This is a genomic window from Micromonospora sp. NPDC049114 (genome assembly GCF_040648635.1).
Classification (GTDB): domain Bacteria; phylum Actinomycetota; class Actinomycetes; order Mycobacteriales; family Micromonosporaceae; genus Micromonospora.
Genome location: NZ_JBEZEA010000005.1, coordinates 58,324 through 386,039, shown reverse-complemented (window position 1 = coordinate 386,039; position 327,716 = coordinate 58,324). Strand labels below are relative to the sequence as shown.

Genomic DNA, 327,716 nt, shown 5'->3' with positions numbered 1-327,716 from the left:
CCCTTGTGGAAGACGATCGGGCTCTTCGTCGTGTCGAACTCGCCGCTGTACTCGGAGTGCACGTGGTGGTCACCCGCGCGCCAGGACCGGTTCTTGGCGTTGCCCCGGTCGTTCGTGTCGTCGCCGGGGCGGCGCTCCTCGTCGGCCCACGCCGCGCCCGCGCCCACCAGCGGGCTGGCGGCGGCCAGCGTCGCGCCGACACCCGCGTACTTGACCAGCTTGCGCCGCGACAACTGCGCGCGCTCGACCTCTTCGGCTTGCTTGTCTCTCACGTGAGAGCCTCTCCTCGATCAAGCGAATGCTCTTTCGATCAAGAAGCCTTGAAGAGGTTGGTGAACACCCGCCGTACGGCGGACGGGTGCACGATGAACACCCTGGCCGAGCCCGTTGAAGGGCGCGGCCAGGTGCGGCAGCGGGTCACGCGCCGACAGCGGGGCGTACGCAGCAGCGGGCGCGGGTCAGATCCGGGCGCGTGGCAGCCAGCCCAGGAAGCGGAGTCGTGCTCGGGGCAGGGGCAGCGTCGGCAGATCCTGGGCGGCGGCCACGAGGCACGACCCGAGGTAGACGGCGAGCGCGGCACGCGCCCCGCCGAACTCGGCGAGCAGTTGGCTCTGCTTGGTGGCGCAGGGCCATTCGCGGCCACATCCGGTGCAGGTCCAGCTCGGCGGGCTGGGCAGGTGCTCGGGCAGCTTGGACCGTCGGTACCGGCCGACCACACTGTTGTCCGCACGTACGTCGCGTCGCCGGGGCTCGGGGCCCCCGTTGCGTCGCGCGGGTGGGCGGGGGGCGGGCAGATAGCGCCGGACTGTGCCCAGGAGCGCCCCGACGCGGACCAGGGCGTCCGGCCCCACCTGGTGGGCCAGCAGCGCCGTGAGCAGGTAGTGCCCCAACAGGTCGAAGGAGTCGCGATTGAGCCGCAGGTCGCGGCACAGGTCGACGAACTCGGGCGTGGCCAGCGGCACCCGGTCGTCGAGCGCGCGGCGCAGCACCGTCCGCAGCGCGACGCCGAGGCTCGCCAGCGCGTCTCCCTCGCCCAGTCCCAGGCTGTCCTCGTCGGCCACCCGCGCCAGCGCTTCGCCCACCGCCAGCCGAACGACGCGGTCCGGATCGTTACTGTCCAACGCCTCACCTCCGCCTGCTGGCCGGATCTCCGGCAGTGGACCGGACGCCGCGACGCCCGGAGATCATGAACAAGATTTCGCTGTGGCCGCCGGAGCGACTAGGACAGCAGGCGCAGGATCACCTCGCGCCATAGCCGAAAAACGAAGTCGACTCGCCAAAACGTCGGATCACCAGCGGTACATTGTCGACTGCCGTATGGTGGAATTCCCATCAATGGATATGTGAGTTGTTGGGATTCCTTAACGTTCGGCCCACCTCGACAACGCTCGACCGGTCGCCACCCGTCCCTCCTTCGACACCCGATGTCCACTGGGATCCTCCTCTGGTCACCCGATCGCCGGTGACCCCGAGGAGACCGCCGCCACCGCCGAACCACCGGTCAGCAACGAGCCGACCATCGGCCCGTGCGCCCAGACACGTCCTGACCACACCGCCGGCCCTGGTCCTCACCCGGCGGTTCCCTCCCGGACGGAGACAGCGGATGACGTCACCAGTGCAGACCCGAGGATTCGACAGCCGCGACCCGGCGGCCATCCACCGATTCCTGGCCAGCACGTACACCCCGGACCTGCGGATCCGTGCCGGCGAGGCCGGATACCACCTCGTGCACCGACGCGTGGACGCCGGGCCGTTCGCCCTCGCCAGGACCGGGCAGAGCGCTCATCTCGACATCCAGGTGGGCGACATGGACGGGCTGATCGTCTGCCGCACCCGCACGGCAATGGTCAGCCGCGCCTGCGGGGGTTCGGCCCACCGGTTCGGCCCCGGCGACGCCTTTCTGGTCACCCGTCCCGGTCAGCCGCTGCACCTGCGGTGGGAACCCGGCGAGGTGGAACTCTGCGTCCTGGACCTCGGTGTGTTGACACAGGTGGCGACCGCCGCCACGGCCCGAAGACCCGGCCAGATCCGCTTCACCGACCTCGGCGGCGTCACCGCGCCGCTCGCCCGGCAGTGGCACCGCACCACCAGTTACGTCATCGACGTCGTGGCGGGCATCCCGAGCGGCAGCGCCCAGCCGTTGGTGATCGGCAACGCCGCACGGATGCTCGCCGCGGCGGCGCTCGCGATCTTCCCCAACACGGCGTTCACGGACGAGACCACCGAGGACCGCCGCGACGCCAGCACCGCCACCCTGCGCCGCGCCGTCGCCTTCATGGAGGAGAACGCCGACCGGGACATCAGCGCCGCCGACATCGCCGGCGCCGCCGCCGTCTCGCAGCGCGCGGTGCAACTCGCCTTCCGCCGCCATCTCGGCACCACCCCGATGGCGTACCTGCGCAGGATCCGGCTCGACCGGGCCCACCACGACCTGGTCCGGGCCGACCCCCGCCGGGAGACCGTGTCGGCCATCGCGAGTCGCTGGGGGTTCGCCAACCACAGCAGGTTCACCGCCCGGTACCACGCCAGCTACGGCGTGCCGCCCCGCGAGACCCTCCGCGCCTGAGGCGGCCCCTGGCGCCACAGTTGCCGCACGACGAGTTGATCGCCCTTCGTCGCCAGGCCGGCCCACCCTCGCGAGCTGTCCCGCCGAGATGACCACGATCCGCGTTCCGGACACCAACCAGAGCGGCGCCCGTTCAGCGCAGGACCCGGGCGAGGCGGCGGACGGCCTCGTCCATCAGCTCGGGCGCCGCGGCGGCGTAGGTGAGGCGCAGGTGCGGCGCCGAGGGTTCGGCGGCGTACCACGGACGACCCGGAAAGACGATGACGCCCTCGGCGGCAGCGGCGGCGGCCAGCGCCACGTCGTCGGCGCCGCCGCGCAGGCGGACCCAGAGGTGCAGACCACCGCGCGGGATCGACTGCGGACACAGGTCGGGAAGGTGCCGCCGCAGCGCGGCCACCAACGCCGCCCGCCGGGTCCCGAGCGCCGTGGCCAGAGCCCGTCGGTGCCGCGGCCACGCCGGGGAGGTGAGGAACTCCAGCGCCGCCTGTTGCAGGGGGCCCGCGACGTAGAAGTCGTCGAGCAGCCGGGCCGCGCGCAGCCGGGCGCCGGCTGGTCCGCGTGCGCCGATCGCCGCGACGCGCAGCCCGGGCGCTGTGGACTTGGTCAACGAGCGCAGGTAGATGACGTGCCCGTCGGGGTCGTCGGCGGCCAGCGGCGGTGGGGCCGGACCATCGATGGTGAGGTCGCGGGCGTAGTCGTCCTCGATCAGGAACGCTCCGGCGTCGCGTACCGCGTCGGCGACCTGCGCCCGGCGGTGAGCCGCCAGTGTCGCGCCGTGCGGGTTGGCGTACAGCGGCTGGCAGTAGAAGAGCCGCGCGCCGGTGCGGGCGAACGCGGCGGCGAGGTGATCGGGACGGACCCCGTCGGCGTCCGCCGGCACGGGCAGCACCCGGAGTCCGGCGGCCCGGGCCACGGCCAGCGCGCCCAGATAGGTCGGGGACTCGACGAGCAGGACGTCGCCGGGGGCGGTGAGCGCCCGCAACGCCGACGACAGCGCGGCCTGCCCACCGGGGCAGATCACCATGTCCTCGGCCCGCGGCCCGGACCCGGCCTCGCGGGCGAACCAGGCGCGCAGGTCCTCGCGCCCCTCGACCGGTCCACGCTGCCAGGTCGCGGGCTGGCGGGCGGCTCGGGTGAGAGCGGCACCCAACGCGGCGGCGGGTTGAAGTTCCGAGTCCAGATAGCCGCCGGACAGCGGAATCGCGCCGGCTCGCGGTAGCGCCAGCAGCGCCTGCATCTCGTCCTCGCCGGACGGGCGGGGGCCGAGTGCGACGGTCTGCCAGGACAGGTCGGGCACGCGTCGCTCGTCCGGCGGGGCGGCCACGAAGGTGCCCCTGCCGGGCCGCGCCTCGATGAGCCCGTCGGCCACCAACCGCCGGATCGCCTCGGCGACGGTGACCGGAGAGGCCTGGTGCCGGGCGGTCAGCTCGCGTACGGAGGGCAGGCGGGCGCCGGGGCCGGCGGCAGCGACCAGCCCGCGTAGATCTTGGATAACGCGATCGGCTGCGTTACCGTTCTCCATGAGAGACAACAGTAGCGCTACTATCGCCGGCGCGGTAACAGCGGGCCGGGCCGGCGGCCTCACCCTCGGCGCGCTGGGTGTGCTCGGGTTCAGCCTCTCGCTGCCCGCGACCCGCGTCGCCGTCCAGCAGCACCTCGACCCCTGGTTCGTCGCGTTCGGCCGGGCGGTCGGCGCGGGGCTGCTGGCCTGGGCGTACCTGCGTCTCACCGGCGCACCCCGGCCCTCGCGCGGTCAGTGGCGGCGGCTGGCGGTGGTCGCCCTCGGCGTCGTCGTGGGCTTTCCGTTGTTCACCTCGCTGGCGCTTAGCACCCAGACCTCCGCGCACGGCGCGGTAGTCATCGCCGCGCTGCCCGCGATGACGGCCGTGTTCGCGGTGCTGCGTGCCGGTGAACGCCCGCCGCCGCTGTTCTGGGTCGCCAGCATCGGCGGCCTGCTGGCGGTGCTGGCCTTTCTCGGTGCCGGTGGCGAGGTGACCGGCACGCTCGCCCTGCCCGACCTGTTCCTGCTCACCGCGGTCGTGCTCTGCGGACTGGGCTACGCCGAGGGTGGCGCGCTCGCCCGCGAACTGGGCGGCGCGCGGACGATCTGCTGGGCGTTGCTGCTCGCGCTGCCCGTCACCGTGCCCGTCACTCTCGTCGCCGCCGTGGCCGACCGGCCGCACGCCGACGCCCTCGGCTGGTCGGCGTTCGGCTACCTCACAGTCGTCTCGATGTTTCTGGGCTTCTTCGCCTGGTACGCGGGTCTGGCCCGGGGCGGCATCGCGCAGGTCGGTCAGGTCCAGCTCGCGCAGCCGGTGCTCACGCTGGGGTGGTCGGCACTCCTGCTCGGCGAGAGCGTCACCCCCGCTTCGGTAGCGGCGGCGGTGGTGGTGCTGGCGTGCGTCGTCTTGGTCCAACGCACCCGGCGATCGGAGCTCGCCGCACGACGGGCACGGCCGGGCCCGGTCTAGCCCTGTTCGCGCTCGCGGGCGGCCTGCACCTCGGGCACCGAGGCCTCCAGGAGGTCCGCGAGGCCGCGCAACTGATCGGCGACCCGGGCGCCGAGCGGGGTCAGCGAGTATTCGACGCGCGGCGGGATCGCGGTGAGCACCTCGCGGGTGAGCATGCCGTCGCGTTCGAGAGTCTGCAGGGTCTGGGAGAGCATCCGCTCGCTGACCCCGTCGATGCGCCGCCGCAGCGCGTTGAACCGGTAACTGCCCTCACCGAGCGCGAGGAGGGCGAGCGAGGCCCATTTCGAGGTGACGCTCTCGAAGGCGGCGCGGGACGTGCAGCCGCGCGCGAAGACATCGCTGACGAGTTCCTGGGTAGGCCCCGCCGGGTCCCGGGCCGGCATGCCGCTCATCTCACCAGCTTACCCGACGCTTACCCGAGAGCTTGTGCTGTAGATTCGTAAGTGCTTACGTTTCGTCACCGCCAATCGGAGGTCCCCATGCCCACGTATGCCGTCACCGGCGCCACCGGCCGGCTGGGCCGCCTGGTGATCGAGCACCTGCTCGGCGCCGGCGTGCCCGCCACCGAGATCGCCGCGATCGTCCGCAACCCGGAGAAGGCCGCCGACCTGGCCGGGCGCGGGGTCGAGATCCGCCGGGCCGACTACGACGACCCGTCGACGCTGCCCGGCGCCGTGGCCGGCGCGCGCCGCCTGCTGCTCATCTCCGGCAACGCCCCCGGGCAGCGGACCGCCCAGCACACCGCGGTCATCGAGGCCGCCAAACTCGCCGGAATCGGGCGCGTGGTCTACACCAGCATCCTGAAGGCCGACACGACCACGAACCCGCTCGCACCGGAGCACAAGGCCACCGAGGAGGTCCTGGCCGCGTCGGGCCTGCCGTACACCGTGCTGCGCAACGGCTGGTACACCGAGAACTACACCGATCAGCTGCCGCAGTACCTGCAGAGCGGCACCATCCTCGGCGCCACCGGTGGCAGCAAGGTCTCCGCCGCGACCCGGGCCGACTACGCGGCCGCCGCCGTGGCGGCGCTGACCCGGGACGAGGAGGGCAACGCCGTCTACGAACTGGGCGGCACGGCGTTCACCTTCGACGAGCTCGCCGACGCCGTCACCGAGGTGACCGGCACCACCGTCGTGCACCGCGACCTGTCGGCCGCCGAGCTGGCGTCGGCGCTGGAGAACGTCGGGCTCGACGCCGGCACCGCCGGCTTCGTCGCCGCCCTCGACCACTCGATCGCCATCGGCGAACTGGCCACCGACAGCGACGACCTCAGCCGGTTGATCGGCCGGCCGAGCACCCCGCTGCGCGACGCCATCCGGGCCGCGCGAGCCTGAGGGATCCCGGATCCGCGGGCGGGCAACGGCGTACGGCCCCGTCGCCCGCCCGGCGCACGGCCGGCGAAGCGGGACCGGTCGGGGCCACCCCGGGACCGCCCCACCTTCCGTGATCTTGGCTAGGGTGGTGGCATGCCTCCGCGCCGCCTCCACGACGACCGGAGGGGGGCCCACGCGACGGCTCCCACGCGCGCCGACCGATCGGCAGTCGAATGAGCGGCTCGCCCGCGCCGGCGCAGCGACGCCCACCGTCCACAACGGCGCGCAACCGGCCCGCGCTGACCGACGTCTGCGCACGGGTCGCCCGGTCCCGGCCCTTCGAGATCGGCATCGTCGTCGTCATCCTCGCCAACGGGATCGTCCTCGGGCTGGAGACGTACGACGGTCTGGTCCCCGCGACCGCGGCGCTACACGCCCTGGAGGCGATCTTCCGCGCGGTCTTCGTCGTCGAGATCGGCATCCGGCTGGCGGCCTACGGCCGACGTCCGCAGGACTTCTTCCGGTACGGCTGGAACGTCTTCGACTTCGTCGTGATCGCGGCCATCTTCGTTCCGGGCCTGCACGGCGACTCGGCGCTGCTGCGCGTGGTGCGGGTCGCCCGGATGGTCCGGCTGGTGCGGTTCTCGCCGGGCCTGCGGACCATCGTGTCCGCGCTGTGGCGCAGCCTGCCCGGCGTCGGCGGGTTCCTCGCCCTGGCCGTGGTGACGCTCTACGTGTACGGGATGGCCGGCTGGCTGATCTTCGGCGACCGGTACCCGGACGAGTACGGCGACATCGGCCGCTCGCTGCTGACGTTGTTCGTGCTGCTCTCGTTGGAGACACTGCCGGACCTCATCGAGCAGGGCCTGGCCATCTCGCCGTGGACGCTGCTCTACTACGTCAGCTACGTGGTGATCACCGTCAACCTGCTGCTCAACATCCTCATCGCGGTCATCGTCAACTCGATGGAGGAGGCCCGCCGCCTGGAGATGACCGAGCGGTTGGCCCCCGGCTACGACTCCGACGGCGACGGCGTACCCGACGAGGTGGACCGCATCGCGCTCACCCAGCGGCTGGACGACCTGCGGGCGGTCATCGCCGAGTTGGAACGGGAGTTGCGGATCGACCGGGAGGACGCGCACGGCCGACCGCACCGGGAGGACGTCCGCTCCAAGCGGTGATCCGTCGTTGACACTCGGTGGCACCGGGATCGGCTAGTCTCGATGCTCGTCCCGGGGGCCGACTGAAGGGGCATCTCCATGACGGCAAGCGTCGACAATGTCCAGTCCCGCGCCGACGTCCTGACCACACTCGGCGCCGTGATCGACGACGTGATCCGCCCACGGGCGGAGGCCGTCGACCGGGACGGCGCCTTCCCCCGCGAGGGCGTCGACGCCCTCGCCGCGGCGGGTCTGCTCGGCCTGGCCTGCTCGCCCGAGGTCGGTGGCGGCGGCCAGGGCATGCGCGCGGTCGCCGACGTCATCGAACGGCTGGCCGCCGAGTGCGGGTCCACCGCGATGGTGGTGCTGATGCACTACGCGGCGACCGCCGTCATCGAGGCGCACGGCCCGCACGAGGTGCGCACAGCCATCGCCGACGGGCGTCACCTGACCACGTTGGCGTTCTCCGAGTTCGGTTCCCGCAGCCACTTCTGGTCGCCCACCGGCTCGGCGACGGCGTCCGGTGCGGACACGGTGCGACTCGACGCCCGCAAGAGCTGGGTCACCTCGGCGGGCGAGGCCGACAGCTACGTCTGGTCGAGCCTCCCGCTGGCGTCGGGGGCCGGGCCGATGACGCTGTGGCTCGTGCCCGCCGACAGCGCCGGGCTCCGCGTCGCCGGTGACTTCGACGGGCTGGGCCTTCGCGGCAACGGCTCCCGGCCGATGACGGCCGAGGGCGTGGTGGTCCCCGCCGACGCGATGCTGGGCACCGACGGCACCGGCCTGGACACCGCGCTCGGCGCCGTACTCCCCTGGTTCCTGGTGCTCAACTCGGCGTTCTGTCTCGGCCTCGCCGACAGCGCGGTCGCCGAGGCGGCCCGGCACCTCACCGGCACCACGCTCACGCACACCGGCGCGGCGCTTCGGGACGCCCCCGTCGCCCGACGCGACTTCGCCCAGTTGAAGATCCGCACGGACGCCCTGCGCGCCTTCCTCGGTGACACCCTCACCGCGGTGGAGACCGGCCGCGACGACGCGACGCTGCGCGTGTTGCAGGTCAAGGCCCTGGCGGGCGAGACGGTCGCGGACGTCACCGACGGCGCGATGCGGCTCTGCGGTGGCAGCGCCTTTCGCAAGGAGCTGGGCCTGGAGCGCCGGTTCCGCGACTCGCGGGCCGCCCGGGTGATGGCACCGACCACTGACGCTCTGCACGACTTCGTGGGCCGCGTCGCCACCGGCCTGCCGCTGCTCGACGAGGCCAACCGCTGATGGCGGCGCCGTCGGTACTGATGGGCGCGGTCGCGTACGACCCCAAGGTCGTCACCATCTGGGAGGGCTTTCGCGGCTGGTTGCGCGGTCACGGCCTGGATTTCGACTTCGTTCTCTACTCGCACTACGAGCGACAGGTCGAGGACCTCGTCGCCGGCCGCATCGACGCGGCCTGGAACTCCCCGCTCGCGTGGCTGCGGGCCGAGCGGTTGGCGACGGCCCGGGGCGGCTCCGTGCAGGCGCTCACGATGCGCGACACCGACCGGGACCTCACCTCGGTCGTGGTGGTGCGCGCCGACTCGCCGGTACACCGGGTCGAGGATCTCGCCGGGAGGGTGGTGGCCACCGGCGCGGTGGACAGTCCGCAGGCCACGCTGATCCCGCTCGGCCACCTCGCCGCGGCCGGAGTCCCTGTCGACGTGCGCCGGTTCGACGTCGGCGTCGGGCTGCACGGTGACCACGTCGGAGGCGAACGTGACGCCGCCCGCGCCCTCGCGGCCGGGGAGGTCGACGCCGCCTGCATGATCGACGCCAACCACCTGATGTTCGTCCAGGAGGGCACGCTGCCACCCGAGGGCACCCGGATCGTCGCGCAGACCGGTCGGTACGACCACTGCAACATGACGGTACGCGAGCCGGCGTCCGACGGGGTCCAGCTCTTCGGCACGCTGCTGCGCGGCATGTCGTACGCCGATCCGCAGGTCCGCCCGCTGCTGGACCTGGAGGGCCTGACGGCCTGGCAGGACGGCCGTACGACGGGGTACGACGCCCTCGCCGAGGCGGTCGACGCGAGTGGGTTCTACGCCGCCGACGGGCGGGTGACCGCCGCGGACTACCGGCCGTGACCGCCGACGTCGAGATCGATCTGGGCGGCCTCGGCTTCGGCAGTGGCGCGCACCTGTTGGTGCAGCGCGCCCTGGCCGGGTTGCCACCCGGCGCCCGGGTGGCGGTCTCCGGCACCGATGCCGCGTTGGGCGTGCACCTGCCGGCGTGGTGCCGGAGCCGGGGTCACCGGGTCGAATGGCCCGATCCGGCCGACCGGAGTCGCCTGGTGGCGGTGGTCGTCCGGGGCGCCGCCGACGACGACCGCTGGTTCGGCGCCGAACGGGCCGGGCCTGCCCTGCCGTCGGCGCTGAGCAGTCGTCCACCGCCCCGCTGGGGCCTCGGTGCCCGTGGCGCGCTGCTGGAGGCGGGCGGACCCGAGGCCCGCTTCGACCTGGACGACCGCGATCTGGTGTGGGCCGACATCGCCCCCGCGCTGTACGCGCAGGCCGCCGCACGGCAGTGGGACCCGCAGACGGCGGTGCCGTGGGACGACACGTTCGCGCTGCCGCCGGACGTCGAGGCCGCGGTGGTGCAGACCATGACCTACCTGGTCGAGAACGAGCAGGCGGCTCTCGTCGTACCGGCCCGGTTCATCGGTCGCATCCACCCGCACTTTCGGGAGGTGATGCAGCTCCTCGCGGTGCAGGTGGCCGACGAGGCCCGGCACATGGAGGTCTTCAGCCGGCGGGCGCTGCTGCGCGGCGCGGAGTTGGGCACGTCCTCGGCGGGTGGCCGGCAGTCGCTGTTCACACTCGTCGCCGAGTCCGATTTCGCCCTCGCGTCGTTCCTGCTCTCGGTGCTCGGTGAGGGCAGCTTCGTCGACCTGCTGGGGTTCCTGGTGCGGCACGCTCCCGATCCGGTGACCCGCCGGATCTGCTGGTTGGCGATGCAGGACGAGCGCCGGCACGTGGTGTTCGGCATGGCCCACCTGGAGCACCAGGCGACTGTCGACCCACTGCTGCGGGACCGACTCCGTGCCGCGATCCACCGTCGTCACGACGCGTTGGCCGACACCGCGGGCCTGAACGCGGACGTCTTCGACGCGCTGGTGGTGCTCGCGGCGGGCGGGTGGGACCCCGAGGACGTGGCCGCCGGCTTCGACCACGTCCGTGCTCTGCAACAGGTGATGGACCAGGGCCGCCAGCGCCGCCTCGTCCGGCTGGGTTTCCGGCCGGACGAGGCGGCCGCGCTCTCCGCCCTGCACACCCGCAACTTCATGTAGACCCCGGCGCACGACACCGGGCGTAGCGTGGAACCGCCATGGACACCGAATCCCGCGCGCTCCGGGCGGATCTCCTGCGGCGACGCGACGAGACCGCCGCGGAGGCCGTCGCGCTGGAGGGCGACCTGCGGAGCCTGTTCGAGGCGTCCCGGTCGTCGAACGCCGACGACGAGCACGACCCCGAGGGCAGCACCATCGCGTTCGAACGGGCACAGCTCAGCGCCGTCCTGGACGCGACACGTCGACGCCTGGCCGAACTGGACGAGGCGGTGAGCCGCGTCGACGACGGCAGCTACGGCATCTGCGAACGATGCCGGCGCCCGATTCCCGCCGAGCGGCTCGCCGCCCGCCCGTCGGCGCGTACCTGCGTGGCCTGCGCCAGCCGACGGTGACGGCGCCCACGGGCCCGGGGGCCGGCGGACGGCGCCGCCACGGGGACGTCAGCTGGCGCAGCAGCCGCCGGCCTGGCCCTCGACGGACGCGGTGTCGACGGCGACGAGGCTGAGCAGCCCGCCGGAGACGCCGGTGGCCAGCCCGCGTCGGGCCGGCTCGACGACCGGCGTCGGGCCGCAGCAGCTGTCGCCGCTGACCGAGTCGGCGGCGTTGCTGTTGCACACGCCGGTCTCGGGCAGGTCGAGCTGGACGTCCCGGGCGGCGGCCCAGTCTCCGGCCAGGGCGGCGACTACCGAGCGGACCTGCTCATAGCCGGTGGCCATGAGGAACGTCGGCGCCCGACCGTAGGACTTCATGCCGACGGCGTGGTAGCCGACCTCCGGGTGGGTGAGCTCGTCGATGCCGTGCGGAGGCACGGTGCCGCAGGAGTGCTCGTTCGGGTCGATCAGCGGGGCGAGCGCGCGGGTCGCGCCCAGCACCGGGTCGAGGTCCAGCCGCAGCTCGGCGGTGATCGAGTGGTCCGGGCGGAAACCGGTGGCCGCGACGACACGGTCCACGAGCACCAACTCCTCGCCGCCGTCGGCGTGCCGGACGACCACCCGGACGCGTCCGTCGGCAGGTGTGAGGGCGTGCACCCAGAAGCCGGTGAGCAGCCGGACCCGGCCCGCGTCGACGTGCTGCCGCAGCCGCGCGCCGAGAGCGCCACGCGCCGGCAGGGCGTCGGCGTCCCCGCCACCGTACGTGCGCGCGGGCGAGGTGGTGCGGATCGCCCAGGTCACCTCGGTGCCGGGCTCGGTGGCGGCCAGTTCCGCCAGGGACAGCAGGGTGTTCGCGGCGGAGTGACCGGCGCCCACGACGAGCGTGTGCCGGCCGGCGAAGCGGTCCCGGTCGGCGCCGAGCACGTCGGGCAGGGCGTGTTCGAGGTACGCGGCGGCGTCGGCCTCCCCCCGGGCGGGCAGGCCGGACGCGCCGAGGACGTTCGGGGTGTCCCAGGTGCCGGAGGCGTCGAGCACGGCGCGGGCCAGCAGCTCCTCTCCGTCGGCGAGGCGGACCAGGAACGGTGTGGTGTCGTGGCCCGCGGTGCGCAGCCGGTCGAGGCCGAGGCGGCTGATCGCCTGGACCCGGGCGCCGTAGCGGACGTGCGGCTTGAGCTGGGGCAGCTCCGCGAGCGGCTGGAGGTACGCGCGGACCAGCTCGGCGCCGGTCGGTAGGGCCTCCGGGTCGGGGGCGATCCAGCCGGCGTCGTCGAGGATCCGGCGGGCGGCCGGGTCGATGTTGTAGCGCCAGGGCGAGAAGACCCGGACGTGACCCCATCGGGCGACGGCGGCGCCCGGGGTGTCGCCGGCTTCCAGGACGACGAAGGGCAGGCCGCGTTCGTGCAGGTGGGCGGCGGCGGCGAGGCCGGTCGGGCCGGCGCCGACGACCACGACGGGAAGGCTGTCCAGAGCGTTCATCGGGTGACTCCTTGTCAGGTGATGGTGGGGCTGCGGCGTTCCAGCAGGACCACGTCGCGCCAGCGGTCGTGGTGGCGGCCGATCCGCTCCCGGACGCCGATGACGCGGAACCCGGCCCGACGGTGCAGGGCCAGGCTGCCGGCGTTCTCCGGGAAGATGCCGGACTGGATGGTCCAGATGCCGGCGGCCTCGGTCGAGGTGATCAGCGCGTCGAGCAACAGCCGGCCGACCCCGCGCCCCTGGGCGGCCGGGTCGACGTAGACGGAGTGCTCGACGACGCCGGCGTAGACCGGGCGGCTCGATGTCGGTGTGACCGCGACCCAGCCGAGGATGGCGTCACCGCCGTCCACGGCCACGAAGCGGTGCGCGGTCAGCCGGGTGGCGTCGAACGCCGCCCAGGTCGGCGCGGTGGTCTCGAAGCTGGCGTCACCGCCGTCGAGGCCCGCCTGGTAGATCGTCAGGACGCGGTCGGCGTCGCTGGCGGTCATCGGGCGCGTGGTCGGGTCGGCCATCGGCGTGCTCCGTTCCGGCTCGGACGATGAGAGACTGTCTCGACGTCTGTCGAATCAGACAGTTGCACGCTGATTAGATGTCTGTCAACCTAGACGAATGTCGAAACAAGCGGCCGTGGACGGATCGTGCTGTCCGCCCCTGTCCGAACGACGTGTGCCGGCCGAGACCGCCGCCACGCTCGCCCCCGCGTTCAAGGCCCTCGGCGACCCGGTCCGCCTGCAGCTGCTGTCGATGATCGCCTCCGCCGAGGGCGGCGAGATCTGCGTCTGCGACCTGACCCCCGCGTTCGACCTGACCGGCCCGACCATCTCGCACCACCTGAGGACGCTGCGCGAGGCCGGGCTCGTCGACGCCGACCGTCGCGGCACCTGGGTCTACTACCGCGCCCGGCCGGCGGTCCTGCACCAACTCGCCGCGCTGCTCACCGTCGTCCCGACCGGGGCAGGCCCCGCTCCCGCCGCCCGGTCGGAGTGCTCGTGAGCACCGTCACCCGCCAGAGCGACCCGGCCACGAGCGCCGTCGTCGGTCGCCTCTCCCGACTCGACCGGTTCCTGCCGGTCTGGATCGGGCTGGCCATGGCCGTCGGGCTGCTGCTCGGCCGTCTGATCCCCGGGCTCGACGACGCGCTGGACGCGGTGGCGGTCGGCGGGATCTCCCTGCCGATCGCGATCGGCCTGCTGGTCATGATGTATCCGGTGCTGGCGAGGGTCCGCTACGACCGGCTCGGCACCGTGACCGGCGACCGCCGCCTGCTGATCTCGTCGCTGGTCCTCAACTGGCTGGTCGGCCCGGCCGTGATGTTCGCCCTGGCCTGGGTGTTCCTGGCCGACCAGCCCGCGTACCGCACCGGTCTGATCATCGTGGGCCTGGCCCGCTGCATCGCCATGGTCATCATCTGGAACGACCTCGCGTGCGGCGACCGCGAGGCCGCGGCGGTCCTGGTCGCGCTCAACTCCGTCTTCCAGGTCGTCGCCTTCGGCCTGCTCGGCTGGTTCTACCTGTCGGTGCTGCCCGGGTGGCTCGGGTTGCCGGGCGCCGAGTTGCGCGTCTCGGCCTGGGAGATCGCCCGCAACGTGCTCATCTTCCTCGGCATCCCACTGCTGGCCGGCTACCTCAGCCGCCGCCTCGGCGAGCGCGCCAGGGGCCGCGAGTGGTACGAGTCCCGCCTCCTGCCCCGCATCGGCCCCGCCGCCCTGTACGGGCTGCTGTTCACCATCGTGGTCCTGTTCGCCCTGCAGGGCGACGCCATCATCGGCCGACCGTTCGACGTCGCCCGCATCGCCCTGCCGCTGCTGGTGTACTTCGCGCTGATGTGGGCCGGCTCGTACGCCCTCGGCCGGGCGCTCCGCCTCGGCTACCCGCGCACGACCACCCTCGCGTTCACCGCTGCCGGCAACAACTTCGAACTCGCCATCGCCGTCGCGATCGGCACCTTCGGCGTGGCCTCCGGTCAGGCGCTCGCCGGGGTCGTCGGACCGCTGATCGAGGTGCCCGTGCTGGTCGGCCTCGTCCACGTCTCGCTCTGGGCTCGCCGCCGCTTCTTCACCCCACCCCTTGACCGAGCGGCGTCCCGATGAGCGACAAACCGAGTGTCCTGTTCGTCTGCGTCCACAACGCCGGTCGCTCCCAGATGGCCGCCGGCTGGCTGCGCCACCTCGCCGGCGACGCCGTCGAGGTCCGCTCGGCCGGCTCCGCCCCGGCCGAGACGATCAACCCCGCCGCCGTCCAGGCCATGCGCGAGGTCGGCATCGACATCACCAACCAGACCCCCACCCTCCTGGAGTACGCCACCGCGGAGTCCTCCGACGTCATCGTGACGATGGGCTGCGGCGACGCCTGCCCGGTCTTTCCGGGCCGGCGCTACGAGGACTGGAAGCTCGACGACCCGGCCGGCAAGGGCGTCGACGCCGTCCGCCCGATCCGCGACGACATCCGGGTCCGGGTGGAGCGACTCGTCGCCGAGCTGACCGCCCCCGCCTGAGCACGGACGAGGCCGACACGCGGCACTGCGGGCCAGTGCCACGACGCGACCCACCGACGGCTTCCGGCGTCCACATAGATGTGATGTATCGCCTCAGCGGCACCGGTGCGGCCTCGGGCAGCCGACGTCCATCATCGCGGTGAACATCTAATCTTCATCGTGCCCCGCCGATGTTCACGGCACCACCCGGCTCCGGCCGGGGCGGTGCCGCGCGAACCGGTCCGCAGCGTGGCGGAGCAGGTCGACCGGCCTGCGGGAGGGTCGGCAAGCAGCGCCGGTGCGACCCGACACCCGTCGCAACCCCGACGCGTCCGTTCGTCCGACGGGCCGGGCGGACGCCCCGACGGGTGAGGAACGGACGCGGTCACCGGAGGCCGCCCACGAGCATAAAACATTAGATCTATATCGGCACAGGTCGATCGATGTCGTTGACGCACCCGATCGAGCCTCCGTATACTCCAAATGATCATCAGATCTTTAGCCTAGTCGGGCGAGGAGCGCATGCCGCAGATCACTGGCGTCACCGTCGAGGACGTCCGCTTCCCCACCTCGCTGACCGCTGACGGGTCCGACGCCATGAACAAGGACGGCGACTACTCGGCGGCCTACGTCATCCTGCACACCGACGGCGTCGACGGCGCCGGCGTGCCGCTGGCCGGTCACGGCCTCACCTTCACCATCGGTCGGGGCAACGACATCGTCGTCGCGGCGGCGGTGCACCAGGCCCACCGCCTGGTGGGCATGGACGTGACGACGATGGCCGCCGACATGGGGGCCGTCTACCGCCTGCTCACCTCCGACTCCCAGCTGCGTTGGCTCGGGCCGGAGAAGGGCGTCATCCACCTGTCGTTGGCGGCAGTGCTGAACGCGGCCTGGGATCTGGCCGCGCGACTCGCGGACAAGCCGCTGTGGCGGCTGCTCACCGACATGTCCCCCGAGCAACTCGTCGACATCGCCGACCTGCGCTACCTGTCCGACGCGCTGACCCGGGACGAGGCGCTGGCCATCCTGCGCGCCAAGCAGGGCACGAAGGCCGACCGTCTGGCCGAGTTGGGGCGCACCGGCTACCCGGCCTACACCACCTCGGCGGGCTGGCTCGGCTACGGCGACGACAAGCTGCGCCGGCTGTGCCAGGAGGCAGTCGACTCCGGCTACGGGTACGTCAAGCTCAAGGTCGGCGCCGACCTCGAGGACGACATCCGGCGGTGCCGGATCGCCCGGGAGATCCTCGGCCCGCACCGCAACCTGATGATCGACGCCAACCAGGTGTGGGACGTCGACCAGGCCATCGAGTGGGTCAAGGCCCTCGCCCAGTTCTCCCCACTGTGGATCGAGGAGCCGACCAGCCCGGACGACATCCTCGGCCACGCGGCCGTCCGCCGTGCCGTCGCACCCGTCGGCGTCGCCACCGGCGAGCACTGCCACAACCGGGTGATGTTCAAGCAGCTGTTCCAGGCCGAGGCCATCGACTTCTGCCAGTTGGACACCGGTCGGCTGGCCAGCATCAACGAGATCGTCGCCGTGCTGCTGCTCGCCGCGAAGTTCGACGTCCCGGTGTGCCCGCACGCCGGCGGCGTCGGGCTCTGCGAGATGGTGCAACACGTGTCGGTGCTCGACTACGTCGCGATCTCGGGGGATCTCACCGGCCGGGTGACCGAGTTCGTCGACCACCTGCACGAGCACTTCACCGACCCGTGTGTCGTCCGGGACACCGGTTGGGGCAGTGGTTACGTTCTGCCCAGCACGCCCGGCTACTCCACCCGGATGCACCCCGAGTCGATCGCGCGGTACCGGTTCCCCGACGGCCTCTACTGGGCCACGGCAGACCCGGCTACGGTGTCATCTCCGGAGCCGTACGTCATCGCGGGTGGGACGGCCACCCCCGCCGGCCGCTAGGAGGTGTCATGTCCCGCACCGACGAAGTGGTGAACGGCATCAAGCGGATGATCCTCGAAGGGACGTTCAAGCCCGGGGATCGGCTGCCCATCGAGAAGGATCTCGCCGAGTCCCTCGGCGTCTCGCGGGGATCGCTGCGCGAGGGGATGTCGGCGCTGTCGATCCTCGGCATCGTCAACATCCGTCAGGGCGACGGCACGTATGTCACCAACCTCGACGCGCCGCAGCTGCTCGCTCCGATGGGCTTCGTCGTCGACTTCCAGGGCCAGGGCGACGGGCGGCACATCCACACCGTCCGCCGCCTGCTGGAGTGCGAGGCCGCCCGGTTGGCGGCGACCAGGATCACCGACGAGGCCCTCGCCCAGGCCGGGGAACTGCTCGACGAGGCGGCCCGGATCGCCGGTCGGTCGCCGCAGGACCACGAGCGGATCATGGAAATCGACATCGCGTTCCACCGGATCATCGCCGCGCACGCCGACAATCCGGTGCTCATCGGCCTGATCGAGGCGTTCGCCGGGCGCACCCTCCGCGGGCGACTCTGGCGGAGCCTGCACGAGGAGGGCGCGGACCGGCGTACCCACGACGAGCACGTGGCGATCCTGAAGGCCCTGCGGGCGCGCGACCCGGAGCGGGCCCGCACCCGGATGGCCAACCACCTGATCGGTGTGGAGGAATCGCTACAGGGGTTGCCCGACGAGAGCGAGACGGGCGTCGACGCGCAGGCGCAGTGATCGCCCGCCCGCTCCGCGCGCCAAGGGAACCGATGCCGGTCCCCCGCGCCCGGTCACGGGCGGGCGACCGCCGTCACCGCTCGTCCCGCTCCGCGCCGGTGCTGCCGGTCATCGCCGCGACCAGGTCGTCGGTGGTGACCTCGTCGGCACGCAGTCGGGCCGCCCGTCGGCCCAGGCGCAGCACCTCCACCCGATCGGCGATCTCGAGCACCTGTGGCATGTTGTGGCTGACCAGCACCACGGACATGCCAGCGTCACGGGCCCGGCGGACGACGTCGAGCACCCGCCCGGTCTGCACGACGCCCAGCGCCGCGGTCGGCTCGTCGAGGATGACCACGTTCGTCGCCCAGATGATCGCCCGCGCCACCGCCACGCACTGCCGCTGCCCACCGGACAGCATCGCGATCGGCGTGGTGACCCGCGGAATCCGCACGCCCAGCTCGGCGAGGGCCGCGGCGGCACCCTGGCGCATGGCGCGCTTGTCGAGCAGCCCCAGCCGGCCCAGCGGCCCCGAGCGCAGGATCTCCCGCCCGAGGTAGAGGTTGGCGGCGACGCTGAGATCGTCGGCGACCGCGAGATCCTGGTAGACGGTCTCCACCCCCGCGCGCCGGGCGTCCACCGGCGTCGCGAAGTGGACGGGACGACCACCCACCCGGATCTCACCCTCGTCGGGAGGGTGCACACCGGACAGCGTCTTGATCAGCGTGCTCTTTCCGGCGCCGTTGTCGCCGATGAGGGCGACGACCTCGCCCTTGCCGACGGTGAAGTCCGCGCCGCGCAGCGCCTCGACGTGGCCGAACCGCTTGACGATGCCACGGGCTTCGAGGACCGGCGGTTCGCCGGCGGCCGGCTGGTCGGTCCCGACGGTGGTGGTTGGGGCGGCGTCCATCACTGCACCGGGGGGTTGGCGCAGCTGGGCTCGAGCACCGCCTTGATCTCCGCCGAGTCGATGTTCTTCTTGGTGACGAACGTGACGCCGGTGTCCGCGGACGCCAGCGGCGCCTTGTCCCGAAGGTGCTTGACCATCTTGTCGACGCCGAAGTAGCCCATCTTGAACGGGTTCTGCACGACCAGCGCCGAGATCTGGCCGTTGCGCAGTCCGGCGATCTCGTCGGGGGCGGCGTCCCACCCGATGATGACCACCTTGCCGGACTTGCCGGCCGCCTGGATGGCCTGCGCGGCCCCGAGGACGCTCGGCTCGTTGGCCGCGAAGATGCCGGCGAGGTTGGGGTTGGCGGTGAGGATGTTCTCGGTCACCCGCCGCGCCTCGTTGACGTCACTGCGGCTTGGCTGCTGCCCGACCAGCTTGAGGTTGGGGAACTGCGCGAGGCCGGCCTTGAAGCCGTCGACCCGCTCGGTGTTGGTCTGCGAGCCGGGTTGGAACTCCACGAGCGCCACGTCGTGGTTGCCGGGGCCCAGTTCGGTGGCGAGCAGCTTGGCCGCCTCGACGGCCGACGCCTTGTTGTCGGTGGCGAAGAGCGGCACGCCCGACGGCTGCGGGCTGGTCCCCGAGTCGATCATCGCGACCGGGATGTCGGCGCCGAGCGCCTGGTCGGTGGCCGGCGCCAACGCGCGGGAGTCGGTGGCCGCGTAGACGATGCCGTCGACCTTCTTGGTGACGAAGTTCTGGATCAGGTTGACCTGACCCTCGACGTCCGTCTCGGTGGTCACCCCGTCCCACTGGACCGTGACGTCACCGGCGCGCTGCGCGGCGCACTCGGCACCCGCCTTCACCGTGTTCCAGTAGTCGGCCCCGACAGCCTTCGGCACGACGGCGAGCTTCAGCGGCCCGGCCGCGTCCTTGGTCGCGCCGTCGCCTCCGTCGCGGACCTCGACTCCGCCGCAGGCGCTGAGCAGAGCGGTCGCCGCGGCGACGGCGACGATGACCTGTGCGCGCAGAAGACGCCCTCGTGGCCGTCGGCTGGTGGTGGTGTGTGACATGGTGTGCGTCCTTCCTCTGTCGAACTCCGGGAACGGCATGTCAGCCCCGTGACTCCAGCCGCCGACGGCGGTACTGGTCGAAGTAGACGGCGGCCCAGATGATCAGGCCGACGATCACCTGCTGGTAGTGGATGCTGATGTCGAGCAGGACGGCGCCGTTGCGGACCAGGGCGATGAGGAAGGCGCCGATGATGGTCCCGACGATCCGGCCCTGCCCCCCGAACAGGCTGGCGCCGCCGATGACCGCGGCCGCGATGACGTCGAGTTCCAACGAGATGCCGTAGTTCGGCTGGCCGGAGTTGACCCTCGAGGCGGCGATCATGCCGCCCAGACCGACCAGCACACCCGCCAGGACGTACACGTAGGTCAGGTGGCGGCCCACCCCGATGCCCGAGCGACGGGCGGCCTCCAGGTTGGACCCCATGGCGTAGGTGTACTGCCCGAAGCGGGTCTGCGAGAGCAGGAACGCGACCCCGACGGCGACCACCGCGGTGATCACCACGGCGAACGGGATACCGATGATCTCGCCGTTGCCGAGCAGCTGGAACGACCGGGGCAGACCGTAGACGCCGACCGCGCCGGTCATGATGAACACCAGGCCACGGCCGACCGACATCGTCCCCAGCGTCGCGATGAACGGGGGTATCCGGGCGACGGTCACCAGCAGGCCGTTGAGCAGCCCGGCCAGGGCACCGACACCGATCGCGACAGCCGTCGCCGCCAGGAGCCCGAAACCCAGGTCACGGACGACCATCGCTCCCGCCACGCCGGCGAGCGCGGCGACCGAGCCGACCGACAGGTCGATGCCCCGGGTGATGATGACCATCGTCTGCGCGGTGGCGATGATGGCGATCACCGCGGTCTGCGCGCCGATGTTGAACAGGTTGTCGGCCGTCAGGAAGTAGGGACTGGCGAAGCTCAACGCGATGAACAGGACGACGAGTGCGGTGGCCGCCGTGAACTCACTGAGCGCGTGGGAGATGCGCTCCCGCAACCAGTCGTTGAGCGCGCCGCCCTGGGGCTCCGCGGTCGCCTCGGCCGCACTCATCGCCGGCCCCGGCTGTCGTCCACTGTGTCACCGGCTCGACTTACGTCCCCGCCGGTGATCGACGCATTCCTTTCCAACCGGACCTCCCCAGGACGTCACACACGGGCCACTCCCCGCAGCGCCTGCGCGATAGATCGGATGTTTCCTGCGATCAGGCGTTACCTTGCCATGGTCACGCTCATGTTGCCAAGGTCTTACCGCCATGTTGTGGCATCGTTATGGACGTTTCGCGCACCATACGTCGGACCAAAAAAGCGTTGCCTGCGAAGGGCTGCGGCACAGGTCCTGCCGACCACCGTCGCATCAGGCCACTGTTAGCGATAACGCCTGACCGCCGCCGGGTGAGCGTCATCGTCGCAGAGTCGCGCTGCCCGACCACCGCTCACCTTGAGCATGTTATCGATAACATGCTATGTTCCGCCAAGGAGTCGAGGGCACGTCCCTCCCACTCGGAGTTGCCGACACCTCGAAGGGCATCGGGTCCCGCGACCCGGTCGACGGTCGGTGACCTGTCCGAGCCACACCTGTTCGGCGTACGCCGTGTTCCCGCGTCCGCACGCGGTCGTTCCGTCATGACGTCCGCCCGCAGGCATCGCCGTCGGCGACCTGTCGCACCGTCCCGGGCTCGCCCACATCCGCCCCGCGCGTTTCCCACGGGCGGCCCACCACCGGTCCGGCAGCGACCCCTCGACTCCGGCCGCCACCACCTCGAAAGGCAGGACCATGGACAAGATCCCCGACGAACGCGCACCGCGACCCCGGTTCCGGGGCCGTCGGGTGCTGATGCCACTCGCGGCCACCCTCGCGGCGGTCGCCGCGACGGTGGCGGTGACCTCGGCCGCCAACGCCGGCACCACTCTGGGCGCTTCGGCGGCCGAGAAGGGCCGTTACTACGGCGCGGCGGTGCCCGCCTTCAAGCTGTCCGACAGCCAGTTCGCCACCATCGTGAACCGGGAGTTCAACCAGCTCACTCCCGAGAACGAGATGAAGTGGGACGCCACCGAGCCGCAGCAGGGCCGGTTCAGCTACAGCGGCGGGGACCAGATCGTCGCCCACGCCCAGGCGCACGGCATGATCGTCCGCGGCCACACGCTGCTGTGGTACCAGCAGCAGCCGGGTTGGGCGCAGAGCCTGTCCGGCACCGCGCTGCGCAACGCCGCGATCAACCACGTCACCCAGGTCGCCACCCACTACCGGGGCAAGATCTACGCCTGGGACGTGGTGAACGAGGCCTTCGCCGACGGCGGCAGCGGCGGGCGACGGGACTCCAACCTGCAACGCACCGGCAACGACTGGATCGAGGCGGCGTTCCGCGCCGCCCGCGCCGCCGACCCGGGCGCGAAGCTCTGCTACAACGACTACAACACCGACGGCATCAACGCGAAGTCGACAGGCATCTACAACATGGTGCGCGACTTCAAGTCCCGCGGCGTACCAATCGACTGCGTCGGCTTCCAGTCCCACCTCGGCACCTCGGTGCCCAGTGACTACCAGGCCAACCTCCAGCGCTTCGCCGACCTCGGCGTCGACGTTCAGATCACCGAGTTGGACATCACCCAGGGTTCCAACCAGGCCAACGCCTACGCCCAGGTGACGCGGGCATGCCTGGCCATTTCCCGCTGCACGGGCATCACCGTCTGGGGTGTCCGGGACAGCGACTCGTGGCGCGGCAACGACAACCCACTGCTGTTCGACCGCTCGGGCAACAAGAAGGCGGCGTACACGTCCGTCCTCAACGCCCTGAACTCCGGAACGCCCATTCCGACCACTCCGCCGCCGACGACCCCGCCGCCCACCACGCCGCCGCCCACGACCCCGCCGCCCACCACTCCGCCGCCGACCGGTGACGGATGCTCGGCCTCGGTGTCGCTGAACTCCTGGAACGGCGGCTTCGTCGCCACCGTCAAGGTCACCGCCGGTTCGTCGGCGCTGCGGGGTTGGACGGTCCGGGTCACGCTGCCCTCGGGCACCGCCGTCACCAACACCTGGAGCGCGCAGGCCAGCGGCTCGTCGGGCACTGTGGACTTCCGCAACGTCGACTACAACGGCCAGGTCGGCGCGGGAGCCAGCACCGAGTTCGGCTTCCAGGGCACTGGCGCCAGCCCGTCCGGCACCCCCACCTGCACCGCGAGCTGATCCGTCCTCGCTCAGCTCACCACCCCGGCACCCCCGGGGCGTCGCGGACCTGCCGCGCGCCCCGGGGGTGCCGTCCGTTCCGGCCGTCGATCATGTCGACGTCGTCGTCCACCTGGTATTGACACCTGTCCAGGGCGGCACCATGCTCTGCTAAATCAGTTTAGCGGCGACCCGCTCCGGTCCTTCCTCTCGTCGGTACGGCGCCTGCGGGCGGGTGCGCCGTCGGGAAGGGAGTCACATGAGACTGCGCAGAGGGCTGATACCACTGCTCGCCACCCTCGTTCTGACCGCCGCCGCAGGCACGGCGTACGGAAGCCCGGGCGGCGGTCCGGGTGGCGGGGACGCCATCCGCAGCATCACCCCGATCACGACCGTCCAGACGTACGGCCAGAAGGTCTCCGCGGTGGCGATCGAGTACAGCGCGACGGTCAACCCCCGCACCCTCGACAACTCCACCTTCACGGTCGCCGACACGATCTACAACTTCCGCTTCAATCCGATCGAGGACCTGCCGAAGCTCGCCGACCGGACCGTCACGCACACCTACACCAACGGCGTGCCGTCCACCCGGGGCGACCATCGGTCGGCCCCCGGCAGGTACGTCATCGTCGAGCTGGACCCGGACGACCCGGGCGGGTGGACGGTCATCGTCTCCAAGTGCCCGACGTTCCTGTGCACCGTGAAGGTCAACCCCGACCTGCCGACCCGTGTGGTCCAGCGCCGTGACGTGCACGGCCAGCCCGGTCGCGGGGCCGGCAAGGGGCCGGTGCTCGCCCGGGCGACGCCGCGCGAGTCCCGTCCGGTCACCGAGAAGCCGGTCAACCAACTGGTCGACGAGTTCACCTACGGCTCCTTCCTCAGCGGCGGAATGGTGCTGCCGTACCACTACCACCTGCCGAGGAACTACCAGCCCGGCCGCCGGTACCCGCTGATGGTCGTGCTGCCCGGTCACGGCATGGGCTGGGACGGCGACAACCTCGGCGTCCAACTCGCCGCCGACATCCCGGCGACCGCGTGGCTGCAACCCAGCTGGACGGGCAGCACCGAGGACGTGATCGTCCTGGCGCCGCAGCACCAGCGGGTGGGTGGGGCCGCCGAGGCCGACCTGCTGGTCAAGCTGCTCGACACGTTCGTCCGCGACTTCGCCGTGGACACCCGCCGGGTGTACGCGACAACTGTGTCGTACGGCTCCCAACTGCTGTGGGAGGCGTTCGCCAAGCGGCCGGACCTGTTCGCCGGCGGTCTGGTGACCGGCGGGTTCCCGGTCAACGCCACGCAGGCGACCGCCATCGCCGCGGCCGAGGTGCCGCTCTGGATCACCCACGGCGAGCACGACCACCTGCTCAACGTCACCGGCGCGCGGAACTCCTCGGCGCTGCTGCGACAGGCGTACGTGGCCCGGGGCAAGAGCCCGGAGCAGGCGGAAGCGCTGGTGCACTACACCGAGTACGCCGACGCGGCGTTCTCGTTGCCGGACTACCACGCGGCGTTCGGTCCGACCTACTCCGACAGCGGCATCCTGCGCTGGCTGCTCGGCCAGAGCAAGCCGGCCACGGCGGGCGACTGATCGCCGCGGCGCACGGAGTGCGTGCTCCCCGGCGACCCGCCGCCGGGGAGCACGCGGTGTCGCCATCCTGCTCGGCTGAACCGGGGCTCACACCCGAGCCCGCTGGGCCACCCTGGCGACCAGCGCCTCCGCGACGTCACGCACCTTGCGGTTGGTGTCCTGGGAGATCTTCGACAGCAACGCGAACGCCTCGTCCGGCGTGCACCGCCGCTCCCCCATGATGATCCCCTTGGCCTGCTCGATCACCGCGCGACTGCGCATCGCCTCCCGCAACTGCTCCGCGAGGGTGGCGGCGCTGTCGTACAGGTGGGCGTTGGCCAGCGCCACCGCCGCGTACGCGGCGAAGTGTTCCGCGACCGCGACCGCCGGTGGATCGAAGGCGTGCGCCGTGCCGCCGTAGACGTTGAGCGCCCCCACCACCGACTCCTGGATCGGCAGCCCGATCGACAACGAGCTGCCCACGCCGACGTCACGCGCCCGCTGCGCCCACTGCGGCCAGCGCTGCTCGACGGCCATGTCCGGCAGGGAGATGGTGCCGCCGCTGGCCGAGGCGTCCAGGCACGGGCCCCGATTCTGCTCGTACTGCCGCTCGTCCAGCTCGCGGGCCAGATCGCCGGTGGACGCGGCGGTCCAACCCCGGCGACCCCGGACCAGGGTGACCGAGACCTCCGTGGCGCCGGGGACACTCCGGTTGGCCAGCGTGGCCACCCGGAGCAGCATGTCATCGAGGCTGATCTCGTCGAGTCTGATCCGGCTCAACTCGGCAAGCGCCTGCGCGGGGTCCACCGTCGGATAGTGGCAGCATCTCGCTGGTTGGCTGCCGTCGACGTCCTGCCTACCCCCTGCGGCGCCCACTCACACCGGGGCCTGCCGGCTCAGCCGTCGAGGCAGGAGCGGACGGCAGCGGTGAGCCGGTTGGCGCGCTCGTCGCCTGCGCCGTACATCTGGTTGACCACGTAACCGAAGCCCACCTCGTGGCGCGCGTCGGCGAAGCCGAGGTTTCCGCCGGCGCCGTCGTGGCCGAAGCTGCGCTCCCCCAGCAGCGGCCGCGCCGGCGGTGAGTGCAGCAGGAAGCCGCTGCCCCAGCGCTGGCCGGTGTCGGGCGGGCCGTGTCGCTGCTGACCCCGGGAGCGGACGACCACGGCGTCGTCCACCGACGCCCCGGTGAGCAGGGGGCCATCCCCGAGGTCGGACACGCAGGCGGCGTAGACCCGCGCCAGACCGTCCGCGGTGCTAACCGCGCCCGCGCCCGGGACCCCGGCGGCCTGGATGGCGGGGTCGTTGAAGCTGACCAGACCGTCGGCGTCGGCGGGGAAGGCGAACGCGCCACCCATGGTGATGCCCCGCTCGGCGACCGGGTCGACGAAGGGATCGGCGTCCGGCGGTGGCGCCAGATTCCAGGCGACGGTGTCGCGCTCGCTGGCGGGGAGCCCGAGCCAGGTCCGCAGTCCCAGCGGCCGGGCGAGGGTGTCGTGGAAGTACGCGCCGGGCAACTGGCCGGTGACCCGGTGGATGACCTCGCCGATGAGCCAGCCGTAGGTCATCGAGTGGTAGCTGTGCGCGGTGCCCGGCTGCCACAGCGGCGTCTGCGCCTCGATCGCCGCGATGACCGGATCCCAGGCGAGCACCTCGTCGAGGGTCAGCTGTCGGTCCAGCGCCGGCAGGCCGGCCTGGTGCGTGAGCAGCGAGCGTACGGGGATGTCCGCCTTGCCGTGCTGGCCGAACTCGGGCCAGTAGCGCGTCACGGGCGCGTCGAGGTCCAGCCGCCCCTGCTGCACCAGCAGGTACGCGCAGATCGCCAGGAGCCCCTTGGTACAGGAGAAGACGACGGCCGGTGTGTGCGCTGTCCAGGGCGCTCCGGTGCGGGCGTCGGCCAGCCCGCCGTACAGGTCGACGACCTTGCGGCCCCGCACGTAGAGGGTGACCGCGGCGCCGACCTCGCCCCGGGAGGTGAAGTTGTCGCGGAACGTGTCGGCGACGCGCCCGTAGCGGTCGTCGACGTCGCCGTGGATCTGCGGCTGCGTGGCCACTGCCTATCCCTTCAGTGAGCCCTGGATCAGGGCCTTGATGAACTGTCGCTGGAAGATCAGGAACACGATGAGGGTAGGGGTGAGGATCAGCAGCGAACCAGCGCACAGCAGCACCAGGTCGGTGCCCCACTGGCCCTGGAACGCGCCGAGTGCCCCGGCCATCGTGCGTTTGGTGGCGTCGTCGACGAGGACGATCGCGAGCAGGAACTGGTTCCACGTCCACAGGAACATCAGGATCGTCAGCGACGCGATGGCCGGGCGGGCCAGCGGCACCTGGACCCGCCAGAACAGCTGCCAGGTGCTGCTGCCGTCCACCCGGGCGGCCTCGGACAGCTCGACCGGCACGTTGGTGAAGTGGGCACGCATCCAGAACACCGCGAACGGCATGTAGAGGCCGATCAGCGGCAGGATGATGGCCCACCGGGTGTTGAGCAGCCCGAAGTCCTGCATCTGGTAGTAGAGCGGGGTGACCACGGCCTCGAACGGCAGGGTGAGGCCGAGCAGCAGCAGGCCGAAGACGAGCCGGCCGCCGGGCACCCGCAGCTGACCGAGCCCGAAGCCGGCCATGGTGGCGATGAGCACCGACACGGGTACGACGCCGGCCACGATGAGCAGGCTGGAGCGCAGCAGCGCGCCCATGTTGGCGGCGGTGAACGCGTCGGCGAAGTTGCCCCACTGCGGGTCGGACGGCCAGGCCAGCCCGTCGGGCACGGTGCCGCGCGGTTGCAGGGCGGCCGAGAGCATGCTCACGAACGGCAGCAGGGTGACGAGGATCAGGGCGATCAGGAAGACCCGCCCGGTCACCTGCTCACGTCGGCTCAGGTTCACGGTTTCTCCCCCCGGGTCAGTCGCTGGATCGGCAGCACGAACGCCAGCACGAGCAGCATGAGCACGACGGCGAGCGCCGAGGCCAGTCCGACCTGACGCTGCGAGAAGGCGAGGCGGTAGATCTCCAGACCGGGAACCGTGGTCTGCAGACCGGGGCCTCCGCTGGTGGAGATGTAGACGATGTCGAAGCTCGCCAGAGCGGCGATGATCGTGACGGTGAGGCAGACCCCGATCTCCTGGCGCAGGCTGGGCAGGGTGACCGCGAGGAACTCGCGGACCGGCCCCGCGCCGTCCAGCCGGGCGGCCTCGTAGAGCGCCGGATCAATCTTGCTCATGCCGGTGACCAGCAGGATCGTGCAGAGACCGAGCAGTACCCAGGCGCCGATCACCCCGACGGCGGGCAGCGCCGTGTCGAAGTCGCCGAGCCAGGCGCGGGCGAGGCCACCCAGTCCGAGCGCGCGCAACACCTGGTTGACCAGCCCGTTGGTCGACAGCAGCCAACTCCACGCGATGCCGGCCGCGACGAGTGGGATGACCTGCGGCAGGAACAGGATCGTCCGGACGACGGTCCCGAACGCGCCGGTGGTGATCCGGCGGACCATGCTCGCCACCAGCAGCCCGAGCGCGACCGGGATGAGGCTGAAGAAGACGATCAGGATGATCGCGTTGGAGATGATCTTCAAAAGGTCGCTGTCGGTGAACACGGTGACGTAGTTGTCCAGGCCCGCCCAGCGGGCGACGCCGATTCCGTTCCAGTCGTAGAACGAGTACTGGACGGTCAGGGCGAGAGGGCGCAGGACGAAGACCGCGTACATGAGCAGGGCGGGCAGGACGTACAACCAGCCGGTTCCGGCCGCGCGGGCCCACCGGCGTCGATGGGCCCGCGTGGACGTGGAACGGGCGGGACGGCCCGTGGACGACACCTGGTCGTCCCGCCCGGTTGGTGCGCTGCCGAGGGCAGACGTCATCGGGACAGTTCCTTCGCGTACTCGGCCTGGACCGCCTTCACGTATCCCTCGGGCGTCTGCTGGCCGGCGACCAGCTTCTGCATTTCCGGCGTGATGGCGGCGGCGAAGATGCCACCGGTCGCGTTGGCGGTGAAGTCCACCGCGCCGTTCTCGGCCCCGAGCTGCTGCGCCGCCTTGAGGGTCTCGGCCAGCACCGTGTTCGGGGCGGCGGCCGGCACCGGGAGGTCGCTCGGACCACCCGGGCTGGAACCGCCGACCGTCACGGCGATCTCCCGCGCCTTGGCGTTGGTGTGGACCCAGTTCAGGAAGTACGCGGCGGTGTCCGGATTCTTGGCCTTCGCCGAGACGCCGAAGGTGTTGGGGGCGGACATCGCGACGTGCTTGCCACCGGCGGTCTCGGCGGGGAACAGGAAGAAGCCCACGTTGCCGGGCATCGCCTTGTCGAGGTTGGCCGACTCCCAGTCGCCGTTGAACATGAACAGGCCGTTGCCCTTCTGGAACTGCCCCACCATGCCCGCGTAGTCCAGGGCGTTGGCGTCCTTCGGGAAGTAGCCGGCCTGGGCCCACTTCTGGATGGTCTGGGTGGCCTTCAACGCGGCCGGGGTGTCGAAGGTGGCCCCCGGCTTCTGGAAGATCCAGTCGGCGACCTGGGCCGGGTCGCCGAACTGGTTCTGCAGCGCCTGGTGCGGGAAGTTGATGCCCGCGGTGTTCTTGTTGAACTGCATGATCGGCTGGACCCCGCCGGCCTTCGCCTTCGCCAGCAGCTGTTCAAACTCGGCGACGGTGGCCGGCGGCTGGGTCATGCCGACCTGGCTGGCCAGCTTCTTGTTGTAGAAGACACCGGTGACGCTGTAGCCGAGCCCCATGCCGTAGAGCGAGCCGGTGCCCCGGGTGTTGTCGCCGACGCGCAGCTGCATGAGCTGCGAGGCCGGGAACTTGTCCCAGCCGTACGCGCTGACGTACGGGTCGAGGTTCTTGAGCAGGTCGTCCTTCACCAGGTCGACCATCGTGGGGAGCCGGATGATGTCCGGCGCGTTGTCCGAGGCCATGACGCGCGGCGCGTTCTCCACGATCACCGTGAACTGGTCCTCACGGATGGCGAACGTGACGTTCGGGTGCTGCTTGGTGAACTCGTCGGCGAGCGCCTTGGCCAGCGGGAAGCCGGTCTCCGCGTACATCTCCAGCTTGACCGGCGCGGTGCCCAGGTCGGTCTTGACGGCGGCGTCGGGCCCGGCGGTCGACGACCGGTCGGCTCCCGGAGCGCTGCACGCCGTCGCGGCGAGCCCGATCACCAGCAGCGGCGCGAGGACGAGCGCTCTGCGTCGTGGGATTTTCGTCAGCAAATCTGCCATTTCATGACTCCTAGATTCCTCCGCGCGTCCCGCGACCCAGGGCCGCGCGACGGCTCCACCGGACCACCGTGATCGGGTGAACCGCTACGACAGGTACGTCGTGGCGGGTCGCCCGGCCCCGGCAGACGTTCGGCCACAGTTGACCCTCGGCGCGGCGGCCGACGTCGTCTCCAGACGCGCCAAAAGTGGTCGCTAAACTGATTTAGCAGAGCATGCGCGTGACACGGGAGGCTGTCAAGGACAACCTGGCAACGGTCCGGAAACATCGACGTCACACCACGCCCGACCCGACCGGGGCCAGCCTCCGCGCGCCGACGCATCATGATGGGCAGGAGCGGGGCCCGTGGCACCGCGCCTGATTCGGAGGACTGATGGGCCGCAACAGAGCAACCCTGGCCGACGTCGCGCGGCGAGCCGGGCTGTCCAAGACCGCCGCGTCGATGGTGCTCAACGGCCGGGAGGGCACGCGGCTCTCGGCCGAGGCACACCAGCGCGTGTTCGCCGCCGCCGAGGAGCTGGGCTACCGGCCCAACCTCGCGGCGCGCAGCCTGCGTACCCGCAAGACCGCGACCATCGCGTTCGTCTCCGACATCGTCGCCACCACCCGCTTCGCCGGCGGCCTCATCCGCGGCGCGCTCGACGCGGCCCGCGAGCGTGACCACGTGCTGCTGATCACCGAGACGCAGGGTGACGCCACGTTCGAGCAGTACGCCATCGAGGCGATGCTCGACCGACAGGTCGACGGAGTGATCTACGCCGCCATGGCCACCCGGCGGCTGACGGTGCCCCCGGCCATCCTCGGCGGCCCGGTGGTGCTGCTCAACGCCACCAGCGCCGACGGCCTGCCCTGCGTCCTTCCCGACGACGACCGGGCCGGCCGCTCCGTCGCCACCGCCCTGTTGGAGCACGGCCACCGCGACGCCATCGCGCTGATCGGCCGCAACCGGCTCAAGGAGGACGACCCGGAGGTCTCCCTCGCCGCCCGGGCCCGCCTGCGGGGCATCCAGCAGGCGCTGGGCGACGCGGGGGTGAGCCTCCTCGCGGAGTGCTTCTGCACCGAGTGGCTGCCCGAGCACGGCTACGCCGCCATGCGCGGGCTGCTGAGCAGGCCGTCGCGACCCAGCGCGGTCATCTGCATGAACGACCGGCTGGCCTTCGGCGCCTACCAGGCACTCGGCGAGGCGGGCCTGAGCGTCCCGGACGACATCTCGGTGATCTCGTTCGACGACGACCCGATCGCCGCCTGGCTGCGTCCCAGCCTGGCCACCACGGCGCTGCCCCACGAGCAGATGGGGCGGCGCGCGGTCGAGCTGCTCCTCGACGGCGGCGCCGCCGAGCCGTCACTCGTCGCGATGCCGCTGCGCCGACGCCGGTCCCTCGCGCCCCCCGCCGGCTGAGCCGGGCCGTCGAAGAGCGCGGCGGGGGGCGACCCCTCGTCAGCTAAACCGGTTTAGTGCTAGTTTTCCGGCCATGCTTCGTCTAGCCGACCACTGGGTGTGGGACAGCTGGTACGCGCGGGACGACAACGGCCTCTGGCACGTGTTCTTCCTGCGCGCGTCCCGCGCCCTGCACGACCCGCACCGCCGCCACCGCCGTGCCTCGATCGGCCACGCCGTCTCGACGGACCTGCGCACGTGGCGTCTGGTCGCCGACGCCCTGGTCCCCGCCGACGCGCCGGCCTGGGACGACCTCGCGACCTGGACCGGGTGCACGGTCCGCGGCCCGGACGGGCGGTGGTACCTGTACTACACCGGGGTCTCCCGAGCCGAGGACGGTCTCGTCCAACGGATCGGTCTGGCCGTCTCCGAAGACCTGATCACCTGGCACCGGCACGGGTCCGGGCCCGTCGTGCAGGCCGACCCGACGTGGTACGAGCTGCTCGACACCGACCTGTGGTACGAGCAGGCATGGCGCGACCCCTGGGTGTTTCCCGACCCGGACGGCGACGGCTGGCACATGCTCATCACGGCGCGCGCCAACACGGGAGCGACGGGCACGCGCGGCGTCGTCGGCCACGCCACCTCCCCCGACCTGCTCACCTGGACCGTCCGACCGCCGCTGTCGACCCCGGCGGGGTTCGGTCACCTGGAGGTGCCCCAGGTCGCGGTCGTCGACGGGCAGCCTCTGCTGCTGTTCTCCACCGACGCGACAGCCGGCGCCCGGAGCGACGACCACCGGATCTGGGTGGCGACCGGGCAGGGCGTCCGCGGCCCGTGGGACATCGCGGCCGCCCGGCCGGTCACCCACCCGCACCTGTACGCGCCCCGACTGGTCCCCGGACCGGCCGACGACTGGTCGCTCATCGGCTTCCTCGACCACGTCGACGGGTCGTTCGTCGGTGAACTCACCGACCCCGTTCCGGTGCGCTACGACGCGTCGACCGGGCTGACGATCCAGCCGGCGAGGACGGCGGCCGCGACCTGAACCTGACCCGGTCGCCGGCTGACGAGCCGGCGACCGAGGGCAGGACCGCGACGACACAGGTCCGGGCCGGGGCGACTGCGCCCCGGCCCGCACCTGTCGGCACCACCGTCAGCGCTGGGTCCACCGTTGGTTGGCGGCCCCGGTGCAGGTCCAGAGAAGCACCGTGGTCCCGTTGGCGGTCCCGTTGTTGTTGACGTCGAGGCACAGGCCGGACTGCGCCCCGCTGATCGTGCCGTTCGAGTTGAGGGTCCACCGCTGGTTGGCCCCGCCGTTGCAGTCCCAGATCTGGGCCTTGCTGCCCGCCGTGGCGTTGGTCGGCGCGTCCAGGCACTTGCCGAGCGCCTGGAGGGTCTGGCCGTTGAGGGTCCAGCGCTGGTTGGCTGCCCCGTTGCAGTCCCAGATCACCGGCTGGGTCCCGTTGGTGGTGTTGCTCTGCGGGACGTCCAGGCAGCGGCCCGAGGCGGCGCTGGCCAGCGCGAAGGAGGTGGTCGCGGGCGGCGGCGTGGTCGGCGGCGGGGTGCTGGTGCCGCCACCGCTGACCCGGTACACCACAGTGCCGTGCGCCGGGACGCTGGCCGAGATGCTGCCCGTGCTGGTGGTGGTGGCGTTGCTCCAGGCCTCCACCAGGGTGAAGGAGCTGCCGGACTTGCCGACTGCGGCGGCGGTGGTGGAGATCGTCGTCGTCGAGCCGCCCTGGTTGAGCAGGGCGACGGCGACGTCACCGTTGGCGAGCCGCTTGGCGAGCACGCGGCGGGTGCCGTCGAACGAGACCTGGCTGGCCTGCAACCCGAGGGAGTCCTGGTTGATGGCGATCAGGTTGCCGTTCTTGAGGATGGTCTGCGTCGCGGAGTTCATGTTGCGCACGTCGTTGCCGGCGATCAGCGGCGACGCCATGACGGCCCACATCGCGAAGTGGCTGCGCATCTCGGTGTCGTTCATGCCGCCCCGGCCGACCTCCATCATGTCCGGGTCGGTGAACGAACCCGGCCGCGCGTACGGCGCCAGGGGGACGTTGACGTTGATGATGTTCTGGATGCCCATCGGGTAGCCGTTGGTCTGCCCGGTGTCCCACGCGTTGGTGATGTCCTCGGTGGTCCGCCAGATGTTCGCCACGTCGCCCCAGTTGCGCTGCGGACCGGTCTTGGCGTGGATGCTGTTGGGGTTGATGCTGTAGAGGATCGGCCGGCCGGTCGCGGCCAGCGCGTCACGCATCTTCGCGAAGGTGGTGACCTGCTCGCTGATGCTGCCGTTCGGGGAGCACCAGTCGTACTTGAGGTAGTCGACCCCCCAGGCGGCGAACTGCCGGGCGTCCTGCGCCTCGTGGCCCTGGCTGCCGGTCGCGCCCGGGTAGCTGTTGAAGTACTGGGCGCAGGTCTTGTCGACCGGCACCTGGTAGAGGCCGAACTTCAGCCCCCGGGCGTGCAGGTAGTCGCCGAGCGCCTTCATCCCGCTCGGGAAGCGGGTCGGGTCGCCCTGGAGGTTGCCCGAGCTGTCGCGGTTCGGGTTGAACCAGCAGTCGTCGACCACTACGTACTGGTAGCCGAGATCGCGCATGCCGTTGCTGACCATCGCGTCGGCCGTCTGGCGGATCAGCCCCTCGTTGATGTTGCAACCGAACGAGTTCCAGCTGTTCCACCCCATCGGGGGTGTCCGGGCGACGCCATTCTCCAACGCCTGGGCTCCCGGGGCACGGAGGCCGACGAGGGCGGCGGCCACGAGCAGCCCGGCCGCGGCTGCCCGCCCCCAGTGACGGGCTCGGACGATTCGCTTCATACGGGAGCATCCTTTCGTGATGCCGTCCACCAGGGACAGCCGCCCGGATGAGGCGGGCATCATGATGTCTACGAGCCCACTGTTAGCGTTAACAGCAGACGCCGGTCATATTACGGAGCCGTTTCGTCGAATTCAACTACTTCCATGTCTCGACGTACTCCCCGCACGCGAACCGGGGCGGCCCCGGTCGCGTGGACCGGAGACCGCCCCGTGCGGTGAGCCGTCCACCGGCCCCGGCATGTGACCGTTGTCGAACGCCGCCCACTGCACCGGATATCCGGCCCGGCATCCGGAGTAGGCGGTGGTGACGTGCGTGCGGCTGCCCGAGGCCGGCTCCCGCGGGCTCTGCGCCGTGCAGCCGTTGTTGCGCACGAACGTGTCCCGCAACGACCGCCCCGAGGAGATGTTGAGCACCGAGTCGGTGATGCCGTGCAGACCGAAGTACGCGATGGGCTGGGTGCCGCCGCTGCACCCGCTGAGCTGGGCCCCGCTGAACACCGCCACCGCCCGGAACACGTTCGCCCGCGCACACGCCGGGGTACGCCCGGAGGGCGGGCGTACCCCGTTTCGGGTTAGCGTTAACACATCTGCTGGTCGATGACCGGCAGCAAAGGTGGGCCCCGATCTGCGGTGGCCCGCCGCCGGGGGCCCCGGCCGGGGTGCGGCCGGCCGGGGCGAACCGGATGTCAGCTACGCACCTGCCACTGCTGGTTGGTGCCGCCGTTGCACGCCCAGAGGATGAGCTTCGTGCCGTTCGCCGTCGCGGCGCCGTTGGCGTCCAGGCACAGACCCGACTGCACGCCGGTGATCGTGCCGTTGGCGTTGATGTTCCACTGCTGGTTGGCCTGGCCGTTGCAGTCCCAGATCACCACTGTGGTGCCGTTGGCGGTGCCCTGACCCGAGGCGTCCAGGCACTTGGTGCCGTACACCATCAGCTGCCGGCTCGCGGTGTGGGTCCACCGCTGGTTGGCGGCGCCGCTGATGCAGTCCCAGAGCTGGGCCTGCGTCCCGTTGGTGGTGCTGGAGTTGCCGATCTCGGCGCAGCGCCCGGACTGGACGCCGACGAGCTGGACATTCTGCGGGTTGGTGTTGCCGCCGCTCTGCACGCCGGCAGAGTTGATCACCGTCTGCGCGCCGGACGGCCAACTGCCGTTCGAGACCGTGACGTTGCCGTTGACGACGTTGCCGCGGTCGCCGTTGGTCACGTTCGTGCTGCCGTTGGTCGACCAGTTGTTGGTGACCGTGAAGTTGCCCATGTTCTCGGCGTAGTAGTAGTTGGCGGTGGCCCAGGTGCCGGTGGAGGAGAACACGTTGTTGCGGGCGGTGTAGTAGCGCGAGCCCTCGTCGAAGTAGAGCCCGAACCAGCCGTTGGTCCGCAGGCAGTAGTTCTCGTTGATGGTCCCGCCCTGGTTCGCCGACAGCGTGTAGATGCACCCGCCGTCGGTCATCTGCTGCATCACGTCGTGGATGTAGTTGCCGATGACCTGGTTGTTGGCGGCGGTGGTGGCCGTCGAGTAGCGGGGCTGGTAGTTGTAGAGACCCCGGTTGGCGTAGTGGTTGCTGCCGCCGGCGTCGTTGGCGCCCCAGCCGTACCCGACCGACAGGCCGGTGTACGGCATGTTGTAGACCTCGTTGTGCGAGACCAGCGCGGTGTTCACGTAGGTGGTCAGGATCGAGACCACGCCGCGGTACTCCAGACCGAGGTCGTGCACCCGGTTGTTGCTGATCGTGATGTTCCGGTTGACCATCCGCTGGTCGCTGGGGTGGTGGGCGTCGGCACGTACACCGCCGACCACGATGCCGCCGGCCGAGTTGCGGGCGATCTCGGAGCGCGTGACCGTGATGTTGCTGGCTCCCAGGCCGACGCCGCTGGCGTGGGCGTTGGCGTCGTTGCCGATACCGATCGCCGTCTGCCCCAGGTTGACGAACTGCGAGTCGCTGAAGGCGATGGTGTTGGCGGCCGAGACCTGCACGGCGGCCGGCATCTGGGCCCAGCTCGGGCGGGTGGCCTCGAACAGCGGGCAGCCCTCCTGGCAGGAGGTCAGGGCGTCGGACGGACGGGCCCAGGTGCCGACGATGTGCGCGCCGGTCTGCTGGTCGGCGAACCCGTTGCTGCTGCTCGGGCCGAGCCAGCTGGTGCCGGTGAAGGTGATCCCGCTGAACGAGATGTGGTGCGCGGGCGCGTCGTACGTGCCACCCACGTTGACCAGGGACTGCAGTTGCGGCAGCTCCACGCTCACCGAGCTCATGCTCTGCCCGGCCAGCGGGATGTAGTTGAGCTGGCCGCTGCCGGGGTTGAGATACCACTCGCCCGGTGAGTCGAGGAACTCGTACGCGTTGGCCAGGTAGAACGGTCCGGCCCGGTGCGGGCGGGACAGGGTGTCGAAGCCGAACGTGTTGTTGTTCCACGCCGGCTGCTGCATGGTCAGGAAGTTGCCGCTGATGCTCTGCACCGGCGAATACCGGTCGGTGAACGAGCCGACGCTCTCCACCTCGACCCGGTTCTGGTTGCCGAGGTTGTTCAGGTAGCTCAGCGCGCTGTTGCTGAACCGCATGCCGCTCGTGGTGAAGGTGAAGTCGGCGCGGTTCACGGCCGTACGCGCCCGGGTGGCGACGGCGCCGTTGACGTAGAGCTGGCGGCTGTCGAGCCCGGCCGGGACGCTGGCCCGCCAGATGTTCTTTCCGGAGTCGACGAGCGACCACCCGGTGACCGCCCGGGCGCCGCTGATCGTCGGGCGGGCCGAGGCGGCGGCCCGCCAGATCACCTGGTAACCGTTGGTGCCGGAGTCGGCGGCGGTCAGCCGCATCGGCGAGGTGAGCCGGTACACGCCGTCGGCCAGTTCCACGACGATGTCGCCGGACATGGAGCTGTTGAGCGTGCGTACCGCGGCCTGCGCGCCGGCCAGTGAGCACGGCTGGCTGGCGGAGCAGGTGCTGCCGCTGCCGGACGGGGACGCGTAGAGGGTGGTGGTCGCCGCGGAGGCCGGTGTGGCCGAGGCGGTCACGGCGACCAGGGCGGTCAGTGCCGCCGTGGCGGCGCCGGCGAAGAGCCTGCGCGCCACGGAGATGGATGAGACGGACACGGGACGGTCTCCTGAGGTGGGGGGTGGGGGGACGCCTCGACGAGGCGGGTTCGGCGGGTGGGTGGGCGTTAGCGCTAACACCATGGACGTGCCGACGCCGGTCAGGCGACGACCTTCCGTAGGTGGTGCAGGCCGTCGACGGCGAGGCGGTCCTGTGAGGGGGCCAGGGGCCGCCAGATCGACGCCGCGGTGGCGATTGTCGCGTTGTCGGCCGTGAACGACTCGATGCAGACCGCGCCCCGGTAACCCGTGCCCCGCAGGACGGAGAAGAAACGGGGCCAGTCGAAGTGGTCCGCGCCGGGTGCGCCGCGGTCGGTGCCGCTGACCTGGACGTGCTTGATGTGCGGGCCGGCCAGCGCGAGCGCCGCGTAGGGGTCGGCCTCCTCGATGTTCATGTGGTACGTGTCGATCATGATTCCGACGCTCGGGGGCAGGCCGTCGATCGCCTCGATCGTCTGCTCGACGGTGTTGACCACGCTCGTCTCGTAGCGGTTCAGCGCCTCGACGCCGATGGTCACGCCGCACTCGCCGGCCCGGTCGGCGACCGGCGCGAGGGCCCGCCGGAAGTCGGCGTAGCAGGCCGCGCGGGCCGCCGCCGACATCCGCCAGGTACGGCCGACCGACGCGTACACCGGGCCGCCGACACACGGCGCACCGACGGCCGCCGCGCTCGCCACACACCCCATGAGGTACGCGACCGTCGACTCGACGACGGCCGGCGTCGCATCCACCAGGTCCCGCCCGGGCGGGGTCACCGCGCAGACGCCGGCCGCGACGAGGCCGTGCGCGGCCAGCAGGTCCCGCGTACGGACCGGATCCCAGTCGCCGGGTTGCTCGATCGGCAGTTCGACCGCGTCGAAGCCGAAGGAGGCGATCCGCGGGATCAACCGGGCGAGGGCCTCGTCGTCGACCGGCGAGGCCCACACCCAGGGGTTGACGCCAATGGCGTACACCGCAACCTACTTCCAGCGCTGCGGGTAGCCGGGCAGGTCACGGCAGCCGCACATCGCGTAGTGCAGCGGCGGCATGCTCGGGTCGAGGTACTGGTCCAGGTTGTCCTGGGTGACCGTGGGCTGCGGCAGCTTCCACGGGTTGGAGACCTGGGTTCCGTCGAGGATGTTCAGCGCGGCGATGATCGGCGTTCGCCACTGGTACGTCGGGTAGGTCGGCGCGATGGCGGTGAGCTTCTTGTCCTTCCACAGCTTCAGGAAGTCCAGCTGGTCCTCGCCGTTCATCGGCGGTACGGGCTTGCCGGCGTCCTGGAACGCCTCGACCGCCGCCACGGCTACCGCTCCGGCGTCCATCCAGACGCCGTCGATCGTGCCGTACCGCTGGATGTAGTCGTTGACGATCTTCTTGGTCTTGGCCGGGTCGCCGTCGGTGAACTCCACGCCGACGACGTCGACCTTCGCCTTGTCCAGCGCGATCTTCGCGGCGGACCAGCGGGTCTCCAGCACGTCGACGCCGGGCAGGATGCGCAGGGCCAGCAGCTTTCCGCCGGGCTTCATCTTCTGGCTGACGAACTCCGCGCCCACGTGGCCGAAGCCGTAGCCGCCCACCGGGTTGATGAAGGTCACCGGGCAGGTGGTGTTGACCCCCCGGTCGAAGACGACCACCGGAAGGCCCGCCTGGCAGGCGGCCTCGACGGCCGGGGTGAGCGTGGCGGTGGTGTTCGGCGAGACGATGAGGGCGTCGCACTTCTTGCCGAGCAGGTCGTTGATGTCGGCGATCTGCTTCTGGTCCTTGCCCTCGGCGTCGACGTGCACGAACTCGCTGATCCGGCTCCGCTGCGCCTCGACCTCGGCCTGCATGGTCTTGAACCCGACCTGCCGCCAGGGGTTGTTCAGCGCCGCGTTGGAGAAGCAGATCTTGTGCTTGCCGGGCTTCTTGAACTTCGCGGTGTCCACCATCTTCGGGTTGAGCACCTGCTCCCACGGCTTGTCGGCCGGCCCGGTGGGGGCGGCGTCGAGCAGGGCCAACTCGTTGTCGTAGTCGGCCTGCACGAAGAACTTGGACTGCTCCCCGGTGCCCGAACCGGCCGCCGCGGAGGCGGTGCCCGACGGTGACGCCGTCGGCTCGTCGGTGGCGCATCCCGCGAGCACCAGGACGCTCGCCGCGGCCAGGGCGGTCATGGATCGTCTCATCGAATCACCTTTATCTGGAGGAGGAGGAACGCAGGGACGAGACCGCCACGGCGAGCAGGATGATCACGCCCTGGACGGTCGATCTGAGGGCACCGGAGACGCCGGTGAAATTCATCAGCGCGAAGAGCGTCTCGAGGGTCAGGGCACCGAGCATCGCCCCGACGACCGAGCCACGGCCCCCACCGAGGGCGACCCCGCCGAGCACGACCGCGGTGATCGCCCCGAACTCCAGCCCGACGCCGGCCTGGAACGACACACCGCTGTACCCGCCCAGAAGGATCGCCGCGACCGCCGCCGCGAGGCCGCTGAGCATGAACGCGATCGTCTTGGTGCGCGCGACCCGCACGCCGCTCAGCTCGGCGGTGCGCGGATTGTCCCCGACCGCGACCAGCGTGCGACCGAAGTCGGAGCGCGTCAGCACGACGGCGATCGCCGCGACGACCACCAGGACGAGCAGCGCGTACGGAATGCGGCCCAGCAGTGGCACGTCCTCGATGGCCCGTCGGCCGAAGCGGCGGAACTCCTCGGAGAGCCCGCCCTTCGGAGCGCCGTCGGACCACAGGTACACGGCGCCGACGAGGATCAGGAACATGCCGAGGGTCGTGATGAAGGACGGCACCCGCAGCACCGTCGTGACCAGACCGTTGACCAGCCCGACGAGCGCGCCGCCGACGAGCAGCAGCGCGACCACCGGCCAGGTGTGCGACGGATCGCTGTCGATGAGCCGGGCGGCGACGACGACCTGCGCCGTGACCAGGGAGCCGACGGAGAGGTCGAACTCCCCGCAGACGATCACGAAGTACTGACCGGCGGCGAGCAGGATGATCGGCGCGGAGCGCCCGAGGAACGACATCAGCGACGACGGCGCGAGGAAGTCGGGCTGGACGAACGCCACGAGGATCAGCAGCACCACCAGGAGCGCGACGATCGGCGCGATCCCGTCGGTGCGGATCCGCAGCGGCAGCGGACGACGTTCGGCGACCCGCATGGTCAGGACCCCGCCTTTCGCATGGCCCGTCGGGCGTAGACGGCGACCGCGGCGATGATGATCACGCCGCGGATCACCTGCTTGAAGAACGCGTCAACCTCGAGCTGGTTGAACACCGCGTCGATGCTGGCGAGCAGCAGCACGCCCCCGACCGTGCCGAGCACTCCCCCGCGCCCACCCGCGAGGGCGGTGCCGCCGAGGACCACCGCGGCGATCGACTCCAGGTCGTAGAGCCCCTCGGTGCCCACCCGGGGGGCGCCGGAGCCGAGTCGACTGGCCAGATAGACGCCGGCCAGGCCGGCGCAGAGGGAACACAGCACGTGGGCGGTGATGAGGACCCGGTCGTTGCGGACGCCGGAGAGCCGGGCGACCTCCGGGTCGCCGCCGACCGCGACCAGGTGGTGACCGAAGCGGGTACGCGACAGGGCGAACCAGGCCGCCGCGGTCACCGCGAGCAGCAGCAGGAAGGACACCGGTACCGGCCCGATCCGCTGGTACCCGAGAGTCCGCACGAGAGCCGGCGCACTCTCGCCGGCCGGACCGTCGTAACCGTTGTCGAGGTAGCCCTTGAGCAGCAACCCGACGCCGAGGGTCGCGATGAACGCGTTGATCCGCAGTTTGGTGACGAGCACGCCGTTGAGCAGCCCGATCGCGGCACTGACCGCGAGCGCAAGCCCGATCGCCGGGAGCAACGCGCCGTCGCTGCCGTTCATCGCCTCGGCCGCCACGAGGGTGCTCAGGCTGATCACGTACGCCACGGAGAGGTCGAGTGAACCGCCGAGAATGACCAGGGTCTGCCCGACGGCGACGAGCCCGAGGCCGGCGGCGACGTGCAGCAGACTCACCGTCGTCGACTGGTTGAAGAGCTGGCCGCCGTCGAGCATGACGACCAGCCAGCCGATGACCAGGGTGAGGGCCAGGGCCACGAACACGCCCGGCACGGCATGCCGGGCCGGACGAAGCGAGAGGGCGGTCACGGAGCTGCCTCCATTCGCGACTGCGGGGCTCGCAAACCCGGCTCACTCCTCGCGCTCATCGGGCCGTCTCCATTCGCGACTGCGGGGCTCGCAAACCCGGCTCACTCCTCGCGCTCATCGGAGCCATCTCCATTCGCGACTGCGGGGCTCGCAAACCCGGCTCACTCCTCGCGCTCATCGGGCCGCCTCCATTCGCGACTGCGGGGCCTGCAGGACCGGCTCATTTCTCGCGCTCACGCGGCGGCCTCCCGGACGGCGCCGACCGCGAGGGCGACGACGTCCTCCTCGGTCGCGGCGGCCGGCAGCTCGCCCGCGATCCGGCCGTCGCGCAGGACGACTATCCGGTCGCTCATGCCGAGCAGCTCCGGCAGCTCGGACGAGATCATCAGAACGGCCGCGCCGTCCGTCGCGAGGCGGCGGACGAGATCGTGGATGGCCGACTTCGCGCCCACGTCGATGCCCCGGGTCGGCTCGTCGAAGAGCAGGATCCGTGGTGTCAGCGCGAGCCATCGGGCCAGGACGACCTTCTGCTGGTTGCCGCCGGAGAGGAAGCGGATCTCCTGGTCGTCGCCGGCGGCACGGACCTCCACGGCGTCGAGCAGCTCACGCACCCGTGCGGTGCGGGCGGCACGACCGGACCGTGCCGCGAACACGGCCCGGCTGGCGAGCAGAGCATTGTCCAGCACCGACTGCCGGGCCACGATGCCCTCACCCTTGCGGTCCTCGGTGACGTACGCGATGCCCGCCCGCATCGCGGCACGCGGCGAGCGCAGCCGCACCGGCTCGCCGTCGAGCTCGACGTCACCGGTCGTGAACGGGGCCACCCCGAAGAGCGCACGGGCCAGCGCCGATCGTCCCGAACCCTGCAGGCCGCCGACGCCGAGCACCTCGCCGGCGCGCAACTCCAGGTCCACACCCCGCAGCTTCCGGTTGCCCCCGCCGCGGACGGTGAGTCGCACCGGCCCACGGTCGGCGGGGTCGGCCCGCTGCGGGTAGTAGTTGGACAGCTCACGGCCGACCATGTGCCGCACCAGCTCGTCCGTGTTGGTCCGCGCGGTGTCCACGGTCGTCACCCGGCGGCCGTCCTTGAGAACCGTGATCCGGCTGGACAGGTCGAAGACCTCGGTGAGCCGGTGCGAGACGTAGAGAAGGCCGATGCCACGTTCCTGGAGCCGGCGGACCAGCCCGTAGAGCAGCTCGACCTCCTGGCCTGCCAGCGCGGCGGTCGGCTCGTCCATGATGAGCAGCCGCGCGTCCAGAGCGAGCGCCTTGGCGATCTCGACGACCTGCTGCTGGGCGACGCCGAGCTGCCCCACCCGGGAGTCGGCCGGCAGCGCGGTCTCCCCGATCGAGGCGAGCAGGCGCCGGGTGCGGTCCAGCATCTCGCGGCGGTCGACCAGCCCGCGCCGGACCGGTTCGTGACCCAGGTAGACGTTCTCCGCGACGGTGCGCTCGGGCAGGAGGTTGAACTCCTGGTGGATGATGCCGACGCCGGCCCGCTGCGCGTCGCGGGGGCCGTGGAACACGCGCGGTTGACCGGCGAACTCGACGGTGCCCTCGTCCGGGGCGTACCCACCCGAGACGATCTTCATGAGCGTCGACTTGCCGGCGCCGTTCTCACCGACGACCGCGTGGACCTCGCCCGGTGCCACGTCGAGGTCGACGCCCTCGAGGACGCGCACCCCGAGAAACGACTTGCCGATGCCCCGCAGGGCCAGCAGCGGCGCCGGTTGTGGATCTGCCATCCCGATAGCCCTTACAGATAGTAGTCATCGATGAGATCCGTACACCGGCCGGTAGGCCGTTCGATGCGCTGAGCGACGCACTTTCGCAGGTCTCAGCGGAACTTGCGTTTTTATGGTGCAAACATTTCCTTGACATCGAGGAAACATCACACGTATGAAGATAGATGTTTGGATGCGGGTCCGCAATCCTCGATCTGCAGCGACTGCCAGGCCCGGCACTCGATCGGCGCGAGTGTTGGCTCGGGCACGTCAGGCCCGAGCACCCCTACTGGGGAGTAACATCCGACGCCCGACGTTACATTGACACCCATCGATCAATAGCTCATCCTGACCTCGCAGACCATGGACGAGACCACAGCCCACGTCACGCTGTGTGACGTCCTGCGGGGCTGACTGCCGTTTCGGCGGACGGCACGACGACCGCGACCAGCACACCCGTGGCCCACGCGCGCCCAGGCACAACCTGGCGCGTGCCGGACCCGTGCTCGCAATCGGAGTTGCCCGCCCAGACCTAGGAGACGGCATGCGTCGCCCCACAATCCTCATCGGAATGATCGTCGGCCTGTTACTGGCGCTCGGCCTGGCCCCGCCGGCGTCGGCCGCCCCGGCCTTCCGCGCCCTGTTGTTCACCAAGACCGTCGGCTACCGGCACGACTCGATCCCCGCCGGAATCTCGATGTTCCAGCAGCAGGCGGCCGCGAACAACTTCGAGCTGGTGCAGACCGAGGACGCGAGCGTCTTCACGCCCGCCAACCTCGCCACCTTCGACGTCGTCATCATGTTCCAGACCTCCGGCATGGTCTGGACCTCGGCCTCGCAGCGCCAGGCCATCGAGGGCTACCTCGCCAGCGGCAAGGGCATCGTGGGCGTGCACAACGCCACCGACATGGGCATCGAGTCCGAGTACCCGTGGTGGGACCAGACCATCAACGGCGGCGCTCACATGCCCGAGCACTCCCCCGGCGTGCTCGCCGGCACGGCCATCGTCGCCGACAAGCAGCACCCGTCGACGGTCGGCCTGCCGGACCGCTGGAGCCGCAGCGAGGAGTGGTACAACTTCGACTCCAACCCGCGGGGCAACGTGCACGTCCTGGTGACCGCCGACGAGCGCACGTACAACCCGGGCTCGCGGGCGATGGGCCCGGACCACCCGATCTCGTGGTGCCGCAACGCCGGCGGCGGCCGGGTGTGGGCCACCGCGATGGGCCACGCGATCGAGTCGTACAGCGAGACGAACTTCCGCAACCACGTCCTCGGTGGCGTCAAGTGGGCGGCCGGTAACCAGCCCGGGGACTGCGGCGGCACCGTCTGGAGCAACTTCGAGAAGCGCACCCTGGACGACAACACCGCCGACCCGATGGCGCTGGCAGTGCTGCCGGACGGCCGCGTGCTCTACGTCCAGCGGGGCGGCCAGGTCAAGATCTTCAAGCCGAGCACCAACAACACCGTCACGGCCGCCACGCTGAGCGTCTACACCGGCGGTGAGGACGGTCTCACCGGCGTCGCGATAGACCCGGCCTTCGCCAGCAACGGGTACGTGTACGTCTACCACTCGCCGGCGAGCAGCACGACCGACGTCAACCGGGTGTCCCGCTACACGCTCACCGGTGACACCCTGAACCTGTCCACCGAGGCCCGGATCATCGACATCCCCGCGTACCGGGACCGGACCTTCGCCGAGCCCGGGCACACCGGCGGCTACATCGAGTTCGGCCCGGACGGCAACCTCTACATCGGCACCGGCGACGACACGCCGCCCAACCTCGACCCGAACTGGCAGGGATACGCCCCGCTGGACTGGCGGTCCGGCAAGTCCAACCTGGACGCCGCCCGCTCCGCCGGCAACACCAACGACCTGCGCGGCAAGCTGCTGCGCATCAAGCCGTCGGCCACCGGTGGCTACACCATCCCGACGGGCAACCTCTACCCCCAGGGCACCGCGCAGACCCGGCCCGAGGTCTACGCCATGGGCTTCCGTAACCCGTTCCGCTTCTCGATCGACCCCGCCACCGGCTGGGTCTACCTGGCCGACTACGGCCCCGACCGCAACCCGCCGACGACCAACCGGGGCCCCGAGGGGCTCGTCGAACTCAACGTGATCAAGGCAGCCGGCAACTACGGCTGGCCCTTCTGTCACGGCAACAACCAGCCGTACGCGCCGTTCAACCCGGACACCGGCGTCGTCGGGGCGAAGTTCAACTGCAACGCCCCGGTCAACAACTCGCCCAACAACACCGGCCTGGTCAACCTCAAGCCGATCGTCGCGCCCAACATCTGGTACGGCTACCCCGCGTCGACGACCTTCCCGGAGCTGGGCTCCGGCGGGTCGGCGCCGATGGGTGGGCCGGTCTACCGCTACAACGCGGCGAACCCCTCGGCGACGAAGTTCCCGGCCTACTACGACGGCGTGCACTTCTTCTACGAGTGGTCGCGCAACTTCATCAAGGAAACGCACTTCGACTCGTCGACGGCTGTCACCCGGACCAACTCGTTCATGCCCGGCGGCAACTTCAACAAACCGATGGACATGGAGTTCGGCCCGGACGGCTCGCTGTACCTGCTGGAGTGGGGTTCCAACTTCGGCGGCGGCAACAACGACTCGGGGCTCTACCGCATCGACTACATCCAGGGTGGACGTTCACCGATCGCGAAGGCCGTCGGCACGCCCACCAGCGGCAGCGCCCCGCTGACCGTCCAGTTCAGCAGCGCCGGCACGGCGGACCCGGACGCCGGCAACACCCTCAGCTACCAGTGGACCTTCGGTGACGGCGGCACGTCCACGGCGGCCAACCCGGCACACACCTACACCACCAACGGCAACTACACGGCGCAGTTGAAGGTCACCGACAACACCGGCAAGACCGGCTTCGCCAACGTGCAGATCACCGTCGGCAACACCGCCCCGGTGGTCACCATCAACGTGCCGCCCAACGGCGGCATGCTGAACTTCGGCGACAAGGTCTCGTACACGGTCAGTGTCTCCGACCCCGGCGGCGCGGCCGTCGACTGCACCAAGGTGTTCGTCAACCCGGCTCTGGGACACGACGACCACGCGCACGAGACCACCGAGTACCCCGGTTGCTCGGGCACCATCTCCACCGACCTGCTCGGTGGGCACCCCGAAGGGGCGAACCTGTACTACGTGCTCAACGCCCGCTACACCGACGACGGTGGCTCGGGTGGCGCGGCGCCGCTGACCGGCTACGCGACGGCGATCCTGCAGCCCAAGCACAAGCAGGCCGAGTACTTCAGCAGCCAGTCCGGCGTCCGGGTCGTCGACCAGAGCGCCGCGGAGAGCGGCAAGCGTGTCGGTGACATCTCCAACAACGACTGGGTGGCGTTCAACCCGATGAGCCTGTCGGGCATCAGCAACGTCAGCTACCGGCTGTCGTCACCGAGCGGTGGTGGTTCCATCGAGCTGCGGGCCGACTCGCCGACCGGCACCCTCCTGGCCACCACGACGGTGCCCAGCACCGGCGGCTGGGACAACTACCAGTCCACGCCGGCGGTCAGCGTCGCGGCCCTGTCCGGGACGCACACCCTCTACATGGTGTTCAAGGGCAGCTCGTCCAACTGGTTCGACCTCGACGCGTTCACCTTCGGCGGCAACGGCGTAGGGGTCCCCGGCACCGACGGCGGAGGAATCGCCGGCCGCACCTGGACCCTCACGGCGCAGCACAGCGGCAAGCTGATGGACGTCAGCGGCAACTCCACCGCCGACGGCGCCCAGGTCGTGCAGTGGGCGGCCACCGGCGGCAACAACCAGAAGTGGCAGGCGGTGGACGCCGGTGGCGGCGCCGTCTACCTCAAGGCGGTGCACAGCGGCAAGTGCCTCGACGTCACCGGCGGGTCGACCGCACAGGGCGCCTTCCTGCAACACAGCACCTGCACCAACGCCAACCAGCAGAAGTTCACCGTGACGGCGACCGGCACCGCCGGGATCTACACGGTCAAGAGCGCGCTGAGCGGGCTCTGCCTGGACGTCAACGGCGCCTCGACTGCCGACGGGGCCCGGCTGCTGCAGTGGGGCTGCCACAGCGCCACCAACCAGCAGTGGCGGTTCAGCGCGGTCTAGCGACCGGACGGTAGTTCCGACAGGACGCCGGCCACCCGATCGCAGGATCGGGTGGCCGGCGCACCGCGTTCACGGGTGTGTCGTCACCCGCCGAGCAGCCCGGCGTCGCGCAGCGCCGCCCAGAGCTGCTCCGGCACGTCCGCGTCGGACCGGCGCAGGGTCTCGGTCACCTGGGCCGCGTCGCGCACGCCGACCACTGTCGAGACCACCGCCGGATGCCGGCGGACGAACGCCAACGCCGCCTGCGGGAGGGTGACGCCGTACGCCTGACAGACCGCCGCGATCCGCCGCGCCCGCTCGATCAGCTCCGGCGGCGCCTGCTGATAGTTGTAGACCGCGTCGGCCGGCGGCTGGTCGCGGGCCAGCAGCCCCGAGTTGTAGACCCCGGCGATCACCACGCCGACCCCACGGGCCTGCGCGGCGGGTAGCAGGTCGTCGAGCGCGCCCTGTTCGAGAAGGGTGTAGCGGCCGGCGCACATGACCACGTCGATGTCGGTCTCCTGGACGAACCGGGCCAGCATCGCCGACTGGTTCATGCCGGCCCCGATCGCGCCGATGACGCCCTGGTCGCGCAGCTCCACCAGCGCGGGTACCGCCTCGGTGGCCGCCTGCTCCCAGTGCTCGTCCGGGTCGTGCAGGTACACCACGTCGACGCGGTCCAGGTCGGTGCGCTCCAGGCTGGCCTCCAACGACCGGCGTACGCCGTCGCGGCTGAAGTCCCAGACCCGCCGCAGGTCGGCCGGCACGTCGAAGCCCTCCGAGTCGCGCTCCCCCGCGGTCTCCGGCGAGGGTACGAGCAGCCGTCCGACCTTCGTCGACACCACGTACTCGTCGCGCGGCCGGGACCGCAGCGCGGCGCCGAGGCGCCGTTCGGACAGGCCGAGGCCGTAGTGCGGCGCCGTGTCGAAGTACCGGATGCCGGCGGCCCAGGCGGCGTCGACAGCCGCGGCGAACTCGTCGTCGGACGTCCCCCGGTACAGGTTGCCACCCTGCGCCGCGCCGAAGCCCAGCTCGGTGAGGCGGACCGCCGGGCGGCGGGGCAACGCTCGGGCCGTCATGACGCCTCCAGCCGGTACGCACGGTGCGCGGTCTCCCGCCAGATCGCCGCCTGCTCCTCGTCACCGAGTGGTGCCACCAGGTCGGCGAGTACGGCGACCCAGCGGGTGTAGGAACTGGCGAGCAGGCACACCGGCCAGTCCGAGCCGAACATGAGCCGTTGCGGGCCGAACACGTCGAGCGCGTGGTCGACGGCGGGCCGCAGGTCGTCGGCCGTCCAGGACGATCCGTCCACCTCGGTCACCAGGCCGGAGAGCTTCGCGGTGACGTTCGGCTCGGCGGCGAGCGCCCGCAGGTTGGCCGGCCAGTCGCCGAGGCCCCCCGCGCCGAGCGCCGGTTTGGCGAGGTGATCCAGGACGAACGACACCTCGGGCAGGTCGCGGACGAGCCGGGTGGCCGCCGGCAGTTGGTGGTCGCGGACCAGCAGGTCGTAGGCGAGGCCGGCCGCGCCGACCGCCGCGATGCCCCGCCGGACGTCGCGTCGGTCGAGGTACGCCGGGTCGGGTTCGGACTGGACCAGGTGCCGGATGCCCACCAACCGCTCGCCGCCGCGTACCGCGCGGAGCCGGTCGAGGCGCTCGTCGATGTCGTCGGCGGTGAGGTTCACCCAGCCGACGACCCCGCTGATGAGCGGGTCGTCGGCCGCGATGCCCAGCAGGTGCTCCGTCTCCGCCACGGAGGCGATGGACTGCACGACGACGGTCTCGGTGACGCCCGCGGCGCGTGCCGCCGGGGCGAGATCCGCCGGGGTGAAGTCGTTGTCGATCGCCGCCATCGTGTCCGGGTCGATCCAGGGTTGCGGGTGACGGGCACGGACCCAGAGGTGGTGGTGGGCGTCGACGATGCCGGGGCGCCCGGCCGGCGAGGGATGCGTCATCGGCCCAACCAGCCGCCGTCGACGGGCAGGACCGTGCCGTGCACGTAGTCCGAGGCCGCGGCGGCCAGGAACACGGTGGCGCCGGCCAGGTCGTCGGCACGTCCCCACCGGCCGGCCGGGATCCGGCCCACGATCGCGTCGTTGCGGGCGGGGTCGTCGCGGAGCGCCTGGGTGTTGTCGGTGGCGATGTACCCGGGCGCGATCGCGTTGACGTTCACCCCTCTGCCCGCCCACTCGTTGGACAGGGCCTTGGTCAGCCCGGCGAGGCCGGACTTCGCCGCGGTGTAGCTCGCGACGTTGATGCCGCCCTGGAAGCTCAGCAGCGAGGCGGTAAAAATGATCTTTCCGCGGCCACTGTCGACCATCCGCCGACCGATCTCCCGGCTCAACACGAACTGGCTGGACAGGTTCACCTGCACCACCCGGTCCCACATCTCGTCGGGGTGCTCGGCGGCCGGCGCCCGGGCGATCGTGCCGCCGTTGTTCACGAGGATGTCCACCGGCGCCACCGCCGCGGCCTCCTCGGCCAACCGGTACACCGCGGCCCGGTCACCCAGGTCCGTGCGGATGCCGGTGAACCGGCGACCCGCCGCCTCGACCCGCCGCTGCACCTCACTGCCCGCGGACTCCATCTGCGCCGACACCCCGATGATGTCCGCGCCGGCCACCGCCAGGGCCTCCGCCATCGCCAGGCCGATCCCCCGCCGTGCGCCGGTCACCAGCGCGGTACGTCCGGTCAGGTCGAACAGGGCGCTCATCGGCCCTCCTCCCGCCAGTCGAGCAGCACCTTCATGACGCCGCCGCCACCCTCCAGAGCCGTGAACGCGTCCGTGACACCGGCCACGGGCAGCACCCGGGAGATCAGCTCCCGGGCCGGGATGACGCCCGCCGCGACCAGCCGGATCGCCTCCACCACGTCCTCGCGCTGGTACAACCGCGCGCCCAGCAACTCCAGCTCCCGCCAGAAGAACCGGTGCAGGTTGACCGGACGCGGCTGCGGGTGGATCGCCACCATCACCAGCCGGCCCCGGGTGGTCAGCACATCCACGGCCGTGCCGACCCCGGCGGCGGAACCGGACACCTCGAACGCGACATCCGCGCCCGCGCCTCCGGTCCGCTCGTTCACGAGCGCCACCACATCGGTCGGCCCCGGGTCCACGGCCTCGATCCCGATCCCCGACGCGACGCCGCGCCGGAAGCCGTCCGGTTCCACGAGCAGGACCTCGGCCCCGCGCGCCCGGGCGACGGCCGCGATGAGGACGCCCACCGGACCGCCGCCGACGACCACCACGTGCTCTCCGGACGTCACCTCCGCCCGTCCGACGTCGTGCACCGCCACCGCGACCGGCTCGACCAGCGCCGCGTGGTCCAGCGGCAGATCGTCGGGGAGCGCAAGCACCAACTCGGCCGGCACCGTCCACGACGACTGCATCGCGCCGGGCGAGTCGATGCCGAGGAAGTCCATCGCGTGGCAGATGTGCGAATTGCCGCGGCGGCACGCCGGGCACCGCCCGCAGGCGCGGGTCGGCATCACGGTGACGGGCTGCCCGACGGTCAGCCCGGTGACGCCGTCGCCCAGCGCGGCGACCCGGCCCGACATCTCGTGGCCGATCACCGCCGACGCGCCCACCCGGGCGTCCATGTCGCCGTGGAAGATGTGCAGGTCCGTGCCGCAGATCCCGGTGTACGCCACCGCGATCCGCACCTGGCCGGGGCCCGGCGGTTCTGGGGCACGGTCCTCGATTCCGAGATCACGCGCACCCCGGTAGACAACTGCCTTCACTGCTGCTCCGTCTCAACGTCGTTGGTTCGTACGGGTGCGTACGCCAGGGGCGGCGAGATCCGCATCCGTTGTGTCGGCGCCATCGACACGGTAATCATCCGACCAATCCTGGTCCAGAGGCGGCTTGGGGTCGAGCGGTCTCAATGCCGCAGGGGCGCCACGTCGTTCTGGGACGGGACGGCGTCGGCGAGCAGGGCATCGACCCGGACAGCCGGAACTGTGGGCATGTGCTCGGCCACCGCCAGCAGGCGCTTACCGGCCCGTTCCGGTCGGACGTTCGGGCTGCCGGCGGTCGGGTCGCCGGCCCGGTCCGCGGCCGCTGCGATCGCCACCTCGTCGACCCGGATGCCCAGTCCCGGTGTGTCGCCGAGAATGAACGCGCCGTCCTCGACGTGCAGGTCGAGGCCGATGCCCGCGGGCGGCCGCAGATCCTGTAGTTCGCTGACCAGGTGGTTCGGCACCGAGGTGGCGGCGTGCAGCAGCCCGACCGGGATGTTGCCGATGGGGCTGACGGGCAGGTCGTGGGCATGCGCCAGGGCCGCCACCCGCAGGAAGTGGGTGACACCCCAGACGGCCGCCATCTGAACGATGTCCACCGCGCCCGCGCCGATCAGCGGGCGGTACTGCTCCAGCCCGGTGAGGTTCTCGCCGGTGGCGATCGACGCCCGGACGCCCCGGCCGACGGCCGCCAGGCCCTCGGCGTCCCAGCGGCGGACCGGCTCCTCGATCCAGATCAGATCGAGGGTGCGTTCCAGCTCGGCCACGTGCCGCACGGCCTGCTTACGCGACCACGCCTCGTTGACGTCGAGCATCAGACCGGGCCGCCGGCCGTGGCCCGCCTCGGTCAGCACCTCCCGCACCAGCGTGAGCCGGTGCCGGTCCCGCTCGATGTCGAGGCCGCCCTTGAGTTTCGCGGCGCGTAGGCCGTACCCGGCGTAGACCTCGTACTCCGCGACCAGCTCGTCGTCGGTCAGACCGATGTCGAGGCCGGAGGCGTAGGCGGGAACACGTCGGTCCCGCCCGCCGAGCAGCCGCCAGAGCGGCTCACCGGCGAGCTGCGCCTTGATGTCCCACAGGGCCGTGTCCAGTGCGCCGATCGTCCCGAACACCAGCCCGCCGTGACCGGCCTTGAAGGTGTGTCGGAGCATCCGGTCGTACAGGCTGGTCACCGCGCGGGGATCCTCCCCCTCGATGGCCGGGAAGATCCTCTCGATCTCCACGTGCGGGCCCAGGCCGACGCCGCTGATCCCCGCGTCGGTCTCGACGATGGTGATCGGCAGCGTCGTGACGCCGTCGGGAAACACGCCGTTGGCGTCGCCGACCGGCCGGCCCCACTCCTGGACCGTCGTCAGGGTTCGATACCCGGTGATACGCATGTCAGCCTTTCGTGGAACCAGCGGCGACGCCGTCGGCGATCTGGCGCTGAAGGAACAGGTAGACCGCCAGGACGGGGATCGCCGCGATGAGCACCCCGGAGGCGAACGTCGGAATGTCCTCGGAGTACTGCCCCCGCAGCGAGGTCACCCCGACCATGAGGGTCCGGTGGTCGGCCGACGGCATCAGCAGCAGCGAGATGAGCACGTCGTTCCAGCAGAACAGCGTGTTGAGGATGCCCACGGACAGCAGCGCCGGAGCGCCCAGCGGCAGCATGATCCGCCGGTACACGCCGTACACGGTGTTGCCGTCGATCCGGGCCGCGTCGACGATCTCCGCGGGGATGGTCTTGTAGTAGCTGGTCATCAGAAAGACCGTGAAGGGCAGGAACTGCGCGACGTACGCGAGGATCAGCCCCGGGTACGTGTCGACGAGGCCGCTGTCCGCCATGACCCGGGCCAGCGGCACCATGATCACCTGGAAGGGGATGAAGAGCGCCGCGAGGCAGCCGATGAACAGCGCCGTCGAGCCCCGGAAGCGCAGTTGGCTCAGCGCGAAGCCGGCCATCGACCCGAACAGCAGCAGCAGGAACACTGAGCAGCCCACCACCAGGATCGAGTTCGCGGTATACCGGCCCATGCCGATGCTTGTCCACGCCGTGGTGATGTTCTCGAAGCGCAGCGAGTCGGCAAGCGAGAACCGGTCGAGAATGTACTCCCGGCGGGTCTTCATGGCGACGTTCGCGGTGAACAACAGGGGATAGATCGTCGCTACCGCGAGGAGCCCCATCGGGATCACGAGCAACCATCTGCCCAGTCGGACGCGGGACATCAGTCCTCCCTCCCCGCTCGTCGGAGCAGCTTGAGCTGCAACAGCCCGACGACGAGCATGATGACGAACAGGACAGTGGACGCGGCCGACGCGAGCGCCGGCCTGTTCATCTGCCCCTGCTGGATCCAGATGTAGTACTCCGGCAGGTACGTCGAGCCCTCCGGGCCGCCACTGGTCATGACGTAGAGCAGGCCGAACATGGACGTCAGCATCCCGATCATCGTGGTCACGAAGACGAACTGGATGGTGCGGGAGAGGCTGGGAATGATCACGTGCCAGATCACCTGGGCCAGGGACGCGCCGTCCACTCGGGCGGCGTCCAGCAGCGCGGCGTCCAGGGTCGCGAAGCCCGCGAGGAAGACGACCAGGGCCATCCCGAAGGTCGCCCACACGTGCACCCCGACGACCGCGAACATCGCGACGTCCGGATCACCGAGCCAGTCCACCGGGCCGATGCCCACCGAGGACAGGACAACGTTGACAGGACCGTCAAACGAGAGCAGCAGGTTGAAGATCGCGCCGACGATGACCGGCGACAGCACGGCCGGGAAGAAGTAGACGCTGCGGTAGAACCGGTGCCCCGGTACGCGCAGGTAGATGAACGTGGCGAGCAGACCCGGGATGGCCACCGCCACCGGCAGGAGCAGCACCAGCAGCCCCACGTTGCGCAGCGCCTGTTGGAACAGGGGATCGTGCAGCAGGTCGACGTAGTTGGCGAAACCGACCATCGCGCCGTCGCGGTCACCGTCGCCGGTGAAGGAGAAGTTGACGCCGAGCAGCAGCGGCCACAGCCGCAGCAGCACGAGGATCAGGACTGCCGGGGCGACCAGCACGAAGGGTGCCAGTTGCTCGGCACGGCGGCCGCCGGCGGCACGCCGGGAAACGGCGTGGTCGCGCGGCGGCGGTGCGGAGGGCGGGACCCCGCCGGCCCGCCCGGCCGAAGCCGAGCGGACCGACGGGAGCGACTTACCGATCGTCACGAGATCAGCCCGCCGTGTCCGAGGCGGCCATCTGCTTCACGACCTCGTCGACGCTCGTCGAGCCGCTGAGCAACTGCTGCGAGAGGCGGCCCATCAGGTCGAGCGACTTCGAGGAGAGCGCCACGTGTGGCGCCGGCTTGCCGGTCTTGAGCGCGCCGACGATCGTGGTGACGGCCGGCCCGCTCGCCGACACGTCGATCGTGGTGTCGGCGGTGATCGCGCCGGCGTTGGCGTAGAACGCCTTCAGCGCGTCGGTGGAGGTCAGCGAGCGCACCAGGTCGGCGGCCACCTTCGGGTCCTTGGTCCACTTGGCGACCGCGTAACCGATACCACCGTCGTACGGCAGGCTCGGGGTGGCGCCACTGGTCACCGTCGGGGCCATCATGACGCCGAGCTTCTCGGGCGTGACGAACTCGTTGAAGTCCTTCCAGTGCCCGATGTCCGACATCAGCCCGATGATGTGGGCGGCCTTACCGGACTGGAAGACGGCGAAGGCGTCGTTGAACATCGCTGTGGAGTTGGCCCCGTCGTTGTTCAGCTTCGCGGTGCCGGTCTCCTTCCACAGCTCGAAGAGCCGCTTCACGTTGGGCGAGTTCCAGTCGCGCTTGCCGGCGATCCAGTTGTCGTACTCCTGCGGGGTCAGGACGCCCGATGCCATGGCCGACAGGAAGAACTGGATGCCGTAGCCCTCCTTGTTGCCGAGGGCGAAGCACTTGGCACCTGTTGCCTTGGTGATGGTGCCGCAGTTGGCGATGAACTCAGCCCACGTCGTGGCCGGCTTCGCCGGGTCGAGGCCGGCCTTCTCGTAGAGCGCCTTGTTGTAGTAGATCGGGTGGCCCTGCAGGGTCACCGGAGCGGCGTAGGTCTTGCCGCCCTTGGCGAACGCTTCCCAGCCGGCCAGCCGCTCCCGGTCCTCGCCGACGTACTCGTCGAGCGGCTGGAGCGAGTCCACCCGGTCGCGGATCTGGCCGCCACCGTTGAACAGGATGACGTCCGGCCCCTTGCCCGACTGGATGGCCGCACCCAGCAGCGTGTAGTACTGATCGAACGGCTGGGCCACGAACTCGACCGTGACGTCCTTGTGCTTCCTGGCGAAGTCGGCCTTGGCCTTCTCCACGTACTGCGCGGAGCTGGCCTCGCCGGACTTCCAGTCCCAGACGACCAACTTCTTGTCCGAGCCTCCGGACGATGAACCCGAACCTGTCGCGCTTCCACAGCCTGTCAGGGCCAGCCCTGCAACGAGGACCGCGGACCACACTGCTCGTTGCTTCATCGTTGCTCACCTTCATATGGGGAGTGGCCGAGGAAACGGCCGTCGATGCAAGATTGACGAGAACGTAACTCGTATGACGTGTGACGTCAACGGTTGGCCGTACACTGGTGCGGACTCGTGGGCCCGCTCCCGCGGCTACGCGGAGGTGAACGTGACGACATCGAACCAGCCGGCCGTCAATGGCGCGACGGCACCGACCTGGGCTCGCCGCCCGGCCAATCTGGCTCAGGCGATCACCGCCGAGCTGGTGACCCGGATCGTCCAGGGAGTTCACCCGTCCGGCACGCCGCTGCCCCCCGAGCCGGTGCTCTGCGAGACCTTCTCCGTGAGCCGGACGGTCATCCGGGAAGCGGTGAAGATCCTGCAGGAGAAGGGGCTCGTGCAGGTCCGTCAGGGCAGCGGAACGCTCGTCACCCCACCCTCGGCGTGGGACATGCTCGACGAGCTCGTCCTCGCGGCGACCATCGCCGAGGACGACACCCTGGCGATCCTCGACGACCTGGTGGTCACCCGACGGGTGCTGGAGTCCGACATGGCCAACGTCGCCGCGCGGCTCGCGGACGAGGAGACCGTCGACCGGCTGCGGGCCCTGGTGGACCGGATGGACGAGCTGGTGGACGACCACGTCGCCTACCAGGAGCACGACCGCGCCTTTCACGACACGGTCATGCAGGCGTCGGGCAACCGGATCGCCCGGGGTGTCGTCCGGTCCCTGGAGAGCCAGGTCGTCAACACCGCGCGCTACATGGGCCAGCCGGAGCGGGCCATGTGCGTGGCATCGAACCAGGGGCACCGGCGCATCTACGAGCGCATCGCCGCCCACGATCCCGACGGGGCCGCGCAGGCGATGTTCACGCACATCACCGAGGCGTGGCTCGTGCGGCGCAGCGGGCCGGGCAGCCCGACGCGGCTGCAGCGCTGACGACCCGTCGCGGCGGCGCTGACGAGCCGGTCGCCGGGCGTTGGCGACCCGGTCCAGCCGGCCCGCGACGGCGGCGCGGAAATCCAGATTCGTCCATCGCTTGAGAATGTTAGCGATAACAGACTACCCTCGGGCCGCAGAGGCGAAGGGCACGCTTCACCGCTCCACTCGATCCGCCGAGGTCGATGGAGTAGCGCATGACCAACGCCCGCTGGTGGGTGTCCGGGCCTCCCTCAGGGACGTTGACCACCGCCGTTGACAACGGCGGGCCGCCGCGCGCGGGAGCCATGGTGGACCCCCGATCCCTCCTGCCGTTCTCGCGGCACGGCCACCACCGAGGTCCCCAAGCGACCCGCGACGACACGCGGCACCCGCCAGCGAGAACGGCGAACCGTGCCCCGCCGTTGTGACCCACCCTGGAGGTACCGATGCACCCCACACCGCCACCACGGACGAAGAACCGGCTCCGGCGCGGCGTCGCCCTGCTCGTGAGCCTGCTGCTCATCCCGGCGCTGGCGCCGGCCACGGCAGCCCACGCGGACAACCCCATCGTCCAGCACATCTACACCGCCGACCCCGCTCCCCTGGTGTACAACGGGCGGGTCTACCTCTACACCGGCCACGACGAGGACGGCTCCACGTACTTCACCATGAAGGACTGGCGGGTGTGGTCGTCGGCCGACATGGTCAACTGGACCGACCACGGCTCGCCCCTGAGCGTGAGCACCTTCAGCTGGGCGAGCGCCAACGCGTGGGCCGGCCAGGTCGTCGCGCGCAACGGCAAGTTCTACTGGTACGTGCCGGTGACCGCCCGGGCGACCAACTCGATGGCCATCGGCGTCGCGGTCTCCGACAGCCCGACCGGGCCGTTCCGGGACGCCATCGGCCGTCCGCTGGTGGGCAACGGCGAGATCGATCCCACCGTGTTCATCGACGACGACGGCCAGGCGTACCTGTACTGGGGTAACCCGAACCTGTGGTACGTCCGGCTGAACGCGGACATGATCTCCTACAGCGGCAGCGCCACCAAGATCCCGCTCACCACCGCCGGGTTCGGCACCCGGACGGGGAACACGAGTCGGCCGACCCTCTACGAAGAGGGCCCGTGGGTCTACAAGCGCAACGGCATCTACTACAACGTGTTCGCGGCGGAGTGCTGCTCCGAGTTCATCGGTTACTCCACCGCGACCGGCCCGACCGGCCCCTGGACCTATCGCGGAACGGTCATGCCCCGCCAGGGCGCGAGCTTCACCAACCACCCCGGAGTCATCGACTTCAACGGCGGCTCGTACTTCTTCTACCACAACGGAGCGTTGCCCGGTGGCGGTGGTTACACCCGTTCGGTGGCCGTGGAGAAGTTCACCTACAACACCAACGGCACCATCCCGACGATCAACATGACCACGACGGGCGCCCCCCAGATCGGCACCCTGAACCCGTACGTGCGGCAGGAGGCCGAGACCATTGCCTGGGGCTCCGGCATCGAGACCGAGCCGGCCGGCGAGGGTGGGATGAACGTCGGGTTCATCGAGAACGGGGACTACATCAAGGTCAAGGGCGTGGGCTTCGGTACGGGCGCGACGTCCTTCTCCGCCCGCGTCGCCTCGGCCACGTCCGGTGGCACCATCGAACTGCGCCTCGGTAGCCCCACCGGCACCCGGGTGGGCAGCTGCGCGGTGCCGGGCACCGGCGGGTGGCAGACCTGGCAGACCGTCTCCTGCCCGGTCAGCGGCGCCACCGGGACCCAGGACCTGTACCTGCGCTTCACCGGCGGCAGCGGCAACCTGTTCAACATCAACTGGTGGCAGTTCCAGGCCAGCGGCACCACGACGCCCAGCCCGACCCCGACGCCGACGCCCACTGCGACCCCCACCCCGACGCCCACCCCGACGCCCACTCCGACCCTCACCCCGACACCGACGGTCCCGGCCGGGGAGTCCTGCGCGGTGACCAACACCGTGGTCAACACGTGGCAGGGCGGATTCGAAGGACGACTGACGGTCACCAACTCCGGGGCCTCGTCGCTCAACGGGTGGCGGGTCACCTTCACCCTCCCCAGTGGGCAGACGGTGTCCCAGGCCTGGAACGGCACCGTCACCCAGACGGGCAACCAGGTGACCGTCGCGAACGCCGCCTACAACGGGCAGCTCGCGCCGGGAACGTCCACCACCGCGGGCTACCTCAGCACGAGCGCCACCACGAGTCCTCCCACCATCACCCCGACCTGCTCGCCCGCCTGAGGGTCACCCACCCCCAAGAACACCCCCACCCCGTCCCCACCCCGCCCGCCGCCGACGTTGATCATGAATGTGGTGCCCCTGATACGCCGATAGGGGAGCAGCACATTCCTGGTCGACGGGGTGGGGAGGGGGTGGGGTGGGGGTCCTAGAAGTCGTCGTCGAAGGCCACCGTCCCGGTCACCCCCACCTGGTACGCCGACACCCGCCGCTCGAAGAAGTTGGACAGCTCCTGGACGTCCTGCAACTCCATGAAGGCGAAGGGGTTGGCCGACCCGTAGTGCGGGGCGATACCGAGCTGGACGAGACGACGGTCGGCGACGTGCTGGAGATACTCCCGCATGTCCGCCAGGGTCAGACCGGGCACGCCCTGACCCACCAGGTCCTCGGCGAACTGGACCTCACACTCGACGGCCTCGGTGAGCATCTGGCGGACCTGGTCGGCGAGGTCGTCGTCGAACAGGTCGGGCTCCTCGGCCCGCACGGTGTCCACCACGTCGAACGCGAACGCCATGTGCATCGACTCGTCGCGGAAGACCCAGTTCGTGCCGGAGGCCAGGCCGTGCAGCAGGCCGCGGGAGCGCAGGAAGTAGACGTACGCGAACGCGCCGTAGAAGAACAATCCCTCGATGCAGGCGGCGAAGCAGATGAGGTTGAGCAGGAACGCGCGCCGGTCGTCCCGGGTCCGCAGCTCGCGCAACTCGCCCAACGAGTCGATCCAGCGGAAGCAGAACTCGGCCTTGCGGCGGATCGAGGGGATGTTCTCGATGGCGGCGAAGGCGGCGAACCGTTCGGTCTCGTCGGGCACGTACGTGTCGAGCAGGTTGAGGTAGAACTGGACGTGCACGGCCTCCTCGAACAGCTGCCGCGACAGGTAGAGGCGGCCTTCCGGACTGTTGACGTGCTGGTACAGGTTGAGCACGAGGTTGTTGGCGACGATCGTGTCGCCGGTGGCGAAGAACGCGACGAGCCGGCTGACCAGGTGCCGCTCGGCCGGCGACAGCCGGTCCAGGTCGGCGAGGTCGGCGTGCAGGTCGACCTCCTCGACAGTCCAGGTGTTGCGGATGGCGGCGCGGAACCGGTCGAAGAAGTGCGGGTAGCGCATCGGGCGCAGAGTGAGATCCATCCCGGGGTCGAGCAGCATGTGCGTGGTCCTCGTGTCGGCGGTGGTGTCGGCGATCGGGTCGGCGGTGGTCACTGGCAGGCCTCGCACGACTCGGGGTTCTCCAGCGAGCACGCCAGCGCCTCCGCGTCGACGGCAACTGGTGCGACAGCGCTGACGGTGGCCTGCTGGATGCGCGTGGCGGGGCGGGAGCGCAGGTAGTAGGTGGTCTTGAGCCCGGCCTTCCAGGCGTACAGGTACATCGAGGAGAGCTTGCCGATGGTGGGCGAGGCCAGGAACAGGTTCAGCGACTGGGACTGGTCGATGAACGGGGCGCGGGCGGCGGCCAGGTCGATCAACGCCCGCTGCGGCAGCTCCCACGCGGTGCGGAACAGCTCCCGCACGTCGGCCGGGAGTTCCGCGAGGTCCTGCACCGACCCCTCCGCGCGCCGGATCGCCGAGCGGATCTGCTCGGTCCACAGACCACGTGCCTTCAGCTCGCGGACCAGGGCCGTGTTGACCTGAAGGAACTCCCCGGACAGGGTCTCGCGCTTGAACAGGTTGGACACCTGCGGTTCGACGCACTCGTAACAACCGGCGATCGAGGCGATCGTCGCGGTCGGCGCGACCGCCACCAGCAGCGAGTTGCGCAGCCCGTACTCACCGACCCGCTGGCGCAGCGCGGCCCACCGCGCGGTCTGCGTACCCTCGACGCCCCACAGGTCGGGCTGGAGCTGGCCCCGCGCGGCCCGGGTCTGCGCGTACGCCGGATGCGCGCCGACCTCGCGCGCCAGGTCGGCGGAGGTCTCCAGCGCGGTCAGGTACAGCTCCTCGCTGATCCGGGTGGACAGCTCCCGCGCGGCAGGCGAGTCGAACGGCAGCCGCAGCGCGAAGAACACGTCCTGCAGGCCCATCAGCCCGAGCCCCACCGGCCGCCACCGGGGGTTGCTCGCCGCCGCCTGCGGTGTCGGGTAGTAGTTGATGTCGATGACCCGGTCGAGGAACGTCACCGCCGTCCGGACGGTGGCGCGCAGTCGCGGCCAGTCGATGCCGTTCTCGGTCAGGTGGGCGGCGACGTTCACCGAGCCGAGGTTGCACACCGCGGTCTCGCCGTCGCTGGACACCTCGACGATCTCGGTGCACAGGTTGGACAGGTGCACCACGTTGCCCGACTCGGCCGTCTGGTTGCACAGCCGGTTGGCCGCGTCCTTGAAGGTCATCCACCCGTTGCCGGTCTGCGCCAGGGTGCGCATCATCTTCCCGTACAGCTCCCGCGCCGGCACCTGCCGCACGTAGCGGCCCTGCGCCTCGGCCGCCCGGTACGCGGCGTCGAACCGCTCCCCCCACAGGTCGGGCAGCTCGGGAACCTCGTTCGGGTCGAACAGCGACCACACCTCGTCGGCCTCGACACGGCGCATGAACTCGTCCGGGATCCAGTTGGCGAGGTTCAGGTTGTGCGTACGCCGGGCGTCCTCGCCGGTGTTGTCCCGCAGTTGCAGGAACTCCTCGACGTCCGGGTGCCACGGCTCCAGGTAGACGCAGGCCGCGCCCTTGCGCCGGCCACCCTGGTTGACCGCGGCGACGCTCGCGTCAAGGGTGCGCAGCCACGGCACGATCCCGTTGGACTGCCCGTTCGTGCCGCGGATCAGCGCGCCCCGGGACCGGACCCGGGAGTACGCGATGCCGATGCCACCGGCGAACTTGGACAGGCTCGCGACCTGGGCGTAGCGCTGGTAGATCGAGTCCAGCTCGTCGCGCGGCGAGTCGACGAGGTAGCACGACGACATCTGCGTGTGCCGGGTGCCCGAGTTGAACAGCGTCGGTGAGCTGGGCAGATAGGCCAGGCTGGACATCAGCCGGTAGAAGTCCACGGCCTCGTCCGGCGTACGGGACAGACCGCAGGCCACGCGCAGCAGCCAGTACTGCGGGGTCTCCAGCACCAACCGGGTGGTGGGGTGGCGCAGCAGGTACCTGTCGTAGACCGTGCGCAGGCCGAAGTACTCGAACCTCCGGTCGCCGTCCCGGTCGATGGCGTCGTCGAACGTTCCCGCGTGCGCGGCGACGAAGGCGGCGGTCTCATCCCCGATCAGCCCCTGCGCGTGGCCGGTCCGGATCGCCGCGCTGAACGAGGTGACGCCCTGTCGGCGTACCTCCCGGTCGATGTGGCCGGCCAGCAGCCGGGCGGCGAGGCGCGAGTACTGCGGCTCCGTACCGATCATCTCGGCCGCGGTCTGGATGGTCAGCCGGTCCCGCTCGGCCGTCGTCGCGCCGTCGTACAGGCCGCTGACCGTGCGGGTCGCCACCCGCAGCGGGTCGACGTCGGGCAGGTCGTCGGCCCAGCGCTCGACCTCGGCGACGAGCGTGCGCACGTCCACCGCCTCGCGGGCGCCGTCGCGTTCGCGGACCTGCGTCGGCGTACCCCGGCGGGCCGTGCCGCCGCCGGTCGCGGCTACCTCGGTAACTGTCACCACTCACTCCTCGCGAGCTTGAGACCTGACGGCCCTCGGCACGGGGAGACCGACACCAGCGGACGCCACGCCTCAGCGGGCGCGGATCCGAAAGGCGTCGGCCGTCCCACGCGGCCTCGGACCACCGCCCACCCGGATGCGGGTACGCGGCGCGCTGGCAGGTCTTCGGACTCGCGGGCACGACCGGTGTTCACCCGGTCCCCTACTGGCCGTCGCTTCCCAGGCCAAGTGGCGGCCCAGTGCTGATGACGGCTGTCGTTCCCACTCACCGCTGCGGGGCAGTCCCGGAATTCCACCGGGTTCCCTCTTGCCTCGGCCACCCTGGGATGAGTGGCCGAACCAGCTGCGGTCGACACCATATATAGGGGCGACTGGGTTTGTCACACCCCACATGTCGGGTCCGGGCGTGTCGCGGTCGTCGGTGACGGTCCTCGTCGATCCGGTCGGCGACGGCGGGCGCGCGAGCATCGGGCGGCGTCGCATTCGGACCTCGCCGCCGGCTTGACCGAGGAGAACCGGCACCGATACGGTCAACCCACTATCTGCGGCGACGCGAGGGAAGCCGGTGAGAATCCGGCGCGGTCGCGCCACTGTGAGCGGTCCCCGACTACGGGGCCGCGAGCCAGGACGCTCGGTCGTCCGCAGCCTTGCGATGGGGACGCGTCATCCCCGAGGAGGTTCGTGCACGCATGTCCAGTTCCACGTCCAGCCAGCCGCTGGTGCACCCCGCTGCCCCGACCCGTCTCCTGTGGACGGTCCTGGCCACCGTCGCCGTGCTCAGCCTGCTGGCCTATCTCGTCGCCTTCGACCAGGGTGCCGTCTCGCGCAGCGGGATGTACCTGCACGAGCTGATGCACGACGGCCGGCACCTGCTCGGTGTCCCGTGCCACTGACCGGCACCGGCACCGCACCCACGTTCGTCACGGTTCTCCTGCGCGGGCTGCTCGCCGGCCTGGTGGCCGGCCTGCTCGCCGGAACGTTCGCCTACGTCGTCGGCGAACCCCACGTCGAGGCGGCCATCGCCATCGAGGAGGCGGCGACACACGCCGACCCCGCCACCGGTGGGCACCAGCACGACGAGGACGCCCTGGTCAGCAGGAACGGCCAGCGCGGCGGGCTGTTCCTGGCCACCGCCCTCTTCGGCGCCGCGATGGGTGGCCTGCTGGCCACCGCGTACGTCCTGCTGAACCGGCGGCGGCGCACGGTGGACGACGGGTGGTCCGGGCTGCTGCTGGCCGGCGGCGCGCTGCTCGGGGCGGTGATCGTGCCGTTCGTCAAGTACCCGCCGAACCCTCCGGCGGTCGGCGACCCGGCCACCATCGACCAGCGCACGGTCACCTACCTGCTGCTGGTGGTCCTCGGCCTGGTGGCGGTCTGGTCCGGTTCGCTGGGTTACCGGGCGGTCGGCGAGCAGGCGCCGGTGTGGCTGCGCGCCGCGGCGGCCGTCGGCGGTTTCCTGCTGGTCACCGGCGTGGCCTACCTGGTGCTGCCGTCGTTCCAGGAGGTCCCGGGCGACTTTCCCGCCACGCTGCTGTGGAGCTTCCGGCTCGCCTCCCTCGGCACCCAGGTGGTGCTGTGGACCGGGATCGGCCTGCTCTTCGCCGCACTGATGCACCGGCAGCGCGCGGTCACCGACGCACGACTGGCCGGGTGAACCCCACCAGCCTGCGGCTGGTCGCCCACGGTCACACCGCCGCACTGCGGCGGGCCCGGTTCGGCGGGGACGACGCACTGGACGAGGGCGGCCGCAACGCCGCCCTCGCCCTGTCTCCCGGTGTGCTGGGTCGGCGGGCGCCGTCGGACGACACCGACGCCTGCCTGTCCAGCCCCGCGGCGGCGGCCGTCCAGACCGCGTACGCCCTCGGCCTCGTGCCCGCCGTGGAGACGGCGCTGGCCGACTGCGACTACGGCGACTGGACCGGCCGGTCGCTGCAGGAGATCGCCGGCGCGCAGCCCGACGCCCTGCGCGAGTGGCTGTCCACCCCGGACGCCGCGCCGCACGGGGGCGAATCCGTCGCCGCCGTGCACGAGCGCGTCGGCCGGTGGCTGGACGGACAGCGCGGCCTCGGCCGACGGGTCACGGCCGTCACCCACCCGCTCGTGATCCGGGTCGCGGTCGTACACGCCCTGGGACTGCCGCTGGTGACGTACCGGCAGTTGGACGTCGAGCCGTTGGCGATCGTCCGGCTCACCGGCCAGGGCCAACGGTGGCAGCTCCGGCTGAGCGCGCCCCCGGCACCGTGACCGGCTGACGAGGGTCGGCCACGGCCCCTGTAGAGCTGCCCCAGATGTGGGGCGGCATCGACGGACCCGGGCCCGACGGGATCGGATCGTTGGTCACTGCCCGGCGCCGGCACTGACCGTCAGCGCCGGCGTCGCCGGAGGATCGTGGCCGTCGGCGGCGCATGGACGCCGGCGGGCGGCGCGGCGCCGGCGGCCGGCACGGCGGCGGCGGGCGGCGGGCGGCGGGCGGCGGGCGGACAACGGCATTGACGTCCAGCGGGAGGCAATGCCGGGCGCTGGGTTGCAACAGGGCGTCAGAGCCGGACAGCGGTGGGGTCTGGGCGACCGGCAGGCGCATAGGCCGGTGAGCGACATACCGCAGAGGTATAAATATGACTCTGAGGTATGTGCCTCACGGGCGACAGGGCCTCACCGGCCGCGCGGAGCGACAAGCCACGAAAGGCCGTCAGCCGAGCGGGCGGACCCGGAACGGGTGTCGGGCGGGCCGTGGAGCACGGCCCGCCCGACTGGTGTCGTTCCCTGCTTACTTCGGGGCGGTGACCGTGAACGGTTGGGACACCGCCGTCTTCGACGTGACGCCGGACAGCGTCACGCTTGTCACGCCCGGCTGCGCCGAATCCGGAACGGTGACGATCGCGCCGGAGACCACGCCGTCGCCGTTCGCACGCACCGTGCCGACCACACGACCCTCGCCGACACGAACCGAGATCGCCTCGTTCGGCGCGAACCCGGAACCGTCGACCGTGATCGACGTACCGCGTGGTCCGGACGTCGTGGGCAGCGACACCCGCGGCTCGTAGGCCGGGCCCGCCGGGCGCGCGGTCACCTGGACGGTGGCCGTCGCCGGCGTACCCGAGGAGGCGCCGGTGGCGCTGACGGCGTACCGGCCCGGTGCCGTGTCCCCCGACGTCGCGACGGAGGCGCGGACCGTGCCCGTCGCGGACGCCGAGACCGTCACGCTCCGCGTCGTGCCGGCGGCCAGAACCACAGTCACCCGCTCGCCGGCGGCGAACCCGCTGCCGTCGACCGTGACCGTTTCACCGGCGGCGACCTGCTGCGTGCCGGACACCGCGAGCGTCGGTTGCGGCCCGGCACGCCGGACGGTGACGGCGAAGGTGGCCGTGCTGCTCGACAGCGTGTCCCACGCCGTGACGTGCACCGTGTAGGTGCCCTCCCGCACGTAGGTGTGCTGGCCGCTCAGCGCGCCGTCCGCGCCGACCGTGACGTCGTCCGGGACCGTGCCGTCGCCCCACTGGACGCGGGCGCGGTAGCCGGTCGCGCCGGGGACACCGCCGGTCACCGACCCGAGGTTCGCCGCGAGGACCTTGCCGGCGTCGACGCTCTGGTCGGCGGGGGTGGCGGTCGCCAGGGCGGCGGCCGGCGTGCCGTCGGCGGCGACGGCGAACACGTGGATCCGGCCCGCCGAGCGGGGATCGCCGGTCTGCGTCGGCAGGGTCACCGAGACCAGCGTCCTACCCGCCGGGATCTGGTACGGCGTGGTGGCGAACAGGAACGGCTGCGCGCCGTCGCGGCTCGTGCCACTGAGCCGGTACGCGGATTTCGCGACGACGATGTTGCCGTACGACGGGGTGCCGTTGGCGTTGCCGCCCAGCGTCCAGTCACTGAACTGGATCGGGATGCTGGCGGTGCTGCCGTCGCTGAACGTCGCCGTGCCGGTGGTGCTCTGGTTGCCCTGCGTGCCGGCGCCGATGAACGAGATGTTCCGGGCGTCGGACGGCAGGTGCAGAGCGATCGTCGCGCCGTTGCCGGTGGCGTTGTCCGGTTGCCCGGCCGGGACCTGCGGCAGCGTGAAGCCCAGCGCCGTGCCCGGCACCTGCTGCCGCTGCCCCTGGGTCACGCCGGCTGCGGCCAGGGCGGCCCGCGAGTACGCCCACGACTTCGCGTCGCAGTCCGCCGCGAGGGTGCCCTCGTCGCCGATGCACACGGTGTCGAACGCCGCGGTGAGACCGTTCTTCGGCGCGTACGCGACGTCGACGCCGACCGTCACCGAGCCCTGGCCGGTGCCGTCGGTGACGATGACGTTCGCCTGGTGGTAGCCGGGCGTGGCGTAGGTGTGGTCGCCGCTGACGCGGTACACGGCCCGCGAACTCAGCGTCAGGGTGCCCGCGGTGGCCGGTGAGCCGTCACCCCAGTCGATCGTCGCGCGGTAGTCCTCGGCGACGCCGCCGGTGACGGTGGCCAGCGCCACCGTCGCGGGTGCGCCGGAGAGCGCGTGCGCGCCGTCGGTGGCGGTCACCGTGATGTCGCCGCCGGCCAGGTCGAGGTCGCCGCCGGCGAGCAGCTCGATCTCGGCGAGGGTCGGCTGCGCGGCGCCGACGGTCTTCGTCACGACGAGGCGGAACTGGGAGTACCGCCCCGGCTTGTCGATCTGGAACGGCCGGGTCTGGTTGCGCCAGCGGAACACCTCACCCGCGCGGGAGTCCAGGGTGCTCCAGGTGAGGCCGTCGGTGGAGCCCTGCAGCCGCCAGTCCGCCGCGTCACCGGCGCCCGCGCCGGAGGTGATCGTGTAGTACGTCGGCTTCTGGCGGCCGGCACGGGAGGCCCAGCTGATCTGCGGCGTGCCCGACGACGCGGTCAGCTGCGTGGTCGACGAGTCGTCGAACAGCTTCGACGCGTCCTGACCGCCACTGGAGGTGGCGGTGCCCAGACCGGGGCCGGTGACGTCCTGCAACGGCTGCGGCGCCGCGTCACCCTTGGTCAGCGACGGCGGACCGTCGTTGCGGCCGGTGCCCCAGGACGACGGGTTCGGTCCCATCTGGAAGTCGATCGTGCCGCCCCGCTTGAGTGCGGACACGTCGACGGAGACCTCCCGTTGCTTCTTGCCGTTGACCTTCACGCTCTGCACGTACACGTTGCGGGTGCTGTTGTTCGCGGCGTTGACCACGATGTCGCCGGTCGGGCGGTGGACCGTCATCCTGGTGAACTGCGGCGACCCGATGGCCCAGTGGGTCGAGCCGGCCTGCAGGGGGTAGATGCCCAGCGAGCTGAGGACGTACCAGGCCGACATCTCGCCGTTGTCCTCGTCGCCCAGGTAGCCCTGGCCGATCTCGCTGCCGACGTACAGGCGCTGCATGATCTCGCGCACGGTCGCCTGCGTCTTCGCCGGTGCGCCGGCGATGTCGTACAGGTACGGAATGTGGTGCGACGGCTGGTTGCTCATCCCGAGCTGACCGAGGCGCACCGCGCGGGCCTCGAGCATCTCGTGGATGATCCCGCCGTAGCCGCCGGGGCGGTCGGCGTTCTCCGGGGTGGCGAAGAAGGTGTCCAGCTTGTCGCGCAGGGCCTTCTGCCCGCCGTACAGGTTGATCAGGCCCTGCGGGTCCTGCTGCGCGGTGAACGCGAAGTTCCACCCGTTGGTCTCGGTGTAGACGCCGCCCCAGTCCAGCGGGTCACCGGCGAGGAACGTGCCGGAGGCGTCGCGGCCCTGGAAGAGCTTGGTCTTCTCATCGAAGAGGTGGACGTAGTTGCGGGCCCGCTCCAGGAAGTACCGCGACTCCTCCTTGAGCTGGTCGCGCCGCGACCTGGGCGTGGCCGGGTCCTTCGCCAGGGCGGCGGCCATGTTGCCGATGCCGTAGTCGTTGATGTAGCCCTCCAGCGCCCACGACACCGACTCCCCCGTGGAGGTGGGCGTGTAGCCGAGGAACAGCGAGGTCTCGATGCCCTTGCGGCCGACCGCGCCGCGCCCGGACGCGACTGTCGCGTCCTTGACTGCCGCGTCGTACGCCGCGAGCGGGTCGGGCAGCTTGACCCCGGTGAGGTACGCCTGAGCGAGAGCCACGTTCGCGCTGGTGCCGGTCATCAGGTCGGCGTAGCCGGGCGAGGACCAGCGGGCGATCCAGCCGCCGTCCCGGTAGTGCTGGACGAAACCGTCGGAGATCCTGGCGGCGACATCCGGGTAGAGCAGCGAGTAGGCGGGCCACACGGTGCGGTAGGTGTCCCAGAAGCCGTTGTTGACGTAGATCTGGCCGTCGACGATCTTCGCGCCGGTCCGGGTCGCGGTCGACGTGCCGGTCGGCGCCGACACCGGGCTGGCGTACTGCCAGTGGGGTGCGGCGGCGGTGCCGGTGTTCTCCGACTGGGAGTTCGGGTACAGGTTCAGCCGGTACAGGTTCGAGTACAAGGTGACCAGCTGCGTCTCGGTCGCGCCCCGCAGCTCGACCCGGCCGAGGCGGTCCTTCCACGCCGCGGTGGCGGCGTCGCGGATCGCATCGAAGCTCCGGCCGGTCACCTCCAGGTCGAGGTTGCGGCGGGCCTGGTCGACCGAGAGGAACGAGGTGGCGATCCGCATCGTCACCTGGCGTTCGGTGGAGACGTCGAAGGTGGCGGACGTCGCGGTGGACGCCGTCGGCGCCCGGTCGAAGGTGCCGGAGACGAACATGCGGCTGCGCCCGGCGGACAGGCCGCTGCCGTTGTCGACCCAGCCGGTGAAGGTGCCGTCGGCGCCGATGGTGAACGTGCCCTTGGCGAAGACGAGGCTTCCGGTCGCCGGGCCGGCGCCGAAGGTGAACCGCATGATCCCGGCGTGGTCGGTGGGCGACATCTCGGCCACCAGACCGCTCTGCGTCGTGACCCGGTAGAGGTCCGGCTGTGCCGTCTCGTCGTCGTGCCGGAAGGCGAGCGCCCGGCTGGCGGGTGACCCGGTGAGAGGAACGTCGCCGGCCACCGGCATCACCGACATCTGGTTGCGGTCACCCATCCACGGGCTCGGCTCGTGGGAGATCGCGAGGCCCTGCAACGTGGGCAGGTTGGCCGCGTTGTTGGCACGGTGGTACTCGTACTCCCAGGAGTCGGAGGTCGCGTCGGTCACCGGGGTGAAGAAGTTGAAGCCGTTCGGCACCGCGGTGATCGGCAGGTTGTTGCCGCGTGAGAACCCGCCAGTCGAGTTGGTCCCGCGCCGGGTGTCGACGTAGTTGGTCAGCCGGGAGCCGTCGGTCGCCGCCGGCGTGCCGGTCAGCTCGACGTCGTCGAGCCAGCCCTGGAACCGGGTCTCCCCGGTGGCCTGCGGGTTGTCGTAGGCGAGCAGGATGCGGTCAATCGTCTTGCCCCGGGCGACGGCGCCGATGTCGGCGCGCACCTGGTTCCACTGGTCGGCGTAGAGCACCTTCGACGCGCCCTGGCCGGCCGGCGTCAGCGCGTAGCCGTGCTGGTCGACAGCAGAGCGTCCACTCAGGTAGCTGCCGTCGGTGAAGTGCAGGTCGAGAGCCGCGTAGGTGGACGGGTACCGCGCGTCCTGGCCGGTGAACTCGGGGAAGATCCGGTAGGACAGGCGGGTGTTCGGCCCGACCGGGATGTCGACGTCGAACAGCCGGTTCGTCGCGTACGAGCGGCCGTCGGCCTCGGCGCCGCCGGAGTAGCGCAGCGCGGCCAGCCCGGTGAAGCCGACGCCCGGCTTCGTCGTGTAGCCGCCGACCGGCCCGGGGCCGACGCCGGTGACCATGGGCGTGGCGGGCGGGCGGACGTCCGAGCCGTCGCTGATGTCCCAGCTGGCGAGCTGGGACAGGGAGGCACCGGAGTTCGCGGAGATGGACAGCCGGTACCAGCCGTACGCGGTCGTGTTGGCGACGCGGTACGTGTTGGTGGCGAACCGCTTGGCGAAGCGCTGCTGCGTCTGCCGGTCCAGGTCCGTCCAGGTGTTGCCGTCGGTGGACCCCTGGAGGATGAAGTCGCGGGGGTCACGGGTCGGTTCGTCGTCCGCCGAGGTCAGCGCGTACCGCGCCACGACCGCCGGCTTCGCCAGCCGGTACGTGATCCAGCCGGTCGGTTCGAACGCCAGCCACTTGGTCGACGGGTTCCCGTCGGCGAGGTTCGCGGCGATCTCGTTCGGTGGGTTCTGGGCGCTCGCGGTCACGGCGTCGACCTGGCCGAGCAGGCTGCCGGGCAGGTTCGCGCTGCTCGATCCGCTCAGGTTGCCCTGCACGGGCCGGCCCGAGGAGTCGACCTCGACGGTGCTGGTGGCGGGTTGCGGGTCGGCCGACTCGAACGAGGAGCTGAAGGAGCCCGGTGGGGCGGCGCTGGGCGCGGCGTTGGCCAGGGGCGCGGCGACGACCAGCCCCAGCGGCAGCAGGGCGGCGGTGGTCGCGGCGGCCAGCCGGAGGGAAACGGTGCGCGCACGGGGGCGATACGGCATGGGGGCGGGGCCTTTCGACTCGATCCGGTCGAGTACGTCGTACGGCTGGGCGAAGGGGACGGTGGCTGCTGCGGTCGACAGTGGAGGGACGGGTCGGGCCTGACATCGTTGTCATCGGACGTGCGTGACAAGCGAGGGCAGACCCGGTGGATGTTGGGCAGATGTTTCCGGGCGGCCACGGCCCTGTCAATGGGTTGACCGAAAGGGAACACGCCGAGCGGGGCGTCCGGGCTGGACAGCACCGATGCGCGGCGCTCAGCGACCGCCCGCGGCCAGCTCGGCCAGCATCCCCTCACAGCTGCGGACGACGACCTCCGCGCCCCGGCGCTGGGCCAGCGGGAGCAGAGGATCCTCGGCCCGGTCCCGCCACCGCCACTGGGCGTCGGCGGCGACCTCCCAGAGCCGCTGCACTGTCGCCTCGTGCTCCACGCCCAACCGCGCGGCCAGGCCAACCCCGTCGCCGCCCACCAGGCGCTGCGCCTCGGCCGCCAGCTCCGCGTCGAAACCGAGGCGGGCGTTGCGCAGCGCCACCAGCAGGCGCAGCTCCCGGAACTCGTGCGCGCCCGCCAGGATCTGCTCGATGGCGGCGACCAGCTCGTCGGCCCCACGCACCGGCTCGGCCCGCACCAGGGCCTCCACCGCGGCCAGCGCCGAACGCGCCTTGAGGGTGTCGCGCCGATCGACGAAACAGCGGGTCATCGACTCCCGCAGCTCGGTGAGCCCACTGCGCCGGATCAGCTCGGCCGACAACGTCACCCGGGTGTCGAACCCGCCCCGCACCAGGGTCGTCGCGAGCCGGATCCCGAAGAGCCCGAACCGATCCAGCAGACCGGCGCGTACCTCCGGGTCCAGGTGCACCGGAAGCTCGCCCCGGACGAAACGGTCGGCGGAGAGCAGGTGGGCCTCCAACTCGGCGCGGGACGCCCCGGCCAGCGTCGCGAGCGCGGCGAAGTCGGACTCGCTGAGCATCCGGCCCGCGAGGCCGATCGCGCCGCTGCACGCCACCACGTTCACGGCCAACGCGCCCACCCGGGGATCCCGATGGTGCCGTCGGGCCAGCTGGCGGGCGGTGAGCAGCCCGTCGATCCGGCCGCCGCCCACCTCGTCCGCCCGGGACAACACCATGATCACATTCACCGGGGCGGCCTGCCCGACCACACTGTCCCGAGCGGACTCCAACACCCGCAGGTCACTGTCGCGACCGTCGCGGCTCAGGAACAGCACCGCGTCCGAGTCCCGCAGCACACGGTCCAGCACCGGCGCGTGGCCCTGCTCGTCGACCGCCGCGAGCGCCGGGGTGTCGACAAACGTCACCTGCCGCAACGCCCGCGTCGGCCACCGCACCACGATGTCGCGCACCTCCCCGACCCGCCAACCCAGATCCACCCGCATCCCGGTCGCCGACTTGACCACAGTCAGCTCCTGGGGAGGCTGGCCCACCGGATAGGCGGTGGCGTGCGGCGAAGGACCGTCCTCGTACCAGGTGAAGACGCCGTCCGCGCCCTCGACCGGCGCGACCTCCTCCCCCATCAACGCGTTCAGCACCGTCGACTTGCCGGCACGCCAGGGGCCGGCCACCGCGATCCGCAGCGGCTGCTCCAACCGCGCCACCTGGTGCCGCAACCGCGCGACGGCCCGCGCGTCGTGCTGGTAGACGTCCATGGCCTGGTGCAGCAGCCCCCACGCCGCCTCGTCCAACCGCACCCCGACCGTCACGCGCGGGGCTCCAACAGCACCGGAGTGGACCGGGCACCGGTCAACTGCTGGGACTGCTCGTAGAGCGCGGCCAGGCGGGTCATTTTCAACCGGATCTCCCGCTGCCGCTGGTCGCGCAGGGCGACATCGGTGTCGGCCTCCTGCTTCGCGCTGCGGAACGACTGCACGATGGCCTCCTGCAACTCCTCGGTCAGCCCCGTGAAGTGATCGCGCAGCATCCGCTGCACCTGGCGGGTGGCGTCCCGGCAGTCCCGGACGATCCGGACGAAGAACTCGTCGACATGCCGCTGGATGGCCGTCTTGACTGTCGCCTGCCGGCGGCGCAGCAGCTGCTTGCCCTCGTCACGGATGCTCTTGCCGCCGAAGAGCGCACCGATGCCGACCGAGACCGGGTTGATCATCGGCATTCCGGCCAGGGTCGTCGCGAGGCCGAACATCAGCATGCCGCCGTACGAGCCCTTCATGCCCGTGAACAACTTCTGGCCGGTGGTGAACCGGTCGATCCTCGGTCGCTCCAGGTCCGGCAGCCGGTCGCCGAGATCCGCCGGCATCGTAATCGACCAGGGCGGCAGCACGTCGTAGCCGTACCTGTTGAAGTTGGCGGCCACCCGACGGGCGATCCAGTCGCAGCGCTGGATCAGCCACTCGTGGTTGGCTTCCGCGGCCTCGACGAGGCTGCGCTCCAGCCACTCGGCGAAGGTGTCCCAGGCGACGAGGGGGTCCGCCGTGTCGAACGCCTCGTCCACGGCACGCAGGATCTGGCGGGTGCGGTCGCGCAGGTCGTACTCGATGTCGGAGAGCAGATCCGCCATCTCGTCGGCGAGCGTGTTCTGCCAACGGGTGGAGCAGCGGCGCAGCTCGTCGACCTCCCGCTGGGCGGCGTGCAGCCGGGAGATCGGCCCGGACTGCTCCTCGGCCTCCTGTGTCGCCAGCTCGGCGCGCAGCGGCGCGGCCAGTTGCTCCACCACCGTACGGGCCACCGCCTGCACCGACGCCCGCGCCAGGTGGTCGGCCTTGCCCGTCAGGTCCCGCTGCAGGCGGGCGATCAGCGCCGGAAAACCGGACTCGGCATTGAGGTCGCGGTCGTCGATCGCCGCAGCGCGCAGCCGCAGGGTCGCCGACACCGGGATCAGCGGCGCCGCGACGCCGGCGTCGGCGAGGTGCTGCCGGTTGCGCTCGGCAACCGCGCGCCAGTCCGCCACGAGATCGGTCTTGCTCTGCACCACCACCACGTTCGGCTGCGACCGCGTCACGTGCAGCAGCATGTCCAGCTCGGCGACCGAGAGTTCCCGGGTCGAGTCCGAGACCAGCAGCACGGCGTCGGCGCGGGTGGAGGCGGCGACCTCCGCGGCCCCACCGAGCGCAGCCGCCTGGTCGGTGCCCGGAGTGTCCACCAACACCAGTCCGGCGGCGAGCAACGCGCGGGGCAGGCCGATCTCGACGTACGCCGGACCGCCGCCCGGCCGCCGTCCGACCGTGCCGGACACCCCGGCCGCGACCTGGTCGAGCGCCAGGGGGGTCCGCTCGACGAGCGTCGCGGCCGAGGCGCCGGCGGCGGGCCGTCCCGAAACCTGCGGCGCCTGGACGACGGCAGCGGAGGCGGCCTCGGCGTGCTGCACCACTGTGGGCAGGACCGTGGTGCGACCGTCACCGACCGGGCACGCCGGCGCGTTGATGATCGCGTTGATGAGCTGACTCTTGCCCTGGTTCGGCTCGCCGACGACCAGGACCCGCAGCTTCGGGTCCAGCAGTTGGGCACGCTTGTTGCGGACCGTCTGGAGCAGGTCGCCGCGACCGTGTGTGTTGCACGTCCGGGCGATCTCGTCCAGTACGTCCAACCAGATCCCCGCCATCACCGCACCAAGTGTGCGGATTTCGGCTCAATTATCAAGAGGAACCGGAAGGGAAACCGGAGAGAGCCGGGCCGCCCGAGGCGACCCGGCCTCCCGCTTCCGACGGGAATTCCCGTCAGAGCAGACCGCCGGTGATGCCGAGCAACCCGTGGTCCGACGAGGCGGGCCCCCCGTCGTGCAGGTCGCCGGTCACACCGTCGGTGACCCCTCCGGTCACGTCACCGACAGTGCCGGTGACCCCGGGAAGGAGACTGTCCACGTGGTGCGTGACACCGCCCACCACGGACGGGACGTCCACCGGCGGCACCACGCCGCCGACGGCACCGTGCCCGAGGCCCAGACCACCCAGGGTGTCGTGGACGCCCAGGGAGCCGACGATGCCGTCGACCTGGCCGTGCACGCCGGAGAGGGCACCGCCGGCCACGTCGCCGCCGAGTACCGGGTCGGTGACGCCGAGCACACCGGTCGGGTCCCCGACGGTGCCGGTCACGCCGCCCAGAACCGGGTCGGCGATGCCGTCGACCGGCTGCACCACGTCCGCGTCGAGGGTGTGCGCGACGTCGGCCACACCGGTCAGGTCGGTGTCGAGGCCGCTCGGGCCGATGCCCAGGCCGACACCCGGAAGCACGGTCACCCCGGCGGCCACGGTCGTCGGGTCCACGGCGATGGCGCCGAGCACACCGGCCTTGACGTCCACGCCGGCCGGCGAACTGGTGACGCTGATCTGCTGCGCCACGCTCTGCAGCTGGCCGACCACATCGGTGGCGTCGGTCACCAGCGGGTCGAACCCGAGCTGCCCGACGGCCGGAACCAGCGGCGCGAGGCCCTGCCCCGGCGCGTAGTCGACCACGAGCGGCACCACGTCCTGCACGTCGGCGGCCGTGATGTCACTGAGCCCCGCGGCGTGCAGCGCGCCCTCCGGGTCGAGGTCGAAGGCCGACCGCGCGTCGGGGTTGGTCAGCAGGTCGAGCACGAAGTCGTGGAGGGTCTGTTGCGAGTCCATGTGCCGGTTCTCCTCGGATTGGCGTCGGCGACCGTCGTTCGTCGACAGTGACGTTATTGCGGGGGCCGATCCCGGACATCGGGGCTCGGCCCGCATCCGATCCCGCCGCGTTAGGGCCTTGATCGGCTCCACCGTTAGGGGGACTGGGGGAAAGCGTCTCGGGCAGATTAGGGTCCCGACCAGGGAGCGATCTCTGGTACGAACGTAGGAGCCCGCGGGTTTCGCCGGGGGTGGGTCGCCGGGCAGCGCCGGCGCCATCGCCACCAGAGGGCCGACTCGCGGAAAGAGAAGAGACGGATGCCGTACGTCCTGGGGATCGACATCGGAAGCACCAACACCGCCGCCGCCGTCGCACGGCGCGACGGCCGGACCTGGACGCGCCCGGAGGCTGTTCCGCTCAACGCCGGCTCCCCCCTCGTACCGTCGGTGCTGCACCTGGCCGAGGACGGCGCCCTGCACATCGGCGGGACCGCCACCGACGACGGCAGCCGCACCACCAGGGACTTCGTCCGCCGCATCGGCGACGACGTGCCCCTGCTGCTCGGCGGCGAGCCGTGCGCGCCGCAGACGCTCACCGCGGAACTGGCGGCGTGGGTGGTGGAGCAGGTGCAGGCCGCCGAGGGCGGTCCGGCCGAGGCGGTCGTGCTCAGCCACCCGGCGGCCTGGCGGCCGTACCGGCGGGAGCTGCTGCACCGGGCGCTCACCGACCTCGGTCTGCGCAGCGTCACGCTGCTGCCCCGCACCGTCACGGTCGCCGAGAGCCACGCGGCCCGCGGGTTCGACGGCACCACGGCCGCCGTCTACGCGTTGGGGGGCGCCAGTTTCGAGGCGGCCCTCGTGCGGCGCACCCCGCGCGGCACCTACGAGAGCTTCGGCACCCCGCAGGGTCTCGACCCGATCGGCGGCGCCGACTTCGACGAACTGCTGGCCAGCCACGTCCGCACCGTGCTGTCGCGGGAGTTGGCCGCCACCGGCCGTCGGGAGCACCAGGCCGCCCTGCGCGGGCTGCCGGCCGAGTGCGACCGGGTCAAGCGGGCGCTGACCGTCGAGCTGGCCGCCGACGTGGTGTTGAGCCTGCCGACCGGCCCGGCGCGGATACCGGTGACCCGCGCGCAGTTCGAGGCGATGATCCGTCCGACCGTGCAGGCCACGGTGGACCTCCTGCTGCGCACCGTGCAGGGCGCCGGCCTGACGCCGACGCAGCTCGACGGCGTCCTGCTGGCCGGCGGCTCGGCCCGCATCCCGCTGGTCACCGAGCTGATCACGGCGGCGCTTCCGGTCCCGGTCGAGGTGGAGCCGGACGCGCAGCTCACCGCCGCCACCGGGGCGGCGAGCGCGGCCTGCCAGGTGGTGTCACCCCGTCCCCGGCACCCCCCTGCGGTCCGCGACCCGGCGCCGGTCGCCAGCTCCGGCCGGGCCGCCATCCCGGCCCTGCGCCGGCCGCGGAACCACGCCACCGATCCGGGCGAGCCGCCACCGCGCCCTCCGGTCCGGATCCTCCCCCTCGACCTGCCGAAGGCGTCCCGTCTGGCACTGACGCTCAGCCGGGGACGCGAAGGATGACCACAATGATCATGAATGACGTCGTCGAGTCCCGACTGGTGCTCGGCAGAGCGCCCAAGGCCCTGCTGGACCGGGTCGCCGACGATCCGACCGGCCCGCTCCTGGTCGGCCTGGCCGGTCCCGCCGGCCACGGCAAGACCGCGCTGCTCGCCGAGCTGACGCGCATCGGGCGACGGGCCGGGCTCACCGTACGCACGGGCGTACCGGAGCCGACCGATCCCGTCGACCCGGCCGAGCTGCTGCTGGTCGACGACGCGCACCTGCTCGACGACGAGCGGGTCGGCGTGCTGCTGGATCTGGTCGCCACCCGACGGCACCGACTGGTCGTCGCCCACCGGCCCTGGCCCCGGTCGGTGGCCCTCTCCGAGCTGACCGACGTGCTGCGCCGTGAAGGGCAGGCCGTGCTGCTCGGCCCGTACGGGCGGGAGCAGACCGCGGCCCACCTCGCCGCCGCGGCGCCCGAGCTGGCGCACCGTGGCGACCTGGTCGACTACGTGCACACGCAGACCGGTGGCGTCCCCCGCGACGTCGAGCGGCTGACCCGTGGCCTGCGCGCGGTCCCGGCCCTGAGCAGCGCCCCGACCGAACCGCCCCGGTCCGTCGTCCTCGAGTTCGCCCCGGAGCTGGAGATCCAGCCCACCGCCGTACGACGGCTGCTGCTCGCGGTCGCAGCCGGCGTACCGCTGCCGGTGACCATGCTCGGCCCGCTGCTCGACCAGGAGCCGGAGGCGGTCGACGAGCTGATCGCCACGACCCGGGCCGCCGGGCTGATCGGCGCCGACGGCCGGCTCACGCCGATCGTCCGGCGGGCCGTCACCACACTCAGCCCGGCCACCGAACGCAGCGCGGTCTGGCGTCGCCTCACCGAGTTGCAGCTCGCCCGGGGCGGCCCGGTGCTGCCGCTGGTGCGCTCGCTGCTCGCGGTGGGCGTGCTCGGCGACTGCCCCGCCCCGACGCTTGCCGCGGCGGCGCAGGAGGCGCTTGCCGACGAGCCGGCCTTCGCCGCCGATCTGTTCGCCGCCGCAACCGCGGCCGGACACCCGACGAGCGCCCGGCAGGCGCTCGCCGCCGCGCTCGCCGGCAACCTCGACGACGCGCTGCGCCTGGCGGACCGGCTGCTGGCCGCAGCCGATCCGACGGACCGCGCCGAGGCAGCAGTGGTGGCCGCCACCGCTCTGGCGCACCGCGGCCACACCGGCCGCAGCGTCGAGCTGTACCGCTGGTCGGGCACCGCATCGTCGCTGGCGTACGCCACCGTCGGCGGGCTCGCCACCGGCGACCTGACCGCAGCCGGTCCGCCGGTGGACGAGTCGGCCGGCGAACCGCCCACGCTGCACGCCAGCGCCGCCCGGCTGATGGCCCAGGGCGTCCGCGAGAGCGTCACCGGCACGCCGAGCGCCGCGCTCTCCGCGCTCGTGCAGGCCGCCGCGCTGCTGGAGCCGGACGGCCGGGCGGCGCTCCTGCCGGACAGTCCCGCCGCGCTGGCCGCCCTGACCGCCGTGCACTCGGGCGAGCTGGACATCGCCGAGCAGGTGCTGCACCGGGCGCAGGCCGCCGGGGTCGGCGGTCCGCTGATGGCCCGCCGGCACCGGCTGTTGCAGGCCTGGATCCTGATGGTCCGGGGCCAGACGCTCGCCGCCGCCGAACGCCTCGCCACGGTGACCGCCGACGAACGGCCGTTGGAGTCCCGTGACCTGCTCTTCGCCGCCGCGTTGCGGATGGGCATCGGTCGGCGCACCAGCGACCTCGGCGCGCTCAAGCGGGGGTGGGGGCAGGCCCTGGAGGCGGTGGTCCGCCATCCCGTCGACCTGTTCACGCTGCTGCCACTTGGCGAACTGGCCATCGCGGGCGCACGACTGGGCGACGCGGCCCGGTTGGCACCGTACCTGCGGGAGGGTCGCGCGCTGCTCGACCGGCTCGGCGCTCCGGCACTGTGGAGCGTTCCGCTGCACTGGAGCGGGTTGCACGCGGCCATCCTGAGCGGCGAGCCGACGGCCGCCGACGACCACGTCGCCGCCCTGCTGGCCGCCGCCGACCACAGCCGCTACGCCGCAGTTGTCGCCGCGGCCGCCGAGAGCTGGGTCGAGGTGCTGCGGGGCGTGGTCGACCCAGTGCGGGTGGAGGCCGCCGCCCGCGGCCTGCACGACACCGGACTGTGCTGGGACGGCGCGCGCCTCGCCGGGCAGGCCGCGATCCGCACCTCGGACCGGCGGGCGATGACCACCCTGCTGGAATGCGCCCGCGTGCTCCAGGGCCGGCCGGCCGCCGCCACCGGCGGGCCGCGACCGACCGCCGGCGAGAGCGCCACCCCGGCGGCCGACGCCATCGCCGCCCCCACCCAGCAGGGGCTCAGCGACCGGGAGTACGAGGTGGCCGAGCTGGTGCTGGCCGGGCTGACCTACCGGGAGATCGGTGATCGGCTCTTCATCTCGGCGAAGACCGTGGAGCACCACGTGGCCCGCATGCGCAACCGGCTGAACTGCGCGAACCGTGCCGAGCTGCTGGCCCTGCTGCGGACCGTCGTCGCCGACCGGGCCAGCGACGCCGCCGGGCAGCCCTGGCCGCAGCGGTCGGCGCGATGAGCCGGACGTGCCACGGGTCACCGCGAACCGGGCGGAGCGCGACGTGACGCACACCCCCGAACGGCGACTGCGGGTCCGGTTCATCGCCGCGGCGGCGGTGCTGCTCACACTCTGGTCGTACGCGGCCTACCTGACCGGTCAGGACGCGGTCGACCTGCTGCGGGTGCGGACCCTGGCCGACACCCTGGGCCAGCCCATCGACCGGCTGATCCTCAGCCTGCAGACCGAGCGCCGGGTGACCGCCGAGGCGCTGGCCGGGTCGGCGCCGGCGCGGACCGCGCTGGCCGGGGCCCGCGAGGTGACCGACCGGGCGACGGCGGACGTCCGGGCGTTTCCGGCCGGCCGCGATCTGCGCCTGCTCAGCGCCGGGGCGGTGCGTGATCGGGCCGAGGCGCTCGTGCGGCGGTTGAACGGGCTCGGCGCCGTCCGGTCCCAGGTGGACGCCGGGTACCTCGACCGCACCAAGGCGACCGACGGGTACGACCAGCTCGTCGACGCCGCCTTCGACGTGTACGGACCGGAGTGGGGCGCGTACGAGAGCAGGTTGGCGATCGAGACCCGCGCGGTGATCGCGCTGGCCCGCGCCCGCGAGCTGCTCGCCCGGGAGGACACCCTGATCAGCGCGGCCGTCCTGAGCGGTCGGATCACCGCCGAGGAGCGGCGCCGGCTGGTCGAGCTGGTGACCACCCAGCGGTACGCCCGCGCCGAGGCGGCGGCCGGCCTGCCGGCCGGTGGCCGGGGCGCGCATCAGCGTCTCGCAGCGGCCCCGGAGTTCGCGGGCCTGCTCGCGGTGGAGGACGTGCTGCTGCGGACGGACCGGGCCGACGCGCTGCGCGGGATCAGCGCGGCGGACTGGCGGACGACGGTGGACGCCGCGCTCGGCGCTCTGCACGAGCTGGTGACGACCACCGCCCGCGGGAGCGTCGAACGGGCCACGCCGGGGGCGGCGGTGATCGTCGGGCGGACCGGCGCGGTGGTGGGGCTCGGGCTGATCGCCGTGCTGGCGGTGCTGCTCGGCTGGGCCGCCACCGTGCGCCGTCTGAGCGACGGGCGGGCCCGCCCGGGCGCCGACCCGAGCCGGCCCGAGCCAGTGCCGGCACCACCCGCCGACGACCAGCCACCCGGCGACCAGACCGGCAGCGGCCAGACCGGCAGCGGCCCGACCGGCGGCGGGCCGGTCGAGGACCGTCGCGCCGGGGACCTGTTGGTGCGGGTCACCCGGCACAACCAGGTCCTGCTGCGCGATCAGCTCGACCTGCTGGACGCGATGCAGCGGCGGGAGCGCAGCGCCGAGGAGGCCGACGAGCTGTTCCAGCTCGACCACCTCACCACCCGGATCCGCCGCAACGTCGAGAAGGTGATCACCCTCGCCGGCGCGACCCCGGCCCGCCGCTGGCGACGTCCGGTCCCCCTGCTCGACGTCACGCGCGGCGCGGTCGCCGAGGTGCCGGAATACCACCGCGTCCTGGTCGCGCCACACTGGCCGTGGTCGCTCGCCGGGCCCGCCGTCACGGACGTCGTGCACCTGCTGGCCGAGCTGATCGAGAACGCCCTGACCTTCTCGGGCACCGACACCACAGTCCGGGTCGCTGGTGAGCACCGGCCGCACGGCTGCGCGGTCGTGGTGGTCGACGACGGTCCCGGCCTCGACGAGACCGCGTTGAGCGAGGCCAATCACCTGCTCACGAACCCGCCCACCCACCCGCCCGCCGACGCCACGGGGTTGCACACGGTCGCCCTGCTGGCCGCCCGCTGCGGTGCCCGCGTCACGTTGCGGCCCAGTCGGCGCGGCGGGACGGCCGCGATCGTGCACCTGCCTGCGGAACTGGTCACGGTGACCGGCGGACCTGCCGTGGCGGTCCCCGGGCCCGCGCACCGGCCGGGTCACGGCGGGCCCGACGCGGCCAGGACGGGCGGGGCGGGCGGCACGGGCGAGTTGCCGATGCGGGTCCGCCAGTCCCGGGCCGCCGGGCCCGAATCCGGGCCGAGGTGGCCCGAACCCGGCAGCACCGGCCCCGACACCGTCGAGCTGCCGGTAACGAGAGCAACGAGGAGACATCGATGACGCATGCAGTGGTCACCGCGGACAGCCTGACCGGCGCGCTGGACCGTCTGGTCGACCGGGTACGCGGGGCGGAGTTCGCCGTGGTGCTCTCCCCGGACGGGCTCCCGCTCGGCAGTTCCCGACGGGTGGAGGCGAAGCTGGCCGAACAGATCTCCGGCGTGGTCGCCGGCCTGCTGGCGTTGGGGCTGGCCGCCACCCGCACCTGCGACGCGGGCGGGCTGCGTCAGATCGTCGTGCAGATGTCGCGGGCGTTCCTGTTCGTCGCCACCATCGGAAACGGGACGATCCTCACCGTCCGGATCGCCGGCGACGAGACCGAGGTGGGTGACATGGCGTACGAGGTCGCGCTCTTCGTGGGGCAGGCCGAACGGCACCTGCCGATCACCCTGAGCCCCGCCTCCGCGGCGAGAAGCGGGGAATCCGGTGCACAGCGCCAACTTCGCTGACGAGGCGTGGTACGACGACGACGCCGGCCCGGTGGCCCGTCCGTACACGATGACCGGTGGGCGCACCGCTCCCGAGCGGGGCCGCTTCGACCTCATCTCGCTGGTCGTCGCGCGGCGGTCGGCCACACCACCCACGGCACTCTTCCCCGAACAGGCGCGCATCGTCGAGCTGTGTCACCATCCAGTGTCGGTGGCCGAGGTCAGCGCCGAGCTGGATCTGCCCCTGGGCACCGTCCGGGTCCTCCTCGGTGACCTGCTCGGGGCGGGTCTGGTCGAGACGCACGAACCACCGACGCTGTCGGAGCTGCCGTCGCAGGAGCTGCTCGAGTCGATACTTGTCGGGTTGCGCGCCCTGTGACGGGTCGGGTGCCACCGCGATCCATGGGTCGCGGGTTGGCGTCCGGTGATGAAGTGAAGGGGAGAGGCAGTGCCGGCAACACCGCCGCAGCCACGGCGTACTGTGGCGATCATTCTGCTGGACCGGATCGTGGCCGCCGCCGCAGCCGTACGGCGGGTGGTCACCGGCCGGGGCGATGTGTCGCGGGCCACCTGGATCGCCGTGCTCGCGGCGCTCGGCGTGGTGGTGGCGACGGTGGTCTCCATCATCGGCGTGGTGCGTACGCCGGAGCAGTTGGCGCCGGTGACCCTCGATCCGCCCCCGTCGGTGGACCAGTTGGGCACCCCGGCGGCGGGTACGCCCCGGGGGCAGGCGATACCGGCGGCCAGCAGCCCGCCCACGTCCGCGCCGCCGTCGGCAAGCGCGGCCCCGCCGCACGCCGAGCCGCCGACCAGCGCGCCGGCGGTGACCCCCTCGTCGGCGTCGCCGACCCCGGCCGCGCTCGCCGCCGACTTCGCGATCGAGGAGAAGGCCCTGCTCAGCTACGGCGCCGCCGTGACGGTCAGCAATCCGGGGCCGGCTCCGGTGGCACAGTGGACGCTGGCCATCACGCTGCCCCGGGAGTCGCTGCGCGTCAGCGCGGTCCAGGGCGCGCGGGCCACGCAGGACGGCGCGGTGTGGACGTTCGTGCCGGACGGGAGCGCCGGGCAGGTGCCGGGCAGCGCCTCGGTCCGGGTGACGTTCCGGGTCAACGGCGCGGCGGTCGGCGCGACGCCCACGGCGTGCACGATCGACGGGGTGGCCTGCGCAGGGCTGCCGGACTGACGGCCGCCGGCCGTCCGGTGGCGCGCGTCGCTCATGCTGAAGGGGTGATTCGCTTCGTCCTGAACGTCCTGTGGCTCATCTTCGGTGGTGGCCTCGTGCTGGCGATCGGCTACGGCTTCGCCGCGCTGGTCTGCTTCGTCCTGGTCGTCACCATCCCGTTCGGCGTCGCCTCGTTGCGCCTCGCTGTCTACTCGTTGTGGCCCTTCGGTCGCACCCTGGTGCCCAAGCCGGGTGCGGGCGTCGGCTCCGGGCTGGCGAACGTGCTGTGGGTGGTGCTGGCGGGCTGGTGGCTCGCCCTGTCGCACATTCTCGCGGGCATCGCGCTCTGCGTCACGATCATCGGAATTCCCTTCGGCATCGCCAACTTCAAGCTCGTCCCGGCCGCGTTCTGGCCGCTGGGCCGGGAGGTCGTGGACGCGCCGTGACCCGTCGCCGGGTCGCCCGCGTAACAACGGGCGACCCGGCCCGGACCGTCACCGTCGATAGTGGACACCTTGAGGCGCCACCCCCGCCGTCGAACCCCCGATTGGAGCCTGGCATGGCCGGCCCGGACGCCGAACTCACCGCGACGCTTGCGCCCGACGTGCCGCACGCGGCGCGGATCTGGAACTACTGGATGGGCGGCAAGGACAACTTCCAGTCCGATCGGGCGGCCGGTGACGCGGTCGCCGAGGTCTACCCGGAGATCGTCCTGATGGCACAGCAGTCCCGCCGGTTCCTGGTGCGGGCCGTACGCCATCTGGCCGCCGAGGCGGGTATCCGGCAGTTCCTGGACATCGGCACGGGCCTGCCCACCATGCAGAACACCCACGCGGTCGCCCAGGGCGTCGCGCCCGACTCGCGGATCGTCTACGTCGACAACGACCCGATGGTCCTCGTGCACGCGCGCGCGTTGCTGGCCAGCACGACCGCGCAGGGCGTCACCACGTACGTCCCGGCCGACTACCACGACCCGGAGAGGATCCTCGCCGAGGCGGCGCGGACGCTGGACTTCGACCAACCGATCGCTGTCATGTTCATGGGTGTGCTGGGGTACGAGCCGGACCTGGCCGTGGTGCGCTCGATCGTCGCTCGGACGATGGACGCGACCGCGTCCGGCAGCCACCTGGTGCTCTGGGATGGCACCAACACCAGTCCGGCGGTGGTCTCCGGCGCGCAGCGGTTGGCCGAGAACGGTGGTGTGCCGTACATCCTGCGCAGCCCGACGGATCTCGCCAGCTGCTTCTCCGGGCTGACGATGGTGGAGCCCGGCCTCGTGCCGATCCCGTTGTGGCGCCCGGACGACGCCGACGCCGAGGGGATCGACGCCTACGGCGCCGTGGCCCGCAAACCCTGACGGGCGCGGGCCACGGCCCGGTCACCGGTCAGCGACCGCAGGCCAGCAGCAGAGCGTCGGGAACCGCGCTGGTGGTCACGAGCAGGCCGAACGTCGTCGCGCCGCCCGGCGCGAGCGTCCCGTTGTAGGAGGCGTTGCGGACCGTGACGTCGGCGCCGGCCGTCTCGGCGACCCCGCGCCAGACCGTCTGGATGCGCTCGTCGCCGGCCCACCGCCAGGAGACGCTCCACCCGTCCAGCGCCTGCGTGCCGGTGCTGCGCACCGTCACCGTGGCGACGAAACCGGTGCCCCAGCGGGAGTCGATGGTGGCCGTCGCCCGGCACGCCGCCAGCGCGGCGGTCCGGGCCGGTCCGATCATGTACGGGTCCCGCCGGCCATCGGCGTCACTGACCCGGTACCAGTACTCGGTGTCGGGCGTCAGCTGGCCGATGGTGACGGTCCCGTTGGTCTCGGGCCCGGTGACGGCCTGGGCCACCGGCGCCTGCCACTGTTGGGCGTCCTCCCGGCTGGCGAAGAGGCTGACGGTCATCGGCGGGTTGTAACCGCAGGGCGGGCGGAACAGGATCGAGTACGACAGCGTCACGCTCGTGGTGGTCACCGCGGTCACCGACACGCCTATCGGTAGGGCCGGCGGGCAGGTCGGGGTCGGTGACGGCGACAGGGTGGGTACGGGCGTGGGGGCCGGCGCGGCCTCGGCGGAGCCGGTCGTGCCGGCCCAGCCGGCCAACGCCATGGTCGTGACTGCCAGGAAGATGCGGAGCATCGGTACCTCCGGGAAGACCGTCGCCGTCGCGGTCGAGGATGGGCGACCGACCGTGCGGGGCCGGACGTGCGGCGGCCGCCCGACGGCGATCGGCATGCGGCCGCTGACGAGGACTGCCCGGCGCGGGTGGTGTGACCACCTCGCGCGTCCCCGCATCCGGAAAAGACCTGACGCGCCGGCTCCCCGAGCGCGCGAAGCACAGCATCGCATTCGACAACCGTCGATACAAGCGCGCCCACCGGTGAGCGGCGGCGGCAGCGGGTCGTCGACGCGAGCCCGTCGAGAAGCGGCTGCCTGCTCCTCGCCGCGGGGACACGTGCCGGTCCCCTGAACCGACGATCATCCATCGTGGCCTGTCAATTCGACGCGGGAGCACACCATGCGTGACAGAAGCAGCACGAACCGGCGATCCCGGGTGGCGAGGGCACTGACCGCGACGGCCGCCGTGGCGGCACTCACCGTCGCCCCGCTCGCGGCGCCGGCACCCGCCACCGCCGCCGTCAGCCGTGCCGAGCTGGCCCTGCGCTGGGCGCCCGTGCACTACCAGGACGTCGACGCCACCGGCACCCACGCCCTGGGCGGTCAGTCCGACTATCTCACCGCCGTGGACTTCGACGGCGACCTGTCCGGGCGCAACAACTGGGACCGTGCCGGCCAGTCCGGCACCTCCCTCGCGGCGCACGCGTACTACTCGGTCGTGGAGACGAGCACCCACTGGTACATCACGTACCTGTTCTTCCACCCGCGGGACTGGACCGATCACCCGTTCTTCGAGACCGAACACGAGAACGACGGCGAGGGAGTTCTCTTCGCGATCGAGCGCGACGGTACCCCGTACGGCGTCCTGCGCGGCGCGGTGACTGTCGCGCACAGCGACTTCTACTCGTACACGCCGGCCGGCAGCACCTGGACCAGTGGCCGGGAGAGCGTCGACGGCACCCTGCAGTTCCAGACCTCACCGCACGACTCCTTCGCGCACCCGGTGACCGCGCAGGAGGCGCAGGGGCACGGCCTGAAGGCGTATCCGCAGTACGCCATCAACGGCGACGGCCTGGTCTACTACCCGTCGACGGTGGCCGAGACGCCGAGCAGCGGCGACGACCGCGACGTGCGGTACCAGCTCGTCGACATCTTCGCCGCCGGGGGTCTGTGGGCGCAGCGGACCAACGCGAACCTGTTCGCCAGCCTCGGCACGTTCGCCGGCGACACCTCCGGCGACTGCGGCTCGGGCACCTGGAGCTGCTCGGCGAACTCCGCGAACGCCCCCTGGGGCTGGGACGACGGCAACGACGTACCCGCGCGCGGCGAGCTGGCCAGCGACCCGGCGAAGCTGTCCGCCGAGTACTTCACGGTCCCGGCCGGGCTGGCACGCAGCTACAGCTACAACCCGTACGCCGGCGCCGCCGCGGCGCTGGCCGAGGCGGCCAGGACGGCAGCGCCCACCGTCGACTGACCGACGGCTCACCTGCGCGGCCGGCCCGTTCTGGGCCGGCCGCGCACCGGCTCACACGCCGCCGCCGGGCGCGTCGGCCGCCCCGGAGCGGTCGCGCCGCGCCGCGCCAGCACGTAGCCTGCGCGGATGCGACACACCCTCGCACCCGGTGACGAGACCCTGCACGGTCACTTCTCCCCCGACAGTCCGCCGGCCCTCACCATCGACCCCGGCGACACCGTCACCTACCGCACCCTGGACTGCTGGTGGTCGGCCGGCCCCTACCCGGGCGGAGCGAACCGGGACCGGCCCCGGGTCCCGCAGCACCGGCCCGATCACGGGCATGCGCTGACCGGGCCGGTAGCGGTCCGCGGCGCGCGGGCCGGCCAGACCCTCGCGGTACGCATCGACGCGATAGTCCCGGGCGCCTGGGGAACGACTGTGGCCGGCGGGTGGCCGAGCGGGTTCAACAAGCGCTACGGCGTCGAGGCCGACGGCGTGGTGCACGCCTGGGAGCTGGACCCGGTGGCGTTGACCGGCCGCAACCAGCACGGCCACACGGTGGCGCTGCGCCCGTTCATGGGGGTGCTCGGCATGCCGCCCGCCGAGCCGGGGAGGCACTCGACAATTCCGCCCCGGCCGTGCGGCGGCAACCTGGACTGCAAGGACCTGACCGCCGGCAGCACCCTGCTGCTGCCGATCCCGGTCGACGGGGCGCTGTTCTCGGTGGGGGACGGGCACGCCGCGCAGGGCGACGGCGAGGTCGGCGGTACGGCGATCGAGTGCCCGATGGACGAGGTGACGCTGACCTTCGACGTCCGCGACGACTTCCCGGTCACCGGCCCGGTGGCCCGCACCGCCGACGCCTGGCTGACGCTGGGCGTGGGCGCGTCCCTCGACGACGCGACGTTCATGGCCCTGGACGGGATGCTGACCCTGCTGCAACGGCTGCACGGCCTCCGCCGACCGGACGCGGTGGCGCTGGCCAGCGTCGTCGTCGACGTGCGGGTGACCCAGATCGTCAACCAGACCGTCGGCGCGCACGCGGTGCTGCACGACGACGCGCTGCGCTGAGCCGCCACAGCGGACCGCCCGTGCCGCTTCGCGACGCCGGACGCTGTCAGCGCAGCCGGCGGGCGGTGAACCTCGCCGGCGGCTCGGCGATCGCGTCCTGTGCCGCGACCAGCTGGATCTCCCGGGTGCCCGCCGCGAGAGTCGCCTCAAGGACGGCGAAGACCGAGGAGATGGTGCGCTCCAACGCGGTAGCGGGTGAGCCGGAGGTCAACAGGTGCGCCAGGTACAGCGCTGCCGTGACGTCACCCCCGCCGTTCGGATTGATCGGCAGCAGCGGCGTGGTCACCGCCCAGGCGCCCTCGTCGGAGACCGCCACCACCTCCAGCGCGTCCGCCGGCACGTCGCCGTGCAGCACGCTCGTGACCAGGACGTGCCGCGGTCCGGTGGCGCGAACGACGTCGACGGCCTCCAGCACCTCCGCCAGCGTGGACGTCGTACGGCCGGCGAGGAAGTCCAACTCGAAGTGGTTCGGCGTGATGATGTCGGCGCGCGGCACGACCGTGTCGCGCAGGTACTCCGGAATGCCGGGTCGGACGAACATGCCCCGACCGATGTCGCCCATCACCGGGTCGCAGCAGTACACCGCGGCCGGGTTGGCGGCCTTGACCTGGGCCACCGCGTCCAGGATCACGGCGCCCATCGCCGGATCACCCTGGTAGCCGGACAGCACCGCGTCGGCGCCACCGAGGACCCCCCGGTCGGCGATGCCCGCGATCACCTCGGCCACGTCGGCGGCGGCCAGCAGCGGCCCGCGCCACGCGCCGTACCCGGTGTGGTTGGAGAAGTGGACCGTCAGGACGGGCCAGACCTCGTGCCCGAGTCGCTGGAGGGGAAAGACGGCGGCGGAGTTGCCGACATGGCCGTAGGCGACCGACGACTGGATGGACAGGATCTGCACCGACCCATCATGGCCGCCCTCGACGAGACGCGGCGCACGGGCCGCCGAATCTGTCGGCTGGCCCACTCCGGCCAACAGGTACGCGCCGGACGGGCCGCGCCACGGCCGACCCGCGAGCCGGCGCCACCACAGCGCGGTCGGGCGTGCGGCGCCAGCCGCGGAGCACGCCCCCGGGCGGCCCGGACCGTGTCGTCCGCGCCGCCCGAGGTCCTCCGTCAGCGGGTCGTCAGCCGCCGAGGCTCGCCGCGGCCGAGGCGATCGACGAGGCGAAGTAGCTCACCTGCGTGTAGACGCCCGGGTAGTTGGGTCGGGCGCAACCGTTGCCCCAGCTGACGATGCCGACCTGGACCCACGCGTTGGTGGCGTCGCGGCGGAACATCGGGCCACCCGAGTCGCCCTGGCAGGTGTCCGTACCGCCGCTGGCGTAGCCGGCGCAGATCTCCTCGGCGGGGATCAGGTCGCCGCCGTAGTTGGAGTTGCAGGTGGAGTCGCTGACGAACGGCACGGTGGCCTTGAGCAGGTACCGCTGCTGGCTGCCGCCCTCGCGCGCGGCGCCCCAGCCGGCGATGGTGAAGGTGCCGCTGTCGTACGCGGTAGTGGTGGCGATCTTCAACGTGCTCAGCCCGGTCACGGGGGTGGCCAGGCGGATCAGCGCCCAGTCCTTTCCGGAGCCGTTGTAGCCGGGAGCGCGGTAGACGTAGTTGGACCGGACGGTGATCCGGCTGGACGACTGGAGGTCGACGGTCCCGAGTGTCGCGGTGATGCTGGTGTTGGTGCCGGTCGAGCCCACGCAGTGCGCCGCGGTGAGCACCAGCCGGGAGCTGTAGAGGGCCCCGCCGCACCCCATCGAGAGCCGCACCATGAACGGGAACTCACCCTGCGCGGCGCGGGTGCCGCCGACGACGTTCGGCGTGACGGGGTTGTCGGCCGCGGCAGCGGGCGCCGCGAGGGTGAGGCTGGCCGCGGCCAGCGCGGCGGCCACCAGGCCGGTGAGGGTACGCCAGCGAACCATGCATTCCTCCGCATCCGGACGGCACGCCTTGTGAGCGCGCCTCGAGTCGAGATAGCGATCAGCATATTGAGATGCATGGATGTTGCGGGTCATCCCCGCTGGGTCGTATCCCCGCGTTATGGGGCCGAGGCGTCGTCCTCGCGCCGGCCACGCCGATCCGGGCGACGGCCACGGTCGGCGCCGACGGCCAGGAGCCGAGCAGATCGACAAGGCTGGAAAGGGCGCTGGTGTCGGGGACAAGGTCCATCGCGGCCTCCGGGTTAGAGCCCCACCATCCGCGCTCCGCGGAGGGCTTCCCCCGGGCCCGGCGTATCGACGGGCGCCACAGTCATTGTGGCAGCCCCCGACGACCAGGGGAACCGGCAGCCGCCGACGGCGCGGAGCGCGGTCAGTCCCGCCACTCCTTGGCGAGCAGCTCGAAGGAGCTGATCCGGTCGGCGTGCGCGTGCGTGATCGTGGTGATCAGCAGCTCGTCGGCGTCCGTGACGTCCCGCAGGGTCCGCAGCCGCTCGGTGACCGTGCCGGGTGATCCGACGAACTGCGTGTCGACCCGGTCCGCGACGAGCCGACGGTCGGCGTCGGTCCAGGGCAGTGCGGCGGCCCGTTCCGGGCTGGGGAACGGGATGGCGCCCTCGCCACTGCGGATGCTGCGCACCCAGGGCCCGTACGGCGCGGAGAGACGGCGTGCGGCCTCGTCGGTCTCGGCGACCACCACGTCGGCGGAGACCACCACGTACGGCTGCGCCAATCCGGCCGAGGGCCGGAACGCGGCCCGGTAGGCGGCGACCGCGTCGAGCACCGAAGAGGGGCTGACGTGGTAGTTGGCGGCGAACGGCAGGCCCAGCGCGCCGGCGAGTTGTGCGCTCTCCCCGCCGCTGCTGCCCAGCAGCCACACCCGCAGGTCGGCGCCCTCCCCCGGAACGGCGTGCGCGTCCAGGCCGTCGGCGTCGGTGTAGTCGCCCCGCAGCAGGGCCAGGACGTCGGCCACCTGGTCGGCGAAGGCCGGCGGTTGCGCCCCCGGCTGGTGCAGCAGCGCGCTGGTCAGGGCGAATCGTGGAGAGGCGAGCACGCTGGCGTAGGAGAACGGCGGCGGGATCAGCAGCCCGTCGACCACCCGGGCCTCGGCCTGCGGCGGCGGAGCGGACGCGGCGGGTTCCCGGGAGGCCTCCACCCGCCGCTGTCCGGACCGGCCCAGACCGAGGTCGATTCTCCCCGGATACAGGGCGGCGAGGGTGCCGAACTCCTCGACCACCGACAGGGCGGTGCGGTGGCCGACCTGGACCGCGCCGGAGCCGACGCGGAGCACACTGGTGGCCGAGGCCACCTGCCCGATGAGCACGGCCGGCGCCGAACTGGCCACGCCTGCGGCGAGGTGGTGCTCGGCCAGCCAGTAGCGGTGGTAGCCGGACTGCTCGGCCCGGCCGGCCAGGTCGACGGTGTTGCGCAGCGCCTCGGTGACGGTGCCGCCGGCGGGAACCGGAGAGAGATCGAGAACGGACAGAGGGGTCGCTGACATGGTGGTCCCCGTTTCTGGTCAGGCCGTCGTGGCGGCGGTCACCGGCGCGCGGAACGGGCGGCTGGGAATCTCGCGGCGCAGCACCGGAGCCACCTCGGCCTGGAACAGCTCCAGGCTCTCCCGGTGCTGCTTGTCGGTCAGCCCGTCGTGGTCGGCCTGGAGGTGGATGACCTCGTGGCCGAACCGCTCGTGGTAGCGCAGCACCTTGTCGATGATCTGCTGCGGACTTCCCACAAGCATCGAGCTGCGCTCGATGGCGTCGGACAGGGCGTGGAAGACCGGCGGGACGCCGAGCCGGCGGAACGCGGCGAGCCGGGCGTCGAAGATCGGCCGATACCTCTCGACCGCCTCCTGCGACGTGCGCGCCACGTGGAACCCCGCGGTCCCGGCGCCGACGAGGGCGTCCGCCGGGTCGTGTCCGTAGTGGACCCACCGTTCCCGGTAGTGGCGGATGAGGTCAGCGTAGGGCTCGATGGGGTTGGTGACGTTGGCGGAGAAGATCGGATCGCCGTGGCGGGCCGCGAGGTCGACCGACTCCCTGCTGGTGGCACTGCCGTGCCAGACCCGGATGGGCTGTTGCAGCGGGCGGGGCCAGGTCTCGGCCTCGGTCAGCGACGGTCGGTACGTCCCGGACCAGGTCACCTTCTCCTCCCGCCAGAGCCGACGGAACAGCTCGTAACCCTCCCGGTTGCGGTCCCACTGGTCGTCGGCGGTGACGTGGAAGAGCTGCGCCTGCGCGGCGCCGTTGCCCTTGCCGATGATCAGTTCGAGTCGGCCGTCGGAGAGATGGTCGAGGGTGGCGTAGTCCTCGTAGGCGCGGACCGGGTCGAGCAGGCTCAGGGTGGTGACCGCGGTGAAGAGCCGGATCGTGGCGGTCCGGGCCGCTATGTGGCTCAGCACCACCGGCGGCGAGGAGGAGATGAAGGGACGTTCGTGCCGCTCGCCGACGCCGAACCCGTCGAAGCCGAGTTCCTCGGCGAGAACGGCGGTGTCCACCACCTCGCGGAACCGCTCGGTGGTGCTGCGGCGACGACCGGTGACCGGATCGGGCAGGTGGGTGATCAGGGTTATCAACAGGAACTTCATGCGGCGACCATCACTTTCGGCGGGGTCGGGGGCGGGCGGGGCCGAGGCCGAGGTGGTCACGCAGGGTGGTGCCGGTGTACTCGGCGCGGAACACGCCGCGCTCCTGCAACAGCGGGACGACCCGGTCGACGAACTCGTCGAGACCGCCCGGGGTCAGGTGCGGCACCAGGATGAACCCGTCGGCGGCGTCGGACTGCACGAAGTGGTTCATCCGCTCGGCGACCTGCCGCGCGGTGCCGACGAACGACTGCCGACCGGTGACCTCGATGACCAGGTCACGCATGCCGAGGCCCTTCTCCTCGGCCAGGGCCCGCCACTGCCGGGCGGTGGCGACCGGGTCGGGGTACATGCCGGCCCGGCCCCTGCTGATCGTGTCGGCACTGACGTCCGGGTCCTCGGCGGGAAGCGGGCCGTCGGGGTCGTACCCGGACAGGTCCCGGTTCCACAGCTGCTCCACGAGCAGGATCGCGGTCTGCGGGCTGACCTGCTGGCGGCGGATGTGGTGGGCGCGTTCCTGTGCCTCGGCGTCGGTGTCGCCGAGGACGAAGGTGACCCCGGGAATGATCTTCAACTCGTCGGGGCGACGGCCGTACCGGGCCAGCCGGGACTTCACGTCCCGGTAGAACTCCTGACCGGCCTCCAGGGTGCCGTGTCGGGAGAAGATCGCATCGGCGCTGGACACCGCGAACTCGCGCCCGTCGGGCGAGTCGCCGGCCTGCAGGATCACCGGGTGTACCTGCGGGCTGCGCGGCACGGTGAAGTGCCCGGCGATGTCGAACTGGTCGCCGTGGTGGGTGAAGGCGCCCGGGTCGGCGTCCGTGACGTACCGGCCGGTGTCCCGGTCCCCCACGATCGCCTCCGCCGGCCACGACTCCCACAGCGTCCGGGCGGTACGCACGAACTCGGCGGCCCGCTCGTAGCGCAGCGAACGGTCGAGGTAACCGCCCCGGCGGAAGTTCTCCCCGGTGAACGCGTCGGAAGTCGTGACGACGTTCCAGGCGGCCCGCCCACCGGAGAGGTGGTCGAGGCTGGCCAACTGCCGGGCCAGCTCGTACGGCTCCCGGAAGGTGGTGTTGAGCGTGCCGGCCAGGCCCAGGTGGGTGGTGACCGCGGCGAGGGCGGAGAGCAGGGTCAACGTGTCCGGGCGGCCGACCACGTCCAGGTCGTGGATGCGGCCACGCTGCTCGCGCAGACGAAGCCCTTCGGCGAGGAAGAGGAAGTCGAACTTGCCGCGCTCGGCGGTGCGGGCCAGGTGGACGAAGGAGGAGAAGTCGATCTGGCTGCCGGAGTCCGGATCGCTCCACACGGTGGTGTTGTTCACGCCGGGAAAGTGCGCGGCCAGGATTATCTGCTTGGGCATGGCGGTCTCCAGACTCAGGCGGTCGTGGCGACGGCGTAGCGGCTTGCCGGTCGGGTCAGGCCGAGCAGCCCACGCAGCGTCCCGCCCGGATATGCGGCGCGGAACAGACCGCGTTCGCGCAGCGCCGGCACCAGCGCCCGGGTGATCGCGGTCAGATCGTCGGGGAGGACGGCCGGCCGCAGCCGGAAACCGTCCACTCCGGCCCGGTGCCACTCGACCAGCAGGTCGACCAGCTGACCCGGGGTACCGGAGAAGAGGGCGGCGTCCGACGTGAACCGCGCGCCGTGCAGGTCGTCGAGACGAGCCCTGCGCCGGCGGGCCAGCGTCGGCGTCTCGTCGAGCAGCACGACCAGGTCGGCGAGCACGCGCAGCGGAGGCCCGCTGCGCCCGACGGTCTCCTCGACCGCCCGGACCTCCCCGACGATGGCGGCGACGTGCCCGGGGTCGGTCGGGGTGACGAAGACGACGTCGGCGTGCCGGGCGGCGAAGGCGTACGGCACCGACGAGTGGGCCAGCGCGGCGACCACCGGCTGTCCCTGCGGTGACCGCGGCACGATGGAGGGGCCCTTGACGGAGAACCACCGCCCGGTGAAGTCGACGTAGTGCAGCCGGTCCCGGTCCACGAAGCGGCCGGTCGCCACGTCCCGGATCTCGGCGTCGTCCTGCCAGCTGTCCCAGAGTCGGCGCACCACCTCCACCGCGTCGCCGGCCTCGGCGATGAGGTCGCCGACGAGCCGTAACGTCTCCGGTTCGTCGAGCCGGGCCGGGTCCAGCACGGGGATCTCGCGGCGACCGAAGTGCCCGGCCTCGGCCCGCCGGGCCGAGACCCGGGGCCGCCAACCGGCCCGCCCACCGCTGATGTGGTCCAGCGTGGCCACGGCCGTCGAGACGTGGAACGGTTCGGTGTGCGTGGTGCTGGTGGTCGGGACCAGCCCGATGTGCCGGGTCAGCGGGGCGATCCGCGCCGCGATCTGCACCGCGTCGAGGCGCCCCCGGAGCTCGTCGGCGCGGCCGTCCGGGCCGTCGGACCGCGACGACTGGAGGTCGAGGCTGTCCTCGATGGTCAGCAGATCCACTGTGGCGCTCTCGGCCTCGCCGGCGAGTCCGGCCCAGTAGCGGGCGGTCAGCGGCGCGGACGCGCCGGCCCGCGAGAGCCGCCAGGCGGCCGGGTGCCAGCCCAGGCCGTCCAGTGCCACGGCCAGGTGCAGGGTCTTCTCGGTCATGGGCGTACCTCCTGCGGTCGGCCGGTCGTGACGAGCGTGGGCAACGCGTCGAGCAGGGACCGGGTGTGGTCGTGCCGGGGGTAGGTGAAGACGTCGCCGACCGGGCCCTGCTCGACCACCGCGCCGTCGTGCATGACCAGCACGCGGTCGCTGAGGTGGTGCACCACGCCCAGGTCGTGGGAGATGAAGAGCAGCGCCGTGCCGTCGGTGGCCCGCAGCTCGGCCAGCAGGTCGAGGACCTGGGCCTGGACCGAGACGTCGAGCGCGGAGACCGGTTCGTCGCAGACGATCAGGGTGGGTCGTGGGGCGATCGCGCGGGCGATGGCGACCCGCTGCCGCTGTCCGCCGGAGAGCTGCCGGGGGTGCCGGTCGAGCAGCTCCGGCCCGAGGCCGACGCGACGCAGCAGGTCGACGACGTGGTCGCGGCGGTCGCCCCGATCGACGTCGGCGTCGAGGTTCTCCCCGACGACCTGGGCCACGCGGTAGCGCGGGTCGAAGGAGCTCAGGGGGTCCTGGGAGATCAGTTGCAGCCGGCGGCGCAGCGGGCGACGGCTCCGCTCGGGCACCCCGGACCACGGCGCCTTCTCGAAGGTGACCGCGCCGGAGTCGGCGGTCAGGAGACCGGCGACGATCCGGGCCAGGGTGCTCTTACCGGACCCGGACTCCCCCACCAGCCCCAACGTCTCGCCCTGCGCGATGGAGAAGGAGACGTCCCGCACGACCGTGTGGTCGGCGTACCTCCTGGTCAGCCCGACCGCGTCGAGCACCGTGTCGTCCGGGCGAACCTCGGGACGGGCGGGCAGCGCCTCCCGTCGCGCAACGCCGCCGTCCCGCGGAACCGCGGCGGCGGCGAGCCGGTGCCCCCGCGACGACGCCGAGGGCACCGCAGCCAGCAACTGCCTGGTGTACGGATGTGCCGGGGCCCGCAGCAGTCCTGCGGTGGGGCCGTGCTCGACGATCCGACCGTCCCGCATGACGAGCACCCGGTCGGCGACCTGGGCGACCACCGCCAAATCGTGGCTGATCAGCAGCAGGCTCACCCCGGCTGCCTGCCGCTCGGCGAGCAGCCGCAGGATCTGCGCCTGCACGGTGACGTCCAGCGCGGTGGTCGGCTCGTCGGCGATGAGCAGGGCCGGTTCCCCGGCGATCGCCGAGGCGATGAGCGCCCGCTGTCGCAGCCCTCCGGAGAGCTGGTGCGGGTACTGCCGGGCGCGGCGCTCCGGCTCCGGGAGGTGGACCTCGTCGAGCAGGTGGGTGACCCGGCCGGCCCGTTCGCGGCGGCCGACGATGCCGTGGGTGGTGAGCACCTCGCCGATCTCGGCGCCCACGGTGCGCAGCGGGTCGAGAGAGACCAACGCGTCCTGCAGGACGAGCCCGGCGAGCCGTCCGCGTACCCGTCGCCAGTCCCGTGGGCGGTGGCCCCGGACATCCTGACCGGCAAGGTCGAGCCGGGCGGCGCGGACCGTCGCGCCCGGGCCGGCGAGGCCGACCAGGGTACGGGCGGTGACGCTCTTGCCGGACCCGGACTCGCCGACGATTGCCACGCACTCACCGCGCTCGACGGTGAGGCTGATCCCCCGGACCGCCGCGACCCGTCCGGTGGGGGTTTCGAAGTCGACGTGCAGGTCCTCGACCGCGAGCAGGGGGGCCATCAGCGCCGCCGCCCGTCGAAGCGGGTCTGCCAGTGCCGCCCGACGACAGTCAACGCCACCACTGTCGCGGTGACGGCGACGCCGGGCAGGACGGTGATCCACCAGGCCACCTGCAGGTAGTTGCGTCCCTCGGAGAGCATCGCCCCCCACTCGGGCGACGGCGGCTGTGGACCCATGCCGAGGAAGCTGAGCCCGGCGGCGATCATGATCGCCTCGCCGAGCCCGATCACCGCGAGAACCGGCACCGGGCCGATCACGTTGGGCAGGACGTGCCGCGCCACCAGCCGGGGCCGGGACAGACCGAAGGTGACTGCCTGTTCGACGTACGCGGCGCGGCGGACGAGCAGTGTCTGACCACGCACCACCCGGGCGTGGTGCGGCAGGGTGGCGACGCCGATGGCGACGATCAGGCTGACGGTGCCCGGCCCGGCGACGGCGATGAACAGCAGCGCCAGGAGCAGGATCGGAAAGGCCGAGATGGCGTCGAAGGCGCGGCTGAGGGTCTCGTCGGCGAGCCGGTGGGTGAGGCCGGCGAGCAGACCGAGCAGCACGCCGCCGGTGACCGCGATCGCCGTGGCCGCCACCCCGATGGTGAGCGAGTGCCCGGCGCCGTGCACGACCCGGGTCCACACGTCACGGCCGAGGTGGTCGGTGCCGAACCAGTGCGCGGCGCTCGGCGCTTCGAGCACTCTCAGCGGGTCCGCCGCGAGCGGGTCACCGGGTGCCAGGACCGCCGGCCAGACCGCGGCGACCACGAGCAGGATCAGGTACGCCCCGGCGGTGAGTAGCCCTGGCCGCCACCGACGTCGGCGGACGGTCGGGGCGGGCGGGGTGGACGGGTCAGGTGTGTGCGCGTCGGTGGTTGCCGGGGCCAGGGTGACTGTCATCGGAATCAGCTCCTTCGCAGGCGCGGGTCGACCAGTAGGTAGGTCAGGTCAGCGATGGTGTTGACCGCGACGTAGACGGCGGCGGACAGGGTCACCACCGCCAGCACCACCGGCATGTCCTTGCTGGTCACCGCCGTGAGGGTGACCTGGCCGAGGCCGGGTCGACCGAAGACCTGCTCGACGATGACGGCGCCGCCGAGCAGGATGCCGAAGAGCCAGCCGGCCAGGGTGACGGCCGGCAGCAGCGCGTGCCGCAGCGCGTGCCGCAGGAGCACCGTCCGTTCCCGTACGCCCCGGGCCCGGGCGGTCAGCACGAACGGCTCGTCGAGTGCCCGGTCGAGCCCGTCGCGCAGCACCTGGGCGAGGAGTCCGGCGATGGGCAGCGCCAGGGTGACGGCGGGCAGCACCAGCGCGCCGACGCCCCGGTCGCCGGAGACCGGAAACAGTCCGAACCGGAACGACAGCACGCTGAGCAGCACGATGCCGATCAGGAAGGGCGGGGTGGAGACCAGCAGCAGTTCGGCGCCGGAGCTGGCCCGCCGGAGCCAGGGACGGCGGTCCCCGGCGGTGGCGACGGAGAGGACGAGGGCGAGCAGCACCCCGAGTCCCGCGGCGGCGAGGGCGAGGGTGAGGGTGGGTGCGAGCTGTTCGCCGATCACCTCGACGACGGGCCGTTGCAGGAGGTAGGAGCGGCCCAGGTCGCCGCCGGCGAGCCGCCGCAGGTAGTCGAGGTACTGGACGACGGCGGGCCGGTCCAGGCTCCACTCGGCGATGATCTCGGCGCGGATCTGCGGGGTGTCCGCCCCGTCGCCGACGATGGTGTCCACGGTGTCTCCGGGCGCGACAAGCAGGGCCAGGTGCGCGGCGGTGGCGGCGGCCCAGAGGACTACCAGCCCGGCGGCGAGCCGGCGAGCCGCCGCGCGCAGTGGTGAGCTGTTCATGTCACCTGCCGATCCACAGGTCGTACGCGCTGGCCGGAACCCCGGCGGTGGGCTCGAAGTGGACCCCGCCGACACTGGTGCTGGCCGCGATCTGGTCGGCCGGCGCGTAGAGCGGGAGCACCAGGGCCTGCTCGGCGACCACCCGCTGTTGCAGCTGCGCGTAGATGCCGGCCCGCCTTGTCGGGTCGGCGGTGGCCTGACCGGATTCCAGGAGCTGGTCGATGCGGGGATCGTTGGCGCGGGTGCGGTTGATGCCGCCCTTCGAGTGCAGCAGCAGATTCAGCGCGGCTCCCGCGTCGGTGTCGGCCCGCGAGTTGTCGAAGACCTCGTACTCGTTGCGTTCGAACGCCTGGGTGGCGGTGCCCTGGTCGACAAGCGCGATCTTCAGGTCGATGCCGGCGCTCTGCTTCACGGCGGCCTGTATCGCCTGCGCGAGGACGTCGCGGCGGTCGCGGATGTACGGGGCGGCCTGCACCAGCCGTACGGAGAGCCGCCGGCCGTCGCGCACCCGGAAGCCGTCCGCGTCACGCGCCACCCAGCCGGCCTGGTCGAGCAGGGCGTTCGCCGTGGCGATGTCGCCGCCGTACCCACCGTCGAGGCTCTTGTCGTAGAGCGGGCTGGACGGACTGATCACGCTCCAGGCGCGGGTGGCGGTGTCGCGGTAAACCGACTTCAGCACGGTGTCGACGTCGACGGCCTCCCGGAACGCCTGCCGGACCCGCAGGTCGTCGAAGGGCGCGTGCGAGGTGTTGAAGTAGTAGGAGTAGGCGGAGCCGGAGTTCAGCTCCCGGTGAAGGCGCAGCGTCCGGTTGGCGGTGACCAGAGGTTGGTCGGTGGCGGGTACGCGCTCGACGAGCTGCACCTGACGGGAGGTGAGGGCGCCGACGCGCACCGCCGACTCCTTGAGGAACCGGTAGGTAATCTGGTCGAGGTAGGCGGGGCCGGTGTGGGTCGCGGTGGGCGGTGCCCAGTCGTAACCGGGATTGCGCCGGTAGTGCAACTCCTGGCCGGGCACGTAGCGGTCCAGCACGAACGGCCCGGTGCCGACGACGTCGACGCCGCCGGCCTTGAGGTTCTTCGCCTCGCGCAGCGACTTCGGCGAGACCTGGGCGCCCTGCGGGGAGGCGAGGAAGTCGAGGATGAGCACGTCGGGCGTGCTGAGGGTGAGCCGTACGGTGCGCCGGTCGACCACCTCGGCGGCCGTGAGGTTGCGCAGTTGCACGGCGGCGACACCCGGCGCGTACCCGGGCTCGCGGAGCTTGTCGATGTTGGCCTTGACCGCCGCCGCGTCCAGCGGCGTCCCGTCGGTGAAGGTCACCCCGTCGCGCAGCGTCAGGGTGTAGGACAGGCCGTCCGGGGCGGCCTGCCAGCCGGTGGCGAGCCAGGGCACCAGCTTCCCCTGCTTGTCGTACGTGAGCAGGGACTCGAAGGTGTTCCAGACCAGGAGACGGGCCTTGGCCTGGGCGTACTGGTGCGGGTTGAGGGTGATCGGCTCGGTCTCCACGGCCCAGGTGAGGGCGCCTCCGGAGCGCGGCTCCCCGGCCGCCTCGGCAGCGGGGGCGGAGCCGGTGGAGCAGCCGGTGACGACGGCGAGCAGCGGGACGAGTACGGCGACGGCGAGCGTACGCAGACGGCGGGCGGGCATGGCGAGGACTCCTGTCCAGACAGGCGGATTTCGGGTACGCCGACACCCGGCCCCAGCGCGGATGGGCGGGGGCCGGTCAGGGGTGTCGGCGCGGATGGCTCGGCGGTCGGCTCGGCGGTGAGCCCCACCTCGGCGGCCGCTGTGGCGGGCCGGGTACGGGCGGTGGTGCCGGGTCAGGCCAGACAGGAACTCGACCACACCCGACCGAAGTCGATGTGGCCGCGGATCGTCAGCCGCAGCTCGCTGGACATGAGCCGAGTCCACCTTCACCGCCGGGGCGGTGTCAACAAATCGATCGATGGATGTCGGGTATCGCACGCGACGGGGCGGACTCGTTGACGCAATACCTACTAAGTCTATAGGATTTAAAGGGATTGCGCCCGGTCGGACGGGCCGGACCCGCACGCGAGCCGGGACCGGCCAGCCGTCCGACGCCGGTTCAGTCCAGATCGAGCAGGATCTTCCCCCGCACCCGACGGTCCCGCAGCGCGCCGACCGCCTCCCCGAGGCGGTGCCACGAACCGCGCCAGCCGATCGGCGCCCGCAACACTCCCCGGGCCACAAGGTCCACCAACTGCGCCAGATCCGCGCCCGGCGCCGACGTGTCGCCGAAGGAACGCAGCGTTCGCGCGGCGCCCGGGGCGAAGGTTGAGTTCACCGGGAAGACTGCCGACGCCCCCGACGCCCAGCCGATGCTGTGCAGCACCCCACCCGGCGCCAGCAGACCCCACGCGGCCACCAACTGGGTGCCACCCACGGTCTCCAGCACCACGTCGACCGGCTCGACGCCGCCATCGAGGCCAACGATCACCTCGTGGGCGCCGAGCGCGGCCAGCCCCTCGCCCCGCGCCGCCGAGCCGACCGCCGCGAGCACGTACGCGCCGAAGTGCCGGGCGAGCTGGACCGCCACTCGACCCACTCCCCCGGACGCGCCGGTGACCAGCACCCGGCGACCGGCCAGCGGACCGGACGCCCGCAGCGTCCGCAGCGCGGTGAGGCCGACCATCGGCAGCGCGGCCACCTCGGCCAGGTCGACGGCCGGGGGAACCACCGCGACACTGTCCACCTCGAACACCGCACGCTGCGCCCAGGCGCCCGGCCCGAAGGCGAGCACCCGGTCGCCCGGCCGGGGGCCGGAGCCGTCCTCGGCGCCGCGCAGCACGTGCCCGGCGGCGTCGTGGCCGAGCACGCTGCCGATCGGCCAGACGTCGAGGTGGCGGACCTCGCCCGCGTTGACGGCGGCGTGCCGCACCTCGACGAGCACCTGCCCCGGCCCGGGTGCGGGATCGGGAACCTCCGTGATCCGGAACCCGTCGACAGCGTCCGGTGCGGCGACGATGGCACGCATGGCAACCTCCCGAGTCGTGGTGGGCCGGCGCTCCGTTCCGCTCGCGGCAGGTGTGGGCATTCGCAGCCCCACGCCGGCCGGGATGGCCCTCCGGTGGTGAGCCGTCAGGCGGCGACCCGACGGACCGGCCCGTCCGGAGCGTCCGCGAGACCGGCGTAGCGGCCTCGGTGGTAGAGCAACGGCGAGCCCACGTCGGCGTGCCGCAGCAGTTCCGGCTCGGCCAGCACCACGACGTGGTCGCCGACGGTCACCCGGTCGACGACCCGACACAGGAGCCAGGCAAGGGTGCCGTCGAGAATTGGCGCACCCTGCGGGCCCGGCCGCCACCGGGTGGGCGTGGCGAACCTGTCGATGCCGCTGGTGGCAAAGGTCTGGGCCACCTCGTGCTGGTCATGGGCGAGCAGATGCACCGCCACGTGCCGGGCCCGCGCCAGCGTTGGCCAACTCGACGAACCGACGCTCAGGCAGAACGAGACGATCGGTGGCGTCAGCGATACCGAGGTGAACGAGGTCGCGGTGAAGCCGACCGGCGGTGAGCCGGGGACGGTGACCACCGTGACGGTGCTGGCCTGGTGACGCAGCAACGTCCGCAGCGCGTCGGCGTCGGCGTCGGTCGCGTCGTCCGCGGACGAGGTCATGGCGTTCCTCCCGAGGGTGGGGTCCAGGCGGCAGGGACGGCCCGCTCAGGCCGAGCCGAGCGCCGCCGGACAGAGCTGCGCGGCGATCCTCATCAGGTCGACGACTCGGCGGGAGGTGAACAGCCGAACAAGCAGCATGAACCGATTTTCCTATCAAACAGGTAGGATTTCAAGTCCCGGGGGGGGTCGCCCTCCGCGGCCCCGCCCTCCGGTGTCGGGCCCTGTCGACGGGCGTGTCGGTGCGCTGTCGGCGCGGTGTCAGGCGACCGGCGCACGCTCTGGGACATGACAAGCGATCTGGTGATCGAGGCCGAGGGCCTCGTCAAGACATTCGGGAAGACGAGGGCGCTGCAGGGCGTGGACCTCGCCGTACCCCGGGGGACCGTGCTCGGCGTGCTCGGCCCCAACGGCGCTGGCAAGACCACCGCCGTGCGCATCCTCTCCACGCTGCTCACCCCGGACGCCGGCAGCGCCCGGATCGGCGGCTTCGACGTCGTCCGGGACGCCGAGCGGGTCCGCCAGAGCATCGGCCTCACCGGCCAGTACGCCTCGGTCGACGAGGACCTGACCGGGCGGCAGAACCTGGAGCTGTTCGGGACGCTGCTGGAGCTGGGTCGCGCCGGCGCCCGGCGGCGGGCCACCGAACTGCTGGACTGGTTCGACCTGACCGACGCCGCCAACCGGCCCGCCAAGACCTACTCCGGGGGCATGCGGCGGCGGCTGGACCTGGCCGCCAGCCTGGTCGGCTCGCCGGACGTGATCTTCCTGGACGAGCCGACGACCGGGCTGGACCCGGCCAAGCGCGAGGACATGTGGGACGTGGTCCGGTCACTGGTGACCAACGGCTCGACGGTGCTGCTCACCACCCAGTACCTGGAGGAGGCCGACGCGCTGGCCGACGCGATCACGGTGATCGACCACGGCCGGGTCATCGCGCACGACACGCCCGAAGGGCTCAAGCGGGTCGTCGGCGGACAGACCCTCGAAGTCCGGCCCGCGGACCTGGCGCAGCTCCCCCGGACCGCGGCGATCCTCACCGAGGTCGGCTCCGGCGGGCAGGCCGACGAGATCCGCAAGGGCGTGCTCGCGGTGCCGGTCACCGACGACACGGCCCTGACCGAGAGCGTCGCGCGGTTCGCCGCCGCCGGCATCTCCGTCACCGAACTCTCCCTGCACCTGCCGAGTCTCGACGAGGTGTTCTTCACCCTCACCGGGCGTACGGCAGCCGAGGACGACACCACTTCCCGTACGGAGGTAGCGGCATGAGCACCCTGGTCGGCGCACCACCCACGGCAAGCTCCGCGCTGTCGACGGCCACCCCGAAGCCGCGACCCTTCCGGCTCGTGCGGCACTCGCTGGCCCTGGCCAAACGCAGCCTCATCAAGACCTGGCGTACGCCCGAGGCGCTGATCGACGTCACGCTGCAGCCGGTGCTGTTCCTCATCATCTTCGTCTACATCTTCGGCGGCGCGGTCGCCGGATCCACCCACGACTACCTGCAGTTCCTGCTGCCCGGAATCCTGGCGCAGACCATCGCCACCGGCGCCATCGCGATCGGCGTCAACCTCAACACCGACATCGCCAAGGGCATCTTCGACAGGTTCCGGTCGCTGCCGATCCCCCGCTCCGCACCACTGGTCGGGGCAGTGCTGGGCGACGTCGTCCGGTACGTGATCGTCACGGTCTCGACCCTCGCGATCGGTTACCTGATGGGTTTCCGGATCGACACCGACCCGTTCCGGGCGATCGCCGGTTGCGTGCTCGCGGTGCTGTTCGCGCTCTGCCTGAGCTGGCTGCCGGTCTACGTGTCGATGAAGGTCCGCACCCCCGGCGCCGTGCAGGGCCTGATGTTCGCCCTGATCATGCCGCTGAGCTTCGGGTCGAACGTGTTCGTCGGCACCGACACCCTGCCCGGCTGGATGCAGGCCTTCGTGAACGTCAACCCGATGACCCACCTGGTGGCATCGGTACGCGGACTGTTCCTCGGCACCCCGCTCGACGCGCACGTGTGGTGGACCCTCGCCTGGTGCGCCGGCTTCGTGGCGGTGTTCATGCCGCTGGCGCTGCGCGCGTACCGCAGGAAGATCTAGGCGAGCAGGTCCTCCATCAGCTCGCGGACCCGGGCGACGGCCGCGGCCACCGGCCGGGCCCGCCAGGCGGCCAGCAACGACTCACGCTGCTCCTCGTCACCGAGGGCGGCGTCGAGTCGTTCGCTGCGTCCGCTCGGGAAGAACAGCTCCATGTGCGTCCCGAGCCGCTTCGCGAGCGCGGACAGTTCGCGGGTGGTGGCGACGTCGTCCCGGTACGCGGCGAGGTCCGCGCCGCCGGACGCCCACGCCCCGATCACCGGCAGGTCCTTCGAGTTGAGCGCGTCGTCGCGGGCGAGCGCCAGCAACGTGGCCGCCTGGGCGGCGGCGTCGGTGCCCGACGCCCCCCGCGCCTCGGCGACCCGCAGGTACAGGACCGCCACCGAGGCCCGCAGCATCACGCGCGGCTGCGGTGGCGGGCCGGTCCAGCCGGCAAGGGTGCGGGTCACCTCGCCGGCGTGTACCAGCGCCTCGTCGTAGCGCTCGCGCTGCCAGGCGAGGTGCGCCAGGCCGAGAAGCGCCTGCGCGACGTCCATCTGCTCGGCCTGGCCCGGCGTCGCCGTCTCACCGCGTCCGCTCCGCGTCCGCGTCGCCGGTCAGGGCGAGCTGCACGTCCAGCCGCACCCGGATCGACCGCGCGTCCTGCTGGGCGCCGATCATCTCCATGTGCCGGACGCTGCGCGCCAGCCACTCGGCGGACCGCCCCTCCCGGCCCGGGAGCAGGAACTGCCCGACGGCGCCCGCGGCCATCGCCATGCCCCAGTGGTCGCCCGCGACCTCGAAGCGGTGGTACGCCTGCTCGGCGTCCTCGATCGACGCCTCCGGCAGGCCGCTGTTCTCCCGTACCGCCGCGCGCGCGATCAGGCCGAGCGCCTGCACGTACGGGTCCGGGTGCGCGATCATCTCGGTCGCAGTCTTCAGGCTCCGCTCCGGGTCGGACTCGTCGAAGCCGGGCAACGCCAGCGCGAACGCGGTCAGCCGCGGCGACACCTCGGCGGGCCGTTCCGCGAGCAGCGTGCGCAGGGCGCGTCGCGCGAGAACGGCGGGCCGCAGGTCCGCGCTGATGCCGCTGTTCACGCTGATCAGCACGGACGTCCAGGCGAGTCGGTCCGCGTGGGGCAGGGGTCGGCCGCTGGCCCGGCCCCGCAGGATCGCCGAGCGTCGACGCCGCCGCGGCTCGTCGACGTGGAGCAGCCCCCGCGCCCACGCGAGGACCTCCACATGCAGGCCACGCACCGTCCAGAGGTGCAGCAGCGCGGTGGCGACGTCGACGACGGCTGGCTCGTCGTCCTGCGCCAGCGCCCACCGCAGGCCCGCGACCAGGTTGTCCTGCTCGGCGGCGCAACGGTCCAGCGCCTCGACCTGGCCGGGACCCACGAGGCGACCGGCGAGCCCGACCGCCTCGTCCCGGGCCCAGCCGACCAGACCGGCCATCGCCCCGCCCCGGTCACCTGCGGCGTCCAGGCGGGCCTCGCCGTACTCCCGGACGGTCTCCAACATCCGGTAGCGGGGCTGCCCGTCGCCCTCAACCAGGGTCAGCAGGGACTGTTCGACGAGCCTCGCCAGACCCCGCCGTACGTCCGGGGTCTGCGCGACAGCGGCGGCGAGGTCCGCCGTGAACGGCGCGGGGATGACCGCGACCCGCGCAAGCAGCGCACGGTCGTCGGGGGCGAGCAGTTCCCGGCTCCAGTCGACCATCGCCCACAGGCTCGCGTGCCGTTCCGGCAGCCCCCGCAGCGCGTCGTCCAGCAGCGCGAACCGGTCGGTCAGCCCAGCGAGCACGTCGTCGATCGGCATGTGCCGCAGTCGCGCGGCGGCCAGTTCGAGGGCCAGCGGCAGGTTGTCGAGCCGGTTGCACAGCGCGAGAGCCCGCGCGGTGTCCCAGGTCGGCACCGCGCCGCCGGCCCGCGCCCGGGACTCGATCAACCCGAGCGCGTCGGCGTCCGGCAGGGCGGTCAGTCGGTGCACCCACTCGCCGGCCAGGCCCAGCGGCGCACGACTGGTCGCGAGCACCGCGACCTCCGGGGAGGTCACCGCGAGCAGGTCGGCGACGACGCCCGCCACCGCGTCGAGGACGTGCTCGCAGTTGTCCAGCACGACCAGCCCGTCGAGATCCGGCGCCAACGCCCGCAGCCGCTCCTCGGGGCTGAGCACCCGCCGTTCCAGGCCCAGGTTGCCGCCGGTCGTCGAGGTGTCCGCGCCACCGAGCGCCGCGAGCACCGTGGGCAGCACCTCGTCGGGCGAGCGCAGCCCGGCCAGCTCGACGACGCGTACCGCCTGCCCGGCCGCCGCCGTGCGCCGCGTGACCTCGGCCGCGAGGCGGGTCTTGCCGGCGCCGCCGACCGCCACGATCGTCACGAGGGCGGACTCGTCGAGCGCCGCGTCCAGGGCCTCGACGTCCCGCTCGCGGCCGACGAGGGCGGTCATCGGCCGGCGCCACGCGGCGGGCAGGGCGATCCGCGCCGGCAGGCGAGGCGGCGCGACGACGGCCGGCGCGGTGAGCTCGCCGCGCAGCAGCGCCAGATGGACCTGGGTGATCACCGGTGCCGGGTCGGTCCCGTAGCGCTCGGCCAGGTCGTCACGGAGGCGCTCGACCACCTCCAACGCCTCCGCCTCCCGCCCCTGCGCGGCGAGCACCCGCACGAGCAGGGCGGCGGACGGCTCGTCCGGGGGCGTCCGGGCGGCGAGCCGGCGCAGGTCCGCCTCGTCGTACGGCCCCGCTCCGGCGAGCGCCGCCTCGGCGCGCAGCGCGGCGACGTCGGCGAACAGGCGGGCGTCCTCGGTGGTGACGATCTCCGGTACCTCGGGGAACAGGGCACGGGCCCGGTCGGCCGAGTCGCGGGCCGCCCGCGCGTCGCCGGTCCGCAGGGCGGCACGCCCGTGATCGAGGAGCGCCCGCGCCTCGACCGCGTCGACGGTGACCTCGTCGGCGGGCAGGCGGTATCCCCCCGGCACCGCCACCACGGGCAGCCCGAGACGGCGTACGCGGGACACGAGCGCCTGCACCGCGCCTGTCGCGTCGTCGGGTGGCGCCCCGTCCCACACCGCGTCCACGAGCAGGCTGGTGGAGACCGCCCGGCCCCGCGCGTCGACGAGTGCGCGCAGCACGGCCGCCAGCCGCTCGCCCCGGACCGGCCGGCCGTCGACGGCGAGGGGGCCGAGGATCGTGATCTGCACGGAACCAGCATCCCCCACGCCGACCACCGCACCGAGCAGGGTGTCGGGCCGCGTGCGGGTCTTCAGGGGTGGGCGGCGTGGCGCGGGATGCGTCCCGGACGGCGTGGTGCGTACAGTTTCGGGTCGGACTTGGGGTGGGCCGGGGGAATCCGGCACAGGAAACGGGACGAGACAACGACGCATGACAGTGGACAAGATTGCCCAAAACGGTCAGGACGGCATTGACCGGAACCGGCTGGAGACCTGTCTCAGCGTCTTCGAGGCCCTGGAAGCCCTTCCGCCCGACCATCCGGACGTGGTGCGGGTGCAGCGGGCCACCGCGAAGCTCTACAAGGTGATCAAGCAGCGGCGACGTGAGGAGCGGCGCGACGCCATCCTCGCGGCCGACCGGGCGGTGACGGAGGCCACGGCCACCGGCGCCCCCGGCCGGATCGACGACGAGACCCAGGGCATCCCCCTCGCCTCCCCCACCACCGGCACGACTGCCGGATTCCTGCACAACCCGCGTGGCTGCTACATCTGCAAGCAGCGCTACCGCGAGGTGGACGCCTTCTACCACCAGCTCTGCCCGACCTGCGCCGCCCTGAACCGGGAACGCCGCGACGCCCGTACCGACCTGACCGGCCGGCGCGCGCTGCTCACCGGCGGCCGAGCCAAGATCGGCATGTACATCGCGCTGCGGCTGCTGCGCGACGGCGCGCACACCACGGTGACCACACGGTTCCCGCACGACGCGGTCCGCCGCTTCGCCGCGATGCCGGACAGCGCGGACTGGCTGCACCGCCTGCGGATCGTCGGAATCGACCTGCGCGACCCCGCCCAGGTGATCGCCCTGGCCGACTCGGTCAGCAGTCAGGGCCCCCTCGACATCCTGATCAACAACGCGGCGCAGACGGTCCGCCGCTCCCCCGGGGCGTACGCCCAGCTCGTCGCCGCCGAGGCCGCGGCGCTGCCGGACGGCCCCCTGCCGGAGCTGATCACGTTCGCCAAGCCGACCGGCCCGGGTGGCCCGGCGGGGAGCCTGACCGCCGGCACCGGGTCGACGGCGCTCACCCCGCACGCGCTCACCGCGTTGGCGTTGACGAGCGGCTCCGCGTCGCCCGAGCGGATCGCGGCGTCCACGGCCATCGACGCCGGCGGTCTGGTGCCGGACCTCGACTCGGTGAACAGCTGGGTCCAGCGGGTGCAGGAGGTCGACCCGGTCGAGCTGCTCGAGGTGCAGCTGTGCAACGTCACCGCGCCGTTCGTGCTGGTCAGCCGGCTCCGCCCGGCGATGGCCGCAGCGAAGGCCCGCCGCAAGTACGTGGTGAACGTCTCGGCGATGGAGGGCCAGTTCGGCCGCGGCTACAAGGGCCCCGGGCACCCGCACACCAACATGGCCAAGGCCGCGTTGAACATGCTGACCCGCACCAGCGCGCAGGAGATGCTGACCGACGGCATCCTGATGACAAGCGTCGACACCGGTTGGATCACCGACGAGCGGCCCCACCCGACCAAGATGCGGCTGGCCGACGAGGGGTTCCACGCCCCGCTGGACCTGGTCGACGGCGCGGCCCGGGTGTACGACCCGATCGTCCGCGGCGAGCAGGGCGAGGACCTGTACGGCTGCTTCCTGAAGGACTACGCGCCCTGCGCCTGGTGAACGACGCTCGACGAGGAGAAACACATGTCATCTGACCAGTGGCCGACGCTTGACGAGCTGCAGCGCGAGGAGACCGAGCTGGAGCTCGCGGGCCTGACCGAGACCGACGCGTACGAGCTGGGCGTGCGGGCCGTCACCGCCGCCGCGCAGCGGGGGCTCCCGATCTCCGTGGGCGTGTGGCGGACCGGGCGGCAGTTGTTCCACTGTGGCCTGCCCGGCTCGACGGCGGACAACGACGGGTGGCTGCGCCGCAAGGGGCGCGTGGTGATGCGGTTCGAGCACTCGTCGCTCTACATGGCCCGGCTCTGCCGGGACAAGCAGACGACGCTCACCGAGAAGTTCGGCCTGCCGGCCGCACGCTACGCCGCCGCCGGAGGCGCCGTGCCGCTGCGTGTTCGTGGCACCGGCGTGGTGGGCTGGATGGGCGTCTCCGGCCTTCCGCAGCTGGACGACCACCGCTTTGTCGTCGACATCCTGCGCGGCGACGCGCGCTGACCCCGGGCAACCGCCGGACGCCGCCCGCCCGCCGCACATCGGCGTCGGCGGGCGGCGTCGGCGCGCGTCCGGGTGACCGTCAGCCCGAGCGGCGGTTCGCGCGCAGGGCGCCCAGGATCACGCCGGGTGTGGCCAGCGACAGCGGGTGCTCCCGCAGGGAGACGACCTCGTTGAACCGCCGGGCGGTCGCCACGTCCGTGACTGTCGCCGTGAGGATCTGCCGGCTGACCCAGCTGGAGACCCGGTAGCCGCGCGGGTAGGGACCGTCGACGTGCGGCAACGCCAGGTCGGCGGAGGTCGAGGTCGACCAGGCGGCGTCGACCACGACCTTCTGCAGTGCGAGGAAGTGTCGGGCGGGCTCGCTCAGGTCGGGGTCGGAGCGCAGGTACGCCGACAGGCAGGCCGCGTGCAGGGCCGCAGCCGTCATCCCCTGCCCGTACACCGGGTTGAACGACGCGACTGCGTCACCGACGCTGACGAGTCGCGCCGGGAACCGCCGCAGCGCGTGGAAGTCCCGCCGGCGGCTGTCGGCGTGGTGGTAGGTCTGGACGTCGCCGAGCATCTCCTGCCCTGCGACCTCGCCGAACTCCGGCGGGAACTGCTCCCGCAGCCGGCGGACGAAGTCCTGGGCGGTGCGGCCCGGGCGGTCCTTCCCGTAGCCGGCCATCATGGCCATCCACCGGCCATCCTCGATGGCGAAGAAGGCGGCGCCGGCGATGTCCGTCATGGTCCGCGGCGTGTGCAGGGCCAGGACGACTGTCGTCTCCGGAGACGGCTCGGGGCGGCGGAACAGCGCTGTCGCGTAGTTGAGGTGCACGGCCATCCGACGGGTGGCGGGCCGTTCCCAGCCGGCCTGCTCCAGCCACTCGGAGAGCCGGCTGGACCGCCCCATGGCGTCCACCACGAGGTCGGCGCCCTCGACGCCGGGCACCTGATCGACCTCGTACCGGACGCCGGTGACCGCGTCGCCGTCGAACACGAGACCCGTGGCACGGGCGGTGACCGTCTTGACGTTGGGCAGTCGGAGCACCTGCTGACGGATCAGCCCCTCCAGGAGGGGCCGGCTGCCGGCCAGGCTGTCGTCGTCGTCGGGTACGACCACCTTCCGTCGGCCGTCGAGGTAGCTGCGTCGGGCGGCCGGCGGCGCCTCGATCGCCCCGTGGGCCAGCGCCTGCTGGCGGAACCCGGGGAACAGCTGCTCGAGCTGGAGCAGGCCGCCGGGCAGCAGCGCGTGCAGTTGCGTCCCCTGTGGCACGCCGGGTCGGGCGCCGCTGAGCTGCGGGTCGTCCCGGTCGAGAAGGAGCACGCTTTCCGCGTGGTCGGACAGGACCCGGGCGGCCAGGAGGCCGGCGACACTGCCGCCGACCACCACCGCCTTACCCAGGCGCGGAGTGGGTTGGTCGGGGGGTCGCACGGCGTTCAACGCGGCGAAGACCCGAACCGGGGAGAGGGACATCGTGCTCTCCAAGGGGTACGAGGTGTGGCACCGATCGTTGCACAGCGTCGAGCTCCGACCGTCGCCCCGACACGTCCGCCCGGGTGTCGGATACCGACATGCCGCCGGACGCGGTCGGCGCACCCCGACCGGCGAACAGGCCGTCAGCCCGCGACGACGGCCGGTTCCCTGTCGCGGCGGCGTCCGGCGGTGAAGCTGACGATTCCCAGGCCCAGCCCGACGACCGCCAGGACCAGGCCGACCCGCGCCGGCGCGAGGTAGCCGAGCCCGGCGGCGATGGCGACGCTGCCCAGGGCCGCGCCCAGGCTGTTGGCGATGTTCATGGCGGACTGGTTGAGCGCCGCGCCCATCAGTTGGGCGCCGGGGGCGACAGTGATCAGGCGTGCCTGCAGGACCGGACCGAGGTAGAGGCTTGTCGCGCCGACCAGGAACGCGCCCACGAACAGGCCCACGCGGTTCGACGCGACGAGGCTGAACACACCGATGCTGACGATCATGGCGATGAAGCCGATCATCATGCTGCGGCGCAGGTCCCGGTCGGCGAGCCAGCCGCCCAGGGCGTTGCCGACTGTCATGCCGAGACCCACGGCGACCAGCACCCACGGGACGGTCGCGGCGGAGAGGCCGGCGACGTCGGTGGTGACCGGCGCGATGTAGGAGTCGACGGCGAAGAACCCGGCGAAGCCGATCGCTCCGGTGGCCGCGACCAGCCAGACCTGCGGGGTCCGCAGGGAGCGCAGTTCGGCGGCCGGCGAGCCGTCCGCCGCCGCGGCGACCTCCGGGACGACCGCCAGCACCGCCAGCAGCGTGAGCAGGAAGACCCCGGCGATCACCAGGTACGCCGCACGCCAGCCGGCCGCCTGGCCGAGCCGGGTGATCAGCGGTACGCCCACCACGTTGCTCACCGTCAGCCCACCGAGCACGGTGGCGAAGCCCCGGGCCTCGTTGCCGGGGCCCATCAGGGTCGCCGCGAGCAGGCCGGCCGCACCGAAGTACGCGCCGTGCGGCAGCCCCGCGACGAACCGCGCCACCAGCACCAGCTCGAAGTTCGGGGCGGTCGCGGAGGCGATCGTGCCGACGGCGAAGAGGACGAGCAGCCCGAGCACGAGCTTGCGGCGCGGCAGGCGGGCGCTGAGGGCGGCGATCAGCGGGGCGCCGACGACCACGCCCAGCGCGTACGCGGTGATCATCCAACCGGCCTGGGCCACCGCGTCCGACGACGATCGGGCGTACTCCTGCGGGAGCAGGCCGCGGGCCATCTCGGGTAGCAGACCCATCGCCACGAACTCCGTCAGGCCGACCGCCACGCCGCCCAGGGCCAGGGCCGCCAGCGCCGCCAGGCGCTGACCTCTGCTCAGTCCGTTCACCGGGCGAATTTAGCAACAGCGTTGCGTAATAGGCTGGTGAGATGACGCGCACCACAGCCGACGTGACGTTCCTGCGCGGATACAACCAGGCGCTCGTCCTGGCCGTGGGGCGTACCGTGCGGACGTTCGAGCGGTCGACGGTCGTCGACGCCACCGGCCTCACACCGCAGGCGGTTTCCAAGGTCATCGCCCGCCTGGCCGCCGACGGGCTGATCCGCCCCGCCGGCGTCCGCCGCCTGGGCATCGGCAAACCCGCGGTCGTCTACGAGCTGGTCCCCGACAGCCGGTACGCCATCGGTGCGCACGTCGCCCGACGCACGCTGCGGCTGGTCCTGGTCGATCTGGCCGGCACCGTGCGCCACTCCACCGTCAACCCGCTGCCCGACGACTTCGCCCCGGAGCACCTCCTCGACGCCCTGCGGGTCGGCGTCGACGCGATCACCGCCGGCGACGACCTGCGCGGGCGGCTGACCGGGGTGGGCCTCGGCATGATCGGGCCGCTCGACCACGCCAACGGGCTGGTCCGGGACGCGCACGGCCTGCGGCACTGGCACGACGTACCGCTGCGTGAGCTGGCCGAGGCGCACCTGGGGCTACCGGTGCACCTGGACAAGGACGTGACCGCCGGGATCACGGCCGAGGCGTGGCGGCACGGCGCGACGTTCGCCGACGCGGCGCTCATCATGGTCGAATCCGGCATCGGCGGTGGCTTCTGGCTGGGCGGCGCCGCCCACCGGGGCGCACACACCAATGCCGGCGAGTTCGGGCACACGGTCGTCGACCTGGACGGGCCCCGCTGCGTCTGCGGACGCCACGGCTGCCTGGAGGTCGTGCACCTGCGCGCCGCGGAGGCGGGAGACGTCGCCCGCGCGGCCCGCGTCCTGGCCGTCGGCGTCGTCAACCTGCTCCAGACCCTCGACCTCGCCCACGTGGTGCTGGCCGGCGCGGATCTGCTGCGCCACGCGGAGGACTACCGCGCCGCGGTCGAGCGGGCCGTCCGCACCGACGTGCCGCGCGCGGACTGGCTGACGCCGACGGTGACCCTGTCCGGGCTGGGCGCGGACGTCATCGCCGCCGGGGCCGCGATGCAGGTGCTCGACCAGCTCTACGGCATCCCCGACCTGACCCTCGGCGCCTCACCGGCGGTCCCTCGACAGCAGTCGTTGGGGACAGCAGGGGCATAAGGGCGCGACTACCGTGGCAGGGCGTCCGCGTAGGCGCAGCCGCTGGCCGGGCTCTCGGTGGTGCTGATCACCGCGTCGAGTCGGTCCCTGACCTGGACGAGCTGGTCGATCTGTCGGGTGATGCGGTCGCGTTCGGCGTTCAGCAGGGCACGGGACTGCGGGGTGTTGACCTTCGCGTCGACGCAGGGCAACAGATCGAGGATCGTCCGGCTGGACAGGCCCGCGGCGTACAACGTCTGGATGAGCTGGACCCGATCCAGCGCCTTCTCGTCGTAGTGGCGCTGGCCGCCGCCGCTGCGCTCGGGGATCAGCAGCGACTGCTCCTCGTAGTAACGCAGGGCGCGCACCGACACACCCGTGCTGGTGGCGAGTTCCCCGATCCGCACGACCACTCCCCCACTGCCGGTGACAGCCGCCACACAACCTTGTCCCTCACGTCCACGTCAGGTTTTAGCGTAGGCCGCGTACCAGTCCTCGTCCAACCCCAGCGGAGGCATCATGCGGATCTCGGGCTCGATCGCGCTGGTCACCGGCGCCAACCGTGGCATCGGCCGGCACTTCACCCACCTACTCCTCGAACGCGGCGCGGCGAAGGTGTACGCCACGGCCCGCGACCCCGAACAGATCGACATCCCCGGCGTCGAGAGGCTGCGCCTGGACATCACCGACCCGCAGGCGGTGCGGGACGCCGCAGCGGTCGCTTCCGACGTGACCCTGCTCGTCAACAACGCCGGAATCACCACCCGGACCAATCTCGTCACCGGCGACCTACGCCTGGTCCGATCCGAGATGGACACCAACTTCTACGGCACCCTCGACATGGTGCGCGCGTTCGCCCCGGTTCTGGGCGCCAACGGCGGCGGCGCCATCCTCAACGTCCTGTCGGCGTTGTCGTGGTTCTCCTACGACGGGGCGAACGCCTACAGCGCCGCCAAGGCGGCCGAGTGGAGCCTGACCAACGGTGTCCGGCTCGAACTGGCCGCGCAGGGGACGCTGGTGACCGGGCTGCACCTGGGCGCCGCCGACACCGACATGATGGCCGACTACGACGGCGTCAAGATGAACCCCGCCGACGTCGTCCGCGCCGCCCTCGACGGCATCGAGGCCGGCCGGCTCGAGGTGCTCGCCGACGAGTGGAGCGCCCACGTCAAGGCATCCCTCGCCGACGATCCGAGCGCGTTCTACGGCACGGCCGTCGCCGGCTGACACGCCACGACGGCGGCGGCCGGCCAACCGGCGAGATGACCGGCCGCCGCCGCGTACCGGGCGTCGCCGTGCAGGTGCTCGACCTGCGGAACGGGCGCCGATCCAGCGACCGGCGGGCTGTCGGCGGCTCACATTCCGGTCGGCTCGGGAGCGTCGCTGCGCGGGTGCGCCAGGACGAACCGCTGCACTGCCGCGCCGCTGACCGCGGCACAGAACTGCCGGTACCCGGCCTGCGCACCCCAGTGCGACAGTGCGAGGGGCCGGCCGGCCGGGAACGCCCCGTAGTCGAGGTCCCACGGCGCGACCACGAACCTGCCGCCGTAGCTGTCGTCGCCGAACGTCCGGGCCAACGCCCGCAGTGCCTCGATCTGGTCGGGGGCGAGCGGTTCGACGTACCACAGCACGGTGTAGCCGTGTTCCAGGTTATGGACCAGCGTCTCGATGGGCGGGCGGTCACGGGCGACATAGAAGCGGCGCACGGTCGGGGCGGGCACCACGAAGTGCGGCCCGGACGACGGTGGGACCAGGTCGTACCGGACGCGGGTGACGTACGGCTCGGCGGTCCCCGGGCCGACGTGCAGGCCCGCGCCACTGATCCGGTCGGTCAGCTCCGGATCACAGCCGGCCCGGTCGGCGTCGACCCCGATCGCGGCGGCCGGCCGGCGCGAGGCCGGGTCGGCGTACGCGCGCAGGAACGGGGTGGCCGCCACCACGAGCAGGACGGCGCCGAGCGCGGTGACCGCCGCGGCGATTCTCGGCCCGTACCCGGAGCGCGCCTCAGCCACGACCCGCTCCCTGCGCCCGCAGGTGGGCGGCGGTCCACTCCAGCACCGTCTCCACCGGTGGCATCCCCCGGCCCGCGAGGGTGCCGGTGCTCAGCGCGAGCACGGGAACGGGCGGCACGACGCCGTACCCGTCGGCGCGCAACCGCGCCACGTTGCGCTGCACGGCGGGTCGCTGCCACATCGCGGCGTTCATCGACGGCACCAGCACGACGGGAGCGGCGGCGGCCAGCACGCAGGTGGCGACCAGGGTGTCGGCGATTCCCAGGGCGGCCTTGGCCAGGGTGTTGGCGGTGGCGGGCAGGACGAGCACCAGATCCGCCCACCCCGTCAGGGTCAGGTGCGTGACCTCGCTGGTCGCCTCCTCGTCGGTCAGCGCCGGGTGTCCGGTCAGGAGGGCGAACGACGCGGCCGGGACGAAGCGGGCGGCGGCGGGAGTGAGCACGACCCGCACGTCGAGTCCCAACGCGTGGCGCATCACCATGATCGACTGAGGCAGTGTCAGCACGTCCGCGGATCCGCAGGCGGCGACGAGGATCCGCCGCGCCGGGAACGCCTGCGGGTCGTCGGCGGAGACCTCCGGGCGCTGCGGCGCCCCGGTCACGGTACGGGTGTCCATGCGTCGCCTCCTGCGTGGGCGGGTTCGTCATCGGTCAACTGGCAGCGGACCAGGTCGGCGTACACGCCCCCGGCCCGCAGCAGGTCGTCGTGCCGGCCGCGCTCCACGAGCCGGCCATCGGCGACGACGAGGATCTGGTCGGCGTTACGGACGGTGCTCAGCCGGTGGGCCACGACGATCCGGGTGCAGCGCATCGCCGAGATCGCCTCGTCGACGCGCCGCTCGGTTGCCACGTCGAGGTGGCTGGTCGCCTCGTCGAGCAGGAGCACGGCGGGCTGGCCCGCCAGGGCCCGCGCGATGGACAGCCGCTGCCGCTGCCCACCCGAGAGCGCCTGGCCCCGCTCGGCGACCTGGGTGTCGTAGCCCATCGGCATCGCCGCGATGTCCTCGTCGATGGCGGCGGCCTCGGCGGCCGCCCGGATCGCCGGCATGCCGACACCCGGATGCACCAGGCTGATGTTGCGCCGGATGGAGTCGCGGAACAGGTAGCTCTCCTGCAACACCACCCCGAACTGGCGGCGCAGAGCTGTCGGGTCGATGCGCGACAGGGGCACCCCGTCGAACAGGATCTCCCCGCCGGTGGGCCGGTAGAGGCCGGTCAGCAGCATGGCCAGGGTGCTCTTGCCGCTGCCCGAGGGCCCCACCACCGCGACCTTCTCCCCCGGTGCGACGTCGAAGGAGATGTCCCGCAGCACCGGTGCCGCGCCACCGTCGTAGCGGAAGCTCAGGTCGCGGACGGTGATCCGGCCGGTGAGGCGGGGCGTCGGCAGGTCGGGGTCCCCGGCGGGCTCCGGCCGGGCGGCGAAGACGTCCCGCAGGCGCTGCAGGTGCGACACGACCGACTGGAGCACCTGCGCGCTGCTCACCAGTGAGGCCAACGGGGTGAGCGCGGACAACGCCAACGCCTGCAGGCCCAGGGTCGCACCGAGGCCGGCGCCCTCGAAGAGCCGGCCGGTGCCGAGCCACAGCAACGCCAGCGGCCCGGCGAGTTGGACGCTCGCGGTGATGTTGGCGACCGTGGCCGAGAGCCGGTTCTGGGCGATGTCGGCGTCCAGCGCTGTGGTGTAGCGGCGCAGCCAACCGTCGTACACCTGCCGTTCGGCGCCCATCGACTTGACCGTCGCGATGCCCGACAGCGCCTCCATCAACGCGCTCTCCGCGTCGGCCTGCACGGTGAGGTGCCGCTGGGTCAGCCGCAGCAGCCGACCGTTGACGAGCGCGACGGCCACCACCTGGACGACACCGATCGCGGCGGCGAGCCCGGCGAAGGTGAGGTCCCTGGCCACCAGCACCGCGAAGTACGCGATCACCAGCACACCGTCGATCACCGCCGTCAGCACCTGGGTGGTGACCAGTTCGCGCAGCAGGATGCTGCTGGACAACCGCTGCATCAGGTCGCCGCCGGCCCGCTGCTGGAAGAACGCGTACGGCAGCCGCAGCAGGTGCCCGAACAGGCGGGTCATCAGCGCGGCGTCCACACTGGCCTGCAACGTGACCAGGAGCCGGGAGCGCAGATAGGCCACGCCGAACTGGGTGAGCACCAGCGCCGCGATGCCCAACGCCAGGTACGGCATGAGGCCGGTCTCCCGGGCCGGCATGATCTGGTCGAAGGCGACAGTCGTGGCCAACGGCAGGGCCAGTCCCAGGGTCTGGAGCACCAGGGAGACGCCGAACGCCGTGCCCAGCCGGGGCAGGAAGGGCCGCAGCAGCGGGTGCGCGCGCCGCCAACGGGCCAGCGGGCCGGGCCGGGAGACGGCGGGCTCGGGCACGGCCTCGGGATCGGGGGTGAAGGTCAGCACCGTGCCGCTGAAGCCGGCCGCGAACTCGGCGGCGCTGAGCAGCCGACGCCCGAGCGCCGGGTCGACGAGCCGCACACCCCGCGCGCCGACGTGTTCCACCACGACGAAGTGGGAGTCCTCCCAGTGGGCGACGGCCGGCAGGGGCAGCTGCGCGACCTGGGCGGCGTCGGCGCGGAACGCGCGGGCCCGCAACCCGAACCGGGAGGAGGCGGCCAGCAGCGCCCGCGCGGTGACGCCGTCGCGGCCGACGTCGAGCCCGTCGCGCACCCGGGCCAGCGAGGCGCGTACGCCGTGCCGGCGGGCGATCATGGCCAGGCACGCGGCGCCGCAGTCGGTGTCGGTCATCTGCATCACCAGCGGCACCCGCTGCCGGCGCCACCACGCCCGGGCGCTGGTCAGGCGGCCCACTGTCGCCTCCGGACGCCGAGCGCGCCGGTGCGCGCGTCCGCCGGTGGCGCCAGCACGAGAACCGACGGCACCCGCTCGGGTGCGGCCAGCCGCAGCAGGGCGAGCCCGATCCCCGACAGGCCGGTCATCAGCTCCGGCGTGGCGAGGGCCGTCGGGTTGGCACAGCGCCAGCCACCGCCGAGGCCGTCGCGCAGCACCGCCGCCGCGGGCGCCGCCGCCTGCTGGGGGACTGCCGTCAGCAGCAGGTCGAGGTTGCCGAGGTCGCCGTGGCACAGCGAGTGGTTACGACCGAAGCCGGTGGCGAGCGTCGTCCGGACTGCCGTGTCGATCTCCGCGTCCAGGCCCTCGTCGGGGCCGAGGGCGTCGCGCAGCAGCAGCCGCGACAGCCCCACCCCGGGGGCACCGTGGCACCAGGTGACGGTGCTCTCCCCCGGCCGGCGCAGGTCAGCCCAGTTCGCCAGCTCAGGGCGGAACAAACTGCTGTCGTACGCGAGCACGCGGGCCGCCGCGTCGGTGTAGCCGGGATCGCCGGTCACCTGCCCGGCCCGGGCCAGCGCGGCGGCGATGCCCGCGGAGCCGTGCGACAGTCCGCCGAGGGGGTCGCCGGAGGCACCGCGGGCCGGGTGCGGGTAGCGCTCGGCGGCGGCGCGAAGTCGCGCGGCGGCGGCGCTCAGGGCGGGCTCGACCCGGTCGGGGTCCAGACCCGCGCCGGAGACGGCGAGGACGGCGCCGGCGTACCCGTCGACGAGGTCGACGGCCTGCTCGCTGGCGGCCAGCGTGACGATCCGCGCCAGCGCCACGTCGACCGCCGGCGCGAACCGGTCGGTCCGCCACAGCGCTCCGAGGTGCCCGAAGGTGTACAGCAGGCCCGACCAACCGGTGAACGCGCCGATGCGGTCGCCGGGAATCCGCTGGTCGAGGACGCGGGCGGCCAGCCCGGCAGCCGCCCGGGCGGCGAGGTCGGTGAATCGCCGTGCACCGGTGAGTCGGCCGGCGTGGGCCAGGAAGAGCGCCACGCCCGCGACGCCGTCGTAGAGGTGCGGGCCGAGCGGCGTCGGCGCCCACCGGCCCGGGTCGGTGGTCGAGGGCGTGAGCCCGAACCAGGTCGGCTCGGCACCTGCGCTGGCGAGACCGGCGACCACGTCCGCGACCTCGGCCGCGGCGGCCAGGTAGGCCGCCGGCGCGGGTGTCGGCGCGGGTGGCAGCTCCGCCAGCCGCCAGCGCACCCGCGCGTGGGGCGCGTCGGTGGCGTCCACCCGGGTGGTGAAGGCGGCCTCGATCAGCCAGCGCTGCCGCGTCAGGTCGGCCGGTCCGAGCCGGGCGAGCCGGCGACGCGCCTCGTCGAGCCCGGATCGGGCCAGCAGGCCCGGCAGTCGCTGCCCCCGGCTGCTCCAGAGGTCCCGCGAGTCCACCCGGGTGGTGAACATCGGCACGTCGCGGCGGGCCAGGTCGGCGCGCTCCGCCCCGATGGTGGCCGCCAGCATCGGGAGTTCCGCCACCCCCGACCAGAGCCAGTCGTACAGCCGCTCGGTGTCCAGGCCGTCCTGCAGCGCGTCGGTGTGCAGCGCCGCGTCGCGCAGCCGCAGGTACGTGCGGGTGGGGCGGAGCACGACGCGGATCTCGTCGGCGGCGAACGCGGTGAGCGGCCCGTGCGGGGCCAGCAGATCGTCGCGAACGGCGACGAGGAGGCGCGTCATCGACTCGAACCCCCGCACCACCTGCGGCAGGTGCGCGGCGACGTCGGTCGCCGCGCCGGCGGTGGCGAGGTTCTGCCGGTCCTGCTCGTCGTGGTGGTGACCGGGAGCGCACAGTCGCATCTCGTCGGTCCCCTCGGCCTGCCACGCCGAGCAGTTGCAGCCGTCGCCGAGCGGTCCGGCGGCCTCGTCGGCGCGCGGCAGCAGGCCGACCGCGAGCACCGAGTCGGCGATCGCGTCGCCGCCCCGAAAGTTCGTGGACCGGACGACCGCCGGGGTGAGCACGGTCTCCAGGTCGATCAGGACCGGATGCTCACCGTGGGCGACCACGTTCTCCTGGTGGCAGTCGGTGGCGCCGATGGCCTGCAACAGGGCCAGCAGGGCCCCGAAGCGGTAGGCGTAGCGGCGCTGACCGGCCGTCGTGGCGGCGGCGCGCGTGTCGACGTACGCGGCCCAGCCGTACTCGCCGCGCGGCAGCACGGTGAAGGTGTGCAGGTCGGCGCCGCGGTCGTTGAGCCAGGCCAGCAGCTGCTGGAACCGGGCCTCGACGGCGATCGGGCGGGGCTTGTAGACCAGCCGCAGCCCACTGTCGAACGTCGCCACCAGCACCCGGCGGCCGTCGCGGTGCGGATCGCCGGTCTCCTCGACCTCGACCAGGCGACCGATCGGGGCACCGGAGTGGAAGGTCGCCGCGAGCGTCGGCGCGTCGGCGCGGAGCCGGTGCAGGAACTCGACGGTCCGCTCGGCCCAGGCGCGGGTCAGCCCGTACGCCTGCCGGGCCAGGACCGGGTAGTCGGCCAGCAGGTCCAGCGCCGCCCCGGGGGCGCGGTACCTGCCGAAGAACGCCTCGAAGCGCTCCTGCGGCGTCTTTCCGGACGACGTGCCGTGCAGCCGGTCGATGTTGAGTTCCAGGACGACGGCCCGGCTCAGGAGCACGACCAGCTCGTCGAGCAGGCCGGTCAGTCCGAGCCGGTCCGCGTCGGCGGGCAGCGGCACGGCGTCGCCGGCGAGGTCGCGAGTCCGACGTGCCACCTGGGCGCGGGCCTGTGCGACCAGGGGCGCCACCAGGACGAGACAGGCGTCGAGTGGGCGACCGGGCAGCAGGTCGGGGCCGATCTCCCCGTCCGCCGCTCGCGTGTAGCAGGCCAGCAGGTCGTCGATCCAGGCCGGCGTCCCGTGCAGACGTGCGGCGAGCAGCTCGGGCGTCTCGTCGAGCAGAGCGAGGAGCACCTGCTCGTCGATACCCTCCGCCGTCAGCCGGCTTCGCCAGTCCTCGTCGTCGGTGAACGCGCCGGCGGTGCGCCACCGCGACAGCCGCCACCGCGACCGCTCGCCGGGCAGCGACGCCGTCGGCGCGGGCGCGGCCAGCCGTTCGGCGATGCTCAGCGCGGCCAGGAGGCGCTGCTCGACGCGGGCGCTCGGGTCGTCGGTGGCGCGGTGCGGGTGTTCGGACATGCGGGGCTCCCGTGGCGGTGGTTGGGCGGAACGACGGGGTCCGGGCCAGGCCCGGACCCCGTGCGGACCCGAGGGTTCGAAATCAGCAGACGCAGTGGCAGCACGCGTTGGTGTGGCCGCCGGTCGCGGCGGCGCCGCCGGCCACGGTCTCCAACTGGTCGCGGTCCAGCTCGACCAGACCGGCCGGGTGGGTCTCGACGGCCTCGGGCGAGGCGGCGCGGCGGTACTCGTCCTTCCAGCTGCTGACGATGTCGGTGATGGACATTCGTGGCTCCTTTCGCGACGACCGTCGGCCTGTCCGGCGGTCGCTTGCAGAAATCAGCCTGCGGGCGGCGGGGGTGCCGGCACATGAGTAGCGGCTACCTCATCCCGGGCCGGTCGTGTCACGCGGACGACAACCGAACCGTGGGTTCGGGGCGTCAGGTGTGCAGGCATGTCTGGAAGCTGACGGCGCCACCGGGCGGGGGTGTGTGAGGGTGGGGCCCGCGCCACCCAGACCGCCGCGGTACACACGGTCCGGCCAAGCGAGCGGATCGAGGACGGAGATGGCGACCGGGCCCGGGGCGGGCACCCGGCCGGGTTGAAGGGGTTCCGTGGCTGCATCAGGTGGTTTCGTCGACGGGGACGCCGGCTGGCCGTTCGTCGGCAGGGCACGCGAGCGTGACCGGGCGGTCGAGGCGCTCACCGCGTCAGCGGGTTGGGGGGTCCTGCTCACCGGCGATCCGGGGGTGGGCAAGAGCCGACTCTTGGAGGAGGTCCTGGCCGAGGCGCTGCGGCGCCAGCATGTCGTGTTGCGGGTCACCGCCACTCCGGGCTGGCGTGGCGTGCCGTTCGGCGTGCTCGCCAGCCGGCTGCCCCAGCCGTCGGACGCGAGTGTCGCCGACGTCTTTCGCGACGTCGAGCGCCGGCTGCGCGAGGTCGCGGCGGGCCGGGGCGTGGTGGTCGGGGTGGACGACCTCAACTGGCTGGACGACGCGTCCGGGGCGCTCCTGGAACGCCTCGTCGTGGGTGGCACCGTGCGGGTGGTCGCGAGTGTCCGGGGTGACGCCCTGGCCGCGGCGCCGGTCGCGGCGTTGCACCGCTTCCGCGCGGTCGACCGGGTCCACGTGCCGCCACTGGACCCGGACGAGACGGCAGTGCTGGTCCGCGAGGGTCTCGGCGGCCCGGTCGACGGCCTGACGGTCGGCGCGCTGTGGCGGATCAGTCAGGGCAACCCGCTCTTTCTGCGCGAGGCGCTCCGGTGCGGGTTGCGCGACGGCGGCCTGGTCCAGCGCGACGGGATGTGGACGTGGCCCGCCGAGTCGCTGTGCTCCACGCACCTGTCCGACCTCATCGAGCAGACCCTCGGCACGCTCACCGCCCAGGAGGCCGAGGCGTTGCGGTACGTCGCGCACGCCGAGCCGGCTCCGCTGGCGCTGATCGAGCGGACCGTCGATTCGCCCGTCGCGGAACGGCTCGAGGAGCGCGGCCTGATCCGCCTGGTCCGGCATGACACGGGCGTGCTGGTGCAGACCAGCCATCCGCTGTACGCCGAGGTGGTCCGCAACCGCACCGGGGAGCTACGGGCCCGCCGGCTGCGCCGGACCCTGGCCGAGGCGCTGGCGGGCGTCGACGGCGTCGGCACCGAGGCCCGGGCCCGGATCGCGGCCTGGCGCTGCGAGGCGGATCTGCCTGTCGATCCGGACGACCTACTGGCGGCGTCGGAGTACGCGTTGCGCCGCCACGACGCGCCGCTGGCCGAGCGGCTGGGCCGGAGGGTCGACTCGGCGCGGGGCGACTGGCAGGTGGGCCGGGCGTTGGTGGCTCAGGGGCGCGGCGACGAGGCCGACGGGCACCTGGCACGCGCCGCGGCCAACCTCGACGACGCGCGCGACCGCGCCGAGGCGACGGCGCTGCGAGCGCTGAACATGTACTGGGGAGAGCGACGGCCGGACCGCGCCCGCGAGGTGATCGACGGGGGCCGTCGTGACCTGCCCGCCGACGCGCGCGCCGGGCTGCTCGCGGCGGAGGTGGGTATCGCGGCGTTCGGCGGCGACGCGGGGGGCGCCCGCGCCCTGATGGCACGCCTGGCCGCCGACCGGCCCCGGGACCCGCTGTTGGCGACGGCGGTCGCGGCGTTGCTGCCGTACCTGCTGCTGTTCGACGGGCAGCCGGGGCAGGCGGTGCGGATGTTCGACACCGGAGAGGTCGACATCCCGGAGACGTGGCCGACGATGCGCGCCGCGACGCAGGCCTGCCACGTGCAGGCGCTGGTGCTGTCCGGACGACTGCACGACGCCGAGCGGCTGGCGCAACGCTACTACCGGGACGCGGTCACGCGGGGCGCGGCGGACGCGGTGGGTCTGCTCGCCTTCTCCCTGGGCAAGTGCGCCTACCACGCCGGGCAGATGCGGCGGTCGATGCGCTGGCTGCACGAGGCGCGGACCCTCACCGCCGACCGTACGCTGTTCCCGATCCGCGACTACGTGCTGTCGGCGAACGCGTACGTGGCGGCGCAGGTGGGTGAGCTGGCGGAGAGCGGGAGGTTGCTGCGGCAGCTCGTCGACGATCGCTCCGACGGCGGCGGGCCGCACGGCGGCGGGCTGGTGGCCATCGACGCCGAGCTGACCGCCGCCTGGCTGACCGCCGCGGAGGGCCGCCCGGCGACGGCCGTCGCCACGCTGCGGGAGTTGCAGGGGCGTGCCGGGCAGGCAACGACGGTCACCGTCGAGTGCCTGCACCTGCTGTCCCGCCTGGAGCCCGGGGCCGCCACCGCCGAGCGGCTGCGCACGGTCACCGCCGACTGTGACAGTCCACTGTTCGCGCTGTGGTCCGACTACGCCCACGCGCTCGCCGCCGACGACCCGGCCGCGCTGGAACGCGTCGGCAGCGCCCTGGAGGCGAGCGGCTACCTGACGCTCGGGCTGGAGGCCGTGGTCGCCGCCGAGCGGGCCTGCCAGCGTCGAGGCGACCAGCGCCGGGCCAACCTGCTGGCCCGGCGCGCGGACCTGCTGCGGGAGCGGTGCGGCGGATACTGGCCCCCGTTGAGCCCCCGGCCGTCGGACCGGGACGGGCTCACCCCCCGGGAGCGACAGATCTGCGAACTGGCCTCGGCCGGGCACGACAACGCCGCAATCGCGGCCAAGCTGGTGTTGTCGGTGCGGACGGTGGAGAACCACCTCCAGCGGGCGTACGTGAAGCTCGGCGTGCGGGGCCGCGGCGGACTCCCGACGGCAATCGGGGCGCAGCGGGCGGGGTAGGCGCGCGGGGGCTCACCCGGTGACCCGCTGGCGTCGGGTCGGACGACCGTGTGCCGTCCGACCCGACGCCAGCTGGCGTCGATCCGCTGGCTAGAGCCGGGCGGCGCCGGCCGCGGTGGCCTCCTGCACCGCCGAGGTACGACGAACCTCGGCCCGCTGGTCGCCCGCGTCGTCCCGGTCGGCGGCGGCCATCCGAGCCGCCCGGTTGGCGCCCGGCGCGGCCTGGTCGCCCGTCACGCCACCGCGGATGCGGTTGTTCGCGGCCACCTGCGCGGCCGGGTTGTTGCCCGTCACCGTCAACTGGCCGTTGATGATGTTGTCGTCGACGGTGACGCCGCCGGTGGTGGTGGTGACGCTGACGTCCGCGCCCCAGTAGCCGCCGGACGCGCAGCTGTCCAGAGCGCCGTTCGGGCCGAGCTGGACGCCGCCGAGGTTGCCGGCGAACGTGGCCCGACCCCGCACGGCGCTGCCGCACACGACACTGCCGGTGGCGCTGTTGAGCACCGACAGGGTGCCGTCGACGAACGAGTCGTGCACGTCGGTGTAGTAGGTGCCGGTGCTGCTGACGTTGCGCGTCACCTGGGTGCCGCCGTCGAGCCGTACCTCACCGGCGCCGACGGTGACGTTCCCGCCGATCGTCGCCGCCTCGGCGAACAGGAAACTGTCGATGGTGGCCGAGCCCTTCGGCCGGACGGTCACCGCACCGGTCTGGGCGTTGGAGAGGTAGACCCCGTAACCGCCGGCGGCCAGCACCACCTGGCCGTCGACGCTCGTCTCGGTGGCGTCGAGGTAGCCGTCGGCGGCGACGCGTACCTCGCCGCTGACCCGGCCACCGGTCACCACCAGGTTCGCGCCGGCGGCGACTGTGACGTTGCCGGTGATCGTGGTGCCGGTCAGCGCGCACGACTCACCGGCCGGGACGAGCAGGTCGTTGGGCACGGTCACCGCACCGCCGGTGCCGATGCAGTGGGTGACCAGGTCGGCGTGGGCGGTGGGCGCCACGGCCAGCACCGAGGCGGCGATGACGGCGGTCACGGTGGCCAGCTTGGCGACGGTACGTCCGGGCATCGTGGTACTCCCTGTCGATGAGATTCGGGTGCTCATGCGCCGACGTCCGATCCGGCCGCGGCCCGGACGATGGCGCCCTGCTGCCGCTTGGTGAGCGTTCCGGCGCTCACCAGAGCGGTGGTGACCGCCTCGACGTGTCGGACGAAGGCGGCGTGGCCGGGGTAGTCGGCGTGTTCGTCGATCAGATCGTTGATGGTGCAGCCGTCGCCGGTGTCGGCGTTGACCACGCCGGTGTCGGCACCGTCGATGATCACCGTGTCGCGGGTGTCGGACGCGGGGCAGGCGTCGGTGCCGTCGGCCACCACCGTGAAGGTGCTGGACTGCTCGGCGGCGGCGTTCCCCGCGGTGTCGGTCGCCCGGTAGCGCAGGGTGTGCGCCCCGGGGGTGCGGACGGTGACCGGGCCGGCGTACGCGGTCCAGCCGCCGGAGTCGAGCGCGTACTCGACAGACGCCACGCCCGAGCCGGCGTCGGTCGCGGTGACAGTGACGGTCGCCGCGCCGACGTAGGCGCCGTCGGCGTTCCGCTCGCCGGTGACCGCGGCGGCCACCGTCGGCGGCGTGTCGTCTTCCTCGGGCGGGGCGACGACGGTGAAGTGGGACATCTGCTCCGCCGACGTGTTGCCGGCGACGTCGGTCGCCCGGAAGTGCAGCATGTGCATCCCGACCGCGGTCACCACGACCGGGTTCGTGTACGCGGTGAAGGCGGCGTCGTCGAGGGCGTACTCGATGGTGGCGACGCCCGATCCGGCGTCGGTGGCGGTGAGTGTGGCGGTGGCCGTACCGACGTAGTTGCCGTCGCCGTCGCGGTCGCCGGCCAGCGCGGCCGTGACCACCGGCGCGGTGGTGTCCTCCTCGGTCGGTTCGACGATCCGGAACGACACCGAGCCGACAGTGCTCGTGTTGCCGGCCTGGTCGGTGGCCCGGAACTGCACCGAGTGGTCACCGACCGCGCTGATGCGCACCGGCTGGGTGTACGGCGCGAAGCTGGTGTCGTCGACCTGGTACTCGACGGTCTGCACGCCCGATCCGGCGTCGGTGGCCGCGACGGTCACCGTCGCCGCACCGACGTAGTTGCCGTCCTGGTCGCGGTCGCCCGACACGGCGGCGGTGACCGTCGGCGGCGTGGTGTCGTCGCCTCCCCCGCCGTCGGTGACCACCAGTTCGCCGACCATCTGGCTGTGGCCGGGGATCGAGCAGAAGTAGCGGTACCGGCCCGGGGTCAGCGTGACCGTCGCCTGGTGGCGGCCGTTGTTGGCGTCGAACGGGCTGGCCAGGATGTTGACTGTGACGTCGTGGTTGTAGCCCTCGGTGCTGGTGTCGAAGGTCAGGGTGTGCGGCATTCCGGTCGTGTTGCCGGTGGCCGCGCTGTTCTCCCAGATGATCGTCGCCGCGCCGGCCACCGCCTGGGTGGGCGCGGACTTGTAGCGGGTGATGTTGTCGTCGGCGGTCCAGGTCAGCACCTGGTCCGCGGCGGCGCGCGGTGCGGCGGAGGCGGGTGGCGCGGCCAACGCCGTGACCGTGAGCAGGAGCGCCGCCACCGCGGCCGTGAGTCGTCGGATCATCGTCTCTCCTAGAGCTCGCGCACGCGGATGTTGCGGAACTCGGTCAGGTCGTTGTCACCGTGGTTCTGCAGGCCGATGAAGCCGGACAGGAACTGCCGCAGGTCGGTGGGCGGATCGCCGGCCCGGGAGGACTCCTTGCCGGGCGTGTTGTCGAACTCGTTGATCACCACGCCGTTGCGGATCATCGTGTAGTGCTGCCCGACCACCCGGATCTCGTAGTCGTTCCACACGTTCTTCGGGGTGACGCCGGCCTGGGCGAGCGGCACCGGGTCGAAGTTGTAGACCGAGCCGGTCTTCTGTGGCTCGCCGGTCTCTCCGTCGTAGATCTGGATCTCGTGTCCGCAGTAGATCGCCATCCAGGCCGGCGAGGTCCGGGCCGACCCGACCGTGCCGCAGCTGCCCGGTGGCCGCTGCTCCAGTGGGGTTCGCAGGTCCGGGAAGCGGACGAACACGCCGGTGTTGGCCCGGTTGGTGCCCGGTGCGATGTCCTTGAACTGCACCTTCAGCGAGAAGTCACCCAACTCCCTGGTGTGCCAGAGCATGCCGAGGCCGCCGCTGGAACGCAGTGCCCCGTCCGGCTGGATGCTGAACGATCCCGTCGGCGCCTGCTGCCAACCGCGCAGCGACTCGGCGGTGCCGTCGTAGAGGGGCTCGTAGCCGGTGCGCCCGTCCCGGCCGATCTCGGACGCGGCCGCCAGGCGGGTGAGCGTGCCCGCTTCGCGGGCGTTGAGCAGGCCGTCGTCCTGCAACCCGCGGGTCACCGCGCTCACGTGCCGGACGAAGGCGTTGTGGTCGGGCCAGGTGCTCTCGTCGTCGATCAGGTCGTTGATCGTGCACCCCTGCCCGACCGTGCGGCTGGGCACGCCGGTGTCCGTGTCGCCGAGCCAGACCGTGGCCCGGGAGTCCGGCACCGCGCAGCCGACAGTGACTGTGGTCTGCACCGTCGCCGTCTCGCCGTCGGCGTACGTGACGGTGAGCTTCGCGGTGTAGGTGCCGACCTTGGCGTACGTGTGCCGGGGGTCCGCCTCGGTCGACGTGGTGCCGTCGCCGAACTCCCAGCGGTGGCTCACGCCGCCGGACTTCGAGCCGGTGAAGGCGATCGTCAACGGCTTGCTCTGCACGGCGACGGAGGTCGCCGCCGGTGCCGGGGTGGGCGCTCCGCCGGTGTAGGTGATCCGGATGAGCTTCTGGTTGGGGTGCAGGCTGAAGAAGCCGCCTCCGTAGTCGAGCAGGTAGAGCGCGCCGTCCGGGCCGAACTTGGCGTCCATCCAGCTCTGGAGTTTGGTGTCGCCGTTGCCGCTGGGGATGATGGCCCGCAGCGACTCGGCGTACACCGGCGGGGTGGCCGTCGGCACGCCGGCGGGGTCGACGGTGACCGCGACCCGGTTGGCGGCGTTCGACTGGTCGCCGATGAACCACTTCTCGTCCCAGTACGCCGGCCACGCCACCGTGCTGTCCGGATCGACCCGGTCGCGGTGGTAGGTGGGACCGGACATGATGGCCTGCCCGCCGCCGCGCAGGTACGGCTGCGTGTAGGTGGCGTCGGCCGCGACGTACGTCGGGAGGCCGCTGCCGTCGGTGCGCTTCGGGAAGACCGGTCCGCCGCCGTCCGGCGAGTACCAGATCATGTTGTCCCGGGCTGCCGGGATGTCCACCAGCCCGGTGTTACGCGGTGAGGTGTTCTTCAGGTCGCCGCAGTCGTACCAGCCGGTCAGCACCGTCGCGTCGGTGCTGCTGCGGTCCCGGTACGGCTGCCGGTTGCCCATGCAGTACGGCCAGCCCTGGTTGCCGGCCGACGTGATGATCGTGGCGGTCTCGTACTTGGCCGGGCCGAGGGTGGGGCTGGGCGACGAGGCGTCCGGGCCGACCCAGCCGGCGGTCAGCCACTGGTGCTCCGGGTCGATCTGGAGGCGGGCGATGTTGCGTACGCCCATCACGTAGATCTCCGGGCGGGTCTTCTCGGTGCCGGGCGGGAACAGGTTGCCCTCCGGGATGGTGTACGTTCCGTCCGCCTCCGGGTGGATCCGGATGATCTTGCCGGCGAGGTCGTTGGTGTTACCCGCCGTACGACGGGCGTCCTGGAACGAGATGCCCTGGTACTCCTGCGTCCAGTTGTTGCCGGAGTAGCCCTGCGACCCCTCGGAGGAGTTGTTGTCGCCGGAGCCGACGTAGAGGTTGCCCTTCGCGTCGAACGCCATGCCGCCACCGGCGTGGCAGCAGCTGTGGATCTGCACCGGGAACTTCAGGAGGTCCTTGCGGCTGGCCTGGTCGATGCTCTGCGCCTCGCGGTCGTAGGTGAACCGCGAGACCGTGCGCTGCCCGACCCGCTGCACCCGGTCGATCGACTCGTGCGGCATCCAGTAGACGTAGAGCCAGCCGTTCTCGGCGAACTTCGGGTCGGGCACGATGCCGAGCAGGCCCTCTTCGTTCTTCACCAACTCCGAGCCGCTGCCCCGGTTGCCCATCACCTCCAGGGTGGTGAGCAGCTTGACCTGCTTGGTCCGCGGGTCCCAGGAGTGGATGGTGCCGCAGCCCAGGCCGACCTTCGGGTCGTTCCAGTCCGCGATCGGGCCGGTCGGGCAGGCCGCCTTGCCGACGTAGAAGACCGTGCCGTCCGGCGCGATGGTGAGCCCGTGCGGCTCGCCGATCTGGTCCAGCTGCCCGGTCTGGTTGGCGGCGGTGAGCCGCTCCACCTTGTAGTTCGCGGCGATCGTCGCCTGGCAGTCGCCGCGTACGCGGCCGGTGGTCCAGTTCAGCGCCCCGGCCAGGTGCGTACGGAACGCCTCCTCGCCGTAGCTGCCCTCGGTGTGGCCCATGCCGGTGTAGAACGACCGGCCGCCGTCGTAGTCCCGGCACCAGGACACCGGGTGGAACGGGCCGTTGGCGCCCGGACCCGGGTCGTAGTGCCGTTCCTCGACCTGGGCGAGGGTGTGCACGCTGCCGATCGGGTTCGGGTCCCAGTTGTCCCAGCGGTCCGAGCGGGTGAGGGTCAGCGGCAGCGACGCCGTGGCCGGGTGTTTGCGGTCCAGGATGTCGACGACGGCCCGGTTCACGGGGGTCGGCGGCGGCGCGGTGGCCGCGCCGGTGAACAGGCGCAGATCGGCGAGCTGGATCAACGGCTCACCACTGTTGGCGGTGATGTTCAGCCGGTAGCGGCTGAACTCCTGCGGCGCGGCGATGTCGAACCGGCGGGTCTGGAACCGCTCCGCGAAGCTCTGGTTGGTGCGTCGGTCCAGATCGGACCAGTTCTGCCCGTCGTTGGAGCCCTGCAGGGTCCAGTCCTTCGGGTCCCGCCCGACGAAGTCGTTGGCCGACGTCAGCGCGTACCCGGTGATCCGCTTGGGTGCGGCCAGCTGGTACGCCACCCACGCGGTCGGGGTGCGGACCAGCCACTTGGTGTTGGCGTCGCCGTCGGTCAGCTTCTCCTTGGTCTCGCTCGGCGGGTTGTCACCGCTGGCGGTCACCCCGGCCACCGGCTCGGCGACCGGGATGGCGCCCGCCGGGCGGGCGCCGATCAGGCCGGTGAACCAGGTGGAATCGACCTGCGCGCGGGCGGCGTCGGCGATGCCGACGAAGCCGCCGCCGGCCTTCATGTAGCTCTGGAGCGCCGCCTCCTGGTCGCGGTTGAGCGCGGCGCCCGTCGCGGAGAGAAAGACCACGCTGCGGTACGCCGACAGCCCCGTCGCGGTGAAGACCGCCGGGTCCGTGGTGGCCGTGACATCGATGTCATGACTGGCCGCAAGCTGTCGGATGGTGTCCACCGCGCGCGACACCGGGTCCTGTTGTTCGGCCACCGGCCCGTGGAACACGAGCACTGCCGTCCCGGGCGACTGTGCCGCCTGGGCGGCGGCCGCGGGTCGCGGCGCGGCGTTGGCCGCCGTGGCCGTGGCGGTGGCCGGAATGAGTGTGGCGAAGGCCGCTACCGCGGCGAGGGTTCGTCGTACGTCTCTGGTCATCCCCGTCCCCACTTTCGTCAGCTTCCGTGCGTGTGGGTGTGGCCCTGGAACCGGTGGATCGCCTCTTCGGCGCCGGGGGGCATGCTGCCGTCGGCGTTGCGCACCAGGAAGATCCCGGCCATGCCGCCGTCGGAGTGGTTCTGCACGTGGCAGTGGTACATCCACGCACCGGGTCCGACGCCCTCGCCGGCCAGCACCTGGAACCCGAACGAGCTGCCCGGGTTGAGGTCCTTGTTGTCGATGACCAGGCTCGGGTCGGCCGGCCCCTCCAGCATTCCGGTGCGGTTGTCCGCCCAGCGGTGCGCGTGCAGGTGGAAGGTGTGGAACAGGTTGCCGTGCCCGATGGCGAGCCACTCCACCCGCTGGCCCAGGTTCGCCTCGAACATCGGCGTGTCCGGGGCCATCCGGTTGTTGATCGTCATGTCGTGGAACACGACGGTGAACTGCTTGTCCGGCAGGATGTCGCCCCGGCGCCTGACGATCAGGGCCCCGTACAGGCCCTTCGCGACTCCGGCGGTGCCGTGGTCGGTGCCCATGGCGTGATCGTGGTAGTGCCAGTAGCCGGCGCTGCCCGGCATGTACCGGCGACCCGACGCGGCCACCATCTCGTGGGAGCGCCAGACGTACGTCCGGGTTTCGCCGGGGTTGTTGAACGAGGCGTTGAGCGGACTGCCGTCCGAGTCGGTGCTGTAGTCCACGCCGTGCGGGTGGATGGAGAGCCGCTGGTCGGTGGTGTTGACCAGGGTGATCTCCAGGGTGTCACCCTCGTAGATCTCCAGCACGGGCCCCGGCACGGTGGCCTGTCCGGGTGCGAGACCGTACCCGAACAGTCCGCCGGGCAACTGCTCGGCGTAGATGGTGACCTTCTTGGTCACTCCGGCGGCGGCCCGGGCCGGGCTGCCTCCGAACGCGGCGCCGAGCGTGGGCGCGGACGCGCCCAGCGCCCCGGCGGCGAGGGCCCCGGTGGCGATCAGTGATCGGCGGGACAGGTGGCGATGGGAGCCAACGGCGTGATCGTCCATGGGTCTCCGTTCCCGACCGGGCGAAGACGCGACGAGGGCAGGGTGCATCGACCGCCGAGCACAAGGCGGCAGCACGACTGAGGTGAGGATCGTCGCGGACTTCGCTCGGAAGACTCAGAACTTTCGATGGATGAACACAACTTATGTAATCCATCGACGAAAGTACAGGTCTGATTGCAGGAAGATTACCGCGAGATCACAACGTACGTCGATTGACCAGGCGATGTGGCGCGGTCAGACGGTGTGCCGGCCGTCCGTCGGCAGGCCGGGAACCTCCGGCGGCTCGGGCGACTGGGCGGGCTGACCGAGCCGCTCCACCCGGGTCGGGTCGAGGACCCGGGCGAGGAACGCGCGGGTCCGCTCGTGCTTCGGCGCCCCCAGCACCTCCTGCGGCGGCCCCTGCTCGACAACGACGCCGCCGTCCATGAACACGACCCGGTCCGCCACGTCCCGGGCGAACGCCATCTCGTGGGTGACCACCATCATCGTCATGCCGTCCTCGGCGAGCCCCCGCATGACGGTGAGCACGTCGCCGACCAGCTCCGGGTCGAGCGCCGACGTCGGCTCGTCGAAGAGCATCAGCTTCGGCTCCATCGACAACGACCGGGCGATCGCGGCCCGCTGCTGCTGCCCGCCCGAGAGCTGCGCCGGGAACGCGTCGGCCTTGTCGGTCAGACCGACACGCTCCAGGTTGGCCCGCGCGATCCGCTCGGCCTCGGCGCGACCACGCCGCAGCACCCGCCGCTGGGCGATGGTGAGGTTGTTCAGCACGGTCAGGTGCGGGAACAGGTTGAACGACTGGAACACCATCCCGATGCCCCGACGCACCGCGTCGATCTCGACGTCCGGGTCGGTCATCTCGACGCCGTTCACCCAGATCGTGCCGGCGGTCGGCTCCTCCAGCAGGTCGACGCAGCGCAGCAACGTCGACTTACCGGAGCCGGACGGTCCGATGACGCAGACGACCTCGCCCTGGCCGACCTCGAAGTCGATGCCCTTGAGCACCTCGAGCGAACCGAAGGACTTGTGCAGGTCGCGGATCTCGACGGCGGGACGGGACGGGGTGGTCGTCATGCGGGTCACCGGGCCTTGGCGTAGCGGAGTTCGAGGCGGCGCACCACCTGGGACAGGGGCAGGGTGATGACGAGGTAGGCGAGGCCGGCCACCAGCAGCGGCGTGGCGTTCACCCGGTCGTTGAGCATGTCCCGGCCGAACTTGGTGACCTCGATGGTCTGCGCCGTCACGCCCAGCACGTAGGCCAGCGACGAGTCCTTGGTGAGCAGGATGAGCTCGTTCGTCAGCGGCGGGATGACGATCCGGAATGCCTGCGGGATGACGATGGTGCGCATGGCGGTGAAGTGCGACATGCCGAGGGTGCGGGCCGCCTCCATCTGCCCCTTCGGCACGGCCTGGATGCCGGCCCGGATGGTCTCGGCCATGTACGCGGCGGCGGTCAGGCCGAGACCTATCGCGATCGAACCGAACACCCCGCCGGGAATCTCCCGCTCCGGGAAGGCGATCGGGATGCCGTACCCGACGAGGAAGAGCACCAGTAGCGCCGGCAGACCCCGGAACAACTCGATGTACGCGGTCGCCAGCCAGCGGTACGGCGCCACCCGGGACAGCCGCATCAGCGCGAGGACGGTGCCGAACACGAGGCCGAAGGCGAACGCGCCAAGCGTGTAGAGGATCGTGTTGCGCAGCGCCACGGTGATGATCGTCGGGAACATCGACTCGATGATGTCGACGCGGAAGAACGCGTCCTTGAGCCTGCCCCAGTCCGCGGCGAAGAGCACCACGGCGATGATCGCGACGAAGACCAGGTACTGGATGCCGAGGGACAGTCGTTCCCGCTGGCGGCGTCGCAGCTTCACGTCGGCTCGTTGCCTTCCCGGAGTGTGTCGACGGGAAGGGCGCGCGAGACGCGCGCCCTTCCCCACTGAGCGTCGATCAGGCGCTGGGCCGCTTGCCGATCCACTTTTCGTAGATCGAGTCGTACGAGCCGTCCTGCTTGGCCTTGGCCAGCGTCTCGTTGATCTTCTTGAGCAGTTCCGGGTTGCCGTCCTTCTTCACCGAGAACCCGTACTGCTCGCCGGTGTCGAACTCGGCGGTCACCTCGAACCCACCCGGGTTCTTGCGGAGGTACTCGGTCCAGACCGGCAGGTCGTTGACGGCGGCCTCGACCTGGCCGTTGGCGACGGCCTGCTGCAGGGCGGCGAGATCCTCGAACTCGACCAGCTGCAGGCCCTTCTCCTTCTCGAACTTGCGGGCGTAGTCACGGCCGGTGGTGGCCGCCTGGACGCCGAGCTTCTTGCCCCGCAGGTCGTCGAGCGACTTGTACGGCTTGCCGGTCTTGACCAGCATCGCCTGCGTCGCGTCGAAGTACGGGTCGGAGAAGTTCATCACCTTCTGCCGTTCGGCGGTGATGGTCATGCCGGCGGCCGCCGCGTCGCACTTGCCGGTGTTCAGGTCCTGACCGGACTTGATCCCCTCGAACGGCGTGTCGATGATCGTCTGCTCGACGCCCAACTCCTTGGCCACGAGGTCCATCACGTCGACGTCGAACCCGGTGACCTTGCCGCTGGCGTCCTTCGACTGGAACGGCGGGTACGGCAGGTGGGTGCAGACGGTCAGCTTGCCGGCCTCGACCAGCTTGACCCCGCTGGCCTGGACCTCGCTGTCATCCTTCTTGGCGCATCCCGCGCTCAACGCCAGAGCGGCGACCGCCGCGACGAGGCCAGCCTGACGGACTGCGCTACGGACTCTCACGAGTGTCCCTCCGGTTCGGCTCCCCTGTGACAGGAAGCCAGGTTGGTGCGAAGACGGTGTGACAGGGGACGGTACCTGATTCGACGAACGGTACCCAGATCACACGATGCAGCGGTCGTGCTGCGGTGACCGTCACAACCCGTGAACGGGACGGGCGGTCCCGAACGGGACGACCGGTCGCAGCGACCAGCGGCATTTGAGTATCCGACCCACCTCGAACGAGTAAGCAGCTGAGCCGGCCACCGCTGCGCCACCGCAGAAGCTGATAGACGATCAGTGCCACCGCCGCGTTGACCGATGAAAAAAACTGACCGTCGAGCCCGGCACACCCGAGGCGATCCCGGATGGGAGGGCACGGCTGAGGATGGACACCTATCCCACGACACCCCAGATGGCCTTCGCGCAGTTCGTGCGCCAGGCCGTCGACGACGCCCGCGAGGAGCACGGTTGGACAGTCGGCGACATCGCGCACCACACCGGTGTCAGCCGCTCGACGCTGTTCCGCTGGCTCGCCGGTGACTGGCAGCGCTACCCGGAGCTGGCGAAGGTCCGCAGCCTCTGCGCCACCCTCGGCCTCTCCATCGCCGCCGCGATCCGGCCGCTCGCGATGCCGAACGCCGTCGTGACGCCGCACGTGCTGGCGGAGGTCGAGGCGGACATGGGCACCATCCGGCGGCGGCTGCTCGACGACACGGTCTCCGCCGCCGACAAGCGCCGGATCCGGGAACTTCTGCGCCGCCTCGCCGGCCGCGATCTCCCGGTCGAGGGAGCGCCGCCGTCCACGACCGGCTCCGGGGCCGTCCCGCCCTCCCCCTCGCGGACGAGCGCGTCGCGGCGGTGACCCGACCGGCCGGGCAACCCCGGGCGGGCCTCAGCGGGCGGCGCGACCCGGTCGACCCGGGCCGGTGCCGGAGCGCCGGGAACCGATGCGGGGAGCCCGTACCACCGGGGTGCTGGCGGCTCCGGGCCGGAAGTCCCGCGCGGCGGCGGCCACCATGTCGTCGGTGTCGCCTTCGAGCCGCTGGCGGACGTGGGCCGGGATGATCTCGGACGTGGCCATCGCCAGCCGGACCTGCACCGAACGGTCGTCGACCAGGGCCTCCAGATCCGCCTCGTCCAGCTCCAGCGCGCGGACCAGCGCAACCCGCACGTCGACCGCCGGGTCCCTGGCCAGAGCGCCGCGCTGCGCGGCGGTGGTCCGCGGGTTGCGGGCGAGCCCCTTGCGGACGCGCACGGTGCGGTCGGCCAGCAGGGCGACGATGACATCCGGGTCCTGGGTGTGCGTCGCGAGCCGTTCCCGCACCTCGGGTGAGACATCGTCGACCAGCCGGGCGGCCAGCTCGGGCTCCAACTCGCGGGACTCGGCGAGCAGGCCCCGAAGCTCCTTGTCGGGCGCGGCGGCCATCACCCGGCGGACCGACTCGTCGCAGGCCGGGTTGCCGGCGACGGCCCAGCGGACCCACCGGTCCGCGTCCTTGACCAGGCGCAGGAGATTGCCGGCCGACGTCGCGGGATTGCGCGCCACGGCCTCCCGGACATGACGATCATGGTCGCGGGTCAGCGACCGTAGGGCCTGCGCGGGCGCGTCCGGCCGGGCCGCGACCGCCTTGCGGACCGCTGTCGACGCATCGGATGCCAGGTCGATGAGGGTCATCTGTGGCGTTGCGGGGTCGTTTGCGACGGCGAGCCGCGCGTCCGCCCCATCACCGGTCGGACGGTCGGCCGTGGCACCCGACCCGCTGTCCCGGTCGGCCCCGCCGACGTGCTGCTGCTTGCCCATGGGCGCAATCATGGCACGCGCAGGACCGGACCCCGCGCGGCAAGGCTGCGCGCAGCCCCTGGTACGCGGCGAGCCGCCGAGGGTCAGTCGTGGCGCGGGGCCACCAGACCTGACTCGTACGCGATGACCACGAGTTGGGCGCGGTCGCGGGCGTGCAGCTTGGCCATGGCCCGGTTGATGTGGGTCTTGGCGGTCAGGGGGCTGATCACCATGCGCGCGGCGATCTCGTCGTTCGACAGGCCCTGGGCGACCAGGACGACTGCTTCACGTTCGCGGCTGGTCAGCTCCCGCAGACCGGTCGGGGCTCGCAGGTGGCGCGGCTCGGCGACGTACCTGTCGATGAGTCGGCGGGTGATCGAGGGCGCGAGCAGCGCGTCACCCCGCGCGGCGACGCGTACGGCATGCAGGAAGTCCTCCGGCTCGATGTCCTTGACGAGGAAGCCGGCGGCGCCGGCGCGCAGCGCGTGGAAGACGTGTTCGTCGAGGCCGTAGTTGGTCAGGATCACGACGTGCACCCCGGCCAGGGCCGGGTCCGCGGCGATGAGCCGGGTCGCCTCGATGCCGTCCAGCACCGGCATCTGGATGTCGATGAGCGCGATGTCGGGCAGGTGACGCCGGGCGAGAGCGACCCCCTCGCGGCCGTCGGCGGCCTCGGCCACCACCTCGATGTCGTCCTCGATGTCCAGGAGGGCGCGGAAGCCACTGCGCAGCAGCGCCTGGTCGTCGACCAGCAGGACGCGGATCATCCGGGCGGGCCGACGGGGAGTTCGGCGTGGACGGTGAAGCCACCCTCGTCCCGGGGCGCCGCGTGGAGGCGACCGCCCAGGGCGGTGACCCGTTCGCGCATCCCGAGCAGCCCGACTCCGGGCGTCGGCACGGCGGCCAGCGTGGCATCGCCGTCGTCGTCGACGCGGATCGCGAGGGCGTCCGGACGGTAGTCGACCCGGACCGACGCCGTGGCCGCGGCGGCGTGCCGGGCGACGTTGGTGAGGGACTCCTGCACGATCCGGTAGGCCGTCCGGTCCACCGCCGCCGGCACGGCGTGTCGTTCGCCCTCGACAGTCAACGTCGCGTCCAGCCCGGCCATCCGGGCCCGCTGCACCAACTCCGGCAGGTGGTCCAGGCCGCGCGGCGGGTTCCTGCCGTCGTCCCGCAGGGCCTCCAGGGTCGCGCGCAACTCCCGGCTCGCCTCACGGCCGGCCTCCCGGATCGCCAGCAGCGCCTCCGGCACCGCCTCGCCGCGCCGGCGGGCCAGGTGCACGGCCACCTCGGCCTGCACCTTGATGATCGAGATCTGGTGGGTGAGGGAATCGTGCAGCTCCCGCGCGATGTGCAGGCGCTCCTCGTCGGCGCGGCGTCGCGCCGTCTCCTCCCGGGTGCGCTCGGCCTCGTCCGCCCGCCGCTCAGCCTGCCGCAACGCCTCACCCGCGGCGCCGGCGGCGATCAGCCACGCCAGTTCGAGCGCGCCCCGGGCCCGGGCGAAGGCCTCCCCCGGGGGCAGGTGCAGCGGCGGGGCGAGGGCGGTGAGGGGAAGAGCGACGAGCATCAACACGGCGGCGACGACCGTGACGACCCGGTGGCCCGCCCGCACGCCGGTGTAGACCGCGAAGAGGAAGGCGACCGCCGGCACGTCGAGACCGACCGCCTGGTAACCCACGGCACACAGCCCGGTGACGGCGAGGACGGCGACGGGCGCCCGACCACGCGCCGCAAGCGCCAGACCGCTGGCCACCAGCAGCGAGTAACCCAGCAAGTCGCTGTCGACTGTGGAGCGGTCTGCGGACCGCCCGGCGACCAGCAGCACCGCCGCCACACCGACGGCGATCGCCGAGTCCCGGAGAGCTGCACGCCCTGTGCTCATGCGCGCACCCTAGCCCGACCTGCGGCGTCAGCGACTCCTGCGCACGACCGAGAGGCGTCTACCGCGCCTGCGGTAGTCGGGCCGCAGGTGCGTCGTGCGCGGCAGCCGCCTGCGCCGGTGGCGGCAGCGCGGAATGCCTCCGGCTGCCGGACGACCCGCGGCCCAACCGGCGACAGGATCGAACGACAACCAACGAAACGTACGACGAAGGAGAAGCACATGCTCCCCTCAGCACACCCGAAGCGGGCCCGACTGGTGTTCACCGCTGCCGCGTCCGCCCTGGCCGGAGGGCTGGCCGCGCCGGCCGCCGCGTACGCCTCGTCCGCTCCCCTGGCGGCCAGCGTCACCACCATGAGCGCCGGGCGACTCGGGGCGAGCGTGGGCGCTCTGCTGGGCCTGGCGGGGGTGATCGTCGGCGCCTTGGCCCTGGCCCGGCCCGCCAGCCGCGTCGGCACCGGCAGCGGGCTGCTCGGCGCGACGGTGGCCCTGGCGACCGGGCTGATCGGCGTCGCCCTCGGCGCGCTGGTGGTGGCGACCTCCGACGGCGGCATCGGCACGGGCAACGGGCGCGGCGGGGCATACGTGGCACTCGTGGTGGGGTTGGCCGCGCTCGGCCTCGGTGGACTGGCGCTGAGCCGCACCCGCAGCTGAGGACGGGTCAGCGGCCGAACGCGAGGTAGAGCCCCAAGCCGAAGTTGACGACCAGGATGACGGCCCCGACGACGGCGCCCCAGCGCTGCCACCTGGTCCACCGGCCCGTCCTGCGGGAATCGACGAGACCCGCCTCCTCTATCCGGACGGCCGCGATCTTGTCCCGCTCCACGGCGTCCCGACGCCCCGAGGCCACGTTGGCGCTCAGGAGGGCGGCGTTGGCGCGAAGCTCCTCGGTGAGAGCCTGCAACGCCCGGGTCATCGAGTCGATCGAACCGTTGATCCGGCGCAGATGCTCGTCGTGCCCCTGCAGGCGCTGCTCGATGCGCCCTGCCCCCACCCCGCGTTCGTAGGCGGCCGCGTTCTCGCTGCTCTCGGTCACGGTCGTCCCGCCGCTGGTGGTGGCGGGACGGCCGTCATCCGAGTTGACCGATACGGGGTTGTGGTGCCTGCGAGCTGCACGATCGGTACCTCCTGCTGGCCACCGCAGCGCCGACCGGATCGCCTGCCCCACCGGTCGGCGGTGGTGCGACGTCCCACCCCGCTGAGGCCCCTCGGGCCTCGAAACATCGCCTCCGTGCATCAGTCGTACCACCGGCGGGCCGAGAAATCACCTGCTGAGATCCGACAAAGCCGCAGGTCAGAGGCATCAACTAGACCCGCGGCAGACCGCTCGTCGTCAGACGCGTCGCGCACCTCTGCGGAAACCCAGGATGACGACAACACCCACCGCCAGGTGCATCAGCACGAGGGCGACCCTGGTGCCGGCCGAGGCGTCGACAAGCGATGCCGGCACGAGCGACAGCACGAGCACGGCGACGGCGATCGCGGTCCAGATCGTGGTGGCGCGACCCGAGAGGCGCTCGAGCACCGCCAGCAGGCCCCAGCCGAGCAGGGCGGCGAGTGCGGACGTCAGGAGCACGGCGAGCACTGTGACGTCCTGCGGGCCGGCGCCCTGGTCGACGGTGAGCTCAGCGCCGCCGACGGTGGCGATCAGCCACACGACCACGGCGGCGAGCACTGCGGCAAGGAGGGCGATGGACCGGTTGCGCACGCGCGACGCGCCGTCGGCGGCGCGGGGCATGGAGGCTTCCGCAGACATGACATGACTCCTTTGTGGAGGGGATCGACAGTCGGGATCGAACCGTATCAGAATGTTCTGTTCTTTACTATCTTGTTCTTAACTTCCACGCGAACGAAGAGATGCTCCGCTCTGAGATAGTTCGAATCACGAACTAGTTGTTAGGCTGCCGTCATGACGACCGGCACCTCCGGGCCCGATGCCGCGGCGCCCGACCTGATGTTCCTGATGTCCTGGGCCACCCACGCGCTGGCTCAGGAGCACGCCGCCGCCCTCTCCGGCCTGGGCATCTCGACGCGGGCCTACTGCGTGCTCGATCGCGGCCGCACCGGCGAGTTCACCCAGAGCCAGCTCGGCGACATGTGCGGCATCGACAAGACGACAATGGTCGTCACCCTCGACGAGCTCGAACGCGCCGGCCTGGTCGAACGCCGCACATCGACGACCGACCGACGTGCCCGCATCGTCACCGTCACGCCCGACGGCGAGCGACTGGTCGCCGAGGCGCGGCAGATCGTCGCGCGGCTACAGGGCGACATCCTTGACACGCTCCCGTCGCACGACCGGGGGATCTTCCTGGACGTGCTCGGTCGACTCGTCGACGGCCGGCTGTCGACGTTCGTGCAGACCGACCGTCCGGTCCGCCGACGGTCCTCCCGGGCAGCCTGACCACCGCTGCGCCGACCGCCCGGCGATCAACTGTGGCCGGTCGCAGACCAGCCGGTTCGGCACGCCGGCGCGACTAGACTCGCAACCGGCGTCGAGCGGGGGAGCATGTCCAGGTGAGTTCGGACCAGCTCCTCGTCACGCTGGACCGCGACAGCTCCGTTCCGTTGCAGCAGCAACTCTGCGACCAGATCAGCGGATCCGTACGGGCCGGCCGGCTGCGCCCGGGCGACACGGTGCCGCCCAGCCGCGAGCTGGCACACCAGCTCGGCGTCTCCCGGACGGTGGTGACCCGGGCGTACGAGCTGCTGCGGGCCAACGGGGTGCTCACCGCACGCCGGGGCTCCGGCACCCGGGTCAGCACGGCCCTGACCGACGCGCTGCCACCCGCCCCCCGCGCCGCCCGCGCGCACCTGCGACCCGAGCCCCCACTGCCCACCGACGCCGGCAGCGCGCTGTGGAAGCCGTGGGAACCGGCGCCGATGCACCGGCCGGACGGGACGTACGACTTCCGGCACGGCACCCCGGCGCTGGCCAGCTTCCCGGTGACCCGGTGGCGGCAGTCGCTCGCCGACGCGGTGAGCCGGGCCGACGCGGTGGCCCTGGGCTACGGCCCGGCCGAGGGCGCGTTGTCGTTGCGCGCCCAGATCACCGCCCTGCTGCGGCGCAGCCGCGCGCTGGACGCCACCCGCGAGAACACGGTGGTGACCAGCGGCGCCACCCAGGCCATGGACATCCTGGTCCGACTGCTCGTCGGCCCCGACGACGTGGTGATCATCGAGGACCCCAGCCACACCGTGCTCCGACAGATCTTCGGCTACTCACGGGCCGCTGTGGTGCCGGTCGCCGTCGACGAGGAGGGCCTGCGGGTCGACGAGATCGACTGCCAGGTCCGCGCGCACGGCCTCGACCCGGCCCGCGTACGCCTGGTCTACGTCACCCCGTCGCACCAGTTCCCCACCGGGTTCATCATGTCCGAGCGGCGGCGACGGGCGCTGCTGCGCTGGGCTCGCGAACACGGGGCCACGGTGCTGGAGGACGACTACCACAACGAGTTCACCTTCGCGCAGGAGCGGTTGCCGTCGCTGGCCGCCGACCCGCAGGACGCCGACGTGGTCTACGTCGGCAGCTTCAGCAAGACCCTCTTCCCCTCGCTGCGCATCGGGTACGCGGTGCTGCCGCCCCATCTCGTCCGGTCGTTCCTGGGCGTCAAGTGGATCACCGACCGGCTGACCCCGACGCTGACCCAGGAGGCGCTGGCGGAGTTCATCGCCTCCGGCGCGTACGCCCGGCACATCGGCCGGATGGACCGCCTCTACCGGCAGCGGCGTGCCCGGCTGCTGGAGGCGCTGTACGAACACTTCGGCGCGGGAGTACGGATCTCCGGCACGGCCGCCGGGCTGCACGTGCTGGTGACCCTGGGCGGCGCGCGCGACGTCGGCGAGGCCGAGATCGTGCGCGCCGCCGCCGCGCGCGGCGTCCGGGTCTACCCGGCCTCGGGCTACTTCGTCACCCGACCGCCGAGCGAGCCGACCTTCCTGATCGGGTACGCGGCGCTGCCCACCGCGAAGATCACCGAGGGAGTGGCGCTGCTGGCCGCCGCGGTACGGGACGTGACGGCTCGGTGAAGCGGGGCCGGTGAAAGCGCGCGCTCTGGGCGTACGGGACGGTGCAGTCGAAGACCGCCTTCGCCGTGCGCCCGTCCGCCGACAGCGACGGGGAGTAGCCGGTGTGCTGACTCGGGTCGAGCGGAAAACCCTCCCGGTCCGGCAGCACGAGCAGGTCCTGGTCGGCCTGGAAGCGGGTGACCATCGCCCACCACAGGTCCTGATCGGACTCGATGTCGACGTCCTCGTCCACGCACAGCACCAGCTTGGCCATCCGGAACTGCTCCAGCACCGCCTCGGCGGCGGCGCGTACCGCGAGGTCGTCGGCCGGGCCGCGCTTGGCCGGCCACTGCAGCACCACCATGAGCTGACCGCCGCCCGCGGTGTGGCAGTGCGCCGCCCGGGCCGGTGTCCCCCGGCGGCGCAGCAGGTCCAGCACCGCGGCCTCCATCCCGAAGCCGAGCAGCACCGACTGCTCGTGGCCGGGCCCGGAGACCGCCTGCAGGATCGGGCTCTCCCGGGCGGTGATCGCGGTGATGCGGATCAGCGGCAACGAGGGATGCGCCCGACCCTGGTAGCCGAGGAACTCCGGCGTCGCCACCGTGCCGTGCGCGCTCTCCGGCACCCGGTCGGCCAGCAACTCGCCCTCGATGACGTACTCGGCGTGCGCGATGAACTCGGCGTCCACGGTGGCGCAGGGCAGCAGCTCCACCGGTTGACCGGCGAGCGCGCCGGCCACCGCCAGCTCGTCGAGGTCGGGCGGGACCAGCGAGGTCGGGCAGCAGGACGACAGCAGCACCGCCGGGCTCAGGCCGAGGTGGATCGCGACCGGCAACGGACGCCCCCGGCGCAGAGCGGCCTGGTGCGCGAGCTCCAGGTCCCGGCCCGGCACCATCCAGATGGTCAACGTGTCGGGCCCCTGCACGCACATCCGGTGCACGGACAGGTTGCGGACCCCGGTGTCCGGGTCGGTGGCGAGCACCGCGCCGAGGGTCAGGTACGGGCCGGCGTCCTCGTCGGTGAGGACCGGCACCGGCAGCGCGGTCAGATCCACCGGCAGCGTCTCGCGCGGCCAGCGGGACGCGTCGGGGGCGGCCACCGGCGGACGGGGTGCGGCCACCGCGGCGAGCAGCCGGTGCGGCAGCTCGGCCGGCGTGCAGCCGAGCAGACCGGAGGCACGCCGGCGGGTGCCGTAGAGGCCCATCAGCACCGCCCGGGTCGGGCCGTGGTCGGGGCGTACCCGGTCGAAGAGCACCGCCGGGCCGGCGCCGGTGGGCGGGGCGGCGGGAGCGCCCGCCCAGCGGGCGTAGTGGGCGGAGACACCGTAGCGGGCGGGCAGCTCCGTGGGGACGCGGACCAGCTCGCCCGGGAGCGGATCGAGGCTGGCCAGGGCGTGCCGCAGGTCGACGGGCGGGCGGTGACTCATCGCTCTTCCGCCCGTGGCACGGCGGCCCGACGCTCCGCCAGCATGTCGAGCTGCATCCGGGTCAGCTCGTCGATGAGCGCCCGGTAGGCGCCGACCGCCACCTCGGGCGGCATGCCGTGCTGGGCGGCCAGGTCGTGCACCCGGTCGAGCACCTGTCGTACCCGGTCGGGTGATCGGACTGTCGCCTCGTCCGTCTTGTGCGCGGTGAGCTCCTGCACCACCCGGGTGCGCTCCGCCAGCAGGGCGATGATCCGCTGGTCGAGCGCGTCGATGGCGACCCGCAGCTCGGCGATCCGGGCCGGGCCGTCGGCGCCGCCGGCCGGCGGGGAGCCGGCCGGCGGCGCGATCGGGTGCTTATCGCTCACGGCTGCGGGACCTGGTCGATCACGAAGACGACCGTGGGCTCCGCGTCGCTGCCCTGGGACCGGTGCTCCTCGTCGTCGGGGATGACGAAGCCCATGCCGGGGCGGCACGGCACCGACCGGTCCCGGAAGTGGATGGTGAACTCGCCCTGCAGGACGTAGCCGGTGTGCCCACGCAGGCACCAGTGGTGCTCGTCGAAACCCGGCGGCAGCTCCAGCAGGCGGAGACGCTGACCTCCGACGTACGAGATCTTGACGCGCCCCTCGGCTCCCGGCTTGTCCCACCTCTCCCACTCGGTGGCCGGGAAATCGATGCCGACCGGCGCGGCGACCTGCTCAGTGGACATTCTCGATATCTCCTCTGGTGTGGACGGTTTCGGTGCGGCGGGGCCGCGGAACACGCTCGTTGCGGTCGCGACGCGGGAGGACCGGACCGCCCTCGACCCCCTGGTGCCGCTTGAGCAGCTGCACCATGTCGAGCATCCGGTGCACCATCCGCTCCAGCGCGTCGACGCCCTCGACGTCGGTCAGGCCGGGAGCGCCGGTGGTGTTGCGCAGCAGGACGGGGAAGCCGCTGCCCACCAGGATCATCCGGTTGAGCAGCAGGTTGTTGACGATCTGGTTGTGCACCGAGGAGTCGCTGTACCGACGCCCGGTGACGATGATGCCGCCGACCTTGTCGGCCAGCGGCCGGGTGAAACGCAGGTAGCCGACGCCCGCCCGCTCGATGAAGACCTGCATGAGGTGGGCGAGGCCGAAGCCGTGCACCGGGGCCGCGTAGATCAGCCCGTCGGCGCTGGCCATCTGCTCCACCAGGGCGGGGACGTCGTCGTCCACCTGGCAGGGCAGGGTACGGCTGTTGCAGTCGCCGCACGGGCTGCACGGCGAGATGCGGTGGTCGCGTAGCGCGATGGTGCGCAGGATCGCGCCCCGTTCGGCGATCAGCTTGCCCGCGTACGCGATGGCGTGGTCGGTGTTGCCACCGGGCCGTTCCGATCCGTTGATGGCGAGGATGGTCGCTGCTTCGCTGTGCAATGGCACCCCCGGTGCTCGTCGCGAAGGGTGGACGCCACGGTGGCGCCCACCCCCTCGCGAGGTCAGTCCGTCAGTTTTCCGGCGAAGTAGTCGATGTAGGCCTGCATGTCGAAGTGGCCGTGCCCGGAGAGCGAGAAGACGATGGCCTTCGACTCGCCCGTCTCCCGGCAGCGCAGCGCCTCGTCCACCGCCACCCGCACGGCGTGGGTGGACTCCGGCGCCGGCACGATGCCCTCGCTGCGGGCGAACAGCACGCCCGCCTCGAAGCAGGCGGTCTGCGGGACCGCCCGCGCCTCGATCAGGTCGATGTCCCGCAGCGCGCTGACGATCGGCGCCATGCCGTGGTAGCGCAGCCCACCGGCGTGGATCGCCGGCGGGTGGAAGTCGTGGCCGAGGGTGTGCATCTTGGCCAGCGGGGTGAGCCCGGCGGTGTCGCCGAAGTCGTAGTCGTAGCTGCCCTGCGTCAGCGACGGGCAGGAGGCCGGCTCCGCGGCGACGAACCGCACCGTCGGGCCGCCGCCCAACTGCCGGCGCAGGAACGGCAGGGCCAGCCCGGCGAAGTTGGAGCCGCCGCCGGCCGCGCCGACCACGATGTCCGGGTAGTCGTCGGCCATCGCGAGCTGGAGCAGCGCCTCCTGCCCGATGATCGTCTGGTGCATCAGCACCAGGTTGAGCACCGAGCCGAGGGCGTACTTGGCGGCGCCGCCGCTGGACATCGCCGCCTCCACCGCCTCGGAGATGGCCAGGCCGAGGCTGCCGGTGGAGTCCGGGTCGGCGGCGAGGGCCGCCCGGCCCGCCTCGGTACGCTCGCTCGGGCTCGGGGTGACCGACGCGCCGAACGTCTCCATCAATCCTCGCCGGTACGGCTTCTGGTCGTAGCTGATCCGCACCATGAAGACCTCGCAGTCGAGGCCGAAGTACGCGCAGGCCATCGAGAGCGAGCTGCCCCACTGGCCGGCGCCGGTCTCGGTGGTCAGCCGCTGCACGCCGTCGAGCTTGCTGTAGTACGCCTGCGGCACGGCGGTGTTCGGCTTGTGGCTGCCGGCCGGGCTGACCCCCTCGTACTTGAAGTAGATGCGGGCCGGCGTGTCGAGGGCCTGCTCCAGGCGGCGGGCGCGCACGAGCGGGCTCGGCCGCCACTGCCGGTAGATGTCGAGCACCGGCCCCGGGATGTCCACGTCCCGCTCGGTGGTGAACTCCTGCTCGATCATGCCGGTGGCGAAGAGGGGTTCGAGATCCGCCGCGGTGATGGGCTCCCGGGTGCCGGGGTGCAGCATCGGGGGCAGTCCCTTGGGCAGGTCGGGAACCACGTTGTACCAGGTCGTCGGAATGTCACTCTCGGGCAGCACGAACTTCGTCGCGGTCATGGCCTCTTCCGATGCGGGGTGGGGTGTCAGGGACTGGCGGTGGCCGGTTCGGCGAGTGCCGGCACGGGCCGGACGGCCGGTCGGATCCGCAGCACTGCGAACGCGACCATGCCGACCACCGGGGTCAGCAGGAGCAGCAGGAGAACGGGATGGTGGCCCTGGGTCTGCCAGATGAAGCCGAGACCCATCGGCACGACCAGCCGGGCGGAGCTGAGCACGAAGGCGTTCAGGGCCATGAAGCCGCTGACCCGGTGCTCCGCCACGTGGTCGGCGATGTAGGTGGGCACCACCACCGACGCGATGATCTCGCCGAGGGTCCAGACCACTGTGGAGAGCAGCACGGCGGGCAGCGAGAACGCGAACACCAGGACGGCCATCCCGGTGGACCAGAGCAGCCCCGCCACGATCAGCAGGACCCGGGTCGAGTACGCCTTGATCCGCTTCTCGATCAGCAGGCTGGCGCTGACCACGACGACGCTGTTGATGGTGTAGACCGCCCCGACCAGCGCCACCGACGAGTGCAGCACCGTGGTGACCGCGAGGGGCAGCGTGTATTCCAGGCCGATCAGCGGCGCGACGTAGCAGAACGAGACGAGCACCAGCACCGCCACGTCGATGTCGCGCAACAGCCCGGCCCGGCCGGTGCTCGCGGCCGACGACGACGTAGCGGCACGTCGGGTGTCCGCCGGTACGAAGAGCCAGATGGTGGTCGCCGCGAGCAGCCCGAGCAGGATGTTGCCGGCGAACATCAGCTGGTAGGAGAAGGCCGCCGCGAACCCGCCGAGCAGCGGGCCGACCCCCATGCCGAGGTTGTTGGCGAGGTAGCTGACCGTGTACGCGAAGGGCCGCTCACCGGGCTCGGTCAGGTCGGCAATAAGCGTGTTCGCCGCTGGCGCGAACATCCCCATCCCGACCAGCGCGACGAAGAGCAGCACCGCGTACGTCCAGGTGGGACCGTTGACCAGGGCGAGGCCCAGGTAACCGGCCGCGTTGAGCAGCAGACTCGACACCAGCGCGGCGCGTCGGCCGGCCCGGGCGCAGACCGGGCCGCTGAGCAGGCTGCCGGCGAGCAGGCCGGTGCTGCCGACGGAGATCAGCACGCCCGCCTCGCCGGTGCTCAGGTGCCGGCTCTGCACGAGGTAGACCGCGAGCAGCGGGAACACGAACATGCCGGCCCGGTTGATGAAGGAGGCGTAGACAAGCATCCGCAGCGGGCGCGGCAGGGCCCGGAACCGGGTCAGCCACATGACGGCTCCCCCACCGGCTCGGTGCGCACCTCGAAGGAGTCCCGGATGACCTTGAACCGGGCGCGGACGTCGTCGAAGTCCCGCCCCTCGCAGACGTACCAGCCGAGCACGTCGTTGGAGGCGGTCGGCACGGCGAGCACGTCCCCGACCGCCTTCCACACGTCCGCGTCGCGCACGGCGTCCAGCGCCCGCAGCTCGTCGGCAGTGGTGATCGCCGTGATCCGGCCGTACCTGTCAGAGCACAGGTATTCGGTGCCGATCTCCGGGCCGAGGGTGGCCGCCGGCACGTGCTCCGGGTCCAGTTCCAGGCGGCACCACTCCCCCGCCAGGTTGATCCCCCGACCGGCCTGGATGGCGGGGACGATCGAGCCGCCGCCGGCCCGGGCGGCAGCCTCGCCGAAGACGACCTCGCCGTCGTCGCGGAGGAAGAACTCCACGTGCGCCACGCCGGTGCGCATCCCGAAGCCGCGCAGCACTGTGGCGCTGGCGGCCAGGATGCGCCGCTCCGCCGGGGTCAGACCGTGCTTGCGGGAGACCGTGCCGCCGGGCTCGTCGCGGAACTCCAGGACCGAGTACGTGTAGCGGGAGAGCTGCTCGAAGACCACCTCGCCGTCGCGCAGCAGCGAGTCGACGTGGTACTCGGCGCCCCGGACGTACTCCTCCACCCGGTAGTCGTGCCGGTCGTCGGCGACCAGCGGCCACACCCGGGCCAGGTCCTCGGTGGAGTCCACCCGGTGGGTGTCGCCGCAGGCCCAGCCGGCGTACGGCTTGATCACCACCGGCCAGCCCACCTCGGCGGCGAACTCGGCGACCGCCCCCACCGTCTCGGGGCGGCACGAGCGGGCCACCGGCACGCCCAGCTCGGTGGCCCGGCGGTGCATCACGTTCTTGTCCCGGAAGGTCAGGGCCTCCTCCGGGTCGAGGCCGTCGATGCCGTGGTCGCGCCTGCAGTACGCGGCGGTCAGCACGTCACCCTCGAAGAGCGGGAAGATGCGCCCCACCTGATGCGTGGCGACGATCGTCGCGACCACCGAGCGGACGGCAGCGGTGTCGTCGAGGTCGGCGTGGTAGCAGGGCAGGCCGGCGGCTTCCGGGGCGGGCTGCCCGGTCGGCAGCAGCGCCACTGTGGTCACGCCCAACTCGGCTGCGGCGGCGACAACGCTGCGGAACTGGGCCGCGTACCGGCCGGCCGCCGGCCGGTAGATCACCAGGATCGCGCGGTTCACGGACGGCTCCCCCGGTGGTTGCCGGCGGGGCTGAGCGGCCCGGCGGTACGCAGGACGGCGCTTGTCGTCCCCACGTCGAGCACCGCCTCCTGTCGCGGGGCGTCGGACTCCTCGTCGAGGGCGGCGGCCAGCCGGGCCAGCGCGTCCACCACCTCCGCCCGGCCGCCGGGGTGGGCCGACTCGACGGTGAGCAGCAGCCGGTGCCGGCCCAGGTCGGTGCGGACCAGGTGTCCCTGCCGCCAGTTCCAGCGCCGGGAGTGGGCCCGCCCGTCGGCGTCGGCGTAGATCACCTCCCCCGGTTCGGGGCGCTCCGGCGCGTCGGGCACACCGAGGGGCAGGAACGTCTCGGTGCCGTCGGCCGGTCGGACGACGATGTCGGTGATGCCGTCGACAGCGCACGAGGCCACCGGCAGCGCCGCGCCGAGCGAGACGGCGTTGCAGAGGTCGACAAGGGCGTTGATCCGGGGCAGCCGGTCGCCCTTGGCGACGCGTCGGGCGATCGACTCGGCGGCGCACGGGAACCGGTTCGGGTTCACCCCCACCGTCCGGTACGCCTCCCGCCACGCGGCGATGCCCGGCAACTCGGCAACCCCCGCCTTGTCCAGGCCGGCCGCGTGCAGCGCGTCCTCGGCGGCGGTCAGCAGCGCCGACACGCTGGGAGGCGCCGGGGCGACCTCGATCGTCGGCACGGCGAGCACGCCGAGGACGTAGTCCGGCACTGCGGTCAGCACCCGGTCGTCGATGCGGACGGTGAGGGTGTCCGCACCGTCGCTGAGCTGGGTCATCGTGATCCTCGTGAGGTTCGGGTCCGATTGTCGGTCCGACCGTACGCAGCGGCACGACCACCGGGTGTGGCCAATCCGGGGTGATCCGGTGTGGCCAATCCGCCGGTCGACGGCCTGTCGTCGCGACGGCCGAGACGGACCCGCGCGCCGAGCAGCGTGGTGCCCACCGCCAGGACGCACAGCGCGGCGCCGACCGGCCCGAGCAGGTCGAGGGCGTCCGCGCCGCCGTGACGCAACAGCCTGTTGCCGAGGAAGCCGCCGAGGGCGATGCCCAGGAACGTGGCCGAGGAGTTGAGGGACAGCAGCAGCGGCCCCGAGGTCGGGGCGATCGTGAAGAGCCGGTGCTGCTGAGCCGGCTGCGTGGCCATCGCGGTGACGCCCCAGGCCGCCATGGCCAGCGCGGCCGGAAGCAGCGCCTGCCGGGTCAGCGGCAGCGTGACCAGCACCAGGGCGAGCCCGGTGATCGAGACCACCAGCACCGGCAGGCCACCGAAGCGGTCGGTGGCCCGCCCACCGAGCACCGTCCCGGCGACCGCCGGCACACCGAAGACGAGCAGCAGCACCGCGAGCAGCGTCCCGTCGCCGTCGGTGGCCGGCGCGAGCAGCGCCCCGACGTACGTCAGGGCCAGGTAACCGCCGGTCATGAAGAGCGCGGTGGTGAGCACCGCCAACCCGACGCGGCTCTCGCGGGCCGGGGCGAGCCGGGCCGCCAGCGACGGGCCGGGCGGCAGCGCCAGCTGAGGCAGGCCGACCAGCACCGCCACCGCGCAGGCGGCGCCGAGGGCGGCGAGCAGCCAGAAGGTGGCCCGCCACTGCAGGTCGGCGGCGAGCCAGGTGCCGAACGGCACCCCGACCACGGTGGCCGCGGAGAGGCCGCCGAGGACCACGGCCATGGCCCGGCCGCGCCGCTCGGGCGGGGCCAGCGCGGCCGCCGAGGCGGTGGCGGCGGGGACGTAGAGCGCGGCGCTGACCGCCGTGAGGACCCGGGCCAGCAGCAGCAACGGCAGGTCGGGGGCGAGCGCCGAGGCGACGTTGCCCACTGTGAACCCGACCAGCGAGATCACCAGCACGGTACGCCGTTCCAGCCGGCCGGCCAGCGCGCCGAGCACCGGGGCGGCGACGGCGTACGCGAGGGCGAAGACCGTGCTCACCCACCCGGCCGAGGCGACGCTCACCCGCAGCGTGCGGGCCACCTCGGGGAGCACCCCGGCGACGACGAAGGTGTCGGTGCCGATGGCGAACGCCCCGACGGCGAGCAGCGGGACGACCGGCACGGACCGCCGCATCACGCGACTCCCGCCGGCTGCCCGGCGCGGTAGCGGGTGGCGTCCCCGGCGACCACCCGGCCGCCCAGCAGCACCAGCTCGATCGCCTCCGGCCGGCCCAGCACCGTGATGTCCTCGGCCGGGTCGCCGTCGGTGACCACCAGGTCGGCCAGCCGACCCGGCTGCACCGTGCCCGCCTCGTCGCCCCGACCGGCCAGCCGCGCGCCGTTGGCCGTGGCCCAGGTCAGCACCACCGGCGCGGGAATGCCGGCCATGCTCACGTAGGTCTCCAGCTCCTCGGCGTACCGGCCGTGCGGGGTCCAGGCGAAGCCGAAGTCGTCGCCGGCCACGATCGGGATCCCCATCTGCACCATCAGCGGCAGGATGCGCAGGGTGTTCTCCACCTCGGCCTGGAATTCCAGGGTCTCCAGGTACTCCGGGGTCTTGCCGTGCCGGGTGCCGTCGGTGAGCAGCCGGTACGGCTGGTGCAGGCTCGGCACCACGAAGATGCCCCGCTCGGCGATCGCCTCCAGGGCCGCGTCGTCGGCGTAGGTGGCGTGGTCGATCACGTCGACCCCGGCGGCGATGGCGTTGCGGATGCCGCCCAGCCCGCGCGAGTGCGCCCGGATGCGGACCCCCCGCTCGTGCGCCGCCCGCGCCGCGATCACCAGCTCCTCGGCGGTGAACAGCAGCTCGTGGGAGCGGCCGTTGGGGAACGTGTCGTCGCCGGTGGAGAAGACCTTGATGATCTCCGCGCCCTGCTTGACCTCGGTGTCGACGTACTCGATCAGCTCTTGCGGGGTGTCGGCCAGCCGCATGAGGTCGCTCGGGATGCGTTGCTTGACCGCCGGGTTGCGGCGCTCCGGCGGACCGGACACCATCAGGTCCCGGCTGCACGGGGTGATGCGCGGACCGGGCAGCCGGCCGGCGTCGATCGCCCGGCGCAGCGCCATGTCGATGCCGGCCACCGAGCCGGCGCCGACGAAGGCGGTGTAGCCGAGGCGCAGCATCGCCGCCGCGTTGGCGGCGGCCCCGAGGGTCACCTCCGGGATGCTGTACTTGAACAGCATCTCCCGACCGTCGAGCACGTTCAGGTACGCGATGTGGGTGTGGCCGAGCGTCATGCCCGGCATGACCGTCCGGCCGTCGAGGTCCAGGACGTCGACGCCCGGGTCGTGCAGGGGCGCCTGCGCCTCGGGTAGCACGGCCACGATGCGCTCGCCGTCGAGCAGCACGCTGTGGCGCGGCCGGGAGGGCACCCCCAGTCCCTCCTGGACTGTGGCGCGGTGCAGCAGCATTCGTCGGGACACGAGGCGTCTCTCCGGTTCTCTCGGTGTCTGGTCTCAGCGGCGGCCGAACAGGGTCCACACGATCTCGGCGCCCGGGCGGCGGGCCACCCACCGCAGGCCGTGGCGCTCGACCCCGGGCGCGTTGGTCACCGCGAGGTCGGCGCCGCCGGCGGCGAGGATCTCGGCGGCGTGCTGGGTGGAGTCGGCGTCGACCCACCGCACCGACCGGTCCCGCAGGGCCGGTGGCGCGAGGTCGGTGAAGATCCGCCGGACCTCCCAGAGGGCGGCCACGGCGAGCTGACCCCCGGAGGCGTCCGGGTCGCGGTCCGGCTGGGCCGCGATGCCGTACTCCGGGGTGGCCTGGGCGAAATAGGCCTCCAGCCGCAGGTCCCGGTGCCAGTGAAAGCGGGTGAGCCCCTGATAGGCGCTCGGCACGAGGGCCTGGTCGACGCGCCGGTCCACCAGCGCCGCGAGCACCGCGTCGAAGGTGTCGGACAGCTCGACGCGCAGGCCGTGCCGCTCGGCGAGGAACACCGCGGTCAGGTGGCTGGACGTCCCGGGCGGGCCGAGGGTGGCCAGCGTGGTGCCGGGCCGGCTCGCCCAGCCGTCCACCACGCTGCGCCAGCGCCGCCCGTACGCCTCGGCGAGCGGCCCGGGCAGCGCCGGCACCCGCTCGTCGGCGACTGTCTCAGGTGGTGTAGCCACGGTTGCCCGCCATCCGCTGCGCCACCTGGGTCTCGTGGTCGGCCTCGACTCGCCGGTCGACGATCCGGGCGGCCTTCCAGCTCACGAAGGCGCCGGTGCTGACGATGGGGTCGAGCCCGTCGGTCAGCTCCACCTCGACGGGTACGCCGAGCGCGGCGGTGGCCCGCTCCCGGACGCCGTCGGCCACCCCGGCGGGGTCGTCGACGAGTTCCTTGAGCAGTTCCAGGCGGACGGTCAGCCGGTCGCCCCCGGCCGCCGGGTCGTGGTCGATCACCACCTGGTAGCCGCCGGAGCCGGTGACCCCGGTCAACACGGCCGTCTCGACCTGGCCGGCGGTGAAGCGTCGACCGCCCAGCTCGATGCGGTCCAGCGTCCGCCCGACGATCTGCACGAGGTCGCCGGCCATCTCGCAGTCACAGTCGGACGCCTCGACGATCACCGCGTCGCCGGTGCGGTAGCGGACCAGCGGCTTCACCCCGTCGATCAGCATGGTGACGGTGAGTTCCCCGCTGCCGCGCGGGCCGTGCGACGCGCCCGTCTCCGGGTCCACCACCTCGATGAGGTAGTTGGTCTGGGAGAGGTGCATCCGCTTGTTGCGGCAGGCGGTGGCGATGACGAACGCCTCCTGCGAGCCGTACAGGATGTTGTAGACGTCCGCGCCCCAGACGGATTCCAGGTTTCGGGCCAGCGCCGGGGTGCACATCTCGCCGGTGACGAAGAGCAGCTTGACGGCGAAGTCCTCGCGCAGCCGGTAGCCGTAGTGCTCGGCCGCCTTGGCGAGCATCATGGCCACACCCGGCGTGCAGCAGACGACCTCCAGCTCCAGGTCCTTCATGAGCTGCAACGCCTTGGCGAACCCGATCACCGGCGAGTACGGCCAGATCTTCGCGTTGAGCGAGCCGACGTTGCGGGCGATGTCACCGAGGGTGTCGCCGAAGGAGTGCACCTCGGTCGGGCCCATCAGCCCGATCCGCGGCGGATGGTCGCCGAAGTGGTGGCGGAAGATCGACGCCCAGGACTCGGTGACGTGGGCGTTGCTGGCCACCACCTCCCGACCGTCGCGGGGGCACGGTGTCGCGCGGCCCGTCGTGCCTGTCGTCTCGTAGAAGAAGACCCCGTCGGCCAGCGGTCGGCTGAGCACGTCGAGCATCTCCTCGCGCAGGTGCGTCTTCGTCGTGAAGGGCAGCCGGTCGAGGGTCGCCGGGGTGATCGTGGCGAGGTCCACGTCGGCCAGGTGCCGGGCGTAGAACGGCGACCCGGTCGTCACCTGGTCCAGGACCGTGCGCAGTTGGCGTTCCCGCCACGCGTCCAGGTCGGCCGGGTCGAGGGTGCGGTCGTAGAAGGCCTTGTGCAGGGCCAGGTAGTCGACGGCGAAGTCGGCCGCCGGTCCAGTGGTCGGAAGCCACATGGTCGGGATCCTCTCCAGGGGTGCGCCGGCTGCGGTGCGATCGGCGCTCGGGCGGTGACGCGACTCAGTGCAGGCCGCCGTTGACGTCCACCACCGTGGCGGTGACGTAGCTGCTGGCCGGGTCGGCGAGCCAGGCGACGGCCGCGGCGATCTCGGCCGGTGTGCCGAACCGGCCGACGGGGATCCGGGCCCGGTAGTCGTCCCGACGCTGCGCCGGAATCCGGGCGGCCATCGGGGTCTCGACCAGGCCGGGAGCCACCGCGTTGACCCGGATGCGGTGCTCGGCGAGCGACCGGCCGAGGCTGTGGGTGAGCGCGATGCAGGCGCCCTTCGACGCCCCGTACGCGGCGTCCGGGCTGCCGGACTGCCCGCTGATCGAGGCGACGTTGACCACCGTGCCCGGCCGACCCGCGCTGATCAGGGCGCGGGCGAACGCCTGCGTGCAGAAGAACGCGGCACCCACGTTGACGTCGAACACCTGCGCGTACGTCTTCGGGTCGTAGTCGAGAAAGTCGCGGGCGTGGTAGACCCCGGCGTTGTTCACCAGCACCTCGGGCAGGCCGTACCGCTCGCGGATGTCCGCGAAGAGCCGCTCGACCTGTTCGGGCACTGCCACGTCGGCGACCAGCGAGGCGTACGCCGCCGGGTCGCCGCCCGGGTCGACGTCGACGCCGAGCACGCGGTGCCCGGATGCGGTCAGGGCCGCCGTCACGGCCCGGCCGATGCCGCCGGCCGCCCCGGTGACCACGGCGAGGGGTGCCGACCGGTCGGTCATGACGGTCCCGCCGTCAGCGCCGGCGACGCGCTGCGCAGGAAGTTGTCGAACAGGCGCAGCCCGTCCTCGGTGAGCACGCTCTCCGGGTGGAACTGCACCCCCTCGACCGCCAGGGCCCGGTGTCGTACCCCCATCACGTAGCCGTCGTCGGACGACCGCGCGGTGACGTGCAGGGCCAGTGGCGCCGGGTCCGCGACGATGAGCGAGTGGTAGCGGGTCACGGTGAGCGGGGCGGGTGCGCCGTCGAAGACCCCTCGACCGTCGTGCGTGACGACGCTGGTCTTGCCGTGCATCAGGTGCCGGGCGACCGCGACGGTCCCCCCGTACGCGAGGCCGATCGCCTGATGTCCGAGGCAGACGCCGAGCAACGGGACCTGGCCGGCGAAGGCGTGCACCAGCTCCACGTGCCCGGACTCGGCGGGATGACCCGGGCCGGGGCCGAGCACCACCGCGTCCGGTCGCAGGGCCGCGAGCTGGTCGCTGGTCCGCGTCCGGGAGCGGACCACGACGGTCCGCGCGCCGAGCGTCCGCAGGTACTGGTCGATGATGTGGGTGAAACTGTCGTACGCGTCGACGAGCAGGACCTTCACGACAGCAGCTCCGCACCGGTCAGGGCCCAGAAGGTGGCGTTCATCTTGGCCAGCGTCTCCCGCCACTCGTCGCCGGGCGTGGAGTCGGCCACCACTCCTGCGGACGCCTGGGTGCGGTAGCGCCGGCCGTCGTGCACTGCGGTGCGGATGCAGAGCGCGAGCACGGCGTACCCGCGGACGTCCACCAGGCCGACGGCGCCCGCGTAGACGCCCCGGGGCTCGTCCTCCAGGCCGTCGATGATCTCCATCGCCCGCAGCTTCGGCGCACCGGTCATGGTGCCCGCCGGAAAGGTGGCGCAGATCGCCGCCCACACGTCGGCGTCGTCGGCGAGCTGGCCGGAGACGGTGGAGACCAGGTGGTGCACGTACGCGAACGGCTCGACGTCGAACATGGAGTCGACGCTGAGCGTGCCGGGCACACAGACCCGGCCGATGTCGTTGCGGCACAGGTCGACAAGCATGACGTGCTCGGCCCGTTCCTTCTCGCTGGCCGCCAGTTCGGCCACCCGTCGGCGGTCGGCCTGGGGGTCGGTGGCCCGGGGCGCGGTGCCGGCGATCGGGCGCATCGACAGCCGGCCCTGTTCGATGCGCAGGAACAGCTCCGGGCTCGCGCCGATGACGGTCTGGCCGGCCCACGGGGTCAGGTACATGTACGGCGACGGGTTGCGGTGGCGCAGCCGTCGGTAGACCTCCAGCGGCGTGAGCGTGGTCTCCACGTCGATGCGGTGGCCGATCTGGATCTGGTAGCTGTCCCCCACCTCGATGTGGCGCAGGCACTGCTTCACCCGGGCGGCGAACGTCTCCTCGTCGACGGTGTCCCGCACCAGGCTCGGCGGCGGGGCGGCCGGCACGTCCAGGTGGCCGTCGGCCGGGCCGGGAAGGTCCGGCAGCCGGGCGGCGGCGTCGTCCCGCGGCAGGTGCGGGCCGGAGGCGGAGAGCTGGCGCACCGTGCCGGCGCGCAGGTCCCACCAGACGGTGTGCCGGAACAGCGCGAGTGTGCAGCGTGGGATGTCGTCGACGACCCGGTCGACGGAGAGCTCGTCCATGTCCCGCGCGGCCTCGTACGCCAGGGTGGTGAGGAAACCGAAGGCGAAGCTGTCGGCGGGGACTGTGGTGCGGACCGCGAACGCCCGCTGCACGGCCCGGACGGCGGCCCACACCTCGCTCGGCCCGGCGACCGGCCAGATCCGCTGGGCGGCGCGGCGCCGGACCGGCTCGCCCAGCACGGCGGTCAGCACGGCGGCCAGGGCGTCGCCGAGCGCACCCTCGGCGGTCACCTCCAGCCGGTCGGCGATGAACCGCACCTCGGCGAGAAGGCCCCAGCCGACGGCCGCCGCACACCGGTCCTGCGCCGGACCGTCCAGGCTTTCGAAGAGATACAGATCGTTGTCAGCGCAACTTTCCGCGAGTGCCGTATAGAGCGACAATGGATCGATCGACGGCAGTGTGACAGATGTCACCTCTACGGGAATTGAGTTGGTCAATGGTGTATGCGCCACCGCCATCGAATGCGACCGGATGGGCCACGTGGCGAGTTCGGTTGACAATAGGGACACTTGCGGAACCCCCTCTGAACAGCCCGATTTCCGCGCCACCGTTGGCGCTGACCCCGCCGATGACACGGCAGGTCGGACCCTTCCCCCCAGACGAAAGGACTCGCACGACCACTCCGACACCGGCGACGAAGGCGTCCGCATTGGACATTCTCGGAACGTACGCCCTGATTCGCCGGTCAGTGAGCGGTTGCGCGCCCGGCCAACACTTTCCACAGGCACGGATCACGCTGTCCATACCACTTCGGCGATCTCGGAGCGGACCACTTGTCACTGAATCTAAGCCTGTCAATAGACGCCCAATCACGTGAAACGCTGGCGGTGCAGCTCCGTAACGCATTTCGTACGCAGATCGAGGAGGGCACACTGCGTCCCGGCACGCGCGTGCCGTCGAGCCGGCAACTCGCCGCCGATCTCGGGGTGTCCCGCAGTGTGGTCGTCGAGGCGTACGAACAGCTCTGCGCCGAGGGGTACCTCGTCTCCCAGCACGGCTCGGGCACGTCCGTGGCGGCGGCACGTGCCGACGTCGGCTCGGCGCTCACCCCGGACGACCGCGCGCCCGCGGCGGCGGTCCACGACCTGCGCACCGGCGGGCTGCACGACTCCACCTTCCCCCGCCAGGACTGGATCCGGGCGGTCAGCGCGGTTATCACCTCGGCCGGCCGCCGCGAGCTGGGGTACGCCCCACCGTCCGGCCTGCCCGTCGTCCGGCACACCCTCGCCGGCTACCTGGGCCGGGTACGCGGCGTCCGCACCCGACCGGAACACCTCATGATCACCTCAGGCTTCGCGCAGGGCCTCGCGCTGCTCTGCCGCGAGCTGCGCGACCGGGGACACGACACCATCGGGGTGGAGGATCCCGGGCACCCGGGCGAGTGGGAGTTCATCGCCGAGGCCGGACTGTGTCCGGTGGGCATCCCGGTGGACGGCGACGGCATCCGGGTCGACGCGCTGGCCGCGAGCGGGGTCCGCGCCGCGCTCGTCACCCCGGCCAGCCAGTTCCCGACCGGGGCCACGCTCAGCGCGCAACGCCGGGCGCACCTGGTCGCCTGGGCGCAGGAGGTGGACGGCTACCTCATCGAGGACGACTTCGACGCCGCCCTGGTCGCCCCGGCGCAGCGGATGCCGGCGCTGCAGAGCCTGGCACCGGACCGGGTGATCTACGCCGGCAGCGCCAGCAAGGTCCTCGCCCCGGCACTGCGCCTCGGCTGGCTGGCCACCCCGCCCGACCTGACCACACGCGTCGAGCGGATCCGCGCCGGCTGGGACATCGGCTGCTCCGGGCTGGAGCAACTCGCCCTCGCCCGGCTGATCGACACCGGCGCGTTCGACAGGCATCTGCGCCGACTCGGCGCCGACGTGCGGAAACGCCGTCAGACGGTCCAGCAGTTCGTCTCCCGCCACCTGCCCGACGTCACGGTCCTCGGTCCGAACGGCGGGCTCCAGGCGTACCTGGTGCTGCCGGCGCGGTGCGCCGAGGAGGCGTTGGTGCAGGCGGCCCGCCGTCGGTCGGTGCTGGTGCGCGGCGGCCGCTTCTACGCCCTCCGCACGGACGTCCGGCCGCCGGCGCTGGTCGTCGGCTACGCCGGCGTACGCGGCCCCGAGCTGGGCCGCGGCCTGGCCGGGATCGCCGCGGCGTACCGGGAGACGATCGGCGGCAGCGGTTCGTGAAGCGGTAATGCGCTTGGTTCAGGCGGCCGGCTCCGGCAGAGTGCTCCGGTGACCGCACGGGGCCTGGACATCGACGGAACCATCGCGCGCGAGGGCTCGCTGGGGCAGGTCCCGGCGGCGTTCGTCGACGTCGTCGCTGCGGCACGCGCGCGGATCGTCGACTCCTTCGGCGACGGTCGACTGCACAGCGCCTACCTCTACGGCAGCATCCCGCGCGGCACCGCCAGACCCGGGATCTCCGATCTCGACCTGCTGCTCGCGCTGCACGCGGAGCCGACCGACGCGGACCGGCGGCATGCGGAGCGGATCGAGCAGGCCCTCGACGAGTCCTTCGCCCAGATCGACGGCGCGGGCATCCTGCTGTTCAGCACACGCACCCTGCTCAGCGAACTGGAACGCCACGACCTCGGCTTCTTCGTCGCCTGCCTGTGCACTCCCCTGCTGGGCGACGACCTCGCCGACCAACTCCCCCGTTACCGGCCCACCCCGTTGCTCGCCCGCGAGACCAACGGCGACCTGTCACTCGCGCTGGCGCCCTGGCGCCGCCAGGCCGCCGAGGCGGAGACCGACGACCAACGCAAGGTCCTGAGCCGGCTCGTCGCCCGTCGCGTCGTCCGGACCGGATTCACGCTGGTCATGCCTCGCTGGGGCGGCTGGACCAGTGACCTCACGGAGTCCGCCGCCGCGTTCGGGTCCTACTATCCCGAACGTGCCGGGCAGATGCGCAGGGCTGCGTTCGTGGGTCGCGCACCGTCGCCGGACCCGGCCGTCCTGCACGAGCTCATCGACGACCTCGGGCCGTGGCTCGCGACCGAGTACGCGGCCGTGCACGGCGAGAAGACCGACCGCCCCGGACATCATGCGGCGCCGGCGCCTGGTTCAACCACCGCCGAGTCCTGAGGCCGGTGCCCGGTACCGCGGGGTCAGCGTGGCGATGCCGTGACCGATCGCGGCCGATCCGACACCGTGTCGGCCCTGCCGCGCCACCAGCGGCGCGACGCCAGCGCGGCCAGCCCAGCGCCGGCGGCGTTGAGCAGGACGTCGTCCACGGACGTCACCCGGTCCAACCGCAGGACGTACTGCGCGGCCTCGACCAGGACCGAGCAGCCCGCGGCGAGCACCAGGATCCGTGGTACGGACGCCAGTGCCGCGAACCGCAGCGGCGCGAAGAATCCCAACGCCGCGAACACCAGCAGGTTGCCGACGACCTGACCCGTCAGCGTCAGCAGCCCTCCGTCGGAGAAGATGGTGAACAGGTCACGGAGCGGCACCAGGCTCAGCCGCCCGGGAACAGCACCCGCCCGGGAGCCCGGCAACATGATCATCCAGACCCATGGCAGCGTCCCGTACACGATGCCGACCTCTGCCAACGACGTTCGCCACGCCCGCGGGGCGCCGTTCGCACGGCGACGGCGGGCCAGTGCCCACGCCGCCAGCGCGGCCAACGGCAGTGCGGCCACCGTGAGGAGCACCACGCCGGTGAACGAGCCGACCCAGCCGTGCCACCCCTCGATCACCACCCGGGCACCATAGCCGCCCGGCCACCGCGACGCCGCCAGGCGTCCGCGGCCTACCGGGAGACGACCGGTTGATCAGTCGGCACGGCGGGCGCGGGTCGGCTCGCGCACCATGAACACGTCCACCGGGTCCTCGGTCTCGACGGTGAATCCGTGCCGCTCGTACAGCCGCCGGGCCGGGCTGCCCCGCAGCACGTTCAACCGGACCCGGACGCCGTCACGGTCACACCGTTCGAGCAGTCCGCGCAGCACGGCCGCGCCGATGCCGCCGCCCTGCACGTGGGGAGCCAGGTAGAAGTGCTCCAGCCAGCGCACGTCGTCGGCCGGGCGCAGCGACACGCAACCGGCGAAGGCGCCGCCCACCTCGATCACCCAGGTGTGCGCGGGCGCGAAGCCGTCCCGCAGGCGTTGCCGCACCCGCTGCTCGTCGTAGCGCCCGAGCCGTTCCAGATCCGCCCGCAGCACCACGGACCGCAGCTCGGCCACGGCCTCGACGTCCGCCGCCGACGCCTGCCGCATCGCCCAGTCCCCCATGATCGCCAGGCTACGACGTGACCCGTCGCGTCGTACCGGCCCCTCAGGTGGCCCGGACCGCCTCGATGATCGACTCGGCGACCTCACTCGGCCGGGCCACCGCCATCGCGTGCGAGCCACCGACGATCTCGCGCTGGCCGCGCGGGGCGGCCCGCTCGGCCATGAACCGGTGCACGGCGGCCGGAATGTTCATGTCGGCGTCGCCGAACACGAACCAGCTGGGCAGGGACCGCCAGGCGGGCTCGCCGGTGAGTCCGTCGCTCAGGGCCTGCTCGGTGATCGGGCGCTGGGTACGGGCCATCAGCGCGGCGACGTCGTCCGACGAGTCCGCGGCGAACTGCGCGTGATAGGCGTCCTGGCCGATCGCCACCTCGTTGCCGCCGGTCGACAGCGGGTACTGCACCAGGGTGTCGGCGAGCGTGCTGCCGGGGAACTTCCCGGACAGCGCCAGCGCCGATTCGCCGGTGTCCGGGGCGAAGGCGTTGACGTACACGAGGGCCCGCACCGAGGTGTCGCCCGCCGCGGCCTGCGTGATCACCATGCCGCCGTACGAGTGGCCGACGAGGACTACCGGACCGCCGATCCCGTGTGCCACGTCCCGCACGTACGCGGCGTCGCCCGCGACGCTGCGCAGCGGGTTCGCGGCGGCCACCACGTTGTACGCGGCGCCCAGCCGCTCGATCACACCGTTCCAGCTCGCCGACTCGGCGAACGCGCCGTGCACGAGGACGATGGTGGGCTCCGGATCGGGCATGACACGCGCTCCCTTGCTCCGTGACAGTGGTCATCCGCCGGCCGCGCCGGCACGCCTGATTACCCGTTCGGCGACCGCGAAACGTGCCATCTGAGCGCAGGCTCCCATGCTGTGCCGACCGGCTGCTCCGGCGCCGTAACCGGCTTGTGCCCGGTGCGGAGGGCTCCTTCCCTGTTGTTGCCCGTGACCGAACTGCGAACGCCGCGACTGTGGCGCGCAACCTGGGCGAACGGTGGTCCGTCCTGGCTCGGGCCCGCGGGGGCCGCCAGCGCTGCGGACTATCGCTAGAGTGGGACGCCGGCCAGTGCTGTCAACAATGGCTGTCAGGAGAGCGTGTGGCCGTACGGGTTGTTAGTTCGATGCCGGGCGATCCCTCGTATCCGGTCGAGGTGTTGTACGACGGGTGGAGGATATGCGCCTCCAACGCGGAGGAAGCCCTTGGCCTGATCGTTGAGGGATACCGGGACATCACGCCTGGACCCGCGCGGATGCAGGCGCGACTCGCGCTGGCGCTCCGGGCCCGGACTATGGTGCAGACGCTGCTCAATGCCGGTGAACTCTTCGACCAGAGCACGGACGAGCAGCGGCAAGTTCTGCTGGCGCGGCAGGACGCGCCGGCGCCGCGCGTTGAGGTGTGGGGCGGCGTCGTACCCCTGGTGTTGGTGACCTCGTTCTACCGGCCGCTCGGGGACCGAGACCAGCCACGCGTGGCCGGGCCTGGTCAGGTCTGGTGGATCGATCCGCACACTTCCGGGTCTCTTCTGCGGACGCTTCACCAGGCGCGATGGCTTGACCTCACGCGGATGGAGGCGAGCTCGGATGATCAGGACGGCGCCTACCGCAATCTTGGCTCGAACGGCGCTGCTGGCTACTGGTGGCGCCCCTGTGATGCAGGTGTGGGCGCGTGACGGTCGATCACGCACTGGTGGTGCCGACAGACCAGCAGATCCGGGCACTGCACGAGCGGTACGCGCCGAACGAGGAAGCCTTCGATCTGGTCTACACGCACTGCCAGATCATTTGCGCCGTGGCTGAGCAACTCCTCGAAAGGCACCCCTCGCCCCTGAACGTCGATCTGGTGCGGGCGGGAAGTCTGCTGCACGACATCGGTGTCTACCGCCTCTACGATGCGACGGGGCAGCTCGATCACGAGAACTACATCCGTCATGGGGTGCTGGGGCATGCGCTCCTGCGCGATGCCGGACTTCCCGAACTGATCGGCAGGTTCTGCTCTCACCACACCGGCGTCGGGCTCACCCGTGAGGACGTGCTGCAGCAGCGCCTGCCGCTACCGGTGGGTGACTACCTGGCCGATACGGCGGAAGAGCAGTTGGTGACGTACGCCGACAAGTTTCACAGCAAGACGACGCCGCCCACGTTCGTGACCAGCGCCTCCTACGTTGCCGGTCTGCGGCGGTTCGGTGAGGACAAGGTGGCCCGGTTCGCGGCATTGGTGAAGAAGTTCGGTGAGCCGGACCTGCTGTCACTGTCCCGTAGCTATCAGCAGCCGCTGATCTGAGTCATCGGCCAATGGCTGCTGATGTCGGGTCTCTACCGGCGCCTGCCGAGGTTAGGGTCCGGACCTTGGGTGTGCCCCGGCCTGGACGATCGGATATCACCGCCCCGCCCTGATGTGGCCTGTGGCGTGGATCGCTGGGGCGGAAATGCGAGGGCAGCCAATCTTGCCGGCGTGTTGGTCCGCTGCGTCTCGCTGCGGGGCTGAAAGGTGATGATGCTGGAGATGGGCCGGCCGCTGTCGGGCACCCAGACAAAGTCGCTCTCGGCGGCCTTCGGCCAGCGAAGGTAGTGCCGGTTGCCAAAACTGGTGAGCTCCCCGTCCACGGCTGCCCACATCTTGGCCGTTTGGCCCCCGTCGATGAAGCAGCCCCAGCGGAAGCCCGGGTCAGCCGCGATGGAGTCTCGTGCTTCCTGCGGGGTAGCGCCCTGGAAGACAGGGGAGCCCGGACGGCCGTCGAACAGCCGTAGGTGGGTTCGGCCCACGCGGTCCTCGAAGACCGCCATCCGGGCCCTCCGGCTGGGCGCGAACGGCGGTACGACATCGAGCGATCGGTCCGTGTTGATGGGATGCGCTGCGAAGTCGGCGACGTCCAATGATGGCCCCACGGTTGCGGCGGAGTCAGGAAACGTCTCGGCGTGCAGCTCGCCGATGCTGCGAACTTCCAGCAGGTTGTCACCGCGAAGGTCGATGTGCCGAGTCGGACACCTCATCACGAGGTCGTAGGCGAAGATGTCCAAGGCGCCGGACGCGGCCACGCCCGTGGACCGAAATCCGCGTCCACCGGTCGAGATGAATCCGACATCGACCCAGTCGGCGGCACGGCCCAGGGCGGGCGTTAGGCGTGACGCCTCATCCAAGACTCGCACGCTGCCCTTCGTCGGGTCGTTTCGGCGCGTGATCACCATGTTGCCGTTGCCGAAGGCATAGCACTCGGCCTGTCGCCCGGTGAGGCTGCCGGTCCACGTCAGCTCGGCCCCATTGATCATGACCGTGCCGGCGGCGGCGAGATTGCACGTTGACAGCACCCCAGCCCGAGAAATGAGGGCCTCGCGATCGACCACCGGCATGCTGAGGATTCGACCCTGCTCGACGGCGAGGTTCAGGCTTGTTTGTACGGGCAGGCCGGACGCCTCGTCGAGCAGGGTGAAGAAGGCGGCGGTGGAGGTTGCCGGGGCGTGCCGCGCCGCGTCGACGGCGGTGGTGGGGCGAGGCGTGAAACGCACCGCTGCCGTCGTAGCACTCGGTGTCCAACTCAGGTCGTAGACGTTGGCAAAGCCACCGTCAGCGAAGCTCAACGGGCTGGTGCGCAACATGAGGCCGCTGCCGAGATCGGTTTCCCGCACCGCCACTGGTCGGTCGATCTCGGTTTCCATGAATCGGGCCGCGTCCTGCAGCGACCGGAACCGACGCTCATCAGCCATCGGACGCAGCCAACCAGGTTTGATCGCCAGCCTCGGACCGCATCGCGGCGCGCTCCCTCCCCCGGGGTCACACCACTCTCTGGTGCGGCGGCGTGAGAGTCCATAGTGGCAGGACCAACTCGTCAGCGTGGTCCGCCTCCTGGAGGTCGTCCTGTTGTCGACGCCCCCGCGGACCGGCCACCCTCGGCGTCCGGAACAACTTGACACTCGTCGATGTTAGCGCCAACACTTAGGGCCGTTACGCGGGCGCAACGCCCTCGTCATGTTCCCGACCCGCGGGCGCTGCTTCCCAGCGGGGGCGTGGGTCGATCGCCGCTGTCGCGGCCGTCCGGCTCTCGCGCACAGACGTCACGGAGGTCAGATGCCGCTGCCACTGCACCGAGCCGAGGCCGCCGCCCGCCGAGTCACCGGCCCGGGGCGTCCCGGTCGCGGTGGCGCCCGACGCCCCCGAGCGGTCCTGGCCGCCCTGCTGGTGGTGCTCGCCCTGTCGGCCGGCCTGCCGATGGCCGGGCCGGCGCACGCCGCACCCGCCGTGACCTACACCAACCCACTGGTCAACCAGCGGGCCGACCCGCACATCTTCCGGCACACCGACGGCTACTACTACATGACCGCCACCGTGCCCCAGTACGACCGGATCGTGCTGCGGCGCGCGACCACCCTGCAGGGTTTGGCGACGGCCGCGGAGACGACGATCTGGAACCGGCACACCAGCGGAGAGATGGGCGCCCACATCTGGGCGCCGGAGATCCACTTCATCAACAACAGGTGGTACGTCTACTTCGCCGCCGGCCGGACCGACGACGTGTGGCGCATCCGGATGTACGTGCTGGAGAACGCCAACGCCAACCCGCTGACCGGTTCGTGGACCGAGCGCGGCCGGATCACGACACCCTGGGACACCTTCAGCCTGGACGCCTCGACCTTCGTTGCCAACGGCGTGCGGTACCTGACCTGGGCGCAGCAGGAGCCGGGCATCTCCACCAACTCGAACGTCTACCTCGCCCGGATGGGCGCCAACCCGTGGCAGATCACCGGCACCGTGACCCGACTCGTCGTGCCGACGTACGACTGGGAGACCCGCGGCTACCGGGTCGCCGAGGGGCCCGCCGTGATCCAGCGCAACGGCCGCCTCTTCCTGACCTACTCCGCCAGCGCCACGGACGCCAACTACTGCCTCGGGATGCTGAGCGCCTCCGCCAGCGCGAACCTGCTCGACGCCGCCGCCTGGAGCAAGAGCCCGAACCCGGTGTTCACCAGCAGCGCGGCCACCGGCCAGTACGGCCCCGGCCACAACTCGTTCACCGTCTCCGAGGACGGGCAGAGCGACATCCTGGTCTATCACGACCGCAACTACCGGGACATCAGCGGCGATCCGCTCAACGACCCGAACCGACGGACCAGGGTGCAGAAGGTGTATTGGAACGCCGACGGCACCCCGAACTTCGGCATCCCGGTGCCCGACGGGGCCACCCCGGTCCGGCTGCGGTCGCACGATCTGACCACCAGCTACATCCGGCACTACGACTACCGGGCCCGGGTCGAGCCGAACGTCACGAACCTCGCCGACAGCCAGTTCCGCATCGTCAACGGCCTCGCCGGCGGCGGATCGGTGTCGCTGGAGTCGACCAACTTCCCGGGCTACTACCTGCGTCACTACGGCTTCGCCCTGTCCATCGCGCGCAACGACGGCTCGTCGGTCTTCGCCAACGACGCGAGCTTCCAACGCCGAGCGGGCCTCGCCGACAGTGCCGGGCTCTCGTTGGAGTCACAGAACTACCCGGGCCGCTACGTCCGCCACCGCGACGGCCTGCTCTACCTGGAAGCGGTCGGTACGAGCGCCGAGCGCGCCTCGGCCACCTTCCACCTGGAATAGCTGCCCATCGGCGGGCCGGCGGGCTGCCGGTCCGCCCGCGACCTCGACACCGTCGGCGGCCGGTCACCGCGACCCCGCCGACGCCGATTGGAGCATCCGATGATCCGGCGTCCCACCATCGCCGTACTGGCCGGTCTCTGCCTCGCGGCAAGCGCCGCGCCGCTGCCCGCCGCCGCCGTTCCTGTGAGCGCTCACACCACGGCCGCCGCCGCGCTCGCCGGCCCGCCCGGCACACCGCCCGGCGCGTGCCCGACGGGGGCCAGCTACGGCTCGCCGCTGCCGTCCAACTCCCTGACGGCGACGAAGATCAGGAGTGGCTTCAACTTCCTCGAAGGGCCCGTCTGGGTCGCCGACGGCGGCTACCTCCTCTTCTCCGACATGGCCCCCGGCACCGGGCCGTACAACGTCCAGCCGTCCACGATCCGCCGGTTCACGCCGCCGTCGACCTTCGACACGTTCATCGCCAACTCCGGCAGCAACGGACTGGCGCTCAGCGCCGACGGCCAGCAGATCATCGCGGCCACCCACGACCAGCGCAGCGTGTCCGCGTACCGGTTGAGCGACCGGAGCCGCAGCATCGTCGCGGCGAACTACCAGGGCCGGGCGTTCAACTCGCCCAACGACGTCGCGGTCCGGTCCGACGGCGTCACCTACTTCACCGACCCCAACTTCCAGCGTGGCAACCGCCCGGACCAGATGTACGGCCGCACCAGCGTCTTCCGCGTCTCGGGCGGCCAGGTGTCGCTGGTGGACGACCAGTTGCGCCAGCCCAACGGCATCGCGCTCGCACCGGACGGATCCACGCTGTACGTGGGCGCCTACTCCGAGAACAAGATCTACAAGTACACCGTCCAGCCCGACGGCACCACCGGCGCGCGCAGCGTGTTCGTGAACTACATCGGCGGTCCGGACGGCGTCACGATCGACTGCGCCGGCAACGTGTACTGGGCCTCGGGCGGGGACTCCCTGGTCCACGTCTACTCCCCCACGGGTGCCCAGCTCGGCACGATCCGCCCCGGCTTCTCCGGTACGACAAACGTGGCCTTCGGTGGGCCCGACCGGCAGACCCTCTACATCACCTCGGGTCCGTGGGGCGACTCCGGCCTCTACAGCGTGCGGCTCAACGTCCCGGGCTACCCGTACTGAGGGACGACCGCGCCCGTCCGGCGACGCCGGACGGGCGTGCTTCTGAAACGGCTCAGGTCGCCGGGCCAGCCGCGCCCGGCGCACCCCGAGCAGCCGAGTTCCCCGCGCGCCGGTCCGGACCCGTCTCCCAGACCGGCCGCCGGGGGTCGTCGTTGCGCACGATGATGTCGACGTGTTCGGTCGGGCGGACCGTGGCGTTGTAGAACTGCTGGGAGGGGATGTAGCGCTCACGCCAGCGCCGTTCGACGTCGGCCCGGGACGACCGTCGACGCTCGCGGGTCACGGCACGCTCCACTGTCGCCTCGAGCGCGATCGACACGAAGACGCGCAGGTCCCACCGATCGATCAACTCCGGGCGCATGAGAAAGACGCCGTCGAAGAGCAGCACCGCGTCGGTCGGAGCGGTAGTGACCGGCGGGGACAGCACGGTGTCCGTGGTGGGGTCGTAGACCGCGTGTCGGAAGCGTCGGTCCCCGTCCGGGCCGAGCGGATCCAGCAGAACCCGGATCAGCGACCTGTGGTCGTGGGTGTCGTGGTAGCAGCCCTCGGCCGAGTACTCGCCGCGCGGATAGCGCTGTGCCCGGGGGAAGAGGAAATCGTCGATCGTCGCGCGGATGACGGCACGGCCCTGTGCGCGCAGGACGACGGCCAGCTCGTCGGCGAGGGTGGTCTTGCCGGCCGCGGGCGGCCCGTCGATGGCCACGCGCGTCGGGTGTGCGACGGCGACCGACCCGACTGCCTCGGCCAGGCGGCCGAGCACCTCGTCGCGGGCACCGTGCGCCATGCCTGCCCCGTCCTCGGTGAGCGGATCGGATCCGCGCTCAACGACTGCTCCGAACTGGAGCGAGCGTACACTCACGTTCCGTGCCGATGTCTCAAGGCGCCCGCCGATGAGGGGCCGCCACGACAACCTCACACGGATCCGCATGCTGGACCCGCAGCGCGACTACCTGGACATCTACCAGAGCATGCTGCGCCGCGAGTTCCCCTGGGACATGAAGCTCGGGCTCAACCTCGCCTTCAACAGGTCCTTCTCCATCCCCGCCATCGCCGCCGTGCACACCGCCACCGGCGAACTGACCAACCGCACCCAGAAGCGCATCGACGACACCGGCCTGCTCATGTACGAGATGGTCCTCAACGGCTTCGACGAGCCCCGCGGCCGCGACGCGCTGCGGCGCGTCAACCAGATCCACCGCCCGTACGACATCGGCAACGACGACTTCCGCTACGTCCTCGGCTGCCTGGTCGTGATCCCCACCCGGTGGTTGCAGGAGTACGGCTGGCGCCAGCCCTGCTGCCACGAGCGGCAGGCGACGTACCTGTTCTACCGGGAGCTGGGCCGGCGGATGGGCATCACGGACATCCCCGGGTCGTACGCCGAGTTCGAGACCTGGTTCGACGCGCACGACGCGGCGCACCTGCAACCCAACGACGAGGCTGCGGCCATCGAGCGGGCCACCCGCATGCTGATGCTCACCCGGCTGCCCCGGCTGCTCGCGCCGCTGGGAAACGCGCTGGTCACCGCCATGTACGACGCGCCGCTACGACGCGCGACGCGGGTCGACACGCCGCCGTGGCCGGTCCGGGCCGGCCTGCACGCGGCGCTGAAGACGCGCTCACGGCTGCAACTGTGGTGCGGATCGCCACGGACGACCCCGCTGTTCGCCGAGGGGATCAGCGCCAGGAGCTACCCCGACGGGTACGAGATCAGCCAGCTCGGCCCGCACCACGACCAAGCCCCCGAGTAGTGGGCGACGGCGGACCGATGATGGCGCCCTCCGACGACACCGTCATCTTCGATCTCGACGGCGTGCTGCTGCGCGGGGACGCCTTCGGGCTCTTCATGCGGCGGGTCGGCTTCGCGGGCGCTCGACTGCCGCTCGCCGTCGTCCTGCTCCTCCTCCTCGCGCCCGTCGTCGCCGTCCCCTCCTTGCGCCCACGCGCGGCGCGCTGGATGAGCCGGATCGGCCTGGCGGGCCGAGACGCCGACCGCCTGCAGGCGCAGCTCGGGCGTTTCGGCGCGGATCTCGGTACGGAGCCGGGGCGCGTCATCGCGCCCGGTGTCCGGATGATCCGTGCCCACCTCGCCGCCGGTGACCGGGTCATCGTGGTCACCGCCTGCGAGCACACCCTGGCGCGTGCCCTGCTCGACGCGATCGGCCTCGCCGAGGTCGAGCTCGTGGCCTCACACATCCGCGGCCCGAAGCTGATCGTGCACAACCACGGGGCGACCAAGGTGGCCCGGCTCGCCGCCGCAGGGGTCACGCCGCCCTGGCGGGTCGCCTACAGCGACTCCCTGTCGGATCTGCCCCTTCTCGGCGGCGCGGAGCAGGCCGTGCTGGTCAACGCGACAGCGCGGCAGGCCGCCCGGGCGCGGCGGCTGCTCGGCGCCCGGCTGCGCACCGTCACCTGGACGGCCGGCTGACCGCAGGCGCGGCCCGGGCCGCATGTCATCGGCAGCCTCGGATCCCCCGCGATCGTCCCAGGGTCTGAAACCCTATTTACCCAGTAGGAATAGTTGGTTAGCGTGGAAGCCGTGATCAGCCAGCTGAATCCCCTCGACGGCACCGCGGTCGCGGTGTCCCGGGGATGTTGCCGTGGCTGGACCACCGCGCGCGGCTGCTGCCGCTGACCACGCGTTCCTGACTTCTCCCTGTCGCCACGCCGTCGACTCGACGACGAGCCGCAGCGTGTCCGCGACCCCATCAACGGCCGCTCGACGCCGCGCCGTGTCCCCGCCTGCCCCGGGACGGCGCGCGCCCTGGTCGTTCTCGCCCAGGAGGACTGTCATGACCGTCATCGCCGAACCGGTCGCCCCCATCGATCCGGACACCTTCCGTGCCCTGCTGCGCCGGCAGGCCGCATCCGTCACGGTGATCACCGCCGCCGGGGATCCGCCGGTCGGGTTCACCGCCACCTCCTTCACGTCGGTGTCCCTGCGCCCGCCACTTGTGTCGTTCTGCCTGGCCCGGTCGTCGTCGAGTTGGCCGACCGTCGCGGGCGCCGAACACGTCGCGGTGCACCTGCTCGGCACCGACCAGCGGGAGGTCGCACGGACGTTCGCCACCAGCGGCATCGACCGCTTCGCCGCGCACCCCGGCTGGCGGCCCGGCCCGTACGGCGTACCACTGCTGGACGAGCCGGTCGCCTGGCTGCTGTGTCGGGTGACCGAACGGGTGCTCGCCGGCGACCACGCGATCGTGCTGGCCGAGCCGGTGACCAGTCGCCACGGCGACGGCGCTCCGCTGATCTACCACATGGGGCGGTACGCCGCCCTGCAACCGTCCACGAAGGAGTCCTAAGTGAAGTCGTCACGTCATGTCGATCGCCGTGTGTTCCTGTCGGCCACCCTCGGCGCGGTCGCGCTGGGCCTGACCGCCTGCGCCGGCGACGAGACGCCGACTGCCGCGCTGGCCGCCGGCGTGCCGCTGCCGGAGTCCGTGCCCAAGGGCACGAAGCTCGTCGTGGGCGACAAGGAGCACCAGAAGGCACTCGAATTCTCCGGCGAGGTGGAGAAGTTCACGTTCCGGGTGGAGTTCGCCAACATCAGCGGCGGCCCGCAAACCCTGGAGGCGTTCCGGGCGAAGGCCCTGGACGTCGGGGCCGTCGCCGACATCCCTCCGATCCACTCCCACTGGACCGGCATCCCCACGAAGATCGTCGCGTCCAAGTTCCGCAAGGATCCGCTGAACCACGCCATCTACCAGCTCGGCGTCGCCCCCGGGGTCCCCGTCACCACGCTCGCCGGCATCCGCGGCAGGAAGATCGCGTACAGCCCGGGGCAGGCGCAGGGCGCGCTGGTGCTGCGGGTCCTGCACCAGGCCGGGCTGAGCAAGCGGGACGTCAAGCTCGTCGAGCTGCCGAGCACCGGTGACGTGTACGCGACGGCGCTCGCCAGCCGCCAGGTCGAGATCGCACCACTCGGAGGTGTGCAGATCCGGCGCTACGCGTCGAAGTACGCCCGCGACGGCGCCACCACGATCCCGCACGGCCTGCGCGACGACCCCGGCCACCTGTACGCGCCGGTCAGCGTGCTCGGCGACCCGGCCAAGGCGGCCGCGATCCGGGAGTACGTAAAGGCGTGGGCGCGGGCCTGGCGGTGGCGGGAGGCCAACCCGGACGAGTGGATCGAGCGGTACTACGTCAAGGACCAGGGCCTCACCGCCGAAGACGGCAGGTGGTTGGTGGAGAACGGCGGCGTGGCCGACATTCCGACGAACTGGACCGAGGCGATCGCCCGGCACCAGGAGACCATCGACCTGCTGGCGAAGGAGACCGGCAACAAGCCGCTGCGGGCCGAGGACCTGTACGACAGGCGCTACGAGTCCGTCGCCGCGGACGCGCTCGCCGCGGAGGGCGCCCGATGACCGCCTCGCTCCTCACCCGCCCCCGCGCCACCGCGCCCGCGCCCGCGGGCAGGCCGAGGCGCCGGCTCGCGCCGGGTCGGCCCATCCCGTTCGGGCCGGCCCTCGGCCCGCTGCTGCTGCTGGCGGCGTGGGCGGCGGGCTCGGCGACCGGTTGGCTCGACCCTCGTACCGTCTCGGCCCCCTGGACCGTGCTGACGACGGCCGGCGACCTCATCGCGGACGGCCGCCTTCAGGACAACCTCGCCGTCTCGGCCCAGCGGGCCGGCCTGGGCCTGGCCTTCGGCACCGTGATCGGCACGCTGCTGGCCCTCGTCGCGGGCCTGAGCCGGTGGGGTGAGGCGATCCTCGACGGGCCGATCCAGATCAAGCGGGCCATTCCGGCCCTCGCGCTGATCCCGCTGCTCATCCTCTGGCTCGGCATCGGTGAGCAGATGAAGGTCACGACCATCACGCTGGGCGTGCTGGTGCCCGTCTACATCCACACGCACAACGGGCTGCGCAGCATCGACAGCCGGTACGTCGAACTGGGCGACTCGCTGCGGCTGTCGCGGGCCGTCTTCCTGCGCCGCATCGTGCTGCCCGGCGCTCTCCCCGGCTTCCTGCTCGGCATGCGATTCGCGGTCGTGGGCGCCTGGCTGGCCCTCGTGGTCGTCGAGCAGATCAACTCGACGAGCGGCATCGGCTACATGATGGACCTGGCTCGCCAGTACGGCCAGACCGACGTGATCATCGTCGGGCTCGTCCTGTACGGGCTGCTCGGGCTCCTGTCCGACGGCCTCGTCCGACTCGTGCAGAGGAGGACGCTGTCATGGCGACGCACGCTGGCGGGCTGACCGGGACCCGACCCGTACGGGTCCGGGGGCTCTCGCGTGGCTTCGGCGACCGGACCGTGCTGGACGACCTCGACGTCCAGATCGGCGCCGGGGAGTTCGTGGCGCTGCTGGGGCGCAGCGGCTCGGGCAAGAGCACCCTGCTGCGGGCGCTCGCCGGCCTCGACGGCGACCAGAGGGGAGCCGGCGTCGTCGACGTACCGGAGAACTCCTCGGTCGTCTTCCAGGACGCCCGGCTGCTGCCGTGGCAGCGCGTCCTGGACAACGTCGTCCTCGGCCTGCGCGGGCCGGACGCACCCGGACGCGGCCGCGCGGCCCTCGCCGAGGTCGGCCTCGCCGGCCGCGAGCGGGCCTGGCCCAACGAGCTCTCCGGCGGCGAGCAGCAGCGGGTGGCGCTGGCCCGGGCCCTGGTGTCCGAGCCGGAGCTGCTGCTGGCCGACGAACCGTTCGGCGCGCTTGACGCGCTGACCCGGCTGCGCATGCACGGCCTGCTGCGGGAGCTGTGCACCCGGCACCGGCCGGCGGTGCTGCTCGTCACGCACGACGTCGACGAGGCCGTCACGCTCGCCGACCGGGTGCTGCTGCTCGACGCGGGCCGCATCGCGATCGACCTCGCCATCGACCTCCCGACGCCGCGCTCGCACCGGCAGCCGCAGTTCCTCGCCTACCGGGAGTCCCTGTTGCGGGCGCTCGGCGTCGATCCGACGGAAGGATGACCATGCTGCACCTCAACGCGTTCCTGATGGGTGTCGGCCACCACGAGGCCGCCTGGCGGCTGCCGCAGAGCGACCCGTTCGCGCAGACCGACGTCGCGCACTTCACGCGTCTGGCCCGGATCGCCGAGCGCGGCAAACTCGACTCGCTCTTCCTCGCCGACAGCCCGGTGCTGTGGAACAGCATCGGCCGGCGGCCGGGCGGCACCCTCGAACCGACGGTGCTGCTCACCGCCCTGGCCGGCGCGACAAGCCACATCGGGCTGATCGCGACCGCCTCGACGACGTACAACGAGCCGTTCAACCTGGCCCGCCGGTTCGCGTCACTGGACCACATCAGCGGCGGCCGGGCCGGCTGGAACATCGTCACGACGGCCGGGGAGCAGGCGGCCCGCAACTTCAACCTGGACCGGCTGCCCGCCCACCGCGAACGGTACGAGCGGGCCGCCGAGTTCATCGAGGTGTCGCGCAAGCTCTGGGACAGCTGGGACGACCGCGCCCCGCTCGGTGACAAGGAGGCCGGGCGGTGGGGCGACGACGACCTGCTCTATCCGCCGGACCATGTGGGGCGGCACTTCCGGGTGGCCGGCGCGCTCAACGTCCCCCGCTCCCCGCAGGGCTACCCGCTGCTGGTGCAGGCCGGGTCGTCCGAGGACGGCAAGGAGTTGGCTGCCCGGTACGCCGAGGCCGTCTTCACCGCCCAGCAGACCCTCGCCGAGGCGCAGACCTTCTACCGCGACCTCAAGCAGCGCGCCGCCCAGGCGGGCCGTGACCCGCAGACCGTCAAGATCCTGCCCGGCATCGTGCCGGCGATCGGGGCCACCGAGGCGCAGGCCCGCGCGCTGGAGGACGAGCTGGACCGGCTGATCAAACCCGAGTACGCCCGGCAGCAGCTGGCCACCACCCTGCGGGTCGCGCCGGAGGACCTCGACCTGGACAAGGAGCTCCCCGCCGACTTGCCCAGCGAGGACGAGATCGAGGGCGCCAAGAGCCGGTACACGCTCATCGTCACGCTGGCCCGGCGGGAACGGCTGACCGTACGCCAGTTGATCGGCCGGCTCGGCGGCGGGCGCGGTCACCGCACCTTCGCCGGCACTCCCGAGCAGGTCGCCGACGCCATCGAGCAGTGGTACCGCGCCGGCGCGGCGGACGGCTTCAACATCATGCCGCCGGTGCTGCCGGCCGGGCTGGAGGCCTTCGTCGATCACGTCGTGCCTCTTCTGCAACGCCGAGGGCTGTTCCGGACCGAGTACACCGGCACGACCCTGCGGGACCACTACGGCCTGCCCCGCCCGGCCAACCAGTCCGCGCGGCAACTCGCCGCCACCGCCCGCTGAATTCCTGGGAAGGACAATCGATGGTGGACCACCGGCCCTTCGGGCACACCGGCGTACGGGTCAGCGCGCTCACGCTGGGCGCGATGAACTTCGGTCGACGGGGCAACCCGGACCACGAGGACAGCATCCGGATCATCCACCGGGCGCTCGACGAGGGCATCACCTCGATCGACACCGCGGACGTCTACTCCGACGGCGAGTCGGAGGAGATCGTGGGCAAGGCGCTCGCCGGTGGACGGCGCGACGACGTCTTCCTCGCCACCAAGTTCCACGGCCAGGTCGGCGACAACCCGCGGCACCGGGGCAACTCCCGCCGCTGGATCATCCGCGCCGTGGACAACAGCCTGCGCCGGCTCCGCACCGACTGGATCGACCTGTACCAGGCGCACCGGCCGGAGCCGGGCACGGACTTCGACGAGACCCTGGGCGCCCTCACCGATCTCGTGCGCCAGGGCAAGGTCCGCTACCTCGGCACCTCGACGTTCGAGCCCTCGGCCATCGTGGAGGGCCAGTGGATCGCGCAGCGGCGCGGCCGGGAGCGGGTGGTCAGCGAACAGCCCCCGTACTCCATCCTGGCTCGCGGCGTGGAACGCGAGGTCCTGCCCGTGGCCCAGCGTTACGGCCTGGCGGTGATCCCGTGGAGCCCGCTGGCCGGTGGCTGGCTCTCCGGTCGCTACCACGCCGGGCTCGACGCCCCGATCTCCCGCCGGGCCGACCGGCTCCCGGCCCGCTTCGATCCGCGACTGCCGGCCAACGCCGCCAAGCTGGCCGCCGTCGACAAGCTGTCCGCCCTCGCCGACGAGGCCGGACTGTCGCTGATCCACCTGGCGATCGCGTTCGTCCTGGAGCACCCGGCGGTCACCTCGGCGATCATCGGGCCGCGCACCCTGGCGCACCTGGAATCCCAGCTCAGCGCCACCAAGGTGACGCTGTCCGCGGACGTGCTGGACCGCATCGACGACATCGTCGCACCCGGCACCACGCTCAACCCGGCCGACGCCGGCTACCAGCCGCCCGCGCTGACCGACCCGGCCCACCGCCGTCGCGGCGGGCCGTCGACGCCACCGGCCGCCGTGACCCGGTGATCGGCGGACAGATGCCGACCAGGCGACCGCCCCTTCCGACCCCGCCCCGCACCCCCGAACGGAGAACCCTCACCATGGCCTTGCTCACCCGTCGTGGCTGGCGCCCCGGCGCGGCCGGGATCGCCGCCGCCGCGCTGACCGCCGGCATCTCCCTCGCCGCGCCGGCGACCGCCGCCACCGCCAGAATCGACACCGCCCTGCAGTGGTACGACGTCACCGCGACAGCCGTCGCGACCGGCACCCGACCGCAGGTGACCAACAACCGCGCCTGGGCGATCAGTTGGCTCGCCGCGGCCCGCGCGGTCCGGACCGGGCCCACCTCGCCTGCCTACCAGGACGCCGCGCTCGCGTCCGCCGTGCACACCGCTCTGAGCGCCCTGATCCCGGACGGCGTGCCCGCGCTCGACGCGGCGTTGCGCGCCACGCTCGACCGGATCCCCGACGGCCGCGCCAAGGACCGCGGCCGCGCCGCCGGCCAGCGGGAAGCCCGCTCGTTGGTCGCCGACCGTACCGGCGACGGGCTCGATCCCGCCTCCGTCAACCCGCCGTACGCCGCTCCCGCGGCCGGGCCAGGAGTCTGGCAGCCCACCCCACCGAGCTTCACCGCCGCCCAGCAGGCCGGTACCCGGTTCGCCACGCCGTTCCTGCTCGACCGCGCGGACCGGTACCGGCTCGCGCCGCCGCCGGAGGTGGGATCGGCGCGCTACCGCGCCGACCTCGGCGAGGTCCGGGCGTACGGCGCGGCCGGCAGCACGGTACGCACAGCGCAGCAGACCGACACGGCGACGTTCTGGCTCGGCTCCTCGCTGACCCTCTACACCGGCATCCTGCGCGCCGCGCTCGCCCAGTCCAACGCATCGACAGCCGGGCGGGCGAGCCTGGTGGCCGTCTTCCACGTCGCCCTCGTCGACACCCAGATCGCGACCTCCGACACCAAGTACGCCTACCTGCGCTGGCGGCCGGTCACCGCGATCCGGGCCGACGGTGACCCCGCTTGGACGCCGCTGCACGACACCCCCGCGCACCCGGACTACCCGAGCGGGCACAACACCTACGCCGGCGCCGCCGAAGGGGTGCTCACCGCCCTGACCGGGGCACGAGCGCGGGAGGCGTACACCATCTCCAGCCCCACCCAACCGGGCGTCACCCGCACCTACACCGACTGGCGGCGGCCCACCCAGGAGAACGTCGACGCCCGCGTGTGGTCGGGCATCCACACCCGTACGGCCGACCAGGCCGGCGTCCGGCTCGGTCGGGACGTCGCCGCGTACACCGTCCGCAACGCGGCCCGACTGTTCGCCTGACCCTGCCCACCGGCGGGGCGGCACGTCGCCGCCCCGCCGGCCACGCCCGACTCCACGACTTCGGAAAGGCCGTCGCAGATGAGCCCTCGATTCCTCTGGTACATCCCGAATCAGGTCGAGCCCGGTCATCGGGGCGACGACGTCGTCGAGCACCACAACAGTCTGCAGACCCTCACCAGCCACGCCCGCACCCTCGAGGACCACGGGTGGGACGGCGCGCTCGTCGGGACCGGCTGGGGACGACCCGACACGTTCACCGTCGCCACCGCGCTGGCCGCCCGGACGACGACGTTCCAGCCGTTGATCGCCATCCGGCCCGGCTACTGGCGGCCCGCCAACTTCGCCTCCGCCGCCGCGACGCTCGACCACCTCACCGGGGGCCGCGTTCTGATCAACATCGTCTCCGGCAAGGACAACCTGGCGGCGTACGGCGACGGCGAGGGCGACCAGACCCACCGCTACGCCCGCACGCGGGAGTTCATCCAGCTCGTCCGCCGGCTCTGGACCGAGGAGAACGTCACCTATCAGGGTGAGCACTTCCGCGTCACCAACTCCACCCTGGCGCTGCGGCCGGTCGTGCGCGGCGATCGCCGGCACCCCCGGCTCTACTTCGGCGGCGCCTCCCCCGCCGCCGAGGAGGTCGCCGCCACCGAGGCCGACGTCCAACTCTTCTGGGGCGAGCCGCTCGACGGCGTGGCCGAGCGGATCGAACGCCTCCGACTGCTCGGCGAGAAGCTGGGACGCGAGCACGCCCCGCTGGAGTTCGGGCTGCGGATCACCACAGTGGTGCGGGACACGACCGAACAGGCCTGGGCCGACGCCGAAGCCAAGGTGGCGCGGATGGCAGCGGGCGACGGCTTCGCCGCGCGGGACTTCAACAGGCAGACCGCCGTCGGTCAGCAGCGGCTGCTCGACCTCGCCGCCCGCGGTGACGTGCTCGACGAGAACCTCTACACCGCTCCCGGCAGGTACGGCGGCGGCGGAGCGGGCACCACCTGGCTGGTCGGCTCCGCCGAGGACGTGGCGAGGTCGCTGCGTCGGTACCAGGCGCTGGGCGTCACCCACTTCGTGCTCTCCGACACGCCCTACCTATCGGAGATCAGGCGGCAGGGCGAGGAACTGCTGCCGCTGCTGCGCGACGGCTGAGAACGAGCGTTCCCCGCGCGGCATTCGACAGGGTGGCTGAACGTGAATCTCACCTGAGCCGACCGGTTCTGCCCCTAGGTTCGAAGCGCAGGACGCAGCCGAACCGGGGAGAGACGTGGACAGCTATCCGGCGATCGAGGATCACGGACTCATCGGCGACCTGCAGACCGCCGCGCTGGTGACGTGTGACGGCACTGTCGACTGGTTCTGCGCGCCGCGCTTCGACTCGCCGAGCATCTTCGCCGCCCTGCTGGACAAGGACAAGGGCGGCTACTTCCGCATCGCGCCGCACGACGTCCGGTACGTCACCAAACAGCTCTACCTCCCCGGCACGCCTATCCTGATCACCCGGTTCATCAGCGCGGACGGCGTGGCCGAGGTGATGGACTTCATGCCGGTGACCGGCGAGCGGGCCACCGACGCGCACCGCCTGGTCCGCATCGTCACCATGGTCCGCGGCAGCATGCGCTTCCGGGTGGAGTGCCGGCCGCGGTTCGACTACGCCCGGGAAGCGCATCAGCTGGAGCGTCACCGCAACGGCTACGTCTTTCGCAGCCGGTCGGCGTCGCTGACGTTCAACCCGGTGGACCCCACGGGCCGGTTGATCTCGGAACGCGGCGAGATCCACCTCGAGGGCGACGACTTCGTCGGGTTCGGCACCCTGAACGAAGGCGACACCGGCGGGGTGGTCCTGGAGACCGCCGGTACCGAGCCGCGCGTCATCCCGGCGGAAGAGATCCAGGGCATGTTCGAGTGGACCCGGGACTACTGGCGGCGCTGGGTCGAACGTTCCCGTTACACCGGCCGATGGCGGGAGATGGTCGAGCGCTCCGCGATCACGCTGAAACTCATGACGTACGCCCCGACCGGCGCGATGATCGCCGCGCCCACTGCGGCGCTGCCCGAACTGGTCGGCGGAACCCGCAACTGGGACTACCGCTACACCTGGGTACGCGACACGTCGTTCTCGGTGCACGCGCTGCTCGGGCTCGGCTTCACCGAGGAGGTCAGCCGGTACATGAACTGGCTGGACGAACGGATCCGGGAAGCCGGCGACCACCAGGACCCCCTGAAGATCATGTACCGGGTGGACGGCTCCTCCGACCTGCACGAGGAGGTTCTCGATCACCTGGAGGGCTACTGCGGCTCGCGGCCGGTGCGGATCGGCAACGGCGCCGCCGACCAGCTGCAGCTCGACATCCACGGCGAGGCGCTCTACGCCATGCACCTCGCCGACGAACAGGGCATCCGCGTCTCGCACCAGGTGTGGAAGAGCACCGTCCGGCTCGTCGACTGGCTCTGCCACAACTGGGACAAGCGCGACGCCGGCATCTGGGAGAGCCGCCACCACCCCCGCAACTACACCTTCGGGCGGGTGATGTCGTGGGTGGCGCTGGACCGGGCCATCCGGCTGGCCACGCGGACCGGCCGGCCCGGGGACATGACCTGCTGGACCGAGCAGCGCAACCGGATCTACGACCAGGTCATGGCCCGCGGATACAACCGCGAACGCGGCACCTTCGTGCAGGCGTACGACGAGAGCGTGCTGGACGCGGCGCTGCTCGCCATGCCGTCGGTCGGTTTCGTCACGCCGAGCGACCCGCTGTGGCAGTCCACCCTGCACGCGATCGAACGCGAACTGGTCTCCGACAGCCTGGTCCACAGGTACGACCCGGTCCACTCCCCCGACGGTCTCCCCGGCCATGAGGGCACGTTCAACATGTGCACCTTCTGGTACGTCGAGGCGCTGGCCCGCTCCGGCCGCCTCGACGACGCCCGACTCACGTTCGAGAAGATGTTCACCTTCAGCAACCACCTGGGTCTCTACGCCGAGGAGATCGCCGCGACCGGGGAGCAGATCGGCAACTATCCCCAGGCGTTCAGCCACCTGTCGCTGATCAACTCCGCGCTGACACTGAACGACCTGCTCGACGCCGAGGCCGAGTCCCGCAACCGCCGGTAGCACCGGCACCGTCTGGTCGACCACGTCGCGCGGGGCCTGTCACGCGACGGCGAGGGCCATACGGCGTACCGCCTCGGTGATCAGCTCCGGCGCGGTGGCCAGATTCAGCCGGACGTGACCGCCGCCCCCGGTGCCGAAGGTCGTACCGGAGTTGAGCGCGACCCGGCCTCGGTCGAGGAACACGGCCGAGGGGTCGTCACCCAGGCCCAGGGCGCGGCAGTCGAGCCAGGCGAGATAGGTGGCCTGACCGGGCTCGTACCGGATGGCCGGCAGATGCTCGGCAAGCAGCGCGGCGAGGAGCCGACGGTTGTCGTCCAGGCCCCTCAGCAGGGCGTCGAGCCACTCGCCGCCGTCACGCAAGGCGGCGGTGTGGGCGATCACGCCGAGGTGGCTGGTGCTGACGCTGACCTCGAACGGAACGCGGGCGAGGTCGCCCGCCGCGGCCGGGCCGGCGATCAGCAGCCCGCCGCGCAGGCCGGCCAGGTTCCACCCCTTGGAGGCGGACATCAGCGACAGGCCGTTCTCGGCGCCCGGCACCGAGAGGTACGGCACGAAGCGCGCTCCCCCGAGCACCACCGGAGCGTGGATCTCGTCGGCGATCACCCGCACCCCGTGCCGCTCGGCCAGGTGGGCGACGGCGGCCAACTCGTCAGCGGTGTGCAGGACACCCGTCGGGTTGTGCGGACTGCACAGCAGGTACGCCGCCGGCCGCCCACCGGACCGCGCCTGCCGGAACGCGTCCCGCAGCGTGTCGAGATCGATCCGCAGGTCCCCGCCGAGCGGCGCCTCCACGATCCGGCGGCCGGCGTGCGCCACGAACTCGTAGAACGGCGGATAGACCGGGCAGTTGACGACCACCGCGTCTCCCGGCCCGGTGACCAGCCGCAGGGCCTCGACGACGCCGTGCATCACGTCGGGCACCAGCGCGGTGCGCTCCACGGCCAGCCCGTCCCAACCCCACCGCCGCCGGGCGAACTCCGCAAGCGCCTGCGGGTACGCCGTGCCGGCGGTGTAACCGGTGTCGCCGCGCGCGACGGCGTGGGTGATCGCGTTGGCGACCGGCGCGGCCAGCGGCACGTCCATCTCGGCCACCCAGAGCGGCAGTACGTCGTCGGGGTACTCCCGCCACTTCAGGCTCGTCCGTTGGCGCAGTTGGCCGATCGTGAGCTGGCGAAGGGGATTCACGGCGTCGCGCGGACCGTTCAGCAGGCCACCCATCGCCGAAGCCTATGCGGCGAGCCCGCAGCGCGCCCCGGACGGTGCGACGAACTACGCGCTGTCACGGGTCGACCTCGTTCGCGCCTCCAGAGCGGTGATCACGCCGATCATGTCGATCGCGCCCTGGCCGTTGTCGACCGCCTCCTGGTACAGCTCCCGGCTCACCCGGATGAGGGGATGCGCCGTCCCCGTGGCGACCGCGGCGTCCTCGATGAGGCGGGCGTTCTTGAGGACGTCGGCGATCGCCGCCTGCGGGGCGAGGTCGCCCTCGGTGAGCTTGCGCGCCTTACCCCGGGAGACGACCGATGCCATCGGCCCGGATTCGAGTACGGCCCGCAGCACCTCCGTGTCCGCGCCGGTCTGCGCCGCGAAGTGGAACGTCTCGGCCAGGCCCGTCACCATGGTGATCAGGAACGTGTTGACGGCGAGCTTCATCGACAGTGCCGCCGGCACCGCGCCACACCGGAACCGCTGCGCGCACATCGCGTCGATGAGCGGCTCGACATGCCCGATCGCCTCGTCGTCGCCGGCGAGCATGGCCACGAGCGTGCCCTCCGTGGCGGGTCCGCGAGACCCCGACACCGGGGCCTCGACGTACCGTCCGCCGGATTCGCTGACCTGGACGGCGAGCGTCCGCGCGTACGCGGTCGTGAAGGTGCCCATCTGGACGACCGTGTGTCCGCGTACACGGCGGACGAACTCGTCGGTCCCCCGCCCGAGAACGGCGTCGACGGCCGCCTCGTCGCGCAGCATCAGGATGATCGTCTCGGCGGCGTCGAACACCCCCGGGAGGTCGTCGGCCGCGCGCGCTCCGGCGGCGACGAGTTCCGCGACGGGCCCGGGCGTACGTGCCCAGACGACCACGTCGACGCCCGCGTTGACGAGGTTCGTCGCCATGGGCACGCCCATGATGCCGAGCCCGATGAATCCCACCGTGCGAGCACTCATCCTGCCTCCCGCCTCCCGCTTTCCGTCGTCCGATCTGGTGTGTCGAGCATGACGGCGAGGTCTTCGCCGGCCGCCAGCACCGGCCCGTCGAACTCCCGCTGCGCGGCCGCCACGGCGGCGGCCCGGTCGTTGCCGGGCCAGAAGTGGGTGAGCATCAGCCGGCGGGCACCCGCCCGTCGAGCCCACTGGCCGGCCTCGGTCGAGGTCATCAGATTGCGGGTGGGTCCGTCGGTCTCCCCGCCGCGGTCGGTGGCCTCGACGATGAACAGATCGGCGTCGCGGCCGAGTTCGGCCAGCAGAGGGGTCGGGCCGGTGTCCCCGGAGTAGGCCACGACCATCCCGTCGGCCTCGATGCGGATGCCCGCGTTGGGCACGTGATGCACAAGGGCCAACCCGGTCAGGTCGAAGGGCCCCACCCGGTAGGCGCCGGGCAGCGGATGCAGGTCGAAGACCGCGTGCAGGTCGACGTCCGGCTCCAGGCCGCCGAGCCGGTCGAGCACACCCGGCGGGCAGTACAACGCCAGCCGTGGCGCACCGGGGGCGCCGTAGAGCCGCCTCCGGAACAGCCCGTGCAGGTCGACGCAGTGATCGGGGTGCTCATGGGTGACGACGACAGCGTCAACCGCGCCATCCGGCCAGTGCCTGAGCAGCCGCGGCAGCGTGGCGTAGCCCAAGTCGAGCACCAGGCGGTAGCCGTCCCAGTCCACGGCGAACCCGCTACAGGCACGGCCCGGCTCGGGGAAGGCGCCAGAACTGCCCAGCACGGTGACCCGTCGCATCCGCACAGAATGCCAGGCCGCCAGCCGCCTGTCCGGCCCGCGCGTTCGCGCGTCGAGGGCGTAGCTCACGTCCCTGAGCAGTCATTGGCCCGGTGTTAGGGTTCGAAACCGTGTCGATTGACTGGGCCGCTTTCGGGGTTGACCTGCACCTGGAGTTCGATCCGGCGTCCGGTCGACGAGCGGGCCTCGAGCGGGCGTTGCGCGAAGCCATCCGGGCCGGGCGGCTGACGCCGGAGACCCGACTGCCGTCCACCCGCACGCTCGCGCTGGAACTCGGCCTGGCACGCGGGACGGTGAGCGCCGCGTACGACCAACTGGTCGCCGAGGGCTACCTCAACGCCCGGACGGGCTCGGGCACCATCGTCGCCGATCTGGCCGGCAGCCGGGCGCCGGCCGCGCAGCCGGCGGCCGACGTGCCCGCGCTGCGCTACGACCTCCGGCCCGGCAGCCCCGACGTTTCCACCTTCCCGACTGCCGCCTGGCTGCGGGCCACCCGACGGGCTCTGGCCACCGCCCCGGTGACCGCCTACGACTACGGCGACCCGCGCGGCCGGATCGAACTGCGTACCGCGCTGGCGGACTATCTGGGGCGCGCTCGGGGCGTTCTGGCCCACCCGGACCAGATCGTGATCACGTCCGGGTACGTGCAGGCCCTCGCCCTGCTCGCCGGCGTACTCGACGGTGCGGTGCTCGCGATGGAGGACCCCGGCCTCAGCTTCCACCGCGACGTGGTCAGGCACGCCCGCGCCGAGGTCGTCGCACTGCCGGTCGACGAACGCGGCGCCCGCACGGACCTGCTCGGCACGCCCGCGTTCGCGGCGGTGCGGTCGGTAGTGGTGACCCCGGCGCACCAGTACCCCACCGGAGTGACACTGCACCCGCACCGCCGGCACGCCGCCACCACCTGGGCAAGGGAGCGCGCGGGCCTGATCATCGAGGACGACTACGACGGCGAGTTCCGGTACGACCGCCAGCCCGTCGGCGCGCTCCAGGGGATGGCGCCGGAGCACGTCGTCTACGTGGGTACGGCCGCGAAGACCCTCGGGCCCGCCCTGCGGCTGGCCTGGATGGTGCTGCCCGGACGCCTTGTCGAACCGGTGGTACGCGACAAGCGGCACACCGATCTGCACACCGAGGCGATCGGCCAGCTCGCCCTCGCCGATCTGATCACCAGCCACGCGTACGACAGGCACATCCGCGCGTGCCGGCTTCGCTACCGGCGTCGACGCGACCTCCTCGTCAGCCGGCTCGGACGCCACGTCGCCCTGCACGGGATAGCCGCCGGTCTGCACGCGATGGTCAGCCTGCCCACCACCGGCCCCAGTGAGCGGGAGGTCCTCGACCGAGCGGCGGCGCACGGCCTGGCGCTGGGCGGTCTGGGCGACCACTGGCACACTCCCGGCGATCACCCACCCGGTCTCATCATCGGCTACGGCACGCCCAACGAGGGCGGTTACCCAGCCGCGCTCGACACCCTGGCCCGAGTGCTCGGCAGCGGTCCACGAGGCTGAATTGGCCCAATTTTCCCGTACCCGATCGGCTCTCCTTTCTGGCCCGACCGCTTCGTAGCGTCGCGGTATGACAATCGTTGACCTGTGGTTCGACCCGCGATGCCCATGGGCGTGGATCGCCTCGCGCTGGCTGCTGGAGACCGAGCGCGTCCGTGATGTTCGGGTCCGGTTCCGCGTGATGAGCCTGACGGTGCTCAACGAGGGCCGGGACGACCTGGACGACTGGTACGCGGAGTGGCTCCGACCGGGCATGGGCCCCGTGCGGGTGCTGACCGCCGCCGAGCAGACGTACGGCCGCGAGGTCCTGCGGGACCTGTACACCGCGCTGGGGAACCGTATCCACCTGGACTCCGCACCCGTCGGACGTCAGCTGTACGTCGACGCGCTCACCGAACTCGGTCTCGACGGGCGACTCGCCGAGGCCGCCGAGAGCACCGAGTACGACAAGGCGCTGCGCGCGAGCCACGACGAGGGCATGGCTCCGATGGGCGACGCCCCCGGCACACCGTCGATCCACGTCGACGGGCACGTCTTCTTCGGGCCTGTCGTCAGCCCCGTGCCGCGTGGCGAGGCGGCTGGGCGGCTGTGGGACGGGGTGCTGCTCGTCGCCGGTACCGCCGGCTTCTACGAGCTGAAGCGGTCCCGGGACGGCCGACCGGACGTGCGTTCGTGACCAGAAGCCCGGCCCGGGTTCTCGCCCTCGCCCAGTTCATCAACTCCGTCGGGGACGGCGCCTTCTACGTCTGCTCGGCCCTCTTCTTCGCCCGGATCATCGGCCTGTCTCCCACCCAGATCGGCCTGGGCCTGACCACCGGTTGGGCGGTCGGCGCCGCCGCCGGAGTCCTCCTCGGGCACCTCGCCGACCGGCGCGGCCCCCGGGGCGCCGCGATCCTGCTGGCCGCCCTGACCGGTGCGACCATCGGCTCGTTCCTGTTCGTCCGGTCGTTCCCGCTGTTCGTGCTGGCCACCTGCGCGTACGCCTGCTGTCAGGGCGGTTTGAGCGCTGCCCGGCAGGCTCTCCTCGCGGGGCTCGTCGAGTCGGCCGACCGCACCCGGGTGCGGGCCACCCTCCAGTCCAGGGCCAACGCCGGTCTGGCCATCGGCGCCGCGCTGGGCGGCCTGGCCCTCTTTCTCGACACTCCGCAGGCCTACCTGACGGTGTTCGGCGTCGACGCGGCGAGCTTCCTCGTCGCCGCCCTGGTGCTGCGCGGGCTACCGGCCGTGCCGGCCACGTCGGGCACCGGCGGCGACGCACGGGCGCTCGCCGTGCTCAGCGACCGCCCGTACGCCGTGATCACGCTGCTCAACGCCGTCCTGCTGCTCTACATGCCGCTGCTCAGCCTCGTCATTCCCCTGTGGGTCACGCAGCGCACCGAGGCGCCCCGGTGGATCGTCGCGGCGATCCTGGTCCTCAACACCCTCAGCGTCGTGCTGTTCCAGGTCCGGATCGCCCGCCGGGTCACCGACCTTCGTAGCGCCACCCGCCTCGTTCGGTACTCCGGGCTCATGATGTTCGCCTCGTGCGGCGTGTTCGCCCTCTCCGGCCTCGGCGCGGCGCCCTGGCAGGCCGCTGCCGTCCTGCTCCTGGCCGCGGGTCTGCAGGTCGCCGGCGAGATGATGCAGGCATCCGGCTCCTGGGAGATCAGCTTTGGGCTGGCGCCCGCCGGGCGTCAGGGCCAGTACCAGGGCTTCTTCGGCGCCGGCACCGCTGTCGCACGCGTGCTGGGCCCCCTTCTGCTCACCACGTTGATCGTCACCTGGGGCGCACCGGGCTGGCTTTTGCTGGGCGGGATGTTCGTCGCGGCGGCGCTCGCCATGCGCCCGGCGGTCCGCTGGGCCGAGGGAACGTCCCGTCGTTCCCCAGCCGGTCGGGCGGATCTCGCGCCGTCTATCGGTCCGCAGCTCCGGTAGCTGACACGGGAGGTGTCCGGGTCCGCGCGACGGTGAACCTGGTACGACGGTGGCGGGGCCGTTCGACCTCGTCCAGCAGCGCCACGGCGAGATCCTCGGTGGAGATGGCGGAGGCGCCGGCCGGGTCGACCAGCAGCTCGTCGGCACCGAGCCGGTAGGAGCCGGTGCGCGCACCCGGTTCGAGGATCGCGGCGGGGCTGACGTAGGTCCAGTCCACGTCGGTGCTCGCGCGGAAGACGGCGAGCTGGTCGTTGCAGGCCAGGGCGATCGCTCGCCAGGCTGGTGGCACGTACGCCGGGTCGTCGACCACGAGCGTGCCACCCGAGCCCGGCACGGTCAGACTGCCCGCGCCGCCGACGGCCAGCAGCCGCGCGCCGGTGCGGGACAGCCCGGCGAGCAGCGTCGTCGCGACGGCCACGAGTTCGTGTTCGTGGCCGATCGGCGGGCGGGTCGCCGTGACCACGACGTCCTGGCCGGCACTCAGCTCGACGACGGCGTCGACGTCGGCGGCATCGCCGACCCGGTGGATCGCGGCCGGGGGCAGTTGGGCGAGCCGGGCCGGGTCCCGTACGACGGCCGTGACGTCGTGGCCACGACTCAGGGCCTCCGCGACGATCCGACTCCCGGTGGTGCCGGCCGCTCCGAAAACGGTGATACGCATGATCGTCAGCTCTTTCCGGTGAGTCGGGCGCGTAGGTGCTGGTTCGAGTCCAGTTGTGCGGCGGAGATGGAGACCATGGCGAGGCCGAAGCCGAGGAGCTGGGTGGCGGTGAGGGACTGCCCGAGGACCAACCAGCCCAGGGCCGCGGCGACGACTGGCGACAGCAGCGGTAGGAACGACATCGCCGTGACGGGCAGGCGTGCCACGCCGGTGAACCAGAGCGTGTAGGCCAGACCGGTCCCGACCAGGGACAGCCAGGCGTACCCGCCCAGGGCGGGCGCGTCCAGCCTGGGCGGCAGGCCCTCGACGGCCAGGGCGAGCGGGGCGATCAGCAGCCCACCGGCGGTGAGTTGCCAGCCGGTCAAGGCCAGCACGCCGACGCCGGGCGGTCGCCCCCACCGCTTGGTCAGCACGGTCCCGGCGGCCATCACCGCGGTGCCGGCGAAGCCGGCCGCGAGTCCCAGCGGGTCGAAGCCCAGCCGCCCGCGCAGGACCATCAGCCCGATGCCTGCCACACCGACGACAGCCCAGCCGAGTCGCCACCGGCTCGGGCGCTCTCCGAGCAGGACCACGGCCAGTCCGGCGACGATGAGCGGTTGCGCCGCCGAGAGCGTGGCCGCGACGCCGCCCGGCAGCCGGTACGCCGCCACGAACAGGAGCACGAAGAACGCCCCGATGTTGAGCGTGCCCAGCGCGGCCGTGCGCCACCACCAGACGCCGCTCGGCAGCCGCCTGGCGATCAGGAGAGCGATGAGGCCGGCCGGCAGCGCGCGCAGGACTCCGGACAGGAGCGGGCGGTCAGGTGGCAACCACTGGGTGGTGACGAGATAGGTGGTGCCCCAGGTCACGGGTGCGATCGAGGCGAGTCCGGTGATCGCCCAGCCGCCCGTCGTCGGGCGACCGGGTGGGAGGGCGGCCTCCCGGCGGGGATGGGCTTCGAGCACAGAAACCTCTCAACGTTGAACTGTTCGACGTTGAGATAAAATCACGACTGGTATCTTGACGTCAAACAGTTCAACGTTGAGGAGAGTGATGGCCGACAGCCTGGACCGGATCCTGGACCAGTGGCGGGCCGAACGGCCGGACCTGGACGCCAGTCCCATGGGCGTGGTCGGACGCATCCAGCGCGCGTCGCGGCTGCTGGAGCGCGGGCTCAGCGAGCACTTCGCCACCCGGGGGCTGCAGACCTGGGAGTTCGACCTTCTCGCCACCCTGCTGCGCTCGGGTCCTCCGTACCGGCTGACGGCGGGTGACCTCGCGGCCACCTCGATGATCACCTCGGGGGCCATCACCAACCGGATCGACCGCCTGGAGGCGCGCTCCCTGGTCAGCCGCGAAACCGATCCCACGAACCGCCGCAGCGTCCTGGTCACCCTGACCGATCGCGGCCGCGAGGTCGTCGACCAGGCCATGGCCGATCACGTCGCCAACGAGGCCCGACTGATCGGCGCACTGCGCCCCGACGAGCAGGAACAACTGGCGGGACTGCTGCGCACGATGCTTACCGCACTCGGGGACACGCCAGCGGACGCCCGTCCCGGACGACCAGCCCAGAGCGCGCCCGAGGGGGCCTGACCCACCTCGACTCCACCGCCCCTCGCGAGAGGCCCTAGCGGCGCAGGCAGAAGGGGTGGCCGGCCACCTCACCATCGAGCATGGCGGCCCAGAAGTGGGCCAGTCTGGCCGGATCCGAGCATTCCAGGTTGATCGCAGCGAGATGAGCCAACGGCATGATTTCGTCCTCCTGCGGGCGGGACCACCGGCGGCATGACCGGTATCCGAAATGAAAGACTGCTCTCTTTGCGTGTGACGCGGACAGACGGGCGCAGGCCGACACCCGGACGCCGGCCGCCCGGCTGAGGCCGGTCGCGTCCCGCCCGCCTAACCCTTGATGATCGCCATCAGAGCGGTGGTGAAGGGTGCGGAATCCAGGTCACCCCGGATCGCCAGTTGCAGGCTGTAACTGGTGCTGAGGGCCACGAAGGCTTCGGCGATCTGCTCGGCCTGCGGGCGACGCGAGTCGGGCACCAACTCGGCGATCGCGGCCCGCAGGGCGGAGAGCTGTCGTTGCACAACGGCTGCCAGTGGCGGCGACACCGCCGCCTCGGCGTGGATCTGCGCGACCACCGCGACGTGTCACACCTACCACATCAACACCACCGGCGAATTCTGCGTTTGGCCTATCAAACGAGTACGCGGACGGTGTAGCAGTGGACCTCCCGGAGTATCAGGCATACTCCTGTTCCAGGATGGCCAGGTCGCGGTCGGCGAACTGCACGTGCGCCCACTGGTCGCTGAAGATGACTTGCAGGCACTTGACCGCCGTACGTTCGGCGGGCGGCGGGCAGCCGATCGCGGTGTTCGGCCCCCGCACGCGGTCCAGCTCCTCCTGCGTGACCTGCGCCAGATATGCGCGCAGATCGGCGATCCGCTCGGCGCGCACGGCGAGGATTTCGCCGAGGGTGGGCGCGGCCGACTCGTCGATGCCGAACTCGGTGCCGTTGGTGGTGAACGATGCGGGTACGCCGATCGGATGGAACGGGTTCGGGCGAAGGGCCGCCGCGTGGCCATACCAGGCGTCCACGACGAAGATCGTGTGGCGCAGGGTTTGGGCGAGAGACCATTCGTCGTTCACTGATCTGTGGACGGCTTCCTCTGGCAGCACGCTTGCGCGTCGCAGCGTCGCTTGCCACAGCTCCTCGATGACATCCACCGCATCGCGCATGGTCTCGGGTGTGGTTGGCTGCAGTCGAAGCCGTTCGGGGTGCAGGCGATCCAGCTCGGCCTCGATCAATGGCATGACCTCCACGCCGTTGACGCGCAGGCCGTCGATCGCCCCGTCGATGTCGGCGTCCAACAGCAGCACGCCACGCATCCGGGCGCCGCTGAGATCCACTTCGCGGAAGGTTGCGCTGGCCATTGACAGGTCGATGAACTCCGCACCCTCGTAGTCGGGCTGCTCCACGAATCGCGTCATCGGCGCATCGTAGGGACCCGGTACGACAAGACCAGCAAATCAAGATCCCAGCATTGGGCTGCCTGGAGGTTTCCGGACAGGGGTTCCATTCGGGACCATTGACCGGAAGCGGAGGAGATAGTAGTGGCACGAGTGAAGAGGAGAAATACCGGTCAACGATCTAGACCACGCTGTCCTTCACCTCGCCGAGCATCACGTCGATGTCCCCGGATCGGATCATCTCTGCCAGGGCCGCCACCATCGCCTCGACACCGGGCCTTGGAATGATGACCAGATCGGAGCACCAGAAGTATCGGCCGCCACCAACCTCCCCGGTCCCAGCCCACCGTTGCAGGAGACGGCCGATCTCATCCGTCGTCATGAACGTGGCGTAACGACGGGTGCCATCAGCGAGGCACAGGTGCGCATCGATGTTGTCGGCCGTCTCCGGTTCGTCGTCCTGGCCGGCCATGAAACAAACACGAACGCCCTCGACCACGCGGTCCCATTCCGCTGTCTGACTCACCGGAGCATCATGGCAGCTTCGGACGCTCGACTTGGGCTCCGCTCTGCTCGGCGCTCTCGGTGGTGGAATGAACCGGACCGCCGCGTCGGCAAGCCTGGTCAACCCTGACGACTCTTGGACATCTGCATCGAGCGCGCGGTGGCGCGGGCGGCGGTGTCGATGAGGTCTGCGACCGGGCCGGGCTGCGAAACCGCCACCGCGTGGGACGCGGCGACCTCCACTGCCGTGGACCCCGCCCTGTCGGCCAGAAAGCGCTGCAGGTCCGGCGGGATGCCCAGGTCCTGAGTGGTGATCAGGGTCCAGGAGGGGATCGTCTTCCAGGCGGCCTTGGTCACGCCCTCCTCCTGGGCGCTCGCCGAAGCGGGCCGCTGCGTCGCCGCCATGATCTCGGCGGTGCCCGGGTCGACGTCGGCGGCGAAAACCTCGGGGAACTTGTCCTGCAGGATGTACTGATCCATAGTCATGCCGCCGTCGTCGGAGGGGATCGGCACCATGTTGATGCTGGTGGCGAGCTGACTTCCGGGGTACATGCCGAGCAGACCGATCACGCTCTCGCCCACGTCCGGGCTCACGCTGGCGACGTACACCAGTGCCTTGACGTTGGAGGCGCCGGCCGCGGCCTCGGTCATGACCAGCCCGCCGTAGGAATGGGCGGCCATCACGACAGGTCCGGACAAGCTGTCCAGAAGAGCCCGAACGTAAGCGGCGTCCTTCTGTACACCCCGCAGCGGGTTGGCGACGGCGATGACCGGATAACCCCGACCCCTGAGGTTGGCGATCACACCATTCCAACTGGACGAGCCGGCGAATGCCCCGTGGACCAGTACAACTGTCGGCATTCCTGCTTCCTGGCCCGACATGTCAGGAGTAGCGCTCATTCGGAGTCCTTTCGAGATGCCGCACCGCCCGCTGCTCGCGGTGTGCAGAAGGGACGACGAGGACGGCCCACCGAACATCTCTCCCAGCGGCACGCATCGGTCCGCTGTCCCCGGCTCAGGTGGGTTGCAGCATCCAGAGTTCAGCATTTTCGAGGCCACCGTCGGCCAGATGAAAAAATTGAGTGGATCATCAAATCTTTGTGCGGCACCCGGTAGCGGGTGCCGCACACCATACCGTGGAAACAGACCAGACCGAACGTTCTGTCGCTAGGATGGGAGGATGACGCGCGACGAACCCGACGCCCGGCCTTCCGAGGCACGACTCAGGCTTCTCCGCACGGCGACCAGGATCTTCTACACGGAGGGCATCCACTCCGTCGGCGTCGACCGGATCATCGCCGAGGCGAAGGTGACCAGGGCCACCTTCTACCGGCACTTCCCCAGCAAGGACGACCTGATCCTGGCCTACCTGCGTGAGGTGCATCAGCTGGAGCGCGGCATGGTCGACGAGGCTCTGGCCACCAACCGATCGCCGGTCGACCCACTCCTGGCCATCGCCGGTTCCATCGCCCAGAACATCCAGTCCCCCGGTTTCCGCGGGTGCGCGTTCCTGAACGCCGCAGCGGAATACCCCGACACGAACCATCCCGTGCACCAGGAACTCCTGGCCCACCGGCAGTGGTTCCTGGACACCATCACCATGCTCATGGCACAGGTCCACGAGGAAACTGCCGATCCTGCCGCGCGTCACTTCGTCATGCTCCGGGACGGCGCCATGGCCGCCGGATGTCTCACCGACCCCACGTTGGTGTCCGAGACCTTCCTGCGCGGGGTCGAAGGACTCCTGCGAATCAACTCGGAACGTCAGTCGGCAGAGTCGGCCCGCTAGTTTCTCGCCCGACCGCCGCCCGCACGACCTCGAGCTGGGCCACCCCCAGGCGGGGATGACCCAGCTCCTTCGTGTGTCCACTACGGCCGAGCCGCGCCGCAGCTGCGACAGCGCGCACGGCCGAGCAGCTCAGGTCAGCGGCCGTACGCCTCCAGCAGGCGCAGCCAGACCTCGCTGACGGTCGGGTACGCGGGCACGGCGTGCCACAGCCGCTCCAGGGGGACCTCACCGACGATGGCGATCGTCGCGGCCTGGAGAAGTTCCGCCACGTCCGGGCCGACGAGGGTGAAGCCGACGATGACCCGCCGGTCCTCGTCCACGACCATCCGGGCATGCCCCTGGTAGCCGTCGGCGTGCAGCGCTGCCCCAGCGACGGCGCCCAGGTCGTAGTCGACGACCCGGATGCGCAGCCCGGCGCCCTCGGCGGCGGCGGCGGTCAGCCCGACCGAGGCGACCTCCGGGTCGGTGAAGACGACCTGCGGCACGGCGTACGCGTCGGCGGTGGCGACGTGCCGACCCCACGGGCGGTCGTCTGCCGCTTCCCCCCTGGCTCGCGCGGCGATCACGTCGCCCGCCGCGCGAGCCTGGTACTTGCCCTGGTGGGTCAGGAGCACCCGCCGGTTGACGTCCCCGGCCGCGTACAGCCATCCATCGCCGATCAACGCGCCGGAGCCGTCGACCACCCGCAGGGTGTCGTCGACAGTGAGCCAGGCACCGGGCTTCAGGCCGACCCGGTCGAGGCCGACGTCCTGCGTGTTCGGCGTACGGCCGATCGCGACGAGGATTTCGTCGGCGTCGACCTGTCCGCCGTCGGTGAGCGTGATGTGCAGCGTGCCGTCGCCGTCGCGGCGCACCGAGGTGGCCTCGACACCGAGGTGGACGGACACGCCAGCATCCCGCAGGGACTGCGTGACCCGCTCGCCGACGAACGGCTCCGCCTTCGTGAGCACCCCGTCCCGAGCGAGCACCGTCACCGTCGATCCGAGACCGGCGTACGCCGTCGCCATCTCCGCGGCCACCACGCCACCGCCGATGATGGCGAGCCGGCCGGGAACCTCGCTCGCGGCGGCGGCCGCACGGCTGGTCCACGGTGCCGCCTCGCGCAGACCGGCGATGTCCGGCACCAGTGCGCTGCTTCCGGTCGCGATGACGACCGCGTGTCGGGCGGTGAGCGAGGTGGTGGCGCCGTCCGCGCCGGTCACCTCGACGACGCGGTCGGAGCTGATCCGCCCCTGGCCGCGATGCAGCGCGATCCCCGCCGAGTTCAGCCAGGACACCTGCCCGTCGTCCGTCCAGTTCGACACGAAGGAGTCCCGGCGGCGCAGCACTGCCGCCGCGTCCAACTCGCCGGTCACCGCCTCGCGCGCGCCGGGCAGCTGACGAGCCGCCCGGAGCGCTGACTGGCTGCGCAGCAACGCCTTGGTCGGCATGCAGGCCCAGTACGAGCACTCACCGCCAACCAGTTCCCGCTCGACGATTGCGGCGGTCAGGCCGCCCCGCACGACGCGGTCGGCGACGTTCTCCCCCACCGGCCCCGCGCCGATGACTACGACGTCGTACGTGGCGTTCTGCACGTCAGTTCCCCTCCGCGGCGCGGCCGAGGCGGATGGCCGCGATGAGGAAGAAGATAGCGCCGGGGATGGCGTAGCCGATCGCGTTGGTCAGCGCCGGGTTGTCCGCGGAGGCAGCCGCGATGAACGATCCACCGGCGAGTACGGAGATGCCACCGCTGATGATCATCGGCCACTGGCCGCCCATCCGGCGGCGGGTGACGCCCACGATCAGCTGCACCAGCCCGGCCACGACCGCCCAGGCGCCCCAGACGCGCAGGACCGCGGGGATGCCGGACGCGCCGGCGATGCCCAGGCCCACCGCGGCGAGGAGGCTGATCGCGACGTTCACGTACAGCAGGGTGGGCGATCCGGTGGCCCGCGACGCACGAACATCGACGATGGCGGCGGCCACGTCGAACAGCGGATAGAGCACGAGCAGCGCGGCGGTGAGGGGGTTCAGGTGCTTGGCGAGTGGGAACGTCACGGCGGCCCAGACGATTGCGAAGGCGAAGCGACCGAAGTAGAGCCGCCGCAAGGCAGCGGCCGTCGTCGAGATGCCGGGAACGGCAAGGGTGGTCATGGTCATCCTCTCGGTGATTCCGGAGCGAAGGGGCGCCCGGCGGGGTGCGGCCACCGCCGGGACGGGACGGCGGTGCTACTCGATGTCCGAGAACAGCCCCGTGATCTCCACCTGAGCGCCCTGGAGCCCACCGAAGACGGCGCCGGCAGCGGGCGTCGCGACTGCGGCGGAGGCGTCCTCGTAGCTGGCGAAGTACAGGTCGAGCGTCCGGTAGGCGGGAGTGGGCGTGCCGTCTTCCTTCGGCCACACCTTGGCCGACTCGACCCGCTGGAGCTTCGGGAACGTCTCCGCGGCCCGGCGCACGTCGGCGTAGACCTTCTCGAACTCGGCGGGGTCGGCGGGATTGCCGATGATGAGGGTGATCTTGGTAGGCATGGCGCTCTCCTCCAGAGACAGCCGCACACCCGGCGAATACCAGGTAGAACGAACGTTCTGTCTGTGAGGAACGTACCCGCCAGTCGACCCCGCCGTCAAGACCGACCGTTCTATCTGGCCCGGCTGCTGCGGGTGTCGCTCGTCACCAGCTGCGACGGCAGGGCCGGTGCGACGTCAACGCGCGACGCGGGAGGCGCCGGGCGGGTACGCGACGACATGGGTCACTGCGACGATCGACGACAGCCGCGTCACGCCTCGGAGTCGCGATCTCCGGACGCCTCCCGTCCGATCGGCGAGGCGGAGAACTCCAGCGACCGGCCCCGCCCTCGCAGCGCGCCGAGGAGCACGACCAAAGCCAGCACAACGGCCACCACGCTCAGACCGGCCATCGGCGCCCAGCGGGTCAGCACCGGCGTGACCAGCAACAGAACGGCCACGCCGATGATCTGGGGTCGGGAGGCCTGGCCGAAAATCTCGTACTCCAGCCGCATCCGGGCAACGAGGAAGAGTGTCGGACCGCCCACCACGAACAGCAGCCAACCGGGCCGCGGCTGCCCGTACGGATGATCGATCACCAACTCGTAGCCGACAGCCGTGACGAGGACGCTGAGCACGATCACCAGGTGCGTCCATCCCGACACCGCGCCCAACTGACCCGGCATACCCGCCCGGCCGAACGTCTCCGTCAACAGCAGACCGGCGCGATAGAAGTAGATCCGCCAGAGCAGCGCGCTGGTGACGAACGCTATCGAGAAAGCGGCTGCCCGCCCGGCCGAATAGTCCGCGCCGCCGAAGACCGTGCCGACAACCAGAATCGACTCACCGAGAGCGATGAGCACCATCTGCTGATAACGGTCCGCGAGATGGGTCCCGTCGATCTGCCACCGGCCCACTCTCGAAACCCCGAGCCACGGCAGCGGCCAGCCCAATGCCCAGGCAAGGTAGTCGACAGCGAGGGCGGCAACCCACAGCGGCAGGCGGAGGTGATCCGGTCCCAACGCGCCGGCCAACCACAACGGCGTGCTCACCAGAGCCCAGACGACAAGCCGGAACGGCACCAGCCGTCGCGGATGGCCACGCAGCGCGACGGCGACCACCAGCGGTCGCACCACCATCACCATCAGGTACGCGACCGTGAACGGCAGCGCTCGCTCCTCCAGGGCGCGGGGCAGCGTCACCGCCATGACCAGTCCGGCGAACATGGTGCCGACGACGACGGCTTGAATGATCGACCGCTCCGGTTCGTACCGACTGGTGATCCAGACGGTGTGCGACCAGATCAACCAGAGCGCCAGAAAGAGCAGCAGGGTACGCCCGAACCCCGTGCCGAGCGCCCAACCCGTGTCGTCGCGCAACTCGGCGAATCGCTGCGAGACCCGGGTGAGGGCCACAACGAAGGCCAGGTCGAAGAACAGCTCCAGGAACGTCGCTCGACCCGAACTCCGTGGAGGGCGCAGCAGTTCGGCACCCCGCCCCGCCGCCATCGTCCGCCTCCGTCCGCCGCCCTGGTCACCAACGAGCCGGCCGCCGAAGGAGTTGCGTAATGGAAATGGAGATTGAGCGGGGCCACAAGCGATCCGAAACTGCAAGGTATTGAGAGTCCCATCTCTGCCGGCGAACTTCCTGGGCGACGAGGGAAACGCAACCCTATGCTTGCCGCCGACCGCACTGCGGCTCATCCGGGCCCGACGGATACCCAGACAAGGACTTGCGAATGCGCCGGAAGTCTGCTCTGAACAACGGCACTGCTGGTGTCGAGGAATCACCGGCAACTCCCGCAAAGGACCTCGCGCGCCGATCCGCGATCGCCGAGGAACAGGCGTTTCTCGACGTGGCCACGGCCCGGCGCGACACGCTGGCCGACCAGCTACGGGTCGAGCTGTCGGCAGCGGCCGCCGACGCGTTGGCGCAGGCCCGCCAGCGCATGCTCCGCCAGCAGTACGACGAGCTCCAGCGAGCAGGGGAAGGGCTGGTCTTCGGCCGCCTCGACGGTCTCGATGGCACCGTTCGCCACGTCGGCCGTGTCGGTCTGCGCGACGAGGGTGCGGACAGTGAGCCACTGCTGGTGGACTGGCGCGCTCCCGCGGCCCGGCCGTTCTACACCGCGACGGCTGTCGACCCCCAGGGTCAGGCGCGGCGCCGGCACATACGCACCACGGGGTCGACTGTCGCCGGCGTGGACGACGAGCCTCTGGACGGCACCGCGACTGCCGAACTCGTCGGCGAAGGCGCGCTGCTGGCCGCCCTCGACCAGCGGCGCACCGGTCGCATGTCGACGGCGATCGCCACCCTGCAACGCGAACAGGACGACATCATCCGGGCGGAGGCGACCGGCCCGCTGATCGTTCAGGGCGGTCCCGGCACCGGCAAGACGGTTGTTGCGCTGCACCGCGTCGCGTACCTGCTGTTCACCCACCGGAAGATGGCCGACCAGGCGGTCCTGGTTCTGGGCCCTTCGCCGCGGTTCCTCCAGTACATCGCCCAGGTGCTGCCCGCCCTCGGTGAGACCGCCGTCGTCTCGGCGACCTGCGACACCCTGCTGGCCGACGTTCAGGTGGGCCGCGACGAGAGCCGGCTTCTCGCCGAGGTCAAGGGCCGCGCCCTCTGGCAGTCCGCGCTCGAAAACCACGTCACGTCGCTGCTCCCCCGGCCCCGCGAGCTGAAGCTGCGCTGGGAGGGCGAGTTCTTCGTCATCCCCGCCCCGACGGTGGCGCACGCGCTCGCCTCGGCGGTGCAGGGCCGCCCGTACCACCGCGCCCGCGCGGCGTTCGCCGAGCAGCTGCACCACCTTCTCGCCGATGTCGTCGCCGAGCAACGCGAGGCGCTGATGGACGAGATGGAGGAGGGCTTCGAGGACATCCTCGCCCGCGTCGACAAGGGAATGGGCCACGACCCCCGCTCCCCCCGGACGCCCACCGGCAGCGACATCGACGGGTTGCTCTCCGAGGAGGAGATCGAACAGTTGCGGTGCCGTATCGCCGAGAACGCCACCATCGCCCGGTTCGTCGAGGCGTGGTGGCCCACCCTCGACCCCGAAACCCTGCTGCGTGATCTCCTGACCGACCGCGCCCTGCTGGCGCGGTTCGCCCCGCAGCTGTCCCCCGAGGAGATCACCGCCGTCGCGGCCGAGCCCGCCGGGTGGGCACCAAGCGACATTCCCCTGCTCGACGCCCTTGCCGACCTGCTCGGTGAGGTCGACGCCCCGCAACCACCTGGCGAGTTCGTCGCCGACCGCGCTCGCCGGCAGCGCGGCTGGGTGTACGGCCACGTCGTCATCGACGAGGCGCAGGAGCTGTCCGAGATGCAGTGGCAGATGGTTCTCCGCCGCTGCCCCAGTCGCTCCATCACCGCCGTCGGCGACATCGACCAGGCCGAGGCGGCCCACCGGCACACCAGCTGGGCGCAAGCGGTGCGGGCCGCTTTCGGAGACCGGTGGACCGCCGCGGAACTCACCATCTGCTACCGGACCCCGCGCGAGGTCATGGCCCTCACCGAACCGGTCTTGAAGAAGGCGGGCAGCCACAACGTGCCACCCCGGGCGGTGCGCTCCTCCGGCATCGCCCCCTGGCAGCGCACTGTCGCACCCACCGAGCTTGCTGGTGCTGCCGCCGAAGCGGTGCGGGAGCTGCGGCACCGGTGGCACGGGGGCACGGTCGGCGTCATCGCCCCCGCCGACCGCGTCGCCGAACTCGTGGCCGTGCTGAGTGATGTGCCGGTGCTCACCGCCACCCAGTCCAAGGGGCTGGAATGGGACGCGACGCTCCTCATTGACCCCCAGGGCGTCGCCGCCGAGCCGCGCGGCTGGAACGGCCTCTACGTCGCGCTCACCCGATGCACCCAGGAACTCGGACAACTGATCCTCACGCAGCAGTCGCCGCAGCCGTGACACAGGTACCCGGACATCCGGCCAGGGCGCGGTCGGGGTTGCCGCTTCGGACTCAGACGTTGCTTTCCCGTTCGTCCAGTGACAGGCCCCAGCCACGTGCCAGGGCGGCGAACTCCTCGTGGAACTGCGGGAAGGTCTTGTCGACGCAGGACGGTTCGTCGAACTCGATCCCCGGCGTACGCAGGCCGGTCACGCTCATGCTCATCGCGATGCGGTGATCTGATCGGGTCTGCACCAGTGCTCCGGTCGGCTTGGCCGGCCGGGCGTCCCCAGACTAACCAGCCGTGCCGGTGCCTCGCGTCCCGCCCGAGGGCGCCGATCCGCAGTCGCCGCCCGTGTCAGCGAACGAATCCCGTTGACACCATCGCCGCCACCTCAATACGCTTAACATGTTCGTTAAGTGAAGGGAGGGGTTCGGATGGCTGGCACCGATCAGCTCAGCGCGGTGTTCTCGGCGCTCGCCGACCCGACTCGACGGGCGATCCTCGCCGAGCTGGCCGAACGCGACGCCACGGTCACCGACCTCACCGCTTCCTTCTCCATCTCGATGCCAGCGGTGTCGCGGCACCTCAAGGTGCTCGAACGCGCCGCGCTCATCTCGCGGTCGCGGTCGGGCAAGTGGCGCGAGAGCCGCCTCGAGGCCGCCCCGCTCCGCGAAGCAGCCGACTGGATCGAGCACTACCGGCGGTTCTGGGACTCGTCCCTCACCCGCCTCGATGCCCACCTTGCCGCGGTGCAGGCCGCCGGACAGGCAACCGATCAGATGGCCGACGACACCCGGGAGCCCGAATGAACGCCGACACTCCGCAGCTCGTCATCTCCCGGCTGTTCGACGCGCCACGGGAGCTCGTCTACCGAGCCTTCACCGACCCCGACCACCTGGCGGCGTGGTGGGGCCCGACCGGCAACTCACTGCCGCGCGACGAGATCGAGTTCGACGTACGCCCCGGCGGCTTCCAGCGGTGGACGGAGGTCAACGAAGCCAGCCCCGACCTTCGCGTGCACGTCCACGTCGCCCTCACCGACGTCGCCGACGGCGAACTGCTCGAAGGCCTCATGCACGTCGGCGGCCGGCTGCAGGAGGGCATCGAGCCGTTCCGGACGAGGTTGCGGGTCGAGTTCCACGACGCGTCCGAGGGGCGGACGCGCCTGGAGATCCGCCAGTGGCTGCCGGAGCACCTCACACATCCCAGCGAGGAGGGTTGGCGCCAGGCGTTCACCAAGCTGGACGCCGCGTTGGCGAACCCCCGGATCCTCGCCGCTGATCACCGAAAGGCAGACGCATGGCAAAGCTGATCTACGTGACCAACATGTCGCTCGACGGATACATCGAGGACGACCGCGGCGTCTTCGCGTGGTTGCCGATGGACGATGAGGTGTTCGTGCTCTGCACCGACCTCCTGCGGTCCGCGGACACGTTCCTCTACGGCCGGCGCCTGTACGAATCGATGGCCCACTGGGAGACCAATCCGGCCCTGGCCGCGCAGTCTGACCTCACGGCCGAATTCGCGCGCACCTGGAAGGCGGCGAAAAAGGTCGTCTACTCCACGACCCTCACCTCGGTGTCAACCGCCGACACCCGGCTCGAACGCCGTTTCGACCCCGCCGCGGTACGCGAACTGAAGGCCACGGCCAGCAGCGATATCACCGTGGGAGGTGCCAACCTCGCGGCACAGGCCTTCGAGGCCGGACTGGTCGACGAATGCCATCTGTTCATCTGGCCCGTTGTCGTCGGCGGGGGCAAACCCGGGATGCCGACCGGTACGCGCACCGACCTCGAACTCCTCGACGAGCGCCGATTCCGAAACGGCGTCCTGCACCTCCACTACCGCTCTCTCGGGCAGTGAGCGACGACCCGGTGTGCGCGGGAGGGGTCAACCGCCGAATCGGGCCGGCGACTACCGCGGCACGGCCCGGAACCACGCCTCCCGGTCGTCCGGGTCCGGTCCGCGCCGGGGCAGGGTCGGCGGGTCCTCCCTGGTGACCGGGGCGTAGTGGTCGAAGGTGGTGGTCAGGACAGCCTCCCCGCCGGTGAGGTCGGGAAGGGCGGCGACGACCTGCGGCACCCGGGAGGACGGCAGGGTGCCGCTCACCTCGAGGTAGCCGCCGGCGACGGCGGTCTCGTGGACCACCCCTGCACGCCTACCGAGCAGCGCCAGCACCGTCTCCACCGTGCGCTGGGGAAGGTTGACGTCGAACCGTTCGATCGGCTGGCACACCCGGGTACCGGCTCGACGCAGCGCCGCGGCGACCACGACCGGGGCGAGGTGGCGGAAGTCCGCCGCCACTGTCGAGATGGACTTGTCGAACTTCTGATGCGGCCTGCTCTGTCGCGGGAGATACCGGGAAGCCGTCATGGTCACCACACAGTCGGTGACCGGCCAACCGTGCCGGCCATGCCGCAGCGCGGCCCGTACGCCCTCCTCGGTGGCGGCGACGAATGCCGGTGGCAGCCGGCCGGGTTCGACGCCGGGACGGAACTCGATGCCGTGCCCGACCGGGGCGGCCTCGATCCGTAACCCGAGCCCGGCCAGGTACGGGTTGCCGCGCTCGTTCACCCGATCCTCGGCGGCTCCGGTGCCGACGACCCGCTCGATGCAGGCCGTCAGCGTGCCGGAGAAGCGCACCCGGACGCCGTACCGGTCCTCGAGGAGAGCGGCGAGCACCTCCTTCTGGACCTCCCCGTGCAGACGGATCACCGCCTCCGCCTGCTGCTCGTCGAGCCGCAGGTCCACCAGCGGGTCCTCGTCGGCCAGTTCGGCCAGACCGGCGAACATCGCCAGCCGCTGCTCCGGCTGCACCGGTTCGACGACCGCCTGCCGGGTGGGCGGCGGAAAGCGGTAGCCGTGCCGCCGGGGCGGGTCCCCGATGTGCTGGCCGATCCGGGCCGAGACGCCACGCACCGCGGCGATCTGACCGGCGGACACCGACTGGCGCACCAGCACGCCGTCGGGCTCGATGACGGCGATCTGGGTCACCGTCTGCGCGCGGGTTCCGGCCAGCTGCACCCGATCGCGCACCCGCAGACGCCCGGACCACAATCGCACCCAGGCCCGCCGGCCGTGGCCGTCCCGATCGACGGCGAACACCGTGCCCGCCAGCGGACCGTCCCGCTGCTCGCCACGCGGCAGCAGGTCGGCGAGGAGGTGGCACAGCTGCCGTACGCCTGCTCCGGTGATCGCCGAGCCGCACGCCACCGGGGTGAGCTCGGCGCGGCGCACCGCGTTCCGGATCGCACGCCGGACGTCGCGGACGCGTACCGGCTCGTCTGTCAGCCACCGCGCCGCCACCGCGTCGTCGACCTCCGCGACCGCCTCCAGCACCGGTTCGGCGTCGAGGCCGACGGCCCGCACCCGGACGTCGCGCCCGCCCTGGCCGGTGACCGTGGTGAGCGGGACCGGACGCGCCCCGAGCCGCTGGCGTACCTGGGTCAGCACCCGCTCGACGTCGGCGCCGCGGCGGTCCACCTTGTTCAGGAAGAAGACCGTCGGTACGCCGATGCGACGCAGCGCCCGCCAGATGGCGACGGTCTGCGGCTGGACCCCCTCGACGCTCGACACCACGAGTACGGCGGCGTCGAGAACGGCCAGCGACCGCTCGACCTCGGCGATGAAATCCGGATGGCCGGGGGTGTCCAGCAGGTTGATGGTCAGATCACCGATGGCGATCGACGTGACGGCCGCTCGGATGGTGATGCCGCGTCGGCGCTCCAGCTCCATCGAGTCGGTCCGTGTCGTGCCGGCGTCGACGCTGCCCAACTGGGATACGGCGCCTGCCTCGTAGAGCAGGCGCTCGGTCAGGCTGGTCTTTCCAGCGTCAACATGGGCGACGATTCCAAGGTTCAACAAGGCCACAGCAGAACTCCACGGTAGGACGGTCAAGGGTCCGGAGCGTGGAAGCTGCTCGCATTGTCACTCCTCGTCATGGTCACTGTGGTCGATGCCCTCCACCAGGTGCGGCGGTGGGGCGCCCTGAGGCTCGCACGCCCGCTGCGACCGCCGCCACCGAATTCGCTCGCAGAGGGGCACGGCCTCGCGGCGCCGTGCTGCGGCCTGCGCGTCCGGCACTCGGGTGGACGGCTACCCCGTACCATCGGCTGTTAGGAATGACGCGGGCGGCGACAATCAGGGCAGGGTACGACGCCGTGCCGGCGGTGCGAGCTTCCCGGGGCACCGAGGAAGGACGTCGTGTCATGCCGGGGGAACGGTGGGTGCAGGTGCGGCGGGGCGGTGTCTACCTGCTCGGTTCGTTGCTGCTGGGGGTCGCCACAGTGCTCGCACTGCCACTGCTGTGCGTTCCACGGCTCGCGCGGCTCTGGGCGGACTGGCACCGTGACCGCGCCGCCCGGCTGCTCGGTAGGCCGTTGGCATCGCGTCCGGCCCAGGGCGCGTCGAGACGCCGAGCGGCCGCGAGCGGCACCTCCCACGCCCTGCTCTGGCTGCCGGTGAACGCCGTCACCGGAGTGGCGTTCGGGCTGCCCGCCCTGCTGTGCGTGGGCAACATCCTGGTCGCCGCGATCGCGACACCCCTGTGGTGGGCGTTCGCGCCGGAGGCCAGGCCACGGTTGTTCGTCGACGTCCCGGTGACCGGCTGGACGACCGCCCTCACGCTGGGCCCACTCCAGATCCTCCTGCTCACCGCGCTGGCCTACCTGGGCTTCCCGCCGTTCGCGCGCGCGCACGCCCGGATCTGCCTGGTGGTGCTGTCGCACTCGACGAACGAGCAGCTCGCCGAGCGGGTTGCCGTGTTGACCCGCACCCGCGCGGACGTGCTCGACGCACACGGCGCGGAGCTGCGCCGCATCGAACGCGACCTGCACGACGGCACCCAGGCCCGGCTGGTGGCCATCGCGATGCGGCTGGCCGTGGCCCGCCAGGCTCTCTCCGACAATCCGCGCGACGAGCGGTTCCTGGAGGACCTTCTTCGGGACGCACACGAAGGAACCGAAGAGGCGATGACCGAACTGCGCGACGTGATCCGAAGCGTCTATCCGCCGATCCTCGCGGACCGCGGGCTCGACGGTGCCCTGACGGCCCTGACCACCCGCTGCGCCGTGCCGACCCGGTTGGACATCGGCGACCTCGAACGGGTGCCGCCCGCGGTGGAGGCCGTCGTCTACTTCGCCGTAGCCGAGGCGCTGACCAACGTCACCAGACACAGCCACGCGACCACGGCCGGCGTACGGGTCAGCCGCGCGGCGGACAACCTGTCGGTGGTGATCACCGACAACGGCACCGGCGGCGCCGACGATCGGCGGGGCACCGGCATTGCCGGGATCCGGCGCCGGGTGCTCGCGCTCGACGGCACTGTCGACATCGACAGCCCGGTCGGCGGGCCGACGACCATGACCGTGGAGCTGCCGTGCGGGTGGTGATCGCCGAAGACAACGTGCTGCTGTCCACCGGACTGGAACTGCTGCTGGGTCGCGCGGGCTTCCAGATCGCCGCCGTCGCCGAGGATGCGGCGGGCTTCCTGACGGCCGTGCGGGAACACCGGCCCGACGTCACGGTCGTCGACGTCCGGCTGCCGCCGTCCTTCCGCGACGAGGGAATCCGTGCCGCCCTGCAGGCCCGGCGGGAGTATCCCGGCCTTCCGGTCCTGGTGCTGTCGCAGTACGTCGAGCAGCAGTACGCCGCCGAACTGCTGGCCACCACCGGCGGCGGCGTCGGCTACCTTCTCAAGGACCGCGTCAGCCGCGTCGACGAGTTCGTCGACGCGCTGCGCCGCGTCGCCGCCGGTGGCACGGCAATGGACCCCGAGGTGATCGCGCAACTCGTCCAACGCGCCGGTGACCCGGTCGCCGCCCTCACCCCCCGCGAGCGCGAGGTACTCGCGTTGATGGCGCAGGGGCACGACAACAACGCCATCGCTGAACGGCTCGTCGTCAGCGACAACGCCGTGCACAAGCACATCGGCAACATCTTCGCCAAGCTCGGCCTCGCCGTGGCCGACAGCGGCCACCGCCGCGTCCTCGCCGTTCTCGCCTACCTCAACGCCGGGGGCCAGGTGGGCGATCGCTGATCCGGCCCGGCTGAACCCCTCGTCACTCCCGCCCGCCGATCGCGTCGATCAACGCCTGTCGCATCGCGTACCGGGTGGCCATCCTGATCGCTCCCCAGGAGAGCGCGATGGTGAGCGCCACGATCGCGATGAGCCCGGTGAGCGAGATGCGGGGAACGGGCGACCTCGTCAGGCCCAGGCTGATGCCGATCAGCGGTGGGACAGTCGCCAGCAGACCGAACAGCAGCGCCGCGAAAACCACGATCCTGGCCTCGCCGTTCATCATCGCGCGGATCTGGTCCCGGCTGGCGCCGATGAGTCGCAGGCTCGCGAACTCGCGAACCCGCGCCGCCGTCGCCATCACCAGGGTGTTCACCACGGCGATCGCGATGTAGCCCAGCAGCACCGTCTGGAACAGTAGGTTCAGCGCCCAGTCACCGGAGCCACCGGACCCCGACGTGGCCAGGAACGCCTCTCGGTCGCCGACCTGGACCGTCGGGTAGCGCTCGACGGCGCCCCGCAGCGCACCGGTGAGCGCTGTCGGGTCGGTCCCGTCCACCGACCTGATCAGCACGGCCGAGGACACCCGCGAGGTGGTGTGGGCGACGACCAGGTCGTGGGGCAGGGTGACGTCCCCGAAGCCCAGGCCGTTCTCGTAGATCGCGACCACCCGCGGCGTGACCACCGTGCCGTCGCCGAGCCGCAGCTCGACCGTTCCGCCGACCTTCGCCCGGACGGTCTCCGCGACGATTCGGCTCAGCGCCACCGCATCGCCCCGCAGTTCCGCGATGTCCCCCTCGTTCACCCCGAGATCCATGGTTTCGGAGAGCCGTTCGGGCGTCACACCCTGGGCGGCGAAGACCTTGGTCGCGGTGCTGTCCTCGGACGGGAAGGTCAACAGCACCCGCATCCGGGCCACCGGCGTGGTCACGGCGACACCGGCCACGGCCCGCACCGCGTCCACGACCTCCGGGGACACCCCGGCACCGGACGACGCGGTCACCACGTGGTCGGCCCGCAGGCCCTCCTCGATCTGGTGCTGCGCCCCCGCCATCGTCGTGGAGGCGCCGAACACCTGCACGGCCGCCAGGGTCACGCCCATGGCCAGCGGTGTGGTGGCCGTACTGAGCCGCCGCCAGTTGGCCCGCGCGTTGGCCTGCGCGAGGAAGCCGCTGGCCGTCGACTGCCGGTTCAGGCCCGAGCCGAACAACGCGAGGGCGCCCCGGAGCAGCAGGGGCCCCAGACAGCCGAGCGCCACGACGAACAACAGGACCGCGCTCCCGGCGGTGTCGGCGGCCGAGTCGCCCGGAGCCGCGACATTGCCCCAGGTCAGCAGCAGCCCGAGCGGGATGAGCAGGACGCCGACGGCCACCCGCACCCGGCCGAACTTCTTCGGCTCGATCGCGGCGTCCCCGAGCGCCTCGACCGGGCTGACCCTGGCCAACCGGCGGGCCACCAGCCAGCCAGCGAGCCGGGCACTGAGCACGCAGAGGACCAGCGACGCCAGGACGGGCAACAACCCCACCCGCATCTGGAAGTCCGGGGGCATCACTCCCGCGAGGACGAACACACCGCGCATCACGAACGCGAGCAGCACGCCGGGAATCGCGCCGACCACGGCGCCCACCGACGACACCACTGTCATCTCGGCGCCGATCATCCGGTGGATCTGCTGCGGCGTCGCGCCGATGGCCCGCAGCAGAGCCAGTTCCCGCCTGCGTTGCCGCACCGACAGCGCGAGGGTGCTCGCCACCACGAACACCACGATCAGGACCATGGTGCCGCCGAACGACGCCGCCGTCTCGACCACCAGGCTGCGGGCGTCACCGACGTCCAGGAACTCCACATCGCCGCGTCCCGCGCCGGTGTGCGCCACCACGCCCGGCACGGCCGCCGTGATGCGCTCGGCCAACTGCTCCGGGACGACACCGGGCGCGGCGAGCACGCCGATGGCGTCCACCCGGTCCGGACGCCCGGACAACGTGCTCGCCTGGCCGTCGGTGACGAACACGGCGGACTGCCGGTCCAACCCGTCCCCCGGCGCGACGGCGAGGCCCACCACACGGTACGAGGACGGGAGCGAGCCGACCACGAGCTGCACCGTCGCGCCGAGCGACACGTCGCCGCGCGCGGCGAGGTCGACGTCGAGCACCACCTCGTCGGGCGCGGAGGGCGCGTGGCCGTCGCGCAGCCGGAACGGGCCCAGCGCCGCAGCGGACCAGCCGTGCCCGAGCACCGGGAAACCGTTCGGGCCGGCCACCGTGTGGCCGTCCGGGGCCAGCAGGCTCACCTCGACGTTGACGTCTCCGATGGCCGCCCGCACACCGGGCACCGCGGCGACGGCGGCGACCTTGTCGGCGGGCAGCGTGACCCGCTCGCTGTAGCGGACCTCGGCGGACTCGTCGAGCCAGAACGACTGCGCACCGCCGAGGAGCACCGCCGCGCCCGAGTAGCGCTCGGGGGTCACGCCGGTGCCGAGCCCGGACACCAGCAGCATCCCGCAGGCGGTGATCACCGCCGAGCCCGCGACGATCGCGATGAAGGAGCCGACGAAACCGCCCCTGCGCCCCTTGATCGTGCTCCACGCCAGCGACAGGTCCCTGGGAAACGGCACCACGGCACGGACCAGCTGCCGCAAGCGGCGCATCACCACTCGCCCAGGTGCGTCATGCGCGAGGCGATCTGCTCCGGAGTCGGTCGGTTCAGCTCGCCCGCGAGCCTGCCGTCGGCCAGAAACAGCACCGAGTCGGCGTAGGAGGCGGCGACCGGGTCATGGGTGACCATCAGCACCGTCTGCCCCATCGCGTCCACGACGTCCCGCAGCAGCTCCAGAACCCGTTTGCTGGAACGGGTGTCCAGCGCGCCGGTCGGCTCGTCCGCGACCACCACGTCCGGACGGGTGACCAGCGCGCGGGCGACAGCGACCCGCTGCTGCTGACCGCCGGACAGTTCGCTGGGGCGCCGCCTGCCGTACCCGTTGAGGCCCACCGCGGCCAGCACTTGGCCCAGCCACGTCTTGTCGGTCTTCCGGTCCGCCAGCCGCAACGGCAGCGTGACGTTCTCCTCCACGGTCAGCGCTCCCAGCAGGTTGTACGCCTGGAACACGAAGCCGATCCGATCGCGCCGCAGCTCGGTCAGCTCGGTCTCCGACTGCTCGGACACGTCCGTGTCACCCAGCAGGACCCGGCCCGACGTCGGCCGGTCCAGACCGGCCGCACAGTTCAGAAACGTGCTCTTGCCGGACCCGGAGGGGCCCATGACTGCGGTGAACGTGCCGCGCGGGAAGGCGGCGGTCACCGCGTCGAGTGCGCGTACCGCGTTCTTCCCCGACCCGTACTCCTTCGTCACCGCATCCAGGCGCACCGCGTACGGCGATGTCCGGACGGCCGGGGTTGCTGGAATGTCCGGCGAACCGCTCCCACCGGTCTCGGCCGGCGCGACGCTCCGTCTCGACAGGCCCCTCGTTGATCTCATGCCGTCCGACGTTAGGTTTCCCGGCGGCCTGGATCGATACCCCGTACTCCCGGACGTCGAGTACAGCTGGCTGTAGTGCCGTGCAGCGGTAAGGCTCCGAACCACCCGACACGTTCGCATCTGCAGGATGTCACCGCTGCGCCCGGCGTCCAGGGACCACGGTGGAGGTGAGCAGGGACAGACGACTGCTGATCAGGCAGGGGCCGGCGGAGTACGAGTACCTAGGGAAAGCTGGGTATTCCCGCCCATCCATCGGTCGCGGGCGACGCAAAGGATGGTTCGCATGCGAAGGACACTGATTGTGGTGACTACCGTGATTCTGGGGCTGGTGTCGGCAGGCGTGCCGGCGGCGGCGCAGCAGCGGCCACGAGGGATTCCGGACAGGGTCATGTTGCAGCCTGACGATCTCGGCGGGGCCGCGCCCGGGCCGGTGAAGGACGGTCTGGTGTGGTCGCTGCTACCCCAACCATGCTCGGACTCGCCGGTGCCGCAGCCGTTCATGAGTCGCTCTCAGGCGGCCGATCTCGGTACCCGTTTCCGAATCTACGAGAACGTCGCCCGGTACCGCGGCGATGGGGCACACAGGTACATCACGGAACTGAAGGCTCAGCTCGCCCGGTGCGGGGTGGGCGGCGACGAGGAGGGCTTCGACCCGGTCGCCGAGGACCACCTTGGGCCGGACACGGTGCTGTTCCTCGGCACCTACGACGAGGGCGACCGCTACGTCGGCTATGTCGCCGCCGCGGTCGGCCACTACGTCGTGGTGGCCATGATGTCGGATCCGTACCTGGGCGCGGCCGACCTGACCACGCTGAACGGGCTGGCCAGTGCCGCGATAAGCCGAGCAGCGGGGTGAGGCGGGGAGGCGAGGGCCTCTGGCCGCAACCACGGAACGTCCCCTGGCAACCGTCAGCGTCACCGCTGACTGGCGGATATCCCCTTGATGAGGCAGGTGGTTCCGTCCGGGCGGGTGAGTGATGCCGACTGGTATCCCTCGCTCTGGTAGAGCGCGATGTTCCGCAGGCTCTTCGCGCCGGTGAACAGCACGATGCGACGGCAGTCCGGTCGGGCGCCGGCCTCGGCGATGCGGAGCAGCCACCGACCCAGCCCACGCCCCCGCAGGTCGGGCACGACAGCGAGCCGGCCCACCTGCAAGTCTGTGCCCTCGCGACGGGCCCGCACCATGCCCAGCAGTCGGCCGTCCAGCCAGATGCCCGTGGTGTGCCAGGTATCCAGCCAGCCGCGCACCTCCTCCAGCGACTCGTGCAGAGCCGGTACGGCCATCGTGTCATTGGCGACGGCTTCGTCGACCCAGCAGCACCGCTGCAGCACAGTGACCTCGGGCGCGTCGTCGGGGGTCAACCGCCTCGCGTACGACCCCGGCAATGGTCCGGACAGTGTCCCGGCCCGTCCGCGTTCACGCAGTGGCCGCAGGGCGTGGGCGACCCGGACCAGTTCGTCCACCAGCCCGACACCCGCCGTGTCGCGGACCGGGTCGGGAAGCAGCCGTCCACTTTCCACCGCGTCACCGATGCGAATCGCGACGGTGGCGCCCAGGGGAACCAGGCGGAGCGTGGTCACCACCTGCTTGGCATGCTGAACCGACCGGGTGCCCGCCGACGTGTTGCCGTAACTGACGAAGCCGATCGGCTTCCATGCCCATTCGCGGCCGAGGTAGTCCAGCGCGTTCTTCAGCGTCGCCGGCATCCCGTAGTTGTACTCCGGGGTGACTGCGATGAACCCGTCCGCCGCGTCGACGATCGCGCTCCACCGACGTGTGTGCTCATGCTGGTAGACACCCGACGACGGATGCTCCTCCTCATCGAGGAACGGCAGGTTCAGTTCGCCGAGGGCCACCGGCACAAGCTCGACGCCGAGTGCGGCGGCACGGGGGGTGGCCGCTTCGATCAACCACTGCGCCACCAGGGGGCCGAGGGCACCCGGGCGGGTGCTGCAGATCAGTACGAGGACACGCGCCGGTTTCGTTGACATGGAAACGAAGGGTAGATGCTAGGTTGATTACATGTCAACGAGTGTGCCGGCCGGGGCCGTAGGTTGGTTGAACGCCGACGAGGAACGGGCGTGGCGGGCGTTCCTGCGGGTAGTGGTCGCCGTCCAGAGCGGCACGACCCGCGACCTGGCCGCGGTCGGGCTCTCCGAACCGGACTACGAGGTGCTGAGCACCCTCTCGGAGCGGCCGGGCCACACCAGCACCCTGGGGGAACAGGCCGACAAGATGGGCTGGTCGCGCAGCCGGCTGTCCCGGCACGCCACCAGAATGGAGGGACGCGGCCTCTTGCGGCGCACACCTGACCCGGCCGACGGCAGAGGCTGTTTCCTTGTCCTCACCGCGCAGGGTCTGGACGCACTCGAAAACGCCGCACCGGCCCACGTTCAGTCGGTACGACGTCACTTCATCGACCGGCTCACCCCAGACGACCTCGCCGCCATCGAACAGATTGCCCGGAGGCTGGAAGAACCCCCAACTGGCGGTCAGGGGCGCTGACCGGTCATCGGCGGGACAGGTATCCCCTGTCCCGCCTCCGCCACCAGCACGGCAGCGGACCCGCCGCACGTCGTGGCGACCTGTCCATCCGGGACGATCCGCTAGCTGCCAGCCTGGTCGTGTGGGACGGTGACGGTGACGGTGCAGCCGACCGGCCGCCCGATCTCGTCGTGGCCGGCATACGTGAGGTGGTACACCCGGTCCCCGCCGTTTCCGGCACGTTCGGCCCGTAGCGCGCCGCTCGTGTCCGGCCCGCCGACGGCGAAGCCACTGACGTCCGTGGCGTCGCCCCCGGTCACGCCGGTCAGGGTGAACGCGTTCGGGCCGAGCACACCGTCGCGCAGGTCCACGGTGACGTTGACGTCGACCATCTTGTGGTTCGGCGGCCACAGGACCGGTCGGTCCGCCGCACAGTCGAGCTGCCGTACCGGCACGGGCTCCGCCAGGGTGGCGGTGGCGTGCCCGATGGTCGCGGTGAGCCGACCCCCGGCCTCGTAGTACATGTGCGCGGTGCGCCCGTCGAAATAGAACGTCGACGCGGCCGAGCGGCCGAGGTCGGGCGCGGCGGTCATCGAGTCGTGCACGACGCCGAGGTGCGTCTCCTGGTCGAAGTCCTGCCCGACGTCCACCGCGTGCATGTTGCCGTCGGCGGCGTGGTAGATCACCAGGTTGCGATCCTTCCAGCGCAGGAAGAACGGCCCCGAGGCGTTCGGGCCCTCGATGCCCTGCGGGGTCACGAGCGGTTCGGGCTGCATGGTCCAGGTCCGCGCGTCGGTGGAGACCGCCCAGCGGATCCGTCGCGACACCGGTCCGGTAGGTCCGGGCAGCGCGGCGGTCGGATTGTCCATGAAGACCATCAGGTACCGGCTGCCCAGACGGGGCACGGACTGCTCGAACACCCGGGCGTAGGAGGTCTCGCCACCGGTGGAGTCGTTGCGGCTGACCGCCGTTCCGCCGTAGTCGAAGTGGATGCCGTCGTCCGAGGTCGCGTACCGGGTGATCGAGTTCTCGCCGTGGAAATAGAGGAAGAGCTTGCCCTCGCCCTCGATCCACACCGCGTGGGGTGAGGAGATGTGGCTGACCGTCGGGTAGTACGGCAGCCAGGTGTTGCCGATCAGGGGGTTGGCGTCGTACTCCGTCCACGGGCCGTTGATCGAGTCGGAGTAGGCGAGGGCGATCCCGCCGGGACGCTCGTGCGGCGCGTAGTACAGGTAGTAGGTCCCGAGCGGGTTGGGAAAGTAGTCGGCGGCCCGGATGACGCTCGGGAAGATGAACTCGTTGGTCGGGTTGTAGGCGAGGGCGCCCTTGTCGAACGCGGTGCCCTGGTAGGTGAACTGGGGGAAGTCGAGCGGGGGTTCGGCGGCTGCCGGCCGGACGCCGGTCACGGCGGCGACGATCAGGCCAGCACTGGCGGCCGCCAGGACAGCGCGTCGGGACGACGGGGTGGATGGTCTCGTCATGCGGCTTCCTCTTCGGTCGGTGGGATCGTCGGCGGCACGAACGATGTGTGTGACGCTCAGTGAGGGCAGGGGGTATCGATCGACGGACACCCACTGAAGCCGTCGAGCTAATACGTATTAGCATCTATGTTTTTTCGATGTTGCGCGCTCGGCGGCGCCTCTGTCAAGAGGTGGCTCGGGGTTCGCCAACCCACCCCGGCCGGGCGGTGACCCGGCGGCAGCCTCGGCAGCTAATGCGCATTACTCCAGCCAGTTCATGACGACGAAACCTTTCGTTCACCTCTTGACAGCTGCCGGACCACCGGCCAAGCTCCTTCCCAACGCCGATCGCTAATACGCATTAGCACCGCCGAAGGGACCTGACGTGACTCCTCCCCCCAGACGTGTCACTCAACGTGACATTGCGCGGATGGCTGGCGTCAGTCAGGCGACGGTGTCGCTGGTGCTCAACAATCGGACCGACGCCGACGTCCGCATCGCCCAGGAGACCCGGGACCGGGTGCTGCGGGTGATCGCCGAGACCGGGTACGCGGCTGACCCCGTGGCCCGCCGCCTCGCCGCACGGTTCAACCGGATCATCGGCGTCTTCACGTACGAGCCCGCCTTCCCCAGCGGCAGCCGAGACTTCTTCCACCCGTTCCTGCTGGGCATCGAGGAGTACGCCGAGCGGGTCGGCTGCGACCTGCTGCTGTTCACCAGCGCACCGGTCGTGGACGGCCGGCGACGCATCTTCCACCAGGACAACCGGCTCCGTCTGGCCGACGGGTGCATCCTGCTCGGGCGCGAGATCGCCGGCGCGGAGCTGGACCGACTCAACCGCGACGGATATCCGTACGTCGCCGTCGGGCGCCGGGACGACGCCGGCGGCCCGGTCCCCTACGTCGGCGCCGCCTACGCCTCGGCGGTGTCCCAGCTCGTCGAGATCGCGCTGCGGCACGGTCACCGCCGGCTGACGTACGTGAGCACGGGCACCACCGCGGAATCCTCCGAAGACCGGCGCCGCGGGTTTCATGCCGCCGCGGCGACCGCCCAGAGCGCCGGGCAGATGTCGGCGCTGGCCACCGAGGCCGACACCACCATCGACGCCCTGCTGGCCGACGGGACCACAGTCGTCTTCGTGGAGGACTTCGCCACGGCGGTCGCGCTGGAGTCGGCCACCCGCAGGCGCGGCCTGACCGTGCCCGGCGACCTGTCGATCGTGACCCTCGGCGACCCGACGGTCCCTGTCCCCACCGACATCACGTTCACCGGGTTCCGCATCCCCCGCGAGGAGATGGGCCGACAGTCGGTCGAGGTGCTGACGGGCGTCATCGATGGCAGCGCGGACGGTGTCCAGCAGCGACTTCTCCCCTGCGAAATCGTCGAGGGCAGCACCCTCGGCACCCCTGATCCGGCGGTTGACCGGCGCTGAGCGGTCGGCCGCGCAACTTGGAAGGAAACACGTGGTACTCATGCGTACGGACGTCCTCGTCGTCGGGGGCGGGTTGGGCGGCGTCGCCGCGGCGCTCGCCGCAGCCCGGGCCGGCCGGTCCGTCATCCTGACCGAGGAGTTCGACTGGCTCGGCGGGCAACTCACCAGCCAGGCCGTCCCCCCGGACGAACACTCCTGGATCGAGCAGTTCGGCGCCACCGCCAGCTATCGGGAGCTGCGCAACGGCATTCGCGCCTACTACCGTCGGCACTACCCGTTGACCGAACGGTCCCGGTCCTGGACCGACCTCAACCCCGGTGCGGGTTGGGTGAGCCGGCTCTGCCACGAGCCGCGGGTGGCCGTCGCTGTCCTCGAACAGATGCTCGCGCCGTACCTCGGTTCGGGCCGTATCCGGGTGCTCCAGCCGTACCGGCCGGTGGCCGCGGAGACCGACGGGGACCGGGTGACCGGCGTGACCCTCGCGCACCGCGACCGCGACGAGCGGATCGACGTGGTCGCGCCGTACGTCCTGGACGCCACCGAGACCGGCGAGTTGCTACCGCTGACGGGCACCGAGTACGTCACCGGGTTCGAATCGCAGGCGGACACCGGTGAGCCGAGCGCCCCGGCCGAGGCCCAGCCGATGAACATGCAGGCGGTGTCCGTCTGCTTCGCCCTCGACCACGTCGACGGCGACCACACCATCGACCGTCCCGCGGGGTACGACTTCTGGCGCGACTACAAGCCCGACTTCTGGGGTGACCGGCTGCTGTCCTGGAAGTCACCGCACCCGCGCACGCTGGAGATCGTCGAGCGCAGCTTCACCCCCAACCCGGACGACGACCCGTTGAGCGTCAACGCCGACCAACGCCTCAACCCCGGCGACGGCAACCTGTGGACGTTCCGCCGGATCGCCGCGCGGCGCAACTTCACCGACGGCGCGTACGACAGCGACATCACGCTGGTCAACTGGCCGATGATCGACTACTTCGAGGGTCCGGTCATCGACGTCCCGAACGCGTCGTGGCACCTGTCCAAGGCCCGCGAGCTGTCGTACTCGGTGCTGTACTGGATGCAGACGGAGGCGCCGCGCCCGGACGGCGGCACCGGCTTCCCGGGCCTGCGGCTGCGTGGCGACGTGACCGGCAGCGCGGACGGCCTGGCCCAGGCCCCGTACATCCGCGAGTCCCGCCGGATCCGTGCCGAATACACGGTGGCCGAGCAGGATCTGTCCCTGGCGGTCCGGGGCGACCACGGCGCGGTCAGCTACCCGGACGCGGTGGGCGTGGGCATGTACCGGATCGACCTGCACCCGTCGACCGGCGGCGACAACTACATCGACGTCGGCTCCTGCCCGTTCGAGATCCCGCTCGGCGCGCTGATCCCGCAGCGGATGGAGAACCTGCTGCCGGCCGGCAAGAACATCGGCACCACCCACATCACCAACGGCAGCTACCGGCTGCACCCCGTCGAGTGGAACGTCGGCGAGGTCGCCGGTCTGCTCGCCGACTTCTGTCTGGCGCAGGGCGAGTCCCCGCGCGCGGTCCGCAACACCCCCCGTCTGCTGGCTGACTTCCAGGACCGTCTCACCGCGGCCGGGGTGGAGCAGCGCTGGCCACAGATCGCGGGCTACTGAACACACCCCCGGTAAGGAGAATATTGTGAAAGCAGGAAAGGCCCTGCGCGGCGTTGCCGTGGCACTGGCCGGCACGCTCGCCCTGACCGCCTGCGGTGGCGGTGACGACGCCGACGACAGCGGCCCGGCGGCACTGCGGATGACCGTCTGGTCGGCCAACGAGGCGCACCTCAAGTTGTTCAACGAGATCGCCGACGAGTACCGCAAGAGCCACCCGGACGTGACCGAGATCAAGTTCGATCCGCTGCCGTTCGACACGTACACCACGACCCTGACGACGCAGATCGCGGGCGGGAACGCGCCGGACCTCGCGTGGGTGTTCGAGAACTCCGCCCCCGACTTCGTGGCCTCGGGCGCGCTGCTGCCGCTGGACGACACCCTCAAGAAGGCCGAGGGCTACGGGTACGAGGACATCTCCCCCGCCACGCTCAAGCTCTGGCAGAACGACGGCAAGCTGTACGCGTACCCCTTCTCCACCTCGCCGTTCGGGGTCTTCGTCAACAACGACATGGTCAAGAAGGCCGGGCAGAAGACCCCGGCCGAGCTGATCGCGGCTGGCCAGTGGAACTGGGACAACGCCCTGGCAACCGCCGCGGCGACGGCGGCGGACTCCGGCAAGGCCGGGATGGTCATCCGGGACTTCGACTACAAGGGCTGGGACAACCTGTCCACCTTCTGGACCGGGTGGGGTGCCCAGGCGTGGAGCGAGGACGGCAAGTCCTGTGGCTTCAACAGCCCGGAGATGGTCGACGCGATGACCACCCTGCACAAGGCCACCTTCACCCAGAAGGCGCTGCCGGGCCCCGGCACGACCGCCGACTTCTTCGCCGGTGACTCGGCCATGACGGTCACCCAGATCTCCCGCGCCTCGCTGCTGAAGGACGACGGCTTCGGGTGGGACCTGGTGCCACTGCCGGCCGGTCCGAAGGGGAACTACGCGGTGGTCGGCCAGGCCGGCATCGGTGTGATGAAGAAGAGCCCGCACGCCAAGCAGGCGGCCGACTTCCTGGCCTTCTTCACCAACCCCACGAACTCGGCGAAGCTCGCCCAGTTCTTCCCGGCGCCCCGGCAGTCGCAGCTGACCGCCGAGACCCTCGCCAAGACGAACCCGAAGCTCAAGCCGGAGCAGCTGCAGAAGGTCGTCATCGACGGCATCACCAACGGCGTGGTCAAGCCCAGCCACTCCGGCCAGGCCGAGCTGAGCCAGCAGGTCCGCGCCGGGCTCGACCCGCTGTGGCAGCCGAACGCGGACGTCAAGGCCGTACTCGACGGCGTCTGCACCAAGATCCAGCCGCTGCTGGCGAAGTAAGGCCAACGATAATGACCCAGACGGACACCAGGGTGGGCTCGGCTGCTGCCGGGCCCACCCCGGGCCCGGCCCGGCCGTTCTGGACCAGCCGCCGCCGGGACCAGCTCGCCGGATACGTGTTCATCGCACCGCAACTGCTCGGCAGCGTCGTCTTCGTGATCCTGCCGCTGATCCTCGTGCTCTGGTACAGCCTGCACGAGTGGAACGTGCTCGCCGGAACCTTCGACTTCGTCGGCACCGACAACTACAAGGCTCTCGCCGATGATCCCAACCTCGGTGCGGTGCTGCGCGCCACCGGACTGTTCTCCGTCGGTTTGGTGGTGCTCAACCTCGGCCTGGCGCTGCTTCTGGCCGTCCTGCTGAACCAGAGGCTGCGGGGCACGATCGTGTTCCGCACGCTGTTCTTCTCGCCCGTGGTGGTCTCGCTGGTGGCCTGGACCATCGTCTGGGGCTTCCTGCTTCAGGACAACGGCGGGATCAACGGGCTGCTCGACACCATCGGGGTGGACGGGCCGAACTGGCTGCGCGGCGAGGGCACCGCAATGGTCTCCGTGATCGTCGTGCAGGTGTTCAAGAACGTCGGCCTGAACATGGTGCTGTTCCTGGCCGCCCTCCAGGGTGTGCCGGGCGAGCTGTACGAGGCCGCCGAGGTGGACGGGGCGAGCCGCATGCGTCAGTTCTGGCGGATCACCGTACCGCTGATCAGCCCCACGATCCTGCTGACGTCGATCATCACAGTGGTCGGGTCGTTGCAGGTCTTCGCGCAGATCTCGGTGCTCACCCAGGGCGGCCCGGGCGCATCGACGACGGTCCTCGTCTACTACCTGTACCAGCAGGCCTTCCAATTCCATCACTTCGGCTACGGCGCCACGCTGTCGATCGTCCTGTTCGCCATCGTGCTCGCCCTCACCGTGCTGCAGTGGCAGATGCGCAAGAGGTGGGTCTTCCATGAGTCGTGACCTGTCCCGCCGGACCAAGCTGGTGCTCTACGGGGTGCTGCTGGTCCTGGCGATCCCGTTCGTCTTTCCGACCTGGTGGATGGTCACCTCGTCGCTGAAGCCGGTGGCGGACATCTTCGCCTTCCCGCCGAAGCTCCTGCCGACCAATCCCCGGTTCGACGCCTACCAGCGGGTGTTCGAGTTGCAGCCGTTCGGGCAGCAGTACCTGAACAGCCTCTACATCGCGCTGGTCGTCACGGTCGGCACCATGGCCGTGTCGGCGCTGGCCGGGTACGCCTTCGCGCGCATCCGGTTCCGGGGCCAGAACGTGCTGTTCCTGGTCGTCCTCGCGGGCCTGCTCATTCCGAGCGAGGTGACGATCGTGCCGCTGTTCCAGATGTTCTTCAAACTCGGCCTGGTCAACACCCACTGGCCGCTGATCCTGGTGCCGATCTTCGGCGCCCCCAGCGTTCTGGCGACGTTCATCATGCGGCAGTTCTTCATCAGCCTGCCCGGTGAGCTGGAGGAGGCGGCCCGGGTCGACGGGCTGGGCCGATTCGCCACCTTCTGGCGGATCGCCCTGCCGCTGTCGCGGCCGGCGCTGGGCGCGGTGGCGATCTTCACCTTCCTGCACAGCTGGAACCTCTATCTGGAGCCGATCGTCTTCCTCTCCTCGCCGGAGAAGTTCACCCTGCCCCAGGCGCTCACCCAGTTCGTCGACGCGTACGGCGGCCCCATGTGGGACGTCCAGATGGCCGCGGCGTCGATGACCGCCCTGCCCGTCCTGGTGGTCTTCGTCATCGCGCAGAAGCAGTTCGTCGAGGGCCTGGCGCACACCGGCCTCAAGGGATGACGACACCGGTTGTCGGAATCGACATCGGCGGCACCAAGACGGCGGCCGCGCTCGTCGACCGGACCGGGCGGGTGCTGGAGCGCCGCGAGGCGCCCACCCCGGCCCGGTCCGGGCCCGAGGCCGTGCTGGACGTCGCCGCCCGGCTGGCCACCGATCTGCTCGGCGCGACGTCCGGACCGTTGGGCGTGGGCACCGCCGGCACGGTCGATCCCGCGACCGGCAGCATCCGGTACGCCACCGACAGCCTGCCCGGCTGGACGGGCATCCCGGTCGCCGACGAGCTGGCCACCCGGCTGGGTCGCGACGTGCGCGTCACCAACGACGTGAACGCCGCCGCGCTCGGCGAAAGCTGGGCCGGCGCCGGACGGGACCGCGCCCACATCCTGCTGGTGGCCGTCGGCACCGGGTTGGGTGGGGCGATCATCCGCAACGACCGGGTCGAGGCCGGCGCCCGCGGGGTAGCCGGCGAGGTGGGGCATCTGCCCGCCCCGGGCGCCGAACGACTGCGGTGCGGATGCGGCCGCCACGGGCATCTGGAGGCGATCGCCTCCGGCAGCGGGCTGGCCGCCGCGTACGCCATCGAGACCGGCATCCACGTCACCGGGCGGACCGTTGCCGAGCGCGCCGCGACCGGAGACGGCGCCGCCCAGCGGGTCGTGGAACGGGCCGGAGCCGTCCTCGGCGCGACCCTGGCGGGATTGGTGGCGCTGCTCGATCCGGACGCTGTCCTGGTCGCCGGCGGAGCGGCCGGTTCCCTGCTGCCCGCCGCGTCGGCCGCCTACTCGGCCGAGGTGCCCGCCGGCTGGGCCGACGTTCCGCTCCTGCCCGCCGCGCTGGGCACCGACGCCGTCCTCGTCGGGGCCGCCCGACTGGCCATCGACCGACCCCACATCGAAGGGACCAACAGGTGAACGTGCTCGACGACCTGGCCGGCGGGCTGGTGGTGTCCTGCCAGCCGCTGCCCGACGACCCGGGCGATCCGATGCGGGATCCGTACGTCCAGGCACGGGTGGCGGCCGCTGTGGTACGCGGCGGCGCGGTGGCGGTCCGGGTCAACGGACCGGACGACGTCCGAACCGTTCGCGCTGCCGTCGACGTTCCGATGATCGGGCTGTACAAGCACGGCGCCGAGGACGTCTTCATCACCCCGACCGCGGCCCACGCGCTCGAGGTGGCCCTGGCCGGGGCGGAGATCGTCGCGATCGACGCCACCGACCGCCCCCGGCCGGACGGCCGCGCCTTCGCCGACACGGTCCGCGTGCTCCGCGAACGGACCGACGCACTGATCCTGGCAGACGTCGCCACCGCCGCCGAGGGCGTCGCAGCCGTCGAGGCCGGCGCGGACGCCGTCGCCACCACGCTGTCCGGTTACACACCGGCCAGCCCACCGACGGACGGGCCCGACCTCGGGCTCGTGGAGCGACTCGTCGCACTGCTGCCCGTTCCGGTCATCGCCGAAGGGCGGTACCGCAACACGGAACAGATCGGCCAGGCATTCGAGGCAGGTGCCCATGCGGTGGTGATGGGCAACGCCGTCACCTCACCGCTCTGGATCACCCGCCGGCTCGTGCCGGCCACCCCCCGCGCGGCGAGCGCACCGAAACAGAGGAGTGAGCTATGAGAAGACGCACCCTTCTGGCCACCGGCATGGCCGGGCTGAGCACCGTGGCCGTGGGCCGGCCCGCATTCGCCGGGCCCGCGGTCACCGGCCCCGGCAAGCGGCAGTTGACCGTGGCGCTGGTCCCGTTGGACGACCGGCCCGTCAACACGTACGCGGCGCAGATGACCGCGGCCAGCGCCGGCGCCCGGGTGCAGCTGCCGCCACGGGAGACGCTGGGCCGCTTCTTCACCCCCGGCGACGGCGCCGCCATCGCCCGCTGGCTCGGCACCACCACCAGCGTCGACGGGTACGTGATCTCGGTCAGCATGCTCGCGTACGGCGGCCTGATCGCCTCCCGCACCGCCGCCCCGACGCTGGCCGCCGCCCTGGCGAACCTGGCCGCGATCCGCACCCTGCGCTCCACCCGGCCGGAGGCGGTGATCGAGGTGCACGACACCATCCAGCGCCTCGCCATCACCAGCACGGGCACGGAGCTGGATCGGTACCGCGACCTGCTCGTCTCCTGGGCGAAACTTTACGACCAGGTGACGAACCTCGGGCAGGAGGAGCTGCGCGCCCAGCTCGACACCGTTCGGGCCCAGATCCCCGACCAGGTCGTCGAGGACTATCTGGCCGCCCGGGCCCGTAACCACCAGGTCAACCGGCTTATGGTCGAGTGGGTCGCCGACGGCACCATCAATCACCTCGTGCTCTCCGAGGACGACACCGCGCCGGTGGGCCTGGCCCGGGCCGAGCGGGTGGAGCTGGAGGCGCTCGTCGACGAACTCGGCGTCAGCGACCGGGTGGAGATCTTCCCCGGTGCCGACGAGGTCAACGCGCTGCTGGTCGCGCGGGTGGTCGCGGCCGGCACCGGCCCCACCTACCGGGTGGAGTACGCCGGCGTCTCCGGTGAGGACTGGACCGCACAACTGGAGGGCATCCCGTTCGCGGAGAACATCCGGCGGCACGTCACCTCGGTCGGAGGACGGGTCGTCAGCCGCGACGCGGACATCGTGCTCGCCGTGAACACCCCCTCGACGGCGCCCGGGCAACGGGCCGCCGACCTGGACGCCTTCGTCGGACGGATCGGCAAGCTGCTGGCCGCCGGCACCCCGCTCATCGTGGTGGACCCGCTCATCGTGAACAAGGCCGACCACGACCTGGTAGCGCGGATGGAGAGCCACCTGGATCTCGCGGCGCTGCTGTCGTACTCAGGGTGGAACACCGGTGGTAACGCGCTCGGCCTGGCGCTCAGCCACGGCACCGCCCGGTGGGCGTACCTGCGCGCCTCCGGCAGCGGGTTCGGCGTGCCCGACCTGCGCGCGCCGGGCCAGGCCCACGCCGAGTACCTGCTCTACCGGTTCGTCAAGGACGACCCGTGGAAGAACATCGTGCAGGTCGAGGCGTACGCGCACGCACGGGCGCGGGGCTGGGACCCGCTCGCGCTCACGCCCGAGCAGAAGACCTACTTCGACGGCTGGGTCAGGGAACGGCTGGTACCCGTGACCGAGCGGTACTTCGCCGACCACTTCGCCGGGCACCGCATCGTGCTGGGTCGCCGTGGCGCGAAGACGTTCACGGCGACCCTCACCCGCTTCGAGTCGGCGCGTGTCGAGCTGCCGTGGGACCGACTCTTCGAGGTGATCCTCGAACCTCGGCTGCAACTGGCCTGACCGGTAGCCGACCCCGCACATCGGACCGGCACGATGCCGGAATGATGCTGCTGGTCCCCGCCGGCGACATCGTCGGCGTCCGATGACCACGACCGAAAGATCCACCGCCATGGCCCGCACCACACCTCCGCGTCCCCTGGACATCAGCGCGCTCTTTCCTGAGCTGCGGGACCATTCCACGACCGCTACCCGCCTGCATCCCCGGCCCGGCGCTCCGACCGTCAGGGACAGCTCGGTGGGCGGACCGCTGCTGTGGCCGGCCGACGAGCAATGGCCGGTCTGCGACGACGCGGGCGCGCACGAGCCGTACAACCTGACCACCCCGGCCGCCCTGCGCCGCCGGCGGGAGATCTTCGCGACCGCAGAGGCCCGGGAGCCACTGGCGGGTGGGGACTTCCTGACTGCGAAGGAGCGGGCCGAGCTCGATGCGGCCGACGCTCTGGACCTGGACGACCTGATCGAGGATCCGATCCCGTTGGTCCCGGTCGCGCAGCTGTACCAGCGAGATATCCCGGACTACGCCGGTCCGGACGCCACCGACCTGCTCCAGGTGCTGTGGTGCCCGGTGGACCATTCGGATCGGCACTACAGCCCTCGCGTCTTCCTCTACTGGCGCGACAGCTCCGCCGTCGGCCCGCTGCTCGAAGCGCCCCCCGAGCCGCCGGTGATCAGCGACATGTACCTGCCGGTTCCGTGCGTGGTGCACCCCGAGCAGGTCCGTGAGTACCAGTACGCCGATCTGCTCCCCGATGACCTACGCGAGCGGCTCGACGAGTGGGACGACGACGAAGACGACAGCCGTCCCCACTATCAGAGCGACCTGTCGTTGGCGCCGGGATGGAAGGTCGGCGGATACGCGAACTGGTCGCTGACCGATCCGTACCCGATGGACTGTGCTGCCTGCGGCACCGCGATGACAATGGTCTTCGCCGCGGACTCGGGCGACTGGAACGGCATGCACTGCAGCTGGCGCCCGCTCGAGGAGAACCCGACCGCGTCCCCGGACATCGTCGGTGTGCAAATCGGGCGCGGCTACTCGCTGTACACCTTCCACTGCCCCGAATCATTCGATCACCCCCCGGCCACCGCTATGCAGTGACGCTGCCTCCCACCTCGGTGAACGCGGCGGCGTGGTCGGTGGCCCACAGCCGGAATGTTCCCGGTGGTCTCCCGAGTTGGTCGGACACCGTCGAGGTGACGTATGCGGGCTGTCCCATCGTCGCGTTCCATGCGGCCAGCAGCATGTCCGCCGCCGAGCGCGAGGACTCCGGGGTCTGACGCCGGAATTCGTCGGGTGGTAGTTCCTCGAACGTGATCGGGCGGCCCAGCACGTCGCCGATGATGCTCACCTGTTCGGCCTGACTGAGCGACTCGGGGCCGGTCAGGACATAGTCACCGCCGGCGTGCCCGTCTTCGTAGAGGGTTCGTGCGACGACCGCGGTGACGTCCCGGTCGTCCACGGGGGCTGTCTCTGCCGCGCCGTACGGCCAGCGGACCACGCCGTCCGAGCGGATGGAGGCGGCCCACCAGAACAGGGCGTTCGATGCGAACATCCCTGGTCGAATGATCGTCGATTCGAGTCCGCTGGCCGCGATGAGTTGCTCGATCTCGGCGTGCAGCGCCGCCATCGGGTTCGGTTGCTGGAAGAACGGGTGCGGGGTCCGGTGTGGTGCGGACAGGTAGACGACGCGCTGCGCGTGGGCGGCCAGCCGATCGATCACGGCGGCTGCGGTCTGCGGCGGCGCGGTCCAGACGAGGAAGACCGTGCTGACGGCACGTAGTGCGGCGTCGAGCGATTCGGGCACGGTGAGATCGCCGGTGATGACGTCGACGCCGGTGGGCAGTGTCGCCGCCGACTCGGAGCGACGCACGAGGGCGCGGACCGGCACCCCCGCGTCCGTCAGCTGGTCGACCACGGCGCGGCCGATCCGGCCGGTCGCCCCCGTGACGAGCACCGGGGATCCGGGTGCGGGTGGCACGGCATCGTGCCGTCGTGCGGCGGCTGTCGGGTTCGTCTGCTTCATGGCGCCCAGTAAAACGTTACCGAGTAAATAAAGCAACTCGGTAACAAATGATACCCTGTGGCAGTGATCGAGTCGGCCGGGCTGCGGGCGCGCAAGAAGCTACGAACGCGGGACGCCATCGCGGACGCGGCGATCTCCCTGTTTCTGGCGCGCGGGTTCGACCACGTGTCGGTGTCCGACATCGCCGCTGCGGCCGAAGTGTCGAAGCCGACGCTGTTCCGCTACTTCCCGACCAAGGAAGACCTGGTCCTGCACCGTTTTGCCGACCACAAGGGCGAGGCCGCCCGTGTCGTCGACAGCCGAGGGCCCGATGTTTCCCCGATGACAGCCCTGCACCGGCACTTCCGGGCGGGCCTCGATCGTTTCGAGCCGGTCACCGGCCTCAACGACCATCCCGAGGTGATCGCCTTTCACCGGCTGGTATTCGCCACCGCGAGCCTGACGGGGCGACTCACGCAGTACCAGCTCGACGACGAGGCCGCACTGGCCGCCGCCCTCGGCTCGGGCATCGCAGGGCGACTGCAGGCCGCCCAGGTGGTCGCCGTTCAACGCGTACTCGCCCGGACCAACTGGCAGAAGATCGCCGACGGGCGGACCGCACACGATGTGCAGCCCGAGGCGATCGCCGACGCCGACCACGCCTTCGCCCACCTGAGCCACGGCAGTTCCTAGTCCGTCACGCCGGCAGCGATCCCGCACGCTCCGCGAGTCGCCGGCACACCGGAACGTCAGGCTGCTCAGTGGGTGCCGGACGCCAGGCCCGCGCTGTCCGGCAGGCGGTAGACGACGAGCGTCTGCTCGGGCCGCTCGGCGACGTGGAACGCGCTGTGCGACACGGTGATCACACCCAGCCGGGGATGCCGTAGGCGCTTGCGGCCCGCGTGGCTGAACTGGATGTCGTACTGCGGCCACCACTCGCGCACCTCGGGGCTCGCCTCGCTCAGTTCGGCCACCAGCCGGGCCACGCGGGGGTGGCCGGGATGCCGTCCCGCGATCATCCGCAGCCGCGCCAGGACGGCGCGCGCCTCCCACTCCCAGTCGACCAGCACATCGCGAGCCGCGCGGTCGGTGAACATCCAACGCACGACGTTTCCGTCCGGCCCGATGCCACCGAACAGCTCCGCCGCGGCTTCGTTGATCGCGAGCACGTCGTAACAGATGCCGGTGACGTACGCCGGATTGTCGCCCAGCAACGCCGGAACGCCCGCGACCTCGGGTGCGACCTGCTCGGGGGCGTCCTCCCCGGGCGTCGTGACCCCACCGGCGAGGCGGTGCAGGTGCTCCTGCTCGGCGGCGGTGAGCCGCAACGCCCGGCCGAGAGCGTCGAGAACCTGGCCGGAGGGGCGTACGTCGCGCCCCTGTTCGAGATAGGTGAGCCAGGTGGCGCTGATGCCGGCCAGCATGGCCAGTTCCTCGCGGCGCAACCCGGGCGTCCGGCGGCGCCCGGTGACCGGCAGGCCCGTCTCGGCCGGAGTCACCCGCTCCCGGCGGCTGCGCAGAAACGCGCCAAGCTCGGCACTCACCCTAGAACCCACCCACCCTGGGACCTCCAGTACCAGAATAAAACGATTCTGGATACCACCTTACCGCCGCGCGATGGTTGACTCATGCGAGCTTGGACTGTTGCTTCACATGACGATGACGTGCGCCTGCGCGACGTACCGGCGCCCACCCTCCAGGGCGGCGGCGTGCTCGTGGAAGTGCTCGCCGCGCACCTTCCGGCGTACACGAAAATGGTGGTCGGGGGTAACCGCGGCGGCCTGCCGGTCCCGCTGATCCTGGGTCCCTCCTGCGTCGCTCGCGTGACCGACGTCGCGCCCGACGTGTTCCACGTCGCCCCGGGCGACATCGTGCTGGACACCGCGCTGCTGGACGCGGGCGACGACGACGAGATCCTGGTGGGCTGGATCGGTCTGGGCGGTTCCGGCGCCGGCAGCGAGCGCACGGACCGGATGCGTACGGTGTGGCACGACGGCGTCTTCGCGGAGCGCGCGCTGTGCGCCAAGGAGACGATGGTCAAGCTGCCCGGTGCGGAGAACTACCCGGACCCGGCCCGCCTGGCGTTCCTGCCGTGGCTCTGCATCGCCGCTTCGGGCCTGCACGCGGCGGGCCCGCTGGCCGGCCGGGACGTCGCGGTGATCGGCGCGACGGGTCAGCTGGGCGGCGCGGCGGTGCTGGTGGCGCTGGCGCAAGGCGCGGCGACGGTCACGGCGGTGGGCCGCAACAAGGAGTCGCTCGACCGGTTGGCCGAGCTCAGCCCCCGGGTACGCACCCACCGACTGACCGGCGACCGCGCGACGGACGCGGCGGGCATCGGCCCGGTGGACGTGGCTGTGGACACCCTCGGTGCCACGCCGACGGCGGACCCGACGATGGCCGCCTACGACAGCCTGCGGGGGCGCGGCAGTCTCGTGCTCATCGGTGGCGTACGCCAGGACCTCACCATTGCCTACGGTGACCTGATGCGCCGCAGGCTCACCCTGCGCGGTTCCTGGATGAGCGACGACGAGACGGTGACCACGGTGTGGAACCTGGTCCGTTCCGGGCTTCTGGACCTCTCCGCGATCGAGTTGCTGACTGTCGGCCTGGACGACCCGGCGACCGCGCTCGACCTGGCGGAGCGTACGACGGGCCTGGCCTTCGTAGCCCTCGTCCCCTGACCGTCGGGTGCGGGTGCTGCCAGGCCGCCGTGGCCGCCTGGCAGCACCCGGATGCGCACTCCCCCTACGTCACCTGGTTCGCTCGATGACGCCGGCGGTGCCGTAGCCGTTGGGCGAGGCGGCCCCGCTACCCCAGAAGGACGAGGTGCCCGGGACGTTGGCCAGGGCGTCGAGGCTCGGGTCGTTGCCGCCGACCTTCGGTCCGTACGCCACACTCCACCGGCCGCCGGTGTAGCGCAGCAACAGCGTGCCCGGGTACTCGATGTACGGCGGGATCGGATTCGTGCCGCTGATCCACACATTGCCGTTCGCGTCACCGGCGACGGCATACGCCCGGCCGGCGGGTGCAGGTCCGGCCACCCGCTGCCACGTCCTTCCGTCCCAGTGCAGGATGACCGGCTTGGGAGCGGAGTCGTAGTCCTGGGTGCCGACCGCCCAGGCGTCGGTCGACGAACGAGCCCACACACCGGTCAGCTGGGTGCTGGGAACCGATGGCAACGCCGCCACCCGCCACACGCCACCGACCCGCTGCACGATCGTCGGCTCCGGGTAGGGGGCGTCGGCGACGTACCTGTCACCGGCGGCGAAGATGCTGCCGTCCCGGGTGCTCGAGACCACTCGCAGGACACCGTTGTACTGCTCCGTCCCCGGTACCGCCACCCGGTTGAACTGACCGGTGTCGCCTTCGACGACGAGAGGCCGGGAGCCGTCGTGGCCGACCAGCACCGCCCGTCCCCCGCCGGTGGCCGCCACGTCCAGCAACGCCGAGGGCCCTGTCGAGGTCCCCAACGGCGCGTGTGCCGTCCAGGTCTGGCCGTTGAAGTGCCCGGCGTACGACTGGCCGAGATCCCCGATGCCCACCGTCCAGACGTCCCCGGCGCTCGCCGCATCCACCTTGTACAGCACGAACGCCTCGTGCGGCAGTCGCCGCTCCGTCCACGCCTGCCCGTTCCACTGCAACAGCACGTAGGGCTCGTCGATCGAGTATCCGGTGTAGGTCGACGCCTGGTAGCCGACCGACCAGGCATTGTCCGGGCCGGTGGCGACCACGTCGGTCAACCGGCTGTCGGGGATCAGCGGAGGCACCGTCGCCCTCCACGTCGACCCGGTGGCGGCCACGACCGCCGTCGCCGGCAGGAACGATGCGCCTGCTGCCACCGTGGCGAGCGTCGCCGCCGACAGCCAGCTCCGTGCCAGTGATCCCATAACGGCCCTCCTCCTCGATTGGTAGCTGGCCTTCAGCGTCGCGCTCGTCAATGGCTCACGCGCGCCCGATTCGCCTTCCGTAACGAAGGCGTAAGAACGTCGATGCGCGCACCGCTGCGTCCTGACCAGCCAATCCCGTCGTCACGGTGGCGTGGTGCTGGTGACCGGTGCGCCCCTGGACTGCGGTTCACCAGGTCAGCGGTTCCGGCTTCCCGCCCTCCAGGTTGAGATACGCCGAAAGCTCGGCGCCACGCTGAGGCTCGGTGGCCGAGTCGGCGGGCGGCTGCAGCCCGAGACCGGTGTAGAGCAGGCGCCGGTGTGCGGTCACCGTGGCTTCGACACCGTCGAGGTACTCGAACGTGGCGGACCTCAGCCGGCCGGACGTGGTGCGCACAGCGATCACCCAGGCCGCGACGAGGAGCACTGTGCACACGATGCGGGGCGTCGCCTGGAGACGACCGGTCCAGATCAGGGGCAGCCAGACGATTGCGGCACAACTCAGTACCCACTGCTGGACCAGACCCAGCACCGTCGCGCTGCTGGCCGCCAGCCGCTTGTACGTCTCGTCCGGAAGCACCTCGAGCAGCACCGGCCAGCAGACGGCCAGATCCAGGCCGTACGCGTCGAGAACGCGCCGCAGCGCCGCGGCCCGGGCGTTGCCGATCCGGGTCGGCGCCAGGGCGTCGTGGTCGTCCGGACCGGCCACCGGCGGAAACCGCTGCCGCTCCGGATCGTCGCGCTCGGCGGTGGCCCGACCCACGGCGCGCAGGCGACGAGCCATCTGCGCCCGGCGTCGCCTCGCGAGCCAGGCGCGGCCGACGGCGTGATCCGGCCACTCGCCGCCGATCAGCGCGAGCACCCGCCCGGCGGCCGCGCTCAGCAGCGAGGCGGTTCCGATGACCAGCACCGCGGCCAGCACGATCAGCACCACGTCACCGGCCGATCCGTTGGCGTGCGCCCAGCACGCGAGATCGCGCCGGCGGGCGCACGTGTCGGTGTGCAGCAGATCGGATCGGCCGAGCAGCAACAGACCAGCCCCGAGCAGCCAGAACAGCAGCGCCGAGCCGAGCAGGTAGGACTTCCACCGCGCGGCGAGCGTGTTCGTCATCGAACCGACGAGTGGGCTCACGGTCAGTCGGCCAGCATGAGCTGCGTGCGGGAGTGCCACGGGTTCGGGCAGTGGTCCTGCTGGGCCGGGTGGAACCGGTCACCCCAGGTCTCGTAGCCGCAGGCCGGCACCGGGCAGGTCCAGCGGCGGGACGGGCGCCGGCGATCGGCCGTGGGGGCGATGATCTCACCCCGTGCGCCGGTCGGCGCGGCGTGCCGCCGCCGGTACAGCGCCCGCAGTTCAGGGTTCTGCCCGAGCAGGCTCTGGGCGCGCAGGACGAACGCCTCCGGATCGGCGCCCTGATCGGCGAGCAGTGCGGTCAGTTGATCGCGCGCCGAGGACGGCAGGGTGTCGAACTCAGGGTCTTCGGCGAGCTCGGCCAGCCGATGACGCCACAGCTCCACATCGGAATGTGCGGCGTGGATCGGGTCGGACGCCCGCTCATCCGTCATGCCGACACTCTCGCATTGTTCCGCCACACCGGACTGTCAGATGACCGACGACCAAATGGATACCGGCCATTCGTCCGTTGACCATTTTTCGGCCACCCCGAAACCATGGTGGCATGGATCAGACCTCCTCCCCGCCGCCCTCGTCCGTCGGACACCGGCGCCGCCCGTGACCGCCGGTTGCGTCGACGTTCACCTGACGCTCCAGCCGGGTCCTCCGGGCACCATCGCGGTGACCATCGCGGTGCCCGACAACGGTCTGATTCCGCCGTGGAAAGACGACTATCTCCTGGCGGACACGCCGGCGGTCCTCGAGGAGTACGTGTCCGATGTGGTCACGTTCGCCGAGAGCGACCAACCGCAGGACCTCACCAGACCCGGGGATCTGTACGAGAATCTCTTGTTCGCCGGCGCAGTCCGCACGAAGTTCGCCGAGATGCGCCGAACTCTCGCCGGTCGCGCCCGGATCCGTGTTCTGCTCACCGGCGCCGCGGAGATCGTCGACCGCAAGTGGGAGGCAGCGCCGATCCCGCGCGTCCTCGGTGGCTTCACCGTCCTGGGGCAGGAGCCGGACGTGTCCCTGGTGCGGGTCGTGGACGGCCCGGCCTCGCGATCGCGTGCGGTGCCGAGCAGGCGGGTCGTGGTGGCCACCGCCACCGACCTGTCCGGCCCCCACCTGCTGCCCGACGGTGAGTCGGTGACCCTCCGCACGGAATCCGGTCGTGCGCCCCGAGACGCCGCGTTGATCCGGGACGCGCTGCAACCGGCTCGCTTCGAGGTGGTGACGCTCGACGGCGTGACAAAACAGCGGCTCCGCAGCGCGCTGATCGACCGGAGCTATGCGGTCGTCTTCTGCGGCCACCACGTCGCGGCGCCGGCGCCCGGGCTGCTGGTGCACGCCGACGACGAGGACGCTCCCGCGACTGCCGAACTGCTGGAGCACAACTGGGTGGCGGCCAACGTCACCGACGCGAAGCCGGCCCTGGCCGTGTTGGTCGCCTGCGGCAGCGGTGAGCCGGTCGGCCCGTACGGCTCACTCGCCCGACGGCTGGCCGAGGGTGGGGTCCCGCTCGTGGTGGGCATCTACGGCACGGTCAGCCACTACGACGCCGAGCAGTTCATCGCCACGTTCTTCGAACAGCTGGTGCTGGGAACCCCGGCCGACCTGGCCGTGGCCGGAGCCCGTTCGGGGTTCAGCCGGCACGACGCGCTTCCCGTCCTGTACACGCACGGCCTTGCCTTCCTGGACCAACGGGCGCCCGCGCCGGAACTGCCGACGCCGGACACCTACCAGACCTGGGCGCTGACCCGGTCCTGGTCACCGGGCACCTCCGCCCTGCCCGTCGACGACGCTCGGCGGGTCGGCCTCGACCTGATCTGCACCCTGGACCGCGGGCCGGCGACAGTCGTGCTGGCGGACGCGAAACGTCGCAGCCGCGCTCTCGGTGACGCGCTCACCGCGGCCGAGGAGACATTCCAGCACGAGGCCACCCGTCAGCGGCGTACGTTCGCGCGCCGTCGCTGGTACGAGTACGAGGCGGCCAACAACATCCCGGACACCGTGGAAACCTGGCTCCAGCTTGCCGGAAACCCGCCGGCGCTCCGCGCTGTCCTGGAGAGCCGCCCCGACGGCGCGACTCTCGGCCTCGTCGTGACCGCCGAGACGCCCGCGACCCAGTGGGAATACGGCGGTGAATGGGCGAAGCGGATCGCGATGTTCGCCGCGTTCCGCGACGCCGAGCTGCCCGGGGCGGCGCTGGTGCTGCGGATCGTCTCCCCGGAGCCGCTCGACGCGGTGCTGGCCGCCCAGGATGTCGCCGCCCGCCTCGACGGGCAGCGCGTCGAGCTGCTGTGCCACGTCCTTCCGTGGACGACCAGCCGGGTGCGGCGTGCCAGATCCGTGCTGCTGCCCGGTGACGGCCCGGCCGGCTTCGGCGCCGCGGTCGCCGAGGTCCGGCAGCGGTACGGCCTCGACGCCCCGACGCCGCCGGTCGCCGGGGACAGCCGGCCCACACCGATCGCCGCCGCCGTTCAGGCCCTGGTCGCCGCGGTGAACGCGGACTCGCCGGGACTCGCCGCCGAGGTCGGTCTGCTGCTGGACGTGCGCGACTGGTTGCGCGACTGCTACGAGCCGCTGCTCGCCGCGTACGCCCGGGACCGCGCCGGGCCCGGCCGGTACGCCGCGCTGATCGCCGCCGCCGCGACGGACGACCACCTGGATCACTGGCTCGACGAAGCCATCAAGGCCGGTCGTCCGCCCCTGCCCGACGAGGCGCCCGCCCACGCCATGCGCACCGAGGTGGTCGACGCCCTGCTCTGGGCGCTGCACCGACGCCGGCCCAGCGACGCGGCGACCCGGGACCTGCTCGAGAGCTGGCTTGAGCTGCGGGACGGCGAATCGGTCCAGCGGCTGCTCGGCACCCCGCGGGCGGAATTCGGGAACGGCCGCTGGGCCGAGGAGGATCCCGCGGTCGTCCGCCGCTGGGCCCGTGCGGTGCGGCTGGGCCCGGAGCACCTGGCCGGCGCATTCCCGGACCGGCCCGGCTACTGGGCGGCGCTGTCGCAGATGCCACTCAAACCCGAACTGGTCGAGCCGGTGCTCGCGCTCGACCCGCCCTTCCCGCTGGTCGTCGGTCTCTCGAACACCACGGGCTCCACCGGGGCCGACGTCACGGACGCCGACCTCGTCGCCGTGCTCCGGCACGCCTACCTGCCGCCGAACCGACCCGAGAGAGCGTGACCATGCTGCTCGCCGACTGGCACTTCTGCTGTTCCATCCGCCTCCAGCCGAGCGACACCCGGGCGTACCTGTCGCTGTTGGAGGTGCTGCGATCACCGCACGCACGGTCGACAATGGTGCAGTTGGCGGCCGGCCGGATCGCCACGATCGAGCGGCTGCAGCAGGTCTACGCGATTCCGGCGCTGGTGGACGCGGCGCGGCGCTGCACGGACGCCGCGACGGCCGAGCATCTCGCCGCCGCCCTGACGGCCACGATCGGCCCGGAGGCGCCGCCGGCGCTGGTGCACCTGCTCCGCCGGCTCGGCGCGGCCACCGAGCAGGAGATCGTCGAGGCGCTGTCCGCCGTACCTGTCGCGTCACCGGCCACCGGGCCGGCCCAGGGCACCCGCCTCCACCTCGACCTGCCGGGCCGAGCGACCGACGTCGCGGTACTCGCGCTCCTGCGCAGTGCCGCCGAGGCCGCGCCCCGGGCGGTCGCGGCTCACCTCGAGCAGCAGCCGGACTACGTCGAGGCGGTACTCGACGGCGAGCTGGGCCGGCTGCCGCAGCTGATCGCGATGGAGGCCGCGGGCGCTTCCGGAACGGACGGCGCCAAGCTGGTCGCCCGGCTGCTCGGCACGTCCGGCAACAGCGGCCTGGCGCAGCCCGACGTGCTCGAGACCATGGCCCGGCTGCTGTTCGCCGCGCGGCCGGCGGACGGTCGCGACACCGCCACGGTCGTGGCGGACATCGAGCGGGAGGCGGTCGGCTTCCGGCGCCTCGACGTCCTGCACAGGCGCGTCGGCGGGCCGCCACGGGCCGACGCGTTCGCCTGGCTGCGTGGCGAGCCGGAACCCCTGCTCGGCAGGCTGCTCTGGCAGACGGTTCTGTGGCAGGTCGCGGCGGAAGTGGATCCGGCGTCGCTGGCGACCCGGCTGAGCCGATGGTGGAACGCCCCGCCGTTCGCCGGTCCCAAACGCGGCAAGGGCCCGGCCCGGGTGTGGCTGCCGTGTGACTCGTCGGAGCTGAAGAGGTTCCAGGCGGCGATCGGGGATCTGCTCCGACTCCGGATGCCGCCCGGCGCCGAGGCCGGTGAGATCGAGGTCAGGTCGGGCGACCACGACCGGATGCCGGTGCCGACGGCGAGCCTGCTGTTCTCACCCTGGCTGCACCGCCGCGACGCCGTCTTCAACCCGATGGCCGTCCGCGACCAGGCCGAGGACGGCAACAGGCGCAAGCACACGGTCGCCGATGGCACGTTCCCGCATCTCGGCGACAAGTCCGCCCTGGTGCGCCTGTTCGGCGCGATCTCCGTGGCCGGCACCCTGCTGGCCGCCACCGGACCGCAGCCGCCGGCGTACCTGGTCGACCTGATGGTGCACGCGGCGGACGTGCTGGGCGGGTACCGCCTGCGGACCCACCTCGGCAACCGGGAGTCGCTGGACGCGGCAGGCGACGACGACGCCTTCCTCAACGGCCCGATGACCGGCCTCGCCCTGTACACGCAGGACTTCCTGCGCCGCATCGGCAGCGGCGAGGCGACCGCCGGAGCCGACGGCGACGCGCGACCGTCGCTGCCGCCCGCCCTGGTCGCCGAACGGTTGCGGCAGACCGTCCGGTACGAGCCCGGCGACCGGGGCAAACGGCTGGTCGGCACCCATCCGCAGCAGGCACTCAACCTGTTCCAGGAGGCGGCGACGATGGTCGTCACGCACTGGGCCTACGAGGCGTACTCCGGGCAGGTCGACGTCCCCGTCCGGGCGGCGTCGGCGGCCTGGTACGCCGGCACGGACGGGCCCACGCCCGCCGAACAGATGATCGCGCTCGCCATGACCGAGATGTGGCAGTACAACCCGGCGACCGCGTCGCGGCGGCTCCTCGAACCGGCGACCCTCGCGCTGGAGGCGTTCCCATCGCTCTTCGACGCGGTCAACCGCGCGGAGTGGGACTGGCTGGACTCGTTCGTCGAGGGCCGCAAGGTCGGCACCCGGCAGGTGCTGCTCGCGCCCAACCTGAAGGTCGACGAATGGCAGCGGGTCACCATCCCCGAGCCCGGTCCGCTGGTCACGGTCGACCTCGCCATGATGACGCTGCGGCTGGAGGCGTTGCTCGCCGACGGCCGGGCCGTGGGCGAGCACGCGGACTGGATCGCCGAGTGGAGCCGGCGCGTGTCCCGGTTGAACGAGCCCAAGAACCTGCCCCGGGACATCCGCCGTCGGATGCTCGACCTGCTGGACGTGCCGGTCGCCGAGCAGAACGACGCCACGGTACGCCAGGTCCAGGAGCTGGTGATCGACGCGGTGGCCGAGTTCTCGGTCAACGCGCCGCGCTATCTCGACCTGCTCGTCGCCAAGCTGACCGGGGTGCTGCCGATCGGCGAGTCGACCACGGCGAAGCTGCGTCAGCGGCTGTTCCGTGCGCTGCTGAACAGCACCGGCGAGCGTGCGGCGACGGCCAGCCCGTGGAGTGGGTACGCCCAGTCGATCGGCGCCGCGCAGCGCACCCAACTTCTGGAGCGTTTCGTCGCCCGGGTGGGGATGACCGCGGGACACGCGCTGACGACCTCGCCCGCACAGTGGCAGTTCCACCGCGGCGGGGCGTTGGTGCCGGCGCCCGCCACCCAGGCGTACGACCCGCGGTTGGTCGCCGCGGTGTTGCGGCACGGCTACGAGTTGGCGCAGGTGCCGATGAACGTCTCCCTCACCACCTTCGGGTCGTACCGAATCCCGCGGGGTGACGCCGTCGACCTGTTCGCCGCCGACGCGCGCCGTGAGGAGCGGCTGCCGGCCGGGCGGGCCTGGGTGAGCGGCATCGTGGCGGCGGCCGAGCGGCGGCAGAACGAGCGGCGCGTCCTGGTCAACTGCGGGTTGGGTGGCAGCCCGCCCGGCTTCGCGACGAACCTGTCGCTGGAGATCGGCGACCTGGTCGCCGTGCAGCTCGACAGCGGGACGATCCGGGCGGTGGAACGCCTGCACACACGGCCGCCGGCACCGGACGAGGTCCGCAAGGCCGACTTCACCATCCGGGCCGACGTGGTGAGCCTGGCGGTCGCGGGCCAACACTCCCTGCGAACGGTGTACCAGCACCGCCGCGGCATCTCGCTGCCCGCGTTGGTACACGACTACTGGGACCCCGACATCTCCGCGTCGTACCACCGCAGCACCGAGGTCACCGGATCGACGATGGTGCGGTGGGACGAGGAGCACCAGGTATGGCTGCCCACGGACCGATCTTTCGCCCACTTCCTGAGCGCCGAGCTGACCGCCGCCGCGCCGGCGACCACTGTGGTGCTCATCGAGCGGGTGATGACGCACGGCGGCGAGGCGTGGCGGGTCTGCACCAGCCCAGGCGCGGTGTATCTGCTGGCCGCCGCCGTCTGGACACCGGCCGCCCGCGCTCGCCTGGCCGACTGGCGGCTGGCCCGGCAGCAGCGCGAGGAACTCGACGGCAGCGGCGGCGAGACCGACGACAACGGTCTGCTGATCCATGTCCGCCTCGGCGGCGCCACCGACGGTCACCCGCAGCTCGACCTGGCCGACGAGCCGCCGGCCGGGTCGCGGGAGCGGTGGCGCGACCTCGCGCCGGGGCCGTTCGACGACCGCAACCTGCGCTGGCGGCAGATGTTCGCCACGACTGACGTGCACGTGGCGACCTGGAACGGCACCGAGTGGACCATGTCGACCGGCATACCGGAGATCGCCGAGAGCGTGGTGATCCGCAGCCCGCTCGACGGCGGCGCAAGCCGGTCGATGGCGTTCGAGCTGTATCCGCACAGCTGGAACAGCGCCAGTCAGCGCACCGGAGTGGTGCGCGGCCGCACCACTCTGGAGTCGCGCTTGGACGATTTCGCCGATCCGGGTGACCGGTTCGCGTCGTTGCGTTACGTCCAGGAAGGCGACGTCTTCGACATCAAACCGGTCAACGGGCGCGACGTCCAGGCGTCGCTCAAGGGACACACCCTGGACGGGTTGCCCGTCGAGATCGACTTCGACTCGCTCACCATGGACGCCACCCTGGCCGACGGTCTGGCCGCCGGCCGTACGGTGGTCGTACGGTCGATCCGCACCAGGCCGGCGGACCACCGCCAGGACCCGGTCCCGGTCAGCACCGAGGTCCTCGAGAGCACGATGCGCGAGGCGGACCGGGGACGGCTCACCCAGCTCGAGGGCCCTCGTCGCAACGTGGCGGGGCTCGCCGCACGGGTCCTGTACGGAGCCACGAGGGACGTGTGCGGCGTCTGGCTCGAGGACCACGCCGGCGACGCCTTCTACTGCGAGGCGCCGATGACCGCCTTCTCGGCGCTGCCCCGGCGGCCCGGCGATCCGGTGTGGGCCGTTCACCAGGCGGGTGGGTGGTCGTTCGAGGCGACCCCGCGCCTGGTGAACGTCCGGGCGCTGTGGTCGACGCGGTTCATCGGATCGGATCAGGTGACCGGCACGGCGCTGTATCTCGGAACAACGCAGCTGCCGCCGGTGGCGATCGGCGATCTGATCCAGCGCACCGAGACCGCCGAGGTCCTCATCGCGACGCCGGGCCGGACGACCCGCCGACATCTGGAGGCACTGTCCGGCCGCCGGCGCCTGGACGTGCCGCCCGGTGCCGGCCGAGTGGAGTCCACCTGGGAGTTCCCCGACGGCGGCACCCGCCGGAGCCGGGTCCGTCTCCGGCTCGCGGGCAACCGGTACCTGTACGGGCAGGCGGACGTCGGAGCCTTCGGCCGCACCGGGGACAGCTGGGCCGACCTGCGGATCACCGCCGAGCCGCACGATCTGGCGGACGGTACCAGCATGGTCGACATCCGCCGGACGTTCCTGCCGGGCCGCTGGACGGTGCGGACCGCGCCGGACCGCTCGAACGACGACCACCGCCTCCGCGACCGGTTCGAGGCCTGGGAGCAGGGAAGCAACCGACACGTCACCGGCAGGCTGCGCGGTGTACGCGCCGAACTCGACGGGCTGCACGTCCCCCTGCACACCGCCGACTCCGCGGTGTCGTGGACCGCCGAGGTGCCGCTGCCGGCGACGGATACGCCGTGGGTGCCCGGGCGGGACGACTACCTCGCCTCGGATGCCCGGTTCCTGCTGAGCCGGGACCCCTCGACGCAGCAGTGGCAGGCGTCGTACCGCGACGCCGCGCCGCTGACCGTGGAACAGCTGGCCCGCCGGCTCGGCCACGGAGGCGGCAGCGCGGGCACCGCTCGTTTCCCGCGCCGGATGTACTTCGCCGGGCTCGACGAGTCGGGCGCCTACCGGTTCGAGTGGGGGTACGGCTGGACCGTGCTGGCGCCCGCCAACTGCGTCCGGGCCGGATCGCAGTACGCCCCGTCGCTGTTCTACGGCGACCGCGTCGAGGCGGTCTCCTTCGAGCGGGTGACCGGTGACGACGGCGCCGAGCGACTGGTCCTCGCGATCGACCCGGCCGATCTGTGGTGGGAGATCGAGCACCAGATCTGGAGCGACGACGCCAAGGCCGTGCAACTGGTGACAGCGGTGGTCGACCCGGTGGCCCGCACCGTCGACGTCCGGAGCGCGATGGTGCGCAACGACAGGATGACCAGCGGATCCCAGCTGTCACCGGCCGCCCGGGAACGCCGGCTGCGCAACGCCCGCTTCGACCGGGCCTCGGTCGAACGGATCATCGCCGCGTTGCCCGCCGCCGCGCGCGACAGCACCCAGCCGTACGAGACCACCCTGCTCGCCGAGGTGGACCGTGGCGCGCAACCCAGCGCCGACCAGCCGTACCTCTCGTTCTCGTTCCTCACCCCCAACGGTGGGCGCGAGCGAGGGCTGCGGCCCGGGCACCGGGTGCTGATGGAGTCGGGCCGGATCCAGCGCGGCGGCTTCGGCGACTTCCGCAACGACATCTACGTGTCGTTCCGCTTCTCCGACGACGTCCTCGGCGCCGCCGACGAGCCGATCGAGGTACGGGTCTACCGGCGCTACTTCTCCTATCGGGAGGCGACGCTGCGCAACGCGCTGGAGCGTCAGGAGGCGAACGAGCCGACCGAGGTGCCGAGCCGGATGTGGGTATCGCTCGACCGCTCCCCGAACGGCACGTCCGGGCGGGTGTGGCGAGGCGACACGATCCTGGTGCCGCCACGGCGGTCGGAGACCCTGAACACGTGGCTGGCGGCCCACTCGACGGCGGTCTTCGCCACGGTCGGCAAGACGTGGCCCGATGGCCGCGTCGTCGTCGAGCTCAGCCCTGGCGTGCTCGCCCAGTTGGTCGCCGACTCCCGTACGACCCGAGGGTTGCAGAAGGGCGACATCGTCACGCTGCGCTGGGCGGGCGACCGCGTCGTGGTGACTCCGGCCGTGTCGGCGGACGCGTCGTTCGTCGACGGTGCCGGCCGGCCGGCGACGCTGCTGCCGATGGACAATCTGCTCCGCCGACCGGCGGAGTACGCCCAGAACGGCGGCACGTTCACAGTGGTGTCGCTGCCGAACCAGCCGGTGCAGGGCGGCCGGCACACGGCGTCGCTGATGAGCAGGGACCACCCGAAGCTCGCCGTGATCAAGGCCCACGCCGGCGGGAAGGCAGTCATCGACGCCACCGACGGGATCCGCGCGGCCACGGTCGGGGTCGACGGCGACGATCAGCCCGTGCTCACCGCCGTGTCCGCAGACGCGCCCGAGCCACCGCCGGTGGTCGGCTGGCACCGGTTGTCCTTCGCCGACCGGCCGACCAGCCGGATCGCCCGGCACTGTCGCGCCGGCCGGTGGCAGTACCACGACCTCAGCACCGGAAGCTGGACCGAACTGCCCGACGGCGGCCTGACCACGAGAGCGCAGGAACTGCCGGCCCGCGCGACGCCGGCGAACGACCCGCTGTTCTTCGACGACCGGTGGTCGCTGCGGTACCACCCCGAGGACCTGCGCAGGTACGCGTACCCGGCGATCCAGCTGATCGAGGACGGCGCCGCCGGCCAGGTGCGTACCTTCCCGGTCGCCGGGGTGCTCGACGGCGGGCACGGCATCTGGGTGGAGCTCGCGCCGGGCCGGGTCGTCGAGGTGCCCGGCAGCATCCTGCGCGCCCCCGGCACCCCGACGAGTCTGGAGAAGTTCTGCTGGCGGGACGTGTCGCCGGGCGACGAGGTGATCCTGCGTACCGTGATGTCCTCCCCGCTCGCCCTCAAGCCGCTGGACCTCGTCGCGTGGTCGCCCGGCCCGCGCGGTTACCTGGGCCGCAACCGCGCGCTGCTCGTGGTCACCGGGCACGATGTCGAGGCCGGCAGCATCACCCTGGCCGGCGGGAACTGGCAGCTCACCTACCCGGCGGACGGGGACCTCCAGCTCCGGCTGCCGGTCGGCAGCTACTGCTGGCTGGACCGGGACAACGAGCTCACCCCCGCCACCGCAGCCGACCTGCCCGAGCGCGGCGACGTCCTGCTGGTGACCTGGCGGTCCGGTGAGGTGAGCGCGGCCGGCCTGCCGCACCTGCGGTGCGAACCCGCCGAACTCACCACCGACAACCGGACGACCTGGCTGTCGGAGGCGCTCAGCCGGCCCGCGGACCGGGCGCGCATCCTGGACGCCGTCGGCGGTTACCTCCCGGTTCGCGTGCTGGATCGCGACGGGACGACAGCACGGGTGACGCCGGTGACGGCCCGCACGGCCTCCACGTCGGGGCAGATCGTGCAGTTGCGGGTGCTCGGTGGCCTCGGCAACGGCCAGGTGCTGGCTCAGCACGGCCGGGCGCTGCTGAACGTCGAGCTGAAGGCGATGCTGCCGGGCCTGCCCGGCCGGCTGGCACCGGACGCGATCGCCTGGCTGCGCGACAGCCGCACACCGGTGTGGATGCACGTCGACACCCGCCAGCGGCTGGTGTCGGGCGTTCGGGCGACGGCGTACGGCACCGACGTCCGGGTCGAACCGATGACCGTCGTCGGCGACGAGACGGCCCCGGAGGGCATCGTCTGCCGCGACACGTCGTCGCTGGCCCTGCGCTGGCTGCCCGCCCAGCAGTGTTCGTGGGCGACCGGCCTGACCGCCTCCGCGTTGCGGACCGCCATCGTGGAGCACCACGCCCCGGAGGAGCCGCTGCACGTGGTGGTCCGGGACAACGCCACCGTCTCGGTGACGATGACGCCAGACGCGGTGCACCGGCGGGCGCAGCTGACCCCCGGCAGCGCCGTGCGGGCCGTGCTGATCGCGCCACTACAGCCGCTGGACGACCTGCACCGGCGCTACCTGGCCCGCCTCTACCCGGAGGGTCAGCTCGCCGAGCTGGTCTCCGAGGGCGACCTGCGAGTCGGGGCCGACGCGGCACCGGTGCCGATGCTCGTCACGCAGCGGTCCGTGCCGCAGCGGACCCTGAGTCTGGTCCAGGCGGGCAAGCAGCGCACCAGGCTCGACATCTGCGGGTGGATGGCCGAGTCGCTGGGCGGCACCGCTGTGCCGGCGCGGTTCGCGGCGTACGTGGACGCCGGTTCCGCGCCGGCGAGCCGCCCCGTGGTCGAGCCGGAGTACGAGGCCGACCTGGCGGTCCTGCGGGAGTTCGGCGCGCAGGAGCGGTCACCCGGTGCCGCACCGGCACCGCTGCCCGCCCTGGTGTCCTGGCTGGAGAAGTACGGCCCCGCGCTGTTCGACGGTGCCACCCGCCCGGCCGAGATCGATCTGGCACCGGCGCTGGCCGCGGTGCTACTGCTGCGCCGGCTCGGTCAGGACGGCAACGGACTCGCCAGCCGCCAGGCGGTGCACCTGACCCGCCGGCTCGGCGCGTGCGCCGCACGGTCGCTGCACCTGGGCCCGCTCGCGAAGTACCTGCACGATCCGTCGGCGCGAGCCACAGCGGGCGGTCAGCTGGAGCGCCTGACCGCCGTCGACCTGCGCGGCCTCGACGTCACCGGGAAACCGGATCTGCGTTTCGCCGGCTCGCTGCGCGAAAACCAGGTCAGCGAGCTCAAAGCGTTCTGCCGCGGTGTCATTGGCCGCTCGGCGGGCCGGGTGGCGGAGCAGGACGTCGTCAAGCTCGCCGCAGCGCTGCTGGCCGCCGTCGGCGACGCCGAATACGCCGACCTGCTCATCGGCGTCAAGGACTGGCAGCTGACCCGGCTCGCCGCACTGGGGCGTGCGCTGACGCCGAACACCGTCGACTTCGTCGCCCAACCGCACCTGGAGGAAGCGCAGGCGCGGCTGCTGCGGAGAATCCTGCAGCGCACCCTCGGGGACGGATTGCCCACGACGATGCTCGTCGCGCCGTACCAGCCGACCGACGACCGGGAGCGCGACTATGCCCGGCGCCTGCTGGACTGGATGAAGGAAGCGACCTGATGATCAGGACTCGCCGGTCCATGCCGTATGCATTCGGCCCGAGCCCGTGCGGTGCGGGGTCGGCGCCGATCTAGGTGTTCTGTCCATGGACGTTGGCGACAGGGCGTAGATCTTGAAATGGGTGAGGACCTCCGGGTGAGGTGGAGCTTGTCGAAGGTTCCGCACCACCCGGGAGGTCCTCGTGACCCACGCTAATGCACCCCTGACCGAACGCGGCAGACTGCGTCTGGCCCGCTGCGTCGTTGACGACGAGTGGCCGCTGCGCCGGGCCGCGGAACGGTTCCAAGTCAGCCCGACTACCGCGAAACGCTGGGCCGAGCGTTACCGCGTCGAGGGCGTCGCGGGCATGAAAGACCGTTCCAGCCGGCCACACCACAGCCCGAACCGCACCCGCTTGCAGGTAGAACGCCAGGTGCTGCACCTACGGACGAGCCGGCGGTGGGGACCCGCCCGGATCGGCGGACGCCTGGATCTGCCCTGGCAACGCGCCCACGCCTGGTTCAGCACAGCCGGAATCACCGTCCGCCGCGTTCTGACCGACAACGGCTCCTGCTACAAGTCCCGGCTCTGGCACGACACCTGCACCCAGCTCGACGTCACCGTCAAGAAGACCCGCCCCTACCGGCCACAAACAAACGGCAAGGTCGAGCGTTTCCACCGGACCATGACCGACGAATGGGCCTACGCCAAGCCCTACCGATCCGAGACCGCCCGACGAGCGGCCCTACCCGCCTGGCTCCACACCTACAATCACCACCGCCACCACACCGCACTCGGCGGCCCACCCGCCAGACGCGCTGGGCCAGAACGACCGACCGTCGCGCCGCACGGCAGCCGGGACGCAGGGCTTCCTCGATCGCTTCGAACGACAGGTCGACCCCGAGGGCCTGCTCGATCCAGATGTACGCGCGGAAATGGCACGACACGCCAGGACGGCGTACATGTTGCAGCTGGCGGAACTGTCCCGGAAGTCCCGCCGTCGGCGTACAGATGCGAGTGCATAGGCAGGTACGCCGTGACGTACAAGAATCGGCGTGACAAGGGCTCCCCAGACGGCTGTCCACGGGCCCCGTCGCCGCGCGAGCGGCGGTGTCGTCCGGTCCGTGGGTCGCCCCTGGCTCAACCGAGCCTCCTCCAACCGACCGCGTCTGCGCGAAGGGTCGCGTCGTTCGGGTGCCGGCTTGCGACTCCGCGTGCCGAACCAGGTCAGCGCAAGGCGATGTGGGCGTCGGTGAGGAAGCGGTGACCGCCGTCACCGTGGGCGATTGCCGCGTTGTAGACGGCGTCGATCGCAGCGGCCAGCGGATCGTCATTCGCCAGGGCGATCAGGGCGGGAAACGCGGCGGCCTGCTGGAGCATCTCGGTGACGTCGAGTGTGCGGAAAACTCCTGCGTCCAAGCGGAGCGCGACTGTGGTGTGGGGCACCTCGGGATCGGACAGGAGCCGGTGAAACGCGGCGCTGCCGCTCTGCTCGGTGAAGGATCGCGGCAGCGGACGGCCGGCCTCGGCGTCGGCGAGCGCAGCGGCGATCCACCCGATCTGCTCCAGTCCTGCCACCCGCATCGCCCGGCGGGCCGCCCAGCAGGCTGCCTCCCGCTGGCGGGCGGCGGGCAGCGCGTCGATGCGGTCGAGCAGCCGGCGGTCAATGCGGGCCAGGGACTGCGCCTGGCCGAAGAGTCCGCGGACACGATCCGACGGTGGAGCACCTCCCCACCGCTCGGCGTCGCGCTCGGCCTGCAGGCGGCGGGACTTCTCGGCCAACGCGGTCGCCTCGGCCGCCTGCCCTCGCAACGTCGTCATCCACGGATGCGACCCGGTGGTGTCGAGCAGGTGGTCCCAGATCAGACCGAGGGCGAAGGCGTGCCGGCCCAACACTCCCTCGTGCCGCAGCGTGGAGCCGTCGGGGCCGGACGTCAGCCGTACCGTACTCGGCTCGTCGTCCGGCAGCGTTGCCAGCGGGCGGGGGAAGATCGGTTCGTCGGCGGTGGACCACGACCACAGCAAAGTCTCGTCGTCGACCCGCTTGAGCCGGACCTCAAGGTCGCCGGCGGGCAGCACTCCCTCCAGGACCTCGACCGGCGCGGGCCGGTGGCGGACCACCGCCACCCGGGACAGGCCCGCATCGTCCTCGTACGGGTCAAGTGGCAGCGGCGGCAGGATCGCCGGACGACCAGACGGGCGCGGAACCAGTGACAGCATCCCCCACTCGGCGGCCTTCGTCGGCTTCTGCTCCCAGTCGCGGTCCCCCGGGTCGGCCAGCACGGTCCGCCATGGCGTCTCCTCGGTGACCGCCCAGATGTGCACCTCGTGCCGCTCGGGCGGGTCGTCGTCGGTGCGTACGGTCTCGTGCAGGCGTTCGCGCGCGTGCACCCGCACCCGGATCAACCCGCGCGGTACAGCGACGTCGGTGAGGGCCTCCGCAGTGCCGCCCATCAGGCCGACGACCGACAGCCGGCCGCTGGGACTGAAGAGGGTTGCCTCACTGATCGCATCCCAGCCGACGTCGACTCCCGTGGGAGGCCCGGGCAGGACACGGACACGCGCCTCGATCCAACCGGTGTGTATGCCGCAGAAGCCGGTGAGCTGATACGGCCCGACGACGTGCAGCAGGCCGTCGCCGAGGGTGTAGATCCCCATCCCGGACGCACCCGGCACGGCGGACACCTCGTACTGACAGTGGCTGACCGACAACCTCGCCCAACTGGTCACGGATGCCGAACTTCGATCATGTGCGTCATTCAAGTCGGCCACTCCCAAATCCTACGGACGACCTCACCGGGCCCTCGCAGCTCGGGATCGCGTTCGTGTTCTGGACCGAGGTGAGGTTCTACTGCCCCTCCACGCAAGTCTGCCCACGGTAGCGGCCCAGGAAGGCCGACACCGCGGCGCGTACAAGGAAGTGATCGGCCGGTACAACGCTGGCAGCGGAGGCAGGCCAGATAGCGATGCATCACCGTGCGTCACCAACAGCCACTACGCCAGTTCAAGACCGCCGAAGAGATCCTCGAATCACTCGCCCTGTTTTGTAGGCGAATTTCCGGCGCGGCACACTAGCTCGCTGGGGACATAGGCCTGGACTTCGACACAGTGTTGATCATCGCTCACGCCGAGGATCGCCTAAGGTCGGGCAACGATATCGAGTGCTCTCCCTACATCCCCCTATCGCATTCTGCCCATCCTCGACAAGCGGCGCTGGCCCCTTTCGCTCGGGACAAGCTGCACACGCTTATCGGTCGGCGCGAGGCGGGCAGCAGTCGTGGTCGGTGCTACCGATGCGGTGCCGCGTTCACTGGGCGATCCGCGCCGTTCAGCAAGAACCCCGGAATCAGAAGGCACCACGTCTCGGTCGCCGCGAACGTTGTCGCGCCTGCGATGACCGACTTGGCGGCGTGCTCGCGCTCAACCAGGCAAAACCGCCGCCGAGCCGGCTCCCTGCGCGGGCTGACCGGGTTGGTGCCGTGATCCGATTCAGCGCTGACCGTCCGGGGATCAGCGACAGGTGATCTCCCGTTCGAAGTGGGCGCGCAGCGTGTCGTAGTTGACCCGCCCGTCGTCGGTGTCGAAGGAGAGCGCCGCCAGCGGAGTGTCGGCCGGGAACTGGGCCACCTGCTCGGGCAGGGCGACCGCGTCGGAGTACGACCGCCCGTCCGCCGTGTCCACCGCAACCGATAGCGTGCGGTCGAACTGTGCGGGCGGTGCCTGCCGAACGGTGCCGAAGCCGGCCCCGAGGACGATCAACCCATCGCGGGTGTCCGCACCGGCCGGACCCGTTTCGACCGGGTCCGCCGCCTCCCAGAGCAGCACCGAGTTGCCGCTCTTCTCCGCCGGCGGAACTGCGTGCACCTGTATCGTCCGCACGGTGTCGCCGGGACAGATCGGGGTGTAGACGGCCAGCCGGTCACCGAGGCGCACGAACCCAATCTGGTAGTCCGGGCGCCGCGGGTGCTGGCAGGCGGCGCCCAGCTGGCTGAGGCAGAGCAGCAGCCCCGCCAGCAGCCAGAGCCGACGCCGTCCGCGTTTCAGCATTGGCTGTACGACTTCCCCTTGGCGTCGGCCGCGACCTCGTACCGGTTCTGGCACGGGTCGTTGGCCACCCAAACATTCGCTAGGGTGTACATGTAGCCGAAGACGTTACCGTACTTCTTCCACTGGGCCACGTGTTCCTTCTCGTGGGCGACCGTTTCGGCCGAGACCGGTGGCGACGACGGACACGACAAGAGTTGTAGCGGCGAAGCTCGGGACGCTGGAAAGGAGACCCGCAAGTAGCTGTCGGCTCGTCGCCTCCTAAGGCGGACCGCTGGCCAACATCCGAGCGTTCCACTCGGGCGGGCCATGTACGCCGTAGCGGCACGGCCGCAGGCAACAGACCTGGCACCGGCCGACGTGCGCACGAGCTGAGGCGGCGGGGCCCGCGCAGCGGACCTGCGGAGACGGTCGGGCCTACCGGCGCAGGGCCTCGACCGTCACGGTCGCCGCCCGGGCGATCAGTCGGTCGTCGTACGGGGCGTCCTTCTCGTCCCGGGTGGAGAGGATCGCGAGCACGATCGGGGCGCCGTCAGGCGGCCAGAGCACGGCGATGTCGTTGCGGGTGCCGTACCCGCCGGCGCCGGTCTTGTCGCCGACCTGCCAGCTGGCCGGCACGCCGGCGCGGATCAGTTCGTCCCCGGTCGTGTTCCCTCGCAGCCACGTGGTCAGCACCGCGCGGTCCTCGGCGGAGAGCGCGTCGCCGAGGACGTACGCGCGCAGGTCACTGGCGAGCGCCCGGGGCGTGCTGGTGTCTCGCGGGTCTCCGGGAGCGGCCTCGTTGAGGTCGGTCTCGATCCGCTCGGGATCGGTGACCCGATCGCCGAGGTCGCGGAGCGCCCGCTCGAATCCGGCCGGGCCACCGAGCCTTCTCAACAGCAGGTTCGCGGCGGTGTTGTCGCTGTAGCGCACGGCTGCGTCGGCCAGGTCGTGCAGGCTCATACCTCTCCCCGCGTGCCGCTCGGTGATCGGCGAGTGGGTCACCAGGTCAGCCCTCGTGTAGGGGACGATCTCGCGCAGTTCGGCGGGCGAGGTCACGTCGAGCAGCGCGGCGGCGGCCAGCGCCTTGAACGTCGAGGCGTAGGCGAAGCGCTCGTCGGTGCGGTGCTCGACGGTACGGCCGGTGCCGGTGTCGACGGCGTACACACCCAGCCGGACGTCGAACTCGGCCTCAATGCGGGCGAGGCCCGCGGCGGCGACGGGAGCGGACGGGGTGGCGGCCACGGGTTCCGACGGCGAGGCGGGCGGGGAGGCGGTGGGTGCCTCCGGCGTCGAGCAGGCGGCGAGCGCGAGTGCGGCGGTGGCCGCAGCGGTGGCCAGGCGGGGCGCGAAAGTCACGTCGGGGTTCCTTCGTCGGTGGACGCTTCCTATCGGGAACACGCGCCCGCAGCGACTCCCGTTGCCGCGAGGACTTCGGAGTCCACCCGATGACGTTGTTCAAGTGGCTGCGCCACGGCAGACCCTATGGCCCTCGGCGACGGCACCTGACTCACCTACGGCGAGGACCCCTTCCAACTCTTTCTATGGGGCCTCCAACAGCTGTTCGATCAGCCAAGCCTGCACATCGTCGCGGACGCCGTCGGCGTCCCACACCGCCGTGCGCAGCAGCCGCTGCATCGCCTGTGGATCGTCGTAGCCCGCCTGTTCCGCAAACGACCAGCAGGTCTTGCGTTCCACGCTCGACAGCAGCCCTTCCACGAACTGCCCGACGGTTCGACGTGGCTCCGCCCGCACGAACCGGTCCGCGACACGCGTCACCGCCTCGTCCAGGATGACCCGCCATCCGGCGGGGTCTACGCTGTGGCCCACGGCCACCGCACGATCTTCGGTTGTCCTCAAAAACTATCGATGATCAACGCGGTGGCCGTCTCCATGCCGGCGCCACGCCCAACGCCGAAGCCAAGTGACGTTGGAGTACTAGGCGCCGTATCCGCCGTCGATCCGGAGTACTGCGCCGGTGACGTAGGAGGCCTCCGGGCTGGCCAGGAAGACGACGCCCGCGGCGATCTCTTCCCCCCTGCCGTAGCGTCCCATCGACGTCGTCGGAAGGAACACGGCTGCGGCCGGGCCGTCAGCCGGGTTGGCGTCGGTGTCGATGAATCCGGACTGGATGACGTTGACAGTGACGCCCCGGCCCGCCAGGTCGCGGGCCACGCCCCGGCTGAAGCCCTCGAGGGCCGACTTCGTCGCCGTGTAGTACGCCATCCCGGGGAAACCGGCCCGCATTCCCACACCCGAGCTGATGCTGATGATCCGCCCGTCATCCGGCAGCAGCGGCAACGCCTCCCGGATCGCGGCCGCCGGGCTCCTGTAGTTGGCGGTGAGCTGGCGCTCGATGGCGGCCTCATCGGGATCGACCTCGTCGATGCGGCCACCACCACCGATTCCCACGTTGTTGACCAGGATGTCGAGCTTTCCAAACTGCTCGACCACCTGGTGGATCAGGCTGGTCGCCTGCGTCACGTCCGTCTGGTCGGCCCGGAACGCTGCCGCGCGCACTCCCTTCGCCTCCAGGTCGGAGACCACGGCCTTGGCCCGATCCTCCGCGGCCACGTAGCTGATTGCGACGTCGGCTCCCTCGTCGGCCAGCGCCAGCGCGATCGCGGTGCCGATCCCCCGCGATCCGCCGGTCACGATCGCCACCTTGTTGTCCAGCTTTCCCACTGCTGCCCACTTCCCGCGTACGACGAGTTCTTGACTGACCGGTCCACCATAAGGATTGTGGACCGAACGGTCAAGGATCCGTATCCTGGATCGCATGGCGCGTCCCCGAGGGTTCGAAGAGAAGCAGGTACTCAACGCCGTCCGTGATCAGTTCTGGAACGCCGGTTACGCCGCGACCTCGCTGGAGGACCTGATGCGGGTCAGCGGGCTGGGCAAAGGCAGCCTGTACGCAGCGTTCGGCGACAAGCGCCGGCTTTTCCTCCGGGCGCTGCGCAGCTACACCGACGACAACCACGACCACCTGCGCAAAGCCCTCACCGAAGCTCCGCGGGCCGTGGTCGCACTACGCACGATCCTCGAGCCACCGATCGGCGACCCGACCGCCGCCGGCAAACGGCGTGGCTGCCTGATGGCCAACAGCACCTTGGAACTCGGCAACGCCGATCCCGAAGTCCTCGATCACGCCCACCGCACGTACGAGAGATCCACCGCGCTGATCGGCGACGGCGTCGCCCGCGCCCAACGCGAGGGCGACCTACCCGCCGAGGCGGATCCGATAGCGCTGGCGCGCGCACTCCTGGCCGCGCAACAAGGCCTGCTGTTCATGAGCCGGACCGGCATGGACACGGCGACACTCACCGCCACAGCACGATCACTCGCCAATCAACTCCTGCCGGATCCCCACGACGGCTGAACCGGCCGGCGGTCGAGGGAGTAGCGGAAGCACCTCTTGGCATCTCCACACCCCTGGCCAACCAAAGCCCCACCACAAGACAACGAACCGGCGCCGTTCCATCGAGTTCCCTAAGCATGCGATCCGCAGGCTAGGGCGTGTCCTACCGATCTTGTAGTGGTTGGTCGTTGACGATGTGCCGGTGGCGCGTCGTGGTGAACTGCCTGACGAGGCGTGGGTCGTGATCGTGCCGCTGCCGCGGCGGACTGAGCACGAAGATCCACCTGGCGGTCGACGGTCGCGGCCGGCCGCTTTCGATCCTGCTCACCTCGGGCCAGGCCGGCGACAACCCGCAACTCCTCGCCCTGCTCGACGCGATCTGCGTCAACAAGTCCGGACCGGGCCGGCCGCGCAAGCGCCCAGACGTACTGATCGCCGACAAGGGCGACGCCCACGACTCCACCCGCCGAGCCCTGCGCCAACGGGGAATCCGGCACGTCATCCCGGAACGCTGGGACCAGGTCGCTCGTCGGACCGCCAAGGGCAGCCACGGCGGGCGACCACCAGCCTTCGACAAGGCGAGATACCGCAAGCACAACGTCGTGGAACGCTGCTTCAACCGCCTCAAGCAATGGCGGGACCTGGCCACCCGATACGCCAAACGCGCATCCCTCTATTGATGCAGCCTCGTCCTCATCGCCGCCATCATCTGGCTCCGATGACTCGCCTCAAGCAGCGACCTGCGCCGAGCTGACAAACCAGAAACCCGACTCGACATCGATGGGCTCATCCACCCAGGGCTGCACGATGGCGGCGAGCTGCGCTGTCATGTGCCACACGTCCACGACCCACCCGTCGGGCGTCACCTCGACATGCGCGCGCAGCGGCTCGATTACCTCCGATGGCAGATCCCATGAGCGTTCGAGGACATCGTCCACGCCGAACTTTTCAACCCCGTTGACCACAACCACGGCGAGACTCTAGCCGAGCCCTGCCGCACCACCCCATGATCGACAGGACATGCCCTTATGCCGCCGAGGACGACGACGGCAATCGCATCGATCACCCTGCCTTGGTCGGCGAGCAGCAGATCCTCGAACAACATCACCCATCGCCGCCTGAGCTTTCTTGCCCATCCGCATCACGGCAATTGAGGCAGCAATCCGACAGGGTCAGCAAACGGCCAGAGACCTCCTGGCACCCTGACGAGTCGAAGATAGGAGAAATGCTACACCTGCAACAGCGATACGTAGAGCTGCAGGCGAGCGTGCCGGTTGAGCGGAAGGCTCAGCCGGCACTCGCGTTTCGGTTTTCGGCACGTTCGTAATCCACCGGAGAACATCAGCAATCCCGACCATCCGGGTCGGCCACTGTGATGGCTAACCGAGCCAAGATCGAATGCACGCCGAGTCACCCCTGCACCACCGGACTTCGAGTCGACCGGCCCGCCCGATGCGTGGACGAGCAGCCGGCAAGCAGGCCGATCGCAGGATGCTCCAACTCGCCAAGGTTGGCGGACGAACGAAAGCCCGCTCGGCAATACCGCTACCAGGGCGAACGCCGGCAACCGCACCCCTCACCGAAGGCTCCAACGTGGAAACGTTTCAAAATCTCCGAGTCTGCATCGGTTTCGAGCAGAACAACCGAATGCACCCTGCGACCCGCTCAACAAACTCCTACGCACCTCAGCCTCGCGCGAAATCCCGCAATTCCTCACCACTACCGGGTGGAGACCCCACCGGCGCCGCTCATTCACCGACCTGGAGTCTGGAGACGCAGGGCCAGGATTCCCGCCCACACCAGCCGCAGTGTCTGCGGAATTCAACCGCTACAAGAATCAACGAGAGGCTTGACACCATACGAACGAAACGGGTGGATGAACGTCCACATTCGGTAAAACCCGCGACCGTGTTTAGCGGCGGCAGTGCCAATGATCTTCGATATCGGACAGGCTTGAATCCTGAAAGGACAGATCCATGCCCGCCCCACCCCCGAACCGCGCCGTTAGCGAGATCCTCGCCTTGCGGTGGGAGGACATGGACCTCGCCGCCGCACGCCCCACCCAGACGATCTGCGGCACGCTCGTCTTCGTCAAAGGCCAGGGCTTCTTCCGCCAGCCCTGGACCAAGAGCGACGCCGGCTGGCGGATGGTCGTGCTGCCCCGGTTCGCCGTCGGCATGATCATGGCCCGCAAGCTCGTCGCCGCCGACAACCCCCACGACGCGATCTTCGCCTCCCGACGCGGCACCTGGCTGTCACCCAACGACGTCCGCCGTCAGTGGCGCGAGGCCCGCGCCGACGCCGACCTCGCCTGGGTCACCCCGCACACCTTCCGCAAGACCGTGGCCACCCTCATCAAGGAAGAGACCGACACGAAGAGCGCCGCAGCGCAGCTTGGACACTCCAGCGAGGAGGTCACCGCCACCTACTACATCGGGCAAGCCCGCCCAAGCCCCGGACGTCTCGGACATCCTTGAGCGACTCGGCACCGACCACGGGACGCGGCAAGATCCCCCAGCCGCCCTGCCTGACGATGCCCAGGGATGACCAACCTGATTGCCCGCCCCGGTAAACGGGGGGGTCGGGGGACGGTTCAAAACCCCATAGACAAGCTTAAAGCCCTGATCAGCGTTTCCGCTGGTCAGGGCTTTTGTCTGTCGGGACGGCCGGATTCGAACCGACGACCCCTTGACCCCCAGGACGCTTCGCCACACGTTCACGCACGTCAGGCACGCTATCCCCTAGATCAAGCCGTGCGGTCGACGTCGTGCCGCGCACCATCGTGCAGGCCGTGTGGTCCCTACTTGGTCCCCGGGACGCTGACACGCGCGATGACCGCAGAGCACGGTTCAGGAAGTGTGGACACGGGCGGAAACTGCTCGGCGGTGATCTCGCTTCACCTGCGCCACCACGCTGGCTGCCACGTCCAGGGCCTGACCGCCGTTGACACCGGTTGCCCCCACCGGGCACGCAACGGGCCCGGCGTGGCCGAGGGATTATGAGATCAAGATGGGCGGCCGGGCGAGCTGCCCAGATGGCCTGCTAGCAGCGGAGATACCTCTCGGCACCTCTCACCACTCCCCCGCTGTCCGCCGACCTCTTGCGGACCAGATGCGGACCGCTCGCCAGCGGGCGCGGGACGGAGCGCCAGTTTGGAAGAGCGTGCTCAAGGGGTCGTGATGCCCGAAACACCTGCGGCCGGCGGTCGCCCCAGCTGCGTCTCGTGCCCGCTCGTGACCGCCACGTGCCCCGGTTACTGGCCCATGGATGGCCCATCCTGGGCATGCTCCCGGCGCGTCTGCGGGATCTCCTCGGTCAGGCAGGCTCGTCCCTACGCGAGGTGCCTGACCGAGGAGATCCCGCTGCCCCGTCCGTTGCTGATCTCCGAGGAAAGGCCGGGGTTCGGGGCGGAGCCCCGAAGGTCTAACCGCCCGCTAGGCTCCTCGCCTCAACGTCAGAGTGCGGGAGCGTGCGTGATAAAGCTTTTCAGGACCAAGAAGTCCGCGTGCCGCTGTCGGCCCCAGTGGCCGGCTCTCGTTACGGAGATGAACGGTCATGTCATGCCGTGCCAACCATCCGAGCACGGCAGTCCAATGACCAGGCTCTTGGAGCTGTCAGCCCGGTGCGCCGAATGCTCCGCGACCTACCCGGGCAACTTCATCATCGAACCAGGCACGCCGCCTCCGTTCGAATGGGCGCACGAGCCTGAGAACACCGTGTGCTCCTGCGAGCCGCGGTGGCCGAAGCTGATGGTCAAGCTGCGCGGCCAGTGGTACCTCGGCCACCCAGGTACGGACGGCCAACTGGTAGTTGACGGCGCAGAGGAGGGAGCCTTCTGTGATAGCTGCGGAGCCCGCTTCCTGGGGGACATGATGGTCGACCTCGATGACAGGTCGCACCTCGATGATCCTCACGAGACGTGTGGCCGGCCGGCCGGCCCGGCCGATGCCGGCCGGAGGTCGCCAGCAGGCCGGGGCGGCCCGCTTGCGGGCCGCCTTGATCCAGAGAACGGAAAATTCGGCAAATGACTCCGGTAGCCACCTGAAACTTGACCAACGGTCAAGCAGCGCCAGGCCAACTTCAACTCGACTGATCTTGGTCCCCAGAACGGGGAAAGGGCCGACCCGATTTCCGGATCAGCCCTTTGACCTGCGTCGGGACGGCCGGATTCGAACCGACGACCCCTTGACCCCCAGTTTTACAACGATTCTGTCACCGCCTGCCAGCAGCGGTCGATAAATCCGCAAACATGGACAGAATGGCCAGCCCCTCGTGACGCCCGCTGCTGCCTTATGCCAACCGATCCTCGACTGCCAGCCTGAGCCGTTACCGCACACGTTACGGCGACCGGTCAAGAACCCGCCCTGACATCGGGTCCAGGTAGCTCTGTTACCCGCCCCTCCATACCTGGCCTCGGCGGCAGAAGATGGCACCAAGGGGGCATTGAAATCAGCCTTTCAACATCTGTGGCTGTACAGCGAGCAGGGGTGACCGGAGTCACCCCTGCGCACTGCTCTTCACCTAAGCCTACTTCTATCTACGTGCACCGAAGCCAGGTTGACAAGAATGAGCAGGAATCCAACCCAACCTTAGATAACAAACCATTCAACCTGCTGCACCCGCTCCTCGGAATCACCCCAAATGCTTATGAATGGATTCATGCCGAGGCCCAAACGTGCCCATGTGCTGCAGGCAAACACCACAACCGAGTCACCTTCGAACCAGCGACAATTTATGCTGCTAGCCTCATCGACTTGACGCAAGTTAAGTCCGGCGTCAGCAACCAAACGATTGAGCACCTCAGGCATATCTGCACCTTCAAGGTAGACCCGACGACTATGTGCGAGTAGATCAGCTTCACCGTGTAGTGCATCAGACTCAATCAAGTTGTCTAGGCTCGAGAACTCTACCGTCCCCAACTCATCGAGCCCCACCTCGACGTCACCTCGCAATGTCACCGATGCACCAATAGGGCCTCCTGTCTCCACCGCATAGAGGATCTCCAACTCTTCATCAGGGCCATCTGGTTCACACTGGGGATTGAACCTCACTTCGGAATCAAAAAATCCACTGTGGTAGGTCAGTCCGCCATACCTTGCCTGCAGTTGGCCCAGCCGACGCACGAAAGAATCATTCGATTTTCCGTAGACTTTCCGGATTTCTGCTTCGAGTCGCTCCCCAGCGAGGCCGCGCTCGAAGCTTTGCCGACGGGCCTTGGTCCGAAGAAAATTCGCCGCCCGGCTAGACAGCGGCTCCGGTGCATCAATTACGAAGTCGCCCGGATCGATAGTCACGAATTAGCCTCTCGACGTCACGTCTAATGCAGAGAGCAACCTCTGACAAGAAGCGCACGGTCCCATTACTTGCCCATGCATCGAAGCCCCAATACGTTTTGACTGAATCCCTACAGTGGTGACTGATTCTGGAACCGCACCTAGTTTCATCAGCTTGGCAGCACCGCTGACCTCACTACATCCGCCATGAGCATGCCCACAGGCGGTTAGTGCCGACATCAGTCGGCCTGGCATAGGGCCTGGGGTACCCGACGTGGTATGCACGGCAACCAGCAGCCCGGACGGACGGACGCCAACGCTCTCACTGACAGTTCCTGGGCGCTGCCTCTTCGGTGTACTTTCCTTGATTGAATCGGCAATCTCGCTCAGCCGATCCTCCGCTCCGTCGCCACAGTTGTGGACGAGGATCGGGGTGCCGGCGGCTACCACATGGTACGTGTGGATGCCGTCGACGGTGAGGTTGTGGACTCGGCGTTGTTGGGTGAAGGGTCGTACGGCCTCGACCTGCACCAGCGTGCCCGCCGAGGTGCGCAGCCACTGACCCGGTTTCAGGTCGGCGGCCTTGACCCATTCCTTGAGGTCAACGACCCAGAACGGGTGTCCGTCGGTGGCGATCACTGAACCCGAGGCGTCGCCCTTGGCGCCGTCGGTGTCGACCGTGACCTCGACCAGGTCCTTGTAGCCCTGACCGACGATCAGCCCGACAACCTCGCGGGCCTCAGTCTTGCCCGTCTCCGGGTCGGAGGCGAGGACCTTGTCTCCCAACGCGATGTCCTCGATCGCCTTGGTGGAACCGTCGCCCATCACCACCGGGGTGTCGGGGATGAAGCTGTTGCCGATCTTGCAGGAGTCGCCGGCTGTCTCCGCGACGTCGTCGCCCTGTTTCGCCGCTGTCGCCGCCGCGTCGTCGGCTTGTTTTGCTGCCGCCTCGGCTGCCTCATCCGCCTGCTTGGCGAACAGGGCTGCCGCCTCGTCGGCCTCCGCGAGGACCCGTCGGGCCACCTTCATCTCGTCGAACCAGGTCATCACGGCCTTACCGGCCCGCAACATGGCCTGGCCGATCTTCTTGGCCTTGAGGATCTTGCCCCATGGCAACGCTCCGGCAACGGCCATCGCGCAGGCGCCGATGTCGCCCTTCATCACACAGTCGCGGATGTCGTTGATGCCGAGGACCTCGAGCAGGATCTGCCCACCAGCCTCGATGACGACGTCGAGGATCTTCTTCTCCGAGACCGTCTTGGCCTTGCGGACCTCCTCGGCGCTCGGTCCCGTCGGCGTCTTGGTCCCGTTGGACGGCGTCGTGGTCTTGGTCGGCGTGGGCGGCGGGCCGGTACCCGCAACGCCACCACCATTGCCGGTGCAGTTGTCGTCGGCGCAGAACCGCAGACCTGATGCGTCGGAGAAACTCACCGGCGAGTTGTTCGCGTAGGCGTAGCCCTGCATCTGCTGCGGATCGTTGAAGTCGACGACCGGGTCCAGCGAGATGAACCGCCCTGTGGCAGGTTCGTACTCACGGGCGCCCATGTGTGTCAGCCCGGTGGACGAATCGATCGTGCCCCCGACAAAGCCCTTCTGCCCGGGCCAGACCGACGGCTGGGTGCCGCGAGCCTGCCCGTACGGCGTGAACTTGCGTCGCGTCGACGCCTGCGTGGTGGCATCGATGCTCTGCTGCGCGGTGCCGTGGTGGTCACCGAGCAGGAAGTTCACCTTGTTCGACGGGGTACGGACCGCGCCGACACCCTGGTAGTAGCGGGTTCCGGTAACCGTCGACGTGGCCTTGGTCAACGTCATCTCGGTGGAGCCGAGATACAGGGTGACGGTGCCCGGGTCCCGGCGGATCAGCCGGTTGCCGCTGGCGTCGTACAGGAACTCGGTGACCTTCGCGCCCTCGGTGACCTTGGACAGATGGCCCTCGGCGTCCCACGTCAGGTCCTGGGTCGTGCCACCGATCTTGCGGCTGGTGGTGTTACCCGCCTGGTCGTACTCGTACTGGTCCAGGCGCTGGCCGCCCGGCAGGCCACCGCTGGCCGGACCCACGGTGGTGACGTTGCGCAGCGTGTGAGGCTGAGCAGCGCCCGCCGCCGGGTAGGCGTACGTCGAGGTGACGTTGTTGGCCGAATTTCCCGACGTGTCGTGCTGGACCTCGGTCTTCCGGTTGCTGGTCCCGTCGTAGAACGTGTATGAGTGCCAGTACGGGTTCGGCCCCCCGACGGTGGCTGCGGACGGTGTCTTCGCCGCGCAGTCGTCCGTGGCCGTCCACGCCTCGGTCATGCGACGCAGGTAGTCGTAGCCGAAGCACTGGGTGTCGGTGGACGTACTCTGCTCGACGCCCTTGATCTTGGTGATGTTGCCGATCGAGTCGTACTTGTACTCGATGTCGTCCAGCCGCGTCGGCGCGATCGAGCGGTCGGTGACGGTCTTGGCGAGTCGGCGGGTGCCTTCCTCGTAGGAGTAGCTGAGGTAGACCTCCTTGCCGACCGCTCCCAGCGTGTGTCGCAGCGGCTCGCCGTACCGCGAGTACTGGGTGGTCTGCAGGTACTTGCTCAGACCGGCGACGCTGACCGGCATGTCCAGACCGTCGTACCCGTAGGTGACGGTCTCCGCGGGGAGACCACCGCCGGTCGGGTATGTGTTGGTCTTCGGCAGGCCGACATTCGGGGTGTACGACGCCCCGAAGCTGTAGGTACCGGCGAGGGCACCCTCGCTGGCCGGGATGGTGTACTTGGTCCCCTCCGGCTGGTAACGGGCGTTGTACCCGGTGACCTCGGTCTTGTAGGCGTTGGACCCCACATACCGGGTCGAGGAGGTCGGCAGCCCCAGCTTCAGGGTGTCGTAGTCCCATTGCGCCGCCAGGGTTCCGGGGTCGGCGCCCTGCCGCAGGGTCTTCGGGCGGCCCAGCTCGTCGTACGTGTACGAGAGCCGCTCCAGCCGGGCGTCGGTGGTTGAGGTCAGGCGGTCACCGTCGTCGTAGGTGCTGGTCGTGTCGCCCTTGTCCGGGTCGCTGGCCTTGATCTGCCGGCCGCGCAGGTCATAGACATAGGTCCACTCGTTACCGGTCGGGTCCTTCACCTTGCTGAGCCGACCGAACCGGTCGTACGCGTAGGTGGTCGCGTCGTAGGCGCCCGTCGCCGTGGTGCCGTGGTACTGGCGCAGCTCGGTCTGACGGCCCTGCCCGTCGGTGATGGAGGTCGTGGCGGTTCCACCGGACGGCGGGGTCACATTGATCCGGTCACCACCATAGGTGGTCACCGTCCGCCACTTCTCGACGCCGAAGCTTTCGAAGACCTCGTTGGTCGGGCGGCCCATGCCATCGAAGTAGTACCGCATCTGGCTCGGCACCAGATTGTCGCCGACATCGTCGTGGAGTTGAGCCGATGGCGGTGAGTCGTTGTAGTAGGCCGCCCGCTTCTTGAAGGCGAGACCTCGGTTGTCGTAGAAGACATCGGTGAGGATCCGGCCACCACCGGCAGCTGGCTGCTGGGTCTGGCGCAGCCGCAGCATGCCGTCGTAGATCTCGTATCCGACCCGGTACGAGCCGTCTTCCTTGAGCGTCTCGGTCGTGACGACGACCGGCGCGGACTGAGTGACCTGGTAGGAGAACCTGCTGTTCGGCGTGTCGAGGTTCGCGCTCTTGTCACGGCCTGGCAGCCAGACCTTCTCCAACCGCCCCAGCGGGTCGTAGGCCAGATCGGTCCGAGCACCGTTGGCATCGACTTCGGCGATGGGCAGACCCCACGCGGGTTGCACGTAGGACGTGGACTTGTGCAACTTGGGGTTGATGGTGTCGATCTGGGTGACCAGGGCGTCGGCGGCTGGCGTGAACACCGTCGTCGTCTTGTTGCCGTAGACGTCGTACGCCTCGGTCACGCGACCGTACGTGTCGAAGGTCGACCGTGCGGTCACCTTGTAACGCGGGCCGCCCGACGGCCACTCCATCAGCTCCTCGACCTGAGTCACATCACCCTTGGTCGGGGCCTGACCGAAGGTGGTGGAGCCGTCGTAGTACATCCGGGTCTCGGACACCACGTCGGCCGGCCGAGACGGGGTGGTGGTGCACGCCACCGCCACCTTCTCGGTCCGCTTCACCTTGGACAGCAGCCAGTCGCTGGTGTTGCGCGCGTACTCGTGCCGGGTGCAACTGTTGTCGTCGCTACGAGAGACATCACCCATGTCGTTGGTCTGCGTCGGGATCCCGTACTCGTCGAAGCTGTTCTGCACCTCGGTACGCCGCCACGACCCGTCGGCCATCTTCGACCGGGACTGCACCTTCGTCGTCTGGGTGACGTACGACTTCAGCGCACTGGTGCCGCTGCGAGCCCGGGTGGCGGTGGCCGCGCTACGCCACGGGGTGCTCAACGTCGCGGATTCGAGGACACCTCCGTCGGCGGAGTAGTACAGCGCTTCCCGGATCATGCCCTGGAACTCGGGTAGGTCGTTGATCTGACCGCCTTCCGAGTCGACGACCTGCGCGTCCCGGGTACCGGTCGACGTCTTGTCGCCGTGCAGACCCTGGAAGTAGCGCGTCTCGGTCAGCGAAATCGGGTCCGGTGCCTTGCCAACCCGCGTCTGCACCTTGGCGTAGCCGCGCCACTGACCCCACGTGCGCTGATCGGACTTGGTGAACTCGCTGTCGTCGTAGCCCCAGGCTGGTCCGGAGAACTGGTAGTTGGTCTCCTTGGGCAGCTGACCGCCCTTGCGATCCTGCTCGACGACCTGGTTCACCACATACTTGTGGAACCAGTCGAGCACTGGCTTGGTCTCGCCTTCCGGCTGCCAGTAGACGGGATAACAGCGCTTGGTGTTCGTCTCGTTCGGCGCCGGCAGGACGATCGGCTCGAATCGGCTGCACTCGCGAGGCAGGTAGCCGATACCAATGGTCGACCCGGTCTCGGTGTCGATCCTCACCATGCGCTGCCGGGTGATCGCCGGTACGCCCTCCAGGCCATCGACCCGGTTGGGCATGGTCTGGCCGGTGAACTGCACTGCGGGCATGCTCTTGCTGCCACCGACCTTGCCGGTACGGGTGATCGACGCGAGCCACAGGGAAGGCGTCGTACCGTCGGCGGTGTCCGGGAACTCGTGACTGAGCGTCCAGGTGTCGACGTCGCTGTACGAGCTGCCAACCCGGATCTGGGTGGTGATGGATGTCAGCCGCTTCCGGGTCCAGAAGGTGGGTGAGAAGCGGTCGGTGCAGGCCTCGCCGGCGTTGCAGTTCTGGTCGGCCGGCACATCGGGCCAGTGACTGCCGTTGCTGACGTTGAACTTCGCCTCAGCGCAATCGAAACTAGCGTTCGGTAGACACCGCTCGTCGACGCCGAAGACGATCTTCGCGGGGGCGGCCTTGGCGTACTCCTGGCCGTTGCGCTGGCCGTACTCGATCCGGTCGAGGTAGCCGCCGCGCTCGTACTGAACGCCATTGGTCTTGATGTTGCGGCCGTAGTAGTTGCTTTCCGGCTTGTAGTAGTACGCCATGGAGTTGTCGTGCGGATCTACGACGTGGTCGAGGTTCCATCGCCAACCCTGCTGACACCACGCGGCGTCGAACGTGCTGGCGTCGCACGGCTCACCAGGGTTGTTGCCGAAGACCGGAACGGTCCACGTCGACTTCGTCTCCGGGGCGTTGGTGGACCAATTCGGCAACCGATTACGACCGAAGTAGTACTGGGTGCCGTCGGTAGTCGTCACCCGCCAGTACTCACCGTTGTTGTCGCCGTTGCTGGCGCCCGTCAACGATTCGATCCGCGAGCCGTCGTCCTCGGCCGTCCGCCAGACGCCCGTGTCGTCGTCCCGAACCAGTTCGGTGGTCCGTCCGTTCAACGACAACGTGACGTTGTTCGAGGCCCAGCACAGGTCGCCGGTCTTCTCGGTATTCAGCGCTCCGGAGCCCATGTCGTCGGCGCAGGACTTGTACCGGCGCTCGACGTAGCCGGGCCAGTAGTCCCAGCCGTCGCCCACCCAGGTGGCCTGGTTGTTGGTCGAGACCATCCGACCGTCGACGCTGCTCGACGAGTAGCCCAGCCCGATCGAGGGCGTCGGGCCGCCGAGCGACGCCGGCAGATCCATCGGGTACGACCACGAGAAGTCACCCGCCGAGCCGCCGGCGGACCAGGAACCCGTGGCGCTGAGGCTGGTTGCTCCGTAACTACCGCCGGGGCCGGACGCCGCCGCAGTCGCCGCGAGTACCGTCGCCGCACGAGCGACGTTCACCTCGGCGACCAGGGTCGAGGCCGCTCCGTTGTTGCGGGTCGGCAGCACCGTCGATTGCTGGCACGCCGCCCGATCCGGTGTGGTGAGCGCGCAGGCCGGAAGCTGAACGAGACGTAGCCGGGAGGCGTAGTCCGCGCCGTACGCGGTGCGGAACGTGCTGTAGTTGACCTCGACCGACACGCGTCCGGCCTTGCCGTCAGCACTGCCCACGCTGAGGAGCAGACCTCGCCACTCCGCCGGGGCCGGTAACCACCAGATCGCGGTCACCAGCCTGGCCCTGCACGTTCTCGCCGCCGCGACCTGGGTCGGTGGGCTCGTCGCCCTGCTGATGGTGCGGCGCAGCCGCCTGCTGGCCGACGCCGCCGCTCGGTACAGCCGCCTCGCCCTGGGCTGCTTCGTCGCCGTGGCGGTCAGTGGGCTGGCCAACGCCGCCGTCCGCCTCGGCGCTGTCGACCAGCTCTGGCAGTCCCGCTATGGCTGGCTGGTCCTCGGCAAGCTCGTCGCCCTGCTGATCCTCGGCGCGCTCGGTGCGGCCCACCGCTTGCGTACCCTGCCGGCACTGCGTGCCGGGCGGCCCGGTGCGTTCGGCCGGCTGGCCGCCGGGGAGTTGGTCGTCTTCGCCGCCACCGTGGGGTTGGCCGTGGCGCTGTCGCGCAGCCCCACCCCCATTCCCGACTCCGGCATCGACGCCGACCCGATCACCGAACTGCTCGGCTTCCCGATGCCCGCCCGCACCCACTGCGGGCAACCTGCTCGGGCAACCGCTGCCGGACATGTTCTTCCTGACCCTCTGCGCCCTCGGCATCGGCGGGTACCTGGCCGGTGTACGGCGGATGCGCGTCGCAGGGCACCGCTGGCCTGTCGCCCGAACGGCGAGCTGGGTGGGCGGGATGCTGGTGCTCGCCGCGACCACCAACCTGGGCGTCGCCCGCTACGCGTACGTGTTGTTCAGCGCCCACATGGCCCAGCACATGGTGCTGTCGATGCTGGTGCCGATCCTGCTGGTCGGCGGCGCACCTGTCACCCTGGCCCTGCGCGCCCTGCGCCGACCAACCGACCCGCAGGTACGCGGCGCCCGGGAGTGGCTGCTGATCGCGGTGCACAGCCGCGTCACGAAACTGCTCACGCACCCGCTCGTCGCGCTCGGCATCTACACGGCCAGCCTGTTCGGTCTGTACCTCAGTGACCTGCTCGGGGTGCTGATGCGCTCCCACCTCGGCCACCTGGCGATGCTCACCCACTTCGTGGTCGCCGGCTACCTGCTGTTCTGGGTGCTCGTCGGTGTCGACCCAGGCCGCCGACGCCTTCCCCACCCGCTACTGGTGATCATCCACCTGGCGTCCATGATGGCGCACGGCTTCTTCGGCCTGGTCCTCATGCAGACCACCACCGTCATCGCCCCCGACTGGTACACCGCCGTGCACCCCACCTGGGCGTCGTCGCTGCTGGCGGACCAGAAGCTCGGCGCCGGCATCGCCTGGGCGTTCGGCGAGCTTCCCGCCGTCGTTGTCATGATCGTTCTGATTCGGCAGTGGATTCGCGCTGACCAGCGTGAACAGGCCCGCCTGGACCGGGCAGCCGACCGGGCGGAAGCCACCGGCGAGGAGGACGACCTCGCCCGCTACAACGCGTTCCTCGCCGCGGCGGGGCGTGCGGAGTCCGACCCACGCAGCACGTCCGGGCCCGACCGGCACTGACCCCCGGCAGCCATCCTCGTACGCCACATTCCCGGGAACCGCCGGGGCCATCTGGCCGACTACCTCACTGGGCCGGAGCTGACGCGACGAACCACCGGGCGACCATGCCAGCAGGAGGAACACCCCCTGGGTGCTTCTCGCTAATTCCGATCGGATGACTATGTCTCTCACCGAGTTGTCCGGCGCACCGACGCCGGAACCCACCACAGCGGCCGACACACCGGCCCGACCGGCCCGGCGCACGTCCCCGTTCGGCGCGTTGCTACTCCGGCTGCACTTCTACGCCGGCATCCTCGTCGCACCGTTCCTGGTGGTCGCCGCACTCACGGGGCTGGCCTACACCACCACCCCACAACTGGACGCCATCCTCTACGGCGACCAACTGACCGTCGCCCAGGTGGGTGATCGTCCGCTGCCGCTGGCCGACCAGATCGGCGCCGCGCGCAACGCGCACCCCGACGGCGGCATCGCCACCGTGCAGCCCGGCGACGGCGACCAGAGCACCCGGGTCACGTTCTCCCTGCCGGAACTCGGCGAGAAGCAGCACACCGTCTACGTCGATCCGTACACCGCGCAGGTCAAGGGCCAACTGACCACCTGGTTCGGCTCCACACCGGCCACCACCTGGCTGGACGACCTACACCGCAACCTGCACCTGGGCGTGGTGGGCCGGCACTACTCCGAACTCGCCGCGAGTTGGCTCTGGGTCATCGTGCTCGGCGGGGTCATCCTGTGGTGGCGCCGGCGCAGCGCCAACCGGGCCACCGCCCGACACCTGCTCGTGCCGGACCTGTCCGCCGGCAAGGGCGTCCGTCGCACCCGGGGTTGGCACGCCACCACCGGCATCTGGCTCACCGTCGGCCTGCTCTTCCTCTCCGCCACCGGGCTGACCTGGTCCCGCTACGCCGGAGCGAACTTCGGAGCCGGCCTCGACGCGCTCAGTGCACGCGCCCCGGAGATGTCCACCAGCCTCACCGCCGATCCCGCCGCCCCCGCCGAGACCGGCGGCGGCCACGAGCACGGCGCAAGCGGAGCAGGCGGTCTCGTCGTGTCGGCAACCTTCGACCAGGTCTCGACAGCCGCCCGCGCCGCCGGTCTCTCCGGCCCGGTCGAGATCGCCCCGGCGGCGGAGCCGGGCTCGGCCTGGACCGTCACGCAGGTCGACAACACCTGGTCCGTCGCCAAGGACCGCGTCGCCGTCGACCCCGCCACCGGTACGATCACCGCCCGCAGCGACTTCGCCGACTGGCCTCTGCTGGCGCAACTGAGCGCCCTCGGCATCCAGGCCCACATGGGTATCCTGTTCGGCCCGATCAACCAGATCCTGCTCGCCGCCCTCGCCCTCGGGCTGCTCTGCGTCATCGTCTGGGGCTACCGGATGTGGTGGCAGCGCCGACCCACCCGCGCCGACCGCCGCGCCTTCGCCGGCACCCCACCGGCCCGCGGTGGCGTACGCGGTCTGCCGTTGTGGGTCCTGCTGGTCGGCGTGCCGGTGATCGCGGCGATCGGTTGGGCGCTGCCGCTGTTCGGACTCACCCTGCTGGCGTTCCTCGTCATCGACGCCGTGGTGGGCGTCGTGTCGCGACGGCGGCGTCCCGCCGCCGTCCCCACCTCCCCCGCGCCAGCCGGCAGCTGACGCACTGACAGGTTCGACCGATCGCTTTCGTCGCAGGTGCGCCGACCGGCTGACCAACACCCGGACCCGCACTGTCTGACCAGACTCAGGCAGGGTTGCCGAAGCCGACATCGCGACGGTACGGCCGGCTCGCAGCCATGGCGGGCCGGCCGCACCTGTCTTGTCGGCCGTGCCGAACCAACGCGAAAGCAGCAGTGCGGGGCCTGCTCCGCCATAACTCGCCGGGCAGATAGCCGATCTGACGGTGCAGTGCGGCCTTGTCCTTGCGCGGGTCGAGCCCCCACCACAGTCGCATGTCCAAGCCTGCGACGCAGGAAGTCCAGCAGCAGCCGGATCGTGGTGGTCTTCCCAGCGCCGTTCGGTCCCAGGAGCGAGCAGGTTCTCGCAAGGTGCGGCGGCGGTAGATGATGAGGAGCGGGCCGCAGCGCGGTGTCGAACGCGTCCTGGTTGTCGACAAGGAGGGCGACGTCTCCGGTCACCGCGTACGGCACCGGCCAGAGCCCTGCAAGGCCGACTGCGCCCGGTCGCGGATCGACACGACGGCGTCACCGAGCACAGCACCGGCCTCACCGCCGCGCGGTGGTGTTCGCAAGGTCAGCCGAATGGCGGATCGTATCCGACCGGGACGGCAGGGTGCGGCGGCCGTGGGCTGGGCGTAACGGTGCCGTCCGCACGGGCGGTAGTCAGCGGCACCGACCGCATGAAGCGGTAGCCGACACCGAGCACGCTGGCAAAGACAATCACCGCGGTGTACGACCAGCCGTCGGCGGCGCCGGTCAGGTCACCGAACCGGTTGGCCAGGAACCCGACGAAGGTCGCCATCCCGAGCCCGGTCACCACGGCCACCGCCCGCAGGTCGGCCGTTACCACCGCGAAGCCGCCGGCGGCGATGGCCATGATGAACGCCCGTCCCGGCAGTTCGGCCGCTGGGAACGCCGCCGCGGCCAGCAGAGCTGCGGCGATCATCAACGCCCATCCCCCGGCGACACTGACGCCGGTCGGTGTCCGTGCACAGGTTGCCGGGGTCGATGGTCCCGGATCGGCAGTCACCACGCGCCTCCTGCGACGTCGAGGGCTCCCCTCTCGAACCCTCGACGCCCATACCAACCCCGATCCGCTGCCCACCATCGACGAATTCACGCAGCCGCGACGGCCACGGCCCGCTTTTTGACGCGGCCATAACGGCGACCGCGCTGACGGGAGGCCAGGTGCGGGCCGAGGAGGCCGCTGCCGGGTGATTCCTGCGGGATCGGCTCGGTGGCCTCCACGGCGTAGTTAGGGTCCATTCGGTCGGGACCTGATTCCTGTCACCAGGTCGGCGGGTGTCGTTCGTCCGGGTGCCCGAGTCGTCGATCACGTGCAGTGCGGATACCAGGTCGCCGCAGGTGTACGTGCAGTACGGGTGGAGGGGACTCGGGTGCCTGATGTTTCGGCGGCCGGGACGGGCGCGGGTGGTCGTGAGGTTGTCCGCGCCACGCTCGTCGTCGCGGCTCTCGGCATCGTGTTCGGCGACATCGGCACCAGCCCGATCTACACGATGCAGACCGTCTTCAACCCGGCCGACCCGCACCCGGTTCCGGTCAGCCGGGACAACGTGTTCGGTGTCGTCTCGCTGATCTTCTGGTCGGTCATGCTGATCGTCACGCTGACCTATGTCACTCTCGCGATGCGGTTGAGCAACGAGGGTGAGGGCGGCATCATGGCGCTGATCACCCTGTTGCGTCGCCGCAGTACGGGCAGCGCGGGGCGCGTCGGGGCGGCACTCGCGACGGCCGGAGTCTTCGGCGCGGCGCTGTTCTTCGGCGACAGCGTGATCACACCCGCGATTTCCGTACTGTCCGCGGTGGAAGGGCTCAAAGTCCTTCAGCCGTCGACGGCGAGTCTGGTCGTACCCATCACGGTGGTGATCATCGTGCTGCTGTTCACGCTGCAGCGCCGAGGCACCGCCGCCGTGGGGCGTCTGTTCGGACCGGTCATGATCGCGTGGTTCGTGGCCATCGGTCTGTGCGGAGCGACCGGCATCGCCCGGCAGCCGGAGATCCTCGCCGCCCTGTCGCCCACCTACGCGGTCGGCTTCCTCGCCGGGCACTTCCGCATCGCCTTCTTCGCCCTGGCCGCTGTCGTGCTCGCCGTCACCGGCGCCGAGGCCCTCTACGCGGACATGGGGCACTTCGGCCGGCGGGTCATCACCCGTGGCTGGCTGTCCCTGGTACTCCCCGCCTGCACAGTCAGCTACTTCGGGCAGGGCGCTCTGATCCTCGCCAACCCGGCGAGTGTGGGAAGTCCCTTCTTCCTGCTCGCACCAGGCTGGGCGCGGCTACCGCTGGTCGTGCTGGCGACCGCGGCCACGGTCATCGCCTCCCAGGCAGTGATCACCGGCGCGTTCTCCGTCGCCGCGCAGGCCGCCCGGCTCGGCTACCTGCCACGCATGCGCATCGCCCACACCTCCGCATCGACCATCGGCCAGATCTACGTGCCGGCGATCAACTGGCTGCTGCTGATCGCTGTCCTCACCCTGGTGGTCGCCTTCGGCAGCTCGACAGCTCTGGCGTACGCCTTCGGGATGGCCGTCATCACCACCATCACGATCACGACCGTGCTGTTCTTCTACCTCGCCCGCGCCCGCTGGCACACGCCGCTGTGGTTGATCGCGCCGGGCGCCGTCGTCCTCCTGACCGTCGACGTGCTGTTCCTGTCGGCGAATCTCACCAAGCTCGTGCACGGGGCGTGGTTGCCGCTGCTCATCGGAGTGGCAGCCTTCACCGTGATGAGCACCTGGCAGCGGGGCCGCGAGATCGTGGCCCGCAAGCGCCGGCACCTCGAAGGGCCCCTGCGTGCCTTCATCGACGACCTGCACAGCGGCCGGCTCCCGCACACCCGGGTGTCCGGCACGTCGATCTTCCTCAGCCGCGGCAAGGACACGACGCCGCTGGCGATGCGGGCGAACGTGCGGCACAACCACGTGCTGCACCGCCACGTCGTCATCATGTCGGTGCAGACCGTGCCCGTGCCGCAGGTGTCCACGGCGCACCGCGTCGAGGTCGACGACCTGGGCTACGCCGAGGACGGCATCATCCACGTCACCGCCCGCTTCGGTTACCTGCAGACCCCGGACGTGCCGGAGGCCCTGCGACTGCTCGGGACAGGCCAGACGGAAGGCCCCGCCCAGGTGGACGAGGCCTCCTATTTCCTCTCGCCGGTCGACGTGGTGGCCGGGCCCACGCCGACGATGGCGCGCTGGCGTAAGCGGCTGTTCGTCGCCACCTCTCACGCCGCCAGCGATGCGACCGGCCACTTCGCGCTGCCCCCGGACCGCACCGTCACGATCGGCTCCCAGATCGAGGTCTGAAGACCCAGGGCCGCGCAGTGGCAAAGGGCCCGACCAAGAAGTTCACAGCAGCCGGCCGCGGGTCAGGACCCGGAAGGCCAGGTAACCCGGGGGTACCGGGAGCCAGAACGTCGCGAGGCGGTAGATCAGGGTGCCCGCGACGGCGGTGTCCAGCGGCAGCCCGTAGAGCAGCAGACCGGAGACAAGCGCGGCTTCGGTGGCGCCGAGCCCGCCGGGGGTGGGCGCGGCGGATGCGACGCCCTCGCCGACGACACAGACCAGGATCACCGGCGGCAGGTGCACCAGCGGGACTGGCCCGGTAGCGAGCAGCCCGAAGTAGAGACAGAGGCCGTACGTGAGGGTGAGCGCCGTCGACGCGGCGACGAGCCACCGCAGCCCGTGCTGGTGACGCAGTTCGCGCAACGCGGTCACGATCTGGCTGGCCATCGAGCGTCCGCGCCGGCGGATCCGGGGTACGGCGAGCACCGCGGCGAGGACCAGCAGCACGGCCAGGGCGCCCAGCAGCAGCGGCAACGCCCTGGTCGCATCGTGGGTGAGGATACGGGCCGGCTGTCGGGCGAACGGCAGCAGCACCGGCAGGAGCAGGACCACCGAGAACACGCCAGCGGCGCGGGAGACGGCCACGGCGGTGCCCGCGTCGGCGGCGGCGAGTCCCTTCTGATGCAGGTACCGCAGACTGAGGGCGGCGCCGCCGAGGCTACCGGGAGCCAGCCGGTTGGCGAACGACGCGGCGACCTGAACCAGGGTGGCCTCGCCCAGCGGGACCCGGTCGGCTGCGGCCAGCCGGAGCACGACGCCGCTGAGCAGGTAGGTCAAGGCGGAGCCGAGCAGCGTCGCGGCGACCGCGACCGGGTTGGCGTGCACAATCAGACGCACGGCGGTGCGGATTTCGCCGATCTGGGGAAGCAGCAGGTGCACGATCAACCCCAGGACCAGCACTTCCAGGACCGTGCGGCGGCTGATCCGGACCACCTTTGCCGCCGGGCGGTCACGGCCGGAGCTGCGCCGCAGGATCTCCTGACGTAGGCAGGTCAGCATGTCTGGCCGGCCGCGCAGGGCAGCCCGGCCGGCGCGGGACAGCACCGCAGGTTGCAGGTACGGCAGGCCGTCCGCGACCGACGCGACGCCCAGGCGGTCGGCCGCGGCGGCGACCACGCTGGCCGGGTCGACCCGGGTGGACAGGGCGACCATCAGCTCGACGACGTCGCGGGCCCGCTGCTCGGCCGAGGCGTCGTCGGCGCCGAAGCCCAGGTCCACCAGGTGGGTGCGATCCCGGCCGACGAGCACGTTCGCGGCGCGCAGATCGCGGTGTGCGATGCCCGCCCGGTGCAGGCGCGCCACCTGTTCCCAGGCGTCGCGTACGGCGGCGAGCGGGACCGGCCCGACGACGGCGTGCAGCGGTTCGGCGTCGATGAAATCCTGCACCAGGACGGCGTCGCCGCCGGACATGGCGGCGGTCGTGACAACGGCCGGCATCCGGACGCCGGCGCGCTCGGCCAGCAGGGTCAGACAGGTTTCGTGTTCGCTCTGCTGGCGAGCGCTCAGGTAGGGCGGCGCGTCGGCCACGTGCCGGTAGCGCATCCGCCGGTAGAGCTTGTAGACCCAGTCCGCGTCCCGTTGCTCGCCGCCGGTCACCTTGACGAACAGCCGCCGCCCGTCGGTGGTGACCGCCTGCCACGGCTGCGAACCACGGGCGTCACCGTGGATCGGCGCCAAACGTGCCACCTCGAATCCGCGCCGCCGCAACGCCGCCCGTAGCGCGGGCACCGACCGCTGCGGCCCGACCTCGCCGACCAGGAGCCGGGTCAGACACACCGCGAGCCAGCCGACGAGGAAGCCGCCGACCACGTCGACCGGCAGGTGCGCGCCGACATGAATCCGTGCGACGGCGACCAGCGCGATCACCGTCCAGGCCGCGTGGCGCCAACGGGGGCCGCCGGTCCGCGCGGCGACGAGCGCCAGGGCGGTGGCGACCGCGACGTGTCCCGACGGGTATCCGTACCGCCCGGTAATGGTCTCTCGGAGGAGGACGTCGGTGAGCAGCGCTGCGGGCCGCTGCCGGGCGACCGCCGCCTTGGCGGCGACCGCGAGCCAGTACGCCAGGTTCCCGGCCAACAGGAGGCTCCACGCCGTGCCGATCCGGCGCGCGACGACGGCTGCCGCGGCGGCGACGAACACCGCTGGGTACGAGCCGAGCTGCATGACCAGAACCAGGACCGGAGTCAGCCCGCTGGGAAGGTGGTTGAGTAGGGCGAACAGGTCCCGCTCCCAGGACGGTACCCGGCGGCTGCGCACGGCCGCGCTCAGCGTCGCCAGCAGGCCGGCCGAGGTGCCCAGGCTGACCAGTAGGGCGGGCGACGGGCGATGTGTGCGCGCTGCCACCGGTCCTTGACAACCCCTCTAGTCCGCGCAGATGCCTGCTGTCGACCCGAACCCTACGGATCGCCGACGCACCGGATGGTGCTATTCGCCACTGGTCAACCTGCCGAGGGCGACAATCGGCGGGTGGTGGAGACGCTCGTCGGGCTGCCGCCGATCCTCGTCCTGACCCTGGTGATCGTCCTGCCGGCCCTGGAGTCCTCGACGCTGCTCGGGTTGGTCGTGCCCGGCGAGACGGCGATCCTGCTCGGCGGGCTGGTGGCCCACAGTGGTTCGCTGCCGCTGTGGGCGGTGGTCGCCGCCGGGACCGCCGGGGCATGCCTCGGTGACCAGGCCGGGTACGCCCTGGGCCGCCGGTACGGCCCAAGCGTGCTCGCTCGCGCCCCGCGCGTGCTGCGGCGGCGCCTCGACCTCGCGCGGGCCCGCCGCCTGGTCGCTCGCCGCGGCGCGTGGGCGGTGGTCACCGGACGCTGGGTGGCGGTGTTGCGGACCGTGGTCCCCTTGATCGCGGGCGCCGGTGGGATGCGGTGGCCTGTCTTCCTCCGGGCGAACCTGACCGGCGGGCTGGCCTGGGCGACAGCCGTGGCGCTGCTGGGCTACGTGGGTGCGGCCTCCTACCGCTATCTGGAGCGGGAACTGGGCATCGGGGAGTGGGCCCTGCTGGCCCTGGTCAGCGCAGTCGTGGCGCTGCGGGTGTGGCGGCGGCGCGGCGTTGACCGGTCGACCGGTGAGCGGCACCGCCAATCGTCCGCGCGCGGTAGGGCGGATCGGTAGCGTCACTCGCGGGGGTGGCCGGCGACCGCGGAGTGCGCAGTGGGGCGAGCAGAGGGTGAGCGCGCGGCCTTTTGGGCCGGCCCGCTGCCGGAGGCCATGGCCGCTGTCGGGGCGTCCGCAGCCGGCCTCACCGGCGAACGCGCCGCCGACCTGCTGCGTGAGCACGGACCCAACCGGGTCGATGCGGGCGCCAGGCGGGGGTGGCGACTCCTGCTGTCGCAGTTCACCAGCCCGATCATCCTGATCCTGATCGCGGCGACCGTGCTGTCGATGGCCGTCGGGGACCTGATCGACGGTGCGATCATCCTGGTCATCGTCGCCGCCAGCGGCGGCCTCGGTTTCTGGCAGGAACACGCCGCCGGGCGGGCCGTCGACGCGTTGCAGGCCCGGGTGCGGGTGAACACCGAGGTGATCCGCGACGGGCGTGAGGTGTCCGTACCGGTCGAGGAGGTCGTCGTCGGTGACCTCGTGGTGCTGCGCGCCGGGAACGTCGTCCCCGCGGACTGCCGGATCGTTGAAGCCGGACGTCTGCAGGTCGACCAGGCGGTGCTCACCGGAGAGTCGTTCCCGGCGGCGAAGTCGAGTGACCCGTCCCCGCCGGGAGCGGAGCTGACCGCACGCGGCAACGCGTTGTGGATGGGCACGCACGTGGCCAGTGGCACCGCCCGCGCGGTGGTGATGCGCACCGGCCGCGACAGCACCTTCGGGGCGGTGTCCCGCCGGGTCGCCGCCCGCCCGGCCAGCACCGGCTTCCAGCGCGGGCTGACCCGCTTCGGGCTGCTGCTCGTACGGATCATGGTGGTCCTGCTGGTCGGTATCTTCGTCGCCAACCTGCTGATGCACCGCCCGGTCATCGACTCCCTGCTGTTCTCCCTCGCCCTGGCCGTCGGGTTGACCCCGCAGATGCTGCCGGCGATCGTCGCGGTCAGCCTCTCTGCCGGCGCCCGCGCGATGGCCGCGCATCGGGTGATCGTCAAACGCCTCGATGTCATCGAGGACTTCGGCGCCATGACCGTGCTCCTGACCGACAAGACCGGCACCCTCACCGCTGGCACGATCACCCTCACCGGGTGCCTCTCGGTCGACGGCGAACCGAACGCGGAGGTGGCGCGGTTCGCCCGGCTCAACGCCGGCCTCCAACGAGGGTTCCCCAACCCCATCGACGCGGCGATCATGGCGGGGCAACCGGCGGCCGATCCGCAGGCGCGCGTCGCCGAGGCACCCTACGATTTCACCCGCCAACGCCTGTCCCTGCTGGTGCGCGACGGCGGGCCGGTCCTGGTCACCAAGGGTGCCCTGCACGCGGTGCTCGACGTCTGCACCACCGCACGCACCGCCGCCGGCGTGGTGCCGCTGGATGAGGTGCGCGACCGCGTTCTGCACCGGTTCACCGAGCTCAGCGACCAGGGAAACCGGGTGCTCGGCCTCGCCGTGCGGCCCATGCCCGGCGCCACCAGCGTCGCCGTCAGCGACGAACGGGAGATGACCCTCGTCGGGCTGCTCGCCTTCCAGGACCCGGCACGCGGCGACGCCGCCGCCGCGATCCGACGGCTCGCCGACATGGGCATCACGGTCCGCCTGGTCACCGGCGACAACCGGCACGCGGCCCGACACGTCGCCGCCGAAGTCGGCCTCGGCGGCGAACCGCTCGTCGGCGCCGACCTCGCCGCCTTTCCCGACGACCAGCTAGCGGACCGGATCGCTGACGTCAACGTCTTCGCCGAGGTGGACCCGTTGCAGAAGGAACGGATCCTGACCGCGCTACGACACCGCAGCGACGTCGTCGGGTTTCTCGGCGACGGCATCAACGACGCCCCCGCACTGCACACCGCCGACGTCGGGATCTCCGTCGACACCGCCGTCGACGTCGCCAAACAAGCCGCGGCGATCGTGCTGCTCGACAAGAACCTCGACGTGATCGCCGACGGCGTCCAACTTGGTCGCCGTACGTTCACCAACACGCTGAAATACATCCGGGTCAACACCAGCGCGTCCTTCGGCAACGTCGTCAGCATGAGCATCGCCACCCTCATGCTGCCCTTCCTGCCGTTGCTGCCCCGTCAGGTCCTGCTACTCAACTTCCTCTCCGACATCCCGTACATCACCCTCTCCACCGATCACGCCGACCCGGAGCAGCTCCAGCACCCCCGCACCGTCGACGTCCGCACCATCCGCGGGTTCATGCTGGTGTATGGGTCGATCAGCATCGCGGTGGACCTCCTCGTGCTCGTCGCCCTGCACTGGTGGTGGCACGTGCCCACCGACGTGTTCCGTGCCGCCTGGTTCGTCCAGTTCACCGCCACCGAGATCATCGTGCTGCTGGTGCTGCGCTCCAACCGGAGCGTCCTGCGCAGCCGCCCCTCCGCGGCGTTGGCCGGCACCGGGCTGCTGCTCATCGCGGTCACCGTCGCGCTGCCGTTCAGCCCCCTCGCCGCGCCACTCGGCCTCGCCCCACTCCCACCGGTCGTGCTGGCGACCCTCGCCGCGCTCACGGCCGTCAACGTCGCCGCCAACGAGACCGCCAAACACCTCGTCCCGCCCGACCCGACCGGTACACGGCGGATGCCCGGGTCGCACTGAAAGACCAGACCGGACGTAGGAAGCGGCCCGAGCCGTCGGCGGGGCAAAGGCCGCCGCGCACCTGGTCCGGGCCGCGAAGGAACAGAGCCTGTCGTTGACAGGCGCCAAGCAGACGATCGCACGCTGCGGTTCACCCCCGGGAGTTGGCCCTAGGCGTGCAGATGCGTCCCGCCGCGGCCGAGTACCAGCAGCAGGTCGCGACCCAGTTGGATCTCGACCTGTCCGTCGCCGAGGGCACCGGGCAGAGCTTCGGTCACCGGCGCCCCCTCGGCCCAGCTGCCGCCCGTGAAGTTCGCTCGCGCCGCAACGCCGCCGCCAGCCGCTACCCGGACGGCTGGTGCCCAAGGTTCGCGGTGGCCCGAGCGCGAACCCTGGCCTGGTGACGGGTGGTGGGGCCGCGCCCCCCCGTTCGACAGTGGTGACCTCCTCCACTTCACGCAGGCGGCAAGCGTCCAGTTCTCCCGCCCGTTCCTCTTCCGGCTCATCCGCGTCCTGGCCGACCGAATCACGTACGACGGGTGGCTCTGGATCGAGGGGTACGAGTTGGACGCCCGGGGCGATGTGGTGGTCCGGCGGCAACTCTTCCTCCAGCCGGCCGGTCTCCGGAAGCTCTCGACGGGCCGGAAGCCTGCCTCCCGCTCTTAACGGATCTCGATAATCCAGATCATCGCAGGGTGGGCGGCAGACGCGCCGCCGGCAACCTTGCCCATTGATCCATGTCCATCTATCCTTTGGCGACCCATCGAATGCCAACGCAGGCAATCGAAATATCGTCGAAGCGCTTCGACAACCCAGCGTGACGGTTGGCTCGAAGACAGGAGATTCTGGTGAAATCCATACTCAGGAAGGTTCAGCTTGCCCTGGTCTCCGGCGTACTGGCGCTGGCCGCATCCGCGACCATGCTGACAGGTTCCGCGTCGGCCGACAGCATGGCCCAATTGAACGCCACCCAGCTCGTCGCCGACATGGGGGCGGGCTGGAATCTGGGGAACGCCCTGGAGGCCAACATCAACGGAATCCCCAGCGAGACGGCATGGGGCAACCCGGTCGTGACGCAGGCGTTCATCGATCGGGTGAAGGCGGCGGGATTCAAGACGATCCGTATCCCGGTCTCCTACCTGGGAAACATCGGGTCGGCACCGGACTACACGATCAACCCCGCCTGGCTGAATCGGATCCAGGAGATCGTCGACTACGCCTACGGTCGCGGCCTGTATGTGCTGATCAACATCCACGGTGACGGCTTCAAGACCGTCACCGGCTCGTGGTTGATCTGCGACTCGTCGAATCAGACGACGATCAGGGACAAGTACCAGAAGGTCTGGCAGCAGATCGCGACCAGGTTCCAGAGCTACGGCGAGCGCCTCATCTTCGAGGCCATGAACGAGGAGTTCGACGGGCAGTACGGCAATCCCACCCAGCCGTGTTACTCGAACATCAACGCGTACAACCAGATCTTCGTTGACACGGTCCGGCGGACCGGCGGGAACAACACCTCGCGTTGGCTGCTCGTCGCCGGCTGGAACACCAACATCGACTACACCGCAGGTAATTACGGCTTCGTGCTGCCGACGGACCAGTACCGATCGCCGTCAGTTCCCGCCGACGAGCAGCGGCTCATGATTTCCGTGCACTACTACGACCCCTGGGACTTCGCCGGCGAGGAGAACGGCACCATCACGCAGTGGGGACCGGCCGCCACCAATCCGGCCCGGAAGTCGACCTGGGGACAGCAGGACCACATGGACGCGCAGCTCAAGAAGATGCGAGACACCTTCGTCTCGCGTGGATACCCGGTGTTCGTCGGTGAGTACGGTTCGGTCGACAAGATGTCGGCCGACTCAACGAACAACAGGTACCGCGCGGACTACGCACGCACGCTGGTGTCCACCGCCAAGAAGTACGGCGCGGCCACCGCCTACTGGGACAACGGCTACAACGGGGCGTACGGGTTCGGGCTGTTTAACCGCAGCAGCGTCACCGTCACCCAGCAGGGCATCATCGACGCCATCATCAGCGCCGTGGGCGGCACCACCCCGACGCCGCCGCCAACCACCGCCCCGCCAACCACCGCCCCGCCGACCACCCGGCCACCGACGACTCCGCCGCCGTCGAATGGGCGGTCCTGTTCGGCATCGTACTCGGTGACCGGTCAGTGGCAGGGCGGCTTCCAGGCCGAGGTGCGGGTGACCGCCGGTGGCTCGGCGATCAACGGTTGGACGGTAACCTGGACGTTCGCGAACGGGCAGCAGGTGACGCAGGCGTGGAGCGCGACGGTGACCAGCAGCGGCACGACGGTCACCGCCCGCAACGTCAGCTACAACGGTTCGATGAGCGCCGGCGGTAGCACGACCTTCGGTTTCCTGGGTTCGTCGAGCGGCACCAACGGCGTACCGTCGTTGTCCTGCGCCGCGAGCTGAGCAGGCCGTGAGCCGACGGGCCGGGCGTCACGGACGCCCGGCCCGACTCGTGCGGGTCGCCAGCCAGCCGAGCGCAGCGGCCCAGCGTTCGGCGAATCGTCAGAAATATGCGGCTTGATCAATTTGAGCGAACCGCGCGGCGATCCTCGCCAACCCTCGCTACACCGGCCGGCAGGTCTGGAACCGGCAATTCGCGCACAACCACACCGATGCCAGCCGCTCGCAGCGAGATCCCATCCGGCGGAACCCGACCGCGGACTGGGTGGTCTCCACGCAACAGGCCCACACCGCGCTGGTCAGTGAGCAGGACTTCGTCGCCGTCCAGGCCGTCCGCTCCCACCGGAGCGCCCACGACGGCACCACCCGCCGCTACCTGTTCACCGGTCTACTGCGCTGCGGACCCTGCGGACGACGATTGGAATCCCGGTGGATCAATCAACGCCCCGGCTACCGATGCCGCCACGGGCACACCAGCACGCAACCAGCCCTCTAATCACCGGCGCAAGATCCTCTATCTCAGAGAAGACCACATCATCGCGAGACTCGCCGACCATCCCCGCCTCGCCAGCGCCATCCAGAGCACACGACCTGGTCACGCTCCTGCGCAGCAGCAAGATCACCATCGTCTGCGACCAGGAACACTGCACGCCAATCACAGAAAAATCCGCGCAGGGCACCCAGCGCGGATCATGATCTATATGTGCCAATGATGTGTCCGAGGGCAACACGACCCACTGCCCCACCGACGTTGACGCTCGGCGCAACTCTCCAGCTCGCGCAAGCCCAGCCGTGGAGGTGACCTCTTCGGGTTCGCCGAGGAGGTCACCAGGCTGCAGGCTGGACAGGCGTTGCCCGTGGGACCGCTGTCCCAGATCACGCCTTCAGCAGGCCTCCACGGGTTCTCGACCGGACCTGGTGACCATCGGGGTATGCCGACACTTTTCGAGCCGGTTCAGCTGGGTCGCCTGCGGCTACCCAGCCGGATCGTGATGGCGCCGATGGGCCGCGGGCGAGCCGACCAGCGAGGGACGCCACTGCCCTACGTTGCCGAGTACTACGCCCAGCGTGCTGCGGCCGGCCTCATCGTCAGCGAGGCCACCAGTCCGGCTCCACGCGCGGCCGGTCACGCGTACGGGATGCAGTGGCACTCCGCCGCGGACACCGAGGCCTGGACCGCGGTGTCCGCGGCCGTGCAGGCAGCCGGCGGACGTATGGTGCTGCAGATCATGCACGCCGGCAGGATCGGTCATCCCGGCCTCTACGGTCACCAACCGCTGGGCCCCTCTCCGGTGGGCGCTGCCGGCATGGCTCGGACGTACGACGGTCCGCGCCCATACCCTGTACCCAGAGAGATGTCGCCGGCCGACATCGCGGACGCGATCGAGGACGTCGTCCGGTGCGCCCGCGCGGCGATCGCGGCCGGCTTCGAGGGCGTCGAGCTGCACGGCGCCAACGGGTACCTGGTCCATCAGTTCCTCTCCGCCACGGTGAATCGACGCACCGACGGCTACGGCGGTCCCCCGCATCACCGGGTACGGTTCGCCGTCGAGCTGCTGGAGGCGGTCGCCGCCGCGATCGGCGCGGACCGGGTCGGACTGCGGCTGTCCCCCGGGTTCGGCCTCAACGACATGAGCGAACCTGATGCCGAGGTCGTCTACCCGGCCCTGCTCGACGCGCTTCGGCCAATCGATCCGGCGTACCTGCACCTGGTCCATGGCTCTGATCCCGCCCTGGTCCGGGCGGTTCGGGCGGGGTGGGCCGGACCGATCATCGTGAACCCGGGCACGGGTGACCTCGATCCGGACGCCACCGCGAGCGTCGTGGCGGACGCGCTGGCCGCCGGGTTCGACGCGGTCTCCTTCGGCAAACAGTTCCTCGCGAACCCCGACCTGCCGCGCCGCCTGGCCGACGGCACGGGCCTGAACCGGCCGGACCCGACGACCTTCTACCAGGGCGGCCGGCAGGGCTACGTCGACTACCCGACCGCCGACATCACCCAAGGAGAGGCGACGCCATGGTCGTTTTCGTCAACAAGCTCACGCTGATCGGTGCCGCGGAGGATCTGGAGAGTCGCTACGCCAAGGTCGCCGAGTACATGCGGACCCGCCCCGGGCTGGTGAGTTACGTCTTGAGCCGTTCCCAGAAGGATCCGTCGACGTACTACAACATTGCCGAGTGGACCGACGAGGAGTCGTTCCGCAAGGCGCTGCAGGAGCCGGAGTTCCGCAGTCGGCTGGACCGGCTGACCGGCATCATCAAGGGTGAACCGCACCTGACCGAGCCCGTCCTGCGTTACGACGCGACCAACTGACAGCACACGCGGCGGCCGTCCGGGGCACCTTTCCCGGACGGCCTCCGCGTGCGGACGGTCGACGATCAGTAGTTGCCCAGACCACCACAAACGTTGACCGCCTGGGCGGTCATCGAGGCTGCCGTGTCGGTGACCAGGTAACCGACGAGCCCGGCAACCTCCTCGGGCGTCGAGTAGCGCCCGAGCGGGATCTTTGCCTGGAAACGTTCCAGCACCGCGCCCTCGGTCACACCCCAGTGCGCGGCGTATCCCTGACGGACCCGGACGGCCATCGGCGTCTCCACATAGCCCGGGCACACCGCGTTGACGGTGATCCCGCTACCAGCCAGTTCGAACCCGAGCGCCTTGGTGAACCCGACCACGCCGTGCTTGGCGGCGGTGTACGGAGCGGCGAGCGCCACGCCCTGTTTGCCGGCGGTGGAGGCGACGTTGATGATGCGTCCCCAGCCCTGCTCCCGGATGCCACCGGCTCGAAGCACTTCGCGGGTCACCCGGAAGGTGGCGGTGAGGTTGGTGGCGAGCACGTCGTCCCAGAGCGCGTCGTCGAGGTCGGCCGTGACTCCGCCGCCGGATCGGCCGGCGTTGTTGACCAGTACGGTGATCGGTCCGAATCGGTCCACGGCGGCGGCGACGAGCCGGCTGACGTCTTCGGTGGATCGGACGTCGGCCACGGCGCCGTCGACGTCCAGGCCACGGCCGCGGAGTTTGTCGGTGATCGTGGCGACCTGCTCGGCGTCGCGGGCGCAGAAGAAGGTCGGGCGGCCGCTCTCGGCCAGGGTCTCGACCACGGCCAGGCCGATACCGCTCGTGCCGCCGGTGACCAGGGCGGCGCCGTGGCTCGTCGATTGCGTCATCGTGGTGTCTGTCCTCTCTCGGGGTGGTGATGTCACAGGCCGAGTACGACCCGACCGGTGACCTGGCGCTCCAGTAGTGCCTCGATCGCTGAGTCGGCGTCCGTCCAGTCGGCGCGCAGCCCGACGTGCGGTCGTAGACGGCCGTCGGCGACGAGGCCGAACAGCGTTGCCAGGTCCTTGGCGGCTGGGCGGCGCTCGATCTCGTCTAGCAGGAAGAGGTGCTCCAGGCGTACGCCGGCGCGGGCGTGCCCCCAGTCCGGTGGCAGGATCAGGTCGGCCCGGACGGTGTTGCCGAAGACCACCGCCACGCCACCAGCGCGCAGTTTGACGAACGCGTCGCGGAAGACGGTCCCGCCGACGCTGTCGACCACCACATCGACCGTCTCGTCGGGCGGTGCCGCGTAACCCGCGTGGATCCGATGGCCCCGCTCGATCAGGTGCCGGCCTCGTTCCGGTGTGCCGGTCCACCCCAGCGCCGCCGCTCCGGCTGCGGCGGCCAGGTCCGCCACGAATCCGCCGACACCACCGCTGGCACCGGTTACCAGCACCGAGCGGCCGAGCAGCCACCCGGCCCGCTGCAGGGCGTACAGCGCCGTGAGGCCGGCTACCGGTACCGCCGCCGCGATGGCCGGCTCGATACCGTCGGGCAGTGCCGCGATGCGGTCGGTGCGAACGGCGCAGAGCTGGGCCCAGCCGGTCGAGGCCGCCAGTCCGGCGACGGGCGTGCCGGGCGGTGGGCCGGTGCCGTCCGCAGCCGCTTGGACGACCGTGCCGGCGACGTCCAGACCAAGCTGGGCTCCCGGTGGGCGGCGGGCGGCGAGCAGCAGGTCGGCCCGGTTGACCGCGACGGCCCGGACCTCGATCAGCGCTTCGCCGGGAGCGGGGCGCGGGTCGGGCAGCGATTCCAGATGGATTCCGTGGGACACGTCCGCGGACGTAACGAATGCCTTCACAAGGTCCTCCCTCTCGGTCCCTTCGTACCGGCGGGTTCTGGAGGCACGGTGGAGAACGGCCCGTGAGACCGGCATCACGGCTGACCGCGTTGCCAGGCTCGGATCGGCGCGGGCAGGATGAGCCGGGAACACAAAGGGCGATCGCGAGACAACGTTGCGCAACCGACTGTCCAACGGGGAGGACTCGGTGATCGACTTTCGCCTTCTCGGCGCGTTGGACGTCACACTCGACGGAGTCCGGTTGCCGGTACGCGCTCCGAAGCAGCGCGCTCTCCTGGTGACCTTGTTGATGCGGGCCAACGACGAGGTGCCGATGGATGAGCTCTACTGGCGCCTGTGGGATCAGCGGCCACCGGCGGTGCCGGCGGCGGCGCTCCATGTCCACGTCGCACGGTTGCGAGCAGCGATCGGCGACCGTAGCGGGACGACCGAGCGCCCGGGCTGGCCCCGGGTTCGCTCGCTCGGCGGTGGATACCTGCTGCAGACGCCACCCGAGACCGTGGATCTGTTCCGGTTCCGCAGCGCCGCTCAGGAAGCACTGCGGGCCCGGCAGCTCGGCGATACGAACAGCGAGCTGACGCACATCCGGGCAGCCCTGGAAGAGTGGCGCGACGGCCCTCCCGGAGGGACGGCGATCGCCTCACTCGCCGCCGTCCCCTCCCTCGCCACCGAAGCCGGGCCGGCACTGATCGAGGAACGGTTGCGGCTACTCGAGCGACGGTTCGAACTCGAGGCGTATCCGCCCGGCGAGCTCGTGCCGCGCCTGCGTGCTCTGGTCGCCCTGCACCCGACGCGCGAGCGGCCATGGGCCCTGCTCGTGTCCGCGCTGCGTCGAGCCGGCGACCGCCAGGCGGCGATGGCCGCGTACGAGGAGGCTGCCGCGACCCTCCGGACCCGGCTGGGCCTGGCACCGGGGCCGGAGCTCGCCGCCGAATACCGGCGGATCGCCGGCGACCACTGGCACGCGCGGACCGATGTGCCCGCACCGGCCGCCCACCGGACCCTGCACGGCGATGGATGGGCCGCGGTCATCGATGCCCTGACCAGTCGACACGACGGCACCGCGCTGCCGCTGGTCTGCCTGGCCGGGCCGGCCGGAGCGGAGCGGACCACGGATCTCGTCGCGCTGGCCCGACAGCTCCGCGAGGAGTTTCCGGACGGCCAGTGGTACGTGCGGCTGACCGACCCCGACGGGCGGCCCCGCGATCCGGGCCGGTTGCTGGCCCGGCTACTGCGATTGTCCGGTGCGACGCCCGACGCCATTCCGGCGGGCAGGCGGCACCTGGTCAACGCCTATCGGGCCCGGCTCACCGACCGGCGCGTGCTTCTCCTGTTGGACGACGCCCGTGACGCCGAGCAGGTACGGGACCTGCTTCCGGGCTCGTCTCGGTGTGCCGTGGTCACCGTCGGCGACGACGTACGCCCCGAACTGGTGGCCCTGCACGGCGCCCGGTCGATCGACCCGGACGATAGCGACGGAGCCGGGCCGTGCCGGCGCCGTCGCCGTCGGCGGAACTCCTTGCTCACCGTCGCAGGACAGCCCGTAGAACCTCCTCCAGCCGAGCACCGGGATCATCCACCAGGTCAGGCGTCCGCCATGCGACGAAGCGGTCGGGGCGCACCAACGAGGCGCCGGTAGGTCCAACTCCGTAGCGGGCCGGGAAGTGCTCGGCCGTGATGGTGTGCACCGTGAGGGGAACGCCGAGACGCTCGGCGGTGCGGATCGCGGGTGCGTTCCAGCCTTCGCCCGCCGCGCCGGTCAGCAGCACGAAGCCGGAGCCGAACAGCGCTGTCGTCGATGACGCGGCGCCCTCCGGGGTGACCAGCGGTAGGTAGGCAGCCCGCGACCCGGGCCGGCCCGTCGCCGAGGCAGGGTCTTCCACCAGCGCACCGTCCTCGCCGGGTTCCGTCAGCACGGCTCCCGAGGGGTAGCGGTAGCCAAAGGCCAGCACCGTCGGCGGCAGCGGTTCGGGAACGTCGTCGTCGCGTAGTTCCGGCGCTACCCGTTCGACGAGGTTGGCGAACTGCTGCTCGACCAACAGCCGGGCGTACGGTCGACGTTCGGTCTCGAAGGTGCGCAGGAGGTCGGGGCCGGCCCAGCCCTGTAGCACGGCGGCGAGCCGCCAGCCCAGGTAGAGCCCGTCCAGGATCGCGGTGTTGCCGCCCAGCCCGCCGGTCGGCGGCATCACGTGGGCGGCGTCACCAGCCAGGAGTATCCGGTCCGACTGGAACCGTTCGGCAACGCCGCAGGCGATCGACGTCTCACCGGACTCGACGATGTCCAGGGGTACGTCCTCGCCGAGCCCGAGATCCGCCGCGATCTGCCGGACGACCCCGTCCGCGGAGCTGTGCCAGCCCTCGGGAAGCTCGGGCGCCAGGTGGCGGAAGTAGCCGTACAGTCCGGGTATCTCGGTATTGAACAGCACCGCGCGGCCGATGTGGAACGCCGCGAAGCGGGAGCTGTCGGCAGCCCCCGGGGTGTGCGCGAGTGGCTCGCGGAGGTCCGCTTTGAACAGCACTCGCAGGACCTGGCCGACCACACCCCTGCCCTGCAGTGAAATGCCGAGCGCCTCGCGGACCGGGCTGCGCCAGCCGTCCGCGGCCACCACGTATCGCGCCCGGATCCGGTACCTCCTGCCGGTGTCCACCTCCTCGACATGAGCGGTGACACCGTCGGCGTCCTGGGCGAGACCGAGCAGCCTGGTGCCGAAGCGCAGCTCGGCCCCGACTTCCTGCGCACGCTCAGCCAGCGCCCGTTCCGCACCGGACTGGCTCGCGGTGCACCACTCCTCCGCGGACACGTGGCGCATGCTGAGTTCCCTGCCACTGACCAGGGTACGGATGACCGGCCCGGCCAGCCGGGGCGCGAGGACCATGCTGAACTCGCTGCGGTCCGGGCGGCTCAGCTCATGGATCCGCTCGGCCACGCCGGCGATGCGCAACGCCTCCATGGTGTGCGGGTACTGCCCGGTCGCCTTGACGGCGGTGGAGGTGCCCGGGCGGCGTTCCACGACCAGCGGACTGATGCCGTGCCGGCCCGCGAAGATCGCTGTGCTCAGGCCGGCCGGTCCGGCCCCGACCACCAGGAGGGGCCGATGCTCGACGGCGGTCACGGGACGAGCACCACGCGGCCGAGCTGACGGCGGTCCTCGATGAGCCGGTGGGCCTGGGCCGCCTCCTCCAGGGGAAGGACCGTGTGAACGGCGACCCGCAACCGGCCGTCACGCACCAGTTCGGTCAGCTCCCGTTGGTTGCGGGCTGCTTCCTTCGGTGCGGCGGCGAGCCAGGCGTCGAGGGCCGTACCGACGACGGTCCGCAGGCCGAGCAGATCGGTCAGCGTGACCCGGCCGGCCTCGCCCGAGGCACCCGCGAATCCGTAGTAGACGAGCCGGCCGAACGGGTTGAGCAGAGCGATGCTCGGCGACAGGACCGCGCCTTCCACGCTGTCGAGGACCACGTCGACGCCGGCGCCGCCGGTGGCCGCACGGACGTGGTCGGGCCAGTCCGGCCGCGAGTAGTCCACGACGGCGTCGGCGCCGTGGTCACGGACGAAATCCGCCTTTGCCGGCGAGCCGACGCCGCCGATCACCAGGCCCGCCCCGCGCAGCCGGGCCAGTTGGGTGACGAGGTGGCCGATCGCGCCGGCGGCGGCGTGCACCAGCACCGTCTCACCGCGGGAAAGCCGGCCGACGCTCAGCACGCTCGCGGCGACCTGGGCCGTCGAGGCGAGAGCGGTGGCGACCGGTGCCGGAACATCGTCCGGCACCAGCACCGCCTGGGTGTCACCGACCAGCACCAGATCGGCGTACGCGTCGGTCACGCCCCAGGCGGCCAACCGGTCACCGACGGCGAAACGGTGTGCGCCGGGCCCGGCTGCGACGACCCGGCCGACCACGTCACCGTGCGGTGCCCTGGGCACCGGGGACGGGAAGGGCGCCGTACCGGAGCGCAGCTGGGTCTCGATGAAGTTGACCCCGACCGCCTCGACCTGGACCAGGAGCTGACCGTCGCCGGGCACCGGTTCCTGTGCCTTGTCGACGGTCAGCACCTCCGGACCACCGTGCTCGTAGTAACGGATGACACGCATGCGGGTATCCCTTCCGTTGCCGCGGCGGCGGAGCACCACCGCTGCCGGTTGTAGCCGGCTGTGCTCGCGGCACGGTCGAGAAAGGCCCGAGCGTTACGCCCGTTGCTGCTCCGGGGCCCGCCACGGTCCGGGTACCAGGGACGCGGCGAGCCCCGCCACCACGGCGAAGCCCGCCACCAGCCAGTACGTCCGGCCGTACGCTTCCGCGGGGAAGCCCGAGGTGCCACCGAGTCGGTCTTGCAGGGCGACCGCGACCACGGCGATGCCCAACGAGCCGCCGATTTGGTTGAGGATGAACAGGGCGCTGGTGGCCCGGGGAGCGTGGTCGGGACCGACCGCGAGGTACATGAACGCCATCAGGCCGGGCACCGTGAAGCCGATGCCGAAGCCGCCGACGCCGAACGCGATCGCGGTCAGGACCGTCGAGGTGTCATCACCGACGCCGGACAGCACCAGCGCGGCGATCGTGGCGAGCAGCATGCCGATCGGTGCGGTCACGCGGGCGGTGAGCCGGGCGCCGGCCTTGCCGACGGAGATCGCCCCGGCCGCGCCGAGGATGCCCGAGGGCACCATGAGCAGGCCCGCGTGCAGGGCTCCGAAGCCGCGTGACTGCTGGTAGTACAGCGGCGTCAGGAAGAGCAACGTGTTGGCGACCGCCCCGACGAGCAGCATGGTGACCACCGACATCGTGAAGCCGCGTTGGGTGAACAGCCGCACGTCGATCAGGGGCTCGGCCGCGCGGCGGGCGTGCAGCACGTACGCCAGCAGCAGCGCCACGCCGACGGCGAAGGCGGTGAGCGCCGCAGGATCGCCGAAGTCGCCGCGGTGGGCCGCGGTGGTGAGCCCGTAGATGAGCACCGCGAAGCCGGGTGAGAGCAGGGCCAGACCGAGGACGTCGAGGCGTGGCCGCGGCCCGGCGCGGTCCGGAGCGTCGGCCGGCAGCGTCCGAAGCGCGAGCAGCAGGGCGATGGCACCGACCGGCAGGTTGATGAGGAACATCCACCGCCAGCTGATGTCGTCGACGAAGAAGCCGCCGAGGATCGGCCCCAGCACCGGCCCGATGGTCAGCGGGATCGAAATCAGCCCCATCGCCTTGGTGACCCTGGCCGGGCCCGCGGCGCGGGCGATCGCGGCCTGCACGACCGGGAAGATCATTCCGCCGCCGAGCCCCTGGAGCAGGCGGAACGCGATCAGACTGCCGGCCGACCAGGCCAGTCCGGACAGCAGCGAACCGACGGTGAACAGGACGACCGCGAACACCCAGACCTGACGAACACCGAAGCGGTCGACGCCCCAGCCGGAGATCGGGGTCGCGACGGCGACGGCGAGCAGGTATCCGGCGGTGACCCACTGGATGGTCGGCAGGGTGGTCCCGAAGACGGTGACGAGGCGGTCCACCCCGACGTTGACGATGGTCTCGTCCAGCAGGGCCATGAGGAGCGCCAGCAGCAGGACTCCGGCCATCTTGAGGAATGCGGGATCGAGGCGGTCGGCCCCCGGGTCAGCGGGCTTGTCGCCGGGCGCGCGCTGGGGCGCGCTGGTGTCGCTGGCCATGGTCGTTACCTCCGAGCGGCAGTACGGTCCGGTATTGACGCGCACAGAATACATGTAGGTGCAGACATTTTTAAGCTCGATAACCCCTTCTCGGCAGTCATCTTTCGCTCGTAGTCCACAAGAAGTGAATGCCTATACATTGAATCCGCATGGACGTGTAAGGTGTACGGCGACGACTCGGAGGGCGGGCGGCATGGCGGAACGACGCGGCGGGCAGCCGGACGTGCTCGACCTGTGGCGGCAACTGACGGTCCTCACCGGCCGCCTGGGCCAGGCACTCGACAAGCGCCTCGTGCGAGAGTTCGACCTCACCCTCACCGAGCTGCTGGTGCTCGACGAGCTGACCCGCGGCAACCCGCGCGGCATGCGCATCCAGGACCTCAGCGACGCGGTTGCCCTCGACCAGTCCTCGATGAGCCGCCTGGTCAGTCGGCTCACCGCCAAGCAATTCGCCGCCCGGGTCAGCTGCGACCACGACCGTCGCGGCGTCTACTGCCAGATCACCGACCTGGGCGCCGAACGGCACGCCGCGGCCGCCCTGGTCAGCCGCGCCGAACTCAGTGCGGCACTGGACGCCGCCGCCTTCGACGACCGGCTGGCCTCCGTGGTGGCGCGGCTGACCCGCCCGGTCGTCATGCCCGCCGACACCTGAGACCCGAACGAGGGAGTCATCCCGTGCAGTTGTCGATCCTGGACCAGTCGATGATCCCGGAGGGGTCCACACCGACTCAGGCGCTGACCAACACGCTCGATCTGGCTCGTAAGGCCGACGCCCTCGGGTACCACCGCTACTGGCTCGCCGAACACCACGCCACGGCGTCGTTCGCGAGCCCGGCCCCCGAGATCATGATCGCGCGGCTCACCGCGGAGACGACCGGCCTGCGCATCGGCAGCGGCGGCGTGCTGCTGCCGTACTACAGTCCGTTCAAGGTGGCCGAGACGTTCCGGGTGCTCCAGGCCCTGGCCCCGGGCCGGATCGATCTGGGCATCGGCCGAGGCGCCGGAGCCTCGTCCCGGGACGCCCGGCTACTCAACCCCTCCCTGGGCGACTACTCCGACCACGCCTTCGCCGAGCAGGTCAGTGCCGTACGGGCATTCCTGGGCGAGCCAGGCGACCGGGGCGGCGTCATGCCGACGGTGGACGGCGTGCCGCAGGTCTGGCTGCTGGGCGCGAGCCCGTCGAGTGCCGTGCTCGCCGGGCGGCTCGGCCTGCCCTACTCGTTCGCGCACTTCGGCCGTCCCGAGGTCGTCACCGAAGCGGTCCGGGCGTACCGCGAAAGTTTCGACACCCGTGGCGGTGACAGCCCGCGGGTGATGGTCGGCATCGGGGTGTACTGTGCGCCGACCCGCGCCGAAGCCGAGCACGTCTTCGCCAGCCAGCGCCTGTTCCGGCAACGCATGACGCAGGGCGACCTGCGTCCGGTACCAGCGCCGGAGACCGCGCTCGCGGAACTCCACTCCCGGCCCGCGGCGGCGACCGGCGAGCGGGAGGAGTGGCCGCGATACGCGGTCGGCTCCCCCACCGACGTCGCCGAGCAGCTCACCGCGATGGCCGCCGCGGTGGGTGTGGACGAGTTCGTGGTGTTGTCCACCATTCACGGACACAGCGACCGCGTGCGCTCGTACGCGCTGCTGGCCGAGGCTCTGGGCCTACGACCGCGTACGACCCCGGCCCTGCAACGCGCATGACACTTGTCAACCTTCGCGATCCCGGCTCGCAACATCGACGAGCGATGATGGAAGGGGTTGTTCGCGAAGGAGGACCGTGTGAGCGTGCAAGCCGGCGGCGAGGACGCCACCCCGACGGAGGAGTACCGCGTCCTCGGGCCGCTGACGGTGGTTCTCGCCGGCCGCTCCGCGCCGGTGACCGCACCGAAGCAGCGCATCATCCTGGCAACCCTGCTGCTGCGGGCCGGCACCTGGGTCACCGCCGCGGAACTGGCGAACGCCCTCTGGGACGACCGCGCACCGAAGAACCCTCGCAGCGCCCTTCAGGTGCACCTCACCCGCCTGCGGGCCCTGATCGCCGCCGTCCACCCCGAGAGACCGGATCTGATCGAGACCCGTCCCGGCGCGTACCGGATCGTGGTGCCGCCGGGATCGCTCGACCTTGACCGCTACCGGGACGCGATCGCGCAGGCCCGCGCCGCCCGACGCGCCGGGTCCGCCGATGTCGAGCTGGCCTGGTTGCAGCAGGCCCTGGCCCAGTGGCGTGGCGACCCGCTCGCGCTGGTGCCGTCGGCCCGTATCCAGCGGGAGGTGGTCACCGCCCTCCAGGATGACCGACTGCGCTGGATGGAGCGCCGATTCGAGCTGGCGTTGGCCACGGGCCGGCACGCGCAGGTCATCGGCGAGCTGCGCGCCGCGACCCTCGCCCATCCAGAGCGCGAGCGCCTGTGGGGCCAACTCATGGACGCCCTCGCCGAGACCGGCGACCGGGCTGCGGCGATAGCGGCGTACCACCAGGCACGCGGCACGCTGCGCAACGATCTGGGCGCCACACCAGACACGGAGCTGCGGCCCCGCTACCGCCGGCTGATCGCCGCGACAGGTCAGAGGCGCCGCAACGTGGCGATCTCGAGGGCGGGCGTCGACGTATGGCGGGCACAATGCCAACTGCCACCGGACATCGCCGACTTCGTCGGGCGGGTGGAGATCGTCCGCGACCTGTGTACGACACTGGAGTCGGGCGACACACCGGTGGTCTGCCTCACCGGGGTGCCAGGGGTGGGGAAGTCGGCGCTCGCCGTGCGGGTGGCGCACCATCTCCGGACCCGGTTTCCCGACGGTCAGTGGTACCTGTGCGGTTCCGAACGGACCTGGCCCGACATCCTCGCGGAGATGTTGGCCACCTCCGGAGTGGAGCAACCGCCGACCAGCACCACGGCCGCGGTGGCCCTGCTCCGCCGGCGGCTCGCCGGACGGCGACTGTTGGTGACGATCGACGACGCCCCGGAGGGCCTCCCACCCCACGGGCTGCTTCCCCTTCCCGCCGGATGCGTGGCCCTGGCCGTACGGCGCGGTGACCCACCGGCCCTGGGCTGCGACGTCGCCCACGTGGTCACCCTCGACGTGCTCTCCCCCGCCGAGGCCGCGGCACTGGTGACCGACATGGTCGGCCAGGCCCGGGTCGGCCGCACGCCCGCCGCGCTGGAGGCGCTGGTCGAACGCTGTGACCGGCTGCCCCTGGCACTCCGGATCGCCGGCGCGCATCTGGTCACCCATCCGACCCGCGACATCGGCGAGTTCGCCGAACTGCTCGGCGCTGACCCGCTCGGCACGCTCAGCCTGCCCGGCAGCCGGCGGGCAGCGGTCCGCACGGCCTTCGAACTCGCCTACTCCGCACTGCCCCCGGCCGTCCGGCGGGTCTTCCGGTTCCTCGAACTCGTACCCGGGTTCGCGCACCGCGTCGAGACGATCGCGGAGCTGACCGGAATGTCACCGTCCGACGCGGCCGGAACCGTGGCGGACCTGGTCCGCGCCCGGATCGCCGAGCTCGGGCCCGACGGGGTCATCCGGCTGCACAGCCTGGTGGCCCGGTTCGCCGCCGAGCGGGGTCTCGACGAGGATCCCCCGGCGGATCGGCAGGCCGCGCTGGTTCGGCTGGGAACGCGGTTGCTGACCGTCGCCGACGAGGCGGTGCGGCTGTGTCACCCAGACGTGGTCCGGGTCGGTGCCGGCATCGGGACGGCGACCTTCGGCAGCCACCGGGCGGCCCGGACGTGGCTGCAACGGGAGCGCCGCAACCTCGTTGCTGTCGCGGTGCACGCCGCAGCCGCCGGGCTGACCCCGCTCGCCGTGGGCCTGACCGACGCGCTGCGCGGCCCTTGCGGCGCCGACCGGCACCACGGCGACTGGCGGATCGCCGCTGAAGCCGCTGTTGCGGCCACCGACCGGCTACGCGAGCCCGCGTACGCCGCCGTCGCCCGGCTCAACCTGGGACTGGCCTTGCAGGGGCTGAACGACCTCGGGCCCGCCGAGATCCATCTGCGGCATGCCTGCGACCAACTACGGCGACGAGGTCCGGCCGAGTTGGAGGTCGTCGCCGTGACCGCTCTGGCCATGCATCGCCTGCAACAGCCGACCAAGCGGTTCCACGACGCCATCGGGCTGCTCCACCGTGGCCTGCGACAGTGCCGACAACTGGGGCTGCGGCACGCCCAGGCACGGTGCCTGCTGTACCTCGGGATGGCCCACCACGCGCGCGGGGAACTGCGCCTGGCGTACCGCCAGTTCAGCGCCGCGGCGCGGATCGACGAACGGGCTGGTGACTACTCCGCCAAGGCGGAGATCCTGGCCCGGCTCGGTGACGTCTGCGTTGATCTCGGCGCGCACCGCGAGGCGGTTCGGCGGTTACGGACGGCGTTGCGGCTCGGCCGGTCAGCCCGCTCGGCGCACTCGGTCGCGCTCGCCTCCTACGGGCTGGCCCGGGTACGCCGCGCCACCGGCCGACCGAAACCCGCCCACTCGCACGTGGCCCGAGCCATCGCTTTCGCCGAATCCGGCGGTTACCTCGCCGTGCTGGTCAACGCCCGCAACCTGCTCGCCGGCCTTTATCGAGACGAGGGCCTGAACAGGCGTGCGGAGCTGGAGTACCGGCGCGCACTGCGCGAGGCCGAGCGGATCGGTCATCCGGGCGCGCGGTGCGAGGCGCTGACCGGCCTCGCGCTGCTGGCCCACGAGCGCGGCCGCGACCATCAGGTCCCGGTGATGGCCCGGCAGGCGACCGGCGCCGCCCGGGCCGCCGGGTCACCCCGGCTGCTCTCGCAGGTCCGGGAGCTGCTCGCCCCACTCCAGCCGGCTTCAAGCAGGCGCTGAGACGCTGCCCAGCGGCGACGCGCACGGGCAGCGGAGGACAAACGATGGTGGCGATAAGAGCACGGCGGCTCTTCGACGGCCGAAGCGCGATCCGGGCCGAACGGCCGACCGTGCTCGTCGACGGCGGCGTGATCCGAGCGGTGTTCGACGGGCCACCACCGCCCGGGGACGAGGTGATCGACCTGGGTTCGGCCACGCTGATGCCGGGTCTCGTCGACGCTCACGTCCATCTCGCGTTCGACGCCGCGGCGGACACCGTGGCCGGACTCGTCACCGCCGACGACGACGTCGTACTGGACCGGATGCGGTCGGCCGCGGCCGCGACCCTCGACGCCGGCGTCACCACCGCCCGCGACCTCGGCGACCGCGGCTACCTGAGCCTGCGGGTACGAGCCGAGACGGCGGCCGACGTCCGTCTCGGTCCACGGTTGCTGCTGGCCGGGCCGCCGATCACCTCGGTCGGCGGCCACTGCTGGTTTCTCGGCGGTGAGGTCGAGGGCGTCGAGGCGATCCGCGCGGCGGTCCAGGACCGGGCGGCGCGGGGCGTCGACGTGGTCAAGGTCATCGTCACGGGCGGTCGGCTCACCGCCGGGTCCCACCCGCACGAGGTGCAGTTCGGGCCGGCCGAGCTGTCCGCCGTCGTGAAGGAGGCGAAGCGGCACGGTTTGCCGGTCACCGGGCACTGTCATGCCGCAGACGGTATCGCCGATGCGGTGGCGGCGGGATTCGACGGAGTCGAGCACTGCACGTTCGTCACCGCCGACGGCACCGCCGTCGACCCGGCACTGCTGGACCGGATGGCGGCCGTGGGCACCCGGGTCACCCTCACCCTGGGATCGGTCCCGCAGCCCGCCGAGCACACCGGCGCGGATGGGACCGATCCCCGGCGGCAAGCTGTGCACGACGCGTTGTGGCGCGTCGCCACCTCGGGGGTGCCCGTCGCCTGCGCCAGCGACGCCGGCTGCGGGCCCGGTAAGCCGCACGGATCACTGGCCTATGCGGTGCAGGCGATGGTAGGTCTCGGTTTCTCGCCGACGGAGGCATTACGAGCCGTCACCTCCGGTGCCGCCCAGGTCTGCGGGATCGCCGACCAGGTGGGCCGGATAGCACCCGGGTACCGGGGCGACCTGCTCGCGGTCGACGGTGATCCGGCCGTCGACCCGGGGGCGCTGCGGCACGTCGCCGCGGTGTTCCGTGCCGGGCTGCGCGTGCGATAGCTCTCCAACGGCGCTCCACCGGACGTCGATCGGTACCCGGAACGCTCGGGTCGTACCCGATCCGACCAGTAGGAGGCCCGCCGTGCCCGAACCCGAAGTCCACATCACCCGGCACAGCATCGACGTCAACGCACCCGTCGACGCGGTGTATCCGGTCATCGCGGACGTCACGAGGTGGCCGTACACCTTCGGGCCGACGGTCCACGTCGACCTCCTCGAACGTCACACCGAGGGACCGGAGCAGACCGAACGGCTCCGGTTGTGGGCCACCGCGAACGACGTCGTCCGGTCGTGGACCTCGCGGCGCACCCTGTACCCGGCCGCCGGTCGTGTCGTCTTCCGGCAAGAGGTGTCGGCGGCCCCGGTGGCGTCCATGGGCGGCGAGTGGCACCTCGAGACGCTCGACGGCGGCCGCACCCGGGTGGTGCTCCTGCACGACTTCACGGTCGTGGACGACGAGCCCGGCTCGGCCGCGTGGGTGAGACGTGCCGTCGACGCCAACAGCACGGCGGAGCTGGCTGCGCTGCGCGCCGCGGCACGTTCCGCGAATGCCCGCACCCTGCTCTCGTTCGAGGATTCCGTCACCGTCCCGGCCCCGGCGGCCGACGTGTACGACTTCCTGTACCGCGCCGACCGGTGGGTCGAACGGCTGCCGCACGTCGCCCGCGTCGGACTCACCGAGGACGAGCCGAACGTCCAGATCCTGGAGATGGACACCCTGGCCCCGAACGGTCCGGTACACACGACCACGTCGGTCCGGGTCGGGTTTCCCGCCGAGCGGATCGTCTACAAGCAGACCACGCTGCCGCCGCTGCTGGCGGCGCACACCGGCGCCTGGACGCTGCGCGCGGAGGGCGGCGGGGTGACGGTGACCTCGCGCCACACCGTGGTGCTGCGACCCGAGCGCATCGAGGAGCTTCTGGGACCGGGAGCCACCCTCGCCGGAGCCCGCGAACTGGTCCAGCACAACCTCAGTACCAACAGCATCCGCACCCTGGAACAGGCCCGCCTGCATCTACAGCCGGTCAGCGACTGACCGGCGACGGACACGGCGATGCGCGGCGACCAGACGGTCCGCCGCGCATCGCCGTACGATCACACGTCGCTCAACGTACGGTTGACGTCTTCCAGGAACGCCCGGGGCGTGTCGCAGCGCTCGACCACCTCGTCCGGCAGTGCCACCGCGAACTCGCGGGACACCCGTGAGACGGTCTCCAGGATGGCGAGTGAGTCGAAGCCGAGTTCGACGAACGGGGTGTCGAGGATGTCCCCGTCGATGTCGACGGTGTCGTCGTCGCCGGCCGCCTCCCGCAGGATGCGCCGCAGGTCGTCGAGGCTGAGCAGTTCGCGAGTGGTCATGGCAATTGATCCCTTCGGTTGTCGGGTCGCTCGGACGTCACTGCTGCGCCCGGCGGAGTACCGCGGCGGCGTTGAAACCGCCCCTGCCCCGGGCCAGCACCAGCACGCAGCTCAGCGGCAGCGGCCGGGGCGCGCCGGTCACGAGGTCGATCGGGCAGTCCGGGGCGGGCGCGTCCACGCCTTCGGTATGCGGGGCGACACCATCGCGCAGAGCCAACAGAGCGGTGGCCAGATCCAGTGCCGCCGCCCCCGCCTGCAACCGTCCGACCATGCTCTTGGGCGCGGTGACGGGCACCGCCCGGGGCCCGAAGACCGCGGCCAGCGCGGCCGCCTCGGCCCGGTCGGCGGCCCGGTCGGCCGTGCCGTCGGCGAAGACGAGACCGACGTCGGCCGGTGCCACCTGCGCGTCATGCAGGGCCCCGTTGATCGCCCGCTGCAGGCCCGTCGTCGGTGCGCCGGCAGGATCGAACGTCGCGGCGTATCCCGCCAGTTCGCCGTACACCTTCGCGCCCCGGGCACGCGCTGCGTCCCGGTCCTCCAGCAACAGGTGGGCGCCGCCCTCTCCCGGCACGGCACCGTCCGCGTCGGCGGCGAACGGCCGGTAGGCCCCGTCCGGGTCGGTCCGGGTGGTGTACCCGCCCGTGCTCACCAACCCGGCGACCCCGAGCGGACAGAGGGCGCCGTCCACCCCGCCGGTCAGTATCGCCGGTGTGCCGCGACGAATCTGCCGGCGCGCGTGCCCCACCGCGTCCAGACCGCCCGCGTGGTCAGTGACCAGGGCCGCACCGGGTCCCCGCAGGTTGTGACGGATCGAGATCTGCCCTGAGTTGACCGCGTAGAACCAGGCGAACGACTGGTAGGCGCTGACGTGACTGCCGCCCTTGCTCCACAGGTTCTCCAACTCGCGCTGGCCGAACTCGAAGCCACCCATCGAGGACGCCGTGGCGACGCCGATGTCGTAGCGAAGCCCGCCGGCGTCCGGCACCCCCGCATCGGTCAGAGCCTGCCCGGCCGCGTAGAGACTGAGCCGGGTCATCCGGTCGGTCTGCGGCAGCAGCCGCCCCGGCAGGTGCTCCTCGGCGGCGAAGCCGGACACCTCACCGGCCAGGCGCACCGGGTAACCGCTCGGATCGAAGCGGCTGATCTTCCGGATGCCGGGCCGTCCGTCCAGAATCGCCCGCCAGTACGCCTCGGTGCCCAGCCCGTTGGCCGCGGCCACCCCCAGGCCGGTTACGACGGCGGTGCTCATGCCGTCCTCCGATCCGGACGAGCCAGCACGACGGCGCTCTGGAAGCCGCCGAAGCCGCTGCCGACGCTCAGCACGGTGTCGACCCGCTGTTCCCGAGCGGTCAGCGGAACGTAGTCCAGGTCGCACTCCGGGTCGGAGACGTACAGGTTCGCGGTCGGTGGAACCACGCCGTACTCCATGGCCAGCGCGCAGGCGACCAGCTCGAGCGCGCCGATCGCACCGAGGGAATGCCCGATCATGGATTTGATCGAGCTCACCGGTACCCGGTAGGCATGGTCGCCGAGGCTGCGTTTGAACGCCGCCGTCTCGTGGCGGTCGTTCTGCTTGGTGCTCGACCCGTGCGCGTTGACGTAGTCGACGCCCTCCGGGGCGATCCGTGCCTCGTTCAAAGCCACCCGGACCGCCTCGGCCATCTCCACACCGTCGGGCCGCAGCCCGGTCATGTGGTACGCGTTGCTACGGCTACCGAACCCGGCGACCTCCGCGTACACGTGTGCGCCACGGCGTCTGGCGTGTTCCAGCTCCTCCAGCACGAGCACGGCTCCACCTTCGCCGAGTACCAGCCCGTTGCGGGTGGCGTCGAAGGGGCGCGACGCGTGCGCCGCGTCGTCGTTGCGGGGGCTGGTCGCCTTGATGGCGTCGAAGCAGGCGAGCGTGATCGGTGAGATCGGCGCGTCGGTGCCGCCGGCGACGACCACGTCGGCGCTGCCCTCGCGGATCAGTTCCGCGCCGTGCCCGACGGCGTCCAGCCCGGACGTGCAGCCGTCGGAGATCAGCGCCACGGGTCCCTGCGCACCAACGGTGTGGGCTACTTCGGCTGCGGCCGAGCTGGGCACGAACCAGTCGTACAGGTGGGGCACCGCGTACTCCGGGTCGACCAGCCAGGACCGGCCGCCGTCGCTCAGCACGACGTACTCGCGTTCCATGCTGGTGGTGCAGCCGACCGCGCAGCCCAGCGACACGGCCAGCCGTTCACCGTCCGTGCCGGGCAGGTCGAGGCCACTGCCCGCGACCGCCTCCCGGGCTGCGGCCACCGCGAACTGGGTGGCCCGGTCCATCCGCCGCGCCTCCTGCGGGCTGAGCCCGGCCTCGACCGGATCGAAGTCGCACTCGGCGGCGATCCTCGACCGGTAGGGCGACGGGTCGAAGGCGGTGATGGGCCGGGTCGCGGTGCGGCCCGAGCTGAGCAGATCCCAGTACTGCTTGAGGTTGATACCACCCGGAGCGACGGCTCCGAGCCCGGTGACGACCACACGACGACTCATGGTGCGACCGTCACACTCGCGGCTCAAGTGCCGGTCGAGGCGTCCTGGAAGCGGGGGCGGTGACGGCGGACAGTGCCGCGGCGAAGGTGGCGAGGTCGTCCTCGCGGCTCCCGGCTCGGACGGGCAGCGCGGCCAGGGCCGTTGACTCGCCTCGTCGTACCGTTGGATGACGTCTGGCGAGCACGGTGAGCCCGTGCGGCGCGCCGGCCTCGAGAAGCACGCCCGGCCCGGTGGCGCAGACCGCGTCGAGGGCGGCGGCGAATTCGACCGGCGCGACAGGCTGCCGGGCCCAGTATTGCGGGTCGGTTGCCACCGCCGCAGTCATCCGGGTGCCGGTGTAACAGGAGTACACGGGCAGCCGTGGAGGCCGCAACGGCACCGTGCGCAGCAGCGGTACGGAGCGGGCGGCCTCCGCAGCGACGGCAGGACTGTGGAACGCCACCGTGGAACGGGCCGACTGGCAGGTGATGCCCGCTTCCCGCAGGCGCTGCGCGGCTCGGGCGAGGGGTTCGTCGGGACCGGCGAGCAGCACCTGGCGCGGACCGTTGATGGCGGCGAGCGCCACTGCTCCGCTGAGGTAGGGCTGCACCTGCTCGGGTGTCGCGGCCACCGCGAGCATGCCACCGGGCGGCGCATCGGCGAGATGGGTTAGCCGGTCCCTGAGGACGCGGACGGCGTCCGACAGGATCAGCACACCGGCGAGGGTCGCTGCGACGACCTCGCCGACGCTGTGCCCAAGCAGAGCCGTCGGCACCACGCCACGGTCGAGCACGCTCCGACCGAGCCCCCAGCCGACCGCGAACAGCAACGGCTGGGAGCGGCGGAAGTCGTCAAGCGGCACGACCGGATCGGCGGCGAGCCAATCCGCCCGGATGGCGGGGCCCTCGGGTCCCCACAGGGCGAACACCTCGTCCACGTGGCGACGGAAATCGGGGTCGCCGCGGTACAGACCGGTGGCCATGCCGGGTCGCTGGGCGCCCTGGCCGGGGAACAGGAGCGCCACCCCTACTGCTCTTCTCAGCTTAGACATGCACGGCAACGTCGCACCGGTCGCTTGAGACCGGCTCCAGACGTACGCGCTCGACGGCTTCTCGACCCCGCGCCGAGCGCGACACGCGACGGTGGCGACACCACGACGCGACCTCGCGGCCAACCCGCGGGAGCGTCCGTTTCCGAAAGCCTGCCCCGCCCCGGGCGGGCGACCGCCGCCGGCCCGGTGTCACGAGCATCGGGTCGGCGGCTCCACGGCACGTGAGGATGAGGGCGGCAAGCAGATGCGGATCGGTGGAATTCACGTGGCCGGCGTGGCCGCGCACATTCCGGGCCGGCTGGCGACGGCCGAGGCGGTCAGGGCCGGCAGTTGCGCGGCCCGACTGGCCGCGCAGACCGGGGTACACACAGTCGCCGTGTCGGCCGACGAGTCCGCCCCGGACCTGGCGGTCCGGGCCGCCGAGCTGGCGTTGAAGCGCTCCGGGCACACCGCGCACGAGGTGGCGTTGCTGTTGCACGCCTGCGTCTACCACCAGGGGCACGACATCTGGGCGCCGGCGTCGTACGTGCAGCGGATGGCCGTCGGTAACCGCTGCCCGGCGCTGGAGGTGCGGCAACTGTCGAACGGCGGGCTCGGCGCCCTCGACCTGGCGGTGGCGTATCTGCGCGCGGCGCCGGACCGGACAGCGGCGCTGATCACCACCGGGGACCGGTTCGGGGCACCCGGTTTCGACCGCTGGAACAGTGACCCCGGCACGGTCTACGGCGACGCGGGCACCGCCCTGCTGCTGTCCCGCTACGGCGGTTTCGCGCGGCTGTTGAGTCTGGCCACCGTCTCCGAGCCCGAGTTGGAGGGGCTGCACCGCGGCGACGATCCGTTCGGGGCCGCGCCACTGGCCCAGCGACAGCCAGTGGACCTTGACGTGGTCAAGAAGGCGTTCGTCGCGCGGACCGGAGTGTCGTACAGCATCAGTCGGGTGGTGGCCGGGCAGGCGGAGGCGCTGAGCCGGGCCCTCGCGCAGGCGGGACTGGAGTTCGCGGACGTGGACCGGTTCGTGTTGCCGCACTTCGGGTTGCGCAGGTTGACCTCGTCGTACCTGCGGCCCTGGGGTCTGACGCCGGAGAAGACCACCTGGTCCTGGGCTCGGACCGTCGGCCACCTCGGCGCGGGTGACCAGTTCAGCGGTCTGGCACACCTGGTGGAGTCCCGGCAGGTCCACCCCGGCGAGCACGTGCTGCTCGCCGGGGTGGGGGCAGGGTACTCGTGGACCTGCGCGCTGCTGCGGATCGACGAGGTCCCGGACTGGGCGGTGTGAGGCTCGTCAGGCCGCCGGCGGATTGACCGCTGAGCGCGGGATCGCGGCCGCCTCCAGGTGCCACTTGGCCAGGATCTTCTGGTAGGTGCCCTCGGCGACGAGTTCGTCGATCGCGGCGCGCAACGGTTCCGCCAGTCCGGCGCCCTTGTTCGTGGCGAGTCCGACGTCGCGGCGGCTGAGTTGCCCGGCGAGGCGCAGGCCCGGCTGTTGGGCGGCGGCGTACCGCAGCACGCTCGCGGAGCTGACCAGAACGTCGACGTGGCCCTCGCGTAGCGCGAGGAAGTGGGCGGCGGCGTCGCTGTAGGTGCTGACCCGGTAGGGCGGCTTACCGGCCTGGGCGCACCGGTCCTGCTGCTGACGTAGGTCGTTTTCGAAAGTACTGCCCACCCCGGTGCCGATCGAGGATCCGCAGAGCTGCCCGAGGTCGGTGACCTCGGTGAGCGGACTGTCGTCGCGGACCAGGATGCCCGTGCCGTCGGTCAGGTACGTGGTGAAGTCGAGGACCTTCTTGCGCTCCTCGGTGACGGAGAAATTGGCCGTACCGACAGCGAAGCGGCCGGCGCTGAGACCGGTCAGCAGCGATGCGCCACTGACCTGGTCACGCTTGACGGTCAGGCCGAGTTTCCGGGCGACCGCGTCGGCGACGTCGATGTCGATGCCGCGCGGCGGCCCGCCGTCCTGCGGGTGGAAGGCGATCGGCGGGGTCCCGACGGCCGAACCCACGGTCAGGACCCCGGATTGTCGGATGTCCGCCGGAAGCAGCGCCTTCAGTGCCGGGTCGGCCTGGACGGCGGAGACGACGTCCTCGGCGCCGAGGTCTTTCGGTGCTTCCTGGATGCTGCTGGCTGGTGCCGCGTGCAGGCATCCCGACAGCAGGACCAGTCCGACGGCGCCGACGGCCGCCAGGCGAATACGGCGATAGGGCACGGTGACTCCTCAGCGTTGCTGGATGGTGGCGAAGAATCGGGCAGTCCGCTCCTCCCGCGGGCTGCCGAGCATCGTGGCGGGCGGTCCCTGTTCGACGATCCGGCCGCCGTCCATGAAGACGATCTCGTCGGCGACCTCGGCGGCGAAGCGCAGCTCGTGGGTGACGATGAGCATCGTCATGCCGCCGGCGGCGAGGTCGCGTACGACCGCCAGCACCTCGCCGACCAGTTCCGGGTCGAGCGCGCTGGTCGGCTCGTCGAAGAGCATCACCTTCGGACGCAGGGCGAGCGCCCTGGCGATGGCGACGCGCTGTTGTTCGCCGCCGGACAACTCCCGGGGGTACGACCGCTCCTTGTGGGCCAGACCGACTCGTTGCAGGAGTTCCCGGGCCCGGGTTCGGGCGTCGGCACGGCTCGCCCCCTGCACCGCGACCGGCGCTTCGACGATGTTCTGCAGGACCGTGAGGTGCGGAAAGAGGTTCAGCGCCTGGAACACCATCCCCACGGCTGTTCGGTGCCGGGCGAGCAGCCGCGGTGGGGCCTCGATCACCCGGTTGCCGCGCCGGATCAGCCCGACCGGCTGCCCGTCGATGAGGACGGCTCCGGAGTCGGGCCGCTCGAGGCGGTTGACGCAGCGCAGCAGGGTGCTCTTGCCCGAGCCGGACGGTCCGACCACACAGGTGACCGTTCCGGCAGGGACGGTCAGGTCCACCCGATCGAGGACGACCACGTCCCCGAACGCCTTGCTGATCTGGATGAGCCGGACCATGCTGCGCGGTTCGCCGGTGGCCACGGTCAGTTCCTCGGCGGCAGTGCTCACCGGTCCTCCCCGGCGAGGAGCGACAGGCGTGGTCCCACCGGGCCGGCCCGACCGCTGCCCCGCCCGAAGAACTGCTCCAGGAGGTACTGGACCGCGCTGAGGAGGGTGGTGAAGAACAGGTACCAGAGGGTCGCCACGAGCAGCAGCGGAATCACGAGGTAGTTGCGGTTGTAGATGAGCTGGACGGAGAAGAGCAGGTCCTGTCCGGCGATGACGCTGACCACCGAGGTTCCCTTCAGCAGCGCCGCGGCCTGGTTGGCGGCCGGCGGAACGATGGCCCGCATCGCCTGCGGCAGCACGATGCGCCGCAGGGTGCGCGAACGTGAGAGGCCGAGGGCCTGAGCCGCTTCGGTCTGCGACCTCTCGACCGACAGCAGTCCGGCCCGGACGATCTCGGCGGCGTGTGCGGCCTCGTGCAGGGTGAGGCCGATGACCGCCGCCGCGAACCCGTTGATCAGACCGCGGGTGGGCAGGTCCAGGATCGTCGGGCCGAAGGGCACCCCGACCGTCAGCCGTGGGTAGACCAGCGAGATGTTGTACCAGAACAGCAGCTGGACCAGGATCGGCACGGACCGGAACAGCCACGTGTAACCCCAGCTGATCGCCTGCAGCAGGCGGCTGCCGGACAGCCGCATGACGGCCAGGACCGTTCCGAGGGCGAACCCCCCGACCAGGGCGATAGCGGTCAGCAACAGGGTGACCCGCAGGCCGTCGAGGACGACGTCGGCGGTGAGGTACTGGCCGACGACGTCCCACTCGAAAGCCGGGTTGCCCGCCATGCTCACCAGCGTGAGCAGGAGCACCACCAGCCCGGCCAGGCCCGCGACCCACCGCAGGGGACGTCGCGCGGGCCGGGCGTCGGCATAACTGTCGGCCATGACGGCCGTCGGGGTGGACACGGCGCGCTTCCGTCAGAACCTGGGCAGCACGTGCTCGGCGAACAGGCGCAGCGATGTGGCCGCCCGCTCGTACGGCACGTTGCCGGAGACCACCTGAAGGCTCAGGGTGACCTCACCGAACCAGTCGCGGATGGTCTCCACCGCCGCGACGACCTGCTCGGGTGAGCCGACCAGGGCTTTAAGGTCAGCCACCTGCCGGTCGAAGTTGCCCTTGCCGACCCGTTCCACGATCTTTTCGTAGCCGGGATAGTCGCTGCTTCGGGTGTGCGCCCACGACGATACGGCCGCGGCGAGCGCGCCGTGCGACTGATCGGCGTACTGGCGGCCGAGCCGCTGTGCCTCGTCGGCGTCGTCGGCCAGGAACGCGTTGTAACTCATGTGCACGTCCTCGTCGGTCGGCGTGAAGCCGCCGGCTGCCGCAGCCTTTCGGTACAGCGCGAGGACCTCCTGCACCTGCTCCCGGGAGTTGATCGAGGGAACGAGCATGACGCCGTACCCGTTGCGGCCGGCCGCCTCGGCTGATTCCGGCGACTTGGCGGTGGCCACCAGGATCCGCGGGTGCGGCTGCTGGACCGGCCGCGGCAACAGCGTGACGGGACCGAACCGGTAGAACCGGCCGTCCCACACCGCCTGCTCGGCGGACCAGAGCAGCCTGCACGCGTCCACGCCCTCGTCGAAGCGGGCCCGGCTCTCGTCCAACGGAATGCCGAAGGCCTGGAACTCGTCGGGCAGGAACGCCCGCCCGAACCCGACGTCGAGCCGGCCGCCGGAGATGGCGTCGAGCATCGCGAGCTTCCCGGCGAGTTTCACCGGGTGGGTGAACGCGGGCAGTACCGCGCCGGTGACCAGACGAATCTGCCTGGTCCGGGCCGCCGCTGCCGCCAGGAAGGTGACCGGGTCGGGGCTGTACCCGCCATACGGGGAGAAGTAGTGCTCAACCGTCTTGACGTGGTGAAAGCCCAGCTCGTCCGCCAGTTCCGCCAGGCGCAGGCTCTCCTCGAAGTACTGGACGGCGGGCTTGTCCTGCGGACCGACGGTCGGGAAGAGGTTGATGCCGAACTTCATTCCAGCTCCCTCGGATTCGGGCGGACCGCTGCTGGCCCCGTACGGTGCCGACCATGGCGGGGGTCCCTAGAGGCCCGCTACACCCGTACTGGAGAGATCGACACCGCTCTCGGCGAGCCGGCGGCGCAACAGCGCGGTCGCGTTGCGGTGCAGCGGAAAGTCCGACCCCGGCGGCAGGACGCCGGTCTCCTCCAGCAGCCGCACGACCCGGGCCGTGACGACACAGAACCGGAAGGCGGCGTCGACCTCGTGGTAGGCCAGATGGGCCAGGGGTCGGCCGAGAAGCCGGGCGTAGAACTCCTCGGTCTCGACGCGGGTCGGCAGACCGGGCAGCCGGGGGGCGCCGATCCCGTCGCTGAGAAACCGGTCCATGTGCAGGAACCAGGCCAGGTCGCTCTCCGGGCGGCCGACGTCGGTCATCTCCCAGTCCAGGAGGGCGGCCGGACGGTCGCCGGCGAATACGATGTTGCCGAGCCGGGCGTCGCCCCACAGCGGGCGAGGCGTCTGCGGCGCCGGCGGGCGGTGGGCCTGCAGCCAGGTCAGCGCGGTTCGGGCGGCGTCGTTGCGCGCGGCGCCGAAATACTCCAACTGCTCGGCGTAGAACGCCAGGTCGCCGGAGGGCGCGGGGGTCGCCCCCAGGGCCGCCGGATCCAGGCGGTGCAACCGCCCCATCGCGGACAGGGCGGCGAACCACGCCGCCCGCTGCCGCTGCGGCGAGGCCGAGGCCAGCCAGCCCTCCCGGTGGTACGACGGCAGGTCGGCGGGCACCTCACCGGCTACCCGGCTCATCACGACGAACGGCGCCCCGAGTACGCCCGGGTCGGGTTCGAACCCGAGTACGGGCGCGACCGGGACGTCGGTCCGGGCCAGCGCGATCTGCACACCGACCTGTTCCGGCCAGCGCAGGTCAGGAAAGATCCGGTGCCCGACCGGCGCGATCCGGACGGCGAGCGGCGCGACCTGATGTCGTCCGTCCTGGGCCCAACTGGCGTCGCAAAGCAGAATCTCGGCGGAGAATCCGGCAGTCCTCGGGACGGTCAACGGCCCCACGGCGACGTCACGGACGCCGCGCTGGTCGCGGAGCCAGTCGGCCAATCGGGCCCGGGTCAGGTCGGGGTCGCGTTGCACGGGTACGGGCACGGAAGGCTCCGATCAGGACACGCCGCAGGACGGCGCGGGGACGAGAGTGGGGCGGCGGAGCGCGGGGGCCAGCGGCTCCGTGGCCGGGCCGGCGGGCGGTTCGAGCCAGGCCGCGCCGACTCGCACAGCGCGCTGCAACCGCTGCACCGCCGTCGAGGGCTCGACTCCGAGTTCGCGCCGCAGCGCGGCGGACAGCCGCTGGTAGACCAGGACGGCGTCAGCCTGCCGCCCACTGCGGTACAGCGCGACCATCAGGCTGGCGTGAATCGGCTCGCGCAGTGGATGCCGACGTGCGAGTGTCGTCGCCACGGCCACCACCTGGCGGTGCCGGCCACACCGCAGCTCGGCGTCGAGGTATCGGTCGATCAGCAGCAGCCGCCACTGGTCGAGGTGTCCGATGATCTCCTCCGCCACCGGACCGATCCGTACATCGGCGAGGGCCGGGCCCCGCCACAGCGTCAGCGCCTGCTGCCAGTCCCGCGCGGCGTGCGCCGGCCTCCCGGCCGCGGCGTGCTGGTCGCCCCGGCGAGCCCACTCGCGGACCATCCCCAGATCGGTCTGCTCCGGGTCGATCCTCAGCAGATAGCCACGCCCGTCGGTCAGCAGCAGCGCCGGCGCCGCCGTCCGGGTCAGCACCCGGCGCAGATGCATGACGTACGTCTGCAGCGTGGTGGCGGCGCTACGGGGCGGGTGGTCGTTCCACAACTCCCGCACGCAGGTCGTCACCGGCACGGTCGCACCCACCCGTAACGCGAGCAGACCGAGGAGTTGCCGTTGCTTGGGTGCCGTCGGGCCCGCGTCACCGCCGGCTGGACCGATCCGCAGTCCACCGAGCACGTCGAGGTACATCAGCACACCCTCCGATCGAGACGCCGCCTCCAGCCGGAGCCGAGCGTGGTCGGGCCCACTGGGGTCCGGACCCACGCCGTCGTACCGGAGGAGACATGACCAGCACACCGTTCGGCCGGCTTGTGCCGTTGGCCCCCGCGGTGTTCGCCTACATCCAGCCGCCGGGCGGTTGGTGCGTCGGCAACGCCGGCATCATCGTCGGCGCCGAGCGGGTCGTGGTGGTGGACACCGCTGCCACCCGGCCCCGCGCGGAGGCGCTGCTGGCGTGCGTGCAGCGCCTGGCGCCGGATCGTCCGCACATCGTGGTGAACACCCATCACCACGGCGACCACGTCTTCGGCAACTGCGTCTTTCCGCGCGCGACCGAGATCGTGTCTCACGAGACCGCCCGTTCCGAGATGGCCCGGACAGGGCTGGCGATGCGCGACCTGTGGCCGCAGGCCGACTTCTCCGGCATCGAGCTGAGGCTGCCGACCCGCACGCTGCGGGATCGGCTGACTCTGGACCCCGGCGGGGTACGTGTCGAGCTGTTCCACGTCGGGCCGGCCCACACGACGAACGACGTGGTGGTGTGGTTGCCGCGACCGCGAGTGCTGTTCGTCGGCGACGTGGTCTTCTCCGGGCGTACGCCGTTCGTGCTCATGGGTTCGGTCGCCGGATCCCTGCGCGCGCTGGCTTCGCTGCGCGACCTGCGCCCTCGGGTGGTGGTGTCCGGGCACGGCGCGGTCGCAGGGCCGGAGGTTCTCGACGCCACCGAGGCATACCTGCGGTGGCTGCGCCGGGAGGCGGCGCACGGTGTCAGCGCGGGGATACCTCCGCTGGAGGCCGCTCGGCGGGCCGACAACCCCTTCCGGAGCCTGCCGGATCCGGAACGGCTGGTGGCCAACCTGCATCGGGCGTACGCGGAGGAACGCGGTGAGCCGGCCGGTCTGTATCTCCCGTCCCGGCCAATCACCGACGAGATGGTCCAGTTCCACGGCGGTCCGCTCAGCACATCGGTTTGACGGCACGCGGGCAGCGTTCCGGCCGGCACTCAAGGCCGGCTCGAGTACGGCCGGACCCCTGGTCCGGAAGCCGACAACGAAGGAGTTCTCATGGTCCTCAAAGGCAAGGTCGCGGTCGTGACCGGCGGCACCGCCGGCCTGGGACAGGTCGTCGCGCGAGTCCTCGCCGACGCCGGCGCCACCGTCGTGTCAGCGGCACGTGGGGCGTCGGACATCGTCGGGCAGTTTCCAGTCGACGTCACCGACGAAGCCTCGGTCGGCGCGCTCTTCTCCGCTGTGAAGGAGCGTCACGGCGGACTTGACATCCTGGTCGCGAACGCTGGTATCAACCGCCCCGGGCCCCTGGCGACGCTGCCACCGGAGCACTGGGACGAGGTGCTGGCCACCAATCTCACCGGTGTGCTGAACTGCGTGCGGGCCGCAGTTCCGCTGCTCCGGGCCGCCGGCGACGGGCGGATCATCACGGTGTCCTCGCTGCTGGGGCGTCGGCCGATCGCCGGCGGCGGAGCGTACGGCGTCTCCAAGGCCGCCCTGGAGACACTGACCCGGGTGCTCGCCGCGGAACTGGCCGTCGACGGCATCACCGTCAACGCTGTCGCTCCGGGGGTGGTCGACGAAGGCATGGGACGCGCGATCCTCGACAACGACCGGCTGTGGAACCGCCTCCGCGGCTCGCTCGCGAGCGCGCGGCCCGGAACCGGCGCCGAGGTCGCCCGGGCGATCCTTTTCCTGGCCTCACCGGACAGCTCCTACGTCAGCGGTCATGTCCTGAATGTCGACGGAGGCCTGAACTTCTAGGTCCCGTCGTGCACGATGTGCCGGCGGCGGACGAACCATTCGCCGCCCTGTCGTTGCAGCAGGTCCTCGGCGGTGGTGCTCAGATAGACCCGGGCAGCACCACCGCCGGGCGGCGTCTCGAAGACTGTCGCGTAGTAGCGGGTCCGCACCGCGTCCTCGCCGTCCGGCTCGGCGATCACGTTGCCGTACCAGTGCCGCCGGGTGAGCCCCGACTCGGCAAGGCGGTCGATGCCGCGCCGCATCGACACGGCGATCGCGGCGCGGCCCCGACGCGGCTCGGGTTTGACGTTCTGTCCGAACTCGCCGTCCTCGGTGAACTGCTGAGACCACTGTTCGGCCTCGCCATCGTCCAGAAGCTGGAAGTGGCGGGCGTAGAACTGCAGGATTTCGGCGTACGTTTCCGCGTCGACAGAGTGCGCGGTGCTGCCGGTCGGCTGAGTCGTCGTCATGACGCGCTCCTTCGGTCGGTGGGGGTCGTTTCGGTGTGGTCAGCTGACGAGCAGGTGGCTCGAACCACTGTCGACGGCCAGGTCCAGGGCCGGATCGGCTCGCAGGATGGCTTGCTCCAGGCCCCGCAGCCGCCGGGACGGCTCCAGCCCGAACCGCTCGGCGAGCGTGCTGCGGAACTGCCGTAGAGCAGCCAGCGCCTCGGTGGTCCGGCCGCTTCGGTACAGCGCGAGCGCGAGCTGCGCGCGCAGGTTCTCGTGGGTCGGATACCGGCGCACCAGGACTCGCAGTTCACTGAGCAGCTCCCGGTGCCGCCCGAGACGCAGATCGGCCTCCACCCGCTCCTCGTGTACGGCGAGACGGACTTCGTGCAGCCCTTCCAACCGGGCCCGCACGATCGAGCCCACCTGGACGTCGACCAGGGCCGGTCCGCGCCACATGTCCAGAGCCGACCGCAGCAGCCGCGCCGCTTCCGGGTACCGGCCGGCGGCGAAGGCCTCACCTCCGGTGGTCGCGATCCGGTGAAAGTCGTCAAGATCGAGCTCACCGAGATCCACGTGCAGGGCGTACCCACGCTCGCGGGTGCTGATCCGGTTGTCGCCCTTGGCGGTGCGCAGGACTTTCCGGAGGTTCATGACGTACGTCTGTAACGTCGAGTGTGCGCTCATCGGCGGTTGCTCACCCCACAGCTCGTCCACACAATCGTCGACGGTGACGACGGTGTCGGCGTGCAGAAGCAGCAGGGCCAACAGTTGCCGCTGCTTCGGAGCGCTGGGCAGTTGCCCCGGCTCCATCCCCAAGGGACCCAGCACTGTGAACCGCATGATTCCCCTTCGTCGCTCGGTAACGCCAACGAACGGAACTATGCCGGCGGACGCTTTCGCTCTCCTTACCGGCAAATCGCCCGCATCGCTTTGACCTGCGGCGATCAGGCGAGAACCACGAGTGCGCACGGTCCTGAGTTCTCCATGGAGTCGGTAGGTTTGAGCGGAAATCCCATCTCTGCGCCGGTCTCGCGGTCACGGGCCGACGGCTCCTTGCCTCCAGGCGCGTCGCCGCCTCCCATCCTTCGATCCCACCCTTGCTCATTTCCTATCTACACGATAGGAAAAGTGGGTGACTACCACGGTCCCCGCGCCGCCTGCCGCGGAAACCTCGATCGGCGCGTCAGCGGTGACCCCCGACGCACTGGCACCGCACGGTGGACGCCGCCGCCGGGTCCTGCTCCGGCTACTCGCCCTCGTCGTGCTCTACGCGCTGTGGGAGATCGCCGCCCGAGCCACCAGCAACCCGACCTTCATCCCCTCGCCCGGTGCGGTGTGGCACCAACTCGTCCAGACCTCGACCACCCACGACGGCATCCGTGGATACAGCGGACACCTGCTCATCGAGCACCTCGGGGTGAGCCTGCGCCGCATCCTGATCGGATCTGTCATCGGTGTCGCCGGCGGAGTGCTCCTCGGCGTCGTCATGGGAACCGTCGGCTGGATCCGGGTGGTCGTCGAACCGGTCGTCACCTTCATCCGGGCGCTCCCGCCCCTGGCCTATTTCAGCCTCTTCATCATCTGGTTCGGCATCGACGAGACGCCCAAGCTCTGGCTGCTCTCCATCGCCGCGCTGCCTCCGGTCGCGGTCGCCACCGCGGCAGCCGTCCACTCCGCACCGACCGGTCTGGTGGAGGCCGCGCGGGCGCTGGGTGCCAGCCGCGCACGCGTGATCCGCGACGTGGTGCTGCCCCACGCGCTACCGGAAATCTTCACCGGGATTCGGATCGCCGTCGGGGTCGCGTACTCCTCGGTGGTCGCCGCGGAGACGATCAACGGCGTCCCCGGCATCGGCGGCATGATCCGCGACGCCCAACGCTACTCACAGACCGACGTGGTCGTCCTCGGTCTCTTCGCCATCGGCCTGTCGGGCCTGCTCATCGACGCCCTGCTGCGGACCGCCGAAGGACGGCTGATCCCGTGGCGCGGCCAAATATAGGAGAACAGCACATGCGCAAGATTCTGGGCCTGCTGGCCGCCGCCACCCTACTGCTGCCCACCGCCTGCGGGGACGGTGCCGCCAGCGGCGGCGGCGACCCGGACCGCAAGAGCATCCGGATCGCCTACCAGGCATTCCCGAGCGGTGACCTCATCGTCAAGCACCAGGGTCTGCTGGAGAAAGCCCTGCCCGATTACCAGATCACCTGGACCAAGTTCGATTCCGGCGCCAGCATCAACACCGCGTTCGTCGCCGGTAGCGTCGACATCGCGGCAATCGGGTCCAGCCCGGTCGCCCGCGGGCTCTCCGCACCCCTGAACATCCCGTACCAGGTCGCCTTCGTGCTCGACGTCGCGGGCGACAACGAGGCACTTGTCGCCCGCAAGGGCTCCGGGATTGCCGACGTGAGCGGCCTGCGCGGCAAGAAGGTGGCGACGCCGTTCGCCTCCACCGCCCACTACAGTCTGCTGGCCGCGCTGGACCGCGCCGGTGTCAAGGAATCCGACGTCACCATCGTCGACCTGGAACCGCAGGACATCCTGGCCGCCTGGACCCGCGGCGACCTGGACGCCGCCTACTCCTGGCTGCCGTCGCTCGACGAACTCAGGAAGACCGGCACGGTGCTGGTCACCAGTCGCGAACTGGCCACCGCAGGCAAGCCCACCCTGGACCTCGGTGTCGTCGCCACCGCCTTCGTCAAGGCACACCCGGACGCCGTGGACGCCTGGCGTAAAGCTGAGTCCCAGGCACTGAACCTGATCCACAGCGACCCGGCCGCAGCCGCCAAATCGGTGGGCATCGAGCTCAACCTCAGCCCGGAGGAAGCGCAGCGGCAGCTCTCGCAGGGTGTCTTCCTCAAGCCCGCGGACCTGGCCAGCCCTGCATGGCTTGGCACCTCGGCAGCCAAGGGCCAGCTCGCCGACAACCTCGTCAGCGCGGCACAGTTCCTCAAGGACCAGCAGAAGATCGAGGCCGTGCCGGACCTGGCGACCGTCCAGGCCGCCATCTACACCGAAGGGCTACCGGATGTCCTCGGCTGACCCGGGCGGAACGGCCGCGATCGCCGTCGACGACGTCGAGCACGCGTACGGCGACGTCGTCGCCCTCGGTCCGATCGACCTGACCGTACCGACGGGTGAGTTCCTCGTCCTGGTCGGCGCCTCGGGCTGCGGCAAGAGCACCCTGCTGCGGCTGATCGCCGGTTTCGAGCGGCCCACCAGCGGCGCGGTCCGGACCGCTGGTGGGCCCCCGGTCCCCGGGCGCGGCGCCGGCCTGGTCTTTCAGCAGCCCCGCCTGTTTCCGTGGATGACCGTCGGCGGCAACATCGAGGTGGCCCTGCGCTACGCCGGACGGCCCACCGATGGTGTCGATCGGCTCCTCACCCGGGTCGGCCTACCCGATGTGGCCAAGCGCCGTACCTGGCAGATCTCCGGCGGCCAGCAGCAGCGGGTCGCGATCGCCCGCGCCCTCGCCGCGGACCGCCCACTGCTGCTGCTCGACGAACCGTTCGCCGCGCTCGACGCGCTCACCCGGGAGCGCCTCCAGGAGGACCTGCGCGAAGTAAGCACGGCAACCGGCCGGACCTCGGTGTTCGTCACCCACAGCGTCGACGAGGCCGTCTTCCTGGCCAGCCGGGTCGTGGTGCTCAGCCCACGCCCCGGCCGGATCGTCCTGGACCTGCCCATCGAACTGCCGCGCACCGACGCCACGCCGGACGACCTGCGGGGCCTGCCCGAGTACGCCGCGCTGCGCGCCGAGATCGCGCACGCCGTCCGAAACGAAGGAGCATCCACATGACCACCGTGCTCGTGCAGCTCGACCTCGAACCGCTGGGGCCGCACTTCGGCGCCCTGGTGCACGGGATGAACCTGGCCACCGCCAGCGACGACGAGATCGTCGCTCTCCGCGCCGCCCTGGTCGACCGCAAGGTGCTGTTCCTCCGCGACCAGCGCCTCGACGACGACGCTCAGGTGCGCCTGGGCCGCCGGATCGGCGAACTGACCGCCTCGCATCCGGTCGTCCGCGGCGTCGACGAAGCCCACCCGGAGGTGTACGCCCTGGACAGCACCGACAACGGCTTCGCCGACGTGTGGCACACCGACGTCACCTTCATGAAGCGGCCACCACTCGGCTCGATCCTGCGCGCGGTCACCCTCCCGCCGACCGGCGGAGACACGAACTGGGCCGACGCGCAACTGGCGTACGACTCGCTCAGCGAGCCCGTACGACGACTTGTCGATCAGCTCACCGCCGTCCACGACGGCACCCGCGAGTTCGGCTACTACCTGGCCCAACGCGGAGGCAACGCGTGGGAGGGCCAGCCGGTGTCCCGGCTCGACCCGGTCGAGCACCCGGTGGTCCGGGTACATCCCGAGACCGGCCGTAGGGGAATCTTCGTGAACCCCGGTTTCACCTCACGCATCGTCGGAGTCTCCGACGCCGAGAGCCGGGCCATCCTGGACCTGCTCTACGCCCACCTCACCAAGCCGGAGCACATCGTGCGACACCGCTGGCGCCCGGGCGACGTGGCACTCTGGGACAACCGCAGCACGGCCCACTACGCCAACCGCGACTACGGGTCCGAACGGCGGGTCATGCATCGCATCACCCTGCGCGGGGACACTCCGCGCGGACCGCAGGACCAGCCGCATTCCGCCGATAGTTGACGATCCCTCACCGGCGCAGGCGTCGTCAGTTCCCCCACTCCTTGGCGAGCAGCTCGTACGAGCTGACCCGGTCGCTGTGCGCGTGGGTGATCGTGGTGATCAGCAGTTCGTCGGCGGCGGTGACGTTACGCAGGACGCGCAGCCGCTCGACGACGGTGCCGGGCGACCCGACGAACTGGGTGTCCACCCGGTCGGCGACGAGTTCCCGGTCCTCGTCGGTCCACGGCAGCGCGGCGGCCTGCTCCGGGCGCGGGAACGGGATCGCGCCGTCACCGCTGCGGATGCTGCGTACCCAGACCCCGTACGGCGCGGCGAGCCGGCGTGCCGTCTCGTCGGTGTCGGTGTCGGCGACGACGACGTCCGCGGAGACCACCACGTACGGCTGGGCCAGTACCGCCGAGGGCCGGAACGCGGCCCGGTAGGCGGTCACGGCATCGAGCACCGAGGACGGGCTGACGTGGTAGTTGGCAGCGAAGGGCAGGCCCAACGCCCCCGGCGAGGTGGGCGCTCTCCCCGCCGCTGCTGCCCAACAGCCACACCTGCAGATCGGTGGCCTCCCCCGGAACGGCGTGCGCGTCCAGCCCGTCGGCGTCGGTGTAGTCCCCGCGCAGCAGGGCCAGCACGTCGGCCACCTGTTCGGCGAAGGGCGGTGGCTGGGCGCCCGGTTGGTGCAGCAGGGCGCTGCTCAGGGCGAAACGCGGTGAGGCGAGCACCTGGGCGTAGGAGAACGGCGGCGGAATGAGCAGCCCGTCGACCACCCGGGCCTGGACCGGTGGCGGGGTGGGCGCGGCGATCTCCCGGGCGGCTTCGACCCGCCGCTGCCCGGAGCGACCGAGCCCGAGGTCGATGCGGCCGGGGTGCAGCGCGGCGAGGGTGCCGAACTCCTCGACGACCGACAGGGCGGTGCGGTGACCGACCTGGACGGCGCCGGAGCCGACGCGGATGGCGCTGGTGGCCGCGGCGACCTGCCCGATCAGCACGGCCGGCGCGGAGCTGGCCACCCCGGCGGCGAGGTGATGCTCGGCCAGCCAGTAACGGTGGCAGCCGGACTGCTCGGCCCGACGGGCCAGGTCGACGGTGTTGCGCAGGGCGTCCGTGACGGTGCCGCCGGCGGGTACCGGCGAGAGGTCGAGGATGGACAGAGGCGTGGAGGGCATGGTTGTCCCCGTTTCTGGTCAGGCCGTAGCGGCGGCGGTCACCGGCGGATGGAAGGGGCGGCTGGGAATATCCCGGCGCAGCACCGGTGCCACCTCGGACTGGAACAGCTCCAGGCTCTCCCGGTGCTGCTTGTCGGTGAGCCCGTCGTGGTCGGCCTGGAGGTGGATGACCTCGTGGCCGAACTGCTCGTGATAGCGCAGCACCTTGTCGACGAGCTGCTGTGGGCTGCCGACCAGGATCGAGCTGCGGTCGATGGCGTCCTCCAGGGTGCCGAAGACCGGTGGCACGCCGAGCCGCCGGAACGCGGCAACCCGGACATCGAAGATCGCCCGATACCGTTCGATCGCCTCCTGGGAGGTGCGGGCCACGTAGAAGCCCTCGGTGCCGCACCGACGAGGGCGTGGGCCGGGTCGTGTCCGTAGTGGACCCACCGTTCCCGGTAGTGGCGGATGAGTTCGGCGTAGGGCTCGATTTGGTTGGCACCAGCGCTGGCTCCGCAGCCGCATCGGTCGACCGGGGGAGCACGCCGACGATTGCCGCGCCTTGACAGCGGCATGACAGTAAGGCGTTGGGTGCCAGCCAGCCGTGGCGAGGGCCGTATGGATACTCTCACCGTGCATACGTCCTGGACCCACATTGGGCGGCTCTGGACGAACGGCGAACCGTACCTCGCTGTCGACGCCGCCGCCCGCCGTTTCTGGCGCGGTATGAGCAACGACGAGTACGACCGGATTGTTGGCATGACCCCCGAGGAGACCAGCATCGCCGTTGCCGGCTCTACCGCTCTTCTTGTCGGCGCTGACGGCGTCGTTCGTGACGACAGCTGGATGGAGGTGTTCGAGTCTGCGGAGGGAACCTTGGCGATAGTCCAGGCCTCGGGTCCGGACTATCGCAGAACCCTCGAATCGGCGCTGAACTATCCATCGGCAATCGATGATGTCGGTGACGCCCTCAACATTCCCAGCGGTGACCTCGCAATCTTCAGCGCCGCCCTCGACGGAACAGGCGAGCACGCAATGGCGCTGTCGCCGCGTCAACCAGGCCCGCCGCCGGCTGAGCATGGACCTCCGTCACGGGAGCCGAACAAGGGACTACTCCTGCGAGCCGACAGCAACGGATACACGCTCAGAGTCAGGTGGTACACCGAAATTGACGACCAGAGCTGCTTCGCCCGGTGGCTACTCCTCCCGGCACACCACCGCCAATCCACATGACCTCAACCAGATATACGCGCCTCGGTGCGACCGACACCGTCGTCCTGCCTCCGCCAACCGAACAGCGTGGTTGTTCACCGACGTGGCGAGGTCGGGTAGGTAGGCGTCGCGGTTGCCGTCGGCCAACTCCCGGCGCAGGTCGACGGCTTCCTGGCTGGCGGCGAGGGCCTCGGCCCGCCGCCCCACCTCCGCCAACCGAACAGCGTGCAAGGTCAGTAGGGACGCTCGGTCTTTTGGCTCGGTCCCCGCTTGCGTGGCGGTCAGGGCGTGGGCGGTCAATGCGACCGCGATCTGGCCGAACTCGATCGATGGGTACGGCACCCGCCGCGCTGTCCGCTGGACTCAGTCAGGATCGAGTTCAGCCCTGACGAGCAGGGCCGCGGCCCGCGAAGCGAGCATTCCGGGAAACTGGAGGCCGACCTGGAGAACCGCCTCACTCATCACCGGCAGATCCGCGGCCAGCGCCACGTCGATCATCTTCGCAGCGTCGGACTGGTAGCTGAACGCGCGGCTCAAAACCGTCAACGCCTGCACCGCCTGACCGGGAGCCAACCCTTGCAGGATCCTGCTGCGCTCGGCCGGGGTGCTTTCGGACAGGACCGCGACCGCCAGGTTCTCGGCGAGCAGGTCCGGCTGCAGCGTCCCCAACCCACCGCCCGTCCCCGCCGCCGGGTACAGATCGTACAACCAGTCCACGTGACCACCGGCCCGGCCCAGGGCAATACCTTCACCCAGTTACGAGCAGAGCGCTTTTAATCTGCGAATACCGACGCGTACACACGCCCAGGCCGTCATATCGATGAATTCAGATGGGCGTGATCAACTGGCATGAGCCGTGCTAGCAACGCCAGCAATTCACCGCGTACGCGGGCGCAGCCCTCGCCCGACCTGTGGACGAGCTGCCGATGTCCAGATTGGTGACGGAAGATTGAATTCACGCATTTCCGTCACGTCACCAATAAGATCTTGAATAGTCTGGGTCGACGCGAATACACCCGACACGCTATCCCACGTTGGGAGGCTTTGGAAAGGTACGACCAGAGTTTAATGCTTTGCTCAGCGCCCGGATCTTCTCCTGATCTGGCCCTTCCTCAAAGGCCCCTTCATTGTCTGCCAGGAAGTCCCCCCATGCGCTACGCTCACGCTCCATCAAGTCATCATTATGCGAAGGGTTTTCAATCATGCTGCGGTACCCCCACAGCGCACTAATTCCAAAGATTCCCTCGTCTCGCTTAACGAATCTCCAGTCAGAAGGAAGTTCGGCATCGGTAAAATCGAACAGTTCAACGTGAGCCCAGATAGGCCGAACACCGTCATTTAAGACAAGGAGCATGCAATGTCCGCCGATACTGTGGGCCGTCACGTCCGAGACACCATCGACGTTGAGCGAAGGCGACAAGAACCACCTCGACCCGGACCCGGAGGGACTTTCCCCCAAATTTTCGCCGTCTCCGAGTCGGGTGTGGGCAAGACCTGCATTCAGCCATACCGAGTCGTTCTTGTAGGAGAACGTCGGCAGATGTTCGGACAGCGCGTCCGTGAGTAGCTCGATCGAACCCTTTCCTGCCGGGACCGCAGGGAGGAAATCCGGGTCGACCTTGGCCAGCTTCGCGAAGCGCTCCACCACGGTGTCCAGCGCTGTGAGGTGATAGAAGTGGTCCTCTATGCTCGCGAGGTCGCTCTTCATCGGCTCCAGGTACCCCGTGCCGTCGCCGAAGTCGTTCGTGTTCTCACTAACACGAAGTAGACCGCTTCGTCCTCGTGGTCACGCGCGTACTCCTGGCTCCATACGTAAATCAGACGTCCTCTGAGACTGGACACCTCCTGACTTGGCATCCTGCCGAGGAGGAGGGAACCGCTGTGGCTCGACAGCGCAAGTAGCGCGACGAGAGGTAGTCGACGAGCTGGCACGCCCTCTGGCCCCGTGAGCGTGGACGGTGTTCTCGCCATCCGCGCCGTGATTGCCGCCGTGTCGCGCTCGAGGGCTTCCCCCGATGTCGCGCACGCTACTGCACTGCTGGCCCTGCTCAGCGATCAGCACCGCAGGTTCGACACCTGCTCGCGCTGCGCCGATGGGTCGGGGGCTCACCACAGCGGCGAGCCCCCGACCTGGAGGCGGTCAGGCCGGGTGCACTGCGATGTTCGTCGCCCGTAGCAGCCCGACGACGCCCTTCACTGCCGCCAGGCCCTCCTGGTGTGCGCCGGCTTTGATCCGGCCGGACCAGTAGCCGTACCGGTCGGCGAGGACGCCGATGCCGGCCGACCCGGCCTGGACGACGCACGAGCCGAGCGGATCGTGCGGCGCCTGCGGGGCCGGGGCCGGGGCACATCCCACACCGAACCGCTCCTGCTGCACCAGCGGATTCAGCCCGGAAACGTCACCCTGGCACGGGTCCCATTCCAGTTGCTGCTTGCAGCTGTCGTAGTTCGACAACGCCCGTTGGTAGGCGTTGAACAGGTGCAACGAGCCGCTGTTGTAACTGTCCTGGCTGCGCGGTAGGCGGTAGTCCGCCGGCAGCGCCCGGTCGCCGAAGAGCTGGCCGCGCAGCACGTCGTCCCGTTCCAGCGCCGACGACCAGCCCAGGTCCGAGAAGATCTGCAGCATCCGTACCGCGTCGGAGACCTTCTTGCCGGCGTCCCAGAGCTGTTGGGAGCTCGACCAGGTGCCCGCCGGCGGCCGGTCCACGCCGGTGCCGAGCGCCGCCGCCCGGTAGAAGTAGCGCTGCTTGCCGGTCAGCATGGCCTGGGCCTTCGTACGCGCCAGCGCCAGCGCGGCGGCGTTGTCCACCACGACGCCGCTGCTGTCCAGTGCCGGTCGGTACGTCGAGTTCCACTTGCTGTTGATGTAGTAGTCGGGTTCCCGGCAGTACCCGGTCGGCGGATTGGCCCGCTGGTCCCACAGGCAGACGTCGGTCAGGCGCGTCTTCCAGGTCACCGTCCGCACGTCCTGCCAGTCACCCCCGAACCACTTCACCTGCTGCCGGACGACCAGCCGCAGATCCGCGTTGGTCTGCTGGTAGCGCGGGAGGTCGTTCACCACCACGTTGACGAACTCCGCGTCGAGGCAGGAACGCAGCTCCGGCCGGTAGGCCGGCGCCATCGCGTAGTTGGCGAGGTGGTAGACGCTCGGCAGGGCCGAACGGTTGACCCGGCTCGGCATGTCGAGGGTCGCCCCCGTCGGCCCCTCGCAGAACGCGATGTGGGGCACGTCCGCGATCCGGCCGGCGGCCGGGATGTCCTGGTCGACGCTCCCCCACATGTTGTAGTCGCGGTCGCCCTCCGCCCAGCGCACCGCCCGGCCGACCTCGTCGAGGGCGAACTTCCACTGGCCCATCGCCGCTCGGTAGTCGGCGATCAGCCGCTGGAACAAGGCATTGGTGGCACCGTCCGCAGCCGGCGCGCTGAACTGCCGCACCCGACGGTTGACCGCGTCGCCCGCGGCGATCGTGCTCTCCGTCTCGGCTGCGGCGACCTGGGCGGCGTACTGCGGGTTCTGTAGTTGCAGGATCAGGTTCGCCCGAGCGCCGAGCAGCCACGCCGACGGGTTGGCCACCCCGGAGGCCGGCTGGTCGCCGGGGGCGGGGGTGAGCGCGATGCCCCGGGCACCCGCCCACTGGGCGAGGTAGTCGATCGCGCCGGCCGGCAGGTAGAGGCCGACCGTACCCACCGGGTCGGACAACGACGTGCCGGTCGGGACGACGTACGGCGCCTGCCGGGCGCTGTCGGCCGCGAAGGTGCGCGTCGGCGAGTCGGCCTGGTCGAAGTAGGTGGCGAGCGATTCGATCTTCGTGCCGGTGCGTGCCTCACGGTGCACGTACCGGTCGACGCTGGTCTTCAGCGGCTGCTGGGCGATCTGCTCGAAGGCCGCCTGGCTCGCCAGCGCGAGGGTGTCCACGCGCTGGTCGAGGACGATCAGCTGGCCGGCGATCACGGTGAGTTGGGCACGCACCTCGGTGAGGTCCCGGGACAGCGCGGTCAGTTGGGCGCTCAACCCGTCGTACATCGTGCCGAGCATCTTCTCGATCCGGTCGAACCGCCTGTCCATCCCGGCGGCCAGCCGGTTGATCTGGTCACGCAGCGCCGCGATCTGGGCGCCGGTGGTCTCGTCGGCGCCGCCGCCGGAGGTGAACAGCGGGAGCAGGATCATCGCCGCGCCGACCAGGCCACCGACCAGGGTGAAGGTCGACATCGCCAGCGCCGCCGTGGTGATGCCGGCCGCCGAGATCGCCGCGGTGTAAGTGGTGATCGCCGAGATCGCCCCCACCACGGCCTTGGCGATGGTCTCGATCTGCTTGCCGAACTGCTTGTCCACCATCCCGGCGAGCTTGCCGAGGACGGTGACGGCTTGGCCGAGCTTCTCGTTGAGCTTGCGGTCGGCCTCCGCCTTCGCCTTGGCCGCCGCCTCCTCCGCGCTGGTCGGCTTGTTCGGCCCGTCGATCGGGAACCGGTCGGACGCAGCGACCACGTCGGTCACCGCGGTCGCGGTCCGCTCGCGGAGCGCGGCGAGCGCCACGTCGAGCTGCGACTGGATCTCCGCCCGATAGGCGTCCCTGTCGTAGCGCTTCGCGGTGATCGCCGACAGGTTGAGGTTGCCGCTCAGGTCGGGCAGCTGCGCGAGCTCGTCCGCCGGGGTGTCCAGGCGTACGCCGAGCCGGGCGCCGACCGCCGTGTTCCACACCTCGGCGAGGGCCGGATCGGTGGCGGCCCGGGCGTGCAGCGTGCCCCACACCTCGGTGAGCGCGCCCCGGGAAATCATCTCCCACAGGTACTCCTGGGTGCCGCTGCGGATCTGTTCGATCGGCGGCACGATGCCGGCCAGCTCCTCGCCGGTGGTGCTGCGCAGCAGCCCCTTGACCGCCGGGCCGCCGAGCTGGGCCTCGCCGCTGCCCGCGAGCTTTTCCATCGCCGCGCCCAGCAGGTGCAGCTTCCCGGGTGACTCGTCGGACGCCGGGACGGCCTGTCCGACGAGGGTGGTGACGGCGTTCAGGTGGGCGTTGAGCGCCGCAGTGTCGGACGTCGGGTGCGCGCCGCGCCAGTCGCTCAGCTCGGCGGCGAGCACGGCGTCCACCAGGCCGCGGGTGCCGCCGTCACGAACTTGGACGACCGCCGCGAACAGGCTGTGGTGCACGGCCTGCTCGTCGTACGGGACGGGGTCGGCGGCGACCGCCGGCCCCGCCAACGCGACGACCAGGCTCGCGCCGGTCACGGCCGCGAGCCACCGGCGTGGGTGGCTCAGGCCCTTCGTGGTTCTCAATGGATGTCCTTCCTCCGGGTCCCTCTGGTACGGGACGAGGTGCGGCCTCCATGAGGCCGCAGTGGAGTTGGCGTGCCCTTAACGTCGTCTTGGCGGGCTGGTGGGCGCCGGCTGCAGGGGCGGCGGGCGTCCGACCACGACCGGCTCGTGCAGGGACGCCGAAGCCCGGGTGCGGTCCGAACGGTTGGTCAACGAACAGTCGGATACCGGATCTCCACCGCGGCGTCGGCTTACTACGGTGGCAGCGTGACGACGGTCGGTGTGCTCGGTCCCATGTGGGCGATGCGGAACGGCACCCCCATCGAACTCGGGGCACCGCGACAGCGCGCGGTGCTGGCCCGGCTTGTCGCCGGAGGCGGTCATGTGGTTTCGGTCGACCGGCTCATCGAGGACCTCTGGTCGGGAGACCCGCCGCCGCGCGCCCAGGCCGCCCTGCAGGTGTACGTGTCGAACCTGCGCCGGGCGCTGGAGCCGGACCGTCCGCCCCGCCGTCCCGCCCGGATCCTCGTCACCGCGGCCCCGGGGTACGCCCTGCGACTATCGGCGCCCGACGTGGACGCCTGGCGGTTCGAGGCGGCGCTGCGGACGGCGACGCGGGTCACCGAGACGCAGCCGCGGGCGGCGCTCGCCGGGCTGGACGAAGTCCTCGCCAATTGGGGCGCGGCCACGCCGTACGCCGAGTTCGTCGGGGAGCTGTGGGCGGACCGGGAGAGCGAACGGCTGGCCCGGCTACGACTGACCGCCGTCGAGCAGCGCGCAAAGCTGCTGCTCGACTTGGACCGCGCGAACGAGGTGGTCCTCGACCTCGATCTGCACGTTCGGGACCATCCGCTGCGGGAGCAGGCCGCGATGCTGCTCGCGGTCGCGCTGTATCGCCTCGGAAGGCAGGCCGATGCCCTCGACGTGCTGCGATCGGTGCGCGCCGCGCTGCTCGAACAGTTAGGCATCGAACCCGGCCCCGAGCTGCGGAGCCTGGAGACGGATCTGCTTCGGCAGCACCCTCGCCTGGGGTCGCCAGCCTCCCAGGTCGCCCGATCCTCGGCCGTGGTCGGGCCGGCCGACCCGCCGGCTGTCGTACCCGATCGACCGCCCGCGGCGCAGCCAATTCTCGGCCGCGCGACCGAGCTGGCCCGGATGCGCTCGGCGGCCGCCCGCGCCACCGCAGCCGGAATCGGCATCTGCTGGGTCGGTGCCGAAGCGGGTGGGGGGAAGTCGACGCTGGCCCGGCACCTCGCCGGGTCCCTGACCGGCGACGGCTGGACGACGGCGATCGGCACCTGCCCGCAGGTGGATGGCGCACCGCCGGCCTGGGCGTGGCACGAGGTCGTCACCGCCGCGTGCCGACGGCTCCCGCTCGACGAGCCGGAGGCCCGCGGCCTACAGCTACTACTGGGCACCGGCACCGCAACGCCTGCCGGCACCCGCGGGCAGTACGACGAGTTCCACCTACGCGAGGCGCTGGGTGCCTACCTGTCCCGGCTGGCCGGCCACGGCCCGCTGCTCGTCGTGATCGAGGACCTCCACCGGGCCGACGGTGAGACCCTACGCATCCTGCGCCACGTCGCGGCCGCCCTGGCTGAGGCGCCCGTCCTGGTGGTGGCGACCTTCCGCCCCGACGAGGTGACCGACGACTTCGTGGTGGCCCGGGCCGCACTCACCGGCGTACCGGCGGTAGAACTGGACCTCGGCGGCCTCGACGACGCGGCCGTCACCGAACTGCTGAGTCGCCATAGCGTCGACACCACCGACTCCGAACTGCTGCGCACCGTACGGGAACGCTCGGCGGGCAACCCCCTGTTCACGATCGAGCTGGCCAAACTGATCGCGGCCGAAGGCCCCGGGTCAGCGCTCGACGGCATCCCCGCCGCGCTGGGTCACGTGCTGACCCGGCGGCTGGCACGGCTGCCGGCCAGCACCCAGACGGTGCTACGGCACGCCGCCGTCTTGGGCTCGGACGCCGAGGTCGACATCCTGATCGCCGTCGACGGCGGCCCCGAGGAGCCGGTCCTCGACGGCCTGGAGGCCGGCGTGACCGCGGGTCTGCTCGTCGAGCCCGAGCCGGGGCGGATCCGGTTCGCGCATGCCCTGATGCGGGACGCGCTCTACCACAGCGTTCCGCTGCTACGACGCACCCGGATGCACAGCCGAATCCTCACTGTGCTGCGAGAGCAGCGCGTCGACGACGTGGCGCTGCTGGGGAGGCACGCACTCGCCGCCCTCACCCCGGCCACCGCGCAGGACGCCATCGGGTACCTGGCCGCCGCCGCCCGCCGGGCCGGTGACCTCGGCGCGCCTCGGGAAGCTGCCGCGTACTGGACCGGCGCGCTGCGCGCGGCCGACCTCGCGCCAGCGGTACCCGCCCGCGCACGTCTCGACCTGCTCTGCGATCTGGCCACCGCGGGCGCACTCGCCGGTGACGTGCTGAGCGCCCGCGCCGCACGCGCCGAGGCGGTGCGGCTGGCCACCGCGATCGGCGACCCGCAGGCCGTCCACTCCGCACTGACCTGCTTCGACGCCCCGGTGACCTGGACCATCCGGCCCGACCGCGCCGTCGACGAACCGCTGGTCCGGCTGCTGGAGCGGGAGCTGTCCCGCGTGGGCGACGACGGCTTGGCGCTGCGGTCCCGGCTGTTGAGCACTCTCGCCTTCGAGATCGAGGGCGCCGATCTGCAGCGCGCCGACGAGGTCACCCGGGAAGCTCTCGCGCTAGCCCGTCGGCAGGACGATCCGGCGGTGCTCTGCCGTGCGCTCAACGCCCGCTACTTCGTCACCGTCGCCCCGGCGCACCGGGCCGAACTGCCCGACGTCGGGCGGGAGCTGCTGGCGGTCGCCGAGGCCGCGGGGCTTACCGCGTACCAGTGCGAGGCCCACCACATCCTCTACCAGGCCGCCCTCACCGACGCTGACTTCGACCGGGCACGCCACCACGTCGACCGGGCGATCGAAAAGGCCACGACCGGTCAGCTCGGCCTGATCCTCGCCGTCATGGGGTGGTTCACCGGCCTGCGCGCGCTCTTCGCCGGTGATCTCGGTGAGGCGTCGCGCCGGTACGCGGAGATCAGCGATCGGATGAGCCGCATCGGTGGTCCCAACGCGGCGGCGATGGGACTGATGGGCCGGTTCACCGTGCTGAGCACCGTCGGGCGCGGGCACGAGCTGGTCGAGGACATCCGGCAGGTGCATGCACGCGTACCGGACGACACGCACGACGTGCTGGCCCACGCGCTGCTCTCCTCAGGCGACCGGGAGGCGGCCCGGGCCGTCTGGCGGCCACAGACCCCGATCCGCCCCGACTACCTGTGGCTGTACTGGATGACGCTGCGCGGGCAGGTCGCCGCGCGGCTCGGCGACCGCCCGGTTGCGCAGCGCTGCTACCGCGAGCTGCTGCCGTGGGCGGGGCGGTTTGCCGGCCTGGAGTGCGGATCGATCTCGCTCGGCCCGGTGGACCAAACCCTCGCCGAGCTCGCCGCCGCGCTGGGCGACCCGGCCGTCGTCGCGCACCGCGACGCCGGGCTCCGGCTGGCCCGGAGGGTCGGCGCCGTGCCGTGGAGCGACGAGTCGGCGTACGTGCCTGCGACGGTGCGTTGACCCCGTCACCGCCGCTCGGCCGGTGTCACCCGCCGAAGACCGTCGCCTCCCGGCGGCGGAAACCCGGTCGCAGCGCCACGAGCATCAGGCGCAGCACCGGTCCGGCGATCTTTCTCAGCTCCTCCAGCTCCTCCGGGAGGGCGTACCGCTCGATCCTGGGCAGTTCGAAGCGCAGCGCACCGCCTTTGCGGACCGCTCGCTCCACGATGTTCCAGTCGGCCACGCTGACGTAGCGCCGGATTACCGGGAAGATCAACCGCTCCTCCTCCTCGATGTGCTCGTCGAGGACATCGCGCAGCTGAGCCAGGGCCCCGGCGAGACGCCCCGCGACGGTGCGTGCCCGGCCCACTTCTGACGAGCCCGAGGCGAACGCGGCCACCAGCTCGTCCGCCGCCACCCGTACCTCGTCCAGGACCGGTTCGAGTGCGGCGTGGTCGTCACTGAGCTCCCGCAGGTCGATCTCCGCACCCGCCGAACGCTGCAGCACCGGCCAGAGGACCTCGTCCTCCATCTTGTGGTGGTGATGGATGCCGTCACAGAGCAGCCGCAGATACGTCCGCAGGGCCGTCGCCCGGCGACGGTCGTACGCGAGCTGCCCAGCAGCCACGCGGTCGAGCAACTCGGCCAGCCGGCGAGTGTCGGATCGCATGGTGCGGTGGTTGATCCGGAAGCCGATGAGGTTCGGCTCGAGGTGGGGGGTTGTGGTGGCCATGGTTTCCTCCGGCCGCCCCACTGGCGGCCTGTTCGGGATGGGGCCGGCCATTGGCGGGCCGCCCCGGTGCCGGCTACGGACGGCCGACTCGCTCTCGTGCTTCTCCACTCTCGGGCACGGCGCCTGGCGAGCACTTGGTGCCGACTTGGCGGGCGCGCGCCTGGCGGAATGGGCCCCGGCAGTCGGGTCCGAGACTTGATCAAGGGCACTGGCGGGCGAGGAGATCTTCCACCTGGCCACACTGTGACGGCCCAGTCCGAAACCTGCCCAATATCGGTCTGGAGACCAACCTTGCCGAACTGCGACGCAGCATCGACGCGCAACTGGCCGCCGACGCCGAACTGGAACGCTGGAACGGTTTACCGGTCATCGTCACGCTACGACCCCCAGTGGGCCGCCGCCGGCTCGAAGGTCCACTATCCGACCCTTCCCGGTCGACCTGTCGGACCGCCCCCACCAGCCCGCCAGGCCGGCGTTAAGGGTCCGTCAACTCCGGCCCGGCCTCATGAATGTCGCAACTCGTCCCGCAGCCGCAGCGCGCCCGAGAAAGGACCATCTATGAAAAGCAGGCACGACGGGCCGCTGTCGTGAGCGTTTTCGGTGACTCCGTTGTCCCGGCGGGCCTGACAGTTGGGGTGCTCGGGCCGACAGTCGTGCGGCACTACGGCCGGGCCGTCGCCGTCGGCGGCCCGGCGCCGCGTACGGTGTTGTGCCGATTGGTCATCGCCAACGGCCGGTTCGTGTCGATCGATGCACTGGTCGATTGTCTGTGGCCGCACGACCCGCCACCGAGTGCCCGGATCACCGCGCAGGGCTACTTGTCCGTGCTGCGTCGGACGCTTGAGCCCGACCGGGCGCCACGTCAGCCCGGGCGGGTGCTCGTTCGGGATGGCGCCGGGTACGCGTTGCGGTTGGGGTCACGCACGCTCGACGTCGATCAATTCAGCAGGGCGGCGGCCCAGGGCCGGGACCTGCTGACCACCGGTGCGGCGCGATCCGCGCTGGTCCGGTTCGACGTGGCGCTCGCACTCTGGCGGGGATGGGCGTACGCCGACTGCGCGGACCACGAGTTCGTAGTCGCGGAGTCGCATCGGCTCCAGGAGCTGCGGACCGGTGCGCTGGAACACCGCCTGGCCGCCCTGGTCGAGTTGGGCGCCAACGATACGGCCATTGCGCAGCTCCGGGCGTTCCTCATCGAACACCCGCTGCGGGAGCGGGGTTGGGCGCTGTTAGCGCAGGCGTTGTACCGGGCGGGCCGTCGAGGGGACGCGCTGACGATGCTGCGCGAGGTGCGGAACCGACTGATAGACGAACTCGGTGTCGAGCCCGGACCGGAGCTCGCCGAGCTGCACCGCGACATCTTGGACCAGACGCTCGCTCCGCGGCCAGCAGCGAAGATCAACGGTCAAGGTGCTGGCGCGAACGCGCAGCGGACGCCTCCTCAGGCAGTTGGACGCCGGTGAGCTCACCGCAGCGCGTGAGCAGATCGTCCAGCAGTCCCGGGTCCATGCTGGAGAGGGACGGCCGCCAGTCGCGTTGACTGAAATAGTGTCCACTGACCAGGACGTCGGCTTCGGTGCCTACGGCAAGGCGCACCTGGGCCCGCGCGGCCTCGTCGGGGCTCGTCGGCGCAGCGTCGCCGCCCATCTTGGTGCGCACCCAGCCGGGGTCGACCGCGTTGCTCAAGGTTCCGGGCCATCGACGGGCGACGGCGAACGCGAGCATCAGGTTCAGCAGCTTCGAACTGGAGTACACCTCGACCCCATTCCACGGGCGGGTGTCGTACTGCAGGTCGGCGAGGTCAACCACACCGTCCGTGGCCATCGCCGACGACACGAACACGAGACGCTCCGGCTGGGGAAGCAACGCCGTCAGCAGGTACGGCGCGAGAACGTTGACCTGAAAGGTGGACTCCAGCCCATCCCCGGTCAGCTCCCGCTCCAAGGCGTCCAGCCGGGCGATCCCAGCGTTGTGCACGATGGTGTCGAAGCGTCCGTGCGCGGCCAGTGACCTGGCGAGCACGACGGTTTCCTCGATCGAGCGCAGATCGCCGACCGCAATCCCAGCCGCCGCCGGGAGCGCCGTCTTGGCGACCGCCGCCCGCTCCTCGTTGCGGGCGTGCAGGACCACCTGATGCCCCCCGGCGACGAGTTGGGCCGCGGTTCGCAGGCCAATGCCGTCCACCGAGCCGGTGACAAGAATGTTGCGCATGCCGTTCCTTCCGTCGTTTTCGGCTTGACCCTGGCACGACGGTTGGGAATCGATTGGAACCTCGTTGGCGACCGCCCGCCACACCAGGGACTGTGGATCTAACGGCACCTCTCTGTGTCAAGGCGTTGGCAACAGAGAGTTCTCCAACTTGTTGAATCGGCAGCGGAGATCGGGGTCTGCAGCCATGATCTTCGAGGTTGTGGTCGGGGTCGCTCGGGAAACACCTGCCGCCCACGGGCTGGCCCTCGAACGGCCTGCGCCCCGGGCACGACCGCCGGCGAGAGTGGCTCGAGAGAGGTCTGTTTAGGCGGTGTCTTCAAAGGATCTTGGTGTCGGATGATGTAGCGCGTGGGTCGTCGCTACGAGTTGTCTGACGCCGAGTGGGAAGCCCTGTCGCGGTATCTGCCGTCGGCGGTGACCGGTGGTCGGCCCCGGGTCGATGACCGGCGGGTGCTCAACGGGATCGTGTGGAAGATCTGGGCCGGGGCGGCGTGGCGGGATGTGCCCGCCCGGTACGGGTCGTGGCAGTCGATCTACACCCGTTTCCGGAGGTGGGCGTTGGATGGCACGTTCGAGCGGATGCTCGCCGGGGTGCAGACCGACGCGGACGCGGCCGGGGATATCGACTGGTTGGTGTCGGTGGACTCGACGATCGTGCGAGCCCACCAGCATGCCGCGGGCGCTAAAGGGGGACCTGCGAATCGGACGAACCACAAGATCACGCCCTCGGTCGAAGTCGAGGTGGACTGACCACCAAGATTCACCTCGCCTGCGACGGCCTGGGCCGGACCCTGGCGTTCGTGCTCTGCGGCGGGAACGTCAACGACTGCACCCGCTTCACCCACGTCATGGCCGCCATCCGCGTTGAGCGCCCGGGTCCTGGTCGGCCTCGCGTTCGCCCGGACCACGTCATCGCGGACAAGGGCTACAGCTCCAAGGCCATCCGGGCTGACCTGCGCCGGCGAGGCATCGGGCACACCATCCCTGAACGCGCCGACCAGCAGGCCAACCGCCGCCGACGCGGCAACCGAGGCGGCCGACCACCGGTGTTCGACAAGCAGATCTACAGGCGGCGCAATGTCGTCGAACGCTGCTTCAACCGGCTCAAGCAGTGCCGCAGCGTTGCGACCCGCTACGACAAGACCGCGACCTCGTACCAGGCCACCGTCACCATCGCCGCGCTACTCCAATGGCTGTGAACCTTTGAAGACACGGCCTAGGGTTAGGCACCGAAGTGGATCAAGTTCGCCCAGAGGCTGGGCTGGTTAGGACGGGTTTCGCGTAGCCAGCGGATCGAGCGGTGCAGCGCGGTCTCGGCGTCCGGCGCACCGTCGGCCCGCTGGCCGAGTTGCTCGTAGAGGCGCTTGGTCAGGTCGACGGCGACGGCGTCGTCGAGCGGCCACAGGGTGCCGACGACCTGCCGCCATCCGGCGTACTGGAGTGCCGCGGTCAGGGTGATGGCCTCGTCGGTGTTGGTGACGCCGGCGAGTGCAGTGTGGCAGGCCGACAGGAAGGCGAACTCGCCGCTGGTTGGCACGGCGCGCAGCCGGGCGATGGAGAGCAACTCGCCGCCTGCCAGTAAGAGGCCGCTGCGCGACGGTTGCTCCAAGTGGACAATGGCGTGGCAGCAGAAGTGGCTCCAAGAGGCGTGGGTCAGGGCGGCGAGCACCGCGGCGGGTGTCGCCTCGGAGGAGTCCAGCCACTCCGCTGGGCGATCGGCCCCGCTCGCCACTGCGGCCGCCTCGGCCTTCGCTCCCTTGAGTTCCTGGCGGGGCAGGTCGCCGACCGAGACCACCACTAGTGACGCCGGCTTCGCGGGCCGAGGCGCACGGCTGTGCCGTAGAGCCGCCACGGTCGGGGTGTACGACGAGACCACGCGGTCCAACATGCCGGGCGAGCCGTCGCGTGGTTGCGCGGCGTGCAGCGGCAGCATCGCAAACAGCCCGGTGGGGCACCACCAGAGCCGGCCCTGTCGGCTGCCGCCCAGCGCGCCAAGGACTGGCCGCCCAACCGCGTGCCACAGCCAGTCGAGCAGGTCAGTCAGATCCCGCTCCATGCTTCGAGCTTCTTCCAGCACCGACACCAGGTGTTGCCGAGCCCGCCGGGCCAGCTCGGCCGGCCCCGCGTCGGGCAGCGGGACGACCTCGACGCCGGCCGGGGTCACCACAAGAGCGTCGCAGCGCCACATGCTCGCGTTGATGACCACGATCGGACCGTCGGCAGACGCGTCCCGGATCATGCTCGCCGACGGTGTGCCGAGGAAATCAGTGAACCGCGGATCGGTCCGGATCTCCCCAACCAAAGCCGTAATCTGGTCTGAGAGGGCGGCCCGGTTGGCGACGTCGCCGCTGTCGGCACGCAGTTCACCGAACAGCTGTTCCAGCTTGATGGCCGCTGCGGGCCGCTGGTCGTGCAGGTCGGCGAGGATTTCGGCGGTCTGGGGCTGGGTGCGAGTGTGACCAGTCTGCTGTTCTTCGGCACGATTCTGGTTCTCGTCATCCGTGAACAGGTTCTGGTCAGTCGCCATGGTGTGGCTGTCAAGGGCGCGGGGCCGCTGGGCGGCCACCGGCAGGACTACCTGTGGGCCGGCGCGGCGGTCGTAGCTGTCGCGCTGGTCGGGCTGGTGCTGCGGCCGGCCGCGGACCCTACGCCGACCGCCGCGCCTGTGCCGATGACGACCGCCCAGCCCGGTAGCCAGGCCGGCGGCCCGGCAGCCCTCCCGCGGCAAGCTCATCCGACCACGAAGCTGGGCAACCTGGGCGCCTTCGCGGTGATCGTCACCGACGTCAAGACGAAGGTCGCCAAGGACGACCTGGTGGGCGGGAAGGCCCGGGTGAAGGATCTCGAAGTGGCCTGGGACGACGCCGAGGCGGGGCTGAAGCCGCGCGGTTCGGCGAGATGGCACCAACTCGACGACCAGATCGATGCGGTCCTGACGGCCCTGCGGGCGTCGAATCCGGTGCAGGGCGACTGCGCCTCGGCGGTGGACACCCTGATGACGACCCTCAATCAGTACGACGGCGTCAGCTGACCGCTCACCCCGGGGATCGGTCGGCGGAGCGGCGACCGGGTGGCCGCGCCGTCGGTCTGAGTGGCCTGACCGACGACGCGTGCGGCCGGGCGTCGAAGCGGTCTTGATCGAGGCCGGGACCACCACGGGTCGCCGTCGCGGGGTGTGGCGGGCGCGAGGCGGGGCGTTTCACTGCGTTCACGGTGATCGCGGGCGCAGCCGTCCCCGCGCCATCAATTCGATGGTGAGGACGATGGCGGTGGCTTCGACCGCGAGGAGACCGACGAGGACGAACAACTGGGTGATCCCTGCGGTCAGGGGACTCGCGCCGCCGAGGAGGACGCCGACGAAGGCGCCGGGGAGGGTGACGAGGCCGACGGTGCGGGTCTGGTCGAGGGCGGGGATGAGTGCCTGACTGGCGGCGGGGCGGCAGACGAGCAGCCGGGCGTCGCGCGGGAGCAGTCCCAGCGCGAGGGCGGCTTCGACCTCGCCGCGTCGGGCGCGCAGATCGTCGTTGAAGCGCCGCCCGGCGAGGCTGGTGGCGGTCATGGCGCCGCCGGTCAGGATGCCGGCGATGGGGATGATCGCGATGCCGCGCAGGGGCACCAGCCCGGCGAGCAGTAGGGCGGTGACGACGGTCAGGCTGGCGGTGGCGATCGGGACTGCCGCCCACCAGCCGTACGGCCCGCCGGTGATCCGCCGCCCGGAGGTGCCGGCGGCGACCGCGCACATGAGCAGGACGAACGCCCCGGTGGCCCACAGCGAGCCGACGATCGCGGTGATCACCAGCGACACGACGGCCAGTTGCAGTGCGGCGCGGGCGGCGGCGACGGCGATCTGCCGGCCGTGCCCGAGCCGTCCAAGGGTGGCGATGGCGGCTGCGGCGGCGGTCAGCAGCGCCAGCGCGACGGCGAGTTTCGGCCCGAGCACCAGCATCGTCGAGGTCATCCGGCCAGTGTTGCCTCAGCATCGACGCGTCGTTCAGTCCGTGCGGGAGTGGTTCCCGGCCACCGCCGCCTCGGTGGCCGAGCTTGCCGAACGGCGGCGGGAGCGCAGGAACTGGATGCCGAGCGGCAGGACGGAGACAAGCACGATGGCGATCAGGATGAA

General features: G+C 71.2%; 268 protein-coding genes, 7 pseudogenes and 2 riboswitches (1 of these 277 running past the window's edge). Of the genes and pseudogenes, 121 read left to right on the top strand and 154 right to left on the bottom strand.

Annotation, left to right across the window (positions count from 1 at the left end):
* A partial coding sequence (locus tag AB0B39_RS18530) for a twin-arginine translocation signal domain-containing protein (protein ID WP_357574902.1) occupies positions 1-272 on the bottom strand: 272 nt, incomplete at its 3' end.
* Positions 273-458: 186 nt separating this feature from the next.
* The gene (locus tag AB0B39_RS18525; protein ID WP_234583927.1) at positions 459-1,121 is read right to left on the bottom strand and encodes a hypothetical protein; all 663 of its coding nucleotides are present in this window, start codon (positions 1,119-1,121) and stop codon (positions 459-461) included.
* A 482-nt stretch (positions 1,122-1,603) separates the two neighbouring features.
* Here AB0B39_RS18525 and AB0B39_RS18520 point away from each other — a divergent pair, with 482 nt between their 5' ends.
* Complete coding sequence (locus AB0B39_RS18520; protein ID WP_357489756.1) at positions 1,604-2,566, top strand: AraC family transcriptional regulator; 963 nt, start codon at positions 1,604-1,606, stop codon at positions 2,564-2,566.
* A gap of 133 nt (positions 2,567-2,699) precedes the next feature.
* Here the strand turns inward: AB0B39_RS18520 and AB0B39_RS18515 are convergent, their stop codons facing one another.
* A complete protein-coding gene (locus tag AB0B39_RS18515) occupies positions 2,700-4,088 on the bottom strand; it encodes a PLP-dependent aminotransferase family protein (RefSeq protein ID WP_357489754.1) in 1,389 nt (462 codons plus the stop codon).
* Between AB0B39_RS18515 and AB0B39_RS18510 the strand changes: the two genes are divergently transcribed.
* Positions 4,087-5,037: a DMT family transporter gene (locus AB0B39_RS18510; RefSeq protein ID WP_357574901.1), complete on the top strand. Its 951-nt coding sequence runs from the start codon at positions 4,087-4,089 to the stop codon at positions 5,035-5,037. The two genes, AB0B39_RS18515 and AB0B39_RS18510, sit on opposite strands and share 2 nt — an antisense overlap.
* Here the strand turns inward: AB0B39_RS18510 and AB0B39_RS18505 are convergent.
* The gene (locus tag AB0B39_RS18505) at positions 5,034-5,429 is read right to left on the bottom strand and encodes a helix-turn-helix domain-containing protein (protein WP_357489750.1); all 396 of its coding nucleotides are present in this window, start codon (positions 5,427-5,429) and stop codon (positions 5,034-5,036) included. The genes AB0B39_RS18510 and AB0B39_RS18505 overlap by 4 nt on opposite strands.
* 87 nt (positions 5,430-5,516) lie before the next feature.
* On the opposite strand from AB0B39_RS18505, the gene AB0B39_RS18500 reads away from it, so the two are divergent.
* The 6 genes from AB0B39_RS18500 (at position 5,517) to AB0B39_RS18475 (ending at position 11,221) form a co-directional block, all read left to right on the top strand.
* On the top strand, positions 5,517-6,374 hold the full coding sequence (locus tag AB0B39_RS18500; protein WP_357489748.1) for an SDR family oxidoreductase: 858 nt from the start codon (positions 5,517-5,519) through the stop codon (positions 6,372-6,374).
* Between the two features lie 212 nt (positions 6,375-6,586).
* Complete coding sequence (locus AB0B39_RS18495) at positions 6,587-7,534, top strand: ion transporter (RefSeq protein ID WP_357489746.1); 948 nt, start codon at positions 6,587-6,589, stop codon at positions 7,532-7,534.
* A gap of 78 nt (positions 7,535-7,612) precedes the next feature.
* Positions 7,613-8,782, top strand: coding sequence for an acyl-CoA dehydrogenase family protein (locus AB0B39_RS18490; RefSeq protein WP_357489744.1), 1,170 nt, complete (start codon positions 7,613-7,615; stop codon positions 8,780-8,782).
* Positions 8,782-9,627, top strand: a complete 846-nt coding sequence (locus AB0B39_RS18485) for a PhnD/SsuA/transferrin family substrate-binding protein (RefSeq protein WP_357489742.1) — start codon at positions 8,782-8,784, stop codon at positions 9,625-9,627. Before AB0B39_RS18490 ends, AB0B39_RS18485 begins: the two co-directional genes overlap by 1 nt.
* The gene (locus tag AB0B39_RS18480; RefSeq protein ID WP_357574900.1) at positions 9,624-10,829 is read left to right on the top strand and encodes a ferritin-like domain-containing protein; all 1,206 of its coding nucleotides are present in this window, start codon (positions 9,624-9,626) and stop codon (positions 10,827-10,829) included. Before AB0B39_RS18485 ends, AB0B39_RS18480 begins: the two co-directional genes overlap by 4 nt.
* 38 nt (positions 10,830-10,867) lie before the next feature.
* Positions 10,868-11,221, top strand: coding sequence for a TraR/DksA C4-type zinc finger protein (locus tag AB0B39_RS18475; protein ID WP_357574899.1), 354 nt, complete (start codon positions 10,868-10,870; stop codon positions 11,219-11,221).
* Between the two features lie 48 nt (positions 11,222-11,269).
* Here the strand turns inward: AB0B39_RS18475 and AB0B39_RS18470 are convergent, their stop codons facing one another.
* On the bottom strand, positions 11,270-12,676 hold the full coding sequence (locus AB0B39_RS18470; protein ID WP_357574898.1) for an FAD-dependent oxidoreductase: 1,407 nt from the start codon (positions 12,674-12,676) through the stop codon (positions 11,270-11,272).
* Positions 12,677-12,690: 14 nt separating this feature from the next.
* Complete coding sequence (locus AB0B39_RS18465) at positions 12,691-13,188, bottom strand: N-acetyltransferase family protein (protein WP_357489734.1); 498 nt, start codon at positions 13,186-13,188, stop codon at positions 12,691-12,693.
* 97 nt (positions 13,189-13,285) lie between these two features.
* Between AB0B39_RS18465 and AB0B39_RS18460 the strand changes: the two genes are divergently transcribed.
* The 5 genes from AB0B39_RS18460 (at position 13,286) to AB0B39_RS18440 (ending at position 17,797) form a co-directional block, all read left to right on the top strand.
* A complete protein-coding gene (locus AB0B39_RS18460; RefSeq protein WP_357489732.1) occupies positions 13,286-13,669 on the top strand; it encodes a metalloregulator ArsR/SmtB family transcription factor in 384 nt (127 codons plus the stop codon).
* Positions 13,666-14,766 (top strand): ACR3 family arsenite efflux transporter, encoded by a 1,101-nt coding sequence (gene arsB, locus AB0B39_RS18455; RefSeq protein ID WP_357489730.1) that lies wholly within the window; start codon positions 13,666-13,668, stop codon positions 14,764-14,766. Before AB0B39_RS18460 ends, arsB begins: the two co-directional genes overlap by 4 nt.
* Positions 14,763-15,170, top strand: coding sequence for an arsenate reductase ArsC (locus AB0B39_RS18450; protein WP_357574897.1), 408 nt, complete (start codon positions 14,763-14,765; stop codon positions 15,168-15,170). Before arsB ends, AB0B39_RS18450 begins: the two co-directional genes overlap by 4 nt.
* 501 nt (positions 15,171-15,671) lie before the next feature.
* A complete protein-coding gene (locus AB0B39_RS18445) occupies positions 15,672-17,066 on the top strand; it encodes an enolase C-terminal domain-like protein (protein ID WP_357574896.1) in 1,395 nt (464 codons plus the stop codon).
* 8 nt (positions 17,067-17,074) lie between these two features.
* Complete coding sequence (locus tag AB0B39_RS18440; protein ID WP_234583961.1) at positions 17,075-17,797, top strand: FadR/GntR family transcriptional regulator; 723 nt, start codon at positions 17,075-17,077, stop codon at positions 17,795-17,797.
* Between the two features lie 73 nt (positions 17,798-17,870).
* Here the strand turns inward: AB0B39_RS18440 and AB0B39_RS18435 are convergent, their stop codons facing one another.
* Genes AB0B39_RS18435 through AB0B39_RS18425 form a run of 3 tightly spaced genes read right to left on the bottom strand, consistent with a single transcriptional unit; the run spans position 17,871 to position 20,786 of the window.
* On the bottom strand, positions 17,871-18,686 hold the full coding sequence (locus tag AB0B39_RS18435; protein WP_234583967.1) for an ATP-binding cassette domain-containing protein: 816 nt from the start codon (positions 18,684-18,686) through the stop codon (positions 17,871-17,873).
* Complete coding sequence (locus AB0B39_RS18430) at positions 18,686-19,738, bottom strand: ABC transporter substrate-binding protein (protein ID WP_234583968.1); 1,053 nt, start codon at positions 19,736-19,738, stop codon at positions 18,686-18,688. Before AB0B39_RS18430 ends, AB0B39_RS18435 begins: the two co-directional genes overlap by 1 nt.
* Before the next feature lie 40 nt (positions 19,739-19,778).
* Positions 19,779-20,786, bottom strand: coding sequence for an ABC transporter permease (locus AB0B39_RS18425; RefSeq protein ID WP_357489723.1), 1,008 nt, complete (start codon positions 20,784-20,786; stop codon positions 19,779-19,781).
* A gap of 723 nt (positions 20,787-21,509) precedes the next feature.
* Here AB0B39_RS18425 and AB0B39_RS18420 point away from each other — a divergent pair.
* Positions 21,510-22,922, top strand: coding sequence for an endo-1,4-beta-xylanase (locus tag AB0B39_RS18420; protein WP_357489721.1), 1,413 nt, complete (start codon positions 21,510-21,512; stop codon positions 22,920-22,922).
* A 238-nt stretch (positions 22,923-23,160) separates the two neighbouring features.
* Positions 23,161-24,489: a hypothetical protein gene (locus AB0B39_RS18415; RefSeq protein WP_357489720.1), complete on the top strand. Its 1,329-nt coding sequence runs from the start codon at positions 23,161-23,163 to the stop codon at positions 24,487-24,489.
* Between the two features lie 87 nt (positions 24,490-24,576).
* On the opposite strand, the gene AB0B39_RS18410 is transcribed toward AB0B39_RS18415, so the two are convergent.
* The 5 genes from AB0B39_RS18410 to AB0B39_RS18390 form a co-directional block, all read right to left on the bottom strand.
* Entirely contained in the window at positions 24,577-25,275 is a 699-nt protein-coding gene (locus AB0B39_RS18410) for a GAF and ANTAR domain-containing protein (protein ID WP_357574895.1), read from the bottom strand.
* A gap of 89 nt (positions 25,276-25,364) precedes the next feature.
* Positions 25,365-26,519 (bottom strand): serine hydrolase domain-containing protein, encoded by a 1,155-nt coding sequence (locus tag AB0B39_RS18405; protein WP_357489717.1) that lies wholly within the window; start codon positions 26,517-26,519, stop codon positions 25,365-25,367.
* Positions 26,520-26,522: 3 nt separating this feature from the next.
* Positions 26,523-27,347 (bottom strand): carbohydrate ABC transporter permease, encoded by an 825-nt coding sequence (locus AB0B39_RS18400; RefSeq protein ID WP_234583974.1) that lies wholly within the window; start codon positions 27,345-27,347, stop codon positions 26,523-26,525.
* Positions 27,344-28,315, bottom strand: a complete 972-nt coding sequence (locus tag AB0B39_RS18395) for a sugar ABC transporter permease (RefSeq protein WP_234583976.1) — start codon at positions 28,313-28,315, stop codon at positions 27,344-27,346. Before AB0B39_RS18395 ends, AB0B39_RS18400 begins: the two co-directional genes overlap by 4 nt.
* A complete protein-coding gene (locus AB0B39_RS18390) occupies positions 28,312-29,667 on the bottom strand; it encodes an extracellular solute-binding protein (RefSeq protein ID WP_357574894.1) in 1,356 nt (451 codons plus the stop codon). Before AB0B39_RS18390 ends, AB0B39_RS18395 begins: the two co-directional genes overlap by 4 nt.
* A gap of 371 nt (positions 29,668-30,038) precedes the next feature.
* On the opposite strand from AB0B39_RS18390, the gene AB0B39_RS18385 reads away from it, so the two are divergent.
* Together AB0B39_RS18385 and AB0B39_RS18380 are read left to right on the top strand one after the other, a co-directional pair.
* A complete protein-coding gene (locus AB0B39_RS18385; RefSeq protein WP_234583979.1) occupies positions 30,039-31,064 on the top strand; it encodes a LacI family DNA-binding transcriptional regulator in 1,026 nt (341 codons plus the stop codon).
* A 73-nt stretch (positions 31,065-31,137) separates the two neighbouring features.
* Positions 31,138-32,091, top strand: coding sequence for a family 43 glycosylhydrolase (locus tag AB0B39_RS18380; protein ID WP_357574893.1), 954 nt, complete (start codon positions 31,138-31,140; stop codon positions 32,089-32,091).
* 108 nt (positions 32,092-32,199) lie between these two features.
* Here AB0B39_RS18380 and AB0B39_RS18375 read toward each other — a convergent pair whose 3' ends face one another.
* The 8 genes and pseudogenes from AB0B39_RS18375 to AB0B39_RS18340 all read right to left on the bottom strand — a co-directional run bounded on the left by AB0B39_RS18375 (position 32,200) and on the right by AB0B39_RS18340 (position 42,801).
* Positions 32,200-33,864 carry a ricin-type beta-trefoil lectin domain protein gene (locus tag AB0B39_RS18375; RefSeq protein ID WP_357574892.1) on the bottom strand — a complete coding sequence of 555 codons (1,665 nt, stop codon included), beginning with the start codon at positions 33,862-33,864 and terminating at the stop codon, positions 32,200-32,202.
* 216 nt (positions 33,865-34,080) lie between these two features.
* Positions 34,081-34,398, bottom strand: a pseudogene (locus AB0B39_RS18370) (glycosyl hydrolase); the annotation flags it as partial.
* Positions 34,399-34,550: 152 nt separating this feature from the next.
* Positions 34,551-36,947 (bottom strand): ricin-type beta-trefoil lectin domain protein, encoded by a 2,397-nt coding sequence (locus tag AB0B39_RS18365; protein ID WP_357489711.1) that lies wholly within the window; start codon positions 36,945-36,947, stop codon positions 34,551-34,553.
* Between the two features lie 101 nt (positions 36,948-37,048).
* Positions 37,049-37,900 (bottom strand): sugar phosphate isomerase/epimerase family protein, encoded by an 852-nt coding sequence (locus AB0B39_RS18360; protein WP_357489709.1) that lies wholly within the window; start codon positions 37,898-37,900, stop codon positions 37,049-37,051.
* A 6-nt stretch (positions 37,901-37,906) separates the two neighbouring features.
* A complete protein-coding gene (locus tag AB0B39_RS18355; RefSeq protein WP_357489708.1) occupies positions 37,907-39,091 on the bottom strand; it encodes a substrate-binding domain-containing protein in 1,185 nt (394 codons plus the stop codon).
* 10 nt (positions 39,092-39,101) lie between these two features.
* Positions 39,102-40,079 (bottom strand): ABC transporter permease, encoded by a 978-nt coding sequence (locus AB0B39_RS18350; protein ID WP_234583996.1) that lies wholly within the window; start codon positions 40,077-40,079, stop codon positions 39,102-39,104.
* Positions 40,080-40,081: 2 nt separating this feature from the next.
* Positions 40,082-41,056 carry an ABC transporter permease gene (locus AB0B39_RS18345; RefSeq protein WP_234583998.1) on the bottom strand — a complete coding sequence of 325 codons (975 nt, stop codon included), beginning with the start codon at positions 41,054-41,056 and terminating at the stop codon, positions 40,082-40,084.
* Between the two features lie 233 nt (positions 41,057-41,289).
* Entirely contained in the window at positions 41,290-42,801 is a 1,512-nt protein-coding gene (locus AB0B39_RS18340; RefSeq protein ID WP_357574891.1) for a sugar ABC transporter ATP-binding protein, read from the bottom strand.
* Positions 42,802-43,324: 523 nt separating this feature from the next.
* Here AB0B39_RS18340 and AB0B39_RS18335 point away from each other — a divergent pair.
* A complete protein-coding gene (locus AB0B39_RS18335) occupies positions 43,325-46,876 on the top strand; it encodes a ThuA domain-containing protein (RefSeq protein ID WP_357574890.1) in 3,552 nt (1,183 codons plus the stop codon).
* 83 nt (positions 46,877-46,959) lie between these two features.
* Here the strand turns inward: AB0B39_RS18335 and AB0B39_RS18330 are convergent, their stop codons facing one another.
* The 8 genes from AB0B39_RS18330 to AB0B39_RS18295 all read right to left on the bottom strand — a co-directional run bounded on the left by AB0B39_RS18330 (position 46,960) and on the right by AB0B39_RS18295 (position 54,942).
* Positions 46,960-47,934 (bottom strand): aldo/keto reductase, encoded by a 975-nt coding sequence (locus AB0B39_RS18330; protein WP_357574889.1) that lies wholly within the window; start codon positions 47,932-47,934, stop codon positions 46,960-46,962.
* Positions 47,931-48,809 carry an amidohydrolase family protein gene (locus AB0B39_RS18325; protein ID WP_357574888.1) on the bottom strand — a complete coding sequence of 293 codons (879 nt, stop codon included), beginning with the start codon at positions 48,807-48,809 and terminating at the stop codon, positions 47,931-47,933. The genes AB0B39_RS18330 and AB0B39_RS18325 overlap by 4 nt, the downstream gene beginning before the upstream one ends.
* Entirely contained in the window at positions 48,806-49,567 is a 762-nt protein-coding gene (locus AB0B39_RS18320; protein ID WP_357489698.1) for an SDR family NAD(P)-dependent oxidoreductase, read from the bottom strand. The genes AB0B39_RS18325 and AB0B39_RS18320 overlap by 4 nt, the downstream gene beginning before the upstream one ends.
* On the bottom strand, positions 49,564-50,592 hold the full coding sequence (locus tag AB0B39_RS18315; RefSeq protein WP_357574887.1) for an alcohol dehydrogenase catalytic domain-containing protein: 1,029 nt from the start codon (positions 50,590-50,592) through the stop codon (positions 49,564-49,566). Before AB0B39_RS18315 ends, AB0B39_RS18320 begins: the two co-directional genes overlap by 4 nt.
* A gap of 140 nt (positions 50,593-50,732) precedes the next feature.
* The gene (locus AB0B39_RS18310) at positions 50,733-51,968 is read right to left on the bottom strand and encodes a mandelate racemase/muconate lactonizing enzyme family protein (protein ID WP_357574886.1); all 1,236 of its coding nucleotides are present in this window, start codon (positions 51,966-51,968) and stop codon (positions 50,733-50,735) included.
* A 1-nt stretch (position 51,969) separates the two neighbouring features.
* Positions 51,970-52,797 (bottom strand): carbohydrate ABC transporter permease, encoded by an 828-nt coding sequence (locus tag AB0B39_RS18305; RefSeq protein ID WP_357489695.1) that lies wholly within the window; start codon positions 52,795-52,797, stop codon positions 51,970-51,972.
* A complete protein-coding gene (locus AB0B39_RS18300; RefSeq protein WP_357574885.1) occupies positions 52,797-53,777 on the bottom strand; it encodes a sugar ABC transporter permease in 981 nt (326 codons plus the stop codon). Before AB0B39_RS18300 ends, AB0B39_RS18305 begins: the two co-directional genes overlap by 1 nt.
* A gap of 4 nt (positions 53,778-53,781) precedes the next feature.
* A complete protein-coding gene (locus AB0B39_RS18295; protein ID WP_357574884.1) occupies positions 53,782-54,942 on the bottom strand; it encodes an extracellular solute-binding protein in 1,161 nt (386 codons plus the stop codon).
* 259 nt (positions 54,943-55,201) lie between these two features.
* On the opposite strand from AB0B39_RS18295, the gene AB0B39_RS18290 reads away from it, so the two are divergent.
* The gene (locus AB0B39_RS18290) at positions 55,202-55,972 is read left to right on the top strand and encodes a FadR/GntR family transcriptional regulator (protein WP_357489691.1); all 771 of its coding nucleotides are present in this window, start codon (positions 55,202-55,204) and stop codon (positions 55,970-55,972) included.
* Positions 55,973-56,400: 428 nt separating this feature from the next.
* Positions 56,401-58,212, top strand: coding sequence for a family 43 glycosylhydrolase (locus AB0B39_RS18285; protein WP_357489690.1), 1,812 nt, complete (start codon positions 56,401-56,403; stop codon positions 58,210-58,212).
* 145 nt (positions 58,213-58,357) lie between these two features.
* On the opposite strand, the gene AB0B39_RS18280 is transcribed toward AB0B39_RS18285, so the two are convergent.
* Positions 58,358-59,353, bottom strand: coding sequence for a ribonucleotide-diphosphate reductase subunit beta (locus AB0B39_RS18280; RefSeq protein WP_357574909.1), 996 nt, complete (start codon positions 59,351-59,353; stop codon positions 58,358-58,360).
* Between the two features lie 50 nt (positions 59,354-59,403).
* Complete coding sequence (locus AB0B39_RS18275) at positions 59,404-61,779, bottom strand: ribonucleoside-diphosphate reductase subunit alpha (RefSeq protein WP_357574883.1); 2,376 nt, start codon at positions 61,777-61,779, stop codon at positions 59,404-59,406.
* Positions 61,780-61,917: 138 nt separating this feature from the next.
* Positions 61,918-62,138, bottom strand: a riboswitch (cobalamin riboswitch).
* Positions 62,139-62,336: 198 nt separating this feature from the next.
* Positions 62,337-62,410: riboswitch (cobalamin riboswitch) on the top strand.
* A 58-nt stretch (positions 62,411-62,468) separates the two neighbouring features.
* Between AB0B39_RS18275 and AB0B39_RS18270 the strand changes: the two genes are divergently transcribed.
* From AB0B39_RS18270 to AB0B39_RS18260, 3 genes are read left to right on the top strand one after another with little or no spacing between them, the layout of a single operon-like run.
* Positions 62,469-62,672, top strand: a complete 204-nt coding sequence (locus tag AB0B39_RS18270; protein ID WP_234584025.1) for a CbtB domain-containing protein — start codon at positions 62,469-62,471, stop codon at positions 62,670-62,672.
* Complete coding sequence (locus AB0B39_RS18265; RefSeq protein WP_357574882.1) at positions 62,663-63,433, top strand: CbtA family protein; 771 nt, start codon at positions 62,663-62,665, stop codon at positions 63,431-63,433. The genes AB0B39_RS18270 and AB0B39_RS18265 overlap by 10 nt, the downstream gene beginning before the upstream one ends.
* The gene (locus AB0B39_RS18260) at positions 63,430-64,023 is read left to right on the top strand and encodes a histidine phosphatase family protein (RefSeq protein ID WP_357574881.1); all 594 of its coding nucleotides are present in this window, start codon (positions 63,430-63,432) and stop codon (positions 64,021-64,023) included. The genes AB0B39_RS18265 and AB0B39_RS18260 overlap by 4 nt, the downstream gene beginning before the upstream one ends.
* A gap of 523 nt (positions 64,024-64,546) precedes the next feature.
* Here the strand turns inward: AB0B39_RS18260 and AB0B39_RS18255 are convergent.
* The 4 genes from AB0B39_RS18255 to AB0B39_RS18240 form a co-directional block, all read right to left on the bottom strand.
* The gene (locus AB0B39_RS18255; protein WP_357574880.1) at positions 64,547-70,171 is read right to left on the bottom strand and encodes a GH92 family glycosyl hydrolase; all 5,625 of its coding nucleotides are present in this window, start codon (positions 70,169-70,171) and stop codon (positions 64,547-64,549) included.
* A gap of 255 nt (positions 70,172-70,426) precedes the next feature.
* Positions 70,427-71,887, bottom strand: a complete 1,461-nt coding sequence (locus tag AB0B39_RS18250; protein ID WP_357574879.1) for a hypothetical protein — start codon at positions 71,885-71,887, stop codon at positions 70,427-70,429.
* Positions 71,884-73,740 carry a dynamin family protein gene (locus tag AB0B39_RS18245; protein ID WP_357574878.1) on the bottom strand — a complete coding sequence of 619 codons (1,857 nt, stop codon included), beginning with the start codon at positions 73,738-73,740 and terminating at the stop codon, positions 71,884-71,886. The genes AB0B39_RS18250 and AB0B39_RS18245 overlap by 4 nt, the downstream gene beginning before the upstream one ends.
* Positions 73,741-73,855: 115 nt before the next feature.
* Complete coding sequence (locus tag AB0B39_RS18240; RefSeq protein WP_357574877.1) at positions 73,856-74,743, bottom strand: IniB N-terminal domain-containing protein; 888 nt, start codon at positions 74,741-74,743, stop codon at positions 73,856-73,858.
* 297 nt (positions 74,744-75,040) lie between these two features.
* Between AB0B39_RS18240 and AB0B39_RS18235 the strand changes: the two genes are divergently transcribed.
* The 8 genes from AB0B39_RS18235 (at position 75,041) to AB0B39_RS18200 (ending at position 83,897) form a co-directional block, all read left to right on the top strand.
* Complete coding sequence (locus AB0B39_RS18235) at positions 75,041-76,306, top strand: Hsp70 family protein (protein WP_357574876.1); 1,266 nt, start codon at positions 75,041-75,043, stop codon at positions 76,304-76,306.
* A gap of 5 nt (positions 76,307-76,311) precedes the next feature.
* Positions 76,312-78,888 (top strand): LuxR C-terminal-related transcriptional regulator, encoded by a 2,577-nt coding sequence (locus tag AB0B39_RS18230; protein ID WP_357574875.1) that lies wholly within the window; start codon positions 76,312-76,314, stop codon positions 78,886-78,888.
* A gap of 43 nt (positions 78,889-78,931) precedes the next feature.
* Entirely contained in the window at positions 78,932-80,953 is a 2,022-nt protein-coding gene (locus AB0B39_RS18225) for a nitrate- and nitrite sensing domain-containing protein (protein WP_357574874.1), read from the top strand.
* On the top strand, positions 80,950-81,399 hold the full coding sequence (locus AB0B39_RS18220) for a roadblock/LC7 domain-containing protein (RefSeq protein ID WP_234581717.1): 450 nt from the start codon (positions 80,950-80,952) through the stop codon (positions 81,397-81,399). Before AB0B39_RS18225 ends, AB0B39_RS18220 begins: the two co-directional genes overlap by 4 nt.
* Complete coding sequence (locus AB0B39_RS18215) at positions 81,377-81,757, top strand: DUF742 domain-containing protein (protein WP_357574873.1); 381 nt, start codon at positions 81,377-81,379, stop codon at positions 81,755-81,757. Before AB0B39_RS18220 ends, AB0B39_RS18215 begins: the two co-directional genes overlap by 23 nt.
* A 69-nt stretch (positions 81,758-81,826) precedes the next feature.
* Positions 81,827-82,561: a cellulose binding domain-containing protein gene (locus AB0B39_RS18210; protein WP_357489669.1), complete on the top strand. Its 735-nt coding sequence runs from the start codon at positions 81,827-81,829 to the stop codon at positions 82,559-82,561.
* Between the two features lie 44 nt (positions 82,562-82,605).
* Positions 82,606-82,986, top strand: a complete 381-nt coding sequence (locus tag AB0B39_RS18205) for a YccF domain-containing protein (protein WP_234581719.1) — start codon at positions 82,606-82,608, stop codon at positions 82,984-82,986.
* A 113-nt stretch (positions 82,987-83,099) separates the two neighbouring features.
* On the top strand, positions 83,100-83,897 hold the full coding sequence (locus AB0B39_RS18200; RefSeq protein ID WP_357574872.1) for an SAM-dependent methyltransferase: 798 nt from the start codon (positions 83,100-83,102) through the stop codon (positions 83,895-83,897).
* Between the two features lie 28 nt (positions 83,898-83,925).
* Here the strand turns inward: AB0B39_RS18200 and AB0B39_RS18195 are convergent, their stop codons facing one another.
* Complete coding sequence (locus AB0B39_RS18195) at positions 83,926-84,660, bottom strand: cellulose binding domain-containing protein (RefSeq protein WP_357574871.1); 735 nt, start codon at positions 84,658-84,660, stop codon at positions 83,926-83,928.
* A gap of 379 nt (positions 84,661-85,039) precedes the next feature.
* Between AB0B39_RS18195 and AB0B39_RS18190 the strand changes: the two genes are divergently transcribed.
* Both AB0B39_RS18190 and AB0B39_RS18185 read left to right on the top strand, forming a co-directional pair.
* On the top strand, positions 85,040-86,113 hold the full coding sequence (locus AB0B39_RS18190) for a hypothetical protein (RefSeq protein ID WP_357489662.1): 1,074 nt from the start codon (positions 85,040-85,042) through the stop codon (positions 86,111-86,113).
* Between the two features lie 126 nt (positions 86,114-86,239).
* Positions 86,240-87,166 (top strand): acetamidase/formamidase family protein, encoded by a 927-nt coding sequence (locus tag AB0B39_RS18185; RefSeq protein ID WP_357574870.1) that lies wholly within the window; start codon positions 86,240-86,242, stop codon positions 87,164-87,166.
* Between the two features lie 46 nt (positions 87,167-87,212).
* Here AB0B39_RS18185 and pdxY read toward each other — a convergent pair whose 3' ends face one another.
* From pdxY to AB0B39_RS18125, 12 genes are all read right to left on the bottom strand, one after another.
* Positions 87,213-88,064 carry a pyridoxal kinase PdxY gene (gene pdxY / locus AB0B39_RS18180; RefSeq protein WP_234581724.1) on the bottom strand — a complete coding sequence of 284 codons (852 nt, stop codon included), beginning with the start codon at positions 88,062-88,064 and terminating at the stop codon, positions 87,213-87,215.
* A 226-nt stretch (positions 88,065-88,290) separates the two neighbouring features.
* Complete coding sequence (locus AB0B39_RS18175) at positions 88,291-89,076, bottom strand: serine protease (RefSeq protein ID WP_357574869.1); 786 nt, start codon at positions 89,074-89,076, stop codon at positions 88,291-88,293.
* Positions 89,077-89,464: 388 nt separating this feature from the next.
* Complete coding sequence (locus AB0B39_RS18170) at positions 89,465-90,592, bottom strand: LLM class flavin-dependent oxidoreductase (protein ID WP_357574868.1); 1,128 nt, start codon at positions 90,590-90,592, stop codon at positions 89,465-89,467.
* An 18-nt stretch (positions 90,593-90,610) separates the two neighbouring features.
* Positions 90,611-91,678, bottom strand: a complete 1,068-nt coding sequence (locus AB0B39_RS18165) for an LLM class flavin-dependent oxidoreductase (protein ID WP_357574867.1) — start codon at positions 91,676-91,678, stop codon at positions 90,611-90,613.
* Between the two features lie 10 nt (positions 91,679-91,688).
* Positions 91,689-93,038: an NtaA/DmoA family FMN-dependent monooxygenase gene (locus tag AB0B39_RS18160; RefSeq protein WP_357489652.1), complete on the bottom strand. Its 1,350-nt coding sequence runs from the start codon at positions 93,036-93,038 to the stop codon at positions 91,689-91,691.
* Between the two features lie 14 nt (positions 93,039-93,052).
* Positions 93,053-94,261, bottom strand: coding sequence for an LLM class flavin-dependent oxidoreductase (locus tag AB0B39_RS18155; protein ID WP_357574866.1), 1,209 nt, complete (start codon positions 94,259-94,261; stop codon positions 93,053-93,055).
* The gene (locus tag AB0B39_RS18150; protein ID WP_357574865.1) at positions 94,258-95,913 is read right to left on the bottom strand and encodes an ABC transporter ATP-binding protein; all 1,656 of its coding nucleotides are present in this window, start codon (positions 95,911-95,913) and stop codon (positions 94,258-94,260) included. The genes AB0B39_RS18155 and AB0B39_RS18150 overlap by 4 nt, the downstream gene beginning before the upstream one ends.
* Positions 95,913-96,800 (bottom strand): ABC transporter permease, encoded by an 888-nt coding sequence (locus AB0B39_RS18145; protein ID WP_357574864.1) that lies wholly within the window; start codon positions 96,798-96,800, stop codon positions 95,913-95,915. Before AB0B39_RS18145 ends, AB0B39_RS18150 begins: the two co-directional genes overlap by 1 nt.
* A gap of 5 nt (positions 96,801-96,805) precedes the next feature.
* On the bottom strand, positions 96,806-97,741 hold the full coding sequence (locus tag AB0B39_RS18140) for an ABC transporter permease (protein WP_357574863.1): 936 nt from the start codon (positions 97,739-97,741) through the stop codon (positions 96,806-96,808).
* A 1-nt stretch (position 97,742) separates the two neighbouring features.
* On the bottom strand, positions 97,743-99,386 hold the full coding sequence (locus tag AB0B39_RS18135; protein WP_357574862.1) for an ABC transporter substrate-binding protein: 1,644 nt from the start codon (positions 99,384-99,386) through the stop codon (positions 97,743-97,745).
* A gap of 439 nt (positions 99,387-99,825) precedes the next feature.
* Positions 99,826-100,734: a zinc-binding dehydrogenase gene (locus AB0B39_RS18130; protein WP_357489640.1), complete on the bottom strand. Its 909-nt coding sequence runs from the start codon at positions 100,732-100,734 to the stop codon at positions 99,826-99,828.
* A 104-nt stretch (positions 100,735-100,838) separates the two neighbouring features.
* Complete coding sequence (locus tag AB0B39_RS18125) at positions 100,839-101,372, bottom strand: flavin reductase family protein (RefSeq protein WP_357574861.1); 534 nt, start codon at positions 101,370-101,372, stop codon at positions 100,839-100,841.
* 285 nt (positions 101,373-101,657) lie between these two features.
* On the opposite strand from AB0B39_RS18125, the gene AB0B39_RS18120 reads away from it, so the two are divergent.
* Positions 101,658-102,638 carry an ATP-binding cassette domain-containing protein gene (locus AB0B39_RS18120; protein WP_234581727.1) on the top strand — a complete coding sequence of 327 codons (981 nt, stop codon included), beginning with the start codon at positions 101,658-101,660 and terminating at the stop codon, positions 102,636-102,638.
* The gene (locus tag AB0B39_RS18115; RefSeq protein ID WP_357489636.1) at positions 102,635-103,462 is read left to right on the top strand and encodes an ABC transporter permease; all 828 of its coding nucleotides are present in this window, start codon (positions 102,635-102,637) and stop codon (positions 103,460-103,462) included. The genes AB0B39_RS18120 and AB0B39_RS18115 overlap by 4 nt, the downstream gene beginning before the upstream one ends.
* Here AB0B39_RS18115 and AB0B39_RS18110 read toward each other — a convergent pair.
* Positions 103,459-103,995 carry a hypothetical protein gene (locus AB0B39_RS18110; protein WP_357574860.1) on the bottom strand — a complete coding sequence of 179 codons (537 nt, stop codon included), beginning with the start codon at positions 103,993-103,995 and terminating at the stop codon, positions 103,459-103,461. The two genes, AB0B39_RS18115 and AB0B39_RS18110, sit on opposite strands and share 4 nt — an antisense overlap.
* A 28-nt stretch (positions 103,996-104,023) precedes the next feature.
* Positions 104,024-106,636, bottom strand: a complete 2,613-nt coding sequence (locus AB0B39_RS18105; protein WP_357574859.1) for a BTAD domain-containing putative transcriptional regulator — start codon at positions 106,634-106,636, stop codon at positions 104,024-104,026.
* A 181-nt stretch (positions 106,637-106,817) separates the two neighbouring features.
* Between AB0B39_RS18105 and AB0B39_RS18100 the strand changes: the two genes are divergently transcribed.
* Together AB0B39_RS18100 and AB0B39_RS18095 are read left to right on the top strand one after the other, a co-directional pair.
* Complete coding sequence (locus AB0B39_RS18100; protein ID WP_357489632.1) at positions 106,818-108,278, top strand: SDR family NAD(P)-dependent oxidoreductase; 1,461 nt, start codon at positions 106,818-106,820, stop codon at positions 108,276-108,278.
* Positions 108,279-108,302: 24 nt separating this feature from the next.
* On the top strand, positions 108,303-108,773 hold the full coding sequence (locus AB0B39_RS18095) for a heme-degrading domain-containing protein (protein WP_357489630.1): 471 nt from the start codon (positions 108,303-108,305) through the stop codon (positions 108,771-108,773).
* Between the two features lie 79 nt (positions 108,774-108,852).
* On the opposite strand, the gene AB0B39_RS18090 is transcribed toward AB0B39_RS18095, so the two are convergent.
* Entirely contained in the window at positions 108,853-110,229 is a 1,377-nt protein-coding gene (locus tag AB0B39_RS18090; protein ID WP_357574858.1) for an FAD-dependent monooxygenase, read from the bottom strand.
* Positions 110,230-110,372: 143 nt separating this feature from the next.
* Positions 110,373-111,596: an MFS transporter gene (locus AB0B39_RS18085; protein WP_357489626.1), complete on the bottom strand. Its 1,224-nt coding sequence runs from the start codon at positions 111,594-111,596 to the stop codon at positions 110,373-110,375.
* A 41-nt stretch (positions 111,597-111,637) separates the two neighbouring features.
* Between AB0B39_RS18085 and AB0B39_RS18080 the strand changes: the two genes are divergently transcribed.
* Positions 111,638-112,780 carry an ROK family protein gene (locus tag AB0B39_RS18080; protein ID WP_357574857.1) on the top strand — a complete coding sequence of 381 codons (1,143 nt, stop codon included), beginning with the start codon at positions 111,638-111,640 and terminating at the stop codon, positions 112,778-112,780.
* An 8-nt stretch (positions 112,781-112,788) separates the two neighbouring features.
* On the opposite strand, the gene AB0B39_RS18075 is transcribed toward AB0B39_RS18080, so the two are convergent.
* Positions 112,789-113,166 (bottom strand): MerR family transcriptional regulator, encoded by a 378-nt coding sequence (locus AB0B39_RS18075; protein WP_357574856.1) that lies wholly within the window; start codon positions 113,164-113,166, stop codon positions 112,789-112,791.
* A 112-nt stretch (positions 113,167-113,278) separates the two neighbouring features.
* On the opposite strand from AB0B39_RS18075, the gene AB0B39_RS18070 reads away from it, so the two are divergent.
* Positions 113,279-113,986, top strand: a complete 708-nt coding sequence (locus AB0B39_RS18070) for an SDR family oxidoreductase (protein ID WP_357574855.1) — start codon at positions 113,279-113,281, stop codon at positions 113,984-113,986.
* Between the two features lie 128 nt (positions 113,987-114,114).
* Here AB0B39_RS18070 and AB0B39_RS18065 read toward each other — a convergent pair whose 3' ends face one another.
* The 5 genes from AB0B39_RS18065 to AB0B39_RS18045 all read right to left on the bottom strand — a co-directional run bounded on the left by AB0B39_RS18065 (position 114,115) and on the right by AB0B39_RS18045 (position 121,008).
* The gene (locus tag AB0B39_RS18065) at positions 114,115-114,771 is read right to left on the bottom strand and encodes a DUF3105 domain-containing protein (protein ID WP_234581737.1); all 657 of its coding nucleotides are present in this window, start codon (positions 114,769-114,771) and stop codon (positions 114,115-114,117) included.
* The gene (locus tag AB0B39_RS18060; RefSeq protein WP_357574854.1) at positions 114,764-115,387 is read right to left on the bottom strand and encodes a flavoprotein; all 624 of its coding nucleotides are present in this window, start codon (positions 115,385-115,387) and stop codon (positions 114,764-114,766) included. Before AB0B39_RS18060 ends, AB0B39_RS18065 begins: the two co-directional genes overlap by 8 nt.
* Positions 115,369-117,594, bottom strand: coding sequence for a peptidase domain-containing ABC transporter (locus AB0B39_RS18055; protein ID WP_357574853.1), 2,226 nt, complete (start codon positions 117,592-117,594; stop codon positions 115,369-115,371). The genes AB0B39_RS18060 and AB0B39_RS18055 overlap by 19 nt, the downstream gene beginning before the upstream one ends.
* Positions 117,582-120,743 (bottom strand): type 2 lanthipeptide synthetase LanM, encoded by a 3,162-nt coding sequence (gene lanM / locus AB0B39_RS18050; RefSeq protein WP_357574852.1) that lies wholly within the window; start codon positions 120,741-120,743, stop codon positions 117,582-117,584. Before lanM ends, AB0B39_RS18055 begins: the two co-directional genes overlap by 13 nt.
* 82 nt (positions 120,744-120,825) lie before the next feature.
* Positions 120,826-121,008: a mersacidin/lichenicidin family type 2 lantibiotic gene (locus tag AB0B39_RS18045; RefSeq protein WP_357489613.1), complete on the bottom strand. Its 183-nt coding sequence runs from the start codon at positions 121,006-121,008 to the stop codon at positions 120,826-120,828.
* A 328-nt stretch (positions 121,009-121,336) separates the two neighbouring features.
* On the opposite strand from AB0B39_RS18045, the gene AB0B39_RS18040 reads away from it, so the two are divergent.
* A complete protein-coding gene (locus tag AB0B39_RS18040) occupies positions 121,337-123,982 on the top strand; it encodes an AAA family ATPase (protein ID WP_357574851.1) in 2,646 nt (881 codons plus the stop codon).
* Positions 123,983-124,072: 90 nt separating this feature from the next.
* On the opposite strand, the gene AB0B39_RS18035 is transcribed toward AB0B39_RS18040, so the two are convergent.
* From AB0B39_RS18035 to AB0B39_RS18005, 7 genes are all read right to left on the bottom strand, one after another.
* The gene (locus AB0B39_RS18035) at positions 124,073-125,050 is read right to left on the bottom strand and encodes a hypothetical protein (RefSeq protein ID WP_357574850.1); all 978 of its coding nucleotides are present in this window, start codon (positions 125,048-125,050) and stop codon (positions 124,073-124,075) included.
* A gap of 32 nt (positions 125,051-125,082) precedes the next feature.
* Complete coding sequence (locus AB0B39_RS18030; protein ID WP_357574849.1) at positions 125,083-126,612, bottom strand: plastocyanin/azurin family copper-binding protein; 1,530 nt, start codon at positions 126,610-126,612, stop codon at positions 125,083-125,085.
* 8 nt (positions 126,613-126,620) lie between these two features.
* Positions 126,621-130,568: a ThuA domain-containing protein gene (locus AB0B39_RS18025; protein ID WP_357574848.1), complete on the bottom strand. Its 3,948-nt coding sequence runs from the start codon at positions 130,566-130,568 to the stop codon at positions 126,621-126,623.
* 17 nt (positions 130,569-130,585) lie between these two features.
* Positions 130,586-131,590, bottom strand: coding sequence for a multicopper oxidase domain-containing protein (locus tag AB0B39_RS18020; protein ID WP_357574847.1), 1,005 nt, complete (start codon positions 131,588-131,590; stop codon positions 130,586-130,588).
* 234 nt (positions 131,591-131,824) lie between these two features.
* The gene (locus tag AB0B39_RS18015) at positions 131,825-132,664 is read right to left on the bottom strand and encodes an amino acid ABC transporter ATP-binding protein (RefSeq protein ID WP_357489606.1); all 840 of its coding nucleotides are present in this window, start codon (positions 132,662-132,664) and stop codon (positions 131,825-131,827) included.
* Between the two features lie 5 nt (positions 132,665-132,669).
* Positions 132,670-133,464: an amino acid ABC transporter permease gene (locus tag AB0B39_RS18010; RefSeq protein WP_234581748.1), complete on the bottom strand. Its 795-nt coding sequence runs from the start codon at positions 133,462-133,464 to the stop codon at positions 132,670-132,672.
* Positions 133,465-133,540: 76 nt separating this feature from the next.
* On the bottom strand, positions 133,541-134,359 hold the full coding sequence (locus tag AB0B39_RS18005; protein WP_357489605.1) for a basic amino acid ABC transporter substrate-binding protein: 819 nt from the start codon (positions 134,357-134,359) through the stop codon (positions 133,541-133,543).
* A gap of 364 nt (positions 134,360-134,723) precedes the next feature.
* Between AB0B39_RS18005 and AB0B39_RS18000 the strand changes: the two are divergent.
* Positions 134,724-135,128: pseudogene (locus AB0B39_RS18000) on the top strand (helix-turn-helix transcriptional regulator); the annotation flags it as partial.
* Positions 135,129-135,230: 102 nt separating this feature from the next.
* Here the strand turns inward: AB0B39_RS18000 and AB0B39_RS17995 are convergent.
* The 3 genes from AB0B39_RS17995 to AB0B39_RS17985 all read right to left on the bottom strand — a co-directional run bounded on the left by AB0B39_RS17995 (position 135,231) and on the right by AB0B39_RS17985 (position 138,000).
* Positions 135,231-136,139: a hypothetical protein gene (locus tag AB0B39_RS17995; protein WP_357574846.1), complete on the bottom strand. Its 909-nt coding sequence runs from the start codon at positions 136,137-136,139 to the stop codon at positions 135,231-135,233.
* Between the two features lie 83 nt (positions 136,140-136,222).
* Complete coding sequence (locus tag AB0B39_RS17990) at positions 136,223-136,885, bottom strand: response regulator transcription factor (protein ID WP_357489602.1); 663 nt, start codon at positions 136,883-136,885, stop codon at positions 136,223-136,225.
* The gene (locus tag AB0B39_RS17985) at positions 136,882-138,000 is read right to left on the bottom strand and encodes a histidine kinase (protein WP_357489601.1); all 1,119 of its coding nucleotides are present in this window, start codon (positions 137,998-138,000) and stop codon (positions 136,882-136,884) included. The genes AB0B39_RS17990 and AB0B39_RS17985 overlap by 4 nt, the downstream gene beginning before the upstream one ends.
* 219 nt (positions 138,001-138,219) lie before the next feature.
* Between AB0B39_RS17985 and AB0B39_RS17980 the strand changes: the two genes are divergently transcribed.
* Positions 138,220-138,651, top strand: a complete 432-nt coding sequence (locus tag AB0B39_RS17980; RefSeq protein ID WP_357489599.1) for a DUF6223 family protein — start codon at positions 138,220-138,222, stop codon at positions 138,649-138,651.
* A 7-nt stretch (positions 138,652-138,658) separates the two neighbouring features.
* On the opposite strand, the gene AB0B39_RS17975 is transcribed toward AB0B39_RS17980, so the two are convergent.
* Both AB0B39_RS17975 and AB0B39_RS17970 read right to left on the bottom strand, forming a co-directional pair.
* On the bottom strand, positions 138,659-139,033 hold the full coding sequence (locus AB0B39_RS17975; RefSeq protein WP_357489598.1) for a hypothetical protein: 375 nt from the start codon (positions 139,031-139,033) through the stop codon (positions 138,659-138,661).
* Positions 139,034-139,330: 297 nt separating this feature from the next.
* Positions 139,331-139,753 (bottom strand): DUF6069 family protein, encoded by a 423-nt coding sequence (locus AB0B39_RS17970; protein ID WP_357489596.1) that lies wholly within the window; start codon positions 139,751-139,753, stop codon positions 139,331-139,333.
* Between the two features lie 153 nt (positions 139,754-139,906).
* On the opposite strand from AB0B39_RS17970, the gene AB0B39_RS17965 reads away from it, so the two are divergent.
* Both AB0B39_RS17965 and AB0B39_RS17960 read left to right on the top strand, forming a co-directional pair.
* Entirely contained in the window at positions 139,907-140,401 is a 495-nt protein-coding gene (locus AB0B39_RS17965; protein ID WP_357489595.1) for a MarR family transcriptional regulator, read from the top strand.
* A gap of 113 nt (positions 140,402-140,514) precedes the next feature.
* Positions 140,515-142,026 carry a PLP-dependent aminotransferase family protein gene (locus AB0B39_RS17960; RefSeq protein ID WP_357489594.1) on the top strand — a complete coding sequence of 504 codons (1,512 nt, stop codon included), beginning with the start codon at positions 140,515-140,517 and terminating at the stop codon, positions 142,024-142,026.
* Here the strand turns inward: AB0B39_RS17960 and AB0B39_RS17955 are convergent.
* The 15 genes from AB0B39_RS17955 to AB0B39_RS17885 all read right to left on the bottom strand — a co-directional run bounded on the left by AB0B39_RS17955 (position 141,971) and on the right by AB0B39_RS17885 (position 156,945).
* On the bottom strand, positions 141,971-143,431 hold the full coding sequence (locus AB0B39_RS17955; protein WP_357489592.1) for a UbiD family decarboxylase: 1,461 nt from the start codon (positions 143,429-143,431) through the stop codon (positions 141,971-141,973). The genes AB0B39_RS17960 and AB0B39_RS17955 overlap by 56 nt on opposite strands.
* Positions 143,428-143,796 carry a chorismate mutase gene (locus AB0B39_RS17950; RefSeq protein ID WP_357489591.1) on the bottom strand — a complete coding sequence of 123 codons (369 nt, stop codon included), beginning with the start codon at positions 143,794-143,796 and terminating at the stop codon, positions 143,428-143,430. Before AB0B39_RS17950 ends, AB0B39_RS17955 begins: the two co-directional genes overlap by 4 nt.
* Positions 143,793-144,140: a cupin domain-containing protein gene (locus tag AB0B39_RS17945; RefSeq protein WP_234581760.1), complete on the bottom strand. Its 348-nt coding sequence runs from the start codon at positions 144,138-144,140 to the stop codon at positions 143,793-143,795. Before AB0B39_RS17945 ends, AB0B39_RS17950 begins: the two co-directional genes overlap by 4 nt.
* Positions 144,130-144,834 carry a flavodoxin family protein gene (locus tag AB0B39_RS17940; RefSeq protein ID WP_357489589.1) on the bottom strand — a complete coding sequence of 235 codons (705 nt, stop codon included), beginning with the start codon at positions 144,832-144,834 and terminating at the stop codon, positions 144,130-144,132. Before AB0B39_RS17940 ends, AB0B39_RS17945 begins: the two co-directional genes overlap by 11 nt.
* Positions 144,835-144,890: 56 nt before the next feature.
* On the bottom strand, positions 144,891-146,195 hold the full coding sequence (locus AB0B39_RS17935) for a TrpB-like pyridoxal phosphate-dependent enzyme (RefSeq protein WP_357574845.1): 1,305 nt from the start codon (positions 146,193-146,195) through the stop codon (positions 144,891-144,893).
* Positions 146,196-146,221: 26 nt separating this feature from the next.
* Positions 146,222-147,442, bottom strand: coding sequence for an MFS transporter (locus AB0B39_RS17930; protein WP_357574844.1), 1,221 nt, complete (start codon positions 147,440-147,442; stop codon positions 146,222-146,224).
* Positions 147,433-148,668 carry an ATP-grasp domain-containing protein gene (locus tag AB0B39_RS17925; protein ID WP_357574843.1) on the bottom strand — a complete coding sequence of 412 codons (1,236 nt, stop codon included), beginning with the start codon at positions 148,666-148,668 and terminating at the stop codon, positions 147,433-147,435. Before AB0B39_RS17925 ends, AB0B39_RS17930 begins: the two co-directional genes overlap by 10 nt.
* Positions 148,665-149,453 (bottom strand): phenylalanine--tRNA ligase beta subunit-related protein, encoded by a 789-nt coding sequence (locus tag AB0B39_RS17920; protein WP_357574842.1) that lies wholly within the window; start codon positions 149,451-149,453, stop codon positions 148,665-148,667. The genes AB0B39_RS17925 and AB0B39_RS17920 overlap by 4 nt, the downstream gene beginning before the upstream one ends.
* The gene (locus AB0B39_RS17915; RefSeq protein ID WP_357574841.1) at positions 149,450-150,739 is read right to left on the bottom strand and encodes an MFS transporter; all 1,290 of its coding nucleotides are present in this window, start codon (positions 150,737-150,739) and stop codon (positions 149,450-149,452) included. Before AB0B39_RS17915 ends, AB0B39_RS17920 begins: the two co-directional genes overlap by 4 nt.
* Entirely contained in the window at positions 150,739-152,028 is a 1,290-nt protein-coding gene (locus AB0B39_RS17910; RefSeq protein ID WP_357574840.1) for an amidohydrolase family protein, read from the bottom strand. Before AB0B39_RS17910 ends, AB0B39_RS17915 begins: the two co-directional genes overlap by 1 nt.
* A gap of 33 nt (positions 152,029-152,061) precedes the next feature.
* Positions 152,062-152,712 carry a prephenate dehydratase gene (locus AB0B39_RS17905; protein WP_234581768.1) on the bottom strand — a complete coding sequence of 217 codons (651 nt, stop codon included), beginning with the start codon at positions 152,710-152,712 and terminating at the stop codon, positions 152,062-152,064.
* A complete protein-coding gene (locus AB0B39_RS17900) occupies positions 152,696-154,120 on the bottom strand; it encodes a phenylacetate--CoA ligase family protein (RefSeq protein ID WP_357574839.1) in 1,425 nt (474 codons plus the stop codon). Before AB0B39_RS17900 ends, AB0B39_RS17905 begins: the two co-directional genes overlap by 17 nt.
* Positions 154,121-154,184: 64 nt before the next feature.
* Positions 154,185-154,895 (bottom strand): SDR family oxidoreductase, encoded by a 711-nt coding sequence (locus AB0B39_RS17895; RefSeq protein ID WP_357574838.1) that lies wholly within the window; start codon positions 154,893-154,895, stop codon positions 154,185-154,187.
* The gene (locus tag AB0B39_RS17890) at positions 154,892-155,485 is read right to left on the bottom strand and encodes an aminodeoxychorismate/anthranilate synthase component II (RefSeq protein WP_357574837.1); all 594 of its coding nucleotides are present in this window, start codon (positions 155,483-155,485) and stop codon (positions 154,892-154,894) included. Before AB0B39_RS17890 ends, AB0B39_RS17895 begins: the two co-directional genes overlap by 4 nt.
* Positions 155,482-156,945: an anthranilate synthase component I family protein gene (locus AB0B39_RS17885; protein WP_357574836.1), complete on the bottom strand. Its 1,464-nt coding sequence runs from the start codon at positions 156,943-156,945 to the stop codon at positions 155,482-155,484. Before AB0B39_RS17885 ends, AB0B39_RS17890 begins: the two co-directional genes overlap by 4 nt.
* Before the next feature lie 414 nt (positions 156,946-157,359).
* Here AB0B39_RS17885 and AB0B39_RS17880 point away from each other — a divergent pair, with 414 nt between their 5' ends.
* On the top strand, positions 157,360-158,709 hold the full coding sequence (locus AB0B39_RS17880) for a PLP-dependent aminotransferase family protein (protein WP_357489570.1): 1,350 nt from the start codon (positions 157,360-157,362) through the stop codon (positions 158,707-158,709).
* 48 nt (positions 158,710-158,757) lie between these two features.
* Positions 158,758-159,609 (top strand): nucleotidyltransferase domain-containing protein, encoded by an 852-nt coding sequence (locus AB0B39_RS17875; protein ID WP_357574835.1) that lies wholly within the window; start codon positions 158,758-158,760, stop codon positions 159,607-159,609.
* Between the two features lie 23 nt (positions 159,610-159,632).
* On the opposite strand, the gene AB0B39_RS17870 is transcribed toward AB0B39_RS17875, so the two are convergent.
* The 3 genes from AB0B39_RS17870 to AB0B39_RS17860 all read right to left on the bottom strand — a co-directional run bounded on the left by AB0B39_RS17870 (position 159,633) and on the right by AB0B39_RS17860 (position 161,514).
* A complete protein-coding gene (locus AB0B39_RS17870) occupies positions 159,633-160,229 on the bottom strand; it encodes a VanZ family protein (protein WP_357574834.1) in 597 nt (198 codons plus the stop codon).
* A 72-nt stretch (positions 160,230-160,301) separates the two neighbouring features.
* Complete coding sequence (locus AB0B39_RS17865; protein ID WP_357489564.1) at positions 160,302-160,760, bottom strand: GNAT family N-acetyltransferase; 459 nt, start codon at positions 160,758-160,760, stop codon at positions 160,302-160,304.
* A gap of 43 nt (positions 160,761-160,803) precedes the next feature.
* A complete protein-coding gene (locus AB0B39_RS17860) occupies positions 160,804-161,514 on the bottom strand; it encodes an alpha/beta hydrolase (protein ID WP_234581777.1) in 711 nt (236 codons plus the stop codon).
* A 335-nt stretch (positions 161,515-161,849) separates the two neighbouring features.
* On the opposite strand from AB0B39_RS17860, the gene AB0B39_RS17855 reads away from it, so the two are divergent.
* On the top strand, positions 161,850-162,422 hold the full coding sequence (locus AB0B39_RS17855) for a hypothetical protein (protein ID WP_357489562.1): 573 nt from the start codon (positions 161,850-161,852) through the stop codon (positions 162,420-162,422).
* Positions 162,419-163,033 carry an HD domain-containing protein gene (locus tag AB0B39_RS17850; RefSeq protein ID WP_357574833.1) on the top strand — a complete coding sequence of 205 codons (615 nt, stop codon included), beginning with the start codon at positions 162,419-162,421 and terminating at the stop codon, positions 163,031-163,033. The genes AB0B39_RS17855 and AB0B39_RS17850 overlap by 4 nt, the downstream gene beginning before the upstream one ends.
* A 32-nt stretch (positions 163,034-163,065) precedes the next feature.
* Here the strand turns inward: AB0B39_RS17850 and AB0B39_RS17845 are convergent, their stop codons facing one another.
* Positions 163,066-164,454, bottom strand: coding sequence for a hypothetical protein (locus tag AB0B39_RS17845; RefSeq protein WP_357574832.1), 1,389 nt, complete (start codon positions 164,452-164,454; stop codon positions 163,066-163,068).
* Between the two features lie 361 nt (positions 164,455-164,815).
* Between AB0B39_RS17845 and AB0B39_RS17840 the strand changes: the two genes are divergently transcribed.
* Both AB0B39_RS17840 and AB0B39_RS17835 read left to right on the top strand, forming a co-directional pair.
* Positions 164,816-166,330: a family 43 glycosylhydrolase gene (locus tag AB0B39_RS17840; RefSeq protein WP_357574831.1), complete on the top strand. Its 1,515-nt coding sequence runs from the start codon at positions 164,816-164,818 to the stop codon at positions 166,328-166,330.
* 99 nt (positions 166,331-166,429) lie between these two features.
* A complete protein-coding gene (locus AB0B39_RS17835; protein WP_357574830.1) occupies positions 166,430-167,476 on the top strand; it encodes an SMP-30/gluconolactonase/LRE family protein in 1,047 nt (348 codons plus the stop codon).
* A gap of 52 nt (positions 167,477-167,528) precedes the next feature.
* Here AB0B39_RS17835 and AB0B39_RS17830 read toward each other — a convergent pair whose 3' ends face one another.
* Positions 167,529-168,260, bottom strand: coding sequence for a uridylate kinase (locus AB0B39_RS17830; protein WP_357574829.1), 732 nt, complete (start codon positions 168,258-168,260; stop codon positions 167,529-167,531).
* Positions 168,261-168,366: 106 nt separating this feature from the next.
* On the opposite strand from AB0B39_RS17830, the gene AB0B39_RS17825 reads away from it, so the two are divergent.
* From AB0B39_RS17825 to AB0B39_RS17775, 11 genes are all read left to right on the top strand, one after another.
* The gene (locus AB0B39_RS17825) at positions 168,367-169,227 is read left to right on the top strand and encodes an oxygenase MpaB family protein (RefSeq protein WP_357489550.1); all 861 of its coding nucleotides are present in this window, start codon (positions 168,367-168,369) and stop codon (positions 169,225-169,227) included.
* 20 nt (positions 169,228-169,247) lie between these two features.
* Positions 169,248-169,904 carry a haloacid dehalogenase-like hydrolase gene (locus tag AB0B39_RS17820; RefSeq protein ID WP_357574828.1) on the top strand — a complete coding sequence of 219 codons (657 nt, stop codon included), beginning with the start codon at positions 169,248-169,250 and terminating at the stop codon, positions 169,902-169,904.
* A 364-nt stretch (positions 169,905-170,268) separates the two neighbouring features.
* Positions 170,269-170,781 carry a flavin reductase family protein gene (locus AB0B39_RS17815; protein ID WP_357489546.1) on the top strand — a complete coding sequence of 171 codons (513 nt, stop codon included), beginning with the start codon at positions 170,269-170,271 and terminating at the stop codon, positions 170,779-170,781.
* A complete protein-coding gene (locus AB0B39_RS17810) occupies positions 170,782-171,846 on the top strand; it encodes an ABC transporter substrate-binding protein (protein WP_357489544.1) in 1,065 nt (354 codons plus the stop codon).
* Positions 171,843-172,679: an ABC transporter permease subunit gene (locus AB0B39_RS17805; RefSeq protein ID WP_357489542.1), complete on the top strand. Its 837-nt coding sequence runs from the start codon at positions 171,843-171,845 to the stop codon at positions 172,677-172,679. Before AB0B39_RS17810 ends, AB0B39_RS17805 begins: the two co-directional genes overlap by 4 nt.
* Positions 172,655-173,392 (top strand): ABC transporter ATP-binding protein, encoded by a 738-nt coding sequence (locus tag AB0B39_RS17800; protein WP_357489540.1) that lies wholly within the window; start codon positions 172,655-172,657, stop codon positions 173,390-173,392. Before AB0B39_RS17805 ends, AB0B39_RS17800 begins: the two co-directional genes overlap by 25 nt.
* Positions 173,389-174,726, top strand: coding sequence for an LLM class flavin-dependent oxidoreductase (locus AB0B39_RS17795; protein ID WP_357574827.1), 1,338 nt, complete (start codon positions 173,389-173,391; stop codon positions 174,724-174,726). Before AB0B39_RS17800 ends, AB0B39_RS17795 begins: the two co-directional genes overlap by 4 nt.
* Before the next feature lie 23 nt (positions 174,727-174,749).
* Positions 174,750-175,811 (top strand): aldo/keto reductase, encoded by a 1,062-nt coding sequence (locus AB0B39_RS17790; protein WP_357490583.1) that lies wholly within the window; start codon positions 174,750-174,752, stop codon positions 175,809-175,811.
* A 74-nt stretch (positions 175,812-175,885) separates the two neighbouring features.
* Positions 175,886-177,115, top strand: a complete 1,230-nt coding sequence (locus AB0B39_RS17785) for a vanadium-dependent haloperoxidase (protein WP_357574826.1) — start codon at positions 175,886-175,888, stop codon at positions 177,113-177,115.
* A gap of 78 nt (positions 177,116-177,193) precedes the next feature.
* Positions 177,194-178,261: an LLM class flavin-dependent oxidoreductase gene (locus AB0B39_RS17780; RefSeq protein ID WP_357489534.1), complete on the top strand. Its 1,068-nt coding sequence runs from the start codon at positions 177,194-177,196 to the stop codon at positions 178,259-178,261.
* Positions 178,262-178,376: 115 nt separating this feature from the next.
* A complete protein-coding gene (locus AB0B39_RS17775) occupies positions 178,377-180,224 on the top strand; it encodes a glycoside hydrolase family 15 protein (protein WP_357489532.1) in 1,848 nt (615 codons plus the stop codon).
* A 39-nt stretch (positions 180,225-180,263) separates the two neighbouring features.
* On the opposite strand, the gene AB0B39_RS17770 is transcribed toward AB0B39_RS17775, so the two are convergent.
* Genes AB0B39_RS17770 through AB0B39_RS17760 form a run of 3 tightly spaced genes read right to left on the bottom strand, consistent with a single transcriptional unit; the run spans position 180,264 to position 183,169 of the window.
* Complete coding sequence (locus AB0B39_RS17770) at positions 180,264-181,442, bottom strand: aminotransferase class I/II-fold pyridoxal phosphate-dependent enzyme (protein WP_357574825.1); 1,179 nt, start codon at positions 181,440-181,442, stop codon at positions 180,264-180,266.
* 51 nt (positions 181,443-181,493) lie between these two features.
* Complete coding sequence (locus AB0B39_RS17765; RefSeq protein ID WP_357574824.1) at positions 181,494-182,390, bottom strand: NAD(P)-dependent oxidoreductase; 897 nt, start codon at positions 182,388-182,390, stop codon at positions 181,494-181,496.
* Positions 182,387-183,169 (bottom strand): MBL fold metallo-hydrolase, encoded by a 783-nt coding sequence (locus tag AB0B39_RS17760; protein WP_357574823.1) that lies wholly within the window; start codon positions 183,167-183,169, stop codon positions 182,387-182,389. Before AB0B39_RS17760 ends, AB0B39_RS17765 begins: the two co-directional genes overlap by 4 nt.
* 110 nt (positions 183,170-183,279) lie before the next feature.
* On the opposite strand from AB0B39_RS17760, the gene AB0B39_RS17755 reads away from it, so the two are divergent.
* From AB0B39_RS17755 to AB0B39_RS17745, 3 genes are all read left to right on the top strand, one after another.
* Positions 183,280-184,680 carry a PLP-dependent aminotransferase family protein gene (locus AB0B39_RS17755; protein ID WP_357574822.1) on the top strand — a complete coding sequence of 467 codons (1,401 nt, stop codon included), beginning with the start codon at positions 183,280-183,282 and terminating at the stop codon, positions 184,678-184,680.
* Positions 184,681-184,747: 67 nt separating this feature from the next.
* On the top strand, positions 184,748-185,353 hold the full coding sequence (locus AB0B39_RS17750; protein WP_357489522.1) for a disulfide bond formation protein DsbA: 606 nt from the start codon (positions 184,748-184,750) through the stop codon (positions 185,351-185,353).
* Complete coding sequence (locus tag AB0B39_RS17745) at positions 185,350-186,591, top strand: MFS transporter (RefSeq protein ID WP_357574821.1); 1,242 nt, start codon at positions 185,350-185,352, stop codon at positions 186,589-186,591. The genes AB0B39_RS17750 and AB0B39_RS17745 overlap by 4 nt, the downstream gene beginning before the upstream one ends.
* Here the strand turns inward: AB0B39_RS17745 and AB0B39_RS17740 are convergent.
* Positions 186,569-187,252 (bottom strand): NAD(P)H-binding protein, encoded by a 684-nt coding sequence (locus tag AB0B39_RS17740; RefSeq protein ID WP_357574820.1) that lies wholly within the window; start codon positions 187,250-187,252, stop codon positions 186,569-186,571. The genes AB0B39_RS17745 and AB0B39_RS17740 overlap by 23 nt on opposite strands.
* Before the next feature lie 5 nt (positions 187,253-187,257).
* Positions 187,258-188,196 (bottom strand): EamA family transporter, encoded by a 939-nt coding sequence (locus AB0B39_RS17735; RefSeq protein ID WP_357574819.1) that lies wholly within the window; start codon positions 188,194-188,196, stop codon positions 187,258-187,260.
* Between the two features lie 88 nt (positions 188,197-188,284).
* Here AB0B39_RS17735 and AB0B39_RS17730 point away from each other — a divergent pair, with 88 nt between their 5' ends.
* A complete protein-coding gene (locus AB0B39_RS17730) occupies positions 188,285-188,827 on the top strand; it encodes a MarR family transcriptional regulator (RefSeq protein WP_357574818.1) in 543 nt (180 codons plus the stop codon).
* 34 nt (positions 188,828-188,861) lie between these two features.
* Here the strand turns inward: AB0B39_RS17730 and AB0B39_RS17725 are convergent, their stop codons facing one another.
* From AB0B39_RS17725 to AB0B39_RS17705, 5 genes are all read right to left on the bottom strand, one after another.
* On the bottom strand, positions 188,862-188,984 hold the full coding sequence (locus AB0B39_RS17725; RefSeq protein WP_357489512.1) for a VOC family protein: 123 nt from the start codon (positions 188,982-188,984) through the stop codon (positions 188,862-188,864).
* A 149-nt stretch (positions 188,985-189,133) separates the two neighbouring features.
* Positions 189,134-189,379: a hypothetical protein gene (locus AB0B39_RS17720; protein WP_357489510.1), complete on the bottom strand. Its 246-nt coding sequence runs from the start codon at positions 189,377-189,379 to the stop codon at positions 189,134-189,136.
* Between the two features lie 100 nt (positions 189,380-189,479).
* Positions 189,480-190,229, bottom strand: coding sequence for a DinB family protein (locus AB0B39_RS17715; RefSeq protein ID WP_357574817.1), 750 nt, complete (start codon positions 190,227-190,229; stop codon positions 189,480-189,482).
* Positions 190,230-190,389: 160 nt separating this feature from the next.
* Complete coding sequence (locus AB0B39_RS17710; RefSeq protein WP_357489506.1) at positions 190,390-190,734, bottom strand: hypothetical protein; 345 nt, start codon at positions 190,732-190,734, stop codon at positions 190,390-190,392.
* A 98-nt stretch (positions 190,735-190,832) separates the two neighbouring features.
* Positions 190,833-191,594, bottom strand: a complete 762-nt coding sequence (locus tag AB0B39_RS17705) for an alpha/beta hydrolase (protein ID WP_357489504.1) — start codon at positions 191,592-191,594, stop codon at positions 190,833-190,835.
* A gap of 298 nt (positions 191,595-191,892) precedes the next feature.
* Here AB0B39_RS17705 and AB0B39_RS17700 point away from each other — a divergent pair, with 298 nt between their 5' ends.
* On the top strand, positions 191,893-192,501 hold the full coding sequence (locus AB0B39_RS17700; protein WP_234581802.1) for a TetR/AcrR family transcriptional regulator: 609 nt from the start codon (positions 191,893-191,895) through the stop codon (positions 192,499-192,501).
* Between the two features lie 134 nt (positions 192,502-192,635).
* Here the strand turns inward: AB0B39_RS17700 and AB0B39_RS17695 are convergent, their stop codons facing one another.
* From AB0B39_RS17695 to AB0B39_RS17680, 4 genes are all read right to left on the bottom strand, one after another.
* The gene (locus tag AB0B39_RS17695) at positions 192,636-194,075 is read right to left on the bottom strand and encodes an NAD(P)/FAD-dependent oxidoreductase (RefSeq protein WP_357574816.1); all 1,440 of its coding nucleotides are present in this window, start codon (positions 194,073-194,075) and stop codon (positions 192,636-192,638) included.
* Between the two features lies 1 nt (position 194,076).
* Complete coding sequence (locus AB0B39_RS17690; RefSeq protein ID WP_357574815.1) at positions 194,077-194,634, bottom strand: hypothetical protein; 558 nt, start codon at positions 194,632-194,634, stop codon at positions 194,077-194,079.
* A gap of 75 nt (positions 194,635-194,709) precedes the next feature.
* Positions 194,710-195,009: a hypothetical protein gene (locus tag AB0B39_RS17685; protein ID WP_357489500.1), complete on the bottom strand. Its 300-nt coding sequence runs from the start codon at positions 195,007-195,009 to the stop codon at positions 194,710-194,712.
* 248 nt (positions 195,010-195,257) lie between these two features.
* The gene (locus tag AB0B39_RS17680) at positions 195,258-196,598 is read right to left on the bottom strand and encodes a low temperature requirement protein A (protein ID WP_357574814.1); all 1,341 of its coding nucleotides are present in this window, start codon (positions 196,596-196,598) and stop codon (positions 195,258-195,260) included.
* Between the two features lie 125 nt (positions 196,599-196,723).
* Between AB0B39_RS17680 and AB0B39_RS17675 the strand changes: the two genes are divergently transcribed.
* On the top strand, positions 196,724-198,895 hold the full coding sequence (locus tag AB0B39_RS17675; protein WP_357574813.1) for a UvrD-helicase domain-containing protein: 2,172 nt from the start codon (positions 196,724-196,726) through the stop codon (positions 198,893-198,895).
* A 52-nt stretch (positions 198,896-198,947) separates the two neighbouring features.
* On the opposite strand, the gene AB0B39_RS17670 is transcribed toward AB0B39_RS17675, so the two are convergent.
* Positions 198,948-199,133 carry a hypothetical protein gene (locus tag AB0B39_RS17670; protein ID WP_357490581.1) on the bottom strand — a complete coding sequence of 62 codons (186 nt, stop codon included), beginning with the start codon at positions 199,131-199,133 and terminating at the stop codon, positions 198,948-198,950.
* A gap of 180 nt (positions 199,134-199,313) precedes the next feature.
* Here AB0B39_RS17670 and AB0B39_RS17665 point away from each other — a divergent pair, with 180 nt between their 5' ends.
* Genes AB0B39_RS17665 through AB0B39_RS17655 form a run of 3 tightly spaced genes read left to right on the top strand, consistent with a single transcriptional unit; the run spans position 199,314 to position 200,742 of the window.
* Complete coding sequence (locus AB0B39_RS17665) at positions 199,314-199,688, top strand: metalloregulator ArsR/SmtB family transcription factor (RefSeq protein ID WP_234581809.1); 375 nt, start codon at positions 199,314-199,316, stop codon at positions 199,686-199,688.
* Entirely contained in the window at positions 199,685-200,191 is a 507-nt protein-coding gene (locus AB0B39_RS17660) for an SRPBCC domain-containing protein (protein ID WP_357574812.1), read from the top strand. Before AB0B39_RS17665 ends, AB0B39_RS17660 begins: the two co-directional genes overlap by 4 nt.
* Complete coding sequence (locus AB0B39_RS17655; protein ID WP_357489492.1) at positions 200,179-200,742, top strand: dihydrofolate reductase family protein; 564 nt, start codon at positions 200,179-200,181, stop codon at positions 200,740-200,742. Before AB0B39_RS17660 ends, AB0B39_RS17655 begins: the two co-directional genes overlap by 13 nt.
* 51 nt (positions 200,743-200,793) lie before the next feature.
* Here the strand turns inward: AB0B39_RS17655 and AB0B39_RS17650 are convergent, their stop codons facing one another.
* Positions 200,794-202,749, bottom strand: a complete 1,956-nt coding sequence (locus AB0B39_RS17650) for a translation factor GTPase family protein (RefSeq protein WP_357574811.1) — start codon at positions 202,747-202,749, stop codon at positions 200,794-200,796.
* Between the two features lie 338 nt (positions 202,750-203,087).
* Here AB0B39_RS17650 and AB0B39_RS17645 point away from each other — a divergent pair, with 338 nt between their 5' ends.
* A complete protein-coding gene (locus tag AB0B39_RS17645) occupies positions 203,088-204,269 on the top strand; it encodes a histidine kinase (protein ID WP_357574810.1) in 1,182 nt (393 codons plus the stop codon).
* Entirely contained in the window at positions 204,257-204,916 is a 660-nt protein-coding gene (locus tag AB0B39_RS17640) for a response regulator transcription factor (protein ID WP_357574809.1), read from the top strand. The genes AB0B39_RS17645 and AB0B39_RS17640 overlap by 13 nt, the downstream gene beginning before the upstream one ends.
* A 22-nt stretch (positions 204,917-204,938) precedes the next feature.
* Here the strand turns inward: AB0B39_RS17640 and AB0B39_RS17635 are convergent, their stop codons facing one another.
* Both AB0B39_RS17635 and AB0B39_RS17630 read right to left on the bottom strand, forming a co-directional pair.
* Entirely contained in the window at positions 204,939-207,542 is a 2,604-nt protein-coding gene (locus AB0B39_RS17635) for an ABC transporter permease (protein WP_357574808.1), read from the bottom strand.
* Entirely contained in the window at positions 207,542-208,243 is a 702-nt protein-coding gene (locus tag AB0B39_RS17630; RefSeq protein ID WP_357574807.1) for an ABC transporter ATP-binding protein, read from the bottom strand. The genes AB0B39_RS17635 and AB0B39_RS17630 overlap by 1 nt, the downstream gene beginning before the upstream one ends.
* Before the next feature lie 409 nt (positions 208,244-208,652).
* Here AB0B39_RS17630 and AB0B39_RS17625 point away from each other — a divergent pair, with 409 nt between their 5' ends.
* Positions 208,653-209,225 carry a hypothetical protein gene (locus AB0B39_RS17625; protein ID WP_357574806.1) on the top strand — a complete coding sequence of 191 codons (573 nt, stop codon included), beginning with the start codon at positions 208,653-208,655 and terminating at the stop codon, positions 209,223-209,225.
* 59 nt (positions 209,226-209,284) lie between these two features.
* Here the strand turns inward: AB0B39_RS17625 and AB0B39_RS17620 are convergent, their stop codons facing one another.
* Positions 209,285-210,361: a bifunctional NAD(P)H-dependent oxidoreductase/GNAT family N-acetyltransferase gene (locus tag AB0B39_RS17620; RefSeq protein WP_357574805.1), complete on the bottom strand. Its 1,077-nt coding sequence runs from the start codon at positions 210,359-210,361 to the stop codon at positions 209,285-209,287.
* A 31-nt stretch (positions 210,362-210,392) separates the two neighbouring features.
* Between AB0B39_RS17620 and AB0B39_RS17615 the strand changes: the two genes are divergently transcribed.
* Complete coding sequence (locus AB0B39_RS17615) at positions 210,393-210,875, top strand: MarR family winged helix-turn-helix transcriptional regulator (protein ID WP_357574804.1); 483 nt, start codon at positions 210,393-210,395, stop codon at positions 210,873-210,875.
* A gap of 101 nt (positions 210,876-210,976) precedes the next feature.
* Here AB0B39_RS17615 and AB0B39_RS17610 read toward each other — a convergent pair whose 3' ends face one another.
* Positions 210,977-212,335 (bottom strand): hypothetical protein, encoded by a 1,359-nt coding sequence (locus AB0B39_RS17610; protein WP_357574803.1) that lies wholly within the window; start codon positions 212,333-212,335, stop codon positions 210,977-210,979.
* A gap of 364 nt (positions 212,336-212,699) precedes the next feature.
* On the opposite strand from AB0B39_RS17610, the gene AB0B39_RS17605 reads away from it, so the two are divergent.
* The 9 genes from AB0B39_RS17605 (at position 212,700) to AB0B39_RS17565 (ending at position 222,854) form a co-directional block, all read left to right on the top strand.
* Positions 212,700-213,746, top strand: a complete 1,047-nt coding sequence (locus AB0B39_RS17605; protein WP_308195331.1) for a LacI family DNA-binding transcriptional regulator — start codon at positions 212,700-212,702, stop codon at positions 213,744-213,746.
* A gap of 40 nt (positions 213,747-213,786) precedes the next feature.
* A complete protein-coding gene (locus AB0B39_RS17600) occupies positions 213,787-215,382 on the top strand; it encodes an FAD-dependent oxidoreductase (protein WP_357574802.1) in 1,596 nt (531 codons plus the stop codon).
* 25 nt (positions 215,383-215,407) lie between these two features.
* Complete coding sequence (locus tag AB0B39_RS17595; RefSeq protein WP_234581822.1) at positions 215,408-216,691, top strand: sugar ABC transporter substrate-binding protein; 1,284 nt, start codon at positions 215,408-215,410, stop codon at positions 216,689-216,691.
* 11 nt (positions 216,692-216,702) lie between these two features.
* Entirely contained in the window at positions 216,703-217,650 is a 948-nt protein-coding gene (locus AB0B39_RS17590) for a sugar ABC transporter permease (RefSeq protein WP_357489468.1), read from the top strand.
* Positions 217,640-218,482 carry a carbohydrate ABC transporter permease gene (locus AB0B39_RS17585; RefSeq protein WP_234581824.1) on the top strand — a complete coding sequence of 281 codons (843 nt, stop codon included), beginning with the start codon at positions 217,640-217,642 and terminating at the stop codon, positions 218,480-218,482. The genes AB0B39_RS17590 and AB0B39_RS17585 overlap by 11 nt, the downstream gene beginning before the upstream one ends.
* Positions 218,479-219,393, top strand: a complete 915-nt coding sequence (locus tag AB0B39_RS17580; protein ID WP_357574801.1) for an ROK family protein — start codon at positions 218,479-218,481, stop codon at positions 219,391-219,393. Before AB0B39_RS17585 ends, AB0B39_RS17580 begins: the two co-directional genes overlap by 4 nt.
* Positions 219,390-220,103: a putative N-acetylmannosamine-6-phosphate 2-epimerase gene (locus AB0B39_RS17575; RefSeq protein WP_357574800.1), complete on the top strand. Its 714-nt coding sequence runs from the start codon at positions 219,390-219,392 to the stop codon at positions 220,101-220,103. The genes AB0B39_RS17580 and AB0B39_RS17575 overlap by 4 nt, the downstream gene beginning before the upstream one ends.
* Entirely contained in the window at positions 220,100-221,755 is a 1,656-nt protein-coding gene (locus AB0B39_RS17570) for a DUF4127 family protein (protein WP_234581827.1), read from the top strand. The genes AB0B39_RS17575 and AB0B39_RS17570 overlap by 4 nt, the downstream gene beginning before the upstream one ends.
* 82 nt (positions 221,756-221,837) lie before the next feature.
* A complete protein-coding gene (locus tag AB0B39_RS17565) occupies positions 221,838-222,854 on the top strand; it encodes a hypothetical protein (RefSeq protein ID WP_357489459.1) in 1,017 nt (338 codons plus the stop codon).
* Here AB0B39_RS17565 and AB0B39_RS17560 read toward each other — a convergent pair.
* The gene (locus AB0B39_RS17560; RefSeq protein ID WP_357574799.1) at positions 222,844-223,815 is read right to left on the bottom strand and encodes an NAD(P)H-binding protein; all 972 of its coding nucleotides are present in this window, start codon (positions 223,813-223,815) and stop codon (positions 222,844-222,846) included. The genes AB0B39_RS17565 and AB0B39_RS17560 overlap by 11 nt on opposite strands.
* 27 nt (positions 223,816-223,842) lie before the next feature.
* On the opposite strand from AB0B39_RS17560, the gene AB0B39_RS17555 reads away from it, so the two are divergent.
* Complete coding sequence (locus AB0B39_RS17555; RefSeq protein ID WP_357574798.1) at positions 223,843-224,451, top strand: TetR family transcriptional regulator; 609 nt, start codon at positions 223,843-223,845, stop codon at positions 224,449-224,451.
* A gap of 65 nt (positions 224,452-224,516) precedes the next feature.
* On the opposite strand, the gene AB0B39_RS17550 is transcribed toward AB0B39_RS17555, so the two are convergent.
* Complete coding sequence (locus AB0B39_RS17550; protein ID WP_357574797.1) at positions 224,517-225,302, bottom strand: helix-turn-helix transcriptional regulator; 786 nt, start codon at positions 225,300-225,302, stop codon at positions 224,517-224,519.
* 120 nt (positions 225,303-225,422) lie between these two features.
* On the opposite strand from AB0B39_RS17550, the gene AB0B39_RS17545 reads away from it, so the two are divergent.
* Positions 225,423-226,439 (top strand): zinc-binding dehydrogenase, encoded by a 1,017-nt coding sequence (locus tag AB0B39_RS17545; protein WP_357574796.1) that lies wholly within the window; start codon positions 225,423-225,425, stop codon positions 226,437-226,439.
* A 69-nt stretch (positions 226,440-226,508) separates the two neighbouring features.
* On the opposite strand, the gene AB0B39_RS17540 is transcribed toward AB0B39_RS17545, so the two are convergent.
* The 3 genes from AB0B39_RS17540 to AB0B39_RS17530 all read right to left on the bottom strand — a co-directional run bounded on the left by AB0B39_RS17540 (position 226,509) and on the right by AB0B39_RS17530 (position 229,205).
* On the bottom strand, positions 226,509-227,645 hold the full coding sequence (locus AB0B39_RS17540; RefSeq protein WP_357574795.1) for a hypothetical protein: 1,137 nt from the start codon (positions 227,643-227,645) through the stop codon (positions 226,509-226,511).
* 187 nt (positions 227,646-227,832) lie between these two features.
* Positions 227,833-228,753: a hypothetical protein gene (locus AB0B39_RS17535; protein WP_357489451.1), complete on the bottom strand. Its 921-nt coding sequence runs from the start codon at positions 228,751-228,753 to the stop codon at positions 227,833-227,835.
* A 23-nt stretch (positions 228,754-228,776) separates the two neighbouring features.
* Entirely contained in the window at positions 228,777-229,205 is a 429-nt protein-coding gene (locus tag AB0B39_RS17530) for a hypothetical protein (RefSeq protein WP_357489449.1), read from the bottom strand.
* A 229-nt stretch (positions 229,206-229,434) separates the two neighbouring features.
* On the opposite strand from AB0B39_RS17530, the gene AB0B39_RS17525 reads away from it, so the two are divergent.
* The 3 genes and pseudogenes from AB0B39_RS17525 to AB0B39_RS17515 all read left to right on the top strand — a co-directional run.
* Complete coding sequence (locus tag AB0B39_RS17525) at positions 229,435-231,942, top strand: CHAT domain-containing protein (RefSeq protein WP_357574794.1); 2,508 nt, start codon at positions 229,435-229,437, stop codon at positions 231,940-231,942.
* On the top strand, positions 231,939-241,193 hold the full coding sequence (locus AB0B39_RS17520; protein ID WP_357574793.1) for a hypothetical protein: 9,255 nt from the start codon (positions 231,939-231,941) through the stop codon (positions 241,191-241,193). Before AB0B39_RS17525 ends, AB0B39_RS17520 begins: the two co-directional genes overlap by 4 nt.
* A 181-nt stretch (positions 241,194-241,374) precedes the next feature.
* A pseudogene (locus AB0B39_RS17515) lies at positions 241,375-241,989 on the top strand (leucine zipper domain-containing protein); the annotation flags it as partial.
* A gap of 410 nt (positions 241,990-242,399) precedes the next feature.
* Here AB0B39_RS17515 and AB0B39_RS17510 read toward each other — a convergent pair.
* From AB0B39_RS17510 to AB0B39_RS17490, 5 genes are all read right to left on the bottom strand, one after another.
* Positions 242,400-243,848: a hypothetical protein gene (locus AB0B39_RS17510; protein ID WP_357574792.1), complete on the bottom strand. Its 1,449-nt coding sequence runs from the start codon at positions 243,846-243,848 to the stop codon at positions 242,400-242,402.
* A gap of 834 nt (positions 243,849-244,682) precedes the next feature.
* Positions 244,683-245,219, bottom strand: a complete 537-nt coding sequence (locus AB0B39_RS17505; protein WP_357574791.1) for a hypothetical protein — start codon at positions 245,217-245,219, stop codon at positions 244,683-244,685.
* Positions 245,220-245,633: 414 nt separating this feature from the next.
* Positions 245,634-246,554: a class A beta-lactamase gene (gene bla / locus AB0B39_RS17500; protein ID WP_357574790.1), complete on the bottom strand. Its 921-nt coding sequence runs from the start codon at positions 246,552-246,554 to the stop codon at positions 245,634-245,636.
* A gap of 183 nt (positions 246,555-246,737) precedes the next feature.
* On the bottom strand, positions 246,738-247,031 hold the full coding sequence (locus AB0B39_RS17495; protein ID WP_357574789.1) for a transposase: 294 nt from the start codon (positions 247,029-247,031) through the stop codon (positions 246,738-246,740).
* Between the two features lie 102 nt (positions 247,032-247,133).
* Entirely contained in the window at positions 247,134-247,880 is a 747-nt protein-coding gene (locus tag AB0B39_RS17490; protein ID WP_357574788.1) for an SDR family oxidoreductase, read from the bottom strand.
* A 94-nt stretch (positions 247,881-247,974) separates the two neighbouring features.
* On the opposite strand from AB0B39_RS17490, the gene AB0B39_RS17485 reads away from it, so the two are divergent.
* Positions 247,975-248,574, top strand: a complete 600-nt coding sequence (locus tag AB0B39_RS17485; RefSeq protein WP_357574787.1) for a TetR/AcrR family transcriptional regulator — start codon at positions 247,975-247,977, stop codon at positions 248,572-248,574.
* Positions 248,575-248,810: 236 nt separating this feature from the next.
* Positions 248,811-249,233, top strand: a pseudogene (locus AB0B39_RS17480) (IS5 family transposase); the annotation flags it as partial.
* A 48-nt stretch (positions 249,234-249,281) separates the two neighbouring features.
* On the opposite strand, the gene AB0B39_RS17475 reads toward AB0B39_RS17480, so the two are convergent.
* A complete protein-coding gene (locus AB0B39_RS17475; protein ID WP_357574786.1) occupies positions 249,282-249,524 on the bottom strand; it encodes a hypothetical protein in 243 nt (80 codons plus the stop codon).
* A 1,005-nt stretch (positions 249,525-250,529) separates the two neighbouring features.
* Here AB0B39_RS17475 and AB0B39_RS17470 point away from each other — a divergent pair.
* Complete coding sequence (locus AB0B39_RS17470; protein ID WP_357574785.1) at positions 250,530-251,030, top strand: tyrosine-type recombinase/integrase; 501 nt, start codon at positions 250,530-250,532, stop codon at positions 251,028-251,030.
* A gap of 2,112 nt (positions 251,031-253,142) precedes the next feature.
* Here AB0B39_RS17470 and AB0B39_RS17465 read toward each other — a convergent pair.
* Both AB0B39_RS17465 and AB0B39_RS17460 read right to left on the bottom strand, forming a co-directional pair.
* On the bottom strand, positions 253,143-253,847 hold the full coding sequence (locus tag AB0B39_RS17465) for a hypothetical protein (protein WP_357574784.1): 705 nt from the start codon (positions 253,845-253,847) through the stop codon (positions 253,143-253,145).
* Between the two features lie 3 nt (positions 253,848-253,850).
* A complete protein-coding gene (locus AB0B39_RS17460) occupies positions 253,851-260,264 on the bottom strand; it encodes a polymorphic toxin-type HINT domain-containing protein (protein WP_357574783.1) in 6,414 nt (2,137 codons plus the stop codon).
* A 118-nt stretch (positions 260,265-260,382) separates the two neighbouring features.
* Here AB0B39_RS17460 and AB0B39_RS17455 point away from each other — a divergent pair.
* From AB0B39_RS17455 to AB0B39_RS17445, 3 genes and pseudogenes are all read left to right on the top strand, one after another.
* Positions 260,383-260,643: pseudogene (locus tag AB0B39_RS17455) on the top strand (CopD family protein); the annotation flags it as partial.
* Positions 260,644-260,827: 184 nt separating this feature from the next.
* A complete protein-coding gene (locus tag AB0B39_RS17450; RefSeq protein ID WP_357574782.1) occupies positions 260,828-261,751 on the top strand; it encodes a cytochrome c oxidase assembly protein in 924 nt (307 codons plus the stop codon).
* Between the two features lie 160 nt (positions 261,752-261,911).
* On the top strand, positions 261,912-263,387 hold the full coding sequence (locus AB0B39_RS17445) for a PepSY domain-containing protein (protein WP_357574908.1): 1,476 nt from the start codon (positions 261,912-261,914) through the stop codon (positions 263,385-263,387).
* A gap of 594 nt (positions 263,388-263,981) precedes the next feature.
* On the opposite strand, the gene AB0B39_RS17440 is transcribed toward AB0B39_RS17445, so the two are convergent.
* Positions 263,982-264,353: a hypothetical protein gene (locus AB0B39_RS17440; protein ID WP_357489423.1), complete on the bottom strand. Its 372-nt coding sequence runs from the start codon at positions 264,351-264,353 to the stop codon at positions 263,982-263,984.
* Positions 264,354-264,804: 451 nt separating this feature from the next.
* On the opposite strand from AB0B39_RS17440, the gene AB0B39_RS17435 reads away from it, so the two are divergent.
* Positions 264,805-266,736, top strand: a complete 1,932-nt coding sequence (locus AB0B39_RS17435) for a KUP/HAK/KT family potassium transporter (RefSeq protein WP_357574781.1) — start codon at positions 264,805-264,807, stop codon at positions 266,734-266,736.
* 42 nt (positions 266,737-266,778) lie between these two features.
* Here the strand turns inward: AB0B39_RS17435 and AB0B39_RS17430 are convergent, their stop codons facing one another.
* The gene (locus AB0B39_RS17430) at positions 266,779-269,118 is read right to left on the bottom strand and encodes a lysylphosphatidylglycerol synthase domain-containing protein (protein WP_357489419.1); all 2,340 of its coding nucleotides are present in this window, start codon (positions 269,116-269,118) and stop codon (positions 266,779-266,781) included.
* Between the two features lie 123 nt (positions 269,119-269,241).
* On the opposite strand from AB0B39_RS17430, the gene AB0B39_RS17425 reads away from it, so the two are divergent.
* The 8 genes and pseudogenes from AB0B39_RS17425 to AB0B39_RS17390 all read left to right on the top strand — a co-directional run bounded on the left by AB0B39_RS17425 (position 269,242) and on the right by AB0B39_RS17390 (position 277,200).
* Positions 269,242-269,889: a DedA family protein gene (locus AB0B39_RS17425; protein ID WP_357574780.1), complete on the top strand. Its 648-nt coding sequence runs from the start codon at positions 269,242-269,244 to the stop codon at positions 269,887-269,889.
* A 39-nt stretch (positions 269,890-269,928) separates the two neighbouring features.
* Entirely contained in the window at positions 269,929-272,469 is a 2,541-nt protein-coding gene (gene mgtA, locus AB0B39_RS17420; protein ID WP_357574779.1) for a magnesium-translocating P-type ATPase, read from the top strand.
* A 161-nt stretch (positions 272,470-272,630) separates the two neighbouring features.
* Positions 272,631-272,852 carry a hypothetical protein gene (locus AB0B39_RS17415; protein WP_357574910.1) on the top strand — a complete coding sequence of 74 codons (222 nt, stop codon included), beginning with the start codon at positions 272,631-272,633 and terminating at the stop codon, positions 272,850-272,852.
* Positions 272,853-272,883: 31 nt separating this feature from the next.
* Positions 272,884-273,114 (top strand): annotated as a pseudogene (locus AB0B39_RS17410) (hypothetical protein); the annotation flags it as partial.
* 182 nt (positions 273,115-273,296) lie between these two features.
* Positions 273,297-274,889, top strand: coding sequence for a cellulase family glycosylhydrolase (locus tag AB0B39_RS17405; protein WP_357489409.1), 1,593 nt, complete (start codon positions 273,297-273,299; stop codon positions 274,887-274,889).
* A 142-nt stretch (positions 274,890-275,031) separates the two neighbouring features.
* A complete protein-coding gene (locus tag AB0B39_RS17400) occupies positions 275,032-275,382 on the top strand; it encodes a recombinase family protein (protein WP_357490577.1) in 351 nt (116 codons plus the stop codon).
* Positions 275,383-275,818: 436 nt separating this feature from the next.
* Complete coding sequence (locus AB0B39_RS17395; protein ID WP_357489407.1) at positions 275,819-276,934, top strand: alkene reductase; 1,116 nt, start codon at positions 275,819-275,821, stop codon at positions 276,932-276,934.
* Entirely contained in the window at positions 276,904-277,200 is a 297-nt protein-coding gene (locus AB0B39_RS17390; RefSeq protein WP_357489405.1) for an antibiotic biosynthesis monooxygenase family protein, read from the top strand. The genes AB0B39_RS17395 and AB0B39_RS17390 overlap by 31 nt, the downstream gene beginning before the upstream one ends.
* A 65-nt stretch (positions 277,201-277,265) precedes the next feature.
* On the opposite strand, the gene AB0B39_RS17385 is transcribed toward AB0B39_RS17390, so the two are convergent.
* Positions 277,266-278,054 (bottom strand): SDR family NAD(P)-dependent oxidoreductase, encoded by a 789-nt coding sequence (locus AB0B39_RS17385; RefSeq protein WP_357489403.1) that lies wholly within the window; start codon positions 278,052-278,054, stop codon positions 277,266-277,268.
* A 32-nt stretch (positions 278,055-278,086) separates the two neighbouring features.
* Complete coding sequence (locus AB0B39_RS17380; RefSeq protein ID WP_357489401.1) at positions 278,087-279,007, bottom strand: zinc-binding dehydrogenase; 921 nt, start codon at positions 279,005-279,007, stop codon at positions 278,087-278,089.
* A 187-nt stretch (positions 279,008-279,194) separates the two neighbouring features.
* Between AB0B39_RS17380 and AB0B39_RS17375 the strand changes: the two genes are divergently transcribed.
* Positions 279,195-280,646 carry a BTAD domain-containing putative transcriptional regulator gene (locus tag AB0B39_RS17375; protein ID WP_357489399.1) on the top strand — a complete coding sequence of 484 codons (1,452 nt, stop codon included), beginning with the start codon at positions 279,195-279,197 and terminating at the stop codon, positions 280,644-280,646.
* Here AB0B39_RS17375 and AB0B39_RS17370 read toward each other — a convergent pair.
* From AB0B39_RS17370 to AB0B39_RS17360, 3 genes are all read right to left on the bottom strand, one after another.
* Entirely contained in the window at positions 280,531-282,120 is a 1,590-nt protein-coding gene (locus AB0B39_RS17370) for an FAD-dependent monooxygenase (protein ID WP_357489397.1), read from the bottom strand. The two genes, AB0B39_RS17375 and AB0B39_RS17370, sit on opposite strands and share 116 nt — an antisense overlap.
* A complete protein-coding gene (locus AB0B39_RS17365) occupies positions 282,117-283,094 on the bottom strand; it encodes a zinc-binding dehydrogenase (protein ID WP_357489395.1) in 978 nt (325 codons plus the stop codon). The genes AB0B39_RS17370 and AB0B39_RS17365 overlap by 4 nt, the downstream gene beginning before the upstream one ends.
* Positions 283,095-283,187: 93 nt before the next feature.
* Positions 283,188-284,648 carry a DHA2 family efflux MFS transporter permease subunit gene (locus AB0B39_RS17360; protein ID WP_357489393.1) on the bottom strand — a complete coding sequence of 487 codons (1,461 nt, stop codon included), beginning with the start codon at positions 284,646-284,648 and terminating at the stop codon, positions 283,188-283,190.
* Between the two features lie 193 nt (positions 284,649-284,841).
* Here AB0B39_RS17360 and AB0B39_RS17355 point away from each other — a divergent pair, with 193 nt between their 5' ends.
* From AB0B39_RS17355 to AB0B39_RS17335, 5 genes are all read left to right on the top strand, one after another.
* Positions 284,842-285,300 carry a MarR family transcriptional regulator gene (locus tag AB0B39_RS17355; RefSeq protein WP_357489391.1) on the top strand — a complete coding sequence of 153 codons (459 nt, stop codon included), beginning with the start codon at positions 284,842-284,844 and terminating at the stop codon, positions 285,298-285,300.
* Between the two features lie 23 nt (positions 285,301-285,323).
* Positions 285,324-286,337, top strand: coding sequence for an LLM class flavin-dependent oxidoreductase (locus AB0B39_RS17350; protein ID WP_357489389.1), 1,014 nt, complete (start codon positions 285,324-285,326; stop codon positions 286,335-286,337).
* A gap of 78 nt (positions 286,338-286,415) precedes the next feature.
* The gene (locus AB0B39_RS17345) at positions 286,416-289,466 is read left to right on the top strand and encodes a BTAD domain-containing putative transcriptional regulator (RefSeq protein WP_357489387.1); all 3,051 of its coding nucleotides are present in this window, start codon (positions 286,416-286,418) and stop codon (positions 289,464-289,466) included.
* Between the two features lie 44 nt (positions 289,467-289,510).
* Positions 289,511-290,683 carry an amidohydrolase family protein gene (locus AB0B39_RS17340; RefSeq protein ID WP_357489385.1) on the top strand — a complete coding sequence of 391 codons (1,173 nt, stop codon included), beginning with the start codon at positions 289,511-289,513 and terminating at the stop codon, positions 290,681-290,683.
* A gap of 82 nt (positions 290,684-290,765) precedes the next feature.
* A complete protein-coding gene (locus AB0B39_RS17335) occupies positions 290,766-291,719 on the top strand; it encodes an aromatase/cyclase (protein WP_357489383.1) in 954 nt (317 codons plus the stop codon).
* 59 nt (positions 291,720-291,778) lie between these two features.
* Here AB0B39_RS17335 and AB0B39_RS17330 read toward each other — a convergent pair whose 3' ends face one another.
* From AB0B39_RS17330 to AB0B39_RS17315, 4 genes are read right to left on the bottom strand one after another with little or no spacing between them, the layout of a single operon-like run.
* The gene (locus tag AB0B39_RS17330) at positions 291,779-292,042 is read right to left on the bottom strand and encodes an acyl carrier protein (protein ID WP_357489381.1); all 264 of its coding nucleotides are present in this window, start codon (positions 292,040-292,042) and stop codon (positions 291,779-291,781) included.
* A gap of 37 nt (positions 292,043-292,079) precedes the next feature.
* Positions 292,080-293,291 (bottom strand): beta-ketoacyl synthase N-terminal-like domain-containing protein, encoded by a 1,212-nt coding sequence (locus tag AB0B39_RS17325; protein WP_357489379.1) that lies wholly within the window; start codon positions 293,289-293,291, stop codon positions 292,080-292,082.
* Positions 293,288-294,556, bottom strand: a complete 1,269-nt coding sequence (locus AB0B39_RS17320) for a beta-ketoacyl-[acyl-carrier-protein] synthase family protein (protein WP_357489377.1) — start codon at positions 294,554-294,556, stop codon at positions 293,288-293,290. The genes AB0B39_RS17325 and AB0B39_RS17320 overlap by 4 nt, the downstream gene beginning before the upstream one ends.
* Positions 294,557-294,566: 10 nt before the next feature.
* Positions 294,567-295,559: an acyltransferase domain-containing protein gene (locus AB0B39_RS17315; protein WP_357489375.1), complete on the bottom strand. Its 993-nt coding sequence runs from the start codon at positions 295,557-295,559 to the stop codon at positions 294,567-294,569.
* 271 nt (positions 295,560-295,830) lie between these two features.
* On the opposite strand from AB0B39_RS17315, the gene AB0B39_RS17310 reads away from it, so the two are divergent.
* Positions 295,831-296,862, top strand: coding sequence for a ketoacyl-ACP synthase III family protein (locus AB0B39_RS17310; protein ID WP_357489373.1), 1,032 nt, complete (start codon positions 295,831-295,833; stop codon positions 296,860-296,862).
* Positions 296,863-296,868: 6 nt separating this feature from the next.
* Here AB0B39_RS17310 and AB0B39_RS17305 read toward each other — a convergent pair whose 3' ends face one another.
* The 6 genes from AB0B39_RS17305 to AB0B39_RS17280 form a co-directional block, all read right to left on the bottom strand.
* The gene (locus AB0B39_RS17305; protein WP_357489371.1) at positions 296,869-297,789 is read right to left on the bottom strand and encodes an ABC transporter substrate-binding protein; all 921 of its coding nucleotides are present in this window, start codon (positions 297,787-297,789) and stop codon (positions 296,869-296,871) included.
* Between the two features lie 9 nt (positions 297,790-297,798).
* The gene (locus tag AB0B39_RS17300; RefSeq protein WP_357490575.1) at positions 297,799-298,557 is read right to left on the bottom strand and encodes an amino acid ABC transporter ATP-binding protein; all 759 of its coding nucleotides are present in this window, start codon (positions 298,555-298,557) and stop codon (positions 297,799-297,801) included.
* Between the two features lie 47 nt (positions 298,558-298,604).
* Entirely contained in the window at positions 298,605-299,507 is a 903-nt protein-coding gene (locus AB0B39_RS17295) for an amino acid ABC transporter permease (protein WP_357489369.1), read from the bottom strand.
* Between the two features lie 12 nt (positions 299,508-299,519).
* Positions 299,520-300,572, bottom strand: coding sequence for an LLM class flavin-dependent oxidoreductase (locus AB0B39_RS17290; RefSeq protein WP_357489367.1), 1,053 nt, complete (start codon positions 300,570-300,572; stop codon positions 299,520-299,522).
* A 66-nt stretch (positions 300,573-300,638) separates the two neighbouring features.
* Positions 300,639-301,712: a phosphotransferase family protein gene (locus AB0B39_RS17285; RefSeq protein ID WP_357489365.1), complete on the bottom strand. Its 1,074-nt coding sequence runs from the start codon at positions 301,710-301,712 to the stop codon at positions 300,639-300,641.
* 12 nt (positions 301,713-301,724) lie between these two features.
* A complete protein-coding gene (locus tag AB0B39_RS17280; RefSeq protein ID WP_357574778.1) occupies positions 301,725-302,561 on the bottom strand; it encodes an AfsR/SARP family transcriptional regulator in 837 nt (278 codons plus the stop codon).
* 95 nt (positions 302,562-302,656) lie between these two features.
* On the opposite strand from AB0B39_RS17280, the gene AB0B39_RS17275 reads away from it, so the two are divergent.
* Positions 302,657-303,565, top strand: coding sequence for an MBL fold metallo-hydrolase (locus AB0B39_RS17275; RefSeq protein WP_357489361.1), 909 nt, complete (start codon positions 302,657-302,659; stop codon positions 303,563-303,565).
* Positions 303,566-303,655: 90 nt separating this feature from the next.
* Complete coding sequence (locus AB0B39_RS17270) at positions 303,656-304,363, top strand: SDR family NAD(P)-dependent oxidoreductase (protein WP_357489359.1); 708 nt, start codon at positions 303,656-303,658, stop codon at positions 304,361-304,363.
* Here AB0B39_RS17270 and AB0B39_RS17265 read toward each other — a convergent pair.
* A complete protein-coding gene (locus tag AB0B39_RS17265) occupies positions 304,360-304,812 on the bottom strand; it encodes a nuclear transport factor 2 family protein (protein WP_357489357.1) in 453 nt (150 codons plus the stop codon). The genes AB0B39_RS17270 and AB0B39_RS17265 overlap by 4 nt on opposite strands.
* 39 nt (positions 304,813-304,851) lie before the next feature.
* Positions 304,852-305,634, bottom strand: coding sequence for an AfsR/SARP family transcriptional regulator (locus tag AB0B39_RS17260; protein WP_357489355.1), 783 nt, complete (start codon positions 305,632-305,634; stop codon positions 304,852-304,854).
* Between the two features lie 292 nt (positions 305,635-305,926).
* Between AB0B39_RS17260 and AB0B39_RS17255 the strand changes: the two genes are divergently transcribed.
* Genes AB0B39_RS17255 through AB0B39_RS17240 form a run of 4 tightly spaced genes read left to right on the top strand, consistent with a single transcriptional unit; the run spans position 305,927 to position 309,459 of the window.
* On the top strand, positions 305,927-306,793 hold the full coding sequence (locus AB0B39_RS17255; protein WP_357489353.1) for an ABC transporter permease: 867 nt from the start codon (positions 305,927-305,929) through the stop codon (positions 306,791-306,793).
* 11 nt (positions 306,794-306,804) lie between these two features.
* Positions 306,805-307,833: an ABC transporter substrate-binding protein gene (locus AB0B39_RS17250; protein WP_357489351.1), complete on the top strand. Its 1,029-nt coding sequence runs from the start codon at positions 306,805-306,807 to the stop codon at positions 307,831-307,833.
* Complete coding sequence (locus AB0B39_RS17245; RefSeq protein WP_357489349.1) at positions 307,820-308,590, top strand: ABC transporter ATP-binding protein; 771 nt, start codon at positions 307,820-307,822, stop codon at positions 308,588-308,590. The genes AB0B39_RS17250 and AB0B39_RS17245 overlap by 14 nt, the downstream gene beginning before the upstream one ends.
* Positions 308,587-309,459, top strand: coding sequence for a TauD/TfdA family dioxygenase (locus AB0B39_RS17240; protein ID WP_357489347.1), 873 nt, complete (start codon positions 308,587-308,589; stop codon positions 309,457-309,459). The genes AB0B39_RS17245 and AB0B39_RS17240 overlap by 4 nt, the downstream gene beginning before the upstream one ends.
* A gap of 25 nt (positions 309,460-309,484) precedes the next feature.
* Here the strand turns inward: AB0B39_RS17240 and AB0B39_RS17235 are convergent, their stop codons facing one another.
* Genes AB0B39_RS17235 through AB0B39_RS17225 form a run of 3 tightly spaced genes read right to left on the bottom strand, consistent with a single transcriptional unit; the run spans position 309,485 to position 310,985 of the window.
* Positions 309,485-309,832: a hypothetical protein gene (locus AB0B39_RS17235; protein WP_357574777.1), complete on the bottom strand. Its 348-nt coding sequence runs from the start codon at positions 309,830-309,832 to the stop codon at positions 309,485-309,487.
* Positions 309,729-310,616, bottom strand: coding sequence for an LLM class flavin-dependent oxidoreductase (locus AB0B39_RS17230; RefSeq protein ID WP_357489343.1), 888 nt, complete (start codon positions 310,614-310,616; stop codon positions 309,729-309,731). The genes AB0B39_RS17235 and AB0B39_RS17230 overlap by 104 nt, the downstream gene beginning before the upstream one ends.
* An 18-nt stretch (positions 310,617-310,634) precedes the next feature.
* Positions 310,635-310,985, bottom strand: a complete 351-nt coding sequence (locus tag AB0B39_RS17225; protein WP_357574776.1) for a hypothetical protein — start codon at positions 310,983-310,985, stop codon at positions 310,635-310,637.
* A gap of 231 nt (positions 310,986-311,216) precedes the next feature.
* Here AB0B39_RS17225 and AB0B39_RS17220 point away from each other — a divergent pair, with 231 nt between their 5' ends.
* On the top strand, positions 311,217-311,831 hold the full coding sequence (locus AB0B39_RS17220) for a hypothetical protein (protein WP_357574775.1): 615 nt from the start codon (positions 311,217-311,219) through the stop codon (positions 311,829-311,831).
* 342 nt (positions 311,832-312,173) lie between these two features.
* Here the strand turns inward: AB0B39_RS17220 and AB0B39_RS17215 are convergent, their stop codons facing one another.
* From AB0B39_RS17215 to AB0B39_RS17205, 3 genes are all read right to left on the bottom strand, one after another.
* The gene (locus AB0B39_RS17215) at positions 312,174-312,527 is read right to left on the bottom strand and encodes a hypothetical protein (RefSeq protein WP_357489340.1); all 354 of its coding nucleotides are present in this window, start codon (positions 312,525-312,527) and stop codon (positions 312,174-312,176) included.
* Positions 312,528-312,834: 307 nt separating this feature from the next.
* On the bottom strand, positions 312,835-313,518 hold the full coding sequence (locus AB0B39_RS17210; RefSeq protein ID WP_357489339.1) for a hypothetical protein: 684 nt from the start codon (positions 313,516-313,518) through the stop codon (positions 312,835-312,837).
* Between the two features lie 432 nt (positions 313,519-313,950).
* The gene (locus AB0B39_RS17205) at positions 313,951-317,085 is read right to left on the bottom strand and encodes a hypothetical protein (protein WP_357489338.1); all 3,135 of its coding nucleotides are present in this window, start codon (positions 317,083-317,085) and stop codon (positions 313,951-313,953) included.
* A 246-nt stretch (positions 317,086-317,331) separates the two neighbouring features.
* Here AB0B39_RS17205 and AB0B39_RS17200 point away from each other — a divergent pair, with 246 nt between their 5' ends.
* A complete protein-coding gene (locus AB0B39_RS17200) occupies positions 317,332-320,673 on the top strand; it encodes a BTAD domain-containing putative transcriptional regulator (protein WP_357489337.1) in 3,342 nt (1,113 codons plus the stop codon).
* Between the two features lie 25 nt (positions 320,674-320,698).
* Here the strand turns inward: AB0B39_RS17200 and AB0B39_RS17195 are convergent, their stop codons facing one another.
* Positions 320,699-321,385 carry a hemerythrin domain-containing protein gene (locus AB0B39_RS17195; RefSeq protein WP_357489336.1) on the bottom strand — a complete coding sequence of 229 codons (687 nt, stop codon included), beginning with the start codon at positions 321,383-321,385 and terminating at the stop codon, positions 320,699-320,701.
* A 587-nt stretch (positions 321,386-321,972) separates the two neighbouring features.
* Between AB0B39_RS17195 and AB0B39_RS17190 the strand changes: the two genes are divergently transcribed.
* Positions 321,973-322,848 carry an AfsR/SARP family transcriptional regulator gene (locus AB0B39_RS17190; protein ID WP_357489335.1) on the top strand — a complete coding sequence of 292 codons (876 nt, stop codon included), beginning with the start codon at positions 321,973-321,975 and terminating at the stop codon, positions 322,846-322,848.
* Here the strand turns inward: AB0B39_RS17190 and AB0B39_RS17185 are convergent.
* Positions 322,784-323,596, bottom strand: coding sequence for an SDR family NAD(P)-dependent oxidoreductase (locus tag AB0B39_RS17185; RefSeq protein WP_357574774.1), 813 nt, complete (start codon positions 323,594-323,596; stop codon positions 322,784-322,786). The genes AB0B39_RS17190 and AB0B39_RS17185 overlap by 65 nt on opposite strands.
* A 348-nt stretch (positions 323,597-323,944) precedes the next feature.
* Between AB0B39_RS17185 and AB0B39_RS17180 the strand changes: the two are divergent.
* Positions 323,945-324,795 (top strand): annotated as a pseudogene (locus tag AB0B39_RS17180) (IS5 family transposase).
* A 23-nt stretch (positions 324,796-324,818) separates the two neighbouring features.
* On the opposite strand, the gene AB0B39_RS17175 reads toward AB0B39_RS17180, so the two are convergent.
* The gene (locus AB0B39_RS17175) at positions 324,819-326,123 is read right to left on the bottom strand and encodes a CHAT domain-containing protein (protein ID WP_357574773.1); all 1,305 of its coding nucleotides are present in this window, start codon (positions 326,121-326,123) and stop codon (positions 324,819-324,821) included.
* 3 nt (positions 326,124-326,126) lie between these two features.
* Here AB0B39_RS17175 and AB0B39_RS17170 point away from each other — a divergent pair, with 3 nt between their 5' ends.
* On the top strand, positions 326,127-326,627 hold the full coding sequence (locus AB0B39_RS17170) for a hypothetical protein (RefSeq protein ID WP_357574772.1): 501 nt from the start codon (positions 326,127-326,129) through the stop codon (positions 326,625-326,627).
* 177 nt (positions 326,628-326,804) lie between these two features.
* Here AB0B39_RS17170 and AB0B39_RS17165 read toward each other — a convergent pair whose 3' ends face one another.
* Both AB0B39_RS17165 and AB0B39_RS17160 read right to left on the bottom strand, forming a co-directional pair.
* Positions 326,805-327,554, bottom strand: a complete 750-nt coding sequence (locus tag AB0B39_RS17165; protein WP_357574771.1) for an ABC transporter permease — start codon at positions 327,552-327,554, stop codon at positions 326,805-326,807.
* Between the two features lie 33 nt (positions 327,555-327,587).
* Positions 327,588-327,716, bottom strand: partial view of a VTT domain-containing protein gene (locus AB0B39_RS17160; protein ID WP_357574770.1) — the 3' portion only. The gene runs 558 nt beyond the window's last position; 129 of the gene's 687 nt are visible here — the last part of the coding sequence; the start codon falls outside the window, past its right edge — the gene reads right to left on this strand; it ends in the stop codon at positions 327,588-327,590.

What these genes read in the sequence shown, in the direction of transcription:
- AB0B39_RS18150 (WP_357574865.1), bottom strand. Translation starts at nt 95,913, where the DNA reads ATGGCCCCCCTGCTCGCGGTCGAGGACCTGCACGTCGACTTCGAAACC.
- AB0B39_RS17610 (WP_357574803.1), bottom strand. Translation starts at nt 212,335, where the DNA reads ATGACGAGACCATCCACCCCGTCGTCCCGACGCGCTGTCCTGGCGGCC.
- AB0B39_RS18515 (WP_357489754.1), bottom strand. Translation starts at nt 4,088, where the DNA reads ATGGAGAACGGTAACGCAGCCGATCGCGTTATCCAAGATCTACGCGGG.
- AB0B39_RS18185 (WP_357574870.1), top strand. Translation starts at nt 86,240, where the DNA reads ATGCGACACACCCTCGCACCCGGTGACGAGACCCTGCACGGTCACTTC.
- AB0B39_RS18350 (WP_234583996.1), bottom strand. Translation starts at nt 40,079, where the DNA reads ATGCGGGTCGCCGAACGTCGTCCGCTGCCGCTGCGGATCCGCACCGAC.
- AB0B39_RS17900 (WP_357574839.1), bottom strand. Translation starts at nt 154,120, where the DNA reads ATGTGGCTTCCGACCACTGGACCGGCGGCCGACTTCGCCGTCGACTAC.
- AB0B39_RS17275 (WP_357489361.1), top strand. Translation starts at nt 302,657, where the DNA reads ATGACCAGCACACCGTTCGGCCGGCTTGTGCCGTTGGCCCCCGCGGTG.
- AB0B39_RS18425 (WP_357489723.1), bottom strand. Translation starts at nt 20,786, where the DNA reads ATGAGTGCGGCCGAGGCGACCGCGGAGCCCCAGGGCGGCGCGCTCAAC.
- AB0B39_RS18115 (WP_357489636.1), top strand. Translation starts at nt 102,635, where the DNA reads ATGAGCACCCTGGTCGGCGCACCACCCACGGCAAGCTCCGCGCTGTCG.
- AB0B39_RS18035 (WP_357574850.1), bottom strand. Translation starts at nt 125,050, where the DNA reads ATGCCCGGACGTACCGTCGCCAAGCTGGCCACCGTGACCGCCGTCATC.
- AB0B39_RS17300 (WP_357490575.1), bottom strand. Translation starts at nt 298,557, where the DNA reads ATGGTCCGGCTCATCCAGATCAGCAAGGCGTTCGGGGACGTGGTCGTC.
- AB0B39_RS18470 (WP_357574898.1), bottom strand. Translation starts at nt 12,676, where the DNA reads ATGAACGCTCTGGACAGCCTTCCCGTCGTGGTCGTCGGCGCCGGCCCG.
- AB0B39_RS17260 (WP_357489355.1), bottom strand. Translation starts at nt 305,634, where the DNA reads ATGCGGTTCACAGTGCTGGGTCCCTTGGGGATGGAGCCGGGGCAACTG.
- AB0B39_RS17395 (WP_357489407.1), top strand. Translation starts at nt 275,819, where the DNA reads ATGCCGACACTTTTCGAGCCGGTTCAGCTGGGTCGCCTGCGGCTACCC.
- AB0B39_RS18230 (WP_357574875.1), top strand. Translation starts at nt 76,312, where the DNA reads ATGATCATGAATGACGTCGTCGAGTCCCGACTGGTGCTCGGCAGAGCG.
- AB0B39_RS18310 (WP_357574886.1), bottom strand. Translation starts at nt 51,968, where the DNA reads ATGCGTATCACCGGGTATCGAACCCTGACGACGGTCCAGGAGTGGGGC.
- AB0B39_RS17265 (WP_357489357.1), bottom strand. Translation starts at nt 304,812, where the DNA reads ATGACGACGACTCAGCCGACCGGCAGCACCGCGCACTCTGTCGACGCG.
- AB0B39_RS18135 (WP_357574862.1), bottom strand. Translation starts at nt 99,386, where the DNA reads ATGCCCGCCCGCCGTCTGCGTACGCTCGCCGTCGCCGTACTCGTCCCG.
- AB0B39_RS17945 (WP_234581760.1), bottom strand. Translation starts at nt 144,140, where the DNA reads ATGTCCACTGAGCAGGTCGCCGCGCCGGTCGGCATCGATTTCCCGGCC.
- AB0B39_RS18450 (WP_357574897.1), top strand. Translation starts at nt 14,763, where the DNA reads ATGAGCGACAAACCGAGTGTCCTGTTCGTCTGCGTCCACAACGCCGGT.
- AB0B39_RS17665 (WP_234581809.1), top strand. Translation starts at nt 199,314, where the DNA reads ATGGCTGGCACCGATCAGCTCAGCGCGGTGTTCTCGGCGCTCGCCGAC.
- AB0B39_RS17320 (WP_357489377.1), bottom strand. Translation starts at nt 294,556, where the DNA reads ATGAGTCGTCGTGTGGTCGTCACCGGGCTCGGAGCCGTCGCTCCGGGT.
- AB0B39_RS17965 (WP_357489595.1), top strand. Translation starts at nt 139,907, where the DNA reads ATGACGACCGGCACCTCCGGGCCCGATGCCGCGGCGCCCGACCTGATG.
- AB0B39_RS17230 (WP_357489343.1), bottom strand. Translation starts at nt 310,616, where the DNA reads ATGCCCTCCACGCCTCTGTCCATCCTCGACCTCTCGCCGGTACCCGCC.
- AB0B39_RS17540 (WP_357574795.1), bottom strand. Translation starts at nt 227,645, where the DNA reads ATGGGATCACTGGCACGGAGCTGGCTGTCGGCGGCGACGCTCGCCACG.
- AB0B39_RS17445 (WP_357574908.1), top strand. Translation starts at nt 261,912, where the DNA reads ATGTCTCTCACCGAGTTGTCCGGCGCACCGACGCCGGAACCCACCACA.
- AB0B39_RS18385 (WP_234583979.1), top strand. Translation starts at nt 30,039, where the DNA reads ATGGGCCGCAACAGAGCAACCCTGGCCGACGTCGCGCGGCGAGCCGGG.
- AB0B39_RS17660 (WP_357574812.1), top strand. Translation starts at nt 199,685, where the DNA reads ATGAACGCCGACACTCCGCAGCTCGTCATCTCCCGGCTGTTCGACGCG.
- AB0B39_RS18500 (WP_357489748.1), top strand. Translation starts at nt 5,517, where the DNA reads ATGCCCACGTATGCCGTCACCGGCGCCACCGGCCGGCTGGGCCGCCTG.
- AB0B39_RS17715 (WP_357574817.1), bottom strand. Translation starts at nt 190,229, where the DNA reads ATGACGCGATTCGTGGAGCAGCCCGACTACGAGGGTGCGGAGTTCATC.
- AB0B39_RS17615 (WP_357574804.1), top strand. Translation starts at nt 210,393, where the DNA reads ATGTCAACGAGTGTGCCGGCCGGGGCCGTAGGTTGGTTGAACGCCGAC.
- AB0B39_RS17820 (WP_357574828.1), top strand. Translation starts at nt 169,248, where the DNA reads ATGGCGCCCTCCGACGACACCGTCATCTTCGATCTCGACGGCGTGCTG.
- AB0B39_RS17565 (WP_357489459.1), top strand. Translation starts at nt 221,838, where the DNA reads ATGACCACGACCGAAAGATCCACCGCCATGGCCCGCACCACACCTCCG.
- AB0B39_RS17760 (WP_357574823.1), bottom strand. Translation starts at nt 183,169, where the DNA reads ATGCGACGGGTCACCGTGCTGGGCAGTTCTGGCGCCTTCCCCGAGCCG.
- AB0B39_RS17690 (WP_357574815.1), bottom strand. Translation starts at nt 194,634, where the DNA reads ATGACCACCCTTGCCGTTCCCGGCATCTCGACGACGGCCGCTGCCTTG.
- AB0B39_RS17865 (WP_357489564.1), bottom strand. Translation starts at nt 160,760, where the DNA reads ATGGGGGACTGGGCGATGCGGCAGGCGTCGGCGGCGGACGTCGAGGCC.
- AB0B39_RS17815 (WP_357489546.1), top strand. Translation starts at nt 170,269, where the DNA reads ATGACCGTCATCGCCGAACCGGTCGCCCCCATCGATCCGGACACCTTC.
- AB0B39_RS17440 (WP_357489423.1), bottom strand. Translation starts at nt 264,353, where the DNA reads ATGATCGCCGCAGCTCTGCTGGCCGCGGCGGCGTTCCCAGCGGCCGAA.
- AB0B39_RS17985 (WP_357489601.1), bottom strand. Translation starts at nt 138,000, where the DNA reads ATGAGCACAGGGCGTGCAGCTCTCCGGGACTCGGCGATCGCCGTCGGT.
- AB0B39_RS18015 (WP_357489606.1), bottom strand. Translation starts at nt 132,664, where the DNA reads ATGACGACCACCCCGTCCCGTCCCGCCGTCGAGATCCGCGACCTGCAC.
- AB0B39_RS17220 (WP_357574775.1), top strand. Translation starts at nt 311,217, where the DNA reads ATGGATACTCTCACCGTGCATACGTCCTGGACCCACATTGGGCGGCTC.
- AB0B39_RS17845 (WP_357574832.1), bottom strand. Translation starts at nt 164,454, where the DNA reads ATGGCTGATGAGCGTCGGTTCCGGTCGCTGCAGGACGCGGCCCGATTC.
- AB0B39_RS17620 (WP_357574805.1), bottom strand. Translation starts at nt 210,361, where the DNA reads ATGTCAACGAAACCGGCGCGTGTCCTCGTACTGATCTGCAGCACCCGC.
- AB0B39_RS18420 (WP_357489721.1), top strand. Translation starts at nt 21,510, where the DNA reads ATGGACAAGATCCCCGACGAACGCGCACCGCGACCCCGGTTCCGGGGC.
- AB0B39_RS17530 (WP_357489449.1), bottom strand. Translation starts at nt 229,205, where the DNA reads ATGACGGATGAGCGGGCGTCCGACCCGATCCACGCCGCACATTCCGAT.
- AB0B39_RS18440 (WP_234583961.1), top strand. Translation starts at nt 17,075, where the DNA reads ATGTCCCGCACCGACGAAGTGGTGAACGGCATCAAGCGGATGATCCTC.
- AB0B39_RS18380 (WP_357574893.1), top strand. Translation starts at nt 31,138, where the DNA reads ATGCTTCGTCTAGCCGACCACTGGGTGTGGGACAGCTGGTACGCGCGG.
- AB0B39_RS18120 (WP_234581727.1), top strand. Translation starts at nt 101,658, where the DNA reads ATGACAAGCGATCTGGTGATCGAGGCCGAGGGCCTCGTCAAGACATTC.
- AB0B39_RS17800 (WP_357489540.1), top strand. Translation starts at nt 172,655, where the DNA reads ATGGCGACGCACGCTGGCGGGCTGACCGGGACCCGACCCGTACGGGTC.
- AB0B39_RS18430 (WP_234583968.1), bottom strand. Translation starts at nt 19,738, where the DNA reads ATGTCACACACCACCACCAGCCGACGGCCACGAGGGCGTCTTCTGCGC.
- AB0B39_RS17625 (WP_357574806.1), top strand. Translation starts at nt 208,653, where the DNA reads ATGCGAAGGACACTGATTGTGGTGACTACCGTGATTCTGGGGCTGGTG.
- lanM (WP_357574852.1), bottom strand. Translation starts at nt 120,743, where the DNA reads ATGTCCGAACACCCGCACCGCGCCACCGACGACCCGAGCGCCCGCGTC.
- AB0B39_RS17645 (WP_357574810.1), top strand. Translation starts at nt 203,088, where the DNA reads ATGCCGGGGGAACGGTGGGTGCAGGTGCGGCGGGGCGGTGTCTACCTG.
- AB0B39_RS18390 (WP_357574894.1), bottom strand. Translation starts at nt 29,667, where the DNA reads ATGGCAGATTTGCTGACGAAAATCCCACGACGCAGAGCGCTCGTCCTC.
- AB0B39_RS18490 (WP_357489744.1), top strand. Translation starts at nt 7,613, where the DNA reads ATGACGGCAAGCGTCGACAATGTCCAGTCCCGCGCCGACGTCCTGACC.
- AB0B39_RS17675 (WP_357574813.1), top strand. Translation starts at nt 196,724, where the DNA reads ATGCGCCGGAAGTCTGCTCTGAACAACGGCACTGCTGGTGTCGAGGAA.
- AB0B39_RS17570 (WP_234581827.1), top strand. Translation starts at nt 220,100, where the DNA reads ATGAGAAGACGCACCCTTCTGGCCACCGGCATGGCCGGGCTGAGCACC.
- AB0B39_RS18155 (WP_357574866.1), bottom strand. Translation starts at nt 94,261, where the DNA reads ATGACCGAGAAGACCCTGCACCTGGCCGTGGCACTGGACGGCCTGGGC.
- AB0B39_RS17415 (WP_357574910.1), top strand. Translation starts at nt 272,631, where the DNA reads ATGCGTCCCGCCGCGGCCGAGTACCAGCAGCAGGTCGCGACCCAGTTG.
- AB0B39_RS17685 (WP_357489500.1), bottom strand. Translation starts at nt 195,009, where the DNA reads ATGCCTACCAAGATCACCCTCATCATCGGCAATCCCGCCGACCCCGCC.
- AB0B39_RS17805 (WP_357489542.1), top strand. Translation starts at nt 171,843, where the DNA reads ATGACCGCCTCGCTCCTCACCCGCCCCCGCGCCACCGCGCCCGCGCCC.
- AB0B39_RS17825 (WP_357489550.1), top strand. Translation starts at nt 168,367, where the DNA reads ATGAGGGGCCGCCACGACAACCTCACACGGATCCGCATGCTGGACCCG.
- AB0B39_RS18330 (WP_357574889.1), bottom strand. Translation starts at nt 47,934, where the DNA reads ATGACGGCCCGAGCGTTGCCCCGCCGCCCGGCGGTCCGCCTCACCGAG.
- AB0B39_RS18030 (WP_357574849.1), bottom strand. Translation starts at nt 126,612, where the DNA reads ATGATCCGACGACTCACGGCCGCGGTGGCGGCGCTCCTGCTCACGGTC.
- AB0B39_RS17765 (WP_357574824.1), bottom strand. Translation starts at nt 182,390, where the DNA reads ATGAGTGCTCGCACGGTGGGATTCATCGGGCTCGGCATCATGGGCGTG.
- AB0B39_RS17365 (WP_357489395.1), bottom strand. Translation starts at nt 283,094, where the DNA reads ATGCGTGTCATCCGTTACTACGAGCACGGTGGTCCGGAGGTGCTGACC.
- AB0B39_RS17915 (WP_357574841.1), bottom strand. Translation starts at nt 150,739, where the DNA reads ATGCGGCGGTCCGTGCCGGTCGTCCCGCTGCTCGCCGTCGGGGCGTTC.
- AB0B39_RS18025 (WP_357574848.1), bottom strand. Translation starts at nt 130,568, where the DNA reads ATGACCAGAGACGTACGACGAACCCTCGCCGCGGTAGCGGCCTTCGCC.
- AB0B39_RS17930 (WP_357574844.1), bottom strand. Translation starts at nt 147,442, where the DNA reads ATGTGGCTGACCCGGTTCCGGGCCCTGCCGCGCCCGCTGCGGATGCTT.
- AB0B39_RS17860 (WP_234581777.1), bottom strand. Translation starts at nt 161,514, where the DNA reads ATGCCCGATCCGGAGCCCACCATCGTCCTCGTGCACGGCGCGTTCGCC.
- AB0B39_RS18460 (WP_357489732.1), top strand. Translation starts at nt 13,286, where the DNA reads ATGTCGAAACAAGCGGCCGTGGACGGATCGTGCTGTCCGCCCCTGTCC.
- AB0B39_RS18125 (WP_357574861.1), bottom strand. Translation starts at nt 101,372, where the DNA reads ATGACCTCGTCCGCGGACGACGCGACCGACGCCGACGCCGACGCGCTG.
- AB0B39_RS17750 (WP_357489522.1), top strand. Translation starts at nt 184,748, where the DNA reads ATGACAATCGTTGACCTGTGGTTCGACCCGCGATGCCCATGGGCGTGG.
- AB0B39_RS18495 (WP_357489746.1), top strand. Translation starts at nt 6,587, where the DNA reads ATGAGCGGCTCGCCCGCGCCGGCGCAGCGACGCCCACCGTCCACAACG.
- AB0B39_RS18095 (WP_357489630.1), top strand. Translation starts at nt 108,303, where the DNA reads ATGTCATCTGACCAGTGGCCGACGCTTGACGAGCTGCAGCGCGAGGAG.
- AB0B39_RS17280 (WP_357574778.1), bottom strand. Translation starts at nt 302,561, where the DNA reads ATGTACCTCGACGTGCTCGGTGGACTGCGGATCGGTCCAGCCGGCGGT.
- AB0B39_RS18355 (WP_357489708.1), bottom strand. Translation starts at nt 39,091, where the DNA reads ATGAGACGATCCATGACCGCCCTGGCCGCGGCGAGCGTCCTGGTGCTC.
- AB0B39_RS17240 (WP_357489347.1), top strand. Translation starts at nt 308,587, where the DNA reads ATGACCACCGTGCTCGTGCAGCTCGACCTCGAACCGCTGGGGCCGCAC.
- AB0B39_RS18170 (WP_357574868.1), bottom strand. Translation starts at nt 90,592, where the DNA reads ATGTCAGCGACCCCTCTGTCCGTTCTCGATCTCTCTCCGGTTCCCGCC.
- AB0B39_RS17505 (WP_357574791.1), bottom strand. Translation starts at nt 245,219, where the DNA reads ATGCTGAAACGCGGACGGCGTCGGCTCTGGCTGCTGGCGGGGCTGCTG.
- AB0B39_RS18475 (WP_357574899.1), top strand. Translation starts at nt 10,868, where the DNA reads ATGGACACCGAATCCCGCGCGCTCCGGGCGGATCTCCTGCGGCGACGC.
- AB0B39_RS18240 (WP_357574877.1), bottom strand. Translation starts at nt 74,743, where the DNA reads ATGGACTCGCAACAGACCCTCCACGACTTCGTGCTCGACCTGCTGACC.
- AB0B39_RS18110 (WP_357574860.1), bottom strand. Translation starts at nt 103,995, where the DNA reads ATGGACGTCGCGCAGGCGCTTCTCGGCCTGGCGCACCTCGCCTGGCAG.
- AB0B39_RS17360 (WP_357489393.1), bottom strand. Translation starts at nt 284,648, where the DNA reads ATGGCCAGCGACACCAGCGCGCCCCAGCGCGCGCCCGGCGACAAGCCC.
- AB0B39_RS18245 (WP_357574878.1), bottom strand. Translation starts at nt 73,740, where the DNA reads ATGGCGGGGATCTGGTTGGACGTACTGGACGAGATCGCCCGGACGTGC.
- AB0B39_RS17165 (WP_357574771.1), bottom strand. Translation starts at nt 327,554, where the DNA reads ATGACCTCGACGATGCTGGTGCTCGGGCCGAAACTCGCCGTCGCGCTG.
- AB0B39_RS17955 (WP_357489592.1), bottom strand. Translation starts at nt 143,431, where the DNA reads ATGAGTCACCGCCCGCCCGTCGACCTGCGGCACGCCCTGGCCAGCCTC.
- AB0B39_RS18175 (WP_357574869.1), bottom strand. Translation starts at nt 89,076, where the DNA reads ATGGTTCGCTGGCGTACCCTCACCGGCCTGGTGGCCGCCGCGCTGGCC.
- AB0B39_RS18145 (WP_357574864.1), bottom strand. Translation starts at nt 96,800, where the DNA reads ATGACAGTCACCCTGGCCCCGGCAACCACCGACGCGCACACACCTGAC.
- AB0B39_RS17590 (WP_357489468.1), top strand. Translation starts at nt 216,703, where the DNA reads ATGACCCAGACGGACACCAGGGTGGGCTCGGCTGCTGCCGGGCCCACC.
- AB0B39_RS17655 (WP_357489492.1), top strand. Translation starts at nt 200,179, where the DNA reads ATGGCAAAGCTGATCTACGTGACCAACATGTCGCTCGACGGATACATC.
- AB0B39_RS17340 (WP_357489385.1), top strand. Translation starts at nt 289,511, where the DNA reads ATGGTGGCGATAAGAGCACGGCGGCTCTTCGACGGCCGAAGCGCGATC.
- AB0B39_RS18160 (WP_357489652.1), bottom strand. Translation starts at nt 93,038, where the DNA reads ATGCCCAAGCAGATAATCCTGGCCGCGCACTTTCCCGGCGTGAACAAC.
- AB0B39_RS18235 (WP_357574876.1), top strand. Translation starts at nt 75,041, where the DNA reads ATGCCGTACGTCCTGGGGATCGACATCGGAAGCACCAACACCGCCGCC.
- AB0B39_RS18505 (WP_357489750.1), bottom strand. Translation starts at nt 5,429, where the DNA reads ATGAGCGGCATGCCGGCCCGGGACCCGGCGGGGCCTACCCAGGAACTC.
- AB0B39_RS17840 (WP_357574831.1), top strand. Translation starts at nt 164,816, where the DNA reads ATGCCGCTGCCACTGCACCGAGCCGAGGCCGCCGCCCGCCGAGTCACC.
- AB0B39_RS18195 (WP_357574871.1), bottom strand. Translation starts at nt 84,660, where the DNA reads ATGCTCCGCATCTTCCTGGCAGTCACGACCATGGCGTTGGCCGGCTGG.
- AB0B39_RS18375 (WP_357574892.1), bottom strand. Translation starts at nt 33,864, where the DNA reads ATGAAGCGAATCGTCCGAGCCCGTCACTGGGGGCGGGCAGCCGCGGCC.
- AB0B39_RS18435 (WP_234583967.1), bottom strand. Translation starts at nt 18,686, where the DNA reads ATGGACGCCGCCCCAACCACCACCGTCGGGACCGACCAGCCGGCCGCC.
- AB0B39_RS18130 (WP_357489640.1), bottom strand. Translation starts at nt 100,734, where the DNA reads ATGCGTGCCATCGTCGCCGCACCGGACGCTGTCGACGGGTTCCGGATC.
- AB0B39_RS18340 (WP_357574891.1), bottom strand. Translation starts at nt 42,801, where the DNA reads ATGGCAGATCCACAACCGGCGCCGCTGCTGGCCCTGCGGGGCATCGGC.
- AB0B39_RS18220 (WP_234581717.1), top strand. Translation starts at nt 80,950, where the DNA reads ATGACGCATGCAGTGGTCACCGCGGACAGCCTGACCGGCGCGCTGGAC.
- AB0B39_RS18140 (WP_357574863.1), bottom strand. Translation starts at nt 97,741, where the DNA reads ATGAACAGCTCACCACTGCGCGCGGCGGCTCGCCGGCTCGCCGCCGGG.
- AB0B39_RS18100 (WP_357489632.1), top strand. Translation starts at nt 106,818, where the DNA reads ATGACAGTGGACAAGATTGCCCAAAACGGTCAGGACGGCATTGACCGG.
- AB0B39_RS17195 (WP_357489336.1), bottom strand. Translation starts at nt 321,385, where the DNA reads ATGGCCACCACAACCCCCCACCTCGAGCCGAACCTCATCGGCTTCCGG.
- AB0B39_RS18080 (WP_357574857.1), top strand. Translation starts at nt 111,638, where the DNA reads ATGACGCGCACCACAGCCGACGTGACGTTCCTGCGCGGATACAACCAG.
- AB0B39_RS17635 (WP_357574808.1), bottom strand. Translation starts at nt 207,542, where the DNA reads ATGCGCCGCTTGCGGCAGCTGGTCCGTGCCGTGGTGCCGTTTCCCAGG.
- AB0B39_RS18280 (WP_357574909.1), bottom strand. Translation starts at nt 59,353, where the DNA reads ATGCTGCTCGACCCCGGGATGGATCTCACTCTGCGCCCGATGCGCTAC.
- AB0B39_RS18060 (WP_357574854.1), bottom strand. Translation starts at nt 115,387, where the DNA reads ATGGACACCCGTACCGTGACCGGGGCGCCGCAGCGCCCGGAGGTCTCC.
- AB0B39_RS17700 (WP_234581802.1), top strand. Translation starts at nt 191,893, where the DNA reads ATGACGCGCGACGAACCCGACGCCCGGCCTTCCGAGGCACGACTCAGG.
- AB0B39_RS17990 (WP_357489602.1), bottom strand. Translation starts at nt 136,885, where the DNA reads ATGATCCGCGTCCTGCTGGTCGACGACCAGGCGCTGCTGCGCAGTGGC.
- AB0B39_RS17585 (WP_234581824.1), top strand. Translation starts at nt 217,640, where the DNA reads ATGAGTCGTGACCTGTCCCGCCGGACCAAGCTGGTGCTCTACGGGGTG.
- AB0B39_RS18465 (WP_357489734.1), bottom strand. Translation starts at nt 13,188, where the DNA reads ATGGCCGACCCGACCACGCGCCCGATGACCGCCAGCGACGCCGACCGC.
- AB0B39_RS17785 (WP_357574826.1), top strand. Translation starts at nt 175,886, where the DNA reads ATGGCCTTGCTCACCCGTCGTGGCTGGCGCCCCGGCGCGGCCGGGATC.
- AB0B39_RS17725 (WP_357489512.1), bottom strand. Translation starts at nt 188,984, where the DNA reads ATGCCGTTGGCTCATCTCGCTGCGATCAACCTGGAATGCTCGGATCCG.
- AB0B39_RS17535 (WP_357489451.1), bottom strand. Translation starts at nt 228,753, where the DNA reads ATGACGAACACGCTCGCCGCGCGGTGGAAGTCCTACCTGCTCGGCTCG.
- AB0B39_RS18255 (WP_357574880.1), bottom strand. Translation starts at nt 70,171, where the DNA reads ATGCCGTATCGCCCCCGTGCGCGCACCGTTTCCCTCCGGCTGGCCGCC.
- AB0B39_RS17290 (WP_357489367.1), bottom strand. Translation starts at nt 300,572, where the DNA reads ATGAAGTTCGGCATCAACCTCTTCCCGACCGTCGGTCCGCAGGACAAG.
- AB0B39_RS17895 (WP_357574838.1), bottom strand. Translation starts at nt 154,895, where the DNA reads ATGACCGACCGGTCGGCACCCCTCGCCGTGGTCACCGGGGCGGCCGGC.
- AB0B39_RS17580 (WP_357574801.1), top strand. Translation starts at nt 218,479, where the DNA reads ATGACGACACCGGTTGTCGGAATCGACATCGGCGGCACCAAGACGGCG.
- AB0B39_RS17935 (WP_357574845.1), bottom strand. Translation starts at nt 146,195, where the DNA reads ATGACCGCGACGAAGTTCGTGCTGCCCGAGAGTGACATTCCGACGACC.
- AB0B39_RS17470 (WP_357574785.1), top strand. Translation starts at nt 250,530, where the DNA reads ATGCCCGCCCCACCCCCGAACCGCGCCGTTAGCGAGATCCTCGCCTTG.
- AB0B39_RS17210 (WP_357489339.1), bottom strand. Translation starts at nt 313,518, where the DNA reads ATGAAGAGCGACCTCGCGAGCATAGAGGACCACTTCTATCACCTCACA.
- AB0B39_RS17780 (WP_357489534.1), top strand. Translation starts at nt 177,194, where the DNA reads ATGAGCCCTCGATTCCTCTGGTACATCCCGAATCAGGTCGAGCCCGGT.
- AB0B39_RS17310 (WP_357489373.1), top strand. Translation starts at nt 295,831, where the DNA reads ATGCGGATCGGTGGAATTCACGTGGCCGGCGTGGCCGCGCACATTCCG.
- AB0B39_RS18305 (WP_357489695.1), bottom strand. Translation starts at nt 52,797, where the DNA reads ATGTCCCGCGTCCGACTGGGCAGATGGTTGCTCGTGATCCCGATGGGG.
- AB0B39_RS17980 (WP_357489599.1), top strand. Translation starts at nt 138,220, where the DNA reads ATGCTCCCCTCAGCACACCCGAAGCGGGCCCGACTGGTGTTCACCGCT.
- AB0B39_RS18200 (WP_357574872.1), top strand. Translation starts at nt 83,100, where the DNA reads ATGGCCGGCCCGGACGCCGAACTCACCGCGACGCTTGCGCCCGACGTG.
- AB0B39_RS18090 (WP_357574858.1), bottom strand. Translation starts at nt 110,229, where the DNA reads ATGTCCCTCTCCCCGGTTCGGGTCTTCGCCGCGTTGAACGCCGTGCGA.
- AB0B39_RS17920 (WP_357574842.1), bottom strand. Translation starts at nt 149,453, where the DNA reads ATGACCCAGCTCAGCGACGGTGCGGACACCCTCACCGTCCGCATCGAC.
- AB0B39_RS18520 (WP_357489756.1), top strand. Translation starts at nt 1,604, where the DNA reads ATGACGTCACCAGTGCAGACCCGAGGATTCGACAGCCGCGACCCGGCG.
- AB0B39_RS17795 (WP_357574827.1), top strand. Translation starts at nt 173,389, where the DNA reads ATGACCATGCTGCACCTCAACGCGTTCCTGATGGGTGTCGGCCACCAC.
- AB0B39_RS17450 (WP_357574782.1), top strand. Translation starts at nt 260,828, where the DNA reads ATGTTCTTCCTGACCCTCTGCGCCCTCGGCATCGGCGGGTACCTGGCC.
- AB0B39_RS17245 (WP_357489349.1), top strand. Translation starts at nt 307,820, where the DNA reads ATGTCCTCGGCTGACCCGGGCGGAACGGCCGCGATCGCCGTCGACGAC.
- AB0B39_RS17390 (WP_357489405.1), top strand. Translation starts at nt 276,904, where the DNA reads ATGGTCGTTTTCGTCAACAAGCTCACGCTGATCGGTGCCGCGGAGGAT.
- AB0B39_RS17995 (WP_357574846.1), bottom strand. Translation starts at nt 136,139, where the DNA reads ATGGGCAAGCAGCAGCACGTCGGCGGGGCCGACCGGGACAGCGGGTCG.
- AB0B39_RS18325 (WP_357574888.1), bottom strand. Translation starts at nt 48,809, where the DNA reads ATGACGCATCCCTCGCCGGCCGGGCGCCCCGGCATCGTCGACGCCCAC.
- AB0B39_RS18395 (WP_234583976.1), bottom strand. Translation starts at nt 28,315, where the DNA reads ATGACGTCTGCCCTCGGCAGCGCACCAACCGGGCGGGACGACCAGGTG.
- AB0B39_RS18285 (WP_357489690.1), top strand. Translation starts at nt 56,401, where the DNA reads ATGCACCCCACACCGCCACCACGGACGAAGAACCGGCTCCGGCGCGGC.
- AB0B39_RS17770 (WP_357574825.1), bottom strand. Translation starts at nt 181,442, where the DNA reads ATGGGTGGCCTGCTGAACGGTCCGCGCGACGCCGTGAATCCCCTTCGC.
- AB0B39_RS17835 (WP_357574830.1), top strand. Translation starts at nt 166,430, where the DNA reads ATGATCCGGCGTCCCACCATCGCCGTACTGGCCGGTCTCTGCCTCGCG.
- AB0B39_RS17600 (WP_357574802.1), top strand. Translation starts at nt 213,787, where the DNA reads ATGCGTACGGACGTCCTCGTCGTCGGGGGCGGGTTGGGCGGCGTCGCC.
- AB0B39_RS18020 (WP_357574847.1), bottom strand. Translation starts at nt 131,590, where the DNA reads ATGGACGATCACGCCGTTGGCTCCCATCGCCACCTGTCCCGCCGATCA.
- AB0B39_RS18270 (WP_234584025.1), top strand. Translation starts at nt 62,469, where the DNA reads ATGTCCAGTTCCACGTCCAGCCAGCCGCTGGTGCACCCCGCTGCCCCG.
- AB0B39_RS17250 (WP_357489351.1), top strand. Translation starts at nt 306,805, where the DNA reads ATGCGCAAGATTCTGGGCCTGCTGGCCGCCGCCACCCTACTGCTGCCC.
- AB0B39_RS17705 (WP_357489504.1), bottom strand. Translation starts at nt 191,594, where the DNA reads ATGTCGGGCCAGGAAGCAGGAATGCCGACAGTTGTACTGGTCCACGGG.
- AB0B39_RS17185 (WP_357574774.1), bottom strand. Translation starts at nt 323,596, where the DNA reads ATGCGCAACATTCTTGTCACCGGCTCGGTGGACGGCATTGGCCTGCGA.
- AB0B39_RS18165 (WP_357574867.1), bottom strand. Translation starts at nt 91,678, where the DNA reads ATGAAGTTCCTGTTGATAACCCTGATCACCCACCTGCCCGATCCGGTC.
- AB0B39_RS18445 (WP_357574896.1), top strand. Translation starts at nt 15,672, where the DNA reads ATGCCGCAGATCACTGGCGTCACCGTCGAGGACGTCCGCTTCCCCACC.
- AB0B39_RS18485 (WP_357489742.1), top strand. Translation starts at nt 8,782, where the DNA reads ATGGCGGCGCCGTCGGTACTGATGGGCGCGGTCGCGTACGACCCCAAG.
- AB0B39_RS17970 (WP_357489596.1), bottom strand. Translation starts at nt 139,753, where the DNA reads ATGTCTGCGGAAGCCTCCATGCCCCGCGCCGCCGACGGCGCGTCGCGC.
- AB0B39_RS18070 (WP_357574855.1), top strand. Translation starts at nt 113,279, where the DNA reads ATGCGGATCTCGGGCTCGATCGCGCTGGTCACCGGCGCCAACCGTGGC.
- AB0B39_RS18510 (WP_357574901.1), top strand. Translation starts at nt 4,087, where the DNA reads ATGAGAGACAACAGTAGCGCTACTATCGCCGGCGCGGTAACAGCGGGC.
- AB0B39_RS18415 (WP_357489720.1), top strand. Translation starts at nt 23,161, where the DNA reads ATGAGACTGCGCAGAGGGCTGATACCACTGCTCGCCACCCTCGTTCTG.
- AB0B39_RS17730 (WP_357574818.1), top strand. Translation starts at nt 188,285, where the DNA reads ATGGCCGACAGCCTGGACCGGATCCTGGACCAGTGGCGGGCCGAACGG.
- AB0B39_RS17485 (WP_357574787.1), top strand. Translation starts at nt 247,975, where the DNA reads ATGGCGCGTCCCCGAGGGTTCGAAGAGAAGCAGGTACTCAACGCCGTC.
- AB0B39_RS18335 (WP_357574890.1), top strand. Translation starts at nt 43,325, where the DNA reads ATGCGTCGCCCCACAATCCTCATCGGAATGATCGTCGGCCTGTTACTG.
- AB0B39_RS17330 (WP_357489381.1), bottom strand. Translation starts at nt 292,042, where the DNA reads ATGACCACTCGCGAACTGCTCAGCCTCGACGACCTGCGGCGCATCCTG.
- AB0B39_RS17325 (WP_357489379.1), bottom strand. Translation starts at nt 293,291, where the DNA reads ATGAGCACCGCCGTCGTAACCGGCCTGGGGGTGGCCGCGGCCAACGGG.
- AB0B39_RS17830 (WP_357574829.1), bottom strand. Translation starts at nt 168,260, where the DNA reads ATGGCGCACGGTGCCCGCGACGAGGTGCTCGGCCGCCTGGCCGAGGCA.
- AB0B39_RS18320 (WP_357489698.1), bottom strand. Translation starts at nt 49,567, where the DNA reads ATGAGCGCCCTGTTCGACCTGACCGGACGTACCGCGCTGGTGACCGGC.
- AB0B39_RS18190 (WP_357489662.1), top strand. Translation starts at nt 85,040, where the DNA reads ATGCGTGACAGAAGCAGCACGAACCGGCGATCCCGGGTGGCGAGGGCA.
- AB0B39_RS17355 (WP_357489391.1), top strand. Translation starts at nt 284,842, where the DNA reads ATGGCGGAACGACGCGGCGGGCAGCCGGACGTGCTCGACCTGTGGCGG.
- AB0B39_RS17385 (WP_357489403.1), bottom strand. Translation starts at nt 278,054, where the DNA reads ATGACGCAATCGACGAGCCACGGCGCCGCCCTGGTCACCGGCGGCACG.
- AB0B39_RS17270 (WP_357489359.1), top strand. Translation starts at nt 303,656, where the DNA reads ATGGTCCTCAAAGGCAAGGTCGCGGTCGTGACCGGCGGCACCGCCGGC.
- AB0B39_RS17175 (WP_357574773.1), bottom strand. Translation starts at nt 326,123, where the DNA reads ATGGCGACTGACCAGAACCTGTTCACGGATGACGAGAACCAGAATCGT.
- AB0B39_RS18045 (WP_357489613.1), bottom strand. Translation starts at nt 121,008, where the DNA reads ATGTCCATCACCGACATCGTCAGCAGCTGGAAGGACGAGTACCGCCGC.
- AB0B39_RS17740 (WP_357574820.1), bottom strand. Translation starts at nt 187,252, where the DNA reads ATGCGTATCACCGTTTTCGGAGCGGCCGGCACCACCGGGAGTCGGATC.